The sequence below is a fragment of the Rhodocyclus gracilis genome, from assembly GCF_009617575.1.
Lineage (GTDB): Bacteria > Pseudomonadota > Gammaproteobacteria > Burkholderiales > Rhodocyclaceae > Rhodocyclus > Rhodocyclus gracilis.
The window spans coordinates 220,989-589,024 of record NZ_WIXJ01000002.1; the positions used below are offsets into that span (position 1 = coordinate 220,989).

The window sequence follows — 368,036 nt, forward strand, 5'->3', positions numbered from 1 at the left end:
CAGAACAGGTCGATTATCAACTTTTAATTGCTACTGGTTCAAGCTTTTGGACGCTATTAAATGGACAGTGAGATGGCTAATCTTCAGCCCAACAGATGAGCACCACGGAAAAGCCGGCACGGCGGAACCGCAACCAAGTATGGCAAAGGACTAGGGCGATGAACTCCATAGATCAAAACGATCGCCAGGATATATCACCGGGGCGCCGGGACTTTCTGACGGCGTCAATGCTGCTGGCAGCCATGACGATGGTCTCAGGCAATGTGACCGCGGCCGGTAGGGCGGCCCGTGCGCGCAAGCTCGAAATGCCGATGCGTCAGTTGGGCGCCCTCAGGGTCTCGGCGATTGGCTTGGGCTGCATGAACGTGGCCTGGGGTTTTGCGCCGCCGATTCCGAAACCCGATGCCATTCGCCTGATCCAGGACGCCTATGAACATGGAGTCACATACTTCGATTCGGCCGAGGTCTATGGTCCCTACATCAGCGAGGACTATGTCGGCGCCGCGCTCAAACCGGTACGCGACAAGGTGGTGATCGCCAGCAAGTTTGGCTTCGATATCGACAGTGCTGGCCAGATTCGTGGTCTTAACAGCCGGCCGGAGCATATCCGAACGGTGGTCGAAGCCTCGCTCAAGCGCTTGGACACCGATGTCATCGACCTGTTGTACCAGCACCGCGTCGATCCCAATGTGCCGATAGAAGACGTGGCGGGCGTGGTCAAACAGCTGATCCAGGAAGGCAAGGTGAAACACTTTGGTCTGTCGGAAGCGGGGGCGGCGACGATACGCCGTGCCCATGCCGAACAACCGCTGGCTGCTGTCCAGAATGAATACTCCATCTGGTCGCGTGACCCAGAGGGCGAAGTGTTGCCGGTCTGCGAGGAATTGGGCATCGGCCTGGTCGCCTGGGGACCACTCGGCAAGGGCTATCTGACAGGAAGAATCCCGGCCTCGGCAACTTTTGCCAAGGGTATCGACCTGCGCGCCACCATGCCGCGCTTTACCCACGAAGCGATGATCGCTAACCGGTCCGTGATCGCATTACTGGAAAGGGTCGCAGAACGCCATGGCGTTCTGCCCGGCCAGATTGCGTTAGCCTGGTTGCTCGCCCGGAAGCCATGGATCGTTCCCATTCCCGGCACAACCAAGATCGCCCACCTCCGGGAAAACGTAGCGGCAGTCCAGGTCAAGCTTACTGCCAAGGACGTTGAGGACATCGACACGGGCTACGCCAGTCTCAATATCGTCGGCGAGCGTTCCGCGGAAGCAGTGATGGGGCTGATCGACATCGGCGCCCGTGCCGGTACCTCTTCCGTTGGCGGACACGGCATTTCCCCGCTCCGCCAAACATCGTCCGCGAACTAGGAACAAGGAGAAAGCCATGAGTGAGCAAAACAACGTAAGCGGGGCGCCCATCGAAAGCGTTGGCCGTCGTCAATTCATGGCTGTTGGTCTTGCCATGGCCATGGCAACGATGCCAATCGCTTCGGCTCAGGCTGCTCCCAGTCGGCCACAGGGCCGCATGCCAAAGAGAAAGCTCGGCACTCTGGAAGTGTCCGCGATTGGCCTCGGCTGCATGACCATGAATGGAGGGCAGTACAACCCGCCGAAGGATACGCAGGAGATGATCGCCCTGATTCATCAGGCGGTTGAACGCGGAGTGACCTATTTCGACACAGCCGAGGTCTATGGCCCCTTCGTTAATGAAGAACTCGTTGGCCAGGCACTGGCCCCGTTCAAGGGCGATGTGGTGATCGGGACCAAATTCGGCTTTGACATCGACGCGAACGGGCGTCGGACCGGCGCTCTGAACAGCCGCCCGGAACATATTCGTCAGGTAGTCGATGACTCCTTGAAGCGTCTGAACGTTGAGGCCATCGACCTGCTGTACCAGCATCGCGTCGATCCCAAGGTGCCCATCGAGGATGTGGCTGGTACGGTCAAAGACCTGATCGCCCGTGGCAAGGTCAGGCACTTTGGCCTGTCGGAACCCGGCATGAAAACCCTGCGCCGGGCACATGCCGTTCAACCCGTGACAGCAGTGCAAAACGAATACTCACTGCTGTGGCGAGGCCCGGAACGGGACGAGTTGTCCATCTTCGAGGAACTGGGCGTTGGACTGGTGTCCTGGAGTCCACTGGGACTGGGCTTCCTGACCGGCAAGCTTGGCCCTAACTCCCGTTTTGACGGCCCTGGCTATACCGACTATCGCAGCTTCAACCCGCGCTTCACCCCGGAAAACCTCAAGGCGAACATGCCCTTGGTCGAAATGTTGCAGTCCTGGGCCAAGCGCAAGGAAGCGACTCCCGCTCAGGTGGCGCTCGCCTGGTTACTGGCCCAACGCCCCTGGATTGTGCCGATCCCAGGTACGACCAATCCGGCCCACCTGGATGAAGACTTGGGAGCGCTGTCGGTACATTTCACGCCTACCGAACTGCATGAGTTCAATACCGCTTTCGCATCCATCACTGTTCATGGTGAGCGCTTGCGCAAGGAATTGCTGGTCATGTCGGGCCAAGAAGCCCCAACCAAGGAGTAATCCCCATGAAAAACCTCATTGCCACCGTGGCCACGGCTGGCTTGATTGCAAGTGCTGCTGGTGCCGAAGAATTGGCGGGCGTTCAAGTCACCCACATTGGTACGCAAGCCTCTGCCGCCGGCCCCACCGAGTTCTTTTCAGGGGTCGTCCGCATTGACACCCCTTTCAAAGGCAGCGGCCAGGCACGTATCAGCGGTGCCACCGTCACCTTCGAGCCTGGTGCGCGAACTGCCTGGCACACCCATCCGCTAGGACAGACCCTGATCGTGACCGCAGGCTCAGGGAGGGTACAGCAATGGGGTGGCCCGGTGCAGGACATCCGGGCCGGCGATACGGTCTGGATTCCACCCGGGGTCAAGCATTGGCACGGGGCTTCTGGCAGCACCGCGATGACGCATATCGCCATCGCCGAAGTGCTCGATGGCAATGTCGTCGAATGGCTGGAAAAGGTCAGCGACGACCAGTTCGGAAGTCGATAGGCCAAGCTGAATAACGAAAGGAACACATCATGGGCAAAGTTGTTGTCGTCATTGGCCCGGGTTCGATTGGCCAAGCCATCGCAAGAAGGGTTGGAGTGGGCAAGAAAGTTCTGCTGGCCGATCTGCGTGAAGAGAATGCTCTGGCTGCAGCCAAGACTCTCCGCGATGCCGGGTTTGAGGTCAGCACCGCCGTGGTCGATGTTTCGTCACGGCAGTCAATCCATGAGTTGGTCGAGCAAGCGCAGGCACTTGGTGACATCAGCGGGCTGATTCATGCCGCGGGTGTCTCGCCAACGCAGGCGTCTCCCGAAACCATCCTGAAGGTGGATCTGTACGGTACTGCCGTCGTGCTGGAAGAGTTCGGAAACGTGATTGCCCGGGGGGGTTCCGGTGTCGTTATCGCCTCGCAATCCGGCCATCGTCTGCCGGCATTGACCGACGAACAGAACAAGGCGCTGGCGCTTACCCCTGCCGATGAACTGCTGACGCTGCCGATGCTTCAGCCGGATCAAGTGAGCGATCCACTCCGTGCCTATCAGTTATCCAAACGCGCGAATTCGCTACGGGTCATGGCCGAGGCGGTTCGCTGGGGCAAGCGTGGCGCCCGGATCAACACGATCAGCCCCGGAATCATCATCACACCGCTCGCCAGGGATGAACTCGCGGGCCCGAGAGGGCCGGGCTACCGGCGGATGATTGACCTGTGTGCCGTCGGCCGAGCCGGAACGCCGGATGAAGTAGGCAACGTCGCCGCCCTGCTGATGGGGCCGGATGGCGCTTTCATCACTGGCAGTGATTTCCTGATGGATGGCGGCGTCACGGCTGCCTACTGGTTTGGTGAACTGGCCCCCGCCACATGAAGCTCGCTCTTGCGAAATTAACCGACAGAAACAACGGAGGACTCAACATGGAAAACTTCACCTTCTTCAATCCGACCAAGATCGAGTTCGGCACGGGCAAGGAGCAGCTGATTGGCCAGATTCTGGCCGGGCATGGCATCAAGAACGTCCTGCTGTGCTATGGCAGCGACCGGATCAAGCGCGACGGACTGTTTGCGACGGTGAGTGACAGTCTGAACGAGCGTGGCGTGCGATACGTCGAATGCAGCGGAATTGTCAGCAACCCGGTACTTTCCAAAGTCCGCGAAGCCATTGCGCTGGCCCGCACGCATCAGGTCGATGCCGTCCTCAGCGTGGGCGGCGGCTCGGTGCTCGACAGCTCCAAGGCCATCGCCGCCGGCGCGCTTTACGCGGGCGATGTGTGGGACTTGTTCATCGGCAAGGGCCGCATTGAGGCTGCTCTGCCGGTTTTCGACATCCTGACGCTGGCAGCTACCGGCAGCGAAATGAACAACGGCGCCGTGGTCACCAATGAGCAAACCAAGGAAAAGTTTGCCATCAGCTCGCCCCACACCTTCCCCAAGGTTTCCATCGTCAATCCCGCGCTGATGCAGACGGTGTCGCGCGACTATCTGGTGTATTCCGCTGCCGACATCATCGCGCACGCGATCGAGGGCTATTTCACCGCTACGGAGCAGCCCAGATTTCATTCGCGCATGGTCGAAGCCATCATCAACACGGTGATCGAAACGACCGAGACCCTGCTCGAAAACCCGCAGGACTACCACGCCCGCGCCGAATTCGCCTGGGCCTCCACACAAGCCCTGAACGGTCTGATCTATGCCGGCACGGCCGGATTTAGCTACCCCAACCACATGATCGAGCACTCCTTGTCGGCGCTCTTCAATGTGCCACATGGCGCCGGCCTGTCGGTGGTCATCCCCGCCTGGATGAAGTGGTATCACAGCCGCAATCCGCAGCAGTTCCAGCGTTTTGCCCAACACGTATTCGGCGTGGATACCCCCGAACAGGGTATCGCTGCGCTGGAGGCGTGGTTCGACAAGATCGGCACGCCCACCCGTCTGTCCCAGTTGGGGATTCGCGAGGCTGACTTGCCGAAGACCATCGAAAACATCCTCGGCAACGCCCAGTGGTTCGGCATCGCCGAGATTTACACGCGCGACGTCGTTACCACCATTCTCAACCACGCACGGCAATGAGCCTGAACGTATTGATCCTGGGTGCCGGTGGCCAGATCGCGCGGGTGGCCACCGAGCTGTTTCTAAAGACAAGTGATGCCCACCTGACGCTGTATCTGCGCCAGGCGCAACGTCTGGGTCGGGCAAATACAGACCGTGTCCGCGTAGTGGAGGGCGACGTGCTCGATCTACCGGCCCTCACGGCAGCCATGGCTGATCAGGATGTGGTCTACGCCAATCTGGATGGACCTTTGGAACAGTTGGCGCGGAATATCGTGGCGGCCATGCGTGAAACCGCGGTGCGTCGCGTGATCTTCGTCAGTTCGATGGGCATCTACCGCGAAGTCCCCGGGGAGCACTACCGCAGCATTCTTGACCCGTACCGCGACGGTGCAGCGGTCATCGAGGCGTCCGGGCTCGACTACACCATCATCCGGCCAGCGTGGCTCAACAACCGGGATGAAGTCGCTTACGGCACAACGCAAAAAGGTGAGGCCTTCAAGGCCAAGGATGAAACCGTATCGCGCAAGAGTGTCGCCCACCTGATCATCAAGCTGGCGACCACGCCTGGACTCGAAATCGGCAGCAGTCTGGGTGTCCACCGAGAAGACAATTAATGCGAATACTCGACATGAATACACCAATGCAAACACGCAAACTCGGCAGTAGCGGACTTGAAGTATCGGCCCTCGGTCTGGGTTGTATGGGCATGAGCATGGCCTACGGCCCTCCGGCCGAGAAACGGGAAATGATTTCTCTAATCCGCCACGCCGTCGAATGGGGCATCACCTTCTTCGACACGGCGGAGCTCTACGGCCCTTATGTCAATGAGGAACTGGTGGGTGAAGCGCTAGCCCCCTTCAGGGGAGAGGTGGCAATTGCAACAAAATTCGGTATCCGTATGGAGGGTGGTCAGCAAATCCAGTGCAGCCGTCCCGAGCAAATTCGCCAGAGCGTCGAAGGTTCTCTGAAACGACTGGGCGTCGAAGCCATTGACCTCTACTACCAGCATCGCGTCGATCCTGATGTGCCCATTGAGGAGGTTGCAGGCACGGTCAGACAACTGATTCTTGAAGGCAAGGTCAAGCATTTCGGAATGTCGGAGGCAGGTGTCAATACCATCCGCCGTGCTCATGCCGTGCAGCCGCTGACGGCGGTGCAAAGCGAATACTCCTTGTGGTGGCGCCGTCCCGAAGACGAACTGCTGCCGACACTGGAAGAACTGGGCATCGGCTTCGTGCCCTTCAGCCCACTGGGAAAGGGCTATCTGACCGGCAAGATTGACGAGAACACGCGCTTCGACGGCGCAGATTTCCGCAACATCGTGCCGCGATTTACGGCAGAGGCGCGCAAGGCAAATCAGTCGTTGGTTGATCTGCTGAAAGGGATTGCCGTCGCGAAGGACTGCACACCGGCACAAATTGCTCTGGCGTGGCTGTTGGCCAAAAAGCCGTGGATCGTTCCGATCCCCGGCACAACAAAGCTGGGACGTCTGGAAGAAAACCTCGGCGCGACCTGGGTCGGGCTGCGACAGGATGAACTCGCCCGCATTGATGCCGCCGCCGCCAGCATCCCCATTCAGGGCGCACGTTACCCCGAGGCACTGGAAAAACGGACAGGGCTTTGAGCATCGAGCGAGGTCGAGTGGCGGCGTCCGTCCCGGAGGCGACGCCAGACAGAGGGTTCAGGGTGCTCGCCATCCTGAGCGCCCTGATGTCTTTCGCGTCAATTTCGACCGATCTTTACCTCCCTGCCCTGCCGGCCATGGGCGAGTCGCTGCATGCCGAGACTGGCTCGGTCGAACTGACGATCTCCGGCTATCTGGTCGGCTTCAGTATCGGCCAGCTTTTCTGGGGGCCGATTGGTGACCGCTACGGTCGGCGCCTGCCAATCACCCTGGGCCTGCTGCTGTTCATCATCGGCTCGGCCGGCTGTGCCCTGTCGAACAACGTGCCGACGATGATTGGATGGCGCATGGTGCAGGCCATCGGGGCCTGTGCCAACGTCGTTTTGGCGCGTGCCATGGTGCGCGACCTTTACGTTGGCCCGCAGGCCGCCCGGATGCTGTCGGTACTGATGACCGTGATGGCCATTGCCCCACTGATCGGGCCGAGTGTGGGCGGCCTGATTCTCCATGTGGCGACATGGCACGCCATCTTCTGGACGCTGGTCGGTGTCGGCATGGCTACCCTATGGGCGCTAACTATCCTGCCCGAAACCTTGCCGCCCGAGCGACGTAATCCGCAGTCGATTACGTCGGCTTTCCTCGGTTACGGACGACTGCTCCGGCAACCACGGCTTCTGGCCTATGCCGGCGTCGGAGGGAGTTTCTATGGGGGAATGTTCGCCTATGTAGCGGGCACACCTGTCGCCTACATCTCACACCACCACGTATCTCCGCAACACTACGGCCTTCTCTTCGGGCTTGGCATTGTCGGAATCATGCTTGCCAACCAGATTAACGCCCGTCTGGTTCGCTGCTTTGGTATTGATCGAATGATCCGATTCGGGGCGGGCCTCGCCACCTGCGCGGGAATGATTACCGCCCTCAATACCTGGCAGGACTGGGGTGGGCTATGGGGGCTGGTTATCCCCCTGTTTTTCTTTGCGTCAGCGACGGGGTTTATCGTCGCCAACGCCATTGTCGGAGCAATGGACGGATACCCAGAACAAGCCGGTGCGGTTTCTGCATTGATCGGAGCCACTCAGTACGGCACGGGAATCCTTGGTTCGGCAGCGGTCGGTTATTTCGCCAATGGCACGCCATTCCCCATGGGGGTAAGCATTGCTTTATTCGGCATGGGGAGCCTGGTGTTTTCCTGCGGACTAAAACCACAGCGTAAGCCGCAAGCCAATACTGATTGATTCAAACTCAATGGGATTTATGGAGAGCGGTCAGCGCACTTCGACGCTTACGACTTAAATAATCCTGAGGCAATGCCACGGGTATCTTTTGGCCTTCCGCGCCATCACTCTACGGGAAGTGAAGATGTTTTTTCAGACGAGCATAAAAATCAATGGCATGGCCTGCGTGGCAGCCGCTATTGGACTTTTTTCGGGGACTATCATGGCCGCAGACTATACGAAGAATCCGTTCACTTTGGCGTATGACGGAGCAATCACCGAGAACGTGAAGGGCGCCGTAAATATCAATCCGGTCAAGTACAAGCTCAATGGACTGGATATCGCCGCGAATGTATATACCCCGGCCAACTACGACCCAAACAGGAAATATCCGGTGATCGTCGTCGCGCATCCGAACGGTGGCGTCAAGGAGCAGGTGGCAGGCCTGTACGCGCAGCGCTTGGCTGAACAAGGCTACATCACGATCACCGCGGATGCGGCGTACCAAGGGGCAAGCGGCGGGCTGCCGCGCAGCGTGGACAAGCCTGCGAACCGTATCGAGGATATCCATGGCATGGCCGATTTCATTACTCAGTATCCCGGAGTCGATGCGAAACGCCTGGGGCTCCTCGGCATCTGCGGCGGCGGCGGCTACGCCTTGGCCGCCGCGGCAACCGACAAGCGGTTCAAGTCGATCGGCACCGTCAGCATGTTCAACTCCGGACGGGTTCGTCGCAATGGCTACGTCGATTCCCAACTTGGCAGCATCCAGCAGCGCTTGCAGCAGGCTGTCGACGCCCGCGCTCAGGAAACGGCTGGAGGGGAAGTGCTTTATTCCGGCGACGCCAATCTGACGGATGAGCAGATCGCCAAATTGCCGTTCGACCTGTATCGGCAGGGATACGCGTACTACTGGAAGACGCATGCACACCCCAACTCGACGTTCAAGTACACCACGAGCAGTCTGCTGGACCTGATGCGCTTCGACGCTACCGACCACCTCGAACTGATTCAGCAGCCATTGCTGATGATCGCAGGCAGCCAGGCCGATAGCCTGTACATGAGCGAGGATGCGTTTGCCAAAGCCACCGGCACGAAGGACAAGGAGTTATTCAGGATCGACGGGGCGACGCACATCGAAACCTACTGGGTTCCGCAGTATGTCGATGCGGCCCTTGCCAGGCTGTCGGCGTTCTATGCGAGAACCCTGTGAGACAGTGGGCTGTGGGTGAATCACCCGGACTTGCCACGTACCGTTACGCCGTAGACATGCGACAGTTGAAGGCATCGTGAGCAACAAGCCATAACGTGTTCTGGCAAAATGGCCCCGGCGGTGCAAATCGCCGGGGCTTGTTTTTCGTGCAGCGCCTCCGCCATAGAACCACCGCCCCACCTCCCGCCTGCCGCCGCTACCCACCTGATGACCGCTCTCGACCCGCAAACGCTGCTGACGCTCAACGTCGTCAATCTCCTGGCGCTGGCGATCCTGCTGCCATTCATCATGGGGCAGAAGCTCAGCAGCGCAGCGCAGGCAGCGCGCCGTTCGCTGATCGTGCACTCCGGCGCGTGGATCGCCGTCATCCTCTCCGAGCTGTGGCCGACGAACTGGTGGCTGAACATCAGCCTGTCGACGGTCTCGATGATCTGCTACAGCAGCTGCAACTGGCTGCTCTATCAGGCGCTGACCAACTGGCTCGGCGAACGCCCGTTCCGGCGCCCGCTGATCGTTCTGGCGATTGTCATGCCGATCGGCTACTTCCTGTTTTTTGACACCTACGCCTGGCGGGTGGGCTGGGCGAACCTGCTGATCGCCATACAGGTCGCCATTCTGGCGAATGCGACGCTGCGACCGAAAACGCGGCTCGTCGGTCCCTGGCGCTACGTGCTTTGCCTTTGCCTCGGATCGATGTCGGTCTTCACCCTCGCCCGCGGCGTCCTGGGCTTCTTCTTCGAGCCGCTCTACCCGAATTTTGCCGCGCCGCATCCGATCAACCTGATCTCCCTCGTCATCGCCAACATCACGATGGTGCTGGGCAGCGTCTCCGTGCTGGTGGCGTGGCGCGAAGAGGCCGAGTTGCAGCTGCGCGACCTGACGGTGATCGACCCGCTGACCGGGCTATTGAACCGGCGCGGCTGGAGCGAGCAGGCAACGCCCGCGTTTTCGAGCAGCCTGCGCCACCAGCTGCCGCTGGCACTGCTCGCGCTTGATCTGGACTTCTTCAAGCGCATCAACGACGAGCGCGGGCACGAAGCCGGCGATGCCGCCTTGCGTCTCTTTGGCGAAGTGCTGCGCCAGCAGGCGCGGACGGGCGACGTCCTTGCGCGCATGGGCGGCGAGGAGTTCTGCGTGCTGCTACCGCTGACCGACGCCGAAGCCGCCAAAGCCTTCGAGGCACGCATCCGCACCACGCTCGAAGAGGCCGCTGTCGCCCGACTGGGGTTCTCGTTCAGCTATAGCGCCGGCCTCACGCACCGCAGCGCGGACGACCGCGATCTGGAAAAACTGCAACTACGCGCCGACGAGGCCCTCTACCTCGCCAAGAGCGAAGGACGCGCGCGCCTCGTCGAGCGCTAGCGCCGGGCGCCGCGCGTGTTGGCGCAAGCGCTTCAACACCAGCCCTGCTTCCACACCTCAGCGTTCGTCAGCTCACGCCAGGGCAGCACCCAGCTGCGCCGCGAATGAACGGCCTCCAGCTCGACCTCGACGATCACCGCCTCATCGTCGGGATCGGCGATGAGGCGAGTGACGATGAAGTGCTTCTCTTTGTGTTGCGGCGCCACGGCGGTCCATTTGCTGAGCAGCAGCTTCGCCGGGTTCAGCCGCCGCAGCGACGCACGCGGCGCGGCAGAGGCGTCCGACGCCGCCGGCGTTGGACGCGCCGGATCAGGCGGATTGTTGCGCAAGGTAATGCGCCTTCACGGCTTGCCGGCGTTGTTCGAACTCCTGACGCAGATCGCGGCGAATCTTTGCCGAGGCGAAGCGGCGTTTTTCGTCGGCAGTCGTCGGATTCAGCGGCGGCACCGCGCATGGCACGCCGTCGTCGTCGACCGCCACCATCGTGAAAAAGCAGCTGTTGGCGTGGCGCAACTCCTGACTGCGGATATTCTCGGCGATCACCTTGATGCCGATCTCCATCGAGGTACGGCCGGTGTAATTCACCGAGGCGAGAAAGGTCACCATCTCGCCAACGTGAATCGGCTGCCGGAACATCACCTGATCGACCGACAAGGTCACGACGTATTTTCCGGCGTAGCGCGAAGCGCAGGCGTAGGCCACCTGATCGAGCAACTTGAGAATGATGCCGCCGTGCACATTGCCCGAGAAATTCGCCATGTCGGGCGTCATCAGCAAGGTCATCGACATTTGCTTGGCGTGCAGCGCGGGGTCCGGCGAGAACGGCGTCGTAGTCAAAGCGTTTTCCTGGCAAAAGTGGCGTGAAGTGAGGAACGCGACGGCGAAGGCCATCCCTCCGCAAAACGTCGCCGCCCGATTGTACGGGGCGAGGCGCCTGCGGCGAAATGAACGAACACGGCGAACTTCGCGAAGGCGCGCGCAAAGCACGCAGGAGCAAGGTGTGCGCCCCCTTTATGCAAGACGATGACGACACACCGGCCGCCCCATGCGCCTACCGGCGCGCCCACGAGCACTGCGATGAGGGCACGCCGACGGCACGAGGCACAGGCCAAGGGCGCTCGCGCAGCCGTAGCCGTAGCCGTAGCCGTAGGCATTTTCCCGGCGCAGGCGCAGGCCGCGCCGCGCGTCAGCAGCTCAGGGCAGGCACCGGCGCTGCCGCCGGAAACGCCGGCCGTCCCTGACTTTGCAGGTGATGGCCGATCCACGCGACGATGTCGTCCGCCGGTAGCGGCTTGGCGAACAGGTAGCCCTGCCCTTCGGCGCAGCGCATGTGCTGAAGAATGGCCTTCTCCGAGCGCTTCTCGATGCCCTCGGCGACGATGCCCAGCGACAGACTGTCGGCGAGTGCGACGATGGCGCGGGCAATCGACTCGTTGGCCGGCGTCTGCTCGATGTCGCGCACGAAAGACTGGTCAATTTTCAGGCGGTCGATAGGAAAGCGCCGTAGGTAGCTCAGGCTTGAATAACCCGTGCCGAAGTCGTCAATCGCCAGACTGACGCCGAGCGATTTGATCTCTTGCAAGGTCCGCAGCACGCCTTCGACGTCGTTCATCAGCACGCTCTCGGTCAGCTCCAGCTCGACCTGCTGCGGGTCGACGGCAAAGGCGGTCAGCTGCTCGGCGAGATAGCGCGGCAGATCGCCCTGCCGGAACTGCAGGGCCGAGATGTTGATCGACATGCGCAAGGGCGGCAGTCCCTGCTGATTCCACTCGCGCAGCTGGCGCAGGGACTCGCGCAGCACCCAGTTACCGAGCGGCACGATGAGGCCGCTTTCTTCGGCCACCGGGATGAAGTGCACCGGCGAGACGAGGCCTCGTTCGGGATGTTGCCAGCGCACCAGTGCTTCGACGCCGCGCAGTTCGTGCGAAGCGAGTTCGACCTGTGGCTGAAAAAACAGCACGAGTTCGTTGCTCTCGATGGCGCGGCGCAAGTCGTTTTCGAGCGACATGCGCGCCGGGTTGTACATCGCCGTCGCCTTCGAGTAGCGGCAAAAGCGGTTGCGACCAGCGCTCTTGGCCTCGTACATCGCCGCGTCGGCCTTGGCGAGCAAGGGGCTCAGGGCCGTGTCGTCGACCGGATACAAGGCCGCGCCAACGCTCACCGTCACCACCAGCGAGTGCCCGAAAAGCTCGATACGCTCGCGCATCGAATCGAGCAGGCGCTGCGCCACCCGGTCGACGTCGGCGGCGTCCTCAAGGTCTTCCATGAGGATGACGAATTCGTCACCGCCCAGACGCGCCAGCGTGTCGTTGCGCCGGGCGGATTTCTTCAGGCGCTCGACGACCACGCGCAGCACCGCATCGCCGACGCTGTGGCCGAGCGAGTCGTTGATCTGCTTGAAGCGGTCGACGTCGACAAAAAGCAGCGCCGCCAGCGTGCCTTTGCGCTGCGAATCGCGGCACGCCTGATCGAGCCTGTCCGCCAGCAGCACGCGATTGGGGATGCCGGTCAGGTGGTCGTAATGCGCCAGGTAATAGAGTTCCGACTGCTTGCGCTGCGTAATCACGTTCAGCAGGTCATGGCCGTTGGCCACGCCGAGATAACGTCCGGCGCTGCTGACGATGAAGCCCGTCACCATGTGCTGCATGCCGGCGGTGATGATGATCTGCGCCACATCCTCGACGCTGCACGAATCCTCGACGATCACCGGCGCCGTCGCCTGGTATTCGGCGTGCTGCAAGAGATCGACGATGCTGCGCCGGCCAAAGATCTCGCGGCTGTAGGGCTTGCTGAAAAACTCGATGAACTTGCGGCGGTCGACCAGCGCCAGCGGCCGGTCATTGGCATCGACGACCGGCAGGGCGTAAAGCTCCTCGTCGGCAAGAAAGCGCTCCAGCGTCTCGTGGCTCGGGGCATGGCTGCGCACCGGCACGAGAAAGCGCAACAGATTCCGAACCGTCGGCATCTCCTGCAAGCGCCCGTCGTTGATGAAGACAAACTGCCGCTGCCCGGCATCGACGACACGGTCGGAATGGGCAGCGCTCTCGGTAAGACGGGGAGTCATGGTGATCGGTCCTGACGGACATACCTCATGCAAAGGGCGACTGCCAGCACAGCGTGCGCGCCACCGGGGGTTTCGGACACGCGATGATGCGCAAGGAACGTGAACAATTGATGACAGACCCGGCGCTCTGGGTGGCGGCGACTATGACACTTGACAAGAAAGCTTCATATTTTGCCGCTGCGAGTGTCGCAAAATGCCCTCACGTTGTACCCCGCCGCAGCGCCGCAAAGGCGCCCTTCGCGGCGCCCCCATTCTCCCGATTGACCCAGCGGCACGCCTGTCTGCACGGGGCGCCGCTTCATTGCCAGCCCGATGCCCACGCCCCCTCTTTCCGCCGCACTGTCCAGCGAGTGCCTGCATTGCCGCAGCGATCTTGATCGCCTGCTGGCAGAGGGCAGCGCGCCGGTGCGCTTTCGGCCGATTGCCGAATTCGCACGCGGCGAGGTCTGGGGGCACATCGCGAGCGTCTGCGGTTCGCCGGAGGGCCGGCTCTACACGCCGCGCAAGCTCGTCACCATCGCCCGCCACGTCGGCCGCATCGAAAAGCTGGCGAGCGTTTTCTTCGACGGCACGGTGCGCCAGTACGTCGATGCCGGCGCGCATGGCACGCTGATCTTCTCCTTGCTGGAGTGGGAGAATCACTGCCTCGACCTGCCGCTCTCGGCGCTGCTCTGCGGCGCGCTGGCGCGGCATGGTCTGCCGCCGGAGCGCGTCGCCATCCTGCATCCCGGCCATGATCCGCGCACACCGCGGCAGCAAACGCTCGCCGAATCGCTGGGCGCCGTCCGCGCCGCCGGCATCGGCCTCGTCTCGCTCAATCTCGGCTGCGAGTGTGGCGATAGCGGGCTGTGGACGCAGCTCGCTCCCGACCTCATCCTCGTAGACGAAATGCTGCTCAGCGGCATCGAGCCGTCGGCGCTGCATCGCTCGCGGGTGGCCGGACTGATCGCCGCCGAGCGCGGGAAGGGCCGCCTCGTCGCCATGAGCGGCATCAGCAGTCTTGCCGTCTGCCGCGCCGTGATGGAAATGGGCGTCACGCACGGGGCCGGCGACTTCATCGGCCGCAGCAATCTCACGCCATCGACCATCGTCTCCGCCGCCGCCAGCAAGCTGATGCTCGAACAGCGCCCCGGCGGCGCCGATGCCGCCGATGGCACGCGCCATGTCCTGCATCGCCTGCTGGTGCCAGTGCCGCCCGCCGCGCCGAGCGACACCGCCGATTCGGTCTTCGCCCGCTTCGAGAACGATGCCGGCGTCAGCGCCATCGCCGTCGTCCGCGACGATCACCCCATCGGCCTGATTTCGCGCTTCGACATGGTCGAGAACATGGTGCGCCCCTACCGGCAGGAACTGTACGGGCGCAAGCCCTGCACCCGTTACATGGACGCCGAGCCGGTCATCGTCGACGTTCGCCTGTCGCTGCCCGAGCTTTCCGAAGTGATCGTCGGCGCCCACCCGCGCCACCTGATCAGCGGCTTCATCGTCACCGAACATGGCCGCTACCTGGGCATCGGCTCCGTGCAGGACCTCATGCGCGAAGTGACGGCCATGCAGATGCAGGCGGCGCGCTACGCCAACCCGCTCACCGAACTGCCCGGCAACGTGCCGATCAACCAGCACATCGACAGCCTGCTGGCAGCGGGCGAGTGGTGCGCCATCGCCTACGGCGACCTCGACAACTTCAAGCCATTCAACGACGTCTACGGCTTCGCCCGGGGCGACGCCGTCATCCGCCTGACGGCCAGCGTTCTCGCCCGCGTCTGCGACCCCGAATACGACTTTCTCGGCCACATCGGCGGCGACGACTTCATCATCGTCTTTCGCAGCCGTGACTGGCAGGCGCGCTGCCAGCAGGCGCTCGACGCCTTCGCCGGCGAGATCCGCGAGTTTTTCAGCGAAGACGACATCGAACTGGGCGGCTACGTCACCGAAAACCGCAAGGGCCAGCCCGAATTCCACGCCATCACCTCGCTCTCCATCGGCATCGTCGATGCCGCACCGGGCATGTTCGCCAACCATCTGAGCATCGCCCGCGTCGCCGCCGAGGTGAAGAAAAAAGCCAAGGCCATCGTCGGCAACAGTCTCTACACCAACCTGCGCACCTACACGCACGGCGAAGAAACCGGCAGCGGCGCCAGCCGCCCCGCCGAGGCACCTGCCGGCACAGGCGCCACACACGCCGCAATATCCACGGGCAGCCCCGTCAGCCCGAGCGCCACAGCCGACGCCGCATTGCCGGCGAGCGCCATCCGGCAAACCAGCGACGAAGTCTTCTGACTCGCCCGCCGCCCTGCGCGACATGCTCACGCCATAGGCCTGCCTAGTCCGAACGGCTCATTCCTTCGGAATATTTGCCGCCGTCGCTTCACTCCCATGTCACACAGCCTGCCTAGACTCGCAGCTCTCGTCGGCGCTCGCCGGAAAAGCGGTCGAGCCCGGCGAAAAGTGCTCGTTCAAGCCTCGCGGTAACGCGTTCGCGCGCTGGCCGCCACGGCGACGACAGGCGGCGCAGGACGACGGTGCGCCGGCTTGCCAACGCAACGACGCAACGACGCGCTTCCCCTAACACTCCACTTGGCGTTTCTCTCCCAGCCCATGACAACGCGTTCGCAACGCTTCCCGCACCGCGGCTTCACCCTGCTCGAACTGCTGGTCGTGATGGTCATCATCGGCCTGCTCGCCGGCTTCGTGGCACCGCGCTTCTTTGCCCAGATCGGCAAATCGGAAACCAAGGTAGCGCGCGCCCAGCTCGACTCGCTGGAAAAATCGCTCGACCAGTACCGCCTCGATGTCGGACGCTACCCAAGCAGCGAGCAGGGACTGGCCGCACTCATGGAGCGCCCCTCGGGACTGACGCGCTGGGCGGGGCCGTACCTGAAAAAAGCGGTGCCGCTCGACCCCTGGGGCAACGCCTACGTCTACAAATCGCCGGGAGAACACGGCGAATTCGATCTGCTTTCCTATGGCAAGGACGGCCAGCCGGGCGGCACCGGCGAGGCCGAGGACATCACCAACTGGTGACGTATGGAATACCGGATCAAGGCGGTGCAGCCCGGTCGCGGCCTCACCCGCCTGACGCTCGATGCCAGCACCCCCGCCGAAGCCAGCCGCCGCGCCGAGGCGATGGGATGCACCGTGCTCTCGGTCAGCGGCGGCGCGCTGTCACTGCGACCGACACGCAAGAGCGCCTTTCCCTTGCTCCTTTTCACACAGGAGCTGCTGGCCCTGCTGCGCTCGGGCATCTCGGTGCTCGAAGCCGTCGAAGCGTTACGCGAGAAGGAGGCCCGGCCAGCGGTGCGCGGCGTGCTCGACGGCATCCACGGCGCCCTGCGTGAAGGCAAGACGCTGTCGGCGGCGCTGGAAGCGTCGAACACCCGCTTTCCGCCGCTCTTCATCGCCACGGTGCGCGCCAGCGAGCGCACCAGCAGCCTCGAAGAGGCCCTGACGCGCTACGCCGCCTACGCCACGCAACTGGAAGCGCTGCGCGGCAAGCTGGCCAGCGCCGCGCTCTATCCCTGCCTGCTGCTGCTCGTCGGCGGCCTCGTCATTCTCTTCCTGATGGGCTACGTCGTGCCGCGCTTTGCCCATATCTACGAGGACATGGGCGGCAAGCTGCCGCTGGTGTCGCGCCTTTTGCTCGAATGGGGCGGTTTCGTCGAACAGGCCTGGCCGCTGCTGCTGGCCGGCGGACTCAGCGTCGTCGCACTCATCGTCAGCGCACCGGGGCGCGCCTTCCTGCTGCGTCAGGGCGAGCGCTTGGCCTGGAAGATTCCGGCGCTCGGCGAGCGGCTGCGCGTCTTCCAGCTGGCGCGACTGTATCGCACGCTGTCCATGCTGCTGCGCGGCGGCATTCCGGCGCCGCAATCGATGAAGATGGTCGCCGGTCTGCTCAGCGCCAGGCTGGCGCAAGCGCTCGAACGCTCGCGCCACCGCGTCAGCGAAGGCACGGCGCTCTCGGCGGCCTTCGAGCGCGAAGGGCTGACGACGCCCGTCGCCCTGCGCATGCTGCGGGTCGGCGAACGCGCCGGCAACATGGGCGAGATGATGGAGCGCGCCGCCGCCTTTCACGACGAGGAAATGGCGCGCTGGGCCGACTGGGCGACGCGTCTCTTCGGCCCGGCGCTGATGCTGATCATGGGGCTGGTGATCGGCGTCATCGTAGTTTTCATGTACCTGCCGATCTTTCAGCTGGCGGAGAGTGTGCAGTGAACGCCCCCGACCTGGCGCTGCCCGCCGTGCCCTTCAGCGCCGCCGAGATCGCCCGCGCCCGCGCGCAGACGGGCACGCCCCTGCTCGACGCATTGGAAACGCAGAGCGCTCTCGCCCCCGCCGACTTCTGCCGCCGCCTCGCCGCGACCGTGCGTCTGCCCTGGCTGAGCCTGCCGGAAATGCAGGCGCATACGGCGGCCTTTGCCGTCATTCCGTTCAACGAAGCACTGCAACGCGGCTGCGTGCCGCTGCGCACCGCCGACGACCGGCTCCTGCTGGCCATCGCCGACCCCTTCGATTTCGCCGTCGGCGACTGGGCGCAACACCGCGCCGGACAGGTGCTCACGTTGCATCTGGCGGCACGCGGCGATGTCACCGCCTATCTCGCCGCCTACGAAGAATCGCTGCGCGCGATGGACGATATCGTCTCCGATGCCGGCAGCGCCGAGGACGACGCCGAGGGCGAGGAAATCTCGCTGAAAAGCATCGGTGAGGACGCCAGCCCGATCGTCCGTCTCGTCAACTCGACGCTCTACGACGCGCTGAAAGCCGGCGCCAGCGACATTCACCTCGAAACCGCACCGGCCGGCATCTTCATCAAATACCGCATCGACGGCGTGCTGGTCAGCGTTGGCGGCGTGCAGGGACGCGACACCGCCGAGCAGGTCATTTCGCGCATCAAGGTGCTCGCCGAACTCGACATCGCCGAGCGCCGCGTGCCGCAGGACGGACGCTTCCGCGTCCTCGGCGGCGGCCGGCGCATCGACGTGCGCGTCTCGATCATGCCGAGCATCCACGGCGAAGACGCCGTACTGCGCATCCTCGACCGCCAGCGCATCACCGACAGCGTTACTGGCCTGCGTCTGGAAACGCTCGGCTATCAGGGCAGCACGCTCGACTGCCTGCGCCGCCTCTCCAACGAGCCGTACGGCATGCTGCTCGTCACCGGCCCGACCGGCAGCGGCAAGACGACGACGCTCTACGCGGCGCTCGGCGAGATCAATCACGGTCACGACAAGATCGTCACCATCGAAGACCCGGTCGAGTACCAGCTCCCCGGCATCCTGCAAATTCCGGTTAACGAGAAGAAGGGGCTGACCTTCGCGCGCGGTCTGCGCTCGATCCTGCGCCACGACCCGGACAAGATCATGGTCGGCGAGATCCGCGACGGCGAAACGGCGACCATCGCCGTGCAGGCGGCGCTCACCGGCCACCTCGTCTTCACCACCGTGCACGCCAACAACGCCTTCGATGTGCTCGGCCGCTTCACGCACATGGGCGTCGACCCGTACAGCCTCGTCGCCGCATTGAACGGCGTCGTCGCGCAACGTCTGCTGCGCGTCAACTGCCCGGCCTGCGCCGAAGACGAAACACCGTCGCCGCAACTTCTGGCGCAAACCGGGCTGGCCGACGCCGAGGCGCGCGCCGGCTTCCGCTTCCGCCGTGGGCGCGGCTGCGCACAGTGCCGGGGAACCGGTTTCAAAGGCCGGCGGGCGATTGCCGAAGTGCTGGTGCTCGACGACCGCCTGCGCGAAATGATCGCCGCGCGCGAGCCCGTACGGCAGATCAAGGAAGCGGCGCAACGCAGCGGCACGCGCCTATTGCGCGAGGCCGGCCTCGACCTCGTGCGCGCCGGTGACACCAGCCTCGCCGAACTCGACCGGGTCGTCGCCTGAGCATGATCTCCTTGCCTCTTGCCCCCGCCGCCGGCTTTCGCGAACGCATTCGCGTCCTGCTGGCGGCCGACCGTATCGTGCGGTGGCGTCAGGGCGACTGCCAAACGCTCCGCGTTGCCGCGCCCACCGGTACGGGCCGGCCGGATTGGGCCGCCGCGGTGGCAACGCTCGCCACCGCACTCGCCGCCGACGGTGAAACGGCCAGTGCGGCAAGCCCAGCGCCAGACGCCGCCCTGCAACACACGCCGGACGAGTCAGCCGGCAACGAAGCGAGCGCCGCCCTGACGCGCCTCGCATCGCTGCCCAGTGCACCGGCGCGCTGGCTGAAGCACTGGCAGGCGCCGCGCCTGGAGATCGTCGTCGCCGAGCACTTCGCGCGCTGGCTGGTTCTCCCCTGGCAGGCAGAAATCAGCACGCCCGCCGAAAGCGAGGCCTTCGCCCGTCATCGCTTGCGCGAGATTTATGGCGAAGCCGCACGTGGGTGGAGCATCGTCTGCGCCGAGCGCCCCCCCGGCGAAGGCACACCGGTCTGCGCCATCGACAGCGCGCTGATCGAGGCACTGCATGCACTCGCCCGTGCGCGTGGCTACGCCCTCGAATGCGTGCATCCGCTCTTCGGCGCCGCCGCCGATCACTGGCGCGCCGCCCTGCCGCGCGGCCTCGTCGGGTTCGCCGTCGCCGAAGGCGACGTACTGCAGCTCGGACTACTCCACGACCGGCGCTGGCACGCCATCCAGCGGGCCAGCCTCGCCGCCGACGACGATCCCGGCGCTGCTTTGGCGGGCCTCTTCGTGCGCACGGCGCTGGCCGCTGGATTCGCCGCCGATTTCGGCAGCGAATCCACGCAAGGGACTACGCCGGGGGCGGCGCAACGGGGGACGACGCAGGCGGCGCCCCGCCTCTTCGTTTGCGGAAATGCCGCCGCCCGCTGCATGGCGGCCTTCCCGGCGGAGCGCTGCCGTCTGCTTGGCAGCGCGCTGCCCTGGCTCGCGGGAGTTGCTGGAGTTACGGGACTTTCGGCAGCATCGCCCACGCCACGTCAACGCAGCGCAGGCGAGGTCGTGTGAGCGCGCTGGCCATCGATTTTGCAGCGCAGCGGACGCGCGCACCGAGCCTCATCGGCTTCGCCCTGCTGCTGGCGGGCGCAGTGTGTGTCGCCGTCGTCAGTCTCGACATCGACGACAGCGAAGCAGAACTGGCGGACGCCACCGCGCATCTGCGCCGTCTCTCACGCCTGCACGCGGCCGACGCGCCACGCCCGAATGCCGCCACAGGCAAAGGCATGCCGCCGACGACTGCCGCGGTCGCCAAGGTACTGCCGCGCCTCGCCGCGCCGTGGCCGGCCTTGCTCGGCGAACTGGAAAGCAGCGCCGAACTGCCGGCCGCCCTTATCGGCGTCGAGATCGATGCCCGCACGCGCGCCCTGCGCCTGACAGGCGAAGCCAAAACAGTCGACGACATGCTCGCCCTCGTCGAGCGTCTGCGCGCCAGCCCGCAGCTTGCCGAGGTCTATCTGCAAAACCATGAACCGCGGAGCATCGGCGCGACGACGGTCATCGACTTCACGATGCAGGCGCAATGGCGGGAAACGCCGCCATGAGTGCCACGACGATGCAGGAGCCTGCGGCACGCGATAGCGCCGCTCAAAACATCGGCGCCCGTACGCTTGCCGCTGCGCCCGCGCGGCCAGCGCCAGGCCGCGCGATGATCGTCGCGCACCTGCGCTACCTGCTGCGCCGAGCCGGCTGGCCGGCGCTTGCCGGCCTTGCCCTGCTGGCAACGGCGTTGGCGATGTACACCCTGCTGCTGGAAACGACGCGCGCGCAGGTCGACGAGACGCGCGCCGCCATCGCCAAGGCTCGTCAGGCGCCGCAGGGCGCTACGCGTGACGCTGGCAGCGATGCCGACACCCTGCTGGCCGCCTTGCCGACCCGCGCCGCCCTCGAAGGCGTGATCGCCGCCATCCACCAGGCGGCGGCGCGCGACGGGCTGCTCACCGCCACCGCCGAATATCGCGTGCGCAAGGAAGGCGAACTTATCCGCTACGAAATCGCGCTGCCGGTCAAAACCACCTGGCAACCCTTGCGCCACTGGCTCGCCGAGCTTATCGAATCATCGCCCGCGCTGGCCATCGACGAACTCAGCCTGCGCCGCGACAGCGCCGAAAACGCGCCGCTCGACGGGCGCGTGCAGTTCACCGTCTTCCTGCGCGCCGACGCCCTCAAGGAATCAGCCAATGCCGACGCCAGCGGCGAGGCCGAGCGTCCGGCGCTGCCCGCCCGCCACGACCCGCTGCGCGCCGAAGAGCAAGGCGACGAAGCGCCACACCTCTTCGCCGCCCGCTCCTGGCAGCCGCCCCCGCCCCCGCCGCCTCCCCCCGCCAAACCGGTCGCGCCGCCGCTGCCCTTCAAGTACGCCGGTCGTCTGCAAGACGAGAGCGGCCTGCGGATTTTCCTCAGCCAGGGCAACACCACCTCGCTCGTCAAGGAAGGCGACCACCTTGGCAACTACGAAGTCGTGCGCCTCACCGCGTCCTCGGTCGTCCTGCTCTACCGCCCGCTGCAAGAGAAACAAACCCTGATTTTTGGAGGTGACGAGTGATCACGCTGCTCCCGCCGGGACGACGCTGGCAAGGCGCCGCGCTCGCGGCCCTCGCCGTGCTGGCGTTTGGCGTACTCGCCGGTTGCGCCGGTAATCCGGCCATCGAAGCCAGCCGCAAGTTGCTCGCCGCCGGCGACACCGACGCGGCCATCGAACGGCTGGCCGACGCCACGCGCCAATCGCCCGACGACACCGAGCTGCGCGCCATCTACCACCGGCAACGCGAACTGGCGGCCTCGCGCCTGCTCGCCGCCGCCGACAGCGCGCGCGCCACCGACCGCAACAGCGAAGCCGAAGCGATCTACCGCCGCGTGCAGCGCATCGACCCGGCCAACCCCCGTGCGGCAGCGGGCCTCGCCCAGATTGACGCCGACACGCGCCGTGCCGCGCTCGTCAAAGAAGGCGAAGCCGCGCTGGCCAAAAACAACGCGACGCTGGCCGAACGCAACGCCCGCACCGTCCTCGCCGAAGTGCCGGGCCACGCCGCCGCGCGCGCGCTCATGCAGGCGATACAGGAGGAGAAAGCGCAAGCCGAGGCACGCGCACTAACGCCCAAGGGGCCGCCGCCCAAACCGATCTCGATGGAATTCCGCGACGTCCAGATCAAGACCGTTTTCGAGGTACTGGCGCGCTCCTCCGGGCTCAACTTCGTCTTCGACAAGGACGTCCGCTCCGACACCAAGGTGACGATCTTCATCCGCAACAGCAACGTCGACGAAATCGTCCGCCTGATCCTTGCCACGCAGCAACTCGACAGCAAGCCGCTGAACGACAACTCGCTGCTCATCTATCCGAAGACGGCCGCCAAAGCCAAGGAACATCAGGAGATGGTCGTGCGCAGCTTCTTTCTCGCCAACGCCGAAGCCAAGCAGGCGCAGATGATGCTGAAGAACGTGCTGAAGGTGAAAGACATCTTCATCGACGAAAAACTCGGCCTGCTCGTCGTCAAGGACACCGCCGAAGTCGTCAAACTCGCGGAACACCTGATCGCCTCGCTCGATCTCGCCGAACCGGAAGTCATGCTCGACCTCGAAGTGCTCGAAATCAGCCGCAACCAGCTCTACGAACTGGGCATCAGCTTCCCCGACCAGATTGGTTACGGACGTATTACGCCCGATGTCTCCAACAAGGTCACCGATACCAACGGCGTCACCATCAGCCAACAAACCACATTTGGCGGCGCGCTGGCGCCCGGCTACATCGACCTGCGCAGCCGTAGCGGCCTGACCACCTTCACCGCCAACCCCGGACTGCTGCTCAACCTCAAATCGAACGGTGGCGACAACAACCTGCTCGCCAATCCGCGCATCCGCGTCAAGAACCGCGACAAGGCGAAAATCCACATCGGCGACAAACTGCCGGTCTTCACCACCACCGCTACGGCCAATGTCGGCGTCGCCGCCTCGGTCTCCTACCTCGACGTTGGCCTCAAGCTCGACGTCGAGCCCATCGTGCATATGCAGGATGAAGTGGAGATGAAGGTCGGCCTCGAAGTCAGCAGTGTCGTCAAAGAGATCGTCGGCCCCAGCAACTCCACCGCCTATCAGATCGGCACGCGTAGCGCGACGACCACGCTGCGCCTGAAAAACGGCGAAACGCAGATCCTCGCCGGCCTCATCAGCAATGAAGAACGCAACAGCGCCAACAAGCTGCCGGGGCTTGGCGACATTCCGATCTTCGGCCGCCTCTTCGCCAGCAACAAGGACAGCAGCAGCAAGACCGAAATCGTCCTGCTCATCACGCCGCGCATCGTGCGCAGCCTGACGCCGCCGCAAGTGAGCGAACCGGCGCGGGCAGCCGGCACCGAAATCAGCGTGGGCGCACCGGCCCTGCGCCTGAGCCCGACCGCGCCGCGCAGTCTGAGCATGCCCGCCCGCAGCGGCGCCGCGCCGGTCGCTACCGGCGGTGAACGGCCCGCAACGCCCATGCTGCCCGACGCCCCCACGCCGAGCGAAACGCCCGAGGCCGCCCCGCCCCCCACCAATGCCAGCGATGGTCGCAACGACAGCAACGCGCAAACGGGCAGCGCCCCACCCGCCGCAGCGCCAGAAACAACGCCAGCATCGCCCTCAGCACCGGCGGGCGGCGAAGCCGCCGTTTTCAGCGTCGCGCCGCCGGGCGTCGAAAACACCTCGGAGCTGCGCCCGTGACCGCTCGCCGACGCGCGCGTGGTTTCACCCTGATAGAACTGGCGGTGACGGTCGCCATCGTCGGCCTGCTGGCGACGATGGCGCTGCCGCTCGCCGAAACGACGATCCAGCGCAGCAAGGAAGCCGAACTGCGTAGCGCCCTGCGGCAGATTCGCGAAGGCATCGACGCCTACAAGCGCGCGGGTGAGGAGGGGCGTATCCGCCTGCGCGCCGACGCCTCCGGTTACCCGCCCCGCCTGGACGACCTGGTCGACGGCGTCGCCGACATTCGCCGGCCTGATCTCGCCAAGATCTACTTCCTGCGCCGCCTGCCGCGCGACCCCTTCAACACCGATCCCTCGCTCTCCGCCAGCGCAACCTGGGGCCAGCGCAGCTACGCCAGCCCGCCCGATTCGCCCGCCACCGGCGACGATGTGTTCGACGTCTACTCCCTCGCCGAAGGCGTCGGCCTTAACGGCATTCCCTACCGCCAATGGTGAGCCGGCCACTACCCTGCCGCCGGCGGGGCTTCACCCTGATCGAACTGATGGTGGTCATGGCCATCATCGCCGTCCTGCTCACCATTGCCGCACCGAGCTATTTCCGGCATCTGGAGCGGGCGCGCGAAGCCAGCCTGCAACAGACGCTGGCCGTCGTCCGCGACGCCATCGACAAATTCCACGGCGATACCGGCGCCTACCCGGAGACGCTCGCCGACCTCGCCAGCCGGCGCTATCTGCGCGCCGTGCCGGTCGACCCGATCACCGACAGCGCCGAGACCTGGCTCCTCATCCCGCCGCCGCCCGCCAACGGCGCCGGTCGGGTCTGGGATATCAAGAGCGGCGCCGAGGGCACCAGCACGCGCGGTACGCCGTATGCCGACTGGTAAGCTCAGCGGACGCTGCCCGGGGTGGATACCCCCGCAGGCGCCCATCAGCCCCGCAAGCGCCCCCGCGATCGCGCGCCCCCTCTCACCGACGACCGCGCTCCCTCTCACGCGCAAACTCACGCGCAAAAGCAGACAAAAGGGCTACACCTACCTGCTGCTGCTCTTCGCCGTCGCCGGGCTTGGCATCATCAGCGCCGGCGTCGCTGAAAACTGGAGCACGCTGACGCAGCGCGAACGCGAGCGCGAGCTGCTCTTTGTCGGCAACCAGTATCGCGAGGCGCTGCGCCGCTACGCCGAAGCCAGCCCAGCCGCCAGTTCGCCCTACCCGGCGACTCTCGCCGAGCTGCTGCACGACCCACGCTTTCCCGACACGCGCCGGCACCTTCGTCAGCTCTATCCCGACCCGCTCACTGGCCGGCACGACTGGGTTCTCATGCGGCAGGAGGGACGCATCACCGGCCTCTACAGCCCGGTCGAGCGCACGCCCCTCAAGCAGGACGGCTTCGCCACGCGCGACCGTGAATTCGCCGGCGCCAAAAGCTACCGCGACTGGAAGTTTTACGTCACGGGCAGCGGCGCCATGCCGCTCCCCGCGCAGCCCGCTGGGCGGGTAGGTGAGCTGGCGGGAGGGTTGGCAACGGAGTCGGCAACTGAGTGGGCAAATCAGCCGGCGAATGCGCAGGCAACTCCACGGGCCAGCAATTCGGCAGACGATGCCAATGTCAATAGTCCGAACGAGGCCGTACAGGCACAGCCCGTTTTCGCCGCTCCGTAACATCCCGTTACTACGCTTAACGCTTACCTTACCCGATTCATCAGGGGGTTCCCGATGCCGTATCCAGCGCGTACCTGAGTTGACGCACGCATGTCTGCCGTTCATCCACTCGAATATCTGATCATCCTGACCGACCGTGAGCGCGAATATCTCGTTCGCGCCATCGAGTCGGCCATCCACGTGCGCAAGCGCCACCAGTTTTTCCTCTGGGCACAGGGGCAATTCCGGGGCGTGCTGCAACACGAAATCCTCGTCTGCGTGCGTCTTGACGACAACCAGCAGGTGCAACAACTCGAATGCCTGCACGGCACGGTACTCAAGGACGAAAGCTACGACCGTCTGTGCAACCCGCTCAGCGGTGTTGCCGTCACGCTGGCGCGCCATTGCAGCCTGACCAACCCGCTGATCCTTGCCTCGAGCGGGGCGCTCACCCCCGAACACGCCGAACTGCGCGCCCTGCTCACACAGAGCGGCCTGCGCAATGCGCTGGCTTGCTCGACCGACCGCATTCTCGGTGGCAACTCGGTGTACATCCTCTTTGACCTCGTCGAAGAACCCAGCCAACGGCACGCGCATCTGCTCGAACTGCTGCTGCCGCACCTGCAAATGGCGATGATGCGCCTCGCCGAATCCGCCAACGCCGAACCGGGCATGGCGTTCAACGGCGCGACCCGCCTCGTCACCGGACGCGAAGTCGAAATCCTGCGCCTCCTGCAACAAGGCAAGAGCAACCACGAAATCGGCACGGTCCTTGGCATCAGTCCGCTGACCGTGAAAAACCACGTACAAAAAATCTACCGCAAGCTCAATGTGCAAAACCGCGCCCACGCCGTCTCGCGCGGTATTTCCCTGCGCTTGCTCGATTCTGGCGCCGGCTGAAAGCATGCCCGCGCAACTCTCCTGGGGCCGGCGCACATGGCGCGCAACGGCGGGCATACACGCTCCCCGCCCAGCGCAAAAGCCGCGCCTGCCCCGCCTCTTCCGGCTGCCGCAGTGGCTCGCCGCCCTCCTCCTCAGCGGCGTAGGCGCGCTCGCCTCCAGCGCCAGCGTGGGCGCGGCGGAGTTGGCTCCCGAGTTTGACTGGCTGCTGCCGGCCAATGCCTCCCCGGAACGCCCTCTGCGTCACGGGGCGGCGACGCCCCCCGTCTTTCGCGCCGCACTGGCACTCACGGACAGCGTCGACAGCGAAACACCCGCCGAAACGCAAGCACTCCTCGACGCCATTCGCACCGGCGACACCGGCCAACTGAAAGCCCTGCTGAAAGCGGGCGCCCCGGTCAATCTCGCCGATACGCGCGGCGAACGCGCGCTCGCACTGGCGAGCCGCGCCGGCCGGCTGGAGATGGTGCGCCAGCTGCTCGACCAAGGCGCCAACCCCGACCTGCGGGGCAGCGACGGCATGGCGCCGCTCTCCAGCGCCGCCCTCGCCGGCAACGTCGCCGTCGCCCGCCTGCTGCTCAAGGCGGGCGCGGATGTCGACCGACGCGGCGCGCACGGCAACACACCACTGCACGATGCGATACGACTCAACCGCATCGCGATCGTCGAAGCACTCCTGCCCTACCGCCCGAACCTCGAATGTCAGGACCGTGACGGCCTGCACGCGCTGGCCCTCGCCGCGCGTGAGGGGCGCGGCGAAATCCTCGCCGCGCTGCTCGCCCATGGCGCTGCCGTCGACCTCCCCGACCGCGACGGCCGTCCCGCGCTGTTCTGGGCCATCTACACGCGGCAGCGGCAAAGTACCGACCTCCTGCTCGCCGGCGGCGCCAACCCCGGCGCCATGTCGACCGACTTCTGAGTCGCCGCTCCCGCCAGCCCTCGCCCCACTCGTTGCTCTCGCTTTCCGCGCACTCGCAACCACGCCACATCGCCTCACGCAGCAACGGTGACGACGATGGCATGGCCCGTTCGCCGCGCCGCTAGTGCAAAGCGACTACGAAATGCTCCTGACCGCAACGCAAAGGACGTAAAGCCCGCCCGCCAGAGTGCGCGGCAAGGTCGGTGGCATATGCCGCCGGCCGGTTTTCCCCCTCATCCCATCAGGAGAATCAGACATGAATTTCAAACTCAAGATGATCGCCGCCGCCGCGGCAATGGTCGTCGCCGGCGGCGCCAGCGCTGCGCCGATCAACAACGGCGCCAACGGCAACGGCGACCTTTTCTTCAATATCTGGGACAGAACCGGTTCCTACACGCGCAACCTCGGCATCGACCTCAACAGCTTCGAGACGCTCGTCGCCACGGGTAAAACCAATCTCGTCTTCGGCGCCGATACGCTGCTGACGAGCTTCCTCGGCACGCATACGGGTGCGCTGAACTGGAACGTGCTGGCCACCGACAAACAAGGGGCCGTGCGTGTTCTCGAGACCGCACAAGCGGCAGCAAAACTGACAAACAAGGACTCGAATATCGTCGTAACTGCTGCTGGACAAACCACCGCCTTGGTGACGGGAATCAACTCGAAACTCGCCGCTAGCAACTCGGCCATCTACGGCACCGCCGACACCGGCTACATCAACAGAGCGACCAGCGGTTCAAATGTCGGTATCAGCGTCATCAACAACAACATCGGTTGGACGACCGCAGCGCTCGGCACGCTGAACAACAACAGCTTCGCCAACGGACTGCTGCTCAAGGAAGCGCTCGGCAACGCGACCGGTATTACGGCAATCCAGATCGCAACCCTGGGGGGCGGCGACACGCGCGCCTGGTTCAAGGATGGAACGCTGACCATCGCCGCTGCGGTTCCCGAACCCGAGTCGTACGCGATGCTGCTCGCCGGTCTCGGCATGCTCGGCTTCATGGCGCGTCGCCGCCTCAGCAACCGCGCCTGATCTCCCGAACCCTCACGACACTCCCCGGCGCCGCCGGGGAGACAAACAAGGAGCGAACCCATGAAAATGAACAAACTCGCTGCGCTTTGCGCGCTCGCCTGCGCCGGTCTCGCCGTCAATGCCTCGGCCGCCGGACTGTCGACCGCGCAAAAAGCCGTCCTCGACGACGCCAACAGCAACGGCCGCGTCATCTACGTCGCCGGCGCTTCGGCGGTGCAGAAGGGCTTCGGCGGCATCGTCGCCAAGCTCTTCGTCCCCGGCACCGTCACCTGGTACGGCAGCGCGCAGGACACCACCGGCTCCGACTACTTCGCGGTCGCCGGCCAGCTCGCCGCTGACGCCGGCAGCTGGGCCGGCCAGAACGCGATCTTCATCGAGCGCGTCGTCGGCGGCTCGGTCTATGGCGTCAATTCGGTCGCCCGTGCCGAGTCGATCGACACGCTGCAAGTCACTTCGAGCGATTGCGGCACTGCCGGAACCGGCGTCGACGCGAAGACCGCCTTCACCTGCACCGTCGGTGCCAAGAATGCGATTCCCGACGCCGGCATCTCCGACGTCGCTCCGGCGTTCTTCCAGAGTCTCTACAACACCGAGGGCGAAACTGCGGCCGATGCACTCGACCCGGTGACCGAACTGCCGCGGCTTACTTCGACCGCGATCTACGGTCTGGCTTTCGGCCCGGCGGTGACGACCACTGTCCCGACCACGGTCAAGTTCACCAAGGCCAACATCGCCGCAATCCTCGCTGGCAACGTCGGCACCTGGGACAAGGTGGCGGCCGGCCTTTCCGGCGACATCGTCGTCTGCCGGCGCACGCCGGGTTCGGGGACGCAGGCGGTGTTCAACGCCTACTTCGGCAACTACCCGTGCACCGGAAACGTCAACGCGCCGGCCGACCGCTACGCTTCGACCGCGTGGAGCGACAGCGATCGGACCTTCACGGTGAGCCCGGGAACCGGCGGTCTGGTCGTCGTCGAGAACGCGTCGTCGGGCGACGTCAAGAACTGCCTCAACGCTGCGGTGAACGGTCCGGGCGCCTACGATGCGACGAAAGGCGCCTACGCCAACGACTATGTCACCAGGGATCGCAACGGCAAGCCGGTGAAGGTGCACTTCACCGCCGCCGGCAACAAGGCGATCGGCGTGCTGTCGATGGACAGCCTCAACGGTTCGACGACGACGAGCAAGTGGACCTTCCGCAACCTCGACGGCGCCGGCCAGATCACCTGGACCGGCAACGCCGCCGACCTGCCGGTCGTCACCGGCAGCGGCAAGAACGCGACGGTCAGCGCCGACGGCACCAGTGGCAACTACATCGACGGCACCTGGGACCTGCAGGCCTGGGAGTCCTTCAACATCCCGGCGCGCACGACCGGCCCCAAGCTCGAAGTGCTCAACAAGTTCCTGACGCTGGCGCAGGACCCGGCGGTGCATGCCGCGGTTCCGGCGCTCAAGTACGTCACCGCCGGCATCCCGGGCAACGGCTACACGGGCGCGCGCGTCCTGCAAGCTGCATACCTGAACGGCGACCAGTGCGCGCCGTACAACAAGCAGTAACAGTCCCCACAGCACCGCTGTAACGAAGCCGTAGCAGCCGCGGCCCATGGGCAACCATGGGCCGCGCCGCATGGTTCTTTTGGATCAAAAAACGTCCGCACGGACTACGTTTGGCGAATGTCGGCCAACGGGGGCAGTAACCGTCGATCGCCATAATCCATTCGCCATGCAACGACTCTCTCCTCCCCTGTTTTTGCTGCCCGCATTCATCGTCTGCGGAGCGACGCTTGCCTCGATCAACTCGGCGGCAGGCTTCGAACTTCTCGAGTTCTCGGTCGAAGGAAACAGCGTGCTGCCCGACATCGAGATCGAGCGCGCGGTGTATCCCTCCCTCGGGCCGGGCAAAACGCTGGCCGATATCGAAAAAGCGCGCGCCGCACTCGAAGCCGCCTATCAGGACGCCGGCTACCTGTCGGTATCGGTCGTCGTGCCCGAGCAATCGATTGACGAAGGACAGGTCCGTCTGCTCGTCGTCGATGGCCGCGTCGACGCACTCAAGGTCAGCGGCAACCGCTTCACCTCGCGTAGCGAATTGCGCAGCGAAGTGCCCGAACTCGCCCCCGGTACCGTTCCCCATTTTCCGACCATGCAGGCACAACTGGCGCAGGCGGGTCGCTCCCCCGATCGCCGCGTGACCCCGTTGCTGCGTCCTGGCAGCCGCCCCGGCACGATGGAAGTCGAACTCGCCGTCGAAGACGATCTGCCGCTGCACGGCAACATCGAAGTGAACAACCGGCAAAGCCCCGACACCTCGGGCCGACGCATCGAAGCCGGCGTGCACTACGACAACCTCTTCCAGCGCCAGCACAGCGCCGGTTTCAACTACGTGCTGACGCCGGAAAACCCCGATCAGGTCAACGTGCTATCGGCCTTTTACAGCGCCCCCATCGGCGGCGGACGCTCGCTCTCGGCCTTCGTGCAGCACTCCAACAGCAACATCGCGACCGCGGGCGACAGCTCGGTCATCGGCAAGGGCACGACGCTCGGCGCGCGGCTCTCGCTGACGCTGCCGAACCCGCCCGGCACGAGCGGCCTCTTCCACTCGCTATCGCTCGGCATCGACTATAAAGACCTGCAGGAAACGCAGAACATCCTCGGCGCCGACCAGAAAGTCTCGCCGCTGCGCTACTCGCCGCTGATGGCGCAATACACGCTGAACAGCCTGGGCGACGCGGGCGAATTCCTCGCCAATATCGGTCTCGCGGTCAATCTGAATACCTCGACGCAGCGCATCAACTGTCAGGGCTACGACACCGACCAGTTTGCCTGCCGCCGCTACGGCGCACGCCCCGGCTTTTCGGTCCTGCGCGGCGACCTTGGCTACACGCATCGCCTGTTCGGCTGGGAGTGGTCGGCCCGCGCCGATTTCCAGGCCAGCGCGCAGCCGCTGGTCTCGGGAGAACAGATTCTCGCCGGCGGCATGGACAGCGTGCGCGGCTACTACGAAGGCGAGGCCGCCGGCGACCGCGGCTGGCGCCTTCGCTCCGAACTGAAAACGCCCTCGCTCGCCGACATCGGCAACACCCGACTGCGCGCCGCCGGCTTCCTCGAAGGCGCCAAGCTCTCGCTCAACGACCCGCTGCCCGGACAAACCGCCGAGTTTTCGCTCGCCAGCGCCGGCATCGGCCTGCGCCTGAAAGGCGACAAGGCCGGCCCGCTCGTCGCCCTCGATCTGGCGCAGGCGCTGAAAGCCGGGCCGCGCACAGCGCGCGGCGACAAGCGCCTGCACGTGCGCATCGGCTACGAATTCTGAGGCGGCCGATGCCTTTACCTGCGCCATCCACCGGAGAACGATCATGAACAGCGACCGCTATCGCGTGATCTTCAGCGACGAACGGCAAACCTGGGTGGCCGTCGCCGAAACCGTGCGTGGACGCGGCAAGAAGCCGTCGCTGCGCAAACTCGCCGCCGTCGCCCTGGCGCTTACCGCCGGCACCGGCCACGCGGTGCCAACGACCGTCACGCCGCCTCCCAACGCCATACCGGTGCCATCGACGGCGGCCAGTTCGGGGCGCCCTTTTGTCTTTTCGGGCACGGTCGCCGGCGGTCAGCCAGCGGTGACGACCAACGCCGCCGGCGGCCGCGACATGGCGATCACCACACCGAGCCGCACGCTCGGCCTGAACTGGGACAGCTTCAACGTCGGCACAACCTCGTCAGTCACCTTCAACCAGCCCGACGCCAGCGCGCGTGTGCTGAACCGCATCTGGAGCAACGATCCGAGCGTCATCCTCGGCAAGCTCAACGCCAACGGTCAGGTCTATCTCATCAACCAGAACGGCATCCTCTTCGGCAACGGCGCACAGGTGAATGTCGGCGGACTCGTCGCCTCGTCACTCAACATGAGTGACGCCATGCGCGCCAAACTCCTCAACTCGGGGCTGCCGACGGCAAAGGGCGATTCGCTCGAATTTATCTGGGACGGCAACGCCGACGGCTTCAACACAGGCTTCGTCACCGTCGACGCCGGCGCGGCGATCCGCACGCCGTCCGGCGGACGCGTCGTGCTGATCGCGCCAAAGACCGCCGAGAACCTTGGCTTGATCGCGGTCGCCAACAAGAGCGATGGTGGCACGGGGGCGGCCGAAGCGATCCTTGCCGCCGGTGGCAAGGTGATCCTGACCGCCCCTGACGATCCGGCCCTCAGCGGCCTCCTGATCCAGACCACCCCCTGGCAGGGCAAGGACGCCCAAGGTAATGCCGTCACCCTTGACGGCAGCGCGGCGAACCGCAGCGGCGGGCGCATCGACGCCGGCACCGGCAGCGTCAATCTGGCAGCGCTGGCGGTCAATCAGCAAGGCATCGTCAACGCCAGCCAGGCCGTCACCCTGAACGGCAGCACGATGCTCGTCGCCGGCACGACCCGCACGAACGAACTCAAGCTGCAACTGCGCGGCGCCAGCGCCGACATCAACCTCGACAATGGCACGACCGAGACAGCGGACAGTTCGGCGATACAGACATCGCTGATCAGCGTCGTGCAGAACAGCAGCCAGGCGCAGATCAACTGGAGTGGAGGCTTCCGCCTGCGCAGCGACCAGACGCTGCGCTTCGTCCAGCCCGGCAGCGGCTCGATCACCTACAACTTCATTTTCGACGAAACGCGCAACAGCAACGCAGCGCTGCGCTCGATCATCGACGGCCGCATCACGGCCAACGGACAACTCTTCCTGATCAACGAAAAAGGCTTCGAATTTCGCGCCAACGCCAATCCGCTGGCGTTTGGCGGCAAGCTTTTCCACGCCGACGTGCACGCCGCCAACCTCGTGGTTTCGGCGCTGGCGATGAACCCCGATGTGGTCAAAAACGGCTTGCTCAATCAGGACGGCTTCAGCGAGCGCACTTTTTATCTTTCGCGCGCGCAATGGCTCGCCGCAGACTCCAGCTCCAACGACGACGCCACGCGCGCGGCCGAGCGCGCGGCCAATCTCGCCGCCGCGAGCGCGAAGGCCAAGGCGGCATTTGATCAGGCAACGATCAAGATCGGCCAGGGCGTCACCCTGGGAACCGCTGACAACGGCTACGCCATCCTCGTCGGCAGTTCGGTCACCCAGGGCGGCCGCATCAGCACACCCAAGGGGCAAACGCTGATTGCCGCCGGTGCCGATGTCTACCTGAAAGCCCCCTACTCCGCCGCTCTGCGCGGCTTCAGTGCCGAAGTCAATCCGCTCTATGTCGTGCGGAACTGGAGCAATCCCGACGGCACCAGAGACATCTGGAACGTCATCGCGCACGGCAGCATCGTCAACAACGGCAGCATCAGCGCCGCACTCGGCGATATCTCGCTGGTCGGTTTCAACCTCACGCAAGCCGGCCAGCTGGCGACGAGCACCTCGGTCACGGCTAACGGCTCAATCCATCTGGTCGCGCGCGATCAGGTGGCGCTTTCGGGTCTCTACAGCACGCTGACGGGCGAACTGACATCGGCTGCAACGGCACGCGATGTCGACTCCAGCGGCGTCATCGCTTACGCAGGCGAGGCCAAGTCGGCGAACCAGGCGAATTTCCTCCCCGGCCAAGTCGGCGGCACTCTTGAGCTGACGCCGGGCAGCACGACGCAAATCGTGCTGGATGGCAGCTCCGGCAAGACCATTACCGCCGATCAGAGCTTCATCAGTTCGTCGATCGAAGGCATCGGCGCAAAAATCAAGATCGACGGCACGAGCAACGGCATCGCCGGCGCGCAGCTGCTGGCTCGGGGCGGACGCATCCAGTTCCTCAGCAACAACCGCTTCGATGGCACCAGCGCATTCATCAACGATCCCCTGCTGCTCGCCCAAACGGCCACACCGGGCGCCGGCATCGGTGTCTTTGTTGGCGACGGCGCCCGGCTCGATGTCTCTGGGGCGACTGCCAGCAAGTCGGTCGCCGATCTCTTCATCAAGGTCGAACTGCGCGGCGATGAGTTCGCCGGCAATCCGCTGCAACGCAACGGCGCGCTGCGCGGACAGACGGCGTCGGTCGACATCCGCGACGCTGTCGGCATTGCCGATCTGAGCGGCTGGATTGGCAAGGTCGGTCAGGGCGTCGCCGAGCGTGCGGCGAGTGGCGGCAGCATCGCGCTGCGCAGCGCGGGCAGCGTCATCGTCAAAGCGGCGGCCGAACTCGACGTCTCCGGCGGCCGCGTCGATTACGCCGCGGCGACGGTGTCGGAATCGCGCGCCATCACGACCGGCGGCCAGAGCTACCGGCTCAACGACGCCCCGACCGCCGGCAGCTACACCGGATTGATCACGGTCAATCGCCAGGAAGCCGCCTACACCGAAGGCAAAAGCGCCGGGACGGTGCAGATCGTCGGCAACAGCGTCGCTGTCGATGGCAAGCTGAATGCCGCGACGGTGCGCGGCGCACGGCAACGCAACGTCGGCAATCCGGCCAGCGACCGCTACGCCATTCCGCTGGGCGGCCAGTTGATCATCAAAGACGCCGGTCAGCATTTCGCCGATGCCAGCGCCAGCCCGCAGATCGTTTTCGTCAAGGGAGCGGCCAACGCCGCCGCCGGACTGGACGAAAACAGCGACGGACCGGCGCGCCTCGAACTCTCGCAAACGCTGGCCGACAAAGGCTTCTCACGCTTCGACATCCAGAGCGACGGGCGCCTCGATATCGGCCGCGATATCGCGCTGAATCTCGCCCCGGGCGGCAGCTTCAAAGCGAGCGCCTGGCAGATGAATGTTGCGGGTCAGATCGTCGCCCCGAGCGGCAGCATCGATCTATCGACCAGCGCCCGCGACGCGCAAGGCAAGAGCTATGTTTACGGCGACCGCAGCAACACCCTGCTGATCGATAGCGGCGCGCGCCTCTCGGTCGCCGGCACATGGGTTAACGATTATCTCGACGGCTTCCTGTCGACGACACCCAAGGCGATCAATGGCGGCACGCTGCGTCTGGCCTCGCTCTACGACGTCGACGTACGCAGCGGCAGTCTGCTCGACGTCTCCGGCGGCGCGCTCGTCAGCACGACCGGCACGCTCAGCGGCGGCAACGCCGGCAGCATCACCCTCACCAGCGGCGGCATCAACAAACCGGATGCGCCCGGCGAACAGACGACATTGAGCGACGGCGTACGGCGCACCGCGAGCGTATTCCTCGACGGCACCCTCGCCGCCTACGCGCTGGGCAAAGGCGGATCGCTCGAAATCGACACTTCTCACGTCACGCTCGGGACACGTTTCGACAGCAGCCGCACGCGCGCGCAATCGGCGACGGAGCGACTGGCCACGGGTAGCGCGGGCATCGGCCTGTCCAGCAATTTCTTCAACACCGGCGGCTTCTACAGTTTCACGCTGGTCGGCCGCGATGGTGTCGATGTTCTCGCCAATACCCGCATCGTGCCGACGCCTGCCAACTGGTCGCTGCTCGGCATCCCCGGCTACCGCTATCAGGCGAGCGGTTCGGCTATCGGCGGATTCGCCCAGACGCGTGTCCTCGACCCCGCCTTGCGCGCCGCACCGACATCGCTCGCGCTGGCGACGCGTTCGCTTAACTTCGGCAAGCTCAGCGTTGGCGAAAACGCTTATCTGGGCGTTTCTCCGCAAGGATCGATCTCCCTTGAGTCCTGGGCGCAGCTCACGGTACTCGGCACTCTCGCCGCCCCCGCCGGCAAGATCACCCTGAGGCGCCCGGCCAATCGCGCCAACGATCCTTTCAACCTGCAACTCATCGACTACTCGCTGGGAAAGCAATCCGAGTCGATCTACCTCGGCCCGCACAGCCGCCTGCTCGCCGGCGGCGCCACGCTCCTCGACGCCGCCACGCGTAACGCGCTCGACGCCGGTCTCTCGGCCGACCAGCTGCGTAGCCAGTATCGCTACAAGGGACAGGTGCTCGATGGCGGGCAGGTCAGTATCGACGCAGGACTCGGCTATCTCGTCACGCGCAGCGGCTCGCTGATCGACGTCTCGGGCGCCGCCGACACGCTCAATACCGCTGCCGCATCCGGCTACGGCGGACTGAGCTACGCCGCGCAAACGATTGGCAGCGCAGGCGGCAGCGTCAGTCTGGCAGCGCGCGAAGGCATGCTGCTCGACGGCAGCTACGCGGCAAGCGGCCAGAATGGCGCCGTCGGCGGCACCTTCTCGGCCCGTCTGGAACAGCACACGCTGCAAGGATGGGACAGCACGGAAATACCGCCGGAAATGAGCGCAGCCCGACAGCTCACCCTCTTCCAATCGGCGGGCACGCATCCCGAGCAGTGGCAGCTGAACGCTCAGGATACCGGGGGGTATCTCGATGGCACAACGACACTCCCGCTCGCCGGCAACGGTCAGGCACGCCTCGATCTGGCGACACTCGATGCCGGCAAATTCGGCTCCTGGTATCTCGGCAGTCAGAATGAAATTCGCTTCGATGGCGTGATCAACGCACGCGTCAATAACCAGCTGCGCCTCGACGCGCCCGTCTTTAGCGCCACCTCGTCCGCCTCGCGCGTCAACTTCACGGCCGCCGCCATCGGTTTGGGAAATTACCAGTCCGCGTCGGCGCCCCCCGGTAACGCGAAGAAGGGCTCGGCCAACGCCGTCTTCAGCGCACGCGATATCGGCATCTCCGGGAATTTCAGCTGGAACGGTTTTGCCCAAAGCCGCTTCAACAGCAGCGGCGAGATCCACTTCGACAGCACCGCCAACTCCGCGCCAAACCGCCCCGGAGGGCGCAATTTCAGCGGGCAGATGAGCGCCAGCGGCGAACTCGACTTCGCCGCTGCGCGTCTCTCGCCGTCCACCTGGAGCGATTACCGCGTCGATCTTGGCAACGCGGCAGATGGCCGCATCGCTATCGACTATCTGGCCGGAGCCGCCGCTGGCGCCGCGCTGTCGGCAGGCGGGCGCCTTGAATTCAGCGCCCAGAGCATCGAGCACAACGGCGCAGTCGTCGCCCCTCTCGGCGAGATCGTTTTCAACGACGGCGGCACCCACACCGGGTCGATCACCGTAGGATCGGGCAGCGTCACATCGGTCGCCGCCGACCGCACGCTCCTGCTCGGACAAACCGACCAGTCGGGACGCCTGTGGCAATTCATCGCCTCCTCCTGGAGCCCGTTCTCCCAGTCGCTCACGACCAGCTCGTACGCCATCAACAGCGTGCCGGACAAGGCGATCCGCATCGACTCCGGCAACAGCAATGTGAAGAGCGGCGCCACCCTCACGCTCTCGGGCGGCGGCGAGGCCATGGCAGCCGAATTCAGCCCCGGCACGGGCGGCAAGAGCAACATTCTCGATCTCTCGACCCTCGGCAACGCCAACGTTTTCGCCATCCTCCCCTCGTGGTCGGGCAATTTCGCCCCGCAGGACAGTCAGGCGCAGGCGTACTACAACGTCACCGCACAGGGCGGCGGCACCTTCAGCCCGGTGCCGTCGCTCCAGGCGGGCGACCAGATCCGCATCGGCGACGGCAGCGGCCTTGCCGCGGGCGCGTACACGCTGCTCCCCGCACGCTACGCCTTGCTGCCCGGCGCCTATCTGGTCTCGGTAAAACCCTCGCAAGATCAGGTCGTCGCCGGCGCCAAACCGCAACTCGACGGCGCGACCCTGATCGCAGGCACACGGCTGGCCGTAAACGCCGACGGATCGAGCAGCGCCTATTCGCAGCGACCGCTGACGCTGGAAATCGCCAACGCCAGCGTCCTCGCGGCACGCGCCAGTTACCTGAAAACGACGGCCAGCTCCTTCTTCTTCGACACGGCAGGCGCCACGCTGCCCGGTGACGCCGGGCGACTCAGCGTCACCGGTCGCAACACCCTGAGCTTCGACCCGACGGTCAACGCGATGTACGCCGCTGCCGTGAGTAGCGCCAACGGCCGCAGCCGTCCGGGTAATGGACTGCAACTCGATCTCGCGGCGCCCAAACTCCTCGTCACCGATGGCAGCAGCGTCAGCGATCCCGCCTACGCCGGCTGGACGCGGATCGATCAGCAAAAGCTCGCTGCCATCAATGCCTGGAGCCTGCTGCTGGGCGGCACGCGCGACAGCAACGGCGTTGTCGAGACCGTCAGCAGTTCCATTGCCGTCGCCAACACCGGCGCCAGCGACGCAACGCACAGCCTTTCGGGCAGCGAAATCCTGCTGAGCGCGCTTGAGCGCATTGATGTGAAGGACGGCAGCGCCGTCAGCGACAGCGGTAACACCACCAGTTCGACACAAGGATTGACGCTACAAAACGGCGATGGCGCCTTCCTGCGCGTCGCACACGGCGCGCAGCGCGAACTGGCGCGCCGAGGCACCGTCAGCCGCACTGCGGGGGATCTCGTACTCGGTAGCGGAGCGCACATCGCCGGCCGATCGCTGATCTTTGACGGTACACGCAGCACGCAACTGGGCGGCGTCATCGATGTCGGCACCCCGACCGCCAACGGTTCGCGTAGCGGCGGCGCCATCGCCATCGGCGCCGGGCGCATCAACGTCGTCGGCGACGACAGCGCCCCCGCCGACGGCCTTAACGTCAGCAACACCAGTCTCGCGCGCTTTGCCAAAGTCGATGAACTCAAACTCGCCAGCTACACGACAATCGATCTTTACGGCAATGCCGAACTGGGCACGGCCGACCTCACCCAGCTGACCCTCGCCGCGCGCGGCATCGCCGGGCATGGCGCCAGCGACAGCGTCGCGCAGGTAAAGGCGAAAACCGTCAAATTCGCCAACCCGAATCAGAGCAGCGGCAACCTCGCCGCCAACGGCAGTGGCGCGCTGCACGTCAACGCCACGACCGTCGTGATCGGCGGCAACGCGACAACGGATATGCGCAACGCCGAGAGCGCCGGCTTCGGCGTCAGCGGCTTTGGCAAGGTCAACATCAGCGCCGCCAGCGAACTGCGCTTTGAAGGCACCGGCGTCACGCGCATCACCAGCGGCACCAGTGACGCCTCCGGCCAGCCCGTACCGGTTGCGCTGAGCATCGACGCCGGCCGGATCACCGCCGCGGCGGCCTCCAACCAACTGCTGAGCGCCAGCGGCACGACGCAAATCCTGAGCACAGGCAAGGCACCGGACAGCGCCGCCGGACTCGGCGGCACGCTGGAACTGCGCAGCGACTCACTCGATGTCGCCGGCCGTATCAACGTGCCCGCCGGCAAGCTCACGCTGACCGCCAATGCAGGCGACCTGCACCTCAAGGACGGTGCCGCGGTCAGCGCTGACGGCGTCAAGCTCGCCTATGGCGACACCTTCGCCTACGCGCCCGCCGGCGAAATCGTGCTGACATCGGCCACCGGCAACGTCAACGTAGACGCCGGCGCGAGCGTCTCGGTGTCGGCCGTCAGCGGCGGCGATGCCGGAAAACTCACGCTGCGCGCGACCCAAGGCACTGTCGCGGCGGCAGCCGGAACGCTCAAGGGCAGCGGCGACAGCAGCAACGATAGCCTCAAGCAAGGCAGCCTCGTCATCGACGCCAACAGCGTCGACCTGACGGCGCTGGCGAACGCCGTTCTCGATACGCCGACCAGCGCAGAGCCGAGCCGCCAGCACTTTGCCGGCAGCTGGGACGTTCGCCGGCGCACCGGCGATCTACGGCTGGCGGCGGCCAACACGATCAAGGCGGCGCAAATTACGCTCGCCGCAGACGCCGGCAACATCAGCATCGCCGGCACGCTCGACGCCTCGGGCAAGAGCGGTGGCGAAATTGGCCTGTACGCAAAATCGGTCAGCGCCAGCCAAGGCCAGAGCACGGGCGGCCGAATCACGCTGGAAAGCACCGGCCGCCTCCTCGCCAACGCCGGCGAGTACCTCGCCAAGGCGGCGGGAACGCGCGGACGCGGCGGTAACGTCACCCTCGGCGTCGATGGCGAGGGCAGCACTATCGACCTGCAGGCCGGCGGCTTCATCGACGTCTCGACCGCCAGCACGCAATCGACCGATGCCAACGGCAACAGCGTCAGCGTCGCCAGCGCCGCGCCGAGCGGTCACCTTACCCTGCGCGCCCCTCGTATCAGCAACGCGCTCGATATCGTCGCGACTCCCGCAACCTCGACGACGATCGCCTCAACCGTCTATCAGGTGACAAGCCCGGGCAGCCTGCACGCCGGTTCGGAATTCGAATTCACGACCGATGCCTCGAACACCGGCACGACGTCGCTGATACTGAACAACCTCAACAACTACGCCCTGGTCATGCCGGGCGGCGGAACGCTGGCGAGCAACGCGCTTCCCGCCCGGACGCTCGTCAAAGCCGTCTTTGACGGCAGTCGCTTTGTCATCGTCAAAATCGGCAACACCAACTATTTGCCGAATACCGCAGCGACCAGCGGCTATATCAGCAACACCAACAACTACACGATCAATACCGGGACGGCGACCCCGTATTACACCGGCCAGATCGCCTATTTCACGATTACCCGCGGCAACCTCGCCTATGCGCAGAAGGGACAGGTCACTCTCAACATCAGGAATCAGGGAGCCAAGCCTCTCGTCAAAAACGACGGCACGAGCTTCATCAATGCCGGCGAACTGACTAACGGCAATTACTGCGCGGTATACGACGGCAGTCGCTTCGTTCTGGTGGCAAGCACGGCAACGCAATACTCGAGCAGCGCCACGACCTGGCTTGCCTCGTCAAGCGCCAGCGCGACGCACGCGGCCACCACGGCGAGCACCAATTTCGTCGTCAGCAATGGCAATCTCAGCCGCCTCACGCCCGGCAGCGTCGTCAGCTTTACCGCCGACGTCGTCAATAGCGGCAGCACGACGCTCTCGGTCAACGGCTTCGGCGCCATTCCACTGTCCAAAAACGGCGGCGAAATGCTGGCCTCCGGCGACATCAAATCCGGTCAGACCATCACTGCGGTCTACGACGGAAGCAGTTTCCAGATCACTTCGCTCACGGCGGGCAACCTGCCGACGCCCGACTTCGGCACGGCGCTTGGCATTGGGCCGATCCTCAGCACGATCAACGGCAGCTCCGCCACCTCGCCCGTCGTCGTCGAAGCATTCAAGGCGTATTCCGTCACCGGCAATGCCAGCATCGACAGCAAACGTCTGGCGTTGTGGCAGGCCGATAACGCCGCCTTCATGGCCCAGGCGGCGGCGATCGCGAGTCGTCTGACGCAAGGACGCAACGACTCGCTAGCGGTATCGGTGCGCCCCGGCGTCGACCTGCGCGCCACTGGCGATATCAACGTCGACAACACGATCAATTTCGCCGCAGGCAGCAGCAACGGCAACCTCACTCCAACGCTGTGGCGCTACGGCAGCGCTGCCGATCCGGGCTATCTCTCGTTGCATGCGGGAGGCAATCTGAACGTCAACGCCACGATCAGCGATGGATTCACGGCATCGAACACCACCACGGGAACGGGCACGGCGACGTATCAGGGCAGCGACCGCGACGGCCGGCCGCTGGCGAGCGGCGGCTCGTGGTCCTATCGTCTCGTTGCCGGCGCCGACCTCGCCGCCGCCAATCCGCTCGCCGTTCTCGCCAACGCGGCCAGCACCGGCAGCCTCAACATCAATGCCCCGCTGGTGCGTACCGGCACCGGCTCCATTGCTCTGGCCGCGCAGGGCAGCGTAACGCTCGCCGACGGCTCGGCTGTCTACACGGCCGGCATCGCCGACACGGTGGTCAGCGACAGATACGGCAACGACCTGAATTTCATCTTTGCGCCAAGCTATTTCCGTCCCCTCGGTGGCGGCAGCAGTCCGGACCCCGTCCTCGGGATTCCGTACAGCACTGGCGATACGACCAACAATGGCGTGCGCGCCTTCTACCTCACAGGGGGCGGCGACGTACGCGTCAGCGCCGGCGGCAGCATTGTCGAGGCGACGCAGGGATCGACTGCGGACTGGCTCGTGCGATACGGGTCGAGCGACAACGATACGCAGTGGTATAGCCGCGTCGCCTCCTTCCGCAACGGCTTTGGCACACTGGGCGGCGGCAACCTCAGCCTCGTCGCCGGCGCCGACATCCGCAATGTCATGGCGGTGGCACCGACCAACGGACGCGTGCCGGGCATCAATGGACAAGCACGCGCCGACCTCGCGAAGATCAACGGCGGCGGCAACGTGAATGCCGAGGCGGGCGGCTCGATTCTCGGCGGCACCTTCTACGCGGAAAGCGGCACCCTGCGGGTCGAGGCCGGCCAGAGCATTGCCTCGTCAGCCGCCGCCAACGCCTCGGCCAGCGATATGGCCAAGGGCTATGCGCGCTTCGGTCTGGGCGACACGCAGGCGCACATCGTCGCCGGTGGCGACGTCGACGTCTACGCGATATTCAACCCCCTCTCGTCGACTCCGACCTACAAGGACAGCAGCGGCAATCCGCTCAGCTTCTCGCTTGGCGACCAGAACAGTTACCGGACCCGGATCAACACCTATACCGACGACACTGTGTTCGACCTCGTCTCCCTCAACGGCGCCGTCACGCTGGCGAATCTCGCTCAGGAACAGGGGAACAGCAATGGCGACAGCAGTGGCGGTGGGTTTGCTCCGAGCCGCGTCAAGGTAACGACCTTCGATGCCGATACCGGCAGCATCATTGGCGGTCTTTCGCAGATTCCTGGCAGTCACGGACAACTCGATCTGCTGGCCGCCAAAAACCTGCAACTGACGGCCATCACCCAGTACGACACGCCCGCCACACAGCTGCCCGGCATCGGCAATCCTTCGCCGACGGGCAACTACCCCTTCTCGCTGACGATCCCCAGTCTCGCGCACGGCAGCACGTCCTGGCACGCCAACGACAGCGAAGCGAGCCACCTCGTTGCGCTCAACGGCGACATCAGCGGTCCCGGCAGCAACGACGTCATCGCCCGCTTCAACGAAGCGGTCCATGTACAGGCGTCGGGCGATATCACGGGCGGGCTAAGCATCATCGCCCAGCACTCGACGGCCAATGACGTCACCCGCATCCAAGCCGGCGGGAACGTCGAGTTCCTGAGCGGGCCTGCCGCGACCACCGTCTTCCAGGTAAGCGGGCCGGGGCGCCTGGAGGTTGTCGCAGGCGGCAAGGTCGACCTCGGTTCCGGACAGGGCATCGTTACCCGCGGCAATCTCGCGAATGCGTTCCTGCCGGAAGGTGGCGCCGATATCTTCGTCATGGCCGGAGCGACGGCGCCCAACTATTCGGGATTCCTCACGTTCCTGCGCGACAACAAGTTCGCTGTCGGCAGTGACACCAGCGACGTCGGCCTGCGGCAACGCTTCTACACGCTGTTGCGCGACCTCGGCCGCGAAGCCATCGCTGGCGGCGGCGAGGCGAGTTACGCCAAGGGCCGCGCAGCCATCGCCGCACTCTTCCCCCAAGGCGCGCCGGGCGGCGGCAACCTCGATCTTTTCTACAGCATGATCAAGACCGAACAGGGCGGCAACATTGCCCTGCTCGCGCCGTACGGCGGCGTCACGGTGGGTATTGCCACTCCCAACCAGGACCTGCTTGCCCTCAAGAAACCCTCTGAACAAGGCCTGTTTACCATCCGTGGCGGCGACATCCTTGCCTACGTCAAGGACAGCTTCCTCGTCAATCAGTCGCGAGTGTTCACGCTTAACGGCGGCAACATTCTCGTCTGGGCCGATCAGGGCAGCATCGACGCGGGCAACGGCGCGAAGACCGTCAGCGCGACACCGCCGCCGGTGCTCGTCGTGCGCGGCGGGCAGATCGTCCTCGACGCCTCGAACTCGGTTGCCGGCTCCGGCATCGGCGTGCTGGCCTCGCGCGACGACACGCCAGCCAGCGACATGGACCTCTTCGCCCCGCAAGGCGCCATCGACGCCGGCGATGCCGGCCTGCGCAGCACCGGCAAGATTTCACTGGGCGCGCAGACCATCCTCAACAGCAACAACATTCAGGCGGCCGGCGGTGTCGTCGGTGCCCCGGCGGCTGTCGCGGCGCCGGCCCCGGTCACGGCGCCCACCTCGCCGACCAACAACGCCAGCGCCGCCGACGCGGCAACGGCCGCACTCGCCAACCGCGATGGCCGGCAAGGACTGCTCACCGTCGAAGTGCTCGCCAATGGCGGCAATGGCGACGACGCCGTCGGCGCCACACCGACAACCGACTCGCCGCCCAGGAAGAAAAAGAACCCCGCGGGCGACGGTGACGAGAGCGCCACCGACGCTACCCCATCTTGATGCCATTGTAATAATTTGAGCACACACTCCACGCCACACGACCGCCACGCGCTCCCCCTGTCCGCCCGCCACACCCATCAGACACTGCTCACCCGCCCCCATGAATAAACTCACTCACTGGATGGCCGCCGTACTTGCCCTGTCCAGCCTCGCCGCCCTCGCCGCTCACGCCGCCGAGACCTTCGCGCCCGACGACTGGAAGCACAGACAGACGATCAGCATCGATACGAGCGCCGATGGCGTCGAGCTGAAACAAGGCGCCAGTCTGGTACCGCTGGCCTTGCGTCTGCACAGCGGCAACTTCGCTTTTGCCGAGGCGCGCGCCGACGGCAGCGATCTGCGCGTCACGGCCGCCGATGGCAAGACGCCGCTACGCTTTCACCTCGAAAAGTACGACGCCACCAATGAGCTCGCCGTGCTCTGGGTGCAGCAGCCGAAACTCACGCCGTCGGCCAAAACGGACGCCCTTCAGCTCTTCTGGGGCAACGACAAGGCCGCGCCCGGCAGCGACGCCAAAGGCAGCTACGACGCGGCGCAAACGCTGGTCCTGCACTTCTCTGACAACGGCCCGCTACGCGACGCCACCGGCAACGCCAACCATCCGCGCGACGTGCAGCCCGCAACCGTTGCCGGCCCGCTTGGCGGAGCGATCCGCCTCGATGGCAGTGCGCCGCTCATCGTCCCGGCGGCGCCCTCGCTGCGCCTGATCGCCGCCAACGGCTTCAGCTTCAGCGCCTGGATCAAGCCCGGCGACGTGCAATCCGGCGAGCTTTTCCATCAGGGCACGGGCAGCCAGAGCCTCGCCATCGCTCTGGCTGGCGGCAAGCTCACCGTCACCTTCAACGGCAAGACGATCAGTTCAAGCGCGAACATCGCGCCGGGCCTCTGGCAACACGTCGCTGTCACGCTCGCCGGCAAGCGCGTGCTGCTGTACGTCAACGGCGCCGAAGCAGGCAGCGGCGAACTCGCCAGCGGCGACCTTGGCGGCGACATCAGCCTCGCCGCCGGTTATCGCGGCGACCTCGACGAACTGACGCTGGCGGCGACGGCGCGCCCGGCGGACTACATCAAGGCACTCTACGGCAGCCAGCAGCCCGACAGCCCGATGCTCGCCCCGGCCGATGACGACGAAGGCGAAAGCGTCTCCTATTTCTCGATCCTGCTTGGCGCGGTGACCGTCGACGGCTGGATCGTGATCGGCATCCTGATGCTGATGGCCGTCATCAGCGTCGCGGTGATGATCGGCAAAACGCGATTCCTCGTTACCACCCAGCGTGCCAACCGCCACTTCCTCGAACGCTTCCGCGCCGAATCCGACGCGCTGCTCGACCCGGATACCGAAGCGGCGCGCGCCATCGCCAATGGCGGCGAAGTCAGCGCCTCGCCGATCTACCGCATCTACGCCACGGGCATTGCCGAAATGCGGCAGCGCTTCGCCGCGCGCGGCCGCGCCGGCGGTCTCAGCGATTCGTCGCTGAACATCATCCGCGCCTCGATTGACGCGGCGATGGTGCGCGAGAGCCAGCGCCTGAACAGCCAGATGGTGCTGCTGACCATCGCCATTTCCGGCGGGCCTTTCCTCGGTCTGCTCGGCACCGTCGTCGGCGTGATGATCACCTTCGCGGCGATTGCCGCCGCCGGCGACGTCAATGTGAACTCGATCGCGCCCGGTATCGCGGCGGCGCTGGTCGCAACGGTCGCCGGTCTGGCCGTCGCCATTCCGGCGCTGTTCGGCTACAACTGGCTGGCGATCCAGATCAAGAACGTCTCGGCCGACACACAGGTGTTCGTCGACGAGTTCCTGACGCGCGCCGCCGAACTGCACTCGCGCTGATCGCCGACCATGCAGATCCAGGAAGAAAACCAGCCCTACGACGACATCAACGTCACGCCGATGCTCGATCTGGCCTACGTGCTGCTGGTCATCTTCATCATCATGACCACCGCCTCGGTGCAGGGGGTGAAGGTCGATCTGCCGAAAGCGCAGGCGTCGACCAGCCTGGCCAAGCCGCAGACCAAGGCGATCACCATCAACCAGACGGGCGACATGTTCCTCGACGCCTACCCGGTGACGATCGACCAGCTCGAACAGCGCATGGCGCAGTACCGCGCCGTCAATCCGCAGCTGTCGGTCGTCATCAAGGGCGACGCGCACGTCCAGTACGCCCGCGTCATGGAAGTGATGGAACTGCTCAAGCGCAACGACATTACCAGCCTCGGGCTGGCCACCACGCACGCCGCGCCCTAGACCATGCAGATCCAGAGCGAAAGCAAACCCTACGACAGCATCAACGTGACGCCGATGCTCGACCTCGCTTACGTGCTGCTGGTCATCTTCATCATCATGACCACCGCCTCGGTGCAGGGCCTGTCGATCGACCTGCCAAAGCCGTCGAACAAGCCGGTGACCGAAAAGCACGATCTGAAGATCATCCAGATCCTGCCCGATGGCTCGCTGCATCTGAACGGCGCCGGCGTCAGCGTCGGCGAACTCGAAATCCAGCTGAAGAGCGCGCTCGCCCGCGACCCGAAGACCGCCGTCGTCCTCAAGGGCGACCCGGCGGTGAATTACGCGCGCGTCGTCGAAGTCCTCGATCTCACCGGGGCGATGGGCATCGGCTCGGTCGGCCTGATCACCGCCCGTATCGGCAACTGAACGCAGATGAGCACGAACGCGCCCCCACGCCGGCATCCGGCGCAGATCGCCCTGCTCGCCGTCGCGGCTGTCCTTGGCATCGGCCTCGCCCTCTGGGGGCTGAAAAGTCTGCTCGGCGGCGGCCATGAACGACCGCGCAAGCCGCCGACGGTAACGCTCATGCCCGACACGCCGCCACCGCCGCCACCGAAAGAGGAAAGGAAGCCGGAGCCGCCGAAGGAAGAGAAGAAAGAGATGCGCAACGAGCCGCCGAAAGAAGCGCCGCCCGCGCAAAACGCGCCGCTGAAGATGGAAGGCGCCGCCGGCGACGGCGGCAGCCCCTTCGCCGCCGGATCGGTCGGCCGCGACTACGTCGGCGGCAGCATCGGCAGCGCCCTGCAAAACGCCTATGCCGGTCGACTGCAACGCCATTTGCAGGAAGAACTCAACCGCAACCGCAAGCTGCGCGAATCGGACTACCGCATCACCGTTCGTCTCTGGCTGCGTCACGACGGCACGGTCGAGCGTGCCGAACTGGCGCAAAGCGCCGGCAACGCGGCGCTCGATCAGCTCCTGCGCGAGACCTTGCTGCAAATCGCACCGATGCGCGAGGCGCCGCCGGACAACATGCCGCAACCGATCCGCATTCGTATCACGGCCCGCGGCGCGGGCTGATCAAACCATTCTTCAAGGGAGAATTTCGTGGAGTTTTTTCGCTCACCGTTGCAGCTTGGCGTTGCCGGCCTGTTCGTTGCCTCGATGTCGCTGGCGCCGGCGGCGAGCCATGCCGCGGACGAACGCGAGTCGCTCGAAACACTGCGCCAGACGACGCTGAACCTGATCGACGCGCTGGTCGAACAGGGAATCTTCAGCCGGGAAAAAGCGGCCGCCATGATCAAGAACGCCGAAGCCAAAGCACAGGCTGCCACCGCCAGCGCCGCCAAGGACAAAACCCGCAGCGGCGCGCCCGTGCGCGTGCAATACGTTCCCGAAACCGTCAAGAACGAGATTCGCGAGCAACTCAAGCAGGAAGTGCTGGCGCAAGCGAGAAGCGAACGCTGGGCCGAGCCGAACGCGATCCCCGCCTGGCTCGACTCGATCAAATGGGAAGGCGACATACGCCTGCGCTACCAGGCGGACAGTTTTGACCGGGACAACACCCCCGCCGCCAGCTACGCCGCGCTCGCCAACACGTATGGCGCCACCCGCGCGGCGGGCTTCACCGGCATGAGTACGGCAAACGCTTCCCCCGTCGCCAACAACAACACCACCGAGAACCGCGAACGCTACCGTCTGCGCGCCCGCCTTGGCATGCTCGCGAAAATCTCCGACGAATGGAGCGCCGGCCTCCGCCTGTCGACCGGCAACACCACTGACCGCGTGTCGACCAACCAGACGCTGGGTCAGGACTGGAACAAATACGCGCTCGTCGTCGACCGCGCCTACGTCAGATACGACCCCGCCGAATGGCTCTCGCTGAGCGGCGGACGCATCCCCAACCCGTTCTTCTCGACCGAACTCGTCTGGTCGGAAAACCTCAACTTCGAAGGTGGCGCGGCCAGCCTCAAAGGCAGCTTCGCCAACAACAGCTTCAAACCCTTCCTCACCGTCGGTTACTTTCCGATCAAGGAAGACAACCCGCCGGCAACGCACGGGCGGGCGATGAGCGGCGCGCAGGCCGGCGCACAGTGGGATCTCAGCAGCAACACGCGGCTGAAGTTCGGCGCCGCGATGTACAGCTTCAACAACTTCGAGGGCCAGAAAGAAAGCAATACCAGCTACCAGAACAGCGCCTCATACGGCCAGTACGAATACGGCGCGAGTCTTCGCCAGAAGGGCAACACCCTTTTCCGTACCAATGCCCCGCTCGACGGCGCCACGTCGACCCTCTGGGGGCTCGCCTCGCGCTTCCGCCCGGTCAACCTCACCGCTTCGCTCGATCTCGCGCATTTCGACCCGGTGCACGTCGTTCTCACTGGCGACTACGTCAAGAACACGGCCTTCGACCGTGGCGAGATCGCCAACCGCACGCAAACGTCGATAAGCGACGGCAAGGACTACGGCTATCTCTACAAGATCACCGTCGGCATGCCCAAGCTGGAAAAGGCGCGCGACTGGCAAGTCGCTTTCTCCTACCGTTACCTCGGCTCGGACGCAGTCGTCGACGCCTTTACCGACTCCGACTTCGGTCTGGGCGGCACCAATCTCAAGGGCTACATGCTCTCCGCGCACTACGGCATCGACCGCAACGCCAATATCGGCCTGCGCTGGTACTCCGCCGAATCCATCGACTCCTTCTCCCTCGTCGCCGGCCAGCGTTTCGCCGTCGACGTCCTGCAGGCAGACCTCAATGTCCAGTTCTGACCGCGCCGCCACGCGTGCCTTCAGCAGCACACGCGCCGCCACCCACCCCCAGGCTTGCCTCGCCCTCGCGCTGCTGCTCGGCGCGCTGGCGGCCCCCGCCGATGCTGCCGACAAGACGCCCGGCAAGGAGCAACTGCGCCGCCTGCAACAGATGCAACACAAGCTCGAACAGGAGAACGCCCAACTGCAACAGGAAAAAGCCGCCGCCGATAGCGAACTTGCCAGCGTGCGCCAAAAAGCCGACGGCGAAACGCGCCGGGCAACGCTCCTGCGCCGCGAGGCCGACGCCCTGAAAAGCGCCAAAGACGCCATCGCCGCTCGACTCAGCGACACCGAAAGCGAACTGCAGCGCACGCAGGAGCAGTTACGCGCCAGCGACACCGAGCGTCGACGCCTCGACGCACTGGCCGCCGAGCAGAAAAAAGCCCTCGCCGACTGCGCAGCCAGAAACGAGGCGCTGCATCAGCAAGGCGTCGATCTCCTCGAGCGCTACGAGAAAAAAAGCTGCCTCGATTCTGCCTTGCAGGGCGAGCCGTTTACCGGGCTGAAACGCGTCGAGATCGAAAACCTCATCGAAGACAACCGTGCGCAACTCGACGAGAAAAAACTGCGCCGCTAGGGCGTTCTGCCTCACCTTCCCCTGCCGCGTCCTTCCCGCTCAACGCGTCGGCGGAACACCAGACGAGCGGCGTCGCCAATGACACTCCTCACGCAGGCCGCGGAGGACGCCCGAGCGGCACTACCGCGCAGCCTCCCCTTCGCCCTCTACATCGCCTTTCTCGCGATACTCCCCTGGCTGCGCGCTGCGCTGCCGGCGGGCTGGGATGGACGTTGGCTGTATGGCGTGCAGATTGGCGCCGTGCTGCTGGCGCTGCTTGCTTTCGCTCCGCGCTTTGGTGAACTGCGCCCCGTCGCCCTGAGCGGGCGCGCAATGGCCACGGCCATCCTCGTTGGCGCGGGCGTTTTTGTCGTCTGGATTCATCTCGACGCGGCATGGGCGACATTTGGCCGCGCCGGCAGCGGTTTTGACCCGCGCACGCCGGCGGGCGATATCGATTGGCCGCTGGCGATGCTGCGCCTCTTCGGCGCCGCTGCGGTCGTGCCGGTGATGGAAGAGCTGTTCTGGCGCTCGTTCATCCTGCGCTGGATCGACGAGGCCGCCTTCCTGCGTCTCGCGCCGGCGGCGATCAGCCTGCGCGCGCTGGTAATCAGCGCCGCCCTCTTCGGCATCGAACATACCCTGTGGTGCGCCGGGATTATGGCCGGCCTCACCTACGGCGCCTTGTACCGGCAAAGCGGAACGCTCTGGTCGCCGATCCTCGCGCACGCGACGACCAATCTCCTGCTCGGCATCTGGGTGCTGGCCACCGGCCGCTGGTGGTTCTGGTAATTCTGGTGAAACGGGGCGCTCAGTGGTCGTCGGGCGGGACGCCACCATCGCGATGCGCTGGCTGAGGATCTTCAGCGACGCCATCCGCCGCCTCCGCTCCCTCGCCGTCCACACCGGTGTCAGTCCCCAGCGCGGGCCAGCGCGGCGTGACGCGAGCGAGGCGCTCGTCAGTATGGGCCGCCGACGCGCCCGCCATTGCAGGGCTTGAGGGCGAAGGCGCCGCAGCCACATTACCAGCGGCCCGCGCCGCAGCGCCGGCGTGGCGCCCATCGCGGCGTCGGCCGGCGATGGCGGGCGCGATGGATTCGCTCGCCACGGCATCCGCCGGCTCGATGTCGGTGAAAAGAAGGGTGCCGTCGCCGTCTTCCACTACATAGAGCGCGGTCGCGCCGAAATACTTGACGGTCGACGCGTGCGACGGCGTCGGCAAGGCCACGCAGCCGAGCCAAAGACAAAGCCCGACCCTGACCCCGAACCCAGGCAGCACGCCACGTGCGCGCAGGCCCGGCGCGGCAGAAAAAAAACTGGCGGCCCGAAGGCCGCCAGCCAGTGCGTCGTGTGACAAGACGCCGCGACCTCAGGCGCCGTGCGACCGACGGCGACGCGCCAGCGCGCCGAGCAGCAGCAAGCCGCCGGAGAGCATGGCCCAGCTTTCGGGCTCCGGCACCGCCGCGACCGTCTGCAAACGCAGGTTGTCGTAATTGACGCCTGCGGGCAGGAAGATCGAGGAGACGTTGTTGAACGTGCCAGTCGTCTTCAGCAGAAGGCCGGGATTGCCGCCTTGCGTGAAGTAGAGCTGGCTGCCGGCGATCTCGTGCCCCGTCGCGTCGAGGAAGGAGAGATAGCTGCCGTTCAGTTGCAGGTTGCCGTAGCCCGAGGTGTCCTGCTGGATCGAGAAGGCGGCGATGTTCACCGGCGCCGCGAAGGTGAGCAGGATCGGCTGGTGGTCGTTGAACAGCACGTTGTTGCCGGAAACGGCGAACGGGCTGCTGATCACCCGCACGTCGCCATAGGTGGCCGTAGCGTCGATCCAGTGGAAAGTGCCGGTGTAGCCGTTGGCGTCGACATCGTCTTCACGATCCGGATTGACGAAGCGGGCCACCGAGCCCCATTGGCCGAGGGCCGAATTGGCCGTGCTGCCGGAGGCGACGTTGTCGAAGCTCAGATTCACATCGATGGCGATGTCAGCCTGCGCCGCCGCACTGGTCGCCGCGAGGGCGGCGGCGAGCACGGCGTTACGCAGGGTAAAGATTTTTTTGCGCATGCGAATACTCCTGGGCAAGTGAAATTACTTGGCGCCGCCGATGGCGATCTGGCCGAGCTTGAAGAAGACGTCGGTGTTGTCAAAGACGCCGGTGAAGAGCGAGGCGCCGCGACCGTAGGCCGACAGCGGAATGTCGGTCGCCGTATGCACGGCCTGCTCGCCGGAAACCTGACCGCTGATCAGGAAGCCGTTGCCAGTGCGCGCCGCTGCGTTAACCGGGTAGGTGTTGAGCGGTGCCGCACCGACGAAGGGCTGCTGCGAATCCTGCGCCGGCTGCGGATAGGCTTGCCAGGTTTCGTAGCGGTCGGCGTTAGCGCCGTAGCCGATCAGCATCTTGCCGGCGATGTCGGTCGTCTGCGGGTAGCCGTCGGCGTTGATCGTGTATTTCGGGAACTTGGCGGCTTCGTAGGTGGCGACGTTGCTCTTCGAGGCGCCCGTGCCCGTGTAGGCACCGATGATCGCCGCGCCGGCGCACTCGTGGTCGGCGGTGACGATGACGAGGGTGTCGGGATTGGCGGTGGCGAAGTCCTTGGCCTTCTGGATGGCGCGATCAAACTCGATCGTTTCGAGAATCCAGCGGTCGCTGTCCATCAGGTGTGCCTGCTTGTCGATCGAGGCGCCTTCGACCATCAGCACGAAGCCGTTGGCGTTGTTCTTGTTCAGCACCTTCAGCGCCTTGTCGGTCATTTCGTCCAGCATCGGCTGATCGGGGAAGCCGTAGTCATTGACCACCGTCGACACGCCACGACGCGCGTTGATCTTGTCGAGCGCGACGTTCATGTTCGAGAAGGTGAAGAGACCGAGCAGCTTGTCGGGAACGCCAGCGGCGTCGAGCGCGCTCTTGTCGGGCGCGTAGGTGTAGCCCGCCGACTGGAAGTCGGCGATCAGGTCACGACCGGCGTCGAGCTTGCCCTTGCTGGCGCCCCAGCCGGCGACGAGGTCGTCGGGCAGCACATAGTCGGTCGAGGTCTTGCGCTGCGAGCCGTTGGTTGCCTGCGGATTGGTCGAATTCGAGGCATTCGGCAGGAACCACTTGCGACCGCCCCCCATGAGAACCGTCAGGCCGGTCAGTTTGCGGTCGTCGAGGAACTGGTCGACGATGCCCGTGCCGTTGCCGCGGTTCGAGGTGTGCACGGCGTTGGCGGCCGGCGTCGCGTCGAAGACATCTGCGGTGGTAACGATGCCAAGCGCAGTGTTGCGGTTGCGGTGCAGGTATTCGGAGAGATATTCGACGCGCGGGTTGTCAAAGGCGTCGGTGGTGTCGTCGGGGAAGACGCCTTCCTGATTGTTCTGCGCCTTGTTGCCGGTGACGTAGTTGGCCATGCCCGGCGCCGAGTCGGTGACGATCGAGTCGAGCGAGGCGGTCATCACCATGCCGGTGTAGGGGAAGGTGTCCATCGCCAGACGGCCCTGCGCCTTGCCCTGCGCGTAGCCCTTGGCCATGATGCGCGCCGCCGTGCGGTGCGCGGCGCCCATGCCGTCGCCGAGCATGATGATGATGTTCTTCGCCGGACGGCCGTTGTTGGCGACGATGCCGACGACTTCGAAGTTGCCGTCGCGCGACACCACCGAGCCATCGCTCTGTGTCGCCACGGCCGTCAGGGTGTGCACGCCGACCGATTGCGTCGAGTAGGCACGCAGCGAGGCGGCCACCGCGTTCGGCACAGTGGCGGTGATCGCCGTCGCCGGCAGCAGGCTTTTGTTGCCGACGACGCCGTTGCCGCTGATCGTGCCGACGCTGACGCCGTCGACCTTGAATTCAACCGAGCTGATCGTCTGTCCGGCGTCGGGGCGAACCGTCGCCTGCAGGTCGAAACGCTGACCGGGGAGGAAGCGTGCCAGCGTCACCGCGTCAGCGGAGAGCGGGTTCGACGGCGGCGTCAGGCGCGAAATCGTCGGCGCGGCGTCGGCGACACCCGCGGCGGCAGCCAGCGCACAGAGCAGCGCGGGCAGGATCTTGCGAGCAAAACAAGGCGTAGGCATGAAGAAATCTCCGGGATTCAAGGTGGGGAAAAGCGTCAGAAAAGAACGAAATGAACGACGGGCAAAACGTGGGGAGCGGGAACGACGTGACTAAGCGGGGCCAGGCAGCACGGATCAAACGCCTCCCCCGCACGGGCGAAAGCGCGCGGAATCATCAGGACTCGCCGCAACGACTGCGTGAGCATCAGCGGGCCACCGCGCGAACGACGGGCCGCGCACGCAGCAGGCGTCTGGAAAGCGGGGCGTCGAGTTGCAGGCGCACGCTGGAGACGCGTCCGTCGGCTTCCTCCTGCGCGCCGACTTCGAGCGTGCCGGTAAGATGCAGGAGTCCGTCGATATACGGCGTGGTTTGCGTGCCGGCTCCCTGGACGTGGACGGTGACGGTCGACGGCGGCAGATCGTCGGAAAGGCTTTCGTCCTCGTCGCCGAGCACAACTGGCAGCGGCGAGAAGAGGAAGCGTCCGGCGGTGGGTTCCTCCTCGCGCACCATGTAGCCGACGAGACGCACCGTCTTGCCATTGAGCGCGAGCAGCCTGGCTGACGGTTCGAGTCCGAGCGGGCCGACCGGCATGGCGAAGAATTCGCCGAACTTGAGGCTGGCAACGCCCGCCTTCAGCGGCGGCAGTTCGCCACGCACCTCGATGGCGGGCAGGCGATGCGGCGTCACCGCCTCACCGTGCGCCAGCGCGACGGTGGGCGTGAGCGAAAGGAGTCCCGCCGTCAGCCACAGCGCCGAGACACCCGCCGGCCACGCCGACAGCGTCCGCCGACGGCGGAGGTCATTGTTTACATGCATTAAATCGTCACTCCGGAAAACCCTGCAACGAGGGCGTGCGGAGCATCTTAGAAGTGACGCATGTCAGACGTATTAACGCCGGCTAGTTCCGGCGGCAGGCGAGGCGATGCCTTGGTCCGGCTGGCCTTAGCCCAAATGGGCGGAGCGCCCTGCCGCGCCCGCCTCAGTGGCGCCGTCGCGCCGAACGCTGGAGCAGTCGCAGCAGCACGACGGCCAGCAAAACCCCGACCAGATCGGCCGCGAGATCGGCGAGGTCGGACTGCCGACCGGGGTGATAGCGCTGCAAGGTCTCGTCCAGCGCGCCGACGGCGAACGCCAGCGCCCCCGCCATCGCCAATCGCCGCCCGCCGAAGCCGCAGGCCAGAAGCCCGGTCAGGCAGGCGAAGGTCGTGGCATGGGCGAGCTTGTCCCATGGCGGCACGAACAGGCCGACCGCCACGGGCGTCGCGCCTAGCCCGAAAAGGCCCGTCACCAGCAGCCCGGCGCCGAGCAGACAGGCCAGCGCAAACGCCGAAACGCCAGCCACCTCGCCCGCCAACTGCCGGCGCAGGAACTCAATAGGCATGCCGGTCCTTGAGAACGACGCTGACCGTCTTGGCGATGATCCACAAATCGAGGCCGAGTGACCAGTTACGCAGGTAATCGAGGTCGTATTCGATGCGCTTTTGCATCTTGTCGACCGTGTCGGTTTCGCCGCGATACCCGCTGACCTGCGCCCAGCCGGTGATGCCCGGCTTGACCTTGTGGCGCACCATGTAGCCCTTGATCAGGCGGCGATACAGCTCGTTGTGCGCCACCGCGTGCGGACGCGGGCCGACGATGCTCATGCGCCCTTGCAGGACATTGATGAACTGCGGCAACTCATCGAGCGATGATTTGCGCAGGAAGGCGCCCAGACGCGTTACCCGCTGATCGTTGCGCGTCGCCTGCACGATGCGCTCGCCGTCCTCGCAGACCGTCATCGAGCGGAATTTGTACACGACGATCTCCTTGCCGTCGGCACCATAGCGCCGCTGCTTGAAGAGCACCGGGCCGGGCGAACTGCGTTTGACGCCAACGGCAATCGCCAGCATCAGCGGCGAGATCAGGACAAGAATCAGCAGCGACAGGACGATGTCGCTCGTTCGCTTGATCGCGCCATCCAGCCCGGTGAACGGCGATTCGCAGACGGCGACGGCGGGGATGCCACGAATGTTCGCCAGCCGTCCCTGAATCAGGTCGGTCACGAAGACATCGGGGACGAAGTAGATCGATGCCGTCGTATCGCGCAGATCGTCGAGGAGCGCCATGATGCGAGGCTGTGTCGCCATTGGCAGGGTGATGTAAATCAGATCGACGCGGTTTTCCTGCACAAAACCCAGCGCCTCGCCGACCTTGCCCAATAAGGTGGCGCCGCCGCCCGCGTCCCCCAGACGCAGGCGGTCGCGGTCGTCGAAAAACCCGAGCACGCGCACGCCGAGAAACGGGTCGTCACGAAACTGGCTGGCCAGTCGCGCGCCGTGATCGGTCTTGCCGATGATCACTGCCGTCCGCTGGTTGCCCTGCATGGCAAGCACCCGCGGCACCAGCGCCCGCGCCGCAAGATGCGCCGCCGACAGCGCCAGCGGTGTCGCCAGCGCCCAGGAGAGCAGCACCTCTGCCGGAAAGACCTTCAGATAACCGCTGGCGTAGCCAAAAAACAGCAGCAGCAGGGCCAGTGCGCACCAGTAGAGGATAACCTCCCGCACCAGCTTGCCGGGGCTATCCTGCAAGCGCGACGCGCCGGGGAAGCTCAGCGAAAAGACGATCAGCGCCAGCACGACGATAGGCGCATCGATGCTTGCCTCGTGGACGAGCGTGCACACCGCCAGCATGGCGACGATGACCAAGGGATCGAGCGTCAACTCGAGCAACGAGGTCAAGCTGAGTTGCGTCTTGAGCAGACGCTGCTGACGATTGAGAACGGCGAGCATGGGAACCGGGGGGGCAGGGGCAAACCGCAGACGAGCGGGCGAACCGCCAAAATACCCGTGCGATGTGGAGTAAATATGACCGGGGACTACGCCCTAGCGTACTCCCTTGTCATCTGCCATTCATATGGCCCACCTAGACTAGGCAGCCGATGACGCCCCCCGCTCCCGATCGCGCGCACTGCCCCCGGGCAAGAGCGCGGCGCCCCACCTGAACGCCGGCCGATGTCGCCCCGACGCGCCTGCGTGGTGATCGCCCTCGGCCTCATCGCCCACACGCATACGGCGACCGCCTACCTCGATCAGCCCTCGCCCGGACTGCTGCGCTACGCCGCCACACGCTTCGGCCCACCGGCGCCACCGCGCATCCTCCACTGGCAGCACGAACGGGCGCCAAGCGACATCGGCAGCCTCGGCCAACTCGCCGCGATCAACGCCAAGGCCAACGCCATCCCGCCGGTGAGCGATCTCGAACACTGGCAGCAGGCGGAATACTGGGCAACGCCGCTCGAATTCGTCGCCAGCAACGGTGGCGACTGCGAAGACTACGCCATCGCCAAATACTTCGCCCTGCGCGACGCCGGAGTGCCCAGCGAACGCCTGCGCATGACCTACGTGCGGGCGCTCAACGGCAGTCGCATCGAAAACCACATGGTCCTCGCCTATTACGCCACCTCCGGCGGCGAACCGCTGATTCTCGACAATCTCAACCCGCGCGTGCTACCCGTCTCCGAGCGCCCCGACCTCATCCCCGTCTTCAGCTTCAACGACGACGACGTACGCCGCGACGGCATCCCCATGGTGCGACGCTGGAAAGACCTGCGCCAGCGCATGCAGAGTGAAGGCGAGCTATGAACCCACCGCGCGAGGCCATCCCATGACCCTGCAACGACAGCTTGTCCTTGGCGGCGCGCTGATCTTCGGCCTCGCCCTGCTCGGCATTGCCGTCGGCCAGTGGCAGGCCGGCCGGGAATTCCTGCGCGAACAGATGGCCGCCCACACGCAGGAGACAGCAACGGCGCTCGCCCTGTCGCTGAGCAGCGCCCTGCGCGACAGCGATCCGGCACTCGTCAGAACGACCGTGCTTCCGGTTTTTGACCGTGGCTACTACCGGCGCATTCGCGTCAGCGACGTCGACGACCGAACCGTCGACGAAGAAATCGCCGACAGCAGCGACACCGCGCCACCGCCGCGCTGGTTTGCCGCCCTGGCCGGCCTCGAAGCGCCGCACGCCGAAGCCAAGGTGATCGCCGGCTGGCGGCAGGCCGGCCGCGTCGAGGTCGACGCTGACACGCAATTCGCCCTGCGCCAACTCTGGCACGGCACGACGCAGGCGCTCCTCTGGCTACTCACCATCTACCTGCTGGCCTTGCTGCTGCTGCGCCAGTGGCTGCGCCGGCTGCTGGCGCCGATGGCGGCGGTCGAGCGCATCGCCAGCGCGGCGGCAGCACGCCGCATTACGCCCATCGCGCTACAGACCCGCGTGCGCGAACTGGCGAATTTCATCGCCGGCTTCAATCGCCTCGTCGATCTCGTCAACAGCCGACTGCACGAGGAAGAACGACGCGCCGAGCATTTTCGGGATGCCGCCCTGACCGACCGCCTGACCGGGCTCCCCAATCGGCACGGACTGGAAGTACAGTTGGCCGGCAACCACGACGCCCTGTGGCTTGGCTTGATCGAAGCGGGCGGCGTCGAGGAGATCAACCGCCGTCTGGGATACGGCGCCGGCGACGACTTCATCCGGCGTGTCGGCGAGTGCATCCGGCAGACCTTCGCCGACGCGACGCTGGCGCGTCTGCATGCAGCGACCTTCGCCGTCGTCCTCGGCGAGAGCAGCGAAGAAAAGCTGCACCAGCTGAGCGCCGACGCGCTCGCCGCCATTGATGAAATCACCCGCAACGCGCTCGCCGAAACCACCCAGGCCGCTGACAGCACCGAAGCCACGGCAGCCATCGAAGTCATTGCAACCGGGGCAGGCAGCGACAGCGCCTCGCCCCGCCCAGCCAGCCCCGTGCCGCATGGCGCCGCCGGCTGGACGGCGCTCGACAGCCACGCCGCGCAGACCGCGCGGGAAAACGACGACGCAGCCAGCCCCGCGCCCAGCACGGCGCCGCCCGCCACATTGCTCGGCAGCGCACTGGCAGCGGCCGATCAGGCGCTGGCAGCGGCAAGCGCCAACGGCCGCAGCCACATCTGGATTCGGCATGAGGCGCCCGCCCCCCACGGCCTCGGCAACCGCGCCATGATCCGCTGGGTGGAACACGCGATCAGCGACGGCAACTTCACGCTGGCCGTACAGCCGGTGATCGGCGTCGGCGACCACGGCGCCGTGCTTCAGTCCGAGATTTTTTTGCGTCTGCACGGGCCGCACGGCGACCTGCTGGCGGCGCAGCGCTTCTTCCCGCTCGTCCTGCGCGAACGCGATGGCGAGTTTATCGACCGCGCCATGCTCGAACGGGTGCGCCGCGCCGTCGACGGCGGCCAACTGCCGCCCGGCCCCCTCGCCGTCAATCTGTCGCTCGCCAGCTTTCGCAGCGGCCGTCTGCCCGACTGGCTGCTACGCTGCCTTGAGCGCTGGCCCGCCACGCATCGCCTCGTATTCGAGCTGCGCGAAGGCGACGCCACCGCCGCGCTGGACGCCGCCGAACGCTTTGCCCACGCCCTACCGGCAGACTGCGCCGGCGTCGCCATCGATCACTTCGGGCTGCACGCAGGCGGCGTGGCGGCGATGCGCCGCCTCTTGCCGCAGTACGTCAAGCTCGACGCCACCCTCTCGCAGCGGCTTGACGCCGTCGAACGGCGCTTTCAGGTCGACGCGCTGGTGCGCTCGGCGCACAGCCTCGACATCCCGGTATGGGCGCAGGTCTTCGACAGCCCCGGCGCGCTCGACGTACTCGCCGAAATGGGCGTTGTCGGCGCCCAAGGCTACACGCTGGCCGGCGAACAGCTCCTGCCGCCGCCCGTCCCCGCCGATACGCCGAACGGCCCATAAAGCGCCTGCAAGACAACGGCAAGTCTGTCATTAACCCGCCCTATCGTGCGGGTATTCCCGGCGGTTGCCGATCCGCCGCTCGCGGCCCCGCGCCTTCCATTCGCTCTGCCAACAACGCCCCCGGCATTGGCGGGTGAGAAAGGCCGGTGAAGCGCCCTCGGTCACGGCAAGGAGTACGGCCAGGCGCGGGCGGAGTCAGCGATAAAGCCAGGCGCGCCGGGATTCCACCCACTTTTGCGGAGGCTTTATGGATAGGCGTGCATTTCTGAAGTCAGGCTCCATCGGTGTCGGCGGTCTGCTCCTGAGTGGCGGCAGCATGACTGCCCTGATCCGGGAGGCCATCGCGGCGGAATCGGGCGCGTCGACGCCCTGGTGCTTCGGCGTCATGGCCGACACGCAGTGGAGCAACAAGACGAGCGACCCCGCCAATCCTGCAAGCTGCGCCATCAACATCATCTCTGCGCTGAACCAGCGTTTCATTGAACACGGAGCCAAATTCGTCGTGCAGGTCGGCGATCTCGTCGATAGCGAATCCTGGGACTGCCCGCCGAGCTACACCAACGACCCGTTCGGCAACGCCGGCAAGAAAGCCATCCGCACCCTGCCCTACCGGGCCTGGGCGGCGCAGGCGCTGTACGACGCGGGCATCGGGTTTTTCCCCCTGCGCGGCAACCACGAAGCCAGTCAGAAGGCGGCCAGCGAAATCCCCGCCCTCTTTCCGCAGACGACCGGCGGCGGCAACAACGTCGGTATGCTCGACCGCATCGTCAATAGCGCGACCCCCGGTCTGCTCGGCCTGAGCTACGCCATCGATGTCGGCAATGTCCGACTCGTCCTGCTCGATCAGTTCACGCGCCGCGACGGCACCGGCGGCAACGCCAATACCAACATCGTCGACCAACTCGCCTGGATCGATCAGACGCTGGCGAATCGCAGCACCGACACGCACGCCTTCGTCCTCGCGCACAAGAACCTGATCGGTCAGAACCATACCGACTGTCTCTTCGGCGCCGATCCGGGCAGCAATCCGGCCAGCCGCAATGCCTTCATCGCCAGCCTGCAAGCCAACCGCGTCGGCTACGCGCTCGGCGGCCACGACCACATGCATCACCGCTCGCAGGTCGCCAGCCCCGATGGCACCGCACGGGCCGAGCAGATCATCTGCGCCTCGAACAGCTACAAGTTCTACATCCCGAAAACGCCGAAGAACGACACAGCCGGGCGCGAAAGCGTCATCGCCAGCGAACTCTTCACCATCGGCTACTACCTCTTCACCGTCGACGGGCCGAGCGTCACGGTCGAGTTCTACTCGTCGAGCCACGGCGCCGATTACGGCGACATCGATCTTCTCGCCTCGCCGAGCAGCTACCAGTTCTACCGCCGCGAGCGCTTCGGCTACAGCCTCAATGGCCGACAGTTCGCCATCGCCCCGAATCAGAGCTACACCAGCGTGCAAGACAGCTATCAGGGAACCGTGGCGAAGATCCTCGACGGCGGCAACGCTGACCGACCCGACGACGTCGATATCTATGGGCGCAAGGAAATCAAGACCGTCAAAACCGGCTGGAAAGCCATGCCCGCCGGCGCGGCCAGCGCCGTCCTCAAGCTCTCGGGTCTCGACAACAACCTCGACCTCTGGAACGCCGCGCTGAGCGGCCCCCTGCCCAACAGCGACGCCGATTACGTGACGGACACCTACGTCCTGTCGCTCTCGTACGACCCGACGCTCGTTCGCCCGACGCAGCTTGGCACCGGCTTTTGCCTCGCGGCGAAAAACGCTGACGGGCGCTGGGTCAATGCCGTCGATCTCAACGCAGGCGGCAGCAAGAAACTCGTCATTGGTCGCTGGCGCGCCGGCTACGCGCTGGGCACCTACGGCATCGATCCGAGTACCCACACCGTGTGGGCCGTACTCAACCGCGATGGCGAATACGTCGCCCGCATCGTTTAACCCTTCGTTGGAGACATTTTCGTGAAAAAGACCCTGATCGCCATCGGTATCGGCTTTCTCGTTCAAGGCTATGCCCTCGCCGCCCACGCCACCGTGCTCGATTTTGAAACGCTGGCGAACAACGACGACCTGATTCACGACCTGGGCGCGAGCTACATCGAGAAAGGCTACCGGCTGGAAAACCTCGGACACTTCCCTTTCTCGACCTACGGTAGCCAGAACCCCTTCTTCAGCGGTTCGACGGCGCTGATCAACGACAACGACGCCGGCATCACGCGCCTGAGTCTGGTCAGCCAGGGCGAATTCGCCCTGCGCTCGATCGACATGGTCACCCTGTATCCGGGGCTGACGCCGGACGGCGCCGACATCACCTTCACCGCCCTGCGCACCGACCACACGATCATCAGCCGCGTCATCCACATCGACGACCGCCTGCCCGGCAGCGGAGCACAGACCTTTACCTTCGGCAGCGACTTCGAGCATCTCGCTGCGGTGAGCTGGAGCAACATGGCCAGCTACCACCAGTTCGACAACATCAACGTCACCGCCGTACCGGAGCCCGAGAGCTACGCGATGCTGCTCGCCGGGCTTGGACTGCTGGGTGCACTGGCTCGCCGCCGTCCCCGCGCAGGCCTCGTCTGAAGCAGGAGGGCAACACGCCGACAAGGCTGCACGCGCGCATCCGTCGCGTGCAGCCAGCAATATTCCAGGTCAATAGGATGTTCGGACTACGCCCGGACTATAGGGTGACAAACGCATGCAATGTAGCATCGTCATCATTCGCGGCGGGTGACATGGAGCGCCGCGTGTCGTAGGTCTTCGACAGGCTGGACACGCCTCTACGATCCCCTGCAAAGACTCGTCCGCACTGCCTTTGAAGCGCTTTCCACCTGGCGCCGAAGAAGGTCGCTCCCCTTACTGAACTCGCCGCCCCGACCGCTGGGGCGCACCCGGTTACGTCCGTTGGCCGGCAATGCCGACGTCACGAAATTTTCCTGAAAGGAGAAGCTCGCCACGCAGCACTTGTCATCACGCGCCCGTTACGGGCAGCCGCTGCCGCCGTGCATTTCTCCCTCGCGCCCCTCAAGGACCGTCATGCCCATCCGCCACGCTTCACGTCCCGCCATCCTCACCCTCTCTGTCCTCGTCCTCGCCCTCGCCGCGTGTAACGACGACAAGAAAGCCGGCACGCAGGTCGCTGCCAAGGTTAACAAGGAAGAAATCTCCGTGCATCAGGTCAACGACGCGCTCGCCCGCGCCGGCAACCTGCCGCCGGAACAGGTCAAAGCGGCCAGCCGGCAAGTGCTCGACCACCTCATCGATCAGGAATTGCTGGTGCAGAAAGGCATCGACCAGAAGATCGACCGCGATCCGCAGGTCATGAAGGCAATCGAGGCGACGCGGCGCGAAATCATCGCCCGCGCCACCCTCGAAAGCACCACCGCGAATGCGCCCAAGGCAACAGCAGCCGAGGTCTCGGAGTTCTACACCAAGCGCCCCGAACTCTTCTCCGAACGGCGCATCTTCAATCTGCAAGAGCTCACCATCGCCGCGACGCCCAATCTGGTGCCGCGCCTGCAGGAGCAACTGGGCAAAGCGAAAAGCCTCGGCGATATTGCCGCCTGGCTGAAGAGCGAGAACATTCCCTTCGCCGCCGACAACACCACCAAGGCCGCAGAACAACTGCCGCTCGATCTCCTGCCCCGCTTTCACCAGATGAAGGACGGGCAGATCGCCGTCATTCCGGCGCGCGACGGCGTTCTCGTCACCCAGTTGCTCGCCTCGCGCTCGATGCCGCTGGACCTCAAGGCCGCGACGCCCTTCATCCAGCAATTCCTGAACAACCAGAAAAAAATCGATCTCTCGAACAACGAGATCAAGCAGTTGCGCCAGCAGGCCAAGATCGAGCTGGTTGGCGAATTCGCCACGCCGCTGGCCGCCGCAGCACCTACCGCCGCCAACGACGGCAAGCCCGTCACGCCGCCCACCGCGAACGCCGCCCCGACCGCAGGCGCCCCCGCCGCCACGCAAAGCGCCTCCACTGCCCCCACCGGCAGCACGCCGGACGGCTCGACCATCGCCGCAGGCAAGCCCACGGCTGCGTCGGCCTCTACCGCCCCTCCCACCTCCGCTCTCCCCAGCGCCACCGGCAAGACCAGCAGCAACGCCGCGGCGATGGAAAAGGGTATGGCAGGCCTCAAGTAGGCCCGCCAGCACCATCACGAGACAACCCCATGACACGCACCGCCACCATCATCGCTCCCACCGGACGCCCCGCCCCCGGCACCGAGAGTTTTCTCGACCGGCTGTCGATGTCGGAGATCCGGCGTTTCTTCGCGACGCTGGAAGCGGTCTCGCATATCCGTCTGCCGATCGAGCTACTCGCCTGGCTGCGCGGCGACGTGCAGTCCTTCCTCTCACACGAGGCGCTGATCATCGTCTGGGGAGACTTCTCGCGCGGGCTGATCCACTACGAAATCCTCTCGGCCAACGGCACCCATGTCGCGCGCCCGGACGAGCGCGCCGTTCTACCGCTGCTGCAAGGGCTCTTCGAACGCTGGATCGGCAATCGCCGCAAGCCCTTCCACATGACCATCACCTCCAGCCTTTTCGGCTGGCAGAGCTTGCGTAGCCTGCACCGGGCGTGCGCCGGCGACAGCGAGGCAGATAGCGCCCTCGTGCACGGCATCAAGGACGAACGCCGTCGCCACGATTGCCTTTATGTGCTGCTCGGCGGCCGCTCCCTGCAATCGCCGCAGGCACTCGAAGCGATCTCGCTGCTCCTGCCCTATCTCGACACTGCGCAACGCCAGGTGACGCACCTGGCCAGCGCCCAACTGCAGGGCGAAAAACCGCAGGCCGACGCCAGCAACGACGGCGGCCCCGCCACGCTCTCGCCGCGCGAGCTGGAAATCATGGAATGGGTGAGCAAGGGCAAGACGAACCCCGAGATAGGCATGATCCTCGACATCAGCATGTTTACGGTGAAAAACCACCTCAAGCGGATTTTCAAGAAACTCGACGTTCTCAACCGCGCACAGGCTGTCGCCAAGTACAAGGCGCTCATCCTCGCGATCTGATTTTTAATAGCAGCGCGACATACGCGCAACACATTAAAAATAACTGACATTCGTTTATTACTTTATGTTGTAGCGCAAAAGAGCTACTAACAACTTATCTAACCATTTCTTATGTTTTTACGAGTCTGATAAGGCCATTTCGCGGAACGCGAAAACTACCTAGGATCAAGGAGCATTGCCCCGTTTTTTTCTCCTTAATCCCTACTTTCAAGGAACCTGACCATGACTCACTCGCTCCGCAAGAAGGCAGTCGGCGTTGCCGTCATGCTTGGCCTCGCTGCGGCCTCGCTGGCCCCGCTTCAGGCCTCCGCCACGACCTACGACCTTGGCGTGAACCCCAGCTTTGCCGACACCGTCACCTACAAGGTGAAGGGCACGTTTGAGGACCTCTTCACGTTCACGCTGAATCCGGCCGCCGACCTGGCCGCACAGGGCGTGGCGCTCAACTTCACGAAGTTCTCGAACATCACTGGCGGAACGTTCCAGCTCTTCTCGGGCATTCCGGGATCCAAGCAGGCGACCAGCATCGGCACCTCAGTCTCGCTGAACAACATCGAGCACGACTACTTCAAGCTCAGCAGCGGCGACTACTTCTTCAACGTGCGCGGCAAGGTGGACGGCACGGGCGGTGGCTCCTACATCTTCTCGCTGGTTGCCACGCCGGTGCCCGAACCCGGCGAATGGGCGCTGCTGCTCTCCGGGCTTGGCCTGATCGGCACCATGATTCGCCGGCGCAGCCGGTCGCTGGGTGCCTGAGCATCACCACCGGACGTCCTGCCACCGGTAGTACTGGCACACACGACCTGCGAACGGCGACGCAAGTCGCCGTTTTCATTAAAAGCGCTTTATTTACCAACATTTATTTCCATTCGCATATCGACAGAGCAATGGTCTGGTAACAAAGAATTCGTACCATCTCCGGACCCCGCCGGAGCCCCATGAAGCATCAGAAATGGGGCGCTTACGCCACGATTTCCTTTCACCGCCCTGTTTTTGAATCGACGACGATGCCACGCTTACTCTCTGTACTGCTGTTTGCCCTGCTGACGCTGCTGGCGCCGCTGACGCGCGCGGCCGACCCAAGCGCCGACTACCGCCTTGGCGCGGGCGACGCGATTCGCGTGCAGGTCTTCCAGAATCCCGATCTGACCATCGAGGCGCGTGTCGCCGAAGGGGGCACGATCACTTATCCGCTGGTGGGCGCCGTCAAGCTCGGCGGACTGGCGATCTCCGAGGCCGAAAGCACCATTGCCGACGCCCTGCGCCTGGGCGGCTTCGTGCAGCAACCGCAGGTCAACATTGTCCTGCTGCAAGTGCGGGGCAATCAGGTCGCCGTGCTCGGCCAGGTCAACCGGCCCGGACGTTTCCCGCTCGAAACGACCAACACCCGCGTCAGCGACATGCTCGCTGCGGCGGGCGGCGCGACCGTCGGTGGTGACGACATCGCCATCCTGATCGGCCTGCGCGACGGCAAGCCCTACCGCAAGGTCATCGACGTTCCGTCGCTCTATCTCGACGAAAACTCGCAGGACGACATCACCGTTGCCGGCGGCGACAGCATCTACGTCCACCGCGCGCCCGTCTATTACATCTACGGCGAAGCGCAGCGCCCCGGTGCCTACCGCGTCGAGCGTGGCATGACCGTCATGCAGGCGCTGGCAATGGGCGGCGGCCCGACGATCCGCGGTAGCGAATGGTGGCTGCGGCTGCATCGCAAAAGCGCCGACGGCAGCATCGAAAAAATCTCGCCCAAGCTGACCGATCCGGTCCTGCCCAATGACGTGATCTACGTCCGCGAAAGTCTCTTTTAAGGAACGCCCGGCATGACACTGCAACAGTTCCTGCTCATCCTGCGCGCCCGCGCCCGCATCATCCTCTACACGCTGCTGGGGGTCGTTGCCCTGACGCTCATCGTCAGCCTGCTGCTCCCCAAGCAATACACCGCCAGCACCGCCGTCGTGCTCGACGTGAAATCGCCCGATCCGGTCGCCGGCATGGTGCTGCCGGGGCTCATGGCACCGGGCTACATGGCCACGCAGGTCGACATCGTCAACAGCGACCGCGTCGCCCAGCGCGTCGTCAAGCTGCTGCACATGGACGAAAACCCGAAGATCCGCGCGCAGTGGCAGGAAGCCACCGAAGGGCGTGGCGACCTCGTCTCCTGGCTCGGCGAACTGCTGCAGAAGAAGCTCAACGTCAAACCGTCGCGCGAGAGCAACGTCATCAACATCTCGTTCAGCGGCAGCGACCCGGCGTTTGCCGCCGCCGTCACCAACGCCTTCGCCCAGGCCTTCATCGATGTCAGCCTCGAACTCAAGGTCGAGCCGGCCCGCCAGTATTCGACATGGTTCGACGAGCAGACCAAGCTCCAGCGCAGCAAGCTTGAAGCGGCGCAGGCGGCGCTCTCCGCCTATCAGCAGAAGACCGGCATCGTCGCCACCGACGAGCGCCTCGACTACGAAACGGCCAAGCTCAACGAGCTTTCCAGCCAGCTCACCAACGTGCAGGCGCAGACCAGCGACAGCCACAGCAAGCAAAAGTCGGCGGGCGGCTCCGAAACGCTGACCGAAGTGATCCAGAACCCGCTCATCAACAACCTGAAATCGGACATCGCCCGCCTCGAAGCCAAGCAGCAGGAAAGCAGCATCAACCTCGGCAAGAACCACCCGCAGACGGTGCGCAACGCCTCCGAAATCGTCTCGCTGAAAGAGCGACTGGCCGTCGAAACGAGCAAGATTTCCGGCAGCCTCAGCACCTCGTATCAAGTCGGCAAACAGAAGGAAAAAGAGCTGCTCGAAGCCATCGACGCGCAAAAGGCGCGCCTCCTCGACATCAGCCAGCAACGCGACGCCATCAACGTCCTCAAGCGCGACGTCGAAACCGCGCAACGTGCCTTCGAGGCCGTCAGCCAGCGCGCCTCGCAGACGCGCCTCGAAAGCCAGTCGGTGCAGACCAATCTGGCGGTGCTCAACCCCGCCATCGAGCCGCCCGAAGCGTCGTCGCCGAAGCTTCTCCTCAACCTCATCCTGTCCGTCTTCATCGGCACCCTGCTCGGCGTCGGTGCCGCAATGGCGCTCGAACTCGGCAATCGCCGCATCCGCTCCGCCGCCGATCTGAGCGACGCCATCAAGCTGCCCCTCCTCGCCAGCATCGGCTCGACGCACGCGCCTCCGACGCTGCGCGAAACGCTGCTGTCTTTCTTTGCCTGGCGCAAACGGCCGCTGGCCCTCGCGCGCTGACCGGAGCCCGATCATGCAACTTCTGGAACCTTCCGTTTTTGCCAAGACGCCGGGCGGCAGCACCTCCATCGGCGCCCTGCTCATCGATGCCGGCCGGCTTTCCGCCGACAACGCCGAGCGCATCCTTCGCGTGCAGAAAGAACAGGGCAAACGCTTTGGCGACGCCGCCATCGAACTCGGACTACTCACCGAAGACGACATCCGCTTCGCCCTCTCCTACCAGTTCGACTATCCCTACCTGCCGGCCGGCGACAGCAGCCTGAGCACTGAACTGGTCGCCGCCTACGCCCCGCACAGCCCGACGGTCGAACAATTGCGCGCCCTGCGCAGCCAGCTGATGCTGCGCTGGTTCGACGTTGAAGCCAACAACCGCTGCCTCGCCATCGTCAGCCCCGGCAGCGGCGAAGGCCGAAGCTTCATCGCCGCCAATCTCGCCATCGTCTTCTCGCAACTCGGAGAACGCACGCTGCTGATCGACGCCGACCTGCGCCAGCCTCGCCAGCACGAGCTTTTCAAGCTCGGCAACAGCCAGGGGCTCTCCGGCCTGCTCGCCGGTCGCAATGGCGAAGAAGCGGTCGTCCGCCTGCCCAGCCTGCGCTCGCTGTCGGTGCTGCCGGCCGGTGCCGTGCCGCCGAATCCGCAAGAGCTGCTAGGTCGGCCGCAGTTTGCCGAAGTGCTCGCCTCACTCGCCCGCGACGTCGACGTCGTCATCCTCGACACGCCCGCCGCTGCGACGTGCGCCGAAGCGCAAGCCATCGCCGTACGCGCGGGCGCTGCCGTGCTGCTCGCCCGCAAGAACGTCAGCAGCGTCACGCAGCTCACGACGCTCACCCGTCACTTGCAGCAGGCCGGGGCGACGCTGGTGGGATCGGTGCTGAACGACCTCTGAGCCTCGCACGACTCCACACATCCCATGGCCATTGACGCCCCTTTCCTGACGCAACGCGACGACGCGCGCTGGCTGGTCTGGCTGCCCATCGTCGCCGGTCTGCTCGCGCTCTACCTGCCGACGCTGGTCGATCTGTTTCAGGGCATCTGGAGCAGCGACGAGCAAAAGCATGGCCCCATCGTCCTTGGCATCGCCTGCTGGCTCGCCTGGCGCAAGTGGCCGGCGATGTGGCAGGCGAGCGAACACAGCCGTGGTTCATTAGCTGGCTGGCCGCTTTTCCTGATTGGCCTCGCGCTTTACGCGGTGGGGCGATCGCAGGACATCCAACTGGTCGAAGTCGGTTCGGTCATCTGGCTGCTGGCTGCCATCCTGCTCCTCACCCGCGGGCCACAGGCATTGAAAGCGCAATGGTTTGCCCTCTTTTTCATGCTGTTCATGATTCCGCTACCTGGCGCCTTCGTCGACACCGTCACCATGCCGATGAAGATGGCCGTCTCCTACGCAGCAGAACAAGTGCTCTTCTGGCTTGGCTACCCCATCGCACGCAGCGGCGTCATTCTGCAGATCGGCCAGTACAAGTTGCTCGTCGCCGACGCCTGTGCCGGCTTGCACACGCTTTTTACCCTTGAAGCGCTCGGCTTGCTCTACCTCAACGTCGTCCGGCACGACTCGCTGTTCCGCAACGTCGCGCTGGCCTGTTGTATCGTGCCGATCTCCTTCACGGCGAACGTCATCCGCGTGATGGTCCTGACGCTCATCACCTATCACTTCGGCGATGAAGCGGGCCAAGGATTTCTGCATGGTTTCGCCGGCATGGTGCTGTTCCTCACCGCACTGCTGCTGATCATCGGCGTCGATTCCCTGCTACATGCCGCCACACGGCGTCATCGGCAAGCCGATAGCCCTTTGGCCCGGCGTTGATGCCATGAATGTCTGGCTGCGTAACCTCATCCTGCTCGTCCTGATGCTTGCCACCTCAGGCATTGCCGTCGCCCTGCGCCCTTCACAGAAAATCGCCGACCAAGGGCCGAAGGTCGATCTTGAAACGATGATTCCGCGAGCCTTCGACAACTGGCACGAAGACACGCAAGCCCCTGCCGTCATCGCGGATCCGCAGCAAAAAGAACTGCTCGAAAAGATCTACAACCAGACGCTCTCACGCACCTACGTCAACACGGATGGCTACCGGATCATGCTCGCCATCGCCTATGGCAGCGAGCAAAGCAGCACGATGAAAGTCCATAAGCCGGAGATCTGCTATCCGGCGCAGGGTTTCACGCTGGAACGTAAGAGCAGCGGAACCCTCGCCCTCGCCGGCGGCAGCATCCCCGCCACACGCATTCTCGCCACCCTCGGCCAGCGCAGCGAACCAGTGACGTATTGGACGACGATCGGCGATCACGTCGTACGCAGCCGCTTCAACCGCAAACTCGTCGAAATCGGTTACGGCCTCACCGGAAAGATACCGGACGGTCTGCTGGTTCGAATTTCGTCCATCGATCACGACACAGACAAAGCCTATGAGATCCAGAACGGATTCGCCGCGCAGATGCTGAACGCTCTCAGCCCTGCAAGCCAGCAACGACTCATCGGCTCACTGGAAAGCAATTAACCCATGAACAGCTCACACCCGACTGGCGATTTACTCTCTGGCCACGGCAAGGTTGCCCTGATTACCGGAATTACCGGGCAGGATGGCGCCTATCTCGCCGACTTTCTCCTGCAAAAAGGCTACATCGTTCATGGCATAAAGCGACGTGCCTCGCTATTCAATACCGACCGGATCGATCACCTTTACCAGGACCCGCATGTATCACACAGGAATTTCATCCTGCACTACGGCGATCTGACGGATTCCACCAATCTGATACGGATCATCCAGCAAGTCCAGCCAGACGAGCTATATAACCTCGCCGCCATGAGTCACGTCGCCGTCAGCTTCGACACGCCGGAATACACAGCCAACGCCGACGGCATTGGCACCCTGCGTCTGCTCGAAGCGATTCGCATCCTCGGACTGGAGAAAAAAACCCGTTTTTACCAGGCCTCGACCAGCGAGCTTTATGGTCTGGTTCAAGAAACGCCACAACGGGAGACGACACCGTTTTATCCACGCAGCCCCTATGCCGTCGCCAAGCTCTATGCGTACTGGATCACCGTAAATTACCGCGAGGCTTATGGCATCTACGCCTGCAACGGCATTCTCTTCAACCATGAATCACCGCTGCGTGGAGAAACCTTCGTCACGCGCAAGATTACCCGCGCCCTCGCCCGGATAAAACTCGGCCTGCAGGACTGCCTGTATCTGGGCAATCTCGATTCCCTGCGGGACTGGGGACATGCGCGCGACTACGTCGAAATGCAATGGCTGATGCTGCAACAAGCCCACGCAGACGATTTTGTGATCGCCACCGGCGTGCAGTACAGCGTTCGTCACCTCGTCGAGATCGCCGGAGCAGCACTTGGTTTGAAAATCTCCTGGCGGGGAAGTGGCGTCAACGAAACCGGTAGCACACCGGATGGAAAAACCATCATCCGCGTCGACCCACGCTATTTCCGCCCGACCGAAGTGGAAACACTACTCGGCGATCCACGGAAGGCACACGCCAAACTCGGCTGGGCGCCCAAAACAAGTTTTACCGAACTGGTCTCTGAAATGGTCACCGAAGACCTTAAAAGCGCCGAGCGTGACGAACTCGTCAAAAAGCACGGATACACAACGTTTGACTATAACGAGTAGGAATCATGCGGCTTCACTTTGGCGCTTTCAACTGCCCGCGTGAGGGCTGGATCAATACCGATGTCACCCCGCACGTACATATTTCGCGCATTCCAGGGCTCGCGCGCGTTATTCACGCGCTCGGCAAGATGAGCGACCAGCGTCTCGTCGAACATCAGCGGGGCGTCTTCCGGAAAGTCGAGTATCTCGACGTCACGAAGCCCTGGCGTTACGGCAGTGGCAGTTTTGACGCCATATTTTCCTCGCATGTATTCGAACACCTACCTCTGCATGGCGCCCGGAACTGCCTCAAGGAAAGTTACCGTTGTCTCAAGACAGGCGGTGTGATTCGCCTCTCCGTCCCCGATTTGGATGCATATATCTCACGTTATCTTCCAGAACATTCACTGGACTGGGCCATCGGTTTTTTTGAGGCAAACGAAACCTCAGAAAAAAACATGCATCACTTCATGTACAACTTCGACAGTTTGAGCGCACTTCTCCATTCGGTTGGATTTTCCTCTATTCAGAGACAGCACTATAAGCAAGGCCGATGCCCGGATGTAGAGAAAATGGATAACCGACCTGATTCACTATTTGTTGAAGCAATTAAATAAGCAGATGAAGAAGCACGAAAAAATCTATATCGCCGGACATCGCGGCCTCGTCGGCTCGGCGATTCTCCGTCGTCTGCTTACCGACGGGTTCAGCAATATCGTCGTTCGCACCCATGACGAGCTTGACCTCACCGATCAACAAGCGACAGAAAAATTCTTCGCTTCTGAAAAACCGGATGTCGTATTTCTCGCAGCCGCCAAGGTGGGGGGGATTCTCGCCAACCAGGAGTTTCCGGTGGAGTTTATCCGGGATAACATCAACATCCAGACGAATGTCATTGGCGCCGCCTATCAGCACGGCGTCCGCCGCCTTCTCTTTCTCGGCTCGAGTTGCATTTATCCCAAACTCGCCGCGCAACCAATTCGTGAAGAATCGTTGCTGACGGGACCGCTTGAACCCAGCAACCGCCCCTACGCCATCGCCAAGATCGCCGGTATCGAAATGTGCTGGAGCTATAACCGGCAATATGGCACACAGTACCTTTCGGTCATGCCGAGCAATCTGTATGGCCCCGGCGACAATTACCACCTGACACATAGTCACGTCATCCCGGCGCTGATTCGAAAATTCCACACCGCCAAGCAAACGGGGGCCGCCGAGGTGCTGGTGTGGGGCACGGGTCGCGCGCGCCGAGAATTCGTTTTCAGCGACGATATGGCAGATGCCTGCGTTTATCTGATGCGCCTTCCGTCTGAACGTTTCGCTGAGCTTCTTGGCCACACCACCCGCGAGAACGCTACCGAGATCGCACATCCTCCCATCGTCAACATCGGCGTCGGTTCGGACATGACGATCAGTGAACTGGCCGAGGCGATCCAGCACACGACGGGCTACCAGGGGCGTATCCGCTACGACGCGACCAAACCGGACGGTACGCCACAGAAACTGCTCGACACTTCGATCCTCAGTTCGCTCGGCTGGACGCCAAAAACCCCGCTGACCGACGGTCTGCGTGCGTCCTACGCGGATTTCCTGCAACAGCAGACGCGTTCATGACGCACGCCCTGGCCGCCCAGAAACTTGGAGCCGACGCGCACCACGCCGATCTCTCCGGCTGGTTCGCGGTACTGGCGGCGACCATCGGCGGCACGACACTCGGCTGGTACTTCAACGATCCGGGACTGTTTTTTGTACAGCTACCGATTTTCCTGATCGCACTGGGAGTCGGTTCCATCGCCTGGATCGGCGTCTTGCGTAATCGCTCGACGTGGCTACCGGTGTCCATGATCGGCTTTGTTTTTCTGGTCATGGATTTGACCCTCCGCTCCGGCTATGTGAGCGGCGGCAGCTTCGACATCCAGTCCGTACTCAAGGGAGTCGCCTGGGTATTCGTGCTGACGTATGGTCTGGCTAACGGCGCCAAAAAACTGCCGCAGGACGCCTTGCTCCTGCTCTTTTTCGCCTACACGCTGTATGCCTTCGCCAGCGCCTTCTACTCCAAGGCCATGCTGTTGGGCGTGGGCAGCGGCTGCGCGCTGCTCGCCCTGTCCACGTTCGCCGGCGTCATCGGCTCATGGGATCGAGCGACACTCACCCGCATGTGGGGGGGCATCTTTCTCGCCTGCGTCGTGATGGGGATGCTCTCCCTGACGCTCTATTTCGTCGCACCGCAAATGGCCATCGACATCGTCGCCGGGCCGAACCGCCTGCGCGGCGCGACCGGCTCTGGCAACAGCCTCGGCCCAATCATGAGCATCGGCATCCTGCTCGGCATCTACCACTGGTCCGACGCGACCAAGGCAAAACGATTCGTCCTCGCCATCACGCTCGTTCTCCTTGCTGCGGCGCTGCTCATGAGCCAAAGCCGCGCCTCGATCTTTGGCCTGATCGCGGGCATCCTCGTCGTCGCCGCGCTCGGCAATGTGCTGGTCTCCATCGTTGCGCTGCTGCTGGGGTCTGTGGCAATTTGGTCCTTGTATCAGCCGGGCGTCGTCGACAGTCTGCTCTCCGAGCTTGCCGCGCTGATCTCGCGCACGGGCCGGGTGACAGAGATCACGTCGTTCACTGGCCGTAGCGATATCTGGGCCGCCGTAACGCATAAATGGCTGGAGAGCCCCTGGATCGGTTTTGGTCTCGGCAGCCCACGCATCGTCATTCCTGAGGCTTACGCCGACCGCTGGGGCAACACTCACGAAAGCGCGCACAACTGGCTGCTGGAAAGCCTGATCAGCTTCGGCATCGTCGGCACCACGTTGCTGCTCCTGTTCCTCGTCGCACTGGGCTGGCGTCTGTGGCGACTCAAGAAACCCGACGCCTCATCAGCGAGCGGCGGTACGCCATCCACCGACTGGCCGATGGTGCTCTTCATGCGCCGCTGCTTCGTTTTCTGCCTCGTCAGCGGACTTATGGAGAAAGCCTTCGCGGGGATGCCCAGCCCGTCCTTGATCGCCCTCAGTTGTCTGGCAGGCAGCTGCACCGCCCTCGCGCACCGAAAGTCGCGCCCTGTGATCGCTGACGACTCTGTTCCATGGCGCGCGTCGACGAACACCAGCGTACGACGCCCCGGCGAGGCACACGGATGAAGCCACACAGGACGATCCGCCTCCTGCTGCTCACCCTCGCCCTGAGCCTTGTCAGCATGGCGCGCGCAGGCGAAGGGATACCCGACGCTTATTTCGGGATGCACATCCACAACGCCGATGCAGGAACGCGCTGGCCGAATATATCGTTTGGCGCGTGGCGACTCTGGGACGCCAACGTCACCTGGCGAGACCTCCAGCCGGAACGCGAGCGCTGGAATTTCACGCGTCTCGATCTCGATGTCGCCATGGCCACGCTGACCCACACGGAGCTACTGTTACCGCTGGCATTGACGCCGCAATGGGCGTCGAGTCGGCCCACCGAGCAATCGGCCTATGGTCCCGGCCATGCCGCCGAGCCGCTACAGATCGAGGACTGGCAACGCTACGTCGACACCGTCGCCCGACGCTACGCCGGAAGGATCGCTGCTTTCGAGATATGGAACGAGCCCAGCGATGCCGGTTTCTTCAGCGGCGACATCGATACCCTTATCCGCCTCAACTGCTCGGCCTACGAGATCATCAAGTCAGTATCACCCACCGCCATCGTCGTCTCGCCCTCTGCGAGCTACCAGCTAAAAGGTATCGACTGGCTGAGCAGCTACATAGCGCGCGGCGGGAAAGGCTGCTTCGATGTCATCGGCTTCCACTACTACACCCTCGCGCACGAAGCACCGGAAGCGATCATCCCATTGGTGCAAGCCACGCGCAGCATGCTTGCCAGCCACGGCCTCGGCAGCATGCCGATCTGGAATACCGAATCGGGGTGGTACATCCTCAATGCGCAGAAGCCCCTGACCGTCCCCTGGCACGCCCTTGACCAACGCACAGCGTCGGCCTACGTAGCGCGGGCACTGATACTCGGCTGGGCCAGCGGCTTGCGCCGTTTCTACTGGTACGCCTGGGATGACGGCAATCTCGGGCTCTTTGACACGCAAGCCAAAACGTCCAAACCCGCAGCGGCCGCCTACACGAAGGCTGCCGCCTGGATGCGAGGCGCCACGGACATTCGCTGCGGCACGCTGGTGCCAACCGGCATGCTCTGCGAAATTCGGCGCGATACCGGTAGCCACTGGGCGCTCTGGAGTACCGCTGCCAACTTCACCGTGCCGGTGCGCGCCACATGGCTCGGCGGAAGTCTCGAAACCCTTAGCGGAACGCGTAGTGACATCAAGGCCGGCAGCCGCATCGAACTCGGCCCTGAGCCAGTGCTCATCACGCCACGCGGGACCTGAAGGAAGAGATAGTGGGAACGTTCGCGCTATCTCCGCGCCTCTGGACGATGACCGGCAACCTGGCGACGCGAGGCGCCGGTTTCGTCACCTCGCTGATCATCTCGCGCCTGCTTGGCGTAAACGAACTGGGCGTCTATTCGGGCCTGATCAATACCGCGACCGCCGTTTCCAACCCCTTCGCCGTCGTCGTCACCAACAATTCCACGCTGCTTGCTTCACAGCATGCCAAGGCGGATACGCCGGCAGTCCTCCGCGCCAGCTTCCTCATTGCCGGTCTGTTGGCCTGCGTATCGTCAGCGTCACTCGCATTGATCTATCAGTTCGGCTTGTCAGACGCCAGCGCTTCACAGCCGCTGCTGATCGCTGCGGGCGTCGCCGTAGTCCTGAGCCAAGTCGTCGGCGGCGTCGCGTTGGGATTTCTCTACGGCCGTAACGAATTCGCTTGGCCGTCGAAGACAGCGATTTTCTTCGCACTGGTCACGCTCACGTTTTCGTACCTCGTCGTCCGCCAATACGCGCTGGCAGGTGCTTTCCTGCTCCTTATCATCCTCTCACTCGGCGCCCTCGTCACCCTGAGCACGCAGGCCATCCGCGCGCAAGGCACCGCGCCAGACGAGGACCACAGCACGCCAGCGCACATCGTCGCTACCCGCTACCTGCGCTCGGCCCCCAGTGTCCTGAGCATTGCCATCAACAGCGGCGTGAACTGGGTGTGCACCATCTATCTTGTCGATACCGCTTACGGCGCCGCCGGCATCGGTGTGGTTGCCGTTGCCGGACAGTGGATGAACCTGATCATGCTCCCGGCAACAAGCTGGGGAGGCGTCACGCTCAAATCGATCGCGGACGCCATTAACGATGTCCATCATGCCCGTCTGCGCGAAGTCACGTGGGCACTGATGCGCAAAAACCTCACGGCGACGTTGGCGCTCGCCGCCGGCATTGGCCTGACTTCCTCCTTCATCGCCCACGCCTACAACCTAGCCGACACCGACCTGGCGTGGGTGATCTGCCTCAATTGCCTCTGCGCCCTTGTCGCCGCCGCCAACAACGTCCTCGAGCGTCTGCTGCTGGCACTCGACCGCCAGAATGCCTGGCTTGCCTTTTCGCTCGTCGGCTTCTCAGTGCAGTTGGCCGTCACCTACTGCTTTATCGGCGAGGGAGTCTGGATGGTCGCCGTGGGCGTCTTCGCCGGCAGTACCGTCCTCATGCTGCTGGCCATTGCGAGCACGTTCATGTCGCCCGCACTGGCGAGCCGGGAGGCGCGATGATTTCGGTCGTCATCCCCCTCTACAACAAGCGATCGACCATTGGCGCCGCCATTGACTCCGTGCTCACGCAGAGCGTCGACAATTGGGAACTCATCGTCGTTGACGACGGTTCCACTGACGACGGAGGGGAGGTCGTCAGCCGCTATGCCGACCCACGCATTCGCTTCGTCAGCAAAGCGAATGGCGGAGTCTCGACGGCCCGTAACGAGGGCGTCGCACTGGCAGCGCACGACCTCGTAGCCTTCCTCGACGCTGATGATTCGTGGCACCCAGAACATCTCGCCTCGCTTCTCGAACTGCGGGGCCGATGCCCGGACGCTTGCCTCTTAGGCTGCGCCTATTTCATCACCAACGACGCCGGCCACACGCGAAAAATCTGCGTCAACGAGGCCGAGATCGATAGTGAAACCGCCGAGGTCGGCAACTATTTCCGCTTCGCGGCGGGGAAGGACCGCCCGCTTTTGACCTCTGCCGTAGCCGTCAGCAAATCCGCCTTGCTGGCGACAGGAGGCTTCCCCGTCGGCGTAGCGGCAGGAGAAGACATCATCACCTGGGCGCGTCTTGCCTACGCCGGCAAAGTCGCCTACTCCAAGCGCGCGACCGTGTATTACGTCTTGCCGGCGATTTCGCGCAAGCGTACCGCCCGCGACATCCGCCGCCCGCAACTGCCCGACCACGTTGGCGACGAACTACGCCGACTCGGCGCACAACGCCATTCGTTCGGACGCTCGCTCGACGCGTACCGCGGCGACTGGCACCGCATGCGGGCGATCCTCTTTCTAGAACTGGGAGATCGCGCGGGATTCGTTCGCGAACTCCTCATTGCCATTGCCACGAGCGGTATCGCCCTGCGCGATTTCGCCAACATGGTCTTATTGCCACTCCCCGAAACGCTGCGCGGAGAAGTGTTGTCGCTCTGGCGGCAGCGTCACGCCATGCGTTCCCTGGTCAGGCGCCCCCGCTCATGAATGCCGTCACCGAACACGAGGATGTAGCAACAACCTCCGTGCGCCGACGCGTGGCGCTGGTGACGAATCTGCTCGCTCCCTACCGCCTGCCCGTCTTCGAGCGTGTCGCCGCCGCCAACGGTATCGAGTTTTGCGTCTTCTTTTGCTGCGGCAAAGAGCCAGACCGAGCCTGGGAAGTCGAAGCGGGATCGTTCGCAAAAGTATTCCTGCGGGAAAAATTCATAACGTTTCGCGGGCGCTTCATTCATGCCAATCCTGATCTCTGGATAAAGCTGCGCGAATATCAGCCGCACATCGTCATCACTACCGGCTTCAACCCGACGCATATGCTGGCCTTTGCCTACGCTCGCCGCTTTGGCCTACCACATATCGCTATGACCGACGGCACACTGGCTTCCGAAGCCACGCTCAGTCCACTGCACCGTCAGGTGCGCCAGTTCGTATTCGCACGAACGCACGCATTCATCGGCGCCAGCGACGGCAGCCACGCTCTCTATCGCAGCTACGGCATCGCTGACGAACGCATTTTCAAGTCACACCTGTGCGCCAACAATCCCGCCTTTTTCGCGGGCACGCCGGCCCCTAAGCGCTTTGATTTCATCTTCTGCGGGCGCTTTGTCGCAGTGAAGAACCCGCTATTTGCCATCGATGTCGCACGCGGTGTCGCTCAACGACTCGGGCGTCAGGTATCGATCATCTTCGTCGGCTCGGGAGAGATGGAAGCGCAGATGCGCGTCGCCTGCGAAAAGGCCGCCAGCGAAGTCGCGGCCACCTTCACCGGCTTTGCACAGCAGGACGAACTGCCCGACTACTACGGCGCGGCGCGTGTTTTCCTCTTTCCCACCTTATGGGATCCGTGGGGAGTCGTCGCCAACGAAGCGTGCGCGGCCGGACTGCCGATCATTTCTTCGCCGGAGGCCGGGTCGGCGGGCGAAATCGTGCGTCATGGCGTCAATGGCTTCGTACTTACGCTCAACTACAAGGCGTGGGTCGACGCCGCCACGCGCCTCTTGTCAGAGGCCGATCTCTACGCTGCAATGTCCGCGCGTAGCCGTGAACTGGTCCAACCGTACACCTTCGATCACGCGGCAAAAGGCGTGGTGGACGCGATAGAGCACTGCCACTGGCGAGACACGCGCGATACGCCTTCCCTGCCTGCCAGCATCGTCGCCCAAGCGGAACCTCCGGCGACGATCCGCCGCGAATGCAATAAGCGGGTCGTCATCATCCAGCGACGGATGACGCATTACCGTATTCCCCTCTTTGAGTTGATGCGACGCTCATTGGCCGAAGCTGGGATCGACCTGATCGTCGTCTACGGCGACGCGACGGCAGAAGAGCAGAAAAAAAATGATGCCGGCACGTTGCACTGGGGAATCTATGTCCCCTGCCGCTACTGGCTCGGTGGACGCATCTGCTGGCAAAACGCACACGCGGAGACCCAAGCGGCCGATCTGGTCGTCGTGACGCAGGAAAATCGTCTCCTCTTCAACTACGTCATGGGGATGCTGCACCGCCCCAAAAAAATCGCCTTCTGGGGGCATGGACGCAATTTTCAGGCGAGAGACCGCAACTCGCTCAGTGAGCACTTCAAACGCCGCGTGGCACTCACCCCGGACTGGTGGTTTGCCTACACGCGCATGAGCGAAAGCGTGCTGATCGGAGACGTCGGCTTTCCCCGCAAGCGCATCACCGTCCTGAATAATTCCATCGACACCTGCGCTCTGCGTCGTCTGCTCAACGACATCACGGACGAGCAACTGCGCGAAACGCGTGCTGCTCTGGCGCTGGGCGATGGCCCGGTGGGACTCGCCATCTCGTCACTGCACGCCGACAAGAAAATCGACTTCCTCATCGCTGCGGCCCATCGTATACGCGAACGCGTCGCCGACTTTCAGTTGCTCATCGTCGGCGACGGCCCCCTGCGCGCAACGGTCGAGCACGCCGTGATCGAAGCGGATGGCTGGATTCACTGGCTCGGCGCACGTACCGGGCAAGACAAAGCGAGGCTGCTAAAGCTCGCGCGCATCGTGCTCAATCCGGGTATGGTCGGTCTGGGCATCCTCGACGCGTTTGTTTCCCAGCGCCCTTTGGTGACGACGGCCTACGAGTTTCACTCACCCGAAGTTGCCTATCTGGAGCATGGCGTTAACGGTCTGATGGTCGCCGACGACCCTGAAACCTACGCCGATGCCGTCGTTGCGCTGCTCGCTGACGAAAGCCTGTACCGACGTTTGCAACAAGGCTGCGCCCGCTCCATCGAGTCCATCTCACTGGAGACCATGGCCGCACGCTTTTGCGGCGGCATCATCCAGTGCCTTGGCCTACAGGACGCCGCCCAGACGGAGTTGCTGGCATGAGTCTGTCGCCGCACATCACGCAGCCGGATAACGACACCAACAAACTGCGCGTACTGCTCGTACATAACGCCTACCAGCAGCGCGGTGGCGAAGATGCCGTCGTCGACGCCGAACACGCACTCCTGCGAGAACACGGCCATGCAGTCGAACTCTTCCAACGCCACAACGACGAACTGCTGACGATGCCACGCTGGCAAGCCGCGCTCAACACGCTGTGGTCGTCGGAGTCAGCAGTGCTGATTACGCGAACGATTGAGCGCTTTCGGCCGGAGGTGGTGCACTTTCACAACACTTTCCCGCTGATTTCTCCCGCCGCCTACTGGGCTGTCCGCGCCGCCGGCCTGCCGGTGATCCAGACCCTGCACAATTTCCGTCTGCACTGCCCGCAAGCGATCTACCTGCGTGACGGCAAGGTTTGCGAGGAATGCAAGGGGCGCGTGCCCTGGCGCAGCGTCGTCCACGCCTGCTACCGCGGCTCACGCGCCCAATCGGCCGTCGCCAGCGGCATGCTGCTGCTGCATCGGGCACGCGGCAGTTACCGACACGCCGTCACCCGCTACATCGCACTCAACGACTTTTGTCGCGAGACACTGCTCGCCGGTGGACTGCCAGCCTCACGCGTACGCATCAAACCCAACTTCGTCGATTTCACCCCACCACCCGCCGATGCGCTGCGCAGCGGTTTTCTCTACGTCGGCCGCCTCTCCGAAGAAAAGGGAATCGCCGTGCTTTGCGCCGCATGGGCGGCGTCAAGAGGGCAGGAACTGCGCGTCGCTGGAGCCGGCCCCGACGCTGCCTTGATTGGGCAGCGAACGGATATCCGCGCCCTCGGCGCCCTCTCCGGCGCAGACGTCCGCCGCGAGATGGGCCGCGCCACCGCGCTCGTCTTGCCAAGCATTTGCTACGACAGTTTCCCGCGTACGCTCGTTGAAGCCTTCGCCTGCGGCCTGCCCGTCATCGCCAGTCGTCTCGGCCCACTGACGCAACTGATCGACGATGGTGTCACCGGTCTACTCTTCGAAGCAGGCAACGCCGATGAACTGGCACAAAAACTGGTCTGGGCCAGTGAGCATCCGCAGGCTCTGGCGGAAATGGGGCGACGCGCACGCGCCAGATACGAAGCGGAGTTCTCCGCTGAACGCAACTACGCGCAGTTGATGGCCATTTACCGCGAAGCCATCAGCGCCATTAACGAGGATGCCGACGCATGAGCACCCCGCAACGCCTTACTGCGCCGGTGATCGGCGCTCCCATCGACGCCCTCCACTGGTCCGACGCACTGCAACGCATCGCCACCTGGGCAAACGCCCGTGAGTCGCGCTACGTCTGCATCTGCAACGCCCATTCGGTCGTCACGGCCGGCCAGGACGCGCGCTTTGCGACGATCATCGCCAACGCCGACATGGCGACTCCCGACGGCGCCCCCGTCGCCTGGATGCTGCGCAAGCTCGGCTTCGCCGGACAGCAGCGCATCAACGGCCCCGACCTGATGTGGAAGTACTGCGCCGAAGCGGCGCAGCGCGAGGAGGCGATCTTTCTCTACGGCAGCAGCGCAACAACGCTGGCGATCCTGCAAACGCGCTTGCAAACGGCACACCCCGGCCTGCGGATCGCCGGCGCCATTTCGCCCCCCTTCCGGCCACTCTCCGCTGCGGAGGATGCCACCGACGTCGCGCGCATCAATGCCTCGGGCGCAGGCACCGTCTGGGTCAGCCTTGGCTGCCCAAAGCAGGAAGCCTGGATGGCGGCACATCGAGGGCAAATCCAGGCCGTCATGATCGGCGTCGGCGCCGCGTTCGACTACCACGCCGGCACCCTGCCGCGCGCCCCGCTGTGGATGCAGCAGCGCGGCCTTGAATGGCTGCACCGCCTGCTCTCCGAACCGCGTCGGCTCTGGAAACGCTATCTGCTGACCAACACCCTATTCATCCTCGGCGCCCTAAAACAACTGGTGAGCCATCATGCTGGACGCTAACACCTTCCTCCACGTCGTCTCGGCCACGCCGCTGGTGGCGATTGACCTCGTTCTCCTGCGTGCGCCGGGCGAAGTCCTTCTTGGTCTGCGCAACAACCGGCCGGCGCAAGGCTTCTGGTTCGTTCCCGGCGGCCGTATCCGCAAGAACGAAACGATACGCGCCGCCATGGCCCGCATTACCGCCGCCGAACTCGGCCTGCCGCTCGCCGACCTCCCCGGCGCGCCGCGACCCATCGGCCATTTCGAGCATTTCTACCCCGACAGCTTTGCGGGTTCGGCCGAGGAAATCGGGGTGTCGACGCACTACGTCGTGCTCGCCTACGCGCTCACCGTCCCCGCCGACTTTCAGGTGCCGCACGCCGACAGCCAGCACGCCGAACTGCGCTGGTGGTCATTGCACGAAGCACGCACCGCTGCCGCCGTCCACCCGCTCAGTCAAGCCTACCTCGCAGCGGAGCGACTCGCATGCGCGTGACGAGCGCCGTCCCTGCCGCCCGCGATCCGGCTGCCGAGCAGATCGAGCCGCCACCTACCTGCAGGCCCCTCCCGACCCGCCGAGCCCCCCACCCCGCCCGTCCCCTTGCCCCTCCCGTTGCACCGCCGCGCGTAGGCCGAGCGGACTACGCCCCACGTCATGCGCCAGGCATGCGCGAAAGGCACACTCCCGGCCCGTTGTTCTCATCGCATCCCCCTCAGCGCACATCTCGGCGCCGCCCCCGGTTGACCGCCTCTCTCCCCTTCTTCCCTCGCGGGCGTCCTGCCCGCCTTCAGGAGTTATTGCCCGTGAAAAAGACCCTGCTCTCGCTGTCGCTGGCCTCGCTCTTTGCCGCACCGCTCGCCCACGCCTCGATCGATCTGATCGCCATTGGCAGCCTTTCCGGTAGCTCGGCGGGCAGCTTTGCCGACCTCTCCGGCCTGACCGGCACGCTCGAAAACGGCACCGCCGCCAACATGCTCGGCGGCCTCGGCTCCGGTCTCGCCTGGGCGGGCAACAACACCTTCCTCGCTCTGCCGGATCGCGGCCCGAATGCGACGCCATGGAATTCCGCGCTGGACGACACGACCTCCTACATTCCGCGCTTTCAGACCGTCACGCTGGCGCTGAGCGCGCAGCAGGACACGCGCTACGGCACCGCGCATCCGCTCGCCTTTACCCTGACGCCGACGCTGACGGCGACGACGCTACTCTCCAGCCACACGCCGCTCAACTACGGCGTCGGCGGCGCGCCGGCGCAGAACACCGCCAGCACGTACTACTTCAGCGGTCGCTCGGATAACTTCGCAGCGGGTCAGAATTCACTCAATCCGGCCAACGCGCGCCTCGATCCGGAAGGCATCCGCGTCGCCAACGATGGCCGCAGCGTCTTCATTTCCGACGAATACGGCCCCTACGTCTATCAGTTCGACCGCTTCACCGGCGAGCGCATCAAGAGTTTCGCCCTGCCCAATACCTTCGCCGTTGCCAACCTCTCGTCGCAAGGCGCCCGCGAGATCAGCAGCAACACCAGCGGCCGCGTTGCCAACAAAGGCATGGAAGGCCTCGCCATCACGCCGGACGGAAAAACGCTCGTCGGCTTCATGCAAAGCCCGCTGATCCAGGACGGCGGCGACGGTGGTCGCGCCAACCGCATCGTCACCATCGACATCGCCAGCGGCGCCACGCACCAGTACGCCTACGACAACAAGATCGGCAGCAAGAACTACAACAGCAGCGAAATCCTGGCAGTCAACGACCACGAATTCCTCGTTCTCGAGCGCGACGGCAAAGGCTTGGGCGACGGCTCCAGCGCAGCGGTCAAGCAGATCTACAAGGTTGACCTCAGCGGCGCGCAGGACGTCTCCGGCCTGAGCGGCGAAGCCGCCTTGCTGGCCAAGGCGCCGAGCAAGACGCTGTTCCTCGATATCAAATCGGCGCTGGTCGCCTTTGGCATCCCGGCCGACCAGATTCCGGCGAAGCTCGAAGGCCTGAGCTTTGGTGAAGATGTCGTTATCGGCGGCGTCGTCAAGCACACGCTCTACGTCGCCAACGACAACGACTTCGTGCCCGGCGTCGCCGGCAGCAACAAATTCTTCGTCTTCTCGTTCAGCGATCAGGATCTGGCCCACCTGCAACGGCAAAACATCGCCGCAATCCCCGAACCGGAAACCTACGCGCTGATGCTCGCCGGGCTCGGCCTCATCGGCCTCATCGCCCGCCGTCGGCGCGCGCGCTGAGAAGGGGGCGCGACGCCATGAGCCGCATCACTCCGGTCATCCTCTCCGGCGGCAACGGCAGCCGTCTCTGGCCGCTGTCACGTCGCGCCCTGCCCAAGCAACTGCTGCCGCTGCTCGGCGGCGAGACCATGATCCAGCAGACGCTGACGCGGCTGCATGGCCTGCCGGAGCTGGCGCCAGCAGTACTCGTCTGCAATCAGGAACACCGCTTTCTGGTTGCCGAGCAAGCCGGCGCGACGCCCATCGACATCGGCGCCATCTTTCTCGAGCCGGCTGCACGCAATACCGCGCCCGCCATCGCCGTCGCCGCGCTGCATCTCGTCGCGAGTGGCAGCGGGAGTGATGGCGTCATGCTGGTGCTGCCCGCCGACCACGCCATCGCCGATGTCGCCGCCTTCCACGCCGCCGTGGCCGCCGCCACGCAGGCCGCCGAGGCGGGATGGCTCGTCACCTTCGGCATCACGCCGGATTCGCCGCAGACCGGTTTTGGCTACATCCGTGGCGGAGAAGCGCTCGCAGAAGGCAGCGGCCGCCACGTCGCCGCTTTTGTCGAAAAGCCGGACGCACGACGTGCCGCCGAATTCCTCGCCGACGGCAACTACTACTGGAATAGCGGCATGTTCGCCTTCCGCCCCGAAGTCTTTCTGGCCGAGCTTGAACGCTACCGACCCGATATCCTCGCCGGCGCGCGTCTGGCACTGGAAGGCGTTGCGCCGGATCTCGGCTTCTATCGCCTCGACGCGGGCGCCTTCGCCGCCTGCCCGGCCGAGTCGATCGACTATGCGGTGATGGAAAAAACGCACAAGGCGGTCGTCATCCCCTGCGATATCGGCTGGAGCGACATCGGCTCCTGGCAGGCGCTCTGGGCGCACACGCCGCACGATGCGTCCGGCAATGCCCTCGTCGGCGACGCGCTGGCACTGGCGTCGCACCGCTGCTACGCGCGCTCCGGCAGTCGTCTGGTGGCACTTCTGGGCGTCGACGACCTCATCGTCGTCGAGACGGCCGACGCGGTACTCGTCGCCCACCGCGACCGCGCCGAAGAGGTCAAGCAGCTCGTCGACGAACTGGCGCGCCAGGGGCGCAGCGAAATCGCCGCGCATCAACGCGTCTATCGCCCCTGGGGCTGGTACGAGGGTGTCGATGCCGGCGAGCGCTTTCAGGTCAAGCGCATCATGGTGCTGCCGGGCGAACGCCTCTCCCTGCAACTGCACCACCACCGCGCCGAACACTGGGTCGTCGTCTCCGGTACGGCGCGCGTGCACTGCGACGGCGAGGACACCCTCGTCAGCGAAAACGAATCGACCTTCATCCCGCTGGGCGTCGTTCACCGTCTCGAAAACCCCGGCAAGATCCCGCTCCACCTGATCGAAGTCCAGTCAGGCAGCTATCTGGGCGAAGACGACATCGTCCGCCTGCAAGACGACTACCGACGCGAGGAATAATCCCATGTCCAGAATTCTCGTTACCGGCGGCGCCGGATTCATCGGCTCGCACACCTGCGTCGCCCTGCTGGCGGCCGGTCACGACGTCACCGTCGTCGACAACTTCAGCAACAGCAAGCCGGAAGTGCTCGCGCGCATCGCCCGCATCAGCGGCCGCTGGCCGACCTTCGTCGAAGCTGACGTACGCGATCAATGGGCTCTGGAGCAGGTTTTCGCGCAGGGCGAGATTTCTGCCGTCATCCATTTCGCCGGCCTCAAGGCGGTCGGCGAATCCGTCCGCGAACCGTTGCGCTACTACGACAACAACGTCGGCGGCACGCTGGCGCTGCTACAGGCAATGAAGCACGCCAAGGTCAAAACGCTGGTCTTCAGCTCATCGGCAACCGTCTATGGCGATCCCGAATCCCTGCCCTTGCGCGAAGACGCGCGCCGCAGCGCGACCAACCCGTACGGACACACCAAGCTCGTCATCGAAGACCTGCTGCACGAACTGGTCGCCGCCGAAGCCGACTGGCGCATCGCCCTGCTGCGCTACTTCAATCCCATCGGCGCGCACGAAAGCGGGCTGATCGGCGAAGACCCGCGCGGCATTCCCAACAACCTCCTGCCCTACATCGCCCAGGTCGCCGCCGGCCAGCTGAAAACGCTGAGCGTCTTTGGCGCCGACTACGACACCCCCGACGGCACCGGGGTGCGTGACTACATCCACGTCAGCGACCTCGCCGACGGCCACCTCGCCGCGCTGCGCTACCTGCAACAGCAGTCGGGTATCCGGGCGATCAATCTGGGAACGGGTCAGGGTTACAGCGTGCTGGAGATCGTCCGCGCCTTCGAAAAAGCCAGCGGAAAGAAGGTGCCCTATAGCATCACGCCGCGCCGTAGCGGCGACATCGCGGCCTGCTACGCCGATCCGTCGCTGGCCGCGCAGACACTCGGCTGGCGTGCCCAGCACGGCATCGAGCGCATGTGCCGCGACGCCTGGCGCTGGCAAATGACGCATCCCTGCGGCTATGACACCCCGGTGGAAGCGACGGCTTAGGCGGCGCAAACCGGGAAACGCGCGGTACTCAGCGCCGCCGGCGCGCCCGCACCGCCACCAGCAGGCCAAGACCGGCAAACATCAGGGCATAGCTCGACGGTTCCGGTACCGTCGAGACGCGGAGATTGTCGAGTAGCACATATCCGCGACTCAACTCGCCGAAGCGCACCGACCGCAGATTTGTGAAGCTATCGAGCGCATAGCTCTGAAACACCGTCGGCGATACCTCGAACCGCGAACTAAGCTCGCTGCCATCCTGCCGCACGCCGGTCAGCGTCAGCCATTGCGACTGCGTCCCGAAGTTGTTGTAGCCGCCCACGTCAAAGCGCAGCAGATCGAACAAGGCGCCGCTGCGCGACGCCAGGGTCTCGAACCCATTGCCACCCGCATAGTAGGCCAGCGACATCGTGCCGTTGCTCGCACCATAGCGGGTATTGGGCACGATCAGCGCATGCCCGACGCCGGTCGCAAATGAAAACCCATCAATGAAAAAGCGGGTCGTCGTTGTCGGTGTCAGCGTCTGGTCGTTGAAATCACGGGTTTCGGTAACCGCCTCGGCAAAAGCGGAGGAAAGCGCGAGGGACAAGGCAAGCGCAACGGAAGACAGGGTTTTTCTCGTCATGGAAAGATATCCTCTCAGCGAATCAGCACCGCGCGCAGTCAGCGGATGCCGGTCAAGATAGCGTCCGCACGCGTACCGCGAGGGCCGTAGACAGTGCACGGCTGCCCGACATCGGGCGCAACAGGCAGGCTCAAGGAGGAGTCGCCCATCGAATACCCCTGAGGCAGACCACCATCGAGCAGCAGCGTCGCATCAGAACAATCGTCAACGACAATGCCCCGACTGGCGTCGAGCTTGCGTGCCGCATAATTGATCGTTGAAGACGAGGAAATTCCGGCGGCCACCCCCTCGGTCACTGCCTGTTGGGCATCCTGACCAAGGTCGACAAACTTCGGCAAAGCCGTCGCGGATAACACGCCGAGGATGACGATGACGACAATCAACTCGACCAGCGTAAAACCGGAACTCTTGGCAAAAGCAGAAATACCTGACATGAAAACGGAAAACCCCGCGCAAAGAACAATTACCGGGCAGAGCAGCAGCGTCCGCTCAGACCAGCACCCCGCGCCTGAAAATTCCGCTTTACCATGAGGCCCAAGCCTGTAGCAGCGACGGGAATTTCCGGTTGATGAGCTTTTTTGGCGCGAGATTCAGGGTACCGATATGTTGAAGTCTCTTCAAGCGTTCGTCATCGAGCGGATGAAATTTTATTCCGATAAAACTCTTGCTTGCGTGCGCCACTACACCTTCTGCCGTAAAAATTGATTCTTCACTCAAATTGAGTATATCGACAGCACAGTAGTCGCCCTGCTGCACGCCCAGTTCGAACAAGGCGGATTCAAACAGTGCGCCGTGCAGGGAAAGGTCGATCAGCGAACCGCGATAGGCCATGAAATTGAGCCGCAACTCGCCTTTCGAGTGAAAGGGAAAGCGGGGAGTCCGGCGGCGATCATCCGGGAGCATGCGAGTCATCCTGAGGTCGTATAAGTCGCGCCGACTATACGAGCCTTATGTTGCGATCTCTTGTCAGCCGGCCGAGACGTTCGGGACGTCCTCCGCCACCTGCGCAGCGAGGTAACGGGCAAACGCCTCGCCCGTCTCGGGATGGCGCAGGCCGAAGACGACGGTCGCCTGCAGATAGCCGAGCTTCGTGCCGCAATCGTAACGGGTGCCGTGGTAGCGATAGGCGAGCACCTGTTCCTCGGCGATCAGCGAGGCGATGGCATCGGTGAGCTGAATCTCGCCACCGGAGCCGGGCGCCACCGTCTCCAGATGCGTGAAAATCCGCGGCGTCAGAATGTAGCGACCGACCACCGCCAGGGTCGACGGCGCGGCGGCGGGTGCCGGCTTTTCGACGATGGCGCCGATCTGCTCGATGCGCTCCGCCACCGGGCGCGACTCGACGATGCCGTAGCTGCCGGTATCGGCGCGCGCCACCTGCTGCACGCCGAGTACCGAACAACGATAGTAGTCGTAGGTATCGGTCATTTGCCGGAGCACCGGCGTCGGCGCATCGAGGAGGTCGTCAGCGAGCAGCACGGCGAAGGGCTCGTCGCCGACGATCGGGCGCGCGCAGAGCACGGCGTGGCCCAGTCCGCGCGCTTCCGGCTGGCGAATATAGATGCAGTTGATGTTCTTCGGCAGCAGATTGCGGACAAACTCCAGCAGCGCGTGCTTGCCGCGGCGCTCCAGCTCGGTTTCCAGTTCGTAGGCCTTGTCGAAGTGGTCCTCGATGGCCCGCTTGCTGCGCCCGGTGACGAAAATCATGTCGGTGACGCCCGCCGCCACGGCCTCTTCGACGGCGTACTGAATCAGTGGTTTATCGACAATCGGCAACATCTCCTTGGGTGCCGCCTTGGTTGCCGGCAAGAAACGCGACCCCAGTCCGGCCACGGGAAATACTGCTTTCGTTACTTTTTTCATGGTGTCGCCCATTCCAGAATCTCGTCCGCCGGCAGTGGCCGGCCAAAGTAGTAACCCTGCATGTCCTCGCATCCCAGATCGGCCAGCCGCCGCGCCTGCTCTTCGCTTTCGACGCCTTCGGCGATCAGGTGCAAACCAAAGCCCTCGGCAATACCGACAATGGCGTGAATGATCGACGCGGCGCCCTGATCCCGCCCCAGATCGCGAACGAAAGACTGGTCGATCTTGATGCTGCTCACCGGAAAGCGGCGCAGGTAATTGAGCGACGAATAGCGCATGCCGAAATCGTCGATGGCAACGCGCACGCCGTGCTGGCGAAGCTGCCGCACGGTGGCGATGACGTCCTCGGCATCGTCGAGCAGCAGGCTTTCGGTGATTTCGATCTCCAGACGGTCGCAGCCAATCCCGTGCCGGGCCGGCGCGGCGACGACGCGTTCGAGCAGATCCTTGCGCTCGAAATCGCGGGCCGACAAATTCAGCGCCAGCCGCAAGTGCCGATGCCCGTCGGCGTGCCAGAGGGCCAGTTGCCGGCAGCCTTCCTGCAAAACCCAGTCGCTGATCCTGCAGATCAGCCCGGTCTCTTCGGCCAAGGCGATGAAGCCGCCCGGCGCGAGCAGGCCCAGCCTCGGGTGCAGCCAGCGCAGCAAGGCCTCCATACCGATCATCTGGCCGCTGCGCTGGCTGAATTGCGGCTGGTAATGCAGTACGAACTCCCGCCGCTCAATGGCCAGCTGCAAGTCGTTCTCGAGGCTTAAGCGTTCGCGCCGCGCCTCGCTCATGTGCGGCGAGTAGAAGCCGAAGCTGTTCTTGCCGGCGTTTTTCACCTGATACATCGCCAGATCGGCGTGCGCGATCAAGGCCTCGACAGTCTCGCCATCGCGCGGAAAGACGGCGATGCCGATGCTGGCGGTGGGCCGAAATTCCTGTCCGCCGAGCATGAGCGGCGCGCCCACCTCCTGCGCGATTTTCTCGGCAACGCCGACGACATCGTCGGCATGCAGCAGATCGGGCAGCATCACCGTGAACTCGTCGCCACCGAGCCGCGCCAGCGTATCGCCGGCGCGCAGGCAGTGCTTCAGGCGTTGCGCCACCGTCTTGAGCAGCTGATCGCCCTCGGCATGGCCAAAGCTGTCATTGACCGTCTTGAAGCGGTCGAGATCGATGAACATCACGCCCAAGAGCGTCGCGCGCCGTGCCGCCTGACTCAGCGCCAGCGCCAGACGGTCGCGGAACAGCACGCGGTTGGGAAGCTGCGTCAGCAGGTCGTGGAAAGCCTGAAAACTGATTTTTTCCTCGGCCCGCTTGCGCTCGGTGATGTCGCGCGCAATGCCGTACGTTCCCATGAAGCGCAGGGCATCGCGCGGCATCTCTGTTTCGTAGATGCCGGTGGCGCTCAACATGGCGACGATGAAACGATTGTCGACATGAACCACCTCGTCGTTCTTGCAGCGCAGGCGGATTTCGACATTCGCCGACGCCCGCCCACCGGTGCGGCGCTCGGCGAAGGCGTAACGCGCGCGTTCGCGGTCCTCTTCGTGCACCAGTTCGGTATACGGCTGCCCGACAAGCTCTTCGCGGCAAAAGCCCAGCAGGCTCTCGACGCGGCCGTTGACGAAGACAAACCGCCCGGCTTCGTCGAGCGTGTAAATGATGTCCGGCGCCTGCTCGACGAGAAAGCGATGCAGACGCTCCGATTGCTCAAGGCGCGCCGCCAGCAGCGCATGGCTGCGTTCGAGGCGGCGGCGCTGCAAGGCGCGCTCAACCGCCCGCAGCAGAAGCACAGGATCGCAGGGCTTGCGCACAAACTCGCCGGCGCCGCCACGCAGGGCATCAATCGCCGAGTCGATATCCGGATCGGCGCTGACCATGATCACAATGGCCGAGATCGCCCGCTGCCGCGCCCACTGCAAGACCGCCAGACCGGAAATATCCGGCAGCCGGATGTCGAGCAGCACCACGTCGAAAGTGTCGCTATCGAGACGCGCCATCGCCTCGCGGCCATCGGCGCATTCGACGATTTCCGCCCGTCCGGCAAGCAGTTCGCGGTAGCTGTCGCGCAGCCGCGCTTCGTCGTCGACGATCAGGATGCGCTGTACCGGCTCCTGCGCTGCGCCGGCAAAGTCGAGGCTCGAATACGGCAGCTCGCCCATGGCCTACGCTCCCGCCGCCGGCAGATGAATGCTGAAGAGCGTGCCGCGCCCCGGCTGCGCCGAGCAGACGATACGTCCGCCCATGGTCGACACCAGTTCGCTGACGATCGACAGGCCGAGGCCATGCGCCCCGCCCTCGGCAACCTGCCCACTGCTCAAGCGCGCCCAGGTCTCCGGCGGCAGGCCCGGACCGCTATCGTGCAAGCGCAACTCCACCCAGCGCCGCTCACCCTCGTAAGCGCCAGGCACCAGCTCGATCGTGTAACAACCGCCTTCCGGCATCGCCTCGGCGGCGTTTTTCCACAGGTTGAGCAGGATCTGGATCAAGGGATCGCGCCGCGCCCGCACGCGGCTGTCGGCCAGCGGCAGATCAAGCTTCAGCTCGATACCACGCGCCGCAAACAAGGGCTGGCGATAGCCGTCGAGCAACTCCTCGATCAGGGGGCGCAACGCGCACGCAGCGTCGGCCTCGCTGCCCGACTCGCGAGTCGCCGGCTCGCCAATCGCCTGAAGGATGCCGGCGACGCGGGCGATTTCTTCATCGAGCACCGTCAGTTCGCGCAAGGCGGCGCCTTCGCCGGAGAGCTTGCGCTCCAGCAGCTTCAGGTAGTTGCGAATGATCGCCAGCGGATTGCCCGCTTCGTGCGCGACCTGCCGCGCCCGCAGCCGATAACGACTGGCGAGCGCCTCTTCGTTCGCCTGCTCGCGCGCCCGCGCCTCGCGCGAAGAATCGATGCTGGCGGCGACGATGCGCGCAAAATTGCTCAGCCAGGTCAGTCGGCGCTCGACCCGTGGCCAGTGCGCGCCGGCGATGCCGAAGAGCAGCATGCCCAGACACTGGCGCCGGGCAATGAGCGGCACGCAGAGCAGACCGTCGCCACCGAGTGCCCGCAGAATCTGGATATCCGTCACACTCAGGCTCGCCGCGCTGCCGTCGAAACTGCACAAAGGCAGCCCCTGCAAGGCAGCCTGCGCCGCCAACGAGGGCGAGGTGACGAGCGAGATTTCGAGACGCCGCAACAAGGCCGACTGACCGCCGACACGGCTGCCCGACAGCAGCCGATGCTCCGGCTCCACGAGCAGCATGCCCATGCGATGCAAGCCAAAGAGAATGCGCGCCGACTCGCGCACCGTCAGCATCAGTTCCTCGTCACTGCTGACGGCGAAGAGGCTCGCCTGCAACGGCTGCGCGAAAGCCATGCCCTGCATCATCTCGTCGATGGGCGAGGCTGGCGGTGGTGGCGCCGCCTTGAGGCGAATCAGCGGCAGCGACACATCCAGCGCCGTGCCATCGACGCCGAGCGCCGCGGCGATGCCGGCAATACGCTGTCGCGCCTCGGTGCGCAGCGACGCGAGGCTGTCCGCCGGCAGCGCCAGCAGCGTCGGCGCGAACTCCAGCGAACTGTCGCCAGTCGCGAGGGCCGCATGCGCCGCCCAGAGAACCCGCGCCAGCGCCTCGGCATCAGCAATCCGCTCGACACTTTCGTGATGAAAGAGGACGGCATCGCCGAGCGCGGGGGCAATCTGCCACTGATCAATCAGCCACGCCCCCACCGCACCGTGGTGCACACCGAGCAACTGCCGTTCGGCGGCACACAGGCCGTCTTCCTCATGGGCCTCGTAGAGACGCGCCAGCAGGCCCGGGTATTCGGCCACGCCATTAAGCAGCACCAGCTGCCCCGTATCGTGCAGCAGACCAGCCAGATAGGCCTCATCGGCATCGGCCAGACCGCTCGCCTGCGCGATGGCACGCGCCAGTTCAGCCACTTCGAGGGCATGCACCCAGAAGCCCGCGAGATCGCACTCGACCTGACGCGCCACCTCGTCGAACGCCGACTGCACGGCCAGACACGCCGCCATCGAGCGCACAAAGCGCGTTCCCAGCACCGTCAGGCAGTCGTCGATGCGCCGAAACTCTCGCCCGCGCCGCAAAGCCGGCGCATTCGCCACCGACAGGACGCGCGCGCTGAGACCGGGATCACGCCCGATAAGCCCGGCCAACTCGGCGAAGCTCGCGCCATCGTCGTCGGTCAGCGCCAGCACGCGCAGCAAGACCTGCGGCAAACTCGGCAGCGACGCACCTTCCAGCCGACCCGCAAGATCGGCGCCGATGAACCCCGTGGCGAAGGCGGCCGAATCCGGCGCACGTTCCGCCGTCACGGGAAAATCTGAACTCATAGCGGCGCAAAGAGGGCAAAAATGGTAAAGCTCATGACAATACGATCCGACTGTTGCAGTTTTGCGGCACACGGCCTAGCCCCCGACACATTCCTCCGCCATCGCCTGTACCGCAGCAAAGTCACGCGCGCCAAGAGCGTCGTCAACGCACGCGAAGCCCGAAATGTGGGGCACCGCCCCACTTTTTTATGCAAAAAGCGTTATTTTTTGCAGCAGAGGCGAAATACGTGCAACCGACAACGCCATTGCCGGTCGACGCAGTTCGGGCGATCATTCGGGCGCGCTGCACTCACGTATCGGCCCACCGCCCGAAAGCACGGCCGGAACCGACACCACGAGACGCGTCGCATAACGAGGAGGTGCCTCACATGTCAGCCACGCAACGATCATCGTCACGCTCCGCCGTTCCCGCTGTGGAACGCAGCCCCGCCATGCAGCGCATCCTGCGCCTGCTTGGCCGCAAGTCGAACATGGCCGTCAGCGACATGTCCGCCGAAGCTTTCGTCGGCGCCACCACCCTCGCCTGCGGCGGTTACGTGCGGGCACTGAAGAGCGCCAAGCTCATCCACATCAGCGGCTGGCGCAAGACGCGCCGGGGCTTTTCGACCCCGCTCTACAGCGCCGGCCACAAACCCGACATGCCGCGTCCCGAATACGACGACAGCGAACGCAACGCACCGGGCATGGAACGCATCGTCAGTGCCCTGCAACGTCTCGGACCGATGAACTACCGCCAGATCGCCGATGCCTCCGGCCTGTCGCTCAACACGCTCAAAAACGCCGGCTACCTCGACGCCCTGCGGACGCAAAAGCGCATCCACATCTGTGGCTGGCAACGCGCGCGCAACGGCCCGATGTCAGCGCTGTACGACCTCGGCGCCAGCGCCGACGTGCCAAAACCGCAGACATTGAGCGCCGCCGAAAAGAACCGCCGCTGTCGCGAACGCAAACACATCCTCTGCGGCGACCGCAGTCTGCTGGCGCAACTGGGTGCCGTCGCCCAGCTCTGACCTGGCACGGGTGACCGTCCAACAGCTACCCCGGCGACGTCTGCGGCACCCCCTGTATGGATTACACAAATCGCCGAAACCCTAACGGGATCACGGGCTTGCGCTATAATTCCGCGCTTACCTAAAGTCCCTGTGCGACCTTCTGTCGCCCGTGCCGGCAGCTAGCTGCCGGCACCCCGGGACACAGACAGGATCGCGGATGACGCTACGACTCACGCTTGCTGTTGCACTCGCCTGTGCCTGCATCAACGCGACGGCGCAATCGCGCAGCAACACGACCGACGACGAACAGCTGGCACTGTCTCTGTCGACCTCGCTTCCCGGCTTGCGCACCCCCGAAGGCAGTCCCGCCCGCACCCCCGGCCTGCGTAACGAACCGGACTCGATGCCCGTCTTCGAGTTGTCGCCGACCCCGCTGTCGAGCGAAACCATCGATCTCACCGCCGAACACGAAGACCTGTTCATGCGCTTGCGCAGCGGCTTTTCGATTCCCAACCTCGACAACGACCTCGTTCTCTACCACCAGCAGTGGTACCTCAACCGGCCCGACTACCTGCGGCGCATGGTCGAGCGCAGCCGGCGCTACATGCACCACATCATCGAAGAGCTCGAGAGGCGTGGCATGCCGACCGAACTGGCCTTGCTGCCGATGGTGGAAAGCGCCTACAACCCGCTCGCCTACTCGCGCGCCAATGCCTCGGGCCTGTGGCAGTTCATTCCGTCGACGGGCAAAAACTTCAAGCTGCAACAGAACTGGTGGGTCGACCAGCGGCGTGATGTGATCGCCTCCACCGCCGCCGCGCTCGACTACCTGCAAAGCATTTACGAGATGCACGGCGACTGGCATCTGGCGCTCGCCTCGTACAACTGGGGCGAAGGCGCCGTCGGCCGTGCCATCGCCAAGAACCGCGCCAAAGGGCTGCCGACCGATTACCAAAGTCTCACCATGCCGCCGGAGACGCGCAACTACATTCCCAAGCTGCAAGCCCTGAAAAACATCTTCGGCAACCCCGAACTCGTCCGTCAACTGGGTCTCGCGCCGCTACCGAACCGCCCCTACTTCACCACCATCGTCTGGCCGGCCAACATCGACGTCGACGTCGCCGCCAAGCTGGCTGAAGTGCCGGTCGACGAATTCCTCGCGCTCAACCCGGCAAACAACCGGCCAGTGATCGCCGCCGATACGCCGCTGGTTCTGCCGACAAACAAGGTCGACACCTTCATGAGCAACCTCGACCGCCGGCAGAGTAACGATAAACCCCTCTCCTACTGGCGCTCCTACACGACGCGTCCTGGCGAGAAGCTCGAAACGCTGGCGCCGCGCTTTGGCATCACGCTGGAGAGCCTGAAAGCCGCCAATGGCATTGTCGGTCGCCTGCGCCCGCCCCCCGGATTCACCCTGCTGGTACCGGCGCCGGACGGCTCGGGCAGCATCGAACCGGCCGCCATGCTCGCGCAACCGCGCCTGCCCGCCGCCGACCCGACGCCAACCAGTACCGCGCGCAGCTACGTCGCCCGCAAGGGCGACACCCTCGCCAGCGTCGCCCGACGCAATGGCATGAGCGTCGCCGAGCTGAAAAAGCTCAACCGTCTGTCCAGCGAACGGCTGCCCCCCGGCACCAAGCTCACCCTCGCCGCACCGCCCGAACCGGCCGCCCGCGTCCGCACAACGCTTGCCGTCAGCAAAGCCGGAAGCAACGTGACCGACAAACGCCTGGCTGCCGCCAGCAACACCCCCCCCGCCAAAGGCAAAGCGCAGGCTAGCGCGCGCAACGCCACCGGCAAGCCCACCGCCGTTGCCGCACAGGCTGCGAAAAAGCCCCGGATCACGCGCTACACGGTGCGCAAGGGCGACACGCTCGCCTCGATCGCCCGCCACTTCAAAGTGGATGCCGACGACCTGATGCGCTGGAATCACGTCTCCGCCAGCACGCTCCAACCCGGACGCACGCTGACCATCCAGCTCGCCAGCAACGACTAGGCCGCCGCAGCGGCGTGCTTAGCGAGCGTTAAGCACGCAGTACACCGTATGCGTCGCCGACACCGCCACCGGCGCGGGATATGCCGTACGGCACTCCGCCCCGGCACGTGGGCAACGCGGGTGGAAATGGCAACCGGCCGGCGGATTCGCCGGCGACGGCATTTCGCCTGAAAGCGCCGGCGGCGGCGCCTCGTCCGCCGAGCCGATGCGCGGCACCGCCGCCAGCAAGGCCTGGGTGTAGGGATGGCGCGGCGAATGCAGAACCTCGCCGACCGTTCCCCGCTCGACGATTCGCCCGAGGTACATCACCGCCACCTCATGCGCCAGATGCTCGACGACGGCGAAATTGTGCGTGATGAGGAGGTACGCCAGCCCCAGATCCGCCTGCAAGCTGCCCAGCAGATTAAGAATCTGCGCCTGCACCGAGACATCAAGCGCCGACGTCGGCTCGTCGCAGACAATCAGTTCGGGCTGCACCGCCAGCGCCCGCGCGATGGCGATACGCTGGCGCTGTCCGCCAGAAAACTCGTGTGGATAGCGCCCGGCCGCCGCCGGATCGAGGCCAACCTGCGCCAGAAGCGCTGCCACCGCGGCTGCCGGCGACGCCTCTGCCCGCCCGAGGCCCAGCGCCTGCATGCCTTCAGCGATGATCTCACCGACCGACAAACGCGGATTGAGCGAGGCGAACGGGTCCTGAAAAACCATCTGCATGCGCCGGCGCAGTGGCCGCAAGGCACTGCGCGAGAGGCCCGTCAAGATGCGTCCGTCGAGTTTCACTTCACCGGCCGTCGACGCAATCAGCTGCAAAACGGCCTTGCCGACACTCGTCTTGCCACAACCGGATTCCCCCACCAGCGCCAGCGTGCGACCGCGCTCAAGCGCCAGCGACACGCCATCCACGGCGCGCACCGCCCCTACCGCGCGACGCAACCATCCCTGCCGAATCGGAAAATGCACGGCCAGATCGCGCACTTCCAGCAGCGGCGAGGGCGCCGTCAGGGCAGAGCCGACTTCCGTGCCCTCCGGGACGATGGAGGACACCTGAACTGCTGAGACCTGAACGGCAGCTTCCTGAGCGGTGAATTCCTGAATTCTGAATTCCTGAGATGAGGCGGCTGAGCCCACATGTGCTGCCTGTGCCGTGCCTGAAGCGGCCATTTCCGCCGCTAACGGTGCTGACACCGCTGACGCAGCCAGCGCCACTTCATCAACGCGGTGGCAACGCACGCGATGCCCCGGCGCCACCTCTCGCCAGGCCGGTGCGGCGAGCGTGCAGCGCGTCTCGGCATGGGCGCAGCGTGGCGCGAAGCGGCAGCCGGCAGGCATCGCCGACAAGGGCGGCACCTGCCCCGGAATCGTCTCCAGACGGTGTCCGCGACCAACACCGTCAGGCAAAGCGGCGAACAATTTGCGCGTATAGGGGTGGCGCGGCGCGGCAAAGAACATCGCGCGTGGCGCTTCCTCGACGATCTCGCCCGCGTACATCACGCCGACCCGCTGCGCTGCCCGCGCAACGACGCCGAGGTCGTGCGTAATCAGGAGGATACCCATGCCGCGCTCGGCTTGCAGACGCGCCAGGAGATCGAGAATCTGCGCCTGAATCGTCACATCAAGCGCCGTGGTCGGCTCGTCGGCGATCAATACCTGCGGCTCGCCAGCGAGCGCCTCCGCGATCATCACCCGCTGCTTCATGCCACCGGACATCTGGAAGGGATACGCGTCGATGCGCCGCGCCGGATCGGCGATGCCGGCGGCAGCGAGCAGCGCCAGTGCGCGTTCGCGGGCATCCGCGCGGCCCATGCCACCGGGCAAGGCCTCGATGATTTGTTCGCCGACGCGCAACACCGGATTGAGCGAAGTCGCCGGCTCCTGAAAGATCATCGACACGCCGCGACCGCGCACGGCGCGCATCTCGGCTTCTGACAGACGCAGCAGATCGCGCCCGGCAAAACGCACCTCACCGCCGAGAATGCGCCCGGCGGGTGGCAACAGACGCATCAGCGACAGCGCCGCAACCGATTTGCCGCAGCCCGATTCGCCAAGCAGCGCAAAGGTTTCCCCAGCGTGCAGCGTGAAATCGATGCCAGCAACGGCGGTCAGCGTGGTGCGCCCCGCCGCAAAGCCGGTGCGCAATCCGCGTACCGACAGCACGGATTCGCCACGCGGCGGCGTTTGCCGGGGCTGCACGGCGAAGTCGATTTCGTGGCTCATGATGACCCCACCAGACGTGCATCGAAGGCATCGCGGACGGCGTCAGCCAGGAGGTTCGCCGCCAGCACCAAGGCCACCATGAAGGTAAATGCCGCCGCCAGCGACCACCAGACCGCCGGCTCGCGGGCCAGCTCAAGGCGGGCGTTATTGATCATCGTGCCGAAACTGATCATCGTCGGATCGACGCCGATGCCGACATAAGACAGCACCGCCTCGGCCAGCACCAGACTGGAAAAATCCATCACCAGCGCGATGACGACGATGTGCATGACGTTAGGCAGAATATGGCGGGCGATGATGCGCAGATCGGAGACGCCGAACGACTGCGCCGCCTGCACGAACTCCAGCTCGCGCAGCTTCATCGCCTCGCCGCGCAGGAGGCGCGCCAGCCCCGTCCAGCTCGTCAGCCCCAGAATGAAGCACAGCGCCAAGAGGCGCAGGTCGGCACGCTCGGCAGCGGTGGCAAACCACTGCGGGTGCGTGTCGATGAGCACCTGCATCATCAGCACGGCCGCAGCGATGAGCAGCACGCCGGGAATCGAATTGAGCGTCGTGTAAAGGTACTGGATGAGATCGTCGATCCAGCCGCGAAAGTAGCCGGCCGCCAGCCCGAAAAATATCGCCAGCGGCAAAGTCGTCAGAGTCGTCACCAGACCGATCACCAGCGCGGTGCGCACGCTCTTCAGCACCTGATAAAAGACGTCCTGCCCCACCTTGTCGGTACCAAAGACGTGATAGTCGCCCGCCAGCGCCAGCATGGGCGCAACGACGAGCGCGATCGCCGCCAACGTCAGCAACACCGCCCGCCAGGCAAAGACCGTCTCACCGCGCCACAAACGCCGGCCCACCTCGGCAAAGGCGAGCGATTCGCGGCGCGCGAGCAACTGTACGACCCAAACAACCACGCCCGCCCAGACGATCAAGGCCGACAGCACGGCGACGCCTACACGACGGGAGATATCGTATTGGCGCGCCGCCGCCAGCGCGGCCGCCTTCTCTGACATGGCTGACGTAGCCGGGAGGGCCGACGGAGCCATCGCAGAAGAAACCGGCGAGGCGTCTGTCGTCGCCGAAGGGTCTGCCGTGCGGCGCGACACTCCGGCATTCGCGTTCGCCGTATCGCCGTCAGTCGCCTCGGCAGGCGCCTCCTCCCGCAGCAAATGCGCGCCGCCGAAGCGCAGGCGCGGAAAATCGCGCACTTGCTGCACACTGCCATCGGCAGCGCGGATCTCCTGCGTTTCCTTGGCGAAGGCGTGCGTTGCCAGCGGCGCCGAGTAGGTCTTTTCGCCACGCAGGCGGAGCGGCACCGCCAGGGCATCGAGTACGGAAAGGGTTTCGATGGCGTAGGCCGGGGCGGCAGATGCCCCCGCCGCCGGGGTATCGAGAGCCGGCCGATAGTGCAGCGAGTCGAGCAGACCGACGACGACGAACACGGCAACGACCGTTGCCGCAGCCATGCCGGGCCGGCTGCGGCCGACGCGTCGCCAGGCGGCGGCCAGCGGCGGCTGGCGACGCGAAAGCAGGCCCAGCACGAGCGCAGCCAGCGCCATCAACCAGACCAGCGCGTCGGACCAGAGAATGACGGGGAGCACGTTCATCGGTCGAAACGAATGCGTGGATCGACCAGCGCATACGAGAGATCCGTGAGCAGCAGGCCGACGATGTAAAGGGCGGAACCGATGAAGACCATGGCGCGCACGACGGCGAAATCCTGCGAATTGATGGCGTCGATGGTGTAACTGCCAAGCCCCGGAATGCCGAAGAACGACTCGGTAAGCAGCGAGCCCATGAAGAGCAGCGGAATCACCGCCACGACGCCGGTGAGGATCGGAATCATCGCGTTCCGCAGAACATGGCGGAAGAGGATCAGCGTCTCCGGCAGCCCCTTGGCGCGGGCCGTGCGCACGTAATCCTTGCCGATCTCCTCAAGGAAAATCGTCCGGTACCAGCGCGTCGAGGCGCCCAGCCCCGAGACGACGCCAATGAACACCGGCAGCAGCAGGAATTTCCACGCATCCAGCCCGCCGGCATAGCCCGAAATCGGCACCAGCTTCCACACCTTGCTGATCAGGAACTGCCCGCCAATGATGTAGAACAGACCGGACACCGACATTGCCGCCACGCACAGCACGACGCCCCAGAAATCGAGCGCCGTCGCGCGAAAAAAGGCCAGCAGCAGCGCCAGACTGATACTCGCCAGCAAGCCGAGGACAAAGGTCGGCACGGCAATCGCCAGCGACGGCCCCATGCGCGACTGGATTTCATGGCCGATATCGCGCCCGTCCTCGGCGCGGCCGAAATCGCCGGCGAACATGCGCGCCGATTGCGTGAAAAAAATGGTGTCGGTGACACGCCCCGTCCCCGTTGCCGCCGTATTCACGAAAAGCGGCTTGTCGTAGCCGCGCTCGCTCTTCCACGCGGCAACCGCCTCGGCGGTGACGCGCTTGACCCCCAGTTGCATGCGCGCCATGTCATCGGGCGTGTTGACGATGAAAAAGAGGGCGAAGGTAATGACATTCACGCCGATCAGGATCGGCACGGCGTAGAGCAGGCGGCGCAGGATGTAGGCAAGCATCGTCGTCTACTCCTGCGGCGCGCTGGTGCCGCGCTCGCGCCGCCGATAGGCGCCCCATGCCGGCAGGAGCAGCGCAGCGAGCGCTGCCGCGCCAAGGGCAAAAGGCCAAAGGACCGGCCGGTTCCACTCATGGCGGCGGCGTGCGCGCTCGGCCACATCGATGCGCTGGTACTTGAGCGTGTTGTTGCCCACCTCGCTCGGCTTGCGATTCAGCAGCCAGGCGTGGCTCAGCGTGTAGCTTTTCGGGTGAAAGCCAAATACCCAGGGCGCGTCCTGCCGGACGAGGCTCACCATGCGACGGATCATCGCCAGTCGCTCGGCATCGCTGTCGCGGTTCTTCATCTGTTCAAACAGGCGGTCAAACTCGGGGTTGGCATAGTTCGACGAATTCTCGCCACCATGAGCCAGACGGCCCTCGCGGCCGTTCAGCAAAAAGAGAAAGTTTTCGGGATCGGGATAATCCGCGTTCCAGCCGAGGTAGTAAATCTGCACCGCCCCCTTGCGCAGCTTTTCCTGGAAGCGGTTGAAATCGGTAGCACGCACCACGAGCTGCACGTCGATCTTCGCGAACTGCCGCGTCAGCCAGTCGAGGTTCGACTTGTCGCCCATGCCGCCGCCGGTGGTATCGAGGTTGACCACCAGCGGTTCGCCGGTTTTTGCGTCACGCCCATTGGGGAAACCGGCTTCGGCGAGCAGGCGCTTGGCTTCGGCAACTGACTTGCGTCGCGCCTTCCCATCGATCCAGTCGTAGACGACGGGGTTGATACCCGCCAGCCCTTCTTCATAGCCGAAAATGCCGGGCGGCAAAGGCCCCATCGCCGGCACGCCGCGGCCGTTCATGAAAATCGAGATGAACTCCTCCTGATCGATGGCAATCGAGATCGCCTGCCGCAGCTTCCGGTTGCGTTCGGACAGACCGCCGACGACCGGGTCGAGCAGGTTGAAGCCCATGTAAAAGAGCGAGGCACGCACGCTCGTCAGGAGGCGAATCCCCTTGTCGCGCATGTCGTCGGTGAGCTGCACCTCGCCCCCGCCGCTGAAGCGCACCGCCTGGTCGAAGCTGTCGGACGAAATCCCCGAGGCGTCGTAGTAGCCTTGCAGGAACTTGTTCCAGTACGGAATGCCTTCCTTCTCGCGCGTAAACACCGCCTGATCGATGAACGGCAAGGGCTTGCCGCAATCGGCCAGCAGCCCGCTGGCGGCGTCGGCGGGCGTTCCTTCGCACGGGAAGGTTTCGCCATGGAAATTCGGATTGCGGCTAAGCACCATGCGGCTGTTCGGATTGTTTTCGCTCAGGTAGTAGGGGCCGGTACCGACGGGATACCAGTCGAGCGTCAGATTCTTCGCCGCCATGCCCGGTTGGCTGTAGAAGCGGTCGGCCTCGCGCGGCACCGGCGCAAAAAAAGGCATGGCCAGCCAGTACAGGAACTGCGGGTATTTGCCTTCGATAGTGATGCGGTAGCGATAGCGGTCGAGCTTCTCCACCCCCGCCAGCGGAAAGCGGTCGAGATCCAGCCAGCTTCCCGCCGGTGCGGCTGCGGTCGCGGCGGCCAGCCGGGCGCCAAGATCCTTCAGTCCGACGATGCGCTCGGCCATCATGCCAAAGATCGGCGAATGCACGCGCGGATGCGCGAGGCGTTTGATCTCGTAGATGAAATCGTCCGCCGTCAGCTCACGCGTTCCCGTCTCGGGAAAATCGGCAAGCCGCTCGATGCCGGCGAGTTGCTGCGCGTCGAGCGCGGCATAGCGCGGCTGCCCGACGGCGTCGAGGGCAAACGCCGGGTGCGGCTGGAAGCGAATGCCCGGTTTGATCCGAATTTCATAAACGCTACGCGCCACCGCCTCGGCGGGAGCATTGGCCGGCAACTCGCGCCCCGCCGCGTCGAAAAGCCGCGCCACCGGCACCACCTCGGCGCTGCCGGGGATCAGCGTATACGGGCGTTTCAGGTAGTGGTACTGCAAGGGCGGCTCATAAATCTGCGCCGTGAAGACACCCTCGTCCTCGGTGTAGGACTGCGCCGGATCGAGGTGCCGTGGTCGCTCGGTGAACGCCGAGTAGAGGATGTTGCCGCCGCGCTCGGTTGCCGGATAGGGATCATTCCACTCTGCCCCGCAAGCGGCCAGAAAGGCGAGCGGCAACAGGCAGAAACACGAGCGCAGAAAAGACATGCGCGGAGTGTAGCGGATGCCCTACCCTCCGTCATCCGCCGTCATGCGGCGCAATGCAGCGGGTAAGCCGGCGCAAGCGAAGGCCTGCGTCAGCGGCGATTCCATTATAATGCGCCCCTTCCGCACCCTCCGCGGCGTGCCACGAGATACGCCCGGAGTCCGCTAACATCTCCAAACAAACGGGAGAACTCATGGGATTCCTCGCAGGAAAGCGCATTCTCATCACCGGCTTGCTGTCCAAGCATTCAATTGCCTATGGCATTGCCAAGGCCTGCCACCGGGAAGGTGCGCAACTCGCTTTCACGTACCAGAACGAACGCTTTCAAGAACGCCTCGCCAAGTTTGCCGCCGAGTTCGACAGCACGCTGATTTTCCCGTGCGATGTCGCCGAAGACGCGCAAATCGACGCCCTCTTTGCCGCCATTGCAACGCACTGGGAAGGGCTCGACGGCCTGGTTCACTCCATCGCCTTCGCCCCCGGCGAAGCCATCGAGGGCGACTTCCTCGACGGCATCTCGCGCGAAGCCTTCCGCATCGCCCACGACGTTTCGTCCTACAGCTACCCGGCGCTTGCCAAAGCGGCGCGTCCGCTGCTGCAAAAGGGCAACAACCCGGCCCTGCTTGCGCTGACCTACCTTGGCGCCGAACGCACCCTGCCGAACTACAACACGATGGGCCTCGCCAAGGCCAGCCTCGAAGCGGCAACGCGCTATCTGGCGTTCTGCCTCGGCCCGCAAGGCGTTCGCGCCAACGCCATCTCGGCGGGCCCGATCAAGACGCTGGCGGCTTCCGGCATCGGCAACTTCGGCAAGCTCCTTGCCTACAACGCGCACAACGCGCCACTGCGCCGCAACATCACCATCGAAGAAGTCGGCAACGCCGCCGCCTTCATGCTCTCCGATCTGGCAAGCGGCATCACCGGCGAGATCATGTATGTCGATGGCGGCCTCAACACCACCGCCCTTGGCAACCCGGCGCCCCTGCCGGCTTGAACGAGCCAGTACCCGTAAAAAAAGCCGCGTCTAGCGGCTTTTTTTACGTCTGCGATCTTGGTTATCGTGGTTATCGGCGCTTGCGACGGGTGACAGGCTTCGTGGCGGTTTCCGCCGGGTACCAAGGCCAGCCAATCAAGGAGTAGCTGGCCAGGAGAGTCAGCAACAAAACCCGCGCTCCCGCGCATCCGGCAGACGCCCCGGCCAGCACCTCACCGGGAACGTCTGCCGCCGACGCTCAGCGCTCGCTGGCGTCGAGCGCCTTGCGATTGATTTCAACCTTGGTACGGGCACGCAGGGACGCCAGATAGGCTGCGAAGTCTTCCTGCGCTACCACCGCCGCGTAATCGCGGGCCACGGCACGACGACGCGCTTCGTCGACGTTCTCCGGCTGGCTGACCTTGCTGATGCGATAGATCGCGTAGTCACCATTGTCGAGCGTCATGCCGACATAGGCGGGCAGCTTCGCCACCGGCGCCTGCAACACGGCACGCGCGACGACCGGCGGGGCCGGCAGGGGTTGCAGACGCGAGAAGGTCTTGTCAGCGCCCCAGTTGGCCTTGTCGCCGGCCACGCCTTTTTGCAACTCGGCCAGACGTGCTTCGCCGGCCTTCTTCGCCAGCGCCGCCGCTTCACGCACTTTAAGATGCGCTTCGATCTGCGCCTTCACCGACTCGAGCGGACGTGCTGCCGCCGCCTGATGCTCGACGACGCGTGCCGACAGCAGCGTGTTAGGCGCAATTTCCACAGCCTCGGTGTTGCGCTTGTTCTTCAGCGCGTCGTCGGAGAACAAGGCGGCCTGCACCTTCGCGTCACGCAACGGGCCAAAACCCAGCGCCTGTTGCGGTTCGGCGTTCTTCGGCATCCAGCCGCTGGTCTCGATCTTCAGACCAAAACGTTCGGCGGCCGGCTTGAGGCTGTCCGGTTGTTCGTAGACGAGGTTGGTAAACGCCTCGGCGGCTTCGGCAAAGCGCTTCGACGCGGCCTGATGCTTGAGTTCGGCAACGATGTCCGGACGCACTTCTTCAAGCGAGCGTTGCTTGCCCGGACGGATCGCCGTCACCTTGATGATGTGATAGCCGAAGTCAGACTTCACGATGCCCGAAATCTCGCCTTCCTTCAGCTTGAAGGCCGCCTCCTCAAAATCCTTGACCATCGCGCCGCGGCCGAAGAAGCCCAGATCGCCGCCCTTCGCCGCCGAGCCCGGATCTTGCGAACGGGCACGGGCGATGTCGGCAAACTTCGCCGGCGACTGCTGCACTTCTTTCAGCAGCGCCTCGGCGGCCGCCTTGGTCTTGGCCGGGTCTTTGTCCTTGTCGAGCAGGAGAATGTGGCTGGCGCGACGTTCTTCAGCGGACTGATAGCGATCCTTGTGGCCCTCGTACCAGGCCTTGACGTCTTCGTCGCTGACCTTGGCCTGCGCCAGCAGGGCATCAAGCGACAGCACGACGTACTCGGCGCGCACCTGATCGGGCGTCTGGAAGAGACGGGCGTTTTCGTCGTAGAACTTCTTGATCGCCGCCGCGTCGATGCTCACCTGGCTCGCGTACTGCGCCGCCGGCAAGCGCAACTCGCCGGCCAGACGCTCTTCCGACTCGACGCGCAGGATGGCGTCGCCGGAGGTCTTGGAGACGATACCGCTGTCGCCGACGGCGCCGACCAGCTGCTGCAGCGTCAGATCCTGGCGCAGTTGCGCTTCGAACTGTGGCTGCGTCATGCCTTGGGCGCGCAGTGCAGATTCATAGCGATCATTGGAGAAAACGCCGTTTTCCTGCAAGGCGGGAATGCGGCCGATGAAATCACGCAGGGCGTCGTCGCTGACGGTAAGCCGCGAGTGATTCGCCTCGACCAGGAGCAAACGCTTGTCGATCAGAGCGTTGAGCGTCGCCATGCGCGCTTCGGGCGTATTCATCTGCTCGGGTTTGAAGTTGGCACCGAGCGTCTGACGCATGCGGTCTTGCTGTTCGCGCCAGGCCTGCTGGAATTGCTGGTTGGTGATCTTCGAATCGCCGACACTGGCCGGATCTTCTCCAGCGCTGCCGCCACGCACGTAGGAGTCCACCCCCCACAAGGCAAATGGCAAGGCAATCAGGACGAGAAATATCTGAACGATTTTCCGGTTGTTGCGGACTGCGTCGAACATGATGAAATGAGCGCCTGTGAGTCGTTTCAAGACTGGACGGTCGTCGGCAAGAAAAAAAGGCGAACTCTCGTTCGCCTTCTGCTTGCCTGGCGGAGTGTCAAAACCGCAGCACGACCCGTTGTGAAAACCTGAGAATCCTTTGCCTTAAGGTCTTGCGCGCAGAGGACATTATGCAAAAACCCATGCCCTGAAAACGCCCATGACCGGCGGGCGCATGATAGCAAGAAAGCGGTTTGCAGGCCAATTGAGGGACACCGGCACTTCGCCCACCGACCGCCAGCGACTGCCGCGAATGCGCGCAGGAATGCCCGCGCCTCACGCGCCGCCGCGCCGCATTCGCCGCATTCGCCGCCGCGTGCGACGATCATTTCTGGACATCATGAGACACCCCGCGTAGCATCGCCGCCCCGCTCAAAGCCGTCCGTCCCGCCACCATGTCTCACGCCCCCTCCGCCCGCGCCTGCGGAATCGATTTCGGCACGTCAAACTCGACGGTCGGCTGCCTGCGGCCGGAGCACCCAACCCTGCTGACGCTCGAAGACGGCAAGGTGACACTGCCCTCGGTGGTTTTTTTCAACGCCGAAGACGAAAGCACTCGCTTTGGCCGCGCCGGTCTCGCCGACTATCTGGCGGGCTACGAAGGCCGGCTGATGCGTTCGCTGAAAAGCCTGCTCGGCAGCCGCCTGATCGAAGGCAAAACCGAAGTCCACGGTCGCTCGCTTCTCTTTCGCGACTTGCTCGCGCAGTTCATCGGCGAACTGAAACGCCGCGCCGACCAGCACGGCGAGCGCCCTTTCGCGCAGGTCGTAATGGGCCGCCCGGTCTATTTTGTCGACGGCAACCCGGAGGCTGACCAGGCGGCAGAAGCAACGCTGGCCGAGATCGCCCACGCGGTCGGCTTTACGGACGTGAGCTTCCAGTTCGAGCCGATTGCGGCGGCCTTTCACTACGAAACCAGCCTGGCGCGCGAAGAGCTTGTTCTAGTTGCCGACATCGGCGGCGGCACCTCCGACTTTTCGCTCGTTCGCCTCTCGCCAGCGCGTGCGCGCAAGGACGACCGGCGCGACGATCTCCTCGCCAATGGCGGCGTACACATCGGCGGCACCGACTTCGACCGGCAGCTCAGCCTCGCCAGCGTCATGCCGCACCTGGGTTATCGCAGCCAGCTGAACAGCGCGCGCGAGATGCCCTCCGGCATCTTCTTCAACCTCGCCACATGGCACACCATCAATTTCGCCTATACGCGGCAAGTTCTGGCCGAGCAGCAGCGCCTCGCCATCGACGCCCGCGAACCCGAGAAAATGGCGCGCCTGCTGCGCCTGATCGACACGCGCGCCGGCCACTGGCTGGCGAACGAGGTCGAACACGCGAAGATCGCCCTCTCCGACAGCGACCGCATCGACCTGCCGCTCGACCGTCTGGAAGCCGCGCTGACACTACCGATCACACGTGACGAATTCGATCAGGCCACGGCAGGTCTCGTGGACTCCGTCGAATCAACCGTCGCCGGCCTGCTGCGCGATGCCGGCGTCGCGGCGGAGGCAATCGACACCGTCTTCTTTACCGGCGGCTCCAGCGGCGTGCCGCGCCTGCGCCAGCGCATCGCCGCCCTGCTGCCCAAGGCACGGGCGGTCGAGGGCGACCTCTTTGGCAGCATCGGCGCCGGACTCGCCGTTGAAGCCGCGCGCCGTTACGGCTAGGCCAAGCAGCGACACGCGGCAGGAGTCAGGCGAGCGCCGCGAACACGGCGGATGCGACAGGCAAACCGGGGCGCGAGGGCAGGACACGGCACCGCTGGCGGCACCGTCATTCCCTGATCAATGGCCCACCACCGTGCGCCAGAGCACGGCAGCCCCTACGGCCACTCCGTCGCATCGACCAGCACCGTCAGCATGGCGGCGAGGCCTACCGCGTCCTCAGCGTCAAAACGGCCCGGACGCGGGCTGTCGATATCGAAGACCGCACATAATTGACCGCGTACCCGCACCGGCAGCACCAACTCCGAACGGGAATCCGCGTCGCAGGCGATGTGGCCGGGGAAGGCATGCACATCCGGCACAATCTGCACGGTCTGCTCGCGCGCGCAGGCGCCACACACGCCGCGCGCAAAGGGAATGCGCACGCAGGCGACTTTTCCCTGAAACGGCCCAAGCACCAGCTCCTGCCCGCGCACCATGTAAAACCCGGCCCAATTCACCTCGCCCAGAGCGCCATACACCAGTGCCGAGAATTGGGAGAGATTGGCGAGCCAGTCGCGCTCGCCCTGCAAGAGCGCACGCGTCTGCTCTGCAAGAAGCGCGTAAAATTCGCGCTTGTCGGCAGTTGCCGGCGGGGTAAAAGAAGTATCCATGCGCGGAAACTAGCGCGAGACGCCCCACCAAGGCAAGGCGTCTCGTGGGATGCCCTCGGTTCGCCGCCAGCCGCCGCCCTTCAGTGGTTGGCGGTCAATCAGATACGGTACTGGCCGACGATCCTTTGTAGCTGCTGCGCCAAACCGGCGAGTTCCTCCGAGGTTTTCGAGGTCGTCTCGGCAGCGGCGCTGTTCTCCTCCGTCATCTGCGCGATTTTCTCGACCTGCTGGGCGATCTCCATGCTGGCCGTGCCCTGCTCGCGAATCGAGTTCGTGATCTCGCTGACCATGTTGACCGTCTCGCGTGAGCCGTTTCCGATCTCCTGCATCGCACCACTGGCCTGCTCGGCGTAGCTGACACCGGCGCCGACCGCGCCTTCCACGCCCTGGATGCTCTGTACGGCGGCTTGCGAGCCCGCCAGCATCTGCTCGATGGTCGTAGCAATCTCCTGCGTCGACAGAGCCGTCCGCTCGGCCAACTTGCGCACCTCATCGGCCACGACGGCAAAGCCGCGCCCCTGCTCGCCTGCGCGCGCCGCCTCGATGGCGGCGTTCAAAGCCAGCAGGTTGGTCTGATCGGCGATTTCCTTGATGGCCGAGACGATGCTGCTGATTTTTTCACTCTGTTGCTCAAGCTCGGCGAGTTGCCCCGAGGCTTCCTTGACCGTATGGGCGATGCCGTTGATCGACTCGACGGTGCCGGTAATGACCTCTTCGCCCTTGCGCGCGACATCGCCGGCGTGGCTGGCAAGCTTGTTGGTATCACCCGCGCGGTCGGCAACGTGATTGACGCTAACCGTCATTTCTTCGACCGCCGCCGCCATGCTGGAGGCCGCTTCGCTCTGCTGCCGCGAAGAAGACGACATCTCGTGCGCCGCCTCCGCCACCCGTTGCGCCGCCTCGCTGACCGATCCCGCGTGCCCGGTAATGTCGCGGAAGCTCTGCTGCAAGCGATCCGTCAGGGCGTTGAACGCCCGCGCCACCTTGGCGATTTCGTCACGCCCTTCCGCCGGCAGGCGGACGGTGAAATCGAGGTCTTTCTCGACGCGTGAGAAAGAAGCCACCATGCTGGAAAGCGAACCCGAGACATGCCGGTACATGATGAAACCAATGGCGGCGATGAGCGCGATAAACAGCACGATAACGGCCAGGAGAAGAATCTTTGCCCGATCGTAAGTCGCGTAAGCCGCGTCGGCATTCTGGGTGGCGAGGTCGTAGTTGTACTGACTATGGTCGTTGAGCGCGGTTACCAGCCCGTCGATGGTTTGCCGTGCCTCACCGAGTATCTTGACCCCCTCTTCTTTTCTCCCCTGATGAAGGTCCGCGAGAATTCTTTCGGCAACCACGACATACGCGTCCACGAAGCGGTTATCCGCTGCCAGCAACTCTCGATCCTTATCGTCAGAGATAAGCTTCTCGTAATCCTTCAGCGCCGCTCTACCTTGATCGATACGCTTGTGAAAAAGGGCTTCCAGCGCGGCTCTTTTCTCTGGATCGGCTTCGACCAGCGCGTTCAACAGCGAAGGCCGCGCCCGCAGCAACGCGACTTGGGCTTCACCTAGCGTCTTGATACTAGGCAGGGAGTTCTCGTTGGTATAGCGAACGCCAACGTTGATATTCGATATTTCGTAAAGGCTGAAGCCCCCCATACCCAGTAATGCGCCTACTGCAACGACAACCAGTACGACTATTCGGGCTGCAATGCTCATCATGCCTCCTCGGCCAACTGAGTGCTTTTCCGTGTATTCCGGATTGTCAAACCTTGTCGTGCGGGTAGCCCGTCGCTCAGGTGTATCAGCAGGCTGCACCACACAGCCATCAAGATCGTGTCTTGATCGCTAGCTAGGGCAACCGGTACGGGACTTGGTTCAACGAGGTCAGCACGCACGATACTGCCTGAGGCTTGCGGTGACGAAGACCGTGGAGAGACCGAGGCGCTTCGCGTCAGCGTTCCCTCAGCAGGCTGATTGGCAATCTGGCGCAGCTTTTCGATTAGTGTGTTCGCCGCGTGGAGGTCTGTTCTTGTGAAGGTGTCACGTCAATTCACACGTTCGCGTTCGAGCTTGCTTGGCAACGTCGATAACTGAGACTGCGCCAGACACAACAACGCTAAGGCCGTACAGGTTTTACGGGCGCTGTCTATGCGAGGTTTGCCACGCCAGGGAGAGCGTTGCGTAGCACCTTGTGTCTGCTGAACTACGCGAACAGAACCGGGGGTTCTCTGGATTCACGCGGCGGCGAGGACTCAGAAGCGAATTACCACGACTAATCCTCGAGCGAAAAGATGAGCATGGAGAGCGGGGGACGGTGCAACCCAAACGGCTAACCACCACCCGCTTTGAAAAAGGGCGTTAGCAAACGTCAGCGCATTATCTTTTCGCGGCGAAAGCCAGCATGGCGTGCGGAAGCACCTGCTCATTAGTGAGATCACCGGATGACTGCATACCTTTGAGCGTCCGCAAAAGCATCTGTTCGACCACCGACGTCGCCCCGTAGGGGGGGGGCGACGTTCAATCGGGTTAAATGGCGCGATTCCCGTCAAGACGAGTTGGACGGCTCGGCGACGTTTTAGCCTGAGGATGGCAGTCGAAGTTTGGCTGTCACCCAGCAGTCACCTTGTAAAACCCAAGCGGGGATAACTGGAAGGGAAAAGATATGCTTAGAAAAAGAAAAAGCCGCTGATAAACAGCGGCTTGATCTTATGGTGTTGGCGGAGTGGACGGGACTCGAACCCGCGACCCCCGGCGTGACAGGCCGGTATTCTAACCAACTGAACTACCACTCCAGTATTACGACGAGGCTGCAGTTTTGGTGGGTGCTGACGGGCTCGAACCGCCGACATCCAGCTTGTAAGGCTAGCGCTCTACCAACTGAGCTAAGCACCCGCGAGCTGTCGAAACAGCCGCGCATTCTACCTGACTTACCCGGAAAATACCAGCCAAAAACTCGCTTACCCACACACGCCCGACGAAAGCATCACTTTGCCGAAGAAAACAGCCAAACAACCACCTCGACACAGTCAGCCAAACGCCAAGCAAAGCACTGCGAAAACCAAGGGCCCAAACCTTCCCGACACGCTGACATGCTGCACTAACGCGCGGCATGTCAGCAAGTGCGGCTAATGAGTGACGAGCGTTGTCGCCGCCCCTTCGCTGACCGCCGGCGCGGCGGCCGGCGCGTCCGCCAAGGGTTCGGGGGCCCGCTCAAGGGCGTGCTGGAGCACTTGATCGATCCACTTGACCGGGATGATCTCGATTCGGTTTTTCACGCTATCCGGAATCTCAGCCAAATCCTTGACGTTTTCCTCCGGAATTAAGGCCGTCAGCAACCCACCGCGCACGGCGGCCAAAAGCTTCTCTTTCAGCCCACCAATCGGCAGCACTTCACCGCGAAGGGTAATTTCCCCCGTCATCGCCACGTCGCAGCGCACGGGAATGCCGGTCAGCACGGATACCAACGCGGTACAAATGGCGATACCTGCCGATGGCCCGTCTTTCGGAATCGCCCCTTCAGGCAAGTGAATATGAATATCGCTCTTTTGATAGAAATCATCGGCGATACCCAAGGAGCGAGCGCGCTTGCGTACGACCGACAAGGCCGCCTGAATCGACTCCTGCATGACGTCACCGAGCTTACCCGTCGTCGTTGTCTTGCCTTTACCGGGCAATACCACCGATTCAATCGTCAGCAATTCGCCACCGACCTCGGTCCACGCAAGACCCGTCACCTGACCGACCTGATTTTCACGACCAGCAAGGCCAAAGCTATAGCGCCGCACACCGAGATACTTTTCGAGATTCCGCGCAGTAACCGCCACTTTAGTCTGGTTCTTGCGCAGCAAGAGCATTTTCACGACCTTGCGGCAAATCTTCGACAACTCGCGCTCCAGCGAACGCACGCCGGCCTCGCGGGTGTAGTAGCGCAATATATCGCGCAGCGCGCTTTCGGCCACCGTCAACTCAGCCTGCTTCAACCCATTATTCTTCATCTGTTTCGGCAACAGATAACGCTGGGCGATACTGACTTTTTCGTCCTCGGTATACCCCGATAAACGAATGACTTCCATGCGGTCAAGCAAAGGCGCGGGAATATTCAGGGTATTCGCCGTGGCGACGAACATGACCTCGGAAAGGTCATATTCCACCTCGACGTAATGATCCACGAACGTCGAATTCTGCTCTGGGTCCAGCACTTCCAGCAGCGCCGAACTGGGGTCACCGCGAAAATCGAGGCCCATCTTGTCGACTTCATCGAGCAGGAAGAGCGGGTTTTTCACCGCCACCTTGCTCATGTTCTGCAGAATCTTGCCGGGCATCGAGCCGATATACGTGCGGCGGTGACCACGCACCTCCGCTTCGTCGCGCACGCCGCCCAAGCTCATGCGCACGAACTTGCGATTCGTCGCACGAGCAATCGACTGCCCCAGCGAGGTCTTGCCGACGCCCGGAGGGCCAACGAGGCAAAGAATCGGCGCCTTGAGACGATCGACACGCTGCTGCACAGCGAGATACTCAAGGATGCGTTCCTTGACCTTCTCCAAGCCCCAGTGGTCCTTGTCGAGCACTTTTTCAGCTTCGGGCAGATCCTTGCTGATGCGGGTCTTCTTGCGCCAGGGCAGGCCGACCAGCGTCTCGATGTAGTTGCGCACGACGGTCGCTTCAGCGGACATCGGCGACATGAGGCGCAGCTTCTTCAACTCGGATTGCGCCTTGTTCAGCGCCTCCTTGGTCATGCCCGCCGCGCGAATTTTCTTGTCGAGGTCTTCGAGGTCTGCGCCCTCTTCGCCCTCGCCCAGCTCTTTCTGAATCGCCTTGACCTGCTCATTCAGGTAATACTCGCGCTGGCTCTTCTCCATCTGGCGCTTGACGCGGCCGCGGATGCGCTTTTCCACCTGCAGGATGTCGATTTCGGACTCGAGCTGCGTCAGCAGGCGCTCGATACGCGCACGGATATCGAAGAGCTCCAGCACTTCCTGCTTCTGTTCGAGCTTGAGCGGCAGGTGTGCGGCGATGGTATCGGCCAGACGACCGGCCTCTTCGATGCCAGCAATCGACGTCAGGATTTCTGGCGGAATCTTCTTGTTCAGCTTGACGTACTGGTCGAACTGCGCGATCACCGCGCGGCGCAAGGCCTCGACTTCGTGCTCAACGCCTTCATCGGCCTCAACCGCACGCGCACGGGAGACGAACATCGACTCCTGCAACTCGACCGACTCAACGACGGCGCGTTGCGTTCCCTCAACGAGCACCTTGACGGTTCCGTCGGGCAATTTAAGCATCTGCAGGATGTTGGCGATACAACCGACCGAGTAGAGATCCTCAGCTTCCGGCTCGTCCTTGGCCGCAGATTTCTGCGCCACGAGAAGGATGCTCTTGCCCGACTCCATCGCGACCTCAAGCGCCTTGATCGACTTGGGGCGACCGACGAAGAGCGGGATCACCATGTGCGGGAAGACCACCACGTCGCGCAAAGGCAACAGCGGCAGGTCAACAGACTCAACGGCGAGTGGGGTAGTGGATGACATCAATGGGCGCCTTAGAGGTAAACGTCGACGCCCCACATGGGGGCATCGACGGACATTTCAAGCCGCAGCGGCGCGGCGCGAGAGCTCAGTTGGAGCCGGAGACCTTCGGCGTGTCGGCGTAGATCAGAATGGGCTTGGCGTCGCCAGAGACCATGTTTTCGTCGATCACGACCTTTGAGACATTCTCCATGCCGGGGAGTTCGTACATGGTGTCGAGGAGGATCGCCTCCAGGATCGAACGCAGACCACGCGCACCGGTCTTGCGTTCCAGGGCCTTGCGCGCAATCGCCGTCAGGGCAGCCGGGCGGATTTCCAGCTCGACTCCTTCCATCGCGAAGAGCTTCTGGTATTGCTTGACCAGCGCGTTCTTCGGCTCGATGAGAATCTCCACGAGCGCCTCGGTAGAGAGTTCCTCAAGCGTCGCCACGACCGGCAGGCGACCGATCAACTCGGGGATGAGACCGAATTTGATCAGATCTTCCGGCTCGACATCGCGCAGCACGTCGCCAATGGCCTTGCGGTCATCCTTGCTCTTCACCTCGGCGCCAAAACCGATGCCACCGCGCTCGGAACGATTACGAATGACCTTTTCGAGACCGTCAAAGGCACCACCGCACACGAACAGGATGTTCGTGGTATCAACCTGAACGAAGTCCTGGTTCGGATGCTTGCGCCCGCCCTGCGGCGGCACCGAAGCGACTGTTCCTTCGATCAGCTTGAGCAAGGCTTGTTGCACACCCTCGCCCGACACGTCGCGCGTAATCGAGGGATTGTCGGATTTACGCGAAATCTTGTCGATTTCGTCGATATAGACAATGCCCTGCTCAGCCTTCTCGACTTCGTAATCGCACTTTTGCAAGAGCTTCTGGATGATGTTTTCAACGTCCTCACCGACATAACCCGCTTCAGTGAGCGTCGTTGCATCAGCCATCACGAACGGCACATTCAGCAGACGCGCCAAGGTCTGCGCCAGCAGGGTCTTGCCCGAGCCCGTCGGCCCGACGAGGAGAATGTTGCTCTTCGCCAGTTCGACGTCTTCTGTGTGACGCCCGTGGTGGCGCAAACGCTTGTAGTGGTTGTAGACCGCCACCGAGAGAATGCGCTTGGCCGACTCTTGGCCGATCACGTACTGGCCGAGAATCGAGAAAATCTCCTTCGGCGTCGGCAAGTCGGGGCGGACGCTCTTGCCATCCTGCTCGCCGGCGATCTCGTCACGGACGATGTCATTGCAAAGCTCGATGCACTCGTCGCAGATGAAGACCGACGGGCCTGCAATCAGCTTCTTGACCTCGTGCTGACTCTTGCCGCAAAACGAGCAATACAGCAGCTTTTCACTACCACTTTTCTTTTCCGGCATGTTCGCCTACCTCTCCCCTGAAGGACGACCAATACGTTGCACGAGCAACGCGCTCAAGCGGCCTGCCGGCTGAGCAAAACCTTGTCGATCAATCCGTATTCCGCGGCTTCTTGCGCCGACAGGAAGTTGTCACGATCAGTATCTCGCTCAATGCGGTCGACTGGCTGGCCGGTATGCAGCGCCATGATCTCATTGAGTTTTGCGCGCAAGGAAAGAATTTCCTTGGCATGAATGGCAATATCCGACGCCTGCCCCTGAAAACCGCCCATCGGCTGGTGAATCATGACACGAGAATTCGGCAGGGCAAAACGTTTCCCCTTGGCACCGGCCGCCAGGAGGAAAGCCCCCATCGACGCCGCCTGACCCAAGCACAGCGTGGACACATCGGGCTTGATGAACTGCATGGTGTCGTAGATCGACATCCCGGCGGTCACGGAACCGCCGGGCGAATTGATATAGAAGTGAATGTCCTTGTCAGGATTATCCGCCTCAAGGAACAGCAACTGCGCGACCACCAGATTGGCCGTCACGTCGTTTACCGGACCTACCAGGAAAACGACGCGTTCGCGCAAAAGACGCGAGTAGATGTCGTACGCCCGTTCGCCGCGGCCGCTCTGCTCGATGACCATCGGCACCATGCCCAGCGCTTGCGGATTCCAGCGGCTTTCGCCGCTCGCGTCTTCATGCATGCTCATACACACTCCTTAGGCCGAGTTCTGACAAAAACGTCAAGGTTACGACAGCTCTCTCAGGACTGGCGTCCCATCAACTCTTCAAAAGCGATCGGTGCATCGCTGACGCTCGCCTTGGCCAACACCCAATCAACGGCCGCCGCTTCAACCGCAACCGCTTCGATTTCGGCCAGACGCTGCGGCTGGGAATAGTACCAGCGCACGACCTCGTCCGGATTCTCGTAGCTCTGCGCGGCCTCTTCGATCAACGAACGCACTTCCGCAGGATCTGCCTTCAGATCGTTCTCGCGAATCACTTGAGCAAGAATCAGCCCCAGCTTGACGCGACGTTCAGCCTTTTCGGTAAACCATTCAGGCTGAACAGGAAAATCAGCCCCCTTGATGCCACGCTGCTCCATTTCCTTGCGCGCCTGATCGACCAGACGCTCAACCTCGCCCTCGACCAGTGCCTTCGGTGCCTGCACCGGCGTCACCTTGAGCAGCAGCTCAAGCACTTGATCCTTGACGCGAGCACGCAGACGCTTCTTCACCTCACGGCGCAGATTGCCTTCGATCTCGCTACGCATGCGTTGCACGTCGCCGTCTTCAACCCCCAGCGCACGTGCGAAGTCGGCGTCAACTTCCGGCAGCACCGGCGCCGACACCTTCTTGACCGTCACGTCGAAGCTCACCGCCTGACCGGCCAGTTCAGCGGCCGGGTAGTCGGCCGGGAAGGTCATGTCGAAAGTCTTCGACTCACCCGCCTTCAGGCCAACGATGGCCGCCTCGAAATCGGCGAGCATGGCACCGCGACCGAGCACAAAACCGTAGTCATTCGCCTGACCACCGGCGAAAGGCTCGTCGCCCTTGCGGCCGAGGAAATCGATCACCAACTGGTCGCCGTTTTCGGCGGCGCGATCAGCCTCTTCGTAGCGCACGCGCTGATGACGGAGGATGTCGAGCGTGCTGTCGATTTCAGCCGGCGTCACTTCGAAGGCAGCGCGTTCGATTTTTTCACCTTCCAGCGCACCAACCTTGACCTCCGGATAGACTTCGAAAACAGCCGAGAATTCGAGGTGTGTCGTGCTTTCGGTCGCCTTCGCCTCGATCCGCGGATAACCGGCGACGCGCAGCTTCTGCGCCTGAACCGCCTCACCGAAAGCGCGATCGATCGCGTCGGTGAGCGCCTCGTGACGCGCCTCGTCGCCGAACTGGCGACGAACGATGGCTTGCGGCGCTTTGCCCGGACGGAAACCCGCCAGCTTGAGCGTGCGCCCCTTGAGCTTCAGGCGTTGCTCAACATCCTTCTCGAAATCAGCCAGCGCAACCGCAATATCTACGCGCCGTTCGAGAGGATTCTCAACGGGCGCGGCGGACTGTTCGGAGGCGGAAGTGTTTGCGACATTCGTTTGCATTGGAATCCTCAGGAAGTGCGGGCAGAAGGACAAAAAACCGAGCATTTGGTGCGAGAGAAGGGACTCGAACCCCCACGCCTTGCGGCGCTGGAACCTAAATCCAGTGCGTCTACCAATTTCGCCACTCTCGCGGGCAGTCTGCAATTTTAACCGAGATCGCCCTATACTGTCAGCCGGCGATACAGACACACTTTGACACACTATTTCGCAGGTTTTACCTCGCTGATGCGTCGCCACCGCGTGCGAACGTGCTGTGAAGGAAGTCGCCGGCTGCCGACAGGCACTCCCGTCACTACCCGCGCAAAACCAGTCCGTCCGAGCGCCGGGAGCGCTTACACGGCGCCAACGAGCCACCAACCCTCCCGAGCGCTCGAGCCAACATCACCCGACGCTGCGGCTGAATTTTTGACAACTTCACGACTCAGTCATACCCCTTGCGCCCTCGCGCGCGCCGTTGCCGATGCCTGTCGATCACTACGAGAATTTCCCGGTTGCCTCACTGCTGCTCCCGGCGCGTCTGCGGCGCCCGATCGAGGCGATCTACCATTTCGCCCGCGCGGCGGACGATGTTGCCGACGAAGGCTCGCTCACGGCCTGCGAACGCCAGCAACAGCTCGGCATCTACTTCAACGCCCTGGAGCGCATCGAAGCCGGCCAAGATTGCGCCCCGGCATTCGCCAACCTGGCGGCAACGGTCCGCGAATGGCAACTGCCCGTCCCGCTGCTGCGCGACCTGCTACTCGCGTTTGCGCAGGACATCGTCAAAACGCGTTATGCCGATTTCGCCGAACTGCACGACTATTGCCGGCGCTCGGCCAACCCGGTCGGGCGGCTGCTTCTGCATCTGGCCGGGCGTACCGATGACGACGCCTGTCGCTGCTCCGACGCCGTCTGCACGGGCCTGCAACTTGCCAACTTCTGGCAGGACGTCGCCCTCGACTGGGACAAGGGACGCGTCTATCTGCCGCAAAGCGATCTCGTGCGCTTTGGTGTGTGCGAAGACGACATACGTGACGCGCGTTGCCCGCCCGCCTGGCAGGCGCTCATGGAATTTCAGGTGGCGCGTGCCGACGCTCTGCTGCGCGAGGGCATACCGCTCGTGCGCGTTCTCCCCGGCCGACTCGGCTGGGAAATTCGCCTGACCATCCTCGGTGGATTGCGCATCCTCGAAAAAATCCGCGCCCATAGCGGCGACGTCTTCCGCCACCGCCCCACACTGCGTCCGGCCGACTGGCTGACCCTGAGTCTGCGCGCGCCCTTCATCGCGCGCGCCAGCCATCCCGCTCTCCCCTGAGCCAGCCGCCTTCCGCTCGCCGCCCACCGCATGCCAGCCTTTTCGCCCATCACGCAATGACACCCGACCAGTATTGCCAGGAACGCGCCGCCGGCAGCGGCTCCAGCTTCTATTACAGCTTTCTGTTCCTGCCGCCGCTGCGGCGGCGGGCGATTACGGCCCTGTACGCCTTCTGCCGCGAGGTCGACGACGTCGTCGACGAGTGCCGCGATCCTGCCATCGCCGCCACCAAACTCGCCTGGTGGCGCGGCGAAGTGGAGCGCCTCTACCACGGCACGCCACAGCACCCGGTGACGCGCGCCCTGCAAGCACTGCGCGCTGACTTTGACCTGCCACAGGAGCAACTCGAAGAGATCATCGCCGGCATGGAGATGGATCTCGTGGCCGCGCGCTACGCCGATTTCAGCGCACTCTCGCTCTACTGCTACCGCGTCGCCAGCGTCGTGGGACTCCTCGCCGCCGAGATATTCGGCTACCGCGACCGCCAGACACTGCGCTACGCCAACGACCTCGGCATGGCCTTCCAGCTCACCAACATCATTCGCGATGTCGGCGAGGACGCGCGCCGCGGACGCATTTACCTGCCACAGGACGAGCTGGCGCGTTTCGGCGTCGCCGAAGCCGACCTCACCGCCGGCCGCTACAGCGATAACTTCTATCGCCTGATGGCCTTCCAGATCGAGCGCGCCGAACACTATTACGACAAGGCACTCGCCGCCCTGCCCGCCGTCGACCGCAAAGCGCAACGTCCGGGCCTGATGATGGCGGCAATCTATCGAACCGTGCTCGACGAAATCAAGCGCGACGGCATGCACACGCTGACGCAACGCCTCTCCTTGCCACCACTGCGCAAACTCTGGATCGCCGCGCGCGTCTGGCTTCGCCCATGAGGGTCGCGGTCATCGGCGGTGGTTGGGCCGGCCTTGCCGCCGCCGTCGAACTCTGCGCTGCCGGCATTCAAGTGGTCGTCTTCGAGGCCGCCGCACAACTGGGCGGACGCGCCCGCCGCGTCGACCTGCCCGGCGAAGCCAACGCGCCCCCACTGCACCTCGACAACGGTCAGCACATCCTGATCGGCGCCTACCGCGAAACGCTGCGCCTGATGCGCACCGTCGGCGCCGAGCCGGAAGCACGGTTGCAGCGCCGCACCCTCACCATGCTCTATCCGGGCAGCCCCGACGCTCCGGCCTTCCAGCTCAAGCTGCTGCGCCTGCCGTCGCCGCTGCATCTGGCACTGGGCCTCCTCGGCGCACGGGGCGCCACGCTCGGCGAAAAAATCCGTGCCGCACGCTTCATGCGCACACTGCAAGCCCAGCACTGGACGCTCGCGCAGGACGAAACCGTCAGCCAGCTGCTCGACCGGCACGGCCAGCATGGAGCCTTGCGGCAGCGTTTGTGGGAGCCACTCTGCCTGTCGGCCCTCAACACACCGGCAGCCGAAGCATCGGCGCGCGTCTTCGTCACCGTCATGGGCGATAGCCTCGGCGGCGCCCGCGACGCCACCGACCTGCTCCTGCCGGCGGCCGACCTCGGGGAAATATTCCCGGCGCCCGCAGCGCGCTTCATCCGGACGCACGGCGGCGACGTGCGCACCGCCTGCCGGGTCCAGTCGCTATGCGCCGCTGGCGACGCCATGCGCGTCGTCTGTGGCGCAGACAACGACGCCGAGTCCTTCGATCATGTCGTCGTCGCCACCGCCGCTCCTGCCGCTGCGCGCCTTCTGGCGCCCTGGCCGACGCTGGCCGCGCGCTTTGGCGAACTCGCTCACGCGCCCATCGGCACGCTTTATCTCGGCTACCCGCAGAATGTCAGCCTGCCCTTCCCGATGCTCGGACTGGACAGCGACGCCAGCCCGCAGCACTCCGCCGCCGAACCGCCGCTGGGGCAGTGGGTCTTTGATCGCGGCCAGTTGTGCGCAACACCGGGCGTCCTTGCCAGTGTTTTCAGCGGACGCGGGCAATGGGAGGCGCTCGACGCAGACGCCCTTGCACAGCGCCTGCACCGCGAACTGGAAACCGCCCTCAAGCACACGCTCCCCGCGCCGCGCTGGCAACGGCTCATCCGCGAGCGCCGCGCCACCTTCGTCTGCCGCCCCCACCTTGATCGGCCGACGCCGCACACGCCGCAGCGCGGCCTCTGGCTGGCCGGCGATTACCTGTGCGCCGGCTACCCCGCCACGCTCGAAGCCGCCGTGCGCAGCGGCATAACGGCAGCGCAGGCCATCCTCGTGCGCTGAGCAGCCCGCCAGTCAGCCTTGCGAGCGCCCGTCGAACGATTCAATCGCTCCGGCGTGCATGCGTAGACGCCGGTCGCAACGGGCGGCGATTTCTTCATCGTGCGTCACGAGGATCAGCGTCGTCCCCCGCTCGGCGTTGATGGCGAACATCAGATCGATGATCTGCGCACCGGTAGCCGCATCGAGATTACCGGTCGGCTCGTCAGCCAGTATCCACTGTGGATTCGGCGCAAAGGCGCGCGCCAGCGCGACCCGCTGCTGCTCGCCCCCGGACAGCTGACGCGGCGTATGTCGCAGACGATGCGCCAGCCCGACACGCTCCAGCCACTGGCGCGCCGTCGCTTCCGCCCCCGACGCGCCCGCCAGTTCCAGCGGCAACATGACGTTCTCCAGCGCGGACAAAGACGGCAGCAGCTGAAAAGACTGAAAAACGAAGCCCAGCGAACGTCCGCGCAGCGTCGCGCGCGCGTCTTCGTCGAGCGCCGACAGGTCCTGCCCGTCGAGAAACACCGAGCCCTCGCTCGCCACATCGAGGCCAGCGATCAGGCCCAACAGCGTCGACTTGCCCGAGCCCGACGCCCCGACGATGGCCAGCGTCTCCCCCGCCGCAACCGAGAACGAAATCTCGTGCAGAATGATCAAGCTCGCATTGCCGTCACCGCCCGTTCCCGCTGATCCGCCAGCGCTCTCGCTCGCCACGCCAACCCGCTTCGTCAGCCGGTGAACGACGAGCGCCGGCGCAGGATGTTCTCCGACCGTGCCGCCCACCCACGCTTCGTTAGTTACCGTCATGTCCATCCCACGTTTCCTTTCACACCTCGTCAGGCGGCCACGCACGCTGCTTCTGGCTGCCCTGCTCTTCACCCTCCCGACCGCACAAGCGGCCGGAACGATCCTGGTTTTCGGCGACTCGCTCTCCGCCGGCTACGGCATTGCCCGCGACGCCGCCTGGCCCGCCTTGCTCGCCAAGCGTCTGGCAGAAAAGAAGCCGGAGTATAGCGTCGTCAATGCCAGCATTTCGGGCGAGACTACCGGCGGCGGCCGGGCGCGTATTGACGCCACCCTCACCCGCCATACCCCTGCCATCGTCATCATCGCGCTCGGCAGCAACGACGGACTGCGCGGTCTGCCGGTCGCAACGCTACGCAGCAATCTGCTCGCCATGACCGACAGCGCCGAACGCGCGCACGCCCGCGTGCTGATCGTCGGACAACGTCTGCCGCCCAATTACGGCAACTACGCCGAAGAATTCCATGCCGTCTTCAGCGAGGTAGCGCGCACGCGGAAAACCGCCTACGTTGATTTCCTGCTCGACGGCGTCGCCAACGACCCGCAGCTCTTCCAGGCCGACAACCTGCACCCCGTCGCCGCCGCCCAGCCACGCCTGCTCGACAACGTCTGGCGCGGACTCGGCCCGCTCTTGCGCTAGACGACTCGCCGCGCCTTTTTCCAGCGTCTCGCCAGCCGTCTGGCGAACGCAAAAAAGCCGCGTGCGGGCAAGCATTTCCGGCGGGGAAATATGCTAGATTGCCGCCACACCAAACTCGTCCGACGTACCCTGCCATCAGGTAAACCACCATGCTCGAACAGCACTATCTGACCAGCCTCTTTGAACCTAAATCGGTTGCTGTCATCGGTGCTTCGGAGCGAGAGAACTCGGTCGGCGCCATCCTCTTCCGCAACATCGTCAGCGCCGGCTACAAGGGGCGCCTCTACCCGATCAACCCGCGCCACGAAACCGTTCAGGGCGTGCAGGCCTACAAGTCGATCGAAGAGATCGGCGCCCGCGTCGAACTGGCGGTGATCGCCACCCGACCACAACTGGTGCCCGGCATCGTCGAGCAGTGTGGGCGCAGCGGCGTCAAGAACGTCATCGTCATCACCTCCGGCTTCGCCGAGTCCGGCCATTCCGGCGCCGCGCTCGAACGCAAGATGATGGAGATCGCCCGCAGCTACAACGTGCGCGTGCTCGGCCCCAACTGTCTGGGCATCATCCGCCCCGAACTCGGCCTGAACGCCACCTTTGCCAGCGTGAACGCCGCCGCCGGCAATCTGGCGCTGGTCTCGCAGTCGGGCGCCATGTGTTCGTCGGTGCTTGACTGGGCCAAATCCAACCGCGTCGGCTTCTCCACCGTCATCTCGCTCGGCAGCACCGCCGACGTCGATTTCGGCGAGATTCTCGACTACCTGATTTACGACAACCGCACGCACTACATCCTGCTGTACGTCGAAGGCATCCGTAACGCCCGCCGCTTCATGAGTGCACTGCGCTCGGCGGCGCGCATCAAGCCGATCATCCTGCTCAAGGCCGGCCGCCACGCCGCTGGCTCGGCGGCGGTACAGACGCATTCGGGCATGATCGCCGGCTCCGATGTCGTCTTCGACGCCGCCGTGCGCCGCGCCGGTGTCGTGCGCGTCAAGAACGTCGGGCAACTCTTCTACGCCTCGAAGGCGCTTGCCTCGAAGTTCCGTCCGCTCGGCAAGCGTCTGGCGATCATTACCAACGGCGGCGGGCCGGGTGCCATGGCCGCCGACCGTGCCGGCGATCTCGACATTCCGCTCGCCGAACTCTCGCTGTCGACCATGCAGGCGCTCAACGCCGCCCTGCCGGCCAGCTGGTCGCACGGCAACCCGGTCGACATCGGCGGCGACGCGACGCCCGAACGCTATCGCGAAGCCATCCTCGCCGTGGCGCAGGACCCCGAAGTCGACGGCATGCTGGTGATGCTCTCGCCGCAGGCGATGACGCAGCCGATGGAAGTCGCCAAAGCGGTGATCGCCGCCAGCGATCAGACGGACAAGGCCATGCTCACCTGCTGGATGGGCGAGGAACAGGTCGCCGAAGCGCGCCTGCTGATGGAAGACGCCGCCATCCCCGCCTTCCGCATGCCGGAAACGGCCGTCGAGCTGTATTTCCACATCTCGACCTACTACCGCAACCAGAAACTGCTCCTGCAAACGCCGGAACCGACCTCGCGGCAGGTCCGCCCGGAGACCGAAGGGGCCAAGATGCTGGTCGAGGCCGTCCTGCAGGAACGGCGCAAAGTGCTCTCCGAAATGGAGTCGAAGGCCATCCTGCGTGCCTTCCGCGTGCCGGTGGCGCAGACCATGGTCGCGCGCACGCCGACCGAGGCGCTGCTGCTCGCCGAGCAGATCGGCTTCCCGATCGCCATGAAGGTCGACTCCCCGGACCTCGTCACCAAGACCGACGCCGGTGGCGTGCGCCTGAACCTGACCAACGCCTTGGCAGTGCGCAATGCCTATCACGACATCATCGAGACGGTGCAGAAGAAGCGCCCGCATGCGCGCATCAACGGCGTCTCGATCGAGCCCTATCTCGACCGCCCGCATGGCCGCGAGCTGATGGTCGGCGTCGTCCGTGACCCGATTTTCGGGCCGGTGATCACCTTCGGCGCCGGCGGTGCTGACGTCGAAATCTTCAGCGACCGCGCCGTCGCCCTGCCGCCGCTCAACCGCTTTCTGGCGCAGGACCTGATTCGCTCGACCAAGGCTTCCCGCCTGCTCGGCGAATTCCGCAACATGCCGCCGATCAACCAGGAAGCGCTTGAAGAAGTCCTCCTCAACATCTCGGAGATGGTCTGTGAACTGCCGTGGTTGCAGGAACTCGACCTCAACCCGCTGATCGTCGACGAGCACGGCGCCATTGCCGCTGATGCGCGTATCGTCCTCGACTACATGCCCCCCTCCGGCGACCGCTATTCGCACATGGCGATCCACCCCTACCCGGTGCATCTCATTCACGACTGGCAACTGCCGGATGGTCGCGTCGTCACCGTGCGCCCGATCCGGCCAGAAGACGCCGAGATGGAGCAGGATTTCGTCAAACGCATGTCCGACGAAAGCAAATACTTCCGCTTCATGGACACGCTGCGCGAACTGACGCAGGCGATGCTGGTGCGCTTCACACAGATCGACTACGACCGCGAAATGGCGCTGGTGGCAATCCTGCACAACGACGACGGTAAGGACGAAGAAATCGGCGTTGCCCGTTACGTCACCAATCCGGATGGCGAATCGGTCGAATTCGCGCTGGCGATTTCAGACGACTGGCAAAAACACGGCATCGGCCGCAAGCTGATGACGGCGCTGATCGACTGCGCGCGCGCCAAGGGCTTCCGCACCATCGTCGGCGACGTACTGTCGCTCAATACCAAGATGTTCCGGCTGATGACAAGCCTCGGCTTCACCGTGCATCCGCACCCCGAAGATCCGGCGGTCAAGCGGGTGGTCAAGCCGCTACAGGGCTGAGGCCGGCATCCCGGCGGCCGATCGCCGTCGCTGGCGGCTCCCAGCACCCGACGCCGTGGGCGAACACCGGCGGCGCGGGAAAGCGGCGCGAATGACGCGCCGCAAGTAGAGCGTTGTGGAATGCGCGTTCTTGGCGCGCTCCTGGATACGCGTCGTTACTTGAAATTGACGTCGTACGGATAGCCGCAGTGCGCCTTGCGGCCCTCGGTGAAGGCGTCGATATCCTCCGCCTGCGAGGTTTTGCGGTCCCACCACAGCGCGCGGCCGCGCTTCTGTTCTTCAACCCATTCGGGGTTCTTCGCCAGCAGTTCGCGCATGAAGCGGGTGTGATCGGATTCGTAGCCAGCCATGAAACGTCCCTCCAGAAAATCCGCCCGCGCCTGATACGCGAGGGGTGCTGATTCTATCCTGCCTCGCCAGCCAAGGCGATGCGGCCTGATGCGTGAAATCCGCCACGAGGTTTCTCCACGGCCAGCATGGAGAAACCTCAGACGGCCCTCAAGTCACGCAGACGCTTAAGCCTTCTCGAAGCGCATCACACCGCCCTCGCAAACGACGCGGATGGTGTCTTTTGCCGCGAAACGGCCTTCGAGGATCGCCTTCGCCAGCGGGTTTTCCAGCTGCGACTGGATCGCGCGCTTCAAGGGCCGCGCGCCGTAGACCGGGTCGAAGCCGGCGGCGGCGATTTCGACCAGCGCGCTGTCGTCGAGTTGCAGCCCCATCTCCAGCTGCGCCAGCCGCTTTTCGAGATAGCCGAGCTGCACGCGCGCGATCAACTTGATGTTCGCCTCGTCGAGCGAATGGAAGACGATCACCTCGTCGATGCGGTTGATGAACTCGGGACGGAAGTAGGTTTTCACCTCGCCCATCACCGCCAGCTTGACGACGTTGTAATCCGAACCGCTCATCTGCTGGATCATCTGGCTGCCGAGGTTCGAGGTCATCACGATCACCGTGTTCTTGAAGTCCACGGTGCGTCCCTGCCCGTCGGTCATGCGACCGTCGTCGAGCACCTGCAGCAGCACGTTGAAGACGTCCGGGTGCGCCTTCTCGACCTCGTCGAGCAGGATCACCGAATACGGCTTGCGGCGTACGGCCTCGGTCAGCGTGCCGCCTTCCTCATAGCCGACGTATCCCGGAGGCGCGCCGATCAGTCGCGCGACCGAGTGCTTCTCCATGAACTCGCTCATGTCGATGCGGATCAGGTGCTCTTCCGAGTCGAACAGGAATTCGGCGAGCGCCTTGCACAGCTCGGTCTTGCCGACGCCGGTCGGGCCGAGGAAGAGGAAGGAACCGTAGGGCCGGTTCGGGTCGCCGAGACCGGCGCGCGAACGGCGGATGGCGTCCGACACCAGCCGCACCGCCTCATCCTGGCCGACGACACGACGGTGCAGACGATCTTCCATGCCGAGCAACTTCTCGCGCTCGCCCTGCATCATCTTGGAGACGGGAATGCCGGTGGCGCGCGACACCACTTCGGCAATTTCCTCAGCGCCGACCTGATTGCGCAGCAGGCGATTCTTCACCGCGCCGTCGCCCTTGCCGGCGCTCTCGGCGGCCTTCAGCTGCGCTTCGAGCTGCGGCAGCTTGCCGTATTGCAGCTCGGCCACCTTGTCGAGCTTGCCTTCGCGCTGCAGGCGGACGATTTCGGCGCGCAGGCGGTCGATCTCTTCCTTGAGGTGCGCGCTGCCCTGCACCTGAGCCTTCTCGGCCTTCCAGATTTCTTCGAGGTCTGAATACTCCTTCGACAGGCGCGCGATTTCCTCCTCGATCAGCGCGAAGCGCTTGCGGCTGCCTTCGTCCTTTTCCTTCTTCACCGCTTCGCGCTCGATCTTCAGCTGGATCAGCCGGCGGTCGAGCTTGTCCATCACCTCGGGTTTCGAGTCGATTTCCATGCGGATGCGCGCGGCGGCCTCGTCGATCAGGTCGATCGCCTTGTCCGGCAAAAAGCGGTCGGTGACGTAGCGGTGCGAGAGTTCGGCGGCGGCAACGATCGCCGGGTCGGTGATCTGCACGCCGTGGTGCAGCTCGTACTTCTCCTGCAGGCCGCGCAGGATGGCGATGGTCGATTCGACCGACGGCTCGTCGACCAGCACCTTCTGGAAGCGGCGTTCGAGCGCGGCGTCCTTCTCGATGTACTTGCGGTATTCGTCGAGCGTCGTCGCGCCGATGCAGTGCAGTTCGCCGCGCGCCAGCGCCGGCTTGAGCATGTTGCCGGCGTCCATCGCGCCTTCGGCCTTGCCGGCGCCGACCATGGTGTGCAGCTCGTCGATGAAGACGATGATGCGGCCTTCGTCCTGGGCGATTTCCTTGAGCACCGCCTTGAGGCGTTCCTCGAACTCGCCGCGGTACTTGGCGCCAGCGAGCAGCGCCGCCATGTCGAGCGAGAGCACGCGCTTGCCCTTGAGCGTTTCCGGCACTTCGTCATTGACGATGCGCTGCGCCAGGCCTTCGACGATGGCCGTCTTGCCGACGCCCGGCTCGCCGATCAGCACCGGGTTGTTCTTGGTGCGCCGTTGCAAAATTTGGATGGTGCGGCGGATTTCGTCGTCGCGGCCGATCACCGGGTCGAGCTTGCCCTGACGCGCGCGCTCGGTGAGGTCGAGACAGTACTTCTTCAGCGATTCGCGGCTGCCTTCGGCTTCCTGGCTGTCGACGCTCTGGCCACCGCGCACGGCGGCGATCGCCTGTTCCAGCGGCGCGCGCGCGAGGCCGTGCTGGCGCGCCAGACGGCCGGCTTCGCCCTTGTCGTCGGCAAGCGCGAGCAGGAACAGCTCGCTGGCGATGAATTCGTCGCCGCGCTTTTGCGCCTCGCGGTCGGTGAGGTTGAGCAGGTTCGACAGATCGCGGCCGATCTGCACTTCGCCATCGTGCCCCTCGACTTTTGCCAGCCGCTCGATGGCCTTGTCGACTGCCGCCTGCAAAGCCGGGGCATTCACGCCAGCGCGCGACAGCAGGGACGCCACTCCGCCATCGTCCTGACGCAGCAAGGCAGCGAGCAAGTGCAGCGGTTCGATCATCTGTTGATCGTGACCGAGCGCCAGACTCTGAGCATCGGCGAGGGCTTGCTGGAATTTGGTCGTGAGTTTATCGAGACGCATGGTGCATTCTCCGCAGTGAGTTCGAATGAGTTCCAGATGGGGTAGCGAGCGGCGAATTCAAGGGTGCTGCGACGGTGCTGCGACGGCGCCGCGACAGCGCCGCGGCCCATCCCCAGCGGCAGGCGCTGGCTCCAGCTGCGTTACACTCAACGACATGCATCCGAAACTCGTCGAATTCCTTGCCGGCTGCCGTGACGAAGCGCCTCTGCAACTTGGCGTGCTGCCCTTTGGCATGATCTGCGGCATCGCCTCGCTCGCCGCCGGCATGCCGGCATGGCTGGCGCAACTGGCCTCCGCCATCGTTTTTTCCGGAGCGGCACAACTGGTCATCGTGCAGATGCTGGCCGTCGGCTCGGGCGCGGCACCGATTGGCCTCACCGCTGGCCTGCTGGGCGTGCGCCATGTGCTCTACAGCGTCTCCCTAGCCGATTATGTACGCCATCTGCCGCGCCGCTGGCGGCTTCTGCTTGCCTATCTGCTGACCGATGAAGCCTATGCCATCGCGATTCTGCGTTATCAGGCACAGACGGCTGCCGTCCACCAATCCGTCCCCGGCACGCCCCCCGGCAACACCGCACCGGGGGCCACCGGCGACGCGGAAGGCTCACCAGTACGCGACCTGCGCCACTGGTACTTCTTCGGCTGTGGTCTGACCCTGTGGCTCACCTGGCAGGTATCGACCGCCATTGGCATCGTCTTTGGCGCGACCATTCCGGCCGACTGGGATATCGATTTCGCTGTGCCGCTCACCTTCATCGCCCTGCTCACCTTGCTCATACGCGAACGCGCCAATCAAGCGGCCGCCGCGGTCGCTGCGCTGGGCGCCTTGCTGCTGGCGGCGCTGCCTTACAACCTCGGCCTCGTCGGTGCGATCATCCTCGGCCTCATGGCCGGCGCGCTAAGCACACGACTCGCGCGCCGCACTCGCCTTGCGCGCGAGGCCAGCCAATGAGCACGATCAGCAAAATGAACACAGGCACACAATGAGCACCGTCTCCTTGCTACTACTGCTCGTCGGTGTCGGAGCGGTGACCTTCCTGTACCGCTATTCGATGATCGGCCTCTTTGCCAGCCGGAAGCTCCCCGACAGCGTGCGCGCACTGTGCCGACATATTGCACCCGCCAGCTTCGCCGCCCTGTGCGCCAGCGCACTGTTCATCCAGCATGGCGAAGTTACGCTTGGTTTCGATTCTCCCCGGACGTGGGCGGCGCTCATCGCGGCGCTGGTCGCCTGGCACACGCGCAACGTCATCGCCACGATCATCACCGGCATGCTGGCCTTGACCCTGCTCAAGCTGATCCTCTGAGACGCCAGACACGCGCGTCTCCCGCGGGCGAGCTGTGCGTAACGAACAGCCCGACCTCAGTCGCGCCGGCGCGAGCGCAATGGCGTCAGCAGGGAAGACAGGCCGTTATGGTCGAGTTCCTGCATCAGCGCCAACAACTGCCCCAGTTTCCCCGGCGGGAAGCCCTCGCGGGCGAACCAGTTGAGGTAATTGCCCGGCAAATCCGCCAGCAGGCGGCCTTTGTATTTACCAAATGGCATGGTGTAGGTCACCAATAACTGCAGATCTTCCGGATTCATTGCGTCGCACGTTACCCAAAACGGTTGTTGCCCGCCGTCCTGCCGGGAAGCAAGGGCATGATCATACTAAGTAAATAGGAATTTAAGCCCATGCCTACCAAAGAACGGGTAGCCAAAAAGAAAGATTAGCGCGGTCGCCGATGAGCGAGCTGCCGCGACATTAGCGATACACAAATAAACGGCACAAACTTAACTTGCGGCGACCGGGGGATTCTGATATTTAATCGCCTTTGCAAAAAAACCTGATGGGTCATCACTATGGCAACAGAATTGCGAACTCCCCTTGCCCCTTACGTCGCCGAGCCCGGCGAGGAATACATGAACAGCAAGCAGCTGGCGCATTTCCGGGCCATTCTTCAAGGCATCAAGGACGATCTCATTACTGACATCGAGCGCACCGTGCACACGATGCAGGATGAAGCCACCGTCTTTGCCGACCCCAATGACCGCGCCAGCCAGGAAACCGATATCGCCATCGAGCTGCGCAACCGCGACCGCGAACGCAAGCTGATCAAGAAAATCGACGAAGCGCTCGGTACCATCGACAGCGGCGATTACGGCTACTGCGCCAGTTGCGGTGTCGAAATCGGCATCAAGCGACTGGAAGCCCGGCCGACCGCCACGCTCTGCATCGATTGCAAAACGCTGGAAGAAGTGCGCGAACGTCAGGTCGCCAAATAAGCCTCTGAAACGGCCGGCGGCAGTGCCGCCGCTCCGCCAGCCGCATAAAAAAAGGGACGCGTGAAGCGTCCCTTTTTCATGCACGGGAATTCAGGCGAATTCCCGTGGCTTCACGACTCAGACTGCCGGCGCCGTACCCGCTGCCGTCGCCGCCGCAGCGGCTTCTTCCGCCGCCAGAGCCTTCATCGACAAACGGACGCGACCCTTTTCGTCGGCTTCGAGGACCTTGACGCGAACCTTCTGGCCTTCCTTGAGGTAGTCGGAGACCTGATTGACGCGCTCGTTGGCGATCTGCGAAATGTGCAGAAGACCATCGCGGCCCGGCAGAATGCTGACGATGGCGCCAAAGTCGAGGAGCTTCAACACGGTGCCTTCGTAGACCTTGCCCACTTCAACATCGGCGGTGATCGCCTCGATCCGGCTCTTCGCCGCATCGGCTGCCTCGCCGCTGACCGAAGCGATGGTGATCGTACCGTCGTCCTGAATGTCGATGGTCGTGCCGGTCTCTTCAGTGATGGCACGGATTACCGCACCGCCCTTGCCGATCACGTCACGGATCTTTTCCGGATTGATCTTCATCACGTACAGACGCGGTGCATAGGTCGACACTTCCGTGCGGTGACCCGACATCGCGTTCTGCATCTTTTCAAGGATGTGCAGACGGGCTTCCTTGGCCTGCGCCAGCGCGACCTGCATGATTTCCTTGGTGATGCCCTGAATCTTGATATCCATTTGCAGGGCCGTGATACCACCGTCGGTACCTGCGACCTTGAAGTCCATATCGCCGAGGTGATCTTCGTCGCCGAGGATGTCGGTCAGCACCGCGAAACGGTTGCCTTCCTTGATCAGGCCCATGGCGATACCGGCGACGTGCGACTTCAGCGGCACACCGGCGTCCATCAGCGCCAGCGAGCCGCCGCAGACGGAAGCCATCGAGCTGGAGCCATTCGATTCGGTGATTTCCGACACGATGCGCATGGTGTAGGAGAAGTCTTCTGCCTTCGGCAAAACAGCCACCAGCGCGCGCTTGGCGAGACGGCCGTGACCGATTTCACGACGCTTCGGCGAGCCAACACGACCACATTCGCCGGTCGCGTAGGGAGGCATGTTGTAGTGCAGCATGAAGCGGTCGCGGTACTCACCGGCGAGAGCGTCGATGATCTGCTCATCACGGCCCGTGCCCAGCGTGGCAACGACCAGCGCCTGCGTTTCACCACGGGTGAAGAGCGCGGAACCGTGGGCGCGCGGCAGCACGCTGTTACGCACGCAGATCGGGCGCACGGTACGCGTGTCACGACCATCGATACGCGGCTCGCCAGCCAGGATGCGGCTACGAACGATCTTGGCTTCGATGTCGAAGAAGAGGTTCTTGATGGTGTTGGCGTCCGGCGCATCGTCACCGGCGGTCAGGGTTTCCACTGCGTTGGCGGCGATTTCCTTGACGCGCTGGCTGCGCTGTTGCTTGCTGGTAATGCGATAGGCTTCTTGCAGATCGGCTTCGACCAGCGCGTTGAGGCGAGCAATCAGCGCTTCGTCGCGCGGCGCGGCTTCCCACTCCCATTCCGGCTTGCCGGCTTCTTCAACGAGATCGTTGATGGCGTTGATTGCTGCTTGCATCTGCTCGTGACCAAACACCACGGCGCCGAGCATGACGTCTTCGGAGAGTTCCTTCGCTTCGGATTCGACCATCAGCACAGCCGATTGCGTCCCGGCGACCACCAGATCCAGCTGGCTTTCCTTGACTTGCGACAGGGTCGGGTTGAGCACGTACTGGCCGTTGAGGTAACCAACGCGCGCGGCACCGATCGGGCCGTTGAACGGAATGCCGGAGATCGCCAGCGCAGCCGACGCACCGATCAGCGCGGGGATGTCAGGATCGATTTCCGGGTTGAGCGACATGACCGTCGCGACCACTTGCACTTCGTTGTAGAAGCCTTCCGGGAAGAGCGGGCGCAGCGGACGGTCGATCAGGCGCGACGTCAGCGTTTCCTTTTCGGAAGGACGGCCTTCACGCTTGAAGAAGCCACCGGGGATCTTGCCGGCCGCGTAGGTCTTTTCGACGTAATCGACGGTCAGCGGGAAGAAATCCTGACCGGGCTTGGCTTGACGGGCCCCCACGACGGTGACCAGCACCACCGTGTCGTCCACCGACACCAGAACCGCGCCACTTGCCTGACGGGAGATTTCGCCGGTTTCGAGCGTGACCTGATGGGCACCGTAAGCAAAAGTTTTCTTGGCGACGTTAAACATTATTCCCTTTCTTATGAGTTCGGCGCGCGCGCACCCACGACCCCGGTACGCTTATTGACCGACGCGCCAATGACAGAAACGACAACAGCGGCACAGCCCGACATGAGCTGGCCGCTGTCCTCGATGCGAAGCATCTGCAATCCCGTCCGCGAAAGCGAGCGGGAGGTCTTACTTGCGCAGGCCCAGACGTTCGATCAGCGCGCGATAGCCTTCGGCATTCGTACGCTTGAGATAGTCGAGGAGCTTGCGACGACGGCTCACCATGCGCAGCAGACCGCGACGCGAGTGGTGATCCTTGACGTGCTCTTTGAAGTGACCCGTGAGGTCATTGATACGCGCGGTCAGCAGGGCCACCTGAACTTCAGGAGAACCGGTATCGCCGGCCACACGTTGAAAATCTGACATGATTTGCGCTTTTTGCGCGACGTTGATCGCCATATTCAAACTCGCTTTCTAAAAAACGACGCCGCCCCGGTTTGATAGAGCCAGCGCCAGATGGATAAAAGTAATGCTCGCTTGGCGAAGCGAGGCGCGAATTATAGGGGTGCGGAGCAGGTCGCGGCAAGCCGAATCTTCGGCGAGCCGCGGAAGTGACGGTGGCGCCTATTCGCAGACGAGGCGGCGCGGCTTCACCGTACCATCGTCGAGCCCCTCGCCCAGCCCGAGCAGACGTCCAAGCCCGTAAACACGGCAACGCCCCGGGAGCGCACCGGCGCGCACGACGCCACCGTGCGCAAAGCGCTCGGCCTCAGGCGACGCCAGTGTCACCATAGGCAAGGAATGCAGCAGGGCATCGGTGGGCGCCAGCAAGGCTTCGCGCTCGTCGGCGGCCACGGCCTCCAACTGCTCCAGGCTGAGCGCATCGCTGACCTGCAAGGGGCCAATCCCGACGCGTCGCAAAGCGGTCAAGTGCGCACCACAGCCAAGCGCCTCACCAATATCCTCGCCTAGCGTGCGAATGTAGGTACCTTTGCTAACCGTCGCCCGGAGCCGACAGCTCGCCCCCCCGAACGCCAGCAGTTCTAGCGCATGCACAACGATAGCGCGCGGGGCGCGCTCGACAGTAACACCTTGACGCGCCAGCTCATAGAGCGGCCGGCCATTACGCTTGAGCGCCGAATACATTGGCGGAATCTGCTCTTGCGCTCCCCGAAAACGCGCCAGCACGGCCTCCAGATCGGCCAGCGAAAAACTCACCGGACGCGTCTCGATAACTTCGCCTTCCGCGTCGCCCGTGTCGGTGCGCTCGCCGAAATGCAAGGTCGTCTCGTAAGTTTTGTCGGCTTCCAGCAAATCGGCGGAGAACTTGGTGGCTTCGCCGAAGCATAGTGGCAGCAGGCCAGTGGCCATCGGGTCCAACGTCCCCGTATGCCCGGCCCGCGCCGCCTGGAAGAGACGGCGCGCCTTTTGTAGTGCCGTGTTGGAAGTCATGCCGGCCGGCTTGTCGAGGAGCAGTACGCCATCGACACGCTGCCAGCGGCGCCCGTCGCTCAAGATTCGTCGTCGACCGGCGTCTGATCGGAGATCGCGGAGGCTTCGTCGATCAGCTTCGAGAGATCGGCGCCATGTTCCAGCGAGTTATCGAAGACGAAATGCAGCTGTGGCGTCGTGTGAATGCGGACGCGCCGCCCCAGCTCACGACGCAGGAAACCGGACGACTGATTGAGACCTTCCAGCACGGCCACGCGCTGCTCAGGCCCCGCCAGGGTGCTGAAAAACACCTTGGCGTGTGCATAGTCAGCCGTCAGTTCGACCGCCGTCAGGCTGACCATACCGACGCGGGGATCTTTCAATTCGCCGCGAATCAGCTCGGCCAATTCGCGACGAATCTGTTCGACCACGCGGTCTTTGCGGGAAAAGCTTTTGTTGGCCACTTAGAGAGTCCGCGCGATTTCCTGGATTTCATAGACCTCGAGCTGGTCGCCTTCTTGAATGTCGTTGTTGTTCTTCAACGACAGACCGCACTCGTAGTTGGACTTGACTTCCTTGACGTCGTCTTTGAAGCGCTTGAGCGACTCCAGCTCGCCATCCCACATCACCACGTGGTTGCGCAGCAGACGCACACGCGAATTGCGGCGGATGAGACCTTCCGTTACGTAGCAGCCGGCAATCGTCCCGACGCGCGAAATGACGTACACCTGACGCACTTCGACCATGCCGATGACGGCCTCGCGCTTCTCCGGCGAGAGCATGCCCGACAGCGCGGCCTTCACCTCATCAACGGCGTCATAGATGATGTTGTAGTAGCGGATATCGACACCGAAGCTCTCGGCCGCCTTGCGCGCGCCGGCGTCGGCACGGGCGTTGAAGCCGATGATGACGGCCTTCGACGCTTGCGCCAGATTGACGTCCGATTCGCTGATGCCACCCACGCCAGCGTGGATGATATTGACGCGCACTTCGTCGGTCGACAGCTTGAGTAGCGATTGAACCAAGGCTTCCTGCGAACCCTGCACATCGGCCTTGACGATCAACTCCAGCGTCTTGACCTCGCCCTCGCCCAGTTGCTCGAACATGTTTTCGAGCTTCGCCGCCTGCTGGCGCGCCAGCTTGACGTCGCGGAACTTGCCCTGACGGAACAAGGCGATTTCACGTGCCTTGCGTTCATCGGCCAGGACGAGCGCTTCTTCACCCGCCGCCGGAACGTCGGACAAGCCGAGGATTTCCACCGGTAGCGAGGGCCCCGCCTCCTTGATCGCCTTGCCGTTCTCGTCAAGCATGGCGCGGATGCGACCGAAGACCTGACCGGCGAGCAGCACGTCGCCCTGACGCAGAGTGCCCGACTGCACCAGCATCGTCGCCACCGGACCACGCCCCTTGTCGAGACGCGCTTCGATGATCAGCCCCTTAGCCGGCGCTTCGCGCGGTGCCTTCAGCTCAAGCACTTCCGCTTGCAGCAGCAGGTTTTCCAGCAGTTCGTCGATGCCGGCACCGGTCTTCGCCGAAACGGCGATGAAGGGCGAATCGCCGCCGTATTCTTCCGGCAGCACTTGCTCGGCAACGAGTTCCTGCTTGACGCGCTCCGGATTGGCATCTGGCTTGTCGATCTTGTTGATGGCAACGACGATCGGCACACCTGCCGCTTTGGCGTGGTGGATGGCCTCGCGCGTTTGCGGCATCACGCCGTCGTCGGCAGCCACCACCAGAATGACGATGTCGGTCGCCTTGGTACCGCGCGCACGCATGGCCGTAAATGCCTCGTGGCCCGGCGTGTCGAGGAAGGTAACGATGCCGCGCTCGGTTTCAACGTGGTAGGCACCAATGTGCTGGGTGATGCCACCGGCTTCACCGCTGGCAACACGCGTCCGGCGGATGTAGTCGAGCAGCGAGGTCTTGCCGTGGTCGACGTGACCCATCACGGTAACGACCGGCGCACGGGATTCGAGAACGGCATCGACATGCTCGCTCGTCTCGCCAAGGAACGCATCGGGATCGTCCAGCTTGGCCGCGAAAGCCTTGTGCCCGAGTTCTTCGACGATGATCATCGCCGTTTCCTGGTCGAGCACCTGATTGATCGTCACCATGGACCCCATCTTCATCAGGGTCTTGATCACTTCCGTCGCCTTCACCGCCATCTTGTGGGCGAGATCGGCCACCGAAATGGTTTCCGGCACGTGCACTTCGCGCGAAACGGGTTCCAGCGGCGCCTGGAAGCTGTGTTGCTCATCCTCACCACGACCGCCACGCTTGCCATGCCGCGCGCCATCGCGCCAGCCGGTACCACCGGTGGCACCGCGTGTGCGCAGCCCCTGACGCTTGCCGGCACCTTCATTTTTCCAGGCGCCGCCCCCCTTCTTGTCGGCGGGCTTCTTGTCGGCTTCGCCGGCGCGTGCCGGGCGGGCAGCCGGTTTTTCTTCAGCCGGACGATCGTTCGCCGTCTGGGCAGCGACCTGCTTGGCCGCTTCCGCCGCCTTGGCGACGACAGCCTTTTGTTCCGCCTCGCGCTTCAGGCGAGCCAGCTCTGCGCTGCGCTCCTGCTTCTCGCGGATTTCACGTTCCTGACGCGCACGCAGTTCAGCGCTGCGACGTTCTTCTTCTTCGCGCAGCCGTTGCTGCTCTTCACTGATGACCGAGACGCGGGTACGCACGGTCGTACGCACCGGGCGCGTCGGCGCGGCGGGTACCGCCGCCGACTCAGCGGACGCGGCCGGAGTGGGCGCTTTTGCCTTGGCTTCCGGCGCCGGCGCGCTTTCCTTCTCGATCTTCTTCACGTCGGCAACCGGCGCAGCAGCAACCGCCTCGACGACTGGCGCTTCCGCCACGACCGGCGCGGGCGCTTCAACGACAGGCTCAGGTACCGGCGCAGGGACTGCAACTTCAGCGACCACCGGAGTCGGCTCAGCCTGAACGGGCGCAACCTCTGCCACGACTTCAACCGCCTCGACGACCGGCGACGTGACGACTTCCGACTCGGCCGACGCCGGCGACAGGGCAGCGACTTCCGCTGCCTCCGCCGCCTCGCTGCCTTCAATCGGCGTGCCGTGCACGTCACGTTTGACGAGGACGCGCTTCTTGCGCACCTCAACCTGCACCGTGCGCGACTTGCCGGATGAATCGTGCGAACGAATCTCCGAGGTTTCCTTGCGGGTCAGGGTGATCTTCGTCTTACCCTGCCCTTCGCCGTGCGAACGACGCAGGTAATCGAGAAGGCGGGATTTATCCTGTTCGGAAACGACATCGTCGGGCACAGCCTTGGCGACACCGGCCTTTCGCAGCTGCTCCAAAAGCGCGCCGGCCGGCATTTTCAGGTCAGCGGCAAATTGAGCGACGGTTGATTGCGCCATGTGAATTCCTCTTTTCTACTTATTCGAACCAGTGCGCACGCGCCGTGGTTATCAGTTTCCCGGCGCGCTCGGCATCGATTCCCGCCATTTCCATCAGCTCGTCGACGGCCAGATCAGCCAGTTCATCCCGCGTGCGCACACCGCCGGCAGACAACTTCGCCGCCAGCGACTTGTTCATTCCCTCGAGGGCCAGCATGTCGTCGGACACACCCTCAAGCTCTTCCTCGGCCGCAATCGCCTCGGTCAGCAGGACATTACGCGCACGCTCGCGCAATTCCTGCACAATGCCTTCGTCAAACGCTTCGATTTCGAGCATTTCGGAAAGCGGCACATAGGCGATTTCCTCCAGCGTCGAAAATCCTTCTTCGATGAGAATGTTGGCAACGTCCTCGTCGATGTCGAGCTTTTCCATGAAGAGCACGCGGGTGGCCGCCGTTTCGGCCTCCGCCTTGGTCTTCGACTCTTCTTCGGTCATCAGGTTGATCGTCCAGCCCGTCAGCTCGGAGGCAAGACGCACGTTCTGACCGCCACGACCGATGGCGATGGCGAGGTTGTCGTCATTGACGACGACGTCCATGCAATGCTTGTCTTCATCGACGACGATCGAGCTGACTTCCGCCGGCGCCAGGGCGCCGATCACGAACTGCGCCGGATCAGCCGACCACAGGACGATGTCGACACGCTCCCCCGCCAACTCGTTGGTCACGGCAGTGACGCGCGTACCGCGCATGCCAACACAGGTGCCAATCGGATCGATGCGCTGATCGTTCGACTTGACGGCGATCTTGGCGCGCACGCCGGGGTCGCGCGCCGCCGCCTTGATTTCGAGCAGACCATCGTCGACTTCCGGCACTTCCAGCTCGAAGAGCTTGACGATGAATTCCGGCGCCGTACGCGACAGGATCAGTTGCGGGCCACGCGCCGAACGGTCGATGCGCAACAGGAAAGCCTTGACGCGGTCGCCAACGCGAAGGTTTTCGCGCGGAATCATCTGATCGCGCGGCAACAGGGCTTCCATCTTGCCGGCTTCGATGATCGCCGAACCGCGCTCCATGCGCTTGATCGCGCCAGTAACGAGAAACTCCTTGCGCGCCAGGAAGTCGGCGAGGATCTGCTCACGCTCGGCATCGCGAATCTTCTGCAGAATCACCTGCTTGGCAGCCTGGGCGCCGATGCGGCCAAAATCGATCGGCTCAAGGGCTTCTTCGAGGTAATCGCCGAGTTCAACTTCGGCATCCTGCTCACGCGCCTCGCTCAGCGGCACCTGCAGCGCCGCCGTTTCGAATTCTTCATCGGCAATCACCAGCCAACGCCGGAAACTCTCGAAATCGCCGGTTTCCCGATCCACGGAGACACGCACGTCGGCTTCGTCGCCAATGCGCTTTTTCGTCGCCGAGGCGAGCGCCAACTCAAGCGCGCCAAAAACGATGTCTCGCGTGACATTCTTTTCACGGGCCAGCGCATCCACCAACAGCAAAATTTCGCGGCTCATTCTCTTGATTCCTCCTCGTCCTGCCTACCAGTCAAACCTAACCATCAATCGAATTTCGGCACCAGCCGCGCTTTGTCGACGTTATCCAACTCAAACGTCAGCTCATCGGCACCGACCTGCACGCGCACCTTGCCATCCAGCATGCCCAGCAGAACACCGTTGAAATTGCGGCGCCCCGCCATCGGCAGGCGCAACTTCAACTGCACCTCCGACCCTGCGAAACGCTCAAAATCTGCCGCCTTGGTCAGCGGCCTGTCCAACCCCGGCGACGACACTTCGAGCCGGTCATAGTCAAAGTTCTCGACCGCCAGGACGCGCGACAGCTGATTGCTCACGAGAACGCAATCGTCAATGCCGACACCGCCCGCCTTCTGCGCGTGATCAATAAAGATCCGCAGCACGCGTCCGCGCGGACTCTGCTCGAGATCCACCAGCTCGTATCCAAGACCGGTGATCGTGCGTTCAATGAGTGAGTGCAAATCCATCGCCACAAATAAAAAATGGGCGAAACGCCCATCTCCGATAAAAAACCTGCGCTTGTGCGAAGCGTCAGCGGAAGAAACGCGCGGAGTATAGCTGAAAATGAAGGCAGCGTAAATCGCCGCCACCGCCGCGAAGGCCCATTTGGCGGGCTTCGGCGCACTGACCGAAGTCCGCCCCGCGCGCCAGACGGCGCATTGCCGTCAACCCGCTCAGCGCTCGCGCGGACGATGCAACGGACGCCCTGGCGCTGGCACATCGAGGCCAAAATCGGCGAGCAGTTTCTGCACGTCGGGGGCCTCGATTTCGCGCACCTGCCCGCGCCGCAAGCCAGGCGGCAGGATGAACGGGCCATAGCGGACGCGCATGAGACGACTGACGACAACGCCGACGCTTTCGAACATCCGCCGCACTTCGCGATTTCGCCCTTCGTACAGCGCCACGCGGTACCAGCGATTGGCCCCGTCGCCACCGGCGTCTTCAAAGGCAGCAAACTTTGCCGGACCGTCTTCGAGCTCGACGCCCTCGCGCAAACGCAGGCGCGCCTCGTCGGAAATTTCGCCAAGCACACGCACGGCGTATTCACGCACAAGGTTGTAACGCGGGTGCATCAGACGATTGGCCAACTCGCCGGAAGTCGTGAAGAGCAGCAGACCACTGGTATTGAAGTCGAGCCGGCCAACGGCCACCCAGCGCCCGCCGGAGAGACGGGGCAAGGCATTGAAGACGCTCGGGCGCTTTTCCGGGTCGTCGCGGGAGACGATTTCGCCTTCGGGCTTGTGGTAGAGGATGACGCGCGGCAGGCGGTTCGAGAACTTCAGTTGCACGAGCTTGCCGTTGATCTTGACGCGTGCGCCAGGACTCACCAGCAGACCGACGGTCGCCGTTTCGCCATCGACGGCAACGCGTCCGGCTTCGATCATCTCTTCCATCTCGCGCCGCGAGCCGTAGCCGCTCTGCGCCAGAAGCTTGTGCAGACGCTCGGGCTTGGCGGCGAATTCCTGGTGACGGGTGCGCTTGGAGGTTTCGCGCGGCACACGCGGCGTGCGAGCCGGTGCCAGGTCGCGCTCAGGCGCGTCCTCGGCCTCGCGGCGAGGTGCCGATGCGTCGGCGCGGGCGCCCCGCCGCGCGGGCGGCGCGGACGAAGCACCCTCGCGGCGGCGCCCGCCAGCGGGGGAAGGCGTAGAGCTACGGGGCTTGCGGGGTTTTACGGGTTTAGCGGGCATCTGCCGGTTCCAGGGTAGGGTTGATTTCTTCAAGTGGCGGCAATTCGCTCAGGCCGCGCAGTCCCAGATCGTCGAGAAACTTCCGGGTACTGGCATAAAGCGCGGGGCGCCCCGGCGTATCGCGGTGGCCGACGACATCAACCCAGCCGCGCTCTTCGAGCGTGCGGATGATCTGCGTGGCGACGGTCACGCCACGAATGTCCTCGATGTCGCCGCGCGTCACCGGCTGCCGGTAGGCAATGATGGCCATTGTTTCGAGCACCGCGCGCGAATACTTCGGAGGCTTCTCGGGATTCAGGCGATCAAGATACATCTGGTATTCGGGGCGCGTGCGAAACCGCCAGCCGCTGGCCAGACGCACAAGCTCAATCGGGCGCGGGGTGGCCGACCATTCCTCGCGCAGTTCGTCGAGCAGAACGCGCAGCACATCGCTACCGATCTGATCGGCGAAGAGTTTCTTCAAGTCGCTCAACGCCAGCGGCTGCTGCGCCGAGAAGAGTGCCGCTTCCAGAATCAGCTTGATGTCAGACGGCCCCGGCGTTTCGCCGGGCACCTGCGCTCGCGCGCCCTCAGGCGTCTGCTCGACCATCGGTCAACCTCACGTAAATCGGGGCAAAGGTATCTGCCTGCGTCAATTCGAGCAGTTGCTCGCGGGCGAGTTCGAGCATGGCGAGAAAATGCACGACCAGCAAACTCGGCCCATCGGAAACGTCGAACAAGGACATGAATTCGACAAAACCGCCGCTTTCGCGCAGCCGGCGCAGGATGATGCCCATATGCTCGCGCACCGACAACTCCTCGCGCTGCACGCGGTGACTGGTCGACAGCCGCGCCTGACGCAGGATCGTTCGCCAGGCGGCACACAAATCCTCGACGCTGACCTCCGGCAAACGGCGCGCGACCGTGCGCTCCACCCAGGTTTCGACCCAGTGAAAGTCGCGTTCGGCTTGCGGCAGCGCATTCAGGCCGTAGGCCGCGAGTTTCATCTGCTCGTACTCGATCAGCCGACGCACCAACTCTGCGCGAGGGTCTTCCACCTCTTCGCCGTCGCCGGGCTTCGGACGCGGCAGCAACATGCGCGACTTGATCTCGATCAGCATCGCCGCCATCACCAGATAGTCGGCGGCCAATTCGAGATTGGAGGCTCGCATTGCCTCGACGTACTCGAGATACTGGATCGTCAGCGGAGCCATCGGAATGTCGAGCACATTCACGTTGGCCTTGCGGATGAGGTAGAGCAGCAGGTCGAGCGGGCCTTCGAAAGCGTCGAGCATCACCGCCAGCGCGTCGGGCGGAATGTAAAGGTCGAGCGGCATCTGCGCCATCGGCTGACCGTAGATGCGGGCCACCGGCGCCAGGTCGTCTGCCGGTGGCGTATCGGCCACGATTTCGCTCATCGCCCGAAGTGTCCGTTCAGCTGTAGTCGAGGCCCATCGCCTCGCGGACGTCACGCATGGTTTCCTGCGCCAGCTTGCGCGCGCGCTCGTTGCCGTCGGCGATGATGTTGCGCACCAGCGTCGGATCGTCGAGGTAGAGCTGCGCGCGTTCGCGCATCGGCGCCTGCTCCTTGAGGATGCCCTCGATCACCGGCTGCTTGCATTCGAGACAGCCAATGCCGGCGCTACGGCACCCCTGCTCGACCCAGGCACGGCAGGTATCGTCGGAGTACACCTGATGCAACTGCCACACCGGGCAGCGCGCCGGTTCGCCAACGTCGGTCCGGCGTACGCGGGCCGGGTCCGTCGGCATACGGCGAACCTTCTGCGTCAGCGAGGCTTCATCTTCGCGCAGGGTGATGGTGTTGCCGTAGGACTTCGACATCTTCTGCCCATCGAGCCCCGGCATGCGCGAGGCTTTGGTCAGGAGCGCTTCGGGCTCGACGAGGATCATCTTGCCGCCGCCTTCGAGGTAGCCAAAGAGGCGTTCGCGGTCGGCGTGCGACAGGTTCTGCACTTCCTCAAGCAGGGCGTGTGCGCGTTCGACCGCTTCGCTGTCGCCACGCTCCTGAAAGCGCGTGCGCAACTCGTCATACAGACGCGCTTTCTTGCTGCCGAGCTTCTTGACGGCTTCGCGTGCCTTTTCTTCGAAACCGGGTTCGCGCCCGTACATGTGGTTGAAGCGGCGCGCCAGTTCGCGCGTGAATTCGACGTGCGGGATCTGGTCCTCGCCAACCGGCACCTTGTCGGCGCGGTAGATCAGGATGTCGGCGCTCATCAGCAGCGGATAGCCGAGAAAACCGTAGGTCATCAGATCCTTGGTAGACAGTTTCTCGATCTGATCCTTGTAAGTCGGCACCCGTTCGAGCCAGCCGAGCGGCGTCATCATCGACATCAGCAGGTGCAACTCGGCGTGCTCAGGCACTTGTGACTGGATGAACAAGGTCGCCTGCGCCGGATCAACCCCTGCCGCCAGCCAGTCGATCACCATTTCGCGCGCCGCACGCTCGATGCCGCGCGGATCGTCGTACTGCGTCGTCAAGGCATGCCAGTCGGCAACGAAGAAGAGGCAGGGGTACTCGTGCTGGAGCTTGACCCAGTTCTTCAGGACACCGTGGTAGTGGCCAAGGTGCAGGCTGCCGGTTGGGCGCATGCCGGAAAGGACTCGTTCTGCGTACATGGTGATGAATAGTGATTCAGGAAGGGAGTTGAAAGATGAGATCGATCAGATGGACAAAAAAGCGCAGCGGCGGACTCAGCAGGCTACCCAAAACACCGGTCAGCAAGAGCACGAGCAGGATGGGAAAACCGAAGCGCTCCAGTTGCGCGAAGCGCCAGGCGAGACGGGTCGGCAGCAGGCTGACGGCAATCCGCCCACCGTCGAGCGGCGGCAAGGGCAACAGATTGAGCACCATCAGGGCGATGTTGATGCCGATACCAATATCGCCCATGCGCATGAGCGGCTCGCTGTAGTCGCCGAGCGGCACCACATCGGCGACCTTGACCATCAGCGCCCAGAATAGCGCCATCACAAAGTTGGCCGCCGGCCCAGCCGCAGCGACCCACAGCATGTCGCGCTTGGGCTCGCGCAGACGGCCAAAATTCACCGGCACCGGCTTGGCCCAGCCAAACAGCAGGCCGCCCGTCGAAACGAGGAGGATGAGCGCCGGCACGATGATCGTGCCAACGAGGTCGATATGGCGCAGCGGATTGAGCGTGATGCGCCCCGCCTGCCAGGCCGTCGGATCGCCAAAATGGCGCGCTGCATAGCCATGCGCCGCTTCGTGCAGCGTGATGGCGAAGATCACCGGCAGCGCGGCGACGCAAATAGTCGGTAAGACCGAATCCAAGGCAGCCGGCTCAGTCGAACGCGAACGGCGCCAAGGCACCGCGCCCGGCACGCACCAGCACCGGCGCTGCCCCGCTCAGGTCGACAACGGTGGTCGGCTCGATGCCGCAATGGCCGCCATCAATGATCAACTCCAGCTGATCGTCGAGCCGATCCTGAATTTCCCAGCCCTCGGTCAACGGCACGTCTTCATCAGGCAGGAGCAGGGTCGAGGTGAGCAGAGGCTCGCCCAGCGTCGCCAACAAGGCTTGTGCAATGCGGTGATCCGGAATGCGCAGACCAATGGTCTTGCGCTTCGGGTGCAAGACGCGGCGCGGCAACTCTTTCGAGCCTTCGAGGATGAAGGTGTAACTCCCCGGCGTCGTCGCTTTCAGCAGACGGTACTGGGCGTTATCGACACGCGCAAACTGCGCGATCTGCGACAGATCGCCACACATCAGCGTCATGTGATGACGCTCGTCGACGCCCCGCAAGGCGCGGATGCGCATCAACGCATCCTTGTCGCCCAGCGCACAACCCAGCGCGTAGCACGAGTCGGTCGGCAAGGCGATGACGCCACCGTCACGCAGGCAGGCGGCCGCCTGCGACAAAAAACGTTCCTGGGGATCTTCGGGGTGAATCGAGAGGTACTGTGCCATCGCGTTCTAAAAAACGCTCCAAACCGGCGTGAGGGTATCCGGAAGCGCCGCCAGACCGCCGAGGTCGACGTAGCTCTCGCCCGGCCCATGGAAATCCGAGCCGCGCGACGCAAGAAATCCGTACTCCGTTGCCAGACGGGAGAACTGGGCGACGTGTTCCTGCGTGTGGCTACCCGAGACGACTTCGATCCCAGCCCCACCGCACGCCTTGAAATCGTCGAGGAAACGCCGCAACTCGCGCGCCGAGAAGCGATACCGTCCCGGATGCGCAACCACTGCCACGCCACCGGCACCGACAATCCAGCGAATGGAATCCTCGAGGCTGGCCCAGCGATGCTCGACATAGCCAGGCAAACCAGGCTTCAGATACGAATCGAAAACGCTGCGCACGTCGCGACAGACCTTCGTCTCAACGAGGTAGCGCGCAAAGTGCGCGCGGCTGATGAGGCTCGGATTAGCGGCGTGACGCATGGCTCCAGCAAAGCTGTCGTGAATGCCAACGCGCTCGAGCTCCGCCGCCATGCGCTGCGCCCGCTCGACACGACCGGCGCGAATGCCGGCGAGGCCAGCATTGAGCGACGCGTCATCGGCATCGAAGTTGAGGCCGACGATGTGCACCTGCTGGCCTTCCCACTCGATGGAGACTTCGACACCGTTGATAAAGCGCATGTCGCATTCGTCAGCCACCGTACGCGCCAATGCCAGACCGGCAATATCGTCGTGGTCGGTGAGTGCCAGCATGTCAACGCCATTCGCCGCCGCACGCCGGGCAACGTCGACAGCGGGCAAGAGACCATCGGAAGCCGTCGAGTGACAATGAAGATCGCAGTTAGGCACGAAAAATCAGCGAAAGGCCAAGAAAATCAAGCGAAGATCATAGCACAGACTGGGGCGGCAGCCCTGCCACCGCCGCAGGCGATGGCCAGCCGCCCCCCCCCACGCCACAACCAACCGGGGCAGGCCGACGTGAGCGGACAGCCCGCCACGACTGGCGGGCGGCCATGCCAGACTACATTTGCGACTGCAGATAGTTGTGCAAACCGACCTGTTCGATCAGGCCAAGCTGGGTTTCCAGCCAGTCGATGTGCTCTTCTTCGGATTCAAGGATGTCTTCGAACAGTTCCCGCGTGACGAAGTCGGAGACTTTCTCACAGTGCGCAATGGCTTCGCGCAGGAGCGGCACGGCGTCATGCTCGAGCTTGAGATCGCATTCGAGCATTTCCTTCGGGTTTTCGCCGATGCGCAGCTTGTTCAGCTGCTGCAGATTGGGCAAGCCTTCGAGAAAAAGCGTCCGCTCGATCAGGGCATCGGCATGCTTCATCTCGTCAATCGACTCGTGCCGCGTGATCTCGTCGAGCTTCTTGAAGCCCCAGTTTTTATACATGCGCGCATGCAGAAAATACTGGTTGATCGCCGTCAGTTCGTTGGTCAGCGCCTTGTTCAGATACTGGATGACTTGCTTGTCGCCTTTCATGCCAATCTCCTAGACAAACGGGAGATCGCAGAGTAGCACATCACGCCCGCGCCACTGCCAGAACGGAATGACTCGCACGGGCTGCCGGCGGTGGCGCCGAGAGTTCGCGCAACAGCGCACGCGCCTCGCCACAGCACTTGCCACAGCACGTGCCAACACCCAACTGCTCGCGCAAATGACGCAAGGAGTCCGCCCCCTCGGCGTGCGCCTGGGCCACCTGACACGTCGTCACCGCATTGCAGATACACACATACATGGCACACCTCGAAGACAAAGACCTGTGAAGACCTGCGCTTCCCAAAGACGCGTGCGTCCGATTTCCCTTACCGCCCAAGACTATTTCAACGCCACCCACGGCAGCGAAAGCAGACGCCTTGTTGCGAATTATTCCCACTAAAGAGATTTAATGCAAGCACTTCTCATTTGGCGGAGTCCATCCCAGCGCCCAGCACGGACACCTCGCGAACACTCCCCGCGCCCGCCCTGCTTCAGGCTGCGTCGGCACGCCCGCGCGACGCGTCTTTGCCTTGCTGTCGCGCACAGGGCCGCGCTATAGTTCGGCCCGCGAACGGGAGAGTGCGGCCAGCCCGCCGCCGAAGGCGCAATCCACCCGAAAACGCTCAGGCAAAAGGACCGTTCGTGCAGTGAACTCTGGAGAGCGGCGTTTCCGCAAAGGACGCCCACCGATGGGGCAACGCGTCTGCGTGCGACCCGTCCGCCATGAGCGCCGCCTCCTGCGGCCGCCTTGGCCGGATGAGCACGGCACCGGCGCGCAATCTCTCAGGTACAAGGACAGGGGGGTGAATCCGTAAGGGGTTCACCCCTTTTTCGTTTCCGCAATCTCCGGAATCCGCCTGTCGGGTTCCCGGCAAGGGACTGACATGACGAGAGAAACTGTCCTCAACGCAGCACATCGGGCCGCTGGCGCCAAGATGGTCGATTTCGGCGGCTGGGACATGCCGCTGCATTACGGCTCGCAGATCGATGAGCACCACAAAGTCCGCCAGGATGCGGGCATGTTCGACGTGTCGCACATGTGCGCGGTCGATCTCGCCGGCACCGACAGCCGCGCTTTTTTGCGCCGCCTGTTCGCCAATAATGTCGACAAGCTGCAATCGCCCGGCAAAGCCTTGTATTCGGCGATGCTCAACCCACAAGGCGGCGTCATCGACGACCTGATCGTCTACTTCCTCGACGAAACGCACTTTCGCATCGTCATCAACGCCGGCACGGCCGACAAAGACCTGGCGTGGATGAACGCCTGCCACGCCGAGTGGAAGCACACCATCAGCCTGACGGCGCGCCGAGATCTGGCGATGATTGCCGTTCAGGGCCCGAACGCCCGCGCGAGGGCGCTGACCGCCCTGCCCGAACTCGCTGCCGCCGACGCCCTGTCACCGTTCTTCGCCACGGCCATCGGCGACGTTTTCGTCGCCCGCACTGGTTACACCGGCGAAGATGGCTTTGAAATCGCCATCCCCGCCGAACGCGCGGCGACCGTCTGGCAAGCACTTGCCGCCGCAGGTATCGCCCCCTGCGGTCTTGGTGCACGCGACACGCTGCGCCTTGAAGCCGGCATGAACCTCTACGGTCAAGACATGGATGAGTCGATCTCGCCGCTCGACGCCGGCCTCGCGTGGACGGTCGACCTCATCAGCCCGCGCGATTTTGTCGGCAAAGCCGCCCTGCTCGCGCACGGCCAAAAACACCAGTTCCTTGGTTTGCTGCTCGAAGATCGCGGCGTACTGCGCGCGCATCAGCAGATCTTCAGCGCGCACGGCGAAGGCGAAATCACCAGTGGCTCCTTCTCGCCGACGCTGCAACGCTCCATCGCCCTGGCCCGCCTGCCGTTGGGCATTGCCATCGGCGACCATGTCGAGGTCGACATCCGTGGCAAACGTCTCGCTGCGCGTGTCCTCAAGCCCGTATTTGTCCGCCGCGGACAGGCGCTGATTTAAGCACCTGCCACAACACACCGAATTTCCTTCCCTTCGCATCCCCAACCCTGGAGAACCCCCATGAGCAACCTGCCCGCCAACCTGAAGTACACCAAGAGCCACGAGTGGGTTCGCGCCGAAGCCGATGGCAGCGTCACGATCGGCATTACCGACCACGCCCAGGAAGCCCTCGGTGACCTCGTTTTCGTCGAACTTCCGCCGGTCGGCAAGTCGCTGAGCGCCGGCGAAGAAGCCGCTGTTGTCGAATCGGTGAAGGCCGCCGCCGACGTTTACGCACCGATCAGCGGTGTCGTCATCGCCCAGAACAGCGCCGTCGTCGACGCCCCAGAATCGCTCAACAGCGACGCCTGGAGCGCCTGGCTCTTCAAGCTGCAACCGAGTGACCCGGCCGCCATCGCCGCGCTGCTCGACGCCGCTGCCTACCAACAGGCCATCGACGCCGAATGATCCCCTCGCGACCGGAGCACGCCATGACTGCCAAGGTTTCACTGGACGACCTGTTTCAGCGTAACGAATTCGTCGCCCGCCACATCGCCGCTTCGCGCGACGACAGCGCGGCGATGCTTGCCGCCGTGGGCGCCGATAGCCTCGACGCCCTCATCGCCGAAACCGTCCCGGCCGACATTCGTCTGCCATCGCCACTGGCCGATGCGTTGCCTCCGGCGCAGAGCGAACACGAAGCACTCGCCACACTGAAAACGCTGGCGACGAAAAACCGCCTCTACAAATCCCTGATCGGCATGGGTTACGCCGACACGCTGCTGCCCAAGGTAATCCTGCGTAACGTGCTCGAAAACCCGGGCTGGTACACCGCCTACACGCCGTATCAGGCGGAGGTGGCGCAAGGCCGGCTGGAAGCGCTGCTCAACTACCAGCAGATGGTGATCGACCTCACCGGTCTCGAACTCGCCAACGCCTCGCTGCTCGACGAAGCCACCGCCGCCGCCGAGGCGATGACGATGGCGCGGCGCGTCAGCAAGTCGCGCTCGAACATCTTCTTCGTCGACGCCGCCTGCTTCCCGCAGACCATCGACGTGATCCGCACGCGTGCCGCCTACTTCGGCTATGAACTGGTGTTCGGCGCGCCCGAAGAAGCCGCGCTGCAGGAAACCTTCGGCGCGCTGTTCCAGTACCCGAATGACGCTGGCGAAATCAGCGACCTCAGCGGCCCGATCGCCGCGGCGCAATCGCGCGGCGCCGTCGTCGCCGTCGCCAGCGACCTGATGGCGCAGACGCTGCTCAAGTCGCCCGGCGAAATGGGCGCCGACATCGCGCTCGGTTCGGCACAACGCTTCGGCGTTCCGCTCGGTTTCGGCGGCCCGCACGCCGCCTTCTTCGCCACCCGCGACGCACACAAGCGCGCCGTCGCCGGCCGCATCATCGGCGTGTCGGTTGATGCCCGCGGCAAGCGCGCGCTGCGCATGGCGCTGCAGACGCGCGAACAGCACATCCGCCGCGAGAAGGCCAACTCCAACATCTGCACCTCGCAGGTGCTGCTCGCCAACATCGCCGGCATGTACGCCGTCTATCACGGCCCCGCAGGCCTGCGCGCGATCGCCACCCGCATCCACCGGCTGACCGCGATCCTTGCCGAAGGCCTGCGTCTGGCCGGCGTTGCCGTCGCCAACCGGCAGTTCTTCGACACCATTCGTGTCGAACTCGGCGCGCGCGCGCTCAGCGTGCTGCAGGCTGCTGCCGCCGCCGGCTACAACCTGCGCGACGTCGGCAACGGCGTCATCGGCATTGCCCTCAACGAGAAGACGACGCCCGACGACGTCGCCGCGCTGATCAAGCTGATCACCGGCGTTGCCGCCGACATCGCTGCACTCGACGACAAGCTGCGCCAGAACGACCCGTCGCTGCCGGAAAGCCTGCTGCGCCGCGACGCGATCCTGACGCATCCGGTGTTCAACGCGCACCATTCCGAGCACGAGATGCTGCGCTATCTCAAGCGCCTGCAGAACCGCGATCTGGCGCTCGACCACTCGATGATCGCGCTCGGCTCGTGCACCATGAAGCTCAATGCCACCAGCGAGATGATCCCGATCACCTGGCCCGAGTTCACCGACATCCACCCCTTCGCGCCGCTCGACCAAGCGCAGGGCTATCTAGAGATGATCGGCCAGCTCGAGGACTGGCTGGCGAAGATCACCGGCTTCGACGCGGTGAGCATGCAGCCGAACTCGGGCGCGCAGGGCGAATACGCCGGCCTCGTTGCCATCCAGCGCTACCACGCCAGCCGTGGCGACACGCAGCGCGACGTCTGTCTGATCCCGAAATCGGCGCACGGCACCAACCCGGCCAGCGCGCAGATGTGCGGCATGCAGGTGGTGGTGGTCGATTGCGACGACAGCGGCAACGTCGACGTCGCCGACCTGCGCGCCAAGGCCGCAGCCGCTGCCTCCCGCCTGTCGTGCCTGATGCTCACCTACCCGTCGACGCACGGCGTCTTCGAGGAAGCGGTGCGCGACATCTGCGCCATCGTGCACAGCCACGGCGGTCAGGTGTACATGGACGGCGCCAACCTCAACGCGCAAGTCGGCCTTACCTCGCCCGGTTTCATCGGCGCCGACGTCAGCCACATGAACCTGCACAAGACCTTCTGCATACCGCACGGCGGCGGCGGTCCGGGCATGGGACCGATCGGCGTGCGCGCGCATCTGGCGCCCTTCCTTTCCAGCCACGTCGTCCAGCCGGTGCCCGGACGGACGCCGGGCGAGGGAGCAGTGTCGGCGGCACCGTGGGGATCGGCGTCGATCCTGCCGATCTCGTGGATGTACATCGCGATGATGGGCGGCGACGGTCTGGCACGCGCCAGCGCGATGGCGATCCTCAACGCCAACTACGTCGCCAGCCAGCTGTCGGCGCATTTTCCGGTGCTGTACACGGGCAGCCGCGGGCGCGTCGCGCACGAGTGCATCCTCGACCTGCGTCCGCTCAAGGCCGCCACCGGCATCAGCGAGACCGACGTCGCCAAGCGGCTGATGGACTACGGCTTCCACGCGCCGACGGTGAGCTTTCCGGTCGCCGGAACGCTGATGATCGAGCCGACCGAGTCCGAGTCGAAGGGCGAACTCGACCGCTTCATCGCGGCGATGATCTCGATCCGCCAGGAAATCGCCAAGGTCGAGGCCGGCGGCTGGCCGGCGGACAACAATCCGCTCAAGCGCGCGCCGCACACGCAGGCCGATCTGGCTGAAGAGGTCTGGGATCGCCCGTACAGCCGTCAGGAAGCCGTGTTCCCGCTCGACTGGGTGGCGGCGAACAAGTTCTGGCCGAGCGTGAACCGCATCGACGACGTTTACGGCGACCGCCACCTGTTCTGCTCCTGCCCGCCGCCGGAAGACAGCGCCGCGTAAGCGTGCCCGTGCCGCCGCAAGGAAACTTGCGGCGGCACGGCGTTCGGGGGGAGCATAGCGCCCCTCGGCAACGCATCGCCGCCCACGGATCGCTGATTACATGGAACAGAGCACGCCCAGCCTCACCACTGAACTCAACTGGGACCATCCCCACCCCTTCATCCTGCCGCTGACGCCCGGCGCCGACGATATCGACGGGCTGAACCACACCAACAACGCGGTGTACGTGCGCTGGTGCGAAACCGTCGCCTGGGCGCACTCCGAATCGCTCGGACTGGGGCTTTCCGACTACGTCCGGCTGAATCGCGCCATGGCCATTCGCCGTGGGGAATACGACTACCTGCTGCCGAGCTTCGCCGGAGAAGCGCTGCTGCTTGCCACCTGGCTGACCGGCAGTGACGGCAAGATCACCCTCGACCGCCGCTTCCAGCTCATTCGCCCGGCCGACGGCGCCACCCTGCTGCGCGGTTGCTGGAATCTCGTCTGCATCGACATGGCGAGCGGTCGTCCGCGTCGCATGCCGCCCGAGTTCTCGACGATCTACCTCGCGGCCATCGCCGCCCTCAGCGCTCCTGACCACGCGCTCGCCTGAAGGCCGCCTGACATCGCGTCGCATTGCGGCGAGAGGAGACGAAACGACAGGCGCATCGTCCGTCGCGAAACGCTAACAGCGAACGTTTTTCATCGCCCGGTATCAGACACGGAACGTGGCCATTGCCCGGCCCGATTTCACCCATCGTCATGGAGAAGCCGATGTCTGCCACTACCGCCGACGCCACCCTGGCGCCGATCTACGAGTTTTCCGCCGAACGCATCGACGGCAGCCAGCAGCCCTTTGCCGACTATGCCGGCAAGGTGCTGCTGATCGTCAACACCGCCAGTCGTTGCGGATTCACGCCGCAATATCGCGGGCTGGAAGCGCTTTACCAGCGTTACCGCGACCTCGGTCTGGAAGTGCTTGGCTTCCCCTGCAACCAGTTCGGCGCACAAGAACCGGGTAACGCCGAAGAAATCCTCAGCTTTTGCGAGAAGAACTTCGGTCTGAGCTTCCCCTTGTTCGCAAAGATCGAGGTCAACGGCGACAACGCGCACCCGCTCTATCGCTATCTGAAGCAGGAGGCACGCGGTCTGCTCGGCAGTGAAGCGATCAAGTGGAACTTCACCAAGTTCCTCGTCGACCGTGAAGGCAAGGTGCGCGAACGCTACGCCCCGGCGACACCGCCCGAAGGGCTCGCCGACGATATCGAGCAACTGCTGTAACTCGCTCGCCGCCCCCTTTCCCGCCTTCAGGAGCACCGCCGCACAATGAGTACCCCCACGGTAGAACGCGTCCTCACCGTCCATCACTGGAATGACACGCTTTTCAGCTTTCGCACCACGCGCCAGGCCGGGCTGCGCTTCGAAAACGGCCAGTTCGTCATGGTCGGCCTCGCGCAAGCCGAAGGCCGACCGCTCTTGCGCGCCTACAGTATCGCCAGTCCCAATTACGCCGAGTACCTTGAATTCTTCAGCATCAAGGTAGAGAACGGGCCGCTCACCTCGCGACTACAACACCTTCAGCCCGGCGACGAAGTCCTGGTCGGCCACAAGCCTACCGGCACGCTCACGCTGCACGACCTGAAACCGGGCAAGCGCGTCTACCTGCTATCGACAGGCACTGGCCTCGCGCCCTTCATCAGCCTGATCCAGGACCCGCTGATCTACGAACGCTTCCAGCAGGTGATTCTCGTGCACGGCGTGCGCCGCGTCTCCGATCTTGCCTACGCCTCGTTCATCCGGGATGAACTCCCGCGCAACGAATACTTTGGCGAAGCGGTACGAGCGCAACTGCTTTACTACCCGACCGTCACCCGCGAAGAATTCCCGCAGCGCGGCCGCATCACCGCACAAATCGACAACGGACAGCTGTCCGCCAATCTCGGCCTGCCGCCGCTCGACCCGGCGGACGATCGCGTGATGCTCTGCGGCAGCGCGGCGATGCTCAAGGATTGCCGCGCCCTGCTCGACGCGCGTGGCTTCCGTGTCTCCCGCTTCATCGGCGATCCGGGCGATTACGTCATCGAGCATTCCTTCGTCGACAAGTAGGTCGTTGCGCGTCTGACAAGCGGTGGCCTTGCCATTCCTGAGCATGAGCATCGCCGGAACGACGCATAGCCGGTAGACTATCGCCTGACCCAAGTTCCCTCCGCTCGTCGGCGGATCACTTATCTCAGGCAACCAGGACACCATGGCTCACTACGTAATGTCGATGCTGCGCGTCAGCAAGATCGTTCCGCCCAAGCGGCAGATCATTCGCGATATTTCGCTCTCGTTCTTCCCCGGCGCCAAGATCGGGCTGCTCGGTCTCAACGGCTCGGGCAAATCGACCGTGCTACGCATCATGGCCGGCGAAGACCGCGATTTCGAAGGCGAAGTGCAGTGGCAACCGGGTCTGAAGATCGGCTATCTGGCACAGGAGCCGCAACTCGATCCGGACAAGACCGTGCGTCAGGAAGTCGAATCGGGCATGGGCGAAGTGATGGAAGCGCAGCAGAAGCTCGAAGCCGTCTACGCCGCCTACGCCGAACCCGACGCCGACTTCGACAAGCTCGCCGAGGAGCAGGCGCGGCTGGAAGCGATCATCGCCGCCTCGGGCAGCGACGTCGAACACCAGATGGAAATCGCTGCCGACGCGCTGCGCCTGCCGGCGTGGGACGCCTCCATCCGCCACCTGTCAGGCGGTGAAAAGCGCCGCGTCGCCTTGTGCAAGCTGCTACTCTCCAAGCCCGACATGCTGCTGCTCGACGAACCGACCAACCACCTCGACGCCGAATCGGTCGAATGGCTCGAACAGTTCCTCGTGCGTTTTCCCGGCACCGTCGTCGCCGTCACCCACGACCGCTACTTCCTCGACAACGCCGCCGAGTGGATTCTCGAACTCGACCGCGGCCACGGCATTCCGTGGAAGGGCAACTACTCGTCCTGGCTGGAACAGAAGGAAGCACGCCTCGAAACCGAAGCCAAGCAGGAAGCCGCCCGCCTGAAGAGCATGAAGCACGAGCTCGAATGGGTGCGGCAAAATCCGAAGGCACGGCAAGCCAAGAGCAAGGCACGTCTGGCACGCTTCAACGAACTGTCGAGCCACGAATACCAGGCGCGTAACGAAACGCAGGAACTCTTCATCCCCGTTGCCGAGCGCCTCGGCGACAAGGTCATCGAACTCAACGGCGTCTCCAAGGCCTACGGCGACCGCCTGCTCATCGACAACCTTTCCTTCGCCGTACCGGCCGGAGCCATCGTCGGCATCATCGGCCCCAACGGTGCCGGCAAATCGACGCTGTTCCGCATGCTCACAGGGCACGAAACGCCCGACGCGGGCACCGTGGATATCGGCCCGACGGTGAAGATCGCCTACGTGGACCAGAGCCGCGAAAACCTCAGCTCCGGCAACACCGTCTTCGAAGAACTTGCCGGCGGCAGCGACCTGCTGCAGATCGGCCGCTTCGAAATGCCGAGCCGGGCCTACATCGGCCGCTTCAACTTCAAGGGCGCCGACCAGCAGAAGATCGTCGGCAACCTCTCCGGCGGCGAGCGTGGTCGCCTGCATCTGGCGAAGACGCTGATGACCGGCGGCAACGTCCTGCTGCTCGACGAACCTTCCAACGACCTTGACGTGGAAACGCTACGCGCGCTGGAAGAAGCGCTGCTCGAATTCGCCGGCTGCGCGCTCGTCATCTCGCACGACCGCTGGTTCCTCGACCGCATCTGCACGCACATCCTCGCCGCCGAAGGCGAGTCGCAATGGAGCTTCTTCGCCGGCAACTACAACGAATACGAGGAGGACAAGAAACGCCGCCTCGGCGAAGAAGGCGCCAAGCCGAAGCGCATCCGCTACAAGCCCATCGCGCACTAAGCCCCCCGGGCCGGTGCACGGTCAACGCAAAAGGCCCGCGAAGAGCGGGCCTTTTCGTTTAACCCTGCAACCCAACGGGCAGCAAGGAGAGAAAATCGATTGCGTGAATGCCTACGTGAAGTCCGTCAGGTGCGCTGGCGCAATGCCTTGAGTACCGACCGCAACTTGGCCAAGCACTCCGCTACGAAAACCTCAGAGGACGGCCCTGACTGGCAGAGCCTAAACATGCGGTGGGCGACACGCTATCGCCGCACCGTCGAAAGAAGCTCAGGCAGCCTTGAGGCTGTCAGCGAAACGGACGCGTAGGCTTTCAGGAAACTCAAACTGGCTCAGGGCGCTGAAAATCTTGTCCTGATTGGCGCCAGCGGTACGATCCTCGAAGCGAATACCGAGCGGACCACCATTTGCCGCCAGCGTCGCGAAGGCGAAGCGCCAACGCTGGACTTCCGCCAGACGCTCGCGCAACTCACGTTCGTTGCTGATCGCCACGCCCGCCTGTTTAAGGGAATCGAGGAAGTCGCTGAAGGATTCTTTGCTGAGGCTGCCCATTCTTTTCTCCGTTTTCGCATCGGTGATTGATCACCCTTGCTACCTTTAACGCGATGCTTGCCCATCGGTTGACACGCCGACGTACACTTCGCTGTCTCCCTGTTTTTTTGCGTCCCTTGCCTATGAGCCGTATGCCACACCGTCTTGAATTGCTTGCCCCCGCACGTAATGCCGACTTCGGCATCGAGGCCATTCGCCATGGCGCCGATGCGGTCTACATCGGTGCGCCGGCTTTCGGCGCGCGCGCGGCGGCCGCCGCATCGCTCGAAGACATCGCGCGATTGGCAAATTACGCGCGGCGTTTCAACGCACGCACGCTCGTCGCACTCAATACGCTGCTCTTCGACGACGAACTGGAAACCGCCCGCCGACTCATCTGGCAACTCTACGAAGCGGGCGCCGACGCGCTGATCGTGCAGGACATGGGCCTGCTCGAACTCGATCTGCCGCCCATCGCCCTGCATGCCAGCACGCAAACCGATATCCGCACGCCGGAGAAGGCGCGCTTCCTCTGCGAACTGGGGTTTTCGCAGATGGTGCTGGCGCGCGAACTCACCCTCACCGAGATTCGCGCCATTGCTGATGCCGTCGACTGCCGGCCCGACGCACCGCCGACGCTCGAATTCTTCGTTCACGGCGCACTCTGCGTCTCCTACAGTGGTCAGTGTTATCTCAGCCAGGCGCTCGGTGGACGTAGCGCCAACCGGGGCGAGTGCGCGCAACCGTGCCGGCTGCCCTGGACCTTGAGCGATAGCCAAGGTCGGATCATCGCCCGAGACCGACACCTGCTCTCCCTGCGCGACAATGATCAGAGCGCGAACCTGCGCCCGCTTGTCGACGCCGGCATTCGCTCCTTCAAGATCGAGGGCCGCCTCAAGGATCTCGACTACGTCAAAAACGTCACGGCGCACTACCGGCGCGCCATCGACGCGCTGCTCGACGACATGCCTGCGCTTTGCCGCGCCTCGTCCGGCGAGAGCACGCCGAACTTCACGCCGCAGCCGGAAAAAACCTTCAACCGGGGGCGCACCGACAACTTCGTAAACGGCCGGCAGGCGGAAATCACCGCCTTCGACGCCACCGGTTTTGCCGGCGAGCCCATCGGAACAGTGGAGCAGATCCGCCGGGACGCCTTCGACATTCGCCTTGATGCGTCACCGACTGCGGCGGCGAGCACGCTGGCCAATGGCGACGGTCTGGCCTTCTTTGGCAGCGACGGCAAGATCGCCGGATTGCGCGCCAATCGAACGCAAGCCGTCGGCGCGAACTGGCGCGTCTGGCCTGCGCAAGGCGACGCGGCGCTCGTTCGCCAGCTGTCACGCGGACAGACTGTTTTCCGCAACCGCGATCAGGCGTTCATTCGCCTGCTCGAAAAACCCTCGGCCGAACGGCACATCCCGCTCGCCATCCACCTCGCCGAACGCCGCACCGACGAAGGGGCCGAAGGCTACGCCCTGAGTTTGCGCGATGAGCGCGGCAGCAGCGTATGCGTCTTTCTTGCCCTGGATTGGCAGAGCGCGCACGACGGCGAGCAGGCCGACGCCGCGCTGCGCCAGGGGCTCGCCCGTCTCGGTAACACCGACTACGTGGCGCGTACGATTACGCTCGACACGAGCGCTCCGCGCTTCATCCCCGCCTCGGCGCTCAACGCCTTGCGGCGGCAGGCGATCAGCGAGCTCGACGCAGCACGCGCGGCCGCCGCACAGGCGGACCGACAGGCCAACGTGCGCCGACCGGAAAGCAACCCGCCGCCACGCTGGCCGGACGCGACGCTCGACTACCGCGCCAACGTCACCAACGCCGCCGCCCGTCGCTTCTGGCAACACCATGGCGTCACGGAAATTGCACCGCCGCTGGAACGCGACCCGCGTACTGGCAAGGCGGCCCCGCCAGCCACCCGCGACGGGCGCCAGCCAGCCTTGATGACTATGCGGCATTGTCTGCGTTTCAGCTTTGGCGGTTGCCCGCGCCTGGGCAAATCGTCGCCAGAGACGCCTGCACCGGACGGCGCCACGACCCTTCTCGACCGCCGCCCGACGCCCCTCACCCTCTCGCGCGGACGTCAGCGTTTCACGCTGCGCTTCGACTGCCGTCGCTGCGAGATGGAGGTCATACCCATGGAGGTCACGCCGGAACTTGCACCGGAACTTACGCAGGAGATCACACCGGAAGTCGCTCGGAAACTTAGCCCGGCAGCCCGCCCGGCAACCGCCCCACCCCCCAGCCGAAGAAACCCATCGGCTGCGAACGGCAACAAGACGCTGACAGTCGTCTTGAAGAACATGCACGTAAAAAAAGACACGGGCGCAGCCGCCAAAGCGACGGCCAAGCCCGCCCCCCCCGCCGACCGCGGCCAGCCATCTCACCCGCATCACGCAATGCGGCGCAAACGGCCGCGCGCCTAGTAATGCGGCGGGATGTCCTCGCGTAAATCGCGCGGCGCCTGCGTCGTGTTGCTTTCGGCGGCGCTGGTCATCTGCCGGTGCAGATGGCGCAGCTGCGCTTGCAGCAGGTCGAGCTGCTGCTGTTGGCGGAAGATCGTCCGGTTCAGCGTTTCCACCAGATCTTCAGCGGCGTTCACGCGAATCTCCAGATCGGCAAGGCGCTCGCCCTCGCTCGCGGCTTCCGGATGTTGTTGCTGCGCTTCGTTCAAGACACTCTCCTGTTGATCCGACCGGCACGGCCGGCAAGCCGTACCCGGCGTACGTTACACTGCGCGCTCTCGCGCGGCACCATGCGTCATGCGCACCTCCTCGCATCGCCTGAGCGCCCCTCGCCGCGCTCAGTCCACAAACAATCCCCAACGAATCCCACTCACGCCCGATGTCTGCTTCTCCCACCGCCCAACACAGCCTGTTCGAAGACGCCCAAGCCATTCTGGTGGCCCCTTTGCTCATGGCGTTTGCGGTACTGCTCTTTCGTGATGCCGGCTTGCTCACCGGCGGCACGATGGGGATCGCCTTTCTCGTGCACTATCTGGCCGGCTGGTCGATGGGGCTGGTGGTCTTCGTCATCAATCTGCCGTTCTACATTTTCGCGCTGCGCGCCTTGGGCACCGCGTTTACCGTGAAGTCCTTCGTCGCCGTCAGCCTGCTGGCGATCTATACCGAACTGGTGCCGCACTATGTGGAAATCGCCCGCCTCGATCCGCTGTTCGCGGCCTTGATGGGCGGCTTTCTGGCCGGCATCAGCCTTCTGATGCTGATTCGCCATCAGTCGAGTCTGGGCGGCATCGGCGTTCTGGCGATCTATCTGCAACAACGGCACGGCTGGCGTGCCGGGCATCTGCAAATGGGCGCCGATGCGCTGATCGTCGGAGCCGCACTGATCCTGCGCGACCCGCTGACGGTCGGACTGTCGATTGTCGGCGCGCTGGCGCTCAATCTGGTGATTGCCGTCAATCACAAAGCCGGACGTTACATGGGCTGCTGATCAGCGGGCGGGCGGCTCCTCCTGCGCGGGCGAGGGCGGCGCGTCGCTGGCGGGGGCTTCGTCAGACGCCGCCGCGATGTCATCGGCGCCTCCGGAGGTGCTGGCCGAGTTTTCGGCGTTTTGGGAGGAGGCGTCTTGCGTCTTGGCAGCGGCTCCACGACGACGCGCGGCCTTTTCGGCTTTTGCCGCCAGCGCGGCCTCTGCCTCGACGATCATGGCGGCACGCGTTTGCGGCGTTTCCAGACTGATGCGTCCCAATACGCCGTCGCGGTATTCCTGCAACAGGATGGCCGCCGCTTTTTCAAAATCGGCCGCGCCCCCTTTCAGACGATAGCCGCGACGTTGCGCGATGGACTCGATCACTGCCACGGCGTCGATGCCGTCGACCGGGAAACCAAAGCGGCCAGCCAGCAGCGCCGGATAGCGCGCCAGCAAAAGCCCCGCCAGGAAAATCGCCGCCTCGTCGTCGGCAAAGGCATTGCGGCCGATGGAATGGCTGGCGGCGAGCATCAAGCCGTCCGCGGGGTAGTCGATCTTCGGCCAGAGGAGTCCGGGCGTATCGACGATGGTGCGCCGCTCGGGCAGGTCATACGTTGTCAGCGCCTTGGTGATCGCCGGCTCGTCGCCGACGGCGGCGACGCGCTTGCGCACAAGCGCGTTCAACAGCGTCGATTTACCGACGTTCGGCACGCCCATGATCATCATGCGCAACGGCTTGATCAAGTCGTTGCGGTGCGGCGCCAGCGCCTGACAGAGCGCTGGAATGCGTGCCGCTTCGCCGGGCTTGCGGCACGACAGCGCGACCGCCTTGACGCCTTCGCTGGCGTTGTAATGCTCGACCCAGGCGCGCGTCGCGGCCGGATCGGCGAAATCGGCTTTATTCAGGATCTTCAGGAGCGGACGCTGACGAAAGCGCGCCAACTCGTGCACCAGCGGATTGGTACTCGCCTCAGGCAGACGCGCATCAACGACTTCGATGACGACATCGACTTTCGCCATTGCCTCGGCCGCCTTCTTGCGCGCCGCCGCCATGTGACCGGGAAACCATTGAATGGACATGAAAAAAACCGCTCTCTGCGAAAATCGACGAGGAAAGGAGCGCCATTATCCGCGATCCGGCGCGCTGCGGGCGCGGCAACGCAATCGGCGCTGCCAGGAGCACAGCGAAAACGCACGTCCGGGCGCGGCGACGCGCTGCGGTAGAATGCAGCGACTATCGTTCGCGCAGACGTGCCATCGTGTCTCTCCCTCCCGAAATACGCCCCGAACAATCGGTCGAACTGCTCAAGGAACTGCACATCCTGACGCGCGACGGCAAGCTCAATCAGGACAGCCGACGCAAGCTCAAGCAGGTGTACCACCTCACCGGCTTCATCGAGCCGCTGCTCGCGGAAGTCTTTGCCGACACCGCCGAACCGATGCTCGTCGATCATGGCGCAGGCAAATCCTATCTCGGTTTCATCCTCTACGACCTCGCCTTCAAGGCTAAGGCGGGTGGCCGCGTCATTGGCGTCGAAACGCGCAGCGAACTCGTCCAGCGCTCCGGCGCGCTGGCGGCCCGACTGGGCTTTGCGCGCATGGACTTCCACGCCCTCAGCGTCGAACAATCGATCGACTCGCCCGTCCTGCCGGCGCGCGTCGATCTGGTGACGGCACTGCACGCCTGCGACACGGCAACCGACGACGCCATCCGCTTCGCCCTCGCCAAGCAGGCACGCTTCATCGCGCTGGTGCCCTGCTGCCAGGCAGAAGTCGCCGCCGCGCTGCGGCAAGACAAGGCGAAATCGCTGGCGCGCACGCCGCTCGCCGAATTGTGGCGGCGGCCGCTGCATACCCGCGAATTCGGCAGCCAATTGACTAACACCCTGCGCTGCCTGCAACTCGAAGCGGCAGGCTACCAGGTCAGCGTGACCGAACTGACGGGCTGGGAGCACTCGATGAAAAACGAACTGATCATCGCCCGCTACACCGGGCAGCGGCGCGGCGACGCTGCCGCGCGTATCGACTGGCTGCTGGCCGAGACGGGAATCGAAGCCTTGCGCTCGCGCTTTGCGCCCGCGGGCACGGGCGACACCGCCGCAGCGGAACCTGCATGCGGGCGCTGAGTCTTTGAATCTCAGACTCTCTGAGTCTGTCTCCAGGCCCGCCCCGTTCGTCCCGCCACCTTTAGCCCATCGTCAGGAAATCCCCGTGGATCAGTGGATCACCCGTTTCGTCGCCCTGCTCTGTGCCGCCGGCTCTGCCGCGCTCTTCTGGAGTTTCGGCATGTTTGCCGCCGTCCCTTGGCGCGATGGGCGCCTGTTTGCCATGACGCCGGTTGAATGGCAGGTCGTCGGCATTCCCTTTCTGGCGGCGATCGCCGTCGGCTGGGGGGCGCTGCATCTCTTTGCTCTGGCGGGCGATGCCCCCGACGAGGCCGCGCACCGCGGGCGGCGTCTGCGCCTCTTCTTGCTGATCGCGGTGGCCATCGCCGCCGCCGCGAGCGGCGCCTCGTGGTCGCTGGCCCGCGTCGCCGCGGCCTGACGAATTTAGCTCGCGCCGCCCGGCAAACGTCTATGGCGCGGCGCGAGACTCGCCCACCGCTGACACACCGCCCGCCTGCCAGCCGCCGCCCAAAGCCTTGAGCAACACCGCGCTGGCCTGCACCCGCCGACTGACGAGGCTCAGTTCGCTGATCTGCGCGTTCAACGCCGTCGCCTGCGTAGTCACGACGTTGAGGTAGCTGACGGTACCGGCTTCGTACTGGTTTTCCGTCAGACGCTGGGCCTCCAGGGCGGCGCGCGTGGCGGCGTGTTGCACTTCTGCCTCCTCCGCCAGCTGCCGCAGCGCAACGAGGTTGTCTTCAACCTCCTGAAAAGCGGCCAGAACGGTCTGCCGATAGGTGGCAACGCTCTTGTCGTAAGCGGCCACGGCTGAGGCTTTTTGCGCCGAACGGGCGCCGGCGTCAAAGAGCGTCAGCGCCAGCGTCGGCCCCACCGACCAGAAGCGGTTGGGTGCCGTGACGAGCTGCGACAGGCTGGAATTCTGGTAGCCGCCGCTACTGCTCAAGGTCAGCGCCGGGAAGAAGGCCGCCTGCGCCACGCCAATCAGCGCGTTGGCCGAAGCCATGCGGCGTTCGGCACCGGCGATATCGGGGCGCCGCTCCAGCAAGGCCGACGGCAGCGCGGCGGGAATCTGCGGCAGTGCCGGCAAGGCGCCCGTCGGCGCCAGCCGGAAATCTGCCGGCGCACGACCGACGAGCACCGCGATGGCGTGCTCGAGCTGCGCGCGCTGCACGCGCAGGTCGATGGCCTGAGCCTGCGTCGATTTCAGTTGCGCCTCGGCCTGCGCGACGTCGACGCGACCGGCGACGCCGGCTTCGTAGCGGTTCTGCGTGATCGCCAGCGAACGCTGGTAAGCGGCGATGATTCTGGCGAGCAAATCCTGTTGCGCGTCATTGGCGCGCAGTTGCACGTAGCTTTGCACCAGCGTCGCCTGCGCCGACAGCAGCGCGGCCTGCACGTCGGCCTGACTGGCCTGGGCGGAAGCATCATTCGACTCGACGTTGCGCCCCAGGCGGCCCCAGAGGTCGGCCTCCCAGCTGGCGCTATAGGAGAGGCGCGTGGTATTGCGGATCGGCGAACCCGGCGAGACCGTCGCGCCGCCGGTCGTCGATGACGAAGTGCCCTGGGCACGGGTATCGGCGAGGTTGCCGCTCACCGTCGGGAAATACGCCGCCTGCGCCACGCCGAGCAGCGCCAGCGCTTGCCGATACTGCGCCACGGCAGCCAGCACGTTCTGGTTCGACACCTCGACCTGCGCCACCAGCTCGTTGAGCGTCGTGTCGCCGTAGACCTCCCACCAGCGTCCGCGCTGTGCGCTATCGCTCGGCTCGGCGGCCTTCCAGTCGCCGGCTTCCTTGTAGGCGGCGGGCGTCGCCACGTCGGGACGATGGTAGTCGGGCCCCACCGCGCAGCCGCCGAGCGTCAGCACGGCGAGAGCAAGAACACGCATTTTCATGAGGAGATTCCTGAGGGATCGGCTGCGGCCGTCACACCGCGCCGCCGCGCCAGAGCAGCCTGGAACCAGAGGCGGAAGCGGTCATGGTAAAGATAGACGACAGGCGTCGTGTAGAGCGTCAACAACTGGCTGAGGATCAGGCCGCCAACGATCGAAATGCCGAGCGGGCGGCGGAATTCGGCGCCATCCGAAAAGCCGATGGCGAGCGGAATGGCGCCGAGCAAGGCGGCCAGCGTCGTCATCATGATCGGCCGGAAGCGCAGCAGGCAGGCCTGCAGGATCGCCTCGCGCGGCGACAGCCCGTCGCGGCGTTCGGCCTCGATGGCGAAATCGATCATCATGATAGCGTTCTTCTTGACGATGCCGATGAGCAGGATGACGCCAATCAGGGCGATGATCGAAAACTCCGTGCCGGTGGCGAGCAGCGCGAGGATCGCGCCAACGCCCGCCGAGGGCAGCGTCGACAGGATGGTCAGCGGGTGGATGTAGCTCTCGTAAAGAATTCCCAACACGAGATAGACGGTGATCAGCGCGGCGAGGATGAGCAGCGGCTGGTTGTCGAGCGACATCTGGAAGGCCTTAGCCGTGCCCTGAAAACTCCCGTGTACCGTCGACGGCACACCGATGCGCACCATCGTCTCGTCGATCAGGCGCGTCGCGTCGGAGAGCGAAACGCCTGTCGGCAGGTTGAACGAGATCGTCGCCGCCGCGAACTGCCCCTGGTGATTCACATCAAGCGGCGTCGACGCCGCTTCATAATGCGCGAAAGCGGCCAGCGGCACCGAGGCCGTCGTGCCATTGCTGCCGGGCGCGATGACATAGACGTCTTTCAGGGCCTCCGGGCTCTGCCAGTACTGCGGCGCGGCTTCCATGACCACGTGGTACTGGTTGAGCGGGTTATAGATCGTCGACACCGGGCGCTGCCCGAAAAGATCGTTGAGCGTGGCGTCGATCAACTGCTGCGAGATGCCAAGGCGTGCGGCGGCATCATGGTCGATCACCAGCCGCGTTTGCAGCCCCTTGTCCTGCTGGTCGGCATTAACGTCGGCCAACTGGGGAAGCTGCATCAGCGCCTGACGCAAGCGCGGCGTCCACACGCGTAATTCGTCGGTATTGTCAGCTTGCAGGGTGTACTGATACTGGGCGTTGCCGGGACGGCCGCCGACGCGAACGTCCTGCTGCGCCTGCAGGAAGAGGCTGGCACCCGGCTCGCGTGCGAGCTTCGGCCGCAGACGGGCGATGACCTGATCGGCCGAGATCTGGCGTTCGGCAATCGGCTTGAGCGAAATGAACATGAAGCCGGAGTTGCGCGCGCCGCCGCCGGTAAACGCGGCGACGTTGGCGACAGCCGGATCGGCACGCACGGTCTCAACGTAGTTGGCGAGCTTCTGCTGCATGGCCTGAAAAGAGATGCTCTGGTCGGCCTGGATCATCCCCGAGATGCGGCCGACGTCCTGCTGCGGGAAGAAGCCCTTCGGCACGATGGTGAAGAGATAGACGTTCAGGCCAACAATCGCCGCCAGCAGCAGCAACATCATCCGACCATGCGCCAGCGCCCAGTCGAGGCTGCGCCGATACAGGTTGAGCGCGCCCAGAAACACGCCTTCGCTCTTCTGATAGAAACGCCCGCGCTTCTCCTGATCGGGCGAGCGCAAAAGATAGGCGCACATCATCGGCGTCATGGTCAGTGACAAGGCGAGCGAAACGAGGATCGCCGCCGACAGCGTGACGGCGAATTCGCGGAACAGGCGACCGACGATGCCGCCCATGAGCAGGATCGGCAGAAAGACGGCGATCAGCGACACACTCATCGACAGCACGGTAAAGCCGACCTCGCGCGCACCGCGCAAGGCTGCCTGTAGCGGCGACAGGCCATTCTCGATATGGCGCGAGACGTTTTCCAACACCACCACCGCGTCGTCGACGACGAAGCCGGTAGCGATGGTCAGCGCCATCAGCGACAGCGTATTCAGGCTGAAGCCGGCGAGATACATGATGGCGAAGGTGCCGATCAGCGACGCCGGCACGACGACGCTCGGAATCAGCGCGGCACGGGCGTTACGCAAGAAGAGGAACACCACCAGCACGACGAGCACGACCGAAATCACCAGCGTGCGCTCGACTTCGTGCAAGGAGGCGCGGATCGTCGGCGTGCGGTCCATCACGACATTGAGATCGATGTCGCCCGGAATCGACGCCCGCAGCTGCGGCAACAGGGCACGCACACGGTCGACGGTCTCGATGATGTTGGCGCCCGGCTGACGGTTGAGGATCATCATCACCGCCGGCTTGCCGTTCGCCAGCCCGGCGTTGCGCACGTCCTCCATCGCGTCCTCGACGCGGGCGACGTCGCCCAGACGCACCGCCGCGCCATTGCGATAGGCGACGATCAACGGCAGATAATCCGCCGCCATACGCGCCTGATCGTTGGCCAGAATCTGCCAGTGGCGCAGGTCGGTTTCGAGCACGCCCTTCGGCCGATTGGCGTTGGCGGCGGCGATGGCCGTACGCACGTCTTCGGTGCCGATGCCCAGCCGGTTCAGCGTCGGCGGGTCGAGTTCGACGCGCACCGCCGGCAGCGAGGCGCCCCCCACCGATACCTGACCGATGCCGTCGAGCTGGGCGATTTTTTGCGCCAGCACGGTCGACGCAGCGTCGTACATCTCGCCCCGCGATTTCGTCGGCGAGGTCAGTGAGAGGATCATGATCGGCGCGTCGGCCGGATTGACCTTGCGGTAGGTCGGATTGCTCGGCAGCCCCGTTGGCAGCAAGGCGCGCGCCGCGTTCAGCGCTGCCTGCACGTCGCGCGCCGCGCCATCGATGTTGCGCGACAGGTCGAACTGCAGGATGACGCGCGTGCTGCCCTGCGAACTGCTCGAGGTGATTTCAGTGACGCCGGCGATGACGCCGAGCGAGCGCTCGAGCGGCGTCGCCACCGTCGAGGCCATCGTCTCCGGGCTGGCGCCGGGCAGCGAGGCCTGCACCGCGATGGTCGGAAAATCCACCTGCGGCAGCGGCGCGACCGGCAACAGGAAGAACGCAACGCTGCCCGCCAGCGCGATGCCCAGCGTCAGCAGCGTCGTCGCTACCGGCCGCTTGATGAAGGCCGCCGAGAGATTCATGCGAGGCGACGACGCTGGGCCAGACGATCAAAGGCGAGATAGATCACCGGCGTCGTAAACAGGGTCAGCACCTGGCTGACGAGCAGGCCGCCAACCATGGTGATACCGAGCGGGTGCCGCAGTTCGGAGCCCACACCCGTACCGATCAACGGCAAGGCGCCGAGCAAGGCCGCCAGCGTCGTCATCAAAATCGGCCGGAAACGCAGCAGACAGGCTTCGTAGATCGCCTCGCGCGGCGACTTGCCCTGCTCGCGCTCGGCGGAAAGGGCGAAGTCGATCATCATGATGGCGTTCTTCTTGACGATACCGATCAGCAGAATGATGCCGATGATGCCGATGATGCCAAGCTCGGTGCGCGAAACCAGCAAGGCCAGCAAGGCGCCAACCCCCGCCGAAGGCAGCGTCGACAGGATCGTCACCGGATGGATGTAGCTCTCGTAAAGGACACCGAGCACGATGTACATGGTGACGATGGCCGCCAGAATCAGCAGCAGCGTGTTGTCGAGCGAGGACTGGAAGGCGAGCGCCGCCCCCTGAAAACTGGTCTCGACACTCACCGGCAGGTCGAGATCGCTCTCCGCCTGATGAATCGCCGCCACGGCGTCGCCGAGCGAGACGCCGGGCGCGAGGTTGAAAGAGATCGTCGACGCCGGGAACTGGCCGATGTGGTTCACCGCCAGCTGCGTCTGCCGCTCACTGATGCGCGCAATCGAGGTAAGCGGCACCTGCGCGCCGCTCGGCGAAACGACGTAGATCGAATCGAGCGCGGCAATGCCTTGCTGGAACTGCGGCTGCACTTCGAGGACAACACGGTAGAGGTTCGATTGCGTGAAGATCGTCGACACCAGACGCTGGCCAAAAGCGTTGTACAGCGCGTTATCGATGGCCGCCGCCGTGATGCCGAGGCGACCGGCGCTGGCGCGGTCAATGTCGACATAGGCCTGCACGCCGTGATCCTGCGTATCGCTGGCAACGTCACGCAACTGCGGCAAGGCGCGCAGGCGCTCGACCAAGCGCGGCACCCAGAGCGACAGCTCCTGCGCGTTGGCGTCCTGCAGGCTGAACTGGTACTGCGTGCGCGAAACACGATCTTCAATCGTCAGATCCTGCACCGGCTGCATGTAGGTGGTGATTCCCGGCACGCTATCGAGCGTCGTCTGCAAGCGCCGGATGATGCCGCTCGCGTCCGTATCGCCGCCCGTCCGCTCGCCTTTCGGCTTGAGGTTAATCAGCAGACGCCCGCTGTTGAGCGTGACATTGCTGCCGTCGACGCCAATGAAGGACGACAGGCTCTCGACCGCCGGATCGGCAAGCACGGCCTCGGCCACCGCCTGCTGGCGCTCGGCCATGGCGGCGAAGGAAATCGACTGCGGCGCTTCGGTAATCGCCTGAATGACGCCCGTATCCTGCACCGGGAAGAAGCCCTTCGGCACGAAGATGTAGAGCAGCACCGTCAGCGCCAGCGTACCGACAGCGACGCCAAGCGTCGCCTTCTGGCGATCCAGCACCCAGTTCAACCAGACGCCGTAGCGGGCGATGACGCGGTCGAAGAACGCGCCACTGGCCCGGAAGAAACGCCCTTGTTCCGCTTCCGGCGTGTGGTGCAGCAGACGCGCGCACATCATCGGCGTCAACGTCAGTGAGACGACCGCCGAAATGAGGATCGCCACCGCCAGCGTGATGGCGAACTCGCGGAACAGCCGGCCAACCACGTCGCCCATGAAGAGCAGTGGAATCAGCACGGCGATCAGCGAGAAGGTCAGCGAAATGATGGTGAAGCCGATCTGCTCGGCGCCCTTCAAGGCCGCCTGCATCGGCGATTCGCCCTCCTCGACGTAGCGCGAGATGTTTTCGATCATGACGATGGCGTCGTCGACCACGAAACCGGTGGCAACGGTCAGCGCCATGAGCGTCAGGTTGTTGATCGAAAAGCCGGCGAGGTACATGACGCCAAAGGTACCGACCAACGACAAAGGCACGGCCACGCCGGGGATCAGCGTCGCCGGCACGTTGCGCAGAAAGACGAAGATGACCATCACCACCAGCGCCACCGCCAGTAGCAACTCCAGCTGCACGTCGTGCACCGAGGCGCGGATCGTCGTCGTCCGGTCGGTCAGCAACGCAACGTCGACGACGCCGGGCAAGGAGGCGCGCAATTGCGGCAGCAAGGCCTTGATGCGGTCGACCGTCTCGATGACGTTGGCGCCCGGCTGGCGCTGGATATTGAGGATGATCGCCGGCGACTGGTTGGCCCAGGCGGCGAGACGCGAATTCTCGGCGCCATCGATGACGTCGGCGACGTCGCCGAGCCGGATGGGCGCGCCGTTTTTCCAGGCGATGACGAGCGCGCGGTATTCGGCGGCGGATTTGAGCTGATCGTTGGCGTCGAGCGTCGAGGCGCGCATCGGCCCGTCGAAGCTGCCTTTGGCCATGTTGACGTTGGCGTTACCGATGGCGGTGCGCACATCGTCGAGATTGAGGCCGTTCGCCGCCAGCGCCTTGGGGTTCGCCTGCACGCGCACCGCCGGCCGCTGGCCGCCGCCGATGCTGACGAGACCGACGCCCGGCAGCTGCGAGAGCTTCTGCGCCAAACGCGTATCGACGAGGTCTTCGATCTTCGGCAAGGGCAAGGTCGGCGAGGTGATCGCCAGCGTGACGATCGGCGCGTCCGCCGGATTGACCTTGCTGTAGATCGGCGGCATCGGCAGATCGGTCGGCAGGAAACTGTTGGCGGCATTGATCGCCGCCTGCACTTCCTGCTCGGCGACGTCGAGCCCGAGCGACAGGCCAAATTGCAGCGTAATCACCGACGCGCCACCGGAGCTGGCCGACGACATCTGGTTGAGACCCGGCATCTGCCCGAACTGGCGCTCAAGCGGCGCCGTGATCGACGAGGTCATGACGTCCGGACTAGCGCCCGGATAGAGCGTCGTCACCTGAATCGTCGGGTAGTCGACCTCAGGCAGCGCCGAGATCGGCAAGAACCGGTAGGCGAGCAGCCCGGCCAGCAGGATGGCGACCATCAGTAGCGAGGTCGCTACCGGCCGCAGAATGAAGATGCGGGAGGGATTCACTGCGGCTTATGGCGGCGCGCGCCCCCGGCCGATTGAGCGCCGTGCTCGGCGGCGGCATTGGCGCTGGCGCCGGGAGTGGACACCTCGACTTTGGCCTTCTCGCGCAACTTGTCGGCGCCGTCGGTCACCACTTCCTCGCCCGCCGTCAGCCCCTTCTCGATGGCTACGGTCTCGCCGGAAACCGGGCCGAGCGTTACCGGGCGCAGGCTGACCGTGCGGTCCTTGCTCAGCACGTAGACAAAAGTGCCCTGCGTTCCGCGCTGGATGGCCGAGAGCGGAACGAGTACGGCGTCGTGCCGCGTTTCCACCCGCAGGCGGGCGTTGACGAACTGGTTGGGAAAGAGCCGCTCGTCGTTATTGGCGAACTCCGCTTTCAGCTTCACCGTGCCGGTCGTCGTATCGATCTGGTTATCGAGCGTCAGGAGATTCCCGGTCGCCAGCAGCGTCTTGCCATCGCGGTCAAACGCCTCGACGCGCAGGCGCTCGTCGCCGTGCAGACGACTCAGTACGGCCGAAATGTCGCCGGCCGGAATGGCGAACACCACAGTGATCGGCTGCGTCTGGGTAATGACCACCAGACCGGTCGTATCGCTGCCGTGGATCATGTTGCCGGTATCGAGCTGGCGCAGGCCGAGACGCCCGGCGACCGGCGCCGTGATACGCGTGAAGCCCAGTTGCAGGCGGGCGCTGTCGACCTGGGCGCGGTCCATCAGCACGGTGCCTTCGTATTGCCGCACCAGCGACTCCTGCGCGTCGACCTGCTGCTTGGCGATGGAATCCTTCGCCAGCAAGCCGCGGTAGCGCTCGAGATCGAGCCTGGCGTTGGCAAGCAGCGCCTGATCGCGCAGCAATTGGCCGTTCGCCTGATCGAGGACGACCTGGAAAGGACGCGGATCGATCTCGGCCAGCGTTTCGCCGGCCTTCACCAGTTGCCCTTCGCGGAAGGCGATCCGCACGAGTTGCCCGTCGACGCGTGCCTTGACGGTGGAGGTGTTGCGCGCCGTGACCGTCCCCAGCGCGTTGAGATAAACATCGATGTCGCCGCTCGTCGCCCGTGCCGCCTGCACCGGCGCAGGTTTGCCTTCGCCGGGGCCGCGCTTCATGCCGGGAGGCCCCGCTGCCTCGTCAGGCGTCGGCCCGGAGTTTCCGTGCAACCAGAAGGCAGCAAGCCCTGTCAGCAGGGCAACACATACCCAGACAATTTTCATTTTCATGCACAAGGTCTTTCTTGTTGTTCTTCTAGCGGTTCGATGCCCGGAGAGTACCTGTAGCCCCCGGCGGATTCAAATGGCGACCGCCCGTCGGTCGACAGCGAAGGGGGCTTTTTAACCTGCCGGCCGGCGTAATGTGCTTCACCAACACTACGCTTTGTAAGCAATTGTTAGCCGGCGCCTGAGCCATCGCCGATTCGTTCGCTACGAATGGCGCGAAAAACCGTGATAATCGGCCCCGAACACTGCCCCGGCCGGCGACGGCGGCAGACGAGAGATCGGCGCCTTGCCAGCCGCTTACCGCCCGCAGCCGCCCCACGCCCACCCACGAGGAAATCCACGATGCCGCTCTACCGCTTTGGCGACCGCCGCCCGACCCTCGACGAGGAATGCTGGATCGCCCCCGACGCCACGCTGATCGGCGACGTGCGCCTTGGCAAGAACGCGTCGGTCTGGTGGAAAGCCACCCTGCGTGGCGACAACGAGCCGATTGCCATCGGCAACAACAGCAATGTTCAGGAAGGCTCGGTGCTGCACACCGACCTGGGCGCGCCGCTGACGGTCGGCGACGGCGTCACGCTAGGCCACCTCGTCATGCTGCACGGCTGCACGATCGAGGATGGCTGCCTGATCGGCATCGGCGCCAGCGTCCTCAACCACGCGCGCATCGGCCGCCACAGCATCGTCGGCGCACATGCGCTGATTCCGGAAGGCAAGGAATTTCCGGAACGCTCCTTGATCGTCGGCGCCCCCGGCCGCGTCGTTCGGCTCTTGAGCGACGAGGAAGTCGCCAGACTGGCGCGCAGCGCCGCCCACTACGTCGAAAAATGGCGGCGCTGCCTGAGCGAACTCGAACGCCTGCCCGACCCGCCCGCGCCGATGATCCGGCGCGGCGGATGAGCTGCAAACCAGGCAGCGAAGCTCAGTTACCGCTGACCAGCACGGCAGAGTGCAACTCGCGCAGCACCTTCTGAATGCCCTTGCGCGCACGCAGATTGAGGATGATCGGCGAGCGCGTGCTGGCGGCGATGCGGCCCTGATCGGCCTCGTCGCGATAGACGATGACGGCGACCGCCGTCTCGTCGTCAGCGCGCAAATCGAGACGTGCGACATCCTCATCCGAGAGGCTGATCCGATATTCGACGTCGAGGCTCTCCGGCACGACGATCGGAAACATTACCGCCGCATCATCGAGCGACTGTAACCAGAAGATGGTCGGCTTGCCTTCCTCGTGGAACACCTTGAAACGCTGGAAAGTCTCGAAACCCGCCAGCCCCTGCGGGAAATGAAACACCGTCTCGGGATCGACCGGAACATTTTTCAGGCCAAGGCGCTCGATATCAATTTCCATACGACTTCCTTTTCGTTAGTGACAAACCGTGCCAGAAACCGCCGCGTCAGCGGCCGCCCGGCATCCACCCCGCGCCGGCAGACGCCGTATCGGGGTGAAAGATGAATGATGTATCCGGAGACGCCAGCGACGTCTGCCGGCCTGACCGCCAATATAACGTGAAGCCGGCGTTTGCGCAGGGCGTAACAGCGCTTTGTCATGACGAGTCAAACGCGCCCCTTCGCCAGCACCCGCACCGCCCAAGCGAGGGCAACGCGCTTGAGTTTTGCCCGTCGATTACGCATAGTCGCCCTTTTTTCAAGGAATCGTTCGCCGATGCCGACACCGATTGAACACCGTCTCGCCGAAGAACTCGCCTGCAAAATCAGCCAGGTAAGTGCCGCCATTGCGCTGCTCGACGAGGGGGCAACCGTGCCGTTCATCGCGCGCTACCGCAAGGAAGTCACCGGCGGGCTCGACGATACGCAATTGCGCCTGCTCGACGAACGACTCGTCTATCTGCGCGAACTGGAAGACCGGCGCGTCGCCATTCTGGCGGCCATCGACGAGCAGGGAAAACTCACCCCCGAACTCGCCGCCGCCATCGCCGACGCGGACAACAAGCAGCGCCTCGAAGACCTCTACCTGCCGTACAAGCAAAAGCGCCGCACCAAAGCGCAGATCGCCCGCGAAGCCGGTCTCGACGGGCTGGCCGACGCGCTGCTCGCCGACCCGACGCTCATTCCCGAGGAGGTGGCGGCGGGGTTTCTCAATGCCGACGCCGGCTTTGCCGACGCCAAGGCAGCGCTCGACGGCGCGCGCCAGATCATCATGGAGCGACTGGCAGAAGACGCCGAACTGCTCGGCGTGCTGCGCGAACGCCTGCGCGAGAACGGCGTCGTGCGCTCGACGCTCGTCGCCGGCAAGGAGACGGAAGGCGCCAAATTCCGTGACTACTTCGACTACAGCGAAGCGCTTGGCGACATCCCCTCGCATCGCGCGCTGGCGCTCTTTCGCGGCCGTAACGAAGGCGCCTTGCAGGTGTCGCTGCTCCCCGAAGCCGAGCCGGCACGCGATGCCGAAACGCCGGCGCCAGCCATCAGCGCCGGCGACGCACGCATGCTCGGACTGATCGCCGCGCACGCCGGCATCGGCGACAGCCTCGGTGCAGCCGGCCGTGCCGCTGACCGCTGGCTGGCCGAGAGCGTGCGCTGGGCCTGGCGCATCAAGATTCAGCCACACCTCGAACTGGAATTGATGGGGGAGTTGCGCGAGCGCGCCGAAGAAGAAGCGATCCGCGTCTTCGCGCACAACCTGCGCGATCTCCTGCTCGCCGCGCCGGCCGGCCGACAGCCAACGATGGGCCTCGATCCGGGCATCCGCACCGGCGTCAAGGTCGCCGTCGTCGACGCCACCGGCAAACTGCTCGATACCGCCACGGTGTACCCACACGAACCGCGCCGCGACGTCGAAGGCGCGCTGGCGACGCTGGCCGCGCTCGTCAACAAGCACGCGGTCAGCCTGATCGCCATTGGCAACGGCACCGCCAGCCGCGAAACCGACCGACTGGCAGCCGAACTAATCCGACGCCTGCCCGAACGCACGCTCACCAAGGTCGTCGTCTCGGAAGCCGGCGCCTCGGTCTACTCCGCCTCGGAATTTGCGGCGCGCGAATTCCCCGACCTTGATGTCAGTCTGCGCGGCGCAGTCTCCATCGCGCGCCGCCTGCAAGACCCGCTCGCCGAACTCGTCAAGATCGACCCCAAATCCATCGGTGTCGGCCAGTACCAGCATGACGTCAGCCAGACCAAGCTGTCGCGCGCGCTCGACGCCGTCGTCGAAGACGGCGTCAATGCCGTGGGCGTCGACGCCAATACCGCCTCGGTGCCGCTGCTGGCTCGCGTTTCCGGACTGACGCCAGCGCTGGCCGCCAATATCGTGGCCCACCGCGACGCGCACGGAGCCTTCACGAGCCGCCGCCAACTGCGCGAAGTACCGCGCCTTGGCGACAAGACCTTCGAGCAGGCCGCCGGCTTTCTGCGCATCGTCGGTGGCGAGGAAGCCCTCGACGCTTCGGCGGTGCACCCCGAAGCCTACCCGCTCGTCGAGCGCATCCTGGCCGAGGTTAAAAAGGACGTACGCGAGTTGATCGGCGACACGCGACTCTTGCGCGCCCTGCCGCCAGAACGCTTCGCCGACGAGCGTTTTGGCGTGCCGACGGTGAAAGACATCCTGCAGGAGCTGGAAAAACCCGGCCGCGACCCGCGCCCGGAATTCAAGGCCGCGCACTTCCGCGAGGGCGTCGAAGCCATCGCCGACCTGACGCCCGGCATGCTGCTCGAAGGCGTCGTCACCAACGTCGCCAATTTCGGCGCCTTCGTCGATATCGGCGTGCACCAGGACGGCCTCGTGCACATTTCCGCGCTGTCGAAAAACTACGTGAAAGACCCGCGCAGCGTCGTCAAGGCGGGCGACGTGGTCAAGGTCAAGGTTCTCGAAATCGACGCGGCGCGCAAACGCATCGCGCTGACCATGCGCCTTGACGACGACGTCGCGCACGCTGGCGGCGAGAAGCGTGGCAACGAGCGGCAAGCCAGCGCCGGTCGGCCGCGTCCGGACGGGCGCAATGCGCCGTCGGGCGAACGCGGCAAGGCGGCGAACGAGCGACGAAGTCCCGCCGGCGCTCCGGGCGGCAAGGCCCCGGCGATGGATGGCGCCATGGCAGCGGCCTTCGCCAGGCTCAAACGCTGACACCGCCGCACGCGCCGCCCCACCGAGATGCAGCCCGACGTCCCGACAATGGCCATGATGGTCTCGGTGGCCATCCTGACCATGAGCGGCGCGACGCTCTGGCTGACGCGCGCGCAAAGCAGCGAGGGGCTCAATCTCTGGGGCGGCGGCCTCCTCGTCTACGCGCTCGCACTGCCGGTCCTCACCCTGCGGCCGATGATTCCGGTGAACTTCTCGATCATCGTCGGCAACAGCCTGTTTTCGCTCTCCATCGGGCTGATGCTGTGGGGCTACTACCGCTTTCTGGAACGCCGCCCGAATCTCTGGCTGACACTGGGACCGGTGTTCCTCACCGCCATCTGCATGTGGCTATTTCTCGACCGTCTCGGCATGCGCGTCATGCTCAACGGGCTGATTGCCGGTACGCAGACGCTCGTTCTCGCCGCCATCATGTACCGCCACCGGCAGCTGACGCCCGGCCACGGCTATCAGCTCCTGCTCTGCGGGTGCCTGATGTCGACGCTCATTTGCTATGCGCGCTTCCTCGCCGTATTCAGCGGCGCCGTCTCCAGCCCGACGAGCGACGGCGCCCAATTATTGCAAACCGTCAGTTTTATCGGTGCGCTCTCGGCGGCAATGCTCGACGCGGTGGGCTTCATCGGCATGATCAAGGAGCGCGCCGACGCGCGTAATCGCACGCTGGCGATGTTCGACGAACTGACCGGCATCGCCAATCGCCGTGCGATCCGCGACGAATTCGCGCGGCGCTCCTCCGAAGCGCGGCGGCACCGGCGTTCGCTCAGCGTGCTGATGATCGACATCGACCATTTCAAGGAGGTCAACGACACCTACGGTCACCCGGCCGGCGACCGGGTGCTGAAGACCGTTGCCCACCTGATCGGCTCGCGCCTGCGCGCGCAGGACGCCCTCGGTCGCTATGGCGGCGAGGAGTTTCTCGTCGTCCTGCCCAACACGGCGCAAGAGGCGGGCGCCCTGCTCGCCGAGGATCTCTGCCAATGCATCGCCGCGACCCCCATCGACCTCGGCGACGGCATCAGCATCCACATCAGCGCGAGCATCGGCGTCGCCGGCGTACCGCTCAACGACACGAGGCACAGCGAGGACATCATCCGCGCCAGCGACGACGCTCTCTACCGCGCCAAGAAACTCGGCCGCAACCGCGTCGAAGAAGGCATTCTCTGAGCTTCGCGCAGTCTGCCGTGCGCTCTGCCGCACACCCGCCCCCGTATGCGGCCGCCTATCCGGCCGCGCGCTCGCCCGGAACACCGGAACCTGGCTGCGCCGACACCATGACATCCACTGCCACGAAAGGACACACCGTGCGCTTTCTCTCCCACTTCCGCCCCGGCTGCCGAGGGTTTCTGCATGGCCTCGCCGTCCTGCTCCTTGGCAGCACCTTGCTACTGCCGATGCTGGCGAATGCGGCGATGCTGGCGCCGGGCGCCGCGTTTCCGGCACTCACTATCGACGACCAGCACGGCAAGCCCCTCAGAATCGACGGCGAAACACAGCTCGTCATCTTCACCGCCGACATGGCGGCCGGCGACTTCGTCAAGGAAGTGCTGCATGCGCAGGCGCCCGGCACACTTGAACAACTGCACGCAATCTACCTCTCCGACATCAGCGGCATGCCATCGCTGATCACGCGCATGGTCGCTCTGCCGAAACTGCGCGAACTGCCCTTTGCCGTCGGTATCGGCCGCGATGCCGCACAGTTGGCCGACCTGCCCCGCCAATCCGGCGCCGCCAGCGTCGTGCAGTTGCAGGGGGGCAAGGTAACGGCGATTGGCTACGTCAGGGACGCCGCCCAACTCCGACAAGCGCTCGGACTCAGGTAAACCGCCTCAAGCGGCGACGCTCTGCCGTTCCGGCACGCCAGCCAGCGCGGCGCACACCTCAGCGATAACCGTCCCCCAATCGCCCGCGCGCGTCTGCCGAAAGATGCGCAGACTGCGATACCAGGGCGAATCGCTGCGCCCGTACTGCCAGCGCCACTCGCTGCCATAGCGTAAGAGCAGCCAGCACGGTATGCCGAGCGCGCCGGCGAGATGCGCGACAGCGGTATCGACGCAGATGACGAGGTCGACAGCCTCCAGCACCGCCGCCGTCGCGGCAAAGTCGGGGAAGGCACCGGATAACTGCCGCAGCGAGGGCCACTGCGCCAGCGTCTCCTGATCCGCGGCGGGAACATCGCGTTGCAGACTGATCAGCTCCACGCCCAAGTTTTCTTCCGCCGCCACCAGCGGCCGGAGCTCGCACAAGGACAGATCGCGCGTGCGGTTGAGAACGCCATACTGCCGCCCCGCCCAGACGAGGCCGACACGCCGACCGGCCGCCGGGCCAAGCCGCGCCCGCCAGTGCGCGACCTCGATCGGATCGGCACGCAGATAAGGCGCGCCTTTTTCGCTCGCCGGCGCATCGAGGCCCAAAGCGAGCGGCAGGCTGAGGAGCGGAACGTGTGCGTCGTGCGGCGGCAGATCGCCGTCGTCGCCAACGACGTGTAGCGTCGGCGCGTTCACCGCCAGTTCCGCCAAAAGTCGCTGCAAGGGCGCCGGCACACGCAGGATGACGCGCGCCGCAGACGTCGATTGGGCCAGGCGCGGCACGAAGCGGGCGAACTGGATGGCATCGCCAAAGCCCTGCTCCGCCCAGACAAGCAGCGTCTTCCCCGCAAGATCGACGGTGCCCAGCGGCTCGCCCGCGTTGGGCGGCAACACATCTACGCCTGCCTTGCCAAGCCAGAGCGGCCGCCCGCAGGCGAGCCAGTGGCGCTTCAGCTGGGCGGTCTGCCAACGCCATTCAAGGCCGCCCCAACCACGCGCATCACCCTCGCCCAGCCAGCAATGCGCGATTTCCAGCTGCGCCTCGGCAAAGTCAGGAACGAGCGCGATAGCGCGCTGATAGGCGATACGCGCCTCGGCAAGGCGCCCTTGCTGCTGTAGAACATTGCCCTGGTTGTAATGAAACTCGGCGCGCAGTGGGGCGAGTTCGCAGGCACGCCGATACGCCGTCAGGGCCTCGTCGTGCCGATTCAGCGCCAGCAGCGCTGTGCCGCAACCGTTGAGCGCATCGACGGCATCCGGCGAGCGCGCGAGCGCCGCTTCGTAATCCGCCAAAGCCTGCGCCGGCTCTCCGACCTGGCAGTAGAGCGCGGCACGCCGCAGGCGAGCGGCAACCTCCTCCACCGTGCCGATGGCGGCGGCGAAAGCAGCGAACGCCATCTGCCGGATATCGTCGTAGATGGCGCTGATCTCGGGCGCAGGGACGAGGCGCAAGAACTCGTCGAGCGCGGCGAGCGCCTCCTCGTAGCGCCCCAAATGGGCCAGTACGGGAGCGCGTTCGATCTGCGCCGGCAAAAAATGCGGATCGACCCGCAACACCTCATCGAGGCAAGCCAGCGCCCCCATCCAGTCGCCGCCGTGGCGCCGCTCGACGGCGGCAAGCAACAGCGGCAGCAGCGTATCGACCGCGGCGGCAGAAGGAATCACGGCGCTCATGCGGGCTTTCGGTCACGATTCATGGCGACATTTTTTGCCAAAACGCTCCGCCCGTGTTCAATGGCTCGGAAGATGCATCCGGAAATAACGCGGGGGATGATTCGGGAAATCGGCGGGTCAATCGGCCGCTCAATGGACAGTTCAACGGACTGAGCAGCGCGCCAGGCAACGCACTGGGCGGAACACATCACGCCGCGCGATCACGCATAGACGTCGACATTTTCGCCGACGGCGCTGGTACTGGAACGTTGGGGGGTCGAACGACTCTTCTCCGCGCTGCTCGTCGTCGCAGAGGCAGCCGATGCAGCCGCCGTCGTGCTGCTCTCCGAAGAGTTCTTTTCTGCCTGTAGCTGGGCGATGCGCGCCTGGAGCAGGGCGATCTCGGCCTTGATCACCTTCGCCTGATCGCTCGTCGAACTGCTGCTGGAAGCGCCCGACGTGCCGGAACTGCTGCCTGAATCGCTCAGCTTGGTAAGGCTTTTTTCCAGCGCAGCAATCTGCTTTTGCAGGGCGGCGATCTGCGAGGCAATGCTGCCTCCTCCGCTGGTTTGCGTCGAACTGGCGCTCGAAGTGACGGCGGTGACCATGATTTTTCCTTTCAAGGAGAACAAGGCGTTCACCTGCACTATCGGCATAAGCCTGCGTGCAATGAAGGGCGCGGCGGGTAAATCACGGTAAAGCCTGCCCGCCGTCGCGCCTACCGCCTCTCGGGCCGCCTGTCAGGGCACGTCGTAGGCTGCCTTTCATGCCACTGCTCGCACCGACCACGCCGTTCTTCCCCGGTGACGCCGCCGCCCCGGTAAAATGCGTGCCTTACGGATCGCTCTCAAGGACCCCGCTGCCCATGCCCTCCCCCGACCACGCCCCGCGCTGCCGCGTCTTCGGCATCAAGAACTGCGACACGATGAAAAAAGCCTTCGCCTGGCTCGACGCGAACGGCGTCGACTACGAATTCATCGACTACAAGAAGGCAGGCGTCGTCGCCGCTCACGTAGCCGACTGGGCGCAACGTGCCGGCTGGCAGACGCTCGTCAATCGCCAGGGACTGACCTGGAAGAAGCTGCCCGCAGAACAACGCGCCGACCTCGATGAAGCGCGCGCACTGGCGCTGATGAACGCGCAGCCGACCCTGATCAAGCGCCCGGTGCTCGACACCGGCCGCACCCTGCTCATCGGCTTTGACGCCGAACGTTATCGCGAGGTGTTCGCATGAGTATCGATACGCTGCAACGTTTCCTCCTCGACGAACTCGACATTCGCGGCGCCGTCGTCCGTCTCGGGCCGCTCTGGCAACGCATCGTCGCTGGACGCAACTACGCGCCGCCGGTCGCCGCCCTGCTCGGCGAAATGTGCGCGACGACGCTGTTCATTGCCGATGCGCTCAAGCAGCCCGGCCGCATCACCTTCCAGCTGCGCGGCAGCGGCCCGGTGTCGCTGCTCGTCGTCGATTGCGACGAGCGCCTGAATTTGCGCGCCATGGCGCACGCCGCCGCCGATGTCGCACCGGGAACGGCGCCGCAACTGCTCGGCGACGGCCAGCTGATGCTCTCGCTCGACCTGCCGAACCTGCGTCAGCCCTACCAGAGCATCGTGCCGATGCAGGGCGACAGCATCGCCGAGATCTTCGAGCATTACCTCGGCCTCTCGGAGCAGCTGCCGTCGCGCCTCTTCCTCGCCGCCTCAGCGGAAGGAGCGGCGGGCATCTTCCTGCAAAAACTGCCGAACGCCGACGCCCGCGACGCCGACGGCTGGAACCGTGTCGAAAGTCTGGCAACAACGATCCGCGACGACGAGCTTCTGGGCCTGCCCTGCGACGAGTTGCTGACGCGGCTTTTCAGCCAGGAAGTGGTGCGCGTCTTCCCGGAGCGGCAGGTTCTGCACGAATGCCCGGAAGACTGGGACAAAGTCCGCACCATGCTGCGCTCGCTTGGCCGCGAGGAAGTCGACGCCGTGCTGCGCGAACACGGCGAAGTGCTGATCCGCGACGATCTGGCTAACCGCGATTACCGTTTCGACGCCGCCGCCGTTGAGGCGCTGTTTGGCGAAACGCCGCCGACGCTGCACTGAGCAGGGGCGAAGTGCGTCAGAGCACTTTGCCCGGATTCATCAGCCCCAGCGGATCGAGCGCCTGCTTGATGGCACGCATGGTTGCCAGTTCGACCGGACTGCGATAGCGCGCCAACTCGGCACGTTTGAGCTGGCCGATGCCGTGTTCGGCGCTGATGCTGCCGCCGAGGGCGGCGACACGGTCGTGAATCAGCCGGTCGACCGCCGCTTGGCCGGCGAGCAGACGCGCGTTGTCGGTGGCATCGAGCATCGACTGGTTGTAGTGCAGGTTGCCGTCGCCGATGTGCCCGAAGGTAACGCAACGAATCCCCGGAAAGGCCGCTGCCAGCGCCGCATCGGTCGCGGCGATGAATTCGGGAATCGCCGAAATCGGCAGCGAGATGTCGTGCTTGATGCTGAAACCTTCGCGCTTTTGCGCCTCGGAGATGTTCTCGCGCAGCGCCCAGAGGTGCGCCGCCTGCGCCAGCGTCTGGGCGATGACGACATCGCTCACCTCCCCCGCCGCCAAGGCGTCTCCCAAGCATTCCTCCAAAGCCGCGAGCAGTACCGGCGCCGTGTCAGCGCCGCTCACGTCGACCAGCAGATGCCAGGCGCTCGTCGTCGGCAGCGGCGCCGTCTGCCCCGGCAAATGCCGCCGCACGAGCGCCAGCGCGACGCCCGAGACGAGTTCGCACGCCGTCAGCATGGCGCCAAAGCGCGCCTGCATGCGGGCCAGCACGGCCAGCGCCGCCGCTGGCGAATCGATGGCCAACCACGCCGTCGCGGTCGTACGCGGCGCCGGGAAGAGCTTCAACACCGCCGCCGTGATGATGCCGAGCGTTCCCTCGGCGCCAATGAAAAGCTGCTTCAAATCGTAGCCGGTGTTGTCCTTGCGCAAGCCGCGCAGGCCGTTCCACAACTCGCCCGAAGGCAGGACGACTTCGAGGCCAAGCGTCAGCTCGCGGGTATTGCCGTAGCGCAGCACGTGCACGCCGCCGGCGTTGGTCGACAGGTTGCCGCCGATCAGACAGCTGCCTTGGGAAGCCAGCGAGAGCGGGAAAAGCCGTCCAGCCGCTGCCGCCGCCTGTTGTACCGCCGCCAGCGTGCAGCCGGCTTCGACGGTGATCGTGTTGTTCGCGGCATCGAGCGCGCGGATGTGGTTTAGACGGGCGAGGCTGATAACGACGGCCTCACCGACCGCGTCGGGCGTCGCCGCGCCGCACAGGCTGGTATTGCCCCCCTGCGGCACCATCGGCACCCGCGCCGCAGCGCAGGCGCGCACGAGGGCGGCAACCTCCTCGGCGCAGCCCGGACGTACGACGCAACGCGCCGCGCCCTGATAGCGGCCACGCCAGTCGGCGAGGTAAGGCGCGAGATCCGCCGCGTCGGTGAGTACCTGTGTCGGGCCGACGATGGCCGCGAGCGTCTCGATCAAGGGCATGGCGAGGCTTTCGGGAAAGACGCACGGCGGCCAAGCGCCCGCCGCGACGTCGGGCTTACGCCGGTTCGGCGTAAAGGTCGTGCTCGTCGGCGTCGACGACGCGCACGCGGACAAAATCGCCGGGCTGCGCGTCGTATTCACCGTCGATGTACACAAGGCCGTCGATTTCCGGCGCGTCGGCGGTCGAGCGGGCGACGATGCCTTCCTCGTCGACTTCATCGACCATGACGACGATTTCGCGGCCGATCTTCGCGGCAAGAATTTCGGCAGAGATGTCTTCCTGCACTTCCATCAGGCGACGACGCCGTTCTTCGCGCACCTCTTCCGGCACGGTGCCGGGCAGCGCGTTGGCGGCGGCGCCCTCGACCGGCGAATACGGGAAACAGCCGACGCGGTCGAGCCGCGCTTCCTTGACGAAAGCCAGCAGTTCCTCGAATTCCGCTTCGGTTTCGCCGGGGAAGCCGGTGATGAAGGTGCTGCGAATCGCCAAATCGGGGCAGATCTTGCGCCAGGCACGGATGCGTTCGAGGTTGTTTTCAGCGGACGCCGGCCGCTGCATGGCCTTGAGCACGCGCGGGCTGGCGTGCTGGAAAGGCACGTCGAGGTAAGGCAGGATCTTGCCCTCGGCCATCAGCGGGATGAGTTCGTCGACCACCGGATACGGGTAGACGTAGTGCAGGCGCACCCAGACGTCGAGTTCGGAGAGCGTCTCGCAGAGCGTCTTCAGGCGCGTCTTCAAAGGACGTCCGCCAAAAAAGCCGGTGCGGTACTTGAGGTCGACGCCGTAGGCCGCGGTGTCCTGCGAGATCACCAGCAGTTCGCGCACGCCGGAATCCACGAGGCGATCCGCCTCCTCCAGCACGTCGCCGATCGGGCGGCTGCACAGCGGCCCGCGCAGGTCGGGGATGATGCAGAAGGTGCAACCGTGGTTGCAGCCTTCGGAAATCTTCAGATACGCGTAATGCGGCGGCGTCAGGCGAACCCCCTGCGGCGGCACCAGTTCGTCGGTCGCCTCCGGCGGCGGCAGATGGCCGTGCACCAGCGCCAGCACCTCATCGGCGGCGTGCGGGCCGGTAATCGCGAGCACCGATGGATGCGCGCTGCGCACGAGCGACTCGCGCGCGCCAAGACAGCCGGTGACGATGACCTTGCCGTTCTCGTTCAGTGCTTCGCCGATGGCCGCCAGCGACTCGTCTACCGCCGCATCGATGAAACCGCAGGTATTGACGATGACGAGATCGGCATCGTCATACGACGGAGTCAGTTCGTAACCATCGGCGCGCAAACGCGTCAGGATGTGTTCCGAATCGACCGTGGCCTTCGGGCAACCGAGTGATACGACGCCGATTTTTCTGCTGTTTCCCATGGCGGGTGTCTCTTTCATGAACGAGCGGAGGCAAAGTGAGCGCTGAGAAGCGAGCGCGGAGTATACCGCCACCGCCGATGCCCGGTTCGCCGCCCGTCGGCGCAGGTGCCGACGCCGGCATGTCCGCCAAGGGCGCCGCAGACGCCGCGTTATAAGCAACGCAGATTTTCTTCGTTCAAGCCGCGCCGCACGACGACTACATTGAACCCCACCCGCCGACAGCCCCTACGCCGGCCGTTTTGTCTCCAAGGAGTTCATCGTGCTTGCCAATCCCCAGGCGACGACGACGCAGCCGCCGCGCACCCAGCCATCTCCCTCGACGCATCACGACGATGACGTCGACGGCATTCTCGCCGCCGCCCGTGCCCGCGCCGTGAGCGAAAACCTGCCCTTCGCCGGCAGCGTCTCGCCGCGCGACGCGTGGACGCTCGCTGCGGCAGGCGCCGCCGTCATCGTCGATGTGCGTACCGCCGAAGAATACAAATACGTCGGCCACGTCCCCAACTCGCCGCTGGTGCAATGGCAATCCGGACGCGCGCTGGTGAAGAACCCGCGCTTTGCCAAGGAACTGGCGGCCAAGGTCAACAAGGACGAACCGGTGCTGCTGCTCTGCCGCAGCGGCAAGCGTTCGGCGGCAGCCGCCGAAGCGGCGACGCGCGCCGGCTTCACGCAGGTCTTCAACATCCGCGAAGGCTTTGAAGGCGATATTTCCAGCGACGGCAAACGCGGTACGCAAGGCGGTTGGCGTCATCACGATCTGCCCTGGACGCAGGACTAAGAGGACCAAGCCCCATGAACGCGCCGCTCCGACGCAAGCCCTCCCCCGTCGACGCGCCGCCCTGGCAGCTTGGCGACATCGTCGACGAACTGCGGGCAGCGCGCGAGGAGTGGCGCCATACGCACGACCGCCGGCCAGACAAGGGCGAACGCGAATTCCCCTCGCGCGACGCCCTGAGCGACATCGTCAGCAAGCTGTGCGGCGCGCTCTTTCCGATGCGCCTCGGGCCGGCGGACATCCAGCACGGTTGCAGCGAGGATTTCTACGTCGGCCATACGCTCGACCTCGCCCTGCGCGCGCTGCTGACGCAAGTCCGGCTGGAGCTCAAGCACCTCGCCCGCCCGTCGGAGCCCGACGCGGAAACTCTGGAGGCACGCGCGCGCGACATCGTGCAGCAGTTTGCGGCCGCCCTGCCCGGCCTGCGGCGCCTGCTCGACAGCGACGTCGAAGCCGCTTTCCGCGGCGATCCGGCAGCGCACAGCGTCGATGAGATCGTCCTCTGTTATCCGGGCACGCTGGCGATCATCCATCATCGTCTGGCCCACACGCTGCACGGTCTGGGCGTGCGTCTGCTGGCGCGCATCGTCGCCGAACTCGCGCATTCGTCGACCGGCATCGACATCCATCCGGGTGCCCGCATCGGCCGCAGCTTTTTCATCGACCACGGCACCGGCGTCGTCATCGGCGAAACCGCCGTCATTGGCGAACGCGTCCGCCTCTATCAGGCGGTAACGCTCGGCGCCAAGCGCTTCACCGTCACCGCCGACGGCACGCTGGAAAAAGGCGCGCCGCGCCACCCCATCGTCGAAGACGACGTGGTGGTTTACGCCGGCGCCACCATTCTTGGCCGCGTCACCATCGGGCGCGGCTCGTCGATTGGCGGCAACGTCTGGCTGACGCACAGCGTGCCGCCGGGCAGCGTCGTCACACAGGCCTTCTCGCGCAACGAAGTCATGGAGAACGGCGCAGGCATATGAGCGACCTGAACCAGCACTTCCCCCTGGTCGTCCGGCAGCTCCGCAAGGATCGCGGCTGGTCGCAGGAGCATCTGGCCGAGAAGGCCGACCTCAACCGCTCGTATGTCGGGGAAATCGAGCGCGGCGACGCCATCCCCTCGCTGCTGACCGCCGAAAAACTGGCGCAGGCACTCGAAATCAACCTGTCGACGCTGGTCGCCCAATGCGAACAAGCCTAGCCCGGCCGTGCCGGATTTTGATGGCTATAGCATGTTGAGCGCCCAGCAGCACACAGCGTAATTTGCTTATACGTTTTTCATCTAAGACCTCAACCTTGCCAGGAGCCTCCCATGGCGGACCAAGCACCACAAGTTGCCCTCAGTGACATCGCCGCGCGGCAGTTAGCCAACGCGACCAAGACCGTACCCCAGCTTTCCACCATTTCGCCGCGCTGGCTGGTGCACCTGCTGCAATGGCTGCCGGTCGAAGCCGGCATCTATCGCCTGAATCAGGTGAAGAACCCGCGCGACGTGCGCGTCGCCTGCGCGCAGCGCGACGAGTCGGTGCTGCCGCAGACCTTCGTCGATTACGACGAAAAGCCCCGTGAGTACTTCCTCAACGCCGTCACCACCATCCTCGACGTGCACACGCGCGTCTCCGACCTCTACAGCAGCCCGCACGACCAGATCAAGGAACAGCTACGCCTGACCATCGAGACGATCAAGGAACGTCAGGAAAGCGAGCTGATCAACAACAGCGACTACGGTCTCCTCGCCAACGTCGCCGATGAGCAGCGCATCTCGACGCTGACCGGCGCGCCGACGCCGGACGACCTCGACGACCTGCTCACCAAGGTGTGGAAAGAGCCGGCGTTCTTCCTGACGCACCCGCTGGCTATCGCCGCCTTTGGCCGCGAATGCACGCGCCGTGGCGTTCCGCCCCCGACCGTTTCGCTGTTCGGCTCGCAATTCCTCACCTGGCGCGGCATCCCGCTGATCCCGTCGGACAAGGTGCCGGTCGAGGACGGCAAGACGAAGATTCTGCTCATCCGCGTCGGCGACAAGCGTCAGGGCGTCGTCGGTCTCTATCAGCCGGGGCTGCCGGGCGAACAGAGCCCGGGCCTGTCGGTGCGTTTCATGGGCATCGACCGCAACGCCATCGCTTCCTACCTGATTTCGCTCTACTGCTCGCTGGCGGTGCATGCCGAAGACGCGCTAGCCGTTCTCGATGACGTGGAGATCGACAAGTACCATGCCTATCCCGACACCTACCGCTAATCCGCCGGCGTCGGCTTCCGCGCCGCCCGCCAGCGCAGCGGGGCTGCCGGACGAGGCGACGCTGGGTCGGCTGGCGAGCGAGTTCTTTCGCGCGCTGCCGGGCGGCGGCACCTCGCCGGCGTTCTCCGCCGCTTCGGCCTCCCCTGCCTCCCAGACGCCGCCTTCGTCGCTGCCTGACCCGACGCCGGCGGCCTCTGCCGATGCGGGCGTCAGCGCTCTGACGCTGGGTGAGACGGTGCCACGCATTCAGCCAGGCGCTGCGCCGGGTACCGCGTCCGCCGTGCCGACGACGCCGGTTGCGAACGAATTGGGTGTTCCGGAAGCCTATGCCGCAGCGCTGCCGTTCATTGCGCCGCTGAGTTCACCGACCAGCCTGCCGCCCCATGCACCGGCCGGAGCCGTCTCCTCGCCGTATTACTTTCTCGGCGAAGCGACGGCGCTCTCCTCGGGGCATGCCGCCCCGGCGGCAGAGCGCCGGGCGACAGAGAACCATGTCGTCGCGCATCCTTTCGAGCTTCCCGGCGATAGCGCCCTGCGGCGCGTACTCGGCGAGCTGGCGGGCGAACGCACGGCGCCGACGGCGCACCCTGCCGGCACTGGCTATTACTTCGTCGAACCAGCCATTCCAGCGGCTGCGGCGGCGACGCGCTTTCCGGCCTTTGACGTCAATGCCGTGCGCCGCGACTTTCCTATCCTCGCCGAGCGCGTCAATGGCAAGCCGCTGATCTGGTTCGATAACGCGGCGACGACGCACAAGCCGCAGGCGGTGATCGACCGGCTGGCGTATTTCTACACGCACGAGAACTCCAACATCCACCGCGCCGCGCATGAGTTGGCGGCGCGTGCGACCGACGCCTACGAAGGCGCGCGCAGCAAGGTGGCGCGCTTCATCGGCGCCGCTTCGCCGGACGAGGTGATCTTCGTGCGTGGCGCCACCGAGGCGATCAATCTCGTTGCCAAAACCTGGGGCCGGCAGAACATCGGCGAGGGCGACGAAATCATCGTTTCTCTACTTGAACACCACGCCAACATCGTTCCCTGGCAGCAGCTGGCGGCCGAAACCGGCGCCAAGATCCGCGTCATCCCGGTCGACGACAAGGGGCAGCTGCGGCTCGACGACTATCAGCGTCTGCTCAACGACCGGACCAAGCTGGTGGCGGTGACGCAGGTGTCGAACGCTCTCGGCACAGTGACGCCGGTGGCGGAAATCGTCGAGCTGGCGCACCGTGCCGGCGCGAAAGCGCTGGTCGATGGCGCGCAGTCGGTATCGCACATGCGCGTCAATGTGCAGGCGATCGACGCCGATTTCTTCGTCTTCTCCGGTCACAAGGTGTTTGCGCCGACCGGCATCGGCGTGGTTTACGGCAAGCGCGACATACTCGAAGCGACGCCGCCCTGGCAGGGCGGCGGCAACATGATTGCCGACGTCACCTTCGAACGCACGCTCTACCAGGGCGTGCCGAACAAGTTCGAGGCGGGCACCGGCAACATCGCCGACGCCGTTGGCCTCGGGGCGGCCATCGACTACGTCGAGCGCGTCGGCATCGAGAACATCGCGCGCTACGAGCACGATCTTTTGGCCTACGCCACGCAACGCCTCGCGCCGATTCCCGGCGTGCGCCTCGTCGGCACGGCGGAGCACAAGGCGAGCGTACTGTCCTTCGTGCTTGCCGGCTATCGTCCTGAAGAAGTCGGTCGTGCGCTGAATGAAGAAGGCGTCGCCGTGCGCTCCGGCCACCATTGCGCCCAGCCGATCCTGCGTCGTTTCGGTCTGGAAGCAACGGTGCGCCCGTCGCTCGCCTTCTACAACACCTGCGCCGAAGTCGACGTGCTGGCCTCGGTCGTGCAGCGACTGGCTCGCGGCAAAGGACGAGCGGTCGTCTGAGCGTCTGCCTGAGCAGCTTCTTCCCCGGCCAGTGCCGGGGAGGAATGTCTGCCGTCGGCAGCCAGCGCCTGCCCGATCCACCACAGAGCGCCCGCCGCCAGCAAGGCCATCACATCGACCCCGAGGCTCGCCGCGCTCTCATTGACCCACCAGCCAGTCGCCGGCCAGAGATAGCCGGTCAGTGACGCCAGCGGGATGGCCAGAGTAGCGCCCGCCGCCGCACGCGCCAGCCCGCGCGCGGCCTGATCGCCGCCACGCGCAAACGCCCATCCCAGCGCGGCGAGGAACGTGACGTAGTAGGCACCGCGATACCAGGCGGCCAGATCGTCCACCTGCCCGTGCAGGCATTTCGCCGCAACGAGGGAGAGCGAAATGCCGGCGATGCCGCCAAAGCAGACGCCGTGCGTCGCCGCCGCCATGAACCGTAGCGAGCGCGGCTCCCGCCCCTGCGCGCTGACAGCCTGACGCCGGCGGCTGACGATCCACAGCCGGTTGCCGGAATAGAACATGAAGGCGCCGGCCAACCCGAGCAGGAAATACCCCCAGCGCACCGGTTCACCGCCGAAGCTGCCAAAGTGCAGCGCAAAAAGCGCCGCGACCGGCGCGTCCCACGCGCTTTGCCGTCCGGGGAAGGCCTCACTGTTGAGGATCTCCCCGCTCACCGGGCTGACGACGAGCCAGCCGACCTGCCGCAGCATGTAGCGCGAATCCCGACCAATAATGCGCACGCTGGCGGCCGCCGTGCCGGCGTTGCGATAGGTCATGGAGATCGGCTCGAACTGCGGCGACAGCGCCTGCGCGCGCGCCAGCAGAGCCGCGGGCGGCAACATCGGTGCAGCCGCCGCCGTCGCGCCACGGGGTGGTGGCGGCATCCCCGCCTGCATCAAGGACTTGAGTTGATGGTCGTAGACCACCGCATCCTGCGCGTCGTAGATCGAGTCATGAAAGGCGAAAACCACCGCACTCAAGCCGATCAGCAGGTGAAAAGGCAGGCTGGTGATGCCCATGAGGTTATGTGCATCCATCCACATGCGCTTGAGATTGGCCCCCAGACGCAGGGCGAACAGATCGCGGACCAGGGACGGCAGCACCAGCACCAGTCCGGAAACGAGCGCGACGATATACATCAGGCTGACGCCCCCCATGACGTATTCGCCAAGCTCCTGCGTTCCCGGAATCGCCGCCGTGCGATGGATGACGTCGATCCACTGCGCCAGCGCCACAGGATGCAATTGCGTGATCTGCACCTGCCCGGCCGCGTCGAGCGCCGCCGACCAGGGTGCATCGTCGTGGCGCGACTTCCGCCAGGTCAGGCGCGCGGGCACGTCTTCCGTCTCACGCAGATCTAGCGTGAACTCGCGCGCCGCGTCGGGACGCGCCGCCAGCGTCTGCGCGATGAGCGCCTCGCTGTCGTGCAGGTCAGTCAAAGCCACCGCCCGTGGCGGTGCCGCCCAGCGCGCCAGCGGCTCCTTGAACATCGTCAGCGCGCCGGCATAGAAAGCGATGAAGAGCGCCAACCCGGCACAAATGCCCGTCCACGTATGAACGAGCCGGTAGCGGCGATAGAGATCGGTAGGGACGCGCATGTTCAGCTCAAGAGGGTCAGGCGAAGAAATGACGGCAGGCGAAAAGCCCGGCGAAGGCCGCAAGACTGGCGCCACCCAAGGCCTGCCAGGCCCGACGGCCGTTACGGAAAAGGAAGGCGGCATTCATCGCCGCGAGCCAGAGCGGTGCCAGCAACCACATGACGAACTGGTACTTGCCATGCGCCGCGATGCCACCCGGCCACAGCCAGGCGAAAAGCCCAGTCAGCGCCAGCGCCAGCGCCAGCCCGCCGAACACTCCGGCGCTCGTCACTGCCCACCACGTCGCCCCCGACCAGGCCCCGGCACGTCCCCCCCCGGACGGCGATGACGGACGTTTCGCGGCGGGCGACGAAGGATTGGCGCGCCGCTCACTGCCCCAGTCGTCCGCCCGATCAACAGAGCACGCTGCGGCCCGCCCGCTGGCTCGGAACGCATGTGCTGCCGGTGCGCGCGGCGCCCGTAGCTCAGAGCCAGCCACGACCGCGATCCCTGCCCCTATGCCGGCGCCGCCTATTCGGGCTCCTATGCCGGCCACCATACCCGCCCCAGCCCCCGGCACACGCGCCCTCCCGCGCCGACGCTCCCAGGCGAGCGCGAGCACCGGCAGCGCGGGAAATACCGCCATCAGCACCACCAGACTGCCAAACAGCGCCGTCGCCGGACTGACGCCCAGCCCCCAGACGACAAGCGCACCCACCGTCAGAACGGCGCCGCCCCCGATGCTGAAGTGTGCCGGCAGCGGGTGCGCGCGCCAGCGTTGCTGCCGGCTGCCAAGATAAAAGCAGAACGCCGCCGCCCCCCCCAACACCACCGCCAGCGCGCTCATGGACAATCCGCACCGGCGCAGGCCACGCCTGCGGGAAATAGGGCGAAAGGGGAACGAGAAGAATCACAGGAGTACGAGGCGACTGGGCAAACAGGCGGCGATAGCGCACCGGGCATGACGAAATCCTCGGAACACGGCGAGCAGAAGCCGCCGGCTGAAAAGAAAAACGCCACCCCCCAACCCGCAGCAGCGGATGGGAGCGTGGCGTTCAGGCGAAGGAAGGCCGCCAGGGCGGAGCAGGAAGATGGCGCACAGCGAAATCCAGAAAGGCAACGCGAGGGGGCGTTCTGGCTGGCTGTCCGGCAAAGCGGCCTGGCTGGCGAACCCGTTATTGCGAATTACTCGCAATTATTGACATGAGTGGCGGCTCCGTCAAGCCGGCGGCGTGCGGGAGGCAAGAGAGAGCAGCCAGCGCCGCGCTCGCCATGGCAGCAAATGCAACGCCAACCGACATGCGCCGACGCCGACCAACGCCCACTGTGCCCCCAGCCCCGCCCACCCCGACGATATATCGATAGAAAATTAACTTGCTTAGTGCCGGGCCTTCGCCTGACTACGATAGACGCCCTACGCAACTTTGCAGATGGCACGTTCATCATGGCGTTGGCAACAGACATCCCGCGCACCGGGCCGGCAATTACCCCGCCCCGCGCCTCGCTGGCCGAATTCTGGCTACCCTTCACCCCGAACCGCGATTTCAAGAAAGCGCCGAAACTCGTCGCCCGCGCCGAGGGCATGTACTACTACGACCCACAGGGCCGGCCGATCATCGACGGCGTCTCCGGGCTGTTCGCCAGCGCCGCCGGGCACGGTCGAGCGGAAATCGCGGAGGCCGTCGGTCAGCAGCTGCGCGAACTCGATTTCACCGCGAGCTTCTACCGCAGCCATCCGCTTGCCTTCACCGCCGCGCGCGCCATCAGCGAACTGACGCCCGACGGGCTCGACCGCATCTTTTTCGTCAACTCGGGTTCCGAGGCCGTCGACACGGCGATGAAGATCGTCCTCGCCTACCATCGCGCACGCGGCGAAGGGCAGCGCACAGTCTTCATCAGCCGCGAACGCGCCTATCACGGCGTCAACTTCGGTGGCGTCTCGCTCTCGGGGCTGGTGAATAACCGCCGCGCTTTTGGCGGCGTCGCCACGCCAGCGCCGCTCCTGCGTCATACCTGGCGCGCGGAAAGCGTCTTCAGTCACGGCCAGCCCGATACCGGCGCTGACCTTGCCGACGACCTGCTGCGCCTGATCGCCGTACACGGCGCCGAGAACATCGCCGCCGTCTTCGTCGAGCCGATTGCCGGTTCGACCGGTGTATTGGTGCCGCCGCGCGGCTATCTCGAACGCCTGCGGGCGATCTGCGATGCGCACGGCCTGCTGCTTGTTTTCGACGAAGTGATCACCGGTTTTGGCCGTACCGGTCGCGCCTTTGCGGCGCAGAGCTTCAAGGTGCGGCCCGACCTCATCACCATGGCGAAGGCGATCACCAACGGCGCACAGCCGATGGGCGCCGTCGCCGTCGACCGCCGGATTCACGACCAGATCGTCCACTCGGCACCGGAAGAGAGCATCGAGTTCTTCCACGGTTACACCTGGAGCGCACACCCCGCCGCCTGCGCCGCCTGCGTCGCGGCGCTCGACATCTATGCGCGGGAAAACCTGTTCGCGCGCGGCGCCGAGCTGAGCGCGTATTTCCAGCAGCGTGTCTTCAGCCTCGCCGATCTGCCCGCGGTCACGGACATCCGCGCCTACGGCCTCTTCGCCGGCATCGAACTGGCCCCCGCCGGCAAGCCCGGCGAACGCGGCTACCGCGTGCAGAAGGAGCTATTTGACGCCGGCCTGCACCTCAAGACGACCGGTGACGCCGCCATCCTCGCACCGGCGCTGATCGCCAGCCCGGCGCACATCGACGAAATCATCGACGTGCTGCGCCGCGTGCTCGTCTGTCATTCCGCCTGAGTCGGCAGCGACCCGGGCGCGTACCACTCCACTCCGCATGACTCCCTCGACTTTCACGGCAGGAACCCCATGACTCGCAAACGACACTACCTCCTCAGCTCGCTCACCCTGATCGCGGGCCTCTTCTCCCTTTCAGCCTCGGCGGACCAGAAGGAAGTCACTATCGCCTACCAGGACATGGTGGTGCCCTGGCGCGTTGCCCACGAAGCCGGCGAACTCGAGAAGGCGACCGGCTACAAGATCAACTTCCGCCAGTTCGCCGGTGGCGGCGACGTCATCCGCGCGCTCGCCTCCGGCCAGGTGAGCATCGGTGAAGCCGGCTCGGCGCCGATCGCTTCGGCGGTCTCGCAAGGCCTGCCGATCGAACTGTTCTGGATTCTCGACGACATCAACGAAGCCGAAGCGCTGGTGGCGCGCGATGGCAGCAACGTGAACTCGATCGCCGACCTCAAGGGCAAGAAGATCGGCGTTCCCTTCACCTCGACGACGCACTTCCACACGCTGGTCGCGCTGCAGCACGCCAGGGTCAATCCCAACGACGTGCAGATCGTGAACCTGCGTCCGCCAGAAATCGCCGCCGCCTGGGAGCGCGGCAACCTCGATGCGACCTTCATCTGGGACCCGGTGCTGTCGAAGGTGAAGAAGAGCGGCAAGGTGCTGACCACGTCCGGCGAAATCTCGAAGCAGACCGGCAAGACAACCTTTGACGGCATCGTCGTCAATCAGGCGTGGGCGAAAGACAACGCCGATTTCCTCGTCAAGTTCGTCAAGGTGCTGGCCAAGGCCGACGAGAACTACCGCAAGAACAAGGCGAAGTGGACCGCCGACTCGGCCGAAGCCAAGGCCGTCGCCAAGATTTCCGGCGCCAAGGTCGAAGACGTGCCGGCGACGATCGCGCTCTATCGCTTCCCGACGCTTGAAGAGCAGGCGTCGTCGCGCTGGCTCGGCGGCGGCAAGGATGGCGGTGCCGCGCAGTCGCTGCTGGCGACGGCCAACTTCCTGAAGTCGCAGGGAACGATCGCCAACGTGCTGACCGACTACTCGGCGAACGTCACGCCGGTCTTCGTACAAAAAGCCGCCAAATGAGCCTCGCCGCCACCTCTGCCGCCGTTCGCGCCAGCGCCGATGCCGCGCTCCGGATCGCCTCACCCGCGACAGCGCAGCCCAGCGACGCGAGCAGCGTGGCGGCAGGGCTGGCGGCAGGCGTGACGGAGTTGGCAACCGCCTCAGCAGCGCGGGCGCTATCGGTGCACGACCTGTCGGTGCGCTTTGCCGGCAACGGTCAGGACACGCTGGCGCTGTCACAGGTCAACCTCGACATCGCCGCCGGCGATTTCGTCGTTGCACTCGGCGCCTCGGGCTGCGGCAAGACGACGTTGCTCTCCTGCATCGCCGGTTTCATCACCCCCTCCGCCGGCGAAATCCGGCTGGGGGACGTGCCGGTGCGTGGCCCCGGCGCCGAGCGCGGTGTCGTTTTCCAGAAACACGCGCTGATGCCCTGGCTCGACGTACTCGGCAATGTCGAATTCGGCTTGCGCATGCGCGGCGTCGACGCGACCACGCGGCGCCAGATCGCGCTCGACAAGATCCGCGCCGTCGGCTTGGAGCACTGTGCGCGGCAGCCCGTCTACACCCTCTCCGGCGGCATGCAGCAGCGCGTCGGCATCGCGCGCGCGTTGGCCTCGAACCCGGAAGTCCTGCTCATGGACGAACCGCTCGGCGCGCTCGACGCGCTAACGCGCGAGCAGATCCAGGAGCTGATCCTCAAGCTCTGGCACGCCGAGCGCAAAACGGTGTTTTTCATCACCCACAGTGTCGAGGAGGCGCTCTTTCTCGCCTCGCACCTGATCGTCATGGCGCCGTCGCCGGGGCGTATAGAGCACCGCTTCGAGCTGCCTTTCTCGCGCCGTTTCATTGAGTGCGGCGATGCCCGCGCGGTCAAATCAGCCGCCGATTTCATCCGCGTGCGCGAAGAAATCCTGACGCTGATCCAGCGTCGTCCGCATTGACGCGTTGAAACATTGAAAGACTCCGCCGTGCCTCCGTCCGATCACGCCCACGCGCTGCGCCCCGGCTTTTCGCTGGCCGAGGCCCGGCGCAGCACGCCCCGTCAGGAACCCGCCGCGCTCCTCAGCGCCAGCTTCGCCGCCGCAGCGACGCCGGCAGAGACGGCTCATGACACCCCCGCAAGCCACGCGGCCAAGCCGCTGCCGCTGGCGCGTAGCCACAATTTTCCGGCCAGCGGTCACTGGCCGCTGGTGTCGCTCGCCAGCGCGGTCGTCCTGCTTCTGCTCTGGTGGATCAGCACACAAGCCGGCTGGCTGACGCCGCTGGTCCTGCCGTCGCCCGCGGCGGTCGGCGATGCCTTTCTCGCCGCGCAGCGCGGCGAACTGCAGGGCGGACACAGCCTGTTAGAGCACTTCGCCTGGAGCACTGGCCGCGTGCTCGCCGGTCTTCTGCTCGCCTGCCTGACGGCGATTCCGCTCGGCCTCTTGATGGGCGTCTCGCGACTGGCGCGCAGCGTCTTCGACCCGCCGATCGAGTTCTACCGGCCGCTGCCGCCGCTCGCCTACCTGCCGCTGATCGTCATCTGGTTCGGCATCGACGAGACGGCGAAGGTGCTGCTCATCTATCTTGCCTGCTTTGCGCCGCTGGTCGTCTCGGCGCGTGCTGGCGTGCGTTCGGCGTCCGCCGAGCAGATCAACGCCGCGCAATCGCTCGGCGCCACGCGCTGGCAGGTACTGCGGCATGTGATCCTGCCGGCGGCGCTGCCGGAAATCCTCACCGGCGTGCGCATTGCCGTCGGCTTTGGCTGGACGACGCTGGTCGCCGCCGAACTCGTTGCCGCCACCGTCGGCCTCGGCCAGCTGGTGATGAACGCGTCGAACTTCCTGCGTACCGACATCGTGCTCATGGGCATCCTCGTCATCGGCACGGTGGCCGGTGTTTTCGACCTGGTCATGCGGCAGGTGGAGCGCCGGCTGGTGCCGTGGAAAGGGCACCGCTGAGGCTGCCACCCCGGAATACCCTGCCCAATATGCATATAAGCAATCGGTCGTTCCCGCGTCGTCAGCGGCTGGCTAGAGTGAAATTCCCTGACGCAAGGCTCGCCCGCCTTCATGGAGTACGGCCAATGCCCTCTTCCACCGCAACGATCATTGATTTCGCCGACGCCCGCCGCGAACAGCAGCGCCAGCAACGCCGCGTCGAACTCGCCAACGCCCGCCGCGCCATCGCCCAGCAGCTTTTCGCCGCGCCGAACGGCGCGCTCTTTCCGCACGTGGCGCTACCCGGCGCTGTCGGGCCATCCGCGACGCCTTACGCCGCCTATGCGCACTACCCCCCCTACGCGCTGGGCCCGGCCTTCCAGCCGCGACAAAGGATCGGCTAGCGTGTACAAGGAAAGCACCTCGCCGAATGAGGAGGGTGACGCCACGGCGCTGCTCGACCCGCCCAGTCGCCCGAAAGCGCACAAGGTCGTCGCCCCGCCCCCGCCAGCGTTCGCTCCCGCCGCCGCGCACCTCGCGCATGATGACGACGACGAACTGCCGCAACTGGTCGGCAAGAATCTGAAAAAACTGCGCAAGCAACACCGCTTTTCGCTCGACCGGCTGGCGCAGCGCTCCGGCGTCTCGCGGGCGATGCTCGGGCAGATCGAACTTGGCCGCAGCGTGCCGACGATCCGCCTGTTATGGCGCATTGCCCAGGCCTTCAAGGTGCCGGTATCGGCCTTCCTCGACGATGGCGAGAACGCGTCGACTGTGGTGCTGACGCGGCAGGAGTCGCGCGTTCTGGCCTCGCATGACGGACAGGTCACCTCGCGCGCACTGTTTCCGTTTCACGGCAGCCGGCAGGTCGAGTTCTACGAGATGCGCTTCGCGCCGGGCATTCTCGAACGCTCCGATCCGCACCCGCCCGCGACGACCGAAAATCTCGTCGTCGCCAGCGGCGAACTGGAACTACAGGTCGATACCCACAGCTATCGCCTCGGCACCGGCGACGCCATCCATTTCGACGCCGACGTCGCCCATTCCTACCGGAATCCGGGCGACGTCGATGCGCAGGCTTTTGTGGTCATCAGCTATCCGGACGAAGCCGAGTATCGCTAGATCCTCCGGCGGGGATGCGGGCTGCGCGTCCCTCCCCGCCGCGCACGACTTTTCAGTGCATGCACATCATCATCGGCATGCCGCCGGCCATCATCATCATCGGCGTACCGCACATCATCATGCGGTTCATCATGTCGCAGCACATGGTCATCATCTTCATGGGCATCGCCGGGGTCGGCGTCATCATGACCATCATGCCCTTGCCGGTCATTTCCATGCTCATCGCCGGCATCATCGGCATGCCACACATCATCATCATTGGCATGCCGTTGCAGGTCATCATCATCGGGATGCCCTTTTCCATCATCGACTGCATCATCATGCAGCAGTCTTTCATCATGTCCATGGTCATGCCCTCGGAGGGCGTCATCATGCACATCATTCCCTTGTCGTTCATTTCGCAGTTCATATGAACCATCATCGCTGGCGCCATGCCCATCATCGGCATGGGCATCGGCATCGACATGGGCATCGTGGTCGGCATCTTCATCGTGGCTTTCATGATTTTCTCCTGGATCGTGGAAGGGTTACTGCTTTGCTTGACTTCACTATAGCCCTACGCCGTCAGAATTCAATACATAAGTCACTGTTTTAATTAATTTATTTTCCCATATAACGGAAATACTGTCAGGATATTGGAGACGTCGCCACGCGCCCGATATGGATCGACGAAAATCATCGTTCTCCACCAGGCCCGTCCGCCTTACGCTCTGCCAAAACGCCGAGGGATCGCCATGAACGCACCCACCGACACGCAACAACTCGCCAGCGACAACTACGCCGGCATCTGCGCCGAAGCCTTCGCCCACCTGGAGGCCGCCAACGCCGGCCATGCCATCGCCTATGGCGACGACGTCTGGACCGCGCGCGCCAAAGCCGCCATCGAAGACGTCTTCGAAACGGCTTGCGAGGTGCACTTCGTCTTCAACGGCACGGCAGCGAATTCGCTGGCGCTGTCGGCGATCTGCCAGTCCTACCACAGCGTGATCTGCCACGAGCTGGCGCACATCGAGACCGACGAATGCGGCGGCCCCGAGTTCTTCTCCAACGGTTCCAAACTGCTGCTCGGCGGCGGCGCCAACGGCAAGCTGACACCGGCCGCAGTGGAAGCGATTTTTCGCAAACGCAGCGACATCCACTACCCGAAACCGCAAGCTGTCAGCCTGACGCAGGCCACCGAAGTCGGCACGGTCTACACCCCCGACGAACTGGCAGCGCTGCAAGCGACAGCCCGCCGCTTGGGGCTGCACCTGCACATGGACGGCGCACGACTCGCCAACGCGCTCGCCTCGCTGGGCGCGCGGCCGAAAGAGATCACCTGGCAGGCCGGCATCGACGTACTGTGTTTCGGCGGTACAAAGAACGGCCTTGCCGTCGGCGAAGCGGTCGTCTTTTTCAATACCGCGCTCGCCCGCGACTTTGCCTACCGCTGCAAGCAGGCCGGGCAACTCGCCTCGAAAATGCGCTTCGTCAGCGCGCCCTGGCTGGGCCTCCTCGACAACGATACCTGGCAGCGCAATGCCGCCCACGCCAACGCCATGGCGCAACGGCTGGCCAAGGGGCTGGAGCCTCTGCCGGGCGTACACCGCCTCTTCCCGGTCGAGGCCAATTCGGTCTTCGTCAGCCTGCCGGAAGCCGTCATCACGCGACTGCACGCGGCGGGCTGGCGCTTCTACACCTTCATCGGTGCCGGCGGCGTCCGCCTGATGACGTCGTGGAACACCCGCGAGGAAACCGTCGACGCCTTCATCGCCGCCACACGGCAAGCGCTAGGCGAGACTACGCCAGCGCCCGCTGCGGTCGCGAACTCCCTTGACGCCTGAGAGTTGCGACCAGGCCTTCTGCCGGTTTCAGCGCTTCTGCCTGCTTTATCTGTTTCGCCACCAGGAGAAGCGCGGCGCGACCGGTTTCGCGCGCGGCGAGTCACTCCCGCGCGCGAACGCCGTCGGCGGTGGCTTTACGCCCCGGCGCTGTACGCCGCGTACTTGTCGAGCAGCCGGCGCGGCGGCTTGAACGCATCGCGGCGGAAGGGGTCGCCGAGCGCCTGCGTCAGGCGCAGGTTGATCACCGTCGGCCGGTTGCTGGCGATCGCTTCCTGCAGCGCGCTGCCGACCTGATCCTCGTGCTCGACGGTGATACCGTGGCCGCCCATCGCTTTCGCCACCTCGGCGAAGTTCGGGTTGGCGAGATCGGTGCCGAGGAAGCGGCTGTCGAAGTAGTCGATCTGGTTGCGCTTCTCGGCGCCCCACTGGCCGTTGTCGAAGACGACAGCGATTGCCGGGATGTTCTCGCGCACGCAGGTGAGCACCTCGGCCAGACTCATTCCCCAGGCGCCGTCGCCGACGTAGGCGATCGACGGCCGGTCGGGACGGCCGACCTTGGCGCCGATGGCGGTCGGATAGGCGTAGCCGCAGTTGCCGAAAGCCATCGCCGCGAAGAACGAGTTGGGTTCCTCGAACTGCAGGTAGCTGTTGGAGACCGAGCAGACATTGCCGATGTCGGTGGCGACCATCGCGTTCTTCGGTCGTGCCTTGGCCAGTTCGGCGAGCGCACGGCGCGGGTCGACGCGGCCCGCCTCGTTGGCGCCGCGCAGGCTGTCGAGTTCCTGCTGCCACGCGGCGCGCGCGGCGCGGATGGCGGCAATGCGCGCTTCATTGCGCGGCCGTTCGCCGTGCAGGCTGCGCAATTCGCCGTAGATCGCCGCCGCGGCAGCCTTGGCGTCGCCGTGGATGCCGACCTCGACCGGCTTGACCAGCCCGATGACGCGAAAGTCGGCGTCGACCTGGATGATGCGTGCGTTCTTCGGCCAGTAATCGAGCCCGTATTGCGGCAGCGTGCCGAAGGGGCCGAGGCGGCTGCCGAGTGCGAGGACGACATCGGCCTGCGCGATCAACTTCATCGCCGCTTGCGACCCCTGGTAGCCGAGCGGGCCGGCGGCGAGTTCGTGGCTGGCGGGGAAGGTGTCGTTGTGCAGGTAGGAATTCACCACCGGCGCTGTCAGATGTTCGGCGAGCGCAGTGAGTTCGGTGAGCGCGCCGGCGCTGCCAACGCCGCCTCCGGCAACGATCACCGGGAACTTCGCCGACGCCAGCAGTTCTGCCGCACGTCTGATTGCCGCGCTGTCGCCAGCGCCGCGCTGCACCGGGAAGGGCCGCGGAATCTCGGTTTCGATCTCGCCGTAGAAGTAGTCGCGCGGGATGTTCACCTGCGTCGGCCCGCGTTCGTGCAGCGCGTAATGGAAGGCGCGCCCGGTCAGCTCGGCGATGCGCGACGGGCTGTTCACGTGCGTCTGCCACTTGGTGATCTTGGAGAAGATCGGCAGCTGCTCGGTTTCCTGGAAACCGCCGAGGCCGGCGGTAAGGCTGCCCGATTCGGGCGTGATCGCGACCACTGGCGAGTGCGCCCAGTAGGCGGCGGCGATGGCGGTGACGAAATTGGTGACGCCGGGGCCGTTCTGCGCGATGCAGACGCCGTGCCGGCCGGTGGCGCGCGCGTAGCCATCGGCCATGTGCGCGGCGTTCTGCTCGTGCGCGGTCGAGATGAAGCGGATGCCGGCCAGCGGGAAGAGGTCGTGCGCGTCCATGTAGGCCGAGCCGACGATGCCGAAGACGTCGGTGACGCCCTGCGTCACCAGCGTTTCGACGAAGGCTTCCGACGGCGTGACGCGCTGCCTGCCGGTGTATACGCGACGGGCCTCAGTCATGGCGCGCCCCCGCGAAACAGCGAGAAACGGCAAGCGGGCGGTGGCGGCGGAGTTGATGCGTCATTTCCGGTGGTCCTCGTGAAGTGATCGGCCGATTCTAGGAGCCGCCCCCCGCCCGCCCTACGAAGTTATTTGCATACGCTCATGCCTGCCTGACACGCCGACGCCCGCCCCGAAACGGCCCACAACTCGCTCACAACTCGCCCACCATTCGCCCTTCAGCGCGCGTGACGCCAGCGATTGACGGCCTTGCGCAGCTCGCTGAACCCGAGCACGACGCTGGCCATGGCGACGCAGACGCCCCACTGGCCGAGGCTGAGCGGCGTCGTGCCAAAGGCCACGTTCAACACCGGCAGGTGCACCACCGCCATCTGCAACAGTACCGATGCCGCCACCGTCGCCCACAGCCAGCGATTGGAGAAAGGCTGCGCAAAAGCGCTGACGTCTTCGGAGCGGGCGTTGAAGCAGTTGAAAAGCTGCGCAAAGACCAGCACGGTGAAACACGCCGTGCGCGCAAGCACAAGATCGCCCGTTCCCTCGACCAGTCCGCCGGGCAGAAAGATATCGAGGGTCAACAGGCTCGTCAGCGCCATCACCACGCCGATTTCCACAACGCCAAACCACATGCGCGCGTCGATCACCCGCTCATCGCGTCGGCGAGGCCGGCGCGCCATGACGTCGCCGGCAATCGGATCGACGCCCATCGCCAGTGCCGGGCCGGCATCGGTCACCAGATTGATCCACAGAATCTGCGCCGCCAGTAGCGGCAGCACCACTACGCCGCCCGTCACCGCGTCGGGCGATGCCAGCCCAATCACGCCGGCACCGACGACGCCGAGAAACACCGTCAGCACCTCGCCGAGATTCGACGACAGCAAATAGCGCAAAAACTTGCGGATGTTGTCGAGCACGCCGCGCCCCTCACGCACGGCATCGACGATGGTGGCAAAATTGTCGTCGGCGAGGATCATTCGGGCAGCCTCGCGCGTTACCTCGGTGCCCGTGACGCCCATGGCAATGCCGATATCGGCGGCCTTGAGCGCCGGGGCGTCGTTTACGCCATCACCCGTCATCGCCACCACCTCGCCCGCCGCTTGCAGCGCAGCGACGATACGCAGCTTGTTGCGCGGTGCGACACGCGCAAACACCGAGGTGTGCCGCACCGCCACCGCCAAAGCTTGCGCATCGAGCGCGTCCATCGCCACTCCGGTCAGAACGGGGCTGCCGGCGGCGACGATGCCAAGATCGGTGGCGATGCGCAGCGCGGTACGCGGGTGATCGCCGGTAATCATGATGACGCGGATGCCCGCCCCGTGCGCCTCACGCACGGCCGCCGCCACCTCGTGGCGCGGCGGATCGATGATGCCGACCATACCGAGAAAGACGAGCCGCTGCTCCGCCGCCTCGTTCAAGGCTTCGTCTTCGGCGAGCGTGCGGTACGCCACGGCGAGCGTACGTAAAGCCGCCTCCGACAGCGTGGCAAGGTCCGCCAGCAGACGCTGGCGCCAGGTCTCGTCGAGCGCCACCATCGTCGTGCCGAGGCGTAGCCGCGTGCAGCGCAGCAGCAGCACATCGGGCGCGCCCTTGCACACGAGCACGCGCGCGTCGCCCTGCGCATGGTCCGCGTTGAGCGTCGACATCATCTTGCGATCCGAGGTGAAAGGCAGTTCGCCGATGCGCGAAAAGCGTTGCTGCCGCAGCGCCTCCGGGCTGTCGCGGCCCGTTACCGTGCCATCCGCCGTATCTTCCGCCACATCTTTCACTCCACCTGCCGCCACTCCCGCCAGCTTGCGCTCGGCAACGAGGAAGGCCGCCTCGGTCGGATCGCCCTGAATCGCCCAGTGCAAGTCCTCCGCCTGTTGCAAACGGGCGTTCCCCGCCAGGCAGCCGCCGCCGATGACGGCCGCTTGCTCGTCGCGCAGATTGCCTGTCGCCGGCAGCGGCACCTCCCCGGCCAAGAACTCGCCCTGCGGCGTGTAACCAACGCCGCTGACGGTCGTCGCCCCGGAGGGAGTCAGCACCCGCACAATCGTCATTTGCGCCCGCGTCAGTGTGCCGGTCTTGTCAGCGGCGATCACCGAGGTACTGCCGAGCGTTTCCACCGATGCCAGATTTTTGACGATGGCGTGGCGCCTCGCCATGCGCAGCACGCCCAGGGCGAGGACGACCGAGATAATCGCCGGCAAGCCCTCCGGCACCGCCGCCACCGCCAGCGAGACGCCCAGCAGCAGCACATGGATCACGTCGGCCAGCGAACGCAGATCGGAAATCAGCAGGATCACCGCCACAACGAGCGCCGAAATGAGCACGGCTGCCATGCCGAGGGCGCGGCCGATGTAGGCGATCTCCCGCTGCAAGGGCGTCGGCGCTTCTTCGGTCGCATCGAGCAGCGAGGCGATCCGCCCCATTTCCGACGCCATGCCCGTCGCCGTGACAATGGCCGTCCCCGTCCCCTGCACGACGGCAGTGCCCTTGAAAACCATGCACAGACGGTCGCCGGGTGTCGCCGCCTGCGCGAGCGTCGCGACATCCTTTTGCACCGCTTCGCTTTCGCCGGTGAGCGACGATTCCTGCACGCGCAAGGACGCGCAGCGCAGCAGCCGCGCATCGGCGCCGACGGCATCGCCTTCGGCGAGCAGCAGGAGGTCGCCGCAGACCAGCCCTGCCGCCGCAATGCGGCTCGGCACGCCGTCGCGCACGACGGTCGAACTCACCGCCGTCATGCGCGCCAGCGCGGCCACGGCGTTGGCCGCCTTGGCCTCCTGCAGATAGCCGAGCAAGGCGTTCAAGACGACCACCAGCGCAACGACGATGGCATCCGTCGGCCAGCCCTGCCGCCCCTCGACGAACCAGGCGACGAGCGCGACACCGGCAGCGGCGAGCAAGAGGTAAACGAGCGGATCGGCCAGTTGCGCGAGCATGCGGCGCCAGGCCGCACGCGGCGGCATGACGCGCAGCGCGTTGGCGCCGTCGCGCCGCAGACGTTCGGCGGCCAGCGCCGCCGTCAGCCCACGCTCGCCATCGCTCGCCAGCCGGCGCACCACCTCGCTGACATCGCAGAGCGACGGATCTTCGGGCGCCGACATGTCAGGCGTCAAATCGTGTTGCACGGGGCGGCTGACGGGCTTCATGGCAGCGGCTCACTGCCAGCCGAAACGGCGCAGGTAGACGCGCTTCATCAGCGTCGTCAGCACGGCGTAGCCGGCGAGAATGCCGAGGAGCCAGACGAAATACAGCGGCGGCAAGGTTTCTAGTTTGAAATACGGCGCCAAGGCGCCCATCGGCAACCACAGGCCGATGGCCATGATCGCCAGCGTCATCGCCGTCAGCGGCGCGGCGGCACGGCTTTCGATGAAGGGCAGTTTCGGCGTGCGCAGCATGTGCACCACCAGCGTCTGCGTCAGCAGACCGACGACGAACCAGCCCGACTGGAAAAGTCGCTGTTCCGCCAGCGTGTTGGCGCTGAATACCCACCACATCACGGCGAAGGTCAGCAGGTCGAAAAGCGAACTGATCGGCCCGAAAAAAACCATGAAACGACCGATATCACGGGGATTCCACTGCAAGGGCTGGGCCACGAGCTCGGCGTCGACCCGGTCAAAGGGAATACCGGTCTGCGAGATGTCGTAGAGCAGGTTCTGCGCCAGCAACTGCAAGGGCAACATCGGCAGAAAAGGCAGGAAGGCGCTGGCCACCAGCACGGACAGCACGTTGCCGAAATTCGAGCTGGCCGTCATGCGGATGTACTTGAGCATGTTGCAAAACGTCGTGCGTCCCTCGACGACGCCGGTGTCGAGCACCATCAGGCTCTTCTCGAGCAGGATGATGTCGGCCGCTTCCTTGGCGATATCGACCGCCGAATCGACGGAAATACCGATATCGGCGGCGCGCAGGGCCGGCGCGTCGTTGATGCCGTCGCCCATGAAGCCGACGACGTGCCCGCCTCGGCGCAGCGCATGGACGATACGCTCCTTGTGCAATGGCGTCAGACGGGCGAACAGGCGGTACGCTTCGACCGCCTTGGCCAACGCCGCCTCGTCCATCGCGTCCAGCTGCGTGCCGAGCAAGACCTTGTCCGCCGGCAGACCGACCTGACGGCAGACATGCGCCGTCACGCGTTCATCGTCGCCGCTCAAGACCTTGACGTTAATGCCGTGCGCCGCCAATGCCTTGAGCGCCGGCATCGCCGACTCTTTGGGCGGATCGAGAAAGGCGATGAAACCGAGCAGCGCCAGCGCCGTTTCGTCGGCCACCGAGTAGGCCGTCTGCGCGGGCGGCAGCGTTTTCACCGCCAGCGCCACGACGCGCAGCCCCTCGTCGTTGAACTGCTGCGTCACCGCGTGCACGCGGGCGCGCAGCGCAGCATCGAGCGCCAACTCCTGCGGTGCTGCCTCGCTGTTCGGCGAGGCGGCGGTGGGCGGCGCCAGCGCGGTATTTTCCGGCGGCTCCGCGACGCCCTTGCCGCCCAAGGCGCCCGCCAGGGCGCCGGCGCGGACGTGCGTGCAAGCCGCCAGCACCTCCTCGACCGCCCCTTTGCAGATCAACTCGTGATGCACATCCTTGCCATCCACCATGACGGCGACCACGACCGACATGCGCCGACGCACGAAATCGAAGGGGATCTCGTCGATCTTGCGATAGGCGTCCTTGAGCTTCAGCGTCGTCGGCAACTCGACGTGCTCCAGCACGGCGCGATCCAGCAGGTTTTTCAGGCCCGTCTGATAGAAGCTGTTGAGGAAGGCGACCTCCAGCACCGCGCGCGCCGTCTCGCCATAGATATCGACGTGACGCGCCACCGCGATCCGGTCCTGCGTCAGCGTGCCGGTCTTGTCGGTACACAGCACGTCCATGGCGCCAAAGTTCTGGATCGCGTCGAGACGCTTGACGACCACCTTCTGCCGCGCCAACAGGACCGCCCCTTTCGCCAGCGTCGTCGTGACGATCATCGGCAACATCTCCGGCGTCAGGCCGACTGCGACCGACAGCGCGAAGAGAAACGCCTCGCTCCAGTTGCCTTTCGTCGCGCCCACGAGCAAAAAGACAATCGGCACCATCACCAGCGCAAAGCGGATCAACAGCCAGCTGACGCCATTGACGCCGATCTGAAACGCCGTCGGCGCCGGATCATCGACCGGCAAAGCCGCCAGCGCGCCAAAGTAGGTGCGCGCGCCGGTGGCAAAGACGATGGCCGTCGCCGCACCCGAAACCACGTTGGTGCCCATGAACAGCAGGTTGCGCTGCGCGAGCGGATCGTCGGCGCTGGAAGCCGACACAGCCCCGGCCTCGCCGCCGCCCGGCGCCAGTGCGCTGACGAATTTCTCGACCGGCAGCGATTCCCCGGTCATCGCCGCCTGCGCGACGAAAAGATCGCGCGCCGTCATCACCCGGCAATCCGCCGGAATCATGTCGCCGGCCGAAAGCACTACCCAGTCGCCGGGGACGAGACGACGCAGCGGAATCTCCTGACGGCCGCTGCCATCGTCCGGTACGCCGGCTGGCGCAGGCGTCACCGTAGTCGGCGGCCGCAGCACCGTCGCCGTCGTGCTGACCATCGCCTTCAAGGAGTCGGCCGCCCGGTGTGAGCGGCCCTCCTGCACGAAGCGCAACAAAGTGCTCAACACAACCATGGCGCCGATGACGACCGTCGCCTTGGCATCGGCGCTCAGGTACGACAAGACCGCCAGCACCGTCAGCAAGAGGTTGAACGGGTTGCGGTAACAGCGCCAGACATGCCGCCACCAGGGCAGCGGCGCCTCATGCTCGACCTCGTTCGGCCCGCCGCGCGCAAGGCGTCGCGCCGCCTCATGGGCCGTCAGCCCCACCGCGCGCGAGTCGAGGCGGACAAGCAGGGCCGCCGGATCTTCACGCGCCACCCGCAGCAGATCGCGTCCCAGCCCCTCCGACGGCGCTTGTGCCGGCCCGCGCCGGGCGAGCGAATCCGCCAGCCGGGGCCGCCCGCAGTGCCGCAAGGCGCGCCGACGCTTCAAAAATCGGGCCATCACCGGGATCAACACCGCGCCTCCCCTGTAGTGACCCGGTGACATCGTCCGCCGCGCGGCGCCACGCGCCACGCCGGGAAACGTCCCGCGCCCTGAAAAAACCCTCGGGCAAGGAGCCTAGGGGGCGCCGCCCGCCACGACCGTGCGCTGACGCACAGACTCAGCGCCGGCTTGCGATAAAGCTGGCCCAACCCGCCACTCACGGCGGGGGCACAGCCCTCAAGGAGAGCGCAATGACAACGATGACAATCCGGATAAATCGTCAACCGACACCGCGCTATGGTTACCGGCGGGTAATCGCCAGCGTATTCCTTGGCGGAATGCTGCTGTATTCCAGCGGCGGTTTTGCCGCCGACGACAAGCCTTCCGCGACGCGCGAATACGTCAAGGACTCGGTCATCACCACCAAGATAAAAAGCCAGCTGGCCGCCGAAAAACTATCGAGCCTGATTCACATCACGGTCGATACCGACAAGCAGGGCGTCGTCGTGCTCGGCGGCACGGCAACGAGCCAGGCCGGCGTCGATCGGGCAATTGCCATCGCGCACAGTGTCTCGGGAGTCACCGCCGTCGAAAACACGATCCGGGTGATCGGCGACAAATACTGAGTACGCGAGAAGCACCGTGGCGACATTCCTCCGGCAGCAGCACTGGCGACGGGCAGCGCGCGATCTGGGGCTGCTCGCCGCGCTGCTCGCCGGCCCGCAGGCTCCCCTGCAGGCGCAGACGGCGCCTCTGTGGGCAGGCGCTCCCGTCGTTTCAAGCGCTCCCGTCGGCCCCGTTGCTCCCACTGCCAACGGCGCTGGCGTCGCGCCCGTCGATGCGACAACGACGGCAACGCAGGAGGAAGCAGAAGACGGGCTGCGCTTTCGCTGCCCGTCCGCGGTACTGCCGGCACTTTCCCTCGCCGTGCGCCACTACCTCGCCACGCTCGACATTGAGGCAAAGCACTACACGGTAACCATCGACCACGACGCCGGTACGCTGCGCTTTACCCTGAACACTCCCGCCAGCGATACCAACACGCTGACGCTCGCCGCGCGCGCTGAGTTCGGCATCGTCCCGGAGCGCTACGCGCTGCCCGCCAAACGGGGCGTCACGCGCACCATTCGCACGGTGTCGGCGAAAGAAATTGTGCTGGCGCTGATGCAGCATGGGCGTCGCACCGATTTTGCCGGTGACGCCTGCCGCGTCGACGCTTTGCGCGAGCACGTCGGAATTCGCCAAAACATCGTCGCCTGGGCCGAGGACCTGAAATGGGGCTGGCCCGACCGACGCCCCGCGCGCTGGAATCGCGCCTACTGGCGCGACGGCAATCTGCGCAAACACCGCCAACTCGCCGCTGCCGTCAACGATGCTTTCCAGAATCCGCGCCAATACGAAATCGGCTGCTACACGGCGACCAAGCTCGTCATCATTCAGGGAATACTCGACTACTACACGCGCATAGAAAAAAACCCCGCCACCGCTCGCCTGATTGAAGCACGTTTATTGGCCGACAAAGACCCGCTCGCTCATCTCGAACCGGGGAACATGTGGGATTTCGATAGCCGGTTCAATCCCACGCATGACAGCGGGAAACTACTGCGCGTCAATTACAACATCGCCTCCGACAATTTCGTTCCGGGCGACTGGAGCTATTTTCTCAATACCGACCCCGTCAGCCGGGACAAGAATGGCTACGAAGGATCAAACCCGATTTATCTCGGGCAAAACCGCTTTGTCGATTACTACAACGAACACCATCATTCGTTTACGTTTGAAGAAAAGCTCGACGACATCTACCAGTGGCGACACGCCGTATTCAATCGCCAGCGTGACCGCGACAACATCCAGCCCCTGTCGTCGCACGACTACGAACGACTGAGCCAGTCGCCAGAACGGGGCGGCCTGCTGACCACCTTGCGGACGACGCCCTGCTACTTCGGCTTCGAAGCCTTGCAACACTGCGCCACCCCGGCGAGTACGCCTATCGCCCCCGTCGCCGCGCGCAGGTGATTGGCATATCGCCCGGCGGAATTCGCCCAGCGCAAAAAAACGCGCTCGCAAGCGGCGCAGAAAAAAACGAGAAAAAGAGCTTTACACCCCCCGCTTCGCTCCCTATAATGCGCCCTTCTTTCGAGCGGGGGTATAGCTCAGCTGGGAGAGCGCTTGCATGGCATGCAAGAGGTCAGCGGTTCGATCCCGCTTACCTCCACCAGCCGGAAGAAGTCGTCGGCCTGATGTTATGCCGGTGAAGCAGTAAAGTTTTTGAACACACTAGGTCCCCATCGTCTAGAGGCCTAGGACACCGCCCTTTCACGGCGATAACCGGGGTTCGAATCCCCGTGGGGACGCCAAGCTCTAGCAATAGAGTTCTGGCAAGGCAGTAAAGATTGAAGAGGTTTCAATCGCTCCGGTCGCTTGCGACCGATGAATGCGGAGTGGTAGTTCAGTTGGTTAGAATACCGGCCTGTCACGCCGGGGGTCGCGGGTTCGAGTCCCGTCCACTCCGCCAACATTTTCAAAACTATTGATATTTCGACACTAATCGATAATCGGTAGTTTGTGATGCACTTTGGCAGAATGCCCGAATAACCGGGCGTCAATCCACGAACGTCGCGGATTCCATCGTCACCACATAAACAGTGCCGGCTGAAAAACCCACCACCGGCGTCGTGTTCTCGCTTCGTATTCTGCGCATTCCTTCGCGCCATTCTTGGCATATATCAGCAGCTGTCGCCTCGCCGTGGGTTTCGGGCGAATTGTTTTGTCAGCGCAACGCGATTGATGATCGTGCGGTGAAATTTAGACCGTACAGCATCGAGAATTCGAGTAGCGAATAAACGGACAGATACGTCGTCGACGCAAAAGTAGTTCGCGCGACCCCCTGCACCATCACTGAATTACGAACCTTGAATCGCTTACGCCAGCAATCGCCGCAAGCAGGGCATCGCGTCGAATAGCTCACCGACCAAGCAAGACCGCTGACGCGCGGCATGCAGCACGAAGCACGGATTACATGGATTACGAATCAGCGGGGATCGCCTGACCCGAAACACTCTGAACCGGCGATGACCAACGATTCGAGCGGACACAAAAAAGCCCTTCGCGAAAAGGGCTTGAATGTTCTGATGGCGGAGAGGGTGGGATTCGAACCCACGTGCCGGTTTTACCCGACCATCCGATTTCGAGTCGGCGCCGTTATGGCCACTTCGGTACCTCTCCAACAGAGGCGCGGATTCTAGCACAGGACTTGGCAATTTGAAGCAACTTCGTCTCTTTATTGTAATTGTTTTATTGTCGCTGACTGCGTGCAGCGACGGTGTCATCGCGCCACTGCATCGTCCGCAGGAATTAGTGGTGATTACGCGCGAGGGACCGACGACGTTTACGGCCGACGCCAACCTCGGTGAAGCCGGCTTCGAGCACGATCTGGCGACCATGTTTGCCGAGGAAGTCGGTCTGCCCATCCGCTTCATCGTTGCCAGCGACGAAGACGAGGCGCTGCAAAAACTGCGCAAGGGCGACGCACAACTCGCCGCCGCCTGGCTGACGCCCGAAATCGATCCCGCGCTGCCGGCGAGCCAGCCCTTCGCCGAGAGCGGCAGCATCGTCGTCACCCACGAAGCCTCGCTCCCCGTATCCGACGTCGCCAGCCTCAATAGCAAGACGGTTTACGTCCTCGCCGGCTCGCGTCAGGCGGATGTGTTGCGCGAACTCAAAGAAAAAGCGCCGCGACTGAAAATCCAGGAAGTCCATGCCAGCAGCCCGCTCGACCTGCTGGAAGGCGTCGCACACCAGCGCTATGGCGCCGTACTGGTCGACCACACGGCCTTCGATATTGGCGCGAATTTCTATCCCGAGCTGATCGGTGACCTCGAAGTCGGCCCCGATGAGCCGATTTCCTGGCTTTTCGCGCCCGGAAGCGACGTCAAACTCAAGCAGAAGGCGGATGCCTTCATCGAGAGGAAACTCAGCGACGGCACGGTCGAACGCCTGAAAGACCGCTATTTCGGCCATGTCGAGCGACTCGACCAAGCCGACATCGAGGGCTTTCTGGATCGCATGCGCAATACGCTGCCGCAGTACCGCGACCTCTTTCAGGAAGCGCAGGCACGCACCGGCATCGATTGGCGCCTGCTAGCCGCGCTGGCGTATCAGGAATCGCTGTGGAATCCGCAGGCAACGAGCACGACCGGCGTACGCGGCATGATGATGCTGACGACAGAAACCGCCGACCGGCTGCGCGTCAGCAACCGCCTCGACGCGCGGCAAAGCGTGCTGGCGGGGGCGCGCTACCTTGCCGAACTGCGCGACTCACTGCCAAGCAGCGTGCGCGGCCCCGACCGACTCTGGATGGCCGTCGCCGCCTACAACCTCGGCCTCGGACACATGAACGGCGCCCGCAGCATCGCCAGCAGCCTGAAGGTGAATCCGGACGCCTGGTACGAAATGAAGAAAGTCCTGCCGCTCCTCGCGCGCCCGGACTACTACCACCGACTGAAATCCGGCAAGGCACGCGGTGGCGAAGCGGTCATTCTGGTCGAGAACGTGCGCATCTACGCAGACATCCTCGGTCGCCATGAACTCGCCTGGCGCCCCATGCCGCGGCGCGCCGACGGCAATACCGAACTCGCTGGCACGCCGACACTCAACAACCGCTGAATCAACCGCCGCTGCGTCAGCCAGAGCGCCCCTGAGTGAGTCATACGCTCGCCACCCGCACACACCGCGCGCATGGCGAGACCGCCCCGCGAGTTACGCCGTAATCCGCTCGCTGCCACCGAGATACGGCCGCAATACCGGCGGCACGGTGATGCTGCCATCGGCGTTCTGGTAGTTCTCGAGGATGGCCACCAGCGTACGCCCTACCGCGAGGCCGGAACCGTTGAGCGTATGCACCAGCTCGGGCTTGTTCTTCTCGTTGCGGAAACGCGCCTGCATGCGGCGCGACTGGAAGGCGCCGAAATTGGAGCACGAGGAAATCTCGCGGAAGGTGTTCTGCGCCGGCAGCCAGACTTCGAGGTCGTAGGTCTTGGCGGCAGAAAATCCCATATCGCCGGCGCATAGCAGCACGCGGCGATACGGCAAGCCGAGACGCTCGAGAATCGTTTCCGCCTGACGCGTAAGCGCTTCGTGCGCCTCCGCCGACTGTTCAGGCAGGACGACCTGCACCAACTCGACCTTGTCGAACTGATGCTGGCGGATCAGACCGCGCGTATCGCGGCCGTAGGAACCGGCTTCAGAACGGAAGCACGGCGTATGGCTGACGAAGCGCAACGGCAGCGTTTCGCGCGCCAGAATTTCGCCGCGAACGATGTTGGTGACGGGCACTTCCGCCGTCGGGATCAAATACAGCGGTTCACCTTCACCGCCTTCTTCGCCCTCCCCCGCCTCCGGGTTCTTCTGCCGCGGCACGCGGAAAAGATCCGCCTCGAATTTCGGCAACTGGCCGGTGCCAAACAGGCTCGCCGCATTCACGAGATACGGCACGTACAGCTCCGTATAGCCGTGCTCGAGCGTATGAACGTCGAGCATGAATTGCGCGAGCGCGCGGTGCAAACGGGCGAGAGGCCCCTTCAGCAGCGAAAAACGGGCGCCAGAGATCTTTGCCGCCGCCGCGAAATCGCACTGCCCCAGGCCTTCGCCGAGATCGACATGATCCTTGACCGGAAAATCGAACTCCCGCGGCGTCCCCCAGCGATGCACTTCGACGTTGTCGCGCTCGTCGTGACCGGCCGGCACGTCGTCGGCCGGCAGATTCGGAATGACGGCGACGAAATCGTCGAGTTGCGGCAGCAACTGCGCCAGACGCGCCTCGCTTGCCTCGAGTTCGGCCTTGAGCGCCGCGACTTCGGCCATCAGATCAGTCGCGTCGCCACCTTTGCCCTTGCGCTGGCCGATTTCCTTGGAGAGCGCATTGCGCCGCGCCTGCAACTCCTGCGTACGGGCCTGCAAGGACTTGCGCTCGCCTTCAAGCGCCAGAAAAGGCGCGAAATCCCAGGTCTTGCCGCGCTTGGCGAGACCTTCGGTAACGGTGTCCAGCTGGTTTCGAAGCAGTTGAATGTCGAGCATGATCAGTCCTTGTGCGTGTGTCGTGCCTGTCGGTCGAGTTCGCGCAACTGCGCGAGTTTCTCGCCGATACGGATTTCCAGCCCGCGATCGGTCGGGCGATACCATTCTGTGGGGGGCATGCCATCGGGGAAGTAGTTCTCGCCTGCCGCGTAGGCGTTCGCCTCGTCGTGCGCGTAGCGATATTCCTTACCGTAGCCAAGATCCTTCATCAGCCGTGTCGGTGCGTTGCGCAGATGCACCGGCACCGGCCGCGATCCGTCCTTGGCAATGAAGGCGCGGGCGGCATTATAGGCGACATAGGCAGCGTTCGACTTGGCAGCCATCGCCAGATAAATCACGGCTTCAGCCAAAGCCAGCTCGCCCTCGGGCGAACCGAGACGCTCATACGTGTCGGCTGCGGCCAGCGTCATCTGTGCAGCGCGCGGGTCCGCCAGACCGATGTCTTCCCAGGCCATGCGCACGATCCGCCGCGCCAGGTAGCGCGGGTCGGCGCCACCGTCGAGCATGCGGCAAAACCAGTACAGCGCCGCATCCGGATTCGAGCCCCGCACCGACTTGTGCAGGGCTGAAATCTGGTCGTAGAACGCGTCTCCACCTTTATCGAAACGCCGCAGATTCTGCGCCAGCGTCGAATCGATGAAGGCGCCGTCGATCTCGCTCACACCGGCGGTCTGCGCCGCTGTGCGTGCCTGTTCGAGCAGGTTGATCAGCCGGCGCGCGTCGCCATCGGCCACCCCGACCAGCCGCGCACGCGCCTCCTCGCTGAAAGCTAGTCCGGGCAAGGCTTGCGCCGTCGCCCGGACAAACAGCTGTCCCAACTCGTCTTCCGAGAGCGGTTGCAGCACATAGACCGAGGCGCGCGAGAGCAGGGCCGAATTCACCTCGAAGGAAGGATTCTCGGTCGTCGCCCCGACGAAGGTCACCAGCCCGGCCTCGACGAAAGGCAAAAAGGCGTCCTGCTGCGACTTGTTGAAGCGATGGACCTCATCCACAAACAGGATAGTGCGTCGCCCGCGCGCGCGCGAAGCCTCCGCCGTACTCAAGGCCTCGCGAATGTCCTTGACGCCGGAAAACACCGCCGACAAGGCGATGAAATCGGCATCGAACGCCTTCGCCATCAGGCGCGCCAGCGTCGTCTTGCCAACCCCTGGCGGCCCCCAGAGAATCAGGGAGTGCAGGGTTCCCGAAGCGAAAGCCAGACGCAGCGGTTTCCCCGGCCCGAGCAAATGCTGCTGACCGATAATTTCGTCAAGGGATTGCGGACGGAGCAACTCGGCGAGCGGCGCGGGCGGCGTCGGCGCGTTCGCAGGCGCAGCGCGGCCAGCCGGCGCCGCCGCGTGGCCAAAGAGGTCGCCGGAATCGTCGCTGGCGGCCATCACTCGCCGATGACGTCGGTTCCCGCCGGCGCGGTAAAGCGGAATAGCGCCGGAGCGAGCGCCGGGTTGCGCTCGAAGTGCGAGAAGCGCAGCGTCGTCGTCTGGCCGAAATTATCAAAGAGCTGCATGGCGCGCAGATCATTACCGGCAAAGCCGATGCGCACGCGCTCGAAGCCGCTGTCCGCCGCGCGCGGCGTCGCCTCCAGCCAGTCGAGACCATCGGCCTCGCCGGCCTCCTTCAGGATGAAGCGTTTCTCCAGCGCGCGATCACCGGCCAGAAGTGCGGCGGGCGTGCTGCCCATCGCGTCCCCAACACGCTTGACCGTCACCTGCCGCAGTTCGGGATCGTGAATCCAGACACGCTCCCCGTCACCCACCAGCAGTTGCTGGTACGGACGATCGATCTGCCAGCGGAATTTTCCCGGCCGTGACAGCATCATCACACCGGACGACTGCTGCCGCGTACGCGCATCACGCGACACCAGCTGCTGCGAAAAATCGGCGCGCATGGTTTGCGTCGATTCCAGAAAGCGTTGCAACTTCTCGATAGCGGCGGCCTGCGCGGCAGCGCTGGCAAGCGACAAGCTCCCCGCCAGCGAAAGCGCGAACAGCCATTTACGGCCCTGCTTCATCATTCCTCCGTCCTGCGCGACAGCACCTCGCGGCCGCCTCGCGCGTCCATGGCCGATACCAGTCCGGCCTTTTCCATGGCTTCGATCAGCCGCGCAGAGCGGTTGTAGCCAATGCGTAGATGGCGCTGCACCAGCGAAATCGACGCCCGGCGATTTTTCAGCACGACATCAACGGCCTGATCGTACAGCGGGTCCGCTTCCGCATCGCCCGCCGCGCCGTCCTCGCCGGCTGCCTCGTCGTCGCCTGCGGCTCCGGTCAGCACCCCTTCTTCATAATCCGGCGGGCCGGCCTGCTTCAGATAGTCGACGACGCGATGCACTTCGTCGTCATCGACAAAGGCGCCGTGCACGCGCGTCGGATAGCCGGTGCCCGGCGCCAGATACAGCATGTCCCCCTGCCCCAGCAGCGCCTCGGCGCCCATCTGGTCAAGGATGGTGCGCGAATCAATCTTCGACGACACCTGGAACGAGATACGCGTCGGGATGTTGGCCTTGATCAGCCCGGTGATCACGTCCACCGATGGCCGCTGCGTCGCCAGCACGAGGTGGATGCCCGAGGCACGCGCCTTCTGCGCCAGCCGCGCAATCAATTCCTCGACCTTCTTGCCGGCCACCATCATCAGGTCGGCCAGCTCGTCGATCACGACGACGATGTTCGGCATCGTCGTCAGCGGCTCGGGCGCTTCCGGCGTCAGCGAGAGCGGGTTCGGAACCTTTTCACCCGCCTTTTCGGCATCACGAATGCGCTGGTTGAGGCCGGCGATGTTGCGCACGCCAACCATCGACATCAGCTTGTAGCGCCGCTCCATCTCGGCGACGCACCAGGACAAGGCATTCGCCGCTTGTTTCATATCGACCACGACCGGCGCCAGCAAATGCGGGATGCCCTCGTAGATCGACAGTTCGAGCATTTTCGGGTCGACCAGAATCAGGCGCACGCGGTCGGGTTCGGACTTGTAGAGCAGCGACAGGATCATCGCGTTGATACCGACCGACTTGCCCGAACCGGTCGTCCCGGCCACCAGCACATGCGGCATTTTGGCCAGATCGACCACTACCGGCAGCCCGCCGATATCCTTGCCGAGCGTGATCGTCAGCGGTGCCGCAAGGTCGTGATACGCCTTGCTGGAAATGATCTCCGACAAGCGCACGATCTGCCGGCGCGGATTGGGGAGTTCGAGCGCCATGCACGACTTGCCGGGCACCGTCTCGACCACGCGCACCGATACCAGCGACAGCGAGCGCGCCAGATCCTTGCCCAGGTTGACGATCTGCGCGCCCTTGACGCCGACCGCCGGCTCGATCTCGTAGCGCGTGATCACCGGCCCCGGATACGCTGCCAGCACTTTGACAATGACGCCGAAATCGGCGAGCTTGCGCTCGATCAGGCGCGACGTGAATTCCAGCGTATCGGCCGCTGGGCGCTCGCTCTGCGCCGGTGCGGGCGCCAGCAGATGCAGCGGCGGCAACAAGCCGCCTTCGATGGCCTCGGGGAAAAGCGGCACCTGGCGCTCGCGCTCGATGCGCTTTTCGGCTTTGACCGAAACCGGCGCGGGTGGCGGCGGGGTGTCATCGATGAACACCGGCTCATGCGCCTCGACCCGTCGCTTTTCGACCTCGACGACCGCCTCCCGCTCACGGGCCGTCTCACGGCCGATGCGTCGATCACGCCAACGCTCGATGGCATCGCGTACACCGAACACGGCGCCTTCGAGCAAGGCCCCGAAATGCTCTGCCGCACCGATCCACGACATGCCGGAAAAGAGACTCCAGCTGACGGCAAAAATGGCGATGAGCACCAGTGTTGCGCCGGTATAGCCGAGGTAGCGCGCGGCCAGCGAGCCCAATTCAAGGCCAAGCATTCCGCCCGGCGCAAGGGGCAATGGCTGCTTGAGCGTGTAGAAGCGCAGCGCCTCAAGAGCGCAACTGGCGACCAGAAGGAGAAGGAAGCCAGCCAAGGCGATCAGCAACGGGCGTCGGTCGGCACTGCGCAAGCCATCGAGACGGCGATAGCCGCGCCAGACGAGAACAACGAAGAGCGCGATCACCCACCAGGCCGACAGGCCAAACAGGTAAAGCAGCATATCGGCGAGCCACGCCCCGGCGCGGCCGGTCGGATTGTGCAGCGCACTCGTCGCCGCCGCGTGCGACCAACCGGGATCGGCACGATCGTAACCCCACAATGCCAGCGCCAGAAAGGCGGCTACCGCCATCAGCGCCAGCCAGCGCGACTCCTGAATGACGAGGACGATTTTCTCCGGCAGCGGGCTGGGCGCCGTCTCGGTACGCTTGGTGTTCCTGGTGGCGGTCGTAGCCATCGGCTGGAAGGACGAATTCCCGGAGAGTGAAAGGGGTGCGGAACAATACGCAGCGTCAATGGGCCGACGCCGTATCCAGGCTGGATTATAGCCGCCAGGCGTCCGAAGTCAGCGCCTTGCGAGGCGCGGCGACGTACCCCGCTGGCCCGGCAGCGCCAGCAAACTAGGGAAGGCTGGCGGCACCGTCACCCAGACGCCGCCAGTCGGCGGGCGCCGACGGTGATAGCGCAGCGCGAAAGAGCGCCGTGATCGTTTTGGCGTCGGTGATCTCACCGCTTGCTACCGCCTCGACGGCAGCGGCGAACGACAGGCTTAGGACATCGAGGAACTCGCCGGCGTCGAGCTGCTGCTCACCGACACGTCGCACGCCACGCGCGAGGAAAATCTCGATCCGCTCGTTGGAATAGCCGATGCACGGGTGCATCACGCCAAGGTGCAGCCACGCATCGGCAACGTGACCGGTTTCTTCGCGTAGCTCGCGCTGCGCGGTGGCGAGGATGTCTTCGCCCGCATCGATCTTGCCCGCCGGCAATTCAAGAAAGACGCGATGCAGGGGATAGCGAAACTGCCGCTCGAACAGCAGTTCGCCGTTAGGCAACTCGGCGACGATGACGACGGCTCCCGGATGTCGGACATACTCGCGCACCGACTCGGAGCCGTCGGGCAAGCGCACCCGATCGCGGCGGACATCCAGAAGACGCCCGGCGAAGACCTGCTCACTGGCGAGCGGCTCTTCGTGCAGGGCGTCGTTCATGCTCGCTGCCTCAGGCAAAGACCGACAGCGACAGACGGATCGCCAGCAGGCAGAACCACATCAGTGTATCGGGGAAGAGTCCCAGCAGGGCGACGGCCAGGCCGTTGGCCGAGATGAGCGCCTTGACTTCAAGCGGCGCCTGTATCGGCGTCGGATCGGCGGGCGCGTCGAAGTACATCAGCTTGACGACACGCAGATAGTAGAAAGCGCCGATCAGGGAGAAAATCACTGCGACAACGGCCAGCCAGATCTGGCCCGAGGCGACCACCGCCTGCAGGACGGCGAATTTGGCGAAGAAGCCGACGAAGAACGGGATACCCGCCATCGACAGCATGAGCATCATCAGCATGGCGGCGAACCACGGATTACGACGGTTCAGCCCCTTGTAGTCGTCGAGGTCTTCCGCCTCGAAACCGGCACGCGCCATCAGCAGGATCATGCCGAAGGCACCGGCACTGCTGAGGACGTAGATGACGACATAGAACAGCGCCGAACTGTAGGCATTCAGGGTAAAGCGGGCATCGCCGCCGACCACGCCGACCGCCAGACCGAGCAGCATGAAGCCCATGTGCGCGATAGCCGAATAGGCGAGCATGCGCTTGAAGTTATGCTGCGCAATGGCGGCCACGTTACCCAGCACAATCGACAGCACCGCCATGATCAGCAACATCATCTGCCAGTCGTACGAGAGCGTCAGCAGACCGTTGGCGAGGATGCGCAGGACGATGGCGAAGGCGGCAAGCTTCGGCGCCGTACCGATGAAGAGGCCGACTGCCGTCGGCGCGCCGTGATAGACGTCGGGAATCCACATATGGAAAGGCACGACGCCCAGTTTGAAGGCCAAACCCGCGACGAGGAAGACGAGGCCGAGGACGAGAATGCTGTGATTGGCGACGCCGGCCTGGAGTCGCTCGGCGACCTCGCCGATCTCCAGCGAGCCGACGGCGCCGTAGATCATCGACATGCCGTAGAGCATGAGGCCGGAAGCCAGCGCACCCAACACAAGGTATTTCATCGCCGCTTCGGCGGCAGTCGCCGAGTCGCGATTGAGCGCGACCATCGCGTAAAGCGACAGCGAGAGAAGCTCGACGCCGAGGAAGATGGTAATGAAGTGATTGGCCGAGATCATCACCATCATGCCGAGCGTGGCAAAGAGGGTGAGCGTGTAGAACTCGCCGCGCCCGAGCAGCGGTCGATCGACGACGTAAGCCCGCGCGTAAAAGAGAACGATGATGTCCGTCAGATATAGCAACTGCTTGAGCATGTCGGCCAGAAAATCATGGACGTACATGTTGCTGAAGGTATAGACGACCTCACCTGAGGTACCAGCCCAGGTGACGACGGCGGCGCCGACCAGCGTCAGCTGCGTCAGCGCGAAGACGGCGGTACGCCGCGTGTCCTTCACGAACAGGTCGACAAAGAGAATCAGGCAGGCCATGGCCAGCACAAAGAGCTCCGCCGAGGCGGGACGCAGATCGGGCAGGATGAATGGCATTTCGGCGAGAGTCATGGCGCGGCGGCGTCCTTACTGGATCTTGCTGACGGCGACGTGGCGCAGGAGCTCATTGACCGAGCTGTGCATCACTTCAGTGAATGGCTGCGGATAGACGCCCATGGCAATAACCGCCACGGCCAGCAGCGCAAGAATGGCGAATTCGCGCGGAGTCACATCCTTCAGTTGCGCGACAGGCTCACGCGTCACGGCACCAAAGATGACGCGCTTGACCATCCACAGCGTATAAGCGGCCCCGAGAATCAAGGTCGTCGCTGCGGCGAATGCCAGCCAGAAATCCGTCTGGATGGTGCTGAGAATAACCATGAACTCGCCGACGAAACCGGAGGTCGCCGGCAGCCCGGCATTGGCCATCGCAAACAACATGAAAAAGGCGGCAAACTTTGGCATGGTGTTTACCACACCACCGTAGTCGGCGATGCGGCGCGTATGCATGCGGTCGTACATCACACCAATACAGAAGAACATGGCGCCGGAGACGAAGCCGTGCGAAATCATCTGCACCAGCGCACCTTCCAGCCCCATCTGGGAAAACAGGAAAATGCCGAGGGTGACAAAGCCCATGTGCGCGATCGACGAATAGGCGACGAGCTTTTTCATGTCCTCCTGCACCAGCGCGACAAAGCCGATGTAGACGACCGCAATCAGCGACAGAGCAATCAGCAAGCCGGCAAGTTCATGCGCCGCGTCCGGGGCAATCGGCAGCGAAAACCGGATGAAGCCGTAAGCGCCGAGCTTCAGGGCGATGGCCGCCAGAACGATGGAACCACCGGTCGGCGCCTCGACGTGGGCGTCGGGCAACCACGTATGCACTGGCCACATCGGAATCTTGACCGCGAACGCCACCAGGAAGGCAAGGAAAATCCAGATCTGCTCGCCATGCGACAGCGGCGTCTGGTGCCAGTCGAGAATGGAGAAACTGCCACCGGAGGCGAAGAAGAGATAAAGCAGTGCCACCAAAAACGGCAGGGAGCCAGCCAGCGTGTAGAGGAAGAATTTGAACGCTGCATAGACGCGATTGGCGCCGCCCCAGATGCCGATGATGAGATACAGCGGGATCAGAGAAGCTTCGAAAAACACATAGAACAGGACACCATCGAGCGACGAGAAAATGCCGTTCATCAGCCCCGACATGATCAGGAAAGCCGCGTTGTACTGCGCCACCTTGTGATCGATGACGCGCCATCCCGCCAGCACGACGATGACCGTGATGAAGCTGTTGAGTATGACAAAGAGCATCGAAATGCCATCGACGCCGAGCAGATACTGGATATTGAAGCGGGCGATCCAGCGGTGCTGTTCGACGAACTGCATGCCGGAAGACGCCAGATCGAAGCCGGTGTAGAGCGGCAACGTGACCGCCAGGCCGACCAGCGCGGCAACGAGGGCCAGCGCCCGCGTCAGCGGCGCATTGCGATCACCGCCGGTCGCCAGCAAGGCGCAGCCGGAGAAGATCGGTATCCAGATAGCGAGAGATAGCAGTGGAGCCTCTGACATGGTGTTCCCGGTTGTTCCGTTTCAGGCGCGTCCGACCCAGAGCGTCAGGGTCATGAGAACGAGCAGTCCGAAGATCATCGTAAAGGCGTAGTGATAAATCCGCCCGGATTGCAGGAAGCGCAGCACTGCCGCCGCCCAGCCGACAAAGCGCGCCGAGCCGTTGATGAAGCCATCGATCACGCGCACGTCGCCGCCTTGCCAGAAACCGCGCCCGAGCAGGCGGGCGCCGCCGGCGAAAACGGTTTCATAGAAGCGGTCGAAGTAATACTTGTTTTCCAGCACGGTATTAAGCGGCCCGAGTCGCGCCTGCCAGACCGCCGGCAGATCGGGGCGACGCAGGTAGAGGAACCAGGCGAGTGCGACGCCAGAGGATGCCAGCCAGAACGGGGCGCTGCTCAGACCGTGCAGAGCCATCGCGGCGGCGCCGTGGAAGTGCTCGGCGAGTTCGCGCATGCCCGGATGGGCGACTTCGTCGATGAGGATGGCGTCGGCAAACCAGCCACCGAAGAGCATCGGCTCGATGGCCACATAACCGATCAGCAATGAAGGAATCGCCAGCAGGATCAGCGGCAGCGTCACGACCCACGGGCTTTCGTGCGGCTTTTCGCCGGGCGGCAGACCTTGGTGCTCATCATGGGAGGCATGCTCATCATGCGCTGCATGCCCGCCTGCCCCGTGTGACGCCGCACCGAAACGCTCCTTGCCATGGAACACCAGGAAGAACATGCGGAACGAGTAGAAAGCAGTGACGAACACGCCGATCAGCAGCGCCCCGTAAGCCAGACCAGCGCCCGGAATCGACGAGGCCTCAACCGCCTCGATGATCGAATCCTTGGAGTAGAAACCGGCGAAGAGCGGCGTGCCAATCAGCGCCAGCGAACCAATCAGCGAGGTGATCCACGTCACCGGCAGGTAACGCGCAAGACCGCCCATGCGCCGGATGTCCTGATCGTGGTGCATGGCCATGATCACCGAACCGGCTGCCAGGAAGAGCAGCGCCTTGAAGAACGCGTGGGTCGTCAGGTGGAAGATCGCCACCGGATACGCCGACACGCCGAGTGCGACGGTCATGTAACCCAACTGCGACAGGGTCGAGTAGGCAACGACGCGCTTGATGTCGTTCTGGATGATGCCAAGAAAGCCCATGAAGAGGGCCGTGATGGCGCCGATGATGACGATGAACGAAAGCGCCGTATCCGAGAGTTCGAACAGCGGCGACATGCGCGCCACCATGAAGATACCGGCGGTGACCATAGTCGCCGCGTGGATGAGCGCCGAGATCGGCGTCGGGCCTTCCATCGAGTCGGGCAGCCACACATGCAGGGGCACCTGCGCCGATTTGCCCATGGCGCCGATGAACAGCAGGATGCAGATGGCAGTAATCACCGAAACGGCCGCCACATCGGCACCAAACAAGGGGATCGTCTCGCCGACGAGCGCCGGCACGCGGGCGAAGACCGCCGCGTAATCGAGCGTACCGAAGTAAGCGAGCACCAGACCGATCCCGAGCAGGAAGCCGAAGTCGCCGACGCGATTGACCAGGAACGCCTTGAGGTTGGCGAAAATCGCCGTCGGCCGCGTATACCAGAAACCGATCAGCAGATAGGAGACGAGCCCGACCGCTTCCCAGCCAAAAAACAGCTGCATGAAGTTGTTGCTCATCACCAGCATCAGCATCGAGAAGGTGAACAGTGAGATATAACTGAAGAAACGGTTATAGCCGGGGTCGTCGCGCATGTAGCCGATGGTGTAGATATGCACCATCAGCGACACGAAGGTGACGACCAGCATCATCGACACCGTCAGCGGGTCGATCAGGAAACCGACTTCAAAAGCGTAGTCGCCGGTGGTCAGCCACTGATAGACCGTGCCGTTGAAACGCGCGCCGCCGGCGACTTCGCGGAAAGCCAGCAGCGCCGCCACGAAGGCCGTCGCCACGCCGGCGATCGCCGCCGTGTGCGCGACGCTGCGCGCAATGACGCGACAGAAAAGACCGGCGACCAGCGCGCCGGCCAGCGGGGCGAAGACAGCGACGAGGGAGAGACTCTTCAGATCCATACGCGCTCAGCCGTTCAGACGATCCAGATCATCCACATGGATGGTCTTCAGGTTGCGGAACAAGACAACCAGCACAGCCAAGCCGATGGCGGCCTCGGCAGCAGCGACGACGAGAATGAAGAAGACGAACACCTGACCATCGACGTCATTCATGAAGCGCGAGAAAGCGATGAAGTTGGTATTGACCGCGAGCAGCATCAACTCGATCGACATCAGCAGGACGATCAGGTTTTTGCGGTTGAGGAAAATACCGACCACGCCGATCGCAAAGAGGATCGCGGCGAGGATCAGGTAATGCGACAGTGTCAGCAAAGCGTCTCCCGTTATTCGTGTCGATGCGCCGGTCTTACTCGCCCGCCTGCGGCACCGAGTCTTCGAGCTTTTCGGACGGCATGCTGACCAGACGAACCCGGTCGCTTGCCTTGACCAGCACCTGCTGTGCCGGATCCATGGCCTTGGTTTGCCTGCGTTGACGTCCCGTCAGCGCAATCGCGGCAACGATGCCGACGAGCAGAATGACCGACGCCACCTCGAAAGGATAAACGTAGTCGGTGTAGATCAGTCGGCCGATTTCCTTGACGTTGCTGTCCGTCACCAGCGCCGGAACGCGGTTTTCAAAGAGGTCGAAGTAGCTGCCGCCGATGACAACGCCCATTTCGAGCGCCATCAGGGCTCCCACCGTGGCGCCCAGCGGCAGATAGCTCCAGAAGCCCTCGCGCAAGCGATCCAGATTGATATCGAGCAACATCACGACGAAGAGGAAGAGCACCATCACCGCGCCGACATAGACGAGGACCAGCGTAATGGCGAGAAACTCTGCCTCCAGCAACATCCAGATGCCGCCGCCGGACACAAAGGCCAGCACGAGATAAAGCACGGCACGCACAGGATTGCGCGCGGTGATGACGCGCAGGGAGGCGAACACCAGCACGGCGGAAAACAGGTAGAAGACGACGCTCTTGAAATCCATGATCTGACTCGTCAGCGATACTTGGCGTCGCTCTCGCGGTCGGCGGCAATTTCCGCTTCGTAGCGGTCACCGTTCGCGAGGAGCATCTGCTTGGTGTAATAGAGGTCGCCGCGTTGCTCGCCGTGATACTCGAAGACGCGTGTCTCGACGATTGCATCGACCGGACAGGCTTCTTCGCAGAAGCCGCAGAAAATGCACTTCGTCAGATCGATGTCGTAACGGGTGGTTCGACGCGATCCGTCGTCACGCTGCTCGGAGTCGATCGTAATCGCCAAGGCCGGGCAGACGGCTTCGCACAACTTGCAGGCGATGCAACGCTCCTCGCCGTTCGGATAACGGCGCAAGGCATGCAAGCCACGGAAACGCTGACTCAGTGGCGTCTTCTCTTCGGGGTAATGGACGGTGATCTTGCGCGCCAGCATGTAGCGCCCGGTCACCGACAGCCCTTGAAACAGCTCCTTGAGCAGCAGGCTCTTGAAGATATCCTTCATTGATCCCATAGCCGGCCTCTCATTTCCAGATATTCCACGGCGACATCATCCAGCAGCCGACCACGACGATCCACACCAGGCAGAGCGGGATGAAGACCTTCCAGCCGAGGCGCATGACCTGATCGTAACGGTAACGGGGGAAGGTCGCGCGAATCCACAGGAAGAAAAAGAGCAGCGCCGAAATCTTCGCCAGCAACCAGAACAGGCCGTCAGGAAGGAAGCTCACCGGCGACAGCCAGCCACCGAGGAAGAGCGTCGCCGTCAGCGCCGACACGAGGATCATGTTGGCGTATTCGGCGAGGAAGAAGATGGCGAACGCCATGCCGGAGTACTCGACATGGAAGCCGGCGACGATTTCCGACTCGCCTTCCGCCATGTCGAAGGGCGCGCGGTTGGTTTCGGCGACGCCGGAGACCAGATAGACGACGAACATCGGCAGCAAAGGCAGCCAGTTCCACGAGAAGAACGAGACACCATGGCTGGCGAAGATACCCTCCCCCTGCGCGCGGACGATATCGGCGAGGTTGAGGCTGTTGGAGACCATCAGCACCGTGATCAGCGCCATGCCCATGGCGACTTCGTACGAAATCAACTGCGCCGCCGAACGCATGCTGCCGAGGAAGGCGTACTTCGAATTCGACGCCCAGCCTGCCAGGATGATGCCGTACACGCCGAGCGACGAGACGGCCATGGCGTAGAGCAGGCCGGCATTCACATCGGCGAGGATCAGCGTATCGGAGAACGGAATCACCGCCCACGCGGCAAGCGCCGGCACGATCGAGAGGATCGGAGCGAGCAGGAAGAGAGCCTTGTCGGCACCGGTCGGAATGATGATTTCCTTGACCAGAAGCTTGAGCGCATCGGCAATCGGTTGCAGCAGGCCCCAATAACCGACGCGATCCGGCCCGATCCGCACCTGCATGAAGCCGATGATCTTGCGCTCGGCATAGGTGAGGTAAGCCACCACCGCCATCAGCGGCAGGACGATAGCGACGATCTGCAGGACGATCCAGATGGTCGGCGTCGCCGCGCCGAAGAGGCTCGTCAGAAATTCGTGCAAGGCAGCCATCAGACAGGCTCCACCTGAATCGTGCCAAACATGTCGCCGAGCGCAGCCGTCGCCGGATGAGCGGCGGAGACGCGGACGCAACCATCGGGAACGCCATCATCCAGCGCGGCGGTCAGCACCGCCTCACCACTGCCGGCAATGCTCTCCTGACGCAGGCGTACCGGCGCTCCCGCCACCAGCCCAGCTTCAGCCAGCGTGCGAGCGGACATGCGAGCCGTCGGCGGCGCCGCGTCTCGCGTTTTTTGCAGCGCCGGCGCGCGGCGAACGAGAGGATCGGAGAAATAGATCGGCACGTCAGCCACGCGCTCGAAGACGCCTTTGGCCGACACCAGAGCCGCCGGATCGATGGGCAGCTTGATGCCGTTATCGAGGCCGGACGCGAACTCACCGTCGATCAGCGTCTCCGGTGGCAGAACGGCGTCGCGCACCTCTTCGCTCGACTCCTGATCGAAGCCGTCGAGATTGAGGAGATTACCCAGCACGCGCAAGACCTTCCAGGCCGGACGCGCTTCGCCCAACGGGCGAACGACGCCCTTGAAACTCTGCACGCGGCCCTCGGCATTGACGAAGGTCCCCGAAGTTTCCGTAAAGGGCGCGACCGGCAGCAGCACATCGGCGTACTCGCGCATCGCTTCACTGATGAAGGGCGAGAGGACGATGCGCAGATCCGCCTGGCGCAAGGCGGCCAGCGTCAACTGCGGGTTGTGGCAGTCGAGCTCCGGCTCGATACCGAGCATGACGTAGGCGCGACGCGGATCGGTAAACATCGTCCGGGCGTTGCGCGCACTCGGCAAGGCGCCGGAGAGATACCCCCCGACGATGTTGCCTGAGTCGCCAAAGAAGCCCAGGTTGGCGCCGGTAATATCCGACAGATGCTGGGCGAGGACGTGGATCTGCACCGCATGCGGATGTTGCACGGCGACGCGGCCGAGGAAAATCATGCTGCGACCGCGCACGCGCAGACTGGTGGCGATGGCTTCCGACGGGATGTCAGGAACAATTGCCTCCAAGCCTGCCGGCACCGGCACACGACATTGCAGCGCTGCCGCCTTGACGACGCGTGCGAGGGCGGCGGGCAATTCAGACGGTGCAACGACCACATGTTCGTGCATCGCCATCAGCGGATCGTCGTTGCCGAGCGAAATCAGCGTGACGCGCGTGCCATTGTGCTTGGCGGCCTGCCGCAGCCGCTGCGCGAAGAGCGGAATATCCTTGCGGACGAAGCTACCAACGACGAGCGCCGTATCGAGTTCGTTAAGTTCGGCGATGCGCATGCCGAGCCAACGCGCGCCCGCCGGCACGCCGCTCGGTGCGTAGTCGTAGCGCCGCGGCCGGAAGTCGACGTTGCCCGAGCCCAGACCACGCACGACTTTTTGCAGGAGATGCATTTCCTCAAGCGTCGACCACGGTGCGGCCAGCGCAGCAATTTCGTCGGCTCCGTGGCGCGCGACGATATCGCGCAAGCCATGCGCCGCGTAGTCGAGCGCTACCGACCACTCGACCTCACGCAACTGACCATCGACGCGAATCATCGGCTTGGTGAGACGCTCCGGACTATTCAGCCCTTCGTAGGAGAAACGGTCGCGGTCGGAAATCCAGCATTCGTTGACCGCCTCGTTTTCACGCGGCAGAACGCGCATGACGCGATGGTTGCGTGCCTGCACCGTCAGGTTGGCGCCCACGCTGTCATGCAGACTGATCGACGGCAGGCGCGACAACTCCCAGCTGCGTGCCGCAAAGCGGAAGGGCTTTGACGTCAGCGCGCCCACCGGGCAAAGGTCGATCATGTTGCCCGACAGCTCCGAATCAACCGAGCGACCAAGAAAGGTGACGATCTCCGAATGCATGGTGCGATTGGCCATGCCGAATTCCATGACGCCGGCGATTTCCTGCCCAAAGCGCACGCAACGCGTGCAATGGATGCAGCGCGACATCTCCTGCATGGAAATGAGCGAGCCGGCGTCCTTGTGAAAGACGACGCGCTTTTCTTCCTGATAGTGCGAGGCGCCCGCGCCATAGCCGACCGCCAGATCCTGCAACTGGCATTCCCCCCCCTGATCGCAGATCGGGCAATCGAGCGGATGATTGATCAGCAGGAACTCCATGACGCCTTGCTGCGCCTTGACCGCCAGAGAAGAGTGCGTGAACACCTTCATGCCGTTGGTTGCCGGCGTTGCGCAAGCAGGTACGGGCTTCGCCGCCTTTTCGACCTGCACCAGACACATCCGGCAGTTGGCGGCGATCGACAGCTTCTTGTGATAGCAGAAATGCGGGATGTACACGCCGAGCTGCTCGGCCACCTCCATGATGGTGGCGCCCTCGGGGGCTTGAACCAGTTGACCGTCGATTTCGATTTCAGGCATCTCGCTTTACCTCAGGCCGATGCCGTGAAGAAGGTGCTACCGGCTCGCTGAACGTCAACCGGCACCAGGCATTGGCGGTGTTCGATGTGATACTGGAATTCGTCGCGAAAATGCTTGAGGAAGCTCTGTACCGGCATGGACGCCGCGTCGCCGAGCGCACAGATGGTGCGCCCCATGATGTTACCCGTCAGGCGCTGCAGGGTCTCGAGATCCTCGGGCACACCCTGGCCGTTTTCGATGCGGTGGATGATCTTGTAGAGCCAGCCGGTGCCTTCACGGCACGGCGTACATTGGCCGCAGGATTCTTCGTAATAGAAATACGACAGGCGCTCTAGGGCGCGCACCATGCAGGTCGTTTCGTCCATGACGATGACGGCCCCCGAGCCGAGCATCGAGCCTGCCTTGGCGATGGAGTCGTAATCCATGGTGCATTCCATCATCAGATCGGCCGGCACCACCGGTGCCGACGAACCGCCCGGAATGACGGCTTTCAGCTTGCGTCCGCCACGCACACCACCGGCCATTTCAAGTAGCGTCGAAAACGGCGTCCCCATCGGCACTTCATAGTTACCGGGACGATTGACGTGCCCCGACACCGAAAACAGCTTCGGGCCGCCGTTGTTCGCCTTGCCCGCCTCGAGAAAGGCATCGCCCCCCATGCTGAGGATGAAGGGCACAGAGGCCAGTGTCTCGGTATTGTTGATCGTCGTCGGCTGGCCGTAGAGACCGAAGCTGGCCGGGAACGGCGGTTTGAAACGCGGCTGTCCCTTCTTTCCCTCGATCGACTCGAGCAGCGCGGTCTCCTCGCCACAGATGTACGCGCCATAGCCATGGTGCGCGAACAACTCGAAGCTGAAGTCGCTGCCGAGAATGTTCTGGCCGACGAAACCCGCCGCCCGCGCTTCCGCCAGCGCTTCTTCAAAGCGCTCGTAGAGCGACCAGATTTCGCCGTGAATGTAGTTGTAGCCGCGCGTAGCACCCATCGCGTAGGCAGCGATCACCATGCCCTCGATGACGGCATGGGGATTACCGCTCAGAAGATCGCGGTCCTTGAAGGTGCCGGGCTCGCCCTCGTCGGAGTTGCAGATGAGGTACTTCTCTCCGGGCAAGGCACGCGGCATGAAGGACCACTTCAGCCCCGTCGGAAAACCCGCGCCGCCGCGGCCACGCAAGACAGATTTCTTGACCTCGGCGATCACATCACCGGGCGTCAGATTGTCGGCAAAAATGCGGCGCAGCGACTTGTAACCGCCACGACTGACGTAGTCAGCCAGCCGCCAGGTGCGGTCGCCGTCAAGGCCGGCGGTGAGAATGGGATTGATCGAGCCGAGTACCGCCATCAGTCAAGCTCCGCCAACAACCGGTCGATCTCCGCGGGCGTCATCGACGCGCACATACGGCGATTGTTGACCAGCACCACCGGTGCGTCTCCGCAGGCGCCCATGCATTCCCCCTGCTTAAGGGTGATACGCCCGTCCGGCGTCGTTTCATCAAGGCCAATGCCCAGCTTTTTCTGCAAATACTCGAGCGCATCGACACCGCCGGAGAGCATGCAAGGCAAGTTGGTGCATACCGTCAGCTTGTAGCGTCCAACGGGTTTGAGGTCGTACATGTTGTAGAAGGTCGCCACTTCAAGGGCCGCCACCGGCGGCATGCCCAGATAGACGGCAACCTCTTCGATGAGTTCAGGCGACAGCCATCCATGCGCCTCCTGCGCGATGGCAAGCGCTGCCATCACCGCCGACTGTTGCTGACCGACGGGATATTTGGCGATTTCGCGATCAATACGGGCCAGGGATTCAGGAGTGAGCATCAACGGTCGATCTCGCCAAAAACGATGTCCTGCGAACCAATGATCGTCACCACGTCGGCAATCATGTGCCCACGGGCCATTTCATCCATCGCCGACAGGTGAACGAAGCCCGGCGCACGAATCTTCAGACGGTAAGGCTTGTTGGCGCCATCCGACACCAGATAGATGCCGAACTCGCCCTTCGGATGCTCGACGGCAGCGTAGGCTTCGCCTTGCGGCACGTGCATCCCCTCGGTAAAGAGCTTGAAGTGGTGGATCAGCTCTTCCATATTCGACTTCATCGCCTCACGCGACGGCGGTGCGACCTTGGCGTTATCGGTCATCACCGGGCCCGGATTGGCGCGCAGCCAGTCGATGCACTGACGAACTATGCGCGTCGATTGGCGCATTTCCGCCATACGCACGAGGTAACGGTCGTAGGAGTCACCCTCGCTACCGACCGGGATGTCGAAGTCGACGCGGTCATACGCGGCGTAGGGTTGTTTCTTGCGCAGGTCCCACTCAACCCCTGAGCCACGCAGCATCGGCCCGCTAAAGCCGAGCGCCCGCGCACGTTCCGGCGACACGACGCCGATGCCGACCAGCCGCTGTTTCCAGATGCGGTTATCGGTCAGCAGAGTTTCGTACTCGTCGAGACAGGTGGGAAAGCGATTCGTGAAGTCTTCCAGATAATCGAGCAGCGACCCTTGCCGCGCCGCGTTCAGCGCGTCGACCGTCGCTGCATCCTTCCACTTCGACTGGCGGTATTGCGGCATCCGATCCGGCAGATCGCGATAGACACCGCCCGGCCGGTAGTACGCCGCATGCATGCGCGCGCCGGAAACGGCTTCGTAAGCATCGAGGAGATCTTCGCGCTCGCGGAAAGTGTAGAGCACCATCGTCATGGCGCCGACGTCGAGCGCGTGCGTACCAAGACTCAGCAGGTGATTGAGGATGCGCGTGATCTCATCGAACATCGTGCGGATATAACGCGCACGCAGCGGCGGTTCGATGCCGAGCAGCTTCTCGATCGCCATACAGTAGGCGTGCTCGTTGCACATCATCGACACGTAGTCGAGGCGATCCATGTACGGCACCGATTGCAGCCAGGTGCGATGCTCGGCGAGCTTCTCCGTCGCGCGGTGCAAGAGACCAATGTGCGGATCAGCGCGCACGACGACTTCGCCGTCTAGCTCAAGCACCAGACGCAAGACGCCGTGCGCAGCCGGGTGCTGCGGTCCGAAATTGAGAGTGAAGTTGCGTAGTTCAGCCATGCCGCGGATTTCCGTAGGTTTCCTCGCGCACAATACGCGGCGTCACCTCGCGCGGCTCAATACTGACCGGCTGATAGATGACTCGTTGCTGTGTCGGGTCGTAGCGCATTTCGACATGGCCGGAGACAGGAAAATCCTTACGGAACGGATATCCGACAAATCCGTAGTCGGTCAGGATCCGACGCAAATCATCATGTCCGGGGAAAACGATGCCAAACAGATCGAAGGCCTCACGCTCGAACCAGTCGGCACACGTCCACAGCGAGGTCAGCGACGGCACCACCGGGAACGAATCGTCTTCGGCAAAAACGCGCACCCGCAGACGCCAATTGTTGTCGAGGGAAAGCAGGTGACAAATGACGGCAAAGCGGGGATCGGTCCACACATCGCTGCCATACGCGGAGTAGTCAATGCCGCAGAGATCGACCAATTGTCCGAACGCCAGTGACGGATCGTCGCGTAGTGTGCGCATCACGCTCAGGTAATCGGCGACGCGCACTTCAATCGTCAACTCATCCAGAGCCAAGGAATGACGAACGATTCGCTCACCAAGGCATTCATTCAGATTGTGGGCAAGCGTATCCAGCTTCGCAGACATATCGCGCTCTCGTTCCGGTCAGCGGGCAATGGTACTGGTACGACGGATTTTGTTCTGTAACTGGATTAAACCGTAAATAAGCGCCTCGGCCGTCGGCGGGCAACCAGGAACATAGACATCGACCGGAACGATTCGATCACACCCACGCACTACTGAATAGGAGTAATGGTAGTAGCCACCACCATTGGCGCAGGAACCCATCGACAGAACCCAGCGCGGCTCAGCCATCTGGTCATAAACCTTGCGCAAGGCCGGCGCCATTTTGTTGGTCAGCGTGCCCGCAATGACCATCAAGTCGGATTGACGCGGACTGGGGCGGAAGATCATGCCGAAGCGATCAAGGTCATAGCGACTCATGCCGGCATGCATCATTTCGATGGCACAGCACGCCAGACCGAAAGTCATCGGCCACAACGACCCAGTACGTGCGTAATTGATGAGCTTGTCCGCCGAAGTCGTAACAAACCCTTCCTGCATGACGCCTTCAATACCCATCGCTCACTCCCAGTCCAGCGCGCCCTTAACCCAGGCGTAGACAAAACCGACCACCAGAATGGCGATAAAGACCATCATCTCGGCGAAACCGAACCATTTAATGGTATCGGTCGAAACAATCTCCTTGAAGATTGTCGCCCACGGAAAAAGAAAAGCAATTTCCAGGTCAAAAAGTATGAAAAGGATGGCGATCAGGTAATAGCGCACATCGAATTTCATGCGCGCGTCTTCGAAAGCCTCGAAGCCACACTCGTACGGGGATAGTTTTTCGCTGTCAGGACGACTGGGAGAAACGACCCAGCCCAAAATCAGTGGCAAAGCACCGACGACAGCACCAACCAGAATGAAGATTAATACCGGGAAGTAATTTTCAAGCATGATCCGCCGCGCTATCGCTGCATTTCAAACCAGAGTCACCCCTTCCCCGATGACTCGCTTGGTGCCGACGGTGAGACTCGAACTCACACGACCGAAGTCACTACCCCCTCAAGATAGCGTGTCTACCAATTTCACCACGTCGGCACTACCAAAGCCACAACACAGGAAAAATGAGGAAAACTCCCTGCATGCAGCGCCTCTCGCTAAAACTACTTCGGAATGTCTTTAGCTTTTGAATCCGAACCGAGAAGACTTGCGGAACCTGAACCTACTGGCGCACTTCCATTTGCATCCGTTGGAACCGGAACAGACGGCGATTTTACCGCATCTTGCATCACACTTCCAGTAGCTTTTGGCTTGTTTGATTCAATGTACGCCAAAGAGAGGCTGGTAACAAAGAAAACCGCGGCCATCACTGCCGTTGTACGACTCAGAAAATTGGCCGAACCCGTCGCACCAAAAAGACTGCCCGAAGAACCACTACCAAAGGCCGCCCCCATGTCGGCGCCCTTACCATGCTGCACCAGCACAAGACCGATCACTGCCGCACCGACCAACAGATGCACAACCAAGATCAGCGAAAAAAATGTGTTCATGTCGCCCCGTCAATGATTTACCGCACGGCAAATCGTCAGAAAATCCTCTGCCACCAACGAAGCACCACCCACCAAGCCTCCGTCGATATCCGGCATAGCAAACAACTCGAACGCATTTTCCGGCTTTACGCTGCCGCCGTACACAATACGCAAACCCGCCGCCACATCAGCGTCGAGCGCCGCCACCTGCGCACGCAGCCCGGAATGCATTTCCTGCGCTTGCGCTGCCGATGCCGTACGTCCAGTACCAATCGCCCAGACAGGCTCGTACGCGACCACCAACCGCGAAAATGCGGCCACACCTACATGCTTCAATACTGCCGCAAGTTGCGTGGCAACGACCTGCGCCGCTTGCCCCGCCTCGCGCTGCGCCAGTGTCTCTCCGACACACACGACAGGCACGATACCTAACGCCAAGGCTGCCGCAGCTTTGGCCGCCACTTGCACATCTGTCTCACCGTGCAGGCAACGCCGCTCGGAGTGACCGACGAGAACGTAACGACATTCGAAATCCTGCAACATCGCGCCACTGACATCTCCCGTGAAAGCGCCCTGAGCGCGCTCACTGATGTCCTGTGCGCCTAAAACCACTTTCGAACCGGACAGCGCCAACTGCGCCTGCGCCAGATACGGGAATGGAACGCACACCAGCACATCCGCCGCGACCGCTTCGTCGACTCCCGACGAGAGCGCTGCCAGCAACTGCGCATTGGAGGAAAGACTGCCGTGCATCTTCCAGTTTCCGGCAATCAATGTGCGTCGCACCAAGCGTCCCCCTCGAAAGGCGCAGATTATAGTGAAGCCATCGGCTCCGGGTCAATACGAACTCCCGCTGCGGGTTGCATGGACCGAGGCCGCAGCGAGATGCCGAGGCAGGCAACCACCCGCCCCCCACCGCCGCTGGATGCTTCGCCTCTCGGCGCAGCGCCTAGCCGAAACGACCGGTGATGTAGTCTTCCGTCTGCTTCTTCTGCGGCTTGATAAAGATCTGGTCGGTGACACCGAACTCAACCATTTCGCCCAAGTACATGTAGGCCGTGAAATCCGAGATACGAGCGGCCTGCTGCATGTTGTGCGTAACGATGAGGACAGTGACTTTCTCTTTGAGTTCGCTGACCAGTTCTTCGATGCTGGCCGTGGCGATCGGATCGAGCGCTGAGGTCGGCTCGTCGAACAGCATCAACTCCGGATCACTGGCCAGCGCACGGGCGATACACAGGCGCTGTTGCTGACCGCCCGAGAGATTCGCACCAAGCTCTTTCAGACGATCTTTGACCTCCCCCCAAAGAGCTGCTCCACGCAACGCCATCTCCACCTTGTCATCGATCACCGAGCGGCTACGCTCGCCACGCACACGCAGGCCGTAGGCGACGTTTTCGTAGATCGACTTGGGAAAGGGATTCGGCTTCTGAAAGACCATGCTGATACGCATGCGCACTTCGATCGGATCGACCTTCGGCGACAGCAGGTTGGTGCGATCCGGATGAAAGTCGATCGCGCCTTCGTAGCGGTTCCCCGGATACAGGTCGTGCATGCGGTTGAAGCAGCGCAGGTACGTCGATTTGCCGCACCCGGAAGGTCCAATCAGCGCGGTGACCTTCTTTTCGTACACCGGCATGTTGATGTTCTTCAACGCATGGAACTTGCCGTAATAGAAGTTGAGGTCGCGGGCTTCCGCCTTCAACGCGGGAAGAGGCTCGTTGTTTGCTGCGTCAGTCATTGAAATATTCACCGTGAATTTGGAACGTCTACCAGTTGATGCTCTTACGGAGGCGATAGCGCAGCCAGATGGCCAGCCCGTTCATGGCCAGCGTCATCAACACCAGGATGAAGCCGGCGGCCGCCGCGTTGGTCGCGAACGCAGCCTCGGGGCGCGACGTCCAGTTGAACATCTGGATCGGCATGACCGTGAAAGGCGCGAACAGCCAGTCGAACATGCCCGCCGGCGGATCGCCAGTGAATGGCGCCGGCGGCAGGAAAGCAATGAAAGTCAGCGCGCCGATGGTAATGATCGGCGCCGTTTCACCAATGGCGCGCGCCATGCCGATGATGACGCCAGTGAGGATGCCGGCGCTCGAGTAAGGAACGATGTGATCGCGCACCACCTGCCAGGTCGTCGCGCCACAGGCATAGGCCCCCTCGCGAATGATCTGAGGAATGGCGCGAATCGACTCGCGGGTAGAAACAATCACCACGGGCAGAATCAGTAAAGCCAGCGTCAGCCCGGCAGACAGAATGCTTTGACCGAGACCGAAGGTGTAGACGAAGAGCCCCAGCGCGAGCAGACCGTAAATGATCGACGGCACACCGGCGAGGTTGGAGATATTGATCTCGATGACGTCGGTCACCCAGTTCTTGGCGGCGTATTCCTCAAGGTAGATACCCGCCGCGACACCGATCGGCACCGCCGCAAACGCCGTTACCAGCATCACCAGCGTCGAACCGACCCAGGCCGACAGGATGCCGGCATGCGCCGCGCGCCGCGAAGGGAAGGAGGTCAGAAACTCGACGTCGATACGGCCAAGCCCCTCGATCGCCATGTTCACGAAGAGCGACATGAAAGTCATGACGCCGATCATCAAGGCACATACGCCGAGGACACCAAACAACGCATCCCACCGCTTGTGCGCAACGATCAGGTTGCGTAGCGCCTGCAATTCCTGTTGATTCATCTCAATACACCTCGCGGAATTTCTTCCGCATGTAATAGCCGAGCAGGTTGAAGGCGAGAGTCATCAACATCAGGGTCAGGCCAGCGGCAAAAATTGTCTGGTAACCGATGCTGCCATGCGGCAGATCGCCGAGCGCCACCTGCACGATGTACGAAGTGATCGTCGCGCCCGGCTCAGTCGGATTGAAGGTGAGGTTCGGCTGCATCCCAGCAGCCACAGCCAGAATCATGGTTTCGCCCACCGCGCGCGAAATCCCGAGGATATACGCCGAAGCAATGCCCGATGTCGCCGCCGGCATAACGACGCGCAGCGCCGTCTGCAAACGGGTCGCTCCCATCGCGTAGGAGCCTTCGCGCAGCGCCATCGGCACGGCCTTCATCGCGTCTTCGGACAGGGAGGCGACGTAAGGAATGATCATGATGCCCATCACCAGACCGGCCGACAAAAGATTGAAGCCTGGCAGGTCGGGGTAAATGTGCTGCAGCAGAGGCGTCAGAAAGACCAGCGCAAAATACCCGTAGATGATGGTCGGCACACCGCCGAGCAACTCGAGGAAGGGCTTGGCGATTTCGCGCACGGCGAACGGCGCAAACTCCGACAGGTAAATGGCGATGATCGTCCCCAGGGGAATCGCCACCATCAGGGCGACGGCCGAACTAGTCAGGGTGCCGGAGAGCAGCACCATGATGCCGTAGTGGGCATCATCGAAGAGCGGCGTCCATTGGGTATCAAAGAGAAAATCGAAAAGCGGCACGGTCTGGAAAAAAACGACCGATTCGCTAACGAGGATGTAGACGATGCCCATCGTCGTAAACACCGACACAAACGCGGCGAGGAACATGACCGACTCGACCATTCGCTCCTTGAGGTGGCGAAAGTGGTCGACCTTAAGACGGTCACTGGGAGTGGACATCGATTCGAAATTCGGTAAGGCAGCGGGGATAGAACTCACGAAGCAGGCCTGAGATTAGCTGTCGCCGGGCGGCGAAACAACCCCGGGGAGATTCCCCCGGGGCCTATGGAGCAGAACGCGTTACTTGGCTTCGAGCTTCATCAGCTCTTCGATGGTGATGCCGACCTTGTTTTCACCGCCGAACTTGGTGCCCTTCAGGCGCTTGCCGAAGTGCTCAAGATTGAAGGCGTAGGCCTTGGAGGGCAGCGGCACGTACTTCACATCCTTCGACAGGGCTTCGCCGTTCTTCAGGTAGAACTCGACGAATTCCTTGATCTCCGGCTTCTCGGCCGACTTGGCATTGACGTAGATGAAGATCGGGCGCGCGAAGGGCTGATACGTGCCATCGACGACGGTACGCGGCGACGGGCTGACCGCCGGCTTGCCTTCAGCCGCAACAATCGGCACCGCCTTCAGCTTGTCGTGGTTTTCGTCGTAGTAAGCGTAGCCGAAGAAGCCCAGACCGCCGACGTCACGCGCCACACCTTGCACCAGCACATTGTCGTCTTCCGAGGCGGTAAAGTCGCCACGGCTCGACTTCGCCTTGCCATTGACGGCTTCGGTGAAGTAGTCAAAGGTGCCCGAATCAGCACCCGGCCCGAAGAGCTTCAGGGGGCGATCCGGCCACGCGTGATTGACCTGCTTCCAGCTGGTGATCTTGCCTTGTGCGCCCGGTTCCCAGATCGTCTTCAGCTGCTCAACGGTGAGCGACTTGATCCAGTCATTCTTCGGGTTGATGACGACCGTCAGCGCATCGTAGGCCACCGGCAATTCGATGTATTCGATACCGGCTGCCTTGCAGTCCTCCATCTCCTTCTTCAGGATCGGACGCGACGCGTCGGAGATGTCGGTTTCGCCGCGACAGAACTTCTTGAAGCCGCCACCCGTACCGGAAATGCCGACGGTAACTTTGATGGCGTTCTTTTTGGCCTTCTGGAATTCTTCGGCCACTGCCTCGGTGATCGGATAGACCGTCGAGGAACCATCGATCTTGACCAGCGAGTCGGCGAAGCTCGCCGTGGAAGCAGCCGCGCCGGCGATCGTCAATGCCAGCAGAGAAGCGATTCGCGCAGATTTCATTCAGATACTCCTAGGGAAGACGCTGCATCGCAGCAGACCGGGCGGAGTCTAGAGGCCGAATGTTACGAGTCTGTGACATCCCCGTGAACAGCCAGACGCACCGCGCTCGCCAGCGCCTCGGCAGCACTTTCGACCCGCCGCGCATCGCGCCCCTCGACCATCACACGCAGCAGTGGCTCGGTCCCCGAAGCACGCAAGAGCACTCGCCCTTCGCCATCAAGCGCCGCCTCGACATCGCGCCGCACCGCGCTGATCTGGGGGTGATCCTTCCACGGAAAACCCTTGGCCATCGGCACGTTGATCAACTTCTGCGGATAGAGGGCGAAATCACCCAGCAGCGTACGCAGATCGCCACCGGAGGCGCGCAGTGCCGAAAGCACCTGCAGCGCTGAAATAATTCCGTCACCCGTGCTGTGCTTGTCGAGACAAAGGATATGGCCCGAATTCTCGCCGCCATAGAGCCAGCCGCGCTCATGCAGCATTTCGGTAACGTAGCGGTCGCCGACTGCGGCGCGGGCAAACGGCACCGCCAGGGTGGCAAATGCGTGCTCGAGCGCAAGATTGCTCATCAAGGTGCCGACGACCCCGGCCACCGGCCCCTGTTGCAGGCGGTTTTTTACAATCGCATAAAGGAGTTGGTCGCCGTCATAGAGACTGCCGCTGGCGTCGACCATCAAGACGCGGTCGCCGTCACCGTCCAGCGCGATCCCCAGATCGGCGCCTTGCGCCAGCACGGCGCGACGCAATGCCGCCGGTGCCGTCGCACCGACCTGATCATTGATGTTGAGCCCGTCCGGTTCGGCCCCCACCGTCGTCACTTCGGCACCCAGTTCGTGCAGGACGTGCGGCGCGATGTGGTAGGCGGCGCCATGCGCACAATCGACGACGATCTTCAGACCGCGCAAATCGAGATCATTGGGAAAGGCGCTCTTGCAAAACTCGATGTAGCGCCCCGCCGCATCGGCGATGCGCCGTGCCCGTCCGAGCTGGCCGGAAGGCACGCAGCCCATCGGCGCCTCGAGACCGGCCTCGATCTCGAGTTCAACGGCATCGGGCAGTTTGCTGCCGTGCGCCGAGAAAAACTTGATGCCGTTATCGAAATACGGATTGTGAGAGGCCGAAATCACGACCCCCGCCTGCAAACGCAAGGCGCGCGTCAGATAGGCTACGGCCGGCGTCGGCAACGGCCCGACGAGGCACACATCGACCCCGGCGGCGGCGAAGCCGGCTTCCAGCGCCGCTTCGAGCATATAGCCGGAGACCCGCGTGTCCTTGCCGATCAGCACGGCAGGCCGCTCACCCGCCTTGACCGGCGCGCGCACCGACTCCTGAGCGACAAGCGCGCGCCCGGCGGCGTAGCCAAGACGCATGACCAGATCCGGCGTGATCGGCGCCTCGCCGACCCGGCCTCGCACCCCGTCCGTTCCGAAATATTTCCTCACCGCAAAACCCTCCATGGCCGCCGGGCACGCGCCCGATCCAGCAAAGGGCGTCATCATACTGAAACCCCCGCCGCTTAGCCTAGCGAACCTCTTTCAATGCTTGGCAGCATGGCGCAGACCCTGATCCGACGGCTTCCCCTCCGTAAATTCGACCTCGACGACAGCGAACACGGGCTCTGTACAAGGCTCGAAAACGACGAGCGCGACAGATCCGCCGAACTCGACACACTCGTCGCGATCATCAGGGAACGCCGCTTGCAGGCGGTCTTTCAGCCGATTCTCGATTTTCGTACGCACACCTATTTCGCCTACGAAGCACTGATTCGCGGACCGCAGGGTACGCCACTGCACGCACCATCCGCTCTCTTCGCTGCCGCCGACCGGCATGGTCTGCGCCGCGAACTCGAAGCGGTATGCCGCGAAATCCAGTTCGTTGCTTTCGCAGAGCGGCAACTGCCGGGCAAACTCTTCATCAACGCCAGTCCGGCGAGCCTCGACGATGATCTCTTTCGCAACGGCAGTACGCTGCAACTGCTCCGCCGACTTGACCTCAAGCCGACACGCATCGTCATCGAGCTCACCGAAAACCAGCGCGTCAGCGACTTCCCCCGCATCCAGCAAACGCTCGCCCACTTTCGTGGGCTGGGCTACCAGATCGCCATCGACGATCTGGGCGAGGGCTTCTCGAACATGCGCATGTGGTCGGAAGTCAAACCCGAATACGTCAAGATCGACCAGCACTTCATCAACGGTATCGCCGACGACACGCTCAAGTTCCAGTTCGTCAAAGCCATGCACGAACTCGCCGAAACCTGCTCGGCACGCGTCATCGCCGAAGGGATCGAGCGCGACAGCGACTGTCTGGCGCTGCGCGATCTTGGCGTCGCCTGCGGGCAAGGCTATCTGATCGAACGCCCGACCCCGTCCCCGTCTTCACGACTCGGCGGACCGATGCGCGACCTGTTGCGCCGCGGCAGCATCGCTGTCTTCCCGCGCGCCAGCGGCGCCGGGCAAGCTCATACGGTGCGCCAACTGGCGCGATGGATCGAACCCGTGACGCCGGACACCCTCAACGAGGTCGTCTATCGCCGCTTTGCCGAAGAGCCGGAGCTTGGCTCATTGCCGGTCGTCGCCGATGGCACGCCGCGCGGCCTGATCAATCGCCACGCCATGATCGACCGCTTCGCCCGCCCCTACCGGCGCGATCTCTACGAATGCCGTCCCTGCACGCAGTTCATGGACGCGGCGCCGCTGATCTTCAATGAAGACGCGACGGTGCAGGAGGCCGGCCTGCTGATCAGCCGCTCGGCCCGGCACCACCTGACGGACGGCTTCATCATCACCGACAATGGCGCTTACCTCGGCGTCGGTAGCGGCCACGACCTGATGGCGCTGATCACGGAGATGCAGATCCAGGCGGCACGCTACGCCAATCCGCTGACGCAGCTACCGGGCAACGTGCCACTCAACGAGCACATCGACCACCTGCTGCGCGCCGGTACGGCCTTCCGCGCCTGCTACTGCGACATTGACCATTTCAAGGCCTTCAACGACACCTACGGCTACCGCAAAGGCGACGACATCATCCAGATCCTCGGCACCCTGCTACGCGAAAACAGCGACCCTCGCCTCGACTTCGTCGGCCACATCGGTGGCGATGATTTTCTGGCGCTCTTTCAGAGCGGCGACTGGGAAGCACGCTGCGCACGCATACTGCGCCTCTTCGATTCGCAAATCGCCGCCATGGTTACGCCCCTCGATCTGCAGCGCGGCGGCTATCTGGCCGAGAACCACCGGGGGGAAGCGGCACTGCATCCGCTGCCGACGCTTTCCATTGGCGCCTTGGCCTTATGCGCCGGCGACGCGGAATCGCATCAGGAAGTCGCTTCCGCCGCCTCCGAAACCAGGAGGCACGCGAAAAAAATCAGCGGCAGCAGCCTTTTCATCGCACGGTGCCACTCCGGCAAGAGCAACGCCTGAGCGCGTACACGGCGCAGGCCAGATGTGCGCCGCCCACTCGTCAGGCGGTAGCATCCGCCGAGGCCGGTTTGAAAGCCTGCCAGACCGCCAGCGCATCGCGTGTCGCGGCAACATCATGCACGCGCAGGAAATGCGCCCCTCGCTGCGCCGCCAGCAGCGCCGCCGCAACGCTCGCCGCCCCCCGATCTGCCACCTCACGGCCGCACAGCGCGCCCAGCATCGACTTACGCGAAACGCCGATCAGGAGCGGCAACTCGTTCACGACGCATTCCGGCAAGCGGCGCATCAGCGCAAGGTTGTGTTCGAGCGTCTTGCCAAAGCCGAAGCCCGGATCGAGCACGATGCGCCGATGCGAAACGCCGGCCTTCGTCAAGGCTGAAACACGCTCTGCCAGGAACGCCCTCACCTCGGCCACCACATCGCCATAGACAGGCGCCTGCTGCATGCTCAGCGGCTCGCCCTGCATGTGCATGACACACACGGCACAGTCGGCGTCGGCGACCGCCTCAAGAGCCCCCGGCATGCGCAAGCCGTAGATGTCATTGATCATCGCCACGCCAGCTTCGATCGCCGCGCGCATGACCGGCGGCTTGTAGGTATCCACGGAAATGGGCACGCCACAACCGGCCAAGCGTTCGAGAACGGGCAGCAAGCGACGCAATTCTTCTTCCAGAGGGGTAGCCTGCGCACCGGGCCGCGAGGATTCAGCGCCCACATCGAGCCAATCGGCCCCCGCCTCGATCTGCTCCTGCGCTTTGTCGAGTGCCCGCGCGACATCGACACCATCGCCGGAAAACGAGTCGGGCGTGAGATTGACGATGCCCATGACGAGCGGACGATCAATCGTCCGGGAAAATTTGCCGCATTCGAGTTGGACCATGAGTCAGCGCCACAAGGTGGAGTGAGAGTGAAGTAAGTGCCAATGAAAACGGGGAAGCTCTCGCTTCCCCGCGCTGTTGCCCCGGCCGGGCGGAATGCGGCGTTGTCGATCAGGCAGGTGCCGTCGCGCTCGGCGCCGCTCCCGGCGCACTGCCGCCGGGCTTGTTGGGATAAATCGTCTGCGTCGCCTTCGGCGGACGCGGCGCACGGCCTTCCATGATGTCGTTTATCTGATCGGCGTCGATGGTTTCCCATTCAAGCAGGGCAGCCGTCATCGCTTCGACCTTGTCGCGATTATCTTCCAGCAACTTGCGCGCGAGTCCGTACTGTTCGTCGATGATGCGGCGGATTTCAGCGTCGACCATCTGCATCGTCGTCTCGGACACATTCTTGTGCGTCGTCACCGAGCGACCGAGGAAAACCTCTCCGTCGTTGTCGCCGTAGACCATCGGCCCGAGTGCATCCGACATGCCGTAACGCGTCACCATGTCACGCGCCATCTGCGTCGCGCGCTCGAAGTCGTTGGAGGCGCCGGTGGTCATCTGATGCATGAACACCTCCTCGGCAATCCGACCGCCGAAGAGCACGGCGATGCGGCTCAGCAGATAGTCGCGGTCATAGGCGTAACGATCCTGCTCAGGCAATTGCATGGTGACGCCAAGCGCCCGTCCGCGCGGGATGATCGTGACCTTATGCACCGGGTCGGACTTCGGCATCAGCTTGGCAACAACCGCGTGGCCGGACTCGTGGTAAGCCGTATTGCGCTTTTCTTCGTCGGTCATGACCATGCTGCGGCGCTCGGCGCCCATCATGATTTTGTCCTTGGCACGCTCGAAATCGTCCATGTCGACCAGGCGCTTACTGCTGCGCGCAGCGAACAGAGCGGCCTCATTCACCAGGTTGGCCAGATCGGCACCGGAGAAGCCCGGCGTGCCACGCGCGATGATGTCGGCCTTGACGTCAGGCGACAGCGGCACCTTGCGCATATGCACCAGCAGAATCTGCTCGCGACCGCGAATGTCGGGCAGCGGCACGACCACCTGCCGGTCGAAACGTCCCGGCCGCATCAGGGCCGGATCAAGCACATCGGGACGGTTCGTCGCCGCAATGACGATGATGCCGGAGACGCCTTCGAAGCCGTCCATTTCGACGAGCAACTGGTTAAGTGTCTGCTCGCGTTCGTCGTTGCCACCGCCGAGACCAGCGCCCCGCTGACGGCCAACCGCATCGATTTCGTCGATGAAGATGATGCACGGCGCCTGCTTCTTGGCCTGCTCGAACATGTCGCGCACACGCGCTGCGCCGACGCCGACGAACATCTCGACAAAATCGGAACCGGAGATCGAGAAGAACGGTACCTTGGCTTCGCCGGCAATGGCCTTCGCCAGCAAGGTCTTGCCGGTGCCGGGATTACCGACCATCAGCACACCCTTGGGGATACGCCCGCCGAGCTTCTGGAACTTCGACGGATCGCGCAGGAAGTCGACGAGTTCGGAGACTTCTTCCTTGGCCTCATCGCAACCGGCGACGTCGGCAAACGTCACCGTATTGTTGGCTTCATCGAGCATGCGCGCCTTGCTCTTGCCGAACGAAAATGCGCCGCCCCGACCGCCGCCCTGCATCTGCCGCATGAAAAAGACCCAGACGCCGATCAACACCAGCATCGGGAACCAGGAGACGAAGATATTCATCAGCAGCGACGGCTCTTCTTCCGGCTTCGCCTCGATCTTGACGCCGTACTTGAGCAGGTCGGACACCATCCAGAGATCGGGAGGCGCGTACGACGTCAGCTTCTTGCCCTCGACCGTCGTCGCCTTCAGCGCGCGCCCTTCGATCACCACCTTGGCGATATGGCCCTCCTTCACCTCATCGATGAATTGGGAGTACTCCATCGGCGCCTGCGCCGCCTGGCGGTTATTGAACTGGTTGAACACGGTCATCAGCACGAGGCCGATGACGAGCCAGATCGCCAGGTTCTTGAACATGTTATTCAATGGGATACCTCTTCAAGATTGCGGCCGGGAATCGCCCCCGACCGCCGACAGCAGCGGATGAAGCCGCACCGCCACGGTGCATTCTAAACCGATTACAGCGCTCCGTAGGTGAGCGCCGGACTCAGGGTTTCAGGCCACGTCCCAACAAATAGGTCTCGGAGCTACGATCACGCGAAGCTTCCGGCTTGCGCGTGGTGACGGAGAGAAAGGTGCTGCGCATGCGCCGAACGTACTCTTCGTAGCCATGCCCGTGAAAAACTTTGACCAGAAACGCGCCATCCGGTTTCAGCCACGCTTCGGCAAACTCCAGCGCCAACTCAGCCAGATGCATCGCCCGCGCCTGATCCGAAATGGCAATCCCCGATATGTTGGGGGCCATATCCGAAAGCACAAGCCCCACCCGCTCGCCGTCGAGCATCGTTTCCAGCTGCTGCAGAATCTCCGTCTCGCGAAAATCGCCTTGCAGAAACGAAACCCCGGCCAGCGGCACGATCTCCAGAAGATCAAGCGCGAACACCTTTCCTCGCCGCTGCATCCGCTGCGCCGCGACCTGCGACCAACCACCGGGAGCCGCACCGAGGTCGACAACGCAGTCGCCGGGGCGAATCAGATGATCGCGGTCATCGATCTCCATCAATTTGTAGGCCGCGCGCGAGCGATAGCCGTCGGCCTTCGCCTTTTGCACGAAGGTATCGTTCACATGCTCGCGCATCCAGGCCTTGCTCGTTCGCGTTCGCGCCATGGTTCAAAACTCGTTAGAATCCGGGACTTTGGAAAACTCGAAAACTACATGCCCACTCTTACACTCAGCACCGATCAGCGCCGCGGCCTGCGCGCCCGCGCCCATGCGCTCAAGCCCGTCGTCTCGATCAGCCAGAACGGCCTCAGCGAAGCGGTACTGAAGGAAATCGGTGTCGCCCTCCACAGCCACCAGCTGATCAAGATCCGCGTCTACAACGACGACCGCGAAAAACGGGAGCGTTTCCTCGCCGCCATCTGCGAAGAACACAGCGCGGCGCCGGTGCAACACATCGGCAAGCTGCTCGTCGTCTGGCGTCCGGGCGCCGATGAGGATGACGCGGCAGCCAAGCGTGTTCGTCCGGGTCGTCGCGCTCCGCGCCGCCCCAAGCGCAGCTTCCAGAACGAGGGCTGAGCCCCGTTCCAAGCCCCGTCGATGCGCCGCCCGCGCCCGCTTGCCGATCCGTACTCGGCAAGGGCGCGACTGCGGGCATACGCACGCCGTCATCGTCCTTGACGCCCACTGACGACGACCAGCGCCGCCCCCAGCAGACTCTGCACCAGATAAAGCACACTGGCGATACCGTGCCAGGTAGCGAAGCGGTCCTTGAGCACCATATCGGCCGCGCCTTCGAGCGCTGCCCGCGAGGCTGACTCCGCCTTCAACTGGGCAATCACCGGCTGCACGCCGAACTGCCCTATCAGCGCCAACACCACCATCAACACCAGCAGCCAGAAAGACCATCGCCGCAAGGCCTGTGCTCCCTGGCGCATCAGTGCGTGCAGAATGAGGTAGGCGGCGCAGCCAAAGCCGATCCAGCCAATCAGTTGAAACAGCTTGCCGGCGATGGCGCCGGCCAACTGGCGGTCGGCGAGGGTCGCGAATAGGGTCGGCGCCACCAGATAGCCGATGCTCCAGAGACCGCCAACCCACAGTGTCAGGGCCAGTCCGCTCAAGGCATCGGCGATGCGGCGCACGATTCTTACTCGTAACGCACGGCAAGCAGTTCGTACTCGCGCAGGCCACCGGGCGCCATGACTTGCGCCACGTCACCGGCGACCTTGCCGATCAGGGCGCGGGCAATCGGCGAATTGACCGAAATCTTGCCGGCCTTGATGTCCGCCTCGTCTTCGCCAACGATCTGATAAGTGACCTGATCGCCCGTTTCCTGATCTTCAAGATCCACCGTCGCCGCGAACACGCAACGGCCACCGGCGTCGAGCAGCTTCGGATCGATGATCTGCGCGTTGCTGATCTTGCCTTCGACTTCCTGGATGCGCCCTTCAACAAAGGCTTGCCGCTCCTTGGCGGCGTCGTACTCGGCGTTTTCCGAAAGATCACCGTGCGAACGCGCCTCGGCAATCGCCGCAATGACGGCCGGACGCTCGATGGTCTTCAGACGATGCAGTTCAACACGCAGTTTCTCTGCGCCAGTCAGGGTTAACGGAACCTTGCTCATAAATGTATTCGCCAAGACGCACGCCGCCGCCCTCCCGATCAATCAGGATTGGACGGCGGCGACGTGCGGGTTGATCAAACGAGCTGCGCGTGCAGCTCCTGAATGGGATAGACGACCAGCTCACCGCGGTTCTTGATGCCTTCCGCCGCGGCTTCGGCACCCCAGATCGTCGTGTAGATGGTAACGCGCGCGGCCAGTCCGGACGTGCGGATCGAGCGCGAATCGTTGATGGCCTGACGCTTCTCGTCGACCGTATTGATGATCAGCGCAATTTCCTTGTTCTTGATCATGTCGACGATGTGCGGGCGACCTTCGGTGACCTTATTGACCACCGAGACAGGAATGCCCGCCGCCGCAATCGATGCCGCCGTACCGCGCGTCGCGACGATGACGAAACCGCCTTCGTGCAGGTCACGCGCGACCTCGACTGCCTTCGTCTTGTCGGATTCCTTGACGCTGATGAAAGCCTTGCCCGAACTCGGCAGACGCACGCCAGCCGCCAGTTGCGATTTGAAGAAGGCCTCGGCAAAGCTGGCACCCACGCCCATCACTTCGCCGGTCGACTTCATTTCCGGGCCGAGAATGGTGTCGATGCCGGGGAACTTGGCGAAGGGGAAAACTGCTTCCTTGACCGAGTAGTAAGGCGGGATGACCTCGCCGGTGATGCCCTGATCGCGAAGCGAACGCCCGGCCATGCAGCGCGCGGCGATCTTCGCCAGCTGCAGGCCCGTCGCCTTGGAGACGAAAGGCACCGTGCGCGAAGCGCGCGGATTCACTTCCAGCACATAAACCTGATCGCCCTGGATGGCGAACTGCACGTTCATCAGACCGACGACGTTGAGCGCACGCGCCATCGCCTTGGTCTGGCGGCGCAGTTCGGCCTGCACGTCCTCGCCCAGCGAATACGGCGGCAGCGAACACGCCGAGTCGCCCGAATGCACGCCGGCCTGTTCGATGTGTTCCATGACGCCGCCGATGATCACTTCTTCGCCATCGGACAAGGCATCGACGTCGACTTCGCAGGCATCGTTGAGGAAGCGGTCGAGCAACACCGGCGAGTCGTGCGAAACCTTCACCGCCTCGCGCATGTAGCGCTCGAGGTCTTTCTGCTCGTGGACGATTTCCATGGCGCGGCCACCGAGCACGTAGGACGGACGCACAACCAGCGGATAGCCGATTTCCTCGGCCAGACGCAGCGCATCGGCCTCGGTACGCGCAGTGCGGTTGGGCGGCTGCTTGAGGCCCAACTCGTGCAACAGTTTCTGGAAGCGCTCGCGGTCTTCGGCGGCGTCGATCATGTCCGGGCTGGTGCCGATGATCGGCACGCCGTTGGCTTCGAGCGCCAGCGCGAGTTTGAGCGGCGTCTGACCGCCGTACTGGACGATGACACCGACCGGCTGTTCGACGGCGACGATCTCGAGCACGTCTTCGAGCGTCAGCGGCTCGAAGTACAGGCGATCCGAGGTGTCGTAGTCGGTGGACACGGTTTCCGGGTTGCAGTTGACCATGATGGTCTCGTAGCCGTCCTCACGCATCGCCATCGCCGCGTGCACGCAGCAATAGTCGAACTCGATGCCCTGACCGATACGGTTCGGACCGCCACCGAGCACCATGATCTTTTTCTTGTCGCTGGGATTCGCCTCGCACTCTTCCTCATAGGTCGAGTACATGTAGGCCGTGCCCGTGGCGAACTCGGCAGCGCAGGTGTCGACGCGCTTGTACACCGGGCGCACACCAAGAGAATGGCGAAGCTCGCGCACAGCCGCTTCACTGCTCTTCGTCAAATGGGCCAGACGGCGGTCAGCGAAGCCCTTGCGCTTCAGGAAACGCATTTCTTCGGCCGTCAGCGACGCAAGATCGCGCTCTTCGAGACGCAGTTCAAGGTCGACGATTTCCTGAATCTGGGCGAGGAACCACGGGTCGATCTTCGTCAACTCATAGACCTTGTCGAGCGTCATGCCGACACCGAAAGCGTCGGCGACGTACCACAGGCGGTCGGGCGACGGGCGCGCCAACTGCTCATCGATGGTCGCCGGATCGACGGTTTTCAGGTTGAAGCCGTCGACACCGACTTCGAGGCCGCGCAGGGCTTTTTGCAGCGATTCCTGGAAGGTGCGGCCGATCGCCATCACTTCGCCGACCGACTTCATCTGCGTCGTCAGCGTCGAATCGGCCTGCGGGAATTTCTCGAAGGCGAAACGCGGCACCTTGGTGACGACGTAGTCGATCGACGGCTCGAACGATGCCGGCGTCTTGCCACCGGTAATTTCGTTGGCCAGTTCATCAAGGGTGTAACCGACGGCCAACTTGGCCGCCACCTTGGCGATGGGGAAGCCGGTCGCCTTGGAGGCAAGCGCCGACGAGCGCGACACGCGCGGGTTCATCTCGATGACGATCATGCGGCCATCAGCCGGATTGATCGAGAACTGGACGTTAGAGCCACCGGTATCGACACCGATCTCGCGCAACACCGCGATCGATGCGTTACGCATGATCTGGTATTCCTTGTCGGTGAGCGTCTGCGCCGGCGCGACGGTGATCGAGTCACCGGTGTGCACGCCCATCGGATCGAGGTTTTCGATCGAGCAGATGATGATGCAGTTGTCCTTGCGGTCGCGGACAACCTCCATCTCGAACTCTTTCCAGCCGAGCAGCGACTCTTCGATCAGCAGTTCGCGCGTCGGGCTGGCTTCGAGACCGCGCTTGCAGATCTCGACGAACTCTTCCTGGTTGTAGGCGATTCCGCCGCCGGAGCCGCCCATGGTGAAGGAGGGACGGATGATCGCCGGGAAGCCGATCATGGCCTGCACCTGCTGCGCCTCCTCCATCGAGTGCGCGACAGCCGAGCGGGCGGAGCCAAGACCGATCTTGGTCATCGCCTGCTTGAATTTTTCGCGGTCTTCCGCCTTGTCGATGGCGTCGCGTGAAGCGCCGATCATTTCGACGCCGTACTTTTCGAGCACGCCGTTACGCGCCAGATCGAGCGCGCAGTTGAGCGCCGTCTGACCGCCCATGGTGGGCAGCAGCGCGTCGGGACGCTCGCGTTCGATGATCTTCTCGACCACCTTCCAGGCGATGGGCTCGATGTAGGTGACATCGGCCATTTCCGGATCGGTCATGATCGTCGCCGGGTTGGAGTTAACCAGAATGACCCGGTAGCCCTCCTCGCGCAGCGCCTTGCACGCCTGCGCGCCGGAATAGTCGAATTCACAGGCCTGACCGATAACGATCGGGCCGGCGCCGATGATGAGAATGCTTTTGAGGTCGTCGCGCTTAGGCATTTTCCGCCTTACTGTCTTGCATCAACTTGATAAAACGGTCGAAGAGGTACGCCACATCGTGCGGCCCTGGGCTCGCTTCCGGGTGCCCCTGGAACGAGAAGGCCGGCACGTCAGTCCGCGCCACGCCTTGCAATGAACCGTCAAAAAGAGAAACGTGCGTCGTCCGCAGGTGAGCGGGCAAACTCGTCGCATCCACCGCGAAGCCGTGGTTCTGGCTGGTGATCAGCACCTGTCCGGTATCGACATCCTTAACCGGGTGGTTCGCCCCGTGGTGACCGAACTTCATCTTCACGGTACGCGCACCCGACGCCAGGGCCAGCAACTGGTGGCCGAGGCAGATGCCGAACACCGGCAAACGGCGCGCCAGAAATTCGCGGATGGCCGCTACCGCATACGTGCAAGGCTCGGGATCGCCGGGGCCATTCGACAGGAAGACGCCATCAGGAGCCAGCGCGAGCACATCGGCGGCTGGCGTCTGCGCCGGCACAACGGTCACGCGGCAACCGCGCTGCGTCAGCATCCGTACGATATTGCGTTTGACGCCAAAGTCGTAGGCTACGACGTGAAAAGCCGCCGCAGGCGCCGGGCGATAGCCCTTGAGCGTCCATTCGCCGGCCTCCGCGCCATCGACTGTCGCCGAACACGCTGACCACTCGTAGGATTCGCGCACCGAGACGACCTTGGCCAGATCCATACCGGCCAGACCGGGGAAGCGGCGCGCCTCGGCAAGAGCGGTGGCCGCGTCGCGACCAGTGATGATGCAACCGGCCTGCGCACCTTTTTCGCGCAGCAGGCGCGTCAGGCGACGAGTATCGACGCCAGCGATGGCGACAACGCCGCGCGCCTTCAGATACGCGGGCAGCGTCTCCTGCAGGCGCCAGCTTTCAGCGCGCACAGGCAGATCGCGAATGACGAGACCCGCCGCATGATTGCCGGCCGACTCGAAATCTTCGTCGTTACAGCCAACGTTGCCGATGTGGGGATACGTCAACGTCACAATCTGACGGGAATAGGACGGGTCGGTCAGGATTTCCTGATAACCGGTCATGGCGGTATTGAAAACCACCTCGCCGCTGACACAGCCTTCGGCGCCGATAGAATAGCCACTAAAAATGGAGCCGTCGGCGAGAGCGAGCGTCGCGGGCGGCAAATCTGGATGCAGGGCGGGGGACGACGACACAAAACACTCCTGTTGAAGCGGCCGGGCGCTCTACCCGAGGTAACACTGGGCTTAGATGCGCAAAAGCGGAAGGGTTCGCAACCCTCCCGCTCACATCCAACCGGACGTCTGCATTATACCGAAAGCCCCCCCCTCCGGCAATTCCGCGCCCTCTTCGGCAGGCACCGAACACCGGGCGTTCTGACAAAAACGGCGCGTAAACGCAGTGTTTATGCCAGCATCAACCCACCTGCAACAACCGGAGTTCAACGCAGACCAAGGACGTCCTGCATGTCGTAAAGACCGTTCTTGCGCTCAAGCAGAAAGCGCGCGGCACGCAAACTGCCGACCGCATACGGATCGCGGCTTGCCATCTTGTGCGTGATCTCGACACGTTCGCCTTCGCCGCAATACATCACGGTGTGATCGCCGACGATATCGCCGCCGCGCACGACAGCAAAACCGATGGTCGCCGGATCGCGCTCACCCGTGACGCCCTCGCGTGCGAATACCGCGCAGTCGTCGAGCGTACGCCCGAGCGCCGACGCCACCACCTCGCCCATGCGCAAGGCCGTCCCCGATGGCGCGTCGATCTTGCGTTTGTGGTGCGCCTCGACGATCTCGATGTCGTAACCTTCATTCAGGATGCGCGTCGCCAGTTCAAGCACCTTGAACACTGCATTGACGCCAACGCTCATGTTCGGCGCGAACACCACCGGGATTTCCTGCGCCGCCTCGGCGATGGCCTGCTTGCCCGCCGCATCGAAACCGGTCGTACCGATCACCGCCGCCACGGAGTGTCGCCGACAAATCTCAAGATGGCGAAGCGTCCCCTCGGGACGCGTGAAATCGATCAGACAATCTGCCTGCGCAATACCCGCCTCGGCATCGCTGCTCACCCGAACGCCGGTTTGCAAACCCAAGGACTCACCGGCATCGCGACCGATCAGCGGCGAACCGGGCTGATCCAGTGCTGCGACCAGCGTTGCGCCGGAATCATTCAAGGTCGCCTTGATCAGCGCCAACCCCATGCGCCCGGAGGCACCGACAATTGCAATCTTCACTCTTAACCTCTCACAAACCGACGGTTTCCAATACCTTGCCGAAGAAGCCACGCTCCTCGACAGGAGGAGGCGCCGCCCCTTCGGGCAACGACCCCAGATCAATCACGCGCGATCGCACTTCCGGCTCCGCCCCCGAATCGCCGCCCTGCGCCGCCGCCACATCACCGCTCACACGAGCAAGACGCCCTTCCGCATCGAAAAACACCGAGAAGCGGCGCGTCTCGACGGTGGAATCGGCGCCCTTCTGCAAGCGATAGACGTAATCCCAGCGATCGGCATGGAACATATCGACCAGCATCGGCGTACCGAGAATGAAGCGGACCTGCTCCCGCGTCTGCCCCGGACGCAACTGGGCAACCATTTCCTGGGTCAGGACATTCCCCTGCTGCACGTCGATGCGATACTCGGTGACGAGTCGCGGCACATACGAACAGGCGGATAGCGTCGCCACGAGGAGCGCGGCGACAAGGGTTCGCGAAGACATCATGTGCAGAAAGATTCCGTAAAGTGTGGCGGGTCACCGCGTGACAACCGCAGACAAGTTAGCCGCGTCCGCCGCCACATCCTCGGCATCGGTCGCGTGCGCGCACAAAATCGGCGCCTGACGCGCCAGCACATCCGGCGCGGACAGTAAACTTCGCGCCGCTGACAGCGGCGGTTTTTATCTCATTGCTGCCGGTATATCATAACCGAAAACCCTGTGCAGGCACCCCGCGCCGGGCGCCGCACTGCCACGCAAAGGACACCGATGAGCAACCCCCAAGACCTGCGAAACCTCGGCCTCAAGGCGACAATCCCGCGCCTGAAGATTCTCGAACTCTTCGAGCGAAGCACGCAGCGCCACCTCGCCGCCGAGGATGTGCATCGACTGCTGCTGGCCGAAAACCTCGACATCGGACTGGCAACGGTCTACCGCGTGCTGACGCAGTTCGAGCAGGCCGGCCTGCTTGAGCGCCACCACTTTGAGTCAGGCAAGGCGGTGTTCGAGAAAAATGCCGGTTTGCACCACGACCACCTCGTTTGTATCAACTGTGGACGTGTTGAAGAGTTTTGCGACCCCGAAATCGAGCGCCGCCAAGCCAAAATCGCCAAGGAGCGCGGCTTCGCCATTCAGGAACACGCGCTCTATCTCTACGCCGAATGTCTTAAAAGCGACTGTCCGAACCGCAATGCAGACAAGCAAAGCAGCCTGACGCTCCGCGCTGGCGAAGTCGACGCCGCCGAACAGGCCGACGACTAGACCACCTGCTGCTTTCCCGCACCACGCCTTAGCCGCCCGGACGCTCGCCCCGCTGCGAGCGTTGCGCCCCTTCTTGATGGCTCGCCGACGGCAGCTGGTGCCACCCTCATCACCGATCCCACCGATCCACTTCCGCTGCTGAAGCTGCCCATGCTGTGCGAGCTTTGCGGCGTCGATACGCTCTCAGTCTGCGACACTCCCCATGGAAGCTTTCCTTACCTCCGGCCTGATCGTTGCGCTCGCCGAAATCGGCGACAAAACGCAGTTGCTCTCCTTCGTCCTGGCCGCCCGCCTACGCCGACCGGGCGCCATCATCGCCGGCATCTTCGTCGCCACGCTCGCCAATCACGGCCTCGCCGGCTCGCTGGGCGCCTGGATTGCCTCCTGGTTTTCACCGCAAACGTTGCGCTGGAGCACCGGCATCATTTTCCTCGTCTTCGCGCTCTGGACCTTGCGCCCGGACACTCTCGACGAAAACGACACACCGCAAGTCGGCAAGGCCGGCGCCTTCGTCACCACGCTGATCGCTTTTTTTCTTGCAGAAATGGGTGACAAGACGCAATTTGCGACCATTGCCCTCGCCGCCCGCTTTAACGACCTTGCCTGGGTTGTCGTCGGCACGACCCTCGGCATGATGCTGGCGAATGTACCGGCCGTCCTGCTGGGCGAACGGCTCGCCGGACGTCTGCCGCTCGACGCCATCCGCTGGACCGCCGCCGGCGTCTTTTCCATTACCGGACTGCTTACCCTGTTCTACGCCGGCTAAAGCCGGCCAAGGACTGCGCCAGCGCCGAAGCCTCTCGGCCTCCTCGTCGCATCAGGCGAAGAGGTCGACGCGCGCGGCGCCAGTGGGCGCCGATATCTGCTGCACGGCCGCATACGCAGCGGTTCCGGCCGCTCCGGCCGTTCCAGAGGCTGCGTTGGCCGCTTGCAAACGCTCGACCTCGCGCCGCGCCTCGGCCTCCATGCGCGAAGCGGTCGCCGCGACGCTTTGGTCCTGCGCCGAAGGATCGTTCGGCGCCAGCGCCGTGTTGCGGATATGGATGGCCTTCGGGATCGTCTCTTCGGGCGTACGCCCGGGCGAGGTATCGATCGACACTTCGCCCGATACTGCGTAATCCTTGCCATCCGGACCTTTCTGGTACTCGAAGGACGGCCCGCCCCTGACCAGATCGCGGCCAACGTTGAGGTGCGCCTGCTCATGCGCGCGCACCTGCCGGTCGACATCCGCGAGCTTGCTTATCTCGCGGCGCTGCTCTGGGGTCAGCGTATCGCCAGACGCAACCGAGCTACGAGAGGACGCGCCAGACGGCCTGCCGGAGGCACTGACGACTGCCGTCGTCGCTCGTATGAAATCCAGTGCAGAGGCTGAAGTCGCGCTTGAAATCATCGGCGCCAACCATGATCAGAGCATCGTTCCGGATAACGGCCACCCCGATGCCACGGGGCCGCCCTCTTTCTATCGTAGACGAGACGCTGCGCTCTTGCCCGTAGGTCAGTCCGTCGCGCCGGTTGTCAGCATTTCTTCGGCATGCTGACGGGTGATGGCGGTGATTTCGACGCCGCCCAGCATGCGCGCAATCTCTTCGACACGCCCCAAAGCATCAAGCGTCAAGAGGCGACTGCGCACACCAGACGCATCGTTTTCCTTGAGCACGCGCCACTGCCAGTCGGCACACGCTGCCACTTGCGGCAGGTGGGTCACGCACAGCACCTGACGTTCGCGCCCCAGTTCGCGCAGCAAGCGACCGACCACTTCGGCGACACCGCCGCCGATGCCGACGTCGACCTCGTCAAACACCAGCGTCGGCACCCGTGCCGCCTGACTGGTCACGACCTGAATCGCCAGGCTGATACGCGACAGCTCGCCGCCCGACGCCACTTTCGCCAAGGAGCGCGCTTCGCCGCCAGAGAGACCGGCGATGCGAAATTCAACCTGTTCGTCGCCATTGGCGCTGCCGCCCGAGACCGGCAGCAAAGCCACCTCGAAGCGCCCGCCGGCCAGGGCCAACTGCTGCATGACACGGCTGACCTCCGTTCCCAAGGCAGCCGCCACCGTGGCGCGGGATTCGGAAAGACGCTGCGCGAGCGTCGCATAGCGCGTCCGGGTTGCCGCAACGCGGGCGTCGAGTGCCGCCAGATCGGTCGTTTCGCCAATCTCGGCCAAGCGTTTTTTGGCCACCTCCAACAAGGCCGGCAAGCCCTCCGGGGTGACCCGATATTTACGCGCGCAATCCAGCGTGGCCTCGATGCGGCGTTCCACCTCGTCAAGACGCTGCGGATCGATGTCCACCCGATCGGCATAACGCCGCAGTATGGACGTCGATTCACTCAGATTGACCTGCGCGGAGCGTAATAGCTCCGCGGCTTCAGCCAGCGCGGGATCGACGTCCAGCAGCGCATCGACGCGCTCGACCGCCAAGTCGAGGCGCGAGGCGCTACCAGACTCGTCATCGGCCACGAGATCGAGCGCTGCACGCACACCTTCGATCAGACTCGTCGCGTGCGCCAAGCGCCGGTGCTCGGCATTGAGGGCACTCCACTCGTCGCCGGCAAAACCGAGCCGTTCAAGCTCACTGACCTGCCAATCAAGGCGTTCGCGCTCGGCGGCAAGCGCCTCGGCGTTCTCACCGGCGACCGCACGTGCCGATTCGGCGGCACGCCAGGCACGCCAGGCCTCGCCGAGTTCGCCGCGCAGCGCATCGAGATCGCCATGCGTATCGAGCAGGGCGCGTTGTGCGTCGGCACGCAGCAAAGACTGGTGCGCATGCTGCCCATGAATATCGACCAGCGCCTCGGCGACCTCGCGCAACTGTTGCAAGGTTGCGGGAGAGCCGTTGATGTAGGCACGCGAGCGCCCGCCGGCGTCCATCACCCGCCGCAAAAGGAGGCCCTCATCCGCGTCAAAGTCATTGGCGCGCAACCAGTCTGTAACGGTCGCCAAGGCGGCAAGATCGAACTCGGCCGTCACCTCGGCCCGCTCGCCACCGGCGCGCACCAAGCCTGCCTCCGCCCTTTCGCCGAGGACAAAAGCCAGGGCGTCGACGAGAATGGACTTGCCGGCGCCCGTCTCGCCCGTCAGCGTGCCGAAACCGCGCGCGGGTGCCAGATCGAGTCGATCAACGAGGACAAAATCGCGAATCGTCAGACGGGTGAGCATGGTCGTGGCGACGTATCAAAAAGCTAAAAAATGCGACGGTCAGAGGTCTTGCGGCCGCTCGCTCCAGTGCAGTTTCTCGCGCAGCATGGCGAAGTAACTGTAGCCCGGAGGATGCAGGAAACAGATGGCGTGCGACGAACGCCGGATGCAGACCAGATCGCCGATCTGCAAGTCGAACGTCACCTGACCATCAAGGTGGACACGCGACACCGTCGCCTGCTCGATGCGCACCGTGAGTTCCGCGCTATCGCCGATGATCACCGGGCGATTGGTCAGCGCATGCGGACACAGCGGCACCAAGGTCATGCCGGACACCTGCGGATGCAGGATCGGCCCATTGGCCGACAGCGAGTAGGCGGTTGAACCGGTGGGGGTGGCAACGATCAAGCCATCGGCACGCAGCTTGTAGACGAACTCGCCATCGATGAAGAGCGAGAACTCGATCATCCGGCCGACCGCGCCCTTGTCGACGACCACCTCGTTCAGAGCCAGACTGGCGCCGACCACCTCGCCATGGCGACGCACCTCGGCCTCCAGCAGCATGCGCGATTCAGGAACGAAACGCCCGGCCAGAAGGTCATCCACGCGCAGCATCATTTCGCTGTGCGCGATATCCGTCATGAAGCCCAAACGCCCTTGATTGATGCCGACCAAGGGCGTGCCGTAAGACGCCAGGAGGCGAGCGGCACCGAGCATGGTGCCATCACCGCCGAGCACAATGGCCACGTCGGCCCAGGCACCGATGGCATCGAAGTCGCCCGCCGGCCATTCGGCAAGCGCGCCATCGGCCGCCGAACACGCGGTGGCGGCCTCGATCAGGACGTCAACGCCGCGCTCCGTGAGATGACGCGCAAGACCTGCCAGCGACGCGGCAATCTCCGGGCTGCGGAACTTGCCGATCAGCGCCATCTTCCGCGGTACGCGCGGTGAATCGGCAAACGCGGGAGCCGGGAATTGTGTCATGGCTGGAATTAAACCACATGCCTCGCCCCGCGGAGGGGGCATTTTTTGTAGAATCGGCCCCCATGCTGGACGAACGCTCACGAACTCTCCTGAAAACCCTGATCGAACGGTACATCGCCGACGGTCAGCCGGTGGGTTCGCGCGCGCTCTCCAAATACTCTGGTCTGGAACTCTCCGCCGCGACGGTGCGCAACGTCATGGCCGACCTCGAAGAGATCGGCTTCATCACCAGTCCCCACACCTCTGCCGGACGTATTCCGACACCGCGCGGCTACCGGTTTTTTGTCGACTCGCTGCTCACCGTCCAACCGCTTGAGCGCGACAAGATCGAAGCCATCGAGGTGCGCCTGCACCCGTCTTCGTCGCAGCAGTTGATCAGCAATGCCTCACAACTGCTCTCCGGCCTGACGCACTTTGCGGGCGTCGTACTCACGCCGCGCCGCGTCTCGCCCCATATCCGGCAGATCGAATTCGTCGCTTTGTCAGAGACGCGCATCCTGCTGATCATCGTCACCGGTGACGGCGACGTGCAAAACCGCATCATCAACCCGGATCGCCCCTATTCGGCCTCCGAACTCGCCACCGCCGCCAATTACCTCAACCGCTATTTCGCCGGCCACGACCTCGAAGAAATCCGCCGCAATGTGAAAGATGAAGTCACGCGTCTGCGCGGCGATCTGCACGGACTCATGGCCGTGGCGCTCGCCGCCGGCGACGAAGCGCTGGGCGCAGGCGGCTCCGAATATATTCTCTCCGGCGAGCGCAACCTGCTTGATATAGAGGAATTCACCTCCAATATGAAGCGGCTGCGCGAGTTGTTTGACCTCTTTGAACACCGCACGGCCTTGCTGCAATTGCTCGATTTATCCAGTCGGGCGGACGGCGTGCAAATTTTCATCGGCGGCGAGTCGGGCCTCGCGCCGCTTGATGAATGCAGCGTGGTAACCGCGCCGTATGAAGTCGACGGTCGCATCGTCGGCTCGGTCGGCGTCATCGGACCAACGCGCATGGCGTATGAGCGCGTCATCCCCATCGTCGACATTACTGCCCGCCTGCTATCCTCCGCCCTCACCCAACAGGCCCATTCCTGATGCCCCGCTACATGACCGAACCCGCCGTCAAGCATGACGCCCCCTCGCATACCGCCATTCTTCTGATCAATCTCGGCACGCCGCAGGCGCCGACGACGAAGGCGGTCCGCGTCTACTTGCGCGAGTTCCTCTCCGACCCGCGCGTCGTCGAAACCTCGCGCCCGCTGTGGCTGATGATCCTCAACGGCCTCGTCCTGAACTATCGTCCGCAGCGTTCGGCGGTGAAATATCAGGCGATCTGGACGAAGGAAGGCTCGCCCCTACGCGTGCACACGCAGCGCCAGACACAGGCGCTGCAAAAGCTGCTTGACGATGCTGGCATGAAAGTCCGGGTCGCCCACGCCATGCGCTACGGGCAGCCGTCGATTCCGGAAGTACTCTCGCGCCTGAAGGAGGAAGGCTGCAACCGCATTCTCCTGCTGCCGCTCTACCCGCAATACTCGGCGAGCACGACGGCGACAGCCTTTGATACCGCTTTCTCCTGGGCGCAACTCTGCCGCAGCCTGCCGGAACTGCGCACCGTGCGCAGCTATCCCGATCATCCGGGCTACATCGCCGCCCTTGCTGCCAGCGTCCGCGAACACTGGGCGAAGCATGGACAACCGGGCGACGATTACCGCCTCGTCATGAGCTACCACGGTGTACCGCGCTCAACCCTCGAAGTCGGCGACACGACCTTCTGCGAATGCCACAAGACCAGCCGGCTTCTGGCCGAAGCACTGGACTTGCGCGAAGACCAATACACCGTCTGCTTCCAGTCGCGCTTTGGCAGCTCGGCCTGGCTGGAACCGTACACGACCGAAACCCTGAAAGCTCTGGGCGCTGCGCATGTCAAACGGGTCGACGTGATCTGCCCGGGCTTCGTCAGCGACTGCCTCGAAACGCTCGAAGAAATCGCGCTGGAAGGGCGTGACGACTTTCTCGCCGCCGGCGGTGAAGAATTCCACTTCATCCACTGCCTCAACGAGCGCGACGACTGGGTACGTGCGCTGGCGGAGATCGCGACGCAACACATGTCAGGCTGGCCCACCAGCGGCCCGCAATCGAGCGAAGAGATGGCCGAATGCCTGCGCCGTGCGCGTTGCATGGGAGCAAAACGCTAGACGCGACGTCCAAGCAAGGCGGATTTCAACCGCACACGGCAGAAACACCACAGACCGCTCGCTGCACCCGGCGTCGCCCTGTTTTTCCTCAGTTTTTCTTTGCTCCAGCATGGTACTTGGTGGCACAATTTGGCACCCCAAAATGGTGCGCTGAAGGGTGGTCATCGCGCCTGAGAATCCTCAAACAACCACCCACGGGGGTTGTACGCAATGAAAAACTGGAAGATCTGGGTGCGCCTGACCGCCGCCATTTGGTTTGTGCTGGTCATCGTCTGGACCGCCATGATCGCCTGGGAAAGCCAGGTCAATCGCGAGACGGCCATCAGCCAGGCCGAGGATTTCTCGAAGAGCATCCACGAAATGACCATGGCCGGCCTGACCGGCATGATGATCACCGGCACCATCGGTGATCGCGAAATCTTCCTCGACCAGATCAAGCAACTGTCCGTCGTGAAAGAGCTGTTCGTCGGACGCGGCCAAGCGGTCATCGATCGTTTCGGCCCCGACACCAAGGCAACGCGCGAACCCGACGAGCTTGAAAAGCGCGTGCTGAAAGACGGCATCGCCTACTCCGCAGTGATCCCCGACGGCGACGGGCAGGTATTGCGCATCGTCAACCCCGTGCGCGCCTCCAGCAACTACCTCGGCAAAAACTGCATCATGTGCCACCTCGTCCCGGAAGGTACGCAGCTGGGCGTGGTGAGCATGAAAATCTCGCTCGACTCGGTCGATCAGGAAGTGGCGACCTTCCGCATGAAGATCGCGCTGGCGGCGGCGGGCGTCTGTCTGCTACTGCTCTTCGTCATCTACTTCCTGACGCGCAGCCTCGTGACCAAGCCGCTCGAGTCGCTGAAGGCCGGTTTGCAGGACATCGCCCGTGGCGAAGGCGACCTGACGCGGCGCCTCCCGGTCAAAGGCCAGGACGAAATCGGCCAGACGGCGGCGATCTTCAACGAAATGATGGAGAACTTCAACGGCCTCGTGCGCCAGGTGAGCAAGTCGGCCGAACATGTCTCGTCGCAAGCACAAGACCTCGCCGTCGCCTCGCGCAAGGTGGAAACGGGCTCGCATCAGCAGAACGAAAAATCGATCATGGCCTCGTCCGCCGTCGAAAACCTCGTCGGCAGCATTGCCTCGATCTCGAAGAGCGCCGACGACGTCAAGGAGCTTTCGCAGGACAGCCTGCGCCGCGCCAACGAAGGCGATCAGAGCCTCAAGCAACTGCTCAAGGAAATGGGCGACGTTGAACAAGCCGTGAAACTGATGGCCAATTCGGTGGGTGACTTCGTCAAGAACACCGAAGACATCAACAAGATGACGCAAGAGGTCAAGGGCATCGCCGAGCAGACCAACCTGCTGGCGCTGAACGCGGCCATCGAGGCGGCGCGTGCCGGTGAAGCCGGGCGTGGCTTCGCGGTTGTTGCCGACGAAGTGCGAAAACTCGCCGAAAAATCGGCCAGCTCCGCCAGCCAGATCGACGTCATCACCGAGACCTTGTCGGCGCAATCGGTCGCCGTCAAACGCGCAATTGGCGAAGGACTTGACCACATCGCCTCCAGCCAGAAGACCGTCGACAGCGTCGCCGACATCCTCAAGGCGGCCAACGGCTCGGTGGCCGAAGTCGGCCGCGGTCTTGACGCCATCGCCGCCGCAACCGAAGAGCAACGGCGTGTTTCCGGCGAAGTCGCCGAAAGCATCGAGTCCATCGCCGCCATGGCGAAGGAAAACAACGTCGCCGTCGAGCAAACGGCCGCGGCCGCGCAATCGCTCGAAGACCTGGCCGAAGGTCTGCAATCGACCGTCGGTCGCTTCAAGGTCTAGGCAACTCTGCCCGGCTTCGTCGGGCAAACGGACGGGTGCCGCGCACCGTTGCGCGGCACCTCCGAAAACTCGCTGTCGGCACTTGAAAGTCTGTGAAACACCCCCACTTCAGCGGGGTTTTTCTGGAGACCGCCGACAATGCAAGCATCCGATACGCAAAACCCCACTCCCGACACGGGCGACCAAACCGCCAGCGACGCATCCACCAACGCGCACGCAGCCTCCGCTGACGTCACGCCTTCGCTCGAAGAGGCGATTCGCCAGGCCGAACTGAAGGCCAGCGAACATCACGACGCCTGGCTGCGTGCCAAGGCCGAAACCGAAAACGTGCGTCGTCGCGCACAGGAAGACATCGCCAAGGCCTCGCGCTACGCCGTCGACAAGTTCGCCGGCGAATTGCTGGCCGTGCGCGACAGCCTCGAAGCAGCGCTGTCCAGCGAGACGCCGAGCATCGAGACCATGAAGGAAGGCTGTGAACTCACGCTCAAGCAACTGATCTCCGCCTTCGAAAAAAATGGCCTCAACGACATCAACCCGCAAGGTCAGAAATTCGACCCGCACCGCCATCAGGCGATCAGCATGGTCGAGTCCGACGCCGAGCCGAACACGGTGATTTCCGTGCTGCAAAAGGGCTATCTGCTGGGCGACCGCGTGCTGCGGCCGGCACTTGTCGTTGTCGCGCGCGCCAAGGCTTGAAATTCCGGCCATGAGCCTCATCTTCGAGGCATCCGGCACTGCATCCGACCCAATACCGCAAAAATACTGAAAGGATTCTGAAATGGGCAAAATCATCGGCATCGACCTCGGCACGACCAACTCCTGCGTCGCCGTCATGGAGGGTGGCGTTCCGAAGGTCATCGAAAACTCGGAAGGCGCGCGCACCACGCCGTCGATCATCGCGTACGCCGAAGACGGCGAAATCCTCTGCGGCGCGCCGGCCAAGCGTCAGGCCGTCACCAACCCGAAGAACACGCTGTTTGCCGTCAAGCGCCTGATCGGTCGCCGCTTCGACGAAAAGGAAGTGCAGAAGGACATCTCGCTGATGCCCTACAAGATTCTCAAGGCCGACAATGGCGACGCATGGGTTGAGGTGCGCGACGGCAAGATCGCGCCGCCGCAAGTCTCCGCCGAAGTGCTGCGCAAGATGAAGAAGACTGCCGAAGACTACCTCGGCGAAGAAGTCACCGAAGCGGTCATCACCGTGCCGGCCTACTTCAACGACAGCCAGCGCCAGGCGACCAAGGACGCCGGCCGCATCGCCGGCCTCGAAGTCAAGCGCATCATCAATGAGCCGACCGCCGCGGCGCTCGCTTTCGGCATGGACAAGAAACAGGGCGACAAGAAAATCGCCGTCTATGACCTCGGTGGCGGCACCTTCGACGTCTCGATCATCGAAATCGCCGAAGTCGACGGCGAGCATCAGTTCGAAGTGCTGTCGACCAATGGCGACACCTTCCTCGGCGGCGAAGACTTCGACCAACGCCTGATCGACTACATCATCGATGAATTCAAGAAGGAATCCGGCGTCAATCTGAAGAGCGACGTCCTCGCACTGCAACGTCTCAAGGAAGCGGCGGAAAAGGCCAAGATCGAACTCTCCTCGAGCCAGCAAACCGAAATCAACCTGCCCTACATCACCGCTGACGCCTCCGGCCCGAAGCACCTGGCGCTGAAGATCACGCGCGCCAAGTTCGAATCGCTCGTCGACGAACTGGTCGAGCGCACCATCGCCCCGTGCCGTACCGCGCTGAAGGACGCTGGCCTGAAGATCACCGACATCGACGACGTCATCCTCGTCGGCGGCCAGACGCGCATGCCGAAGGTGCAAGACAAGGTGAAGGAGTTCTTCGGCAAGGAACCGCGCAAGGACGTGAACCCCGACGAAGCCGTCGCTGTTGGTGCGGCCATTCAGGGTGGCGTTCTGCAGGGCGAAGTCAAGGATGTGCTGCTGCTCGACGTGACACCGCTGTCGCTCGGCATCGAGACGCTCGGTGGCGTCATGACCAAGCTGATCCAGAAGAACACGACCATCCCGACCAAGGCCAGCCAGGTCTTCTCGACGGCGGACGACAATCAGTCGGCGGTGACCATTCACGTCCTGCAAGGCGAACGTGAAATGGCCTCCGGCAACAAGAGCCTCGGCCAATTCAACCTCTCCGACATCCCGCCGGCACCGCGCGGCATGCCGCAGATCGAGGTGACCTTCGACATCGACGCCAACGGCATCCTGCACGTTTCGGCGAAGGACAAGGCCACAGGCAAGGAAAACAAGATCAAGATTCAGGCCTCCTCCGGTCTGTCCGAGGACGAAGTTCAACGCATGGTGAAGGACGCCGAACTGCACGCGGAAGAAGACCGCAAGGCACATGAACTTGCCGACGCCCGCAATCAGTGCGATTCGACGATTCACATGGTGAAGAAGTCGCTCACCGAATACGGTGCCGAACTCTCCGACGAAGAAAAGGCCTCGCTGGAAACCGCCGTCAAGGAAGCCGAAGAAGCCATCCGCGACAGCGATCTGGAAACGCTGAAGGCGAAGACCGAAGCGCTTTCCGCCGCTGCCCAGAAGCTCGGCGAAAAGGTCTACGCCAAGCAGCAGGCGCAGGCCGGAGAAGCTCCGGCGGGCGGCGCGGAAGCGAAGAAGGATGAAGGCGACGTCGTCGACGCCGAATTCACCGAAGTCAAAGACAAGAAGTAAAACCGGATGGCGAAAGGCGGGACGTATAATTCCGCCTTTCGCCCACAAGCGCCCAGGATTCCATGGCTAAACGCGACTACTACGAGACTCTTGGCGTCAACCGCGACGCCAGCGAGGACGAGATCAAGAAGGCCTACCGCAAGCAGGCCATGAAGTTCCACCCGGACCGCAACCCGGACAACCCCAAGGCCGAAGAGCTGTTCAAGGAAGCGAAGGAAGCCTACGAGGTTCTTTCCGACGCGCAAAAGCGTGCCGCGTACGATCAATTCGGCCACGCCGGCGTTGACCAGCAGGCGGGCATGGGTGGCGGTGGCGGCGGTTTCTCCGACGCCTTCGGCGGTATCTTCGACGAGATTTTTGGCGGCAACCGTGGCGGTGGCGGTCGCTCGAACATCTATCGCGGCGCCGATCTGCGTTACAACCTCGAAATTTCGCTTGAGCAAGCGGCCTTCGGCACCGAAACCAAGATTCGCATCCCGACCATGGAGGTCTGCGAACACTGCGACGGCTCGGGCGCCAAGCCCGGCACGCAGTCGAAGACCTGCCCGACCTGTCAGGGCAATGGTCAGGTGCGCTTGCAGCAAGGCTTCTTCTCGATTCAGCAGACCTGCCCGAAGTGCCACGGCACCGGGCGCATCATCCCCGAACCCTGCCCGCAGTGCAGCGGTGCCGGCCGGGTGAAGCAGCACAAGACGCTGGCCGTCAAAATCCCAGCCGGGGTCGATGAAGGCGATCGCATTCGTCTCTCCGGCGAAGGCGAGCACGGCGTCAATGGCGGGCCACCGGGCGACCTCTACGTACAGATTCACCTGAAAGCGCACTCGGTCTTCCAGCGCGAGCAGAACGATCTGCACTGCGAAATGCCGGTCAGCTTCACGACGGCGGCGCTTGGCGGTGAAATCGAGATTCCCACGCTCGACGGCGTCGCCAAGCTGAAGATCCCGATGGAAACGCAATCGGGCAAGGTCTTCCGCCTGCGCGGCAAGGGGATCAAGGGCGTACGCAGCCATGCGCACGGCGACCTGCTCTGCCATGTCGTCGTCGAAACGCCGGTTAATCTCACCGAGCGTCAGCGCGAACTGCTGCGCGAACTGGAGGAATCGAGCCGCTCCAACTCCGGCCACCACAACCCGCGTGCGAAATCGTGGATGGATCGCGTGCGCAGCTTCTTCGCGGCCAGCTAAGCACGCAGGCAATTCAATCGCGCATTTGGATTTACTTCTTTGTCATTTCCGCACTGAAAGAAGGGCGCCCACTCACGGCGCCCTTTTTTTGTGCCCGTATACAAACGATACCCAGCACTGCCATCATGCCAGCGCACCCGCCAGCAGCCCCCGTGTTTACTCAGGACGACTGACCATGTTGCGCCGCTTCATCCTCATTGCCACCAGCCTTCTGACCTTCACCGGCACTAGCACTCCGAGCCTCGCCGCCGGCGCCGGAGCGGTCGATCCGACAACACTTAACTTCGGCATGAGTGCGCCTTTCTCGGGGCCAAACGGCGCCTACGGCGTGGAAATGCGCGACATCATCGCCGCCTACTTTCAGCAGATCAACGCCAGCGGCGGCATCCACGGTCGCAAGCTGCAACTCGTTGCGCTGGACGACGGCTACGAAACCGAGCGGGCCGTCGCCAACGCGCGTGCGCTGGTCGAAGAAAAAAAGGTCTTTGGTCTCATCGCCTCCTATGGCTCCAGCACCACCCAGGCGGCGGTGAACGAGGTGCTCGGCCCGGCGGGTGTCCCTCTGGTCGGCGCGATCTCCGGCAGCGACGCGATCCGCCAGTCGCCAAAAACCCACCCGAACAACCGCTATGTCTTCAACACGCGCGCGAGCTACGCGGACGAGTGCGAGGCCATCATCGGCCAACTCACATCGCTCGGCCTGAATCGGATCGCGGTCCTCTACCAGAACGACGCCTTCGGCACCTCGGGTCTGGACGGCATTGCCAGCGCGCTGCGCAAACGCGGCCTGACGACCGTCGCCGCCGGCGCCGTCGAGCGCAATTCACTGGACGTTGGCGCCGCTGCCCAGGCAGTCGCCCAAGCCAATCCGCAAGCCGTGATCATGGTCGCGCTGTACAAGCCGACGGCCGCCTTCGTTCGGCACATGAAAAAGCTCGGACAAAACCCGCAGTTCGTCACCCTGTCGCCCGTTGGCGCGGATCTGCTGGTTCGCGAACTGGGAGACGACGCGCGCGGCATCGGCATCTCGCAGGTCATGCCCTACCCGTGGAACGAGGTAACGCCGGTGGTGCGCGAATACCAGCGGCTGCTGGCGAAGGGCGCGCGTCCCTCGTATTACGGTCTGGAGGCCTACATCATGGCACGCACGCTGATCGACGCCTTGCGCAAAAGCGGCCGCGACCTCAGCCGCGAAAAGCTGATCGGCAGCCTCGAAAGCATGCAGAACCTCGACCTGGGCGGTTATCACATCAGCTACTCGCCACGCGACCACAGCGGCTCGCACTTTGTCGACCTCACCGTCGTCGGTAACGGCGGCCGCGTCCTGCACTGAGACAGCGGTTTCCGCCGCCGACGGGCGGTTCACGCGAGTTGAGCGGCAAGTGCCGCGTGAGCGCATTACAGAGCACATCACGCGGCGACCGACCAAGCGCCTAACCGCGGCGCCAGCGAGTTCCTTGCGCGCTGTCTTCGAGGATGACGCCAGCGGCCAGCAGCACGCCGCGTACGCGGTCTGCCTCGGCGAAATTCCGGGCGGCCTTGGCAGCGGCACGCTCGGCAATCAGCGCCTCGATATCGGCGGCGCCCAACTCGTCGGCCGCCGCCGGCCCGGCTTGCAGAAAGGTCTCGGTATCGCGCTGCAAGAGCCCGAGCACGCCGCCCAAGGCCCGCAACTGGCACGCCAGCTCGGGCGCACGCGTCCGGTTCAGCTCGGCCGCCAGATCGAAGAGCACGGCACAGGCGACAGGCGTGTTGAAATCATCATCCATCGCCTGCCGGAAGCGCTGCGCGTATGGCTCCTGCCAGTCCGGCACCGCGTCCGCCGCGCCCGGAGGCAGACCGCGCAGCGCCGTGTAGAGCCGCGACAGGGACTGACGGGCATCGTCGAGATGCACATCGGCGTAGTTCAAGGGGCTACGGTAGTGCGCCCGCAGGATGAAGAAGCGCACCACTTCGCCATCGTATTTTTTCAGGATGTCGCGAATCGTCAGGAAGTTGCCCAGCGACTTCGACATCTTTTCTTCGTCGACCCGCACGAAGCCGTTGTGCATCCAGTAGTTGACGAAGACGCCGCCATGCGCGCCCTCGGACTGCGCGATCTCGTTCTCGTGATGCGGAAACTGCAAATCCTGTCCGCCGCCATGAATGTCGAAATGCGCACCGAGCAGGTCGGAGCTCATCGCCGAACATTCGATGTGCCAGCCCGGACGCCCCTCTCCCCAAGGTGACGGCCAGGACGGCTCGCCCGGCTTGGCACGCTTCCACAAGACGAAATCGAGCGGATCGCGCTTCGCCGAAGCGATCTCGACCCGCTCGCCGGCACGCAAATCGTCGAGCGACTTGCCCGACAGGCGTCCGTAACCGGGGAAATTACGCACCGCGAAATTCACGTCGCCGTCACTTGCCTGATAGGCCAGCCCCTTCTCTTCGAGCGTACGGATCAGCGCAATCATTTGCGGCACATACGCCGTCGCGCGCGGCTCAACATCGGGCGGCTCCACCGACAGCGCTGCCGCATCCTCATTCATGAAACCGATGAAACGCTGGGTAAGTTCAGCGATTGACTCACCGTTCTCGGCAGCGCGACGAATGATCTTGTCGTCCACGTCGGTAATGTTTCGCACATACACCACATCCAGACCGCTGGCGCGCAACCAGCGCCGCGCCACATCAAAGACCACCAGCACACGCGCATGCCCGAGGTGGCAGTAGTCGTAGACGGTCATCCCGCAGACGTACAAACGGACCTTGCCAGCCTCAATCGGGACAAAATCCTGCTTTTCCCTCGACAGGGAATTGAAAATCTTCAGCATCTTCTGGAACTCGCCAAGCGCCCCGCAACGCATTGCCGGGCATGTGGAATATTTGGGATTCGACGCGCTTCTTGCTAGAATTCGCCGGCTAAGATGTACCCTCCGGCACGATCAGCGTGGCATTTTCACGCCACTTCCGCCGCAGCGCAGCGTCGGTTTAACGGGCCTTTCCGCGGTGCTTTGAAATACCTTTAAGGCCTGATTACACCGACTTTTTCGTCTATTTTACTGGCAAAGTATACCATACCGATGCCCCCCGCCTTCCCGACGGCACGCGCCGTACGCCCCCTGCCCAGCCGTCTTTCCCGCCCGCTCTCTGCCCTCCTCGTTGGTCTGTGCCTGAGCGTGGCCGCGCCGTTCGCGTTCGCTGACGACCTTCCCGATGCTCAACGCATGCTGCGTCAGGGACAATTCCCTCAGGCGCTTGAAAAGGTCGACAGCTACCTCTCGTCAAAGCCGAAGGATGCGCAAGGCCGTTTCCTGCGCGGCGTCATCCTCACCGAGATGGGCCGCTCCGCCGATGCCATCGCGACCTTTACGCGACTGACCGAGGACTATCCGGAACTGCCCGAGCCCTACAACAATCTGGCCGTTCTCTACGCCCAGCAAAAGCAGTACGACAAGGCCCGCACGGCGCTCGAAATGGCGATCCGCACGCACCCGTCTTACGCCGTCGCGCACGAGAACCTCGGCGACATCTACGCCAAGCTCGCCAGCCAGGCCTACGACAAGGCACTGCAGATCGATTCCTCGAACACGACGGCGCAGTCGAAGCTCTCGCTCATTCGCGAACTGATCAGCACCTCCGGCAAGCCCGGCGTCAAACCGACGGCCACCGCGCGCCCGGCGGCCGAGCCAGTGCGCGTTGCTGCGACTGACACGACCACCCGCACCGCGCCGCCGGCACCTGTCGCACCGTTGCCCGCCCCCGCCCCCGCCAAACCGGCCGTCATCGAAAAACCGGCGGTGAAAGCACCGGAGAAGACGGTCGAAAAGGCTGCGGAAAGCCGCCCGGCCACCCCGGCCCGTAGCGACGCCAATACCGCCGAAAACGACATCAACCGCGCCCTGCAAGGCTGGGCCGCCGCGTGGGCGCGCAAGGACGTGAAGGCGTACCTGGGCTACTACGCCAGCGACTTCCAGACGCCGAACGGCGTCTCGCGCAAAGAGTGGGAAGCCGAGCGTGCGCAGCGCATCGACAAGCCGGGCAAGCTTCAGGTCTCGGTTGAAGACGTGCGCGTCACGCTCAATGGCGACAAGGCGACGGTGCGCTTCCGGCAGTTCTATCGCTCCGCTTCGCTGAAGTCTTCGGCCATGAAGACCGTCGTTCTGGTTCGCTCCGGCGCCAAGTGGCTGATCCAGCAGGAACGTATCGGCTAATGCGGCAAATCCTCTTGGCGCTGGCACTGATCGGTGCCGGCGCGCTGTCTCTTTTACCCGTCGCCCAGGCAGCCACGCCAAGCAGCGCCAGCGACGCCGGACCCGAAGCCCAACTGACGCGCATCCTTGCCGACATTGAAGCCAACCGCCTTGATGACGCGGCAAAAAAAACCGACGCGCTGCTCAGCCAATACCCCAATTTCCGCCTCGCCCACCTGATCAAGGGCGACCTGCTCCTCGCGCGCAGCAAACCGATCCAGACCTTCGGCGCGGCCAGCAATGCGCCGAAGGATCGGCTGGACGATTTGCGCGATGAGGCCATCGTCCGCCTGAAGGCCTACCGCGACAAGCCGCAAACCCGTTATGTGCCGCGCTATCTCTTGCAGATGCAGGCCGATCAGAAGTTCGCCATCGTCGTCGACACGGCGAAGTCGCGGCTGTACCTCTACCAGAACGACATTGCCAACGGTGGGCGTCCGCGTTTCGTCGCCGACTACTACATCACCCACGGCAAGCTCGGCACCGAGAAGACCCGCGAAGGCGACAAGAAGACCCCCATCGGCGTCTATCACGTCACCTCCAGCCTGCCAGCGCAGCGCATCGGCGATCTGTATGGCATCGGTGCCTACCCGCTCGACTACCCGAACGAATGGGACCGTCGCCAGGGTCGCAGCGGTCACGGCATCTGGCTGCACGGCACGCCCTCGAACACCTACTCGCGCCCGCCGAAGGCCTCCGACGGCTGCGTCGTCCTCACCAACGCCGACCTCACCGCGCTGTCGAAGAATCTGCAAATTGGCCTGACGCCGGTGATCATCAGCAACTCGATCGAATGGCTGTCGCTCGACGACTGGCAAGCCGAGCGCACCGCCCTGACGCGCGCCATCGAAGAATGGCGCACCGACTGGGAAAGCCGCGACATCAACCGCTACCTGAGCCACTACTCGAAGCGCTTCCAGGCGGGCAGTCAATCGCTGGAGCAGTTCGCCCAGCAAAAGCGCCAGGTCAATGCCGGCAAGGAATGGATCAAGGTCCGCCTCCTCAATCCATCGATTTTCCGTAACCCCGGCAAAGAAGAATTCGTCGTCGTTACTTTCGATCAGGACTACCGCAGCAACAACCTTTCCAACGAAATGCGCAAACGTCAGTACTGGATTCGTGAAGACGGCGCCTGGAAAATCATCTACGAAGGATCTGCCTGATGCTCCGCCACCTCATCGCCCTCGCCTGCGGCTTCGTCGTTGCCGTCAGCAGCGCCGTTGCCGCGCCGAAAGTCGAACTGCAAACGAACCTCGGCCGCATCGTCATCGAACTCGACGCCGCCCGTGCGCCGGCAACGGTCGACAACTTCCTCGCCTATGCGCGCGATGGCTTTTACGACGGCACCATCTTTCACCGCGTCATCGACGGTTTCATGATTCAGGGCGGCGGTTTTGAGCCGGGCCTGAAGCAAAAGAAGACGCGCGCACCGATCAAGAACGAGGCCAACAACGGAGTGCGCAACGAGCGTTACACCGTCGCCATGGCCCGCACCGGCGACCCGCACTCGGCAACCGCGCAATTCTTCATCAACGTAAACGACAACACCTTCCTCAACTACCGCGCACCGACGCCGGATGCCTGGGGCTACTGCGTCTTCGGCAAGGTCGTCGCCGGCAGCGAAGTCGTCGACGCCATCGCCAAGGTGAAAACCGGCCGCGTCGGCTTCGCCGAGGACGTGCCGAAAGAAGACGTCGTTATCCGTTCGGCCAAAATTCTCCCCTGAAAAAAAGGAAAACCTGTGATCAAACTGCACACCAACCACGGCGTCATCGCTCTCGAACTCGACGCCGAGAAGGCGCCGGAAACGGCCGCCAACTTCCTCGCCTACGCGGAAGCCGGCCACTATGACGGCACGATTTTCCACCGTGTCATCGACGGCTTCATGATTCAGGGCGGCGGCTTTGAAGCCGGCATGAAGCAAAAGGCGACGCGTGCACCGATCAAGAACGAAGCCGACAACGGTCTCAAGAACGACTGCTACACCATCGCCATGGCGCGCACCTCCGACCCGCACTCGGCCAGCGCCCAGTTCTTCATCAATGTCACGGACAATGACTTCCTCAACTTCAAGGCACCGAACGCCAACGGTTGGGGCTACTGTGTTTTCGGCAAGGTCGTCGCCGGCACCGAAGTGGTCGACGCCATCGCCAAGGTCAAGACCGGTCGTTCCGGTTTCCATGACGACGTACCGAAAGAAGACGTCGTGATCGAGCGCGCCGAAGTCTGCTGACGCGGGCCCTCGTTGTCGATCCTCTTCATTTCGGACCTGCACCTTTCGGCGCAGACACCGGCAATCACGCGCCGCTTTTTTGCCTTCCTCGAAGGCGAGGCGCGTGCCGCCGGTGAGCTTTACATCCTCGGCGACCTCTTTGAAGCCTGGCTGGGCGACGATGCCATCGACGACCCCGGCGAGCCCCTCGCGGCGAACGTCCTCGCCGCCCTGCGCGCCTTCACCGAGGCGGGGGGACGACTCGGCATCCTGCCGGGCAACCGCGATTTTCTGCTCGGCGACGACTTCGCCCGGCGTGCCGGCGCAGCACTTCTCGCCGACCCGACGCTACTCAATACCGCCTCCGGCCCACTGCTGCTCGCCCATGGCGACGCCCTGTGCACGGCAGACGGCGACTACCAGCAGTTCCGGCGCCAGGTGCGCGATCCCGTCTGGCGGCATGCATTCCTGCGCCGCCCGCTGCAAGAACGACGCGCGCTGGCGGCCGGCTTGCGTGAGCAAAGCGAGACCGTCAAACGCGACAAGTCGAGCGAACTCATGGACGTCACCGACACCGCCACCATCGAGCTTCTGCGCGCCTACAGCCTGCCGACGCTGATCCATGGCCACACGCATCGCCCGGCGATGCACACGCTCTCGGTCGACGGCCAGATCGTCGAACGCTGGGTGCTGGCGGACTGGACGGCAGCGCGCGGCGAGTATGTCCGCTACGACGCTGGCCGGCTGAGCCGCCACGCGCTCGACTGAATCATTGACCGTCGCCCCGGCTTTCGGTAGATTGCCCGACACGCATCCCACAAAGGGGAGTAGCTGGACCGCAACATCGTCAGGACGGGAAGTGAATCTTCCCCGGTGTTGTGGGCAAACCGGGCGTCGCGCCAGATTTGAGTGCGCCACGCCATGTCAGGCGCGAGGCAAGTCTGCGCACGGCACACGGTTTGCAAGCGAGACCTTTGCCGCCCCGGCAAAGGTCTTTTCCGTTTACGACCGGCGCCGGCGAAGGTGCGCGTTGATTCCTCACTTTTCGCCAAGGAGCCGCCCCATGCAAACCCCTTCATCGCTGCGCCTCTTCATCGCCGTACACCTCCTCCGGCTGCTGGGCCGTGTCTTGCCGCGCCTACTCGCCGCGCAGCAAGGCGTGCGCGCGGAGGCCAGCCGGCAGCACACCACGGCCTCGGGGCGCGTATTCGAGGGCGAATACCGACGCGAAGCGCCGCTTGATGCCGCGCCGCGCCGTGCGGCAGCCTCGTCGGTCCGCTACTGAGCCAAGCCATGGACGGAATCGCCAACGTCTGGATGTGGGCCGGCTTTGCCGCCTTCGTCGTCATCGCCATCGCCATCGATCTCGTCAGCCTCGACCGGCGCGGCGCGCATGTGGTCGGCGTGCGCGAAGCGCTCTCCTGGTCGGCGCTGTGGGTGGGGCTGGCGCTTGCCTTCGCCGGGCTGCTCTGGTTGTGGCTCGACTACAGCAGCGGCCGAGAACTCGCGACGCTGAAAACCACGGAATTTCTCACCGGCTATCTGATCGAGAAGTCGCTGTCGGTCGACAATATCTTCGTCTTCCTGATGCTGTTCACCGCCTTCGCCGTGCCGCCGCCACAGCAAAAGCGCGCGCTGATCCTCGGCGTCATCGGCGCCGTGCTTTTGCGCGCGGTGATGATCCTCATCGGCGCCTGGCTGGTGGCGCGCTTTCACTGGCTGCTTTATCTCTTCGGCGCTTTCCTGCTGCTGACGGGCGGCAAGATGCTCTTCGCCGCCGAGCACGAGCCCGACCTCGAAAAGAACCCGGTCCTGCGCTGGATGCGTCGGCATCTGGCAATCACGCCCGCCTTTCACGGCGACCGGCTGTGGCTGCGTGAAGGGGGGCTGCGTCAGTACACGCCGCTATTCGTCGTCGTCATGCTGATTGCCGTCACGGATGTGATCTTCGCCGTCGACTCGATCCCGGCGATCTTCGCCATCACGACCGATCCCTTCATCGTCATGACCTCGAACCTTTTCGCGGTACTGGGTCTGCGTGCGCTCTATTTTCTCCTTGCCGACCTTGCCGGACGCTTTCACTTGCTCAAATACGGGCTGGCGTTCGTCCTCGTCTTCATCGGCAGCAAGATGCTGATCGTCGAGTGGGTGAAGATTCCGGTCTTCGCCGCCCTCGCGGTTGTCGCCATCATCATCGCCATCGCGGTGGTCGCCTCCCTGCTGCGCCCACCCGCCGAGGGCCAGTCGAAGGAATGAGTATGTCCGCAGTACCCGCCGAGGCCGCGCGCACGCCGGCTCAGGAAATCCTGCAACGCGTGTTTGGCTACCCGGCTTTTCGCGGCCGGCAGGCCGAGATCATCGAACATGTCGTCGGTGGCGGCGACGCGCTGGTGCTGATGCCGACCGGCGGCGGCAAGTCGCTCTGTTACCAGATCCCCGCGCTGCTGCGCGAGGGCGTCGGTGTCGTCGTCTCGCCGCTGATCGCGCTGATGCAGGATCAGGTCGATGCGCTGTTGCAGGCTGGCGTGCGCGCGGCTTTCCTCAACTCGACGCTGGATTTCGACGCCGTCGTCGACACAGAGCGGCGGCTGATGCGCGGCGAGCTCGACCTGATCTACGTCGCCCCCGAGCGCCTGCTCACCGAGCGCTTCATCGGTCTGCTCGACACGCTCGCCGAACGCGGTCGGCTGGCGCTCTTTGCCATCGACGAGGCGCACTGCGTGTCGCAGTGGGGACACGACTTCCGCCCCGAGTATATCCAGCTGTCGCGCCTGCACGAGCGCTACCCGCAGACGCCGCGTATCGCGCTCACCGCCACCGCCGACGCGCTGACGCGCGAGGAGATCGTCGTCCGCCTCGGTCTCGACAGCGCACGCATCTTCGTCTCCAGCTTCGACCGGCCGAACATCCGCTATACCGTCGTCGAGCGCGACAACCCGCGCCGGCAGCTGCTCGACTTCCTCGCCGGACGGCGCGGCGAGGCGGGCATCGTCTATTGCCTGTCGCGCAAGAAGGTCGACGACACCGCCGAATGGCTGACGACACAGGGCGTGAAGGCCTTGCCCTACCACGCCGGTCTGGAGACGGCGACACGCGCCAAGCATCAGCAGCGCTTCCTGCGCGAGGACGGCATCGTCATGGTGGCGACGATCGCCTTCGGCATGGGCATCGACAAGCCCGACGTACGCTTCGTCGCCCACCTCGACCTGCCGAAAACGCTGGAAGCCTACTATCAGGAAACCGGCCGCGCCGGCCGCGACGGCGATGCCGCCGAAGCGTGGATGACCTACGGCCTCAACGATGTCGTGATCCATCGCCAGCGCATCGACGAATCCGCCTCCGATGACGAGCAAAAGCGCGTCGAGCGGCAAAAGCTCGACGCCATGCTCGGTTTCTGCGAAAGCGCGCAATGCCGGCGCGTGACGCTGCTCAACTACTTCGGCGAAGCCGCCGAGCCCTGCGGCAACTGCGACGTCTGCCTCGACCCGCCCCAACTCTGGGACGCCACCGTCGCCGCGCGCAAGGCCATGTCGGCCGTCCTGCGCACCGGCCAGCGCTTCGGCACCGGCCACCTGATCGACCTCCTGCGCGGCAAGACGACCGAAAAAATGACGCAGCACGGACACGAATCGCTGCCGACGTTCGGTGTTGGCGCCGACCTCGACGACGCCACCTGGCGCTCGGTTTTCCGGCAGTTGCTCGCCGCCGGTCTGCTCGAAGCCGACGCCAGCGCCTTTGGCGCGCTCGTGCTGACCGAAAGCGCGCGGCCGGTGCTGCGCGGCGAACGCGAACTGATGCTGCGCCGCCCACAGGCACGCCGCGCCCGCCGCAGCGGCGGCAGCAACGAACGCCGTGGCGATACCGCCGGTAGCGAACACGACAGCGATCCGCTCGTTGTCGCCCTGCGCCAATGGCGCGCCGACAAAGCCCGTGAACAGGGCGTTCCCGCCTACGTCATCCTGCACGACCGCACGCTGCGCGAACTCGCCGTGCTACGCCCCACCGACGCCGACAGCCTGCTCGACGTACCCGGCATCGGCGTTGCCAAGGCGGAACGCTACGGAGCTGACGTTCTCGTACTGATCGGCAGGCACCCGGCGGCGTGAGCGCGCCGCAACACCCCAGCCCGCTGACGACTCGCCTGCCCCCCCCCGCCGACTGCTCAGCGCTCTGACATCGCCTTTGCCGGCTCGTTCTTCATGAGCGCGGCAGCGACGGAGGCCAGCAGCAGGATGCCCGTCAGCAATAAAAATCCCTGCGCATACGCCGTATAGAGGCCCGGCGCCTCCTGCCCGTAGACCAGCTCGCGCCACTGAATGAAGACCGCGATGATGGCAATGCCCATCACACCGCCAATCTGCCGGGCGTAGCTGATGACAACCGAGGACTGCCCGAGCTGGTGCGCAGCCAGATTGCGCATGGTGGCGATACCGAGCGCGGGCAGGATCAGCCCCAGGCCGATGCGCCCGATGACGGTGCTGGCGATCATCTCCTTATGCTCGATGCCGCCGCCAAGGACAGCAAAGATCAGGAACGAAGCGCCAAAGAGCAGCAATCCGGCGAGGGTGATCCATTTTGGCGAATAGCGATCCGCCATGCGTCCGGCCACCGGCAGGGTGAGGACCAGCGCGATGCCGGAGGGGACCAACGCCATACCGGCCGCCGAAGCGGAATACGCCAGCGCGTTCTGCAAAAACACGGGAATGAGATACGTCGAAGCGTAGAGGCCGAAACCGTAGGCAAACGAAACGATGGTGCCCATGGTGAAGGTCCGCCGCCCGAACAACTGCAGATTGATGATTGGCGCGGCGTGGCGTCGGGCGTGCCGGACAAAAAGCAGCAGCGCCAGCGTCGCGAAGCCAAATTGCCCCCAGGTCCACGCCGAGGCGAGGCCACTGTGTTGCAGACTCGACACGCCCTCGATCAGCAAGATCGTCGCCAGCGTAAGCCAACTCACGCCAAACCAGTCGAAGCGCTTCGCCACGGCCGGCCGTGGCAGCGGCAGCAGATACAGCGCCGCAACAGCCGCCACCAGACAAAACGGCAGGCCGAGCAGAAAGATCGTCTCCCAGCCAAACGCATCGAGCAGGACGCCGCCCAGGGCAGGCGCAATCGCCGGCGTGGAAGCAATGCTCAGCGTAAGAATCCCCGACGCCCGCCCCTGCGTTTCGGGGCTGAAGAGGCGCATCAGGGCAAGGATCCCCATCGGTTGCAAAACGCCGGCCGCCGCCCCCTGCACGACGCGCGCGCACACCACCAGCGGAAAGGTCGGCGCGAAGAAGCCGGCAACGCTGGCGACGGCAAGCGTTGCCAGCGAGAGCAAAAAAACGCGGCGAAAGCCGAAGCGATCAAGCAGCCACGAAGTCGGCAGCATGGCGACGGTCATTGCCGCCATGAATCCCGTCATGGCCCATTGCACCTGCGCCTGACCAAGCCCGAAGTGACGCGTCATCGCCGGCACCGCGACGTTGAAACTCGAGGTGCACAACACCCCCGCCACCGTCCCCAGCCCGATCACCAGCAACACCAGCCATTTGTAACGCTGGCCGTAGCGTTGCGACAGCGCCTCGAGCGTCTGGGCGCGAGGCAGAAGAGACACGTAGGACAAAAGCGGAAACTCCGTCGGGCAATGTAGGGGTTGCGTAGGGGCCATGCGTGAATCACAGGCGCCCACCCCGGAATTGTCCTCCACACGCGGCATGCAGACGGTAACGGAATGAAAACGTCGCTCGGTTGGCTCAACCCATCGTCCAGCGCCGGCAATCCGAACGCCTCGCGGTACGTGCGTTTACCGGTAGCCGCTCAGTTCTGCGGCGGCAGTTTCGGCGACAGCAAACTGGGCTTCGTACTCGCCGGCTCACCCGCCGGCCAGACCAAGACCAGTACGCCGGCGACAATCAGGGTGGCGCCGATGGCCAGTCGCCACGTAAGTGCCTCACCGAGAAAGACCAGCGCGAGAACGATGGCGAATACCACGCTGAGCTTGTCGATCGGCGCGACGAGCGAGGCTGGCGCCATCTGCAAGGCGCGGTAGTACAAGAGCCAGGACAAGCCCGTCGCCACGCCGGACGCGACGAGAAATGCGAGGGCACGCGGCGTCGTGTCGCGGGGCCAGACCCACTCGCCACGCATGCTGACGATGGCGGCGGTCATCGCCATGACCACAAACGTGCGAACGAGCGTCGCCAGATTGGCGTTTAGCCCCTCGACACCGAGCTTGCCGAAGATCGCAGTCAACCCCGCAAAAAACGCCGAGCCCAAGGCGAACGCCTGCCACGAAGAAAAATAGTTCATGGGAAAGCTCCTGGCCGTTCAGACACTCTCGCCGCAGACATTGGCGACACTCCGCCGCGCATGGAGGGCGCAGCGCCCCTCATTCGGCGAGCGCTCCCCGGCGCGACTTCCTACAGGTACTTCGTAATTTCCTTGAACTCCTGAATCGCCGCATCGGCCGACAGGTCGCCGTCGCTCACCGAGCGCTCCAAGCAGTGATCGATATGGTCATGCACCAACGCTCGCTTGGCGTTGCCGATTGCCTTCTCGACGGCGAGGAGTTGCTGCGCGATCTCAAGACAGGCGCGATCGTCTTCGAGCATGGTGATGATGCTCTTCAGATGACCGTGCGCGCGCTTGAGTCGTTTGAGAACGTCGGGGTGGGTCGCGTTTTTGCTCATGGCGCCGCCATCCTATCCCCCCGGGGAGGATATTGCCAAGCCTCTGCGCGAGTGATAGATTTCGCCGTCATCTTTTTCGGAGTTCCCTCTGTGGACAGTTCCAGTGGACGATCTTGCATCGGCCCCACACTGGCAAGGTAACCGGAGGGTAATGCCCGAACGCTACCCTGCCGCAACGGCGGGTAGCGGTGTCGACACGGCCGGTTCTCGGCCTGTCTTGCTGCTTCCCTTTTGATAGTCGCAGACCGCTCCGGGCGGTTCGCTGGCACGCCTTCGCCCGACGGCGGCAAGCGCACGCCAGTCCGCTGCCGGAGATCTGCACGCGCTCTGCCCACCACGGCAGGCAGCAGGAAGCCATCATGGAATTCATTCAAAACATCAATCTGGTGTCGCTTGCCGACACCACCATCAGCCTGACCACCGCCTTCGTTCTCGGCGGCCTGATCGGCCTTGAGCGGCAATACCGCCAACGCACCGCTGGCCTGCGGACCAACGTACTGGTCGCCGTCGGCGCCGCCATCTTCGTCGACATGGCCAATCGGCTGAGCGGCCACGACGGCGCGGTGCACGTCGTCGCCTACGTCGTCTCAGGAATCGGCTTTCTCGGCGCTGGCGTCATCATGCGCGAAGAGGGCAACGTCCGCGGGCTCAACACCGCCGCCACCCTCTGGGGTTCGGCGGCAATCGGCGCCTGCGCCGGCGCTGACCTGATTCTTGAGGCGGTGCTCGGCAGCCTCTTCATCCTGGCGTCCAATACGCTGCTGCGCCCAGTGGTCAACCGCATCAACCAGCAGCCGCTCGATACGACGGCGGTGGAAATCACCAATACCGTCTACGTCATCGCCTCGCGCGCACACCAGAAAGAAGCCCTGCGCCAACTCGAACTCGCCCTGGAAAAAGCCGGCCACCAAACCAGTGATCTCGTCATGCACGCCTTCGGTGACGACGCCGTGGAAATTGAGGCAGTGCTGACGGCCACCTCGGTCGACGGCAACGAAATCGAAGCACTGGTGCGTACCTTAAGCGCCCTCGACTGCGTCAGTCAGGCGTTCTGGAGTCCGAGTACGACGGAGTAGGCGGGAGATGGGCGAAAGTGGGTTGCTGCCGGCGCGTCCCGCGCATAGTGTGCGCCGTGAGCCAAGGATGACCTTCCACAACTGACCGTTGGCGTCATAGCTGTTGAGGACTTCGTTGCCCAGGGCATCGGTGGCCTTGACGATGCGGTCCAGGGCGTCGTAGTCGTAGCTCGTCGTCAGGTCGATCAGCGCGGCATTGGTCGGGCTGGCGCGGCGCTTCAGGGTTTCGGTCTTTTTGCGGCCCAGGCTGTCGTAGGTGTAGGTCTCGGTCCTGCCGGCGACGTTCAGCGTCTTCATCTTCTCAAGCTTTAGATGGTCCGAAAATCCCCGGGAACGTCACCATGCCGAGCCGCCAGTGTGCGCGGTTTGTTGATGGACAGACGTCGGGACGAGCTGCATGGTCTGACCGTCTTGAACATGGTGCCAGGTGAAGTCGCCGGGTCTCGGGTTTGTCGCTGAGTAGCCCGCGGCTCGATCTGCGAGTGCAAAATCCTTTTCCGTACCCGTCAGGTTGCCGACCTTAACCTCCTTGATGGCCTGCTGAGAGAAGTCCGGGAATCCTTCCTTGAACGCCACGCCAGTCTTTGGATGAACATCCAGGGCTTTGTTGATGACCCGGACACCCCTTTCCAGATACTGCAACAGATTGGTCAGGCCACTCGGGTCGTTGAAGTTGACCGGGTTATTCGATCCGTAGACATAGAAGCTCATGTCCCCGGAGGCAAAGGCGATAGGGTCTTCACTCACGAACCGCCCGATCTGGGGATCGTAATATCTCGCCCGGTAGTAATATAGCCCCGTGCCATCTTCTTCGCGGCCCGTATACTTCAGCCGATTGGGGCTGCTACCGGTGGTGCTTTGCGGTACGCCGAACGCGCTGTACTTCACGCTCTGCGTCGTACCCCCGTTGTGTCCCGACACCGCCGTCACGCTCGTCACGTGGTCGTGATGGAACAGGAAAGGCTGCAACTTGCTGTCGCTGTCGTACATCCAGGCGGCGACCAGCTCATCGACGCCGCTGCCCCGGAAGTACCTGGCCTGCAGCTGGCCGCCAGCGTACTCCGACTCCAGGTGCTCGCCCTCAAGGAAGTAGTCGCGATTACCCAGGCTCCCTCCCCTGCGTCCAATGCGGTAGTCCATCGGGTCGTAGCGGTAGGTTTCGCCTCCGACGGTCTTGACTCTGCCCTTGGCGTCCCAGGTGAGGGTCTTGGCCCCGACGCCGGTCTGGTTGGTCAATCGTCCTTCAAAGTCATTCGTGAAGCTGCTTTCCAGCGTGCCACTCGTACCGCCGATGCGAATCTCCGCCAGCCGGTTGGTGCCTGCCGTGTAGTTGTAGTAACGGGTGTTGGCATTGGCTGTCAGGCTGCCCTTGGTGGTGGTCTTGATATTGCCCACCTTGTCATAGCTGAACAGTTCATCGTTGGCCGCGCCGGGGTAGTCGGCTTGGGTCAGGCGGTACAGCGCATCCATGGCAAAGGTGGTCGTGCCGCTGGCGTCGGTCTGCCCGGTGATGTTGCCCACCCGGTCGCGCGTGTAGGTGGTGCTAGAAACGAGGGCGTTGGTGGCGTCGTATTGATCCAGCCGAGTTAGCCAGCCATTGGCATCAAACTGTTGTGTCATCCGTGCGCCATTGGCGGTGACGCGGCTGAGCAGCCTTCCCGCCGGGTCGTACTGGTAATCGACCTGGGTGTAGTCGGGGTTCTGCAACATCACCAGCCGGTTGGCCGCGTTGTAGACGTAGTTCGTCGTGCTGCCTTGGTAGGTCGTCTTGGTGAGAAGCTTCCGGCTGACACCGGTCCAGCCACGGCGAGGCTGACAAGCACGCAAACGAAGCGGAGGCTTCGCCGTGATGGGTAAAGAAAACAAGGGCGCGAAGGATCAATGATGCGCATGGCGAAATCTCCCTGGTCGCGCCACCGGGAAAGCGACCGCGCTGTCGATGCCCAGCGCCTGCCCATTCGTTACCGCTACCCCAGCGACATAGGACGCACCATAGCAACGGCCTATGACAGCACTTCGCTTTACGCCGATGTCATTCTTAGTCCTCGGAGACCATGACAAAGCCACTTCGTGGTCCGTTCGGAAGGTTGTAAGCGCTCAACACCCCCGTATTTCCCGCCCAGCTATTCGGCCCTAGCGGGGTGAAGCGGCAGCTACTCGTCGATACGGCTGTAGGTCTAGGTTGAACAGGCCCGGCTTTCGTAGACAACCTTGAGGAGCTACTTCGCAACTCAAACCTGCCATTCGATGGATAGCACCCCGATGGCCGCTTCGGCCGACATCCCGCCGTTGGCCTAATGCAAATCCAGCTCCGTTGGGAAATCCGAACTTAGGCATTCGCTGCGCGATCATCGTTCTTTCGCGAATCCAGGTTCAGGTAGCAAACCAGATGCAAATCTGGACTTAGATTCGCTCAGTCCAGTCTCAACATCTAAAAATCCGACGCGAGAGTGGTCCTTACGACGGCGACTTCCCTCTCACTCCCACGCCAGCGCCCCTCCGGTCTGGTACTCCGTAACCCGCGTTTCGAAGAAGTTCTTTTCCTTGCGCAGGTTGGCCTGCTCGTCGAGCCAGGGCAGGACGTTTTCGGCACCGGGGAAAGGCTCGGCGATTCCCAGCTGGCGGGCGCGGCGGTTGGCGATGAAGCGGAACTGCTGCACGTGCAGTTCGGCGTTGTAGCCAAGAATCGGCTCGCGCAGGATGTAGCCGGCGTAGGCGCTTTCGGCGGCTTCGGCTTCGTCCCACAGCAGGCGCAGCGCGGCCGGATCGAGCGTCAGCTTTTCCTCGGCGAGCAGTTCGCGAATGACGCGGATGCCGAAGGCGCAGTGCATCACCTCGTCGCGCATGATGTACTGCAGCTGCTCGGCGGCGCCCTTCATCAGGCCGCGCCGCTGCAGGGCAAAGATCGGCGTGAAGCCGTTGTAGAACCAGCAGCCTTCGAAGATCACCGCGAAGAAGAAGTAGGAGAGCGCGAATTCGTGCAGGTTGGCGCGGTCGGTCAGGTCGAAGTCCGAACGCAGCACTTTCTCCAGGCGGCGGTTGGCGAGCGCGATCTTGCCGTGGATTTCGGGAACGACGCGGTAGCGGTTGTAGATGTCCTGCTGGTCAAGGCCGATGCTCTCGATGCAGTGCTGGTAGGTCCAGGTATGCAGCGCCTCTTCGTAAACCTGCCGCGCCTGATAGATCTGCAGTTCCGGTGCGCTCATCTTTTCCATCACCGCCAGACCGATGTTGCGCATGGCGAGAATGTCGGAAGTGGTCAGGTAAGCGAGCACGTTCTCGAAGACGTGGCGTTCGGACTGGCTCAGCCGGTGATGGTAGTCGTGCACATCCTGCGCCATGCTGATTTCCAGCGGCGTCCAGTGGTTGCGGTTGGCCTTGAGGAAGAACTCCCACGCCCAGGCGTACTTGAACGGCGCCAGCTGGTTGATGTCTCCCTTGCCGTTGACGATGCGTTTGTCGCCGACGCTGACGGCAGCCAGTGCCGGGTTCGCGCCCCCGTTGCCGGCCAGCGTGGCCGCCACCGGGATGGACGCCGCAGCTGGCGGCGTCGGCGCATCGGGCCGTGCTGCCGCTGCTGTCGGCACTGCTGCTGACGATGGCGATGCGCTTGGCGAGGGAGTGGGCGACGGCGATGGCGATGGCAACTCCCAGTCGTCGAATGGCAGCGCGCTCATTGGCAGGCCTCGCAGTCGGGATTGTCGATCGAGCAGAATTTGGGCTCGGGTGGCGGCGCCGCGTCGTCGCGGCCACCACTCTTTTCCGCCTGACTGGCGCCGAGCGTGCGCAGGTAGTAGGTCGTCTTCAGGCCGCGTTTCCACGCCAGCTTGTACAGTTCGTCGAGCTTCCGGCCCGATGGCGTCGCCAGATAGAGGTTGAGCGACTGCGCCTGATCGATCCACTTCTGGCGCCGGGCGGCAGCCTCGATCAGCCAGGCCGGGTCGATTTCAAAGGCCGTTGCGTAACGTGCCTTCAGTTCGGCGGGAATGCGCTCGATCGGCCCGAGGGAGCCGTCGAAGTACTTGAGGTCGGCGACCATCACCTCGTCCCACAGGCCAAGTGCCTTGAGGTCGCCCACCAGCGCCTCGTTGACCACGGTGAATTCGCCGGACAGGTTCGATTTGACGTAGAGGTTCTGGTAAGCCGGCTCGATTCCCGCCGAGACGCCGACGATGTTGGAAATCGTCGCGGTCGGCGCGATGGCGACGCAGTTGGAATTGCGCATGCCGTGGCAGGCGATGTGCTCGCGCAGTGCCGCCCAGTCGAGACGCGCGTCGCGGTTCACCTCAACCGCTTCGCCGCGGCCTTGTTCGAGCAGGCTGATCGAGTCGAGCGGCAGCACGCCCTGCTGCCAAAGGCTGCCGGCAAAGCTCGAATAGCTGCCGCGCTCGCGCGCCAGCTCGCTCGACGCGCGATACGCGTGGTAGCAGACCAGCTCCATGCTGCGGTCGGCGAAGTCAACCGCGTCGGCCGAGGCGTACGGCAGGCCGAGCGCGTACAGGCAGTCGGCGAAACCCATGATGCCGAGGCCGACCGGACGGTGGCGCAGGTTGGCATTGCGTGCTTTCGGCGTGGCGTAGAAGTTGATGTCGATGACGTTGTCGAGCATGCGCATCGCCGTGCGGATGCTGCGCGCGAGCTTCTCCTCGTCAAGCCGGCCGTCGCGCAGGTGCGCCGGCAGGTTGATCGAGCCGAGGTTGCAGACGGCGGTCTCGTCGGCCGAGGTGTTCAGCGTGATCTCGGTGCACAGATTCGAGCTGTGCACCACGCCGGCGTGCTGCTGCGGCGAGCGCAGGTTGCAGGCGTCCTTGAAGGTGATCCACGGATGCCCGGTCTCGAACAGCATGGTCAGCATCTTGCGCCACAGCTGCACGGCGGACACCTTCTTGAACAACCGGATCTCGCCGGCAGCGGCGCGCGCTTCGCAGGCCTCGTAGGCCGCGGTGAAGGCGGCGCCATAGGTCTCGTGCAGGTGTGGGACATCGACCGGTGAAAACAGCGTCCACTCGCCGTTGGCGTGCACGCGCTGCATGAACAGGTCAGGAATCCAGTGCGCGGTGTTCATGTCGTGCGTGCGCCGGCGCTCGTCGCCGGTGTTCTTGCGCAGATCGAGAAAGTCCTCAATGTCGAGGTGCCAGGTTTCGAGGTAGGCACAGACCGCGCCCTTGCGCTTGCCGCCCTGATTGACCGCCACCGCCGTGTCGTTGACCACCTTGAGGAAGGGAATGACGCCCTGGCTCTCGCCGTTGGTACCCTTGATGCGGCTACCCATGGCGCGCACCGGCGTCCAGTCGTTGCCGAGTCCGCCGGCAAACTTCTGCAGCAGCGCGTTTTCCTTGATCGACTGGTAGATGCCTTCGAGGTCGTCGGCCACCGTCGTCAGGTAGCACGAAGACAGCTGCGAGTGCAGCGTGCCGCTGTTGAACAGCGTCGGCGTCGAGCACATGAAGTCGAAGCTCGAAATCAGCTCGTAGAACTCGATCGCACGCGCCTCGCGCTCGACCTCGTTGAGCGCGAGCCCCATCGCCACGCGCATGAAGAACACCTGCGGCAGTTCGATGCGGCGGCCGTCGATGTGCAGGAAATAGCGGTCGTAGAGCGTCTGCAGGCCAAGGTAGCCGAACAGCCCGTCGCGTTCCGGGCGCAGGGCCGCGGACAGCCGGGCAAGGTCAAACTCGGCCAGACGCGGGTCGAGCAGGCCGGCGGCGACACCACGCGCGACGAAGCCCGGCAGCGATTCGCCGTAGTAAGCGGGCAAATCCGCCAGCGCCAGCGGCCGTCCGGCGACCTCGGCGGCAAGCCCGGTCAGCAGGAGACGCGCGCTGGCGTAGTTGTAACCCGGCTCGCGCTCGATCAGCGTGCGCGCCGCCAGCACCAGCGCCGACTGCACATCGGCGAGGGCGACGCCGTCGTAAAGGTTCTTCAGCGCCTGCTCGAGGATGAGATCGGCCGACACCGCCTCGCCGAGGCCCGCGCAAGCAGCTACGCAGCTGGCGCGCAGCGCGTCGAGATCGAGCGGCCGCCGTTCGCCATCGACGACGACATGCAGGCGCGGTGCGGCGACAGCGCTCGCGTCCGCCTGCCGCTCGGCAGTGCGCCGTTCGCGGTAGAGCACGTAGGCACGCGCCACGTCGTGTTCGCCCGAACGCATCAGCGCCAGTTCGACCTGATCCTGGATGTCTTCGATATGCACGCTGCCGCCATCGGGCAGGCGCCGCGTCAGCGACGCGACGACCACCTCGGTCAGGCGCGCGACGATTTCGCGCACGCGCGACGAGGCGGCGCTCTGCCCGCCCTCGACGGCGAGAAACGCCTTGGTCATCGCCAACGAAATTTTGTCGGCAGCAAAAGGCACGACCGCGCCGTTACGGCGGACGACCTGCAAGGCAATGGTGGATAAATCAGTCGGACGGATATCCATGGCGATGATCCTAGAGGGGGCGTGACGGAGTGAAGCGGTGAGGGCGTGCGTACGTGGGCGGCACGCTGTGTCGAATGCGGGGAACGTGTGGGAAGCAAGCGATACGTACGCTTCCCGCGCACGCAGCAGCGCAAACTCGCGGGCCGGTGACGGCTGCCAGCGACAAGGCGGCAGTACAGGCGGTAGCCAGCGCGTGTGGCAGACGCCGCCGCGCACAGATCACGGGCGCGGGAGCCGCCATCGCGCAAAAGGTGTTGCCCGAAGAAGGCGGCGCAACTGGCGATGCAGAGAGCAACGTGGGAGGGCGCAGGCAGGGCTGCGACAGCAGGGACTCCGGCATTTCCGGCATCGGAAAGCTCCGCAATGGGGGCGGCGAGTCCCGGCAACGTCCGAGAGCGGACGCTACGCCGAAAGTGGCGGGCTGACCTTAACGGTACAACGGCCTCTCGTCAGGGACACCCCGCCCCGAAGTTGAAAAAAGACACGTTGCGGCAGGTCTCCTGGCTCTCGGTTCATCGCGTTTGGCCCGCCTTCCCGGATCGCTCCAGTGGCATGTCGGGCACAACGCTCGCCGATGACAGTTGCGGGGGCAGCCCCGGAATCGAGGTCCATGACCTCTCACCGGATTCCCTTTTAATCCCCGAGCGGGGAACCTACAACGGCATGCAGTCTAGTCGGCACGACGCCGGGCCGTCAAGACATAAAACACTACATGTAGTGGTTTTTATGCAACAACACCACTATCCGTAGTGTTTTTTACCGAAAGGCGAAAATCGGCAGCAGCGCCTTGCGGCCCTGGCGCCACGCGCACTCGGGCCACATTCGGGGCGCACGCTGACGCCCACGAAACGCCCCGGCGTCAAACGCCGGCAGGCACGACGCGGACGGCAGCAAAGCCGCCGCCATGCGTTCGGAAGTTGGTCGTCTGCCCCTGATACAAGCGGGCGGCGACCAACTGCACCTCGCCCCGGTAGACGTAGAGGCGCACGTCGAGCTTGAGCGCACGGACCTCGCCCTCGACACGAACGTTGCGCAGCGACGGGGGCGCAACATGCTGCGCCACGTAGCCGCCGGCAGCGATTTCCGCAAAAACGCGCCGCGTCAGCTTGTCGCCGCGATACGCCGCCTTGCCGCCGTAGCCGCCCCAGGGCTTGAAGAAATACTGCCGGCGAGCCGTCCAGAAGCCTTCGGCGGCAGCGGGCGTCACTTCCTCGGTGTGTGGCACCAGCGCCGCCAGACAGGCGCGATCCGCCGCGCTCACGCCAGCCGCCGTCAGCCAGGCATCGTCGGAGAGCAGCGCGAGGTTGCGCTTGTCGGCGTACAGCGCGTGCGCGCGCGGGTGCGGCGTCAGCAGCACGGCGTCGACGAGATAAGCGGCACGCAGCGCCTGCTGCGCCGGTTCTTCCAGCGCGAAGTCGGTCAGGCGGTTGTAGACGAGATCGATACGCTCGCCCCGACAGCGCAGCACGCCGTCGGCAAAGACCAGTTCGCCGGGGTCCGCGACAAGCGCATCGATACCGTGCGCCGCGAAGAGGCGACGAAAACCCTCGAACTCCGCCGCCAGAAACTGCGCCTCGGGGGCGCTATCGACGATGGCGATGCGTGTCAGCGGCCGCTCACCTCGCGCGCGCCGCCATTCCTCGCGGAACATCGCGACAAAGCGCGCCGGCGCATCGCTCGCGCTCGCTTCACCTGCGGGCGCGGCCAGACCGCCAGACGCCGCAACACCGCCGGGTAGGTGCGGGCACTCGCTGCGTGGCAACGTCGCCGCCAGCGCATTGAGCAGCGCCCCGCCGGCATTGGTATTAATCTCGATGAGGCGCGGGCCGTCGTCCGTCAGATGAAAGTCGTAGCCGAAAAAAACGCCCGCCGCCGCCTGCGGGAGCTGGGCGCAAGCCGGCGCCTGAGCGAGGACGCGCTGAACGAAGGCGGGCAAGGCGATGACGCGCTCAATCGCCGCGATTCCCTCTTGCATGCGCGCCAGATCCTCCTCGCCAAGATAAACGCTGGCCGGCGAAAAGAGGTGTGGGTGCAGAGCCAGCATGTCGGCGAGGCCATCGACCGCGCCGCTGTCCGGATCGGGCAAACGCGCGACGAGCGCCTGCGGCACCGCTACCAGGTCGAGGTTGCCGCACAGGCATTCGTGATTGAAACGCGCTGCCAAAGAAACGGTGCCAAGAGCATCGTCAGACGTTGCGCACGACGCGGCGGTCACTGCCGTTGGCGCGGTAAAGAGGGTGTCGATCATGGTGGTGAGGCAGTGAAAAAGGCGACCGCGTCGGCCAGCTCGCGCGTGCGACGCATCGGCGGCAAGCTGCGCCAGACGCGCTTGCCGTAAGGTTTGGTGAGCATGCGGGGGTCGCAAATGACCAGCACGCCACGATCGGTCTCGTCGCGGATGAGGCGGCCGGCGCCCTGCTTGACACTGATCACCGCCCGCGGCAACTGGTATTCCATAAAGGCGTTCTTGCCCTCGCCGCGCATCTTCTCGATACGCGCCGAGAGCACCGGATCGTCGGGCGGCGCGAAGGGCAGCTTGTCGATGACGACCAGCGACAGGGCCTCGCCGCGTACGTCGACGCCTTCCCAGAAGCTCTGGCTGCCGACCAGCACGGCGTTACCGAGGCGACGGAAACGGTCGAGCAGTTCGGTCTTGCCGCCCTCGCCCTGCAAGAGTAACGGACAGTCGAGGCCGGCGCGCTCGAGGCGCTCGGCGAGCAGTTCGTGCGTGCGGCGCATGGCGCGCAGCGAGGTACACAAAAAGAACGCCCGCCCACCAGCTGCCTGCAACACGGGAAAGACGGCGTTGACGATGGCTTCGGTGTACTCGCGGCTGTTCGGGTCTGGCAGATCGCGTGGCGCGTAGAGGAGCGCCTGCTGCGGATAGTCGAACGGGCTTTGCCAGCACGCAGCCTCGGCGTCGGCAAGGCCCAATTCGTCGCAGTAGTGGCTGAAATCGCCCTGCACGGCAAGCGTTGCCGAGGTAAAAATCCACGCGCGCGGGTGACCGCTCATCTGCTTTTGCATGATGCCGGCCACCGCCAGTGGCGTCGCGTTGAGCTGCAAGGCGTGCGTGTAGGTCTCGCCCCAGCGCACCACCTCGGCGTCGGCGCCCGCCTGCCAGCGGCGCAAACGGGCCAGCGTTTCCGTCGCGCGCTGCCAGCAGTTTTCGAGGCCTTCGGCGCGCTGCGCCTGCGTTTCGAGAATCTTCGCCGCCGTCTCAAGGCGACGGATCGCCTCGGCCAGCGCCAGATCGAAGCCAGGACGCTCGACGAGTTGTTGCGCGGCAAAACGCGCCGGGTCCACCGGCAGCGTCAGTCGCAGGTCGCGCGCTGCCTTGTCGAGCGCCACGAGCGCCGGCGGCAGGTCAAGGCAATCGCGCGCCGAGGTCAGCGCCTCATTCCTCGCGTCGCGACACAGATCGACGATCTGCGAGGTCGACACGTTCTCGCCAAAGAACAGACTGGCGGTTTCCGGCAAAAGGTGAGCTTCGTCGAAGACGACGGCGTTGCAGGCGGGCAGGAGTTCGCCCGCGCCCTCATCACGCAACATCACGTCGGCAAAAAAGAGGTGGTGATTGACGACGACAAGGTCGGCCGCCAAGGCATCGCGCCGCGCGGCGAGGACGAAACACTCCTTGTGAAACGGACAGTCCTGTCCCAGGCAGTTATCGCGCGTCGACGTCACCAGCGGCCATACCGTCGCGTTCTCGGGCACATCGTTGCACTCGGCCTTGTCGCCAGTCTGCGTGAATTTGGCGAAACGGGCGACGCGCTGCGCGTAGGCGGCATCCTCGCGACTGGCAAAGCGGCCGTCGGCGAGCGCACGCTCCAGATGGTAGTGGCAAACGTAGTTGGCGCGCCCCTTCAGCAAGGCGATCTGCGCGGGCGAACCGAGCGCATCGCGCACGGTCGGCAAATCGCGCGCGAACAGCTGATCCTGCAAGGTCTTGGTGCCCGTCGAAACGATCACCTTGCCGCCGGAAAGCAGCGCCGGAACGAGATAGGCGAAAGTCTTGCCGGTACCGGTGCCGGCCTCGGCGACGAGCACGCGGTTATCGGCAATGGCCGCCGCGATGCGCGACGCCATTTCAAGCTGCTGGGGACGAGGCCGATAGCCGGCAATGTTGGCGGCGAGGGGGCCGCTGCTGGCAAAGACGTCGGCGAGGGAAAGTGACATGCGCGCTTATCGGAAAATCAGGGCGCATGCTACCAGAAGCGGGCCACGGCAGCGCGCCTGCGCCCGCATCGCGGCGTCAAGGCGCTGCCCGAGACGCAGTCACCAAGGATAGATCAGAGGGAGAAAACGCGCTGATAGGCAGCGACGGCGGCCGGTTGCGCGCCACTGCTCGATTGCGTGAGTTGTGCGGCGGTAGTTTGCTGCTGCGTCGCGGCCGCGCGCGCGTCGGTCGTGCGGGCCTCACTGGCGCGGCTGGCGAGCGTACGCACTTCATCGCGCGCCGTCGTCGCCGAATTGCTGGCCGATGACGACACCGACGCCAACGCGGACGGACTGGATGGGGCCGAAGGCCCGGAAAGATTGGTCGAACTGGCACTCGCCGCGCTGGCAGCCGCATTGGCGGTCGCCGCCGGATTCGACACCGGAACGCTGGGCGAAACTGCCGAAGCGCCGCCCGGAACACCGTTAGGCGCCGTCGTGCTACCCGCAGGCGGAGCACTGACTGCGGCGGTCGCTGCCGCAGTGGTCGCAGCGGCGGCCGCTTTATTCGTTGCCTCGGTGGCTTTGGTCTCGGCCGCCAGAACCTGTGCCGCTGTCTGCGGACGCCCGGCCGCTGCCGGCGCTGCGGTTGCTGCCGCCGTGCCAGCCGCGGTTACCCCCGCAGATCCCGCCGTCGTCGAAGGCGGCGTGGTGCCGACATTCGCTTCGGCTTTCCTCGCGGCGGCTTCGGCGGCCGCGCGCGCCAAGCCTTGCGGCGACAAGGTCACACGCGTGCTCTGAATGGACGACGCTGCGCCTGCATACGAAGAAACCGGGGCGGCCGCACCCGTCTTGCGCGCTGCCGAAACGGTGTTGTCGGTGCCGTTGACAACGCTGGTCGCGCTCACGGCCGTCGTCGAACGCAGACGCGCCTGACGAGCGGATTCGGCCGCCTGGCTGGACTCAGCACTGGCAGCGGAACGTAGATTGGAGGTGACGGTGGAAATATCCATGATGCGCCTCGTCGGATAGAGCCTCAGTATAGACGCGGGCTACGCTAAAGCAAGTAATGACTGTACCAGAGTGTACCCGCCGGCTTGACCGGCCCGGTCTTTGCCACAACAATCGCCTTGTCCCGTTCGCCACCGCTGCGGACGGCGCCGGGACACCATGTCTTCGACAAGGAAACCGTCATGATCGATCATCCCGTCGCCGACTTCTCCCGCCCTGCAACGGGCGGAAAAGAGTATCGGCTTTCAGACAGCCTCGGCCACCCCGTGGTTCTCTACTTTTACCCGAAAGACAACACGCCCGGCTGCACCACCGAAGCCAGCGATTTCCGCGATCTGCACGCCGAATTCTCCACGCTCGGCTGCCAGGTGATCGGCGTCTCGCGCGATAGCGTCAAATCGCACGAAAACTTCAAGACCAAGCTGAATCTGCCCTTCGATCTGCTCAGCGACGCCGACGAATCGCTGTGCAACCAATTCGCCGTCATCAAGCTGAAAACGATGTACGGTAAAGCCTGTCGGGGTGTTGAGCGCAGCACCTTCGTCATCGACGCCAAGGGGGTGTTGCGGCGGGAGTGGCGCGGCGTGAAAACCGCCGGACATGCCCGCGAAGTTCTCGACTACGTGAGAAGTCTCTGATCCTTCCTTGCCGGAGATACTGCATGGCCCGCCAACGCGCCGCAAAGTCCGAAACCTCCGAAACCCGCAAATCCCGCAAGACCCCGCCCGTCAAGCTCTTCGTGCTTGACACCAACGTGCTGATGCACGACCCGACCAGCCTGTTCCGCTTCGAGGAACACGACGTCTTCCTGCCGATCATGACGCTGGAAGAACTCGATAACAACAAGAAGGGCATGTCGGAAATCGCCCGAAACGCCCGCCAGGTGACGCGTACGCTCGACGATGTCGTCAACAGCAGCAGCGAGGGCATCGAAGAGGGCATTCCGCTCAACATTCCCTCGCGCAAGCTCGCCAGTGGGCGGCTTTTCGTGCAGACCGAGGCGATTTCCTCGGATCTTCCCGCCGGTCTGCCAACCGCCAAGGCCGACAACCAGATCCTCGCGGTCGTCATCCATCTGCAACGGCAGCACCCCGGCCGGGCGGTGATCCTCGTCTCCAAAGACATCAACATGCGCATCAAGGCCCGCGCGCTCGGGCTGGAAGCGCAGGACTACTTCAACGACAAGGTACTGGAAGACACCGACCTGCTCTATACGGGCATGCGCGAGTTGCCCGGCGACTTCTGGGACACCCACGGTCCGGATATGGAGTCGTGGAAGAAGGACGGGCACACGCTCTACCGCCTGAAGGGCCCGCTCTGCTCGCATCTGCTGGTCAACGAGTTCGTCTATCAGGAAGGCGAACGCCCCCTCTACGCGCTCGTCCGCGAAGTCGCCGGCAACACGGCGCTAATCGAGACGCTGACCGATTACACGCATCCGAAAAACAACGTCTGGGGCATCACCTCGCGCAACCGCGAGCAGAACTTCGCCCTCAACCTGCTGATGAACCCGAACGTCGACTTTGTCACCCTGCTCGGTCAGGCTGGTACCGGCAAGACCCTGCTGACGCTGGCCGCCGGCCTGACGCAGGTGCTCGAGAGCAAGCTCTACTCGGAAATCATCATGACGCGGGTGACGGTCCCGGTCGGCGAGGACATCGGTTTTCTGCCCGGCACCGAGGAAGAAAAGATGGCGCCGTGGATGGGTGCCCTCGAAGACAACCTCGACGTGCTCAACAAGACCGACGACGAGGCAGGCGACTGGGGGCGCGCGGCGACGCGCGACCTGATCCGCAGCCGGATCAAGATCAAGTCACTCAACTTCATGCGCGGGCGCACCTTCCTCAACAAGTTCCTGATCATCGACGAGGCGCAGAACCTGACGCCGAAGCAGATGAAGACGCTGATCACGCGCGCCGGCCCCGGCACCAAGGTGGTCTGTCTCGGCAACATCGCGCAGATCGACACACCCTACCTCACCGAGGGCAGTTCTGGCCTCACCTACGTCGTCGATCGCTTCAAGGGTTGGGAGCATTCGGGGCACATTACCCTGCAACGCGGCGAGCGCTCCCGCCTCGCCGACCGCGCGGCCGAAGTGCTATGATCCGTGCCGACCGGCACTGCCGGTCGGCACTGCCGGCCGGCTCATTTTTGCCGGACCCCAACCTCGATCCGGCAGCACCGCCCTCCCCCGCAGAATATCGATCGGTGGCGGGAGTCCCTATCGCGGCGTCACTGACAGCGGCCCGCCACGGCGGCCGCGACACACGCTGGAGCCCTGATGAAACGACGCAAATTCCTCGCCGCCTCGGCGCTATTTTCACTGCTGGCCTCGACGCCAGCCTGGGCAGCCAACAAGGCTGCCGCAAAAAAACCCCTCCCTGCCCGCACCGCCGCCGCCAAGACTGGCGGACGCAACGCCTACAAGCCGGTCGGTCGCGGCGTCGCCGCCAGACCGGGCGCCGTTGCCCGACCCGCCGCGCCGCCCATCGAGACGCCAGCACGCGCCGCGCTCACCCTGCCGGAAGAACCACCGGCGCTGTGGCGGACGTATGAAGTCAGCTCGAGCATCACGCTCAGCAAAGTGCGTGGCCGCAGCCGTGTCTGGCTGCCGCTGGCGCAGTACAAGGATTCGACCTGGCAGCGCTCGCTCGGCCATCGCTGGGAAGGCAACTTCGAAACCGCCGGTATCTACCGCGACCCGACCGCCGAGATGGAAGTCTTCGTCGCCGAATGGAAAGAAGGCGTCGCTGCCCCGCAGTTGCGACTGGTGAGCCAGGTCGCGACACAGGACCGGCACTTCGACGTCACGCATCGCAACTTCGTCGCCGAGCGTACCGACGTGCTGCGCCGCTGTCTGCAGCCCTTCGCTGGCGGCGCGGAAGACTCGCTGCGGCGCATTGCCGAGCGCATTCTCGGTCGCATCAAAGACCCCGTCGCGCAGGGCAAAGCCATCTATGACTGGGTCGTCGACAACACCGCGCGCGACCCGCTGACGCCGGGCAGTGGCCGTGGCGATATCGCCGCCATGCTCGAAAGTGGCCATCTCGCCGGCAAGAGCGCCGACATCGCCCTGCTCTTCGTTGCCCTCTGTCGCACGGTCGGCCTGCCGGCACGCCCGGTCTTTGGCCTGCGCGTCGACGGCTCGCGCCTGTTTACGAGCCTTGGCGCCAGTGGCGAACTGGCGCAGGCGCAGCATTGCCGCGCCGAGTTTTACGCGCCGGGCTATGGCTGGATTCCGGTCGACCCGTCGGATGTGCGCACGGCGATCCTCGAAGAGCACCTCGGGCCAGCCGACGCCAAGCTGACCGTTTTGCGCAAGCTGCTGTTCGGCTTCTGGGAAATGAACTGGATCGGCTTTAACGCGGCACAGGATGTCAGCCTGCGCGACGCCTTCGGCGGCACGCCGCTGCCGCAAAGCGCTGGAGGCAACCTGCCGTTCCTCGTCTATCCGCAGGCCGAATCTGCCGACGGCCGCTTCTCCAGCCTCGACCGCGACCGCCTCGCCTACAGCGTCACGGCGCGGCGAGTGAACGGCTAGACCGCCAGCAACGCGCACCGCGAGCGTTGCCCAACGCCCGCAGCGCGCGGCGGCGCCCGCGCGCCGCCACTGCGTTAATAGCTACCCGGTTGGGCGCAGTTCTCGAAACGCGTGTATTCGCCAAGGAAGGTGAGCTGCACGGTACCGATCGGGCCGTTCCGCTGCTTGGCGATAATGATTTCGGCAAGTCCCTTATCCTGCGTATCGGGGTTGTAAACCTCGTCCCGATAGATGAACATGATGACGTCGGCGTCCTGCTCGATAGCGCCGGATTCGCGCAAGTCGGACATCACCGGGCGTTTGTTCGGTCGTTGTTCGAGCGAGCGGTTAAGCTGCGACAGCGCAATCACCGGCACGCTCAGTTCCTTCGCCAAGCCCTTCAGCGAGCGCGAGATTTCGGAGATTTCCGTTGCCCGGTTTTCACCGGCGGTGGTCGACGACATCAGTTGCAGGTAATCGACGACGATCAGGCCGAGCCGACCGCACTGGCGGTGCAGCCGGCGCGCCCGTGCACGCAAGTCGATGGGGTTCAGCGCCGGCGTTTCGTCGATGTACAGCGGCGCTTCGTGCATCTTGCCGATGGCAAACGACAGGCGCGACCATTCGTCGTCGTTCAGCTTGCCGGTACGCACGCGGTGCGAGTCCAGCCGGCCAACCGAGGCGAGCATCCGCATCGCCAACTGCGCGCCGCCCATTTCCATGGAGAAGACGGCCACCGGCAAACCGACCTCGATGGCGACGTGTTCGGCCATGTTCAGCGAGAAGGCCGTTTTGCCCATGGAGGGGCGCCCGGCGACGATCAAGAGGTCGCCAGGTTGCAGCCCCGAAGTCTTGTTGTCGAGGTCGTGGTAGCCCGTCGGCACACCGGTGATGTCCGACGGATTGTCACGGTCGTGCAGTTCCTGGATGCGCTCGACCACCTGGGTGAGCAACGGATTGATATGCTGGAAACCGCTCTGGTGGCGAAAACCACTTTCCGCAATAGCGAAGACCTTGGCCTCCGCCTCGTCGAGCAGGGTCTTCGGGTCGCGCCCCAGCGGATTGAGGGCGCTGCCCGCAATTTCGTCGCCGGCCGTCACCAGCAGACGCAGAATCGCCCGCTCGCGCACGATCTCGGCGTAGCGGCGAATGTTCGACGCGGACGGCGTATTCGCCGCCAGTTCGCCCAGGTAAGCGAGGCCGCCAGTCTGTTCGCCCTGCCCGGCACGATCCAGCGCTTCGGCAACGGTCACCGCATCGACCGGCTTGCCGCGCTCAAACAGCGAGCTGATCTGGCGCCAGATACGGCGATGCTCGTCGCGGTAGAAATCGCCTTCCGACAGCAGGTCGGCGATGCGGTCCCAGGCGCTGTTGTCCAGCAACAGACCGCCAAGCACCGACTGCTCGGCCTCCAGCGAATGCGGCGGCACCCGCAGATGGGCGATGCTCGGATCGACCGCCGCCTCTTTCGATGCAGAATTAAAGGGTTTGAACGACTTGGCCATGGCTATCCGGAGGGCGAAACGCGCGCGCGCAACAAGCCGCGCAAGGCCGGCAGTTTACCCTGCCCAGCGGGCGCGGGGATCGTGCCGCGCGCGAAAGCGTACAAACAAAAAAGCCTTGCCCGAAGGCAAGGCTTTTTGACGCGGGCCGCGACAGCGCGGCGCCTCGATTTTAGTGCTCGCCGAGAACGGCGACGGTGATCGTCGTCGTCACGTCGGTGTGCAACGACACTTCGAGCTCGGTTTCGCTGACCGTCTTGATCGGGCCGTTCGGCATGCGCACCGAAGCCTTTTCAACGTCGAAGCCCAGCGCCTTGAGGGCGTCGGCCACGTCGTGGTTGGTCACGGAGCCGAACAGGCGGCCATCGACACCCGATTTGCGGGTGATGCTGACGACCGTGCCTTGCAGCTTTTCAGCGACGGCTTGCGAGGCGGCCAGCTTTTCAGCGGCCGCGGCTTCGAGTTCGGCGCGGCGAGCTTCAAACTCGGCGAGAGCCTTCGGCGTTGCGCGGCGAGCCTTGCCGGCGGGAATCAGGAAGTTACGGGCATAGCCGTCCTTGACCTTGACCAGATCGCCGAGTGCGCCGAGGTTGACGACTTTTTCCAGCAGAATGATTTGCATCGTCTTCTCCCGTCTTACTGGTGGTTATCGGTGTAAGGCAGCAGCGCCAGGAAGCGCGCGCGCTTGATGGCGACCGACAGCTGACGCTGATAGCCGGCCTTGGTACCGGTCAGGCGAGCCGGCATGATCTTGGCGTTCTCGGCGATGTATTCCTTGAACTGATCGACATCCTTGTAGTCGATTTCCTCGACCTTTTCTGCGGTGAAACGGCAGAACTTGCGACGCTTGAACAGACCGCTGCCGCGCTTCTTGCCGCCCTTTTCATCCTTCTTCTTGAAGAACCTGGCCATTTTGATTTCCTTCTACAAATTCGATTGTGTGTATGTGCAATCTCAGTTGCCTGCTGTTCGCGCTACGCGCGGCGAGGAATCCTTCGATCCTGACCGTCGCGCCCGGTGGCGCCGCGTTTAACCAGCGCGCTACCGGTCCGAGTCCAATCGCCTGCACATCGCATTCAACGCGACGCTCGGCTCCCGCTTCTACCTGAACCGACTGATGCCGGACCAGACACTCCGCCACCGGCACGCCGGCCGGAGTAAAGCGCAGGGCTTTGCGTTCTACGAGAACGCCAGCGAGTGTGACTCGATTCACTCCGCGATTTCAGCGAGGCTCCAACGCTCAGGCAGCCGGCTGCTCGGTTTCAGCCGCAGCTTCTGCCTTGGCTTCAGCCTTCGGCTCGAGCAGCGAGCGCGCCTTTTCTTCCTTCATCATCGGCGACGGGGTCGTAACGGCCTTCTTCGTCTTGATGGTCAGGTGGCGCAGCACGGCGTCGTTGAACTTGAACGCGTGTTCGAGTTCAGCCAGCGTTTCGCCGTCACATTCGATGTTCATCAGCACGTAGTGAGCCTTGTGCAGCTTCTGGATCGGGTAAGCCAGTTGGCGGCGACCCCAGTCTTCCAGGCGATGAATGACACCGTTGCGCGTAGCGACGAGCGCACGATAGCGCTCGACCATCGCGGGCACCTGCTCGCTTTGGTCCGGATGGACGATAAATACGATTTCGTAATGACGCATGAACACTCCTTGTGGCAAAAACCCCCCGCCATGCGAACGGTGGGGTAAGGTGGAAAAGCCGGCGATTGTAGCGGCTAAGCATCCGTGCAATCAAGACATTTCAAGAAAAACCGGCATTTACTCGGCCTTCGCCCCCTATAACTGATACTCCTCGCCGCCGCCCGCCATCGCCATGTCGACGGCGCGACGCGGCAAATGCGGCGCGAAGAGCTCAATGAAGTCGTAGTCGTAGCGGCGCAGGCGCACGCCACGGCGCAAGCCAATGCGCGTGGTATTGGCACCGAAGAGGTGCTCGGCATCGACGGCGACGAGCCCGCTGTCGCGCACCGGGTCGTACGCCATGCGGGCGATGATGCCAAGCCCGAGGCCGAGTTCGACATAGGTCTTGATCACATCGGCATCGATCGCCGAGAGCACGATATTGGGCGTCAGCTGCGCCCGCTCGAAGGCGCTGTTGATCCGCGAGCGGCCCGAAAACGCCGGGTCGTAGGTGATGAGGGGCCAGCGCGCCAGTTCGGCGAGCGTCAATCCGCCATTCGCCACGGCCGGATGTCCCACCGGCGCGATCACACAATGTACCCACTGATAGCACGGCAACATCACGAGCTGTGGATAGAGCTCAAGCGCCTCGGTCGCGATGGCAATATCGGCCTCGCCCTTTTGCGTCCATTCGGCGATCTGCGTCGGATTGCCTTGATGCATCGACAAGCGCACGCTGGGATGGCGGTCAACAAAGCGTTTGACGACTTCCGGCAAGGCGTAGCGTGCCTGCGTGTGCGTCGTCGCAATGACGAGGCTGCCGTTGCCGCCGCCAGCATATTCCTCGCCGACGCGCTTGATGTTCTCAGCCTCGCGCAACAGACGCTCGGCGATGGCAATCACCTCGCGTCCGGGTTCGGTCACGGACGCCAGACGCTTGCCCGCACGCTCGAAAATGACGACGCCCAGTTCGTCCTCAAGCAGCTTGATCTGCTTGGAGACGCCAGGCTGCGAGGTATACAGGGCTTCGGCAGCCTCAGAGACATGCAGCCCACGCCGGGCAACTTCGACGAGATAACGTAATTGCTGGAGTTTCATCGGCCAACACCCCGCACAAAGAGGCGCAATCAATAACGGAAAGTTATAACAATTTAACCGAATAGTCTTTTTGGATCAATCGTGCGCTGCTACGATTCCGCGCTCCTGACACCACCGCTCCTGCCGGCAGTTACTACCGGCGAGTGCATCATGCAGGCGTTTTTGCAGGAAATCCCTGCCGGCTGCCGCAGTCCTGGCGAACGAAACGGAAGCCGTCATGGCGACCACCGACGCTGACGGACTCACGGTTAGCTGCCACCTCCGCGCCTTGATGGCGCATCGACACGGATGCCGCCCGATGTATCGCTACACCCCCACCGACCAGCGACTGGTCGACCAACGCGCCAGCCAGTTCAGCGACCAGATGGCACGCCACGCCCGCGGCGAACTGGCGGCCGACGAACTGCGCCCACTCCGCCTGCAAAACGGACTGTACATTCAGCGGCACGGCCCGATGCTGCGCATTGCCATTCCCTATGGCGCGCTGGCGGCGACGCAGCTCCGCAAGCTGGCCGACATCACGCGCCGCTACGACCGAGGCTACGGCCATTTCACGACACGGCAGAATCTGCAACTGAACTGGCCGAAATTCGAGGAGACGCCGCGTATTCTCGGCGAGCTCGCCGGCGTGCAGATGCATGCCATCCAGACCTCCGGCAACTGCATCCGCAACGTCACTACCGACCATTTTGCCGGCGTCGCGCCCGACGAACTGAGCGATCCGCGCCCATACTGCGAAATCCTCCGCCAATGGTCGACGCTGCACCCGGAATTTGCCTTCCTGCCGCGCAAATTCAAGATCGCCGTCAACGCAGCGACAACCGACCGCGTGCTGATCCGCGCACACGACATCGGCCTGCAACTCGTCCGCGACGATGCCGGCGCCTTCGGCCCGGCGGGCGACTACGGCCTGCGCGTCTTCGTAGGCGGCGGTCTTGGCCGGACGCCGATCCTGGGGCAACTGCTCCAGGAATTCCTGCCGCGCCGCCACCTGCTCTCCTTCCTCGACGCCGTGCTGCGCGTCTACAACCGTCACGGCCGCCGCGACAACCTCTACAAGGCGCGGATCAAGATTCTCGTGCAGTCGCTTGGCGTCGACGAATTTCGCCGTCAGGTCGAGGCGGAATGGGCGCTCTACCGCGACGGCCCGCTGACGCTCACTGACGCCGAATTCGCGCGCATGGAAGCGCAGTTCGCCCCGCCGGCCTATCGCCCGGCCGAGACCAGCGCCGTCTCCGGCGAAGCGGCCGCCCCGGCAACGACGGCTGGCAACGCAGAGACCGAAGAGCGCGCCGAGTTCGTGCGCTGGCAAGAGCGCTGCGTGCATCCGCACAAAGTCGCCGGCTACGCTGCCGTCACGCTGTCGCTAAAGAAAACCGGTGTCGCACCGGGCGACATCAGCGCCGAACAGATGGATCTCGTCGCCGATCTGGCCGAGCAATACAGCTTTGGCGAATTGCGCGTCAGTCATGAACAGAATCTGGTGCTGGCCGACGTCCACCACAGCGATCTGTACGCGCTCTGGCAGCGCGCCCGTGCGGCCGGTCTCGCCACCGCCAATACCGGCCTCATCACCGACATCATCTGCTGCCCGGGCGGCGATCTGTGCTCGCTCGCCAATGCCCGCTCGGTCCCCGTGGCGCAGGCCATCCAGCTGCGTTTTGCCGACCCGCAACGTCTGCACGCGCTGGGCGAGGTGTCGCTCAACGTATCGGGCTGCATGAACTCGTGCAGCCACCACCCCGTCGCCGACATCGGCGTGCTTGGCGTCGATAAGAACGGCGAGGAGTGGTACCAGATCACCCTCGGCGGACGCACCGGGCACGACGCCGCAATCGGCAGCGTGATCGGCCCGGCCTTCCGCGCCGACGAAGTCCCCGACATCGTCGATACGTTGATCGCCGTGCATCAGGAAAACGCTGTCGGCGGCGAACGCTTTGCCGACACGCTGGCACGACTGGGCGCCGCCCCCTACCGCGAACGCGCCTACGCCGGTCGCGGCCGCCACCCTCGTCAGGAAAGGAACACCGCCGATGACGCGGATCATTCGTAACGCCCGTATTGAAGAGGACCACTGGACGCGCATCGACGCGGCAACGGAGGCCATGCCAGACACGCCAAGCCTGCCGTCCGGGCCGATTCTCGTGCCGCTTGCGCTCTGGCAGGCGCAGCGTGCGGCGTTGATCGCACGCGGCACGCCAGTCGGCGTCTGGCTGGATGCCGGCGAAGACGCCGCCGCGCTGGCCAACGATCTTTCCCAGCTCGACCTCATCGCCGTGAATTTCCCGAAATTCACCGACGGACGCGGCTACAGCAGCGCGCGCACCTTGCGCGAGCGCTACGGCTACCGGGGCGAATTGCGCGCCATTGGCGACGTTCTCCTCGACCAGCTTTTCTTCATGCACCGCTGTGGCTTTGACGCCTTCGCCGTGCGTGCCGACACGGATATCGAACGCGCCCTCGCCGGACTGCACAGCTTCAGCGACAGCTATCAGGGCGCGGTCGACACCCCTCTGCCGCACTTTCGCCGCGGCGATGTCGACAACTCAGCCACCCCGACCACGGGAGCCACCGCATGAAGCGCGCTGATCCGAGCGGCGACGCCGTCCTTCTCGCACGCATCGCCGAGCGCGCAGACGAAGCAACGGCCTTCCTGCGCCGCATTACCGATGAATTCCCAGCGGTCGCCTTTGCCAGCAGTCTGGGTGTCGAAGACATGCTGCTGACCGACCTCATCGCCCGCGCCCGTCTGCCCATCACGATCTTCACGCTCGATACCGGCCGTCTGCCTGAAGAAACCTACGCGCTCATGGCCACCCAGCGGCAGCACTACGGCCTGCCCTTGCAGGTGTACTTCCCCGAGCACGTGGCGCTGGAAGCGTGGGTCGGCGAGCACGGCGTCAACGCCTTTTACGATTCGGTCGAGCAACGCCGGCAATGCTGTCGTTTGCGCAAGGTCGAGCCGCTCGGCCGCGCGCTGGCCGGCCAGCAGGCTTGGATCACCGGCCAGCGTGCCGAACAGTCCGTCACCCGGGCCGGCCTGCCGCTACGCGAACACGACGCCGTGCATGGCATCGCCAAATTCAATCCGCTCGCCGAGTGGAGCGAACGCGAAGTCTGGGCCTACGTCGACATGCATCACGTACCCTACAACGCCCTGCATGACCGTTTCTTCCCCAGCATCGGCTGCGCGCCCTGCACCCGCGCGATCACGCCGGGCGAGGACGTGCGCGCCGGCCGCTGGTGGTGGGAAAACGCCGAGGCCCGCGAATGCGGCCTCCACCCCGGCAAACACCCTGATGCCTCCTCCGCCATCGCTCCTGTTTCCTCGCTTATCCGTGAAGGGAAAGCCCCGCAATGAATGCTCTCGCTGCATCCGCCGCACCGGCCATCGACGCCGCGGCGACCAAAGAACTGTCGCACCTCGACTGGCTGGAAGCCGAAGCCATCCACATCCTGCGCGAAGTCGCCGGTCAGTGCAGCCGGCCGGCGCTGCTCTTCTCCGGCGGCAAGGACTCGATCTGCCTGCTGCGCCTCGCCGAAAAGGCCTTCCGCCCGGGTCGCTTCCCCTTTCCGCTGCTACACATCGACACCGGCCATAACTACCGCGAAGTGATCGACTTTCGCGACCGGCGCGCCGCCGAACTCGGCGAGCGCCTGATCGTCCGCTCGGTCGAGGATTCGATGGCGCGCGGCACCGTGGTGCTGAAATCGCCCGGCGAATCGCGCAACAAGCACCAGTCGGTGACGCTCCTCGAAGCCATCGAGGAACACGGTTTCGACGCCTGCATCGGCGGCGCCCGCCGCGACGAGGAAAAAGCCCGCGCCAAGGAACGCATCTTTTCCTTCCGCGACGAATTCGGTCAGTGGGACCCGAAAAATCAGCGCCCGGAACTGTGGAACCTCTATAACGCCCGCAGCGGTCCCGGCGAAAACATGCGCGTTTTCCCGATATCCAACTGGACCGAGCTCGACGTCTGGCAATACATCGAACGCGAACGTCTCGAACTGCCGTCGATCTACTTCGCGCACCTGCGCCCCATCGTGCGCCGCAACGGCCTGCTGGCGCCCGTCACACCGGTCACGCCAGCGCAGCCTGGAGATGTCGTCGAGGAGCTGCAAGTGCGCTTCCGCACCGTCGGCGACATCACCTGCACCGCACCCGTCGAATCGTCCGCAACAACGGTCGCCGCAATCATCGAGGAGACGGCCGTCACGACCATCAGCGAACGCGGCGCCACGCGCCTCGACGACCAGACCTCGGAAGCATCGATGGAACAACGCAAGAAGGAAGGCTATTTCTGATGTCCGCCAGCGAAACCCTCACCCCACCCGCCGCGACGACCGCCTCCGCCAACACCATCGCGGCGGCCACGCCCGATAGCGGCCTGCTGCGCTTTCTCACCTGCGGCAGCGTCGACGACGGCAAGAGCACGCTGATCGGTCGCCTGCTCTACGACACGCGCGGCATCCTTGCCGACACGCTGCACGCCATCGAGCGCACCTCGCAGAAGCGTGGGCTGTCGGCCGTCGACCTGTCGCTGCTCACCGACGGCCTGCAGGCCGAGCGCGAGCAAGGCATCACCATCGATGTCGCCTACCGCTACTTCAGCACCGGCACGCGCAAGTACATCATCGCCGACGCGCCGGGGCACGAGCAGTACACGCGCAACATGGTCACCGCCGCGTCGACCGCCGATCTGGCGATCATCCTCATCGACGCGCGGCGCGGCGTGCTGACGCAAACGCGCCGGCACTCGTATCTGGCCAAGCTGATGAACATTCCGCGGCTGGTCGTCGCGGTGAACAAGATGGATCTGGTCGGCTACGACGCCGCGCGCTTCGAGGAAATCCGCGCCGACTACGAAGCCTTCGCGCGCCAGCTCGACATCGACGTGCGCTTCATCCCGATCTCGGCGCTCAATGGCGACATGATCGTCGAGCGCGGCGATAGCCTCGCCTGGTACGATGGCCCGACCCTGCTTGAATTGCTCGAAAGCGCGCCAGCCGCGCACGCCGCCGGCCGCGCACGGCACCATGACGCGCTGCGTTTCCCCGTCCAGTATGTCTGCCGCCCGCAGGATTCGGCCAATCCGGAACTGCATGATTTCCGTGGCTTCATGGGCCGGGTCGAAGCCGGCAGCGTCGCCGTCGGTGAGCGCGTCACTGTCTTGCCCTCGGGGCGCGAAACGCGCGTGCGCGAAATCCGCCTGCTGTCCGCCGACTCCCACGATAGCGCCAACGAAGGACAACGCGCGCGCGCAGTGACCGGCGAATCGGTGACGCTACTGCTCGACGACGAGATCGATATTTCGCGTGGCGACATGATCGTCGGCCCGGACAACGCCCCGACGGTCACCCGGCGTATCGAAGCGATGCTCTGCTGGCTTTCCGAATCGCCGCTCGATCCGCGCCGCAAATACCTGATCCGGCACACGACGCGCGAAAGCAAGGCGCTGCTCGATGGCATCGATTACCGCATCGACATCAACAGCCTCGAACGGCAAGCGGCGACGCAACTGGAAATGAACGACATCGCCCGCGTTTCCTTCCGGCTGGCGCAACCGCTGGCCGTCGACACCTATACCGACCAGCGCGCCACCGGCGCCTTCATCGTCATCGACGAAGCCAGCAACAACACCGTCGGCGCTGGCATGATCGGCTAAGGTCGGCCACTGCCGGCTACGCAAGGGCAGATACACCGACACTTTCCGCGCCGCGTTCAGACGCGGAAAGTGTCGGCCGCCCGGTTCAACTCGCTCGCCAGCTCGCGCAGGCGCTTCGCCTCCTGGGCAACACCAGCCACGGCAGTGGCGTTCTCCGAGTTCATGTTGGCCACCTGCTCGACATTGCCGGCAATGAGTTCCGTCGCCTGACTTTGCTCCTTGAGCGCGCCGGAAATCTCGTTGATCGCCCGCACCACCTCGACAATCGCCTCGCTGATGCGCGCCATGCCGTCGCGCGTCTGATCGGCAAGCGTCACGCAGGCGTTGACGCGAATCGCCCCTTCCTCGATGCCCGAAATCGCCTGCGTCGTGCTCTGCTGAATGAGGCTGATGGTGTCGGAGATCTCCTGCGTCGACAGGGCCGTGCGCTCCGCGAGCTTACGCACCTCATCGGCAACCACCGCGAAGCCGCGCCCCTGTTCGCCCGCCCGCGCTGCCTCGATTGCCGCATTCAGCGCCAGCAGATTGGTCTGGTCGGCGATCTCCTTGATAACCGTGACGATTTCGGAAATGCGCTGCGAATCTTCGCCGAGCCTGCCGACGCGCTGCGCCGACTGATTGACGATCTCGGCGCTGGCGCGCATCTCGCTGACCATATTGGCGACGATGCTGTCGCCTTCGCTCGTGAGTTGGCCGGCGCTACCGGCCAGCTGATCGACACTCGTCGCGCTATCCGACACTTGGCGCACGCTCACCGTGATTTCTTCGAGCGTGGCGGCGATGGAGGCCGTCGCGTCATTCTGCTGCGCGCTGCCCTGCGAGACGTTTTCCGACATATGCACCAGCGTGCCGGCGGCACCGTTGAGCGATTCGACGCTACCGTGAATGCTGGCGACGATGCCGCGCAGGCCTTCCTGCATGCGGGCGATGGCGGCCATCATGCTGGCCGTATCGCGATCGCGCAGCGCAATCGGCTGACGCAAATCGCCGCCGGCGATGCGGCTCGCCACCTCCGCCGCGACGTTCGGCTCACCGCCGAGCGGCGCCAGCACCAGACGCCGCAGCAGGAAGAGCAGCAGAGCGATGAGGACGACGCAGCCCACCGCCCCCGCCGCGACAATCGCCAGCAGCCGCCCGCGCACCAGCTGTGCAACTTCCGCCAGCGGATAGCCCGAAATGACGTTGAAGCCCCAGGCCGGAAACTCCCGATGATCGAGCACCCAGCCGCTACCGTCCTTGAGCAAGGCGCTGACCGACTCGTCGCTCACATGCGACGAACGAAAGCGCACCACGCCCTTGCCATCGACCACGGCAAGGAAGCCGCTGTCGAGCAGGCGACTCGCATCGACGATCTCCTTGACCGCCGCCATGTCGATCTTGTAGCCGACGTACCAGATGCCGATGATCTGGCCATTCGCGTCACGCAGGGGTTCGTAACCGGTCAGGTAGGGGCTGCCGAGAATATCGACCTTGCCGTAAAACGCCCGCCCCTCACGGATCGCCGCGTAGGCCGCTCCCTTCGGATCGAGCACGGTGCCGATCGCCCGTTCGCCGTCCTTCTTGACGTTGGTCGACACCCGGACAAAATCGTCGCCGCTCTTGACGAAAAGAGTCGCCGAGCCGCCGCCGATGGCGACGACGCCGTCAACCAGATCAAAGCGATTGGACTGCGGCTGCGCGCCGAACATTAGCTCGGGCACATCACGCTCCTTGACGCGCACGGGTGCGCCCAGCGCCGCCGGCCCCAGGGCGCGGCCACGCTGCATCAGCAAGCGCAGCGAACTGCGCGTCTGCTCCATCACCAGCGCATCCGTCACGCCGAGCAATTGCACCAGCGACTGCCGCTCGTTGGCGGCGAGCTCACTGACGCCCGTTTCAATGCGCTGGCGCTCGAACCACGAGAACAGCAGCGCGCCGCCGATCACCGAGACAACCACGAAGACAGATACCGGCACGGCAAAGCGTGCCTGCAGCGTTTTCAACCACATCCCCGCACCTCCCCCTGGATTACGACGTTCAACGCCCGACAGCACCCCTACCGGATGTGCGGTAGTCTGCCATGAACGACAAAGCGCCGGGGAGCGGCGTGAGGGCGCAAAAAAACGTACGCCCGAGAGGCGGGGGAAAGAGCTGCCGCAGCGGTCGACCTGACTTAGAGGCGGCGGCGCCGTGCCTCGTACAGGCAGACGCCCGTCGCCACCGAGACGTTGAGGCTTGCCACCGAGCCGAGCAGGGGAATCGACACCAGTTGATCGCAGGTTTCGCGCGTCAGACGACGCATGCCGTCGCCTTCGGCCCCCAGCACCCAGGCGGTTGCCTGCGGCCATTCAGCGGCGTAGAGATCCTGCGTCGCCTCGGCATCGGTACCGATGACGCAAATATCGCGTTCCTTCAACTCACGCAGTGTCCGCGCGAGGTTGGTGACAGCAATGTAGGGAACGGTTTCGGCCGCGCCGCTGGCGACCTTGATCGCCGTTTGCGTAAGGCCCACGGCGCGGTCTTTCGGCGCGATCACCGCATGCGCACCGACGGCGTCGGCGACGCGCAGACAAGCGCCCAGATTGTGCGGGTCCTGAATGCCGTCGAGCACGAGCAACAGCGGCGGCTCTTCGAGCGTGTCGAGCACGTCGTCGAGTGTCACGTAAGGCATGGCGGCGTCGACCTGCGCGACGACGCCCTGATGGCGCCCGGCGGGTGCCATCGCCGACAGCCGTGCCGCGTCGACGGGCAACAGACGCACGCCGGCGATTTCCGCGCGCCGCACGAGATCGCGCGAACGGGCATCGCTGCGCGCGGCGTCGACGTAGATTTCGCGAATCGAATCCGGCGCGTGGCGGAGTTTGGCGAGAACGGCGTGAAACCCGTGGATCGGGCGAAACTGCGACATGAGCGTACATCCTTCAGCAAAGAGGCGGCGAGTGTAGCAGTTGCCGGGCAAAGCCGCGCGAGCGGGCCGACGGGAAGCCGGCGGAGGCGCCCTCGCCGCCCGCTCCTGTGCCTGAAAGCTGCGCCGACCACGTCAGCGCAGCAGCGCCCCGGCTCAGCTCCGGGCTTTGCGCGCCGCGGGCCGCGGCTTCTTGGCGGCTTTGGACGTGGCCTTGGCAGCCGCTTGACGCGGTGCACCGGAGGCCGCCTTCTTGCGTGCGGGCGCCGCCTTCTTTGCCTCTGCCTTACCCGGCGCCTTGGCGGGGGCTTTGGCGGGGGCTTTGCGCGGCGCCTTGGCCGGTTTCGCCTCCTCTGTGGACGCGCGTTTGGCCGGCGAGGCACTGCTCGGTGTCGTCCCGGCGCTGCGCCTGCTCACCCGCTTTCTCGGCGAGGATGACGACGCGGGCGAAGATGAAGGCGCTTGGGCGTGGGAGGACACCGACGCGGGGGCGGAGCCTGCGGACTTGCCCTGCCGCATCTGTCCGTTTGCCGGCGTCGCCGCGAGGACGAAATCGATGCGCCCGGTTTCCAGATCGGAGCGCACGAGCTTCACGCGCAGGCGGTCGCCGAGTCGGTAGCGACGGCCGCTACGCTCGCCCAGCATCTGGTGGCGCGTCGCGTCGAACTGGAAGTAATCCTCGCCCAGTTCGGAGACATGCACCAGGCCCTCGACGTAGACCTGATCGAGCGCGACGAACACGCCGAAATGCGTCACGGCGGCGATGGTGCCGTCGAACTCCTCGCCGATGCGCTCCTTCATGTAGTAGCACTTGAGCCAGTTGGAGACATCGCGCGTGGCCTCGTCGGCCCGCCGCTCGGTCATCGAGCAGTGCAGGCCAATGTCATCCCAGTCCGCTGCTGGCAGGCGCTCACCGGCCAGCGTCGCCTTGATGGCCCGATGTACCAGCAGGTCGGGATAGCGGCGGATCGGCGAGGTGAAGTGCGCGTAGCGCTCGTAGGCGAGGCCGAAGTGGCCGACGTTATCCGGGCTGTACATCGCCTGACGCAGGGAGCGCAGCATCACCGTCTGCAGGAGTTGTGCGTCCGGGCGGGGCTTGATCTTTTCGAGCAGCGCCGCGTAATCGGAGGCGGAGGGGCTTTCACCGCCATCGAGGCCCAGACCGAACTCCTTGAGGAAGTTGCGCAACCCTTCGAGTTTCTCCGGCGTCGGCCCCTGGTGCACCCGATACAGGCACGGCTGCTTGTGTTCTTCGAGGAAGGCGGAAGCACAGACGTTGGCAGCGAGCATGCATTCTTCGATCAGGCGGTGCGCCTCGTTGCGGTGCACCGGCACGATGTTGGCGATCTTGCCCTGATCGTCGAACAGCATCATCGTCTCGGTCGTCTCGAAATCGATGGCGCCGCGCTGCGTACGCGCCTTGGCCAGCGCCTGATAGAGCGCATACAGGTTGGTCAGATGTGGCAGCAGGCTTTGCTGCGTTGCATTCTCCGGCGTTGCCGCCTGCGACAGCCAGTCCCATACCTGCGTGTAGGTCAGCCGCGCCGCCGAGCGGAACACCGCCGGATAAAAGCGGTAGCCGTCGACCGTGCCTTTGGCACTGACCTGCATGTCGCACACCATCGCCAGGCGGTCGACCTCGGGGTTGAGCGAACACAGACCGTTCGAGAGTTTCTCCGGCAGCATCGGAATGACACGGCGGGGGAAATACACCGAGTTGCCGCGCTCCTTCGCTCCGCGATCCAGCGCCGAGCCCGGCCGCACGTAGTGCGAGACGTCGGCGATGGCGACGACCAAGCGCCAGCCTGCGTTCTTGCCCTTGCCGCGCTTTTCGGCGTAAACGGCATCGTCGAAGTCCTTCGCCGTCTCGCCGTCGATGGTCACCAGCGGCAGATCGCGCAGGTCGACGCGACCCGTCGTATCGACCTTGCGCACCTTGGCCGGCAGCGCCTTGGTTTCGGCAAGCGATTCGCTATCAAACTCGAACGGCAGCTCGTGCTTGCGCAGGGCGATCTCGATTTCCATGCCGGGATCGGCGTAGTTGCCGAGCACTTCGACGATGCGACCGATAGGCTGCGCGTGGCGGCTGGGTTGCTCGATGATCTCGACCATCACCACCTGCCCGGGCTGGGCCCGCGCCTTCGCCTTTTTCTCAGGCGGCACCAGGATGTCCTGACTGATCCGCCGGTTCTCCGGCACAACCACGGTGATGCCATGTTCGACGATGACCCGGCCAACTACGCGTGAGTTGGCGCGTTCGAGCACCTCGACAATCACGCCTTCGCGCCGCCCCTTGCGGTCGACGCCGACCACCCGCGCCAGAGCGCGGTCGCCGTGCAAGACTTTCGACATCTGACGCGCCTCAAGAAACAGATCGGCTCCGCCATCGTCGGGCACCAGGAAGCCAAACCCGTCCGGATGGCCTTCGATACGGCCAGCGATGAGGCTGGCACGCTCGGGGACGATGTACGCGCCTTTGCGGTTACGCATCAGCTGCGCCTCGCGCTCCATCGCGCCGAGGCGCCGCTGGAAGGCAATGACTTCATCATCGGCGATGTCGAGCACAGCGCATAAATGCTCGAATGTTGCGGGGGCGCCCTCTTCTTCAAGGCGCTGCAGAATGTACTCGCGCGACGGCAGCGGATACTCGTAGCGTTCCGACTCCCGCGCAAAAAAAGGATCGGCTTTTCGGACTTTCGATAATTTCTTTATTGACATCGCAAAACTTTCCATTAAAATTCGCGCTTCTTCGCACTGCCCAGGTGGCGAAATTGGTAGACGCGCTAGGTTCAGGTCCTAGTGGTGGCAACACTGTGGAGGTTCGAGTCCTCTCCTGGGCACCAAAAGTTGTCAGAGAAAGCCGGCTTACCGCCGGCTTTTTTGCGTTCACCGGCACAGTTTCTGCACGGCCGGACGGTAAGGGATTTCACTGCGGTTAGCGACAAGGCCAAGGGATCCAAAAGCGGGGGCGAAGACGTCGGTCTGATCGATCTGGTCGGCCGGAAGAGGCTCGGAAGAAGCCTTCCCCCGTCGGCAAGATTACCGGCATCGACAAACGATTCCATCAGCGGGCGGTTCCTCGACAGTCAACCGACACTCGCCACGACACAGGCAGCGCGCTAACGCCTCAAAACGGGCGCCCACAACGCGCGGCATGCCTGGATGATACCAGCCCCGGCCACTTCCGACGGGCGGCTCGCCGAATGAACGCCTAACCGGCACGGCGACACTGCAACGCCGGCCGGGATACGGACACAAACATGAACACAGACACCGACGCAAAAACCCGTGACACACGACAAAAAACAGGCGGAGACTAGCGCGCAAGGCGTCTGACGGGCGAAAATCACGCGCCAGTAGCGCAAGCCCGGCGTGAACGCGTACCCTAGCCGCCGTTCTCTGCCGGACGAGCACGCGACGCACCGGCAAGAGGGCGCCGCCGCGCTTCGCCGGGCATCCGTTGCATCGCTTTCACCCTATTTCTCCACTGTCGCCGTTTTTTTCCACCCCGCACTTCCCGGAGCCTGAGATTCCATGGATTCTGAACCGCGTCCTTCCGTCACCCAGCAAGCCAACACCATTCTCGTCACGCTTCTCGTTACCGCGGCCACCGCCTTGGGTCTGGGCTGGATGTGGCTGAGCTGGAAGATACCGGCACTGATCATCACCGGCTTCATCGTCTTTGGCGGCACGCGCTTTGTGACCCCGAAGACGCCTGCCGGCAACGCCGTCGCGCAAGGCCTGCTGTTTGGTGCCGTCATCGGCGCGTCGGTCTCGCTCTCCATGCTTCTGCTGACGGGTGGTGCTGCCGTCTGATCGTCTGAGGCGAACGCAAGGGCGGCACACAGGCCCCGCGAGGCACCGCGCTGCCGTCCTTGAACATCGCCCCCGGCATCGCTCGCCGCCCATTGCCCCGCAAGGGCGGCGGCGCAGCGGGCGTCTAGCGACGCGGCTTGCCGCCGCGTACGGGAGCGCCCCCGGCTCTCTTGCCAGCAGGCGTGGCTCTGGCCGCAGAAGCCGCTCCGGTAGCGGCCGCCGGGCGCTGCCGCTGGGCGGCACTCGCAGTACTCGCAGCACCGGCGGGCGCGCGGGCCGTGTCTTTGCTCAGCGGCGCACGAACCGTCTGTGCGCCGCGCACGATCCTTCCTGCCTCGCCACGCGTTCTGCCGCCACCATTACCACCACCGTACGCAGCACCGCCACCCGGCGCCTTGCCGCGCGTCGCTGCATGGGCGCCGCCGGACGCGCCGGGCATGACGAAGCCGGCCGGTTGGTGTGCCGGAATGAGGTGGCGTTTCCCCGGACCGATCAGATCGGCACGGCCAATTTTCTTCAACGCCTCGCGCAACACGGGCCAGTTCGCCGGATCGTGGTAGCGCAGGAAGGCCTTGTGCAGACGGCGGCCACGCCCCGTGCGCTCGGATTCGACGGGCAATGAATCGCGCCGTACCGGTCGCAGCGGGTTGCGTTGCGAGTGGTACATGGTCGTCGCCAGCGCCATTGGCGTCGGCAGGAAGGTCTGCACCTGATCGAGACGGAAGCCGCTACGCTTCAACCACAGCGCGAGATTCACCATGTCGTCGAGGCTGGTCCCCGGATGCGCGGCAATGAAGTACGGAATCAGGTACTGCTCTTTGCCTGCCGCACGCGAAAAGCGCTCGAACAGCTCCTTGAATTTCTCGTAGTCGCCGATCCCCGGCTTCATCATCGCCGACAGGGGGCCGCTCTCGGTATGCTCCGGCGCGATTTTCAGGTAGCCGCCGACATGGTGCGTGGTCAATTCACGCACGTAATCGGGCGCACGCACGGCGAGGTCGTAGCGCAGACCCGAGCCGATCAGCACTTTCTTGATGCCGGGCAGGGAGCGCGCCTTGCGGTAGAGGTTGATCAGCGGCGCGTGGTTGGTATCGAGGTTCTCGCAGACGCCGGGGTAGAGACACGAGAGGCGGCGACAGCTGCGCTCGACTTCCGGGTCACGGCAGCCGAGCCGGTACATGTTCGCCGACGGCCCGCCCAAGTCGGAAATGATGCCGGTGAAGCCGGGCGTACGGTCGCGGATTTCCTCGACTTCGCGCAGGATCGACTCTTCCGAACGGCTCTGGATGATGCGTCCTTCGTGCTCGGTGATCGAGCAGAAGGTACAGCCGCCAAAGCAGCCGCGCATGATCGACACCGAGAAGCGGATCATCTCGTAGGCCGGAATGCGCGCTTTGCCGTAGGAGGGATGCGGCTGGCGCTGGAAGGGCAGCGCATAGACAGCGTCGAGCTCGGGCGTGGTCAGCGGTAGCGGCGGCGGGTTGAGCCAGACGTCGCGTTCGCCGTGCGCCTGCACGATGGCGCGCGCGTTGCCCGGATTCGATTCGAGGTGGAAGCTGCGTGAGGCGTGCGCGTAGAGCACGCGATCCTCGCGTACCGCCTCGTAGGACGGCAGACGGACGACCGTGTGGGCGCGCTCGGCACGGCGCTGCGCGACACGTTCCATGCGCTGCAAGGCCACCCCCCGCGCCACCCGCGCCTGCGGATCGACCGCCACTGGCGTCAGGTCTTCGTAGGGGCTCTGAATGGGGTCGATGCGGCGCGGCAGATCGAAGTCGGTCGAGTCGAGTTCGACCCAGCCCCGTTCGAGATGCGCGCCGCGCGACGCCAGATAGGCGGTGCCGCGCAGATCGCGGATCGTCTCGATCGACTCGCCGAGCGCGAGGCGGTGACTCAGCTCGACCAGCGCACGCTCGGCGTTGCCGTACACCAGAAGATCGGCCTTGGCGTCGGCCAGCGCCGACCGGCGCACGGTATCGGACCAGTAATCGTAATGGGCGATGCGCCGCAAACTGGCTTCGATGGAGCCCATCACCACTACGGAGCCAGGGTAAGCCTCGCGGCAACGCTGCGCGTAAACGGTGGCCGAATGATCCGGTCGCAGGCCGGCCTGCGCGTCGGGCGTGTAAGCGTCGTCGGAGCGCAATTTGCGATCAGCCGTATAGCGGTTCACCATCGAATCCATGTTGCCGGCGGTGACGCCGAAATACAGGTTCGGCTTGCCGAGCGTGCGGAACGCCGCCGCCGAGCGCCAGTCAGGCTGGCTGATGATGCCGACGCGAAAGCCCTGCGCTTCGAGCAGGCGACCGATCAGCGCCATGCCAAAGCTCGGGTGATCGACGTAAGCATCGCCAGTGACAAGGATGATGTCGCAGGAATCCCAGCCGAGATTGTCCATCTCGGCGCGCGACATCGGCAGGAAGGGCGCGGGGCCGAAGCGCTTCGCCCAGTACGGGCGCCACGAGAAGAGACCTTTGGGCGCAGAGAACGGCGCGGGGGGGAGAACGATAGCGGGCATGGGCGCGGATTTTACCGGTTGCCGGGCAGCCCAGGCGGATGATCGTCAGCGTCTCGCACGCCCATGATCAAACGCCCGCGCGCAAGGCCAACAGCGGTGGCGCACGCAGCAGCCGTGCCGCCGCCAGCCAGCCGGTGCCGGCAACGAGCAAGGCGCCGACCCCCGTCGCGATAAAAGGCAAACCGAGCGCGAGCGGCAAGGCAACGTGGAACACCTTGGCGGCGAGCACAGCGCCGACCGCCATGGCGCCAGCGCTGGCGATGAGACCGGCGGCAGCGCCAATGGCGGCGTACTCCGCGAGCAAGGCACCTGCCAGTTGCGAGCGCCGGGCGCCCAGCGCGCGCAGGAGAGCAAGCTCATAGCGCCGCTCATCCGCCGCCGACACCAGCGCCGCCCAGAGGACGATCAGCCCCGCCAGTACCGTGAACAGAAAGACGAACTCGATGGCACGCGACACCAGATCGAGGATCGCCTGGAGCTGGCGCAGGATGGCGGCGACGTCGATGACGGTCAGCGTTGGAAATTCGCCGACCAGACGATTGACGAAAGCAGCGTCGGCAGGCGGCAGATGGAAGGCGGTAATCCAGCTCGTCGAGAATGTTTCGAGCACGCCGGACGGAGCGAGCACGAAGAAGTTGACGCGCATCGAATCCCAATCGAGCTTGCGCAAGGCGACGACCTCGACGGAAAGCATCTCACCGCCGACATCGAAAGCCAGGCGGTCGCCAAGATGGATGCCGAGCGTCCTGGCCAGCCCTTCCTCCACGGAAACGACACCATGGCCACGGTCGGCCGGGGAAAACCAGCGCCCCGCCAGCAAGGTATTGCCTGCCGGCGGCGTATCCCGCCACGAGAGGTTGAATTCGCGATCAATCAGACGCTGCGCCCGCTCGTCGGTAAAACTCTCCGCCGTGATATCGGCGTCATTGAGCCGTACCAGCCGGCCGCGCACCATCGGCGCAAACTCGGGCCGCAGACCGTTGGCCTCGAAATAAGCACGCACCGCGTCAAGCTCGTCCGGCTGAATGTTGATGACGAAGCGATTGGGCGCGTCGGCCGGGGTCGCCCCGCGCCACGCCGTCAAGAGATCGCCACGAATCGTGGTGAGCAACAACAGCGCCATCACGCCAATCGCCAGCGCGCTGATCTGCACGACACTCGCGCCGGCGCGCCGCTCGAGGCCGAGAATACCCTGCCGCCAGCCGTGCCCGCCGGCGCCCGTCGGCAAACGGCGAACGAGCGCCGCAGCCGCGCGGACGAGCAGGCGCGCCACGCCGGCAAAGACCAGCAAAGCCACCGCAAAACCACCAAACACAAAGGCACCAAGGCGGATATCACCGGCGATCCAGAGCATCACCGCCGCCAGCGCCAGCGCGCCCACGGCGAAACCGCCGAAGAGACCAGCCGCAGGCGCCCCCAGCTCACGCCGCAGTACACGCAGCGTCGGCACGCGGCGCAGTTGCAGCAACGGCGGCGCCGCAAAAGCCAGCAGCAGAACGAGGCCCAGCACAAACCCCTGCGCCGCCGGCCGCCAGCCCGGCGCCGGCAAACTCGTCTCCAGCAACTGCGCAAAGGCTGCGTGCAAGACGAAATGTGCGGCATAACCGACGACACATCCGAGCGCCGACGCCAGCACGCCGAGAAGCACGAACTGGCTACCGAACAGCCAGAGCAGATCGGCTTGCGTCGCCCCCAGACAGCGCATGACGGCGCACGCATCCAGATGGCGTTGCGCATAACGCCGCGCCGCCAGCGCCACGGCCACCGCCGCGAGAATGGCGGTCAGCAGTGCCGCCAATCCGAGAAAGCTGCTCGCACGATCAAGCGCCGAGCGAATCTCCGGGCGACCGCTTTGCGCGTCTTCGAGACGCTCACCGCGCCCGAGCAGAGGCGTCGCGGCATCGCGCCAGGTTGCCAAGGCCGCCGCATCACCCGCCAGCAGCAGGCGCCAGGCCACGCGCGCGCCCGGTTGCACCAGCCCCGTAGCGTCGAGGTCGGCAAGATTCATCAGCAGGCGCGGCGCGACGCTGAAAAAACTGACGCCACGATCCGGCTCCTGCGTCAGCACAGCGTCGACGGTCAGTTCCGTTTTACCGACGGCGATCCGGTCGCCGCGTTGCGCCGCCAAGGCCAAGGCCAGCCGTTCGTCGAGCCAGACCGTGCCGCGCGGCGGGCCGCCGCTTGCCGGCTGATCCGCCGCGTTGAGTGCCGGCGCCGTGCGCAAGGCGCCACGCAGAGGATAGCCCTCGCTCACCGCCTTGATATCCGCCAGCGCGGTGCGGGCAGCGGAGGGCGTCCCGGCCAGGGCGCCACTGCGCGTCGACGCACTCTCGGCGGCATGCGCCACCATGCTTGGAAAACTGAGGGTCTGCGCCTGCCGCACCCCCTCACGCGGCAGCGCCAGAAGGGCCGGCGACGGCGGATGATCCGAGGCAAACACGAGGTCGGCGGCGAGCAGCTGATGCGATTCGCTCTCCAGCGCCAATCGCACGCGGTCCGCCGAGAAGCCGACCGCCGTCAGCGCCGCCACCGCCGTCGCCAAGGCCGCCGCCAGCAGACGCAATTCACCGCCGCGCGCGTCGCGCCGCAGCATTCGCCAGGCGAGACGCAAGGCTCTCAAACGCCCGCCCCACGAAGTGCGGCGCCATTGGCGATCCGCACATCGCCACCGCCGCACGCAGGGCGGCAGGCACAGACGACGCCGGAGCGAATCCCCCGAACGACAATTGCGCCTTTTGTGCTGACGACGCCCACTTCGCTTGCCACGCTCACTCGGACTCCTTCGCAGACGGCACAGGGATCAAACGACGCCCCCAAACTCGCAATAACGCCCGGCGAGCCGGGCGCAGGCAACGCGCGCCGACGGTTCGATGCGCAGCGCGCCGCCTCCTGTCTGATCCGACCACAGCCGGGCGCGAACGATCCCGTAGCGCTGCACTCCACCACCCGCACCGCCAGGAGCGACGAATCACTCCAGATCGCGCAGGCGCGAAACGGCGTCCTCGACGCGTACGACGGCAATCGTTTCCATCCCCTCGATCGGCTGCTTTGGCGCGTTCGCCGCCGGAATCAGCGCGCGCGTGAAACCGAGCTTGGCCGCTTCGCGCAGGCGCTCCTGGCCGCGCGGCGCCGGGCGGATCTCGCCGGTCAGGCCGATTTCGCCGAAGACGACGAGCTTGTCCGGTAGCGGCCGGTTGGCGAGCGAGGAGACGATCGCCAGCGTCACCGCGAGGTCCGCCGCCGGTTCAATGATGCGCACGCCACCAACGGCGTTGACGAAAACGTCCTGGTCGAAGCAGACGACACCGGCGTGGCGGTGCAGCACGGCGAGCAGCATCGCCAGACGCTGCGCGTCGAGACCGACGGTCAGGCGGCGTGGATTGCCGTGCGCCGGATCGACTAGCGCCTGGATTTCGACGAGCAAGGGCCGTGTTCCCTCCTGCGCGACGAGCACCGCCGCGCCGGGCGCTGCCTGCGAGCGCGAGGGCAAAAACAGCGCCGACGGGTTGGAAACGCCCTTCAGCCCGCGCTCAGTCATGGCGAAGACGCCGATCTCGTTGACCGCGCCGAAGCGGTTCTTCACCGCGCGAATGAGGCGGAAGGCCGAGTGCGTGTCGCCCTCGAAGTAGAGCACGGTGTCGACGATGTGCTCGAGCACGCGCGGGCCGGCCAGCGCGCCTTCCTTGGTGACGTGGCCGACGAGCAGGATGCTGATGCCGGTCTGCTTGGCCAGCCGGGTGAGCTGCGCCGCACACTCGCGCACCTGCGCCACCGATCCCGGCGCCGAGGCGAGCGCGTCGCTCCACAGGGTCTGGATCGAGTCGATCACCGCCACGTCGGGACGCTCGCGCGCCAGCACGGCGAGGATCTGTTCAAGGTTGATCTCGGCAAACAGCGGCAGTGCGCGCGTTTCCAGCGCCAGCCGGCGCGCGCGCATCGCCACCTGCTCGCCCGACTCCTCGCCCGAAACATAGAGCACGCGCCGCGTCGCCGAGAGGCCGGCGAGCGCCTGCAGCAGCAGCGTGCTCTTGCCGATGCCGGGGTCGCCACCGATCAGCGTAACGCCACCGGCGACCAGACCGCCGCCGAGCGCGCGGTCGAACTCGCCGACACCGGTCGGCACGCGATCAGCCTCGCGCGCCTCGATGTCAGCGAGCACGCGCGGCGCCGACGTTGGCGCCAGACCGGCAAAGCGTGGCGACGAAGCGTTCTGCGCTGCCGGCGAGAGGGCGGCGAGCCGCGTTTCCGACAAGGTATTCCAGGCACCGCAGGCAGGGCATTGCCCCTGCCATTTCGGCGTTGTCGCGCCGCATTCGCCACAGCTGTAGACGCTCTTGTCGCGCGCCACGCTCAGGCTCCGCCAGCGGCAGGCACGGCGCCGGCGATCTCGGCGGCCAGCGCCTCAAGCCCGCATTCGCTGACTGGCACGCGGCGCGCCAGCGAGCAAAAGAGTTCATAGCTGATGGTGCCGGCGGCAGCGGCGACTTCGTCGGCCGGCAAGCCCTCGCCCCACAGCGTCACCTCGCTGCCGATGCCCGCGTCGGGAATGGCGCTCAGGTCGCAGGCCATCATGTCCATCGACACGCGGCCGACGGTCACGGTGCGCTGGCCGTTAACGAGGATGGGCGAGCCCCCGGGCACATGGCGCGGATAGCCGTCGGCGTAGCCGCAGGCCACGACGCCGATGCGCGTCGCCTGCGTGGCCTCGAACAGCCCGCCGTAACCGACGCGGTCGCCGGGCAACACTTCCTGAACGCCGATGAGGCGGCTTTGCAGGGTCATCACCGGCCGCAGACCGAAGCTTGCGGCGCGCTCCCCGGCAAACGGGCTGCCGCCGTAGAGGACGATCCCCGGCCGCACCCAGTCACAGCGCACCTGCGTGTGACGCAGGATGGCCGCCGAATTGGCCAGCGACACTTCCCCCGGATAGTCGGCGAGGAGCGCGGCCATGCGCTGATACTGCCAATCGACGCCGCGCGGGTCGTCGGCGTTGGCGAAGTGGCTCATCAACATCACCGCCGCAACACCCGGCAAGGCCTGCAACTCAGCCAGCGCACGCGGCACCTGATCGGGCGTGAAACCCAGGCGGTTCATACCGCTATTGATCTTGAGACCGACCGACAGACGCGCGCCCGCCGGCATCGAACGCAGCATGGCGATCTGATCGAAACAGTGGATCGCCGGCCGCAAATCGTAGTCGACGCACACCGCGACATCGCTCGCCGCAAACAGCCCTTCGAGCAGGACGATCGGCTGGCGGATGCCGGCATCGCGCAGCGCCACGCCCTCGGCGAGGTCGAGCAGGGCAAAGCCGTCGGCAACGTCGCCCAAGGCGCGTGCAGCACGCAGCAGGCCGTGCCCGTAGGCATCGGCCTTGACCACGGCGAAAGCGCGCGTGCCACTCGCGCGGCGGCGCGCCTGAAGATAGTTATGGCGCAGAGCCGACAGATCGATGCGCGCGTGGATGGGGCGCGATACGAGCGGGTGGGCGATATAGGGATTGAGGTGGGGATACTGCGCGCTGGCAGGAAAGGCGGGAGCAGACAATTCACGCAACGCACGCGAAGAATTCTCCTCACGCGGGCTGGCGATAGCAGACGTAGACATCGGAAAACGGACTCCGGGAATTGGGCGCCGGATGACACTGGGCGGAAGAGCGTGCCGCGAACGGCACACGACAGGGAAGGCGAAAGGCCCGAAAAAAACAGGGGTCGCCACGCCTTGGCAGGGGAGTATTCAAGCACAAAACGCCCGGCGCCGACAGTTGCCCCCTACCTTGACTGGCTCTGGGCAGGCGGACCGGCGGCGCCATTTCATCGCTCGCCGACACTTGCCACGATATCGCCCAAAAGGCCGGCGATGTGCGCCAGCGCACCGACGCCTCTTCCGACCGCGCTCCACACTGCCTCGGCGTAAGGGGTGATCGCACGGCGCGCGTCGACGCCGCTCGCCCGCCGAGGCTGGCGAGCGCGACCGGTATCGCCGGCAGCGCGGCTAAGGCCCCCCCGCCGAACGCAACATCCCGCCCTTCCCTCATCACCACAAAGGAAATCAGCGATGAACTCAAGGCTCAGCACGTCTGCGTCACGGCGCAGGTTCACGGCGATTCATGGCGGCACACACGTCTGGCTGGCCATCGGCACCACGCTGCTTCTGGCGGCCTGCGCCAGCACGCCACCGCCCACAGAGCAATTGGCCGTATCGACGGCCGCGCTGGAGAGTGCCACCAAGGCGGGCGCCGGCGAGGCCGCGCCGTCCGACTTGCTGCTCGCGCGCGAAAAGCTCGACCGCGCCCGCGCCGCCTTTGCCGATGGCCGCAACGACGACGCCCTGAAGCTCGCGCAGCAGGCCGAGCTCGACGCCCATCTGGCCGAAGTCAGGGCGCGCTCGAGCAAGGCGCGCGCAGCGGCGGCCGAGCTACGCGAGGGCGTGCGCGTCCTGCGCGAAGAGATGTACCGCCGTCCCCGCTAAGCCCATCCCACAAAGGAAACGATCATGCACAAGACTGCCGTTTTTGCCCTGAGCCTCCTGAGCATTGCCGTGCTTGGCGCCTGCAGCAGCACGCCGCCAAACAACGCGCGGCTCGACGAAGCCCGCAGCACCTACCGCGCGGCGCAAGACCAGCCGCAAACCCGAGAGCTTGCCGGCGGCGAACTGCGCCTCGCGGGCGACTATCTCAATCGTGCCAACGAGGCGGCGATTCGCGGCGACAAGACCGCCGACATCGAGCATCTGGCCTATCTCGCCCGGCAGCAGGTCGCCATCGCCGAAGAAACGGGCCGGGAAAAAGCCGCCGAACAGCGCATCAGCCACGCCGACGGCGCCCGCGACAAGGAAAGACTCGCGGCGCGCACGCAGGAAGCCGACGCCTCGCACCGGCAGAACCTGCAACTCGAAGCGCAACTCTCCGAACTGAAGGCGACCAAGACCGCACGCGGTCTGGTCGTCACCATCGGCGACCTGCTGTTCGATACCGACAAGGCGCAGCTGAAGAGCGGCGGACTGCGCAGCGTGCGCACGCTCGCCAACATCCTCAAGGACGCGCCGCAGCGCAAGGTGCAGATCGAGGGATTCACCGACAGCACCGGCAGCGAGAGCCACAATCAGGAGCTCTCAAGCCGGCGCGCCGAAGCTGTGCGCGACGCGCTGGTCGACGCCGGTGTCGCCAGCGAACGCATCGGCACGCACGGCTACGGCGAAGCTTATCCGGTGGCGGGCAACGACAGCGCCGGCAGCCGGCAGTTGAACCGTCGCGTCGAAGTGATTCTCTCCGACGACAACGGCGTCATCCCATCGCGTTGATCCGGCGCATTTCGCAATTCTCTTAAGCCAGCGCGCCGCGCCCTCGCCCGATAGCGGCGAGCGCGGCGCAGAGAACTCGCGGCGCCGCTCAGAACTCGGCGTGGAAGCGCAGGGCGGTGAAGTTGGCCGGGCCGCGGTCTGCGTTATAGCCGGGATTGCGGATGTGCTGCACATCCGCCGTCAGATAAACGCCGCGCATGATGTTCACGCTGTAGTACGCCTCGACCACCTGTTCGGGGCGGTAGTTGAGTGCGCCATCGCCGAGGAAGAAGGAAATACCGCCCGCCGCCAGGTAGCGCTGCCGCTCGGCCGACAAGGCATTGCGCAGATAGCCGAGACCCACGGTGTCGTCGGCGCGTCCCCAGCGCGCGCCCTTCAGCGAGAAGCCGGTACCCAGCGAGGCGTCGGTTTCGGTGAAGGCGAGCGTTTCCGTCCGGCCATCAGCCTTCATGGCGCGCAGGAAAAAGCCCAGATCGTCGGCCAGCGCCTGCTCGATGTTGATGCCCAAGCCGGATTTCGTCTTGTCACTGTTACGCACGGCCGCGATGGCTTGCGGATCGGCGCTGGGATTGGCACGCAGATACGCCAGCGCGTCGTCGAAGCTCGCCATGCGCGCGTGATCGCGCCAGGCGAGCAGGCGTACCTTGCCGGGCAGGCCCGCGAGCGTGTGCCCCCGCTCGATTTCGATCTGGTCGCCGTAATGGCGACCGATGCGATAGTCGGTCGGCAACATGTTCGGCTCGCGCGGCCCGGTCATGCGGCCGAAGCGGAAGACCCAATTTTCCTGATACCACTCACCCGCGAAGCCCCAGCCGAAGCCGCGTGCATCGGCGGCGTAGTCGTAGGCGAGCGGCGCCATGAAACCGGCGTTCATGAAGTGGACGCGCGGGTCCTTGGCGTAGGCGTTGTCGTCAAAAACGTCGAGCGTCGAAAAATTGCCGAGCGTCAGCACAAAACGGTTGGTATCGACGTGCCCGGCCATCTGGTTGGCATCGGCCTCGACCACCTCCTCGCCACCGCCGCGATTCCAGGTCTGGCGCAGGAAGAGACGCTGCCGGTAGAGCGTCGGCGTGGTGCCGGCGGTACGCGTCAGTTCACCGTTGGTAAAACCGCCGGTGCCGTTCAGATCGGAAAACGGCACGCCTTGCGTCACTTCCGGGTTGAGATACAACTCGCCGCCTTGCCAGGGACGAAACCCGAGATAAGCGGTCGCCGTCGCCGTATAGCTCTTTTCGGCCTCAGCCGCGAGACTCTGGCTGCCGCTGTAAGCCGCCCTGAACGAAGACTTCTTCTGCCAGACATAGGTCGTCTGAAAGCGCGCTGTCCATTCCTCGTACTCGTCGCCCTCAGCCAGGGCAACGGCCGGCGCCAGGGAGGCCATCAGCAAGACGCCGGCGGAGATGCCCGAAAACTTGGAAATTCGAGCAAAAAAAAGCAAAAACATAAAAAACCCTTGAAAAATAACCCTCGGCCGCTGTGGGCGAGCGCGTCGGCTCGTCTCGGCGAAAGCAGAAATATAAAAGCACGCCTCTCGCAAGCCCCCGGCGCTCTGAGGATATGAAACTAAAGTGACAGCCCGGTGACAATTCGCCTCGCCATGTAGCCGTTTCGGTCTACTAATCGCAGGCGAGTGCCCCCGTGACGTCCTGCCCGCGATGGCAGGCGGTATCAGGGAAAGCGGCGTATTGGCCGGATTTGCGCGCCATCGAGATAAACCGTTCCCTCCTGAATAGTCCAGGCAAGCTTCATCGAGCGCGTAGCCAGGCGCGCAAGACTGTCGCTATCGGCCGCCGACAGTACGAAAACCTCAAGATTGCGGTAGCGCTGCAAGGCCTCGGCATTCTGCTTCCACCAGCTCTCGGCGCGACTGCCATAGGCGATCACTACCACCTGTTCGGCGCGACCGCAGGCTTTGCGCAGGCGCCCCTCCTCCGGCAATCCCACTTCGATCCAGCGGCGAATGAGGCCGGTGGGATCGACTTCCCACAGCGCCGCCTCGTCGTCCGCCGACAGACCCTTGCCGAAACGCAGGTCTTCATGGGCATAGAGCGCGAAGGCGAGCAGGCGTACCATTAGCCGTTCCTCGGTTTCCGAGGGATGCTGCGCCAGCGTCAGCGCGTAGTCGGCGAAATGATTGCGGTCGAGGTCGGCGAGCTGGAGTTCGGCCTTGAAAACGGTTGATTTGAGCGCCACGTCGCCCCCCGCGAAAAGGCGCGATTATGCCACCGACAGCCGCGCATTCCGCCCGTTCTTCCCGCCGACGCGGCAAAACAAGCGACAAACCCAGCGCAAAGCGCCTGCCAACTCCACGGAAAGCCGCACTGGGCGGGCATTGGCGCAGGCCGCCCCGGCGCCGCCCCTCGCTAACAAGTTAAAAGCATTCATGGTATAAACCCGCGACACCTCTCGGGACATTTGCTCCGGATGCCTCTCGGCTTCTACATCATCATGGCCGCGCAGTTTTTTTCCGCGCTGGCCGACAACGCGCTGCTCATCGTCGCCATTTCCGCTCTGCGTGATATGCAGGCGCCGAGCGCCTACGAGCCGTTGCTGAAGACCTTCTTCACGGTTTCCTACGTCGTTCTCGCCGCTTTTGTCGGCGCCTTCGCCGACTCCATGCCGAAGTGGCGCGTCATGTTCATCAGCAATTCGATCAAGGTGGTCGGTTGCGCGATGATGTTCTTCAGCGTTCACCCCCTCATCGCCTATGCCGTCGTCGGTCTTGGCGCGGCAGCGTATTCGCCTGCCAAATACGGCATCCTCACCGAACTGCTGCCACACCGCCTCTTGGTCGTTGCCAACGGCTGGATCGAGGGATTGACGGTCGGGGCGATCATCGTCGGCGTCGTCATCGGCGGCACGCTGATCAAGCCCGACATCGCGCAGGCGCTGCTCGCCTTCGACTTCCCGCTGATCACCACCGGCGTCAACACGGTGGGCGAGATGGCGATCTGTTTCGTCGCGGTGTTCTACCTGCTGGCGGCGATCTTCAATCTCTACATTCCCGACACCGGCGTCGACCACAAGCCCTTCAAACGCAACCCGCTGTCGCTGATCCATGAGTTCAACCACTGTCTGGCGCTGCTCTGGCGCGACAAGCTGGGGCAGGTATCGCTGGCGGTGACGACGCTCTTCTGGGGCGCGGCGGCCACGCTGCAATTCATCGTCATGAAGTGGGCAGAAGCCGCCCTGTCGCTCGATCTATCCAAATCGAGCATGTTGCAGGGCGTTGTCGCCGTCGGCGTCGCGCTCGGCGCCATGCTGGCAGCGAAGATGATCACGCTGCGCAAATCGGTGCGGGTGATCCCGCTCGGCATTGCCATGGGCTTCATCGTTCTGGTGATGAATTTCGTGCATGAAATCTGGGTCGCCGTGCCGCTCTTGATCCTCATCGGCGGACTCTCCGGATTCTTCGTCGTCCCGATGAATGCACTGCTCCAGCACCGTGGGCACATTCTCATGGGAGCCGGGCACTCGATCGCCGTGCAGAACTTCAACGAGAATGTCTCGATTCTCGTCATGACCGGCGCCTACTACGCGATGATCCGCGCGGATCTGTCGATCTACTGGGTGCTGACGCTATTCGGCATTTTCGTCAGCGCCATCATGTTCCTCGTCAAACGCCTGCACGAAGCCAATCAGCGCGCCCACGACGACGTCATCCATCTCGACGACGGCTGTCTGCACTGAGTGCAGCGCGGCGCTGCCTGTGCGGCCGCCCCCCCCGGCTTGCGGCCGCACTCTGGCGCACCGTCGCCTCGCGCGGCACACCAGCGATAAGGTGTAGGGTGTATGCGTTATTGCGCGGCCGCCTTCGCCTCGCCCATCAGGGCGCGGGCGCGACAGAGGTCTTCCCAGGCTCGTGCCTTGTCGAGCGGACTGCGCAGCAGGTAAGCGGGGTGATACGTCACCACCAGCGGAATACGCTGTCCGGCGATCTCCCACACCTGCGGCTTGCCACGCAGGCTGGCCAGCGACACATCGAGCCCCAGAGTCGCCTGTACGGCCGCGCGCCCGAGCAGCACGACAAGACGCGGCTGCAACAGGGCGACCTGCCGTTCAAGGTAAGGACGACACGCGGCGATCTCGCCCGCCTCCGGGGTGCGGTTGCCCGGCGGCCGGCATTTGACGGCATTGGCGATATAAACGTCATCGCCACGCCGCAGGGAAATCGCCGCCAGCATGGCGTCGAGCAACTTGCCCGCCGCGCCGACGAAAGGCTCGCCGCAGGCATCCTCGTCGGCGCCCGGCCCTTCGCCGATGAAAAGCCAGTCAGCGGCAGGATCACCAACGCCCAGCACCGCCTGATTCCGCTTTTCGCACAGCGCGCAAGCGCGGCACTCGACCACCTCACGACGCAGGGTCTGCCAGGGAGCGTCATCCGCGCCATCGGTAGCCGACGGCGACGCCACGGATATTTCGCCGGTAGTGAGAGAGGCTGAAGGAGGAGCACTCGTTTGCACCAGGGCCGACACCTCGCTGGCGCAATCCGCCTCGCCCGACGAGCGACTCTCGGGCGCGTCAACGGAAACCTCAGGACTCGCCTCCGCGGCAGGAACCGCGCGCAACTTCCACAGCGGCCCCAAGCCCATTTCGATCAGCATGGCCTCGCGCGACAGACTCACGCGGACACCTCGGTCAGGGTACGCGTCAGCACCAGCGCGTCTTCCCGGCCGTTCTCGGTCGGGTAGTAGCCGCGCCGCACGCCGATCTGGCGAAAGCCGAACGAGCGGTAAAGCGCAATCGCCCGGGCATTCGACGGTCGCACCTCCAACAGCAGGATGCGCGCGTGCGCGCGACGCGCGACGGTGATCGCCTGTGCCAGCAAGCGCGCACCGTAACCCTTGCCGTGCCGCGCGCGCGCCACCGTAATGTTGAGCAGGTGCGCGTCGTCCACGGCGAACATGATCACCGCGTACCCCACCAGTTCGCCAGCGACGCGACATACCCAGCAGCTATAGCCCGTCCGCAGCGAGTCGGCAAAGTTGCCGCGCGTCCACGGAAAGGGATAAACGTCGGTCTCGATCTGCATCAACGCATCGAGATCGTGCTCGTTCATCGGCAGGATCTCGATCTGCGGCTCAAGGCGGGCACTCATGCCGTCACTCCCGGCAGCTCCCGAATGCAGGCAACACCAGCGCCCCTAACGCGCGCGCTCATGCGCGACCGCCCTGCGCCAGACGCTCGGCGACCGTCAGCGCCACCTTGTCGCGCACATAGACGGGCACCGCATCGGCCGCAGCCACGCGCTCGCCACGCGCCAGACGGGGAGCCGCCAATCGCGCCACGGCGGAAGCCGCCGGCATCAGTTGCGGCTGGAATGCCGTGGCTTTCGCCTGCAAACGTTCGGCGAGCAGGGGATAAGCCGCCAGACCATTGCCACAGGCGAGCCAGCCCGCCCCTTCGGGGAGCGGCACATCCTGCGGCGCCGCCACAATAAGCGGTGCCTGCGCCACGCCGGCGCAATAGACGCCCCAATACACCTCGCCCATACGGGCATCGAGCGCGACCAGCACGCGCTCGCCGCCACTGGACAAAGCCATGGCCTCGAGCGTTGAAACGGGAATAAGTGGCAAATCGTGCGCCGCCGCCAGCCCCTGCGCCACGGCGCAGGCAACACGCAGGCCGGTGAAAGCGCCCGGCCCATTGCCAAAGGCAATGCCGTCGAGGTCGGCAAAGCGCAGCGATGCCGCGTCGAGCAGCGCCCGCACGGCGGGCAGCAAGGTGTGCGAATGTGTCGAGCCGGCAGGCTCACCGGTGACGAAGACGCGCTCGCTGAGCGCACCGTCCAACCACAAAGCCACCGAGCCGGTATCAGTCGAAGTTTCCAGGGCAAGAAGGTTCATGCGCCGATTCCACCCGGAGAGAATCACTGCGAAGGCCCCTGCCGGAGCCTCCCTGAGATTGTAAAACAAGGCAAGGCCGCGACGCCCAAGGGCGTCGCCCACCTTACGCGAACGGATGCCGACGCAGAATCGTCTCGTCGCGCTCAGGACCGGTGGAAATGATATCGATCGGCGTTTCGACGATCTCTTCGATGCGGGCCAGATAGGCTCGCGCGGCCGCCGGCAACTGGTCGAGGCTGCGTACGCCGTAGGTGCTTTCACTCCAGCCCGGCATCGTTTCGAGAATCGGCTCGCAACCGGCGACATCGTCGGCCCCCAGCGGCAGCAGATCGACACTGCCGCCGGCCAGACGATAGCCGGTGCAGATGTTGAGTTCCGGCAGGCCGTCGAGCACGTCGAGCTTGGTAATGCACAGACCGGTGACGCCGTTGATCTGGATCGAACGCTTGAGCGCCGCGGCGTCGAACCAGCCGCAGCGACGCTTGCGCCCGGTGACGGTGCCGAATTCGCGTCCCTTCTGCGACATTTGCGTCCCCGGCAAACCGCTGCCGTCGATGTCGAGTTCGCTCGGGAACGGGCCGCCACCGACGCGCGTGCAATATGCCTTGGTGATGCCGAGTACGTAATGGAGCATGCCCGGACCAACCCCGGAGCCCGCCGCTGCCTGACCGGCGACACAATTGGACGAGGTGACGAACGGGTAGGTGCCGTGATCGACATCGAGCAGCGTGCCTTGCGCGCCCTCGAACAGCAGGTTGCCACCGGCGCGATTGACGGCGTGCAGCGCCGCCGAGACGTCGATGACGAGCGGACGGATTTCGTCGGCATCGGCCAGCGCCTGCGCCAGCGTCGCTTCGTAATCGACGGCTTCGGCTCCCAGGAACTTCGTCAGGACGAAGTTGTGGTAGTCGAGGTTCTCGCGCAAGCGGTCAGCGAAACGGTGCGGGTGAAAGAGGTCGTAGACGCGCAGTGCCCGGCGCGCGACTTTGTCTTCGTAGCTCGGGCCGATGCCCTTGCCCGTCGTGCCGATACGCGAATCAGGACAGCGCGCCGCTTCGCGCGCACGATCCACCGCCGAGTGATAGGGCAGGATCAGCGGGCAGCCGGGGCTGACCTTGAGGCGCGAACGAACCTCGATGCCGCCGGCTTCCAGGCCGCGGATTTCCGACAGCAGGTGGTGCGTGTCGAGAACGACGCCATTGCCGATATAGCAATTGACGCCCTTGCGCACGATTCCCGAGGGAACGAGGTTGAGCTTGTACTCGGTCTCGCCGATGACCAGCGTGTGTCCCGCGTTATGACCGCCCTGAAAGCGGACGACGCCTTGCGCGTGATCGGTCAGCCAGTCGACGATCTTGCCCTTACCTTCGTCGCCCCACTGGGTGCCGACGACGACTACGTTCTTCGCCATGTGTTGATCAACCCCTGTTGATTACTTCGATAATCCATTGAGCGTCAGTCTCGCCCGAAGCTCCCGCAACGGCGTTCCTGACCAGACGTCGGTCGCAGCGGCTGTCTTCCGCGGCGCCCGGCAAGTGTTCCACGACAATTTCCCCTGCCGCGCGCAACTTGGCAATAGTGCCCGCCAGCGGGCTTCCCGCCTGCTCGGCGAAGGGCGCCGCAATCGCCGCGCGCGGCGCCAGTTGCGGCGCCAGACGGGCAAGTTCGCGCAAATCGAGCGAGAAGCCGGTCGCTGGACGATCACGCCCGAAGGCCGTGCCACCGCCATCGTAGCGCCCACCGCGCGCCACCGCTCCCGCGAAACCGTGGCGAAAGGCCGCAAAGACGACCCCCGTGTGGTAGTGGTAGCCCCGCAGATCGGCCAGGTCGAAGGACAAGGGCAGTTCCGGCATGGCGTCGGCGAGGCGTTGCAGCGATTCGAGCGCTGCGGCGAGGGCGGGCAGCGCCGGCAACTCACGTCGCGCGCGCGCCAGCGTCGTCGCGTCGCCGTAAAGCCCGGGCAGACGCAGGAAGGCCGAACGCCAGGGTTCGGCGATGTCGGCGCAGGCGGCAGCGAGATTGGTCGCGTCTTTTTGTTGCAGCAGCTTGAATAGCCGCGCTTCGCTCTCAGGCGTGAGGCCAGCAGCCTGCGTCAGCGCACGGAAGACACCAACATGGCTGAGGTCGATGCGATCCGCCGGCGCGCCGACGGTCGACAAGGTAGCCGCCATCAGCCGGATGACCTCGATATCGGCCTCGACGCCGCGATGACCGTAGATTTCGGCACCGAGTTGAATCGGCTCGCGACTCGCCGCCTGATCGGCCGGCAGTGCGTGCAGGATGCTGTCGCAATAGCACAGCCGGACAACGCCCTCACGATTGAGCAGATGCGCATCGATCCGCGCGACCTGCGGCGTCATGTCGGCGCGCACGCCGAGCGTGCGCCCGGAGAGCTGGTCGACGAGCTTGCAGGTACTCAGCATCAGGTCCTGGCCCGAGCCGGTGAGCAGGGAGTCGAGATATTCGACGAGCGGCGGCATCACCAGTTCGAAACCGTGCCGCGCATAGAGGTCAAGCGTCAGACGCCGTAGCCGCTCGATCTGTGCCGCTTCAAGCGGCAGCGCGTCGGCCAGGTAGTCGGGAAGCAGCCAGTTCAATTGAGTACCATCAGAAAAATGAGACCGACGAGCATGGTCGACAGACCGATGAAACGGATCTGCCCGTCAGAAAGTTGGATCAGCCGGCGAAAAGCCTCACGCCAGGCCGTCGGCGCGACGAAGGGAACGACGCCTTCGAGCACCAGCATGAGCGCGAAGGCGGTGAGCAGCGTTTCGCTCATTTCCCGGCTTTGGCGCCGCCCTTGCCGATCCTCTTCATGTACTTGAAGAATTCCGAATTCGGCTCGACGACCATGACATCGCTCTTGTTACGGAAGGCGCCGGAGTAAGCCTCCAGACTGCGATAAAACGCGTAGAACTCCGGGTTGGCCGAGAACGCCTGCGCGTAGATGGCCGACGCCTTGGCGTCGCCTTCGCCCTTCACCTTCTGCGCGTCGCGATAGGCTTCGGCGATGATCACCTCGCGCTGACGATCGGCATCGGCGCGAATCTTCTCGCTCTCGGCGGCGCCTTGCGAACGCAGTTCGTTGGCCACGCGCTTGCGCTCGGCTTCCATGCGGCGATAGACCGATTCGCTGACTTCGAGCGGCAGATCGACACGCTTGACGCGCACGTCGACGATCTGCACACCGATCTTGCGTGCGTCGAGATCCGCCTTCTGGCGCATCTGCTCCATGATCTGATCGCGCTCGCCGGAGACGACGTCATGGACGGTGCGCTTGCCGAACTCTTCGCGCAGGCCGGCGTTGACGGTCTGCGACAGACGCGTGCGCGCACGCGCTTCGTCACCGGAGACCGAGACGTAGTAGAGCTTCGGATCAATGATCCGCCACTTGACGTAGGAGTCGACGAGGACGTTCTTCTTTTCCGAGGTGATGAAACGCTCGGGTTCGGCGCTGTCGAGCGTCAGGATGCGCTTATCAAAGTAGCGGACGTTCTGGATCATCGGCCACTTGAGGTACAAGCCCGGCTCGGCGATGACATCGCGCACTTCGCCCAACTGGAAGACGATGGCGTACTGGCGCTGATCCACCGTGAAAATCGACGCGCTGAGAACGCCCAGAATGGCGACCAGAGCGGCGGCAAAGACGTTGAGGCCGGTTCTCATCAGCGGACCTCCCTGTCACGCGAGCGGAGCGAATCGCGCGAACGCGTCTCGCGATCAAGCTGAGCCGGTGCCGGCTCGGATACCGCCGGCGCTGCCGTGGCTGGGCGTGCCGCTGCTGCCGGGGTGTCCGGCGCTGCAGCGGGCGTGCCCGTACCGCTGACTTGCATCAGCTTGTCCAGCGGCAGATAGAGCAGGTTGCCCTGCCCCTTGGCGTCGATGACGACCTTGCTGGTGTTGGAGTAGATCTGCTGCATCGTTTCCAGATACATACGCGTGCGGGTGACTTCCGGCGCCTTCGCGTATTCGGTGTTGATCTGCTTGAAGCGGCTGGCATCGCCCTCGGCGGTGGCGACGATGCGCTGCCGATAGCCATCGGCCTCCTGCATGAGACGCGACGCTGTGCCCTGTGCCTTGGGAATGACATCGTTGGCGTAAGCCTGGCCTTCGTTCTTCTGCCGTTCGCGGTCCTGACCGGCCTTCACGGCGTCGTCGAACGCAGCCTGCACCTGCTCCGGCGGCTGCGCGTTCTGCATCGTCACCTTGGAGATGAGGATGCCGGTCTGGTAGCGGTCGAGCACTTCCTGCATCAGCTTGGCGGCGTCGACGGCGATCTGCTCGCGCCCCTCGTAGAGCACGAAATCCATGCGGTTTTTGCCAACGATCTGGCGAATCGCCGTTTCGGCGACCTGCATCACGGATTCGTCGGGGTGGCGATTATTGAAAACGTAATCGACCGGGTCTTTCAGAATGTACTGGACGGCAAACTGGATGTTGATGATGTTTTCGTCGTCCGTCAGCATCAGGGCTTCTTTCAGCACCTTGTTGCGTTCGGTGCCCCGATAGCCGACCTCGATGGTGCGTACGCCCGAGACGTTCACGAGCTCGTGCGACTCGATGGGGTACGGCAAACGCCAGCGCAGCCCCGACTCCGTCGTTTCCTTGAATTTGCCAAAGCGCAGGACGACGCCGCGTTGCGACGCGTCGACGATGTAAAAGCCGCTACCCAGCCAGACCAGCAAGCCGAGTACGAGCAGCACACCGACACCGCCGCCGAGAAAGCGACGGCTGAAATCGACGGGCGGACGTCCACCACCGCCGCCACCGCTCTTGCCACCGATCAGGCCTTGCAAACGGCGGTTGAAGTCACGCCAAAGGTCGTCGAGGTCGGGCGGCCCCTGGTTAGGGCGCTTGCCATCGCCGTTACCACGCCCCCCCCACTGCGGGTCGTTAAGCGACATGAGAACTCCGATACTTGCGATCATAGGGAAGAGACTGGGTTCTGAACCGGTTCGGCGGATGGACCGGCCGGGGAAGCCATCGACGCCAAAGGCTCGGACAGCGACGTTGATAAAGCCGGAGCATCCGGCACGGCAGACTTCGAACGCACATCGCGCCGCTTCGCCAGCGCCACTTCGGCGAGCGCCTGACGCAGCAGCGGCAAGCCTTCGCCGCTTCGCGCACTCACTCGAACGCGGCAAATTCTACCATACTCATCTCGCTCGACCGCCGCCGGCAGCCCGGTCAGGTCGGCCTTGTTCATGACGATGATCTGCGGCACATCGGCGCCACCGATGGTCGACAGTGTCTTTTCCACCTCGGCGATCTGCGTCGCCCGGTCGGGACTGGCGGCATCGACGACGTGCAACAACAGGTCAGCCTGCACCGTCGCCTCCAGCGTCGCATGAAACGCGGCGATCAGCGTGTGCGGCAGGTCACGTATGAAGCCGACCGTGTCGGAGACAACGATATGGCCGACTTCAGGCAACCACAGACGGCGGGAGGCGGTATCGAGCGTCGCGAACAGTTGGTCGGCGGCGAACGCGCCAGCATGCGTCAGCGCATTAAAAAGCGTCGATTTGCCGGCATTGGTGTAGCCGACCAGCGAGACGTTGAGCATTTCGCCCCGTTGCCGCGCCTTGCGCTGAACGCCGCGCTGCCGTTCCAGACGAGCCAGACGCTGCCGCAGCATTTTGACGCGCGCGCCCAAAAGCCGGCGGTCGGTTTCCAGCTGGGTTTCGCCAGGGCCGCGCAGACCGATGCCGCCTTTTTGTCGCTCAAGGTGGGTCCAGCCGCGCACGAGACGGGTCGCCAGATGGTCGAGTTGCGCCAGTTCGACCTGCAACTTGCCTTCGGCGCTCTGCGCCCGCTGCGCGAAAATATCGAGAATGAGGCGCGTGCGATCGACCACGCGACACGACAGGGCGCGCTCAAGATTGCGCTCCTGCGCTGGCGACAGTTCGTGATTGAAAATCACCAGCGCGGCGTTGGCGGCAGCGGCGACAGCGGCGATTTCGAGGACTTTGCCCTTGCCGGCGAAGGTCGCCGGATCGGGACTTGCGCGCCGTCCGTGCACTTCGGCTGCAATGCTCGCGCCCGCCGAGAGAGCCAGCAGACGGACTTCTTCCAACTGCCCGAGAAAGTCGTCGCTCCCGAAATCGAGCTGAACGATGACCGTCCGTTCGACGGCCCTGGCTTCACGCATGGAGGGGATTCAGCGAGGCAGATACGCGAGGGGAAAAATCAAACCTGGCGACCGCACGAGCCGCCGATCCGGCAGTACCGGACATTTCTGGAGAGCCGGCCAAAGGCCGGGTACAACAGGCGCCCCGCCGCGGGCGGGTGCAAGCACGGACAAGGAGCAGCGGGCGCGATGGCATGCCGTTCAGGCGTCGTCACCCGTATCGACCTGAAGGTTCACCGGACGCGCCGGGACGACGGTCGAAATCGCGTGCTTGTAGACCATCTGCGTCACGGTGTTCTTGAGCAACACGACGTATTGGTCGAAGGACTCGACCTGGCCTTGCAACTTGATCCCATTCACCAGATAGATCGACACGGGCACATGCTCGCGACGCAGGGTGTTGAGGAACGGGTCTTGTAGAAGTTGCCCTTTATTGCTCATGGCTCTTGCTCCATCTTGTGAGTGTGGGTGGATTCGATCGCCGGAGGTCTCTTTCCGGGTGCGGACAGGTTAATTGATTTTCTTTGGCTTCGCTACCGCGGAGCCCCGCTTGGCGGGCTTTTCGCGGCGCAGACGCTCTGGTTTCTTGCGATCGGCATACGGATTGGCCGACACGTTGAACTGGATGCGCAGCGGCGTTCCCTGCAGGCGGAAAGTCTCGCGAAAGACGCCTTCCAGGTAGCGGCGATAGCTCTCCGGCACGTGCTCCAGCGAGTTGCCGTGAATGACGATCAGCGGCGGATTGCGCCCGCCCTGGTGCGCGTAGCGCAGCTTCGGACGCGTCACACCGTGACGCGGCGGCGTCTGCCGGGTCGTCGCGTCGATCAGCGTGCGCGTCAGTTGCGGCGTCGGCAAATTGGCGATGGCGGCCTTGAAGGCGGCGTCCACCGAGCGCATCAGCGCGTCGAGGCCACTGCCGGTCAGCGCCGAGACGTAGTGGAACTTGGCGAAGTCGAGGAATTTCAGCTTGCGCTCGATATCTGCCTTGACGCGTTCGCGCACGTACGGATCGAGGCCATCCCACTTATTGATGGCCACCGTCAGCGCGCGCCCGGACTCGACGATGAAGCCGGCGATATGCGCGTCCTGATCGGAAATCTCCTGCCGCGCATCAAGCACCAGCACCACCGCATTGGCCTCTTCGATGGACTGCAAGGTCTTGATCACCGAGAACTTCTCGATGGTCTCGAAAACCTTGCCGCGCCGCCGCAGGCCGGCGGTGTCGGTGAGACGGTACTGGCGCCCGCCGCGCTCGAAATCGATGTGGATGGCGTCGCGCGTCGTGCCCGGCAAGTCAAAGGCGATGACGCGCTCTTCGCCGACCAGCGCGTTGATCATGGTGCTCTTGCCGACGTTGGGACGCCCGACAATCGCCACCTTGAGCGCACCGCCCGCCGTCGCATCCTCGTCGTCGTCCGGCGCCGGCTCGCCCAGCAGGTCGAGCGCATCTTCGACCAGCGCGCGCACCCCTTCGCCGTGCGTCGCCGAAATCGGGTGCGGCTCACCGAGACCCAATTCGTGGAACTCGGCGGAGACGACAGCGAAGTTGAGCCCCTCAGCCTTATTCAGGGCGAGCAACGTCGGCCGGCCGGAGCGGCGCAGCTTGGCGGAAATTTCTTTGTCCTGCGCGGAGAGTCCGTGCCGCGCATCGACCACGAAAACGACAACATCCGCTTCGGCAATGGCCTGCTCGGTCTGGCGAGCCATTTCGTGCAGGATGCCGTCCTTCGCCTGCGGCTCGAAGCCGCCGGTGTCGACGACGAGGAAAGGACGCTCGCCGACCTTGCCGTGGCCGTAGTGACGGTCACGGGTGAGACCGGGGATATCCGCGACGAGCGCGTCGCGCGTGCGCGTCAGACGATTGAACAGGGTCGATTTGCCGACATTTGGCCGACCGACCAGTACCAAGGTTGGCTTCATTGCGCCTCAATTGCGTAAATGGCGCCGCCCTGCGTCTGAACGACAACGCCTTCGGCGCTCGCCTTCAGGGGAGCGACAACCGGGTTGCCATCAGTAGTCAGACGCGCAGCAAAGGCGCCATCGTCGCGTTTCAGAAAATGTACGACGCCTTGCAGATCAGCCACGGCGACCAGGCCGCGCCGCACGAGCGGCGCCGTCAGGCGGCGCTGGGCCAGCCGATCCTGCTTCCAGATGCTGGCGCCGCTGTTGCGATCCAGTGCGTGCACTGCACCCCTGTCATCGCTGACGTAAACGTAGCGGCTATCGATCGCCAGACCGGCCGAACTCGACATTTCGCGCGCCCAGATCAACGAGCCATTGCCCAGATCGAAGCAGGCAACGCGGCCTTGATAGGCGGCGGCGCAAATCTCCTGACCATCGATGGCCGGCGTGCTGGTGATGTCGGCGACGCGATCGAGTTCAGTGACGCCCTTGGGCACGGCAACGGTACCTTCCCAGACCGGCGCGCCGTTGGCGAGACTGACGGCGACCAGCTTGCCACCGGGGAAACCGGCAAAGACATAGCGATCAGCGATCAGCGGCGCCGCTGCGACACGAATGGCGAGCGCCGGCGACGGGCGCTGGAAGGTCCAGCGGCGTTTGCCGTCGACGAGTTCGAAAGCCGCGAGACGGTTGTCGCCGCTCCGCACGACGACAACGTCGTCGCCGATCACGGGCGGCGCCAGGACTTCGCTCGTCGCCCGCGCCGACCACAGCGGCGAGCCATCGGCTGCCGAAAACGCCAGCACTTCGCCCTTCGGCGTGCCGACGACGACGGTGCGCGAATCGGCCCCGACACCGCCGGAGACGGTCTGCCCGACCTTGACGCGCCAAACCTTGCGACCGCCGTCGAAGCGCGTCAGCACGCCGTCGCGATCGACGACGTACACGCTGTCGTCGACCACGGCAGGCGAGAGCACATAATCGCTGGGTTTGCCGATGCCCTCACGCCACAGCACGCGCGCCTCGGCCGACGCCACGAACGGTTTGAGTTCAGCGACCTTCGGGCCGAGCGGCTTGCTGGCGAAGGGATTGATGGAATCCAGCGTCGAGCAGGCCGCGAGAAAAGGCAGGGCCAGTACGCAAGCGAGACGGACGGAGGAGGCTTTCATCGCGCAGCTTCCTTGGCGGGAGCGGCTGCGACCGGCGCGGGTACTGCCTCGCCGGTCGACTCGAGCTTCAGGCGCAGCAATTCGCGATACGGCGCATTGGCTTCCTGTTCCTGCAAAGTGCTGCGTCCCTTGGCGCCGCTATCGGTCGCATCGAGGGAAGTCAGCGCGCTGCGCCAGGCCGTGGCAGCTTCGGCTTTCTTGCCTTGTGCCATGAGAACGTCGCCACGAACTTCGGCGAAGCGGGTGGCGAAGCCTTCCAGCACCGGGCCATCGAGCGTACGCAGCGCCTCGTCGAACGCCTTTTCGTCAATCAGCAGGGTCGCCAGACGCAGGCGGGCTAGTTCGCGCACTTCGTCGTGGCCGTTCGTGGCTACCCACGCCAGTTGCGCGTGCGCCGTCTTCAGATCGCCGGTGTCGACCGCTGCCTTGGCGGCGATCAGCGCCCCCAGACCGGCGGCCGGCGTGCTGCTGAATTTCTCGGCCAACTCACCCGCCGCGGCCTTGACGCGCTGCGTGTCGCCCGCTTCGACGGCGCGTTGCAGTACCGAGAGAATCGCCGACGCCTGCGCCGACTGATTGCGCTGATACCAGTTCCAGCCCTGCCAACCGGCCACGGCCAGCGACGCCGCGAGAACGACGCCAACTACGGTGTTGCCGTGCTGCTTCCACCAGGTCTTGATTTCGTCGAGCTGTTCCTGCTCTTCAAGGTCGTACGTGGCCATCAGGATTCGTCCTCATCGTCGAGTAAGCATTGGATGATCGCGTCGGCCAGCGCATCCACGCCGACACGTTTCTGTTCACCACCGTCGCGCAACGGTTTCAGGCTGACCTCGCCAGCCGCCGCCTCGTCGTCACCGATGATGACAGCGAAAGCAGCGCCGCTGGCGTCGGCCTTCTTCATTTGCGACTTGAAATTGCCGCTGCCACAGTGCAGCAGCACATCGAGTCCCTGATCGCGCAGGCCTTCGGCAACACGCGGTGCCATGCGCGAAGCGGCCTCGCCCTGATGCACGACGTAGACGTCCACCGAGGTTGGCGCCGGTACGCCGCCAGCGTCGCTGATCAGCGCCAGCAGGCGTTCGACGCCCATGGCGAAACCGCAGGCCGGCGTCGCCTTGCCGCCGAGCTGGCCGACCAGACCGTCGTAACGGCCGCCGGCGCAGACGGTGCCCTGCGCGCCGAGGCGGTCGGTGACCCATTCGAACACGGTCAGGTTGTAGTAGTCGAGGCCGCGCACCAGCCGCGGGTTGATCGTATAGGGAATGCCGACATCGCGCAGGATCTGCTGCACGCCCTCGAAGTGTGCCAACGATTCCGGCCCGAGGTGGTCGATCAGCTTCGGCGCGCCGGCAACGAGTTCCTGCATCGCCGGGTTCTTGGTGTCGAGGATGCGCAGCGGATTGCTGTGCAGGCGGCGCTTGGCGTCCTCATCGAGCAGTTCGGCGTTGGCCTCGAAGTAGGCGATCAGTTCGGCACGGTGACGCGCGCGTTCCTCGGCCTGGCCGAGCGTGTTGATTTCGAGACGGATGCCGTCGAGGCCGAGGTCATCCCACAGGCGCGCGCCCATCAGGATGTGCTCGGCATCGACGTCGGGACCGGCAAAGCCGAAGGCCTCAACGCCGACCTGATGGAACTGGCGATAACGACCCTTCTGCGGCCGTTCGTGGCGGAACATCGGCCCGGTGTAGTAGAGGCGCTGCGGCCGTTCGCCGGCGAGGCTGTGCTGGATGACGGCGCGCACGCAGCCGGCGGTGCCTTCCGGCCGCAGCGTCAGCGGTTCGCCGTTGAGGCTGTCGACGAAGGAGTACATCTCCTTCTCGACGATGTCGGTCACCTCGCCGATGGCGCGCGAAAAGAGCGGCGTCGGCTCGACGATCGGCAGGCGGATCGGCCGGTAGCCGTAGCCTTTCAGCCAGCTGCGGACAATCTCTTCAAAGCGTTCCCAGAGTTCTGCCTCGTCCGGCAGGATGTCGTTCATGCCGCGGACGGACTGGATGTTTCGGCTCATGAGTGAATCGGGCTCTTTCTCGTGTAGGTGCGCGCCACGTAGCGTTCGACGATGGCGGTGAATTCATCGGCGATGTGCTCGCCGCGCAGGGTGACGGTCTTGACGCCGTCCTCGAACACCGGCGCCGCCGGCGCCTCACCGGAACCCGGCAGACTGATGCCGATGTTGGCGTGCTTACTCTCGCCGGGGCCATTGACGACGCAGCCCATCACCGCCAGCGTCATGTTCTCGACGCCGTCATATTCGTTGCGCCAGTCCGGCATGCGACTGCGCACGTGGTTCTGGATGTGCTGCGCCAGTTCCTGGAAGACGGTGCTGGTGGTGCGGCCGCAGCCCGGACAGGCGGTGACCATCGGCGTGAACGCGCGCAGGCCCATCGTCTGCAGGATTTCCTGCGCGACGATCACTTCCTGCGTGCGGCTGCCGCCGGGTTCGGGCGTCAGCGAAACGCGGATGGTGTCGCCGATGCCTTCCTGCAGCAGCACGGAGAGCGCCGCGGTCGAGGCGACGATGCCCTTCGAGCCCATGCCGGCTTCGGTGAGTCCGAGATGCAGCGCGTAATCGGCGCGCGCGGCGAGTTCGCGATACAGCGCGATCAGGTCCTGCACGCCGGAAACCTTGCACGAGAGCACGATGCGTTCGCGCGCGAGGCCCAGTTCCTCGGCTTTCGCCGCCGATTCGAGCGCCGAGCTGATCATCGCCTCGCGCATCACCGCCGCCAGCGGCGCCGGTTCGGCGCGGCGCGAATTCTCGTCGAGCACGCGCGCCAGCAGTTCCTGGTCGAGGCTGCCCCAGTTCACGCCGATGCGCACCGCCTTGTCGTAGCGGCAGGCGAACTCGATCATCTGCGCGAACTGCTCGTCGCGCTTCTTACCGTGACCGACGTTGCCCGGATTGATGCGGTACTTGGCCAGCGTCTGCGCGCACTCGGAATAGTCGGCAAGCAGGCGGTGGCCGTTGTAGTGAAAGTCGCCGATCAGCGGCACTTCGAGATTGAGCTTGGCCAGATGCTCGCGGATGCGCGGCACGGCGGCGGCGGCCTCGGGCGTATTGACGGTGACGCGCACCATCTCCGAACCGGCGCGCGCCAGTTCAGCACACTGAATGGCGGTGCCGAGCCAGTCAGCGGTGTCGGTGTTGGTCATTGACTGCACAACGACCGGCGCACCACCGCCGATACGCGTATCGCCAACGCGAACCTGCCGGGTCGTCCGGCGCCCGAGGCCAGACGGCAATGCAATCGCCGGCGTAGTATCCGACGCGCGAAGCGATTGGCCAGCGGCGTCAGCAGACGCCACGGCAAAAGCGGGAAGCGAACTCATGGATGTCTTCCTGATTATTCGAGAGTGAGTCGCGCCACGTCGTCCTTGCTGCGCGGCGACAGATCAACCGATTTGCCCTTGTAGCGCACCGTAACGTGCGTCGCGTTACCGACCACCAGCGTAAACGGCGGACGGCCGTCGACGCGGCGTTCGCTACCGGCGGGCGAAAGTTGCGAGAAAACGATCTGACCGCTGCGATCGCGCACCTCGACCCACGACGGTTGGGCGAAGCTGAAGGTCAGTTGGGCATCACTTGCGGCCGGCGGCGTACTCGACGCAGCGGGTGCCGACGGGGCGGCCGCCGCAAGCGGCTTGCTAGCGGCGGCAGACGTCGCAGCATTTGCCGGCGAAGCGGACAACGCGGATGGCGTTGCCGTGGCCTGTGGCGAAACGGGTTTAGTGGAAACCGCGGGGGACGGCACCGTAGGCTTGGCCGATGCGGCGGCGGCAGGTGCCGACGGCGCGGCGGGTGCTTGCACCGCAGGGGCGGCAGGCGTAGCGAGCGGGCGAATGCCGGTGTCCTTTACCGCCTCTTTTCCTGCAACCGCCTCCTTGGCCGGGTCTTTCGGCAACTCGCGGGACGGCGCGGGCGCGGCAACCGGACTCGCCGGCGCGGCGGCCGGTACGGTCGGCGCCGTTTTGTCGGCATCAGCCGACAAGGCTTTATCGCCCTCGTTCGCGGCGGGGGCTTCGACGGGTTCGGCCGGTGTTGCCTCGGCGGGGGACGACGTCTCCGTTGCCGGGGCCGCGTCGTTGTTCGCGGAACGGTTGGCCCAGAAATTCTCGGGGACCAGGAAATAGACGGCGAAGGCGAGCACGACGAGCGCCAGGCCGCCAAGCACGACCAGCGTGTCGCGGCGTTCCGGTCGGCCATCCTGCGGCAGGGTTCCGCCAGCGCCCGGCGGCAGCGCCAATTTTGGCGGCGGCGCCACTGGCTGTTCGGCGTCCAGCGCGACCAGCAGCGGCGCGATGTCAATCTGCAGAAGGCGCGCGTAATTGCGCAGGAAACCGCGCACGAAGGTAGGGCCGGGCAACTGCGACCAATCGCCCGACTCCAGTGCGGCGATCTGGCGTGCGCTGAGCTTGAGGGATTGCGCGGCTTCAGTCAGCGTCAGACCTTTTTCCTCGCGTGCCGAACGCAGACGGCCGCCTACATCGAGCGGCAGGGGCACAGCCGCCGCCAACTCGGCAGCGGCGGGTCCTGCAGGCGCGTCAACGGTCGGCGCAGACGTAGCCTCTACCGATGCTGCCGGCGAAGCAGAGGCAGGGGAGGCATTCTCTGACACAGCGATCTCTGCGATATCAGCAACCTCCCCGGCCGCCGCAGCCACCGGAGAGGCATTCGTAGTGCTGGCTTCCTTCGCCACCTCCGCCGCCTCCGGCGGCGCAAGGGGCGAGCGTTCTTCGCTCATTCGTATTCGCCCTTCAACAACGACTGGTCTTCGGGAGACCCGGAGAGATGCCGTCAACACACGCGGTGTCGCGGTAGATCTCCGGGCGATGTTCGGTACGCGCCATCCGTCGATCTGACGGACGCGCATGCAGCGTGCAGCAAACGCGGGGCGCCCGGCCGGCGCCTAACCGGGGAGCATTGTAAGTCGTGACTGGCTTCGCGTCAGGAGAAGCCGCCGCGCGCAAGCAAAATCGCTGGCACGGCGCCATCAATCGGCCTCGCGAATATCGATGACGCGGCGTCCGGTACGGCGCGTGCGGTCCTCGACCTGGCCGGCGAGCTGGCCACAGGCCGCCGCGATATCGTCGCCCCGCGTCTTGCGCGTCGTGGCGACGATGCCGCCCTCGAGCAGAATCTCGACAAAGCGACGAATGCGCGGCGTCGGCGAACGGCGGAAGGGCGAGCCGGGAAATGGATTGAACGGAATCAGGTTGTACTTGCACGGCACCTGCCGGGCAATCGCCAGCAAGGCGCGCGCGTGGGCGTCGCTGTCGTTTACGCCATCGAGCATGACGTACTCGAAGGTAATGAAATCGCGCGGCGCCCGCTCGATGTAGCGGCGGCAAGCTGCCAGCAGCTCGCGCAGCGGGTATTTCTGGTTGATCGGCACCAGCTGGTCGCGCAGCGCGTCGTCCGGCGCGTGCAGGGAGACGGCCAGCGCCACCGGGCATTCGTCGCGCAGTCGATCCATCGCCGGGACGATGCCGGAGGTCGACACGGTCACCCGTCGCCGCGACAGGCCATAGGCGTTGTCGTCGAGCATCAGGCGCAAGGCCGCCAGCGAATTGTCGAGATTGGCGAGTGGCTCGCCCATGCCCATCAGCACGACATTGCTGATGATGCGATCGCCTTTGGGATCAGCGCCGAGTGTGCGGTTGACCTGCCACAACTGGCCGATGATCTCGGCCGTCGTGAGGTTGCGGTTGAAGCCCTGTTTGCCGGTTGAACAAAACGCGCAGTCGAGCGCGCAACCGGCTTGTGTCGAAATGCACAGCGTGCCGCGATCGTCTTCGGGGATGAAGACGCTCTCGACCGCGTTACCGGCACCGACGTCGAAGAGAAACTTGCGCGATCCGTCTTCCGACAGACGGTCGGCCACAATCGCCGGCGGCGTGACTGTCGCCGATGCCTTGAGCGTTTCGCGCAGGCTCTTGGCGATGTCGGTCATCGCGTCGAAGTCGCCGACGCCGCTGCGATGCAGCCAGCGCAGCACTTGCCGGGCACGGAAGGGCTTCTCACCTCGTTCGGCGAAAAAAGCCGTCAGCCCGGCGGCGTCAAAATCGAGCAGATTGACAGGCATTGCGGGTCAGTCGACCGTCGACGCGGTAGCGGACGGCGCATGGCGGGCAAGCCCACCGACGCGCCGTCCGCACACCGAATCAACGACCAGCGAAGACGTTGAGCGTCGGGAAGAAGAATGCGATTTCGACGGCAGCCGTTTCGGCAGCGTCGGAGCCGTGCACGGCGTTGGCGTCGATCGAGTCAGCGAAATCGGCGCGGATGGTGCCCGGCGCGGCCTTCTTCGGATCGGTGGCGCCCATCAGGTCGCGGTTCTTCAGGATGGCGCCTTCGCCCTCCAGCGCCTGGATCATCACCGGGCCGGAGGTCATGAACTTGACGAGATCCTTGAAGAAGGGGCGGTCCTTGTGCACGGCGTAGAACGCGCCGGCTTCCTGTTCGGACAGCCAGGCCATGCGCGCGGCGACGACCTTCAGACCAGCGCCTTCGAAGCGCGAGTAGATCTGGCCGATGACATTCTTGGCGACGGCGTCGGGCTTGATGATGGAAAGAGTGCGTTCGATTGCCATGAAACAGTTCTCCAGAGAGGAAAGAGAGGGGAAAAAGTACTCAGCGAGCGTCAGTGCGACGGGAAATTCCGGGACTGCAAAGCGCGCGGCGAAATGTCCGCACGCAGGCCGCATCGGCACGGAACCGGTGATTCTACCAAGAGTCCGTGACGATTGCTGATTTGCGCGGCACACAATGACGCAAGGGAGCAACGGATAACTCCGTCACTCCCTTGCCGTGGAAGGCGGCGCGAGGCCATGAGCCAGCGCCGCCAGCAGCTACATTAACCCGAGCGTCTTCGGCAGCCAGATGGAAACAGCCGGCCAGTAGGTGATCAGGATCAGGAAGCAGAGCATCGCCAGCAGCCACGGCCAGATGGCGACCGTCAACTCGGTGATCCCCATCTTGGTGATACTGGAGGTCACGTAGAGATTGAGGCCGACTGGCGGGTGGCACATGCCGATTTCCATGTTCACGATCATCAGGATGCCGAAGTGCACCGGATCGATCCCCAGCTTCATCGCCACCGGGAAGAGAATCGGCGCGAAGATCAGGATGATCGACGACGGCTCCATGAAGTTGCCGGCGATCAGCAGGATGATGTTCACACCCAGCAGGAAGGTGAACACACCCAGACCGTGGTCGAGCATCCAGCCAGCGAGGGCTTGCGGGATGTTCTCGTTGGTCATGATGAACGAGAAGAGGACGGCGTTGGTGATGATGTAGAGCAGCATCGCCGACATGTTGGCCGAATTGAGCAGTACCTTCGGCACGTCTTTGATCGTCATGTCTTTGTACACAAAGACAGCAACGAAGAAGGCATAGACCGCGCTCATGGCCGCCGCTTCGGTCGGCGTGAAGATGCCGGAGAGGATGCCGCCCATCACAACGACGACCAGCACCAGTCCCCAGACGGATTCGCGGAATGCCGTCCAGCGCTCGGCCCAGGTCGCCTTCTTCTGGCGCGGGTAGTTGAATTTCTTCGCCCGGTACCAGGTCACGGTGCCGAGCACCAGCGCGAGCAACAGCCCCGGAATGACGCCCGCGATGAAGAGCGCACCGATCGAGGTGTTGGTCGACACCGAATAGACGACCTTGACGACCGACGGCAGCATGAGGATGCCGAGCGAACCGGCAGTCGCGACCACACTGGCGCCAAAGCGCATCGGGAAGCCCTGACGCACCATTTCCGGCAGGATCACCGAACCGATGGCGACCACCGTGGCCACGCTCGAACCACAGACCGCCGCGAACAGCGCGCACGCCAGAACGCCCGCCAGCGCCAGACCGCCGTGCCAGTGCCCGACGAGCGAGACAGCAAAGTTGATCATGCGCCGCGCCACGCCGCCGTGCGTGAGGAAGTTGCCGGCGAGGATGAAGAACGGGATCGCCATGATCTCGAACTTCTCGATCCCGGTGAACAACTTCAGTGCCACGGATTCCAGCGGCACCTGCGTCATCGTGAAGAGGAAGGTAAGAACGGTCAGGCCGAGCGAAATGGAGATCGGCATGCCCGTCAGCATGAGGGCCGTCAGCAGCCCGAAGATGACGATGACGCTCATTGACGCTCTCCCTTGCGCGGCTCGCCAATCGATTCGCGAACGAGATCGCGGGCGTGCAGGTTGTCGGGGAGATTGAAGCCGTCGGCATCGAGCGGCAGCTTCGCGTCTTCGATCCCTTCGACATGGCCGTGATCGTGCGTCGGCAGCATGCCGGTCCGCAGGAAGTTCACCGCCACCTGGAGAAAGCGGAAGCACATCAGGGATGAGCCCAGCGGGATGGCGCTATAGACCATCCAGGTCGGCCATTCGAGGTCGGGCGTCGTCGGCCCCTCGGGCACGTCGCCCACATCGGCGCCGATGAGGGTGAGGTAGGCATGGTGCGCGCCGTTACCCCAGATGAAGTTCGCCCCCAGAGCCGCCACGGTGCCCGTAAACAGGGCGCCTGCGCACAAGCCGAAGAGAATGAAACGTCCGCGCGTCTTTTCGTCCAGACGATTGATCAGGACGTCGACCCCGACGTGGATGCCGGTGCGCACGCCATACGCCGCGCCAAACTTGGCCATCCAGACGAACATGATGATACAGAGCTCCTGTGCCCAGCTGAAATTGAACCCCAGAAGCCAATCCTGGACGCCGGGAATCGGCATCCCTGCCAGATAGCGATGCACGACGGCGACGAAAATGATCGTCGTCGCCCCGCCCATGAGGAAGGTAATGATCCATTCCTCGAGATGATCAAGCCACTTCATTGCCAGCCTTTCATGCGGCGAAGCCTGCCCGGAACGTCGTCCAGACAGGCCTCATTGCGCCGATTGCCCTTACAGCTTGGCGGGATCGAATCCCGTTTCCTTGTGGATCGAGTCGATCAGATCCTTGCCAATGCGCGACTCCATCTTCAGATAGACCGGCACCAGCGCCTTCTTGAACGCCTGACGCTCTTCCTTGGTCGGCACATAAACCTGCGTCTTGCCGCTCTTCTTTACCGACTCCAGATCCTTGTCGTTCTGATCCTTGGCGATCTTGTTGGCGTAGACAGTCGATTCCTTCATCGCCGTTTCCAGCTGAGCGCGCACGTCGGCGGGCAGACCGTCCCAGAACTTCTTGTTTACGATCACGGCGTAACCGAGGTAGCCGTGGTCGGTGAGCGTCAGATACTTCTGCACTTCGTGCATCTTCTGCGTGTAAAGGTTGGAGATCGGGTTTTCCGTACCATCCACAACGCCGGTCTGCAGCGCCTGATACACCTCGGAGAAGGCCATCACCTGCGGCAGCGCACCGATGGTGCGCATTTCTTCTTCCAGCACCTTCGACGACTGAATGCGCATCTTTTTACCCTTCAGGTCAGCCGGCGTCCTGATCGGCGAGTTCGCCGAGAAGGACTTGAAACCGTTGTCCCAGAAAGCGAGACCGAGGATGCCCTTCGGCTCCAGCTTCTTCAGAAGGCTCTGACCGATCGGGCCTTGCGTGACCTTGTGCAGTTCCGGGTAGCTGTCGAAGATGTACGGCAGGTCGAAGACTTCAAACTCCTTGACGCCCAGCGGGCCGAACTTGGCCAGCGACGGAGCCAGCATCTGCACGGCGCCCAGTTGCAGGGCTTCCATCTCTTCCTTGTCCTTGTACAGGGTCGAGTTGGCGTACACCTCAACCTTGACCTTGCCTTTGGTCAGCTCTTCGGCGCGCTTCTTGAAGAACTCGGCGGCCATGCCTTTCGGCGTATCGACGGCGACGACGTGGCTGAACTTGATGACGATCGGCGAATCAGCGAACGCGGTCGCGGACAGCGCACAGGCCGCCAGACCGAGTACCAGTGCAGAAATTTTCATGTTATCCCCTCATCCTTGGTAGCAAAGCTCGTTGGCAACAGACGCCCGGCAAAGCCCTCCAGCCAAGCGTGCGGCGGGATGTTACCGATGTGAGACAGCGCGGCTATTGTGGATATCCGCAGGGTTTCATTCGTTTTTGCATAAAGCGCTCATTCGCCGACAAATCAGCGCCATCGGCAGCAGCGACGGCGGGCAAAGTTCGGTAACATTTCCGCCATGAAAAGCCCGCCTCCCTTTCGCAGCAAAGCAAAAACACAAGCCTGGCCGAGCTGGTATCTCACCGTCCCCAAAGTCGCCGTCGCCCTGCTCCTCTGCCTGCTCGTCGCCTTGCTGTGGCTGCTGCGGCAAAACGAGGCCGAGGAGCAACGGGCGACGCTGATCGCCGACGTACTCTGGTTTGAACAGAACGTTCGCTTCCACCTCGACGGCAACGCCGAACAGTTGCAGCAACTGGCCATCGACCTCGCCCTGAGCACGGACGACACGCAACTCTTTCGCACGCGCGCCCGCCACATCCTGCGAAACAGCCCGGAGCTGATGCAAATTCGCTGGGAAGACACCAGCGGCACTGCTCTCGACGCTCTACCGGCGCCCGCGCCGGGCGCCAAGGACCATGCCCAGCACGGCGCCGACGAGGCGACCGAAGCGCGCACCCGCGAAATGGCGAAAAAGCTCGGCACCGCCGTCTATTCGGATGTGCAGACGGGCGCCAGCGGCGCTTCTTTCACCCTGCACGTTCCAGTCAACAGCGGCGGACGCCTGCGTGGCGAAATCGTCGGCGTGTACTCGCTCGACTCGCTGCTCATGCACCTGACGCCCTGGTGGCTAGCCGAGAAATACCAGATCCGCCTGCTTGACGAGAACGGCAATGCCTTGGCCAGCAAATCGAGTGTCGCGCCCGTCGACCCCCTCCTCAGCTACAAGCTGCCCTTCGACCCACCGGGCTACGGCCTGCTCTTCCACGTCACTGCCTACAAGGTCGCCGGCAGCGTCGCTCAGGCCCTGATCGCGACGCTGATCCTCATCCTCGCCGGGGCGGTGCTGCTGAGTTTGTGGGTCGTACGCGGCCTGATCCAGCGCCGTCTGAAAGCCGAGCAGGCGCTGCGCTCAGAACACGCTTTCCGCAAGGCGATGGAAGACTCGCTCACGGTCGGCATGCGCGCCCGCGATCTCGAAGGCCGCATCACCTACGCCAACCCCGCCTTCTGCCACATGGTCGGCTTCAGCGAGGAAGAGCTCGTCGACCATCTGCCGCCGATGCCCTACTGGGCGCCCGAAGAAATGGAGCGCAGCGAAGCCATGCTGCGCGCCGTGCTGGCCGGCCGCGCCCCCGGTGAAGGCTTCGAGCTACGCTTCATGCGCAAGAACGGCGAACGCTTCGACGCGCTAGTCTACGAAGCGCCCCTGATCGACGCCGACGGCGAACACACGGGCTGGATGGCCTCGATTCTGGACGTCACCGCGCGCAACCAGGCCGAAGAAATCGCCCGCCAACAACACGAAAAACTCCAGTTCACCTCGCGTCTGGTGACCATGGGCGAAATGGCCTCGACGCTGGCGCACGAACTGAATCAACCGCTCGCCGCCATCGCCAGCTACAACACCGGCTGCCTGAACAAACTCGAATCGGGCGACTACACCGAAGACGAGCTGCGCGAAGCACTCGGCAAACTCGGGGTGCAAGCGCAACGCGCCGGCCATATCATCCGGCGCGTGCACGATTTCGTGCGCAAGAGCGAACCGAAGCTGGCGCCGTGCGATCTGGCCGAAGTCATCGAGGACAGCATCGGTTTCATCGACGCCGTCGCCAAAAACCGCAACGTCCTGATCGTCCGCGAAATCCAGGGCATGCGCCCGGAACTCATGGCCGACCGCGTGATGCTTGAACAGGTCTTACTCAACCTGATGCGCAACGGCATCGAAGCCATGGACGAAGCGCCGCCGGAGCGACGCCTGCTGACGATTACCCTGCGCCGAGTCGACAACCAGATGCAGATTCGCGTCATCGACCGCGGCTCCGGCATCCCGCCGGAAGTCCAGGCCCGCCTGTTTACCCCGCTGTTCTCGACCAAATCCGAAGGCATGGGGATGGGCCTCAACATCTGCCGCTCGATCATCGAGTTCCACCACGGTCGGCTCTGGCTCGAACCCAACCCGGCTGGCGGCAGCGTCTTCGTCATCAACCTGCCCATTCTCGCAAGCACCCCGGCACCATGAACGAACCGACACCTCCCCGCGTTCACCTCGTCGACGACGACGAAGCCATCCGCGACTCCCTTGGCTGGCTCCTCGAATCGCGCGGACTCATCTGCCGCCCCTACGCCTCGGCGGAAGAGTTTCTCGCGGCGTGGACACCAGCGCGCGCCGGCTGCATCGTCCTCGATATCCGCATGAGCGGCATGAGTGGCCCGGAAATGTTCGATCAGCTGCGCGAACGCGGCAGCCTGACGCCAGTAATTTTCCTCACCGGCCACGGCGACGTGCCGATGGCCGTCGCTGCCATCAAGAAAGGCGCCTTCGATTTTGTCGAAAAGCCCTTCAATGACAACGAACTCGTCAATCGCGTCGTCGACGCCCTCGCCGCCGACGCCCGGCAACGCCAGGCCACGCATTCCGCCGGCTCGCGTCAGGCACAACTGGCGCGCCTGACGGCACGCGAACGGCAGGTCATGGAGCTGATCCTCGCCGGCAAATTCAACAAGGTCATCGCCGACGAGCTCAACATCAGCATGCGCACGGTAGAAGTTCACCGTGCCAACCTGTTTGAGAAGATGGGCGTCAAAACCGCCGTCGAACTCGCGCAGCGACTCGCCTCGCCCGGCAAGGATTAGGCAACGCCAGATTCAGACGCCGCCCGATTCCCGCCATTCCTGCCAGCGCAGGACGAGCCCCGGTTCGCCGGGCGCGCAGGCGTAGGCCGCGTCGACGCCAAGCCCCGCCACCCACACGAGATCGTCGCCACACCACAAGAAAGGCAAACGCTCACGCTGCCAGGGCGGCAGCGCGTGTTCATGCAGCAGCTTCTTGACGCTGCGCCGGGGTCGCTTGGCATCGGGGCGCAACCGCTCGCCGCCTGCGCGGGGCGCGAAATACAGTTCGCGTCCCGCCAGACGCGCCCGGCTGATCCCCTCGCCGAAAGCCGCGCCCATCGAGATGGGCGCGCCGCCCCACGGGAGCGCCGCCCCGGCATCGAGCGACCAGTCGAGCCGAGCCGGCAGTGGCGGCTGACGCGGGCAGACAAACAACTCGCCACGAAAGACGCGCAGATCGCCGTCCGCCGTGCTCAAGCAGAGCGTCGGAGTCGAGGTCGCCAACTGTCGGAGCGCCTCGTCGAGCCAGCGTGCATCGGCTGCGCGCAGGCCGGCCATGCGCATTTCATGGCGCAACAGATTGCGCGCGCGCGCGGGCGACAGCGTCTGCAAGCCGGCAACCGGTAGCGGCCCGCCCGTCGGCGCCAAGTGCGAACGATCCGCCTGCGCCAAATCGTCCAGCAACTGCGCCGACTCGGCGAAGTGCTCTGCCGCGCGGGCAAGCGCAGCGCGGGCGCCGGGAAACAGCGGTTCAATCTCCGGCAGGATTTTGTGGCGCAGGAAATTGCGGCGCAGCTGAAGGTCCGTGTTGCTGTCGTCTTCCACCCACGAAAGGCCGCGCCGGGTCGCGTAGGCGGCGAGTGCGGCACGCGACTGAGTCAAGAGCGGCCGGATCAGGCGCAGCGCACCGTACAGACGACGCTCTTCCGGCATCGCCGCCGCCCCGGCCACGCCGGCACCGCGCAACAGGCGCAGCAGCACGGTTTCCGCCTGATCGTCGCGGTGATGGGCGAGCGCCAGCCAGTCGGCGTTGCACTCGGCAAAGGCGGCGTAACGCAAACGGCGCGCCGCCGCTTCCAGCCCTTCGCCTTTGCTGTCGAAAGGCGGCAGCCGCACGATACGCAAAGGAATACCGCGCTCACGGCACAGGGCGGCACAGTGGAGAGCCCAGTCGTCGGCGTGTTCGCTCAAACCGTGCTGCACATGGATGGCTGAAAGACTCAGGGCTGCGAAGCGGGAGCCAACGTGACCAGCGCCACCATCGTCATCGCCGCCGCTGCCGTAGTGGCCGCCACTGCCCAGTTCACCGCTCGTCAGCCGATGCAAGGCATCGAGCAACACGACCGAATCGAGCCCGCCGGAGAGCGCCAGGCAAAGACGATCTCCGGCGCGGAGGCGGGGCTCGAGGACAGCGACGAGCGCAGCGAAAAACGCCGCGTCGTCGCCGAGAGGCTCAGGTGACGGGCTGCTCTTTCGTCCGGCCATAGGCCATCAGACGCTGAAAGCGCGCGTCGAGAAGTTCCTGCGTCGACAGCGCGGAGACCTGACGCAGCGACTCTTGCAGCGCTTTTTTCAGGTTTTGCGCCATGGCGGCGTGGTCGCGGTGCGCGCCGCCGAGCGGTTCGGGAACGACGCGGTCAATCAGGCCCAGCGACTTCAGGCGCGCCGCCGTGATGCCCATGGCCTCAGCGGCGTCGGCCGCGCGTGCGGCACTCTTCCAGAGAATCGATGCGCAGCCTTCCGGCGAAATCACCGAATAAGTCGAGTACTGCAACATCTGCACGACATCGCCGACGGCAATCGCCAGCGCGCCGCCGGAGCCGCCTTCACCGATGATGGTGACGATCACTGGCGTCTTCAGGTCAGCAAGTTCGTAGAGGTTGCGGCCGATGGCTTCGGACTGGCCGCGCTCCTCGGCGTCGATACCCGGATAGGCGCCCGGCGTGTCGACGAAGGTGAACACCGGAATCTCGAACTTCTCGGCGAGCTTCATCAGACGCAGCGCCTTGCGGTAGCCCTCCGGGCGCGGCATGCCGAAGTTGCGCAGGATTTTTTCTTTGGTGTCGCGCCCCTTCTGGTGGCCGATCACCATCACCGTCTGACCGTTGAGGCGCGCCAGACCGCCAACGATGGCACGGTCGTCGGCAAAGCTGCGATCACCGTGCAATTCGTGGAAATCGGTAAAAATACGGCCGAGATAGTCGAGCGTATAAGGACGCTGCGCGTGCCGCGCTACCTGGCAGATCTGCCAGGACGTGAGCTTGGCGTAAATATCCTTGGTCAGCGACTGACTCTTCTTTTCGAGACGGGCGATCTCCTCGGAAATATCGACGGCGGAGTCGTCCTGCACAAAACGCAACTCTTCGATCTTGCCTTCCAGCTCGGCAATCGGCTGCTCGAAATCAAGAAAAGTATTTTTCATCTGCATCGGCCCTCTGTTCGGGGCGCCAATTCTATCCGAAATTGCCCCCCCGCCGCTGCCCCGAGCATCGCGGACGAGCCGCCGCGCCAATCAGTACGCGACTGGCGTCGGATCGAGGCTGCGCCACAGATACCAGGTCGCCACCGAGCGCCAGGGACGCCAGCGCTCGCCGTGTGCCGCCAAGGCGCGCCGCGTCGGCCGCTCGCCGCCGGTGTAATGCCGCGCGACCGCGCGCTGCAAGCCAATATCGTCGAGCGGCAAGACATCCGGTCGCAAGAGATTGAAGATCAGGAACATTTCCGCCGTCCAGACGCCGATGCCACGAACCGCCGTCAGTTCGGCGATCACCTGTGCATCGCTCATCGCCGGCCAATGCTCCACCGCCAAAGCGCCGCGCGCAAAATGATCGGCCAGATCGCCGAGATACTCGATCTTGCGCGCCGACAAACCACACGCGCGCAAGGCCGTTGCCTCGCTCGACAACACCGCCGCTGGCGTGATGGCCGGCAAGGCGGCAACCAGCCTCGCCCAGACACTGTCGGCGGCCAGCACCGAGATCTGCTGGCCAACAATCGAGCGCGCCAGCGTCGCAAACGGATCGCCGCGCGAGGCAAGCGACACATCGGCGTACTCCTCGACCAGCGCCGCCATGACCGGATCGTCCGCCGCCAGACGCTGCGACGCTTCGTGCCAGTAATCGGGAATCATCGTCACGTCCTGAAAAACATCTCAAAAATCACCTGCGCGATACGGCAGGCACCACCCCGGCGCATTCTACCTGCCCCGACCGTTCGGTCCCCCACGCAGCCGCCGTGCGGCCTAGCAACGAACGAAGGCCAACAAGCCGCTGGCAAAGCACTCCGCACACGTACCATCGCCCCGCGCAGCAGCGCACCACGACCCAAGTATTATTTGCCATATACTGAGCAACGCCGAACGCGACATCGCTCTTGAATTTAAGTTCCATCGCGTTAGTATCAGCGAATCATTGGCGCAGACGCCGCGCCAACCGCATCGCCCTTTCAAGCAAACCATGCCCATAAACAAGTGCTTATCGACGCAACGCCATTTTTTGCGTCCATTGCTCGCACCAGATCAGTCATGGGCGGGCGTCAGTTGCACCTACTGGCCGGCTCAGCCACCGGCCGTCAGCGAGAGCAAGGCAACTCACCTGCATGTCGGCGGATCGCCACTGGTCCGCCTGGCTGACTCGGCAGGCATCGCCGCGCTCGCCAAAAAGCTACCCATGGTCTTGCCGGTCAGCACCGATGATCTTGGCGTCCGTGACCTCGCCCGCTCGCTGCCGACGAACACACCGATTTTTGCCTTGCCCGCCGCGACTGAGCTGACGGCGGAAACCATCGCCGCCTGCTCCGCCCTGCGCCAGCGCGGTTATCAATGCGCGCGCGACATCGCCCAGGCCGGGCAGATCGGCGCCACCCCGGACACGGCATTCAACTGGCTACAGATCGATGCCGCGACCGCGCGGAACGAACTGCCGCTACTCGAACTGGTGCGTGCGCACGAAGCCGGCTTCAACCTGATGGCCAGTCAGGTCACGACGCCCCAGCAATTCGACTGGCTCGTCAGCCGGCACTTTGCGCTGCTCGACGCGCGCTTCATCGGCCAGCCGGACCGCCGGCAACAGACGCCCGACACCGCCAGGCTCAAGCTCGTGCGACTGCTCAGCCTCGTCATCGAAGACGCCGACACGCGCGAAATCGAGGAAATCTTTCGCGAAGACGCACGCCTCTCGTATGGCCTGCTGCGCCTCGTCAACTCCGTTGCCGTTGGCGCACGCGTGCGCATCGTCAGCTTTCGCCACGCCATCGATGTGCTTGGCCGTCGACAACTCAAGCGCTGGCTGCAACTGCTCATCTACGCCAACGCCGAATCGCGCGCGAACGAGCCGAATCCGCTGCTGACGCTGGCGGCCTACCGCGGCCGGATGATGGAAGCCATCTGCGAACACCTGTCCGCGCCCGCCGACCTTGATGATTTCATCGACGCCGCGTTCACCGTCGGCATCTTTTCGCTGCTCGACGTACTGCTCAAGCAGCCGATGGCGGAAATCGTCAGTACGCTGCCGCTGCATTCCGCCATCGAAGGCGCGCTTGATGCACATGAAGGCGTGCTGGGCACGCTGCTGCATGCGGTGCGCGCCAGCGATGCCAACGATCTTGGCTGCGCCAGCGACAAGCTCGACGCCCTGGGCGTCGCGCCAGGCGTCCACCTCGACGCGCAGGCCGCCGCCCTGCGCTGGGCGTCCGGCATCGGCCACACGCAACCACTCTAGCGACCATGGCCCCGGAACACGGCATCGCCTTCATTCCGGGCATTCACGCCGGCCCCAGCGACTTCGAACTGTCCGGCCAACTCTACGCCGCCGTTCTGCAACGCGAGGACGGCGTCTGCGCCGCCTCCGTTGCAGCGCTGTTCCGCTGCGCGCTCGCCAGCCCGCACGCCTGTTTCTGCGCCGATACCGAGTGCGCGACGCTCGCCGACACCGCAGAAACTCCGTGGGCTTCGCTGTTCGCTGACGCCCGTCGCCGCGGCAGCGTGCTGCCGAAAAGCGATACCAGCGACGGCCGCCATTGGCTGGCGATGCCGCTGGTCTTCGGCGAAGAGGCGCTCGGCTTCATCGGCGTAGGCGGACGCACCGCCGCCTACGACACCGAGGCGCTGCGCCGCTTCGCCAATTTCGCTTCGTTGTTGGCCGGTCTGCTGAAATCGCGCCGGAGCGAAGAGCGGCGCCTGGTCGCACTGACACGCAGCGAAGCCTCGGTGCGCCAACAGACGCAGATGCTGGCGCAGATTCGCGACTCGCTGATCACCCTCGACCGCGAAGGCTTCATCACCAGCTGGAATCGGGGTGCCGAGAGTTTGTTCGGTTACACCGCCGAGGAGATCGTCGGCCAGCACATCCTCGTGCTCTATGCCGAGGACGATGACGACGCCTTCAACCACTGTTTCGAGCACGGCAGCCACAGCATGACGGTGCGCCGGCGCAAGAAATCCGGCGAACTTTTCTGGGCTTCCGTCTCTTGGTCGCTGGCACGCGACGAACAGGGAAAGCCGGTCGGCCTGATTGGCTACATCGTCGATATCTCGGCGCAACTCGCGGCGAGTGAAACCCTGCATTTGCACGCACGCATTTTCGAGCAGAACAACGACGCCATTGTCGTCACCGACGCCCATTGGCGTATCGTTTCGGTCAATCGCGCCTTCACGCGCCTGACCGGCTGGAGCGCTGATGAAATCAGCGGTCGGCACGCGCTGCGTCTTGTCGAGCGCAGCGGCGCGCGTCAGCGACACGGCATTGCGCATCCGCTGCAAAACGGCGAAGTCTGGCGCGGCAGTCTGCCGGTGCGGCGCAAGACGGGCGCAGCGTTTCCGGCGCGCGCCTCCATCAGTCTGGTCGACGCGCAGCCGGCCACCGGCACCCGACATGGCTGCATCGTTTTTTCCGACGACAGCGAACGGCAAAAAGCGGCGCGCGAAATCGAGCGGCTGGCATTCTGCGATGCTGTTACCGGCCTGCCAAACCGCTCGCAGCTGCCGTCGCTGCTGCGCCAGGCGCTCGCCGGGGCAACGCGTAGCGGCCAGCGCAGCGCCCTGCTCTTTGTCGATCTCGACCGCTTCAAGAACATCAACGACTCCTTCGGCCACCGTGCGGCCGACGCCTTGCTGCGCGAGATTGGCTGCCGCATCTCGGCGACACTGGCGCCGCAGGACATCGTCGCCCGTCTGGGCAGCGACGAATTCGTCGTCGTCCTGCCGCGTCTTGCCGGGCCGGACCACCGCGAACAGGTCCGCGATACCGCGCATCGCCTGCTCGCCAGCATCGCCGTACCAGCGTCGGTCGGCGCGCACGAGGTCATGCTCTCGGCCAGCATCGGCATCAGCGTCTTTCCCGACGACGGCACCGATGGCGAGAGCCTGCTGAAAAAAGCCGATACGGCGATGTACCGCGCCAAGCGCGCGCGCAGCGGCAGCTGCGTCTTCTACACACACGACATGGAAGACGACGCCTTCGCGCAACTGCGGCTCGAAAGCGACCTGCGCCGCGCGCTCGAACGCGACGAGCTGAGCCTGCATTTCCAGCCACAGATCTCGCTCACCAACGGTCGAGTTACCGCCGCCGAAGCGCTGTTGCGCTGGCAGCGTCCGGGCATCGGCATGGTCTCGCCGGCGCAGTTCATCCCCATCGCCGAGGAAACCGGGCTCATCGTACGCATGGGCGAATGGATGATCGACGCCGTCTGCCGGCAGATCGCCGCCTGGCGCGACGCGTCGCTGCCCGTCGTCCGGGTCGCGGTGAACCTGTCGGCTCGCGAATTCGTCCCGGAGTTGCCGGCGAAGATTCTCGATGCCCTGGCCCGTTACGCCCTGCCCCCGTCGGCGCTGGAGCTGGAAATCACCGAAAGCGTACTGATGAGCAACAGCGAGCGGACGGTGTCGATCATGCAGGCACTCCGTGACGCCGGACTGCGACTCGCCCTCGACGACTTCGGCACAGGCTATTCGAGCCTCTCGTATCTGAAACGCCTGCCCATCGATACGCTGAAGATCGACCGCTCCTTCGTGCGCGGCATCCCCGATGACCACGACGACTCCGCCCTTGCCCGCGCCATCGTCGGACTGGCGAAAAATCTGCGTCTGTCGGTGATCGCCGAAGGCGTCGAAACGGCTGAGCAAGCGGCCTTCCTCCGCGATGCCGGCTGCGACGACATGCAGGGTTACTACTTCAGCCGGCCGCTGCCGGCCGCTGCCTTCACGCTCATCCTGCGCACCGGGCAGCCACCGGCAAGCGCTTGAGGTGACTGCCGCAGTCGGCGCGGCAATCGCTCGCACCAAAACCGGGAACGGGGCAGTCGCCCGGCGTCTGCCGATTGACCTCGCATTCCGGCGTCGTCAATCGACGCACCTCGACAATACGCACGCCGGGTGCCGCCAGCAGGTAGTCGATGTGCCAGCGCAGGCGCTTCTCAGCCGCGAGATGGCGACGAATACGTGCCTCGAACGCCCGCCGCGCGCTGCCGGTGTAGCAATACCGCCCGGCCGGAAACTCGAAGCAACCGAAGCGCCCAACGCTCACCGTGACCGGCGCGGCGACCTCGATCAACAACTGGTAGGTGCAAAACGCCCCGGAACTCATCGCGTGCGCGCGGCGCGTCAGTCAGCGCAAAACGGATTCGTGCGCCGCTCTTCGCCGAAGGTGGACATCGGCCCGTGACCGGGAATGAAGGAAACGTCGTCGCCGAGCGGCCACAGGCGGCTGCGAATCGAGTGAATGAGCGTATCGAAGTCGCCGCGCGGAAAATCGGTACGGCCGATCGAGCCTTTGAAGAGCACATCGCCGACCAGCGCCAGACGCGACGGGCGATGGAAATAAACGACATGCCCGGGCGTATGCCCCGGACAATGCAACACCTCCAGCACCTGCGCGCCCACCGTCACGACATCGCCCTGCGCCAGCCAGCGGTCGGGCACGAACGAACGCACACCGGGAAAGCCAAAGCGCTCCGCCTGCTGCGGCATGCCATCGAGCCAGAACTGATCGTCGCGCTGCGGCCCCTCAACAGGCAGCGACAGCCGCTCGGCCAACTCGGCAACACCGCCGGCATGATCGATATGGCCGTGGGTGACGAGTATTTTCTCTGGCGTCACTCCGCATTCGGCGACGACAGCCAGAATCCGCTCGCAGTCGCCTCCTGGATCTACGATCGCCGCGCGCTGCGTGTCTTCGCAGACGAGCAAGGTGCAGTTTTGCTCAAATGCGGTAACGGGAATGATCCGATAGTACATCGCCACGCTATTTCTCCTGTCTTGACTGTGATCGTGCCGGCAAGATTCTAAGCGACGCGCCGGCCTCTGGCCGCGTAGTCGTCAGGGGCGCCGGCGAATCGCGAAGGCGCCCAGCCCGAGCAGCAAGCCCCAGAACGCGCTGCCGATGCCGAACAAGGATACGCCGGACGCCGTGACCAGAAAGGTAATGAGCGCCGCCTCGCGCTCGCCTTCGCCGGCAAGCGCCGCCGCCAGACTGTTACCGATGGTGCCGAGCAAGGCCAACCCTGCGATGGCAAGGACCAGGGCGTGTGGAATGGCCGCAAACAGACTGGCCACCGTCGCGCCCAGAATGCCGGTGATCAGATAGAAAATCCCCGCCCAGACCGCCGCCCGATACCGCTGCGCCGGATCGGGATCGGCCTCGGGGGTCATGCAAATGGCAGCGGTAATGGCGGCAAGGTTGAACGAGTAGCCACCAAAGGGCGCCAGCAGCAAGCCGGTCGCGCCTGTCCACGCCACCAGCGGTGACGCCGGCGTCTGGTAACCGTTGGCTCGCAACACCGCCAGCCCCGGCACGTTCTGCGAGGCCATGGTCACGACGAAAAGCGGTACACCAACGCCAATCAGCGTCACCCACGAAAAAGTCGGCGCCGTAAAGACGGGCGCGGCGAGCACGATGCTTACACCCTCAAGGTGAATCCCGCCCTGCGCTGCTGCCGTCAGCAAGCCAAGCGCAAGCGTCGTCGGCACCGCGTAACGCGGCAGAAAGCGGCGGCAGAGCAAAAACGTGACGAACATCACGCCGACCAGCAGCGTCTGCGTCGGCAGGACAACGAAGAGATCGAGACCGAAGCGCAACAGCACCCCCGCCAGCATCGCTGCTGCCAGCGATTGCGGGATGTAGCGCATGATCCGGCCAAAGGCACCGGTCGCCCCGGCGAGTGTCAGCAGGGCCGAGGCGAACAGAAAGACGCCAATCGCTTCACTCATCGACACGCCGACCAGCCCGGTCGCCAGCAACGCCGCCCCCGGCGTCGACCACGCCGTCAACACGGGCGTCCGATAGGCCAGCGACAAGCCGATGCACGTCGCCCCCATGCCGACACCCAGCGCCCACAACCACGACGCCATCTCGGCCGGCGACGCCCCCGCCGCAGAAGCCGCCTGAAAAACGATGGCCGCCGAGCTCGTATAACCGACGAGCACCGCGACAAACCCCGCCGACACATGCGAAAACGCACACCAGCGACAGCCCCGTTGCAGCAATGACTTGCCCACCGCCACCTCCACCTGCTGTAATCGCCCCAACGCCCGGGCTGCGCGCGCCGGCTTACCGCCGACCCCGTTCGCCAATCGTTGCCAAGCCCACTCGACGGCCGACGCAGCACGGACTTCGCCGCCCCGTGCGTCATCACGCACACACCGAGAGTAGCAGACGTGCGCCATAACGCACAAATTATCACCGGAACCGCCGCCATGTCCGCCCGCCCCACCCCGCCCTCGTCGCACGCCCTGTCCAGCTCCACGATCACCCAAGCAGCGGAGGGTCTGTCGACGGCGGCAACGCCAGCGGTGCCGGTCGCCGCGGGGAGCAAGGGCCGAGCGGATGCGGCGCCAGCCATCAATCGATTTCTGGCGGGACAACTCCGGCAGGGGCGCCTTGAGCGCGGCTGGAGCCTCGACCGCACGGCGCTCGAAACCGGTGTCAGCAAGGCCATGCTCGGACAGATCGAACGCGGCGAATCGAGCCCGACGGTCGCGACGCTCTGGAAAATCGCCGCTGGCTTCCGCTGCTCACTGTCCGCCTTTCTCGAACCCCCGGCAGTGGCAAGCGCAGGCAGTGATGCGCACGACAGCGCAAGGCGCGGCGGCAACGACGAAGCCGCGAGGGGTCAGACACTCTATCGAAACGTCGATGCCTTGCGCAGCAAGCCCGCCAGCGACGACATGCTGGTCGCGGCGCTCTTTCCTTTCACGCCGGAGATGGGATTCGAATGGCTGGAATTGACGCTACTGGCGGGCTACGTGCGCCATTCCGAGGCGCACGCGCCCGGCGTCACGGAACACGTCATCGTGCTCAAGGGGAGCATGGAAGTCCTCGTCGACGAGGTCTGGCAAGCGCTCGCGGAAGGCGATGCCGTGCGCTTTCGCGGCGACCGGCCGCACGGCTACCGCAATCTCGGCAACACGCCGGCGGTCTGCCACAACCTCATCCACTACGCCGCCGGCGAAGCCGCGGCGGCGTAGGCAATGCCGGACTCAGGCGACGCGCACCGTGTGCATCAGGTAGTTGACGCTGGTATCAGCGCCCAGTGAATAGCGCTGCGTCAGCGGGTTGTAGCTCATGCCGATCAACTCGTCGGGCGGCAGACCGACACTAACGGCCCAACGCGAAAGATCCGACGGCTTGATGAATTTGGCGTACTCGTGCGTGCCCTTGGGCAGCATCTTCAGCACGTATTCCGCGCCGATGACCGCAAACAGATACGCCTTCGGATTGCGATTGATCGTCGAAAAGAACACATGCCCGCCCGGCTTCACCAGCGCCGCGCACGCCGCCACGACGCTGCTGGGGTCCGGCACATGCTCGAGCATTTCCATGCAGGTCACGACATCGAAAGTGCCCGCTTCGGCGTCGGCCAGTTCTTCCGCCGAGGTCTTGCGGTAATCGACCTTGCAACCGCTCTCGAGCAGATGCAGGCGCGCCACGCCCAAGGCCTTGTCGGAGAGATCGATCCCCGTCACGTCGGCGCCCTTGCCGGCCATGGCTTCAGCCAGAATCCCGCCACCGCAGCCAATATCCAGCACCTTTTTGCCGGGGAGCGCGGCCAGCCGGTCGATCCATTCCAGGCGCAAGGGATTGATTTCATGCAGCGGTTTGAATTCGCTGGTCGGGTCCCACCAGCGATGCGCTAGCTGGCTGAATTTATCGAGTTCGCTCGGGTCGGCGTTGATCATCGTTGGCGTCATATAGTGAATCAGTTAGGTAACAAAAAAGCCCTGCCGAGGCAGGGCTTCTTCGTTCGATGGCCTCGGTATTACTTGGTTCCGATAACCTCGATTTCAACGCGGCGATCGGGTTGCAGGCACTCGAGAACCTTCTTGCTCTTGCCGCCCTTGCACTCGTTAGCCTTCGTCACGGGCTGCTTCTTGCCCTTGCCTTCGGTGTAAACGCGGTTGGCTTCCAGACCCTTGCTCACCAGGTATTCCTTGACAGCGGCAGCGCGCTTTTCGGAAAGCTTCTGGTTGTAAGCGTCGGTACCGAAGCGGTCAGCGTGGCCGACAGCGATGATCACTTCCAGCTTGATGTCGGCGACTTTAGCAGCGAGTTCGTCGAGCTTCTTCTTGCCTTCGGGACGCAGAACGGCCTTGTCGAAGTCGAACAGCGCGTCAGCCGACAGGGTGATCTTCTCACCAGCGGGCTTCACACCGGTTGCAGCGGCGCTGGCAGCAGCCTTCGGCGCGCACTTGTCAGCCGGGAGCAGATCCTTGTCACAAGCGCAACCCGCCGGATCGGTCGCGGCAGCTGCCGGCGTCCAGTAACCGGTGCGCCAGCAGAGGCCAAAGCCGCTCTTGGCAACTTCGTTACGCGAATCAGTGACATAGACGCGGTCGGTAGCGGTTTGAGCCTGGGCCACGGTGGCGCCCAGACCGATCGCTGCGGCGAGCGCAGCAACCAGAGTGTGTTTGGCAATTGTGTTCATTGGAGAATCCTCGTTGTTAGAAGTCAGCGGAAGCGACCCGCGCAAACCATTGCGCTTCGTTTTTTGTGTTGCATCTTCACATTACATCGCGCGGACAAATTTTATTCTGCCACAAAGCGGCGAGCTTGATCAATTCAGATTCGTCAACATCCAGCAACCGCCGGCTCTCGACACGTGTGCGACCATCCACCCAAACATCGGAAACATGCTCGCGCCCCGCAACATAAACCAGATGGGATACGGGGTCAAAACATGGGGCGAGGGAAAAACTGTCAAATTCAAGCGCACATATATCTGCGGCCTTTCCCGGCACTAATGAACCGGTATTCGCATCCAGTCCGAGCGCCTTGGCGCCATTGAGTGTCGCCATGCGCAACGCCTGATGCGCCGGCAAGGCTTCTGCGATACCGCTGATGCCTTTTGCCAGCAAGGCGGCAAGCCGCATTTCCTGGAACATATCCAGACGATTGTTGCTGGCCGCGCCATCCGTGCCGAGAGCCACGTTGACGCCGGCCGCCAGCATCTCCGTCACCGGGGCAATGCCGCTCGCGAGTTTCAGGTTCGATGTCGGGCAATGCGCCACCGAACAGCCGTGCGCGGCTAACAGGGCAATCTCTTCCGACGTCAGGTGCACCGCATGTACGGCGATCAGGCCGGGGCTCAAGAGACCCAAGCGATGCAGCCGAGCCAAGGGCCGCACGCCATGGACCCGGAGGCTTTCCTCGGTTTCGTGCCGAGTCTCGTGGATGTGAACGTGAATCGGCGCATCGATCTGCTCGGCGAGCGTCAGCACACTGGCAAAACTGCGATCGCTGACGGTATAGGGCGCGTGTGGTGCCAGGCAGAAAGACAGCAGCGACTCGTCGCGCATGGCGTCGCGCACCGCCAGCCCCTTGTCGAGATAGTCGTCCGCATCGGCGGCGTAGGGCGTCGGAAAATCGAGGGCGACGATACCGATGGCGGCCCGGATACCCGCCTCAAGCGCCGCCGTCGCCGCCGCTTTCGGGAAATAGTACATATCGTTAAAGCAGGTGACGCCGCCGCGCAACATCTCGGCGGCCGCCAGACGCGTGCCGTCGTGCACGAACTGCGCCGAAACATGCTTGCCCTCCGCCGGCCAGATGTGGTTTTCCAGCCATTCGCGTAGCGGCAGATCGTCAGCCAGACCACGGAGCAGGCTCATCGCCGCATGGGTGTGTGCGTTCACCAGACCAGGAATGAGCACATGCCGATCCAGACGACGCCGTTCGCGCGGCGCAAATGTCGCCAGCGCCTCCGACTGGGGCAACAGCGCGACGATGCGTCCGCGATCAACGGCCACGGCGTGATTGTCCAGCACCACCCCGGCCGGCTCTACCGGCACGATCCAGCGCGCTTCTATAAGCAGATCAATCGTCTTCATGTACACACTATAAAAGTTGAAAGCCCCGCCGCAGCGGGGCTTTGGCACACTCCGGCCTACTTCGCCGGACCTCGAACTTCAATAACGGCTCGCCGGTTCGGCGCCAGACAGGCGATCATCTTCTGCCGGGAGAGGCCGTCCGGGCAAGAGACGCCGGGCACCGGCTGCGTTTTGCCCGCCCCCATCGTATCGATGACATCTTCCCGCACGCCCTTCCTCACCAGATACGCCTTGACCACGTCGGCGCGCCGTTCGGAGAGCTTCTGATTATAGGAGGGATCGCCCAGGCGGTCGGAATGCCCGGTGACACCGACGAATTTGACTTCAGCGCACGTTGCCAGCCGGCTCACCACGTCGCGATCAAGCGCCGCCGCTGCAGTTGACCGCAGCGCCGAGGTGTTGAACTCGAACACCTGGTCGGCCCGCAGACTCACCGTGAAATCACAATTGCGCACCGCCGCAGGAAGCGGGGCGGGCTTGGCGGCCGGCGCCTCACACGTCTCCTTTGACAACAGATCGCGGTCGCACGCACAGCCCGCCGCGTCTGCCGCAGCTGCAGCCGGCGTCCAGTAACCGGTATGCCAGCACAAGCCAAAACCGCTACGCGCCACGTCATTGCGCGCATCGCTCACGTACGGCCGATCCGCCACGCTATCAGCAAGCGCCTCGCCGGTAACGCCTGCGCCAAGGGCAACAAGCACCGCTGTGCCGAGTGTCCTCTTCATCCTGTCCAAGATGCTCCTCCTATGGGTTGTGTCCGACTGTTATGTGTCTTATTGCGCAACGGCCGCTGAATCCGCGCCAATCGCCGGAAGATTTAAACACAAGCGTATAAATAAACTCAACCAGATCAACGCATTCGGCTGGTTGTACGAACACCGCACGGCGCCTCGCAATTTTTCTGCAGCGACGCGCGCGCCGCCCTTCCGCCGCCCCACTCCTTCTGCTAGAATCCGGCCTCTTTCGGAGAGGTGGATGAGCGGTTTAAGTCGCACGCCTGGAAAGCGTGTTTAGGGTAATACCCTAACGCGGGTTCGAATCCCGCCCTCTCCGCCAGTGAATTTTGAACCCCGATTTTCCCTGCTAATCAATAGCTTGCGAACTTCGGGGTTTTTCAATTAACCCTACGATTAACCCTAAAGCTAACCCTACAGGGGCCGACTTTCGGGGCTAGGGTTTCCCCTCTCAGGCGCCCTCCTCGGGGACAAAGCCGAAAGACTCGAAGCTGCCGGGCACCACTGGCGGGGCTTCCTTGCTGGCGGGTGTCTTCATGCAGCAGCTACGGTCAATGGGCTCATAACGCCCCGCCTTGGCCGCTTGCTGATACTGACGCAGGGCGAGGCGTAGGGCCGTGCTATGGGCGGGAGTTGCCGGGGCCTTCGCCCAAGCGTTGAGCTTATCCACGATACGGCCAAGGTCTGCCGCTCTCGGGTGAAGTCTGGCTTGCTGGTTCTTCATGTTCTGGTTCTCCAAGTTGCCATGAGCAGGCAGGGCGGGAGGCCGAGCCCCTACAGCGCCACCGAAGGCAGGCTAAAGACTCCCTCCCAAGAACTCCGCCGTCTTCCTTGCGCGTGTCTTGAGGGCATCTTTAGATAAATCTTCGGGTTTATCTGTAGGGGCACCTATAGAGGCTCTAACCTTTGCCTCCTGTACTTGTCATCCTTACTAAGGCTCTAACCTAGGTCTCTTACTTGGGGCCCCTATAGAGGAGAATCCTATAGACGGGTTTTACCCCGTATGGAAGGGCTCAATCCCAAGAGAGGCAAGGGTTTGAGGGTGTATCTGTACAGGGTATGTCTATGTCCTGCCGCTGGCCTCTTCTGGGTGTCTATAAGCGCCATCCTCCGCTTGTTTCTTAAAACGCGCAGGAGGCGCCCCGCAAGCGGCCTTATGCTGGCGCCTGTGGGGTTGCCTAAGTCGAAGCGAGATAGCGCCTTCTAGGGCCCTTCCTGTGTGCCTGAGGGGCTAGGGCTTGTCCTTTGAAGGGGTCTCTTGCGGGCGTGTCTTCGCGTAGGCGTCGAGCCCTGCCCCCGCAATCTGAAGACCGGCCCCCAGAGAGGACGGCCGACGAATGCCCGCCAGTTGGACGCTCGCTTGGCTCTGCTTCGCTACGCCCCCGGAGTGAATCTGCTCCTTGGCCCGGAGGTTGTTGGCTTGCAGGGTGGCGATGTTCCGGTCAGCCTGGTTGTGGGCCTCGTCAATGATGCGGTCGTTAGAGACCCCTTGGAGGCCACTCTCAGCCCCGATGGCTTTCAGCCGGCCCTCCTCAATGAGGGCCTCACGGTGGAGTTGGCTGGTGTCCTCCATGGTGGCCGCTTGCTGGTCTGCGTACTGTCGGAGCATTTGCTCGTTGTCCTTGATCGCGCCAGCCTTAATCATGGCTTCTTGGTCGTCGGCGGATTGCTTGCCTTGCTGGTACTGGGTCGCGGTGGAGAGTGCAGAGACGGCGAGGGACGCCCAAGCGGCAGCGGCTAATCCGCACATTAGAAGCCCTCCTGTTCTACAGAGCCGGTCATCCCCGCCCATACTTCGGCAGCGAACGCCACCAGATCCACGCCAGCAAGCTCCGCAAGGGCCTTGCCGGTGACGCCTTCGGGGGTCTCTTCGGAGGCCATCAGCAGGGCGCAATAGGCAGACAGCCCCTGCCGGGCTTTAGACCACAGGATTCCCCCCTCGGGGGTGAATGCTTCTTGGAATACGGGCTTTGCCCAATGCGGGATGGCCGGGTGATTCATGAGCTCTTCGGGGGTCTCTTCGGGGGTCTCTTCGGCCCCTGTGAGGGCGAGCGCTGACCTTACCAGTTCGGCGGCGATGCGGCTTGCTGCCTTGTCGCGGATGCTATCGAGGGCCTGAAGGGCTGCTGCGGGGGTGAGTTGCTGCGGTGTGTTCATGTTCTGGTCTTTCATTGAATGGGGATAGAGGGGGAGGACGGCTCAGCGGCGCGCTTTCTTGCGAACTCGGCCACGATTCAGCAGCTTGAAGGCGTCAGAGCGGGCTTCCCTCTCCTCGGCAGCGTCCAAGCCCACGCGCAGGGCCTCTTCATGGACGATGGCAAGGGTTTCTTGCTGGCGCTCGGGTGCTAGGGCTTCCATCCCGTTGATGTAGCCCCCGTGCTGGCGGATGGCGGGTAGAACGGTGCCGGTGATCCACTTCTTGAAGACTCGCGCCTGCTCCTTGCGGCTGGCGAAGATCAGCGAGTAGAGCCCGGACTCGTTGATAACGGACACAAGGGGATTCCCTCGGCGAATTGGCTGCGTAATGCGCAGGGTATTCCGCTCGTCGTCATCAAGCCGGCGCACAGCGGTAGGGTCGAGGTCCAAGGCCCGGCAGACTTCGCTTGCGATGAACCACGCCTGACCGTCTTTCTCCAGCGCAGAGACTGAGAAGGTTTCGCCGGTCGCTACGTTGTTGAACTGAAATTGCTGGGTAGGGGCGTCAATGACTAAGGGCTGACTCGGTACTGTGGTCATCACAGGGCGCCCTCCTTGGTCGTCGTGCTGCCGGCCATCCACGCCTCAAGCTGGGGGCGGGAGTAGCGCACCGTTCGATGCCCCAAGCGGTGAAACTGAGGGCCTTTCCCCTCCTTTCGCCATACTCGCAGGGTGTCGGGGGAGACCTTCACCAGTGCGGCGGTCTCTTCAGGGGTGAGGAATTCATGGTTGCTCATGGGAGTGCTTCCTTGTCAGTCGGTACAAATGAAAAGAGCCCCTTTCGGGGCCCTTGCTGGGTGTGGTCATGGCCTCTTCGCAGAGGCGCGCCGCTGGTTATTCTCTGGTCGTAACGGTCTTTGCGTAGCAGTCAGAGACGAAGGAATAGAGGTCAATTCCGGCTGCCTTTGCGAGGCCATAGCCTGTAGCTGCGCCGAGTGCCGCCAAGTCTTCTTCCCCTGTTTCGTCGCCCTCTCCGAAGGGAAGCGCGTAGGGCGCAACCAGAGCATGCGCGACCATCGCCCGACGAAGCGCGACCGATGCGCCGAAGCCCTCGGAGGGCTCGCTATGTGCCACGACGCTGAACACACGATTAATCATGTGCGACACAAGGCAGGGCTGGCAGCGCGAGCCGTCCGGCATCGTTGCGTCATAGAGCGCATCGAGCGCCCAGCGCGTAGCGTCGTCGCGGTACATCCCCGGCTTCGCAACATCTTCCGCCACCCCCTTGAGGGCAGCGCCAGCCTCTAACAACCGAGCAGTCACAAAACGGGCCAAGACCTTCGAGGCTTCGGCCCTCAGTTCGTCGGTAAGGGGGTTTTCTTCGACCGTGTAGCGGGCGCGGGCGAGTTTTTGGGCTGCGGCGATGAGTGCTGCCTCGTGTGCGGCGTTCATGTGTGACTCCTTATGTGGTGAGAAGGGATTGAGTATTGCGATAGGTGGGTTTTACAGGGCAATTGCTACCGTTTCCCCGTGGAATCATGGGTGTAGCCCCTGTTCAAATCAGGCCGCGCCATCAGCGCCCGAAGACCACTTCACCGCGCCCGATAATCAGGCTCCAGCCGCTGCCGTCTTCATGGCGCGAGACATCCCAGCGGGGCGCCCCGTCGGGGGCTCCGAAGATGTCAGCGAAGAAGGAGAAGCGCCCGACTTCGAGGAAGAGAGACGAGCGGGTGACGGTGAATTCAAAGGCTTGCTGGGCGAAGCGCGGGCCGATGGTGAGCGAGAGGGCCATTCTGGGACTCCTGAGACGTTGAAGGAGCCCGAATAGTGGCCCACGCCCCGCCCTCTTGCGCAAGCCCCCTAGTGACGACATACTGTAAAACAAACAAGCACTTAGTGTGCAGAAGTGACTTGTGACTTACTCGATCACCAGGTCGCACCAGACGGCGAACCGAACGTCAAGCCAGCGGGCGGTGAAGACGGTCAGCTTGGGATGCACCCAAGTTTCCCCGTAGCGCCCCCGCGAAGAGATGACAAGTTTAATTCCCCGGAATCCGGGCATTTGGGAAAGGGCCTCCATGTATTCCTTGGTCTGGTGGCTGGCCCAAAAGTGGGAGAGCTTCTTCCCGAAAGCCTTAGCGGCCTTCGTCATGTTGATATAGCCGTCCTCCCGGAAGAGGAACGTATGGCCCTCGAAGGTGTGGCTGAGGAGGGCGGCTGACCTGCCCGGAGATTTTCGGACCATCTAAAACTTGAGAGGATGGCTTCCTTGAAGAGAGGAAGTCATGAGGAAGAGTCGATTCAGCGAAGCCCAAATGGTGACGATCCTGCGCGAAGCGGACAAGGCGCCGGTCGCGGAGATTGCGAAGAAGCACGGCATCAGCGAGCAGACGATCTACAGCTGGCGCAAGCAGTACGGCGTCCTGGATGCCGACGAG

313 protein-coding genes, 10 tRNA genes and 3 riboswitches are annotated in these 368,036 nt (G+C 64.2%); of the genes, 153 read left to right on the forward strand and 170 right to left on the reverse strand.

What is annotated here, in order from left to right; genetic code table 11:
- The first annotated feature begins 158 nt into the window (after positions 1-158).
- From GHK24_RS04190 to GHK24_RS04235, 10 genes are all read left to right on the forward strand, one after another.
- Complete coding sequence (locus tag GHK24_RS04190; protein ID WP_228384531.1) at positions 159-1,364, forward strand: aldo/keto reductase; 1,206 nt, start codon at positions 159-161, stop codon at positions 1,362-1,364.
- Positions 1,365-1,380: 16 nt separating this feature from the next.
- Positions 1,381-2,538, forward strand: a complete 1,158-nt coding sequence (locus GHK24_RS04195; protein WP_153469498.1) for an aldo/keto reductase — start codon at positions 1,381-1,383, stop codon at positions 2,536-2,538.
- 5 nt (positions 2,539-2,543) lie between these two features.
- Positions 2,544-3,017, forward strand: coding sequence for a (R)-mandelonitrile lyase (locus GHK24_RS04200; RefSeq protein WP_153469501.1), 474 nt, complete (start codon positions 2,544-2,546; stop codon positions 3,015-3,017).
- 29 nt (positions 3,018-3,046) lie between these two features.
- Positions 3,047-3,877 (forward strand): SDR family oxidoreductase, encoded by an 831-nt coding sequence (locus GHK24_RS04205; RefSeq protein WP_153469504.1) that lies wholly within the window; start codon positions 3,047-3,049, stop codon positions 3,875-3,877.
- A gap of 47 nt (positions 3,878-3,924) precedes the next feature.
- A complete protein-coding gene (locus tag GHK24_RS04210) occupies positions 3,925-5,076 on the forward strand; it encodes an iron-containing alcohol dehydrogenase (protein WP_153469507.1) in 1,152 nt (383 codons plus the stop codon).
- Positions 5,073-5,672, forward strand: coding sequence for an NAD(P)H-binding protein (locus GHK24_RS04215; protein WP_153469510.1), 600 nt, complete (start codon positions 5,073-5,075; stop codon positions 5,670-5,672). The genes GHK24_RS04210 and GHK24_RS04215 overlap by 4 nt, the downstream gene beginning before the upstream one ends.
- A gap of 26 nt (positions 5,673-5,698) precedes the next feature.
- Positions 5,699-6,682 (forward strand): aldo/keto reductase, encoded by a 984-nt coding sequence (locus GHK24_RS04220; RefSeq protein WP_153469514.1) that lies wholly within the window; start codon positions 5,699-5,701, stop codon positions 6,680-6,682.
- A gap of 62 nt (positions 6,683-6,744) precedes the next feature.
- The gene (locus GHK24_RS04225) at positions 6,745-7,920 is read left to right on the forward strand and encodes a multidrug effflux MFS transporter (RefSeq protein ID WP_340666095.1); all 1,176 of its coding nucleotides are present in this window, start codon (positions 6,745-6,747) and stop codon (positions 7,918-7,920) included.
- 124 nt (positions 7,921-8,044) lie between these two features.
- Complete coding sequence (locus GHK24_RS04230; protein ID WP_228384533.1) at positions 8,045-9,112, forward strand: alpha/beta hydrolase; 1,068 nt, start codon at positions 8,045-8,047, stop codon at positions 9,110-9,112.
- 207 nt (positions 9,113-9,319) lie between these two features.
- The gene (locus tag GHK24_RS04235) at positions 9,320-10,474 is read left to right on the forward strand and encodes a GGDEF domain-containing protein (protein WP_167681177.1); all 1,155 of its coding nucleotides are present in this window, start codon (positions 9,320-9,322) and stop codon (positions 10,472-10,474) included.
- A 32-nt stretch (positions 10,475-10,506) separates the two neighbouring features.
- Here the strand turns inward: GHK24_RS04235 and GHK24_RS04240 are convergent, their stop codons facing one another.
- The 3 genes from GHK24_RS04240 to GHK24_RS04250 all read right to left on the reverse strand — a co-directional run bounded on the left by GHK24_RS04240 (position 10,507) and on the right by GHK24_RS04250 (position 13,538).
- Positions 10,507-10,803, reverse strand: coding sequence for a TIGR02450 family Trp-rich protein (locus GHK24_RS04240; RefSeq protein WP_209022574.1), 297 nt, complete (start codon positions 10,801-10,803; stop codon positions 10,507-10,509).
- Positions 10,784-11,263, reverse strand: coding sequence for an acyl-CoA thioesterase (locus tag GHK24_RS04245; RefSeq protein ID WP_228384552.1), 480 nt, complete (start codon positions 11,261-11,263; stop codon positions 10,784-10,786). The genes GHK24_RS04240 and GHK24_RS04245 overlap by 20 nt, the downstream gene beginning before the upstream one ends.
- A 397-nt stretch (positions 11,264-11,660) precedes the next feature.
- Positions 11,661-13,538 (reverse strand): putative bifunctional diguanylate cyclase/phosphodiesterase, encoded by a 1,878-nt coding sequence (locus GHK24_RS04250; protein WP_153469523.1) that lies wholly within the window; start codon positions 13,536-13,538, stop codon positions 11,661-11,663.
- 312 nt (positions 13,539-13,850) lie between these two features.
- On the opposite strand from GHK24_RS04250, the gene GHK24_RS04255 reads away from it, so the two are divergent.
- From GHK24_RS04255 to GHK24_RS04370, 24 genes are all read left to right on the forward strand, one after another.
- Entirely contained in the window at positions 13,851-15,815 is a 1,965-nt protein-coding gene (locus tag GHK24_RS04255; RefSeq protein WP_153469526.1) for an EAL domain-containing protein, read from the forward strand.
- 318 nt (positions 15,816-16,133) lie between these two features.
- Positions 16,134-16,559: a type II secretion system major pseudopilin GspG gene (gene gspG / locus GHK24_RS04260; RefSeq protein ID WP_153469529.1), complete on the forward strand. Its 426-nt coding sequence runs from the start codon at positions 16,134-16,136 to the stop codon at positions 16,557-16,559.
- Between the two features lie 3 nt (positions 16,560-16,562).
- The gene (locus GHK24_RS04265) at positions 16,563-17,747 is read left to right on the forward strand and encodes a type II secretion system F family protein (protein WP_153469532.1); all 1,185 of its coding nucleotides are present in this window, start codon (positions 16,563-16,565) and stop codon (positions 17,745-17,747) included.
- Positions 17,744-19,423, forward strand: a complete 1,680-nt coding sequence (locus GHK24_RS04270) for a GspE/PulE family protein (protein WP_340666096.1) — start codon at positions 17,744-17,746, stop codon at positions 19,421-19,423. The genes GHK24_RS04265 and GHK24_RS04270 overlap by 4 nt, the downstream gene beginning before the upstream one ends.
- Before the next feature lie 11 nt (positions 19,424-19,434).
- Complete coding sequence (locus GHK24_RS04275; protein ID WP_153469535.1) at positions 19,435-20,490, forward strand: hypothetical protein; 1,056 nt, start codon at positions 19,435-19,437, stop codon at positions 20,488-20,490.
- Positions 20,487-21,023 (forward strand): PilN domain-containing protein, encoded by a 537-nt coding sequence (locus tag GHK24_RS04280; RefSeq protein WP_153469540.1) that lies wholly within the window; start codon positions 20,487-20,489, stop codon positions 21,021-21,023. The genes GHK24_RS04275 and GHK24_RS04280 overlap by 4 nt, the downstream gene beginning before the upstream one ends.
- Positions 21,020-22,024 carry a GspMb/PilO family protein gene (locus GHK24_RS04285; protein ID WP_194286370.1) on the forward strand — a complete coding sequence of 335 codons (1,005 nt, stop codon included), beginning with the start codon at positions 21,020-21,022 and terminating at the stop codon, positions 22,022-22,024. Before GHK24_RS04280 ends, GHK24_RS04285 begins: the two co-directional genes overlap by 4 nt.
- Positions 22,021-24,174 (forward strand): secretin and TonB N-terminal domain-containing protein, encoded by a 2,154-nt coding sequence (locus GHK24_RS04290; RefSeq protein WP_340666097.1) that lies wholly within the window; start codon positions 22,021-22,023, stop codon positions 24,172-24,174. Before GHK24_RS04285 ends, GHK24_RS04290 begins: the two co-directional genes overlap by 4 nt.
- The gene (locus tag GHK24_RS04295; RefSeq protein WP_340666098.1) at positions 24,171-24,653 is read left to right on the forward strand and encodes a type II secretion system protein; all 483 of its coding nucleotides are present in this window, start codon (positions 24,171-24,173) and stop codon (positions 24,651-24,653) included. Before GHK24_RS04290 ends, GHK24_RS04295 begins: the two co-directional genes overlap by 4 nt.
- Positions 24,647-25,042, forward strand: coding sequence for a type II secretion system protein (locus GHK24_RS04300; protein WP_153469545.1), 396 nt, complete (start codon positions 24,647-24,649; stop codon positions 25,040-25,042). The genes GHK24_RS04295 and GHK24_RS04300 overlap by 7 nt, the downstream gene beginning before the upstream one ends.
- On the forward strand, positions 25,029-25,817 hold the full coding sequence (locus GHK24_RS13490) for a type II secretion system protein (protein WP_194286371.1): 789 nt from the start codon (positions 25,029-25,031) through the stop codon (positions 25,815-25,817). The genes GHK24_RS04300 and GHK24_RS13490 overlap by 14 nt, the downstream gene beginning before the upstream one ends.
- Before the next feature lie 90 nt (positions 25,818-25,907).
- Complete coding sequence (epsA, locus tag GHK24_RS04310) at positions 25,908-26,696, forward strand: XrtB/PEP-CTERM-associated transcriptional regulator EpsA (RefSeq protein WP_153469548.1); 789 nt, start codon at positions 25,908-25,910, stop codon at positions 26,694-26,696.
- A 4-nt stretch (positions 26,697-26,700) separates the two neighbouring features.
- A complete protein-coding gene (locus GHK24_RS04315; protein ID WP_194286372.1) occupies positions 26,701-27,615 on the forward strand; it encodes an ankyrin repeat domain-containing protein in 915 nt (304 codons plus the stop codon).
- 256 nt (positions 27,616-27,871) lie between these two features.
- On the forward strand, positions 27,872-28,651 hold the full coding sequence (locus GHK24_RS04320; protein ID WP_153469553.1) for a PEP-CTERM sorting domain-containing protein: 780 nt from the start codon (positions 27,872-27,874) through the stop codon (positions 28,649-28,651).
- A gap of 60 nt (positions 28,652-28,711) precedes the next feature.
- Complete coding sequence (locus tag GHK24_RS04325; protein ID WP_153469555.1) at positions 28,712-30,208, forward strand: substrate-binding domain-containing protein; 1,497 nt, start codon at positions 28,712-28,714, stop codon at positions 30,206-30,208.
- 166 nt (positions 30,209-30,374) lie between these two features.
- Positions 30,375-31,961: a ShlB/FhaC/HecB family hemolysin secretion/activation protein gene (locus GHK24_RS04330; RefSeq protein WP_167681203.1), complete on the forward strand. Its 1,587-nt coding sequence runs from the start codon at positions 30,375-30,377 to the stop codon at positions 31,959-31,961.
- A gap of 43 nt (positions 31,962-32,004) precedes the next feature.
- On the forward strand, positions 32,005-44,760 hold the full coding sequence (locus tag GHK24_RS04335; RefSeq protein ID WP_153469561.1) for a filamentous haemagglutinin family protein: 12,756 nt from the start codon (positions 32,005-32,007) through the stop codon (positions 44,758-44,760).
- 100 nt (positions 44,761-44,860) lie between these two features.
- On the forward strand, positions 44,861-46,594 hold the full coding sequence (locus GHK24_RS04340) for a DUF2341 domain-containing protein (RefSeq protein ID WP_228384534.1): 1,734 nt from the start codon (positions 44,861-44,863) through the stop codon (positions 46,592-46,594).
- A 9-nt stretch (positions 46,595-46,603) separates the two neighbouring features.
- Positions 46,604-47,008 carry an ExbD/TolR family protein gene (locus GHK24_RS04345; RefSeq protein ID WP_153469564.1) on the forward strand — a complete coding sequence of 135 codons (405 nt, stop codon included), beginning with the start codon at positions 46,604-46,606 and terminating at the stop codon, positions 47,006-47,008.
- Positions 47,009-47,011: 3 nt separating this feature from the next.
- Positions 47,012-47,416: an ExbD/TolR family protein gene (locus GHK24_RS04350; protein WP_153469567.1), complete on the forward strand. Its 405-nt coding sequence runs from the start codon at positions 47,012-47,014 to the stop codon at positions 47,414-47,416.
- A gap of 6 nt (positions 47,417-47,422) precedes the next feature.
- Positions 47,423-48,070, forward strand: a complete 648-nt coding sequence (locus GHK24_RS04355; protein WP_153469570.1) for an energy transducer TonB — start codon at positions 47,423-47,425, stop codon at positions 48,068-48,070.
- Between the two features lie 27 nt (positions 48,071-48,097).
- Positions 48,098-49,759, forward strand: coding sequence for a putative porin (locus tag GHK24_RS04360; RefSeq protein WP_340666099.1), 1,662 nt, complete (start codon positions 48,098-48,100; stop codon positions 49,757-49,759).
- On the forward strand, positions 49,746-50,378 hold the full coding sequence (locus GHK24_RS04365) for a hypothetical protein (protein ID WP_153469573.1): 633 nt from the start codon (positions 49,746-49,748) through the stop codon (positions 50,376-50,378). The genes GHK24_RS04360 and GHK24_RS04365 overlap by 14 nt, the downstream gene beginning before the upstream one ends.
- Before the next feature lie 78 nt (positions 50,379-50,456).
- Positions 50,457-51,149, forward strand: a complete 693-nt coding sequence (locus GHK24_RS04370) for a CAAX prenyl protease-related protein (protein WP_153469576.1) — start codon at positions 50,457-50,459, stop codon at positions 51,147-51,149.
- A gap of 19 nt (positions 51,150-51,168) precedes the next feature.
- Here GHK24_RS04370 and GHK24_RS04375 read toward each other — a convergent pair whose 3' ends face one another.
- The 6 genes from GHK24_RS04375 to GHK24_RS04400 all read right to left on the reverse strand — a co-directional run bounded on the left by GHK24_RS04375 (position 51,169) and on the right by GHK24_RS04400 (position 57,144).
- Positions 51,169-51,585: a hypothetical protein gene (locus GHK24_RS04375; RefSeq protein WP_194286373.1), complete on the reverse strand. Its 417-nt coding sequence runs from the start codon at positions 51,583-51,585 to the stop codon at positions 51,169-51,171.
- A gap of 141 nt (positions 51,586-51,726) precedes the next feature.
- A complete protein-coding gene (locus tag GHK24_RS04380) occupies positions 51,727-52,413 on the reverse strand; it encodes a PEP-CTERM sorting domain-containing protein (protein WP_153469582.1) in 687 nt (228 codons plus the stop codon).
- A gap of 24 nt (positions 52,414-52,437) precedes the next feature.
- Entirely contained in the window at positions 52,438-54,396 is a 1,959-nt protein-coding gene (locus GHK24_RS04385; RefSeq protein ID WP_153469585.1) for an alkaline phosphatase, read from the reverse strand.
- Positions 54,397-54,580: 184 nt separating this feature from the next.
- The gene (locus tag GHK24_RS04390) at positions 54,581-55,192 is read right to left on the reverse strand and encodes a hypothetical protein (protein WP_153469588.1); all 612 of its coding nucleotides are present in this window, start codon (positions 55,190-55,192) and stop codon (positions 54,581-54,583) included.
- Between the two features lie 163 nt (positions 55,193-55,355).
- Positions 55,356-55,757 carry a VanZ family protein gene (locus GHK24_RS04395; protein WP_153469591.1) on the reverse strand — a complete coding sequence of 134 codons (402 nt, stop codon included), beginning with the start codon at positions 55,755-55,757 and terminating at the stop codon, positions 55,356-55,358.
- Positions 55,747-57,144: an undecaprenyl-phosphate glucose phosphotransferase gene (locus GHK24_RS04400; protein WP_194286374.1), complete on the reverse strand. Its 1,398-nt coding sequence runs from the start codon at positions 57,142-57,144 to the stop codon at positions 55,747-55,749. The genes GHK24_RS04395 and GHK24_RS04400 overlap by 11 nt, the downstream gene beginning before the upstream one ends.
- A 222-nt stretch (positions 57,145-57,366) precedes the next feature.
- On the opposite strand from GHK24_RS04400, the gene GHK24_RS04405 reads away from it, so the two are divergent.
- From GHK24_RS04405 to galE, 26 genes are all read left to right on the forward strand, one after another.
- On the forward strand, positions 57,367-57,996 hold the full coding sequence (locus GHK24_RS04405) for a transglutaminase-like cysteine peptidase (protein WP_153469594.1): 630 nt from the start codon (positions 57,367-57,369) through the stop codon (positions 57,994-57,996).
- A 22-nt stretch (positions 57,997-58,018) separates the two neighbouring features.
- Entirely contained in the window at positions 58,019-60,136 is a 2,118-nt protein-coding gene (locus GHK24_RS04410) for an EAL domain-containing protein (RefSeq protein ID WP_153469597.1), read from the forward strand.
- 247 nt (positions 60,137-60,383) lie between these two features.
- Positions 60,384-62,087: a metallophosphoesterase family protein gene (locus GHK24_RS04415; protein ID WP_153469600.1), complete on the forward strand. Its 1,704-nt coding sequence runs from the start codon at positions 60,384-60,386 to the stop codon at positions 62,085-62,087.
- A 21-nt stretch (positions 62,088-62,108) separates the two neighbouring features.
- Complete coding sequence (locus GHK24_RS13575; RefSeq protein WP_340666100.1) at positions 62,109-62,729, forward strand: FxDxF family PEP-CTERM protein; 621 nt, start codon at positions 62,109-62,111, stop codon at positions 62,727-62,729.
- Positions 62,730-63,182: 453 nt separating this feature from the next.
- A complete protein-coding gene (locus tag GHK24_RS04425; RefSeq protein ID WP_153469602.1) occupies positions 63,183-64,292 on the forward strand; it encodes an EpsD family peptidyl-prolyl cis-trans isomerase in 1,110 nt (369 codons plus the stop codon).
- A 29-nt stretch (positions 64,293-64,321) separates the two neighbouring features.
- On the forward strand, positions 64,322-65,167 hold the full coding sequence (epsA, locus tag GHK24_RS04430) for an XrtB/PEP-CTERM-associated transcriptional regulator EpsA (RefSeq protein WP_153469605.1): 846 nt from the start codon (positions 64,322-64,324) through the stop codon (positions 65,165-65,167).
- Positions 65,168-65,389: 222 nt separating this feature from the next.
- Positions 65,390-65,923: an FxDxF family PEP-CTERM protein gene (locus GHK24_RS04435; RefSeq protein WP_153469608.1), complete on the forward strand. Its 534-nt coding sequence runs from the start codon at positions 65,390-65,392 to the stop codon at positions 65,921-65,923.
- A gap of 182 nt (positions 65,924-66,105) precedes the next feature.
- Positions 66,106-66,978 carry a polysaccharide export protein EpsE gene (gene epsE / locus GHK24_RS04440; protein ID WP_209022581.1) on the forward strand — a complete coding sequence of 291 codons (873 nt, stop codon included), beginning with the start codon at positions 66,106-66,108 and terminating at the stop codon, positions 66,976-66,978.
- 12 nt (positions 66,979-66,990) lie between these two features.
- Positions 66,991-68,406: a chain length determinant protein EpsF gene (epsF, locus tag GHK24_RS04445; RefSeq protein ID WP_153469611.1), complete on the forward strand. Its 1,416-nt coding sequence runs from the start codon at positions 66,991-66,993 to the stop codon at positions 68,404-68,406.
- 13 nt (positions 68,407-68,419) lie between these two features.
- A complete protein-coding gene (gene epsG, locus GHK24_RS04450) occupies positions 68,420-69,295 on the forward strand; it encodes a chain length determinant protein tyrosine kinase EpsG (RefSeq protein ID WP_153469614.1) in 876 nt (291 codons plus the stop codon).
- A gap of 24 nt (positions 69,296-69,319) precedes the next feature.
- Positions 69,320-70,216 (forward strand): exosortase B, encoded by an 897-nt coding sequence (gene xrtB / locus GHK24_RS04455; RefSeq protein WP_153469617.1) that lies wholly within the window; start codon positions 69,320-69,322, stop codon positions 70,214-70,216.
- Positions 70,217-70,220: 4 nt separating this feature from the next.
- A complete protein-coding gene (epsI, locus tag GHK24_RS04460) occupies positions 70,221-70,907 on the forward strand; it encodes an exosortase-associated protein EpsI, B-type (protein WP_153469620.1) in 687 nt (228 codons plus the stop codon).
- A gap of 3 nt (positions 70,908-70,910) precedes the next feature.
- Positions 70,911-72,035 (forward strand): GDP-mannose 4,6-dehydratase, encoded by a 1,125-nt coding sequence (gene gmd / locus GHK24_RS04465; protein ID WP_153469623.1) that lies wholly within the window; start codon positions 70,911-70,913, stop codon positions 72,033-72,035.
- Positions 72,036-72,040: 5 nt separating this feature from the next.
- Positions 72,041-72,631 (forward strand): class I SAM-dependent methyltransferase, encoded by a 591-nt coding sequence (locus GHK24_RS04470; RefSeq protein ID WP_153469626.1) that lies wholly within the window; start codon positions 72,041-72,043, stop codon positions 72,629-72,631.
- Between the two features lie 4 nt (positions 72,632-72,635).
- A complete protein-coding gene (locus tag GHK24_RS04475; protein ID WP_153469629.1) occupies positions 72,636-73,628 on the forward strand; it encodes a GDP-L-fucose synthase family protein in 993 nt (330 codons plus the stop codon).
- Entirely contained in the window at positions 73,625-75,154 is a 1,530-nt protein-coding gene (locus tag GHK24_RS04480) for an O-antigen ligase family protein (protein WP_153469632.1), read from the forward strand. Before GHK24_RS04475 ends, GHK24_RS04480 begins: the two co-directional genes overlap by 4 nt.
- Complete coding sequence (locus tag GHK24_RS04485; protein WP_167681225.1) at positions 75,151-76,386, forward strand: GH39 family glycosyl hydrolase; 1,236 nt, start codon at positions 75,151-75,153, stop codon at positions 76,384-76,386. The genes GHK24_RS04480 and GHK24_RS04485 overlap by 4 nt, the downstream gene beginning before the upstream one ends.
- A gap of 11 nt (positions 76,387-76,397) precedes the next feature.
- A complete protein-coding gene (locus GHK24_RS04490) occupies positions 76,398-77,657 on the forward strand; it encodes an MATE family efflux transporter (RefSeq protein ID WP_153469638.1) in 1,260 nt (419 codons plus the stop codon).
- A complete protein-coding gene (locus GHK24_RS04495; protein WP_153469641.1) occupies positions 77,654-78,625 on the forward strand; it encodes a glycosyltransferase family 2 protein in 972 nt (323 codons plus the stop codon). The genes GHK24_RS04490 and GHK24_RS04495 overlap by 4 nt, the downstream gene beginning before the upstream one ends.
- The gene (locus tag GHK24_RS13495) at positions 78,622-80,985 is read left to right on the forward strand and encodes a glycosyltransferase family 4 protein (RefSeq protein WP_194286375.1); all 2,364 of its coding nucleotides are present in this window, start codon (positions 78,622-78,624) and stop codon (positions 80,983-80,985) included. Before GHK24_RS04495 ends, GHK24_RS13495 begins: the two co-directional genes overlap by 4 nt.
- On the forward strand, positions 80,982-82,196 hold the full coding sequence (locus GHK24_RS04505) for a glycosyltransferase family 4 protein (protein ID WP_153469645.1): 1,215 nt from the start codon (positions 80,982-80,984) through the stop codon (positions 82,194-82,196). Before GHK24_RS13495 ends, GHK24_RS04505 begins: the two co-directional genes overlap by 4 nt.
- Positions 82,193-82,960: a WecB/TagA/CpsF family glycosyltransferase gene (locus GHK24_RS04510; protein ID WP_153469648.1), complete on the forward strand. Its 768-nt coding sequence runs from the start codon at positions 82,193-82,195 to the stop codon at positions 82,958-82,960. Before GHK24_RS04505 ends, GHK24_RS04510 begins: the two co-directional genes overlap by 4 nt.
- Positions 82,947-83,435 carry a GDP-mannose mannosyl hydrolase gene (locus GHK24_RS04515; RefSeq protein ID WP_153469651.1) on the forward strand — a complete coding sequence of 163 codons (489 nt, stop codon included), beginning with the start codon at positions 82,947-82,949 and terminating at the stop codon, positions 83,433-83,435. The genes GHK24_RS04510 and GHK24_RS04515 overlap by 14 nt, the downstream gene beginning before the upstream one ends.
- A gap of 308 nt (positions 83,436-83,743) precedes the next feature.
- Entirely contained in the window at positions 83,744-85,174 is a 1,431-nt protein-coding gene (locus GHK24_RS04520) for an esterase-like activity of phytase family protein (RefSeq protein ID WP_167681236.1), read from the forward strand.
- A 17-nt stretch (positions 85,175-85,191) separates the two neighbouring features.
- Positions 85,192-86,619: a mannose-1-phosphate guanylyltransferase/mannose-6-phosphate isomerase gene (locus GHK24_RS04525; protein WP_153469657.1), complete on the forward strand. Its 1,428-nt coding sequence runs from the start codon at positions 85,192-85,194 to the stop codon at positions 86,617-86,619.
- 4 nt (positions 86,620-86,623) lie between these two features.
- Complete coding sequence (galE, locus tag GHK24_RS04530) at positions 86,624-87,658, forward strand: UDP-glucose 4-epimerase GalE (protein ID WP_153469659.1); 1,035 nt, start codon at positions 86,624-86,626, stop codon at positions 87,656-87,658.
- 28 nt (positions 87,659-87,686) lie between these two features.
- Here the strand turns inward: galE and GHK24_RS04535 are convergent, their stop codons facing one another.
- From GHK24_RS04535 to GHK24_RS04560, 6 genes are all read right to left on the reverse strand, one after another.
- Positions 87,687-88,280 carry a PEP-CTERM sorting domain-containing protein gene (locus tag GHK24_RS04535; RefSeq protein ID WP_153469662.1) on the reverse strand — a complete coding sequence of 198 codons (594 nt, stop codon included), beginning with the start codon at positions 88,278-88,280 and terminating at the stop codon, positions 87,687-87,689.
- Positions 88,281-88,318: 38 nt separating this feature from the next.
- Complete coding sequence (locus GHK24_RS04540; RefSeq protein ID WP_153469664.1) at positions 88,319-88,714, reverse strand: type II secretion system protein; 396 nt, start codon at positions 88,712-88,714, stop codon at positions 88,319-88,321.
- An 88-nt stretch (positions 88,715-88,802) separates the two neighbouring features.
- Complete coding sequence (locus GHK24_RS04545) at positions 88,803-89,183, reverse strand: PilZ domain-containing protein (protein ID WP_194286376.1); 381 nt, start codon at positions 89,181-89,183, stop codon at positions 88,803-88,805.
- A gap of 63 nt (positions 89,184-89,246) precedes the next feature.
- Positions 89,247-90,143: a UTP--glucose-1-phosphate uridylyltransferase GalU gene (gene galU / locus GHK24_RS04550; RefSeq protein ID WP_153469670.1), complete on the reverse strand. Its 897-nt coding sequence runs from the start codon at positions 90,141-90,143 to the stop codon at positions 89,247-89,249.
- Complete coding sequence (locus GHK24_RS04555; protein ID WP_153469673.1) at positions 90,140-92,293, reverse strand: putative bifunctional diguanylate cyclase/phosphodiesterase; 2,154 nt, start codon at positions 92,291-92,293, stop codon at positions 90,140-90,142. The genes galU and GHK24_RS04555 overlap by 4 nt, the downstream gene beginning before the upstream one ends.
- A gap of 3 nt (positions 92,294-92,296) precedes the next feature.
- Complete coding sequence (locus GHK24_RS04560) at positions 92,297-94,471, reverse strand: HDOD domain-containing protein (protein WP_153469675.1); 2,175 nt, start codon at positions 94,469-94,471, stop codon at positions 92,297-92,299.
- A 368-nt stretch (positions 94,472-94,839) separates the two neighbouring features.
- Between GHK24_RS04560 and GHK24_RS04565 the strand changes: the two genes are divergently transcribed.
- Positions 94,840-95,481 (forward strand): hypothetical protein, encoded by a 642-nt coding sequence (locus GHK24_RS04565; protein WP_153469677.1) that lies wholly within the window; start codon positions 94,840-94,842, stop codon positions 95,479-95,481.
- 199 nt (positions 95,482-95,680) lie between these two features.
- A complete protein-coding gene (locus GHK24_RS04570) occupies positions 95,681-97,462 on the forward strand; it encodes a lytic transglycosylase (protein ID WP_153469680.1) in 1,782 nt (593 codons plus the stop codon).
- Positions 97,463-97,480: 18 nt separating this feature from the next.
- Here the strand turns inward: GHK24_RS04570 and GHK24_RS04575 are convergent, their stop codons facing one another.
- The 4 genes from GHK24_RS04575 to GHK24_RS04590 are packed head-to-tail and all read right to left on the reverse strand — an operon-like array spanning position 97,481 to position 104,417.
- Positions 97,481-99,673 (reverse strand): ABC transporter ATP-binding protein, encoded by a 2,193-nt coding sequence (locus tag GHK24_RS04575; RefSeq protein WP_153469682.1) that lies wholly within the window; start codon positions 99,671-99,673, stop codon positions 97,481-97,483.
- Positions 99,670-101,271, reverse strand: a complete 1,602-nt coding sequence (locus GHK24_RS13580; protein WP_228384535.1) for an ABC transporter permease — start codon at positions 101,269-101,271, stop codon at positions 99,670-99,672. Before GHK24_RS13580 ends, GHK24_RS04575 begins: the two co-directional genes overlap by 4 nt.
- Entirely contained in the window at positions 101,268-102,248 is a 981-nt protein-coding gene (locus GHK24_RS04585) for an ABC transporter permease (protein WP_153469685.1), read from the reverse strand. The genes GHK24_RS13580 and GHK24_RS04585 overlap by 4 nt, the downstream gene beginning before the upstream one ends.
- Before the next feature lie 6 nt (positions 102,249-102,254).
- Positions 102,255-104,417 (reverse strand): ABC transporter substrate-binding protein, encoded by a 2,163-nt coding sequence (locus tag GHK24_RS04590; RefSeq protein WP_153469688.1) that lies wholly within the window; start codon positions 104,415-104,417, stop codon positions 102,255-102,257.
- Between the two features lie 191 nt (positions 104,418-104,608).
- Here GHK24_RS04590 and fabI point away from each other — a divergent pair, with 191 nt between their 5' ends.
- Positions 104,609-105,409, forward strand: a complete 801-nt coding sequence (gene fabI, locus GHK24_RS04595) for an enoyl-ACP reductase FabI (RefSeq protein ID WP_153469691.1) — start codon at positions 104,609-104,611, stop codon at positions 105,407-105,409.
- Between the two features lie 238 nt (positions 105,410-105,647).
- Here the strand turns inward: fabI and GHK24_RS04600 are convergent, their stop codons facing one another.
- Positions 105,648-107,552: a SurA N-terminal domain-containing protein gene (locus tag GHK24_RS04600; RefSeq protein ID WP_153469694.1), complete on the reverse strand. Its 1,905-nt coding sequence runs from the start codon at positions 107,550-107,552 to the stop codon at positions 105,648-105,650.
- Positions 107,553-107,986: 434 nt separating this feature from the next.
- On the opposite strand from GHK24_RS04600, the gene GHK24_RS04605 reads away from it, so the two are divergent.
- Entirely contained in the window at positions 107,987-109,252 is a 1,266-nt protein-coding gene (locus tag GHK24_RS04605) for an Hsp70 family protein (protein WP_153469697.1), read from the forward strand.
- A 155-nt stretch (positions 109,253-109,407) separates the two neighbouring features.
- Here GHK24_RS04605 and GHK24_RS04610 read toward each other — a convergent pair whose 3' ends face one another.
- The 9 genes from GHK24_RS04610 to GHK24_RS04650 all read right to left on the reverse strand — a co-directional run bounded on the left by GHK24_RS04610 (position 109,408) and on the right by GHK24_RS04650 (position 119,000).
- Complete coding sequence (locus tag GHK24_RS04610; RefSeq protein ID WP_153469700.1) at positions 109,408-109,902, reverse strand: GAF domain-containing protein; 495 nt, start codon at positions 109,900-109,902, stop codon at positions 109,408-109,410.
- 98 nt (positions 109,903-110,000) lie between these two features.
- Entirely contained in the window at positions 110,001-111,713 is a 1,713-nt protein-coding gene (locus GHK24_RS04615) for a methyl-accepting chemotaxis protein (protein ID WP_340666101.1), read from the reverse strand.
- Positions 111,714-112,610: 897 nt separating this feature from the next.
- Positions 112,611-112,687, reverse strand: a tRNA-Asp gene (locus GHK24_RS04620).
- Between the two features lie 24 nt (positions 112,688-112,711).
- Positions 112,712-112,787, reverse strand: a tRNA-Val gene (locus tag GHK24_RS04625).
- Positions 112,788-113,020: 233 nt separating this feature from the next.
- Positions 113,021-115,426 (reverse strand): endopeptidase La, encoded by a 2,406-nt coding sequence (gene lon, locus GHK24_RS04630; RefSeq protein ID WP_153469703.1) that lies wholly within the window; start codon positions 115,424-115,426, stop codon positions 113,021-113,023.
- Positions 115,427-115,511: 85 nt separating this feature from the next.
- Complete coding sequence (gene clpX, locus GHK24_RS04635) at positions 115,512-116,783, reverse strand: ATP-dependent Clp protease ATP-binding subunit ClpX (RefSeq protein WP_153469706.1); 1,272 nt, start codon at positions 116,781-116,783, stop codon at positions 115,512-115,514.
- Between the two features lie 53 nt (positions 116,784-116,836).
- A complete protein-coding gene (clpP, locus tag GHK24_RS04640; protein ID WP_153470368.1) occupies positions 116,837-117,472 on the reverse strand; it encodes an ATP-dependent Clp endopeptidase proteolytic subunit ClpP in 636 nt (211 codons plus the stop codon).
- A gap of 59 nt (positions 117,473-117,531) precedes the next feature.
- Positions 117,532-118,869: a trigger factor gene (gene tig, locus GHK24_RS04645; RefSeq protein WP_153469709.1), complete on the reverse strand. Its 1,338-nt coding sequence runs from the start codon at positions 118,867-118,869 to the stop codon at positions 117,532-117,534.
- A 46-nt stretch (positions 118,870-118,915) separates the two neighbouring features.
- A tRNA-Leu gene (locus tag GHK24_RS04650) sits at positions 118,916-119,000 on the reverse strand.
- A gap of 329 nt (positions 119,001-119,329) precedes the next feature.
- Here GHK24_RS04650 and hpnC point away from each other — a divergent pair.
- Genes hpnC through hpnE form a run of 3 tightly spaced genes read left to right on the forward strand, consistent with a single transcriptional unit; the run spans position 119,330 to position 122,399 of the window.
- Positions 119,330-120,163: a squalene synthase HpnC gene (gene hpnC, locus GHK24_RS04655; protein ID WP_153469713.1), complete on the forward strand. Its 834-nt coding sequence runs from the start codon at positions 119,330-119,332 to the stop codon at positions 120,161-120,163.
- Positions 120,164-120,219: 56 nt separating this feature from the next.
- Positions 120,220-121,053, forward strand: a complete 834-nt coding sequence (gene hpnD / locus GHK24_RS04660) for a presqualene diphosphate synthase HpnD (protein ID WP_153469716.1) — start codon at positions 120,220-120,222, stop codon at positions 121,051-121,053.
- Positions 121,050-122,399 (forward strand): hydroxysqualene dehydroxylase HpnE, encoded by a 1,350-nt coding sequence (gene hpnE / locus GHK24_RS04665; protein ID WP_153469719.1) that lies wholly within the window; start codon positions 121,050-121,052, stop codon positions 122,397-122,399. Before hpnD ends, hpnE begins: the two co-directional genes overlap by 4 nt.
- A 12-nt stretch (positions 122,400-122,411) precedes the next feature.
- Here hpnE and GHK24_RS04670 read toward each other — a convergent pair whose 3' ends face one another.
- The gene (locus GHK24_RS04670; protein WP_228384536.1) at positions 122,412-123,197 is read right to left on the reverse strand and encodes an ABC transporter ATP-binding protein; all 786 of its coding nucleotides are present in this window, start codon (positions 123,195-123,197) and stop codon (positions 122,412-122,414) included.
- Between GHK24_RS04670 and GHK24_RS04675 the strand changes: the two genes are divergently transcribed.
- Both GHK24_RS04675 and GHK24_RS04680 read left to right on the forward strand, forming a co-directional pair.
- Entirely contained in the window at positions 123,190-123,828 is a 639-nt protein-coding gene (locus tag GHK24_RS04675) for an arylesterase (RefSeq protein WP_153469722.1), read from the forward strand. The two genes, GHK24_RS04670 and GHK24_RS04675, sit on opposite strands and share 8 nt — an antisense overlap.
- 149 nt (positions 123,829-123,977) lie before the next feature.
- Positions 123,978-126,668 (forward strand): bifunctional acetate--CoA ligase family protein/GNAT family N-acetyltransferase, encoded by a 2,691-nt coding sequence (locus GHK24_RS04680; protein ID WP_153469725.1) that lies wholly within the window; start codon positions 123,978-123,980, stop codon positions 126,666-126,668.
- 155 nt (positions 126,669-126,823) lie between these two features.
- Here GHK24_RS04680 and GHK24_RS04685 read toward each other — a convergent pair whose 3' ends face one another.
- Together GHK24_RS04685 and clpB are read right to left on the reverse strand one after the other, a co-directional pair.
- Positions 126,824-127,018: a DUF3460 family protein gene (locus tag GHK24_RS04685; RefSeq protein WP_153469728.1), complete on the reverse strand. Its 195-nt coding sequence runs from the start codon at positions 127,016-127,018 to the stop codon at positions 126,824-126,826.
- A gap of 165 nt (positions 127,019-127,183) precedes the next feature.
- On the reverse strand, positions 127,184-129,769 hold the full coding sequence (gene clpB, locus GHK24_RS04690; RefSeq protein WP_153469731.1) for an ATP-dependent chaperone ClpB: 2,586 nt from the start codon (positions 129,767-129,769) through the stop codon (positions 127,184-127,186).
- Positions 129,770-129,923: 154 nt separating this feature from the next.
- On the opposite strand from clpB, the gene GHK24_RS04695 reads away from it, so the two are divergent.
- Positions 129,924-130,721 (forward strand): AzlC family ABC transporter permease, encoded by a 798-nt coding sequence (locus GHK24_RS04695; protein ID WP_153469735.1) that lies wholly within the window; start codon positions 129,924-129,926, stop codon positions 130,719-130,721.
- 31 nt (positions 130,722-130,752) lie between these two features.
- Positions 130,753-131,076 (forward strand): AzlD domain-containing protein, encoded by a 324-nt coding sequence (locus GHK24_RS04700; protein ID WP_153469739.1) that lies wholly within the window; start codon positions 130,753-130,755, stop codon positions 131,074-131,076.
- A 56-nt stretch (positions 131,077-131,132) separates the two neighbouring features.
- Here GHK24_RS04700 and GHK24_RS04705 read toward each other — a convergent pair whose 3' ends face one another.
- The gene (locus GHK24_RS04705; RefSeq protein ID WP_153469742.1) at positions 131,133-131,354 is read right to left on the reverse strand and encodes a DUF3820 family protein; all 222 of its coding nucleotides are present in this window, start codon (positions 131,352-131,354) and stop codon (positions 131,133-131,135) included.
- A gap of 258 nt (positions 131,355-131,612) precedes the next feature.
- Here GHK24_RS04705 and dksA point away from each other — a divergent pair, with 258 nt between their 5' ends.
- The gene (gene dksA, locus GHK24_RS04710; RefSeq protein WP_153469745.1) at positions 131,613-132,035 is read left to right on the forward strand and encodes an RNA polymerase-binding protein DksA; all 423 of its coding nucleotides are present in this window, start codon (positions 131,613-131,615) and stop codon (positions 132,033-132,035) included.
- A 117-nt stretch (positions 132,036-132,152) separates the two neighbouring features.
- Here the strand turns inward: dksA and pnp are convergent, their stop codons facing one another.
- The 16 genes from pnp to GHK24_RS04790 all read right to left on the reverse strand — a co-directional run bounded on the left by pnp (position 132,153) and on the right by GHK24_RS04790 (position 147,920).
- On the reverse strand, positions 132,153-134,285 hold the full coding sequence (gene pnp / locus GHK24_RS04715; RefSeq protein ID WP_153469748.1) for a polyribonucleotide nucleotidyltransferase: 2,133 nt from the start codon (positions 134,283-134,285) through the stop codon (positions 132,153-132,155).
- 168 nt (positions 134,286-134,453) lie between these two features.
- Complete coding sequence (gene rpsO, locus GHK24_RS04720) at positions 134,454-134,723, reverse strand: 30S ribosomal protein S15 (protein WP_153469751.1); 270 nt, start codon at positions 134,721-134,723, stop codon at positions 134,454-134,456.
- Positions 134,724-134,888: 165 nt separating this feature from the next.
- The gene (truB, locus tag GHK24_RS04725) at positions 134,889-135,779 is read right to left on the reverse strand and encodes a tRNA pseudouridine(55) synthase TruB (protein WP_153469755.1); all 891 of its coding nucleotides are present in this window, start codon (positions 135,777-135,779) and stop codon (positions 134,889-134,891) included.
- Entirely contained in the window at positions 135,776-136,159 is a 384-nt protein-coding gene (gene rbfA / locus GHK24_RS04730) for a 30S ribosome-binding factor RbfA (RefSeq protein WP_167681274.1), read from the reverse strand. Before rbfA ends, truB begins: the two co-directional genes overlap by 4 nt.
- Positions 136,160-139,069: a translation initiation factor IF-2 gene (gene infB / locus GHK24_RS04735; protein ID WP_153469758.1), complete on the reverse strand. Its 2,910-nt coding sequence runs from the start codon at positions 139,067-139,069 to the stop codon at positions 136,160-136,162.
- Positions 139,070-139,088: 19 nt separating this feature from the next.
- Entirely contained in the window at positions 139,089-140,561 is a 1,473-nt protein-coding gene (gene nusA / locus GHK24_RS04740) for a transcription termination factor NusA (protein WP_153469761.1), read from the reverse strand.
- Between the two features lie 44 nt (positions 140,562-140,605).
- Entirely contained in the window at positions 140,606-141,046 is a 441-nt protein-coding gene (gene rimP, locus GHK24_RS04745; protein WP_153470374.1) for a ribosome maturation factor RimP, read from the reverse strand.
- A gap of 207 nt (positions 141,047-141,253) precedes the next feature.
- The gene (gene rluB, locus GHK24_RS04750) at positions 141,254-142,078 is read right to left on the reverse strand and encodes a 23S rRNA pseudouridine(2605) synthase RluB (protein ID WP_340666102.1); all 825 of its coding nucleotides are present in this window, start codon (positions 142,076-142,078) and stop codon (positions 141,254-141,256) included.
- A 178-nt stretch (positions 142,079-142,256) separates the two neighbouring features.
- Positions 142,257-142,856 (reverse strand): SMC-Scp complex subunit ScpB, encoded by a 600-nt coding sequence (gene scpB / locus GHK24_RS04755; protein ID WP_153469767.1) that lies wholly within the window; start codon positions 142,854-142,856, stop codon positions 142,257-142,259.
- The gene (locus tag GHK24_RS04760; RefSeq protein ID WP_153469770.1) at positions 142,837-143,664 is read right to left on the reverse strand and encodes a segregation and condensation protein A; all 828 of its coding nucleotides are present in this window, start codon (positions 143,662-143,664) and stop codon (positions 142,837-142,839) included. Before GHK24_RS04760 ends, scpB begins: the two co-directional genes overlap by 20 nt.
- Positions 143,665-143,680: 16 nt before the next feature.
- Positions 143,681-144,883, reverse strand: coding sequence for a tryptophan--tRNA ligase (locus tag GHK24_RS04765; RefSeq protein WP_153469773.1), 1,203 nt, complete (start codon positions 144,881-144,883; stop codon positions 143,681-143,683).
- Positions 144,884-144,899: 16 nt separating this feature from the next.
- Complete coding sequence (locus tag GHK24_RS04770; RefSeq protein ID WP_153469776.1) at positions 144,900-145,553, reverse strand: site-2 protease family protein; 654 nt, start codon at positions 145,551-145,553, stop codon at positions 144,900-144,902.
- A gap of 10 nt (positions 145,554-145,563) precedes the next feature.
- On the reverse strand, positions 145,564-146,190 hold the full coding sequence (locus GHK24_RS04775; RefSeq protein WP_153469780.1) for an L-threonylcarbamoyladenylate synthase: 627 nt from the start codon (positions 146,188-146,190) through the stop codon (positions 145,564-145,566).
- A gap of 6 nt (positions 146,191-146,196) precedes the next feature.
- Positions 146,197-147,027, reverse strand: coding sequence for a 3',5'-nucleoside bisphosphate phosphatase (locus GHK24_RS04780; protein WP_340666103.1), 831 nt, complete (start codon positions 147,025-147,027; stop codon positions 146,197-146,199).
- A gap of 172 nt (positions 147,028-147,199) precedes the next feature.
- Positions 147,200-147,664: a bacterioferritin gene (gene bfr / locus GHK24_RS04785; RefSeq protein ID WP_153469786.1), complete on the reverse strand. Its 465-nt coding sequence runs from the start codon at positions 147,662-147,664 to the stop codon at positions 147,200-147,202.
- Positions 147,665-147,704: 40 nt separating this feature from the next.
- A complete protein-coding gene (locus tag GHK24_RS04790) occupies positions 147,705-147,920 on the reverse strand; it encodes a (2Fe-2S)-binding protein (RefSeq protein ID WP_153469789.1) in 216 nt (71 codons plus the stop codon).
- A 303-nt stretch (positions 147,921-148,223) separates the two neighbouring features.
- Positions 148,224-148,310, forward strand: a riboswitch (glycine riboswitch).
- 3 nt (positions 148,311-148,313) lie between these two features.
- A riboswitch (glycine riboswitch) is annotated at positions 148,314-148,462 on the forward strand.
- 83 nt (positions 148,463-148,545) lie between these two features.
- Between GHK24_RS04790 and gcvT the strand changes: the two genes are divergently transcribed.
- The 7 genes from gcvT (at position 148,546) to ettA (ending at position 156,873) form a co-directional block, all read left to right on the forward strand.
- On the forward strand, positions 148,546-149,622 hold the full coding sequence (gene gcvT, locus GHK24_RS04795; protein WP_153469792.1) for a glycine cleavage system aminomethyltransferase GcvT: 1,077 nt from the start codon (positions 148,546-148,548) through the stop codon (positions 149,620-149,622).
- 60 nt (positions 149,623-149,682) lie between these two features.
- On the forward strand, positions 149,683-150,069 hold the full coding sequence (gene gcvH / locus GHK24_RS04800; protein WP_153469794.1) for a glycine cleavage system protein GcvH: 387 nt from the start codon (positions 149,683-149,685) through the stop codon (positions 150,067-150,069).
- A gap of 23 nt (positions 150,070-150,092) precedes the next feature.
- Complete coding sequence (gene gcvP / locus GHK24_RS04805) at positions 150,093-152,981, forward strand: aminomethyl-transferring glycine dehydrogenase (protein WP_153469797.1); 2,889 nt, start codon at positions 150,093-150,095, stop codon at positions 152,979-152,981.
- A gap of 100 nt (positions 152,982-153,081) precedes the next feature.
- Positions 153,082-153,573: an acyl-CoA thioesterase gene (locus tag GHK24_RS04810; RefSeq protein ID WP_153469802.1), complete on the forward strand. Its 492-nt coding sequence runs from the start codon at positions 153,082-153,084 to the stop codon at positions 153,571-153,573.
- A 161-nt stretch (positions 153,574-153,734) separates the two neighbouring features.
- Complete coding sequence (locus GHK24_RS04815) at positions 153,735-154,241, forward strand: glutathione peroxidase (RefSeq protein ID WP_153469805.1); 507 nt, start codon at positions 153,735-153,737, stop codon at positions 154,239-154,241.
- 45 nt (positions 154,242-154,286) lie between these two features.
- A complete protein-coding gene (locus GHK24_RS04820; protein WP_153469808.1) occupies positions 154,287-155,066 on the forward strand; it encodes a ferredoxin--NADP reductase in 780 nt (259 codons plus the stop codon).
- 142 nt (positions 155,067-155,208) lie between these two features.
- On the forward strand, positions 155,209-156,873 hold the full coding sequence (ettA, locus tag GHK24_RS04825; RefSeq protein WP_153469811.1) for an energy-dependent translational throttle protein EttA: 1,665 nt from the start codon (positions 155,209-155,211) through the stop codon (positions 156,871-156,873).
- A 267-nt stretch (positions 156,874-157,140) separates the two neighbouring features.
- Here ettA and GHK24_RS04830 read toward each other — a convergent pair whose 3' ends face one another.
- A complete protein-coding gene (locus GHK24_RS04830) occupies positions 157,141-157,422 on the reverse strand; it encodes a hypothetical protein (RefSeq protein ID WP_153469814.1) in 282 nt (93 codons plus the stop codon).
- A gap of 131 nt (positions 157,423-157,553) precedes the next feature.
- On the opposite strand from GHK24_RS04830, the gene GHK24_RS04835 reads away from it, so the two are divergent.
- A complete protein-coding gene (locus tag GHK24_RS04835; protein WP_228384537.1) occupies positions 157,554-159,827 on the forward strand; it encodes a peptidase U32 family protein in 2,274 nt (757 codons plus the stop codon).
- Here GHK24_RS04835 and GHK24_RS04840 read toward each other — a convergent pair.
- Positions 159,824-160,075: a SlyX family protein gene (locus tag GHK24_RS04840; RefSeq protein WP_153469817.1), complete on the reverse strand. Its 252-nt coding sequence runs from the start codon at positions 160,073-160,075 to the stop codon at positions 159,824-159,826. The two genes, GHK24_RS04835 and GHK24_RS04840, sit on opposite strands and share 4 nt — an antisense overlap.
- 170 nt (positions 160,076-160,245) lie before the next feature.
- Between GHK24_RS04840 and GHK24_RS04845 the strand changes: the two genes are divergently transcribed.
- Positions 160,246-160,854, forward strand: coding sequence for a YitT family protein (locus GHK24_RS04845; protein WP_153469820.1), 609 nt, complete (start codon positions 160,246-160,248; stop codon positions 160,852-160,854).
- Here GHK24_RS04845 and ylqF read toward each other — a convergent pair whose 3' ends face one another.
- Positions 160,855-161,913: a ribosome biogenesis GTPase YlqF gene (gene ylqF, locus GHK24_RS04850; RefSeq protein ID WP_153469823.1), complete on the reverse strand. Its 1,059-nt coding sequence runs from the start codon at positions 161,911-161,913 to the stop codon at positions 160,855-160,857.
- A gap of 176 nt (positions 161,914-162,089) precedes the next feature.
- Between ylqF and GHK24_RS04855 the strand changes: the two genes are divergently transcribed.
- The gene (locus GHK24_RS04855; protein WP_340666110.1) at positions 162,090-162,959 is read left to right on the forward strand and encodes a class I SAM-dependent methyltransferase; all 870 of its coding nucleotides are present in this window, start codon (positions 162,090-162,092) and stop codon (positions 162,957-162,959) included.
- Positions 162,960-163,044: 85 nt separating this feature from the next.
- The gene (locus tag GHK24_RS04860) at positions 163,045-163,377 is read left to right on the forward strand and encodes a hypothetical protein (RefSeq protein ID WP_153469826.1); all 333 of its coding nucleotides are present in this window, start codon (positions 163,045-163,047) and stop codon (positions 163,375-163,377) included.
- Positions 163,378-163,407: 30 nt separating this feature from the next.
- On the opposite strand, the gene GHK24_RS04865 is transcribed toward GHK24_RS04860, so the two are convergent.
- Genes GHK24_RS04865 through GHK24_RS04880 form a run of 4 tightly spaced genes read right to left on the reverse strand, consistent with a single transcriptional unit; the run spans position 163,408 to position 172,263 of the window.
- Positions 163,408-164,853, reverse strand: coding sequence for an efflux transporter outer membrane subunit (locus GHK24_RS04865; protein ID WP_153469829.1), 1,446 nt, complete (start codon positions 164,851-164,853; stop codon positions 163,408-163,410).
- On the reverse strand, positions 164,850-167,975 hold the full coding sequence (locus tag GHK24_RS04870; RefSeq protein WP_153469832.1) for a multidrug efflux RND transporter permease subunit: 3,126 nt from the start codon (positions 167,973-167,975) through the stop codon (positions 164,850-164,852). Before GHK24_RS04870 ends, GHK24_RS04865 begins: the two co-directional genes overlap by 4 nt.
- Positions 167,972-171,049 (reverse strand): MdtB/MuxB family multidrug efflux RND transporter permease subunit, encoded by a 3,078-nt coding sequence (locus GHK24_RS04875; protein ID WP_340666104.1) that lies wholly within the window; start codon positions 171,047-171,049, stop codon positions 167,972-167,974. Before GHK24_RS04875 ends, GHK24_RS04870 begins: the two co-directional genes overlap by 4 nt.
- Positions 171,046-172,263, reverse strand: coding sequence for an MdtA/MuxA family multidrug efflux RND transporter periplasmic adaptor subunit (locus tag GHK24_RS04880; protein WP_153469835.1), 1,218 nt, complete (start codon positions 172,261-172,263; stop codon positions 171,046-171,048). The genes GHK24_RS04875 and GHK24_RS04880 overlap by 4 nt, the downstream gene beginning before the upstream one ends.
- Before the next feature lie 339 nt (positions 172,264-172,602).
- Here GHK24_RS04880 and GHK24_RS04885 point away from each other — a divergent pair, with 339 nt between their 5' ends.
- A complete protein-coding gene (locus GHK24_RS04885) occupies positions 172,603-173,160 on the forward strand; it encodes a gamma carbonic anhydrase family protein (protein WP_153469838.1) in 558 nt (185 codons plus the stop codon).
- A gap of 22 nt (positions 173,161-173,182) precedes the next feature.
- Here GHK24_RS04885 and fliW read toward each other — a convergent pair whose 3' ends face one another.
- Positions 173,183-173,611 (reverse strand): flagellar assembly protein FliW, encoded by a 429-nt coding sequence (gene fliW / locus GHK24_RS04890; protein WP_153469840.1) that lies wholly within the window; start codon positions 173,609-173,611, stop codon positions 173,183-173,185.
- 315 nt (positions 173,612-173,926) lie between these two features.
- Here fliW and GHK24_RS04895 point away from each other — a divergent pair, with 315 nt between their 5' ends.
- The 3 genes from GHK24_RS04895 (at position 173,927) to GHK24_RS04905 (ending at position 178,179) form a co-directional block, all read left to right on the forward strand.
- On the forward strand, positions 173,927-176,341 hold the full coding sequence (locus GHK24_RS04895) for a Tex family protein (RefSeq protein WP_153469843.1): 2,415 nt from the start codon (positions 173,927-173,929) through the stop codon (positions 176,339-176,341).
- Positions 176,342-176,368: 27 nt separating this feature from the next.
- Complete coding sequence (locus tag GHK24_RS04900) at positions 176,369-177,523, forward strand: GGDEF domain-containing protein (protein ID WP_153469846.1); 1,155 nt, start codon at positions 176,369-176,371, stop codon at positions 177,521-177,523.
- A 107-nt stretch (positions 177,524-177,630) separates the two neighbouring features.
- Entirely contained in the window at positions 177,631-178,179 is a 549-nt protein-coding gene (locus GHK24_RS04905) for a hypothetical protein (RefSeq protein ID WP_153469848.1), read from the forward strand.
- Positions 178,180-178,185: 6 nt separating this feature from the next.
- Here the strand turns inward: GHK24_RS04905 and GHK24_RS04910 are convergent, their stop codons facing one another.
- Together GHK24_RS04910 and GHK24_RS04915 are read right to left on the reverse strand one after the other, a co-directional pair.
- Positions 178,186-179,838: a tetratricopeptide repeat protein gene (locus GHK24_RS04910; protein WP_153469851.1), complete on the reverse strand. Its 1,653-nt coding sequence runs from the start codon at positions 179,836-179,838 to the stop codon at positions 178,186-178,188.
- Between the two features lie 200 nt (positions 179,839-180,038).
- Positions 180,039-180,425 carry a FlxA-like family protein gene (locus tag GHK24_RS04915; protein ID WP_194286377.1) on the reverse strand — a complete coding sequence of 129 codons (387 nt, stop codon included), beginning with the start codon at positions 180,423-180,425 and terminating at the stop codon, positions 180,039-180,041.
- A gap of 257 nt (positions 180,426-180,682) precedes the next feature.
- On the opposite strand from GHK24_RS04915, the gene GHK24_RS04920 reads away from it, so the two are divergent.
- Both GHK24_RS04920 and hslO read left to right on the forward strand, forming a co-directional pair.
- Positions 180,683-181,051 (forward strand): arsenate reductase, encoded by a 369-nt coding sequence (locus tag GHK24_RS04920; RefSeq protein WP_153469857.1) that lies wholly within the window; start codon positions 180,683-180,685, stop codon positions 181,049-181,051.
- Complete coding sequence (gene hslO, locus GHK24_RS04925; protein WP_153469860.1) at positions 181,048-181,905, forward strand: Hsp33 family molecular chaperone HslO; 858 nt, start codon at positions 181,048-181,050, stop codon at positions 181,903-181,905. The genes GHK24_RS04920 and hslO overlap by 4 nt, the downstream gene beginning before the upstream one ends.
- Before the next feature lie 16 nt (positions 181,906-181,921).
- Here hslO and GHK24_RS04930 read toward each other — a convergent pair whose 3' ends face one another.
- Both GHK24_RS04930 and rimO read right to left on the reverse strand, forming a co-directional pair.
- A complete protein-coding gene (locus tag GHK24_RS04930) occupies positions 181,922-183,325 on the reverse strand; it encodes an FAD-binding oxidoreductase (protein ID WP_153469863.1) in 1,404 nt (467 codons plus the stop codon).
- Positions 183,326-183,380: 55 nt separating this feature from the next.
- Positions 183,381-184,691 carry a 30S ribosomal protein S12 methylthiotransferase RimO gene (rimO, locus tag GHK24_RS04935; protein ID WP_153469866.1) on the reverse strand — a complete coding sequence of 437 codons (1,311 nt, stop codon included), beginning with the start codon at positions 184,689-184,691 and terminating at the stop codon, positions 183,381-183,383.
- Positions 184,692-184,950: 259 nt separating this feature from the next.
- On the opposite strand from rimO, the gene GHK24_RS04940 reads away from it, so the two are divergent.
- From GHK24_RS04940 to GHK24_RS04960, 5 genes are all read left to right on the forward strand, one after another.
- Positions 184,951-185,469 (forward strand): rhodanese-like domain-containing protein, encoded by a 519-nt coding sequence (locus GHK24_RS04940; protein ID WP_340642662.1) that lies wholly within the window; start codon positions 184,951-184,953, stop codon positions 185,467-185,469.
- 14 nt (positions 185,470-185,483) lie between these two features.
- Positions 185,484-186,446: a serine O-acetyltransferase EpsC gene (gene epsC / locus GHK24_RS04945; protein WP_153469869.1), complete on the forward strand. Its 963-nt coding sequence runs from the start codon at positions 185,484-185,486 to the stop codon at positions 186,444-186,446.
- Positions 186,443-186,664, forward strand: a complete 222-nt coding sequence (locus tag GHK24_RS04950; protein WP_153469872.1) for a helix-turn-helix domain-containing protein — start codon at positions 186,443-186,445, stop codon at positions 186,662-186,664. Before epsC ends, GHK24_RS04950 begins: the two co-directional genes overlap by 4 nt.
- 111 nt (positions 186,665-186,775) lie before the next feature.
- Positions 186,776-187,702, forward strand: a complete 927-nt coding sequence (locus GHK24_RS04955; protein ID WP_153469875.1) for a family 2A encapsulin nanocompartment shell protein — start codon at positions 186,776-186,778, stop codon at positions 187,700-187,702.
- Positions 187,677-189,587 (forward strand): family 2A encapsulin nanocompartment cargo protein cysteine desulfurase, encoded by a 1,911-nt coding sequence (locus GHK24_RS04960; protein ID WP_153469878.1) that lies wholly within the window; start codon positions 187,677-187,679, stop codon positions 189,585-189,587. Before GHK24_RS04955 ends, GHK24_RS04960 begins: the two co-directional genes overlap by 26 nt.
- On the opposite strand, the gene GHK24_RS04965 is transcribed toward GHK24_RS04960, so the two are convergent.
- Positions 189,506-191,173: a PepSY-associated TM helix domain-containing protein gene (locus tag GHK24_RS04965; protein WP_194286378.1), complete on the reverse strand. Its 1,668-nt coding sequence runs from the start codon at positions 191,171-191,173 to the stop codon at positions 189,506-189,508. The two genes, GHK24_RS04960 and GHK24_RS04965, sit on opposite strands and share 82 nt — an antisense overlap.
- A 16-nt stretch (positions 191,174-191,189) precedes the next feature.
- Entirely contained in the window at positions 191,190-191,999 is an 810-nt protein-coding gene (locus GHK24_RS13585; protein ID WP_228384538.1) for a hypothetical protein, read from the reverse strand.
- 114 nt (positions 192,000-192,113) lie between these two features.
- Here GHK24_RS13585 and GHK24_RS04975 point away from each other — a divergent pair, with 114 nt between their 5' ends.
- From GHK24_RS04975 to GHK24_RS05015, 10 genes are all read left to right on the forward strand, one after another.
- Positions 192,114-192,359, forward strand: a complete 246-nt coding sequence (locus GHK24_RS04975; protein ID WP_153469884.1) for a hypothetical protein — start codon at positions 192,114-192,116, stop codon at positions 192,357-192,359.
- Positions 192,360-192,596: 237 nt separating this feature from the next.
- Complete coding sequence (aptA, locus tag GHK24_RS04980) at positions 192,597-193,952, forward strand: omega-aminotransferase AptA (RefSeq protein WP_153469887.1); 1,356 nt, start codon at positions 192,597-192,599, stop codon at positions 193,950-193,952.
- Between the two features lie 69 nt (positions 193,953-194,021).
- Entirely contained in the window at positions 194,022-195,038 is a 1,017-nt protein-coding gene (tauA, locus tag GHK24_RS04985; RefSeq protein ID WP_153469890.1) for a taurine ABC transporter substrate-binding protein, read from the forward strand.
- Positions 195,035-195,961 carry a taurine ABC transporter ATP-binding protein gene (locus GHK24_RS04990; RefSeq protein ID WP_153469893.1) on the forward strand — a complete coding sequence of 309 codons (927 nt, stop codon included), beginning with the start codon at positions 195,035-195,037 and terminating at the stop codon, positions 195,959-195,961. The genes tauA and GHK24_RS04990 overlap by 4 nt, the downstream gene beginning before the upstream one ends.
- Before the next feature lie 27 nt (positions 195,962-195,988).
- Entirely contained in the window at positions 195,989-196,960 is a 972-nt protein-coding gene (locus GHK24_RS04995) for an ABC transporter permease (RefSeq protein WP_340666105.1), read from the forward strand.
- Between the two features lie 125 nt (positions 196,961-197,085).
- A complete protein-coding gene (locus tag GHK24_RS05000) occupies positions 197,086-197,343 on the forward strand; it encodes a hypothetical protein (RefSeq protein WP_153469896.1) in 258 nt (85 codons plus the stop codon).
- A 1-nt stretch (position 197,344) separates the two neighbouring features.
- On the forward strand, positions 197,345-198,061 hold the full coding sequence (locus GHK24_RS05005) for a helix-turn-helix domain-containing protein (RefSeq protein WP_340642660.1): 717 nt from the start codon (positions 197,345-197,347) through the stop codon (positions 198,059-198,061).
- A 59-nt stretch (positions 198,062-198,120) separates the two neighbouring features.
- Entirely contained in the window at positions 198,121-198,474 is a 354-nt protein-coding gene (locus tag GHK24_RS05010; RefSeq protein ID WP_153469902.1) for a hypothetical protein, read from the forward strand.
- 18 nt (positions 198,475-198,492) lie between these two features.
- Entirely contained in the window at positions 198,493-198,615 is a 123-nt protein-coding gene (locus GHK24_RS13780; protein ID WP_277986403.1) for a hypothetical protein, read from the forward strand.
- A 180-nt stretch (positions 198,616-198,795) separates the two neighbouring features.
- On the forward strand, positions 198,796-199,884 hold the full coding sequence (locus GHK24_RS05015; protein ID WP_153469905.1) for a threonine aldolase family protein: 1,089 nt from the start codon (positions 198,796-198,798) through the stop codon (positions 199,882-199,884).
- A 134-nt stretch (positions 199,885-200,018) separates the two neighbouring features.
- Here the strand turns inward: GHK24_RS05015 and xsc are convergent, their stop codons facing one another.
- From xsc to mgtA, 3 genes are all read right to left on the reverse strand, one after another.
- Positions 200,019-201,764: a sulfoacetaldehyde acetyltransferase gene (gene xsc / locus GHK24_RS05020; protein WP_153469908.1), complete on the reverse strand. Its 1,746-nt coding sequence runs from the start codon at positions 201,762-201,764 to the stop codon at positions 200,019-200,021.
- Positions 201,765-201,982: 218 nt separating this feature from the next.
- On the reverse strand, positions 201,983-204,895 hold the full coding sequence (locus GHK24_RS05025; RefSeq protein WP_277986404.1) for a cation-translocating P-type ATPase: 2,913 nt from the start codon (positions 204,893-204,895) through the stop codon (positions 201,983-201,985).
- A 9-nt stretch (positions 204,896-204,904) separates the two neighbouring features.
- A complete protein-coding gene (gene mgtA, locus GHK24_RS05030; RefSeq protein WP_153469911.1) occupies positions 204,905-207,763 on the reverse strand; it encodes a magnesium-translocating P-type ATPase in 2,859 nt (952 codons plus the stop codon).
- A 233-nt stretch (positions 207,764-207,996) separates the two neighbouring features.
- Here mgtA and GHK24_RS05035 point away from each other — a divergent pair, with 233 nt between their 5' ends.
- The 5 genes from GHK24_RS05035 (at position 207,997) to GHK24_RS05055 (ending at position 210,260) form a co-directional block, all read left to right on the forward strand.
- On the forward strand, positions 207,997-208,371 hold the full coding sequence (locus tag GHK24_RS05035; RefSeq protein WP_228384539.1) for a BON domain-containing protein: 375 nt from the start codon (positions 207,997-207,999) through the stop codon (positions 208,369-208,371).
- A gap of 16 nt (positions 208,372-208,387) precedes the next feature.
- Positions 208,388-209,761 (forward strand): hypothetical protein, encoded by a 1,374-nt coding sequence (locus tag GHK24_RS13880; protein ID WP_153469914.1) that lies wholly within the window; start codon positions 208,388-208,390, stop codon positions 209,759-209,761.
- 126 nt (positions 209,762-209,887) lie between these two features.
- Positions 209,888-209,963 (forward strand) — tRNA-Ala (locus GHK24_RS05045).
- Positions 209,964-210,026: 63 nt separating this feature from the next.
- A tRNA-Glu gene (locus tag GHK24_RS05050) sits at positions 210,027-210,102 on the forward strand.
- A gap of 81 nt (positions 210,103-210,183) precedes the next feature.
- Positions 210,184-210,260, forward strand: a tRNA-Asp gene (locus GHK24_RS05055).
- 617 nt (positions 210,261-210,877) lie between these two features.
- On the opposite strand, the gene GHK24_RS05060 is transcribed toward GHK24_RS05055, so the two are convergent.
- Positions 210,878-210,970: transfer RNA gene (locus tag GHK24_RS05060), tRNA-Ser, on the reverse strand.
- A gap of 72 nt (positions 210,971-211,042) precedes the next feature.
- Here GHK24_RS05060 and mltF point away from each other — a divergent pair.
- Positions 211,043-212,410 carry a membrane-bound lytic murein transglycosylase MltF gene (gene mltF, locus GHK24_RS05065; protein ID WP_194286379.1) on the forward strand — a complete coding sequence of 456 codons (1,368 nt, stop codon included), beginning with the start codon at positions 211,043-211,045 and terminating at the stop codon, positions 212,408-212,410.
- A 93-nt stretch (positions 212,411-212,503) separates the two neighbouring features.
- Here mltF and serS read toward each other — a convergent pair whose 3' ends face one another.
- The 27 genes from serS to glmM all read right to left on the reverse strand — a co-directional run bounded on the left by serS (position 212,504) and on the right by glmM (position 240,155).
- Positions 212,504-213,820: a serine--tRNA ligase gene (gene serS / locus GHK24_RS05070; protein ID WP_153469920.1), complete on the reverse strand. Its 1,317-nt coding sequence runs from the start codon at positions 213,818-213,820 to the stop codon at positions 212,504-212,506.
- 2 nt (positions 213,821-213,822) lie between these two features.
- Positions 213,823-215,196, reverse strand: a complete 1,374-nt coding sequence (locus GHK24_RS05075; protein WP_153469923.1) for a replication-associated recombination protein A — start codon at positions 215,194-215,196, stop codon at positions 213,823-213,825.
- On the reverse strand, positions 215,196-215,831 hold the full coding sequence (gene lolA / locus GHK24_RS05080; RefSeq protein ID WP_228384540.1) for an outer membrane lipoprotein periplasmic chaperone LolA: 636 nt from the start codon (positions 215,829-215,831) through the stop codon (positions 215,196-215,198). Before lolA ends, GHK24_RS05075 begins: the two co-directional genes overlap by 1 nt.
- Complete coding sequence (locus GHK24_RS05085; RefSeq protein ID WP_153469926.1) at positions 215,828-218,146, reverse strand: DNA translocase FtsK; 2,319 nt, start codon at positions 218,144-218,146, stop codon at positions 215,828-215,830. The genes lolA and GHK24_RS05085 overlap by 4 nt, the downstream gene beginning before the upstream one ends.
- A gap of 163 nt (positions 218,147-218,309) precedes the next feature.
- The gene (locus tag GHK24_RS05090; protein ID WP_153469929.1) at positions 218,310-218,900 is read right to left on the reverse strand and encodes an NUDIX domain-containing protein; all 591 of its coding nucleotides are present in this window, start codon (positions 218,898-218,900) and stop codon (positions 218,310-218,312) included.
- Between the two features lie 10 nt (positions 218,901-218,910).
- The gene (nuoN, locus tag GHK24_RS05095) at positions 218,911-220,395 is read right to left on the reverse strand and encodes an NADH-quinone oxidoreductase subunit NuoN (protein ID WP_153470406.1); all 1,485 of its coding nucleotides are present in this window, start codon (positions 220,393-220,395) and stop codon (positions 218,911-218,913) included.
- A 30-nt stretch (positions 220,396-220,425) separates the two neighbouring features.
- Complete coding sequence (locus GHK24_RS05100) at positions 220,426-221,910, reverse strand: NADH-quinone oxidoreductase subunit M (RefSeq protein WP_153469932.1); 1,485 nt, start codon at positions 221,908-221,910, stop codon at positions 220,426-220,428.
- A 21-nt stretch (positions 221,911-221,931) separates the two neighbouring features.
- Positions 221,932-223,968: an NADH-quinone oxidoreductase subunit L gene (gene nuoL / locus GHK24_RS05105; RefSeq protein WP_153469935.1), complete on the reverse strand. Its 2,037-nt coding sequence runs from the start codon at positions 223,966-223,968 to the stop codon at positions 221,932-221,934.
- A gap of 6 nt (positions 223,969-223,974) precedes the next feature.
- Entirely contained in the window at positions 223,975-224,280 is a 306-nt protein-coding gene (gene nuoK / locus GHK24_RS05110; protein ID WP_153469938.1) for an NADH-quinone oxidoreductase subunit NuoK, read from the reverse strand.
- A gap of 34 nt (positions 224,281-224,314) precedes the next feature.
- On the reverse strand, positions 224,315-224,938 hold the full coding sequence (locus GHK24_RS05115; RefSeq protein ID WP_153469942.1) for an NADH-quinone oxidoreductase subunit J: 624 nt from the start codon (positions 224,936-224,938) through the stop codon (positions 224,315-224,317).
- Between the two features lie 11 nt (positions 224,939-224,949).
- Positions 224,950-225,438 (reverse strand): NADH-quinone oxidoreductase subunit NuoI, encoded by a 489-nt coding sequence (gene nuoI / locus GHK24_RS05120; protein ID WP_153469945.1) that lies wholly within the window; start codon positions 225,436-225,438, stop codon positions 224,950-224,952.
- Between the two features lie 10 nt (positions 225,439-225,448).
- On the reverse strand, positions 225,449-226,498 hold the full coding sequence (gene nuoH / locus GHK24_RS05125) for an NADH-quinone oxidoreductase subunit NuoH (RefSeq protein WP_153469948.1): 1,050 nt from the start codon (positions 226,496-226,498) through the stop codon (positions 225,449-225,451).
- Positions 226,498-228,861, reverse strand: coding sequence for an NADH-quinone oxidoreductase subunit NuoG (gene nuoG, locus GHK24_RS05130; protein ID WP_153469951.1), 2,364 nt, complete (start codon positions 228,859-228,861; stop codon positions 226,498-226,500). The genes nuoH and nuoG overlap by 1 nt, the downstream gene beginning before the upstream one ends.
- Positions 228,862-228,872: 11 nt before the next feature.
- Positions 228,873-230,201, reverse strand: a complete 1,329-nt coding sequence (nuoF, locus tag GHK24_RS05135) for an NADH-quinone oxidoreductase subunit NuoF (RefSeq protein ID WP_153469955.1) — start codon at positions 230,199-230,201, stop codon at positions 228,873-228,875.
- The gene (nuoE, locus tag GHK24_RS05140; RefSeq protein WP_153469958.1) at positions 230,201-230,674 is read right to left on the reverse strand and encodes an NADH-quinone oxidoreductase subunit NuoE; all 474 of its coding nucleotides are present in this window, start codon (positions 230,672-230,674) and stop codon (positions 230,201-230,203) included. Before nuoE ends, nuoF begins: the two co-directional genes overlap by 1 nt.
- Positions 230,674-231,927: an NADH-quinone oxidoreductase subunit D gene (locus GHK24_RS05145; protein ID WP_153469961.1), complete on the reverse strand. Its 1,254-nt coding sequence runs from the start codon at positions 231,925-231,927 to the stop codon at positions 230,674-230,676. Before GHK24_RS05145 ends, nuoE begins: the two co-directional genes overlap by 1 nt.
- On the reverse strand, positions 231,920-232,525 hold the full coding sequence (locus tag GHK24_RS05150; protein WP_153469964.1) for an NADH-quinone oxidoreductase subunit C: 606 nt from the start codon (positions 232,523-232,525) through the stop codon (positions 231,920-231,922). Before GHK24_RS05150 ends, GHK24_RS05145 begins: the two co-directional genes overlap by 8 nt.
- Before the next feature lie 18 nt (positions 232,526-232,543).
- Positions 232,544-233,020, reverse strand: a complete 477-nt coding sequence (locus GHK24_RS13500) for a NuoB/complex I 20 kDa subunit family protein (RefSeq protein ID WP_153589692.1) — start codon at positions 233,018-233,020, stop codon at positions 232,544-232,546.
- Positions 233,021-233,023: 3 nt separating this feature from the next.
- The gene (locus GHK24_RS13505) at positions 233,024-233,398 is read right to left on the reverse strand and encodes an NADH-quinone oxidoreductase subunit A (RefSeq protein ID WP_194286380.1); all 375 of its coding nucleotides are present in this window, start codon (positions 233,396-233,398) and stop codon (positions 233,024-233,026) included.
- Positions 233,399-233,457: 59 nt separating this feature from the next.
- A tRNA-Leu gene (locus GHK24_RS05160) sits at positions 233,458-233,542 on the reverse strand.
- Between the two features lie 65 nt (positions 233,543-233,607).
- On the reverse strand, positions 233,608-233,994 hold the full coding sequence (secG, locus tag GHK24_RS05165) for a preprotein translocase subunit SecG (protein WP_153469967.1): 387 nt from the start codon (positions 233,992-233,994) through the stop codon (positions 233,608-233,610).
- A 9-nt stretch (positions 233,995-234,003) separates the two neighbouring features.
- A complete protein-coding gene (gene tpiA, locus GHK24_RS05170) occupies positions 234,004-234,759 on the reverse strand; it encodes a triose-phosphate isomerase (RefSeq protein WP_167681413.1) in 756 nt (251 codons plus the stop codon).
- A 163-nt stretch (positions 234,760-234,922) separates the two neighbouring features.
- Positions 234,923-235,714 (reverse strand): phosphate ABC transporter ATP-binding protein PstB, encoded by a 792-nt coding sequence (gene pstB, locus GHK24_RS05175; RefSeq protein WP_153469970.1) that lies wholly within the window; start codon positions 235,712-235,714, stop codon positions 234,923-234,925.
- Between the two features lie 28 nt (positions 235,715-235,742).
- Positions 235,743-236,666, reverse strand: coding sequence for a phosphate ABC transporter permease PstA (gene pstA / locus GHK24_RS05180; protein ID WP_153469973.1), 924 nt, complete (start codon positions 236,664-236,666; stop codon positions 235,743-235,745).
- Position 236,667: 1 nt separating this feature from the next.
- The gene (gene pstC, locus GHK24_RS05185; RefSeq protein WP_153469976.1) at positions 236,668-237,579 is read right to left on the reverse strand and encodes a phosphate ABC transporter permease subunit PstC; all 912 of its coding nucleotides are present in this window, start codon (positions 237,577-237,579) and stop codon (positions 236,668-236,670) included.
- 120 nt (positions 237,580-237,699) lie between these two features.
- Positions 237,700-238,698, reverse strand: coding sequence for a PstS family phosphate ABC transporter substrate-binding protein (locus GHK24_RS05190; RefSeq protein WP_153469979.1), 999 nt, complete (start codon positions 238,696-238,698; stop codon positions 237,700-237,702).
- A gap of 62 nt (positions 238,699-238,760) precedes the next feature.
- The gene (gene glmM / locus GHK24_RS05195; protein ID WP_153470412.1) at positions 238,761-240,155 is read right to left on the reverse strand and encodes a phosphoglucosamine mutase; all 1,395 of its coding nucleotides are present in this window, start codon (positions 240,153-240,155) and stop codon (positions 238,761-238,763) included.
- 93 nt (positions 240,156-240,248) lie between these two features.
- On the opposite strand from glmM, the gene GHK24_RS05200 reads away from it, so the two are divergent.
- A complete protein-coding gene (locus GHK24_RS05200; RefSeq protein ID WP_228384541.1) occupies positions 240,249-242,120 on the forward strand; it encodes a GGDEF domain-containing protein in 1,872 nt (623 codons plus the stop codon).
- Between the two features lie 40 nt (positions 242,121-242,160).
- Here the strand turns inward: GHK24_RS05200 and folP are convergent, their stop codons facing one another.
- From folP to GHK24_RS05215, 3 genes are all read right to left on the reverse strand, one after another.
- The gene (gene folP / locus GHK24_RS05205; protein ID WP_153469985.1) at positions 242,161-243,000 is read right to left on the reverse strand and encodes a dihydropteroate synthase; all 840 of its coding nucleotides are present in this window, start codon (positions 242,998-243,000) and stop codon (positions 242,161-242,163) included.
- Between the two features lie 109 nt (positions 243,001-243,109).
- Entirely contained in the window at positions 243,110-244,993 is a 1,884-nt protein-coding gene (gene ftsH, locus GHK24_RS05210; protein WP_153469988.1) for an ATP-dependent zinc metalloprotease FtsH, read from the reverse strand.
- A 121-nt stretch (positions 244,994-245,114) separates the two neighbouring features.
- Positions 245,115-245,735, reverse strand: a complete 621-nt coding sequence (locus GHK24_RS05215; RefSeq protein WP_153469991.1) for an RlmE family RNA methyltransferase — start codon at positions 245,733-245,735, stop codon at positions 245,115-245,117.
- 48 nt (positions 245,736-245,783) lie between these two features.
- Here GHK24_RS05215 and GHK24_RS05220 point away from each other — a divergent pair, with 48 nt between their 5' ends.
- Positions 245,784-246,146 carry a YhbY family RNA-binding protein gene (locus tag GHK24_RS05220; protein ID WP_153469994.1) on the forward strand — a complete coding sequence of 121 codons (363 nt, stop codon included), beginning with the start codon at positions 245,784-245,786 and terminating at the stop codon, positions 246,144-246,146.
- Positions 246,147-246,235: 89 nt separating this feature from the next.
- On the opposite strand, the gene GHK24_RS05225 is transcribed toward GHK24_RS05220, so the two are convergent.
- The 6 genes from GHK24_RS05225 to GHK24_RS05250 form a co-directional block, all read right to left on the reverse strand.
- Positions 246,236-246,709, reverse strand: coding sequence for a DUF4149 domain-containing protein (locus GHK24_RS05225; protein ID WP_340642659.1), 474 nt, complete (start codon positions 246,707-246,709; stop codon positions 246,236-246,238).
- 5 nt (positions 246,710-246,714) lie between these two features.
- The gene (greA, locus tag GHK24_RS05230; RefSeq protein WP_153469997.1) at positions 246,715-247,191 is read right to left on the reverse strand and encodes a transcription elongation factor GreA; all 477 of its coding nucleotides are present in this window, start codon (positions 247,189-247,191) and stop codon (positions 246,715-246,717) included.
- Between the two features lie 74 nt (positions 247,192-247,265).
- Positions 247,266-250,472 carry a carbamoyl-phosphate synthase large subunit gene (carB, locus tag GHK24_RS05235; protein ID WP_153470000.1) on the reverse strand — a complete coding sequence of 1,069 codons (3,207 nt, stop codon included), beginning with the start codon at positions 250,470-250,472 and terminating at the stop codon, positions 247,266-247,268.
- Complete coding sequence (gene carA / locus GHK24_RS05240) at positions 250,465-251,652, reverse strand: glutamine-hydrolyzing carbamoyl-phosphate synthase small subunit (protein ID WP_340666106.1); 1,188 nt, start codon at positions 251,650-251,652, stop codon at positions 250,465-250,467. Before carA ends, carB begins: the two co-directional genes overlap by 8 nt.
- Positions 251,653-251,897: 245 nt before the next feature.
- The gene (gene dapB, locus GHK24_RS05245) at positions 251,898-252,695 is read right to left on the reverse strand and encodes a 4-hydroxy-tetrahydrodipicolinate reductase (protein ID WP_167681353.1); all 798 of its coding nucleotides are present in this window, start codon (positions 252,693-252,695) and stop codon (positions 251,898-251,900) included.
- A gap of 10 nt (positions 252,696-252,705) precedes the next feature.
- Positions 252,706-253,182: an outer membrane protein assembly factor BamE gene (locus tag GHK24_RS05250; protein ID WP_228384542.1), complete on the reverse strand. Its 477-nt coding sequence runs from the start codon at positions 253,180-253,182 to the stop codon at positions 252,706-252,708.
- A 261-nt stretch (positions 253,183-253,443) separates the two neighbouring features.
- Between GHK24_RS05250 and fur the strand changes: the two genes are divergently transcribed.
- Together fur and GHK24_RS05260 are read left to right on the forward strand one after the other, a co-directional pair.
- A complete protein-coding gene (gene fur, locus GHK24_RS05255) occupies positions 253,444-253,935 on the forward strand; it encodes a ferric iron uptake transcriptional regulator (RefSeq protein WP_153470003.1) in 492 nt (163 codons plus the stop codon).
- A gap of 202 nt (positions 253,936-254,137) precedes the next feature.
- On the forward strand, positions 254,138-254,701 hold the full coding sequence (locus GHK24_RS05260; RefSeq protein WP_153470006.1) for a TMEM165/GDT1 family protein: 564 nt from the start codon (positions 254,138-254,140) through the stop codon (positions 254,699-254,701).
- A gap of 51 nt (positions 254,702-254,752) precedes the next feature.
- Here GHK24_RS05260 and GHK24_RS05265 read toward each other — a convergent pair whose 3' ends face one another.
- The 3 genes from GHK24_RS05265 to GHK24_RS05275 form a co-directional block, all read right to left on the reverse strand.
- Entirely contained in the window at positions 254,753-255,325 is a 573-nt protein-coding gene (locus tag GHK24_RS05265; RefSeq protein ID WP_153470009.1) for a putative metalloprotease CJM1_0395 family protein, read from the reverse strand.
- 105 nt (positions 255,326-255,430) lie between these two features.
- Positions 255,431-257,095, reverse strand: coding sequence for a DNA repair protein RecN (gene recN, locus GHK24_RS05270; protein WP_153470013.1), 1,665 nt, complete (start codon positions 257,093-257,095; stop codon positions 255,431-255,433).
- 39 nt (positions 257,096-257,134) lie between these two features.
- On the reverse strand, positions 257,135-258,058 hold the full coding sequence (locus tag GHK24_RS05275) for an NAD kinase (RefSeq protein ID WP_153470017.1): 924 nt from the start codon (positions 258,056-258,058) through the stop codon (positions 257,135-257,137).
- A gap of 62 nt (positions 258,059-258,120) precedes the next feature.
- On the opposite strand from GHK24_RS05275, the gene hrcA reads away from it, so the two are divergent.
- From hrcA to GHK24_RS05310, 7 genes are all read left to right on the forward strand, one after another.
- Positions 258,121-259,149 (forward strand): heat-inducible transcriptional repressor HrcA, encoded by a 1,029-nt coding sequence (hrcA, locus tag GHK24_RS05280; RefSeq protein ID WP_153470021.1) that lies wholly within the window; start codon positions 258,121-258,123, stop codon positions 259,147-259,149.
- Positions 259,149-260,252, forward strand: a complete 1,104-nt coding sequence (gene hemH / locus GHK24_RS05285) for a ferrochelatase (RefSeq protein ID WP_153470024.1) — start codon at positions 259,149-259,151, stop codon at positions 260,250-260,252. The genes hrcA and hemH overlap by 1 nt, the downstream gene beginning before the upstream one ends.
- A gap of 210 nt (positions 260,253-260,462) precedes the next feature.
- Positions 260,463-262,073, forward strand: coding sequence for a methyl-accepting chemotaxis protein (locus tag GHK24_RS05290; protein ID WP_153470027.1), 1,611 nt, complete (start codon positions 260,463-260,465; stop codon positions 262,071-262,073).
- A gap of 138 nt (positions 262,074-262,211) precedes the next feature.
- Positions 262,212-262,769, forward strand: a complete 558-nt coding sequence (gene grpE / locus GHK24_RS05295) for a nucleotide exchange factor GrpE (protein WP_153470030.1) — start codon at positions 262,212-262,214, stop codon at positions 262,767-262,769.
- An 82-nt stretch (positions 262,770-262,851) separates the two neighbouring features.
- Positions 262,852-264,771, forward strand: coding sequence for a molecular chaperone DnaK (gene dnaK / locus GHK24_RS05300; protein WP_153470033.1), 1,920 nt, complete (start codon positions 262,852-262,854; stop codon positions 264,769-264,771).
- A gap of 62 nt (positions 264,772-264,833) precedes the next feature.
- On the forward strand, positions 264,834-265,955 hold the full coding sequence (gene dnaJ / locus GHK24_RS05305; protein ID WP_153470036.1) for a molecular chaperone DnaJ: 1,122 nt from the start codon (positions 264,834-264,836) through the stop codon (positions 265,953-265,955).
- Positions 265,956-266,130: 175 nt separating this feature from the next.
- Positions 266,131-267,288 (forward strand): ABC transporter substrate-binding protein, encoded by a 1,158-nt coding sequence (locus tag GHK24_RS05310; protein WP_153470039.1) that lies wholly within the window; start codon positions 266,131-266,133, stop codon positions 267,286-267,288.
- A 100-nt stretch (positions 267,289-267,388) separates the two neighbouring features.
- On the opposite strand, the gene cysS is transcribed toward GHK24_RS05310, so the two are convergent.
- Positions 267,389-268,768 (reverse strand): cysteine--tRNA ligase, encoded by a 1,380-nt coding sequence (gene cysS / locus GHK24_RS05315; protein WP_153470043.1) that lies wholly within the window; start codon positions 268,766-268,768, stop codon positions 267,389-267,391.
- Between the two features lie 249 nt (positions 268,769-269,017).
- Here cysS and GHK24_RS05320 point away from each other — a divergent pair, with 249 nt between their 5' ends.
- The 8 genes from GHK24_RS05320 to recQ all read left to right on the forward strand — a co-directional run bounded on the left by GHK24_RS05320 (position 269,018) and on the right by recQ (position 276,505).
- Positions 269,018-270,148, forward strand: a complete 1,131-nt coding sequence (locus tag GHK24_RS05320) for a nuclear transport factor 2 family protein (RefSeq protein ID WP_153470046.1) — start codon at positions 269,018-269,020, stop codon at positions 270,146-270,148.
- Positions 270,148-271,350, forward strand: a complete 1,203-nt coding sequence (locus tag GHK24_RS05325) for a L,D-transpeptidase family protein (protein WP_153470050.1) — start codon at positions 270,148-270,150, stop codon at positions 271,348-271,350. Before GHK24_RS05320 ends, GHK24_RS05325 begins: the two co-directional genes overlap by 1 nt.
- Entirely contained in the window at positions 271,350-271,913 is a 564-nt protein-coding gene (locus GHK24_RS05330) for a peptidylprolyl isomerase (RefSeq protein WP_153470053.1), read from the forward strand. The genes GHK24_RS05325 and GHK24_RS05330 overlap by 1 nt, the downstream gene beginning before the upstream one ends.
- 15 nt (positions 271,914-271,928) lie before the next feature.
- Positions 271,929-272,420 carry a peptidylprolyl isomerase gene (locus tag GHK24_RS05335; protein WP_167681361.1) on the forward strand — a complete coding sequence of 164 codons (492 nt, stop codon included), beginning with the start codon at positions 271,929-271,931 and terminating at the stop codon, positions 272,418-272,420.
- A gap of 12 nt (positions 272,421-272,432) precedes the next feature.
- Positions 272,433-273,167 carry a UDP-2,3-diacylglucosamine diphosphatase gene (locus tag GHK24_RS05340; protein WP_153470056.1) on the forward strand — a complete coding sequence of 245 codons (735 nt, stop codon included), beginning with the start codon at positions 272,433-272,435 and terminating at the stop codon, positions 273,165-273,167.
- A 295-nt stretch (positions 273,168-273,462) separates the two neighbouring features.
- Positions 273,463-273,684 carry a hypothetical protein gene (locus tag GHK24_RS05345; RefSeq protein ID WP_153470059.1) on the forward strand — a complete coding sequence of 74 codons (222 nt, stop codon included), beginning with the start codon at positions 273,463-273,465 and terminating at the stop codon, positions 273,682-273,684.
- 8 nt (positions 273,685-273,692) lie between these two features.
- Complete coding sequence (locus GHK24_RS05350; RefSeq protein WP_153470062.1) at positions 273,693-274,655, forward strand: TerC family protein; 963 nt, start codon at positions 273,693-273,695, stop codon at positions 274,653-274,655.
- Positions 274,652-276,505 (forward strand): DNA helicase RecQ, encoded by a 1,854-nt coding sequence (recQ, locus tag GHK24_RS05355; protein ID WP_153470066.1) that lies wholly within the window; start codon positions 274,652-274,654, stop codon positions 276,503-276,505. The genes GHK24_RS05350 and recQ overlap by 4 nt, the downstream gene beginning before the upstream one ends.
- A gap of 56 nt (positions 276,506-276,561) precedes the next feature.
- Here recQ and GHK24_RS05360 read toward each other — a convergent pair whose 3' ends face one another.
- From GHK24_RS05360 to GHK24_RS05370, 3 genes are all read right to left on the reverse strand, one after another.
- Complete coding sequence (locus GHK24_RS05360) at positions 276,562-277,998, reverse strand: DHA2 family efflux MFS transporter permease subunit (protein ID WP_340666111.1); 1,437 nt, start codon at positions 277,996-277,998, stop codon at positions 276,562-276,564.
- A 203-nt stretch (positions 277,999-278,201) separates the two neighbouring features.
- Positions 278,202-278,693, reverse strand: a complete 492-nt coding sequence (locus GHK24_RS05365) for an EamA family transporter (protein WP_153470072.1) — start codon at positions 278,691-278,693, stop codon at positions 278,202-278,204.
- 110 nt (positions 278,694-278,803) lie between these two features.
- A complete protein-coding gene (locus tag GHK24_RS05370; protein WP_153470075.1) occupies positions 278,804-279,073 on the reverse strand; it encodes a metal-sensing transcriptional repressor in 270 nt (89 codons plus the stop codon).
- A gap of 359 nt (positions 279,074-279,432) precedes the next feature.
- On the opposite strand from GHK24_RS05370, the gene GHK24_RS05375 reads away from it, so the two are divergent.
- On the forward strand, positions 279,433-280,149 hold the full coding sequence (locus tag GHK24_RS05375; RefSeq protein WP_153470078.1) for an MgtC/SapB family protein: 717 nt from the start codon (positions 279,433-279,435) through the stop codon (positions 280,147-280,149).
- Here GHK24_RS05375 and GHK24_RS05380 read toward each other — a convergent pair.
- The 6 genes from GHK24_RS05380 to yoaA form a co-directional block, all read right to left on the reverse strand.
- A complete protein-coding gene (locus GHK24_RS05380) occupies positions 280,093-280,446 on the reverse strand; it encodes a hypothetical protein (RefSeq protein ID WP_153470081.1) in 354 nt (117 codons plus the stop codon). The two genes, GHK24_RS05375 and GHK24_RS05380, sit on opposite strands and share 57 nt — an antisense overlap.
- Positions 280,447-280,485: 39 nt before the next feature.
- Positions 280,486-282,015 (reverse strand): RHS repeat-associated core domain-containing protein, encoded by a 1,530-nt coding sequence (locus GHK24_RS05385; RefSeq protein WP_153470084.1) that lies wholly within the window; start codon positions 282,013-282,015, stop codon positions 280,486-280,488.
- Positions 282,016-282,626: 611 nt separating this feature from the next.
- The gene (locus GHK24_RS05390) at positions 282,627-283,826 is read right to left on the reverse strand and encodes a ribonucleotide-diphosphate reductase subunit beta (protein ID WP_153470087.1); all 1,200 of its coding nucleotides are present in this window, start codon (positions 283,824-283,826) and stop codon (positions 282,627-282,629) included.
- Positions 283,823-286,570, reverse strand: coding sequence for a ribonucleoside-diphosphate reductase subunit alpha (locus tag GHK24_RS05395; RefSeq protein WP_153470090.1), 2,748 nt, complete (start codon positions 286,568-286,570; stop codon positions 283,823-283,825). Before GHK24_RS05395 ends, GHK24_RS05390 begins: the two co-directional genes overlap by 4 nt.
- 473 nt (positions 286,571-287,043) lie before the next feature.
- Positions 287,044-287,242, reverse strand: a riboswitch (cobalamin riboswitch).
- A gap of 187 nt (positions 287,243-287,429) precedes the next feature.
- Positions 287,430-288,818, reverse strand: coding sequence for a hypothetical protein (locus tag GHK24_RS05400; RefSeq protein WP_228384545.1), 1,389 nt, complete (start codon positions 288,816-288,818; stop codon positions 287,430-287,432).
- Positions 288,815-290,749 carry a DNA repair helicase YoaA gene (gene yoaA / locus GHK24_RS05405; RefSeq protein WP_153470093.1) on the reverse strand — a complete coding sequence of 645 codons (1,935 nt, stop codon included), beginning with the start codon at positions 290,747-290,749 and terminating at the stop codon, positions 288,815-288,817. Before yoaA ends, GHK24_RS05400 begins: the two co-directional genes overlap by 4 nt.
- Positions 290,750-290,980: 231 nt before the next feature.
- On the opposite strand from yoaA, the gene GHK24_RS05410 reads away from it, so the two are divergent.
- From GHK24_RS05410 to GHK24_RS05425, 5 genes are all read left to right on the forward strand, one after another.
- Positions 290,981-291,529: a hypothetical protein gene (locus tag GHK24_RS05410; protein ID WP_153470096.1), complete on the forward strand. Its 549-nt coding sequence runs from the start codon at positions 290,981-290,983 to the stop codon at positions 291,527-291,529.
- Positions 291,530-291,664, forward strand: a complete 135-nt coding sequence (locus GHK24_RS13785; protein WP_277986405.1) for a hypothetical protein — start codon at positions 291,530-291,532, stop codon at positions 291,662-291,664.
- Between the two features lie 257 nt (positions 291,665-291,921).
- A complete protein-coding gene (locus GHK24_RS05415) occupies positions 291,922-292,377 on the forward strand; it encodes a peroxiredoxin (protein WP_153470099.1) in 456 nt (151 codons plus the stop codon).
- Between the two features lie 23 nt (positions 292,378-292,400).
- Entirely contained in the window at positions 292,401-293,843 is a 1,443-nt protein-coding gene (locus tag GHK24_RS05420; protein ID WP_153470102.1) for a PhoH family protein, read from the forward strand.
- Between the two features lie 177 nt (positions 293,844-294,020).
- A complete protein-coding gene (locus GHK24_RS05425) occupies positions 294,021-295,280 on the forward strand; it encodes a transglutaminase-like domain-containing protein (protein ID WP_153470105.1) in 1,260 nt (419 codons plus the stop codon).
- A 74-nt stretch (positions 295,281-295,354) separates the two neighbouring features.
- On the opposite strand, the gene dnaB is transcribed toward GHK24_RS05425, so the two are convergent.
- The 6 genes from dnaB to cysB form a co-directional block, all read right to left on the reverse strand.
- Entirely contained in the window at positions 295,355-296,764 is a 1,410-nt protein-coding gene (gene dnaB / locus GHK24_RS05430; RefSeq protein ID WP_153470108.1) for a replicative DNA helicase, read from the reverse strand.
- Positions 296,765-296,933: 169 nt separating this feature from the next.
- Entirely contained in the window at positions 296,934-297,383 is a 450-nt protein-coding gene (gene rplI / locus GHK24_RS05435; RefSeq protein WP_153470111.1) for a 50S ribosomal protein L9, read from the reverse strand.
- A gap of 14 nt (positions 297,384-297,397) precedes the next feature.
- Positions 297,398-297,673, reverse strand: a complete 276-nt coding sequence (rpsR, locus tag GHK24_RS05440; protein WP_153470114.1) for a 30S ribosomal protein S18 — start codon at positions 297,671-297,673, stop codon at positions 297,398-297,400.
- Positions 297,645-297,974 carry a primosomal replication protein N gene (gene priB, locus GHK24_RS05445; protein WP_167682448.1) on the reverse strand — a complete coding sequence of 110 codons (330 nt, stop codon included), beginning with the start codon at positions 297,972-297,974 and terminating at the stop codon, positions 297,645-297,647. Before priB ends, rpsR begins: the two co-directional genes overlap by 29 nt.
- A gap of 27 nt (positions 297,975-298,001) precedes the next feature.
- Positions 298,002-298,397 (reverse strand): 30S ribosomal protein S6, encoded by a 396-nt coding sequence (gene rpsF / locus GHK24_RS05450; RefSeq protein ID WP_153470117.1) that lies wholly within the window; start codon positions 298,395-298,397, stop codon positions 298,002-298,004.
- 135 nt (positions 298,398-298,532) lie between these two features.
- Entirely contained in the window at positions 298,533-299,474 is a 942-nt protein-coding gene (cysB, locus tag GHK24_RS05455) for an HTH-type transcriptional regulator CysB (protein ID WP_153470120.1), read from the reverse strand.
- A 298-nt stretch (positions 299,475-299,772) separates the two neighbouring features.
- On the opposite strand from cysB, the gene GHK24_RS05460 reads away from it, so the two are divergent.
- From GHK24_RS05460 to GHK24_RS05480, 5 genes are read left to right on the forward strand one after another with little or no spacing between them, the layout of a single operon-like run.
- Positions 299,773-301,527, forward strand: coding sequence for a nitrite/sulfite reductase (locus tag GHK24_RS05460; RefSeq protein ID WP_153470123.1), 1,755 nt, complete (start codon positions 299,773-299,775; stop codon positions 301,525-301,527).
- Positions 301,508-302,053: a DUF934 domain-containing protein gene (locus GHK24_RS05465; protein ID WP_153470126.1), complete on the forward strand. Its 546-nt coding sequence runs from the start codon at positions 301,508-301,510 to the stop codon at positions 302,051-302,053. The genes GHK24_RS05460 and GHK24_RS05465 overlap by 20 nt, the downstream gene beginning before the upstream one ends.
- On the forward strand, positions 302,050-302,835 hold the full coding sequence (locus GHK24_RS05470) for a phosphoadenylyl-sulfate reductase (RefSeq protein WP_153470129.1): 786 nt from the start codon (positions 302,050-302,052) through the stop codon (positions 302,833-302,835). The genes GHK24_RS05465 and GHK24_RS05470 overlap by 4 nt, the downstream gene beginning before the upstream one ends.
- Positions 302,832-303,779, forward strand: a complete 948-nt coding sequence (gene cysD, locus GHK24_RS05475) for a sulfate adenylyltransferase subunit CysD (RefSeq protein ID WP_153470132.1) — start codon at positions 302,832-302,834, stop codon at positions 303,777-303,779. Before GHK24_RS05470 ends, cysD begins: the two co-directional genes overlap by 4 nt.
- Complete coding sequence (locus tag GHK24_RS05480) at positions 303,779-305,140, forward strand: sulfate adenylyltransferase subunit 1 (RefSeq protein ID WP_153470136.1); 1,362 nt, start codon at positions 303,779-303,781, stop codon at positions 305,138-305,140. Before cysD ends, GHK24_RS05480 begins: the two co-directional genes overlap by 1 nt.
- Positions 305,141-305,196: 56 nt before the next feature.
- On the opposite strand, the gene GHK24_RS05485 is transcribed toward GHK24_RS05480, so the two are convergent.
- The 3 genes from GHK24_RS05485 to rnr form a co-directional block, all read right to left on the reverse strand.
- Entirely contained in the window at positions 305,197-307,128 is a 1,932-nt protein-coding gene (locus GHK24_RS05485; RefSeq protein ID WP_153470140.1) for a methyl-accepting chemotaxis protein, read from the reverse strand.
- A 164-nt stretch (positions 307,129-307,292) separates the two neighbouring features.
- A complete protein-coding gene (rlmB, locus tag GHK24_RS05490; RefSeq protein WP_153470143.1) occupies positions 307,293-308,027 on the reverse strand; it encodes a 23S rRNA (guanosine(2251)-2'-O)-methyltransferase RlmB in 735 nt (244 codons plus the stop codon).
- 153 nt (positions 308,028-308,180) lie between these two features.
- A complete protein-coding gene (gene rnr, locus GHK24_RS05495) occupies positions 308,181-310,742 on the reverse strand; it encodes a ribonuclease R (RefSeq protein WP_153470146.1) in 2,562 nt (853 codons plus the stop codon).
- 38 nt (positions 310,743-310,780) lie between these two features.
- Here rnr and GHK24_RS05500 point away from each other — a divergent pair.
- Together GHK24_RS05500 and GHK24_RS05505 are read left to right on the forward strand one after the other, a co-directional pair.
- Positions 310,781-310,867 (forward strand) — tRNA-Leu (locus GHK24_RS05500).
- 691 nt (positions 310,868-311,558) lie between these two features.
- On the forward strand, positions 311,559-311,840 hold the full coding sequence (locus tag GHK24_RS05505; protein ID WP_153470149.1) for a hypothetical protein: 282 nt from the start codon (positions 311,559-311,561) through the stop codon (positions 311,838-311,840).
- A gap of 124 nt (positions 311,841-311,964) precedes the next feature.
- Here the strand turns inward: GHK24_RS05505 and GHK24_RS05510 are convergent, their stop codons facing one another.
- The 4 genes from GHK24_RS05510 to alr all read right to left on the reverse strand — a co-directional run bounded on the left by GHK24_RS05510 (position 311,965) and on the right by alr (position 319,965).
- Entirely contained in the window at positions 311,965-314,253 is a 2,289-nt protein-coding gene (locus tag GHK24_RS05510) for a YgiQ family radical SAM protein (protein ID WP_228384559.1), read from the reverse strand.
- Between the two features lie 172 nt (positions 314,254-314,425).
- Positions 314,426-316,978 carry an ABC transporter permease gene (locus GHK24_RS05515; RefSeq protein ID WP_228384546.1) on the reverse strand — a complete coding sequence of 851 codons (2,553 nt, stop codon included), beginning with the start codon at positions 316,976-316,978 and terminating at the stop codon, positions 314,426-314,428.
- A gap of 348 nt (positions 316,979-317,326) precedes the next feature.
- Positions 317,327-318,706, reverse strand: coding sequence for a DNA repair protein RadA (radA, locus tag GHK24_RS05520; protein ID WP_340666107.1), 1,380 nt, complete (start codon positions 318,704-318,706; stop codon positions 317,327-317,329).
- Positions 318,707-318,708: 2 nt separating this feature from the next.
- A complete protein-coding gene (gene alr, locus GHK24_RS05525) occupies positions 318,709-319,965 on the reverse strand; it encodes an alanine racemase (protein ID WP_153470158.1) in 1,257 nt (418 codons plus the stop codon).
- A gap of 450 nt (positions 319,966-320,415) precedes the next feature.
- On the opposite strand from alr, the gene GHK24_RS05530 reads away from it, so the two are divergent.
- Together GHK24_RS05530 and GHK24_RS05535 are read left to right on the forward strand one after the other, a co-directional pair.
- Positions 320,416-320,829, forward strand: a complete 414-nt coding sequence (locus tag GHK24_RS05530) for a DUF4398 domain-containing protein (protein WP_153470161.1) — start codon at positions 320,416-320,418, stop codon at positions 320,827-320,829.
- A gap of 24 nt (positions 320,830-320,853) precedes the next feature.
- Positions 320,854-321,660, forward strand: a complete 807-nt coding sequence (locus GHK24_RS05535; RefSeq protein ID WP_153470164.1) for an OmpA family protein — start codon at positions 320,854-320,856, stop codon at positions 321,658-321,660.
- Positions 321,661-321,748: 88 nt separating this feature from the next.
- Here the strand turns inward: GHK24_RS05535 and GHK24_RS05540 are convergent, their stop codons facing one another.
- Together GHK24_RS05540 and GHK24_RS05545 are read right to left on the reverse strand one after the other, a co-directional pair.
- On the reverse strand, positions 321,749-323,104 hold the full coding sequence (locus GHK24_RS05540) for a carbohydrate porin (RefSeq protein ID WP_153470167.1): 1,356 nt from the start codon (positions 323,102-323,104) through the stop codon (positions 321,749-321,751).
- A gap of 224 nt (positions 323,105-323,328) precedes the next feature.
- Entirely contained in the window at positions 323,329-323,853 is a 525-nt protein-coding gene (locus GHK24_RS05545) for a YaeQ family protein (RefSeq protein ID WP_167682462.1), read from the reverse strand.
- Between the two features lie 231 nt (positions 323,854-324,084).
- Between GHK24_RS05545 and lplT the strand changes: the two genes are divergently transcribed.
- The gene (gene lplT / locus GHK24_RS05550) at positions 324,085-325,350 is read left to right on the forward strand and encodes a lysophospholipid transporter LplT (RefSeq protein WP_153470170.1); all 1,266 of its coding nucleotides are present in this window, start codon (positions 324,085-324,087) and stop codon (positions 325,348-325,350) included.
- A gap of 107 nt (positions 325,351-325,457) precedes the next feature.
- On the opposite strand, the gene GHK24_RS05555 is transcribed toward lplT, so the two are convergent.
- The 21 genes from GHK24_RS05555 to GHK24_RS05655 all read right to left on the reverse strand — a co-directional run bounded on the left by GHK24_RS05555 (position 325,458) and on the right by GHK24_RS05655 (position 346,600).
- The gene (locus GHK24_RS05555) at positions 325,458-326,285 is read right to left on the reverse strand and encodes a uracil-DNA glycosylase (protein ID WP_340666108.1); all 828 of its coding nucleotides are present in this window, start codon (positions 326,283-326,285) and stop codon (positions 325,458-325,460) included.
- Positions 326,282-326,758, reverse strand: a complete 477-nt coding sequence (gene rimI / locus GHK24_RS05560) for a ribosomal protein S18-alanine N-acetyltransferase (protein WP_153470173.1) — start codon at positions 326,756-326,758, stop codon at positions 326,282-326,284. Before rimI ends, GHK24_RS05555 begins: the two co-directional genes overlap by 4 nt.
- A gap of 58 nt (positions 326,759-326,816) precedes the next feature.
- Complete coding sequence (gene tsaB, locus GHK24_RS05565) at positions 326,817-327,506, reverse strand: tRNA (adenosine(37)-N6)-threonylcarbamoyltransferase complex dimerization subunit type 1 TsaB (RefSeq protein ID WP_153470176.1); 690 nt, start codon at positions 327,504-327,506, stop codon at positions 326,817-326,819.
- A 103-nt stretch (positions 327,507-327,609) separates the two neighbouring features.
- On the reverse strand, positions 327,610-328,917 hold the full coding sequence (locus GHK24_RS05570) for an adenylosuccinate synthase (protein ID WP_153470179.1): 1,308 nt from the start codon (positions 328,915-328,917) through the stop codon (positions 327,610-327,612).
- 7 nt (positions 328,918-328,924) lie between these two features.
- Complete coding sequence (locus GHK24_RS05575; protein WP_153470182.1) at positions 328,925-330,103, reverse strand: ATP phosphoribosyltransferase regulatory subunit; 1,179 nt, start codon at positions 330,101-330,103, stop codon at positions 328,925-328,927.
- Positions 330,100-330,285 carry a DUF2065 domain-containing protein gene (locus GHK24_RS05580; RefSeq protein ID WP_153470185.1) on the reverse strand — a complete coding sequence of 62 codons (186 nt, stop codon included), beginning with the start codon at positions 330,283-330,285 and terminating at the stop codon, positions 330,100-330,102. Before GHK24_RS05580 ends, GHK24_RS05575 begins: the two co-directional genes overlap by 4 nt.
- Positions 330,282-331,172 (reverse strand): protease modulator HflC, encoded by an 891-nt coding sequence (gene hflC, locus GHK24_RS05585; RefSeq protein ID WP_153470188.1) that lies wholly within the window; start codon positions 331,170-331,172, stop codon positions 330,282-330,284. The genes GHK24_RS05580 and hflC overlap by 4 nt, the downstream gene beginning before the upstream one ends.
- Positions 331,172-332,410 carry an FtsH protease activity modulator HflK gene (gene hflK, locus GHK24_RS05590; protein ID WP_153470191.1) on the reverse strand — a complete coding sequence of 413 codons (1,239 nt, stop codon included), beginning with the start codon at positions 332,408-332,410 and terminating at the stop codon, positions 331,172-331,174. The genes hflC and hflK overlap by 1 nt, the downstream gene beginning before the upstream one ends.
- A 20-nt stretch (positions 332,411-332,430) precedes the next feature.
- Positions 332,431-333,654 carry a GTPase HflX gene (gene hflX, locus GHK24_RS05595; protein ID WP_153470194.1) on the reverse strand — a complete coding sequence of 408 codons (1,224 nt, stop codon included), beginning with the start codon at positions 333,652-333,654 and terminating at the stop codon, positions 332,431-332,433.
- 180 nt (positions 333,655-333,834) lie between these two features.
- Entirely contained in the window at positions 333,835-334,074 is a 240-nt protein-coding gene (hfq, locus tag GHK24_RS05600; RefSeq protein ID WP_153470197.1) for an RNA chaperone Hfq, read from the reverse strand.
- A 69-nt stretch (positions 334,075-334,143) separates the two neighbouring features.
- The gene (gene der / locus GHK24_RS05605; RefSeq protein ID WP_153470200.1) at positions 334,144-335,553 is read right to left on the reverse strand and encodes a ribosome biogenesis GTPase Der; all 1,410 of its coding nucleotides are present in this window, start codon (positions 335,551-335,553) and stop codon (positions 334,144-334,146) included.
- Complete coding sequence (gene bamB / locus GHK24_RS05610) at positions 335,550-336,704, reverse strand: outer membrane protein assembly factor BamB (protein ID WP_153470203.1); 1,155 nt, start codon at positions 336,702-336,704, stop codon at positions 335,550-335,552. The genes der and bamB overlap by 4 nt, the downstream gene beginning before the upstream one ends.
- Positions 336,701-337,426 carry a YfgM family protein gene (locus tag GHK24_RS05615; RefSeq protein WP_153470206.1) on the reverse strand — a complete coding sequence of 242 codons (726 nt, stop codon included), beginning with the start codon at positions 337,424-337,426 and terminating at the stop codon, positions 336,701-336,703. The genes bamB and GHK24_RS05615 overlap by 4 nt, the downstream gene beginning before the upstream one ends.
- A complete protein-coding gene (gene hisS, locus GHK24_RS05620; RefSeq protein ID WP_153470209.1) occupies positions 337,426-338,712 on the reverse strand; it encodes a histidine--tRNA ligase in 1,287 nt (428 codons plus the stop codon). Before hisS ends, GHK24_RS05615 begins: the two co-directional genes overlap by 1 nt.
- Positions 338,709-340,034: a flavodoxin-dependent (E)-4-hydroxy-3-methylbut-2-enyl-diphosphate synthase gene (gene ispG, locus GHK24_RS05625; protein WP_153470212.1), complete on the reverse strand. Its 1,326-nt coding sequence runs from the start codon at positions 340,032-340,034 to the stop codon at positions 338,709-338,711. The genes hisS and ispG overlap by 4 nt, the downstream gene beginning before the upstream one ends.
- Positions 340,035-340,048: 14 nt before the next feature.
- On the reverse strand, positions 340,049-341,446 hold the full coding sequence (locus GHK24_RS05630; RefSeq protein WP_194286382.1) for a helix-turn-helix domain-containing protein: 1,398 nt from the start codon (positions 341,444-341,446) through the stop codon (positions 340,049-340,051).
- A 249-nt stretch (positions 341,447-341,695) separates the two neighbouring features.
- Positions 341,696-342,787, reverse strand: coding sequence for a dual-specificity RNA methyltransferase RlmN (gene rlmN, locus GHK24_RS05635; protein ID WP_153470218.1), 1,092 nt, complete (start codon positions 342,785-342,787; stop codon positions 341,696-341,698).
- A 79-nt stretch (positions 342,788-342,866) separates the two neighbouring features.
- Positions 342,867-343,295, reverse strand: coding sequence for a nucleoside-diphosphate kinase (ndk, locus tag GHK24_RS05640; protein ID WP_153470221.1), 429 nt, complete (start codon positions 343,293-343,295; stop codon positions 342,867-342,869).
- 258 nt (positions 343,296-343,553) lie between these two features.
- A complete protein-coding gene (locus tag GHK24_RS05645; protein ID WP_153470224.1) occupies positions 343,554-344,837 on the reverse strand; it encodes a TRAP transporter large permease in 1,284 nt (427 codons plus the stop codon).
- Entirely contained in the window at positions 344,834-345,526 is a 693-nt protein-coding gene (locus tag GHK24_RS05650) for a TRAP transporter small permease (protein WP_153470227.1), read from the reverse strand. Before GHK24_RS05650 ends, GHK24_RS05645 begins: the two co-directional genes overlap by 4 nt.
- A 69-nt stretch (positions 345,527-345,595) precedes the next feature.
- A complete protein-coding gene (locus GHK24_RS05655) occupies positions 345,596-346,600 on the reverse strand; it encodes a TRAP transporter substrate-binding protein (RefSeq protein WP_153470230.1) in 1,005 nt (334 codons plus the stop codon).
- A 216-nt stretch (positions 346,601-346,816) separates the two neighbouring features.
- Between GHK24_RS05655 and GHK24_RS05660 the strand changes: the two genes are divergently transcribed.
- Positions 346,817-348,817 (forward strand): sensor histidine kinase, encoded by a 2,001-nt coding sequence (locus GHK24_RS05660; RefSeq protein WP_153470233.1) that lies wholly within the window; start codon positions 346,817-346,819, stop codon positions 348,815-348,817.
- Entirely contained in the window at positions 348,814-349,431 is a 618-nt protein-coding gene (locus tag GHK24_RS05665) for a response regulator transcription factor (protein ID WP_153470236.1), read from the forward strand. Before GHK24_RS05660 ends, GHK24_RS05665 begins: the two co-directional genes overlap by 4 nt.
- 12 nt (positions 349,432-349,443) lie before the next feature.
- Here GHK24_RS05665 and tilS read toward each other — a convergent pair whose 3' ends face one another.
- Positions 349,444-350,751 carry a tRNA lysidine(34) synthetase TilS gene (gene tilS, locus GHK24_RS05670; RefSeq protein ID WP_340666112.1) on the reverse strand — a complete coding sequence of 436 codons (1,308 nt, stop codon included), beginning with the start codon at positions 350,749-350,751 and terminating at the stop codon, positions 349,444-349,446.
- On the opposite strand from tilS, the gene GHK24_RS13885 reads away from it, so the two are divergent.
- Entirely contained in the window at positions 350,656-350,871 is a 216-nt protein-coding gene (locus GHK24_RS13885) for a hypothetical protein (protein WP_340666113.1), read from the forward strand. The two genes, tilS and GHK24_RS13885, sit on opposite strands and share 96 nt — an antisense overlap.
- Here GHK24_RS13885 and GHK24_RS05675 read toward each other — a convergent pair.
- Both GHK24_RS05675 and GHK24_RS05680 read right to left on the reverse strand, forming a co-directional pair.
- Positions 350,864-351,832: an acetyl-CoA carboxylase carboxyltransferase subunit alpha gene (locus GHK24_RS05675; protein ID WP_153470242.1), complete on the reverse strand. Its 969-nt coding sequence runs from the start codon at positions 351,830-351,832 to the stop codon at positions 350,864-350,866. The genes GHK24_RS13885 and GHK24_RS05675 overlap by 8 nt on opposite strands.
- Positions 351,833-351,922: 90 nt before the next feature.
- Positions 351,923-352,540 carry a DNA-3-methyladenine glycosylase family protein gene (locus GHK24_RS05680; RefSeq protein WP_153470245.1) on the reverse strand — a complete coding sequence of 206 codons (618 nt, stop codon included), beginning with the start codon at positions 352,538-352,540 and terminating at the stop codon, positions 351,923-351,925.
- 373 nt (positions 352,541-352,913) lie between these two features.
- Between GHK24_RS05680 and GHK24_RS05685 the strand changes: the two genes are divergently transcribed.
- Both GHK24_RS05685 and GHK24_RS05690 read left to right on the forward strand, forming a co-directional pair.
- Positions 352,914-354,128: an EAL and HDOD domain-containing protein gene (locus tag GHK24_RS05685; RefSeq protein WP_194286383.1), complete on the forward strand. Its 1,215-nt coding sequence runs from the start codon at positions 352,914-352,916 to the stop codon at positions 354,126-354,128.
- A 5-nt stretch (positions 354,129-354,133) separates the two neighbouring features.
- Positions 354,134-356,650, forward strand: a complete 2,517-nt coding sequence (locus GHK24_RS05690; protein ID WP_153470251.1) for a putative bifunctional diguanylate cyclase/phosphodiesterase — start codon at positions 354,134-354,136, stop codon at positions 356,648-356,650.
- Here the strand turns inward: GHK24_RS05690 and GHK24_RS05695 are convergent.
- The 3 genes from GHK24_RS05695 to GHK24_RS05705 all read right to left on the reverse strand — a co-directional run bounded on the left by GHK24_RS05695 (position 356,613) and on the right by GHK24_RS05705 (position 358,900).
- Positions 356,613-356,990, reverse strand: coding sequence for a GIY-YIG nuclease family protein (locus tag GHK24_RS05695; RefSeq protein WP_153470254.1), 378 nt, complete (start codon positions 356,988-356,990; stop codon positions 356,613-356,615). The two genes, GHK24_RS05690 and GHK24_RS05695, sit on opposite strands and share 38 nt — an antisense overlap.
- A gap of 17 nt (positions 356,991-357,007) precedes the next feature.
- Positions 357,008-357,640 (reverse strand): MBL fold metallo-hydrolase, encoded by a 633-nt coding sequence (locus GHK24_RS05700; RefSeq protein ID WP_153470442.1) that lies wholly within the window; start codon positions 357,638-357,640, stop codon positions 357,008-357,010.
- 81 nt (positions 357,641-357,721) lie between these two features.
- Positions 357,722-358,900 carry a benzoate/H(+) symporter BenE family transporter gene (locus GHK24_RS05705; protein WP_340666109.1) on the reverse strand — a complete coding sequence of 393 codons (1,179 nt, stop codon included), beginning with the start codon at positions 358,898-358,900 and terminating at the stop codon, positions 357,722-357,724.
- Between the two features lie 198 nt (positions 358,901-359,098).
- Between GHK24_RS05705 and GHK24_RS05710 the strand changes: the two genes are divergently transcribed.
- Positions 359,099-359,869 (forward strand): helix-turn-helix domain-containing protein, encoded by a 771-nt coding sequence (locus tag GHK24_RS05710; protein WP_153470262.1) that lies wholly within the window; start codon positions 359,099-359,101, stop codon positions 359,867-359,869.
- A gap of 12 nt (positions 359,870-359,881) precedes the next feature.
- Here GHK24_RS05710 and ubiG read toward each other — a convergent pair whose 3' ends face one another.
- From ubiG to GHK24_RS05730, 4 genes are all read right to left on the reverse strand, one after another.
- Positions 359,882-360,580, reverse strand: a complete 699-nt coding sequence (ubiG, locus tag GHK24_RS05715; protein ID WP_153470445.1) for a bifunctional 2-polyprenyl-6-hydroxyphenol methylase/3-demethylubiquinol 3-O-methyltransferase UbiG — start codon at positions 360,578-360,580, stop codon at positions 359,882-359,884.
- Positions 360,581-360,660: 80 nt separating this feature from the next.
- Complete coding sequence (gene ompA, locus GHK24_RS05720; protein ID WP_153470265.1) at positions 360,661-361,326, reverse strand: outer membrane protein OmpA; 666 nt, start codon at positions 361,324-361,326, stop codon at positions 360,661-360,663.
- A 76-nt stretch (positions 361,327-361,402) separates the two neighbouring features.
- Positions 361,403-362,728, reverse strand: coding sequence for a TRZ/ATZ family hydrolase (locus tag GHK24_RS05725; protein ID WP_153470448.1), 1,326 nt, complete (start codon positions 362,726-362,728; stop codon positions 361,403-361,405).
- A gap of 56 nt (positions 362,729-362,784) precedes the next feature.
- Complete coding sequence (locus tag GHK24_RS05730; RefSeq protein ID WP_153470450.1) at positions 362,785-363,453, reverse strand: OmpA family protein; 669 nt, start codon at positions 363,451-363,453, stop codon at positions 362,785-362,787.
- A gap of 240 nt (positions 363,454-363,693) precedes the next feature.
- On the opposite strand from GHK24_RS05730, the gene GHK24_RS05735 reads away from it, so the two are divergent.
- A tRNA-Ser gene (locus GHK24_RS05735) sits at positions 363,694-363,784 on the forward strand.
- Between the two features lie 129 nt (positions 363,785-363,913).
- On the opposite strand, the gene GHK24_RS05740 is transcribed toward GHK24_RS05735, so the two are convergent.
- The 8 genes from GHK24_RS05740 to GHK24_RS05775 form a co-directional block, all read right to left on the reverse strand.
- A complete protein-coding gene (locus tag GHK24_RS05740; RefSeq protein WP_153470268.1) occupies positions 363,914-364,186 on the reverse strand; it encodes a hypothetical protein in 273 nt (90 codons plus the stop codon).
- Positions 364,187-364,693: 507 nt separating this feature from the next.
- Complete coding sequence (locus GHK24_RS05745) at positions 364,694-365,212, reverse strand: virion core protein, T7 gp14 family (protein WP_153470271.1); 519 nt, start codon at positions 365,210-365,212, stop codon at positions 364,694-364,696.
- Positions 365,212-365,619, reverse strand: coding sequence for a hypothetical protein (locus GHK24_RS05750; RefSeq protein WP_153470274.1), 408 nt, complete (start codon positions 365,617-365,619; stop codon positions 365,212-365,214). Before GHK24_RS05750 ends, GHK24_RS05745 begins: the two co-directional genes overlap by 1 nt.
- A gap of 42 nt (positions 365,620-365,661) precedes the next feature.
- On the reverse strand, positions 365,662-366,198 hold the full coding sequence (locus GHK24_RS05755) for a BRO-N domain-containing protein (protein ID WP_153470277.1): 537 nt from the start codon (positions 366,196-366,198) through the stop codon (positions 365,662-365,664).
- The gene (locus GHK24_RS05760; protein WP_153470280.1) at positions 366,198-366,395 is read right to left on the reverse strand and encodes a helix-turn-helix transcriptional regulator; all 198 of its coding nucleotides are present in this window, start codon (positions 366,393-366,395) and stop codon (positions 366,198-366,200) included. The genes GHK24_RS05755 and GHK24_RS05760 overlap by 1 nt, the downstream gene beginning before the upstream one ends.
- 97 nt (positions 366,396-366,492) lie before the next feature.
- Positions 366,493-367,050, reverse strand: a complete 558-nt coding sequence (locus GHK24_RS05765; protein ID WP_153470281.1) for a hypothetical protein — start codon at positions 367,048-367,050, stop codon at positions 366,493-366,495.
- A gap of 121 nt (positions 367,051-367,171) precedes the next feature.
- A complete protein-coding gene (locus GHK24_RS05770) occupies positions 367,172-367,390 on the reverse strand; it encodes a hypothetical protein (protein WP_153470282.1) in 219 nt (72 codons plus the stop codon).
- A 126-nt stretch (positions 367,391-367,516) separates the two neighbouring features.
- Entirely contained in the window at positions 367,517-367,843 is a 327-nt protein-coding gene (locus GHK24_RS05775; RefSeq protein ID WP_153470283.1) for a KilA-N domain-containing protein, read from the reverse strand.
- A 40-nt stretch (positions 367,844-367,883) separates the two neighbouring features.
- Here GHK24_RS05775 and GHK24_RS05780 point away from each other — a divergent pair.
- Positions 367,884-368,036, forward strand: a 153-nt coding sequence (locus GHK24_RS05780) for a transposase (RefSeq protein ID WP_153468888.1), incomplete at its 3' end; no start/stop codon positions are given.

Excerpts from the sequence above, each read along its gene's own strand:
- GHK24_RS04880 (WP_153469835.1), bottom strand. The coding sequence starts at position 172,263 with ATGAAAATGAAAATTGTCTGGGTATGTGTTGCCCTGCTGACAGGGCTT.
- GHK24_RS04300 (WP_153469545.1), top strand. The coding sequence starts at position 24,647 with ATGGTGAGCCGGCCACTACCCTGCCGCCGGCGGGGCTTCACCCTGATC.
- GHK24_RS05380 (WP_153470081.1), bottom strand. The coding sequence starts at position 280,446 with ATGAAGACGCTGAACGTCGCCGGCAGGACCGAGACCTACACCTACGAC.
- GHK24_RS05250 (WP_228384542.1), bottom strand. The coding sequence starts at position 253,182 with ATGATGTCTTCGCGAACCCTTGTCGCCGCGCTCCTCGTGGCGACGCTA.
- hemH (WP_153470024.1), top strand. The coding sequence starts at position 259,149 with ATGCCCCGCTACATGACCGAACCCGCCGTCAAGCATGACGCCCCCTCG.
- GHK24_RS05570 (WP_153470179.1), bottom strand. The coding sequence starts at position 328,917 with ATGGCGAAGAACGTAGTCGTCGTCGGCACCCAGTGGGGCGACGAAGGT.
- secG (WP_153469967.1), bottom strand. The coding sequence starts at position 233,994 with ATGAACACATTTTTTTCGCTGATCTTGGTTGTGCATCTGTTGGTCGGT.
- GHK24_RS04515 (WP_153469651.1), top strand. The coding sequence starts at position 82,947 with ATGCTGGACGCTAACACCTTCCTCCACGTCGTCTCGGCCACGCCGCTG.
- GHK24_RS05400 (WP_228384545.1), bottom strand. The coding sequence starts at position 288,818 with ATGATCGACACCCTCTTTACCGCGCCAACGGCAGTGACCGCCGCGTCG.
- fliW (WP_153469840.1), bottom strand. The coding sequence starts at position 173,611 with ATGGAAATTGATATCGAGCGCCTTGGCCTGAAAAATGTTCCGGTCGAT.
- GHK24_RS04760 (WP_153469770.1), bottom strand. The coding sequence starts at position 143,664 with ATGAGCGAAATCGTGGCCGATACGCCACCGGCAGACGACCTGGCGCCG.
- GHK24_RS05645 (WP_153470224.1), bottom strand. The coding sequence starts at position 344,837 with ATGAGCGTCATCGTCATCTTCGGGCTGCTGACGGCCCTCATGCTGACG.
- GHK24_RS04250 (WP_153469523.1), bottom strand. The coding sequence starts at position 13,538 with ATGACTCCCCGTCTTACCGAGAGCGCTGCCCATTCCGACCGTGTCGTC.
- alr (WP_153470158.1), bottom strand. The coding sequence starts at position 319,965 with ATGTCTACGTCTGCTATCGCCAGCCCGCGTGAGGAGAATTCTTCGCGT.
- GHK24_RS04705 (WP_153469742.1), bottom strand. The coding sequence starts at position 131,354 with ATGAATCCGGAAGATCTGCAGTTATTGGTGACCTACACCATGCCATTT.
- GHK24_RS05630 (WP_194286382.1), bottom strand. The coding sequence starts at position 341,446 with ATGAGCGAAGAACGCTCGCCCCTTGCGCCGCCGGAGGCGGCGGAGGTG.
- GHK24_RS04600 (WP_153469694.1), bottom strand. The coding sequence starts at position 107,552 with ATGTTCGACGCAGTCCGCAACAACCGGAAAATCGTTCAGATATTTCTC.
- GHK24_RS04265 (WP_153469532.1), top strand. The coding sequence starts at position 16,563 with ATGGAATACCGGATCAAGGCGGTGCAGCCCGGTCGCGGCCTCACCCGC.
- GHK24_RS05075 (WP_153469923.1), bottom strand. The coding sequence starts at position 215,196 with ATGGCCGCCAGCGACGATTCCGGCGACCTCTTTGGCCACGCGGCGGCG.
- GHK24_RS05680 (WP_153470245.1), bottom strand. The coding sequence starts at position 352,540 with ATGATTCCCGATTACTGGCACGAAGCGTCGCAGCGTCTGGCGGCGGAC.
- cysD (WP_153470132.1), top strand. The coding sequence starts at position 302,832 with ATGAATGCTCTCGCTGCATCCGCCGCACCGGCCATCGACGCCGCGGCG.
- GHK24_RS04555 (WP_153469673.1), bottom strand. The coding sequence starts at position 92,293 with ATGGGCGAGCTGCCGTATTCGAGCCTCGACTTTGCCGGCGCAGCGCAG.
- GHK24_RS05325 (WP_153470050.1), top strand. The coding sequence starts at position 270,148 with ATGCGGCAAATCCTCTTGGCGCTGGCACTGATCGGTGCCGGCGCGCTG.
- rpsO (WP_153469751.1), bottom strand. The coding sequence starts at position 134,723 with ATGGCGATCAACGTCGCGCAAAAAGCGCAAATCATGTCAGATTTTCAA.
- yoaA (WP_153470093.1), bottom strand. The coding sequence starts at position 290,749 with ATGTCACTTTCCCTCGCCGACGTCTTTGCCAGCAGCGGCCCCCTCGCC.
- GHK24_RS05000 (WP_153469896.1), top strand. The coding sequence starts at position 197,086 with ATGCCCTCTTCCACCGCAACGATCATTGATTTCGCCGACGCCCGCCGC.
- GHK24_RS04765 (WP_153469773.1), bottom strand. The coding sequence starts at position 144,883 with ATGTACGCAGAACGAGTCCTTTCCGGCATGCGCCCAACCGGCAGCCTG.
- GHK24_RS04340 (WP_228384534.1), top strand. The coding sequence starts at position 44,861 with ATGAATAAACTCACTCACTGGATGGCCGCCGTACTTGCCCTGTCCAGC.
- GHK24_RS04815 (WP_153469805.1), top strand. The coding sequence starts at position 153,735 with ATGTCTGCCACTACCGCCGACGCCACCCTGGCGCCGATCTACGAGTTT.
- GHK24_RS05650 (WP_153470227.1), bottom strand. The coding sequence starts at position 345,526 with ATGAAGTGGCTTGATCATCTCGAGGAATGGATCATTACCTTCCTCATG.
- rnr (WP_153470146.1), bottom strand. The coding sequence starts at position 310,742 with ATGTCAATAAAGAAATTATCGAAAGTCCGAAAAGCCGATCCTTTTTTT.
- GHK24_RS04680 (WP_153469725.1), top strand. The coding sequence starts at position 123,978 with ATGCTCGAACAGCACTATCTGACCAGCCTCTTTGAACCTAAATCGGTT.
- gspG (WP_153469529.1), top strand. The coding sequence starts at position 16,134 with ATGACAACGCGTTCGCAACGCTTCCCGCACCGCGGCTTCACCCTGCTC.
- clpX (WP_153469706.1), bottom strand. The coding sequence starts at position 116,783 with ATGCCGGAAAAGAAAAGTGGTAGTGAAAAGCTGCTGTATTGCTCGTTT.
- GHK24_RS05190 (WP_153469979.1), bottom strand. The coding sequence starts at position 238,698 with ATGAAATCTGCGCGAATCGCTTCTCTGCTGGCATTGACGATCGCCGGC.
- GHK24_RS05320 (WP_153470046.1), top strand. The coding sequence starts at position 269,018 with ATGCCCCCCGCCTTCCCGACGGCACGCGCCGTACGCCCCCTGCCCAGC.
- GHK24_RS05745 (WP_153470271.1), bottom strand. The coding sequence starts at position 365,212 with ATGTGCGGATTAGCCGCTGCCGCTTGGGCGTCCCTCGCCGTCTCTGCA.
- GHK24_RS04200 (WP_153469501.1), top strand. The coding sequence starts at position 2,544 with ATGAAAAACCTCATTGCCACCGTGGCCACGGCTGGCTTGATTGCAAGT.
- GHK24_RS05710 (WP_153470262.1), top strand. The coding sequence starts at position 359,099 with ATGTCCGCCCGCCCCACCCCGCCCTCGTCGCACGCCCTGTCCAGCTCC.
- GHK24_RS04425 (WP_153469602.1), top strand. The coding sequence starts at position 63,183 with ATGCCCATCCGCCACGCTTCACGTCCCGCCATCCTCACCCTCTCTGTC.
- GHK24_RS04395 (WP_153469591.1), bottom strand. The coding sequence starts at position 55,757 with ATGCCTATTGAGTTCCTGCGCCGGCAGTTGGCGGGCGAGGTGGCTGGC.
- GHK24_RS04320 (WP_153469553.1), top strand. The coding sequence starts at position 27,872 with ATGAATTTCAAACTCAAGATGATCGCCGCCGCCGCGGCAATGGTCGTC.
- GHK24_RS13490 (WP_194286371.1), top strand. The coding sequence starts at position 25,029 with ATGCCGACTGGTAAGCTCAGCGGACGCTGCCCGGGGTGGATACCCCCG.
- GHK24_RS05265 (WP_153470009.1), bottom strand. The coding sequence starts at position 255,325 with ATGATTTCAAGCGCGACTTCAGCCTCTGCACTGGATTTCATACGAGCG.
- GHK24_RS04775 (WP_153469780.1), bottom strand. The coding sequence starts at position 146,190 with ATGGCACAGTACCTCTCGATTCACCCCGAAGATCCCCAGGAACGTTTT.
- greA (WP_153469997.1), bottom strand. The coding sequence starts at position 247,191 with ATGAGCAAGGTTCCGTTAACCCTGACTGGCGCAGAGAAACTGCGTGTT.
- GHK24_RS04950 (WP_153469872.1), top strand. The coding sequence starts at position 186,443 with ATGAGCGACCTGAACCAGCACTTCCCCCTGGTCGTCCGGCAGCTCCGC.
- GHK24_RS05420 (WP_153470102.1), top strand. The coding sequence starts at position 292,401 with ATGGCCCGCCAACGCGCCGCAAAGTCCGAAACCTCCGAAACCCGCAAA.
- clpP (WP_153470368.1), bottom strand. The coding sequence starts at position 117,472 with ATGCATGAAGACGCGAGCGGCGAAAGCCGCTGGAATCCGCAAGCGCTG.
- GHK24_RS05025 (WP_277986404.1), bottom strand. The coding sequence starts at position 204,895 with ATGAAGCCCGTCAGCCGCCCCGTGCAACACGATTTGACGCCTGACATG.
- GHK24_RS04245 (WP_228384552.1), bottom strand. The coding sequence starts at position 11,263 with ATGTCGATGACCTTGCTGATGACGCCCGACATGGCGAATTTCTCGGGC.
- GHK24_RS05615 (WP_153470206.1), bottom strand. The coding sequence starts at position 337,426 with ATGGCCACGTACGACCTTGAAGAGCAGGAACAGCTCGACGAAATCAAG.
- GHK24_RS04525 (WP_153469657.1), top strand. The coding sequence starts at position 85,192 with ATGAGCCGCATCACTCCGGTCATCCTCTCCGGCGGCAACGGCAGCCGT.
- epsF (WP_153469611.1), top strand. The coding sequence starts at position 66,991 with ATGACACTGCAACAGTTCCTGCTCATCCTGCGCGCCCGCGCCCGCATC.
- GHK24_RS04695 (WP_153469735.1), top strand. The coding sequence starts at position 129,924 with ATGCATCCGAAACTCGTCGAATTCCTTGCCGGCTGCCGTGACGAAGCG.
- GHK24_RS05510 (WP_228384559.1), bottom strand. The coding sequence starts at position 314,253 with ATGTCGCGCGCCGAGATGGACAATCTCGGCTGGGATTCCTGCGACATC.
- GHK24_RS04870 (WP_153469832.1), bottom strand. The coding sequence starts at position 167,975 with ATGAATCTCTCGGCGGCCTTCATCAAGCGGCCGGTAGCGACGACGCTG.
- GHK24_RS04205 (WP_153469504.1), top strand. The coding sequence starts at position 3,047 with ATGGGCAAAGTTGTTGTCGTCATTGGCCCGGGTTCGATTGGCCAAGCC.
- GHK24_RS05700 (WP_153470442.1), bottom strand. The coding sequence starts at position 357,640 with ATGTACTATCGGATCATTCCCGTTACCGCATTTGAGCAAAACTGCACC.
- GHK24_RS04315 (WP_194286372.1), top strand. The coding sequence starts at position 26,701 with ATGCCCGCGCAACTCTCCTGGGGCCGGCGCACATGGCGCGCAACGGCG.
- lon (WP_153469703.1), bottom strand. The coding sequence starts at position 115,426 with ATGTCATCCACTACCCCACTCGCCGTTGAGTCTGTTGACCTGCCGCTG.
- rpsR (WP_153470114.1), bottom strand. The coding sequence starts at position 297,673 with ATGGCCAGGTTCTTCAAGAAGAAGGATGAAAAGGGCGGCAAGAAGCGC.
- GHK24_RS04235 (WP_167681177.1), top strand. The coding sequence starts at position 9,320 with ATGACCGCTCTCGACCCGCAAACGCTGCTGACGCTCAACGTCGTCAAT.
- GHK24_RS04335 (WP_153469561.1), top strand. The coding sequence starts at position 32,005 with ATGAACAGCGACCGCTATCGCGTGATCTTCAGCGACGAACGGCAAACC.
- GHK24_RS05775 (WP_153470283.1), bottom strand. The coding sequence starts at position 367,843 with ATGGTCCGAAAATCTCCGGGCAGGTCAGCCGCCCTCCTCAGCCACACC.
- GHK24_RS04510 (WP_153469648.1), top strand. The coding sequence starts at position 82,193 with ATGAGCACCCCGCAACGCCTTACTGCGCCGGTGATCGGCGCTCCCATC.
- GHK24_RS05655 (WP_153470230.1), bottom strand. The coding sequence starts at position 346,600 with ATGAAAATTTCTGCACTGGTACTCGGTCTGGCGGCCTGTGCGCTGTCC.
- GHK24_RS13585 (WP_228384538.1), bottom strand. The coding sequence starts at position 191,999 with ATGAGCGCGCTGGCGGTGGTGTTGGGGGGGGCGGCGGCGTTCTGCTTT.
- GHK24_RS04410 (WP_153469597.1), top strand. The coding sequence starts at position 58,019 with ATGACCCTGCAACGACAGCTTGTCCTTGGCGGCGCGCTGATCTTCGGC.
- galU (WP_153469670.1), bottom strand. The coding sequence starts at position 90,143 with ATGAAAAAAGTAACGAAAGCAGTATTTCCCGTGGCCGGACTGGGGTCG.
- GHK24_RS04385 (WP_153469585.1), bottom strand. The coding sequence starts at position 54,396 with ATGCCTACGCCTTGTTTTGCTCGCAAGATCCTGCCCGCGCTGCTCTGT.
- GHK24_RS04845 (WP_153469820.1), top strand. The coding sequence starts at position 160,246 with ATGTCTGCTTCTCCCACCGCCCAACACAGCCTGTTCGAAGACGCCCAA.
- GHK24_RS05760 (WP_153470280.1), bottom strand. The coding sequence starts at position 366,395 with ATGAGCAACCATGAATTCCTCACCCCTGAAGAGACCGCCGCACTGGTG.
- GHK24_RS04565 (WP_153469677.1), top strand. The coding sequence starts at position 94,840 with ATGTCAGCCACGCAACGATCATCGTCACGCTCCGCCGTTCCCGCTGTG.
- GHK24_RS13580 (WP_228384535.1), bottom strand. The coding sequence starts at position 101,271 with ATGAACGTGCTCCCCGTCATTCTCTGGTCCGACGCGCTGGTCTGGTTG.
- tig (WP_153469709.1), bottom strand. The coding sequence starts at position 118,869 with ATGCAAACGAATGTCGCAAACACTTCCGCCTCCGAACAGTCCGCCGCG.
- pstB (WP_153469970.1), bottom strand. The coding sequence starts at position 235,714 with ATGACTGACGCAGCAAACAACGAGCCTCTTCCCGCGTTGAAGGCGGAA.
- GHK24_RS04495 (WP_153469641.1), top strand. The coding sequence starts at position 77,654 with ATGATTTCGGTCGTCATCCCCCTCTACAACAAGCGATCGACCATTGGC.
- lplT (WP_153470170.1), top strand. The coding sequence starts at position 324,085 with ATGCCTCTCGGCTTCTACATCATCATGGCCGCGCAGTTTTTTTCCGCG.
- GHK24_RS04590 (WP_153469688.1), bottom strand. The coding sequence starts at position 104,417 with ATGTCTTTTCTGCGCTCGTGTTTCTGCCTGTTGCCGCTCGCCTTTCTG.
- gmd (WP_153469623.1), top strand. The coding sequence starts at position 70,911 with ATGAACAGCTCACACCCGACTGGCGATTTACTCTCTGGCCACGGCAAG.
- GHK24_RS05375 (WP_153470078.1), top strand. The coding sequence starts at position 279,433 with ATGGAATTCATTCAAAACATCAATCTGGTGTCGCTTGCCGACACCACC.
- GHK24_RS04575 (WP_153469682.1), bottom strand. The coding sequence starts at position 99,673 with ATGAGCCACGAAATCGACTTCGCCGTGCAGCCCCGGCAAACGCCGCCG.
- GHK24_RS04585 (WP_153469685.1), bottom strand. The coding sequence starts at position 102,248 with ATGCTTGCCTACATCCTGCGCCGCCTGCTCTACGCCGTGCCGATCCTG.
- nuoF (WP_153469955.1), bottom strand. The coding sequence starts at position 230,201 with ATGGCGGTACTCGGCTCGATCAATCCCATTCTCACCGCCGGCCTTGAC.
- GHK24_RS05330 (WP_153470053.1), top strand. The coding sequence starts at position 271,350 with ATGCTCCGCCACCTCATCGCCCTCGCCTGCGGCTTCGTCGTTGCCGTC.
- infB (WP_153469758.1), bottom strand. The coding sequence starts at position 139,069 with ATGGCGCAATCAACCGTCGCTCAATTTGCCGCTGACCTGAAAATGCCG.
- GHK24_RS04835 (WP_228384537.1), top strand. The coding sequence starts at position 157,554 with ATGCCACACCGTCTTGAATTGCTTGCCCCCGCACGTAATGCCGACTTC.
- epsC (WP_153469869.1), top strand. The coding sequence starts at position 185,484 with ATGAACGCGCCGCTCCGACGCAAGCCCTCCCCCGTCGACGCGCCGCCC.
- hpnC (WP_153469713.1), top strand. The coding sequence starts at position 119,330 with ATGCCTGTCGATCACTACGAGAATTTCCCGGTTGCCTCACTGCTGCTC.
- hisS (WP_153470209.1), bottom strand. The coding sequence starts at position 338,712 with ATGAGCCGAAACATCCAGTCCGTCCGCGGCATGAACGACATCCTGCCG.
- GHK24_RS05275 (WP_153470017.1), bottom strand. The coding sequence starts at position 258,058 with ATGACACAATTCCCGGCTCCCGCGTTTGCCGATTCACCGCGCGTACCG.
- nuoH (WP_153469948.1), bottom strand. The coding sequence starts at position 226,498 with ATGGCTGCCTTGCACGAATTTCTGACGAGCCTCTTCGGCGCGGCGACG.
- hflK (WP_153470191.1), bottom strand. The coding sequence starts at position 332,410 with ATGTCGCTTAACGACCCGCAGTGGGGGGGGCGTGGTAACGGCGATGGC.
- tauA (WP_153469890.1), top strand. The coding sequence starts at position 194,022 with ATGACTCGCAAACGACACTACCTCCTCAGCTCGCTCACCCTGATCGCG.
- epsE (WP_209022581.1), top strand. The coding sequence starts at position 66,106 with ATGAAGCATCAGAAATGGGGCGCTTACGCCACGATTTCCTTTCACCGC.
- GHK24_RS05465 (WP_153470126.1), top strand. The coding sequence starts at position 301,508 with ATGACGCGGATCATTCGTAACGCCCGTATTGAAGAGGACCACTGGACG.
- GHK24_RS05350 (WP_153470062.1), top strand. The coding sequence starts at position 273,693 with ATGGACGGAATCGCCAACGTCTGGATGTGGGCCGGCTTTGCCGCCTTC.
- GHK24_RS05765 (WP_153470281.1), bottom strand. The coding sequence starts at position 367,050 with ATGAACGCCGCACACGAGGCAGCACTCATCGCCGCAGCCCAAAAACTC.
- hflC (WP_153470188.1), bottom strand. The coding sequence starts at position 331,172 with ATGAGAACCGGCCTCAACGTCTTTGCCGCCGCTCTGGTCGCCATTCTG.
- GHK24_RS04960 (WP_153469878.1), top strand. The coding sequence starts at position 187,677 with ATGCCTATCCCGACACCTACCGCTAATCCGCCGGCGTCGGCTTCCGCG.
- glmM (WP_153470412.1), bottom strand. The coding sequence starts at position 240,155 with ATGGAGGGTTTTGCGGTGAGGAAATATTTCGGAACGGACGGGGTGCGA.
- GHK24_RS05425 (WP_153470105.1), top strand. The coding sequence starts at position 294,021 with ATGAAACGACGCAAATTCCTCGCCGCCTCGGCGCTATTTTCACTGCTG.
- GHK24_RS05100 (WP_153469932.1), bottom strand. The coding sequence starts at position 221,910 with ATGTCAGAGGCTCCACTGCTATCTCTCGCTATCTGGATACCGATCTTC.
- GHK24_RS05470 (WP_153470129.1), top strand. The coding sequence starts at position 302,050 with ATGAAGCGCGCTGATCCGAGCGGCGACGCCGTCCTTCTCGCACGCATC.
- GHK24_RS05535 (WP_153470164.1), top strand. The coding sequence starts at position 320,854 with ATGCACAAGACTGCCGTTTTTGCCCTGAGCCTCCTGAGCATTGCCGTG.
- nusA (WP_153469761.1), bottom strand. The coding sequence starts at position 140,561 with ATGAGCCGCGAAATTTTGCTGTTGGTGGATGCGCTGGCCCGTGAAAAG.
- GHK24_RS05200 (WP_228384541.1), top strand. The coding sequence starts at position 240,249 with ATGGCGCAGACCCTGATCCGACGGCTTCCCCTCCGTAAATTCGACCTC.
- GHK24_RS04790 (WP_153469789.1), bottom strand. The coding sequence starts at position 147,920 with ATGTATGTGTGTATCTGCAATGCGGTGACGACGTGTCAGGTGGCCCAG.
- galE (WP_153469659.1), top strand. The coding sequence starts at position 86,624 with ATGTCCAGAATTCTCGTTACCGGCGGCGCCGGATTCATCGGCTCGCAC.
- GHK24_RS04915 (WP_194286377.1), bottom strand. The coding sequence starts at position 180,425 with ATGGTCACCGCCGTCACTTCGAGCGCCAGTTCGACGCAAACCAGCGGA.
- GHK24_RS05365 (WP_153470072.1), bottom strand. The coding sequence starts at position 278,693 with ATGAACTATTTTTCTTCGTGGCAGGCGTTCGCCTTGGGCTCGGCGTTT.
- GHK24_RS05530 (WP_153470161.1), top strand. The coding sequence starts at position 320,416 with ATGAACTCAAGGCTCAGCACGTCTGCGTCACGGCGCAGGTTCACGGCG.
- GHK24_RS04570 (WP_153469680.1), top strand. The coding sequence starts at position 95,681 with ATGACGCTACGACTCACGCTTGCTGTTGCACTCGCCTGTGCCTGCATC.
- ettA (WP_153469811.1), top strand. The coding sequence starts at position 155,209 with ATGGCTCACTACGTAATGTCGATGCTGCGCGTCAGCAAGATCGTTCCG.
- hpnE (WP_153469719.1), top strand. The coding sequence starts at position 121,050 with ATGAGGGTCGCGGTCATCGGCGGTGGTTGGGCCGGCCTTGCCGCCGCC.
- xrtB (WP_153469617.1), top strand. The coding sequence starts at position 69,320 with ATGGCCATTGACGCCCCTTTCCTGACGCAACGCGACGACGCGCGCTGG.
- GHK24_RS05370 (WP_153470075.1), bottom strand. The coding sequence starts at position 279,073 with ATGAGCAAAAACGCGACCCACCCCGACGTTCTCAAACGACTCAAGCGC.
- GHK24_RS05695 (WP_153470254.1), bottom strand. The coding sequence starts at position 356,990 with ATGAGTTCCGGGGCGTTTTGCACCTACCAGTTGTTGATCGAGGTCGCC.
- GHK24_RS05035 (WP_228384539.1), top strand. The coding sequence starts at position 207,997 with ATGACAACGATGACAATCCGGATAAATCGTCAACCGACACCGCGCTAT.
- mgtA (WP_153469911.1), bottom strand. The coding sequence starts at position 207,763 with ATGGCCCGATTTTTGAAGCGTCGGCGCGCCTTGCGGCACTGCGGGCGG.
- GHK24_RS05750 (WP_153470274.1), bottom strand. The coding sequence starts at position 365,619 with ATGAACACACCGCAGCAACTCACCCCCGCAGCAGCCCTTCAGGCCCTC.
- GHK24_RS04370 (WP_153469576.1), top strand. The coding sequence starts at position 50,457 with ATGACACTCCTCACGCAGGCCGCGGAGGACGCCCGAGCGGCACTACCG.
- GHK24_RS04355 (WP_153469570.1), top strand. The coding sequence starts at position 47,423 with ATGAGCACGAACGCGCCCCCACGCCGGCATCCGGCGCAGATCGCCCTG.
- epsA (WP_153469605.1), top strand. The coding sequence starts at position 64,322 with ATGACACGCACCGCCACCATCATCGCTCCCACCGGACGCCCCGCCCCC.
- GHK24_RS04365 (WP_153469573.1), top strand. The coding sequence starts at position 49,746 with ATGTCCAGTTCTGACCGCGCCGCCACGCGTGCCTTCAGCAGCACACGC.
- rlmB (WP_153470143.1), bottom strand. The coding sequence starts at position 308,027 with ATGTCGCAGTTTCGCCCGATCCACGGGTTTCACGCCGTTCTCGCCAAA.
- GHK24_RS04965 (WP_194286378.1), bottom strand. The coding sequence starts at position 191,173 with ATGCGCGTCCCTACCGATCTCTATCGCCGCTACCGGCTCGTTCATACG.
- GHK24_RS05730 (WP_153470450.1), bottom strand. The coding sequence starts at position 363,453 with ATGAAGAGGACACTCGGCACAGCGGTGCTTGTTGCCCTTGGCGCAGGC.
- GHK24_RS05310 (WP_153470039.1), top strand. The coding sequence starts at position 266,131 with ATGTTGCGCCGCTTCATCCTCATTGCCACCAGCCTTCTGACCTTCACC.
- GHK24_RS04910 (WP_153469851.1), bottom strand. The coding sequence starts at position 179,838 with ATGAGCGCCGTGATTCCTTCTGCCGCCGCGGTCGATACGCTGCTGCCG.
- nuoI (WP_153469945.1), bottom strand. The coding sequence starts at position 225,438 with ATGGGATCAATGAAGGATATCTTCAAGAGCCTGCTGCTCAAGGAGCTG.
- dnaJ (WP_153470036.1), top strand. The coding sequence starts at position 264,834 with ATGGCTAAACGCGACTACTACGAGACTCTTGGCGTCAACCGCGACGCC.
- nuoE (WP_153469958.1), bottom strand. The coding sequence starts at position 230,674 with ATGCTCACTCCTGAATCCCTGGCCCGTATTGATCGCGAAATCGCCAAA.
- recN (WP_153470013.1), bottom strand. The coding sequence starts at position 257,095 with ATGCTCACCCGTCTGACGATTCGCGATTTTGTCCTCGTTGATCGACTC.
- GHK24_RS05090 (WP_153469929.1), bottom strand. The coding sequence starts at position 218,900 with ATGAACGACGCCCTGCACGAAGAGCCGCTCGCCAGTGAGCAGGTCTTC.
- epsI (WP_153469620.1), top strand. The coding sequence starts at position 70,221 with ATGAATGTCTGGCTGCGTAACCTCATCCTGCTCGTCCTGATGCTTGCC.
- GHK24_RS13500 (WP_153589692.1), bottom strand. The coding sequence starts at position 233,020 with ATGGGTATTGAAGGCGTCATGCAGGAAGGGTTTGTTACGACTTCGGCG.
- recQ (WP_153470066.1), top strand. The coding sequence starts at position 274,652 with ATGAGTATGTCCGCAGTACCCGCCGAGGCCGCGCGCACGCCGGCTCAG.
- GHK24_RS04545 (WP_194286376.1), bottom strand. The coding sequence starts at position 89,183 with ATGCTCCCGGATGATCGCCGCCGGACTCCCCGCTTTCCCTTTCACTCG.
- dnaB (WP_153470108.1), bottom strand. The coding sequence starts at position 296,764 with ATGGCCAAGTCGTTCAAACCCTTTAATTCTGCATCGAAAGAGGCGGCG.
- GHK24_RS04900 (WP_153469846.1), top strand. The coding sequence starts at position 176,369 with ATGCAGCCCGACGTCCCGACAATGGCCATGATGGTCTCGGTGGCCATC.
- fur (WP_153470003.1), top strand. The coding sequence starts at position 253,444 with ATGAGCAACCCCCAAGACCTGCGAAACCTCGGCCTCAAGGCGACAATC.
- gcvT (WP_153469792.1), top strand. The coding sequence starts at position 148,546 with ATGACGAGAGAAACTGTCCTCAACGCAGCACATCGGGCCGCTGGCGCC.
- GHK24_RS04390 (WP_153469588.1), bottom strand. The coding sequence starts at position 55,192 with ATGCATGTAAACAATGACCTCCGCCGTCGGCGGACGCTGTCGGCGTGG.
- cysB (WP_153470120.1), bottom strand. The coding sequence starts at position 299,474 with ATGAAACTCCAGCAATTACGTTATCTCGTCGAAGTTGCCCGGCGTGGG.
- fabI (WP_153469691.1), top strand. The coding sequence starts at position 104,609 with ATGGGATTCCTCGCAGGAAAGCGCATTCTCATCACCGGCTTGCTGTCC.
- GHK24_RS05460 (WP_153470123.1), top strand. The coding sequence starts at position 299,773 with ATGTATCGCTACACCCCCACCGACCAGCGACTGGTCGACCAACGCGCC.
- GHK24_RS05150 (WP_153469964.1), bottom strand. The coding sequence starts at position 232,525 with ATGTCTGCGAAGCTGGATACGCTTGCCCACAATCTGAATGAATGCCTT.
- GHK24_RS05115 (WP_153469942.1), bottom strand. The coding sequence starts at position 224,938 with ATGGATTTCAAGAGCGTCGTCTTCTACCTGTTTTCCGCCGTGCTGGTG.
- GHK24_RS04480 (WP_153469632.1), top strand. The coding sequence starts at position 73,625 with ATGACGCACGCCCTGGCCGCCCAGAAACTTGGAGCCGACGCGCACCAC.
- GHK24_RS04220 (WP_153469514.1), top strand. The coding sequence starts at position 5,699 with ATGCAAACACGCAAACTCGGCAGTAGCGGACTTGAAGTATCGGCCCTC.
- pstA (WP_153469973.1), bottom strand. The coding sequence starts at position 236,666 with ATGAATCAACAGGAATTGCAGGCGCTACGCAACCTGATCGTTGCGCAC.
- GHK24_RS04350 (WP_153469567.1), top strand. The coding sequence starts at position 47,012 with ATGCAGATCCAGAGCGAAAGCAAACCCTACGACAGCATCAACGTGACG.
- rlmN (WP_153470218.1), bottom strand. The coding sequence starts at position 342,787 with ATGCCTGTCAATCTGCTCGATTTTGACGCCGCCGGGCTGACGGCTTTT.
- GHK24_RS04830 (WP_153469814.1), bottom strand. The coding sequence starts at position 157,422 with ATGGGCAGCCTCAGCAAAGAATCCTTCAGCGACTTCCTCGATTCCCTT.
- GHK24_RS05015 (WP_153469905.1), top strand. The coding sequence starts at position 198,796 with ATGAACGCACCCACCGACACGCAACAACTCGCCAGCGACAACTACGCC.
- GHK24_RS04920 (WP_153469857.1), top strand. The coding sequence starts at position 180,683 with ATGCCCTCCCCCGACCACGCCCCGCGCTGCCGCGTCTTCGGCATCAAG.
- GHK24_RS05480 (WP_153470136.1), top strand. The coding sequence starts at position 303,779 with ATGTCCGCCAGCGAAACCCTCACCCCACCCGCCGCGACGACCGCCTCC.
- clpB (WP_153469731.1), bottom strand. The coding sequence starts at position 129,769 with ATGCGTCTCGATAAACTCACGACCAAATTCCAGCAAGCCCTCGCCGAT.
- gcvH (WP_153469794.1), top strand. The coding sequence starts at position 149,683 with ATGAGCAACCTGCCCGCCAACCTGAAGTACACCAAGAGCCACGAGTGG.
- GHK24_RS04820 (WP_153469808.1), top strand. The coding sequence starts at position 154,287 with ATGAGTACCCCCACGGTAGAACGCGTCCTCACCGTCCATCACTGGAAT.
- GHK24_RS04895 (WP_153469843.1), top strand. The coding sequence starts at position 173,927 with ATGCCGACACCGATTGAACACCGTCTCGCCGAAGAACTCGCCTGCAAA.
- GHK24_RS05740 (WP_153470268.1), bottom strand. The coding sequence starts at position 364,186 with ATGAAGAACCAGCAAGCCAGACTTCACCCGAGAGCGGCAGACCTTGGC.
- scpB (WP_153469767.1), bottom strand. The coding sequence starts at position 142,856 with ATGGTCGAGCAGACGCCTGAGGGCGCGCGAGCGCAGGTGCCCGGCGAA.
- GHK24_RS05145 (WP_153469961.1), bottom strand. The coding sequence starts at position 231,927 with ATGGCTGAACTACGCAACTTCACTCTCAATTTCGGACCGCAGCACCCG.
- nuoN (WP_153470406.1), bottom strand. The coding sequence starts at position 220,395 with ATGCCATTCATCCTGCCCGATCTGCGTCCCGCCTCGGCGGAGCTCTTT.
- GHK24_RS13505 (WP_194286380.1), bottom strand. The coding sequence starts at position 233,398 with ATGCTTGAAAATTACTTCCCGGTATTAATCTTCATTCTGGTTGGTGCT.
- GHK24_RS05390 (WP_153470087.1), bottom strand. The coding sequence starts at position 283,826 with ATGAGCGCGCTGCCATTCGACGACTGGGAGTTGCCATCGCCATCGCCG.
- GHK24_RS13780 (WP_277986403.1), top strand. The coding sequence starts at position 198,493 with ATGCCCATCATCGGCATGGGCATCGGCATCGACATGGGCATCGTGGTC.
- GHK24_RS04990 (WP_153469893.1), top strand. The coding sequence starts at position 195,035 with ATGAGCCTCGCCGCCACCTCTGCCGCCGTTCGCGCCAGCGCCGATGCC.
- GHK24_RS04605 (WP_153469697.1), top strand. The coding sequence starts at position 107,987 with ATGTCTCACGCCCCCTCCGCCCGCGCCTGCGGAATCGATTTCGGCACG.
- GHK24_RS04865 (WP_153469829.1), bottom strand. The coding sequence starts at position 164,853 with ATGAAAATGCGTGTTCTTGCTCTCGCCGTGCTGACGCTCGGCGGCTGC.
- GHK24_RS04535 (WP_153469662.1), bottom strand. The coding sequence starts at position 88,280 with ATGACGAGAAAAACCCTGTCTTCCGTTGCGCTTGCCTTGTCCCTCGCG.
- ylqF (WP_153469823.1), bottom strand. The coding sequence starts at position 161,913 with ATGTCCATTCAATGGTTTCCCGGTCACATGGCGGCGGCGCGCAAGAAG.
- GHK24_RS04485 (WP_167681225.1), top strand. The coding sequence starts at position 75,151 with ATGAAGCCACACAGGACGATCCGCCTCCTGCTGCTCACCCTCGCCCTG.
- GHK24_RS04330 (WP_167681203.1), top strand. The coding sequence starts at position 30,375 with ATGCAACGACTCTCTCCTCCCCTGTTTTTGCTGCCCGCATTCATCGTC.
- GHK24_RS05675 (WP_153470242.1), bottom strand. The coding sequence starts at position 351,832 with ATGAAAAATACTTTTCTTGATTTCGAGCAGCCGATTGCCGAGCTGGAA.
- GHK24_RS04475 (WP_153469629.1), top strand. The coding sequence starts at position 72,636 with ATGAAGAAGCACGAAAAAATCTATATCGCCGGACATCGCGGCCTCGTC.
- serS (WP_153469920.1), bottom strand. The coding sequence starts at position 213,820 with ATGCTCGACATTCAACTGCTTCGAAACCAGCTGGACACCGTTACCGAA.
- dnaK (WP_153470033.1), top strand. The coding sequence starts at position 262,852 with ATGGGCAAAATCATCGGCATCGACCTCGGCACGACCAACTCCTGCGTC.
- pstC (WP_153469976.1), bottom strand. The coding sequence starts at position 237,579 with ATGTCCACTCCCAGTGACCGTCTTAAGGTCGACCACTTTCGCCACCTC.
- GHK24_RS05215 (WP_153469991.1), bottom strand. The coding sequence starts at position 245,735 with ATGGCGCGAACGCGAACGAGCAAGGCCTGGATGCGCGAGCATGTGAAC.
- rimP (WP_153470374.1), bottom strand. The coding sequence starts at position 141,046 with ATGGATTTGCACTCACTCATTGAACGCACGATCACCGGTCTTGGATAC.
- xsc (WP_153469908.1), bottom strand. The coding sequence starts at position 201,764 with ATGACTGAGGCCCGTCGCGTATACACCGGCAGGCAGCGCGTCACGCCG.
- GHK24_RS04380 (WP_153469582.1), bottom strand. The coding sequence starts at position 52,413 with ATGCGCAAAAAAATCTTTACCCTGCGTAACGCCGTGCTCGCCGCCGCC.
- GHK24_RS13495 (WP_194286375.1), top strand. The coding sequence starts at position 78,622 with ATGAATGCCGTCACCGAACACGAGGATGTAGCAACAACCTCCGTGCGC.
- GHK24_RS05260 (WP_153470006.1), top strand. The coding sequence starts at position 254,138 with ATGGAAGCTTTCCTTACCTCCGGCCTGATCGTTGCGCTCGCCGAAATC.
- GHK24_RS13785 (WP_277986405.1), top strand. The coding sequence starts at position 291,530 with ATGGACGACGCTGCGCCTGCATACGAAGAAACCGGGGCGGCCGCACCC.
- rimI (WP_153470173.1), bottom strand. The coding sequence starts at position 326,758 with ATGAGTGCCCGCCTTGAGCCGCAGATCGAGATCCTGCCGATGAACGAG.
- pnp (WP_153469748.1), bottom strand. The coding sequence starts at position 134,285 with ATGTTTAACGTCGCCAAGAAAACTTTTGCTTACGGTGCCCATCAGGTC.
- lolA (WP_228384540.1), bottom strand. The coding sequence starts at position 215,831 with ATGATGAAGCAGGGCCGTAAATGGCTGTTCGCGCTTTCGCTGGCGGGG.
- ispG (WP_153470212.1), bottom strand. The coding sequence starts at position 340,034 with ATGAGTTCGCTTCCCGCTTTTGCCGTGGCGTCTGCTGACGCCGCTGGC.
- GHK24_RS04905 (WP_153469848.1), top strand. The coding sequence starts at position 177,631 with ATGACATCCACTGCCACGAAAGGACACACCGTGCGCTTTCTCTCCCAC.
- GHK24_RS04285 (WP_194286370.1), top strand. The coding sequence starts at position 21,020 with ATGAGTGCCACGACGATGCAGGAGCCTGCGGCACGCGATAGCGCCGCT.
- rpsF (WP_153470117.1), bottom strand. The coding sequence starts at position 298,397 with ATGCGTCATTACGAAATCGTATTTATCGTCCATCCGGACCAAAGCGAG.
- der (WP_153470200.1), bottom strand. The coding sequence starts at position 335,553 with ATGAAGCCAACCTTGGTACTGGTCGGTCGGCCAAATGTCGGCAAATCG.
- GHK24_RS04700 (WP_153469739.1), top strand. The coding sequence starts at position 130,753 with ATGAGCACCGTCTCCTTGCTACTACTGCTCGTCGGTGTCGGAGCGGTG.
- rimO (WP_153469866.1), bottom strand. The coding sequence starts at position 184,691 with ATGGGAAACAGCAGAAAAATCGGCGTCGTATCACTCGGTTGCCCGAAG.
- GHK24_RS04345 (WP_153469564.1), top strand. The coding sequence starts at position 46,604 with ATGCAGATCCAGGAAGAAAACCAGCCCTACGACGACATCAACGTCACG.
- hslO (WP_153469860.1), top strand. The coding sequence starts at position 181,048 with ATGAGTATCGATACGCTGCAACGTTTCCTCCTCGACGAACTCGACATT.
- ompA (WP_153470265.1), bottom strand. The coding sequence starts at position 361,326 with ATGAACACAATTGCCAAACACACTCTGGTTGCTGCGCTCGCCGCAGCG.
- GHK24_RS04540 (WP_153469664.1), bottom strand. The coding sequence starts at position 88,714 with ATGTCAGGTATTTCTGCTTTTGCCAAGAGTTCCGGTTTTACGCTGGTC.
- GHK24_RS04230 (WP_228384533.1), top strand. The coding sequence starts at position 8,045 with ATGTTTTTTCAGACGAGCATAAAAATCAATGGCATGGCCTGCGTGGCA.
- nuoL (WP_153469935.1), bottom strand. The coding sequence starts at position 223,968 with ATGGATCTGAAGAGTCTCTCCCTCGTCGCTGTCTTCGCCCCGCTGGCC.
- GHK24_RS04885 (WP_153469838.1), top strand. The coding sequence starts at position 172,603 with ATGCCGCTCTACCGCTTTGGCGACCGCCGCCCGACCCTCGACGAGGAA.
- GHK24_RS04195 (WP_153469498.1), top strand. The coding sequence starts at position 1,381 with ATGAGTGAGCAAAACAACGTAAGCGGGGCGCCCATCGAAAGCGTTGGC.
- GHK24_RS04415 (WP_153469600.1), top strand. The coding sequence starts at position 60,384 with ATGGATAGGCGTGCATTTCTGAAGTCAGGCTCCATCGGTGTCGGCGGT.
- GHK24_RS04190 (WP_228384531.1), top strand. The coding sequence starts at position 159 with ATGAACTCCATAGATCAAAACGATCGCCAGGATATATCACCGGGGCGC.
- cysS (WP_153470043.1), bottom strand. The coding sequence starts at position 268,768 with ATGCTGAAGATTTTCAATTCCCTGTCGAGGGAAAAGCAGGATTTTGTC.
- GHK24_RS04255 (WP_153469526.1), top strand. The coding sequence starts at position 13,851 with ATGCCCACGCCCCCTCTTTCCGCCGCACTGTCCAGCGAGTGCCTGCAT.
- GHK24_RS05220 (WP_153469994.1), top strand. The coding sequence starts at position 245,784 with ATGCCCACTCTTACACTCAGCACCGATCAGCGCCGCGGCCTGCGCGCC.
- epsA (WP_153469548.1), top strand. The coding sequence starts at position 25,908 with ATGTCTGCCGTTCATCCACTCGAATATCTGATCATCCTGACCGACCGT.
- GHK24_RS05010 (WP_153469902.1), top strand. The coding sequence starts at position 198,121 with ATGCACATCATCATCGGCATGCCGCCGGCCATCATCATCATCGGCGTA.
- hrcA (WP_153470021.1), top strand. The coding sequence starts at position 258,121 with ATGCTGGACGAACGCTCACGAACTCTCCTGAAAACCCTGATCGAACGG.
- hflX (WP_153470194.1), bottom strand. The coding sequence starts at position 333,654 with ATGCGTGAAGCCAGGGCCGTCGAACGGACGGTCATCGTTCAGCTCGAT.
- bamB (WP_153470203.1), bottom strand. The coding sequence starts at position 336,704 with ATGAAAGCCTCCTCCGTCCGTCTCGCTTGCGTACTGGCCCTGCCTTTT.
- GHK24_RS04400 (WP_194286374.1), bottom strand. The coding sequence starts at position 57,144 with ATGCTCGCCGTTCTCAATCGTCAGCAGCGTCTGCTCAAGACGCAACTC.
- GHK24_RS05415 (WP_153470099.1), top strand. The coding sequence starts at position 291,922 with ATGATCGATCATCCCGTCGCCGACTTCTCCCGCCCTGCAACGGGCGGA.
- hpnD (WP_153469716.1), top strand. The coding sequence starts at position 120,220 with ATGACACCCGACCAGTATTGCCAGGAACGCGCCGCCGGCAGCGGCTCC.
- aptA (WP_153469887.1), top strand. The coding sequence starts at position 192,597 with ATGGCGTTGGCAACAGACATCCCGCGCACCGGGCCGGCAATTACCCCG.
- GHK24_RS05540 (WP_153470167.1), bottom strand. The coding sequence starts at position 323,104 with ATGTTTTTGCTTTTTTTTGCTCGAATTTCCAAGTTTTCGGGCATCTCC.
- GHK24_RS04210 (WP_153469507.1), top strand. The coding sequence starts at position 3,925 with ATGGAAAACTTCACCTTCTTCAATCCGACCAAGATCGAGTTCGGCACG.
- GHK24_RS04685 (WP_153469728.1), bottom strand. The coding sequence starts at position 127,018 with ATGGCTGGCTACGAATCCGATCACACCCGCTTCATGCGCGAACTGCTG.
- GHK24_RS04505 (WP_153469645.1), top strand. The coding sequence starts at position 80,982 with ATGAGTCTGTCGCCGCACATCACGCAGCCGGATAACGACACCAACAAA.
- GHK24_RS05505 (WP_153470149.1), top strand. The coding sequence starts at position 311,559 with ATGGATTCTGAACCGCGTCCTTCCGTCACCCAGCAAGCCAACACCATT.
- rplI (WP_153470111.1), bottom strand. The coding sequence starts at position 297,383 with ATGCAAATCATTCTGCTGGAAAAAGTCGTCAACCTCGGCGCACTCGGC.
- GHK24_RS05665 (WP_153470236.1), top strand. The coding sequence starts at position 348,814 with ATGAACGAACCGACACCTCCCCGCGTTCACCTCGTCGACGACGACGAA.
- GHK24_RS05345 (WP_153470059.1), top strand. The coding sequence starts at position 273,463 with ATGCAAACCCCTTCATCGCTGCGCCTCTTCATCGCCGTACACCTCCTC.
- GHK24_RS05770 (WP_153470282.1), bottom strand. The coding sequence starts at position 367,390 with ATGGCCCTCTCGCTCACCATCGGCCCGCGCTTCGCCCAGCAAGCCTTT.
- dksA (WP_153469745.1), top strand. The coding sequence starts at position 131,613 with ATGGCAACAGAATTGCGAACTCCCCTTGCCCCTTACGTCGCCGAGCCC.
- ubiG (WP_153470445.1), bottom strand. The coding sequence starts at position 360,580 with ATGATCAACGCCGACCCGAGCGAACTCGATAAATTCAGCCAGCTAGCG.
- GHK24_RS04325 (WP_153469555.1), top strand. The coding sequence starts at position 28,712 with ATGAAAATGAACAAACTCGCTGCGCTTTGCGCGCTCGCCTGCGCCGGT.
- folP (WP_153469985.1), bottom strand. The coding sequence starts at position 243,000 with ATGGTCCAACTCGAATGCGGCAAATTTTCCCGGACGATTGATCGTCCG.
- GHK24_RS04215 (WP_153469510.1), top strand. The coding sequence starts at position 5,073 with ATGAGCCTGAACGTATTGATCCTGGGTGCCGGTGGCCAGATCGCGCGG.
- carB (WP_153470000.1), bottom strand. The coding sequence starts at position 250,472 with ATGCCTAAGCGCGACGACCTCAAAAGCATTCTCATCATCGGCGCCGGC.
- GHK24_RS05395 (WP_153470090.1), bottom strand. The coding sequence starts at position 286,570 with ATGGATATCCGTCCGACTGATTTATCCACCATTGCCTTGCAGGTCGTC.
- GHK24_RS05580 (WP_153470185.1), bottom strand. The coding sequence starts at position 330,285 with ATGAGCGAAACGCTGCTCACCGCCTTCGCGCTCATGCTGGTGCTCGAA.
- GHK24_RS05085 (WP_153469926.1), bottom strand. The coding sequence starts at position 218,146 with ATGGCTACGACCGCCACCAGGAACACCAAGCGTACCGAGACGGCGCCC.
- bfr (WP_153469786.1), bottom strand. The coding sequence starts at position 147,664 with ATGAAAGGCGACAAGCAAGTCATCCAGTATCTGAACAAGGCGCTGACC.
- nuoG (WP_153469951.1), bottom strand. The coding sequence starts at position 228,861 with ATGCCTGAAATCGAAATCGACGGTCAACTGGTTCAAGCCCCCGAGGGC.
- GHK24_RS04975 (WP_153469884.1), top strand. The coding sequence starts at position 192,114 with ATGACGAAATCCTCGGAACACGGCGAGCAGAAGCCGCCGGCTGAAAAG.
- grpE (WP_153470030.1), top strand. The coding sequence starts at position 262,212 with ATGCAAGCATCCGATACGCAAAACCCCACTCCCGACACGGGCGACCAA.
- GHK24_RS04955 (WP_153469875.1), top strand. The coding sequence starts at position 186,776 with ATGGCGGACCAAGCACCACAAGTTGCCCTCAGTGACATCGCCGCGCGG.
- epsG (WP_153469614.1), top strand. The coding sequence starts at position 68,420 with ATGCAACTTCTGGAACCTTCCGTTTTTGCCAAGACGCCGGGCGGCAGC.
- tsaB (WP_153470176.1), bottom strand. The coding sequence starts at position 327,506 with ATGAACCTTCTTGCCCTGGAAACTTCGACTGATACCGGCTCGGTGGCT.
- GHK24_RS05725 (WP_153470448.1), bottom strand. The coding sequence starts at position 362,728 with ATGAAGACGATTGATCTGCTTATAGAAGCGCGCTGGATCGTGCCGGTA.
- GHK24_RS05290 (WP_153470027.1), top strand. The coding sequence starts at position 260,463 with ATGAAAAACTGGAAGATCTGGGTGCGCCTGACCGCCGCCATTTGGTTT.
- GHK24_RS05690 (WP_153470251.1), top strand. The coding sequence starts at position 354,134 with ATGGCCCCGGAACACGGCATCGCCTTCATTCCGGGCATTCACGCCGGC.
- GHK24_RS04560 (WP_153469675.1), bottom strand. The coding sequence starts at position 94,471 with ATGAGTTCAGATTTTCCCGTGACGGCGGAACGTGCGCCGGATTCGGCC.
- GHK24_RS05485 (WP_153470140.1), bottom strand. The coding sequence starts at position 307,128 with ATGTGGTTGAAAACGCTGCAGGCACGCTTTGCCGTGCCGGTATCTGTC.
- gcvP (WP_153469797.1), top strand. The coding sequence starts at position 150,093 with ATGACTGCCAAGGTTTCACTGGACGACCTGTTTCAGCGTAACGAATTC.
- ndk (WP_153470221.1), bottom strand. The coding sequence starts at position 343,295 with ATGGCAATCGAACGCACTCTTTCCATCATCAAGCCCGACGCCGTCGCC.
- hfq (WP_153470197.1), bottom strand. The coding sequence starts at position 334,074 with ATGAGCAATAAAGGGCAACTTCTACAAGACCCGTTCCTCAACACCCTG.
- GHK24_RS04610 (WP_153469700.1), bottom strand. The coding sequence starts at position 109,902 with ATGGATACTTCTTTTACCCCGCCGGCAACTGCCGACAAGCGCGAATTT.
- GHK24_RS04670 (WP_228384536.1), bottom strand. The coding sequence starts at position 123,197 with ATGGACATGACGGTAACTAACGAAGCGTGGGTGGGCGGCACGGTCGGA.
- GHK24_RS04405 (WP_153469594.1), top strand. The coding sequence starts at position 57,367 with ATGTCGCCCCGACGCGCCTGCGTGGTGATCGCCCTCGGCCTCATCGCC.
- GHK24_RS05755 (WP_153470277.1), bottom strand. The coding sequence starts at position 366,198 with ATGACCACAGTACCGAGTCAGCCCTTAGTCATTGACGCCCCTACCCAG.
- GHK24_RS04675 (WP_153469722.1), top strand. The coding sequence starts at position 123,190 with ATGTCCATCCCACGTTTCCTTTCACACCTCGTCAGGCGGCCACGCACG.
- GHK24_RS05660 (WP_153470233.1), top strand. The coding sequence starts at position 346,817 with ATGAAAAGCCCGCCTCCCTTTCGCAGCAAAGCAAAAACACAAGCCTGG.
- GHK24_RS04435 (WP_153469608.1), top strand. The coding sequence starts at position 65,390 with ATGACTCACTCGCTCCGCAAGAAGGCAGTCGGCGTTGCCGTCATGCTT.
- GHK24_RS04470 (WP_153469626.1), top strand. The coding sequence starts at position 72,041 with ATGCGGCTTCACTTTGGCGCTTTCAACTGCCCGCGTGAGGGCTGGATC.
- GHK24_RS04930 (WP_153469863.1), bottom strand. The coding sequence starts at position 183,325 with ATGCCCTTGATCGAGACGCTCGCGGCCATCGTCGGCCCGACACAGGTA.
- GHK24_RS04810 (WP_153469802.1), top strand. The coding sequence starts at position 153,082 with ATGGAACAGAGCACGCCCAGCCTCACCACTGAACTCAACTGGGACCAT.